Genomic DNA, 461,373 nt, shown 5'->3' on the forward strand with positions numbered 1-461,373 from the left:
GGAGCTGACTGATACTAATCGTTCGAGGACTTAACCAGTTTTAAAGCGAACTCGTTTTACAAAACTTCTTCTGAATTATCTAGTTTTGAGGGAATAAAAAAAAATAAATTTCCTCTTGAAAAATATGAAAAAGACATTATAATAAAATAGTGTCTCATAAATAGTCTGGCAGCAATGGCGAGAAGGTCACACCCGTTCCCATACCGAACACGGAAGTTAAGCTTCTCAGCGCTAATGGTAGTTGGGACTTTGTCCCTGTGAGAGTAGGACGTTGCCAGGCTGTTATAAAATTATTCCGCAGTAGCTCAGTGGTAGAGCTATCGGCTGTTAACCGATCGGTCGTAGGTTCGAGTCCTACCTGCGGAGCCATAATGGAGAGCTGTCCGAGTGGCCGAAGGAGCACGATTGGAAATCGTGTAGGCGGGTAACCCTGTCTCAAGGGTTCAAATCCCTTGCTCTCCGCCATTTAATTATTACAATATGGCCCCTTGGTCAAGCGGTTAAGACACCGCCCTTTCACGGCGGTAACACGGGTTCGAATCCCGTAGGGGTCACCATTATATGTGGAGGATTAGCTCAGCTGGGAGAGCATCTGCCTTACAAGCAGAGGGTCGGCGGTTCGATCCCGTCATCCTCCACCATATATTTTTAAAAAAATGTATCTTTTACCGTCGCGGGGTGGAGCAGTCCGGTAGCTCGTCGGGCTCATAACCCGAAGGTCGCAGGTTCAAATCCTGTCCCCGCAATCTGGTCTGGTAGTTCAGTTGGTTAGAATGCCTGCCTGTCACGCAGGAGGTCGCGGGTTCGAGTCCCGTCCAGACCGCCATTTGTTGGCTCAGTAGCTCAGTCGGTAGAGCAAAGGACTGAAAATCCTTGTGTCGGCGGTTCGATTCCGTCCTGAGCCACCATTTAATTGATTATATATTTGTGGAGGGGTAGCGAAGTGGCTAAACGCGGCGGACTGTAAATCCGCTCCCTCCGGGTTCGGCGGTTCGAATCCGTCCCCCTCCACCATTTATAGGGGTATAGTTTAAAGGTAGAACGAAGGTCTCCAAAACCTTTGGTGTGGGTTCAATTCCTACTACCCCTGCCAAATAATTTTATAGTGGCGATTGTGGCGAAGTGGTTAACGCATCGGATTGTGGTTCCGACATTCGTGGGTTCGATTCCCATCAGTCGCCCCATAATTTTATTAAAAATATTAACTATTTATAATATCATTGGGCTATAGCCAAGCGGTAAGGCATCGCACTTTGACTGCGACATGCGTTGGTTCAAATCCAGCTAGCCCAGCCAATTGCGGAAGTAGTTCAGTGGTAGAACACCACCTTGCCAAGGTGGGGGTCGCGGGTTCGAATCCCGTCTTCCGCTCCAATATAATGGCGGCATAGCCAAGTGGTAAGGCAGAGGTCTGCAAAACCTTTACCACCGGTTCGAATCCGGTTGCCGCCTCCATTATAATTTATGTTAAGTATTAATATAAACAGATTTTTTTTCGCCGGGGTGGCGGAACTGGCAGACGCACAGGACTTAAAATCCTGCGGTAGGTGACTACCGTACCGGTTCGATTCCGGTCCTCGGCATTACTTCAATAAGCATTTTAATACGCCGGTGTGGCGGAATTGGCAGACGCGCACGACTCAAAATCGTGTTCCTCTGGAGTGTCGGTTCGACCCCGACCACCGGTATCTAAACAATCGCTTGCCAAGGCGATTAAATCAACGTTTCTTACATAGTGTAAGAAACGTTTTTTATTTATTTTTTAAAATACTTCTTAAAAAACTGTTTTCGTAAAGATTGACAGTTTTTTGAAAATTAAGATATATTCAGGTTAAGAAAGTACATTCAGGAGAAGAAGCTTTCAACCGTTTGAAGGACAATGTCCTCGAAACCTTGTCAGGCTTTGTCCTTGAAAACCCGTTCACACATAATTAGGAATATATGTGTGTATTTCTTTATATGAACAGGAGTGATCGGTTTGGTCAAACAATCGTCGTTTTCTTTCCATACTAGTGATGGAGTTGAAATCGTTGCAAGTAAATGGGCTGCTGATATTGAGGGGAAGCCAAAAGCGATTGTCCAGATTGCCCATGGTATGGCGGAACATATTCAAAGATATAATACTTTTGCCCGGGAACTTGTTTCGCAAAATATCTTTGTCTACGGAAATGACCATCGCGGACATGGAAAGACAGGAATACAGAATAACAGTCCAGGGTATTTGGCGGATGTAAATGGATTTGAAAAAGTAGTTGATGATATTGATTCGCTTACAACCATAATTAAGGAAGAAAATCCGGAAGTACCAGTCTTTTTATTAGGACATAGTATGGGATCGTTTTTATCAAGAAGATTTATTCAATTGTACGGGAATAAGCTTACAGGGGTAATATTATCAGGTACCGGCGGAGACCCTGGAATGATGGGGAAAATCGGAAGAATGGTTGCTGCTAGAGAAATGAAGAAAAAGGGGGCCAAGACACCAAGTACCTTATTAAATAATCTAACTTTCGGCAGTTATAATAAAGGGTTTACTCCTAACAGAACAGAATTTGATTGGTTGAGCAGGGATGAATCTGAGGTAGATAAGTATATAGCTGACCCCTTTTGTGGAGAGGTATTCACATCAGGCTTTTTTCATGACCTTCTTGATGGGATTGAAATTATAAATAAACCAGTGAATATAAAGTCAGTTCCGTTAGACCTGCCAATCTACTTAATTTCCGGAAGTAAAGACCCGGTGGGGGGAAATACCAAAGGGGTACTGCAAACCTATCAAGCTTATAAAAAAGCAGGTATTAAGGATGTAAACTATAAATTTTATGAAAATGCACGACATGAAATACTTAACGAAATCAATAAAGATGAAGTAATTGAAGATATTATTATATGGATAAATAGCTATTTGAATTAAAAAAGTCCTTTGTTGGACTTTTTATTTTGATAATGTATTTTTAGTCTAGTACAAAAATCGACAAATTTCGTAAAAAACACTTGACGTTTATTGGCGAAGCGTGTATTATAATAAAGGTCAGCTGGTGACAAATTAACTTTTTGATAAATAATATGCGGGTGTAGTTTACTGGTAAAACCTCAGCCTTCCAAGCTGATGTAGTGGGTTCGATTCCCATCACCCGCTCCATACATAGTAACTAACGCAGTGTACCGTTTCATTGAGAACGATGCATTGCGTTTTTTTATTTTTATAAAAGAAGATGCCTCATTGGCACCCAAGGATTTGAAAGGAAGCTTCTCCGCCGTGTATTTGTGTAAACATGTTCATTAAGGATTCAGTAAGTTTTTCCGCAATCACCATATCAGTCGAAGGCCTTAAATAGATCATTTGCAGAGCGTTTTTCGTTTTTTTTGTCACGGGAGTTCTTTCTGAATCAACAAAAGGGCTGCCGAATGGACCCTTTTGGTCGGAAGCTATAATGAGACGCTCAAGGGAGTTTACCCGTCCATTTAGGCCGAGATATTCTTCTCCATCATGACCAATTCTTATCGAAACTGGTTCACTTAAAAGATCTTGGTCGTATATTCCAATTGGCACTTGATATTGTAAAGAGAAAAAATTATTGATGTCAATGGCACTTTGAACGGACGAAAGATAATTTTGTTTCTGAACTCTCCTCATTAAGGCCTCGGCAGAATGACGATAACGGTTTGGATCCTTACCGGTTATTTTAAAAACTTTCCGCCATTCTTGAATTCCTGGTAAATCTGTTATATTTTTATTTTCCAAATCAAAATATATGGATTCTTGGAAAAGCTGGAGTCTTCCTTTTACCATTTGAGGAGAATCCCCGACAGTGATATTTCTGTATTCAATGATCGCTATTTTTATATTAGGTAAGAGCTCCACTAATTCTGATGAAAGGTGAATTTCCAACGATTTTACCTCCAAATTTAATTAAAAATAGTTTATCATAATTAAATGTCTAACCAAAAATGATTAAACCTAACCTTTAATATATAAGTAAATGGAAAGGAGGTTTCTAAAAATGGATGTAAAAAAATTAAAAGAAGAACTAATTGATTTTAGTAAAGAAATCGGAATTGATAAAATCGGTTTTACCACTGCTGATACCTTCATTGAATTAAAGAACAGGCTAATCAAACAACAAGAATTGAATTATCAATCTGGTTTTGAAGAGGCGAATATTGATAAGCGGGTGACTCCATCATTATTGCTCGAGAAGCCGCAATCCATCATCTCTATCGCTCTTGCCTATCCTGCAAAGATGAGAGTTCGTGTGAAGAGTAAAACCGGTGAGAGGCGCGGGATATTTAGCCGGGCGTCATGGGGCATGGACTATCATCATATTCTTCGAGACCGTTTAAAAAAGCTGGAGGAGTTTATTTTAACAAAAGTTCCAAATGCTCGGTTAAAATCAATGGTCGATACCGGAGAGCTTTCCGATCGGGCGGTTGCAGAGAGAGCCGGTATTGGGTGGAGTGGCAAAAATTGTGCGATTATTACCCCTGAGTTCGGATCCTATGTTTATTTGGGTGAAATGATTACAAGTATTCCGTTTGAGCCGGATAGCCCAATCGAAGATCAATGTGGAACATGTACTAAGTGTATTGAAGCTTGTCCAACAGGAGCATTGGTCCAAGGAGGACAAATCAATGCACAGCGTTGCATCTCTTTTTTAACTCAGACAAAAAACCTCATTCCCGATGAATTTCGGGATAAGATTGGCAATCGTTTGTATGGATGCGATTCATGTCAAACGGCTTGTCCGGTTAATAAAGGGAAAGACTTTCATTTTCATGATGAAATGGAAGCGGACCCTGAAATTTCTAAGCCATTATTAACTCCAATGTTAAAAATGAGTAATCGCGAATTTAAAACTAAATTTGGACATGTCTCTGGTGCGTGGCGAGGGAAAAAGCCGATTCAACGAAATGCAATCATTGCCCTTGCTCATTTCAAAGACATATCAGCGATCCCTGAATTAACCGATATACTGCAAAATGAAGCTAGTTCGGTATTAAAAGGAACGGCTGCTTGGGCTCTTGGGAAAATTGGCGGCGAATCCGCTCTTGCCGCTCTTGAGAAAGCAAAAAAGAATGAAACTGACAATGAGGTTCAACAGGAAATAGAAAAAGGACTCAGTTTTTATAAATGATAACAGAGCGAACAACAAGTTCAGCTCTTTTTTTGATTGAATTTCATCTTTCTTTCATATGTATGGAATGAAAGGAGTGAGAGATTTATGCGTGAATTGCTTCAAGAATTATTTGAAAAAAGAGTTCATCAATTTGTATTGAATTCCAATATGCGGACCGGGACCTATTCAAAGGCGGAAAAGAAAATTGAAACGTTGGCGAAAAGGTCTGCCGAAATTGTAAAAGTGAAAGCAATGGGAAATATAATAGAGCAAGCCGAAGATGGTGAATTGCAAACGATTAGATACAATGCCCATTATCAATATTTAATTAAGCAAAAAGGAACTCTTTATTTAGAAGAAGAAGTGGAAGTAAGAATGGGGAGGTTTTTTAAGGATGTATTAATAATGGATGAGGAAATAAATCCTTACGGTGTCCCTGAACAGCAGAATGAGCTTTTAATTTCTGAAGACTCCGGGGAGAGACTAAGCTTTCAGTATGATCGTTTAAAAGCCGTGCAATATGCCGAGCGCTGGTGGAATAGTTATAATCCTGCCTATAAAAAGTTTGTAAATGATTGTACGAATTTTATCTCGCAATGTCTCCATGTTGCTGGAGCACCAATGAGAGGTTATCCTAACCGAGGTGCTGGCTGGTGGTTACAAAATAATAACTGGAGCTATAGCTGGACTATGGCCAATTCACTGCGTTTGTATTTAGCCAATTCTAAGAGTGGTCTTAGGGCAAGGGAAGTCAGCAGTCCGGATCAATTAATATTAGGTGATGTGATATGTTACGATTTTGAAGGGGATGGCAGGTTCAATCATAATACGCTTGTAACCGGAAAGGATGCCTATGGTATGCCCCTTGTCAATGCCCATACGTACAACAGCCGAATGAGGTATTGGGCGTATGAAGATTCTTCTGCCTACACGCCAAATATTAAATATAAGTTTTATTCGATTATCGAATAAGGAGTGTTCATCCTTGTATGCAAGATTCATCATGGTATAATTGCTTTTAGAGTTTTTTATATGAGGTGAACATTGTGTCAATACATGTAGTATGTAAGAGATCATAAAACGCTTCATATCAAGGATTTTGAGGTTCTGATGGGTGTGTTCGTTACAATACTTTTGATTCGCTTTTAACGTGCTTACAAGCATTTTGAGAGCGTTCAAGATAGGGGTTGTAATGGATGAAATTAAACGATTTATTGGATGAATATGTCCTGGAATGCCAGATCAAGAACCAGAGTAAATTGACCATTACGAATGTTAAAATCAGTTTATCGAACTTTGTCAAGTCACTTGACGATGTTGGAACCGTTGAAAATATCAAAGGGGTTCACATCAAACAATGGATCCTCAAGCGCCAGGGAGAAGGAATCCAAGCCAATACGATTAACACTGGTTTGAAACATATCAGAGCCATGTTCAATTATGCCTGTGAAGAAGAAATTATCGACAGAAACCCAATGGAACGGATCAAGCTATTGAAACAAACCAAAAGAGTGATCAAAACATATTCCAATGATGATGTAAAATTGATTTTAAACTCCTTTAACGGTAAGACTTTTTTCAACGTTCGAGATAAAACAATTATTGTAATGCTCCTGGAAACTGGAATAAGACGGAACGAACTAAGATCAATAAAATTAGATGATATTTATGAGGATTCCATTCGTATTCGAGGCAAAGGAGATAAACAAAGATTCATACCCATCTCACTGCCTTTGAGAAAGCAAATGATCCGCTATCAGAGAGCCAGAATGGCTTATATAGGCGATGCAGAGTGTGAATGTTACTTTATATCAATGACAAGAAAACAATTAGTCTTGGGTAGTATAAATCACATCATACGCAAGCTAGAGGATTTAAATCTGTCAGTGAAACCAACTATTCACAGTTTCAGAAGGTTTTACGCATCCAGGATGTTGGAGAATATTGATCTTTTATTCCTTGTCTCGGCTCCTGGGACATAGTACGATCTCTGTCACTGAGAGATATGTTGAGAATACAGAGGATAAAGTCATCCTGGAAAGAGGAATGAGATCTCCGTTGAGTAATATGTAATAATTAGGAAGATGATAATGACAACAGTATCAATTGAGATTCATTTTAAAACTAACGCTACTAGAATCACAAAGCGAGGAAACTTTCCATTGAAAGGTAAGAATCCCGAGGAGGTAGCCTACCAGTGGTGGAAACACATTTCCAACGAAATGTCTTTTTTTGCTGAGTTAGAAAAAGTCACTGTAAATAGTGATCAGGATATTACCGAGTTAGTTAAGGAAATAGAATCGCAAGTGCTGAGAAATATTGATGATAAATGGACGTTGCCTTTTTGTTAGTATAAAATCACTATGATAGTTCATAAATAATATCACAACCCACTATACTGTTCCCTCCTCAGAAAGCTGTTCTCTTATCGAGAATGGCTTTTTATTTGTTTAAAAATGGGCAAGATATGATTGATGATGAACAAACTAGTTTTCACTGTTGATAATATCTCTATAAAAAAGAGCCCGTAGGCTTAAGGAAACACTGTTTAAATTATTTGCTTAAAAGAATCTGCGTCTTCTTTCTATTTCAAAGCGTCTTCTTCTCTCAATTTCTATTTCAATTTCAATGGGGAAAAACCTTCTTCTTCTAAAGCCGTCACGAAAAAACAGGTCTCTTCGACCAAATCCGAAAAATGGCATTTAATTCAGCCTCCTATCATTACAGAATCTATATGACAAAGGGACAGATTTACTATCAACCCGCCCTTTGTTCCGGACAATTTAGTAGCCGCCCATACCCATAAAAGAAGCTCCTACGATGATAAGGAGAACGAACAATACAATAACAAAAGCCATTCCTCTTTCTTCTCTTTCTTCATGCATGATGTATAACACCTCCAGTACTTGCTTATTAAGGACTTTACTCACCCAAATCATACCGTTTGGTTAATTAAAAATGATGACGATGAGTAGTAGTAAGAACGATAATTAACAGAATGAACAATACAACTATTAGAACAAATGTTGAACCGCCGCCATAACCACCGCCGTAGCCATAACCGCCGCCGTATCCACATGATCCCCACATATTTATCACCACCTTTTGGATTAACTTAAGAAAGAATACTTTCCTCTATTTATATATATTTCTTAGGACGAGAATCGATTGGACAATCATCATAGTGTTAAGACAAAATTCGCGATTTTTTTAAACAATTTCTAAAAACGCAAAGAAACGTCTGCAATACATGCAAACGTCTCATAGCGGTGAGTGAAAATCTATAGATATGTGCTGGAGGTAATAATAACATATGCACTCAAAATAAAACTGAATGGACAAGTGCTGATTAAAAGTAAATTAGGCAGGAAATGTACAATATCAGCCATTCTTGACCCAATAATCTTACTATTCTTGTTAGGTTATTATAAATGGTCAAGATACGATTGAAGAATCTGAAATTAAAGAAGGTATGTCGGGTTTGGCTAAGTAGAAATCGGGACTTGGAGGTCTAGAATTGATATTATTATTAGTCTTCTATACAGTAGGGATTCTTTTTTATGGCAATGAGAGAAGTTTTCAAAGAAGATTCGCCTAAATAAAATTTCAAAAGATTGTCTATGCACTGATGAAAATAGCAGACATTTGCTTTGAATGAAAAGGGTGAAGAATAATTGAACATGTTTGAAATATTCGAAGAACAGGTTATTTTAGAAGTTGCCTCTCTGTACGATGGAATTGTGCAATAAATAAGATTTCCTTGTTCAACTAAACCCGTGTTTTTTCTGAATTGTTTACTAGATTGCACGGGGTTCTGCACTCCAAAGCCTGCACCCCTCGTTGCACCCAAAAAAAGAGTCTTTAAAAAAAGATTATCTTTAAAAATAATTAATAAAAAAAAGAGCGATCAGCTATTGACCACTCTTGTTAGAATGCTTATTTATCAAATCTCTTATTGCCTCATCCAATAACTTAGACTTTGGAATCCTCGTATCTATAGAAAGTTTTTCAAGTTGTTCATATAATTCAATATCTATGGCATTAGAAATAGTTCTTCTAGTTTTTAAACCTCTATTATTTTGACCGTCCATAATATCACCTCTAAAAATAATAATAAATTATCTCGTTATCGCTTGCAACTACATGTAGTTATATGCTATGGTACATGTAGTTAAAAGTTATTGCATGTAACTACATCGAAACGAGGTGAACACCATGACTACTCCAACAATCGTGACATCCACTGAAGAAATCTTCGAACAAGGTAACAAGCACATGATGGAAAAACTTCGTACTTTCGGTTCTCAAGGACAAGCAGTTATCAAATATATAATCTCCAAACTTCGCAAATACCACGGTTCATTCTTTGAATCAAATAGCACGATTGCAGAGAGTGTTGGTTGTAGTGTTCGCACAGTACAAAATACGATCAAGAAGGCGGAGCAGCTTAACATTTTTGCGGTATCGCCAAGAAAAGAATTAGATGAGTTAACAGGGAAGATCCGTCAAACTACTAATCTAATTCAATTATTGGTGTATGCACCTTTAAAGAAGATCAAAAAGGTGATTGTTGAGGCGGTTCGTGAGGTTAAAGAAAAGGCAGAAATCGTTGTCCAAGAGGTGAAAGAGGTTCTTGCACCTAAGAAGTCAAAACATCAAACCAAGCCATCTAGCAAGCCTCATAACAAGATCACTCGCACCGAACTATTGCCAGATTGGTTTGATAAAGATACCGAAACCAAGTCAGTTGTTACCGATGAAACATTGAAAGCCAAAGCGGATATTCTTGCAAGGTTGAAGAGTGCAGGATTTTAAAAGGAGTGCTAAATAATGGGCATTGCGGTGTTTGGATTAATCATAGTGGGAATGTTCATCCCTTTAAGGATTTTTGCTCAAGTTTGGTTAATGAAATAAATATATGTGAAAAACTTCACATGTTTATCATTAAATAATTGTTAAAATAATTGCATCATTGGAGGAAATATTATGGTAAAATTATACAAAAGAGTGTTCGAATGTGCATTACGAGGAATTTGAAAGAGACATTACTTAACCGGTGTTTGTTGCCGGTGTGGGAAAAAAGGGGGGGGATAGATGGATCAAGCATCAACATTTTTCACAGTATATTTAGTCTTGTGGTTTTCGATATCTATTGTAGTATTTCTCTATTGGAGAAAGGTGCGAGTCAATCTTTTTATAGAAATCATTTGCTCAATCGTTCTCCAATGGGCGATTGTGAATGTAGCTTTGAGAAGTTCGGCATTGGCTTTAGGGATTCAATTATAGGAGGAAATGATGAGAAAATCAACTATCATCTTATCGGTATTATTAACAGGTTCAGTTCTTTACGGCGGTATCGAAACAGCAACAGCGTATAAGAACTTAGACATAATAAACAACCAACACGTGCAATACGAAATTTTGAAAGCTGAAAACGAGGATTTAAATTCGGTTACAAAATCTCTTAGAGATAAGAATGATGAATTAGAAAAGAAGATAAGCGATGCTAACACTCAAACATTCTTAGCTAAAAAAGCACAAGAAAACGCAAATGCACAAAGACCTATCATTGTTAATAGCGACGAAGTGCAAGCGATGCAAGACCAAACGGACGCGATTAATCAACAAACGCAAGCTATCCAAGACAATACACAAGCTGTACAAGATGCAACTAAATAAAAAACCCCGGAGATCCTGGCGGGGATCCTTTTTTGTTTGTTAAAAACAGTGCATTTCCATCCAGACTTTCAATATTGGTTCACATCAAGAGATAAGCCTTTTGGGTGTTATTAGTCTATCTATCAAACTATCATTCAATCTGAGTAAATCTGAGAGGTTGTTTTTCGTCTCAGAGGCTCTCAGCGACAGGGATCAATATTGAAGATCATCACAAGCATCATCTACCGACAGTAGTACAAAATCAGCCATCAAAACAGGCTCAAACCCTAGGGAGAGTAAGAGGTTACCAAAACTACGGTTACCAAAAGGATTTTGGTTTGATCTGAACAAATTTAGATACTAATTTAATTACTTATATATATATATTTATATTAAAAAATATAGTAGTATTGGTTACTTTTACTCTCAATCCCTTGATATGACTGATCTCGTGATGGCTACCAACTTTCTACTTTTGACCACCTTTTGCCCTGTTTTACTACTATTGCTGATCGCTGAAAACAAAAAAAATGATCCCCATTATCGGAGATCCTCTTTTGTTCTATATCCTGTGTATTTCTCTCTCGCTTTTTTAAACTCTATCGACCGTTTAACATTTAAAGAGTGCGGTATCCATTGAAGGTTTAAAACGCAATTATTAGTTTTATCCTCATCAAAATGATCAACATCAATTTGTTTTCCTTTATATGCTTTTCCTTTGTACTTTTTCGGGATTGGAATAAATGCCTCTGCCACTAAACGATGAGCGCCAATAGTTTTATTAACACCGTTTTTTGTCAAACAAACAGAGACATGATCATTATAAAACTCATTTCCATTTAAACTCATGAGCCTTGTTTCACCATCTTTTAAAATCCTTCTAACTTCTCCAAAATTAGAAACCTCATATTTCCCCTCATACCCTACAACATCGCGCCATTCTTCTGGAGCGTTCCAAAACTCTGCCATTCCTTTGTTTACTTTTACTTTCGCCATCTTGATCAACCTCCGAGTATTTTATTGGGGTACTTTTTCAACCCCGCTCATCTCGGCTCTACTCGGCTCTTACGTAGTCATAGCAATTTGATCTCCTGGGTTGCACATTTACATTTTGTCAAGAAAAAATTGTGCAAAATGTGAGTTTCTGTTGCTAGGTATACGAAAGGGTATTTACTTATAAGGAAGTGAAATCAAATGAAAATAGAAAAAATGTTAACAAGATCTTTCAAAATCAAAGAATCCGATGCAGTCGCAGTCGCTGATTATTTCGATAAAAACTCCATGAATATGTCGGACTGGATCCGTAAGCAATTAAACAAACTGATCGAACAGGACAAGATCCAGGAGATCAAAGAATAGGATCGCTTTCTGCGTTCCTGGGATGCCACAGATCCTCCTCTCTCTCAAATTGTGCCTGTGGTATGCCAGGAGTTGCGGAAATAACTCCAACCTTTATTAATAGACCTTGCAACGGTCTTTTGTGATCAGCGACTCTCAGCCTTCTTCAACTGAGATTGATTGCATCAATGTTGTGATTTCCTTCCCAGGATCGCGAATCAATGGGAATCTTTTTTTGCTTTGCACTTTTTCGACTAAGTGCTTTCACTGTCAGCAACTTACTGACAGCCTTTCATTTTTGGGATCCTGGTAGACCATCTGCCAGGGTTCTTTTTTATATGCATCTTGCCTGGTTTGGTCAGCCTAGGAGAGTCCAAGGTGCATATAAAAAAGGATATTCCCATTTCCTTTAAACCTGGAGCCTATGATGGCTCTTTTTTTTATGGTCGGATTTCCAAATACATCAAAGGAGTTGATCTTTTTGGGTAACGAAAAGATGTTGACTGAACTTCGTTTCGATCTTGTTGACGAGATGGAAAAACTCGTGAGCGATGCCAAAAACGAAAAAAGATCCTTGAGCGGTGCCGAGGTTAAACACTTCGATCATCTCAAGGAACGGATTGCAGAAATTGATCTGCAATTACAAACAAAAGAAAAAGAAGATCGCGGTGCTGAGGGTATCGTGACAAAGGAGATCGAAAACATGGACAAACAAGCAGAACAAAGAGCGCTTGATGAAAAGGCCTTTTTAACATTGATTAAAGAAAATCGTGCCACTGGTGGTATGTTAACAGGCGGTAACGGAGTGATGATTCCAACTAGTATCGCAAACAGGATCGTTGAATCAGCTTACAACGTTTCACCATTATTGCAATTAGCAACTAAGTGGAATGTAAAGGAAAATTTAGTTTTGCCTATCTATGATTACATGCAGAATACTTTCTCATACTTCACAGAGGGTAACACTATTGCGGATGTGAATGGAAACTTCACAAATATTACACTAGCAAACTTCATTGTTGGGCATCTTACAAAGATCTCAAATTCATTGATCAACAGAGCGGACATCGATGTGGTTTCGATCATTATCAATAACATCGGTTTATCATTGGCTCGCTTTTTAGAAAATGAATTGATCAATGAAACAGGCGCAAAACTTCGCGGACTTAAAACTGGAGTCACTGCGATGACAACTGGTGCCACTACTATGGTGATCACTCCTGCGGAACTTGTGAAAGTTCAAATGGCAGTTCCACAGATCCTCCAGGGGAACGCAAAATGGTTAATGCATCCTGGAACTTACGCATACCTTCGCGGGTTAACTGCATCAACTGGACAGTTATTAATGAATGGCGATGATGCGGGACTTTCTGCGGATCCTGGCTTCATGTTACTAGGAAAAGAAGTTATTCTTTCCGATAACATGCCTCAAATGGGTGTAGGTGCTCGTGAAATCTACTACGGTGACTTTAGTGGTCTTGATATCAAGATGACAACAGACATCCAGGTAAAAGTCTTACTGGAGCGTTTTGCAGACATGTATCAAACTGGTATTTCTTGTTTCATCGAACTAGATTCCCAGGTTGGTAATATTTATAAATTAGCGGGTTACATCGGTAAATAATGATCAACCTCGGATCAAAACTAGAATGGCAAAATGGATCGATGGCTCCTGGTGGGTTGGTCATCGATCCGATGCCATCCTGTGGAATTAAACTTTCATGGGATCCAGTACTGGGCGCAGATCGTTATTATATTTACAGATCAACAGGCAGAGGACTAGAAAAGTATCTTACTAACGTTGGGGAACCATCGTTCCAGGATGTCAATGTAGATCCTGGAGTCTGGTACTACTATAAAGTGACTGCCTTTATTGATGGACAGGAGTCAAATCCATCCATCGAAGTATACGCATTGACAGAGGAGGTTAAACGATGACAGAACAAGAAATGGTCCAGATCAACAGGAGAATGGATGACAAACTCCAGGACATGTATGGGCGATTCAATGCATTAAATGAGCGCATGGGATCACACCAGGCGGGAATTGAATCGTTGAAAATGGATCAAGATCAATATAACAAAGTGCGAAATGATCATTTTGACTTAAAAGATGTTGTGGATCAGATCCAAAAAGACATGCAAGATGTTTCGGCAGAGATCCGAGAGATCAAGGCATATTGTGAGAGTTTAAATGCTCAACAGAAACAGATCCAAAAGAATATGGATGCAATGGCTCAACAGTATCAAGTTATTATGAATTGGTACTCACAAACATTGTTTGCAAAATCATAATACCAGGGATCCTTTGGATCTCTTTTTTATCATGTGCGAAAAGCACACCTTTGTAAATTGATTGAACATCAGATGATCGCGGGAGACTGTGATCCTGGGACTGTGGAGAAAACTGGTGCTTTGCATCAAGATGAAACCCACAGTCTTTTTTTTTGTCCAAAATCCGAACGATATAAAAAGCAGCAATCAATTATTTTAAACCAAAACACGAACGATAGGAGATGATCCAGGATGTACAACATGACAGATCGAGAGCGGATCATGATGGATAACATGATCAAGATCCAACAGGATCGCAGACAACAGGAGGAACGAACTGCCCAAACATTTAAAGAGCGCCAGGCATACCGATATCATGATATTGATTACATGCGTTGCTATGGACTGACAGACAATGATCATCGATCAGACTGCATCATTGATCAGTACGATGACACAACAGAGATCGAGTGTGATGTGGTATGATGCGGGTCTATATGGTGTATGCATTGCTATCTGTTGCTTTGTCTTTGTGTCTCTTGTCTTGGCTCGCTGATCTCGTTCGTTGGTTGATCGCATGATCCAGGCATGTCATATATTTAATGTACTGGGTAGGGTGGCAGTATAACAGGGTACTCAATTAAATTGGGTAGAGGAGGCGCGGAGTACCTGGCGATAATAGTATATGGTATGCATTAATGCTTCACCACGTTAAAGGAGTATCATCTATTTTATGGTATCCCCCCCATGTTTTCAGACAATTCTCGCATCTTCGCGAACACCCCACAATCTAGCTTTTTTGATAACAACTTAACCACTTTCAACGAAATCGGTAAAAATGAAATTTTCAGTTTTTGTAATCATTGTAAATAAGGAGTGTTTTAAATGGCAGTTTCACAAAATTTATGGTATCAATATGCTCGCATGGTAGAAAATGAAGGTTTCAAGATGGATCATCCATCCTGGCTAGATGATGATTTGATCCTGGAGTTTCATTCCTTAGTTGATAAATATAGTCGGTTCGAGTTGTTCAAAGAGACGGATGCGGAAAATCTCGCTCGGTATGTTGCAACAAAAAAGAATGTATCTATTTGTGAGGAAATCTTGATCAAGGATCCTAGTTATAATCATAAAATGGCTTTCAAAAGAGAATATAACAACTTTCAAAGACAGTTGAAATCCCTCACTAGATTGTTAAACCTGGACAAGAATAATCTCAAGGCAGTGGATCGCGCTCTTGCTGAACATGGAGCAGAGTTTGATCGTTTTGTTGCTGATCCAGTCGTAAAGATCCTGGCAAAAGGGAATGATCAGAAAGCGAGAGAGATGTTGGCGAGATGGAAAGCTAATAGCGATGGAAAAGTATTTGAATAAACGATCAAGCCAGGCGGGATTGATTCCTTCCTGGCTATTTTTTTTTGTTTATAGGAAATAATATTATCACATAAATTCACATCAAATTCCTTGTTTTCTGTCACAATACACACTAAAATCATAAGGAACGGATATGTCTGAACCAGGAGCCAAAATCCTTTGAACACATACGGAACAATGGTTTATCAGCTTGTTCCATTTTTTATATGAGGTGAACATTGTGTCAATACATGTAGTATTATATCAACCACAGATTCCTTCTAATACAGGTAATATTGCCAGAACTTGTGCGGCAACCGATACCGCATTACATTTAATTCGGCCCTTAGGCTTTTCGACTGATGACAAGATGTTGAAGCGGGCGGGGTTGGATTATTGGGAATTTGTTAATATTTTCTATTATGATTCCTTAGAAGAATTTTATGAAAAAAATGCGGGGGGCTCATTTTTTTATTTAACTAAATTTGGGGAGAAACCACATAGTTCATTTGATTACAGCAATCCAGACAACGATTATTATTTTATTTTTGGACGTGAAACGACAGGTCTTCCGAAAGACGTTATCGAAAAAAATAAGGACATTAGTTTACGGATTCCAATGAATGACAATGTTCGTTCTTTAAATCTATCCAATACGGCGGCCATTTTAATTTATGAAGCACTGCGGCAGCAAAATTACCCCAATTTAATTGAAAAGGGGCCTCATTTTTAGGCCTCTTTTTGCAAGAACAGGAAGGAAGAATATAATGAATGATGTTATAGAAACCATCCTCGATCACCGTTCCATCCGGCATTTTGAGGACAGGCTTTTAACAGATGAGCAAATTAAGACAATCGTTTCATGTGCACAAGCTGCGGCCACATCAAGTTTTATTCAAGCCTATTCGATTATTGGTGTAAAAGATAAAGCGAAAAAGAAAAAGTTGGCCGAGCTGGTTGGAAACCAGGATTATGTTGAAAAAAATGGCCATTTTTTTGTTTTTTGCGCTGATCTTTACCGTCACACAGTAATTGGGGAAAATGAACAAAGAGATGTGATTCCATCGATAGAAAGTACGGAGAAATTCATGGTTGCGCTAATTGATGCTTCTCTCGCGGCGCAAAATGCTGTTTTAGCAGCGGAATCTCTTGGATTAGGTATTTGTTACATTGGCGGGATTCGAAATAACCTTGAAGAGGTTAAAAAGTTGTTAAAAACACCTGAAAGGGTTATTCCATTGTTCGGATTGGCCGTAGGCTACCCCCGGCAACGGACGGGAAAGAAACCGAGGCTGCCATTTGAACATGTTTATCATGAAGAAGAATATGAGCAAAACAATGAAGTTTATGTTCAGCAGCTCCGTGAATACGATAAAGTGATATCAAGCTATTATGAGCAAAGAACAGGCGGGAAAAGAAAGGATCGCTGGTCTGAGCAAATGGCCAATATGCTTGAGAAACAAAGTCGTATGTACATGAAGGAATTTATCTCAAAAAATAAAATGAATCTAAAATAAAAAAGACTGCCAAAATTGGCAGCCTTTTTATATTCAAGCTTATTTATTTGTGCCTGGCTTATCGTTATACCCAGCAGTGAAGATTGCGATTAAAAATGCAATCATTACTAATATGACACCAGCTGTACCCATATTATGTAAGCCTCCTTCGATTACAATGATTCGTCTTTCTACACATATAATTTTATTATAGCCTAACTTATGAAAAGAGCAAGATTCCTTTTAGTGTTACAAAAAAGATAGACACTTATCCTCCTTGGTTACGCATGTTCAAGTCCCTTAGTGCATAGAGTATATTAATCGTCTCTGATTACGCTACAGGGGGAGGGCCTTATGGATATTTTAAAAAAAATCGAGAGGTTTCGTGAAGACGAGGAAAAGCTCCGTTGGGAAGGATCATTCGCTGATTATTTACTGTTGTTAAAAGAAAAGTCATGGGTAGCACAATCTGCACATTCTCGAGTTTTTAATATGATCAAGGATGCAGGAATTGAAGAGGAAAAAGGGACGAAGAAGTACAATTTCTTTTGTAATCAATTATTTGGCTTAGAGGAAGCTTTGGAGCGGCTTGTTGAAGAATACTTCCATCCCGCTGCTAAAAGGTTGGATGTAAGGAAACGTATTTTACTTTTAATGGGTCCTGTTAGTGGTGGTAAATCAACGCTTGTCACGATGCTAAAAAGAGGGTTAGAAAGTTATTCCCGTTCGGATAGAGGCTCTGTTTTTGCTATTAAGGGCTGCCCGATGCACGAGGACCCGCTGCATTTAATTCCACATCATTTGCGTGGGGATTTTTACGATGAGTATGGTATCCGAATTGAAGGTAACCTATCACCATTGAATATGATGCGGCTCGAACAAGAATATGGCGGCAGGATTGAAGATGTTTTGGTTGAAAGAATCTTTTTCTCAGAAGATAAACGAACCGGTATCGGAACCTTTAGCCCATCCGATCCAAAATCACAGGATATTGCAGATTTAACGGGGAGCATTGATTTCTCAACCATTGCGGAATTTGGATCCGAATCAGACCCGCGGGCCTACCGCTTTGACGGGGAGTTAAACAAAGCAAACCGTGGAATGATGGAATTCCAGGAAATGTTAAAATGTGATGAGAAATTCCTCTGGCACTTGCTTTCATTAACGCAGGAAGGAAATTTTAAAGCAGGCAGGTTTGCCTTGATCTCAGCTGATGAGCTGATCGTTGCGCACACGAATGAAACAGAATACCGTTCATTTATTTCGAACAAGAAGAACGAGGCGCTGCATTCGAGGATTATCGTTATGCCGATTCCTTATAATTTAAAGGTGTCACAAGAAGAAAGAATTTATGAAAAGATGATTAGAGAAAGTGATGTAGCCGATGTCCACATTGCACCGCATACCTTAAGAGTTGCGGCGATGTTTACCATCCTTACCCGTTTAAAGGAACCGAAAAAAGGCGATATCGACTTAGTAAAGAAAATGCGCCTTTATGACGGGGAAAATGTAGAAGGCTTTAATACAGCTGATGTAGAGGAGCTTAAAAAAGAGTATCAGGATGAAGGAATGAGCGGTATTGACCCGCGATATGTTATTAACCGAATTTCATCCACTATTATTAGAAAAGAAGTGCCATCTATTAATGCGCTAGATGTATTACGGTCATTAAAAGACGGGCTTGACCAGCATCCGTCCATTACTTCTGAGCTGCGTGAGCGCTATATGAATTATATTTCAATTGCCCGGAAAGAGTATGATAATATTGCTAAGAATGAAGTACAGAAAGCATTCGTTTACTCGTATGAAGAGTCGGCGAAAACGTTAATGGACAATTATCTTGATAATGTAGAAGCATATTGCAATAAAGCTAAGCTTCGTGATCCGTTAACAGGTGAAGAAATCAATCCGGATGAAAAACTAATGCGTTCAATTGAAGAGCAGATTGGTATCTCCGAAAATGCGAAAAAGGCTTTCCGGGAAGAAATATTAATCAGAATTTCCGCTTTTGCCAGAAAAGGAAAGCGGTTTGATTATAACTCCCATGACAGGCTTAGGGAAGCCATTCAAAAGAAACTGTTTGCCGATCTTAAAGATGTTGTTAAAATCACAACCTCTTCGAAAACACCGGATGAACTGCAGTTGAAAAAAATCAATGATGTAGTTGCCCGTTTAGTTGACGAACATGGTTATAACTCAACATCAGCTAATGAATTGCTTCGTTATGTAGGAAGTTTGTTAAACAGATAATAAGCGAGCGACTGGTAGAAGGAATCTGCCAGTCTGTTTTTTTCACTTTTAGCAAGCAAAAAGTTTGTCCATTTTTATAGGCGAAAGCACAATTGTCGAAATTATTTGTAAATTATTTTCCGTTTCTGCATAGGATAAAGTAATCAACACTTCATTTGCATTTTTACACTCGGGTTATTTTATGTCATGGGAAAAAAAGTGTGCATGTAAGATTGGGAAAAATTTAATAGGAGGGGTTTTAAGTGTCGGACAACAACCATCAATATGTGATTTCAAGAGAAGATTGGTCCCTCCACCGTAAAGGCCACGATGATCAGCAGAGGCATCAGGAAAAAGTCCAGGAGGCGATTCGAAACAATCTTCCGGACTTAATAACAGAAGAAAGTATTATTATGTCCAATGGTCGAGATGTGGTAAAAATTCCGATTCGTTCTTTGGACGAATATAAAATTCGTTATAATTATGACAAAAACAAACATGTGGGCCAAGGTGACGGTGAGAGCCAGGTAGGTGACGTAGTAGCACGTGACGGTGCAAACGCGCAAAAGGGTCCCGGTAAAGGCCAAGGGGCAGGGGATCAGGCCGGTGAAGATTATTTTGAAGCGGAAGTTTCGTTAATGGAATTAGAAGAAGCATTATTTAAGCAATTAGAGCTTCCTAATTTAAAAAGAAAAGAGCAGGAAGAAAATTTAGTGGAGAATATCGAATTCAATGATATTCGGAAAACCGGGCTAATGGGGAATATCGATAAGAAACGAACCATGATGTCTGCTTTTAAAAGGAATGCGATGAGCGGGAAGCCGGCATTCCATCCAATTTACAAGGACGATTTGAAGTTTAAGACTTGGAATGAAGTTATCAAACCGGATTCCAAAGCGGTTGTGATTGCGATGATGGACACGAGTGGAAGTATGGGGATATGGGAAAAATACATGGCCCGCAGCTTTTTCTTTTGGATGACACGCTTTTTACGAACGAAATATGAAACGGTGGAAATTGAGTTTATTGCCCACCATACCGAAGCAAAAATTGTTACAGAGGAAGACTTCTTCTCGAAAGGAGAAAGTGGCGGTACAATCTGTTCATCCGCCTATCGCAAAGCCCTGGAAATCATTGATGAGAAATATAATCCACGTAAGTTCAACATCTATCCATTCCACTTTTCAGACGGTGATAATCTCACATCAGACAATGCCCGCTGCGTAAAATTGGTTGAAGAATTAATGAAGGTGTCAAATATGTTTGGGTACGGAGAGGTCAATCAATATAATCGACACAGTACGCTAATGTCTGCATATAAAAATATAAAAAACGACAATTTTCGTTACTATATTTTAAAGCAAAAAGCAGATGTTTTCCATGCCATGAAGAGCTTCTTTAAAAATGAAGAAAGTAGGCAATATGTTTGAAACAAATCGACAGGTAAAAAGCCTTTCGACAAACTAGACTCGTCTATCTTTTGACGAGTTTTTTATTAAAAAGCTTTGTGACAAGGAATTAGGGTGTTAATTTTTCTATAAAAATGTATGAAGAAATATTTTAATTAAAACTGTGGATTGTGTGGATAAAAGGTGGAAAATTGTGAATAATTTAGTTTTTTAATTATTTCTTAGGTATGAACTTGGTTATTTAGATGAATTGGTTAAGGATTATTTGGATGTTTTAGAAGCAACTGTAGATCTTTATGAAGAGATACAAGAATTTATTGATTGTATAGAGAAGAAGAGTTTAATAAAATTTATCAGAATGATTGATTGAAATAAAGGTGCCCTCCAGTTAAAAATCTGGATGGCCTTTTAATTTGTTCTAATAAATTATTTACTTCTTTCCAAAATACAATGACTTCCTCTTTGCTAAAAACTTCTCCGGAATCATGAGAAAGCTCATTAGCAATATTAATTAAATGTTCGTATATATCGATAAAGTGGAGACCTAGAAGGGAACGATTGGTAATAGCCATAAAAGAAGGAATTGCAGCAATTGAAGGGTAGCTATATGCTTACTCTTTTTTGTTTGTAAAAAAAGTTTTTATTTCTATATGATACGAATTTTTTGTTGGATTTATTATTTGGTTCTTACTCGACATTACAAGGCTAACTAACAACTTTAAAAAGATAGAAAACACAATTATAAGCAATAAATATAAATCCGCACTAAATCATCCGGGGGTACTCTTATATCGCCATCAAGTTTAATTGGTTATTTCCTAAATGAAAAAATGGACAAAATTCCCATAAGTGACTGTAGAGAGGTAAAATTTTTGTTTTGAAGGTACTTCAAAATATTAGCTTGATGTGTATATGGAGCTATCCCTATCAGAGGGAACACATTAACATGTTCTTGTATGCTATTTCAGTTATTCGAAATCTAAAAATAATTTTGTTAACTGATATGTTGGGAATCACTTTATAGAAATAGCTTGAAGAGTTTATCACAGATGCAAAAATAGTTCCTAGTAATAAGAAGACTTTAAGCTTGGTGATAAAGGCTTTTTTAATATAAATGATAGCAAAATTGGGAATTTCCAAAGAGTGTGGTGCGCAAATCAAGCAGTTTTACAGAAGAAATCAGTTGGCATGGTTCTTGCAATATAAATGATAAGTAAATAGAGAAAGGAGGGAGGAGATGAATCACCAACTACTCTGTGAGAGTCTCAAAAAAGAATGACAACGTTTCAAGTGCTCCTCTCCATTGTTTCAGGAACTATTGTCGGATTCGTACTGGGGTTGCTCGGCGGAGGTGGGTCAATTCTTGCTGTTCCTCTTTTGCTTTACGTTGTTGGTATGAAAGATCCGCATGTGGTAATTGGCACGACAGCGTCAGCTGTTGCCATAAATGCCTATGCAAACCTAATTCCACACGCACGAGCCGGCCACGTGCAGTGGAAAGCGGCGATTGTTTTTGCAGTCCCTGGTGCCCTAAGTGCTTATACAGGATCAATTATTGGAAAGTTGGTACCTGGGAAACAGTTGTTGTTTCTTTTTGCCATTCTGATGATTGTTATGGGTGTAAAAATGGCTATGCCAAAGAAAAAGAAGAGTCAATCAGAGGATCTTAAAAATCAAGTAAAACTTCCACAGCTGATCATCATGGCTATCCTGGTGGGACTGTTATCCGGTTTTTTCGGGATTGGCGGAGGATTTTTGATTGTTCCCGGCTTGATTTTTGCGGCAAGAATGCCCATGATTGCAGCAATTGGATCCTCATTGGTATCAGTCGGCACATTTGGACTTACAACAGCGGTGAGCTACAGTATATCCGGTCTCGTAAACTGGTGGGTTATGTTAGCGTTTGTTGGAGGCGGAGTTGGCGGTGGAATGGTGGGGGCTTGGCTGGCGGCACGCTTAAGTAAACAACAGCGTACACTCCATTATATATTTTCCGGTGTCGTTATGTTGGTAGCCATTTACATGCTGATTATTAATGCTGAAGCCTTAGATTTGTGAGCAGCTTTACCAAAATTAAGATGAGGTGATTAGAATGACAAAGGTGAAGAATGAGATACATTACAAAATTTTGATTGTTGGCGGTGGGAGTGCTGGAATTACGGTTGCAGCCCGTCTCCTGCGTGAATCACACACCCTGAGAGAAAATATTGCCATTCTTGACCCCGCTACGAAACATTATTATCAGCCATTATGGACGCTTGTCGGAGCTGGCGAAGCTGATAAATCTGTGACGCAAAGGGAGGAAGCATCCGTTATTCCGAGTGGAGCCGTGTGGGTGCAGGATGCGGTTACCGCATTTCAGCCAGATGAAAATGCTGTTATAACAGCATCTGGAAAGAAACTGCACTATGAGTATCTTGTTGTTGCGGCCGGGATTCAAATTGATTGGCATAAAATCAAAGGATTAAAAGAAAGTATTGGAAAGAATGGGGTATGTAGTAATTACTCCTTTGATTATGTTGATAGCACATGGGAAGCGATCCGCAACTTCAAAGGGGGAACTTCCATCTTTACCAATCCGAACACTCCGGTGAAATGTGGTGGAGCCCCTCAAAAAATCATGTATTTGGCGGAAGATTATTTCAGAAAATCTGGAGTGCGCCCACACTCTTCGGTTATTTTTGTTTCAGGCAGCCCATCTATATTCAATGTAAAAAAATATGAACAGGCACTAAACAAAATAATTGAACGAAAAGAAATCGAGACACGGTTTATGCACCATCTAATTGAAATTGATGGTGAAAAAAAACAAGCGACATTCGAAAATCTGAACACAAAAGAGCGTGTAAAAATGCAATATGACATGATTCATGTAGTACCACCGATGAGCGCCCCTGATTTTATCAAGAACAGCCCACTTGCAGCAAGTAATGGTTGGCTGAATGTAGACAAATATAGTCTGCAGCATCAATGCTTTGACAATGTATTTGGCATTGGGGACTGCACCAACCTGCCTACGTCGAAAACGGGGGCTGCGATTCGTAAACAAGCACCCGTGCTTGTGCAAAATTTACTTCATCGGATGCGTGCCAAACCAATGGTTCATAAATATGACGGTTATACATCATGCCCGCTTGTTACCGGATATGGACGGCTAATACTGGCTGAATTCAATTATGATTTACAGCCGCAGGAAACTTTCCCTATCAATCAGTCACGGGAGAGGTACAGCATGTATGTATTAAAGAAAAACTTCCTTCCCGTTATGTATTGGAAGGGAATGCTCAAAGGTAGGATGTGATAATGTTTTTGATGGTCATAACAAAATAAAAGAAAGCGCTTAAAAGGAGGATGACTTATGTTAATCAAATACTTTTACGATGAGAAACTGGCTCAAGCTTCATACCTTGTGGGATGTCAGGATACTGGCGAAGCGATCATTGTTGATCCGTCCCGCAATATAGAACCTTACATATTAACGGCAAGAGCTCATGGCGTGCGGATTGTGGGTGCAACGGAAACACACATCCACGCGGACTTTTTGTCTGGTTCGCTGGAGCTAGCTTCAAGGATGGGGGCCACGTTGTATTTATCTGATGAAGGAGGGCCTAACTGGAAATATGAGTACGCAATTGGGTATGAACACTGCTTTCTGAGGAATGGAGATGTATTTGCCATTGGAAATATCCATTTTGAGGTGATGCATACACCAGGACACACACCTGAACATATATCTCTGCTTGTAACAGATGGCGGTGCATCTACCGAAGGCCCGATCGGCATATTTACCGGAGATTTTGTGTTTGTCGGTGATGTGGGGCGTCCCGATTTATTAGAAAAAGCCGTGGGGGTACGCGGTTCCTCAGAAAAAATGGCACGCATAATGTATCGGTCACTAAAGCAGTTTAAAAATCTTCCTGACTATCTCCAAGTATGGCCAGGGCATGGAGCGGGCAGTGCCTGTGGAAAAGCGCTAGGAGCAGTCCCGTCGTCAACCATCGGCTATGAAAAACGGACAAATTGGGCATTGCAATATGATAATGAGGATCGCTTTATAGAAGCGCTGTTGGCTGGACAGCCGGAGGCACCCCCTTATTTTTCAATGATGAAGCGGTTGAATAAAGAGGGGGCGCAGCAAATCCAAAGAATGGCAGTACCGCTTCGTATGGAGGTTTCGATAGATATTGTAGGGGAATGGGTGAAACAGGGAATTGTTATTGATACGCGTCCAGCCAGTGATTTTGCCGCTAAGCATATACGAGGCGTGATGAATATCCCTTATAATAAATCTTTTGTAACTTGGGCGGGATGGCTGGTGGATTATGACAAGCCTATATATCTTCTAGCAACCAATACTGATGTGGAAGATATCGTAAATGATCTCCAGTCCATTGGATTGGATCGCATCGTTGCAACAATGGAGCCATATGTTATTGAGCTGGCAAGCGAATCTGATTCGCGTGTGATGAAGTATGAAGAAGTGACAATGGATCAAGTAGATGGCTCTATTCAAACAGAAGACATATATGTACTTGATGTCCGAAGTATGGGCGAGTGGGAGGAAGGCCATATTCCGCAAGCGAAGCATGTGATGCTTGGTCATCTGCAGGAACAGTCACACACCATTCCGCATGATAAACCAATTTTAGTTTATTGCAAAACTGGCGGAAGATCTGCTATCGCTGCAAGCCTTCTGCAAGTTCATGGTTTTAAAGAAGTACAAAGTCTTGTAGGCGGTTACGAGGAATGGAGAAAACAGAAGAAGTTGCGAACCACTAGAGATTTTTAAATGAATTCTTTGAGTTTTATCATCTATGCGAAAATATTTACCATGTTTGCAAATTAGCCAATGCTTATCTTGAAAGGGGTTTCAAAATTTACATTCGCGGTATTCGGAATTCAATCAAGAAATTCTATAAAAATATGGCGGTTTTATAAGGCAAATAAGTTGGCATGAAAATTGCTTATATAAATTACGTAATGATGCATTATGCATAAGCAAACATGAGAAGGAGAGATACTTCATGAAATATAATTTTGACCAAGAAATCTGTCGACTGGGCACAGACTGTGAAAAATGGGATAATATTAAAAATCAATTTGGCGTAAAGGATGTTATTCCGATGTGGGTGGCCGATATGGATTTCCAGTCTCCGCAACCTGTGATCGAAGCGTTGAAACTGCGGGTGGAGCACGGTTTCTATGGCTACGCTGTTAGATCTGGCTCCTATATGGAATCCATTGTTGATTGGCTAAAAAGAAGACATCAATGGTCCGTTAAGAAAGAATGGATTACTCACAGCCCAGGCGTGATTCCGGCCTTATCGTTGGCGATTCAATCCTTTACGAAGCCAGGAGACAAAATTATTATCCAACCGCCTGTATACCATCATTTTGCCCGTGTGATCCAAGCGACCGGCCGTGAAATTGTAAGCAATCCGCTTGTGCTTGAAAATGGGCGTTATATCATGGATTTCGAAGACTTAGAGGCAAAGATAGATGCAACGGTAAAAATGTTGATTCTGTGCAGTCCTCATAACCCAATCGGAAGGGTTTGGAGCAAAGAAGAATTGACGAGATTGGGACAGCTTTGCATAAAGCACAACATTCTCATTGTAGCAGATGAAATTCATTTTGATTTTGTTTATAAGACACATACTCACATTCCTTTTGCCTCTATTTCAGAAGAGTTTGCGAATCATTCCCTAACTTGCATTGCGCCAAGCAAAACTTTTAACCTGATGGGTGTGCAGACATCGAGTATTATTATTCCAAATCAGCAGCTGCGCGATAGGTACGATCAAGAACTTCATACATTATCCATTGGTTCGCCAAACATATTTGGCGCTGTTGCGTTAGAGGCAGCTTACCGCTATGGAGAAGAATGGCTGGATCAGCTCCTTGAATATTTGCAGGAAAATTTGGAGTACACTCTGAGTTACTTCAGGAACAACATTCCAGAAATCAACGTCATCCAGCCGGAAGGCACATACCTTGTATGGCTGGATTGCCGGGAATTGTGTTTTTCAGTTAAAGAATTGGATGAATTTATGTTACAAAGAGCAAGAGTTGCGATGAATGAAGGACACATTTTCGGTAGGGAAGGTGAAGGATTTATGAGGCTAAATATTGCTTGCCCGCGTTCGATGTTAAAAGATGCGCTGGGTAGAATAGAAAATGCTATCGCTTCTTTGTGTAAAGCTCATTAAGTTGTTTTATGATAGTATTGTTTTATTATTCTATATAACGCTAGAGCAAGGGAGGATCATATGGCAGGCTTTATTGGCATACAGCAGTTTATTCAAGACTACACTGAGAACACGGCAGAAATCCTTGGTTTGGATATAACTGTACTGGATGATAAGGGCGTTCGCATTAGCGGGACTGGCTATTATAAAGAGCTCATTGGCAAAGCGGCTCCGGAAGGATCCTTTTTCAGAATGATATTGGAAACAGGAGAGCCTGGAGTAATAATCGATGTAAAAAAAGATGAGTCGCAATGTATGAAGTGTAAATTCGTGAATCAATGTAAAGAACTCGCTACCATTGGATTTCCTATTGTAAAGCAAGAAAAACTAGTTGGCGTCATTGGCATGATTGGTTTTTCTCATAAACAAAAGGAGAAAATGATTATAGAATCAGACAAGCTAATACGTTTTTTAAGCAATGTAAGTATATTGTTAGGAAATAAATTAGCAATGCTAGACCTTGGTAAAGAAAAGGGTTGCAAAATCCAAGAGGATATCCCAATCCCCCCGAAAACCATTTCTTTTGAAACCATTCTTGGTAAAGATTCCGGGCTTCAAGATGTGATTAAAAAAGCAAGACGGATTATAAACAGCCCATCCACTGTCCTGATTAGGGGAGATAGCGGTACGGGGAAGGAATTATTAGCCAAAGCAATTCATTATGAAAGCGAGCGCCGAATTCATCCATTTGTAGCAGTCAATTGCGCCGCCATACCTGAAAGCTTGTTGGAAAGTGAGTTGTTTGGTTATGAGGGAGGATCGTTTACCGGTTCAAGTCGGAATGGGAAAATGGGAAAATTCGAATTAGCGGACAATGGAACCATTTTTCTTGATGAAATTGGGGATATGCCTCTTTTCTTGCAACCAAAATTATTACGGGTTTTACAAGAAAAAGAGATTGAAAGAATCGGTGGAAAAAAAGCAATCGGGATTAATGTACGGGTGATTGCGGCCACTCACCGTAACTTGGAAGAAATGGTACAGAAGGGCACTTTCCGCGAGGATTTGTACTATCGTCTCAATGTCATCCCCCTCCATACTAAACCATTAAGGGAGCGGCGCGGTGATATCGTCTTATATCTCGAACATTTCATTCAAAAGCATTGCAGGATCATGCAAAGGTACCCACTGAGACTTGACCCTATGCTGGAGCAATGGCTTATACGCTATGATTGGCCGGGCAATATACGGCAGTTGGAAAACGCCGTAGAATATATGATCAATATGGCTGAATCAGATATTATCGGCTTCAATGATTTACCTGACTATGTACTTCAACAGGATTTTCTCTCTGTGGAGAGTGGAGGATTAAGTTTAGAACAAATGCTTTCAGAATATGAAAGAGACGTGATCCAGAGCTACTTCTTAGCTGAAAAATATCGAAATGATAAAGAACAAATCGCCCGGGAACTACAGATTAGCCTGTCTACTCTTTATCGCAAGTTAGAAAAATATCAATTATGTTAACTTCATTAAAAGTTTATTGAAATTCAAGCGGGAGAGTGCCTCAAATCATTTTCTCGCCCGGAATTTTTGAGAGGGGTGAGGACAAAAGAAGGAAGCAGAGCTGTCTTTTAAAATAACTGAAATTTCCAAAAAGACACAAAAAGAGATTAACAGTCAGATAAGACAAGACAAATTGGATTTGAACTATGAGAGTAAATAGGGGGACACGCTATGGGGAAATTAGAAGCGGAGTTAAGTAACGTCCTAGAAGAGCGAAATTCAGAAGGATCATTACACCGAAAGCTGAAATCTAGACATTTAACGATGATGGCTATTGGCGGCGCTATTGGAACGGGATTGTTTGTATCCAGCGGATCAACGATTAGCACTGCAGGGCCGGGAGGAGCGCTCGCTGCATTCATTTTAGTCGGAATCATGGTCTATTTTGTCATGAATAGTTTGGGAGAGCTATCGGCCTTTTTACCGGTTCCAGGGGCCTTTGACATCTATGCCTCAAGGTATGTTGATCCTGCGTTAGGCTTTGCGTTAGGTTGGAACTATTGGTATACCACCGCGATTACGGTTCCTACGGATTTGGTTGCCTCTACTCTTATAATGAAGTATTGGTTTCCAAACGTACCTTCTCTCTTGTGGAGCGCATTATTTCTGGGTTTGCTGCTAATCTTAAATATTTTATCCGTCAAGGCATATGGGGAAAGTGAATACTGGTTTGCGGGTATTAAGGTCATCTCGATTATCGTGTTTCTCGTTATTGGGGTTGCGATGATTTTTGGAATTATGGGAGGACACGCGATCGGGTTCAGTAACTTTACCCAAGGAGATGCTCCTTTCCATGGAGGGCTTTTATCTATCTTTAGTGTAGTGCTCGTCGCTGGTTTTGCATTTCAGGGAACCGAAGTGATAGCGACAGCTGCAGGTGAAACCGATAATCCATCGAAAAACGTACCAAAAGCGATTCGTTCAATCTTTTGGCGAATCCTCATCTTCTACGTGTTAACGATATTTGTTATCGGCTTGATTATTCCTTATACTGATCCGAACCTGCTTAAAACCGGCATTAAAAATGTTTCTATCAGTCCCTTCACACTTGTTCTTCAAAGAGCCGGTTTGGCATTTGCCGCTTCAGTCATGAATGCCGTGCTCCTTACGTCTGTTTTATCAGCAGCAAACTCAGCAATGTATGCGTCTTCACGTATGCTATGGGCATTAGCGAAAGAAGGAAAGGCACCACGCATTTTTGCACGACTTAACCAGAAGGGAATTCCCATGTTGGCTCTGTGTACGACGGCGACTTTAGGACTTGCCTCCTTTTTGGCTTCCCTTTTTGGAAATGGTTCGGTTTTTATTTGGCTGGTAAATGCTTCAGCTCTGACCGGATTTATCAAATGGTTCGGTATTGCCATTAGTCATTACCGTTTTCGTAAGGCATATGTGGCACAAGGAAGAGATTTAAATGAATTGCCGTATAAAGCAAAATGGTACCCGCTGGGTCCGGTTATCACGATGTTATTTTTTGTGGTTTTCATTCTTGGACAGAATCTTTTTTCAGGACAACAAATCAGCTGGGCAGAAATTCTGGCGACGTATATTGGTCTTCCTATTTTCTTGCTTCTCTGGCTTAGTTATAAATTCATTAAGAAAACAAAAGTGGTCCCTCTTATGGAGTGTGATTTTGAACGTAAAGAATAGTGAGGAAAGCTGTGTGTAATGTACAGCGCTTATTTTCAGAGGAACATTAAACACAATTCCGTTAAATAGGATTACATTAAAAAAAGAGGTGGGTTTTTATGATAAAAGAAACAATCATAACCAAAGAAGCTCCCAAGGCTATCGGTCCTTATGCACAAGGTATTAAAGCAGGAAATGTAGTGTATACTTCAGGGCAGCTGCCGATTCATCCTGAAACAGGAGAAATGCCTGATAATATTGAGGAGCAAACAAGAATGTCATTGAAGAATCTTAAGCAGGTTTTAGAAGCGGCGGGAGCAAACTTACAGCAGGTAATAAAAACAACGGTTTTTTTAAGCGATATGAATCATTTTGCCGCGATGAATCAAGTATATGGAGAATTTTTTTCCGAGAATTATCCGGCGAGAAGCGCGATTGAAGTTGCTCGTTTACCTAAAGATGCTTTGATTGAAATCGAAGCGGTTGCTATGATTTAATCATAATAATTGAAAGGAGAATGTCAGATTGATATTCTCTTTTCTTTAATTTACATATAGCTAGTCTTAAACAGAGGATACAGGAGGAGAATTAATATGAATTTAGCACAATTTCCCAGAAAGCGGTATACACCAACATATACATCCATTGAGAAATTACATCACTTTTCTGAAGTTCTTGGGGGACCTTCCATTTATATTAAACGAGATGATTTACTGGGGCTGACGGCTGGTGGAAATAAAACAAGAAAACTAGAGTTCCTTGTTGCGGATGCAGTGGAAAAAGGCGCGGATACGTTAATTACATGTGGAGGCATTCAATCAAATCATTGCCGTTTAACGCTGGCCGCTGCTGTTAAAGAGAAAATGAAGTGCATTCTTGTATTGGAAGAGGGGCTTTTAACCAAATCTGAGCCAGATTTTAATGGTAACTATTTTTTGTATCATTTACTGGGCGCTGAAAAAGTCAAGGTCGTGCCTAATGGGACAGACTTGATGAAAGAAATGCAGAAAGTAGCTAAAGAGGTAACGGAAGAGGGAAATAAACCTTATATAATTCCGGTTGGGGGATCGAATGGCATAGGTGCAACGGGATATGTTGCTTGTGCTCAGGAAATTTTGGCACAGTCCTTTGATTATGGAGTCAATATGAATGCTGTCGTTTGTGTAAGCGGTAGCGGGGGAATGCATGCAGGTTTGGTGACTGGCTTTTATGGAAATCAAAGTAATATACCAGTAATCGGAATAAACGTAAGCAGAGCAAAAGTGGAACAAGAAGAGAAAGTTTTTCAGCTTGTTAAAGAAACTTCAGCACACATTGGCATTCCAAATTCAATCCCTCGTGAGGCTGTTACGTGTTTTGATGAGTATGTCGGACCAGGCTATGCTTTACCTACGCCTGAAATGGTGGAAGCTGTCAAGCTAATGGCAAGAACAGAAGGGATTTTGCTGGATCCAGTATATACAGGTAAAGCAGCAGCGGGGCTCATTGATTTAATACAAAAAGGCATCTTTAAGTCGGACGATAACATCCTATTTGTGCACTCTGGCGGCGCCTCAGCGTTATATGCCAATACCTCGCTCTTTATTGAAGTTTAATTATAATATAGTGATAGTGTGACCCGTAAAAACAAAAAAGAATGATGGGCAAGATAATATCCTCTCTTTTGTAGGGAATAATGGTTTTGGTGCAAAAGCTTTTAGCAGGGACAGAAATATTTGATTTACTTTCCTCTATTTAAATAATGAAAGAAAGCAAACAGAAGCTCTGTTTGCTTTTTTTTTAACTCAGTTCTTGAGGAGAAATAGCTTGAAGAGTTTATCACAGATGCAAAACTAGTTCCTAGTCCTAGGAAGAGTTTAAGCTTGATGATAAAGGCTTTTTTAAAATGAATGATAGCAAAATTGGGAATTTCCATAGTGTGGGGTGCGCAAACAATAAGGTTTTATAGGAGAAATTAGTTGGCATGGTTTTTGCAATATAAATGATAAGTAATAGAGAAAGGAGGGAGGAGATAGACCACCGGCTACTTCCTTTGTTGGTGAGAGTCTCAGAAAAAAATGACAACGATATGTTTTTCTTAATCTTGAAAAGATTTTTCTCAATCGTGATAGGAAATGGGACTCATTAACCTGTATATCGTTGTAAAAATAGCGATTTTACAGAAAATTAAAAATTGGCACGAAAATTGCAAATAATATTCATGAATAGAGAGATTAGCACAACGAGGAGGTAAGTGATGTATAAAACCATTATTCTGGGGACTGGCCCTGCTGGGTTAACTGCAGCAATCTATCTGGCACGTGCTAACCTAAGTCCTCTAGTCATTGAAGGGCCTGAGCCAGGGGGGCAATTGACATTGACAACAGATGTTGAGAATTTTCCTGGTTTTCCTGAAGGGATTATGGGCCGAGAGTTGATGCAGAACATGCGAAGGCAAGCTGAGTATTTTGGAGCAAAGTTTGAAAGGGGGTGGGTTAAAAAAGTCGACTTTTCAAATAACCCTTTTACCTTAACGGTGGAAGGAATAGGGGTGCTCAAAACACAATCTTTAATCATTTCTACGGGGGCTTCTGCGAAACTTTTGGATATTCCAGGGGAAAGGGAAAATATTGGGCGTGGGGTAAGCACCTGTGCAACGTGTGATGGATTTTTCTTTAGAGGGAAGAAAATTATCGTTGTCGGTGGCGGAGATTCAGCTATGGAAGAAGCAAATTTTTTAACGAAGTTTGCTTCGGAGGTTCGTGTTGTTCACCGCAGAAAGGAGCTTCGCGCTTCCCAAATTATGCAAGACCGCGCCAAAAATAATCCAAAAATTACTTGGAGTTTAAATCACATTCCCGAAGAAGTTATTGCAGGAGAACGGCATGTTACTGGCTTGAAAGTTAAAAACAGCGAAACTGGAAAAAACGAAATTCTGGAATCTGATGGTATTTTCATAGCAATCGGCCATAAACCGAACACGTCTTTTTTAGGCAATCAAATTAAAACGGACGATATGGGATATATCAGCGTGAATCCTGGTACAACAGAAACAAATATTCCTGGTGTATTTGCCTGCGGGGATGTTCAAGATCATAAATACCGCCAAGCAATTACTGCAGCAGGAAGTGGTTGCATGGCTGCTCTGGATTGTGAAAGATATCTTGATGCAAGTGAGATTAAGTAGTAGAAATAATCAGAATAAACATGGAGAACAAAAAATAGGGAGGATTTTAATTATGAAAGAGATCAAAACAAAACAAGAGTTTAATGAGGCGATTTTATCAACAAAACCAGTTATGGCCAAATTTTATGCTGAATATTGCCCAGACTGTCAGCATACCGATTTATTCATGCCAATTTTGGAAGAAGCGTATAAAGAAAAAGTAGATATGATCACAGTAAATCGAGACGATTTTCCGGAACTATTAGAGAAGCTAGATGTGTACGGAATCCCAAGCTTTATTGCTTTTCAAGAAGGGAAGGAACTTAATCGCTTTGTAAGTAAACTCGGAAAAAGCCAGGAAGAAGTTGAACAGTTTCTCAATCAAATCGTAGAGGCAAGTGGAAAATTAGAATAGAACAATCTGTATCACCCAAATTAATCTGAAGCCAATAAATATTGAGTAGTCACTCAATATTTATTGGCAATATATTCAAAATCGACGATTTTATCAACTTATTTTTTGTATAGGCACTATACACCTTTAGATATAGAATCACCCCTATCCTTTGTACATTTAGTAGGGAAGAATTATATAACTTTTTTGCTTCAAGGAGGAACAGAAAATGGAACTTATGAAATATGTGAACGAATACAATTATCTAAAAGTCAGTATGGAGAAATCAGGATTAATGTATGGTCTGTGTGATACAAGAACCATTAAATATAGTCAAGATTTAGATTTATTACTTAACAAAGTAATGAAAATTAGATATCCAGGATTAATAGAGAGGAACAAATTAAATTAAGCCAAACAATTGATGTATAATTTGTACATTTTATGGGTGAAGACATGTGTCGGGAGGAACAGATGGTGAAAAAAAACAAAGCCATTCCTAAAAGTATTAGTCGTAAATTGATGAGAAATTGCCGTCCGTATTTTCCAGGCCAGCACGGAATTGGGCATCATGCTGGAGCTATGATTAAAACAGGAGATTTGTTAGTTGAATTAGGTGAAATCTAAATTGGAGATTTCAACCTATAAGGAAGGTGAATAAAGTGCTAAACCCATTGGCTTTAGAATTAAATCATGTCATTGAAGAACGCAATAAACCAGTATATGAGATGTTGTCATTACTGGGAAAATCATTGTATTTCCCAAAAGGGATTGTCAGCCAGGCAGGAGAGGCAAAGGGAAAAGCAGACCGATTCAATGCAACAATCGGGATGGCTTCAGAGGGTGGACAACCAATGTATTTAGATGTCATCCACAAGAACCTCTCCTCATTTGATCCGAAAGACCTGTATCCATATGCACCACCGGCAGGAAAAACAGAGTTGCGTGAGGTTTGGAGAAAGAAACTTCTGAAAGATAATCCTTCCCTTGAAGGAAAGGAATTTGGCACCCCGATCGTGACGAACGCGCTGACCCATGGCTTGAGTATCGTATCCGACCTGTTTGTGGAAAATGGTGATCCTATTTTACTACCGGATAAGTATTGGGATAATTATCATATAACATTCAACGTTCGCCACGGCAGCCAAACAGTGACCTATCCATTATTCACTAAAACAAACCAATTTAATGTAAAAGGCATGCTGGAGGCCCTTTTATCCTGTAAGAATGGAAAAGCGATCCTTGTGCTTAATTTCCCGCATAATCCAACAGGCTATACTCCTTTGGAAAAAGAAGTGGAGGGAATCCTTCATGCCATCAAGCAGGCAGCGGATATTGGGATTAACATTGTTGCTGTTATTGATGATGCTTATTTTGGATTATATTATGAAGATTCAATCAAAGAATCTATATTTGCTCGTTTAGTAGGGTTACACCCGCGTGTCCTCCCCATTAAAATTGATGGGGCAACCAAGGAAGAATATGCTTGGGGTTTTCGTGTTGGGTTTCTCACATTTGGAATCCAAGATACTTCGGTTTTGGAAGCGCTGGAGAAAAAGACGATGGGTTCTATACGAAGTACCATCTCATGCAGTCCTCACCTTTCCCAAACAATCATTTTGGATGCCTTGTTAAATCCCGAATTTGAAGTGCAGCGCGGGGAGAAAAATAAGGTAATGAAAGCCAGGGCGAAGCGAGTCAAAGAGATCTTAGCAGACGGGAAATATGCGGATGCATTCGAATCCTATCCATTCAACTCAGGGTATTTCGTGTGTCTTCGAATCAAGCATACCGATGCAGAAACGCTGCGGATCCACTTGCTCAAGCAGTATGGAGTGGGGACGATCTCCCTTGCCAAGACGGATCTTCGAATCGCATTCTCCTGTGTTGAATTATCTGATTTGGACCAGCTTTTTGAACTTATCTATCGGTCATGTAAAGAATTAGAATCCATAGTGTAATAGAGACCTTTACATAAGGTCCTTTTTCTTCCTTAGTATTAGCAGAATTGTTTCTCAAACCTGAGATAAAGATTTCTCATATTAAAGAATTAACAAATGTATCGATAGTGGTTATGGAAAAGGTTTATCCCAAGATTTCAATAATATCAGGTAAAATATCGGAAAATAGAAAGCATTCCTGTGTTTTTTTATCGGTGGCATGTTTTTGCTAAATAGTTATAGTGAAAGCAAAACATTAAAGAAATTATCCATCATAGGAGGACAATATATCATGACAAATCAAACGATGGAATATACACTGATCGACTTTATTCGAGATATGACATGGGTAATAGAGAGAACTGAGAGTGATGCTGTTCGGGTGGAAGAAGCAGAGCGTTTACTTGGTGAACTGCTTCGTACCACATCCTGGCTCTCTCCCGAAAAGCGGAAGCCCAACTCGGAAGGTTATGCCCGCCATTCCCTCTACTGCGATCCGCAGGATCGTTTTGAGATCATAGCACTTGTCTGGAAGCCGGGGCAGAAAACTTCACTCCATGATCACGATGGTACTTGGGGAGCTGAAGGGGTTGTGACTGGACAGATCAAGGTGACGAACTACCTTCGAGTGGATGAAATTTCAGAAAATTTAGTAAAACTCAAACAAACTAATACATTGATTATAAATCAGCAAATGACTAGCAAACTCCTGCCCCCAGCGGATTGTCACATCCTTGAAACGGAGGGCGATCAAACGGCGATAACCATCCATGTTTATGGAAAACAACTCCGCAAGTTTCGGGTATTTCAACCTTTACAACAAGAAGGCATTTTTTCAGCCCACGATTCCTATGTAGGGTATACTCCTGAGCCAATCTAAGTTTATAAAGTATTTGATAAATGGAAATTGACTTCTTAAATTAGCTTCTCTTGTAAGATAAATAATACCTTGAAAGAGTTTTTGTTACGAAACAGGAGAGGAACATTGCAAGTTTTACCCATATCCAATGAATCTTATAAATTTTTATATAATGCACAACTCTTTAATCCATATATAAAATAATAATCTATAAATTTGTTTAAATTTATACGAGAGGGGTAAAAAGCTTGAGTGTTGTAACGAAAAAAATTAACAAAGTTTTAGTCGCAAACCGAGGGGAAATTGCCATTCGTATTTTTCGTGCATGTACAGAACTAAATATTCGAACTGTGGCCATTTACTCAAATGAAGATGCATGGTCTTTTCATCGCTATAAAGCCGATGAAGCGTATTTAATCGGAAAAGGAAAAAAGCCAATTGAAGCTTATTTGGACATCGAAGGGATCATTGAACTAGCTAAAACACATGAAGTAGATGCCATTCACCCAGGATATGGATTTTTGTCAGAAAACATTGAATTCGCTAAACGTTGTGAAGAAGAGGGCATTTTGTTTATTGGACCCGAATCTAGACATCTTAATATGTTTGGCGATAAAGTAAAAGCCCGTCATCAAGCCATACTAGCGAATATACCAGTCATCCCGGGGAGTAATGGACCAATTTCTAGCATGGAGGAAGCCGATGCTTTTGGTAGAGATTATGGATATCCCCTCATGATTAAAGCCTCACTTGGCGGTGGAGGCCGAGGTATGCGTATTGTACGAAATGAGGGTGAATTAAAAGAGTCCTATGAACGTGCAAAGTCTGAAGCAAAGACTGCATTTGGTAATGATGAGGTTTATGTAGAAAAGTTTATTGAAAACCCAAAGCACATTGAAGTACAAATTTTAGGAGACAAAGACGGCAATATCATCCACTTATATGAGCGTGATTGTTCTATACAACGCCGTCATCAAAAAGTAGTGGAAATAGCACCAAGTGTCTCATTATCCGAAAGCTTACGTAAACAGATTTGTGAGGCTGCTGTTCATTTAATGAAAAATGTTCGCTATCAAAATGCTGGAACAGTAGAGTTCCTTGTATCAGGAGATAAGTTTTATTTTATTGAAGTAAATCCACGGGTACAGGTCGAACATACAATTACCGAAATGATTACTGGAATTGATATTGTTCAGTCACAAATTTTAATTGCGGATGGATACACATTACATAGTGATGCAGTAGGTATTCCCTCTCAAGACGATATACAAATCAACGGTTATGCGATTCAATCCCGTGTAACCACAGAAGATCCTTTGAATAATTTTATGCCAGATACTGGGAAAATAGTAACTTACCGCTCAGGTGGCGGATTTGGTGTTCGCCTTGATGCAGGAAATGGATTTCAAGGGGCTGTTATTACTCCTTATTATGATTCATTGCTCGTAAAGGTAACAACCGCAGCGAAAACGTTTGAAAAGGCGGCTTCAAAAATGTTACGCAATCTTCGTGAATTTCGTATCCGCGGAATCAAAACTAATATTCCCTTTCTTGAAAATGTGGTCAAGCATCAAAAGTTTCTAAAAGGAGATTATGATACTTCCTTTATTGATACAACACCAGAATTATTTCTATTTCCTAAGAGCAAGGATCGCGGAACAAAAATGCTGAGGTATATTGGGAATGTCACGGTGAATGGATTTCCTGGAATCGGTAAAACCAAGAAGCCCGAATTTTCTAAACCCTCCTTGCCTGAAATAAAAAACTCAGAACCTATTCCAACGGGAACAAAACAAATTTTAAATGATGAAGGTCCTGATGGTGTCGTCAAATGGATTAAGGAACAAAAAGAAATACTGTTAACCGATACGACATTCCGTGATGCTCATCAATCTCTACTAGCTACCCGAGTACGAACAAATGATTTATTACGTATTGCAGAGCCAACGGCACGTTTAGCACATAATCTTTTCTCAACAGAAATGTGGGGGGGCGCCACATTTGATGTATCGTATCGTTTCTTAAGCGAAAATCCTTGGGAGCGGTTGTTACAATTACGCAAAAAAATGCCTAATCTATTATTCCAAATGCTTCTTCGTTCCTCTAATGCGGTGGGTTATAAAAATTATTCTGACAATATCATAAGAACGTTTATAAAAGAATCAGCTGAAGCTGGGATTGATGTCTTCCGTATTTTTGATAGTTTAAATTGGGTGCAAGGTATGACTCTTGCTATTAATACGGTAAGAGATAGCGGCAAATTAGCTGAAGCAGCCATGTGTTATACAGGAGACATTTTAGATGCATCAAGAAGAAAATATAACTTAGACTACTATAAGCAACTTGCTAAAGAGTTGGAAGCATCTGGTGCTCATATTCTAGGTATAAAAGACATGGCTGGATTATTAAAGCCGCAAGCGGCATATGAGTTAATTTCCACACTTAAAGAAACAGTAGATATTCCTATTCACCTGCATAGTCACGATACAAGCGGTAACGGAATTTTAATGTACGCGAAGGCCATAGAAGCAGGTGTAGATATTGTCGATGTTGCCGTCAGTGCTATGGCAGGTTTGACTTCACAGCCAAGCGCCAACTCATTATTTTATGCATTAGAAGGCCATGAACGGAAACCAAATATCGATATTCGCAGCTTTGAAAAACTCTCTAACTATTGGGAAAACGTTCGTCTTTTCTATCAAGCTTTTGAAAGTGGAATGAAGTCGCCTCACACAGAAATCTATATTCATGAAATGCCTGGCGGTCAATATAGTAATCTTCAGCAACAAGCAAAAGCAGTTGGATTAGGAAATCGCTGGGATGAAGTTAAAGACATGTATACAAGAGTCAATCACTTATTTGGAGATATAGTCAAAGTAACCCCCTCTTCAAAAGTAGTCGGTGATATGGCACTTTATTTGGTGCAAAACAACTTAACGGAGGAAAATATTTACAAACGAGGCGAAACATTAGACTTCCCAGATTCCGTGGTTGAACTGTTTCAGGGGTACTTAGGTCAGCCTTATCAAGGCTTCCCGAAGGAACTTCAACGGATTGTTCTTAAAAGAAGAGAACCCATTACCGTTCGTCCTGGGGAATTATTGGAGGATTTCGATTTCCAAAAAACGAAAAATACATTATATCAAACAATTAACCGTTTTGTTACCAGTCATGATGTCATTTCTTATGCGTTATATCCAAAAGTCTTTCTGGACTATCAGAAGACATTCGAACAATACGGTGATATATCGGTGTTAGACACTCCTACTTTCTTATATGGAATGCGTCTTGGTGAAGAAATCCAAGTGGAAATTGAAAAAGGAAAAACACTGATGGTCAAGCTTGTCTCGATCGGTCAAGCGCAACTAGACGGTACACGCACATTGTACTTTGAATTAAACGGTCAATCTCGTGAAGTGATCATTAAAGATGAAAGCATCAAAACAACCGTTATATCAAGGCTGAAAGCAGATCCACTCAATTCATACCATCTAGGAGCCTCCATGCCTGGAACCGTCATTAAAGTATTAACTAAAAAAGGGGAAAGGGTATCAAAAGGGGATCATCTCATGATTACAGAAGGGATGAAGATGGAAACAACGATTCAAGCACCCTTCGACGGAATTGTAAAAGATATTTATGTGTTAAGTGGGGAGGCTATCCAGTCAGGTGATTTGCTTATCGAGCTTATAAATTAATTGAAACTTGCAATTTTATTATGTTGAACATAATTAGAAATTCTAAAGGAAATAGGAGGGGGAGATCTTTATCCAGGTCTAACCAAGCTCCACCGCAAATCCAGATGATGAGCGGCATCGAATGCGGTGCCTGTTCATGGTGTGGAACCATTGCGTCACCTTAATGAGTGGCGTTTTTTTTATTGGAAATATTCTCTAAATAAACGCATGAATTTATAAAGAAGCCCCTGCTCATTCGTTAAAAAAAAGAGGAGAGCGTTAATTAATAAGTCTATGGATTAGGGTTGACCGGGTAAAGGTCAATATAAGTATTGACACTTCCTACCATTTTCATTCTCTGTGGTGCAGCACTGATTTTGTGCTGCATGGATGGCTAACGGGTGCCTAAATCTATACGGTAAGGCTGTTAAGACAGTCTTTTTCTTATGGAACAAACGGGCAGTATTGCCCTAAAAGACTTCTTGAAATGACCTTAAAGTGTGCTTTAAAGAAAAAAACAAAAGTCGACAAATTATGATTACTATAAAGTATAATATGGAATAATTACTAATATAATTCAGTTCTTTCTTAAAGTATAAATGTTTGTATGAAACAGTCATAAACATAATGAACATATTTATCGTCCTTATTCAGATATAGAACAGAATAAGAAAGGTAACGAAGATGAGTATAATAAAGGATTTTTTGCTGCAATTAACGCTTATGGTAATACCCATATTTATTTACTTTACATTTATTAAGGAGAGGGTTAAGAGTTATAAAAATAGAAACGTAATAATGTCCATTTTGTGGGGAATATCAATTTTATTTTGCATGTCCTTTCCAGTGAGTTTTGGTCAAAATGGTCGTTTGGAATTAAGAATTATTCCTCTATTATTTGGGAGTTTATACGGCGGATTTTGGTCAGGCATCTTCCTATCAGCCCTTATCATACTTTATCGACTTTATTTTGGAATCAGTTTAGGATTTTATAATACTGTTCTTGTCTTATTATTTTCTCTGCCTGTTATATTGTTTTTTCAAAAATCGTTTGCAAGTTCGAAAAAAGATAAAAGGGTTAAAATTGCGGTTGGTCTTTCCTTTTACTACTGTATCATCGGACTTACTTTTTTTGGTATTCTTAGAGGTTTTTCCATAGATTATCTTAAAGTACAGATTATTCATCTTATCTTTGTAGTAGTAGTTACTTGGTTCTTCACTATGTTAAATGAAACGATCAGGGAGATTCACCAGTTACGATTAGAGATGCAAAAATCGGAGAAATTACGAGTTATAAGTGAGTTAACAAGTGTTTTCGCTCATGAAATTAGAAATCCGATGCAAGTTACTCGTGGCTTTCTGCAACTTCTAAACGATCCTGATTTGCCTAAAAACAAGAAGGAATATATCCAAATATCCATTGAAGAATTAGATCGTGCGAATGAAATTATTAATGATTTTTTATCTTTTGGAAAACCCTTAATAAATAACAACGAAAGAATCGACGTAGCTTATCAATTACAACGTGTAGTCAATATCATTCAAGGTTACAGCCTGAACCATAAGGTTGAGATTAAAACTGATATTCTTGATAACTGTTGGATTTATGGTAATCCTCAAAAATTGAACCAGTCTTTGATTAATATTTTGAAAAATGCCATAGAGTCTATGCCGAATGGTGGAATTGTTTGGATTACCTGTACGTCAACTGATGATAGATATATAAAGATTAACATTAAGGACCAAGGAATTGGTATGACAAAAAAGCAAATTGATAGGCTTGGATCTCCGTTTTATTCTTTAAAGGAACGAGGGACAGGTCTAGGAATGATGGTAAGTTTTCAAATTGTCCATTCTTTCAAAGGTAAAATACAAGTGCACAGTGAAATGGATATGGGGACAGAATTTATTATTCTTTTACCCCAGATAACCTAAAGATTAACGCAATTTTTCTGTTTTTTAACGGGTGCTTTAATAGAAGAAAAAGAACGTCTTTATAAAAGGCGTTCCTTTTCTATTTTTATATTTTGTGTACATATGTAACAATAATTTTGATTTTTTGGAAAATGCACCTAAAAACAAAACCATTTAGGGATACCAGGACGGGAGTTTATTTCTAAGGTAAAACGTTCAATAACATCGCTGTTTCATCACAAGAATGCAGTTTGGGGCAGTTTATGCAATCTTTCCACATTTTTTGAGGTAATTCATTTTTATCCACTCGATTAAATCCTATCTTCGAAAAAAATTCAATTTGATAAGTTAACGATATTAGCTTAGTAATTTCCAAGTTTTCCGTTTCTTTAATGATTTGTAGTACCAGTGCTTTTCCGATTCCTTTTCCGACATATGCAGGGCTGACGGCTAATGACCTTACCTCTGCTAAATTCTGGTCAAGGATCGTCAAGCTGGTAATCCCAACAACTTCGTTATTTAAAACGGCAACAAGGAAACTTTGGAGATTTTCATAGATGGAAGAATAAGTTCTCGCTAAAAGTTTTCCTTCTTTAGCATACTCTGATATTAATTTATAGATACTTTCTGTATCGCTCATAACCGCTTTTCGAATAAGCATAGAAAATCCCCCAGGATAATATATTACTTGTTATATAAAATTCAAACTATCTAACTATAGCTGATTTGTAATAAATATACATTAAAAAGAATTTTTATACAACTATATATTCCATTAATTTTCCCTTTTTAAGATAATTAACAAAAGATTTTTTATACTAAATAGTCATTAGCAGGAGGATGGTTGGGTACATAATAGAAAAGTTTGTGTAAGAAAGTTTCAAAGAGCAAGATTGTGAATTATTGTACTAAAACTACTATGAAAATAAGTTTCTTCAAGAATAGAAAAATGACAATACTTAAGATGACCCTGCTCAAAAAAAGAGGAGAGCTTAAATTAATAAGTCTATGGTTAAGGGGTGACTGGATTAAGGTCAGTATTAGTATTGACACTTCCTAATCATTTTCATTCAAAAAATGGGTTCAGTGAAATAGAAACTGTTTTGATCGTCTGATTAAGATGGATGCCTTGTTGTTATAAGTTTTGTTCGCTGCGTATTTTATTGAGTAAAGCCCGGCAGCCGGCTGAAACAAGACGATAGGTTTCATCAAAATCACCTGTGTAAAATGGATCGGGAACATCTTTCCTGTATTTGGTCAGGTCGAGCAGCCTAATGATCTTTGGATGATTAGGCTTGCCGATTATCCTGTAAATATTTTTTATGTTGCTTTCGTCCATACCGATAATATAGTCGAACTTCCAAAAGTCTTCTTTTTTTAGTTGGCGTCCAACAAGCCCATCAGAAGAGATACTGTATTTCTTTAGAATATCAAGTGTTCCTTCGTGCGGAGGGAAGCCGATTTGCCATGAACTGGTTGCAGCGGAATCAACTGTGATTTTGTTAGTCAAATATTCTTTTTTGAGTAAGTCACGAAACAAAGCTTCAGCCATCGGTGAACGGCAAATATTCCCCAGACATACAAATAAAACGTTGATCATGTACTTAACCCCTTTTAATTTTTCTTATTTTTTCTATTTTTTAGTCTTTTTTGAAATGAATTATGTATTTACAAAATAGTGGATTGGACAGTTGTGTTGTTTTGCACACCTTTAGCCATTGGAGTCTTTTAATACCAAGCTGCTCCAACGATGATAAGAAGTATAAACAATACAATGATTAGAGCAAAACCAGCTCAGTATGCACCCTCTGCCATGTACAGAGCCTCCTGTCCATTCGTAATTACAAAGTATGTACAAAACAGAAATATGGAACGGCGCTAGTTCTAATCTTAGAGACTGTACCTTAAAATAAGATTTAAAAATATTGTTAGTTATAAAGGATAAATGTAGCTGAAAAAGAATGACCATTCCTATCCCAATTCGTAGGAATGGTCCAAAACAAATTGCTTAAATTTTTGAGTTGCAGGCGATAAATACCTTCCCTCTACCCAAGCAATTCCAATAGTCCGTTGGCACTTCGGCCAACGGACACGTATTTGTGATATTTTACTTTGATCTGTCCCCTTCAGATTCGGTAGAATTGAAATTCCCAGTCCTGCAGCAACAAGCCCTGCAACGGTGTCTGCTTCTTCTCCTTCAAATGTAATCTTAGGTGTAATCCCCGCTTCTTTAAACAATTGCTCAATAGCCATACGAAGGGAAAAACCTTTTTTCAAATGAATAAAGGATTCATCTGCAATTTCTTCCAACGTAATATTTTGATTGTTAGAGAATTTGTGGTCTTTAGGGACTATAACAAAAAGTTCCTCACTCCAAAGTTGTCTCCATTGAATTGGAGGTTTAATTTCCATTGGAGCAATTAAACAAAGATCAAATTCTCCTAATTGTAAATGTTCAAGAAGAGTATGAGAGGGACCTTGGCCGAGCTGAAAATTGATTTTTGGATAGTTAGAACGAAAAGAAGCGATTAAGTCCGGAATAAGATTTGTACTAAGAGTGTGCAGAAAACCAAGCGAAACTTCTCCCTGCTCTGGATCAAGTAAATCTTGAATTTCTTGTTTACCTTCATAGAATTCTTTCATCATACTATCCACACGTTTTAAAAAGATATGACCATATTTATTTAATCTAATGGAACGTCCCTGACGTTCAAATAATGGAACACCTATTTCGTCCTCAAATCGAGCAATAGAACGGCTGAGTGCTGACTGGGAAATTGATAGGGCTTCAGCCGCATGCGTCACGTGTTGCATACGTGCAAGAGTTTGGAAATATTCAAACTGTTGCCATTCCATTTATTAACACCTCTTCCATACAATTAGTTTATTCATTACATAAATGCATTAAAAATATTATTATAATGAATTATACATTATATACTATCGGTGGTAATATAAAACTCAGAACACACCTAGGGTTTTCGTAAATTTAAATCTATAGCTATAGAGCAGTAAATATAAAAGTATTTTGTATTTAATGTTTAGAATTAGTCTATTTTTTAATACAAGCAATTATCTGTTAAAAGGGATGATTTATTATGCAACATGTGGGAGTTCACATAAATTTTAAGGTGATTGTATTATGAGTTATATTCAACAGGGGACACCAATTTTTCGCAAAACCAGCTTTGCTTTTTTTGCCGCTGGTTTCAATACATTTGCTATTCTTTACTGCGTACAGCCCTTAATGCCAGAATTCACGAGGGATTTTAGCATTTCTCCAACTATTGCAAGTTTTTCACTTTCAATAACAACAATGGTTCTAGCTATTAGCATGCTGGTTTTTGGATCTTTATCTGAATCATGGGGACGAAAGCCCATCATGGTAATCTCTATGTTAGTTGCTTCTGTGGTGTGTATTTTTACAGCATTCAGTCCTAATTTTCATTTCCTACTGGCGTTTCGAACTATTGAAGGAATTTCATTGGCTGGCCTGCCCTCGATTGCAATGGCCTATCTTGGAGAAGAAATAGAGTCTAAGAGTTTGGGAACGGCTATGGGTCTGTATATTTGTGGCAATGCAATTGGTGCTGTGTTTGGTAGAATTTTCTCAGGAATGCTGAGTGACTACTTTGGTTGGCACATAGCAATAGGGGGAATTGGTATAATAAGCTTAGTTGCCACCCTAATTTTTTGGATTAGCTTACCCCCTTCACAAAATTTCAAATCTCGTCAATTAGAAATTGGAAAGTTAGGAAAATCATTAATTGACCATCTGAAAGATCCAGGGTTAGTTTGCTTATATGGAATGGGATTTTTGCTGTTAGGCAGTAATGTAGCATTGTTCAATTATATTGCTTATGTATTACTTGAAAAGCCCTATTCATTAAGTCAAACACTTGTAAGTTGGATATTTTTAATTATGATTATTGGAATGTTTAGCTCTGTCTGGACAGGGAGATTGGTAGATAGCCAAGGTAAGCAAAAAATATTAATAATTAATTTATTAATTACATTAATTGGAGTCTGTTCAACTTTGGATTCTAATTTGTTTATTAAAATACTAGGACTTGGATTGTTTACTTTTGGATTCTTTGGTAGTCATTCGATTGCTAGTAGTTGGGTTGGACAACGTGCTTTACGTAACAAGGCACAAGCTTCTTCATTATATTTATTTCTTTATTACTCTGGTTCAAGTGTAGGTGGAACAGTCGGAGGGGTGTTTTGGTCCGTATTTGGATGGGGAGGAGTCATCGGTATGAATGTGGGCTTTTTAATACTTGCTTTTATACTTTCGGCATGCCTTTCAAAAATTGTACTTAAATCGAAGAAAGTTACTAAAGTAGCCTAAGTTGATTTATCATAGTTATTAGATTGTGAAGAAATATATATAAAGTAACGGGTACTTTAGTTTCACAACAAATGGACTGTTTCAGCAGTCCTTTTTCATTATTCTTATACTTATAGAAAAGAGTTTTTTCCATATATTTTATGGGAATAATAAATGAAAAACGTAATGAGTTGAGAGAATATACAGATTTTATTATAAGTTCTTTTTTGCTTAAAACCCCGATGATTGTAGTGATCGGAAGCATGGTTTTGGTCTGTGCCTTTGCTGTACGAGGCGGTGTGGAAGTGCTAGGAAGAGCCTCTCAACTGTTCATTCCAAATTTAATTTTCAGTTATTTGGGTAACAGGGACATTCATCAAAATATCAGTGTTCTATTATGCTCTTGTTCTAAGCACTGCCCAATGGTTGAATCTCTCTAATTACCGTTCAGTCGTCCTTCCACTTGGTTTTTTGTTGATGTTGTTCGGTGTGTGGGGGTATCGTGACATAGGAGAAACTTCCAAGTTTACAGCAACCATTCTTCCTTTTTATACCTCCTTTGTTTAACATTAATTCCGACATTGCTCCTACTCATCGCTATCATACGGAAAAAAATGAAAAAATAAACCATACAACATTGAAAATAAGGTTCTAGTGTGTCATTTAACTCATTTGAGCCAAGAAGTTTAACGTGTATCCCAATTTGGGACTCAGCAATAGCCTTGACAACCCCAAGTAGGAGTACAACAACCATATATATAACCCATATCTTCTTATACACCAGTGAATACACAACATTAAAAACGTCTTAGCGTATAATACTCGTTTTGTTAGTGACAAAGAAAGTAATCAAGAAGATTTGACAAACTTAGAATTGTCCTATGCACCTCCATATTCATCTGCTAAAGATCCTGTAAATATGGCTGGTTATGTAGCAACTAATATTCAAGAAGGTGAATTGGAACTAATTCAGTGGCATGAGGTTGACCAAATAATTGCAAACGTAGGACTATTAATCGACGTTCGTGAACCTATGGAACGTGAATTTGGAATTAGTAAAGGTTCAATAAATATTCCTTTAAATGATCTAAGGAACAGATTAGAGGAACTTCCAAACGATCAGACCATTTGGAAAGTGGACAAGTAATAGAGATTCATGTGACAGACAAAGAAGCCCTAAATGATCTTCCAGCCTGGTCAAAAAATGCTGGTCACTCCCATCTTAAAAACAGAGCAAGACGAAAATGTCATTAAATATTGGATTAAAAAGAAGTCTCGTAATCTAACTGAATTTTTTATGAAAAGATGGCTCTCAAAACAATGAATGGTGGAAAGGTTATACATCCTTAACTGGGACACTGAACAGTTGACATCATACCCTTGTGGGTATAATATATAACTTGTCAATGTTGTTCTATAACAAATTATTATTAAAGGAAAACTCATTAAAAAAAATAGAAACTAGTGCTTAAAGGAGTAAAAATATGGATTATAATGATCAAATCAAAAATAGAGTAAAACGTATTGAAGGACAGTTAAGAGGAATTTTAAGAATGATGGAAGAAAATAAGGACTGCAAAGAAGTCATTACCCAGTTATCTGCAGCAAGAACTGCCATTGATCGTACCATTGGAGTTGTTGTAAGTTCCAATTTAGTGGAGTGTGTACAAAAAGTGGCTGACCAAGGGGAAAAAAACATGGAAGAATTAGTAAAAGAAGCTGTTAATCTTCTAGTAAAAAGCCGATAAAAAAAGGGTTGACACCCTCTTTTATTTTATTAGTATTATACCTATAGGGGTAATGGTAATTAATAAATAGGAGCAATCAAACGATGAATATAGCGAAAGTATTAGATGTAAAAGGTTTAGCCTGTCCGATGCCCATTGTGAAAACCAAAAAGGCATTAAATGACCTTGAATCTGGTCAAGTTTTAGAAATTAATATGATCATGAAGTAACCATTTTTCATACGTTTTGGGGATTAAATGCACTTCGTAAAGAAGAAAATATTCCAGTGAAAAAAGGTTTTATGGAAAAATTGTTTGGAAAAAGGATGCCAAGAGGCGCTCAAGAGGCGCTCATAAAATGGGACTTTCAAAAATGAACTTTGCTGGTTCGGTCCTAAAATGATTAAGGAGGACTATACAATGAGAGAAATGACTGTAAAAGAAGTAGAGACATCTTTAAAGGAAGGAAAGAAATTAAATATCATTGATGTACGTGAAGTGGATGAAGTAACAGCTGGCAAAATTCCAGGTGCTGTAAATATCCCCTTACGGTTAGTTGAGTTTCGTATACATGAATTAGATAAATCAAAAGAGTATGTCATGGTTTGCCGTTCAGGAGGAAGAAGCGGTCGTGCCAAGCAATTCCTTGAAAGCTATGGATTTAAAGTGATAAACATGGCTGGTGGAATGCTTGCTTGGGAAGGCGAAGTTGAGTAATAATTTTGATTAAAAATATACCCGCATGGGTAAAAAAACGGAGGGACAACATGGAATCATTAAAAAAGGATTTTGTATTAGATGCTAAAGGTTTAGCGTGCCCAATGCCTATCGTTAAAACAAAGAAGGCTATAAATAATTTAGAAGCAGGTCAAGTATTAGAAGTTCAAGCAACTGATAAAGGGTCAAAAGCGGACATTAAAGCCTGGGCTGAAAGTACAGGACATCAATATTTAGGTACGATTGAAGAAGGAGAAGTGTTAAAGCATTACCTAAGAAAGTCAACAAGTGAAGAAGCCATTGAAAGAAAACATCCAAATGTGATCAATAACGAAGAACTCGAAAAGAAATTAGAATCAACTGATCATGTTATCCTTCTTGATGTCAGAGAAACAGCAGAATATGCATTTAATCATATTCCAAATGCGCTTTCTATTCCTTTAGGTGAATTGGAAGACCGTCTTAATGAATTAAACAAAGAGGATGAAATAATTGTGGTATGCCGTACAGGAAACTGTAGTGACCTTGCAGCACAAAAGTTAGCAGAAAAAGGCTTTGATAAGGTAATTAATGTTGTCCCTGGTATAAGTCAGTGGTCTGGTAAAACGACTGGTATAAATAATTAAAATGAGTTTCGATAGTTTACTTTCAAGTAATATTTTGTGAAGAACAAGAAAACAGGAAATACAGGTACTAAATACTGAGATTAATGAGTCATTTGAGGGCTAAATACAACAGACTAATAATAGTTAAAAACTAGGAGGAATTTACAATGAACAAACGAGTAGCAATTATTGCAAGTAATGGTGGATTATTTGATGCATATAAAGTGTTTAATATCGCAACTGCAGCTGTAGCAACCGATCAAGAAGTAACTATTTTCTTCACATTTGAGGGTTTAAATTTAATTCATAAAGAAGCATACAAACAACTTCCAATGCCTGAAGGAAAAGAACATTTTGCAGAAGGTTTTGCATTAGCAAATGTACCTACCATTCCGGAATTAGTCGCAATGGCTCAAGAAATGGGTGTTAAACTTATTGGTTGTCAAATGACGATGGATGTTATGGGATTAGAAAAAGAAGTTTTTGTTGATGGCATTGAAGTGGGTGGAGCTGTAACATTTTTAGAGTTTGCGAAAGATGCTGATGTAACTTTAACGTTTTAATTAGTCATATTTTTTAAAATAAAACAATACCTATGGGGGTAAATTGAAAATGACTGTAAATGTAATGACTTCAAAAGATGTAACAAAAAAAGTATTCAATAAAGTAGAGTTGTTTATTTTAGATGTTCGTAATGAAAGTGATTTTCAAGATTGGAAGATCGCAGGGGAAAACTTCCAATATCTAAATGTTCCATACTTTGAATTGCTGGATGGAGTAGAAGAAATTTTGGGAAAGATTCCAACAGATAAAGATCTTTTGGTTGTGTGTGCTAAGGAAGGTTCATCCGTCATGGTTGCAGAGATGCTTTCAGAAGAAGGTTTAACTGTTTCATACCTAAAAGGTGGAATGAAAGCATGGAGTGAACACTTAGAACCTGTTAAAGTTGGGGATTTAGAAGGTGGAGGAGAAATTTATCAGTTTGTACGTATTGGAAAAGGGTGCTTATCTTACATGGTTGTTTCCAATGGGGAGGCTGCTCTAATTGATGCAACGCGTATGACGGACATCTATCTTAAATTCGCTGAAAGCATTGGCGCAAAGATTACACATGTATTTGATACACACCTTCATGCTGATCACATTTCTGGCGGACGTATCATTGCTGAGAAAACAAACGCATTATACTGGTTACCTCCAAAGGATGCAACAGAAGTAACATTTGAGTACCAACCATTAGAAGGTTGTATGGATGTGGCAATAGGCAACACAACCATTACTATTCATACGTTATATTCCCCTGGTCACACCATTGGGTCAACTTCTTTTGTTGTCGATGAAAAATTCTTACTTTCAGGTGATATTTTATTTATTGATTCAATTGGTAGACCAGATCTAGCAGGTATGGCAGAAGATTGGGTAGGGGATCTAAGAGAAAGTCTTTATTCACGTTATAGAGAATTATCTGAGGAACTTATTGTTCTCCCAGCACATTTTATGATCAATGATGAGTTGAACGAAGATGGCAGTGTATCTGAAAAATTAGGCACACTGTTTTCAAAAAATCATGGTTTAAACATTGAAGACGAAAATGAATTTAGAAAATTGGTGACAGAAAATTTACCACCACAGCCAAATTCATTTCAGGAGATTCGTGAAACGAATATGGGAAAATTGAATCCTGATTTAGAAAAACAAAGAGAAATGGAAATTGGACCAAATCGTTGTGCGGTTCGATAAAGTGAAACTTTAACTAAAGGGTACTTTGTTGTTAAATTGAACGAATCGGACTTTAATGGGCAGTTTGCCCACATTTATACCGCAAAGTTATATTACCCATTGGCGAGATCAATTGAAATAGTAGGAGGCAATAAGTTCTGGATTAAGAAGGGGTAAGGAAAATAAAATGAATCAGATGTGGCACATAGGTGCCTTTCTGTTTTTAGTAGGAGGTCTCAAATGGACTGGTCTTTGATACTTGTCCTTTTTCTCATTGGTTTTATTGGTTCTTTCATTTCTGGTATGGTGGGTATAGGTGGAGCAATTGTTAACTTTCCCATGCTTTTATACATTCCTCCACTTTTGGGATTTACAGCATTCACTGCCCATCAAGTTTCAGGGATAAGTGCGGTTCAAGTATTTTTTGCAACGATCGGTGGAGTACTCATATACCGTAAAAGTGGATACTTGAATAAAACAGTTATTTTATACATGGGAATAAGCGTATTATTCGGAAGTTTTATTGGCAGTTACGGTTCTCATTTACTACCCGAGCACAGCATTAACTTAGTTTATGGTATCCTTGCGATCGCAGCAGTTATTCTAATGTTTATCCCTAAAAAGGGAATTGACGATTTTCGTATGGAGCAACTCCAAATTAATAAATGGCTGGCTGCAGTTCTTGCATTTATTGTTGGGATAAGTGCGGGGATAGTCGGGGCAGGTGGTGCCTTTTTATTGGTTCCAATTATGCTAACGATATTGAAAATTCCTACTCGTGTGACGATTGCCTCATCCATTGCTGTTACTCTCATTTCATCAATAGGAGTTACAGTTGGTAAAGTATTTACAGGACAGGTTAGTTACTTACCGGCCATTGTTGTCGTCATTGCAAGCCTTATTGCCTCACCTTTAGGAGCGAAAATGGGTAAAAAGATGAATACAAAAATCTTGCAGGGAATTCTTGCCATGCTAATAGGAGCTACTGCATTGAAGGTTTGGATTGACATCATTCATTCATATTTTTAAAAATTCACAAGGAATCTAGAAATCATCTTTTTAAGTATAGACAAAAGGGGAGTTGAAATAGTACATATATTGGTTAAATAAATAAATATTGTATATCTTTATCAATGTATTGACAGTGGTAATAAAAAAAACTAAACTTTAATATGTGGTGTTTAAATTTTGTTTTCAATGTTTAGACACTCCATGGCGAAATATATGACGGATTGGTAAAAAGTATATATAAATGCTTGATATACATCCATCACAAACTACTATGTTTTTTACATAGCAGATTTGTGATGGATTTTTTTATTTTTTGGAGGCTAATTAAATGGCAAAAGAAATGATTACTGTATCAATCAATGGAGAAAGACAAACAGTACCAAAAGGTGAAAGAATCCTAGATTATTTACTAGCTCAAGGTACAGAACACCCTCATATTTGCTATTCGGAAATTACAGGACCTATTCAAACCTGTGATACTTGCATGTGTGAAATAGATGGAAAATTAATGCGTGCATGTTCTACAACATTTGAAAACGGTATGGTGATCAAAACCAATTCTAAAATCGCAAAATCTGCCCAAATGGAAGCAATGGACCGGATTTTAGAAAATCATATGCTGTACTGTACCGTTTGTGATAATAATAACGGCAATTGCCGTGTGCACAATACTGCAGAACTAATGGGAGTGGACCACCAAACCCGTCCTTTTCGTTCAAAAGAGTACGAGGTGGATATGTCCCATCCGTTTTACCGATACGATCCGGATCAATGTATATTGTGCGGAAGATGTGTAGAAGTTTGCCAGGATGTGCAAGTCAATGAAACTTTATTAATAGATTGGGAGAGCGAAAGGCCACGTGTTCTATGGGACGGAGGTAAGTCTATAAACGAATCCTCTTGTGTATCCTGTGGGCAATGCTCCACTGTCTGCCCTTGTAACGCGTTAATGGAGAAGTCAATGTTAGGTGAGGCTGGATACATGTCAGGAATAAAAGAAGACTTGCTTTCCCCAATGATAGATCTAGTCAAAGCCGTAGAGCCAAACTACAGTGGGATTTTCGCTATCTCAGAAGTAGAAGCGGCAATGCGTGAAACACGGACAAAGAAAACGAAAACAGTCTGCACATTTTGTGGGGTTGGCTGTACGTTTGAGGTTTGGACGAAAGGGCGCAAAATTCTAAAAGTAGAACCGGTAGAACAATCACCTGTTAACAGCATTTCATCGTGTGTAAAAGGGAAGTTTGGATGGGATTTTGTAAATTCGGAGGAACGGCTAACAACACCGCTTATTCGTAAAGGAGATCAATTTGTCCAGGCTACTTGGGATGAAGCTCTGACACTTATTTCTGAGAAATTAGGAACTATTAGTAAAACTGAGGGCACCGACGCCATTGGATTCGTTTCTTCTTCAAAAATAACAAATGAAGAAAACTATTTGATGCAAAAACTAGCCCGACAAATTTTTAAAACAAATAATGTGGACAATTGCTCCCGTTATTGCCAATCACCTGCCACTGATGGTTTATTGTCAACAGTCGGTTTTGGCGGTGACTCTGGTACTATTCAGGATATAGCAAAAGCAGGACTAGTGATAATCATTGGAGCAAATCCAACAGAAGGGCATCCGGTTTTAGCCACTAGAGTGAAACGGGCACATAAATTACATGGACAAAAATTAATTGTTTCAGATTTACGTAAACATGAGATGGCAGAACGCTCCGATTTATTTATTCACCCAAATCAAGGGACAGATTTTGTTTGGTTGAGTGCAGTTGCTAAATATATCCTTGACCAAGGATGGCAAAACGAGGAGTTTATCAGGCAGCATGTCAATCAATATGAAGAATATGTGAAACACCTTGAAAAATTCACCTTGGAATTTGCAGAAGAATTAACCGGGATCAAAAAACAACAATTAATAGAAGTTGCAAAAATGATCCATGAGGCAGACGGTACATGTATTCTTTGGGGAATGGGTGTTACGCAAAATATAGCAGGGAGCCATACATCTGCGGCTATTTCAAACCTTCTTTTACTGACAGGAAACTACATGAGGGAAGGAGCAGGCGCATATCCATTACGCGGACATAATAATGTACAGGGTGCATGTGATATGGGAACACTGCCTGGATGGCTTCCTGGAAATCAGCATATCGCAAATGATGAAGCACGTGAACGGTTTGAAAAAGCCTATGGTGTGAAAATTTCAAATAAACCTGGTAAAGATAATACGCAAATGCTTGAGGCGGTTGAATCGGGCGATCTCAAAGCGATTTATCTAGTGGGTGAAGATATGGCGTGGATTGATTCCAACTCAAATCATGTTCATGAAACCTTATCAAAGCTTGATTTCTTTGTCGTTCAAGATGTTTTCTTTACAAAAACAGCTCAATTTGCCGATGTCGTTCTCCCTGCATCACCTTCATTAGAAAAAGAAGGAACTTTTACCAATACAGAACGTCGTGTGCAAAGACTTTATCAAGTATTTGAGCCACTTGAAGATTCAAAGCCTGATTGGTGGATTATTCAACAGGTTGCAAATTATATGGGAGCAAATTGGAATTATTCTCACCCAAGCGAGATTTTTGCAGAAATGGCAAGCCTTGCGCCCATTTTTATGGAGGCCAATTATGAGGTATTAGAAGGCTGGAATAGCTTTTTCTGGGGAAGCAACCAAGGAGCAAGTACTCCGCTGTTATTTACCGACGGTTTCAATTTTCCTGATAAAAAGGCTGTCTTCTCTTTAGTAGATTTTGTTCCTCCTGTTCAGTATGGGGAGGAATTTGATTTGGTGCTTAACAATGGACGATTACTTGAGCATTTCCATGAAGGTAACTTAACAAACAAATCCAGAGGGCTTCAATATAAGCTTCCAGAAGTATTTGTAGAGGTATCTCCAGAGCTTGCTAAAGAACGAGAAATAGCTGACGGATTTTTGGTGCGATTATTATCACCATATGGGGCGATTAAACTTAGGGCCCTTGTAACAGATAGGGTTCAAGGAAATGAACTGTATGTACCGATGCACTCTGTTAGTCATGAAAACGCCGTTAATTTATTAACGGGAAGCACAGGTGATGTACGGACAAACACTCCTGCCTATAAGCAAACGAAAGTACAAATGCAAGTAATCAAAAAGAGAGGAGCATCGCCACTCCCTAAAATAAATCCTCGGAATGCCAAGCGATCCCCGCAAATGGGAGTAGAAGTATTCCGTAAATGGGACCGCGATGATTACCGACCAATTGCAACGATTAATGAATATATAAAACCCGGTTCATAAAAAGGGAGATTAAAAAGATGGGAAAACCAATTACCACCATTGCAAAAGAAGAATTAACACAAGAACAAGTTAAAATGCAAAAGTTGGATCGTTTAGTTGATAATATTTCAATGCATTCAGATGGACTAAAACAGACAATGGAGCTTCTTCAAGAACTACATGAGAGTGGAATAATGGAAATCGTAGTTTCTCTTTTACGTGCGAAAGAAAAAGTGGCCAAAATTGCAATTGACCAAATGGTGCGTCCGCCAGTAACGAATATCATTAATAATGCTATGACGGCAGCAGGGGCTTTAAGTGATATGGAGCCTGATACAACCGAAAAACTCGTTAAAAGTCTCTCCAATGGAATAAAAAAAGCAGAAGTAGGCTTAAAAAGCGGGGAAAAGGTTGGAGTATTTGACTTACTAAAAGTTCTAAAGGACCCAGATATCAATCGATCTTTGGTATTCGGTCTGAATTTGCTAAAGGGAATGGGAGAAGGTTTAAAGGAATAATGTCATTTCCTTCAGTGTTAAATTAATTTTTTCAATGAAAAGGGGATAATTAATGGAGTATGGAATCATAATGCATCTTGTAACAAAATTTGCTCAAGCAATCAAAAATACAACTTTAATGGCTTTGTTACTTCTATTAGGCTTTTTAATGTTAAAACAAACCTATTCAATAGGCTTATATGCTATTTATGATTCTAGTAATGTCCATTTGATCTTAGAACAAATGCTAAATTTTTTTCTCTATTTCGCTTTTTTCTCTATGATTATAATTTATTATAAAAATGGAGGCCATTTCCCATTACGTTATTTAATCTATATTGGGATAACGGCAACCGTTCGATATATCATTGTAAATCGTTCAGACGCTATGCAAAACTTGTTATTATCCATAGTGATTCTTTTGCTTATTTTAGGTTATATCTTATTGGCATCTAACAAATGGCTTCCGAATTATCTTATGGATAAAAGGAGAAATCACAATGAGCAAAAAGGAACATCAATTTAATGAGATTGTCCGTAAGGTCCGCAAAGATTTATTTGGAAAAGGGCCTGATTTTATTAAAACAATTTTTGCCGATAATATGGCGATTACAACTTTAAAAGGAAATCTAACACCAGTTGAGAAATTTATTAAACAAAGCCCGGAAGGTTATGAACAAATACACCGAGCCAGAACCAAAATGATCCAGGAATATTATAAACAAAACAAACCAGAAGAATTAGAAGAAATAGTGGGTTCCAATTTATTGAATCTGTTTTCGGACATTAATATTGAAGAAGATATAGCAATATCGGTTTTCGTGTTTGAAAAACCGATAAGAGGTGATTACAATCCAACTGCAGAATGAAACGAAAATCCCAATAATAAGTTATCAATATGGTGAATTTAAGAAAATAGATGATACCATCGTTACTGAATATGCCTTGACCATTAAACTTAACGGAGTTGAATTTGCAACTCTTGTGTGTACACCTGAATATTTAGAAGATATGGTAATTGGATTCTTAGCTTCAGAGAATGTAATAAAAAATCTTAATGATATTGAAGATTTATGGATCGAAGAAAATAGAGGATTTGCACATGTGACCGTTAAAGAAAAGAAACTATTATATGAAAAGTTTCGTTCGAAAAGGTATGTTACTTCCTGCTGTGGCATGTCGAGACAAGGCTTTTATTTTGTTAATGACGCCTTTACTGCTAAAAAACTAGACAACGTGAAAATTACTTTAACCCCGAACGAATGTATTTCACTCATGGAGGCTTTACAGCAACAGGCTTCTACCTTTAAAAGAACCGGTGGCGTTCATAATGCTGGAATGTGTGATACGAATAATATGCTATTTTCACGAATGGATATTGGACGTCATAATGCACTTGATAAACTTTATGGATATTGTTTGAAACATTCTATACCCACTAATAATAAAATATTAGTTTTTAGTGGCCGTGTTTCTAGTGAGATTTTAATCAAGGCATCAAAAATTGGTTGTGCTGTCATTTTATCTAAATCTGCTCCTACAGAACTAGCTCTTGAAATTGCAGATCAGCTTGGAATAACAACGATTGGGTTTATTCGAAACAAAAGCTTTAATATCTATACACATGCTTGGCGGATACAACAAGATCAAGATCCAGTTTAATCATGTTGTTGAAATAATAATATTCTTAACAAAAAAGTCCCGCAGACTGATAAAATCTGCCGGACCTTTTTGTTAGAAAAAGCTTATAAGATTATTTTTTCAATTTTGCCCATGTTGCATCTAGGGCTTTTTCAGCATCGTTTTTCGATTTTTGACCGCCAACATATGCTTGAAGGGTTGCACCAAATTCCTGGCCTGCACCATCAGGATATTTCATGAACTGCCAAGTATAAGTTTTGCCTTCTTGAGAGTATTTTTGAAGCTCTGCACCTAGAGGTCCAATATCTTCTGCTTTTGCTTCGATTGTTTTAAAAGCAGGGATATATTTAAAATCTTTTACTAAAGCTGTTTTACCTTCTTCAGATGAAACCATCCAATTTAAGAAATCTTTTGCTGCTTTTTTGTCAGCTTCCGGTGCTTTGTTATAAACAACCCAGTTACTAGGTACGTCAACCATTAATTTATCTGCTTGAGCAGGGTCATCCGTAAGTGCTAATGGAATGAAACCAACATCCATGTTTGGAGTAAGCTTATCAAGCATTGGTTGGATCCAGTTACCTTGTTGGATCATAGCTGTTTCACCTTTAGCAAATTGTGTGACTTCCGTATTGTAGTCTGTTGTTAAAGGATTTTTGTTACCATATTTAATCGTTAAATCTAATAGCTTGAAGTAGTCATCAAAATATTTGTTACCTGCAATTTTAGAAGTGCCGGAATTTAAACCGCTGATGAAGTTTTGATCATCAGATTGTTCGTAGGCAAACGGAACATTTAAACCATGGTTTGCTAATACCCACCATTCTGCATATCCAACAGAGAATGGGGTGATACCTGCATCTTTAAGCTTTTTTGCTGCTGTCTCTAACTCAGAGAATGTTTTTGGAAGTTCAGTAATTCCTGCTTTTTTAAATAATGCTTTATTGTAAGCGAATCCATAACCTTCCATGTTAACAGGCTGTCCATAAATTTTTCCGTCTAATGTCATTGGCTTTAACGCATTTGGATAGGCATCTTTTACCCATGGCTGATCGGATAAATCTTCTAATTTATCTTTCCATGTAATCACATCTTGGTAACCTTGACTAGTAAAGATATCAGGTGCCTTGTTGGAAGCAAACTTTGCTTTTAATGCAGCAGCTCCATCAGCACCGCCGCCTACTGTTTCGATATTAAACGTAACATTTGGATGTTCTTTTGTATATTTATCGGTTAATGCTTTTAATTGATCGGCAATTTCAACCTTCCCTTGGAAGATATCCACCACTACCTTCCCGCTTTTACTGCCGCTGTTTTGATTTCCTGATGTACTGTTGCTAGAACAAGCCGTTGCCAAAAGAAGTGAAGCCGATAGTACACCCGCGACAAATGAATACTTTTTAAAACTCATTGATTTCCCCTCCAAATTTTTTTCTATTTTTTTATATAGATCTCAAATGTCTGATTTTCAGACAGCAGAGAGTGTTCCCTTGATAAAAATTACTTGATAGATCCACTTGTAATCCCTTTAATAATGTGTTTCTGCATCGCAAAGAAGAAAATTAATAAAGGAACAATTCCCATTACTAATGCTGCTAATGCTAGATCCCATTGCTTCGTAAATTGACCAAAGAAGAAAAAGGTTGCTAACGGAATCGTTCTTAATTCGGGATCTTGAAGGACGAGTGATGGTAATAAGAAATCATTCCAAATCCATAAGCTGTTTAAAATAACGATGGTGACCGTAATTGGTTTTAATAAAGGAAATACGATTCTCCAGAATACGCCAAATCTTGAACATCCGTCAATAATGGCAGCCTCTTCAAGCTCGACGGGAATCCCTTTAATAAAACCATGATATAAGAAAATGGTCATCCCGGATCCAAAACCTAAGTACATGATAACAAGGCCCCAAATGCTGTTTAAGAGTCCAAAGTTTCCGGCTGTTTTCATCAGCGGGATCATGATGGATTGAAAGGGAATAATCATCGCTGCAACGAATGTCATGAAAATCACATTACTGATTTTCTTTTTAGTTCTTACCAGCATATACGCTGCCATCGAACAAAAGACAACCAGAACGGCATTGCTTGCAATCGTAATCATCAATGAATTTGAAAATACTTTTAAATAATCCAGTTTTTCAAATGCATTCACATAGTTTTGAAATTCCAACACTTTCGGCAAAGAAGAGGTGTTGGTTAAAATATCAGCAAACGGCTTCAAGGAGTTTGAAAAAACATAATAGAAAGGGACTAAAAAGACAAGACCGAGCAGGATCGCAAGAATTTCACCAATAAATATTTTTCCTGTATACCTGTTTCCCACTATGACTCAACCTCCTTTTTCTTAGAAATCGTCACTTGAATAATGGTAATGGCTGCTACTACGATAAAGAAAATTAACGCTTTTGCCTCACCAACACCATAGCGATTATTTACGAAAGCTTCTGTATAAATGTTAAGCGCTAACATCTCAGTTGATTTAAATGGACCGCCGCCCGTCAGCGACAGGTTCGCGTCAAAGACCTTAAATGATGATGCAGTTGTTAAGAATAAACAGATGGTTACGGCTGGCGCTACCATCGGCATCGTAATGTGGCGAAGAATCTGCCACCTATTCGCTCCGTCAATTTTGGCTGCTTCGATTAATTCCTGTGGGACGTTCTGTAAGGCTGCGATATAGATGATCATAATGTAACCTGCGCCTTGCCATACACTGACAATCACAATTCCCCAAAAAGCTGTACTGGCATCCCCTAACCAAGCTAAATTGAAAAGCGGAATTCCTGTTAACTGGCCAATTGATGCAAACCCTTTTACAAATATGAACTGCCAGATAAACCCTAATAACAGACCGCCAATTAAATTTGGCATGAAGAAAACGGTTCGTAAAATGTTTCTTGTTTTAAACGTTTGGGTTACAAGCATTGCTAATCCAAACCCGATCGCATTAGTTAAGATTATCGCTACTACCGTATATTTGGTAGTCAGGATGAAGGAGCTTTGAAATTGCTTGTCTTGGGTAAATAAATATTTAAAATTATCCAAGCCAACCCATTTGATGGCTCCTGTTACCCCGTTCCAGTCTGTAAAAGCATAATAGATACCTGTAAAGAAGGGGATCAAGACAATAATAATAAATGCTAACAATACCGGACCGACAAATAGGGCAAATAACCCTATATCTTTCAGCTTCTTCTTATTTAAGGAAACTGATTTCGACACTTTACTGTTTTTCAAATTAGTTAAGACTACACCATCTACGTTATCTAATTTACTCTGGTTATTCACTGACTGCACCTCCCATAACTTTATTTTAGTGAATTGTGAAAATAATGAAATGGCTTACATTGACCAGTAGGGTGGAAAATATTGAACAGGAATAACGTATCCATTTTTACTTTCAAATAAAAATCAAATATAGGCTGATTTTAGTTTTATGCTACAATGAGAAAAATACTTTCGATTGGCATGGGATTTATTAAAACTCATTTGAAAGGGGGGCGGGTTAGTTTAGTGGTTTAATATGTTTTCCTTTAAGCTAGCCAAGTTGGAATGGGATGGGATATTCGTAAAAAATTAATAATCTTTTTAATGCTGGTAACCGTTCTCCCTTTTGGATCATCAATTGCCATTACTTATTATCAAACAACAAAGGCTCTCAATGAACGATTTGTTTCCACCAATCATGACCTGATTGTAAAAGGGAAGGAGGATATTACGAGTTATTTGCAGGATATTGCGGAAATGTCAACAGTTCTTTATCGGTATACTCCATTTATGAATGTATTTAGAGATGGTATATCAGACGATATACAAAATAACCAAGAGGAAGTCCATAGAGCACTAATCTATTTATTTAATACACGGCCGGAAATAGAGCAAATGCATCTTTACATTAATAATGGTAAGGATTCTTATACCATTTACCATTCATCCTTAAGCGGCCGTGGAAAATATGAAAATGTCTTTAGTCATCCCTACTATTCAAAATTAATTTGCTATAATGGATATTCATTGATTGAACCGCCACATTTAATTTATAGCTATAACCATTTATCTTTTATTCCGAATTCGGAGAAGGTTAATGTTTTAAGCTTTCATAATATTATTAGAGACGTGCCATCAGACAATTTTTTAGGCTTTTTATCCATTGATATCAATCTTTCAAAAATAAGCTCTATTGCCGATAGACTTTACACAAAAAATGCTGAAGATCTTTATATAATGGATGAAAATGGAAGGATTATTTATTCTTCAAATAAAAAGGTAATCGGAACCAAAAATAATGAGGAATGGTTTCAACAAGTAAAACAGATGTCTTCATCCAGCAAAAGTATCGAATGGAAGGATCAACATTTTTCAGGGGTTATCGTATCTGAAAGGTTTTCTGCACAGTTTAAGAACTGGTATATCGTAAAAAGAATTCCTTATAATGTTCTTTATCAAAGTGCAAGACAAACAGCCCTTATGAATATCTTTATTGGTTTAATAACACTCGTCATTGTGTTATTTGCCACCATGGTTGTTTCATTTAAGATAACAGCTCCGATTAAAGTGTTGAGTGCCAATATGAAAAAAGTAGAGGCAGGGGAATTTGAGGCGGATTTTGATTCGTTTGGGAACGATGAAATTGGAATGCTGGGACGGAACTTCAAATCAATGATTGCGAAAATCAATGAATTGATAGAGAGAGAGTATAAATTGGATATTCAAAATAAAGCTTCACAGCTTCGGGTGTTGCGGTCGCAAATTAATCCTCATTTTTTATATAACGCCCTCCAATCAATCGGAACCTTGGCACTTAAACATAACGCGGCCCCGGTTTACTCGTTAATAACCTCTCTTTCTAATATTATGAGATACAGCATGAATATGAAGGAAGATATTGTGCCGTTTTCATCAGAGATCAAGCATGTTAAATCCTACCTGCTTTTACAAAAACAACGATTTGAAGAACAGTTTGAATTCGAACTGGATATTCAAAAAAAAGTAGAAGGAATTCTTGTACCGAAAATGATCTTACAGCCGATAGTGGAAAATTGTTTTAAGCATGGATTTGATCAGCAGGAAGAGAAGGCAGCGATTTTAATAGAGGCATGGATGCAAGATGAGGAGCTTGTTTGCATAAGAGTAAAAGATAATGGGATAGGTGTAAATGAAGAGCAGCTAAGAACTATTCGCCGTGAACTCAATCAAGGCGGCTCAAAAGAAGAGAGGAAAAGAGAATCAATTGGTTTAAAAAATATTCATGATCGTTTGCAAATTTATTATGCAAATCAGGCAAAATTGTTTATTACCGGCAGTCTGGAGAGTGGATTTACTGTTACCATCCAAATCCCTACAGATATGCCGAAAGAGGTGGAGCAATCATGAAGGTCTTAATAGTCGATGATGAAAAACATGTCCGTGAAGGTATTAAGCTGCTTGGGGCTTGGGAACAGAATGGGATAAAAGAAATATACGAGGCTGGAAATGGTGAAGAGGCTATTTCCATCATTCATAAATATAGTCCTGCAATCATTTTCTCAGATATGAAGATGCCAAAAATGGATGGTACCCAGCTTTTAGAGTGGATAAAAGAACATCAGCCAACCAGCAAGACTGTTGTTGTGACCGGATATGATGATTACCACTATATGCGAAAGGCGATTCATTTCGGCAGTTCAGACTATTTATTAAAGCCTATCGATCCGGAAATCTTAAATCAAACATTGGAAAAAGCGGTAAAGGAATGGAAGGATGAAGAAGCGGAAAGAAAGAAAAAAGAAAGCAGCTATCAGTTGATTAATGAAATAAAGCCGGTTTATCGAGATAGAAAGCTTACTCAAATTTTGAACGGAGATATGAAGAAGGAAGGGTTATATGAAGAATTTGGGCTTCATCTGTCCCAAAATTATACGGCAGCTCTTGTCCGGATTAACGGAAAGACCATCAAGACCTTTCATGGGGATCGGGATTTAGCGTATTTTACGATTTTAAATGTCATTAATGAAATTTTATTGGAAAAAGAATGTGGAATCGGGTTTCGCTATTTATCCAATAAAGGTGAAATTGTCATTATCTTCTGGAACAAGTTTGAGCAAATGGTAGACCTTTTAACACGAATCTATCGGACAATCAAAACTGCAATGGATATTTCCTGCCCGATTGCGGTAGGAAGTATGGTTTATTACCATTCCAAATTGATGGATTCTTATCATCAGGCCAAACAGGTTTTATTAAATAGTAATATTTTGGACGAAACAGTTAATAGAGTCTATTGTTTTGAGCTTCAGCCTGCCATTGCTTTAAAGAATCTTATGTCCTACTCATCTAATATTGAACTGGCTATACAAGCCGGTGAAATCGGGGCATTTGAGGAATTAATCAATCAAATTGCAATTGACTTTATCGAAAACAATTCTTTATCATTAAAACAGCTGCTGCAATTGGAAAATGAATATCTAGTGATAAGTAATAGGTGGTTTAAGAATTATAACCTTTCTGTAAAAGTTGCAGAGGATATTGAAAGACGAGTCGATTTGTTTTTTGATCAAAACGGAACCTTTCAACTGGAGGAATATAAAAAGAGAAAATTGCGTGAGATTGCTATCTTCTTAGAAAAAATAAAGAGAAGGACGCTTAAGAAAAATAGTAATATCATCTGTGACATCGAAAAATACCTGCAGGCAAACTTCGACCGAGATGTAAAACTGCAAGAGATATCCGATCATTTTTATATAAGCAGGGAATACATCTCCAGGAAATTCAAGCAGGAATTTAACGTGAATATCTCAGATTATATCGTTAAAATCCGAATGGATAAGGCCAAATCTTTATTAAAAAACAGCCAGTTAAAGATTTACGAAATTGCAAACATGATTGGCTATCAGGATGACAAATATTTTCGGAAGGTGTTCAAAAAGGTTGAAGGTGTTACGCCTAATGAATATCGAGCTGAATTTATAAATTAATTAAAAGAGAATAGGTTAATTCATGAGCAGAGAAGGAACAAATCTCTGCTCATTTTAGCATGGAGGTTAACATAATATACTTTTTTGGAGTAGTTTGTTTTCCTTAAATTGAAATAATTGAAAGGTTCCTATATAGAAAATAGCACAATAGTATATGTTTTAATAATATCATCTATGTTTATTTAAAGATCAATGATATAAGATGTAATTAAATTAATAATGTTTCGCGAAAATAATCAATTGAAGAAATCTTGTTCTTCTTTATTTATATTAGAAAGCCAATAAAAAGGAGATATAAACATGACGAATAGAAACTATCAGTTAGTTATTGTTGGTTATGGCGGTATGGGAAGCTATCATGCGAAGCTGCTAAAAGAAAACCAAAGCATAAACGTCGTTGGAACCTATGATATTTTGGAGGAAAAAAGAGCTGCTTCCTTGGCTGATGGATACAAGGCATATGAAAGTTTATCTGCTGTCTTATCTGATGATGCGGTGGATTTTGTTCTCATTGCCACCCCTAATGATGTGCACAAAGAAATAGCAATTGCAGCCTTAAATGCAAAAAAGCATGTAATCTGCGAAAAGCCGGTGACCATTTACAGTGAAGAGTTAATCGAAATTATGCAGGCTGCAAAATTGAATGACAGGAAGTTTATTGTCCATCAAAATCGAAGATGGGATGAGGACTTTCTTACCATAAAAAAAGTATACGATGAACAGATTATTGGAAATGTCTTTCACATTGAATCACGCGTACAAGGAGCTAATGGGATTCCCGGAGACTGGCGACATCTGAAAGCTTATGGCGGAGGGATGCTGCTGGACTGGGGTGTCCATTTACTGGATCAACTGCTATTTATGGTCGACAGTAAGATTGAGAGTGTCTATGCCAATTTAAGTTATATTTTAGGGGACGAAGTAGACGATGGGTTTCAAGTATGTATCACGTTTGAAAACGGTTGCACTTCTTTAGTGGAAGTAGGAACAACAAATTTCATTCAACTGCCGCGATGGTACGTAAAAGGAACATCAGGAACGGCAGTCATCCAAGATTGGGATCTCAATGGTAAAATCGTTACTCAGAATCGGGGTGCGGATGTAGAAGCCCCGAAACCAATAAAAGCAGGGCAAGGGCTGACGAAAACGATGGCACCTCCGTCTGAATTAGCTGTCAGTACGTCGGCTTTACCAAAAATAGAAACGGTAATGGAAAGCTTTTATGACAACGTGATTTCAGTGGTTGAAGGAAAAGCAGAGCCTATCGTCAAAAATGAGGAAGTTTTGCGTGTCTTACAATTGATGGAAACGATTTTTAAATCAGCAGAAACCAATGAAGTCATTAAAGACTTTGATAATATTACCTCGAAAATTAATTTATAAAATAATTAAAAGGCTAGAAATACTGATTTGATGTGGGAAAATCAGTGCTTTCTAGCTTTTCTATTTTTATTTTACTTTTTGGGGGAATAATAAAATATTATTATTAATGGTTACAATAATGGATGAAAAAACTATAGGTTATTAAAGACCAGCGGAGAAGTAGTAAAAGGAGACACACTGTATTTTGCATAAATGGAATAATCAGGAGGCTTACAAATGAGAAGGATAAATCCAGGCTCAGTCAATTCTTACATTAAATATGGAAATTTAAAAATACCAAAGAGTATTCAATGTGAGTGCCCGGGATGCCGAAAAACAACTGAATTTATGCTGAATGCAAATTACCAAAACAGTAAGATCGGCTTGGTAACTGAGTGTAGTTGTCCCCTATGTAAAAAATCAGCAGTTTTTATCATTATGACCAAGGAAGGTCAAGATGAACAAGGGGAACATGCTGATACATATATTTATGATCTTCAAGCTTCAAAACATCCGATTAATCAAATAGAAAAATTACCTAATATTCCAAAGGATCTAATCAGGGCCTACCGTTCAGCGATAAATGTGCATCAATCTAAAGAAAATTCTGCTACAGCCGTTATGTCTAAAAGAGTAATTGAAAGTATACTAAAGCATTTTCTCGGTGAAAAAAGTATAGGTCAGCCTTTGTCTGAACAGCTTGAAATTCTTCCGAATCATGTAAATTTAGCAAAGCCTATTCAATCCCTTAGCCATTTATTGGCCACTGATGGTTCGTTACATCGAATGCTTGAGTTAGAAACTGAAATGGATTATGAGATGACCTCGTTATTAATGGACTTATTAGAAAGCCTAATTGAGTATCTTTTTGTCCTGCCGGGGAAAATCGAAGTCACTCATAATAAAATAGCGAAGAATTTCAATTAGAACGGGCCCGGTGTACGCTTCATGATGACCGTTTTGCCCTTACATATTCGAAAACGGGCACCATGAACGCTGTTGCATTTGTTTAAACGTATACTCTAGTATTCTAGACGCCTGTACACACCAGGAGCTTTGCCGTACTTCTTTTTAAATACTTTATGAAAATAGGGATAGGTTCCGAAGCCGCAGTCTTCAGCAATCTGTTCGAGTGTCAGTGTCGTGTATTGCATTCTCTCGATGGCTACGGACAAGCGGATTTCCTGTGCGTATTCCATCATTGTTTTCCCAACGCTGCTTTTGAATAGATGAACGGACCTGGAGACGCTAAGCCCGGCATGTTGAGCAACATCCTCCACTTTAAAGGCAATCGTGGCATGCTCTTCAATGTAACGCATCATCCGTGCCACCGGATACGGGTGACTGAAGGATCTGTCCGTTTCGTTAACAGCCCGTTCCAGAGATAAACAGAGTGCTCGCAGCAAATAGCCGGCGAGCTCTTCGTTTTTGATGGACGCCGGACGGCGTTTTTCGATCATGATTTGGCGCCATAAGGACAAAAGCTTTTCATCCAGATTGATTCGGGAAACATCCGGTTTTTCACAACGACTCCACCATTCGTCAATCCAAGCTCCATCGCAGCCCAAGTGATAGTCACCGCTGTTTTGACCTTCTTTGACTAGTAGTTCATAGTGATCTCCCGGCTTAATAAGCAAAAGGTCCCCTTTCCCGAGCTCCATTTTTCTTTTCTTTACCACTACTTCGCAAAGACCTTCTGTTTGCAGGCGGAAAAGATATATCGGGTACCCGGATTTATACTGTGAATGATATCCATTTATGTGATATGAATAGCCGCAAAAAAATATGTTTGTCGTCATAAGTTCCCTCTGTTCCTAACAAAATAGCAAAATAGTAGATGTTTCAATTATATCATCTATATTTATTTGTAGATATACAATATAAGATGTAATCAAATAAGTAATGTTTGAAGGAGTGATGGTTAAGGATGATAAACATTCCGGTAGCTGTACAAATGTTCACATTACGTGATGAATGTGAAAAAGATTTCGCGGGGACATTGAAAAAAGTGGCAGATCTTGGCTTTGATGGCGTTGAATTTGCCGGCTATTATGGATTAACGGCAATAGAAGTAAAAGCGTTATTGGATGAGCTTGGTCTTAAGGCTGCAGCCAGCCATGTGCCTCTCGAAGAATTGGAATCCAATTTAGCAGGGGTCATTGAAGATCAAAAAATCTTAGGAAGTAACTATGTGGTCTGCCCTTACTTAACGCCGGAGCGCCGTAGCGAAAATGATTACAAAGCTCTTATTGCATTTTTAGAACGGGCGGGTGAAGAGTGCCGTCGTGAAGGCATCACTCTTTGCTATCATAATCATGATTTTGAACTGAAACGTCTTTCGGATGGCAGAATGGCGCTTGAAGCTATTTTTAACGATACAAACACAGACAATCTGAAGACAGAGCTCGATGTGTATTGGCTGACAAAAGCAGGTGAAGAGCCTGTGGAGTGGGTGAAACGTTATCAAAATCGCACACCGCTCATTCATTTGAAAGATATGACAACAGATGAGGAGCAATTTTTTGCCGAGCTTGGAACAGGCGGCGTTGATCTAGAAGCCATACTTCATATAGGAGAAGAAGCCGATGTTCAGTGGTGGGTAGTCGAGCAGGATGTGAGCCGTCGAACACCATTTGAAAGCATTGAAATCAGTATGAATTATTTGAAAGAAAAGTACCGCAATCTGTGAAAAATAAATTGTGGATATGAAAAATTTAGGTGGTATTCTTATTTTTCTCACCATTTAGAGTGGTTATAATATAACGTCAAAGGATAAATAGGTTCAATATTTTCCACCCTATGCGTCAATGTAAGCAGTTTCAAAAATTTTTTCATTCTCTAAAATAATAGTTAAAGTGAACGATGAAAAAGGAGTGATCAATCATGGTAAAAGTAACAGTATGGAATGAAAACCGTCATGAACAAAAAAATCCGGTGGTAAGGGATATCTATCCGAATGGAATCCATGGAGCAATTGCGGAATTCCTTCAGACGGCAGGGGTCGAAGCAAGAACCGCTACCCTGGATGAGCCGGAGCATGGCTTAACGGATGATGTACTACATAATACCGATGTATTGGTTTGGTGGGGCCATCTCGCGCATGGCGAGGTAAATGATGAAGTCGTCCAAAAGGTACGGCAGCGTGTCCTGGACGGCATGGGATTGATTGTTCTTCACTCCGGCCATTTTTCGAAAATCTTTAAAACCTTAATGGGAACAAGCTGTGATCTAAAATGGCGTGAAGCGGATGAAAAAGAACGTCTTTGGGTTGTTAGTCCGAGCCATCCAATTACAGAAGGAATCTCTGAATATATTGAATTGGAACAAGAAGAAATGTACGGGGAGCATTTTGATATTCCGCAGCCTGACGAACTGATTTTTACCAGCTGGTTTGAAGGCGGGGAAGTATTCCGCAGCGGCTGTACATACAAACGCGGAAACGGTAAAGTGTTTTACTTCCGACCTGGTCATGAAACCTATCCGACCTATCATAACCCACAAATTCAGCGTGTCATTATCAATGCCGTGAAATGGGCAGAGCCTGTCAAACGTGAACGGCCTGTCTATGGAAATGCGAAGCCATTAGAAATAATTAAAGGAGGAAAATAATCATGGAAAAGTTAAGAGTTGGTGTTATCGGCTGCGGCAGTATTGCGCAGCATCGTCATTTACCGGAATATCAAGTCAATCCAAATGTGGAACTCGTAGCAGTTTGTGATATTAATGAGGAGCGTGCATTAGAAGTAGCTGAAAAATATGGGGTTCTCTCCTTCACAAGCTATAAAGCGTTATTGGAAAGCAGTGAGGTGGACGCTGTCAGCGTTTGTACACCGAACTATCTTCATGCGCCAATCTCGATTGCGGCTTTGGAAGCCGGGATTCATGTTCTTTGTGAAAAACCAATGGCAACCTCTAAACAAGAGGCAGAAGCAATGATTGCAGCTGCTAAGGCAAGCGGCAAAAAATTAATGATTGCTCATAATCAGCGGTTCGTACCGTCCCATCAAAAAGCTCGTCAGTTTATTCAAAGCGGAGAAATCGGCAAGATTTATAGCTTCCGTACAGCATTTGGCCATGGCGGCCCGGAAGGCTGGAGTGTAGAAGGAAAAGAAGGATGGTTTTTCCAAAAGGAAAAAGCGTTCGTTGGAGCGATGGGTGATTTGGGTGTCCATAAGACCGATTTACTGCGCTATGTGTTAGGAGAAGAAATTGTTGAAGTGGGTTCATTTGTAGAAACAAGTGCAAAGAATTTCGCTGATGTCGATGATAATGCTGTTTGTGTATTAAAAACAGAAAGCGGCATCATTGGTACACTTGCAGCCAGCTGGGCGTATGTCAGCAAGGAAGATAATTCTACGATAATATATGGAGAAAAAGCGATCCTTCGTTTAGAGGACGACCCAACTTCCTCACTTATTGTCCAATATACGAACGGGGAAGTGGTCAAGTATGAGCTTGGAAAAATCCAGTCCAATGCCGAAGGTGGTCAAAATAACTCCCATGTGATTGAGAAATTTGTCGACTCGATTTTAACAGGGCAAGAGCCTCCGGTACCTGGTGAGGAAGGCATGAAATCATTAGCGGTTATTTTGGCAGCACTTGAATCTAATGAAATGAAACAAATTGTACGATTGAAATAACGATGAAAAAATTTCTTATCGGATGATAGGGATTGGCGTTAGGGAATAGGGTCGCCATATCCCTCCGTATTTATGAATGCAATGATAGAGAGGGGATTTTATTATGAAACTAGGCGTTTTTACCGTATTATTTGCGGAAAAATCATTTGAGGAAATGCTGGATACTGTAAAAGAAGCAGGGCTTCATGCGGTTGAAATTGGAACTGGCTGCTACCCTGGTAACAGTCATTGTAATTTAGAAGAGTTATTGGAAAGTGAAGTAGCACGCAAGGAGTACATGCAAAAGCTAGAGGAACGTGATTTGATGATCAGTTCTTTCAGCTGTCATGGTAATCCTATATCCCCTGAAAAAGAATTTGCTAAAAACTCTCACGAAACACTTTTAAAAACTATTAAACTTGCTTCATTAATGGGTGTGCCGGTTGTGAATTGTTTTTCAGGTACAGCAGGGGATCATGAAGATGCTAAATATCCCAATTGGCCAGTCACACCGTGGCCTAATGAGTATGGCGATGTATTAAAATGGCAATGGGAAGAAAAACTGATTCCTTACTGGAAAGAAGTAGGTCAATATGCCAAGGAGCACAATGTTAAGATTGGACTTGAGCTTCACGGCGGCTTTTTAGTTCATACACCTTATACTCTCTTAAAGCTTCGTGAGGAAACCTGTGATGCCATCGGCGCGAATTTAGATCCAAGCCATTTATGGTGGCAGGGAATTGATCCGGTTGCGGCGATTAAAATTTTAGCAAAAGAAAATGCCATCCACCATTTCCACGCTAAAGATACATACATTGATCAGGAAAATGTGAATATGTATGGATTAACCGATATGCAGCCATATGGGGAAGTTCGTACCCGCGCATGGACATTCCGTTCAGTTGGCTGCGGACATAGTTTAAAGGAATGGTCTGACATGATGAGTGCGCTTCGAACATATGGTTACGATTATGTAGTCAGCATTGAACATGAGGATCCAATCATGTCGATTAATGAAGGATTTAAACGTGCCGTAAGCAATTTAAAAACGGTTCTCATTGATGAACCTGTTTCACAGATGTGGTGGGTGTAGCAACAATTTGAGAATTAGAGGTGCGCAATGAACAAAAAATGGTGGAAAGAAAGTGTCGCCTATCAGGTGTATCCTCGAAGTTTTATGGATAGCAACGGCGACGGCATTGGCGATTTAAAAGGACTTACTGTAAAATTAGATTACCTAAAAGAGTTGGGGATTGATGTCATTTGGCTTTCGCCGATGTATAAATCCCCAAATGATGATAATGGCTACGATATTTCCGATTACCAGGATATTATGGATGAATTTGGTACTATGGCTGATTTTGATGAGCTTCTTGAAGAAGTTCATAAGCGAGGCATGAAATTGATTTTAGATTTAGTCATTAATCACACGAGCGATGAGCATCCCTGGTTTATCGAGTCACGTACTTCGAAAGACAATCCAAAGCGCGATTGGTACATTTGGCGGGACGGAAAAAATGGAAAGGAACCCAACAACTGGGAATCTATTTTCAGCGGCCCGGCTTGGAAATATGACGAGGAAACTGACCAATATTTCATGCACATCTTTTCGGAACGCCAGCCCGATTTGAATTGGGAAAACCCTGAAGTTAGAAATGCCTTGGAAACAATGGTGAATTGGTGGCTGGAAAAAGGCATCGACGGTTTCCGTGTTGATGCTATATCCCATATCAAAAAGGAACCAGGATTCCCGGATATGCCGAACCTGGAGGGTTTGGATTATGTTTCCTGCTTTCCTTACATGATGAATGTGAAAGGAATTGATGAATTCCTCACTGAATTGTCTGAAAAAACTATTAAAAACTATGACGTTATGACCGTCGGCGAAGCAAATGGTGTCGGCCTTAATGAAGCGGACAAATGGGTCGGTGAAGAAAACGGCTATTTCAATATGATATTTCAGTTTGAATTTTTAGATCTTTGGGATAAGGATTCAGGAGATTCAATAGACGTACGTAAGTTAAAAAAGGTATTAACCAAATGGCAAACTGGTTTGGAAGGCAGAGGCTGGAATGCCTTATTCATCGAAAACCATGACCAGCCGCGAAGAGTTTCAAGCTGGGGAGATGACCTCAAGTATTGGAAAGAGAGTGCCAAAATGCTGGGATCTTTATATTTCCTCATGAAGGGCACGCCATTTATTTATCAAGGCCAGGAAATCGGGATGACTAATGTTCAATTTTCTTCTATAAACGAATATAATGATGTTGGCATGATTAACTACTACAAAATTGAAACAGCTAAGGGACGTTCCCATGAAGAGATTATGAAGGTGATTTGGGAAAAAGGCCGGGATAATTCTCGTACTCCCATGCAATGGGATTCAACGAACATGGGAGGATTTACAACTACCGATCAAACATGGCTTGGTGTAAATCCAAATTATAAAGAGATTAATGTAGAGAAACAATTAAACGATCCTGATTCTATTTTACATTTTTATAAAAAATTAATTCGCTTGAGAAAAGAGAATCCATTGTTCGTATACGGTACTTACGAATTGTTATTAGCAAATCACAGGAAACTATTTGTTTACACTCGCAAATTAGGCAGTAAAAAGGCGATTGTCATTAACAATTTCAGTGAAAAATCTACTAGGTTTAAAGTTCCATCAAGTGTATCCTATTCAACCTCTTCACTAGTCCTAAATAATTATGATAGCGCGGATCAGAAATTACGGAAAGAACTCACACTAAAGCCTTATGAAACAAGAGTATATATATTGAAATAAAATTTAGGGGCTTTTGCCCCTTTTTTGAGTGGGGTAATTTCTATGGGGATTCATTTTGATGCGAAGTTGAAGGTTTTCCATCTGCAGGGCAAAGATACGAGCTATTGTTTTCAAATACAAAGAGAAGGTTATATCACTCATCTTTATTGGGGAAGGAAAATAAAAAAATATCATCAAAGTAATCCGGTTTCGTTTGTTGACAGGGGATTCTCACCTAATCCCGATCCTTCAGATCGAACCTTTTCATTAGATACCTTGCCCGAGGAGTATCCCGGATATGGGAATACTGATTTTCGAACACCTGCCTATCAAATTCAATTGGAAAACGGTTCTACGATTTCAGATCTTCGGTATAAAAAACATTTCATATTTAAAGGTAAACCCAAATTAAATGGGCTTCCCGCTACTTATATTGAGAATGAATCTGAAGCAGTAACATTAGATGTTATTTTAGAAGACCATTTAATTGGTTTATCCGTTATCCTTACTTATACGGTTTTTGATAGTTTCAATGTCATAACTCGTTCCGTTCGATTCGAAAATCACGGGGTTCAACCGATTAAGATTCTACGGGCATTAAGTGCGAATGTAGATTTCCGCGACGATCAATTTGATTTCTTGACACTATATGGATCACATATTAATGAACGGAATATTGCTAGACGGCCAATTGTTCCGGGTAATCAAATGATTGAAAGTATGCGCGGGGCAAGCAGTCACCAGCAGAACCCATTTTTTGCTCTTTTACGAAAAGATGCCAATGAGGTTTACGGTGAGGTCTATGGATTTAACCTGGTTTATAGCGGGAATTTTTTAGCACAGGTAGAAGTAGACCAATTTCATACGGCACGTGCTTCGATTGGGATTAACCCATTTGACTTCAGTTGGTTACTGGAACAGGAAGAACTGTTCCAAACCCCTGAAGTGGTAATGGTGTATTCAAATAAGGGTCTTGGAGATATGTCCCGCACCTTTCATGAGATATATCGTACCCGTTTGTGCAAAGGAACGTACCGTGACCTCATTCGCCCAATTTTAATTAATAATTGGGAAGCCACTTACATGAAATTTACCGATGATAAAATTATCGAAATTGCCAAAGCAGGAAAAGAAGCGGGGATTGAATTATTTGTATTAGATGATGGCTGGTTTGGAAAACGGAACAATGATAAGAGCTCTTTGGGTGATTGGGTTGTTGATACGCATAAGCTACCGCATGGACTAGCTGACCTGGCAACTAAAATTCGCAACCTGGGAATGGAATTCGGCTTATGGTTTGAACCTGAAATGGTTTCAGTAGACAGTAACCTTTATCGCAGTCATCCTGATTGGTGTATCCATGTTCCCAACCGCAGCCGTTCCGAAGGCAGAAACCAATTGATTCTGGATTTATCGCGAAAAGAAGTATGCGATTATATTATTGAGGCAGTTTCGACAGTTCTAGCAAGCGCGCCAATCAGTTATGTTAAGTGGGATATGAATCGGCACATGACGGAAGTTGGATCGGCAGCATTACCTCCTGCACGGCAGCGTGAAACAGCCCATCGCTATATGCTGGGCCTTTATCGGGTACTTGGAGAAATCACTGACGGTTTTCCTGGAATTTTATTTGAAAGCTGTTCCGGAGGCGGTGGCCGTTTTGACCCGGGAATGCTTTATTACATGCCGCAAACATGGACCAGCGATAATACCGATGCGGTATCTCGTTTAAAAATACAATATGGAACAAGTCTCGTCTATCCTCCTATCACCATGGGCTCGCATGTTTCAGCCGTACCGAATCATCAGGTTCACCGTGTGACATCACTTGCAATGCGAGGAAATGTTGCCATGTCGGGTAACTTTGGTTACGAGCTTGATTTGACGAAGTTATCAATTGAGGAAAGAAAAGAAGTCAAAAAACAAGTTCGTTTTTATAAAGAAATTCGTCATATCATACAATTCGGAAATTTTTATCGCCTGCTCAGTCCATTCGCAGGAAATGAAACAGCTTGGTTATTTGTATCAGACGACCGGACAGAGGCTGTTGTTGGATATTATAAAGTATTAGCACAGCCCAATGAACCCTTTATTTCACTTAGGTTTAAGGGATTAAATTCAGAATATCTTTATCAACATATTGAAACAGGAAGGGTTTATGGCGGCGATGAATTAATGTATGCCGGCATTGCCATACCAAAGCTAAAAGGAGATTATACAAGCCTTTTGTGGCGGTTTAAAAAAGTAGAAGAAGAATAAAACATATCCTTCTAAGTCAGCCTGCTGGCTTTTTTTTATTAAAAAATGAGGCAATAGAGTAATTTGATTTTAGTAAACATTACTAAATACTTGAGTTTTACTCATATATATATTAATTTTTATCGTAGATATTGAAAAAATTAACACATTTTGTTATATTTTAATTAGAATATTTAGTAATGTTTACTAAAGGTGATAATACAAGGAAGAGGATTGAAATGGCAACGATTAAAGATATTGCTGAACAGGCTAACGTTTCTACAGCTACTGTATCAAGGATTTTAAATAATGATCCATCATTATCTGTTGGAGAAGAAACCCGAAAAAGGGTGCTTGAGGCGGCAAGTAAATTAAATTATAAAATAACACGAAAAAAATCTGAAAAACAATCAGAGTCCTATCAAATTGGAATCGTGTTAACAAAAGATGAAACCATCGATCCCTATTTTTTGTCGATCCGAAATGGAATTGAAAGTATTTGTGAACAATATTCCCTAAATATAGCTACTATTCTAACTGTAGGAAAGAATCAAATATCACCTGCTGTTGTAAATGGACTAGATGGGCTGATCGTTCTAGGTAATGTGGATGTAAGCGATCTAAAGGATATTTACTACGAAAATAGCAATATTGTCATTGTGGATTATATGCCTGATCGCCATAACTATGATGTTGTTGTTTCTGATTTTGAGTCAGCTACACGCGAAGTTCTAGAATATTTATTTACTAACGGTCATTCAGATATAGCCTATATTGGTGGTAGAAAAGTGATTAAACATATTAGTTCGAATCAGACCTTTGAGGAGGCAGATACTCGCGAAAGAGTCTACGAAGCGATTATGAGGGAAAAGGGACTATATAACCATGAGAAGGTTTTGTTAGGTGAATTTGGACCGAACAGCGGATATCAATTAATGAAAGCGTTAATAGAAAAGGGGCCTTTACCTACTGCGGTTGTGGTGGGGAGTGATCCAATGGCATTGGGTGCCTTTAGGGCATTGCATGAAGCCGATATCAAGGTACCGGGGGATATATCCGTAATCAGCTTTGATGACATTGAAGCGGCAGCCTACTTAAACCCTGCTTTATCTACAGTTAAAGTCCATACGGAAGAAATGGGGAAGACAGCAGTAAAACTATTGTCCGACCGGATTAAAGGGAGAACGATTCCATTAAAGATTGTCCTGCCTACAGAGCTGGTTTTACGGGAAAGTGTAAAAGAATAAGCAAGAAATACCCTACGATAGATTTCTTCAAAGAAAGGTTGGGGAATTATGATAAATCAATTAAAAAACGAGTTTATAAATCTATTTGGTAATGAAGGTGAAATTCGAGCTTTTTTTGCACCGGGGCGTGTAAACTTAATCGGAGAACACACAGATTATAACGGCGGCCATGTCTTTCCCTGTGCTTTAAGTGTGGGGACGTACGCGATTGCACGAAAAAGAAACGATAATTTAGTAAAAGCTTATTCTAAAAACTTTGAATCTCTTACTATCATTGAATTTCATCTAAATGAGCTAGTATATGAAGCAAATCATGATTGGGTGAACTATCCAAAAGGAGTAATCAAACTATTTAAGGAACATCAATTTGATATTAATGAAGGCTTTGATGTGTTGTTCTATGGGAATATTCCAAACGGTGCCGGGCTGTCATCCTCGGCGTCAATCGAACTTGCCACTTCTGTGCTTTTAAAGGGTTTATTTGATTTAAATGTTAATATGGTTGAGATGGTAAAGATGTGCCAGCAGGCAGAAAACCAATTTATCGGAGTAAACTGCGGGATTATGGACCAATTTGCTATCGGAATGGGTAAAAAAGAAAAGGCTATTCTCCTTGATTGTAACACACTCACTTATACATACAGCCCGGTTGAATTAGGGGATGCAGCCCTTATTATTGCCAATACGAATAAACGGAGAGGTCTTGCTGAATCAAAATATAACGAACGCCGGGGTGAATGTGAACGAGCATTAAAACAGTTACAGCAAGAATTGGAGATTACCTCATTAGGGGACCTGTTTCCAGATAAGTTCGAGCAGTATAAACATTTAATATCAGAACCGTTAGATGTAAAACGTGTCAAGCATGCTGTATATGAAAATGCTAGAACCATAGATGCAGTAAATAGATTGCAGAAAGGGGATATACTTGGTTTTGGTCAATTGATGAATGATTCACATGTTTCTTTAAGAGATGATTACGAAGTTACAGGCTTTGAGCTTGATACCCTAGTGGAAGCAGCTTGGGCAGAAGCGGGAGTCATTGGTTCGCGGATGACCGGGGCGGGCTTTGGAGGTTGTACGGTTAGTATTGTAAAAAAAGAGAGTATTGACACCTTCATTAGAAATGTTGGCCATAAATACACAGAAAAAACAGGGTTAAAGGCAGATTTTTATGTTGTGGAAATTGGTGATGGTGCGGGAGAATTGACAGGTTTGCTACAAAATAACCGTTAGGAAGGTTTGAATGAACATGCCAACGAATATCTATGAGCAAATTGAACGGCTTTTACAATTTGGGTTAAGGAAAAAGTTATTCTCAAAATATGATATTGATTTTGTTAGAAACGCACTCCTTGATGTTCTCGGTTTAGAAGAATGGGAGAGCTGTGTCGTACCGGATGAATATCTCGATTTCCCTATCAGCATCCTGGAAGAGATCCTGGATTGGGCCGCAGAAAATGGCAGGATAGAAGAGAATTCAACCACTTACCGTGATCTTTTCGATACCAAATTAATGGGCTGTTTACTTTCCCGCCCCTCTGAAGTAATTAGGAATTTCTATCAGGCATATGAATCGCTGGGTGCCGAAGCAGCTACAAAGAAATTTTATCAGCTCTCCCAGGAGATCCATTATATCAGAACGGACAGAATAGCTAAAAATGAGCATTGGTCTGTTCCTACAGAATATGGAGATATTGAAATTACAATTAACTTATCAAAACCTGAAAAAGATCCGAAAGAGATTGCAGCGGAAAGAATGCTTAAACAAAGCTCCTATCCTGAATGCCTGTTGTGTAAGGATAATGTCGGATATTCAGGAAGAATGAATCATCCGGCCAGGCAAAACTTGCGGGTCATTCCGTTGGAATTATCCAAGGAACAATGGTTTTTCCAGTTCTCTCCATACGTATACTATAACGAGCATGCGATTATTTTTAAAGATAAGCATGAACCAATGAAGATTAGTAAACAAACAATTAAGAGAATCCTGGAATTCACCGAGAAATTTCCACATTATTTTCTTGGTTCCAATGCTGACCTTCCGATTGTAGGTGGATCAATTTTAAGCCATGACCACTTTCAAGGAGGCAGTCACGACTTTCCAATGGCGAAAGCAGAAATGGAAATGACATTTCAGTTTTCGCAATATCCGAATGTAAAAGCGGGGATCATTAAGTGGCCGTTGTCGGTTATTCGCCTTCAGGGTCTTAACCGTTATGAACTTGCTGAACTTGGAGGTTACATTTTACAGCAGTGGAAAATGTACAGTGATGAACGTGTTGATATTCAAGCTTTTACTGGGGATATTCCCCATAATACAATAACACCCATTGCTAGAAGAAACGGCAGCCTTTATGAACTGGATCTTGTCCTCAGGAATAATCGAACAAATGAGGAATATCCATTAGGCATTTTTCATCCTCATCAGGAGGTACATCATATTAAAAAGGAGAATATAGGCTTAATTGAAGTAATGGGTCTTGCGGTTCTCCCCGGACGATTACAAGAGGAGTTGAAAACGCTTGCTGATAGTCTTGTGAAAAATGAAAGTTATGAGAAGATGAAGCAAAATCAAACGATTATTAAACATCTTACATGGGCAACATCCATTAAGGAAAAGTACCCTGAACTAAATAGCGAAAACGTGTCTGAAATCTTTAAACAAGAAGTTGGCTTAACTTTTACAACTGTCCTTGAGCATGCCGGTGTTTTTAAAAGGGATAGGACCGGCATCCGGGCGTTTAAGGAGTTTATGAACTTTGTTTCTCGTAAAATATAAGCATGGTTCAACATTTTCCGGGAAATTTAGTTTTAAAACGACATTTGTCTACCTATTTCGTTGCAGTTGGGTGTAGAATTAACAAAAAGAAAAAGGAGAGTGCCAATATGGCAATTTTAGTAACTGGAGGGGCTGGCTATATCGGGAGCCACACAGTCTTATATTTACAAAAGCTTGGCCAAGAAGTAATAGTGCTTGATAATTTACAAAAAGGACATCGGGATGCGGTCATAAATGCCAAGGTTTATAAGGGTGAACTAAAGGATGAAGCACTTCTTGATGAAATTTTTACATCAAACAATATCGAGTCGGTAATTCATTTCGCTGCCAATTCATTAGTTGGTGAAAGTGTGGAAAAACCTCTTGAATACTATGAAAATAATGTTATTGGCTCCTACCATCTTATAAAAAAAATGGTTAAGCATAATGTACAAAAAATCGTTTTCTCGTCTACAGCTGCAACCTACGGAAACCCTGTAAAGGTTCCGATACTGGAAGAAGACCCTACGATTCCAACGAATCCTTATGGTGATACGAAGCTGGCGATTGAAAAAATGTTAAAATGGGCAGACGGAGCATATGGCTTAAAATCTGTATGCCTTCGTTATTTCAATGCAGCCGGAGCTGACCCGGAAGGACGGATTGGAGAGGATCACACCCCTGAATCCCATTTGATTCCAATTGTCCTTCAAGTTGCTCTTGGTCAGCGTGAAAAGGTTTCTATTTTTGGAGATGATTATTCAACTGAGGATGGTACTTGCATTCGCGACTATATTCATGTCAACGATTTAGCAGGAGCTCATTATCTTGCTTTAGAAAAATTAAAAAATACTGACGAGAGCGGTGTATATAACCTTGGTAACGGAACAGGATTTTCTGTGAAACAAGTCATAGATACTTGCCGCCAGGTTACCGGGAAGGATATTGCAGTTGAAGTTGCACCAAGACGTGCCGGTGACCCTGCAATCCTAATCGCTTCTTCCAATAAGGCACGTGAGGAACTTGGCTGGGTTCCAACATATCCGGCTTTAAAAGAAATTGTATCTCATGCTTGGAATTGGCACCAAAATCATCCTAATGGATATGAAAAATAAAACAATAAATAGGAAAATCATAAAAGGCTTGCTAAAAACAAAACCGACAGAGTGCACTGTCGGTTTTTTGTCGCTTTAATTAAAATGTTGTAGTTCATAAATGCTTAATGGTCGGAAACTCAAAATAAAAGGTAGTGCCTATCCCCAGTTCACTTTCTGCCCAAATAGTCCCATCCAGTGCACGAACAATGCTATGGACCACCATCATTCCAAGTCCTGTCCCTTTTGAACCTTTTGTTGAATAAAAGGGTTCTCCTAGCCTATCGAGCTGCTCTTTGGTCATTCCCACACCAGTATCCTTCACCTTTATGGTTAAATAATCTTGACTGAATTCTGAAGATATGAAAAGCTGCCCACCATTAGGCATGGATTCAACTGCATTTTTGAGAACATTGATAAAGCATTGGCGGAACTTTTGACTTTCTCCCTTTATGAAACCTATAACAGCAAAATCAGTTAATATTTCAACTGAATTTTGATTAGCCATCGGCTGGATGATTTTGATAATTTGCCTAAGCTCGCTTTTTACGTTTAATTCTTCATTCGTGACAAAAGACGGTTTTGCGAAGGTCAAATAATCTTGAATAACCCTTTCGGCGGAATTAAGTTCTTCCTTAACGATGGAAAGGTATTCTCTTTGTTTTTGCCTTGTGAGGTGATTATCTTGAAGTAATTGAACAAATCCACTTGCCGCAGTTAGAGGGTTTCGAATCTCATGGGATATGGCGGCTCCCATTTGTTCAACAGCTTTTAATTTTTCCGCTTTGATTAATTGCTGTTTCATTTCTGTATTTTTTTTAACAAATTCAATTGAGTAGGAAATAATTGCGATTCCTAGAGGCGGAATTACCAAATAAGCAAACCATGCATCAAGCCAAGAAGGATGGGGATAAGAAAGTTCCATTCCTCCGACCGTTAACACACCTAATATTATGCCAAAACATACAGCAATTAAAATACGGCGATTTGGACTTTGCTTCCAAAACCAGTTGTGCTGTTTCCAGACTGTAATACCCAGAGGAATATAAAGCAATAAAGTCTCAATAAAACCGATATCCAATCCGTAAAAGCTCCTAAAGATAATGGCAATTATCACAAGTAATGGCCCAATTCCAAAATACAGACCGCCAATTACCAATGGAATGATCCTTAAGTCATAACGTGCAAAGGTAATGGGATTATAGGAGAATTGAATACAGTACCATAACATCAAAACAAACAATATAATCATGGTAGATTTAGAAATGGTAAATCGTCTACTCTTTTCAAGCCACACTAAATAAAAGAAGAGAAATATTATGAGAATGGAAAGATTCATGAAAAGATGTTTTGTAATTTCCATTATTTCACCGTCCAAAATGGCTGTTATAAAAATTTTACAGGTATTTTTCACCATATTCAACCAAATTTCAACAATATTTCGAAAAAAATGAATAAATCACATGAAACAGGATTTAACTGGGAAATAGAACTATTTTTGTACGACACCTAAATACTTATTTCGGCGAAAATAGAAAACAAAGGCTGACCCTTATGAGTCAACCTCTGTTATTTATTGAACGATTGAGATCGTATTTCTGCCTTTGGTTTTAGATAAGTATAATGCTGTATCCGCCATATGGATCAGTTCTTGGGGTTTTGTTTTGGAATTAGGAAAAAATGAAGCAATTCCTATGCTAAGGGTGACGATTTCCGCAATCTCAGAACTGCTGTGAGGAATATTAAGCGACTCAATTAACTGTTGAATTTTTTGGGCAACTTTGAAACCTTCCTCCTGAACGGCCAAAGGCAAAATGATAGCAAATTCCTCACCGCCATAACGGGAAAATGTATAGTTTTTATTACCGGTAACCTCGTTCTTAATGGTTTGGGCAATAGTTTGTAAACAAAGGTCTCCGGCTAGGTGACCATATGTATCGTTATACTTTTTAAAATAGTCGATATCAAACATGATTAATGTAAGTGGTAAATTAGAATGAGAAAGGTTTGAACACTCTTTTTCTAGGGTATGGTCAAAGTATCTTCTATTCGAAACTCCTGTTAAACCATCCATGTAAGAAAGCCGATTAAGAAGTTCATTGGCTTCTTTTAATTTATGCTCCGTTAATTTTCGGTCGGTAATATTTCTTGAAACAATAATAACACGCTTGCTGCCGCCTTCTTGAAAATGTACACTCTTTAATTTTGACTCTATCCATATGTATTCGCCCATTTTGGTACAGTACCTGTAAGTAGAATCCGCGAAACCGTTATTAAGAGCTTTTTCAAACATTTCGTTTGTGTGGGAAATATCATCGGGATGGATAAAACTTTCGATTTTTTTACCTAATAGTTCCGGATATTCATATTTAATGATTTCGTTTACTGCGGGTGAAATATAGATAAATTCTCGATTTTCATTGTGCATGGTAATCATGTCACTTGAGTATTCAGCTAGTAATCGAAAGCGTTCCTCGCTCTCCTTTAATTTTATGACACTAAACTTTAATTGTAGTTGCGCCTCATTAGATTTAGCAATATACTCAGCAATAAAATAAGCTAAAAAGCCTCCGGTCAGTGATATTAGGTAATGTCCTAATAATACTGATTTGAGGAGGGATTTATCATCAATATTAATGAAGAGTAGAATTGAAATAATGACTAATCCACTTAGATTCATTAAAAAGGCATTAAAGGTCATATGAAATTTTAATTTTGAGATACCTCCACAAACTATTCCGGTGAAAAGTACACCTAAAGCCGCTAATAAGGCATTGTAACTATATCCGAAAAGGTATATTCTCCCTGAGGAAATGATAACAGAAGCAATGAAGGCAGGAATGAAACCACCAAAGGCAGCCGGAATAACAATTGCTAAATGTCGTAAATCGGCAATAGTTGTAGGATTTATTTTAATACTAAACAGCATTAAAATGTTTCCAAGTACTCCAAAACAAAGCCCCCAGTAAAATTTAGTTAAAAAGGGTGAAGAAACCTGCAATGGCCTATTTTTAAAGACCTGTCCCATAATAAAGAAGGACGCGATTAAAAGTGCTGCATTCAAAACAAAATCTTTTATCATAATAAAATGCTCCTGATTTACTAGTGAAACAATATCAGCAGGTTGAAAAATCTAATCTTATGTATTGAATCATATCATTCTAATTATACAATAAATTAGATAATAAAAACAAAAAAAGAAAATAAAACCATATTAATTGAAATAATAAAAAAGCCAGGATTATTTAACTTGTTCCTAGCTTTTGACTTTTGATATAGAGGATGCTCCAATGTAATGGGGCATCCTCGTTTTGAAGTATGAGCTTTTCTACTTACTCACTATCCTGTGTGGTGTTGAAAAATTCAACTGGTTTTTGCTTATTATTATTTTTTTCTTTATTTTGATTTCCCATTTTCCCGTCTGATTCATAGCTAAGGTTATTCTTAGTGTTCTCATGTTCTCTCATTCTTTTACCCCCTTTAAGATTATCATTTTCATTGCATTTAATTTCATTCATCAGAATGGAAAAAAACAAATATCACAAAAAGTTGTTTCTATTATATAGATTTATTTATTATGTTAATATTATTAGGATTAATGTAATGATGAGGAGGGGCTGTATGCTGAAAAAATTCGCGATTTTAAATCAGTTAGAGGAGGGAAAAATTGTTGCGGTCGTACGCGGTGAAAGTGAGGAGGACGCTTATCAAATTTCCCTGGCATGCATAAGAGGCGGAATTAAAAATATTGAAGTAACCTTTACGACACCTAACGCTTTAGATGTTATTAAAAAATTAGCAGAAGCCAATAATCATTCTGCAGTCATTGGTGCAGGAACCGTTCTTGATCCTGGGACGGCTAGGCTTGCGATTTTAAATGGTGCCCGATATATTGTTAGTCCACACTTTTCAAAGGAAATCAGTGAAACCTGTAATCTATATTCAATTCCCTATCTACCGGGCTGTCTAACGGCAACTGAAATGGTAGAAGCATTAAAAACAGGGGTAGATGTTGTTAAAGTTTTCCCCGGGGGTGTTGTAGGTCCATCCTACATAGAAAATATTCAAGGCCCGCTTCCAAACATCAACATTATGCCGTCCGGAGGGGTAAATCTGGATAATGTATTGGAATGGTTAGATAAGGGAAGCTTTGCTGTAGGTGTTGGCAGTGTGCTAACAAAAGGAATAAAATCGGGGGATTACGAAGAAGTTGAAAGAAGAGCGCAGCAATTTACAGATAAAATCAATAATGCTTAACTTTCAATGGAGCCCCGATCTTTTTCTATTCGGCACCTCGTATACATCATTAAGAAAATCCCCTTTATGACGGTTTTTCACTTAGGGGATTTTGTTATATTAGAAAACGATTGCATGGAATTTTATGTTAAATTATACCTCATATGGAAGATTTAGGGTTGGGACATCAAGAAAATGTTTGATGGCCAGCGCGCATGCACCCAGGACGCATGATTTCTTACCAATTGAAGAAATCAACAATTCTCGGTAATGACTGATGGAAGAATTCAGGTTTGCTTTAATTTTGTTAAGAGAATCCGGATACATTCGAAGCAGCTCACCATCCAGCACGAGCACATCGGGGTTGTATATGTTAATCATATTATTCAACCCAATTGATAGGTAGTAAATAGATTGTTCCATCAATCCGTGTACTTCCTCATCACCTTCTTCAAGCCATTTTTGAATATGTTCGTACGTTACGTTTTCAATTTGCCTATTTTCGGACAAATATTCAAAAATGCTCGATTCGGAGGCGTATTTTTCCCAGCATCCTTTATTTCCGCATTTACATGACCTTCCTCCGGGTACAACAATCATATGTCCTGCTTCACCTGCATATCCATCATGCCCGCGAAAAAACTCACTGTTCATCATCAAGCCGATCCCGATACCTGAATAGAGAGTCGCGCATAATAGATTATCTGTTTCATGGTGAACAAATACCCTCTCGGCAAAAGAGCAAAGATTTGCATTGTTTTCAAGGTAAACTGAAATACCGATTTCCTTTTGCAGATCATCTTTTAGGTTGATATTATTCCACGCAAGACGTGGCACATAGTGAACGACTTCATCTTTTGTAACTAGACCATGGATAGCAATTACAACTCCAACGATTCCGTAACGACTATCGGTGTAATTTGTCTCGAATTTTTTGATTTGTTCTATTAATAGATGAAGAATCTCAGAATAGTCAGTTGTATTTAATTTGATAACAATTGACGAAACAGGACTGCCTAGAAGGTCCGAGAGTGTAAAAGAAATCTGACCATAATCAAGGTCAATGCCAAGCGCATAGCCTGCTTGACCGTTTAACGAGAGCATGATTGGCTTTCTGCCTACAGAATAATGCTCAAGTTGTGTCTCGACAATCAATCCTTCCTCCAATAGGTCAGCAGCTTGTGCCGAGATGGTAGCTCTCGTTAAGTCTGTGGCCTTGGATAAATCTGCCCGTGAAATCATTCCTTCCTTAACAATTTTTCTGATGATTAAAGAGCGATTGATTTTCTTTATATATGCAGCATCACCTGTAACCATTTATATCCTCCATTTCGGCAATCTAACTATAAGTATACTCCTATTATATCAGGTTCTTTCATTTTTCGATTTATTTCTATTAAATAGAAGGTGTTCATTGACGAAACACAATATAAATGATAAATTATGTTTGTGTTTAATTTGTTTAATAAACAAATTAAAATGGATGTATTTTTGATTATCCTTTTAATTCTTTTGTAAGGGTTTACAGAAAAAACGTGAAAACGGTATACCATTATTTATAGCTGGAGGGGAAAATGATGAGAAGGACCTTTTTAGACAAACACTTTTTGTTAAATTCTGAGACTGCGCTTAAATTATATGAAAATGCAGTAGAGGGACTACCGATTTTTGATTTTCACTGCCACTTAGCTCCACAGGAGGTTTGGGAAAACAAACCTTATGAAAATATTACACAAATATGGCTAGGCGGAGATCATTATAAATGGCGTACGATGCGTATGCACGGTATCGGTGAAAGATACATTACAGGTAACGCTAATGATTGGGAAAAATTTTCAGCATGGGCTGAAACAATCCCGCATTTAATTGGAAACCCGCTTTATCATTGGACACATATGGAATTGAAAATGTTTTTTGGAATTGAAAAACAGCTGAATCCGGAAACAGCCCGAGAAATTTATGATGCATGCAACGAAATGCTAAAGCAACCGGAATTCAGACCAAGGGCATTTATTGAAAGAGCAAATGTCAAGTTTATTGGAACAACAGATGATCCTGTTTCAACTTTAGAATACCATCAATTATTGAGGAATGATGTATCGTTTAAGGCAATCATTGCACCGACATTCCGTCCTGACGGAGCTCTTTTTATTGAACGTCCAACTTTTAACGGATGGCTTGAAAAATTAGCCGAAGTTTCCGGTATCAAGACAGATTCTCTTGATGGATTTTTAAACGCCTTAAAACAGAGGGTGGATTTCTTCCATGAAAATGGCGGCTGTGCATCCGATCATGATATTCAGAAAATGGAATTTATAAAAGCAACCAAAGAAGAAATCGTCTTGATTTTTGATAAACGAATAAGCGGCGAACAGCTTTCAAATGATGAAATAGTTGCTTACCGTTCTTTCGTATTAAAAGAACTAGGAAAAATGTATGCGGAAAAGCAATGGGTTATGCAGCTTCATATGGGAGCAATGCGCAACAACAATACAAAAATGAAAGAGCTTCTTGGTCCGGATACAGGGTTTGACTCTGTCGGAGAGGCAAATATGGCAGAAGGCTTGTCATGTTTCCTAGACGCTCTGAATCAAGAGGATGCTTTGCCAAGAACAGTATTATTTAACTTGAACCCTAAAGATAATGCGGTTCTTACCGGCATGATGGGTAACTTCTATGAAGAAGGTATTCCGGGGAAAATTCAATTTGGTTCCGGCTGGTGGTTTAACGACCATATAGATGGAATGGAAAAGCAAATGCGAGATCTGGCAAACGTTGGAATGCTAAGTCACTTTATTGGTATGTTGACAGATTCACGCAGTTTCCTATCCTATGCGCGCCATGATTATTTCCGCAGGATCCTTTGCAATCTTTTAGGTGACTGGGTGGAAAAAGGATTGGCTCCATTTAAGATGGAGTTCCTGGAACAAATGGTTAGGAATATAGGATATGGTAATGCAGAAAGATACTTTATGGAACGGTAAAGACTGAAAAATTTTAAGAGGAATCTTTTACCCTGCTATTCTTACTTCTGAGCGTGTTGTTTTGCGATTCGGTTCCGTAACAAGGTAAAAGTAAGTGTATTGGATGAAACAGGAGTGTCTGTTGGCACAGCTGAAGGAGCCTCCGGCTCAATCAATATTTCAAACGTGAAGCTATGGGAACCTTTAAATGCGTATTTGTACACACTGAATATTAATTAATCGAAAATGGAAAAACAGTCGACCAATATGAGCAGCCATTGTGAGAACAGTCGAAGTGAAGGACGGAAATTTCCTGATCAATAATAAACTATTTTATTTTAAAGGTTTCGGAAAACATGAAGATTCACCGATACATGGCAGAGGCTTTGATGAAGCAGCCAATGTAATGGATTTTAATCTGATGAAGTGGATCGGGGCAACTCATTCCGCACATCCCATTACCCTTATTCAGAAGAATTGATGCGTCTTGCTGACCGTGAAGGCTTTGTCATCATTGATGAAGTACCTGCAGTAGGCTTACATTTGAACTTTATGGTCATGTTATCAGGTGGTGTCGCACAAAGAAATACTTGGAAGGAACTTAAAACCTTTGAACATCATCAAGATGTCATCAAGGAACTCATCAAACGGGATAAAAACCACCCATCCGTTGTCATGTGGAATGTCGCTAATGAACCGGCTTCAGAAGAAGATGGTGCATTTGAATACTTTAAACCGCTTGTAGAGCTAGCGAAGGAACTTGATCCGCAAAAACGACCTGTAACGCTTGTGACACACTTAGGGTCAACTCCGGATAAAGATAAAGTTGCCGAATTAATTGATGTTCTTGCATTTAACCGTTATTATGGATGTTATATTGATGGTGGTGACCTTGACTCTGCAAAAGCAAAACTACGTGCGGAATTCAACGGCTGGCTCGAGCGCTGCCCTGACAAACTATTTATGATGACTGAATATGGAGCAGATACAGTCACAGGATTTCATGATGTTGAGCCTGTTATGTTTACGGAAGAATATCAAGTTGAATTTTATAAGGCAAACCATGAAGTGTTTGATGAATTAAACCACTTTGTCGGCGAGCAGGTATGGAATTTTGCGGATTTTGCGACAAGTCAGGGAATTATTCGTGTTCAAGGGAATAAAAAAGGGATATTTACCCGGGAACGCAAACCAAAATATGTAGCTCATGAATTGCGCAAGCACTGGACAGCAATCCCTGATTTTAACTTTAAGGGATAAGTACTATTATTGTAATGTCCAAAAGAATTAAAGGAGAAAGAAAGGAAGAGGGATAAGATATGTCTAATCAGCAAATTGGTGTGGTCGGTTTAGCTGTAATGGGAAAAAACCTTGCATTAAATATTGAAAGTCGCGGGTATTCCGTTTCTGTTTTTAACCGTTCATATGATAAAACAGAAGCTTTCTTAAAGAACGAAGCCGAAGGAAAAAACTTCTTTGGTGCACAAACGATTGAAGAATTTGTGAATTCTTTAGAAAAGCCAAGAAAAATATTATTAATGGTTAAAGCGGGAACAGCCACAGATGCTACGATTGATTCTTTGAAGCCATATCTTGAGGAAGGCGACATTCTTATCGATGGCGGAAATACCTTTTTCCAAGATACGATCAGACGGAATAAGGAACTGGAATCGGCAGGTTTCCACTTTATTGGTACTGGAGTTTCAGGTGGAGAAGAGGGCGCATTAAAAGGACCGGCCATTATGCCGGGTGGTAAAAAAGAAGCGTATGAACTTGTAAAACCAATCTTAGAAGGTATTTCCGCAAAGGTTAATGGCGATCCATGCTGCACGTATATCGGTCCTAACGGTGCCGGCCATTATGTAAAAATGGTTCATAATGGGATTGAATATGGTGATATGCAATTAATTTCAGAAGCTTATTTTATTTTGAAAAATGTACTTGGTTTAGAAGCGGAGGAGCTTCACCAGGTATTTGCTGAGTGGAATAAAGGTGAATTAGACAGCTACTTAATTGAAATTACTGCAGATATTTTTACAAAAGTAGATAATGAAACCGGTAAACCGATGGTTGATGTGATTCTTGATACTGCCGGACAAAAGGGTACAGGTAAATGGACAAGTCAAAATGCCTTAGATTTAGGGGTACCTCTGCCGATCATCACAGAGTCTGTATTTGCCCGCTTTATTTCTGCAATGAAAGAGGAGCGCGTTAAGGCAAGTAAGGTACTTAATGGACCTAAAGCGGCAGCCTTTGAAGGTAATAAAGAGGAGTTAATTGAAGCGGTACGTAAAGCTTTATATATGAGCAAAATTTGCTCCTATGCACAGGGCTTTGCACAAATGCGTGCAGCATCTGAAGAGTACGATTGGAATCTTCGATATGGTGACATAGCGATGATTTTCCGCGGCGGCTGTATTATTCGTGCCCAATTCTTACAAAAAATAAAAGACGCATACGATCGGGATCCTGAATTAGCGAACCTGCTATTAGATCCTTACTTTAAAGAAATAGTAGAAAGCTATCAAGCTGCCTTGCGTCAAGTCCTTGCCGTTGCGATTGAGCGTGGAATCCCTGTGCCGTCATTTGCGAGCGCCATTGCATACTATGACAGCTATCGGACTGAAACGCTACCGGCAAATTTATTGCAGGCCCAACGTGACTATTTTGGGGCCCATACCTATCAACGTGTAGATAAAGAAGGAGTATACCATACAAACTGGATGGAATAACTAAAAAGGTGCCAGTCTCTATCCAAATTATGGACGGTTTCTGGCACCTTTAATTTTCAAAAAAATTAAGCGCTTTCAGATTTTTTTTTTGACTGAATAAATTTTGACTGCCTTAAAGATTCAGGCGACTATTTAAGAAAAATAGGTTATGGCGATTGGTTTTAATGATGAAAAAACGGACTTTTTAAGGGCCTGACCTCCGACAATGTATCGTGTCGGGAGCAGGTCTTTTAGTTTATTTGCTAATTGTCATTTGGGGTATGGATGTTTAATAAATGGTTAAAAAAGCTTGATTCAGATTTGTTTAAACTGGTAATTTTTAATAAATCAGCCCGCGAATTCATCCCATATTCAATAATTTTGCTAACAATTAAACTTCTATTTATTTTTTTGATATATGCAGCATCTCCGGTCATCATATTTTTCCTCCTTTGGTTCGTACATTTTTACAAATTACTTCAAAATGGGAATACAGTACGGCATATATATTGACGTAAAGTAACCATAATGATATTATACAGATAATTAATTTGTTTGATAAACAAATTAAATAAAATAATAAATAAATTATTTATTTCAGAAATCATAAAATCCATTTAAGAAGAATTATTTTGAAAGGGATTGCAATAAGTTAACATACTGGTTTGGTTCTAATTATTACATGGATTATAAACCCCTGAGTAACACTTATGATATAGAAAGGAATGAAGCAGACCGTGGGTATTCTACAAGAATTATTGAAAGATATTCCCGTACCAAAAATGGCAAAAGTAAAAGTGAAGTTTGATAATAAAAAGATTATTGATCTTGGTCAAGAATTGAATGGAAAATTAAACATTGAAAATATCGTCGGGAAAATTCAACCCGGAATGGAAATAGCTGTAGCAATCGGAAGCCGAGGCCTTGATCGTATTGTTGAAATTACAGCCGTTACAGTTCAATTTCTAAAAGATTTAGGAGCGAAACCTTTTATTGTGCCGAGTATGGGAAGTCATGGCGGGGCAACGGCAGAAGGACAGCGTGCTGTTTTAGAGCACCTTGGGGTTAGCGAAAAAAGCGTTGGTGCCGAAATTCGTTCTTCAATGGAGGTAGTGAAAGTAGGTGAATTACCAAATGGTTTACCGGTATATGTAGATAAATTTGCTTCAGAAGCGGATGGAATCGTGGTTATTAACCGGGTGAAACCACATACTGCTTTCCGTGGACAGGTTGAGAGCGGAATTATGAAGATGATTAGTATTGGTTTAGGGAAGCAAAAAGGGGCTGAAGCCTGTCACCAAATGGGTTTTAAATATATGGCTGAAAATGTACCGGCCATGGCGAAAATCATTATGGAGAAAACGCCGGTTCTTTTCGGGATTGCAACGGTTGAAAATGCATTTGATAAAGTGGCAATTATAGAAGTGCTTACTCCAAAAGAGATTATTGAAAAAGAACCCGAATTACAGAAACAAGCAAAAGCGTTATTGCCAAAGCTTTATTTTGATCAATTGGACGTCCTTGTAATTGATGAAATCGGTAAAAACATTAGTGGTGATGGAATGGATCCGAATATCACGGGGCGTTATCCAACCCCGTATGCATCCGGTGGACCGGATGTTAACAAAATGGTGGTGCTTGATGTAACGCCTCAATCAGAAGGGAATGCCAATGGAGTCGGAACGGCAGATTTTACAACCCAACGACTTGTAGACAAGATGGATAAAGAAGGAACCTATGCCAATGGGTTAACCTCAACCGTTGTGGCTCCAACAAAAATTGCTACGACACTGCCTACCGATAAACAGGCGATTCAAGCGGCTATTAAAACCTGCAATATCTTGGACTTTAAAAATGTAAAAATGGTTCGCATAAAAAATACACTTGTACTTAGTGAAATAGAAGTTTCAGAATCATTACTTGAGTATGTCGAAAAGCATCCAAATATGGAACGAAGCTCAGATCTTTATGATTTTTCTTTCGATAAAAAAGAAAATTTATTTTAGACAATTAGGGAGAGTAGAAACATGACAAACTTATTTGATTTGACAGGAAAAACAGCGGTTGCAATCGGTGGAAATGGTGTATTAGGATCAAGCATGGCTAAAGGATTAGCAGCACAAGGAGCAAGAGTTGCCATTGTTGGACGAAATTTGGAAAAAGCAGAGGAAGTTGTCAAGGACATTAAAGAGTGTGGCGGTGAGGCAAAAGCTTTTCAAGCAGATGTAAGTTTACAAGACTCTTTATTACAAGTAGCGAATGAAATTGAACAATGGTCCGGCGGTTGGGATATTCTTTTGAATGCACCCGGTACAAACAGTGCGACACCATTTTTTGAACTCGGTATGGACGAGTGGGATAAAATTATGGATATCAACTTAAAAGGAATCGTGTTAACGTGTCAGATTTTCGCAAAAAGAATGATTGAACAGGAAAGAAAAGGCAGCATCATTAATATTTCGTCTGTTTCTTCAACTACGCCGCTTTCAAGAGTGTTTACGTATTCAGTTTCAAAAGCAGGACTTAATAGCGTGACTCAGTTTTTAGCACGTGAATTTGCTCCACATGGAATTCGTGTCAATGCGATTATTCCCGGCTTTTTCCCTGCTGAACAAAACCGGAAAATTTTGGACAAAGAACGAATTGAATCTATTATGATGCATACACCAATGAAACGCTTTGGTGAGGCAGAAGAATTGCAAGGAACTGCTGTTTGGCTGGCTTCAGAACAAGCTTCAAGCTTTGTTACCGGTGCTCTAATTCGAGTTGACGGCGGTTTTGGCAGCATGACCATTTAATAAATTCTTGCACATAAAGCTGCTGCCCATCAAATATGTTAAAAAAGTGGTTGTTGTTAAAAAGATTATCAAAGAAAGGGAGAACAGACAATGTTAGCTGAGAAATATAACAACTTAGCGTCTATTCTCCGAGAAATGGAATCAGTAGTTGTAGCATTCTCAGGTGGAGTAGATAGTACATTTTTATTAAAGGCTGCAGTGGAGTTGAAAAAGCAGAAGCCTTTTTAAAAACCCTTGATATTCGTCAGGTGCGTGTCCGGACACATCAGGATATTGCAAGAATCGAGGTTGAACCAAATGATATGAAAACCATTCTGGAAAACCATGAATCTATTGTAAATGAACTGCAAAATTACGGTTATAAATATATTACTTTAGATTTAATAGGGTACCTGAGCGGCAGTATGAACAAGGTTCTTGCTTAAAATATATACTGGATTGTCATGCTTTAATATTTAGATTAAATAAAGGGGAAAGGGCTTTGGAATGATCCAAGGCCCTTTCAATTAAGACAAGCAAAATAATATATAGATCTATACCATTCCAATAGTATTTATAAAAAGGAAGATGAAGGATGGCAAGAGAGTTTGTATTAGGGATTGATATTGGTACAACAAGTGTCAAAGCATGCGTTTTTAATTTGAAAGGAAATTCAATTTCCGAGTCTGAGGAATTGATTAGCTCCTATTACCCGCAGCCCGGCTGGGTGGAGCAAAATCCGGACGATATTGAGCGAGCTGCAGTTCAAGCAGTAAGAGTTACTGTTGAAAAAGCAGGGATTGAGAATAACGAAATAATAACACTTGGGTTTTCATCTGCCATGCATTCACTTATATGTATAAATGAAGACGGTATGCCATTGTCACCTGCAATTATTTGGGCTGATGGAAGAAGTAATCCTCAAGCTGAAAAAATAATGGAAACACATGGGCACAGAATTTATTCAAAAACAGGGACACCTATTCACCCTATGTCACCATTTTTAAAATTATTATGGATGAAGGAAACACAATATGAACCATATAAAAAAGCGAAATATTTTATGTCAATTAAGGAGTATTTACTAGAGAGATGGTTTGGACAAAGGGTTGTTGACTATTCCATGGCATCCGCAACAGGATTATTCAATCCCCATACACATCAATGGGACAACGAATTATTGGAACTTACGGGCATAGACAGTGATCAGCTTTCGAAACTTGTCCCGCCTACCGAAATATTAAGAGGAATCAAGAGAAATATTGCGGAAGAAATGGGAATTAATCCGGAAATACCGTTTGTGGTCGGAGCTGCAGACGGACAATTGGCTAATTTAGGGATTGGGGCTATTCTCCCAGGTGAAGTTGCCGTTTCAGTTGGGACTAGCGGTGCCATAAGGCAATTAACAAAAGGAACTAAAATAAGTGAAAATCATGAAACCTTTTGTTATTCCTTTACGGAGGAAACCACCATTATTGGCGGTCCAACGAATAATGGCGGTATCGTACTCCAATGGTTAAAAGAGTTGATGAACTACCAAGGAAGCTATAATGAATTTCTTTCTGAAGCGGAGCACGTTGCACCCGGGGCCGAAGGAATTATCTTTCTACCATATATAAATGGGGAAAGAGCTCCGTTGTGGAATCAACATGCAAAAGGGAATTTTTATGGAGTATCAATCACACATAAAAAGGAACATTTTATCCGCGCAGTGCTTGAAGGAATAACTTTTAATCTTTTTCAAATAGGGAAAGCTTTAGAGAGATTGGCAGGAGAACCGCAAAAGATTTTTGTTAACGGCGGTTTATCAAGGTCAACCATTTGGCTGCAGATGATGGCTGATATTTTTGAAACTGAAATTTTTGTTTCCGAGACACATAACAGTGCGGCATGGGGAGCAGCTTGGACAGCATTAGTGGCCATTGGCAAAGCTAATTCCTTTGAAGAAATTAAAAGGAATATCCCTATGGGGAATGCATTTATCCCCAATAATGAAAACAGTGCAGTCTATAAAAATATTTATGAGAAATATGAAATGTTGGCAAAGGATATAGCCAAGCACTTTTAATAATTTCTTACTGAACAAATTGGGTTTTTTGAATAAAGGGGGTTGGATAGTGGGGATTGGGTATGGTGCAGGGACAAAAAGTTTTAAAAGTCATCCAAATGTGGTCCGTGTTATTATTGGGGAGTAAGCTTTTTTCACTGGAATGAATCGGTCAACAACAATAATGTGAGAGGAGTTTTCCAGATGGTTTCTCAACTACCTCCGGATCATGAACATCTTGATAATCAAATGTTTAAAATGGAAGTGAATCTCGATGACATTCCGGGAGAATGGCTTGGATATGTAATGGATTTACTTTTCGATTCCGGTGCAAATGATGTATTCTATACCCCAATTTATATGAAGAAAAATAGACCTGGAGTATTACTTCAATTACTCTGTTCAAGTGAAAATATTAATAAAATGAAAGAAATTCTGTTTAAGGAAACTACCACACTCGGTTTACGTTATTACCCCCTAACAGTCCACCGATTAGAAAGAGTGTTTAGAAGCGTTGATACACAATGGGGTACCGTGATGGTTAAAGAGGGAATTCTCGATGGAAAAATCGTTCAAAGAGCACCGGAGTTTGAAGAATGTAAAAACATTGCCCAAACCCATAATGTTCCTTTGAAAAAGGTTTATGAACAGGTGTGGAAGTCAAAATGATAGAGAGGAATTCCACTATGACAAGCAGTTGCTTCGGTAAAATCCCTTCCAATTACGGGACAGGGGGATTTGCCCTTATTGAGATGGATGCTTTAAATAAAAAGAGTTGCTGTTTGGTTTAACCTTTGCAGCAACTCTTTTTTTGTTTGCGCTTATAAGTGGAAGTGAAAAGTTGAAATATCGATAAATATTTTTTAAAAAAATGTATTGCATTGTGAAAATTTTTTTCATATAATTTACTCAACAGATGAAAGTGCTTTCAAAAAGCGCTTGCAAAAAGTGAAGTTTAAAAATATTTTTGGGGGGTCTCATTCATGTTATTATTCATTGTTTTTGCTGCAATTGTGGCTTTGCTGTTACTTATTACTGTGGCGAAGTTAAATCCTTTTGTAGCCCTTATTATTACCGCGGTCGGAGTAGGTTTGGCAACAGGTATGCCATTGATTGCACCGGATCCAACACATCCCGGAATCATTGATTCAATCAAAGCCGGTATGGGTAATACCTTAGGGTTCCTAGCAATTGTTCTCGGTCTTGGAACCATGCTTGGTAAAATGATGGCTGAATCGGGTGGTGCTGAACGCATAGCCCAAACCCTGATTAAACGCTTCGGTGAAAAGAATGTTCACTGGGCAATGATGGTTGTAGCTTTTATCGTCGGTATTCCTGTATTTTTCCAAGTTGGTTTTGTTCTATTAGTGCCACTAGTGTTTACGATCGCTCGGCAAACAGGTGTTTCACTCGTTAAGATCGGTGTTCCGTTAGTAGCCGGTTTATCAGTTGTCCACGGGCTTGTTCCTCCACACCCGGCAGCAATGGCTGCAGTAGGTATTTTCAAAGCAAATGTCGGTAAAACAATTATCTACTCGCTTATCGTTGGTCTTCCAACTGCAATTATTGCCGGACCATTATACGGCGCTTGGATTGGAAAACGTATTCATAAAACAGTTCCAAAAGAACTCGCAGATCAAATGGCAGCACCAAAAGATTTGAAGGAACTTCCAGGCTTTTTTAACACAGTATTTACCATTCTTGTACCTGTTATCTTAATGCTTTCTTCATCTGTATCAGAGCTAGTAATGGAAAAAGGCAGTTTCGGATATAAAGCTTTTCATTTTGTAGGAGATCCGGTTGTTGCTTTATTAATTGCAACTGTTTATTCATTCTTTAGCCTTGGTTTCTTCCGCGGCATGAGTCGTGAAACCGTATTAAAGTTTACAAATGATTGCTTGGCTCCAACTGCTTCGATTCTTTTAGTGATTGGCGGCGGCGGAGCATTCAATAAAGTACTACTTGATTCAGGAATTGGTACTTACATTGCTGAATTAGCTAAAGCATCGCATATGTCTCCAATTCTTTTAGGCTGGGGAATCGCAGCAATGATTCGTATTGCAACCGGATCGGCAACAGTATCAATGATGACTGCTGCAGGTATCGTTGCACCGATTGCAGCAGCAATTCCAGGTACAAATGTTGAACTTCTTGTTTTAGCGACCGGTGCGGGTTCTCTTATTCTTTCTCACGTGAATGACTCCGGTTTCTGGATGATAAAAGAGTATTTTGGGATGACAGTAAAAGAAACATTAATGACCTGGACTGCACTGGAAACAATTTTATCTGTGGCAGCACTCTGCTTTATTCTTATCTTAAATGTTATAGTATAATAGAAAATATTAAAAAGGTGAGCCCAGTGGGTTCACCTTTTAATAGCAAATAGCTTTTGCATTGTTTTTCTTTACATTCTAGTATCTGAAATAGCACCTCGGATTTTATCAAGCGCAGTCTTTGCTTTTTCTTTGTTCAATATCATAAGGTTTACATAAAGCGCATCAATGAGACTTAATTGAGCAATCCTTGATGCCAACGCTTCTGATCGATATTCCGTTTCATCGGAGCTAGTGTACAGTGCTACATCCACATTTTGGCTAATGGGAGATTTTGGAAAGCTGGTTATACCAATCGTTTTGGCACCATTTTCATTTGCCGTATTTAAAATATCGATGGTATCTTTATTTGCTCCTGAGTGGGAAATGATCACTGCTACGTCATTTTTTGTTAACTGTGATGCAGACATCAATTGAAAATGTGAATCTAGAAATGCAAAAGCTTTTATTCCGGTTCGTATAAACTTGTGATAAGCATCCATGGCAATCACGGCTGAGCCTCCCGTACCATAAAACTCAACTCTTTCTGCATGATGAAGTAATTCTACCGCTTTTTGGATCGAATCACTTTCGATAATCTGCAGGGTATTTTCTAAGGTTCTGATATTTGATTTAAATACCTTTTCCGAAATGGTTTTTTCATTATCCTGTTCGGTTATTTCTTCGTGTATCTGTTTTATTGGAGTAATAATTTCCGAAGCAAGTGCAATTTTCATAGCTTGATATCCTTTAAATCCGATTCGCTTGCAAAAACGAAAGACAGTGGCATCAGCAACGTTCAAGTCTTCAGCCACTTCATTAATGGTACTATGAATAATTTTATCGGGGGTATCCAATATATAATTAGCAATTTTCTTTTCCTTTTCACTAAATCTCGCATAATAGGAACGAATTTTTCCTAAGCAACTATTTGTCATGGGGATTTCCTTTCAACAATTGGGTAGATACTATAAGTATAACATATTTGAAAAATTTTTTATTGTAAACGATTTCAAAAATGAAAAATTTATTTTTGTTTTTTATAAAAGAAGGGGGATTAGTTTTCATGAACTCAAATTATGTAATTGGTGTTGATATTGGAACAACAAGTACTAAATCCGTTTTATTTTCTACAGATGGCTCTGTTATTGCTTCCCATGGGATTGAGTATCCTTTATTTTCTCCAACTCCTGCAACAGCGGAACAGGATCCTGAAGAAATTTTTCTTGCTGTCATCAATACAATAAAGGCAGTTGTGCAAAAAAGTAATGTTAAACCAAGTAAAATCCTTTGTGTATCGTTTAGTTCAGCCATGCACAGCGTTATTGCTGTAGATGAATCAGGAAAGCCATTAACAAGGTGTATTACATGGGCCGATAATCGAAGCAGTAAATGGGCTGAAAAGATTTTAAATGAGCTGAATGGACACGAAATTTACCTTCGGACAGGTACCCCGATTCATCCAATGTCACCACTATCAAAGCTGTTGTGGCTTAAAGAAGAACAACCGGATATATTTAATCGAACATTTAAGTTTATCTCTATTAAAGAGTATGTTTTTTATAAATTATTTGAAAAATATGTGATCGATTATTCAGTAGCATCTGCAACCGGAATGTTCAATTTGACTTCACTTCAATGGGATGAAGAAGCACTTCAAGTAGCCGGGGTTACGATTGACAAACTATCGGAGCCTGTTGCAACAACCTTTAGTTTGAATGGTATGGGTGAAAGCTACGCAGCTGACATGATGCTTCCAAAGTCGATTCCGTTTGTTGTAGGAGCAAGTGATGGGGTATTATCGAATTTAGGAGTAAATGCTATCGAGCCCGGGGTTGTGGCAGTGACGATCGGCACGAGCGGTGCTATTCGAACGGTAACTGACAGGCCTGTTACCGACCCAAAGGGAAGAATATTTTGCTATTGCCTAACGGAAAACCATTGGGTGATTGGGGGGCCGGTAAATAACGGCGGTATGATTTTTAGATGGGTTCGTGATCAGCTAGGATCTGCAGAGGTGGAAACAGCGAAGCGTCTAGGAAAAGATTCTTATGAAGTGCTGACTGAAATTGCGGGTCTGGTAAAGCCAGGTTCCGACGGGCTCCTTTTTCATCCATATCTCGCAGGGGAACGGGCGCCAATCTGGGATGCAAATGCCCGTGGATCCTTTTTTGGGCTAGGATTGCATCATAAAAAAGAGCATTTAATCCGTGCAGTATTAGAAGGTGTAATTTTAAATTTATATACCGTACTTTTGGCATTAGAGGAATTGATTGGTGAGCCAAAGAGTATCCAGGCTACGGGCGGTTTTGCCCGATCTGAGCTTTGGCGGCAAATGATGGCGGATATCTTTAATCAAGAAGTTAATATTCCTGAAAGCTTTGAGAGCTCCTGTCTGGGTGCTGCCATTCTGGGTTTGTACAGCCTGGGTGAAATAAGCTCTTTAAATGTTGTGTCTGAAATGGTCGGAGCAACCAATCATCATGAGCCAAATCCGGAAAATGTCCAAATATATCAAGAATTAATTCCTATTTATATACGTCTTACCCGTTTGCTGAAAGAAGAATATGAAAGTATCTCAGCTTTTCAGAAAAAATGGATTGGATAATGAAGAAAAAGCGGCTATCACGTAAGTGATAGCCGATAGCCGCTTTTTAAGGCTTTTTTGTCTATAATCCTAATTTTTTAATGAAATCTACTGTTTCCTGATGCTCATTTTGAATTAATCGATATAAAGCTTTATCTGTTTTTACTAGAGGCTTTCCATGTTCATCGGCAACAGGTCTTGTTAGGGCCGTCCCCTTTATAACTTTCCACTTTCCTGCTTTTACTTCGAGCACTAGATCGATAACGCCAAGACGGTTTCCAAAAGAGCCTGCCATAACAACGGGCTTCGTATTAATTTGTCCGGTAGTTAAATTTGTATTAGGAAGACGGGAAAAAAGCGGTCCGGGGAAAATACCATGTGAATGTCCTGCTAAAACAGCATCAATTCCAGGAATCTGCGTTAGATAATAGACTGCGTTTTCCGTCTCGGGAAAATACGGTTCGCTGCTTATGCCGGTATGGGCAAGCGCGATAATGATATCTGCCCCCTTTGCCTTCATAATCGGGACATATTTTTTTGCTGTATCAACAATCGGTTCAGCTATCACTTTACCTTCCAGGTTTGCTTTATCCCATTTCATGATTTGCGGCGGCATAAATCCAATAACACCAACATTAAGTACCTGCTGTTTGCCTTGTTGGTCAACAACATTCCGTTTCAGAATCACATATGGTTTAAAATAGGGTTTATTTTTTTTAACTTGGTAAACATTCGCATTCACAACAGGCATTTTGGCGCCTTTCAAGGCAGCATTTAAAAAGCTTAAACCATAGTTAAGTTCGTGATTTCCAATTGCGATGGCATCATAACCTAAAAAGTTAAATGCCCGATAAACCGGATGGATTTTGCCTTTATGAATCCCTCTTATTCTCGCCAAAAACTCTCCAAGCGGATTTCCTTTTAAATGATCGCCATCATCAAACAATAATGAATTTTTAACTTCATTCCTTGCCTGATGTATAAGTGTGGCGGTTTTGACAAGACCGAACCTATTGTCTACTTTTGATTGGTAATAATCATAATTGACTAAGTGAGCATGTAAATCGGTTGTTTCAAGGATACGTAAATCGACCATTCCTTCCGTAGGTGCCGTGTTTTCAAGCGCATGTGATAAAGACGGGGAAGCTTGCCAAACTAGAGTGAGAGTTAGTAGCAATAGCAATGATTTTTTATTGTGCACTAAAAAGGCCTCCTCCAAAATCAAAATCCAGGTAAAAATAGTATCTGTTTTATTTTCAGAATTATTATCCTGACGGAATAAACGTACCCATTTTAATGTATAAGTCGGCTTTCACTTGCCTTCCTTTTTAAACCCCCACCCCATTTTTCGAGGGGTTCTTTTAGCACAAGGCCAAATAATAGGGTAATAAAGGTAATAAAAATGAAAATGGAAAGGTCCTTTTTGACTACATCCCATAGGATACCTCCGACTGCTTCTCTCATTAGGCTGATGGCATAGGTAAACGGTAAATAGGGATTTAGACGTTGGAAGAAAGGCGGCATAACTTGGATTGGAAAGGTTCCGCCCGAACCGGAAATTTGCAGAACAAGTAAGACAATAGCTAATCCCTTTCCGATGTTCCCAAAAATAGATACGAAGGTATAGGTGATTAACATAAATAAAAAACTAATCAGCAACCCGAAAAGGATAAACCACAGCTTTGCGACCACATAGGTATGTAAAAGATAGATATCACCGACTGTAACAATTATGGATTGACATAGACCAATTGTTAAAAAGGTTAAAAACCTACCTAAATAAAGATGATTTGGGTGGTAGTTTTTTGGCAAATTGCTCATTTCAACAGGAATTAATGATATTAATAGCATCGCCCCCACCCAAAGAGATAATGTAGTAAAAAATGGCGACATTGCCGATCCGTAATTGGGGATCGGATAGAGTCTTTTCTCTTTTAACAACACGGGTTCTGCAAAAAAATCACTTTCTTTTTTCACATCATTTCTGAGGAGATCGATAATTTCACGGATATCCTCTGTCTTTTCAAAGTCGCGAATTTGGTTGGCGAGAGAAGATATTTTTTGTTTAACTGTAGGAAAATCCCTCTTTATGAGTGATAAATCCCTTTTTCCAAATGAGATACCGGCAGAGGTATCATTAAGTATTTTATTTATTTGCGGAAGCGTTTTGTCAGCCTTTATAAAAAAAACTTTGGCCTTCATCGGTATTGTCTTCGCAATTTCATTAATTTGCTGCATTTTTGGTACAATTTGCGAATCGTACTGATTCATTACTTGTTGAAGAAGTGAAGACGCCTCCTTTGATAAAATATTCGTGATTACAATCAATTGCTGAGAAGGTTGCAGGCCTTGAGCCATTTGGGTTTGAATCTCTTTTAAATTGTTTAATTGCTTTTCGGATAAATCTTTTTGGCGGTTTAATAGTTCTATTGGATAATCAAACGTTTTTGGGTCTCCCATCCCGTTTAATTTTTCAAACAGCGTGATTAAAAGCATGTCCATTTTTGTAAGAGTATTAAGAGTGGATATCCCGTTGGCGACGGCCGTTTTTTTCTCTTCAGCACTTGCGTTTGTTGAAAGAACAACTGTAGAAATTTGTTCAATTGCTGCTGCATTTTGCTGCATATATAGTAAATTTTGCTTAACAGTTGGAACAAGATTTGAAAAGGCATCTTTATTGCTGTCAAGGAATGAAGTTAATTGTTCGGATAGTAGACGGCTATTATTAATGATTCCTTCAACAGCAAGAACATTTTTTTGTAATTCAGCAACGATTCTTTGAGCAGTGTCCGCATCTTCAGCAGCAGTATTGATAATTTTTTCAGCTTCTGAAAGATGGTCATTCAGCCAAAAAATCATCGTTTTTAGCTTTTCAATATCAGGCAAGTTTTTTTGTAATTCAATTCCAAGTTGATTAAAAATAGTAAAAATCACTCCGTTAGCCGCCCTTATGAAATTTTTGGTTATTTCATCTTTTATTCCGGATGCACCTTTGGCAGTGATTTTAGGGGCAATGGCATTTATCTTTTCATTAACCATATAACCAAGTTCGGGTTTTTGGGGATTATCACTAAGAATCGTTGCTATTTTGGCAGAGAAATCTTTCGGGATAGAAATACTGGCAAAATAGACACCGTGTTCTACTCCCTTTTTAGCCGTAGTAGTATCAACAAATTTCCACCCCAATGATGAATTTTGTTTAAGGGATTGAATAACCTCTTTACCAATATTGATTTGTTGCCCTTTTAACGTTGCCCCAAGATCATCATTTGAAACAGCAATGGGTATTCCTTTTGTATTTCCATATGGATCCCAGGAAGCTTTAATATTGAACCATGCATAAAGTGATGGAAGGATCATCAAGGCTAGAATAATAGCTGCAGCTGCCCAGTTGGTTACAATACTTAAAATATCATCACGATAAATTACAAAAACTTTCTTCATTAGGGTCAACCACCTATTGTTATTTCGTTGAATTCTTATTTTTCCACTTATGTTGGCTGTTACTCATAAAAAGCAACTTTAATAATGGACAGAAAATTGTCAAAAACATATGAAGAAATAGTGAAATAAAACGGTTTCAAAAAACAAATGGACTGGAATTTACTATAATAAGGGTGTTAATTTTACATGGAGGTTATATAGGATGAATATTACAACCATAATTGAATTAGAAAATAGGGAAGTTGAAAATATCGTTGGCGCTAAGTTGATTTTTGCGCAAGAGCAGATTGATGAAAATATCATCGAAACATGTGTGGAGTGCCTTCAGGTCGAGAATACAGAGGAAATGATTTCAACAGTAGATGCGATGCAAAGAGTATTTAACCAATTAAAACACGAGGGTGTAATACCTCCGAAAGTAGAGGATTTCTCATTTGAAATGCCATCCTGTGAAAGATTGAAAAGGAAGGTTGACTTTGAGAAAGATCTTCCTCAAAAAGTCATTCTCTCCTATATGTCATAAGATGATCTTTTAAATTTCAAGCCAGCCGTAGTTTCAGGCTGGCTTTTTTCGATGCTTAAACTGTTTTTTATTTTTGAGCCCAAAAAACCACCAGTTCCAGTCGCCGAGCAGTTTCATCAAGGCAGGAACAAGAATCATCCTTACGATCGTGGCATCAATAAAAATCGCGATAGCAATTCCAACTCCAAGCTGTTTGATCGGCATTACTCCTGTGAAAGCAAATGCACCAGTAACAACAATCATGATTGCTGCAGCAGAGGTAATGATTTTACTTGTATAGGTTAAGCCTGAAAGCGTAGCATGGCTGTTATCACCTGTTTTTAAATAAAATTCCTGTATCCTGGAGATTAGAAAAACCTCATAATCCATGGAAAGGCCAAATACCAGTGTAAAAACAAAGACAGGTAAAATTAAGGCAATATCAACAGGTTTCATTCCAAAATGACCTCGTTGGAAGATCCAAACGACAATTCCAAATGTACAGCCCAAACTTAATATATTCATTAAGATCGCTTTTATTGGAATTAACAAGGAACGAAATGCAGCCATAAGAATAACAAAGGTAGAAATAACAATTAAAAGTAATCCATATGGTGCTTTTTTAAAAATCTCATCAAATATTTCCTGTTCAAATTTAATGGTGCCGCCTAAATGTGCCGTAAGGCCTAAATTAGCCTTTGACCAATTTCGGATCCACTCTCTGGCTTTTCCTGAATGTTCACTTGTTTTTAAATAAACTTCGACTAACATTTTATTGTCCCCAATAAAGTAATCAACAATGGGGGAAACCTTTTTTAAATCCCCGAATTTCAATAAATTAAATAGTTGCGCTCCATCACTTACTCCTGTTGCTGAAAATGGAGAATTAACCGCTTCAACAAGAGGATCTTTATGCAGTTTCCCTACCACTTTATTTACTTTTTCAAGAGTGTTTTTCTCAAGAATATTTCCCTTTGATTCAAAAATGATCGTTACTTTTTTCTCTTCACGTTTTTCCGGTGGAATAAAAGTATCTTTAAAGGTTTCATAGGCCACTCTAGATGGATAATTTGCCGGCAGTGAATCGATTCCCGGAATTGAGAGAGTCATTTGCCTGACGGGAACTAAGCCGGCTAAAAGGATTACTAGTGCTGCTATTGTCATAAATACCGGGCGTCGCATGACAAATTTAGCAAAGCTGTACCATCCATTTGTTCGTTTATCTGTTAATCTTAGTACACTTAATTTGTTGACCTTGCTTCCGATTAAAGAGAGTAGAGCAGGAAGGAAGGTTAAGGCACAGAGGGCAGACATTAACACAACTGTCATACCGCCGAGCGCAACATTTTGAAAAATATCGATTTTTATAAACCAAAGTCCAGACAGTCCAATAAAAACACAGAGCGCGGAAAAGATAATCGATCGTCCTGCGGTTGCAACCGAGATGATAATTGCTTCTTGAATGGATTTTCTTAAAAGTTCTTCTTTATATCGGTTAATAAATAGCAAAGCAAAGTCAATGCTTAAAGCGAGTCCAATCATTGGAATAATATTCAGAATAAAGATAGTCAAATCCGTACGATAACTAAAAAAGTAGACTGTTCCCATCGTAATTAAGATCGACACAACCCCAATCACGATCGGAATGGCGGCTGCTACAATACCCCCAAAAGCAAACACCAACACGATTAAAGCAATAGGAAGGCCAATCATTTCTGCCTTAGCTAAATCCTCCTGACTTGCTGTGTTTAGGTCTTGGACAATAATGGGCTCTCCTGTCATGGTTACTTGCAAGCCTTTTTTATTTTTTAACTTTGTCTTTAATTGGTTTATTTCATTTCCTAGGCTCTCAGCTTTTTTGTTATATGAAAGAAGTCCGTAGGCAACATCATCTTTAACCATCCCTTCTCCAACAAAAGGATTGATTATTTTTTGTGCACCAGGCGATGTGCTGATTTTTTTAAATGTATCCTCAATATAATTCTTCCAGTCGTCGTCACTAACCGTTTTATCACGTTGAAACACAAGGATAATCGATGATTTAGCTTGACCGAAGTCCCTTTCGAGAATTTTTCTTGTTTCATTATAATCACCTTTATATTCAAATCCATTACCGCTTAAAACAGATGGCAATTTCAGTGCGAAGAATCCAAATACTACAATAATTAAAATCCAAAGCATCAAAACCCCTATTCGTTTTTGGTAGATGAATTCCCCAAATTTTTGCATCATAATGCCCCCTTTAACAACGTATTTTCCCCGAAAGGAGGCCAGGTTAGTAAAATTAAAATAAAGTAAGGAAGTAAAAATTGTTCATGACAATTTTGACAAATGTAAAAAATAATTGTGTCCCCTGCTTTTTTTGCTACAATAAAGAAAATATCAAAAACATTAGGTGATTACAGTGGATCGAGAAAAATTAGGTAAAGTGATAGAAGCCGCAAAGTTATATTATTTATTAGATTATAATCAAAACGAAATTGCCAAAATTTTAGGTGTTTCCCGTCCTACTGTGTCTCGGTTATTACAGCAGGCGAAAAGTGATGGAATCGTTCAGATTAATATTATGGATCCCACTGAGGATGTTGAAAATCTTGCGCTGCAGTTAGAAAATAAGTTCAATTTAAAAAAAGCACTTGTCACTTCGATTCCTCAATTTGAGAATCATATTATCAAAAATTATCTTGGTGAAAAAGCAGCAGCCTATCTTCATGAGATTGTTGACGATGGAGACATTATCGGAGTCACATGGGGAACCACTCTTTATCACATAGCAATCGAATTGAAGCAAAAGTTTGTAAAGAATGTGAAAGTGGTTCAGTTAAAGGGAGGGGTAAGCCACGCTGAGACCAATACGTACGCATCGGAAATATTATACCTTTTCGGGAAAGCGTTTAATACTACTCCTCACAACCTTCCTTTGCCGGCAATTGTTGACCATCTTGTGGTGAAGCAAGCGATGGAAGCCGATCGTCATATTCGAAAAATTCTTGAGCTGGGGAAGCTGGCAAATATCGCCCTGTTTACGATTGGCTCCGTTAAGACGGATTCATTATTATTTCAACTGGGCTATTTTACTGATAGTGATTTGGAATCCCTTAATGGAAAGGCGGTTGGTGATATTTGCTCCCGGTTTTTTGATAAAGAGGGTCAAATTTGCAACGAAAGTCTGAACGAAAGGACTCTTGGTGTAAATCTCGACGATTTAAAGAATAAGGAGCATTCCATATTAGTCGCAGGTGGGCCAAATAAAATAGAGGGAATATACGGTGCATTAAAGGGTCAATACGCAAACGTTCTTGTGACTGATCAATTTACAGCGCAATTCTTACTTGATAAAAAAGATTGAAATCAAAAAACAGCAAATAATGCTGTTTTTTGTCCTTTATGTGAAAAAAAATAAAAAAATTTTACATTTGTTCATTTAGGTAGTTACAAATGTTCAGTTATTTGATATAGTTACATTGTGGTTATGAACTAATGTATTAAAAAATAACTATTTCTTTATAATATAGGGAGGAATTTCGACTATGACTCAAAATATTGTCAGAATGATTGATCATACATTATTAAAAGCAGACGCTACAAAGCAAGAAATCGTTAAACTAGTAGAAGAAGCAAAGCAGTATTCCTTTGCATCTGTATGTGTAAACCCAACTTGGGTAAAAATAGCAGCTGAATTGCTTGCTGATACACCGGAAGTAAAAGTATGCACAGTAATTGGCTTCCCGTTGGGAGCATCGACATCTGAGACGAAAGCATTTGAAACGAAAAATGCAATTGAAAACGGTGCAACAGAAGTTGATATGGTAATCAACATTTCGGCCCTAAAAGATATGCAGGATGAATTGGTTGAAAGAGACATCCGTGCAGTTGTTGAAGCTGCCAAAGGAAAAGCCTTAACAAAGGTTATTATTGAAACCTGTCTTTTAACGAATGAAGAAAAAGTAAGAGCTTGTGAGCTTTCTGTAAAAGCAGGGGCCGATTTTGTTAAAACATCTACAGGCTTTTCAACTGGCGGTGCAACAGCAGAAGATATTGCGTTAATGCGTAAAACGGTTGGTCCTGAGATTGGCGTTAAAGCTTCCGGTGGTGTTCGCAGCCGTGAGGATGCAATCGCAATGGTCGAAGCAGGAGCAACACGGATTGGAGCAAGCTCAGGTGTATCAATCAGTAAAGGTGAGCTTTCTAATAATAACTATTAATATTTATAGTGAGGGTTACTAATATCATTCAGCATTAAAATTTCTTGGCGGAGAGTGAAAATTGTGGAAGAAAAAAAGCTTATGCAGGAAGCCTTTAAAGCAAGAAAGTTTGCCTATGTTCCCTACTCTAAATTCCAAGTAGGGGCAGCTCTATTATCAAAGGATGGTCAGGTATTTCATGGCTGTAATATTGAAAATGCATCATACAGTATGACGAATTGTGCCGAGCGAACTGCATTGTTTAAAGCCTATTCTGATGGTGTGACACAATTTGAATCACTTGTAGTCGTGGCGGATACGGATGGACCTGTTTCTCCTTGCGGAGCTTGCCGTCAAGTAATTTCTGAGCTTTGCGATGCTGAAATGGAAGTTATCCTTACGAACTTAAAAGGTGACGTCAAAAGAATCCAAGTAAAAGACCTTCTACCAGGTGCATTTTCTCCAAAAGATTTAAACAAGTAAAAGCCTGATAATATAATATAATTCATGAAGAGAAGCTTTTTCGCTTATGCGTAAGCTTCTTTTTTTAGATAAAAGGGTGCAACCGAATTAGTGATGGAATATATGTCCATAATATACATAGATGAAATGACAAAGGATGATACCTATGATTTATATCTATAATGATTATGGCGGCACCCATACCACTGCAATGGCCGCCGCTTACCATCTGAAACAATTACCTCAAACAGAACGAAAGCTGACGACGGAAGAAATTTTAAATATAAAGTTTTTTAATGAATTAACCCATGCTGATTTTGGAAAACTTATCTATCACGGGACCGATGAAGAGGGTAGCCCGGTATATACAATAGGAAGGAAAAGGAACAAGTTGCTTGTCCCTGCATTAAAAGAAATGAGTTTATTATTACAAGAAAGATTTCAAGCAGATGAAAAAATCATCTTTTCAAATACTTCACCAACTGTCCCGCTAGCGATGACATTTGGCGGGTTTTTCTCAAGAGGATTAAAAATTGACTCCTTGGGGGTACCTCTATTAGTTAAGGGTGCCAAACAATGCTGTGATAATGTTTTTCGTTTGGTAGAAAATACGAAAGAGATTGGGAGAACCAATTTCAATGAAAACGTGATTATTTTAGAAAATGAAATGTTTAAGTAACACTCGATTATATAAAAAAAACGATTTCCTTAACTTAGGTAATCGTTTTTTTGTCTTTAATTGATTACAATAATAAAAGACATTTAAAAGATAGGGTGCGATTAACATGAATAAAACAATAGGATTTATTGGAGCAGGTAAAATGGCACAAGCAATGATTGAAGGTATCGTAAATTCAAATATGATTGCGAATAGAAACATCATAGCAAGTGCTGCTACTGAAAAAACACTTGAAAAAATGACAAAAACATACGGCATTGTTACCACATTTAATAATGAAGAAGTTGCAAGAATTTCGGACATACTTATTTTAGCTGTGAAGCCAGACCTTCATGCACATGTAATTGAAGAAATTAAATCAGAAATTAAACAAAATGTCATAATTGTTACGATTGCCGCTGGAATTACTCTGGCTGATATAGAAAAAGCATTCGGTTTTCAAGTAAAAGCTGTCCGAACGATGCCAAATACCCCTTCCTTAGTAGGAGAGGGAATGAGTGCGATTTGTCCTAATAACTTTCTTAGCGAAGAAGAATTAACTGAGGTCGAACAGGTTTTCCATACTTTCGGAAAAACAGAACGCCTTGAAGAAAACCTAATGGATGCCGTACCGGCAATTAGCGGTTCATCTCCAGCCTATGTTTATATGTTTATTGAAGCATTGGCAGATGGCGGTGTTAGGGAAGGGATACCGCGGGATAAAGCTTACCGGCTTGCAGCTCAAGCAGTGCTGGGTGCAGCAAAGATGGTTCTTAAAACCGGTATCCATCCGGGGGCACTAAAAGATAATGTATGCACACCTGGTGGTGCAACGATTGAAGCCGTAACGGTCCTTGAAGAAAAACAATTTCGAGGTTCTGTCTTATCCGCAATGGAAAGCTGTACAGAAAAGGTAAAAAAGTTAAGTTAATAATATGGAAGAGATGCCTTTGAGTATTTCTGAAAAAAATGACATAGATGAATTGTCTTAAAAAGAACCAACAGATTTTCTGTTGGTTCTTTTAAATTGAAAAATCATTATTTCTAATGGGTTTCTTCTCTCCCGGTTACCGTAACAGTGGTCATTAAGCCCACACATAAGATTGTGACAAATGAATAAAAGAACTTTTCTAATCCAACTACTTCAATTCCGCTTGTAATCACAAGGCCATCAATCAAAAAAATAATGATTCCAATATTAATGGTAGTAAATTTGGTTAATAGCTGCGCAAGTAAGTCTGTCCCGCCTGTACTTGTTTCATAACGAAGCATAAGGCCAATTCCAATTCCTACAAGTAAGCCGCCTACTACAGTACTTGGTAATATCCCGAGATGAATTCTCCCGTTAATAAATGAAAATAGGTCAATGCAAAACGAAGACATAATCAGTCCATGGAGGCTATAGTAGAAATAACGTCTTTCAAAAAACCAAGCTAAAACATAAAGAGGTAGGCTTAAAATAATGATACTTAAACCTGTGGGCCAGCCGTAAAAATAATGAATAATTAATCCCAAGCCGATCACACCACCGTCAAGCAGGTGGTATGGGACTAAAAATCCATTAACACCAAGGCTTAACAATAGACTTCCAATTAGAATCGCTGTTATTTTTTGTTTCAAATTTAATCACCCCAAAACTTGTCCCTTTACATAAAAAATATGAAAGAAGATTTCGTTTAGAAGTACAAACATAAAAAAGAGGATGAAACAAAAGTTTCATCCCGGTATGCATTTTAAAAAACAAGATTTAGTATGAAATACAATATACCGGCTATGAGTGCTGAAATTGGAAGGGTAATGATCCAAGTTATGATCATTCGTTGTGCAGTGCCCCATTTAACACCTTTAAGACGGTGAGAAGTACCAACACCTAAAATACCGGAAGAAATTACATGTGTTGTACTTACAGGCAATTTCAAATAGGTAGCACCAAAAATGACTGCTGCACCGGTCAAATCAGCTGCAACCCCATTAATAGGCCGTATTTTCATGATTTTACCGCCGACTGTTTTTATGATTTTCCAACCGCCAACGGAGGTACCGATTCCCATTGCAATCGCACAGGATGCCTGTACCCAAAGTGGAATTTCTGCATTAGCAGGAAGAATCTTATTCGCAATAAGTGCCATCGTAATGATTCCCATTGACTTTTGAGCATCGTTTGTACCGTGGGTATAGGATTGTAATGCAGCTGTACCAATTTGAATATAACGAAAGGTTCGATTCGTTTTTGTTAAATTAAAATTCCGAAAAGCAATTTTAAAAATGCTGTAAACAATATAACCAACAATAAAAGCAATGATTGGAGAACCGATTAACCCTTCAAGAATTTTAATAAAACCGCTATAATTAAGGATTTTAAATCCTTCAGCTGCAATGGCTGCTCCGGCAATGGAACCGATAATGGCATGAGAGGAACTGCTTGGGATTCCAAAATACCATGTGATTAAATTCCAGGCGATAGCAGATATTATTGCAGCAAGGATAACAACAGAACCATTATGAAGTGTAAAAGGATCGACAATATCCTTTGTAATCGTTTTTGCAACCCCTGTAAATGTCATCGCACCAACAAAGTTCATAATTGCTGCCAATAGAATGGCTTGACGGGGCTTTAATGCTTTCGTAGAAACAGACGTAGCAATTGCATTTGCTGTATCATGAAAACCATTGATAAAATCAAATGCTAAGGCACCAATCACAATTAGTATCGTTAAAATAAAAATAAGGCTCATTTTTTTACTCCTTATGCATTTTTCATGATAATAGTTTCAAGAGTATTGGCAACTGTTTGACAGCTGTCAGCAATGTCCTCGAGTGTTTCGTAAATTTCCTTGTATTGAATGATACGAATTGGATCTTTTTCAACCGCAAATAAATTTTTTATTGATTGTCTTAAGATATTATCGCATTTTGATTCATAGTCTTTTATTTTTATGGCATGTTCTCTTATTTGAAGTAACTTTTTATTAGAAAGCAATTCAACTGCTTTATCAATTTCATGAACACTGCCTTGAATGGCTTCAACAAACTTCAGCATAAAATCATCCGCTTGTGTCATGGAGTACATTTCAAATAAAGCTGCACAGCTTTCAAGACCGTCAAGCACATCGTCCATACTCATAGCTAAATGAAGAATATCTTCACGTTCAATTGGAGTGATGAAAGCATCATTTAGTTCTTTGATTACTTCATGAACAAAGGAATCTCCTTTTGATTCATATTCCTTCATTTTTTCGGAGAATATTTTTAAGTCACTCACGTTTTTTAATTTGTATTCAGTAAAAAAATTCACACTCTCTTTTGAGTTAGCCGAAATTTTACTTAGTAATGCTGAAAACTTGTCATTTTTTTTCAATGCCATTTGTTTGACCCCCAATTTTTCGATAAAAAATTATACTTTAACCAATTTATTAGTTTATCTGAAAAATGTCGAAAAAAGAATAATCCTGTCCAAATTTACAAAAACTTAACATTAGAATTTTCTGAATATTAACCAAAACTTAAACAAATAATTATTTTTTACTTTAACCTAAATTTCTGTAGTTATGTATTTATGGTATGTGAAAGCTTATCGATGTTTACATGATTATTTAAATTAAAGTTGGGTACTTTAAAGGTACAGGTAGTATTGAAATAGCATGCTGATTAAAATAGGCATGTTATATTTTCAACTGCTTGGAGAAATAGCTGCAAAGCTTGTGATTAAGTGAATAATGAATACCAAAAAGGAGTGTTTTTAATGAGCTTTATTTGGTCATTAATCGTAGGAGGAATTATCGGCTGGTTAGCTGGTCTAATTTTGGGACGAGATATTCCAGGTGGTATCATTGGTAATATTATTGCTGGATTTGTGGGAGCATGGCTGGGTTCATTAATTTTAGGAAATTGGGGTCCCCATGTTGCAAACTTTGCGATCATTCCAGCGATTATAGGTGCCGTTGTTCTTGTCTTCCTTCTAAGTTTAATTATGAGAGGGTTTAGAAAAGCGAATAGGTAAAAAAGAAATCGCCTTCAGTTTTCGGAGGCGATTTCTTCTTTTTGTGAATTAAATAGAATAAATATCCATGTCATTAAAAATGGGCGGATGGTCTAAAAACGGAGCATGACAAACAATTTGTTCTTTTGTAATTGGGTGAGGAAATTCGAGCTTAACAGCATGGAGGGCTTGTCTGTTAACAATTGGTTTTCCTCCATATAAAGTATCCCCGACTAGAGGGTGACCCAAATGGCTAAGATGGACGCGGATTTGATGAGTTCTGCCGGTATCGAGCCAACATTTTACAAAGGATACATTTTTCTTCTTTTCTTCTTTGATAACATGAAAATGTGTTATGGCCGCTTGACCGGAGGGAGAAACTCGTCTTTTCGTAGCATGATGCCGATCCCGGCCTATAGATTCCCGAATAGTTCCTTTTTTTTGCTTAAATAGCCCATGAACCATTGCAACGTAGGTTCGTTTAATTTCACGATTTTCCAGCATTCTATCCAGAATCGCCCCTGCCAAGGAATGTTTGGCAAACAGAATCGCCCCTGTTGTATCCCTGTCTAAACGATGGATTTGGTGAATATTTCTAAATTCACCCTTCGAATGTAAATAGAAGACAGCAGCATTAATAAGTGTATCATTATCCATATTTGGGTCATTAGGATGAGTATTCATAAAGGGCGGTTTATTAAAGATTATGACATGGTCATCCTCATAAAGAATAGGAACATCGAGAAAACTCGGAATAACGGATACTTCTTCCTCTTCAAATAATTTAATTTGGATCCTCGTTTTAGAGGGAAGTGGCAGATTCCAATTGGCACGGCTTCCATTTATCATTACCTTATTTTCCATTCGGAAAAAGTGAGTTAATTTTTTGGGAGCAGCCCATTCTTTTTGAAAAATTTCTTCTATTGTAATTCCTTCCCATAGTTTAGGGATGACCAATTCAAGCCAATTACCCTTACGGATCATATTGAGCATATGTATCTCCTTCAATTTCTTCTTTAGATTAGTTTTTGCTTGACAACCGTGGTTATAATTACCACCGATTATTTGTTCCTAACTATGTTATTCTTATGATATATAATACGACAGATAAATGTATTGGCAAAGGTGGGTTACAAGTGAAAATTGTTTTTGCCTCGACACCAAGTCAAGAAGAAGAAATCAATGGGCTTGTGAGGTATATTTATTCAAATGTTTTTCCACTCTACTTTACGGATGATGAAATTAGTGAATTTGAGGAATTTAAAGTATTGCACACTTCGGTCAAGCATTTCGAAGATTTCAGTACTTTAAAAGATGCTTTTCAAGTGATGGCCAGTTTGCAAACTCTAATTTCTATTCTCGAATCCTCCACACTTCATGATCATTATTCTTCACTATATGATAAGAATGTGTCAAACCTGCAAGAATTCGGCTTATTTTTTCCGTTTGAATTTGATCAATTCGTTGAAGCAAAAAGTTTGAAAAACAGTATGTTTAGTGTATATATAAAAGCGGCCAATGAGCTTCTAATATAGTTTATTGTAAAAAGAGTAAAGCCTGCATTAGCCGGCTTTTTTACTTTTAGAATTGTCCAGCTACAGCGCCCAGCGGCTAATGTACTTCGCTCTTCTCCCTACGATAAGTCAACATCGGATCGCTCCGCTCTCCGTGTTTCCTTTATCTCAGTCCAAGCGCTCCAGTCCTGTCGTGCGCTAAACGGGGCGCTTGCGCTTTTCTTTATTTGTCCCTTGTACTCTTATAGAAGGATAATTAAAATAAAGAATGTGTATATATACTTGTTTCTAATTTTAAATGCAATTATCCGACATTATTCCCCGAAAATTGTCGGATAAATTTAGGTGATTTTTAAAGGAGTAACTAACATCAACTTCGAAACAATTAAAGAGAAAACATCTTAGGAGGGAATCTAATGGATTGGAAAAGTAAAGCAAAAAAATGGATGGAATTTGAGAGTTTAAATAATGAGTTGAAAAATCAATTAGATGAAATAAAAAAGGATGAGAAACAGCTTGAGGAAGCTTTTTATAAAAATTTAGAATTTGGAACAGGCGGTATGAGAGGAGAAATTGGCGTTGGTACAAACCGAATGAATCTTTATACCGTCCGAAAAGCATCTGCAGGTTTAGCAGCATACATAGAGGAACAAGGTGTCGAAGCAAAACATCGCGGAGTTGTGATTGCTTTTGATTCACGCCACAAATCTCCGGAATTCGCAATGGAAGCAGCAAAAACCTTGGCTACTAAAGGAATTCAAACATATGTATTTGATGAATTAAGACCCACACCCGAATTATCCTTTGCATTGCGCTACTTAAATGCCTATTCCGGAATTGTCGTTACGGCAAGCCATAATCCCCCGGAATATAATGGCTATAAGGTTTATGGCTCTGATGGCGGTCAGCTTCCGCCGGATAGCGCTGATATTGTTATTGCTAAGGTTAATGAAATTGAGAATGAATTATTAATTGAAGTTGATAGTGAAGAGAACCTAAAAGCTACCGGCTTAATTAAAACGATAGGCTCCGAAATTGACTCAGCTTATATAGAGAAGCTCAAGACTATTTCCGAGAATCCATCCCTTTTTGAAGAAACTGATATTAAAGTAGTGTTTACTCCGCTGCATGGGACAGCTAATAAACCTGTCCGTAATGCTCTTGCAGCGCTTGGATTTAAGAATATTACTGTAGTAAAGGAACAAGAGCTGCCTGACCCGGAATTTTCGACAGTTAAAAGTCCAAATCCTGAAGAACATGCTGCTTTTGAATTGGCAATCCGCGATGGGAAAAAAGTTGGTGCTGATCTGCTAATAGCTACCGACCCAGATGCTGATCGTCTAGGGATAGCAGTGCTTAATAATGAAGGAGAGTATGTTGTGCTTACAGGTAACCAAACGGGTGCGTTATTACTTGATTATCTGCTTGCACAGAAAAAAGAAAAAGGTACTCTTCCTCAAAATGGGGTTGTTTTAAAAACTATTGTTACTTCCGAAATTGGAAGAACAATTGCCGATACCTATAAATTAGAAACTGTTGATGTATTAACAGGGTTCAAATTTATAGCCGAAAAAATAAATGAATATGAAGCAACAGGTGAACATACTTATTTATTTGGATATGAAGAAAGCTATGGTTATTTAATCGGTGACTTTGCACGAGATAAAGATGCCGTCCAAGCGGTTCTGTTGGCAACAGAAGTCTGCGCTTTTTATAAAAAACAAGGCTTTTCTCTGTATGAAGGGATGATGCAAGTTTTTGAAAAGTATGGTTATTACCAAGAAGGTCTCCGCTCATTAACTCTAAAAGGTAAGGAAGGAGCAGAAATGATTCAACGCATTTTAGCCTCTTTCCGTTCGGAGCCATTAACAAAACTGGGTGCTTTAACGACAGCAACATCTGAAGATTACTTAACGGGTATCCGTGTTACAAAAAATGGCGAGGAAAAAATCGATTTACCAAAATCCAATGTGTTAAAATACACATTTGAAGATGGTTCATGGGTATGCTTAAGACCATCCGGAACGGAGCCTAAAGTGAAATTCTACTTTGGTGTAAATAGTGATAGCCTTGAAGCAAGCAGAAAAAAATTACAGACCATTGAAAAAGACTTTATGGATGTAGTTGAGCAAAAATTAAAGTTGGTAGAAAAAGCATAATTTATAAATTCCGTTAAAAAGCTTTTTAACAATCCCAATAGCTTAATCGAAAAACTCCCGAGGCTTACCCTTTCGGGGGTTTTTTCAGTCTAAAGTTGTAGAGAAAGCTGGACTATTCTCTAAGGCTTGAAAATTCAAAAAACGTTATAATAATTGGAAGGAGATAGAATTTTTCTGGGGGATTTGCCTATGGGTGAGAAACATTTTTCTGAGTTACAAATTTTAAAAGAAATTGCCGAACTTTTAAATCAGGGTATGGACCTAAAGGATGTACTTTCAGAGGTGCTTCAGGTTATCAATTGAAAGACATTGAGCCGGATGAACTAGTTAAAACAATTAAACAAATAATGAACGGCGAAAATCAGCTGCACCCTAAAGCAACCAGTCATTTATTAACGCATATAACGGCAAAAAACAATGAAAAAAAACCGTTAGAGGATTTAACAAGACGCGAAATGGAAGTGCTAAAAGAAATTGCCAGTGGAAAAAGCAATAAAGAAATTGCTTCCTCCTTGTATATTACCGAAAAAACGGTTAAAACCCATGTTTCAAGTATCTTAGCAAAACTTGAGTTGGCTGACCGAACGCAGGCAGCAATTTTTGCAGTCCGGAATGGAGTCCTATAAATCCGTCTGTTTAAAAGGTAAACACGGCTACCGAAAAAGGAAGCCGTGTTTTTTGGTGGAATTCTTTAGCCCGGTTGTAAAAATTTTTCTCAACATTTATGGTATTCACTTGTTATTTCAGGAAAGACTATACATCGGAATCTCATTTGTATCTGCTTCAAGTATTTCGTTCGCATGGTCGATGTAACGCAGTAAAGTATATAGTCTGTTTTCAATGACAGTGTAATCATGTTCAAAGTGATAGGCATGCAGGAATTGCTCTATCCTTTTAGATAAAAATTGGTCTTTCGTCCGTACCATTAATATCAACAAATTATCCCACTCGGATCGATGTGTATAATACAGCGCTCGATCGTAATCCAACTTATTCATTTGTTTATCTCCTCCTTATTAGGAGTTGAATTTATTTTATGATTTTCTGCGGAGAACTTTCACAGAAAATGTTGGACACCCCTATTTAACGCTGTTTCCAACTTTCACCAGTATAAAAAAATTCTGCGATGGAAAGCTAATGGCATGGGGGTAGACTTAAATAGGCAATACTTGGCCAAAAAGGTCTCTAAATTAACTGGTTATAAATTAGCTTACCCCCCTGAAGAAGCGACAGAAGGTGGATTTATTTACATTGGTTTATAACAGCCTACCGCCTCCTGGCAATGACGATAGAAATTAGCTATTTAGTGAGGGAAACCAATCCGCCTTTATCTGTTTTCAAATCAGAATGGAAACGCAATAAAGAAGTTGGCCTTATGTTAGCAGCCGAGGTTAAAAAAATCTCAGATTAACTATTGTTTTTCCATCTTGTTTCATCATTCCCGCCTTAACTTCATACATTGTGGTAAGACGAATAAGGGGGAATGGCTGATGAATGTGGAAGGTCGAAAAGATCTCGAATATGCAATTAGTGAGATCACCGAAATAGCAAGTGGCTTTGGCTTGGATTTTTATCCAATGCGCTATGAAATCTGTCCTGCTGAAATTATTTATACATTTGGAGCATATGGTATGCCGACCCGGTTTTCGCACTGGAGCTTTGGTAAACAATTTCATAAAATGAAACTCCATTATGATTTAGGGTTAAGCAAAATCTATGAGCTCGTCATCAACTCAAACCCATGTTATGCCTTCTTGTTGGACTCCAATACGCTTATTCAAAATAAACTAATCGTGGCTCACGTTCTTGCCCATTGCGATTTCTTTAAAAACAATGTCCGTTTTCAAAATACAAAGCGGGATATGGTTGAGAGTATGGCAGCAACAGCTGAGAGAATCCATCAATATGAAATCCAATACGGTAAAAAGGAAGTGGAAACCTTCCTTGATGCAGTATTAGCCATAGATGAACATATTGATCCCTCGCTGATGAGACCCAAACTCGCTTGGTCCATTGAAGATGAAGAGGAAGAGGAAGAACATCATGTGTCCACGCCATATGACGATTTGTGGAAGCTGGACGAAAAAGATAAAACAGAAATTAATCAGCCAAGAAAAAAGAAATTCCCGCCAAGGCCGGAAAAGGACTTATTATTATTTATTGAATCCTATAGCCGTGAGCTTTCTGATTGGCAAAGGGATATATTGACAATGATGCGGGAAGAAATGCTGTATTTCTGGCCTCAGCTTGAAACGAAAATTATGAACGAAGGCTGGGCATCGTATTGGCATCAACGGATCCTTAGGGAACTGGATTTAACGAGCGGTGAATCGATTGAATTTGCAAAATTAAACGCCGGAGTTGTTCAGCCTTCGAAAACTGGAATTAACCCCTATTACCTTGGCATTAAGATCTTTGAGGACATTGAGGAGCGTTACAATAATCCTACGGATGAAATGAAGCGTAGAGGTGTGCAGCCCGGTTCAGGTCGGGAGAAAATGTTTGAGGTTCGTGAGGTTGAGTCGGATATTTCGTTTCTTCGCAATTATTTAAATAAGGATCTCGTCATGAGGGAGGATATGTATCTTTTCCAAAAGCAAGGTAGAGATTACAAAATCGTCGATAAACAGTGGGAGCATATCCGCGATCAGCTTGTTAATATGCGTGTAAATGGCGGCTTCCCATACATTACGGTCATTGATGGTGACTTTTTAAAAAATGGCGAGCTTTATCTAAAACATTGGTATGAAGGTGTTGAGCTGGATGTTAAGTACCTGGAAAAAGTATTGCCGTATATCCAGCAGCTTTGGGGAAGACCGGTTCACATTGAAACAATGATTGAAGAACGAAAAATGCTTTTCTCATATGACGGAAAAGGGGTTCATCGGAAGTATTTATAATCAAAGAGGGTACCCTAACTATTTGGCATCATGTTTAAAATACGTTTTATTAAAAATAACAAATCAAAAAAAGCTGCAAAGATTTTCATTAATGAAATCATGCAGCTTTTTTTGATTTTATTGTTAAGTTGGAAATGAAAGACAGGAAACAATAACCAATATTTTGAGATAAGTTTTTCGTAAATATGACAGGAATGCTACTGAAAATGGCACTTATCCACGCGTCCCTTTTAGCAAAAGTTAATAAAGCTGGGAGGCATAAAACATGTACCATGAAACCTGAAAAAATGATCATTAATATATAAATATGAATAACTTGAATAAGCTTTTGATTCATCTAAACCACCATTGACCTTTTATTCAATAGAGTAACCTTAAAAAAACAGTATGAATTTATTTCCATTTGGTTGGACTCATTTTATAATGATTTAACTATGTATTTTTTTATGAGCAAACAAATAACCAAGATAAATGGAATGATAAGTTGAAGTGGGATGTGTAGATAAAGTGGAACAATTTTCAATCCGATAAATAAGTGTTGGATAATATTTTTGGATAATGTAAATGCGAATAAAAAGACAAGGATCGCCGCAGCCATAATTTGTCGATTCGGCTTTGTCTTTGGAAATAAGTGGGCCAGAATCATGATCCCACTGGACATAAAAATAGAAATTTTAATAAATCCGCCGATAAGGTTGAGGATTACCGCAAAAGTTTCTATGTGCGGCAGGAATTCAAAGACGCTGGTCAGTTCCAATGCCTTCACAAACGGATATACATACATGTTTACTGTTTCAGAATTTAACAAGCCCAGTATCATTTCTCCGGCTAGAAGCAGGAGCACTCCTGTTATACACAAAGAAATAAAACCGTATTTTCGCAAGGCTTTTTTATCGTTTGCATACGGAAATAGCATGGTAAATACGATGAGTTCGCCATACGGAAAGGTCAATCCGGTTGGGAAAACGGAAGAGAGTGCCTGTTTCCAGCTCGTCCGGAATATAGGGGTTAAATGGCTGAGTTCAAAATAAGGAGATAGATATCCAAAAATCATGAGAATCAAAATGAAAACGCCTGTAAAAGCACATAAAATCAGGGAACTTCTTGCCGTAGCTTCGATGCCAAGAAAACAACCATACGATACCACCAGAAGAAGCGTGAAAGATATAATCCCAAAAGGGATATTGTTAAAAAGCACTTGAGCGACGAAAAAAGAGAAATCTTTTAACACTCTTCCGGCAATGTATAAAAAGTATAGACAATAAATAAATCCAAGTAGTTTGGATATCCATCTTCCAAATCCCAGTTCAAAAATTTGGATCAAATTACCCCATTTTCCTATTGAGTGAAGCATGATATAGAAATAAAAAATCCCCATTCCAAGCCCTAACGACAACAAGATCGTGATCCAAACATCTTGTTTCGTTTCGAAATTCCATCCTACGACAATAGCGCTTCCAAGCAAAAAATTGATCATTAAGGAAAATATTTCAATTGGCGCTAATTTGACTATCATCCCATCGAGTCCTTTCCATGCACAGATTCAATTTTATTGCGATGAAATTTCACCTGGATCTAAAAGATCAAACTTCACTTTAGTCCGAATCGGTACAGATGAATAAACGGAATCCCAATTATTTTTAACCAGGTTCCACCGATCCAATTGTTTTCGATATAACGCTTCTCCAAATCCATTGATATCGGTTTTTTTATTTTGCGTTTTCGCTATCAGCTGATTAATCTGTTTTTGAAGATCATGTTCTGCATCATGTTCCAGTAGGGCAAGGGCCTTGACAGTAGAAGTGTCCATATTACACGACACATCCGACAATTTACCTCTTATTCGAACCTGAAGAAGAAAGGATGGAACTCCCTTTTTATCTACTAAATGAATATCTGGTTTGCTTTGAATGTCTTTCCATGTCAGATATCCCGACTGTTTACGGCACTTCGTTACCAATGTGGTATCGTGAATTTTGGTTCGGGTTAACGCATATAGGGTGCTTTCAGATGAAGAAAGCCAGTATGATAATCGTTGATGCTGAAAAACGGCTAATCCATCCATTTCTAATATCGTATCTGGCATCGCCTTTTCGATATTGCTTTTCGAAATTCCCTTTGAGTATTGACCTTTTATAGTGATATAAGGGATGGTTAGTTCCGTCCTATTCTGCTTTAACATTCCCGCGATTTTGTCGGCCGTCATATTCGAGAGTTCCCCCCAGGACTCCCGTTTTCGATTCAGCATTTCTTCAAATCTGCTTCCTGAAATTTTTTGAACTGGCGTAAAGATTTGAAGAAGTTTATCCGGTTTTACTCCCTTCGCTATGACAAACCTTATATTGGAAGGGAAATTGGATTCCCGCAAAAAGTAATGGGTAAGGGAAGAAATTCCTTCGGATTTTACTAATGATTCCCCTATTATAACCACTTCCGTATCATCCAAGAAAATTGTCCGTGGTATTCTATTATGAATACGTTCGATGGCTTCAGGGATCGTTCGACCTTGCACACTGTACGTATAAGCACCTTGTTCTGCTGCTCCTTCTTTGCTGTTGGAGGCTGGATTAATGATTTGTAAGGTTGTGACGTATCCTCTCTTACTTTTATCAATCCCGATAGCGGAAATAATGTAAATTTTATTCAACATGCTGTCTTGAGCAAATTTGCCGACTATATTAGCGATGAACAAACCTATTAACAGACAGAGGGTAATATTTGATTTTGTATGTTTACGCTTCATCCGTCTCTTCCACCGTTTCTTCCTTCATAAATTGAGACTCATCGTTTGTCATCTCTTCCTGTGACAATTGAATCGCACTGTCTTTTAAATCATGAGCAACGACTGGAGCGAAAGGAGATAAATAGGGCACGCCAAAGCTCCTTAATGAACAAAGATGAAGCAAAAATACAAGCGACAATAAGGCGATTCCGTAAAAGCCGAGAGCCGCGCCCCCGCTAATAAAACTAAGGGTGATCACTGCTGCCGATGCTCGCATTGAGGAAATGGGGACGACACTGACAAATATAAACGCAACACTTACGACAACTAGGCTGGCAGGTTCGACTAATTGTGATTCAATGGCAGACTGACCCAATATGATTCCCCCGAAAATCGACACCGTAATGGCAATATTTTGCTGCAACCGAGTGGAACTTTCGTTTATTGCGATAATCACAATAATTAATACGGAAACTTCAAACGAGGTTGGAAATGGCACCAATTCTCGTTGTGAGACAAACCCTACTAGAAGTTTAACCGGCAATAAGTTCGCATGGTAGGTCACAGACGCCACATACAGCCCCGGAATATACAAAGCTATTAAATAGAGAAAACAACGAAAAAGGCGAATATTTACAAGACCTGTTTTCCCTATATAATAATCCTCGGGTGTTTGGAAAAATTGAACGAGTACCGCAGGAGCGATAAGGACATAAGGAGAACCATCTACAAAAATCGCGATTTTTCCTTCCAGCATTTCACCCGCTATTACGTCGGGTCTATCGGTATTGAGCATGAGTGGAAAAAAAGACTTGGACTCCTTCGTCAGAACCATTTCAATGTAATTTGCCTCCAGCACGGCATCCAACTGCAGGTTTTCGAGGCGCTCATAGATTGTCTCCAATATTTGCTTATCCACGATGTTTTCAATGTACATGACCGATACGTCTGTATGGGTGTTTGTTCCATACTGTTTGGTGGTTACTCGTACATTCGGATTTTTAATAATCTTTCGGACAAGAGAGATGTTGGTGCTTCTATTTTCAGAAAAACCGACATCAGGTCCTTTCGAGACCCGCTGTCCTTTCGGGCTTTCGATGCTCCGCGCGTTCCATTTAGTTGTATTGGTTGAAAGAAACGTATTTAATCCATCCACCATGACAAGGGTTTTACCTGCCAGCAACTCACTTGAAGCAAGTGTCATATCTTCCACGCGTGTAATGTTCTTCGATTGAATGACAGCTGATTCCATAAAAGCAAGCAGTTCTTCATCCGTTTTAAAATGCGGTAGGTTGTATGTTAATAAGGGTTCTATTATGTATCGCTGAATAGCATTCGAATCAACGATCTCTTCGATGAATAGAACTGCCGCTTTCCTATTGATACTGGTCAAAGTAATTTCTCTTGCTTGAAAATCAGAACTCTCCCCCAAAATAGTATTTAAAGTTTGTATATTGTAATGCAGAACATTTGATACCTCGTTGTAAAATTTCATTTTAACCACCGGTTTTTAGTTGAAATAGATAATAATGCCCAAATAATTAGAATGACATATGCTCCAAAAGAGAACAAATCCATGAGTCCCGCTTTACTGTATTTAGAAGGTGAATAAAATGAAGAAAACTTCATTTATACAAACCACCAGTCTTTTTCAAGATAGTGTTAATTTGCACATCATGTGTTTTACTTATTCTAATCACTAAAAAATTCATTGATGCATGCTGTGTTTGTATTTTTCTTTTTTATAAAATAAAATCTAATGAGAATATTTTTTGATTTAATTGTGTAAACCCCTAAAGTTGAGGTGAAATAATGAATTTTGAACAAATGGAGTATATTGTCAAGGTTGCAAACGAGATGTCAATTTCAAAAGCAGTTGAAAAATTATTTATTTCACCTTCAGGTTTGAGTCAATCTATTGCACAACTGGAAAATGAGCTTGGTATAAAAATCTTTAACCGCTCAAAACAAGGAGTTACTCCTACTTTTGAAGGTAAAATCGTTATTTCCAAATCAATTACTTTACTAAACACCATTAATGAACTAAACAAAGAAATTTATGAGTATAAAAATAGTAATCAAACTCATTTAAAAATCTTAACTGCTCCTACCTTTTCTTGTATACTTGAAGAAACAATGGTTAAATTTAATTCCGTAAATCCAGATGTAACATTCGAATTGGAAGAGCAAAATCCTACAAATATTATTCGAAATTTTAACAAGGAAAATTATGACTTTGCTTTGATACATGCATTGTGGTGTAACGTACTTTTCTTTGAAAGCGCTTAATTTATTTTGTACCACACTCCCGGACATTGTGATTTCAGATATTGGACTTCCACAGATGGACGGACTCGAATTAGCAGAAAAGTTTAGAGAAATCAAACCAGAGGTTCGGATGATTTTTCTTACCTGTCATGAGGATTTTCGTTACGCTAAACGCGCTGTTGAACTAGGTGCAGACGAATATTTGATAAAGGATGAACTGACACCGGAGCAGCTTGAGAAAAGCCTTAGAAAGTCTCTGCAATCTTTAAAAAATTCACGAGATAATCTTGAACTTTATTCAATTCGTGAAACGATACAAAAAAATTTATGGTTCGTTTATAGAGGTATATCATTAAATCCAATTATCTCTAGTCCAAAATATGATAGTAGAGACTTTACAGATGTTTCTTACCTGGAATCAACAGCTGTTTATAATGAAGAAAACGAGCAGCTAACCATCTTTGCTGTGAAGAAAACTCTAGATTTAGAGGTTATATAGATTGATTTGTTTGAGTATATAAAAATTACCATAAAAAATGAAAAGGGAGAGGACATGGTAAAACAGTTATCTAAATTTAACTATTCACCTCCAAAAAACGGTTATCCAGAGTGGAATAACAATCCAGAAATTTTTCAACTGAATCGGCTGGATGCCCATGCCACCTTGATGCCCTACAGAACTGTTGAAGAGGCATTGCGGGGGGATCGAACTTCTTCTGATTTTTATCAATCATTGAATGGTGTTTGGAAGTTTTCTTTTGCAGAGAATCCAGTTAAGCGGATTAAAAATTTCTTTGTGGCTGAATCTGACAGTAGCAGTTGGGATGAAATAAAGGTCCCTGCTCACTGGCAACTGCAGGGATATGATTATCCTCAGTATACGAACATACGCTATCCTTGGGAAGGAAAGGAAGATATCAAGCCACCGTATGCTCCGACAAAATATAATCCAGTTGGCCAATACATACGTACCTTTACAGTACCAAAGGAATGGAAGGAGCAGCCGGTCTATATCAGTTTTCAGGGAGTGGAATCGGCTTTCTACGTGTGGGTAAACGGAGATTTTGTAGGATATAGTGAAGATACCTTTACACCTGCTGAATTTGATCTCACACCATATCTTGTTGATGGGGAGAATCGCCTTGCGGTTGAAGTATATAGATGGTGCGATGGGAGCTGGCTTGAGGACCAGGACTTTTGGAGATTAAGCGGAATTTTTCGCGATGTGTATCTATATTCCACACCATCCTTTCATATTAATGATTTCTATGTAGTTACGGAACTTGATGATGAATATAAACACGCTGAACTAAGGATTGAGGCAGATATTCTAAATTATTTTAATGAAATTTCGAGAAAAATCAAATTGAATGTAATGCTATTTGACCAAGTAGATAAAGAGATCGTCGAAAAGTCAGTTTACTTACAGGTGAATGAATCAAGAACAAAGATTACTTTATCAAGTTTTGTAGAAAATCCTCTAAAGTGGAGTGCAGAGAAACCTAATTTATATACGTTAGTCCTGAGTTTGGCTGATGATACAGGAAAGGTCTTTGAAACCGAAAGCTGTAAAATTGGATTCCGTAAATTTGAAATAAAAGACGGCCTGATGAAAATCAATGGGAAGCGGATTGTTTTTAAGGGGGTAAATCGTCACGAATTTGCTTCTGATAAAGGACGCGCCATTGATTTTAAGGATATGGTTCATGATATTAAAACCATGAAAAAACATAATATTAATGCCGTACGGACAGCTCATTATCCTAATCATCCGCTATGGTATGACCTATGTGATCGATATGGTCTGTACGTGATTGATGAAATGAATCTTGAAACCCATGGGACATGGAAATATGGTCAGCAGGAAGAAGGAGACGCCATTCCTGGCAGCAAGCCGGAGTGGAGAGATAATGTACTTGACCGTTGCAATTCCATGTTGCAGCGTGATAAAAACCATCCATCACTCGTGATTTGGTCACTAGGAAACGAGTCGTTCGGTGGTGACAACTTCATACTCATGCATGACTATTTAAAAGAGAAAGATCCTACAAGGATTGTCCATTATGAAGGTATTTACCATTTCCGAAAATCTGAAGCTGCGTCCGATATCGAGAGCACCATGTATGTACATCCAGATTTGGTAGAGCTGTATGCAAAACAAGCGGAGTTTTTTGGGAATGCAAAGCCATACATTCTATGTGAATATAGCCATGCAATGGGTAATTCTTGTGGAAACCTTTACAAATATACCAATCTTTTTAACAAATATTCGATTCTGCAAGGCGGTTTCATTTGGGACTGGAAGGATCAAGCGTTAAAAGCAAAGACAGCTGACGGTATTGAATATCTTGCCTATGGCGGAGATTTCGGCGACACCCCAAATGATGGGAATTTTTCCGGAAACGGTTTAATTTTTGGTGATGGTTCTGTGTCTCCTAAGATTTACGAAGTAAAAAAATGTTATCAAAATGTTCAGTTTGCTGAAATCAATCTTCATGAAGGTATAATTGAAGTTCAAAATAAAAATCTTTTTATTAATCTTAAAGATTACTTATTTGAATGGGAAGTAGCTAGAAATGGTGAAAGAATAGAAACAAGTGTGATAGAAATTGATTTAGATCCAGGTTCTGCCAAAAAAGTTAAACTAAACTATTCTCTACCATCGGAAATTAATCCTGCTGACGAATTTATTTTAACCGTGAGCTTGCAGTTAAAGGAACCGACTATATGGGCTGAAAAAGAACATGAAGTTGCTTTTGAGCAATTTATTCTCCCCGTTAACACGAATGTAGTAGTAGCTGAACTAGATTTATTACCTGAGCTTAATATTAATGACCAACCGGATAAGCTAACGATTTTGGGAGACCGTTTCTCAGTAGTGTTTAATAAACATAATGGGGATCTTGAATCTTATCTATATGATGATGTGGAATTAATAGCTACCTCGCCTGTTCCTAATTTTTGGCGGGCAATGACGGATAATGACCATGGTAACAAATTGCCAGAAAGAAGCAGTACATGGCGTGAAGCGGGGCAAAATCGTATCCTGCATTTATTTACTTTTGCTAAGTCAAAAAATAACGTAGAAATTACGGTTGCCTATAAGCTGCCGACAACTAAAGTTTCCTCCTGCATATTACAGTATTCTGTTTTTGGGAACGGCGAAATCAAGGTATTACAACAACTTACCCCAGGTATTGACCTTCCGGAAATTCCCGAAATAGGGCTCCTGTTCACAATGGATGTGTCTTTCCAGCATATCGAATGGTATGGACGTGGACCGCATGAAAGCTATTGGGACAAGAAAAAAGGAGCAAAACTCGGACTTTATAACGGGAAAGTGGTAGAACAATTTGTCCCGTATCTAAAACCACAGGAATGTGGAAATAAGACAGACGTCAGGTGGGTAAAGGTTACAAATGATAATGGAGCAGGTCTAAGAATTTCAGGTATTCCTACCGTTGAGTTTAATGCATTACCTTACACACCTCGAGACCTTGAAGCATATGATCATAGCTACAAACTTCCAAAAAGTGAAAAGGTAATTTTTCGTGTTAATTATAAACAGATGGGTGTCGGCGGCGATGATAGCTGGCAAGCGAAAACACATCCTGAATACACCTTGTTTTCTAACAGAAGCTATGAGTTTTCCTTTACATTCAAAGGTGTGGGGAAGAATCTATGAAATCTTTATATATTTATATAAGGAATAAAATAATTCCGTATAAAAACCTTAACTGATTAATAAGATTTTTTGTTGAAACAGGAAACCGCCTTAGTGAAACGAAGGCTGGGCATCGTATTGGCATCAACGGATCCAGCAAGGTAGAGATTATAAAATCGTCGATAAACAGTGGGAGCATATCCGCGATCAGCTTGTTAATATGCGCGTAAATGGCGGCTTCCCATACATTACGGTCATTGATGGTGACTTTTTAAAAAATGGCGAGCTTAATCTAAAACATTGGTATGAAGGTGTTGAGCTGGATGTTAAGTACCTGGAAAAAGTATTGCCGTATATCCAGCAGCTTTGGGGAAAATCGGTTCATATTAGATTCAAGAAAATGGTACTTATAACGATTAACCGAAACAAAAATCACACCATATACTCCCACCTTAAAATATAAACTTGCTATTATATTTCTCATCAGATATTCAATTAATTCTATTGGTTGAGTAAATTAGAGAAAAAACGGGCTTACAACTGTCACACCAAAAGGCCCCCCAAGAATTCTCTTGAGGGGCCTTAGTATGGACAGATATTTTAATTACATAGTAGCCAGGTCTTTTTCCAGTGCTTTTTCAGGGATAACGTAATCATATCCCAGATCCTTTGCCACTGCTTCAAAAGTGATTTCACCGTTTGCAACATTTAGACCAAGCTTTAAGGCATCATTTTCGGAGATGGCTTTAGTAACACCTTTATTAGCAATTTGCAAGGCATATGGAACCGTAACATTCGTTAAAGCCATAGTTGAAGTTCTTGGTACAGCACCAGGCATATTAGCAACAGAATAGTGAATAACTCCATACTTTTCAAATGTCGGGTTATCGTGTGTTGTGACATGATCGCATGTTTCCACAATTCCACCTTGGTCGATCGCAACGTCAACAATAACTGAACCAGGTTTCATCGATTTTACCATTTCTTCTGTAACAAGCTTAGGAGCCTTAGCACCCGGAATTAACACAGCGCCGATAAGAAGATCAGCCTCTGCAACAGCTTCAGCAATATTCATAGGATTAGACATTAATGTTTTGATTTGATTGCCGAAAATATCATCTAATTGGCGCAGTCGGTCTGCACTTAAGTCAATGATTGTCACATCTGCACCTAAGCCGATTGCCATTTTAGCTGCATTTGTTCCAACAATACCACCGCCGATAATCGTAACTTTCCCACGGTTAACACCTGGTACACCTGCAAGTAGGATACCTTGGCCGCCGTTATTTTTTTGCAGGAATTGCGCACCGATTTGGGCAGCCATACGTCCTGCAACTTCACTCATCGGTGTAAGTAATGGAAGAGTTCTGTTTACTGACACTGTTTCATAAGCAATGGCGATGACACCTTTATCTTTTAATGCTTGAGCTAATGTCGGCTCTGCAGCAAGGTGTAAATAAGTAAATAAAATTAAACCAGGGCGGAAGTATTGGTATTCGCTTGAAAGAGGCTCTTTTACTTTCATAATCATACCTGCTTGTGACCATACTTGTTCAGCGCTATCGATAATTTCAGCACCGGCTTTAGCATAATCTTCATTTGTGAAACCGCTTCCAATACCTGCGTCTTTTTCAACTAATACTGTATGGCCGGATTTTAAAAGTGAAATAACTCCTGCCGGTGTAAGTGCCACCCTATTTTCATTATTTTTAATTTCTTTTGGAATCCCGATAAACATATCCCTAATTCCTCCCCTTAAAACTAATAATTTTTACTATGGCTCAAGTATAGTATGAAAGCCCTTTAATTTCTTTGTTAAGAAAGGAGAAAGATAAGATTCCTTTTTGGAGATTTTCACAAATTGTTCAAACACCTAGATATTTCTCAAGCTTTAAATCTAAGTAAAGAATCATTTTTTGGTTGGGGTCTTTAAAATTGACTTCACCAATTTCAGCGATTCTCTTTAACCGATAATTTAAGGTGTTGGCATGGACATTTAATTCTCTTGCTGCATCATTAATGTTATTATCCTTATTTAGAAATACTTCAAGGGTCTCAACAAGGTTACTGTTGTGCTTACGGTCATATTCATGAAGCATTTTTAAAGAATAGTTTACATATTCCTCACTTTTTCTTTTTTCTAAAAGGATATCGAAAAGCTGATAAATTCCCAGTTTTTGATAATTGAAAATATTCTCTGTTTCTAATGGGAATTTTTCTTTAATGGTCAAAACTTTCAAGGTTTCCTGATAGGCCTTTCCAATTTTTTGATAATCGTCATAAATACTGCTATATACAGGGCTGATATTTTTTATGCTGTAACGATCATTCATTTTTGAAACGAAAGTATGGGAGAATTGCTCGAGTTCATTGAAAGGATTTTCAATATTGTTTGCTGAGACCAACAAAATAAGGTGATTACAGTCAATAGTATGAAGAATAATTTTCAGCCGTTGGCTCGTTTTTAAAATATAGGAAATGAATTGTTCCACCTTACCGGAGATATTCTCTTGAAACTGAAAAACAAGAATCGCAAAGGAAGCGGCAGGAGTTATTTGTAATGAATGGAAGTTTTCGATGATTTCTTTCTCCAATGTCAAATGACCGGTTAATAACTTCCAAAAAAACTCTTGAAAACGTTCTTCTTTTTTATTTTTCCTAGTTTGAAGTTGTAAAAGCTTGTTTTTAGCTGCATCTGCCGCTTTTTTTAATAGGGTAAAATCATTTTCAGTTAACGATTTATCTATTTCCAAAGCCCAAATAAAGCCGAGGACTTCATCTTGTTTCCATATAGAAATAGCGACTCTGTTGCTAAGCCCAATATCGTCCATGCTTTCTACCCGAATCGGCTGATTTGTCTTTAGCAATGCAGGTATTGTTCCTTCTTTCCATAATTGATTGATTACTTTTTCAGGAACGCGCCGACCTATTATAGTAGAAATTCTTGCTGGATCGGTTCTCTCGTCGTGTGTACTATATGCCAGTAGACGGTGGTTTGCATCCTCGATTGTAATCGGACATTGGAGAACCTGACTAATTATATCGGCAAACTCATCTAAACTATCAAAGGCACTTTTAAAAGGATCATTTATTATAGAACTCAAGATTTTCCCTCCGTATTCTAAAAGTAAGGAGTTTCAATTTTTTTTGTTAGTCATTAACACTCATAAAGTATTTGTTTAAATATACAAAATGATAGCATAAATTTCTAAGTTTTACACAAAAGAAATCGTTCACAAAAATGTTAAAATTATTTTAGATGTTTCAAAAAGCGTAAAAATTAAAACAATTCATTTTGAAAGCGTTGTCAATTTAAATTAGGGAGGGACGGTTTTAAAAAATATTGAATTAACAATAAATTATTATTACTATATTAATAAAGCTATTATCATCAAGAGGAGACAGCCGTAATTTAATAATACGAAATTGGGATGTAAGAGGAATTGGGAAGTTTAATTAATCAGGGGGAGATTAATCTATGAGTAAAAACACTCAGAGCAAAGAACTTCATCGCGGTTTAGAAGAAAGGCATATTACCTTGATGTCTCTAGGCGCGGCAATCGGGGTAGGACTATTTCTAGGGTCTGCATCTGCAATAAAACTAGCCGGTCCGGGAATCTTGCTTGGATATGGATTCGCCGGTTTAATCATGTTTTTTATTATGAGAGCACTTGGAGAAATGGCGATTCAAAAACCAGTAGCAGGTTCATTTAGCAAGTATGCCCGGGATTACTTAGGACCGCTTGCAGGTTACATTACAGGTTGGAATTATTGGTTCTTATGGGTTGTTACCTGTATGGCTGAAATTACAGCAGTTGGAATTTATATGGAATATTGGTTTCCGGGTGTTCCCCGCTGGATTTGGGCACTTGCAGCCTTGGTAATAATGGCGACAGTAAATTTCCTTGCAGTAAAAGCTTATGGAGAATTGGAATTCTGGTTTGCTCTTATTAAAATTGTAACGATACTTGCTATGATTGTTGTCGGTGCCGGTATGATATTCTTTGGGTTTGGAAACGGCGGAATTGCCACGGGTATACGCAACTTATGGGCCCATGGCGGGTTATTCCCACATGGAATAAAAGGCGTTTTAATGTCGTTACAGATGGTCATGTTTGCTTATCTTGGAATTGAAATGATTGGTGTAACAGCAGGCGAGGTTAAAAATCCTGAGAAAACTCTTTCTAAAGCAATCGACTCTGTATTCTGGCGAATTCTTATCTTTTACGTAGGAGCTCTATTCGTAATAATGTCAATTTTCCCTTGGGAAGAAATTGGTACAAAAGGGAGTCCGTTTGTTCTCACATTTAAACAAATTGGCATACCAGGAGCAGCAGGAATCATTAATTTTGTTGTGCTAACTGCCGCATTATCATCCTGTAATAGTGGAATTTTTAGTACGGCGAGAATGTTATTTAATCTAGCTCAGCATGGTGAGGCGCCTCAAAAGTTTGGGAAAGTAACAAAGACAGGTGTTCCGGGCCTTGCAGTCATTGCTTCTGCAGCTGCTTTATTGCTTGGAGTTCTTTTGAATTATATCGTCCCGGCACAGGTATTCACATGGGTAACGAGCATTGCAACCTTTGGAGCAATTTGGACATGGGCAGTAATCTTATTATCGCAAATTCGATACCGCAGAGGCTTAAAGCCTGATGAAACGAAAAAATTAAAATATAAATTACCATTATATCCGTTATCTTCATATCTATCGCTTGCCTTTTTAGTATTTGTAATTGGTATAATGGCTTATAATTCTGATACAAGAATTGCTGTAGTTATTGGGCCGCTTTGGATCGTTTTCTTGATTGCCTTTTACTATGCAAAAGGATTTCATAAAAGAAATACTCAAAATTCAGCTAAAAACCAAGCTAGCTAAAATAAAATGAGGCCCTCAAGGGTCTCATTTTTAATAATTAAGAGTGATTTTTTCTGTTTTTCACATACTAACTTCGTATGATTAAAAGGAGGTAATGTGATGAAGAAGCTAACATCACTTTTTTTATTAGTCGCTTTAGTATTTTCACTTTTCAATGTAAATGTAAAAGCACAAATTGCCCTTAGCCCGGCAGTTAATTTGAAGGACCAAAATACAATGTCAGTGCTATGGTTTCAAACATCCGGAGAAGCCAAGGCGTTATATTATCAAGGCTATAATATTGGTAAATTAAGATTGGACGAATTCCTACGAAAACAGCCGAAGAATAAAGCATTAAAGCCGGCAATTGTTCTTGATTTGGACGAAACGGTAATAGATAATAGCCCGAACCAAGCAAGGAATGTGATAAAAGGAAAGGAAGATCCTTTAAATTGGAACGCATGGATAAACCGTGCCGAAGCAAAGGCCCTTCCCGGGGCAATTGATTTCTTAAAATATGCAGATTCAAAAGGAGTTGCAATTTACTACATATCCAATCGAAATGAAACACAAAAGGAAGCAACAATTAAAAATTTACTAAATGTTGGTGTACCACAAGCGGATGCAGAACATGTTTTATTACTGCAGCCCGGTGAAAGAGGCAAAGAAACACGACGGCAACAAGTAGCCGAAACGCATGAAATTGTCTTATTATTTGGGGATAACCTGGGAGATTTCAGCGGGTTTGATAAATTGTCGGTTTCAGGAAGAATCCAAGCAGTGGACAGGCATAAGGATGAATTTGGCAGAAAACTCATCGTTTTCCCAAACCCAATGTATGGGGATTGGGAAGGGGCCATTTATCATTATGATTATAGGAAATCGGATGAAGAAAAAGCGAGGTTAAGAAAAGAAAGTTTGCAAACCTTCCAACCATAAAAAACGTTGCCGATAATTGAATCGGCAACGTTTTTTCTATTATCAACATAATAAAAGGAATAATTTCTTTTGCAATTCCATATTTTTCGTTGGACGAAGTAATAAGATGAGAGTATAGTAGTTTCCATGAGTTAAGGTTATAGGAGGACTATTATGTTTGGTATATCATTACCGCAATCCTTTTTACAGATGAATACCATTTTTATTTCGATATTAATTGAAGCATTACCATTTGTGACTTTAGGAGTTTTAATATCAGGGATTATTCAAATATTTGTTACAGAAGAAATGATTGCAAAAATTATGCCTAAAAACAAAATCCTGGCTGTTATATTTGCAAGTTTTATCGGTATATTGTTTCCATCATGCGAATGCGGTATTGTTCCAATTGTCAGCAGACTAATAGCTAAAGGGGTTCCAACTTCGGCGGGTATTGCCTTTATGCTTACAGCACCGATCATTAACCCAGTTGTCTTATTTGCTACTTATATTGCTTTTGGAAGTGACTGGAAAATGCCGATTTACCGTGCGGTTGGAGCATTAGTTGTATCGATTGCAGTGGGGACATTTATTGCTTACCGTTTTAAAGGCAACCCATTTAATGAACATTATCACCATCATCACCATGATCATAGTAAAACACCTATATTGAAGAAAATTTGGCAAACGCTTGAACATGCAGTTGAAGAATTTTTCTCAATGGGTAAATATTTAGTGATTGGCTCTCTTATCGCAGCCGCAGTTCAAACGTATGTTAAAACAGCCACGCTTGTGTCTATTGGTCATGGTAAAGCTGGGTCTTCTGTTGTCATGATGGCACTGTCTTTTATTCTCTCTTTATGTTCAGAAGCAGATGCCTTTATAGCATCTTCATTCCGAACTACGTTTTCAACAGGAGCGCTTTTAGCATTTTTAGTATTTGGCCCCATGGTCGACATCAAGAATTTGATGATGATGTTATCAACTTTTAAAAAGCGCTTAGTCGTAATGATTGTTTCCGGTGCTTTTGCTGTTGTCTTTGTGTATTCGTTGTTTTTTTAAGGAGTTGAGACCATGATTAGAAGTTTAATTTTAATTGGCTTCACTTATTTAATCTTTCATATGCATCTTACAGGTGATATTAGCAAGTATATAAATATGAAGTATTCATACTTGTCAGCATCGGCTGGGTATGCACTTTTAGTTTTAACCATTGTACAAATTTTGATGTTAAATAAGGATGATTCAAAAAAAGCTGTCTGTGACCATGATCATTGCGGACACAATCATTCAAAAGAGGACAAGTGGTATAAAAAGATTATTGTCTATCCGGTTTTCTTTTTTCCAATTATTTCAGGTTTGTTTTTTCCCATCGCTACCCTTGACTCCAACATTGTAAAAGCAAAAGGATTTCATTTTCCAATTTATGATACACAAGATCCATACTTTCAGCAGGAATTTTTACGGCCTGATACAAGTATTTATTATGGAAAAGATGATTATGACAAAATCATGGAAAGTGAAAAGAAAAAATATATCAATCATAAAGATCTGAAATTAACAGATCAAGATTTCTTAAACGCTATGGAAACGATTTATAATTTCCCGGGGGAATTCGAGGGAGACGAACTGGAATTTAAAGGCTTCGTGTTTCACGATCCTGATTCAAATAATAAAAATCAAGTTTTAATATTACGTTTTGGTGTTATCCATTGTATTGCTGACGCTGGAGTTTTTGGGATGCTTGTTGATCTCCCAGACAATGTAAATCTAAAAAATGATGAGTGGATCAACGTAAAAGGACAAATATCAACTACCTATTACCCTTCATTTAAAACTAATATACCCGTTTTAAAAGTGGATAAATGGTCCAAAACAAAAGCGCCAAAAGAACAATATGTATATCGACAATTCTAAAAAGATGCCAATTTAGGCGTCTTTTTTTAATCATAGTTAATTCACTTGCTGTTTTTCATGTTATTCCTTAAACTTACATGTGGAAAGGTTTTGATTCATTCGGACAATGGGTAAAATGGTTAAAGATAAAAACGGTGTCCGGGTGTTAAAGGAGAGAACTATGCGAAAATTATTACTAGGTATACTATTATTGTTTGGGATGCTGGCAGGATGTTCTAATCAAAGTGATACGACAACCACTAATGAGCCTCAAATGGTCGACGTATCAATCAAGTTTGTCCCGGAAAAAATAAACCCAAATCATGAAGCAAAAATTGAAGCAATTGTTACTCAGGGAAAGGATAAAGTATCTGATGCCAATGAAGTGAAATTTGAAATCTGGAAAACGGGACAAGACCAGCATGAAATGATTGAAGGGAAGAATGAAGGTAACGGGGTTTATTCGATTAAAAAAACATTCCCGGAAAATGGACAATATTTTGTAACAGCCCATGTAACTGCGAGAAATATGCATACAATGCCAAATAAGCAATTTACGGTAGGCGAGTAGGATCTGCAAATTTGTTTATTAATAATACCACATAAAGAAGCTGACCATTGGCCAGCCTCTTTTATTTTGGTAGAAGTAAAAAGTAAACGATGTGATAATGGCGATAATATTATGATTGATTGTTAACGTTTTTAAAAATGTTAATTGCAAATACAATGATGCCTAATACCATCAAAGTGCCGCCGGTAGCTACAGCAGGAGTGGCCGCAGTAACGCCTGAAACTAAAAAGGCAAGTCCAATCATCATAATAGGCAGGCTAATATTGTGGAGCCAGAAGTGTACCTTTGCCAAGGTTGTTTCGCTTGCTTTTGGAAACGCCACATAAATAAGACCGGCAAGTGCCATTGACATCCAGCCTAACAAACTAATATGGACATGAACAGGAGTGAAATCGAATTTTTCCGTCATCGACATATACATCCCAAGGCAAACTCCAATGACAAAATACACAACCGAAATTTTAATGAATTTTATTCCCATTCTCCAGCCTCCCATTTTCTTAAAAATAGTGACTACAGTACTAAATATGTCGATCATTTTTGAAAAAGAACTCCTTTTATCAGGGACAAGAATAGGTATTTTGGGTTATCGAATAAATAAAAAAACTACCTTGTCATTCAAGGTAGCTTTTATGCCGTTTGTTATTCTTAAAAAAACGATTTTATGCCAATTAAGAAAAGGCCAATAATAAAACCGCAAACTGCTCCGTTAACTCGAATCCATTGCAGATCTTTACCAACGTTTGTCTCTATCATGTTAATTAATGTTTTATCATCTAATTTTTCCAGATTTTCTCCAACAAGTTTCCCGATTTTTGAATGATTTTTTTCAACGAAATTAGAGATTTGTTGTTTAATCCATGTTTCAATTACAACCACTTTTTCTTCATCTGTTTTTAAGTTATCTAAACCTTTTTTTAAGAGTGGTAGAATAAAGTTAGTGTAAAAGATAGGATCTTCCACAAAAACATAAGCTTTTTGTTTTAAATGGTTGATAAAGTCGATTATTCTCTCTTCAAGTTTCGATTCAGAAACAAGCTGGCTTTTTAAATCATCCAGTTCTTTTAAAAGGTTTTCATCGCTTTTTATATTTTCCAGCTTATTATTTACATACTTGAGTAATGTGTGACGATTCCTGTTATCAGGGTCCTGAAAACTATTTACCCCTTTTTGAATCAAATTTTGAATAATATTGCCTAATTTTTCTTCGTTCACTAGATTGCTAAACGATTTTAATGCAAATTGCATGAAACCGTCTGCTTTAATATTTTCAATTGCATCCACTGCCATACTGCCGAGCCGATACTTTGTACTCTCTCTCTGTGACCATTCGTCAATTTCTTTAAGGATATAATCAAGTGCTTTTTCATCGTATTTTCTTTTCGAAATTTGGTCAATCATTAAAGCCAGGTACTTTTTAATATCCAATTCGCTAAGCTTCGTTTTCAATTCTTGTTGGACCATTGGTGCTATTTTTTCACTATCTATTGAATGAATTAGGTGTTGAATTATCTTGTTAAAATTAACTTGTAAGGAGTGTGAGTATAATTCTTTATCGATAATGCCAAATAGCTTTTCAGTAAAACGAGAACCGGCTATTTTTTTTCGAATACTTTCTTTTGTTAGCCAATCATTTTCGACCATTGAGATAATGGTTGCGGTTATTCTTTGGCGGTTTTTTGGTAATAGAGCGGTATGTGGAATCGGAATTCCTAATGGATGGCGGAATAATGCCGTAACGGCAAACCAATCTGCCAGTCCTCCAACTAATCCTGCTTCGAACCCCCCTTGTAGGATCGTCACCCAAAGTGAGTGTTGTAATGGAACGGTTGCGATAAATCCTATTCCCATCACAGCAAGAGAAATGGTCGCTAAATGCTGTGATTTTTTCTTACGATTTGACATGTTTTGAATCCCTCATCTTCTAGATTAAATATTGATCTCTATTGCTATTATCTCAATTTTAATGAAAAAAAAGCAATTATGTTGATAAAAGCTTTTAAAGTTATCTAGCATTTTTTAGAAATTTTAAGTAAATTGGTCTTAAGAAATAAAAAAGGGAGTAGGTGAAAAAATGAGAATTCTAGTTGTTGAGGATAATGAAGGTGTTTGCTATATGCTTGAAATGTTTTTTATGAAAGAAAAGTATAAAGGCGAATTTGTCCACAATGGTCTGGAGGGCTATGAGCGTTTTCGTGGAGGAGATTGGGACTTACTCATTATAGATTGGATGCTGCCTGGAATGGACGGTGTGAGCTTATGTAAGAAAATAAGAGAGATAAGCAATGTCCCGATTATTATACTAACTGCAAAGGATAGTGAATCTGATCAAGTATTGGGTCTGGAGATGGGGGCGGATGATTATGTTACAAAGCCGTTTAGTCCGCTTACTTTAATGGCAAGAATAAAAGCAGTATCGAGGAGGTTTTTACAGGATGTAAAAAAAAATGAACGACAATACTTGGACACCGCTCATTTTAAAATTAGTAAAGAAACAAGAGAAGTATTTTTAAATGGCGAAAAGATCGAAAGTCTAACACCAAAGGAATTCGATTTATTATTCTTTTTTATCCAAAACCAACGACAGGTTTTTTCCCGTGAACAATTATTGGAAAAGGTGTGGGGATACCAGTTTTATGGCGATGAACGGACAGTTGATGTACATGTAAAAAGGTTAAGAAAGAAGATCGGCACAATCGAGCAGCCTTTTATTCATACTGTTTGGGGAGTCGGATATAAATTTGATGAATCTGCTCAAAGGGTTGAGGTTTAAATTTGAAAATGAAAAAGGTATCCACTCTTTATGAATGGTTACCTTTTTTTAAGTGACTAATATAGTTAATTGATTGTTGAATGGTTCTCTTCTTTATAAGTTATTTCCAGCTCATCAAAAAGATCGTCTGCTGAGAGGTATGTTTCAGTTTCTTCGAAAAACCAAACATCGTTGCCTTCTACATAGAAAGTGATACCGTTTATTTCTATTGTATATCCTGCATTTGTTGGTGTTTCAGCTGAAAAAGCAAGGCTATACCCTTTATTTTTTCGTCCGAATCCGGCATATTGCGGAAACATCCGAATACTGAAGGCTTTGTCGAAATCAAATTCTTTTTTGAACCATGTGGAAGCTTTTTCATCGATAGAAATAATCATATTTACACCAACCTTTTTCTAATGGATTTAAGTTTCAAAAAAGAAATGGAGGTGTAAATGAAAGGGAAAAGGTTTCTCCATTTCCTTATATGACAAGCCTAAATCTTTTTGCGAAATTTGACTATGATAATTTTCACATCATTCCTTATAGAATGACGATGTAAAAAAATGTTCATATTTCATTTGAAAAACCTTCCATAAATCAATTGTTGCTGTTTTTGTAACATATGAGTAGTAAAAATGGTGATAAAATAAGGAAAACCGAAAAAGGAGTTTTTGACAATGGAGCAAAAGCTTGAAAAGTTAAATGAACATGTAAATGATATAAAAAGTTTAATTAATACCTTTAATAAAACATTAGAAACGATTGAACAACGACTATCGAGATTAGAAAAGGTAGATAGTATTGAGCACAGGGTTGCTGTTAACCAGATCGATCTTTCCGATATCAAGGATTCCCTACAGCGTATTGAGGATGTACAAACTACGTTATTAAAAGGCTTGGAGAGTAAACAAGAGAACAATGAGGAAATAATCCATATTAACCGCCGCCTTGATTCACACCTTGTCAAATTGGCCAAAGCGGAGGAGGAAATCATCATTTTAAAAACAAAATAGCCTTTCAAATAAAAAACAGATCAATTCTTTTTGAGGATTGATCTGTTTTTTTCTGTTGGAGAATCTATATGGTTATTATTTCGAGAATAGTGCCTTCAGACCTTGATAAAGCAGTGCTAAAGAGAATACTAATACTGCAAGTGCTCCGACGATATGAAAAAATGGGAACAAACCTGATAAGAAAGATATTGCAGGTAAATTTACTAAGGCAAAGCCTGCTAATATACTAGCTAAATATAAAAGTGCTACATGCTTCATGTTTCAACCCCTCCTTGCGAGTAGGATATGCAAAAGAGGGACTAGTTGATTGGTCAAATGTACATTTGCAAAAAAAAAGACCCTTGCGGTCTTTTTTTAAAATATATTTAAGATAATACCTCTGATTTTGGTAAAGCAATTTTTTGGATGGTTGTTTCCCCATCATTGGCTTTTTTTGTAACTTCGATATATTTTATATGATGCTCTTCCATATCAAGGATTTTAAATGTATATGAATCGTGAAGAACGACGTCGCCTTCTTTTGCTTCATAATTTTCAGTTAAGATCCAACCGCCAATCGTATCAACATCTTCATCATCAATTGTAACTCCTAATAAGTCATTGACCTCGGAAACTAATACCTTTGAGTCAATTATATAGTGGTTTTCCTTGATTTTACGGATCATTGGAATTTCATCCATATCAAATTCGTCGCGGATTTCGCCAACAATTTCTTCTAGAATATCTTCAACCGTAACAAGACCCGAAGTACCGCCGTATTCATCCATTAAGATTGCCATATGCATACGGTCTTTTTGCATTTTTACTAATAAATCATGGATAGGAATTGTTTCTATTACTCTTATAATTGGACGAGTATAGTTTTCTAATGTTTGAGACGATAGTTTTTCATTCCCAATTAAATCAGTCACCATTTCCTTTATATTAACGAGCCCGATAATATGGTCTTTGTCACCATCAATAATGGGATACCTTGTGAATTTTTCTTCACGCAATACCTGTAGAAAGGTTTCTAATGTATCATCTTTTGATAAGGATACAATTTCCGTTCTAGGGACCATGATCTCTTTTGCAATACGATTATCAAATTCAAAAATTTTGTTTACATACTTAAACTCAGATTGGTTAATTTCACCACTTTTATAGCTTTCAGACAGGATAATTCGAAGTTCTTCCTCCGTATGGGCAATCTCGTTTTCGGAAACAGGCTTAAGACCAAAAATGCTGGCCGTAATCCGTGCTGACCCATTCAGTATCCAGATAATAGGATACATCATCTTATAAAAAATGATAAGCGGACGCGACATTACGAGGGTAATCATTTCAGCTTTCTGGATGGCAAGTGTTTTAGGTGCAAGCTCTCCGACCACAACATGTAAAAAGGTTATGGCTGCAAACGCAGTCCCAATTGCTAAAATATGCGTGACGCTTTCAGGAACGTTTAATGCAAGCAATAGCGGACGAAGCAACCCTTCAATTGTCGATTCCCCAAGCCAACCTAAACCAAGAGCCGTAATCGTAATTCCTAACTGACAGGCAGATAGGTATTCATCCAGATTCGAAATCACTTTTTTGGCAGATATTGCACTTGAATTTCCCTCTTCTATTAATTGATCGATTCTTGAACTTCGAATCTTTACGATTGCAAATTCTGAAGCGACAAAGAAAGCTGTTAAAGCAATTAAAATGGCTATAATAACCAAGTTAAATATGTCCAAATAAGTTCCCTTATCTCGTTGTTACACGAGTAAGGAGTCACCTCCCAGTATAATACAAAAATTAACTCGTTAAATTCAAAAGGGATTTCATTAAAGCGTTCCCCTGTATATTGAAAGTAGTTGAAAACTCTTCCTTCTGCTGCTGATCTAACTTTTCCAATAAGAGTTGAAGTACACATAATTCATTTTGCAGCTGTTTCATTTGCTGCGTGACAGCTTTAACGTGTTTTTCCACTTCTGAATCTCGGAGTTTCTTAGTTTTTCTAATCTCTAGCTTTCTTCTAATCTCGTCTAATGGATAATGCAGACTCTTACATTCTTCGATAAACTTTAAATCGCTAATCGATTCATCTGAATAAATTCGGTAATTGGATTTAGAACGTTCTGCCCGGAGTAACCCAATAGACGTGTAATAGTCAATTGTTCGTTTCGAAACCATGGCTATTTCTGCTATTTCACCAATTCGATAGACAGCCCCATCGTATCACCTCGAGTAATTATAAAATTAACAATAATTATAATGAATTTAAACCGTACAGTCAAACGTTTCGGTTAGTAAACGAGTTTATATCAACATTTTATGGAAAAATGATACTTTATATGAATGACATAATCGAAATATTCTAAAAAATAAAATTAAAAATAACGCCGCCCTATTCGGGTGACGTTGATAATTTTTTTACTTCCATATAAAGAATATGATGGCCTTCATTTTCAGTGATTTGGAACTGAAATCCATCCTTTTCGATTGCATCTCCTTTATGGACATCAAATTTTTGTGTTAAAAACCATCCACCGATGGTGTCTACATCTTCCTCTTCAAGGGTGGTGCCTAAAAGATCATTTACTTCGCTAATGAGTACCTTTCCATCTAATATAAAATGACCTTCACCCTTTTTCTGTATGAGAGGGAGTTCATCCATATCAAATTCGTCGCGGATTTCACCGACAATTTCTTCGAGAATATCTTCAACCGTAACTATACCTGCTGTACCGCCATACTCATCGGATAATACGGCCATGTGGGATTGGCTCTTTTGCAGTTTAACCAATAATTCATGGATGGGAATAGTTTCAATCACATGGATGACAGGTTTTAAATAGGGCATAAGCGGTCCTTTTTCAACGCATCTATCTTGAATACAATCCGTTAGAATCTCTTTAATATTAACAATTCCATAAATATTGTCTTTGTCACCGTCTATAACGGGGTAACGGGTATATTTTTCTTCCTTTACGACTTCAATTATCTCGTCCATTGTTGCATCTTTGGAAAGAGTGACAAGCTCAGTCCTAGGTACCATGATTTCCTTGGCAATTCGATTATCAAATTCAAAAATTCTATTTACATAGCGATATTCTGATTGATTTATTTCTCCACTTTCATAGCTTTGGGAAAGAATCATCCGAAGTTCTTCTTCTGAAAGGACAATATCTTGTTCTGAAGCAGGTTTAATACCAAAAAGTCCTGTTACAAATCTTGCTGAGCGATTCAGAGCCCAAATAAAAGGATACATCACTCTATAAAACAAAATAAGAGCTGGGGCAAAAAGCAACATGATTTCCTCAGCCTTTTGAATTGCAAAGGTTTTTGGGGATAATTCCCCGATAACTACATTGAAAAAAGTAATAATTAAAAAGGCTGCAATAAAGGATACGATCTGTTTAAGCGACGATGGTAATAGGATCCCGTCAAAAATAGGCTCCAATAACTTTCTAATTGTAGGTTCTCCCAGCCAGCCTAATATTAAAGAAGTTATCGTGATCCCTACTTGTGTTGCCGATAAATACCCGTCTAAATTAGATAAAACCTTTTTTGCTGCTTCTGCTTTTTCATTTCCTTCTGATAGTAATTGATCAATCCGTGTTGTGCGTACCTTTATCATTGCAAATTCTGAAGAAACAAAAAATGCTGTAAAAGCAATTAGAATAGCAATTAAAGCTATATTCATTCCAATCATTTAACACCTCACAAGGGTAAGGTTGCCACCTCACTTAAAAAATCTCTGTGCTTTCATTATATCCGCTAGTTCCACTTTCTACTTTACCGTTTACCAATAATATTACCTAATATTATTTCAAAAAAAGTATTTGTGAGCAAATATAGAGAACAATTATTTAAAAAAGCTGCCTTTTTTAGGCAGCTAAGGGCTTCAAGTAATCCTTTGAAAGGTCAATTCAGTGGGGCTGGGGTTCCATTCCAGTCACGTACGAGCATACTGTAAACAATAAGATCATGAAAACGTCCATGTAATTGTTCACCGTCTCTAATTTTTCCTTCCCTAACAAAGCCCAGTCTTTCAGGAATAGCCCGGCTTTTTATATTTTTTTCACCGCAGCGGATTTCGACTCGATTTAAGCCTAATTGAAAAAATGCATAATTTAACAAGGCTTGAACGGACCGTGTCATAATTCCATGACCTTCGGCATTTTTAGCAAGATAGTAGCCTATGCTAGTCGTACTATTATGCCAATCCATTTGATGTAAGCCAATTGACCCAACGAGTTCCCCTTTATAAAGGATTCCAACGTTAAACCCATTATTTTCAGCAAATTGTGTTAACCATAAAGGAATAATAGACTCAAAATGAAAAGGGGAGGTCATATTTTCGATCCATGGCAGCCATTCAAGCAAATGTTCACGGTTTGTATCAATAAGCTGGAAAAGTTTAAGTGAATGTTGAAGCTGAAACAATTGTAACTCAATTTCCTTATCAACCTTTAATGTAAACATGAGACACTCCTGATAAAATTAAATTTTTAGTACATCATATGCGTCATTGTTTAGGAAGGTTTAAAGGGAGGAAATATAAAAATAGGGCTGACTCTTATGAGTCAGCCTCTTCTGTACATATCATTTAAATAGCGTCAATCACCATTGCTTCCGGGTACAGGAAGGGTGATTGAAAATGTGGTTTTTTCGGGTGTGGAGTGACAGGATAATTCACCTTTATGTTTCTCGATAATTTCTTTACACACAAACAAGCCGAGGCCTGTTCCAAGTTTTTTTGTGGTAAAGAAAGGCTCGAAAATAGTCTTTCGTAATTCCGCAGGTATCATCGGTCCATTGTTAGAAATGGTAATTTTAATTTGCCCGTCCTGCTCCAGCCAGCTAATTATTTCAACGGTTGGATTGGGATTTCTGTCATGGTTTAGAACGTCAATAGCATTAAAGATAATATTAATAAAGACCTGCCTTATTTCATCAGCATATCCATTTAATGTCATATCTTCAATTAATTCCTTTGTGATTTTAACTTTTCCGTCCAAAATGCTTGGATAAAGGAAATTTAATACCTCATCAATAAGCTTGTTTAGCTTAAAATAATCCTTCTCCTTCCCGATTAACTCTTTTTTAGATAAAAGCAAGAATTGAGAAATACGGAAATTAAGCTGATCCAGTTCACTTGATATGATATCTAAATATTTCATATTTGGATAATCAGCTTTTAGTAACTGGATAAATCCTTGAATAGAGGTGAGCGGGTTTCTAAACTCATGAATAAAACTGGAAGTCATTTGCCCAAGAAGAGTTAATCGGTCCTGATGGGTAGAGTCAATGACCATTGTCTTTTCTTCAATGATTTTATCTTTGGCTTCTGTAAAATGGGAAACAGCATAGAAAAGAAATTTATCAAAGCAAAAATTAATTTTGTTTATCGATTCTTGTAATTCCCGCCATTCAATTCCTGTTTTACTTAAATAACTGTATAAAACCGTCCTGCCAAGATTGACATTATAAACAAAATCCGCCATGTTAATATCGGCGATTACTCTTTCTTCTGATATTTCAACCGCCAGCCTTTGTATTTTTTCTACAAGCTCTTGTTCCGTAATCCTATGCATATTAAGGATGACATTAAAAAGAGCTTCGCCGTTATCGCGGATTTTCTCTTTATAAGGGTCTCCGTTTGCAATAATAATTAAATGTTCCCATTCCACAATTAAGCTTTCTTTATTCTTTTCAAAGAAAGCAATTAAATCTGTTTGCTTTTCCGTAAACATGCCGTTTTCCCCCTATGTTAATAGAAAACTCCTAACCAAAATAATTCGCTGATATATGGGAAAAATCCTCTATAAAATTGCTAAAAAATTACCTTTCCATTATTTGGCGAAAATACACATCAATTGACATTCGCTCATCTTCATTTTATCGGTTAAACCAAACCTAGTCCAAACGTTTTCTCTAATTAAATCAAATTATGAGAAAACCAAAGATTTTTCGAACTTTTGTCACAAATTTTATGTCCATAATACCTGTATTTAATGTTAAAATGATTTTATAAGAAAGATAATCATTCTCAATTAATAAAAATAAAGGGTGATATACATGTTTGGTTTGTTAAAAGCAGGGGATAAGGGAAAAATTATTGACATATCTCATGTTGGTCACCTTGTTCAAAGACGTTTGCTTGATTTAGGAATTACTGAAGGATCAGAAGTTTGTGTAAAATGTGTGATGCCGTTTGGCGGCCCCATCATGATTGAATCTTGCGGTCAGTGTGTCGGAATACGCCGTAAAGAAGCTGATCAAATTGAGGTGGAGAGACTATAATGGAAATCGCTCTTATTGGAAACCCTAATACTGGGAAAACTTCATTGTTTAATAATCTAACAGGCTCCTATGAGTATGTTGGTAACTGGAGCGGCGTAACCGTAGAAAAGAAGGTTGGGGTTTTTAGAAATAACATTGGCAGATTAATTGATTTGCCGGGTGTTTATACGCTAAACCCGTTATCAAAGGATGAAGGTGTCGTTACTTCCTTCTTTTTAAATGAACCGGTGGATCGATTACTAAATATATTAGACGCTTCACAGTTGGAACGTAATTTACATTTAACACTTCAATTGCTTGAATTTGAAAAACCTGCACTTATTGGTCTAAATATGATAGATGTGGCAAATAATCGCGGGATTCATATCGACGCTCACAAGCTTTGTGAAATACTAGGAGTGCCCGTCGTTCCTGTTGTTGCTAGAAGTGGTAAGGGATGTGATAAACTGGTAGAGGTTATCTCGACAGAATCCTTGCAAACAAAACAAAAAGAACTCATTTTTTATGGGGAAGAAATGGAAGAAGCAATTACAGCGATAACCAGGGAGATTAACGGAAAAACCGAACATTCTTCAAGATGGCTTGCCCTTCAATGGTTTGAAGGAAATGAGTATGTAAAACAATACCTAACAAAAATTGCAGACCCTAAAAAATTGGAAATCATTTATTCTGATTTGGCATCAAAGTTGACCAATCGGCATGGGGGAAAGTCACTTTCAAACTTCATTTATTTAAAAAGAAAAAAAGTTATTGAAAATATTCTTACAGAGGCCATTACAAAAAAGGATGCGATTGTTCCTTTATCAGAAAAAATAGATGGCATAGTAAGTAACCGTTATCTAGGGATGCCGATTTTTCTGCTGCTAATGTACTGTATGTTTATGTTGACATTTGATTGGCTCGGAACTCCTTTATCAGATGCATTAGATTCATTGATAACCGGACCGATAACGGGAATAATTGAAAAAATTCTAAGTTTAGTTCATGCTTCAGGTTTCATTCATGACTTAATTATTCAAGGATTAGTGGCCGGAGTTGGCGGAGTTCTTGTGTTTGTGCCGCAGATTTTTATTTTATTCTTCTTTATATCCTTATTAGAGGATTCCGGATACATGGCTCGCGTCGCGCTGGTAATGGATCGGATTATGGAATCGGTAGGATTAAACGGTAAAGCTTTTATTCCGATGATGATTGGGTTTGGCTGTAACGTGCCAGGAATAATGGCTGCAAGAACAATTGAAACACCGCGTGAACGGTTACTAACCATCCTATTAACACCGTTAATGTCATGTTCAGCCCGCTTACCTGTATACGCATTATTTGTAGGAGGTTTTTTTGCAGGTCATAAAGCATTTATTGTCCTTAGTCTTTATGTTCTCGGTATAGTTGTAGCATTAATACTGGCAAAGATTTTTTCTACCACATTATTAAAATCTGAAACATCATTATTTGTAATCGAGCTTCCGCCATATCGACTCCCTCAGTTTCAGTCGCTATGGAGAAGTACTTGGGATAAAGGGAAAGGATTTGTACGAAAAGCCGGCACATTTATTTTTGCAGGATCTGTCTTTATTTGGCTCTTATCTTATGCAGGTCCAAATGGGTTAAAGGTGGACATGGACCATAGTTATTTAGCGGCGATCGGAAATATTCTTGCTCCAATATTAAAACCAATTGGATTTGGTACATGGCAGGCTGCTGCTTCGTTAATTACAGGATTTTTAGCGAAGGAAGCCATTATCTCTACGATGAATATTATCTATTTTGCACCAAATGATGCTAGCTTACAAGGGTTATTATCAAATTATTATACTCCGCTTGCTGCGTACAGCTTCATGGTTTTCATTCTGTTGTATATTCCGTGTTTGGCAACGGTAGCAACGATCTTGAAAGAAACCGGTTCTAAGAAATGGACAGCTTTTTCGATTGGTTATGCACTGACCATTGCCTATATTCTGAGTTTCGTGATTTATCAGGGTGGTAAGCTGCTCGGACTCGTATAATTCTTAAAAGAGGTGGAATCCATGATTGCCAGCATTGTTATAGGCGTTGCTATTTTTGGTTACGCAGCTTGGGCCTTAGTAAAATTTATTAATAAATCGAAAAAAGGAAAATGTGCTGCATGTGAGCTGAAAAATTCCTGTTCCAGTGAGTGCAGTATCCCTCCACAGTTAAAATAAATTTAAGGAAACGCTGCTATCCTCTTGGGTAGCAGTGTTTATTTTTGATAAAGGTTTAATTACTTTAAAAAGTGGTGAAACTTGTGTAAAATTACACTATACGGGATTGAAGGAAGGGCTTATAGTGACCAGGGATGAAATTATCGTAAAAGTTTCTGAAAAGCTTCGTCTTATACGGACAGAAGCGGGTTATACTCAGGATAAAATGGCAGAAATCATTGGTGTATCAAAGAAAACTCTTGTGCAAATTGAAAAAGGGAGAGTTCTTGCCAACTGGTCTACTGCAGTATCGATATGTGCTCTTTTTAGGGAAACAGAAACCGTACAATTTTTATTTGGAAACGAACCGCTTGAAGTATTGGAAACCGTTGCCCGTGAAGGGATTGATTTCCCTAAAAGCAAAACGCTTGGCGGTCGTATTTGGTGGCGGGCTCTCTCAAAGAAAAATGGGTTTATTCTTCAGCAAAATATCCTAAGTAAACATTTTCGGATTTTAGATGAAAAGCATTACCGAATCTTTAGTAGTTTTGATGAAAAGCTTTCGAAGGTGCGTTTTAAAGAATTGACAAAAAATGATAAATAATGAAACGGGAAAAGGCGGCTTACCGTCTTTTTTTTAAAAGATAAGAAAGTATAAATTTTGACTTCGAGAATTGTCTAGCGCAAGCAGCCCAGCGACTAGTGTACTTCGCTCACCTCCTTACGATAAGTCAACACGAAAAAGCAAAAAACGCGATTCGTGTTTCCTTTATCTCATACGGTGTGCTCCAGTCCTGTCGTGCGCTAAACGGGCGTTTGCGCTTTTCCTATGTTGTCATAAAAACCGGCTATAATTCGAAAATTATTCCAGTGACCATTAAATGAAAATTTGTCTTCCGCATAAATATCCTTACTATGTTGACCAAGTATTAGATGAGGAAATTAACCGATATGGGTTATCCCAGGATGATTTATTAACCGGTGGATACCAAATTTATACAGAACTTGATCAGTCGAAGCAGACGGCGATGGAAAAAACGTATCAAAAGGTAAAGGAGATTAAGCGTAAGGCACGGTGCAAAACGTGTCTTTTTCTTGTAATTAATTTGTCTGAAAAAATGTAAATAACTTTATAATCATTGTATGCTGGAAATTATAAACTAAAATTATAACAATGAACGAAATTCATTTATAATCGTCTAACTTTTAAAGAGAAAAAGAGGGATGATGGGGAAAGAGAGGGCTTTTGCCGAATGGATGAGTTAATAGAAAATGCGAAGGATGGGGATCACCTTGCGTTTGCCATGTTGTTTAGAGAAAATTATCCATTCCTTGTAAAGTATTTAATGAAAATTACAATGAATCCCGATACAGCTGAAGAGTTGGCGCAGGAAACAATGGCGAAATGTGTTCAAAAGATTCATCTTTTTAATGGTCAAAGTAAGTTCTCTACTTGGTTGATTTCGATTGCAACCAATACATACATAGACCAACAGAGAAAGAAAAAAAGAGAAAAAAATTGGCAGGGACAAGAGGAAGTTTATCGAAAGTTAAAATGGCATTTTGAAAGTAGAAATGAAGAATGGAACGATGCGTTGGAGGCACTAGGACGATTGTCAGAGGATGTCCGTATACCAATCATACTAAAACACTATTATGGTTATTCTTACGATGAAATAGGCCGAATGATGAAATTATCTCCCGGAACTGTTAAATCAAGGGTGCACAACGGTATAATGTCTGTCAGAAGGGAGCTGAAACAGGGTGAAGAAACAGAAGGTCATCATACTCGACAACGAACAACTAAATAAAAGGGACTTGAATGCTATTCACAAACTACAAGAGGGATTAAACAAGGTTGATCAATTCCCTGTCTATACTCCTGAGTTACAAAGGTTTGAACAAATGGTTTTACGAGAACAGCAAAATACACGGAAAAAACTCATAAAGGATTTGGTTTTATTTTTACTGATAGCATTTTTCATATTAAGCGGGATTATCCTGTCGCTTTATCAAATGCCCGTCGTTTTTATCCTCCTGCAAATTTTTTCAATTGTATTTTTAGCAATGTATACAGGAGTACGTATTATTAAGAAGGTGAACAACTTATGAGCAAAGATATTACCTTAACCTTGATCATCGTTGTGGTTGCAATATTGTTACTTCAAAGTATTTTTCTATTTTTAGATGCGAGAAAACGAAATTACAACTATTGGCTCTGGGGAATTATTGGTCTTATTCAAGCACCAATGCCGGCTCTTTTTTACTTGATATTTGTTCGTAAAGTTTTTCAAAAAAAGCTTTAGAAAAGAGGGTGCATTTATCATGATGATCGTTACAACTGATTATTTACCAGGCAAGGATATTAAGAAACTATTAGGCTTGGTCAAAGGAAGCACGGTCCAATCAAAACATATTGGCAAGGATTTAATGGCGGGGTTAAAGACCATTGTAGGAGGAGAAATAAAAGAATATACCGATATGTTAAATGAGGCACGTCAAAAGGCGATTGACAGAATGAAGGATGAAGCAATTGAGCTGGGAGCTAATGCGATTATTGCAATGAGATTAGAAACATGCTCTGTTATGCAAGGAGCTTCAGAGATTATCGCCTATGGTACGGCAGTTTGGGTGGAATAATTCTGAAAGTAGTAAAGGGACGAACCAATGGTCTGTCCCTTTATTAATAGGATAACCCTACCCGCGATTCGATAAATTCATCGGAAAAAAGCTGTTGATAAGCGAAGTCTCCTGTATCAAATATGGAGATCGAGGATGGGTTTTCCGGGAGGAAATCCTTGCTGAATCGATAGTTTCCCATCCTTTCGCCCACAGGCAAGTAGGTTGGGCATACAATGGTCCAATCAAGACCGGAATTTTTTAATATCAAATAAGCTATTAAATGTTCTTTGGCATCACGGGTGGTTTTTCGTCTTGATTCAGATGATTGAAAACGATATAAATGCGGTTCCGATCGGGCTTGCAGAATTCCTGCTGTCCCAATAGTAATTATTCTTTTGATGCCTTGCATTTTCATATTTCTTATTATCAATGGCATTGATTCAGAGAGTGTTGTTGTTCCATCTGTATTTAATGCACTTATTACTGCATCCGTTCCAAACATGGTAGCTGCGATATTAGATTCATTTAAAATATTACCATCGAGAATCGATAGCTTAGATTCCGATGGGTTAAGCGAACTTGAATTCCTTACAAGTGCTTTGACTGAATGGTGTTCAGCTAAAAGATTTTCCAGGATAACGGAACCCACTCTACCTGTGGCACCAAAAAGGCAAATGTTCACAAAAAATTCACTTCCTTGTCACTAAAGTGTTATATCCATCTCAAGATTGAGAGCTCCTATTATGATAATTTAAAATTGTTTAAGCATCAAATAATAATTCGGGTGGGAGATAAGTGGCAGAGTATTCAGTCGTTCTTACAATCGGAAGTTTTTTAATCCTTTCTTATTTTATTGGATACATGATTGCTAAAGCATAAACTGCAGACAAATGTTTGCAGTTTTTTTTTTGCAATAGATGCTTAATTCTAACTACCGCCACATAATCATTTGTTAAAAATACGGTGATTGGGAATATATATTGGAGTAAAACAAAATGAAAAGGTGGGCTAGCTAGTGAATTATAGAATTGAAAGGGACACTCTAGGTGAAGTAAAGGTACCCGCAGAAAAATATTGGGGTGCACAGACACAAAGGAGCAGGGAAAATTTCAAAATCGGTATCGAGAAAATTCCTATTGAGGTTGTTTATGCGTTAGCCTATATCAAAAAGGCAGCTGCAATTGTTAATCATCAATTAGGAAAATTAACCAAAACGAAAATGGAAGCTATAAAAAAGGTGTGTGATGAAATTCTTCAAGGGCATTATGACGGGCATTTTCCATTAGCAGTCTGGCAAACAGGAAGTGGAACGCAATCCAACATGAACGTAAATGAGGTCATAGCCAATCGGGCCAACGAAGCGTTAAAAAAAGGGGAAAGCGCCGAAAGTGTTCATCCCAATGATGATGTGAATATGTCACAAAGCTCCAATGATACCTTTCCAACTGCAATGCATATTGCAGCATATATCAAAATAATTGAACATCTCATTCCTTCTGTCCAAGAGTTAAAAAGAACATTGTTGGAAAAGGAAAAGCTTTTTATGGGGATCGTAAAAATCGGCAGGACTCACCTACAGGATGCCACTCCCTTAACATTAGGACAGGAAATAAGCGGATGGAGAGCAATGCTTGAAAAAAGTGAGAAAATGGTTGAGGATGCAGCTGAAAATCTATTGGACTTGGCCATTGGAGGAACTGCAGTGGGAACAGGAATTAATGCTCATCCTCAATTCGGAGACAAAGCGGCAGATCAACTCGAAGAGCTAACGGGATATCCATTCCGTTCTTCTAAGAATAAATTTCATGCACTTACAAGTCATGATGATATTGTTTATGTTCATGGGGCATTAAAAGCATTAGCAGCAGATTTAATGAAAATTGCCAATGATGTACGCTGGCTTGCAAGTGGGCCGCGGAGTGGAATCGGTGAGATTAGTATACCTGCAAATGAACCGGGCAGCTCGATAATGCCTGGAAAGGTGAATCCAACGCAAAGTGAAGCATTAACAATGGTGGTATGCCAAGTTTTTGGAAATGACGCAACAATAGGCTTTGCAGCAAGCCAAGGGAATTTTGAGTTAAATGTTTTTAAACCAGTGATTATTTATAATCTGATCCAATCCATCACGCTCCTTTCTGATAGCATTCACTCATTTAATCATAATTGTGCGAGAGGTATAGAAGCAAACAAAGAAGTAATTAAGGATCATGTAGAAAGGTCATTGATGCTGGTTACTGCCTTGAATCCTCATATTGGTTATGAAAAAGCAGCTGAAATTGCAAAGCTTGCTTTTAAGGAAAATATTACATTAAAAGAGGCAGCTGAAAAAACAGGTTATGTAACTGCCAATCAGTTTGAGGAATGGATTCAACCAGAAAATATGGTTTAATAATTAAAAGCCCCTTCTCAAAAGGAAGGGGCTAAGCCATATTATTTATTTGTATAAATGGGGTGTCTCAAAAATTAACGGGAAAAACCGCCGCCACCAAGTTGTGATTCTGCCATTGCAACAAGGCGTTTTGTAATTTCTCCTCCGACAGAACCATTGGCACGTGAAGTAGTATCTGCACCGAGATTTACGCCGAATTCTGACGCAATTTCATACTTCATTTGATCCAATGCTTGTTGAACGCCAGGTACTACAAGTTGATTAGAGTTGTTGTTACTAGCCATAGTTGAATAACACTCCTCTTAATAAGTTTGGGGTCAGTATGGAATTGAACCATAATGGATTACCATTACCACCTTGGCCTAACCCATATTATCAATGCAACCTTTGATAAATTATTATAAATTGGAGAGAGGTTGTTGCTTTGTACTAACTATTATGTTTTAAAAAAATGGGCTTATTCCAAATACTGATTAGTAATTTATTCCATCACATATGACGTCTAAAGTAACGCAAACTAAAACCATACAATAATTAAAAGGGTGGATAGCGATGCCGATATGTCCGGTATGTAATGGACTCAGAGAAGTATATCTAATATGTACTAACTGTGGAGATCATATGATTGAAAGTGGCAGACTTATGGATTTCTATGATAATTACAGTCCTTATATGGAAATTGACTTAATGAAAATGGAGGATGGATATCTTGAAACAAAATCCGGGCATCAGTGTCCTCATATTTACCGATGTCCTATTTGTCATAAAGAAGAAGTTATTTTCATAAAAGAATGAGGCCGACACCTTCTGTATCAGCCTCATTTTTACTCTATTTATTTATAAATTTTTACTTTGAGAATTGTCTAGCTCCAACGCCCAGCGGCTAATGTACTTCACTCACCTCCTTACGATAAATCAACATCGAATCGCATAAAACGCGATTCGTGTTTCCTTTATCTCATACGGTGCGCTCCAGTCCATACGCCGCTAAACGGGGCGCTTGCGCTTTTCTTACTTTAAGGGCGAATTCGTGATTCTGTATCAACATCAAAGAAGTGTGCTTTATTTAAATCGAATGCCAGATCTACTGTGTCTCCAGGTTTCACATCTGCACGGGAATCAAGCCGGGCAACAAAATCTTGGTCACCAAGAGTTGAATATACCATTAGTTCTGCACCGGTTAATTCGGCAACATCAATTTTAGCAGCAATTTTTGTACCAACAGAAGACTCGATGAAAACTGGCTCATCATGAATATCTTCCGGGCGGACGCCAAGAATAATTGATTTGCCCACATAGCCTTGCTCACGAAGGAATTTCATTTTACCCTCTGGTATAGAAATGGAATTTTTACCGATAACAAATTTACCATCTTCAAGCTTTCCATTAAAGAAGTTCATGGCAGGAGAACCGATGAAGCCGCCAACGAAAACATTTTCCGGCTTTTCATACACTTCTTTAGGCGATCCAACTTGTTGAATGATCCCATCTTTCATAACAACTAATCGGGTTGCCATTGTCATTGCCTCGGTTTGGTCATGGGTAACATAGATGGTTGTTGTATCTAAACGACGGTGAAGCTTGGCAATTTCAGCACGCATCGCAACGCGGAGCTTCGCATCCAGGTTTGACAAAGGTTCATCCATTAAGAATACTTTTGCATCACGGACAATTGCTCGTCCTAGGGCCACACGCTGACGTTGACCGCCAGATAGTGCTTTTGGTTTACGGGCTAAATAGGCTTCAAGACCGAGAATTCTTGCCGCCTCCTGCACACGGCGGTCAATTTCGTCTTTTGGAAACTTGCGAAGCTTTAGACCAAATGCCATATTGTCATAAACCGTCATATGCGGATAAAGAGCATAGTTTTGGAAAACCATTGCAATATCACGGTCTTTAGGTGCTACATCGTTTACTCTTTTGCCATCGATTAAAAAGTCACCTTTTGAGATTTCTTCAAGTCCGGCAATCATTCGTAAAGTTGTTGATTTACCGCATCCGGAGGGTCCGACAAATACAATAAATTCCTTATCCTCAATATGTAGATTGAAGTCTTGAACTGCTGTTACTTTATTATCATAAATCTTATAAATATGATCTAATTTTAATTCAGCCATTTGTAAAACCTCCCTATTATTGTTAATTACAGTTTATATGGAAAGGTTTACAAACTATATAGGCATGTTGCACAAAGTTATTAAGATAACTTTTGGGCATATTGTTATTTTTTCTGTTCCTGTTCAAAAAGTAAACACGCTAAAAAAACGGTAAACGCCCCATAAAAATCTTTTAATTGGATACCCGTTTTCTCGACAAATTTATCGATACGATACTGAAGTGTATTTCGATGAATATATAATTTTTTCGCTGTCATACTTGCATTTAAATTGTTTTCAAGAAAAACCTTAATGGTTGAAAACATTTCCTGATCATCCAAAAATACTTCATTAAGTTCCTGCTTTACCTTGTGTTTTAATTCATCTTGTAGATGATAAGTCAAATAAGCCGGAAAAACTCGCTCAAAAGCAAAATTAAACGTATTGCCAAGATTTTTTTTTCCAAAGTTAAAGTATTCTTTCTCTTGATAAAAATAGGTAGGGAGGTCATGGGAAAGTAAGTGAATTTTGCCAATATAAAACGAAATTTTTATAAAAAAATCACTTTCTATAGTTTCTGACAACGTGATAAATTCTTTTTCTGATAGAGATATTAGCTTTTTCTCTTCAATAATTACTCCTCGATTCACATTTTCCCAGATGATGATTACTTCATCCGTAAAAAAGCCTTTTAATGCAGATTCGATTTCGTTTTGGTTTATTCCGTCGCCTTTAATATGGAACTGAATCATTCGGAAATATGCTTCAGTATTTGACGGGGGAATAGGGCCTTTTAAATATAAAAATTCATACCAGCTTTGTGATCCAGTTTTAAGGGATGATGTCTGCAAGTCAACTAATTCATAGAGTTTTTTAAGAAGATTAAGTTCCTTTTCGCTAATTTCCTTTTTGGGTATTCCAATCCATTCATTCTGTGACTCATCAAAAAAGATAAAAAATTGTTCATAGGAGTGATCGGGTTGTTTGGGAAGCAAAATTGAATTTTCATATAAGGACAATAATTTTCTAAGCATCGTTAAATTCCCCATTATCATAAAAAGTTGGAAGTTTGCTACTATTATAACAATTGCTGCTTCGTTTACACCTAATATCGTTTAAAAATAAAAAAGGCTGAACCGATGAAAATAAGATCAACGGTTCAGCCGGAAATGCAAAGTTACCTTAAGGACATTCGTAAGGGGGTTCTTCTTCAACAAGATCACGGGCTTCTTCAATATTGGTAGTATCATGACGGGCATGAACACTTCCACCTGACATCCCTTCATTAATCATTCGATCGATATCCATATAGGCCCTATCTCTACCCTCATAGACTGAACCCATATTTGTTAGATTTTCTTTTTTATCTTCCATGACTATCAATCCCTTTCCGATTTTCTATAATTAGTTTGTGGAAAGGTTTATATTTCATGCAAAAAGGAAAGATATTCATTCGGAAAATAATGTTATTCGTAGACATGGTAAAGCATAAGTTCATGAACCTGGCTTGTTAATGCATTAATATCTTCTTGCTCAGGAGTATTTGCAGTCCATTCAATTTTTCCGGTTGGGTGATAAATACCGGAAAATCTTTTCTTTTTATAGTAAAAAGAAAAATTCCAGCCGGGAATATTTTTATTGGAAAATAAAGGCTTGAACTGAAAGTGCATTAACATACTGAACATCCCCTTTTGAGTGTTGAGTGTATACCTTTAGAATACCTTGTTTGGGGAATGATTTAAATAAAATTTTCTGTTAATTATTGAAATTTGTTAGCTGTAGAAATAGGCGGCAAAGCCTGGAAATTTTTCTGTCTTCAATTTCCGTTTCATCAAAACTCATTGGTTTTGAATTTACCTCATAAATATAGTAGTGGCCAGAATGGCTAACGCCGGCATCAATTGAGAATTCGCCGAAATAGCCAAATTGATCGGATAATGCTTTTCCGGTATGTTGGACAACGGTTTGGATGAACTGATCATGTGCCTCAGTTTGGAGGAGCTGATAGGGAAGAAGACGGCCGCCTGCAGGTATATGTGTCGTTATTTCTTGTTCCAGTGATTGTCTAATTCCGATCCCGGTTACACTATAGCCATCATTTTCAGCATGGGCTAGAATTCGAAAATCAAATCGATTTCCATCATAATGGGCTGATTTGATTTCTTCCTGCGCTAAGTAGTTAATTTCTTGAAATACCTTTTCCCACTCCTCCCAAAAATGATAAAACGTTTGATAGATTTCGCTTGTGTGGATTCCTTCGAGCTTAACCCGCATATTCTTGCCCAGTTTCATTCGGAAAATTCCTTTTCCTTTTGCGGATTGGGCAGGCTTTAAGTAGATACTTTTATGTTTCCTTAAAAATTGAAAAAGTCCTTTTTTTTGATTTGCTAAGATTGTTTTTGGTAAATGAGTTTTTAGATATGAGTGGTTTTTCATTAAACAATAGAGGTCATATTTATCGATAAAACCCGGGTTGAAAAAAGGGATGTTTTTTTCCCTTAATGTAGAAAAAATTTGTTGGCAATTTACATCTTGTTCTGATTTTCGATATGGAATCCGATTATAAACAAGGTCAGGATAAGGAATTTTGATCTTTATCCACGTATTTTTTACCGGCACGAAAGTAAACCCGTTAATAACTTCAACACCGACACCTTCAGGAGTAAAGATAAAGCTTATTCCATTAAGTGAAATAAGCTTCTTTTGCAGCTCTATAAAAAGGGGAATATTTCCTGCAATTGAACCATTCGGTTTTCGGGATGTCAAAATCCCGATGAGGGGACCAATTTGGTTATTATTTAATCGCATTTCAAAGCTAGCATGCTCTTCTCCGGCCCCTTCCATCTCCAGAGCAATGGCCTTTTTTTCAGCTCCCATTGTGACGACTGTTTCTAAGCCGGTTTGATACCATTTTGCAGATTGGCTGTCATAGTATATTCTCATTTGAACAATTCCTCTGGATGTAAGAGGGATTGTTCAGTAAGAAAAACAGCAAAAGCAATCGATAATTTCCTGGTTAATAAGTCAAAGTCTTTTAGCTCAGGATGGCTGAATATCGATCTGCCCGGTTTGGAATTTGCTTCAAAAAGCCATACATCACCGTTTCGGTCGACCCCTAAATCAAAACCAATTTCACCGATTATGCCTTCCATATTTCGTTCCAAAGCTTTGCTTAAAAGTAGTGCTGCTGTTGTTAGTTTTTCTGTGTATAAAATACAAAGTTCATTAGGGAAGATCTCCTCGAGCGTTCTGATATCACCACCGCTTCTCATATGGGTGGTGACACTACCGGGACCTGCTATTTTTGCAGCAATAGCCGTTACGTGCCAATCGCCTAAATCATCTTTATTTGTATGAATTCGGAAATCAACGGGGCGCGACGCGTTTCGCAGCAAATGTATACCTTGTTGTATCAACATTTTTTCGAGATTTTGATGGGCAAAAACTGATTTAAATAATCCTTCAAGACTTGGAAATTTTCGCAGACGGTTAACGAACCCTTCATCCTGATAACGGCAGTAATATTCGTCTTGATGCTTATCATAAATTATTTGATGGACGCCTAAACCGAGGCTGCCGTTTTTCGGTTTCACATAAACATGCCCATAATTTGAAAGCATTGTTTCAATTAAAGAGAAGGAAGTAAACGGAAAGGTTTCGGGTAGATAGCCTGCAACAGTCGAATCCTGTTGAAGTCTTTCGTTAATATCGAGTTTATTAAAAAATCCCGGGTTGTACCATGGAATAAGATAATCATTTTGCAAGCGGTCTTTCACCCTTTTTAGTTTCGGGTTTCCTTCACTTTTACGATTTGGCAGTCGATCGTATATAACATTTGGAAATGGCACCTCAATCGTTTTCCAATTTTCATCATGAAAAAAATAACCATTAATCGTACCTTGTTCCCAATCTATATGCTGCTCTCCAAAAACAAAAGGCAAGGCACCTACTGTTTTTTTTACAGAAAGCAGCTTTGAAAAAAAGAGCGAGCGTTCGCCGATTGGACGCAGTGGAAATGGGGTGAATCCAGCTGTGAAAATGCCAATAAGCGGTCCGATATTCAGTATTTGATTTTCGATAAATAAATGCAACGGTATATCGAAGTTAGGAAATTGAAGGTCCTCTTGAATGCCTTTGCTAATGACAATCCGATCATTTTTAACCGGGTGGGGAAGGAAGTTAACTTCTATTGATTTTGAACCGAAAGCCAAACGCTTTAATGTTTTGTCTTTGATTATCGCAGGAGGACAAAAAACAACCTGCTGGTCATTTGGAGAAACCTCAATGAGATAGCGTTTTCTCATAATAACGCTTCCTTTCTTGAATACCGGACAGGGAAATGTATTTCCCATAAAGAAGAGGGGCTTGATAGAGCGTCTCCGTTATGTCCGGTTGAGTATGAAATAAGACCTTTCGACCGGGCTTGGAATTCACATCAAGAATCCAGATTGAGCCGTTTTTCGCGATTCCAATATCAACGCCAAGCTCAAATAAGGGCATAAACTCTTTCTCAAGTACATTCGGCAGATTGGTAATAATGTATTCTAATTCATTGCAAATATAATCATATTTTGTTGAGGAAAGTGTAGTTGCCCAGGATGCAAAATTGATTACTGAGCCACCGGCACTTAAATTCGAAAGAAGTCCTCCGGTATTTCCTTTCCGAATTCCTCTGCCTCGCTCGACCCAGGAACCTTGTTCGTTTTTTTGAAGGAGTAATCTAATATCAAAGGGCTGCAGCTCATCATTGGATAATTCAAGATACGGCTGAAGCATATACTTATGCTGATTAATTAGTGTTTGTAACCATTGAATGAGCTTTGCCTCATTCGGAAAAATGCGTGAAATAATATTCTTCTGTTTTTCTGTTTTAACATGATACGTTTTTTCGTTTTTCTTTACGTAATATATACCGTATCCTTGAGAGCCATTTATCGGTTTTAAAATAAGTTTATTTTTTGTTTTTAATTCCTTTAGCACAATACCGCAATTAGTTACTGGTTGGGAAGGAGGTAGGTATGGTGCTAAAATAGAACTCTTTAGAGCGTCATAAAGTTCAAGTTTATTAGGTAAACCATAGCCAAGAAAGGTTATATCATTTCGGCTTTTGAGCCAGGAGACAATGGGAATGCATTGTTTTGAATGTTCATCATCTCCATAAAAGCAACGGTCATAAATGATATCGGGAATTGTAAATTCACTTTCTATCCATTGCAGCCCGATCGGGTCAAATCTCTTACCTTGAACTTGGAGTGAATGTGGATCTATCTTGGAAGGAAGGAAGCGAAAACATTCCATCTCACAGGATTGAGCCCGCCTAGCGATTTCATCAATATAGGAATTTTCGCTATCCATACTTAAAGTCATAATTCCAAAGGTCATCATTTATAATTCCTCCTTTAAAATATCTGTATTAAACGCCAATGCTGTGCAATATTCAATAATGGACTTTGCAGAAGGTCTTATTTTCCCAAGTCCATCCTCGAAGTTTTTGGAGGGTTTCGAGTTTACTTCAATAAGCCAAAGCTTTCCATCTTTCCCGACACCAATGTCGATTCCAAGTTCCCCGGTGATACCGGGTGAATGCTTGCTAATGATGGAAGCAGTTTCGATTGACAGCTCCTTCATATTTGCAATCACTTCGAGCGCTTTCCTTTTATTCATACATGTGGATAATGCATTCAGAGGCTTCAGTATTCTCCCTCCCCTGGCAATATTGGACACGAATTCCTGCTCTGCTGAAATCCTTGCTACAATCGACGTAACTTCCCAGAAATTAAATTGATTTTTATGACATAGCACTCTAAAATCCATTGCACATGATTCGGCAGTAACGAGTGGTATTCCTTGTTGAATAATATAAATTCTATTATGAATAAATGGTTGTATTTGCTGATAAATTTCCTTTAAGGAATATTTTTTTCCAACCTGATCGGCCTTGGATTTAATTGAGGATTGAAAAGAATAGTGGAGATCGTCTTCTTTTTCTATTTTAAAAATATTTCTTCCTTGACTTCCATGGACCGGCTTAATAAAAACAGTCTTATATTTTTGAGCAAATTCATATAGGTTTTCTTCAGAAAAGATTCCCGTCTCGGGAACAAATGATTGGGGATAATCATCTTTGATTAAATGTTCATACACTTCCCATTTAGATAAAAAGCGATTATTAAAAATAGGAATGTTTGATTGATCCAGTTTTTTGCGGAAGTTTTTAAAATGATTATTCTGTTCAAGCCTGCGTGAATGGATACGGTTGTAAACTACATCAGGCAGGGGAAGCTTTGCGGAAATCCACTTCCCATTTTCAAAGTAATATCCCCGGCTCAAATATTCATGATAAGCAAAAACATAGAAGAAACCGCCGTTTTCTGATATTTGTTGGTGAAGCTCTCCGCAAAAGGTATGGACAGAACGGAAGTGCGGATCTTCATTTTCATTTATATGAAAGTCTGTTAATAATCCAATTACCGGACCGAGATAAAGTGTGTGATTTTCAGAATTAAATTTCGCTTGAAATTTATACTTTTGAATAGGGAGACATAACTCTTTTAATATATTCTCAGGGAAATGGATTTCGTAATTGACCGAATCTATTGTTTGGACCTGGAGATAAATGATTTTCTGGCCTAAAGAAATTTTTATTTCCTCGTCTATTTCTAACTGTAAAGCCTGAATTAATGGATTGGATATCTGGATCAGTGAGTCGTTTCTATTGTTTGATTTTCCAGGAACAATCGTTATGGTTGTTAAAGAAACGGACATAATCACTCCTCATTTGCTGTCAATAATTATTAATATATAGGCATAAGCTGATATAGTATCGTATGTAAGGGCGATATGGATGGTGATTTTTATGTTGATTGGAAAGGAGGAAGGAAAGTTTCACATACTATCATTCTGCCCAATGTACGGTTTCATTAAGGTTTAGTGACATTCTCGCAATTAGGCGCATAGTTTGTTATAGTTGTAAAGAATTGTTTATCTAAAAAAGGAGTGTACCTGATGGCAATTAATTTATATGATTCCGCCTATGCATTAGAAAAAGCGATCCGTCAAAGTGACGAGTATACACAATTAAAGCAAATGTATAATGAAGTAAACGCAGATCCTACAGCAAAAAAAATGTTTGATCAATTCCGCCAAATACAAATGAACTTGCAGCAAAAGCAAATGATGGGACAGGAAATTACCCAGGAAGAGGTTCAGAAGGCTCAAAGTACTGTGGCACTTGTTCAGCAGAATGAAAAGATTGCCCATCTTATGCAAGCGGAACAGCGAATGAGTATGATTATCGGAGAATTAAACCAGTTAATAATGAAACCTTTGGAAGAACTTTACGGAAAGATGTGACATAAAATTATTGCTTTCGGTCGAATGTACCGAAGGCTTTTTTATTTATTGAAATAAAATTTTGATCTTTGAGAATTGTCTAGCTTCAGTGCCTAGGGGCTCTAAGGTCTACAGCCAATCCGTCCTGAAGGTTAAAAAGCGACCTTCAATCCGGCTCGTCGTATGCCTGTCGCCCCTGAGCAAGGCGCTTCCGCTTTTCTTTGTACCTGTTCTACAAATGGGCGAAAAATCATAAAAGTGATATTAGGGTAATTTCACCAAGAACAGGGGGCAACATAATGATTTATCGCTTGCTTGCGTTAAATATTGATGGGACGCTGATTCAATCAAACGGAAAGATCCATAAGTCAACAAAGGAAGCTGTTGAATATGTTCAACAAAAAGGTATTTATGTAACACTTGTTACGTCAAGAAGTTTTCCCTCAGCCAGAAAGGTGGCTAGGGCTTTGAAAATAAAGGAACCCATCATTACCCATCAAGGGGCGTTTATTTCAAGTGCCCATGAGAAACCAATTTATGTTAAACGGATAAACGAGGATATTACCTATGATACGATCCGCTTTTTAGAAGCACTGCCATGTCAAATTCGCCTCGTTCATGAGAACTTTTCATTAGCAAATAAGTTTAAGCATGGGTCTAATTTGTTGGCCAAAACGGTCTTTACATCCGGAGATCCTGTTTTTTATTCTCAGCAATTTGTTCCAATACTTAGTGAATATTTACATGACCAACCGGCTACCCCTCCGAAAATTGAAGTTTATTTTGAAGAGAAAAAAGACCTTGAGGATGCGAAGAAAGCTCTGGGTAGAATGTATAGGGAGATTGAAGTAATTGAGTTGGATCGATTACGTTTGGATATCGTTCCGGGCGGTGTTTCAAAACTAAACGGACTAACCTACCTGGGGAATCAGCTTGGTATCCATAGAAAAGAAATGGTGGTAATTGGTGATGGCATTGACGATATTCCACTGATAGAAGCAGTAGGGCTGGGGGTTGCTATGTGGAATGCCAGTTATGAAGTTAAAAGAGCAGCCGATTGGATTACCCGATCTGAAAATGAGAATGGCGTTGCTTATATGGTAAAAGAACATTTCAGGAAACAGCAGCCAATTGAGTTTTTACGAAAGATGAATATTATAAAAAAATGAAACTCGAAGATATCATGGGTAAATGCTCATGATATCTTTATATTTAATGTGAATGATTTCCACTATATTGACCTTGAATTAACGTTTTTGTACACTTAAGGAAGTTTACTTTGAAAAGGTGATATTTTTGAGAATTTCTATTTTAGGGTTAGAGGATGAAAGATTTAAACGGCCTCTTCAGTTGATTGCCAATTTATTTTTTGAAGAATCGCAGATTTCGTGTGCCAAAATGGAGGAAAGCGAGGTACAGATCAATTTTACCTTGGAAGTGAAGGAGAATGTATCTGTTTCTGCGAAGTTGCAGGACAAAATTGGAAATGTCTTCAAATCAAATTACCAAAAAGAAATGGTACCCTTTGATTCCGAAAAGGAACGATTTAAGCAAATAAAAAATGCAGTAGCCCATGTTTATTTAACTGTTTTGCAGGAGTGGACAGGAATTACACAAAAATGGGGAATTTTAACCGGAATCAGGCCTACAAAACTGCTTCACCGTAAAGTACAGGAAGGTATTCCTTTAGCACTTGCCCATCAGCAATTAAAGGATGACTACTTAATTACAGACGAAAAAATAGAGTTGATGCAGCACATTGTTGAGCGTCAGCTTACGGCAGTTCCTGATTTATATTCACTTCAAAAGGAAGTAAGTATTTATATTGGAATACCTTTTTGCCCAACTAAGTGCGCCTACTGTACCTTCCCTGCTTATGCCATTAATGGCCGTCAAGGATCAGTGGATTCATTTTTAGGCGGCCTTCATTATGAAATGAGAAAAATCGGTGAGTGGTTGAAAGAAAAGGGAGTAAGGATCACTACTGTTTACTTTGGCGGCGGTACACCAACAAGTATTACAGCAGGTGAGATGGATATGCTCTATGAAGAGATGTATACATCATTTCCTGATGTTAAGCATATTCGTGAAATTACCGTTGAAGCGGGTCGCCCCGATACTATTACACCGGAGAAATTAGACGTGTTGAAAAAATGGAATATTGATCGGATTAGTATTAATCCGCAATCCTATACGCAAGAAACATTAAAAGCAATCGGCAGGCACCATACAGTTGATGAAACCATTGATAAATATCATTTAGCCCGTGAAATGGGGATGAATAATATCAATATGGATTTAATTATCGGCTTGCCGGGTGAAGGTATACCTGAATTTGCCCATTCACTGGCGGAAACGGAAAAGCTAATGCCGGAATCCCTTACTGTCCATACTTTATCGTTCAAACGGGCTTCTGAAATGACAAAGAATAAGGAAAAGTACAAAGTTGCTGAACGGGACGAAGTTGAAAAAATGATGGAGCTTGCACAAGAGTGGACAAACGAACATGGGTATGTCCCATATTACTTATACCGGCAAAAAAACATTCTTGGCAATCTTGAAAATGTCGGTTACGCAGTTCCAAATCAAGAAAGCATCTACAATATTATGATTATGGAAGAGCAACAAACGATTATCGGACTTGGCTGCGGTGCCGCAAGTAAGTTTATCGAACCTGATACAGGGAAAATCACTCATTTTGCTAATCCAAAGGACCCAAAAACGTATAATGATAGCTTTAAAGCATATACAGAAGACAAAATAAAAATTCTAGATGAATTATTCTCTAAAAAAGGTTCTCCTGCTTAAATCCGGTAGGAGAATTTTTGTTTTTTAAAACTAAATCATTGATGTAATTGATGGTTATATTAAAGCCGGTATATTACTATTTTGTTGTAGAGAAAATTCGTTATATTAAGAAAATTAGTTTTTATTCCTCACATTTCCATATATAATGGTATTGAGAAAAATTATGGGGGGCGTTTTCGGTGTCGATGAATTTTGTTTCTGATAAAGTGAATTTAAGAGTAAACGGACGAGTTGCAACGGTGGAACTGAATAGGCCGGAAGCTTTAAACTCATTGGACCAAGAATTAATTAAGGGTCTTGTCTGCAAACTTAAAGAAATTAGCGATTCTGATGAGATTGATATTGTCGTGTTAACAGGAAAAGGGAGAGCCTTCTCAGCAGGCGGAGATATTAAAACCATGCTTTCCAATACCAATGGAGACGATTTTTTTCCGATTATGGACTGTATTAGTGAGTTGATCGTAACTCTCTATAGTATTCCAAAGCTGACCATAAGTGCAGTTTCAGGTGCGGCAGCAGGTTTGGGATTTAGCCTGGCTTTAGCAACCGACTATATCATTGCCGACAAAACAAGCAAATTAGCAATGAATTTTATAGGAATAGGCTTAATACCTGATGGGGGAGCGCATTTCTTTTTAGAGAAAAGGTTAGGCGAGACAAAGGCAAAGCAAGTTATTTGGGATGGAAAAATGATGAATGCTAATGAGGCATTCCAATTAGGGTTGATTCAAGAAGTAGCAGACGGGATCCTTCAGGAAACGCTCGATGCAAGAATCGCCGATTGGTTAAGCCGTCCTGTCCAAGCAATGATTAAAACAAAAAAGATATTAGCAGAAAAGAATCGGCCGCAGCTGCTAAAAATATTAGAATTAGAAAAATACGGCCAAAGCAAAATGCGCGAAACTATTGACCATAAGGAAGGAATTAGAGCATTTCTTGAGAAAAGGTCACCCAACTTTATTGGTAAATAAAGGATATTTTCGTATAGATTGTGGTTTTTCGTAGGATATGTCTAACTCGTACTAATTAAGGTATCGTGGCATCTATTCGACATTATTTTAATCGTTTTTATACCCAGAAACTTTGCTTTGTACGTCTTTTTTATATTAAAAGCAACAAAGTTTACGAAAAGAGCCTAAATAGAAAACAAAGAAGCAGCGCTTCTTTGTTTTTTAAACTAGTCAAGAGTGAAATAGCAGCAGCTTGCCGCTTGGTGATGTAAAGCGATGCGTTTTCTCTATTAAGTTTTTTTCAGTTAATAGTTTCTCTGCTAATGCTTTAGCGGTATCATCATGTTCAGCTTGAATCGTTTCTTCCAGGATTTTTTCTCCATTAGGCTCAAAGGCTGTTAATTTATAGGTCTTCATCTTGCATTCCCCTTTATTAGAATATTGTTACTATTATTTTTGCATAATTGCTTCAATTGTGCAAAAAAAATTGAAACTAATATATATATAGAACGTACTAAATAAATAAAGGGAGGAATGGAAATGGTTCTAAAGTTAGAGCATGTCACCAAGCGATTTGGACAGTTTACGGCTGTTGAGGATTTATCCTTGGTAATTCCCGAAAAAGAAATGTTTGGATTTTTAGGGGCAAATGGAGCAGGAAAAACGACAACATTCAGGATGATATTAGGTCTGCTTGATCCGAGCGGGGGGGAAATAACCTGGGACGGGCGGCCGATTGATTATTCAACGAGCCATTTGGTCGGCTATCTTCCGGAGGAAAGAGGCTTGTACCCTAAATTAAAGGTAAACGATCAAATCGTCTATCTGGCAAGATTAAGAGGAATGCAAAAGACCGAGGCATTATCAGAATTAAAACTTTGGCTGGAGCGATTTAAAATTCCGGAGTATGAGAGCAAAAAGGTAGAAGAATTATCAAAAGGAAACCAGCAGAAAATCCAATTTATTGCTGCAGTCATACATAAACCAAAATTATTAATACTTGATGAACCATTTAGCGGACTTGACCCGGTTAATGTCGAACTATTAAAGGAAGCAGTCCTATCCTTGAAAGAAAATGGAGCAACCATTGTGTTTTCGAGTCACCGGATGGAGCATGTTGAGGAGATGTGTGAACATCTTTGTATATTGCACAAAGGCAGCCCGGTAGTACATGGGTCGTTAAAAGAAATAAAACGGGCATTTGGAAAAAAGAACCTTGTGATCCATGCTGATTTTCCCTTGGATTCATTAAAAAACTATCCCGGTGTAGTGAAGACTAAATCAACAATGGAGGGTATTCACCTGCAGATTGAAGGAGAGAAAGTGGCAGAACAAATTCTTAAAGAAATCGTGGGGAAAGGCTTTATCCGTAAATTCGCTCTTGAAGAACCTTCTTTAAATGATATTTTTATCGAGAAAGTAGGTAATTCATATGAATAGTTTCAGGATTATATTATTCCATACCTATTTAAACAAATTTAAAACAAAATCCTTTCTTATTACAACTCTACTAACTGTAGTAATCATGTTAGCCTTTACTAATATCAATAGGATCATTGATGCTATTGATAAAAACGGTGGAAAAGACAAAGTTGCCGTTCTTGATGAAACAGGACAGCTTTACGAGCCGCTAAAGAAACAACTTGGAACAGTGAATAAAGAAATGAAACTCACTCTATTTAACGGCAGTGAAAACGATGCCGAAAAAGCAGTTAAAAATGGAGACTTTAAAGGACTTATCCAATTAAGTTTCAATGCCGAGAAGCTCCCGGTGGCTAAATATAAAGCAATGAGTATTGCTGATTCCGGTGTGTATTCTGATCTGCAAACTTCACTCCAGCAAATTAAAACCATGCTTGCTGCATCTCAGATTAACCTAAAACCTGTACAGCTGAAGATGCTTTATGAACCCGTATCTTTTGAGAAGATGGCACTTGAGAAGAATGCAAAAACAGAAGAACAATTAAATCAAGCACGTGGACTGGTATATGTACTTCTATTTATCATTTATTTTGCTGTAATTATGTACGCAAATATGATAGCAATGGAAGTAGCAACAGAAAAGTCATCCAGGGTAATGGAAATATTAATTTCCAGTGTTTCACCTATAAAACAGATGTTTGCAAAAATATTAGGAATTGGACTTTTAAGTCTTACACAGCTTGCTGTATTGTTATCGGTAGGTTATTCATCGATTAAACATAATATGGAATCCTTAAAAGGTGGATTTTTTGATGCTTTCGGATTTAGCAGTATTCCGATGGGAACCATAGTGTATGCTGTTATATTCTTCATATTGGGGTATTTTCTATATGCCACACTTGCAGCATTCCTAGGATCATTAGTCAGCAGAATTGAAGATGTTCAACAGATGATTACACCGATGACGATGCTGGTGGTTGGTGGATTTATGATTGCCATGTTTGGTCTAAACAAGCCTGATTCACCATTTATTACAGTTACCTCCTACATTCCATTCTTTACACCGATGATTATGTTTTTACGGGTTGGTATGCTGTCCATTCCTGTTTGGGAATCTTTAATAGGAATCGGCATACTTGTTGGAACGATTATAATCCTGGCAATATTTGGCGCCCGTGTCTATAGAGGCGGCGTTTTAATGTATGGAAAATCAAATTCCTATAAAGATATTAAAAAAGCGTTGCAATTAACAAAGAATGAATAATGTGGAAAGAGAGACTGATGCTTAAGTGTCAGTCTCTTTTATTATTTTTTTTACTAGAACGTGCATTCGTATTTTAGGAATGATAAAATAAAGAAAAGACATTGAGAGGAATTACTGATGAAACAGATAACTTTTATTCATGCTGCGGATTTACATTTGGACAGCCCTATGGTCGGATTGAAGCACTTGCCTCCAAGCATTTATACAAAAGTAAGGGAAAGCACCTTTACGGCGTTAAAAACGCTCACGGAAACTGCGATTAAACACCGTGTCGATTTTGTTATTTTAGCAGGTGATTTATTTGATGGGGAAGACCGTAGTTTAAGGGCACAATCACGGTTTCGTACGGAAATGCTCAAGCTGTCGGAAAAGGAAATTCCCGTTTATGTCGTTCACGGAAATCATGATCACTTGAATGGAAAGTGGGTTAACCTGAATATGCCTTCGAATGTTCATATTTTTACCAGTGAAGTAGAAACAAAGCTGTTAAAAACAAAAAGTGGTGAAATGATCCATCTTTACGGCTTTAGTTATCCCGAGCGGCATGTTTTCGAGAAGAAAATTGATGAATATAAGAAAAAAAAGGGCGCTGATTTTCATATTGGTCTTCTTCATGGTAATGCGGGAGGGGGGCAAGAACACGATAACTATGCTCCATTTTCAGTGCAGGACCTGTATGAAAAACAATTCGATTATTGGGCCTTAGGCCATATCCATAAAAAGGCGATTCTTTCTGAAATCCCTCCGATTATTTATCCTGGAAACATTCAAGGGAGAAATAAGAAGGAACTTGGAGTAAAAGGCTGTTATCATGTGACGTTAACGGATTTAGAAGCAAAGATGGCCTTCGTCGAAACCTCTGAGGTTGTTTGGGAAGAAGCAACTGTCGATGCCTCAACTGCAAGCAGTTTTCATGATGTATTTCAATTATGCCAAAATAAAATAAATAGTTTTCGAAATGTCAATAAAGGAACGCTACTCACACTTTATTTGGAAAATATCCAATTGGACGATGATCGTGAAAAAAGAACTCTTGATGGGGAACTTTTAGAATTGCTTTTGGAAGGGGAAAAGGACGAAGAATCGTTTGTTTGGATGGTTGATTTGATTGTCTCTGAAAGCTCGCAGATGGACAAGGATCAATTGAAAACGGAAGCAAACTTTTATGCGGAGCTTTTTGAAACCGCAGAACAATATACCGAAATTGGCGAGACATTGGCCCCTTTATATGAGCATCATTTAGGAAGGAAATATTTATCCCAATTAACCGCCTTAGAACAAAAAGAACTCATGCAAAATGCGGAGAAGCTGTTAATAAAATTACTCTATCAATAACAGAAAGGAGGTTTTTTTTTGAAAATTATCGGCATGCACATATACGGATATGGTCAATTAGACAATGTCAAAATAAATAATATACGTGATTTTCAATTATTTTTCGGAGAGAATGAAGCTGGTAAGTCGACGATCATGGCGTTTATTCACGGCATCCTGTTTGGATTTCCAACTAAACAACAATCTGAATTACGCTACGAGCCGAAACATAATACCAAATACGGTGGAAAAATAATTGTTTTGCATGAGGAGCTCGGGTATGCAGTTATTGAACGTGTCAAAGGAAAATCAGCAGGGGATGTAACGGTTTCTTTAGAAGATGGAACAATGGGCGGCGAGGACCTGCTAAAACAAGTATTAGCGGACTTTGATAAAAGTTTATTTCAAGCTGTTTTTTCCTTTAATTTACAGGGGTTGCAAAACATTCATCAAATGAATGGAGAAGAGATTGGTAAATTCCTATTTTCAGCGGGGACATTAGGGACGGAACGATTATCAAAAACGGAAGCAGTGTTGCAGAAAGAATTAGAGGCACGATTTAAGCCCGGTGGAAAGAAGCCTTTGATAAATGAGAAATTACTGGCACTTCAAAGTTTAAATGGCGAATTAAAAAAAGCTTCGGCGAAAAATCAAGAATATGAAGCTCTAATAGAAAAAAAGGAAGGACTTCAACAAGAAATAGTGGAAATTCACGGATTACTGGCGGGGATTAATGATAAGATTGACAAATTGAAAGAGTGGAAGAAAATACAATCATTTGTCAAAGAAGAGAAATGGACAAAAGAAGAAATCGATGGTTTAGGGGAAATTCATTTCCCGACAAGGGGGATTGAGAGAGCAGAAAAACTTAATCAATTAATTCATCCTTATAATGCTCAAGTTTCCAGTATTGCTGACAGAATAAAGAGTTTGAAAAAGGAATTAGAGTCTATTAAGCCGGACCCTGCCTTCCTTAATCACGAGTCAGCGATAGTAACAATTCTTGACAAAATACCGGTTTATGAACAATTAAAGCAAGAGAAGCAGCATTGTGAAATGAAGCTAAAAGAGTTGGAAGATAAGCTTACAACGATTAAAGAAAGACTTCACTTACCTTTAGATGAAGAAGAAATCTTTTCAATTAATACAAATATCTTTATGAAGAACCAAGTGGAGATGGTTTCCAAAAAAGGTCAAAAGCTGATAGAAGTAAAGCAGGAGCTGGAAAATCGTTATCAAGAAGAGAAAAATGCACTGGAAGAGTTCGAAAAAGAGATCCGGGCAGCAGAAAGCCAAATTTTTTCTAAACAGGAAAGGGAAAGGCTTGAATCAGAAGTAAATGGTGGACATGATAAAAAGAGCTTAGAAATAGAATTGGATGCATTAAAAGATAAAATTGAGTTTTACCATCTTGCAACAAAACGGAATAAAGATACAATGGCAAGTCTTAATAATCAAAAAAAGATTCAGTTTTTTACCTTTTTCCTAGTTTTGATTGGACTCGCATTGTATAGTTTTTTGACAAAACAATGGGTTTTGTTATTTTTAAGTTTTCTTGGTTTTATTTTAATTGGCACTCTAATGACTAAAAGTACGGGGCAGCCAAAAGAAAATGAGGTCAATCAAACCCTAAATAGGTTAATAGAAAAAGAAAAACAAATTATTCAAAAGCTTAAATCAGCTGAATATAGAAATATTTCTTTTATTGAGGAACAATTAAAGCAAGATAATCACCGGAGAGAACAGCTGCAAATGTTAAAAATAAAGGTAGAGCAGCAGCATAATCAATATGATAAAGTGATATCAAAATTTGAAGAATGGGAAGCACAGGCTGCCGAGAATAAAGAGAAACTGCTAACAATAAGCCGTGAATTAAACATACCCGAATATATTGCTAAATCGTTTTTACTGGAAGCATTTCAGCTAATTGAACAAAGTAAAACTGTTAGTAGAGAAAAAAGGCAAGTGCTTGACAGGCTTAACCAAATAACTCTCGAACAATCAAAGATTGTAAATGGACTCGAGGTTTTTGCAAATCAATTTTTGCCAAGGGAAAGTTTGGACTTACAAAACACTGCCTATTTATTGAGGACTAAGCTTAAAGAAGAGCATGAAAAGCAAATTAAGTTTCAGGAAAAACGAACGAAACTTACTGACCTGGAAGCTGACCTGCAACAAATAATCAAGGAAAGACAGCATTTACAGGAGGAATTTACTAAGCTTTTAAATGAGGCTAATGTGGAGAATGAACAACAATACTATGAACTTGGTACTAAAGCTGAAAAGCAAGGGAAGTTGGTTGAAAGACTTGAAGATATAAAAAAACAGTTGCAGTATTCAACGTTACATGAAGCTGAAAGGGAAAATCTTCTACAAATTCATAATTGTGATGAAATCATAAATAAATGTAATGATGAAGCTCTAAATTTACAAACTCATTTAAAAAAGCTTCAAGAGGATCAGGCATCGATAAAATATGAAATACAGATTCTCGAAGAGGGCGGCGTCTACTCAAATTTACTCCATCAATTTAAGCAGAAAAAGTTTGAATTGGAAGATGCGGCTAAAGAATGGTCTGTCTATTGTTTAGCTCAAGATTTACTCTTGAAAACCGTAGAAAAATATAAAAAAGTTCATCTGCCCAGGATGCTGGCAAAAGCTGAGGAGTTTTTATTTTTCCTTACAGACGGGAGTTATCATAAGATTCATTTACGGGAGTCAGGGACAGGTTTTTTAATTGAAAGAATGGATCATACCTTATTCGAAGCAAATGAATTAAGTCAAGCTACAACAGAGCAGGTTTACGTTTCCATTCGGCTTGCATTGGCAACAACTCTTTATGAAAAGTATCGTTTTCCGATCATTATCGATGATAGCTTCGTAAATTTTGATTCGAGGCGGACACAAAAAGTCATGGAGCTGCTAAAACAGCTGGATCAAAATCAAATTCTATTTTTCACTTGTCATAGACATTTACTTCAGTATTTTCAAAAGGAGAACATTATTTCCCTTAATAAAGGTATTGTTCAAATTATTTCCTAGAGTGATAGGTCGATATGTTATACTTGAAGTAATGGGAAGGAGCGTTGAAAAGGTATGGGTAAAGGAATTCTTCATTTTGATGTTGGGGAACAGATTGAGTTGTTTCTGCTTATAAAAAGCGCTACTAAGGGAACTGCCAGTAATGGTAAGCCATTTTTGACGCTTATCCTGCAAGATCAAAGCGGTGAGATTGAAGCAAAGCTTTGGGATGCAAATGAAGACGATGAAAAGAGCTATGCAGCACAAAATATAGTAAAAATACTTGGGGATATACAAAATTATCGCGGAAAAAGTCAGCTTAAAATCCGTCAGATACGGCGTACCGGACCAAGTGATGGTGTGAAATTGGATGATTTCTTGGAGACAGCACCCTTAAGCCAGGATGAAATGGCAAGCAGGCTTACGCAGTTTATTTTTGAAATGAAAAATCCAAATATCCAAAGGATTACACGCCATCTAATCAAAAAGCATCAGAAAGCCTTTTTAGAGTTCCCGGCGGCAACGAAAAATCATCATGAGTTTGTATCCGGACTGGCCTACCATGTTGTTAGTATGCTTGATCTTGCGAAGGCAATCGCATCGCTATATCCGAGTCTTGATAAGGACTTGCTTTATGCAGGGGTTATCTTGCATGATATGGGGAAAGTATTGGAATTATCAGGGCCGATTTCGACGGTTTATACCATTGAAGGGAATTTGCTTGGACATATCACGATCATGGTAACTGAAATAGGTAAGGCAGCTGAGGAGCTGGGGATTTTCGGTGAAGAAGTTCTCATCCTGCAACACCTTGTGCTTAGCCATCACGGAAAAGCCGAATGGGGAAGCCCAAAACCGCCATTAATAAAAGAAGCGGAAATTCTTCATTATATAGATAATTTAGATGCAAAAATGAATATGCTTGACCGTGCTTTAGAAAGGGTTAAGCCCGGTGAATTTACTGAGAGAATTTTCGCATTGGATAACCGTTCGTTTTATAAACCAGTTTTTCATAATTAAAAGATAGCCTGCGGGTTATCTTTTTTCTTTTAAAATAGAATATTTTTTCGAAAACTGAATAAGTTGTTATAAAAAGTGGACAACCACTGGAGAGAGGAGCAATAAATATGGCTATTCCTATTTGGGTTTATGCAGTCGTGGTTGGGATTGTTGTTAGTGCACTTATGGCAATAAAAACAGGAAGAGAAGAAAGGCAATTAGAAATGGAGCATATAGAACAAGAGGGTGAAATTTATATTAAACGCCTTGAACGGGAAAAAGAAAGGCGGGATGAAGAGAAGGCTACAGGCGAATAAAGTAAAAAAGGAGGTACTCTATGAGAGTACCTCCTTATCGTTACCATTGATGCAAAAATACATTATTGTCCTGTTGCTGTCGAAGTAGTCTGCGGCTGAAGGGCATTCTGTAGAGCTTTGTCGTCAATTTTTACATTGGCTGCTTTCATTTCACGGTCCATTGCTTTATTGATAATATCAGTGGTTAATTTTGATGATTTCACTTGATATTCAATGTCACTTTTCATTTTATCATAAGGCTGTTTAGCTTTTTCTTTTGTTACTTGGATAATATGATAACCAAATTGTGACTTAATTGGTGCACTAATCTCATTAACTTTTAGAGCATATGCTCCCTTAACAAAATCTGCATCATATTGACCTTGATTTGTTGAATTAATCCAGCCAATGTTTCCTCCTTGTGCAGCTGATCCAGTATCTTTGGAATATTTTTTTGCTACATCTTCAAATTTTGCACCGCCGTCCAGTTGTTTCTTGACATCAAGTGCCGTTTTTTCATCTGCAAGTAGGATATGGCGTACATAAATTTCCGGCTTTAAGTTGGCGTAGTAATCCTTTAATTCTTTATCCGTTACTGTAACATCTTTCATGGCAGCTTTCTCTTGTAGCATACCAAGCTTCATTGTCTTTTTCAGGTCAGCTTCACTTTTATATCCATATTGTGCAAGTGCAGTTTGGAAATTTGTTCCAAGTTGTTCTTTTAATTGAGCAACTTTGTCATTTAATTCCTTATCGGTGACGGTATATTTTTTGGAAAGAACTTTTTCAAAAACAAGCTGTTGTAGGGCTTGGTTACCGTACTTGTCCTTCATTGCGTTGTAAAGATCATTCTGGGTAACATTCCCAGCATTACTTTCTGCTACTTTATCCGAACCGCTTTGACTACATGCACTTAAAGCAATAACACCGCCGGCTAATGTGAGGGCTAATATCCATTTTTTCATGCTGAACCTCTCCTAAACAGTAATTTCTCGGGGACTTCTTGTCCACAACCTTTACTATACCATAAATGGTAACCACTGCAAAAATTTTAACCAGGATATAACTTCAAAAATGTTGGACTTTTCTGTAAAAAAATAAGGTATGTGCCTAGACGAAAAGAATACAGCTTGAATAGTATATGGTAATTAATGATAAAGGAGGTATTACGATGGGACATGGAAATGGCTTTGCTCTAATTGTAGTACTTTTCATATTATTGATTATTGTTGGAGCAGCTTGGCTGTAAACTAACTTACCGAATATGAGGCAAGCTCAAGCTTTAACATATCCGAAGGGAGGGAAATGTATGTCAGGTGCAGTTGGATTCGGTGGTGGAGGATTCGCGTTAGTCGTTGTCCTTTTCATTCTGTTAATTATCATTGGAGCTTCTTGGATCTATTAATAAGCAATCAAAAAGCGATGAGATTTACCTCATCGCTTCTATCTTTTTCTGTTTGTTTGATATTTAGTGATTGTTATACCCATTTTCGTTGCAGATTCATTGCTTGAATTATGTATATAAAATTTCCACGTAGGACGAAATAAGTAAAATAGTGATTAGGACATTAATGGTACGGAAAACTTTATGTTGACGTTCTTCGGGTATCTCTTTTTGAATACAAAGGGAATTGGTCAATTTGTTTACATAAAACAAGATAAAAACAGCAAAGACAATAAAAATGGAGATCATCAACGATTCCCTCCCTTTTGTTCATAGTTATGATAACTACAATATCAAAAATTTTTATAAAAAGATAGTCAAAAAGAATGGAAGAATAGCAGAAAGTTAAAGCAAAGAATGAAAGGCTTTAAAATCTTAAAAAACATCTTGATAAATAAATAAAAAAAAGGTTTACCCCCGGCTCAAAAAGGTAAATAATGTACATATGTAAATGTAAGGTAGAAATGAGGTCCATTTTATGAATGCACATGAATTGTTACAACGAATTAGTCTTCTTGAATACCATCAAAAGCTGCTTTTCAAGATTTTAAACAATCAAAAGCTCGATTTTTATAAGCTTATTATTGAAAATAGAATTTCAGAAGAAGAAGTACAGAAGTTTTTTGATTTATGTGACGAATTGAGCATAAAAATGGAAGAACAAAAAGCGGAAGGCTATGTTTACTTTCATCCGCTTTTTAATGAGTTTTCCACTTCACTTCCATCAAATCTAAATGTTTTTGAGGTAATTCATGCATGTATGAAGCAGCAATTGTTTGAAACGCTTATGCTGGAATTTAGAAAATACCTTTGATGTTAGGCTAATTCTTGTTCGGTTTTTTTCGGCTTCCGAAGCTTTCCGTCCTCTTCAATAAATTCACTTTCTATATTATGGAATGAACGCTCGAATATCTCCATAAAATCATCACCATAAATGTTACGAACAATTGCCATCATTTCAATAATGTCCGGAAACTTTCCGTATAATTCCCGTAATGGCAAGGCGCCGGAAAATACAGCATTTCCGTTAGGCTCATAGGTTTCCATTAGCTGGAGTAATACATCTTCACCCTCTGCAGTCAGCTGAATATACGTATTGCGTTTGTCATTCTCTTTTTTGGAAAATTGAAGTAATCCTCTTTCTTCTAACTTTTTCGAAAAGTTAAACGCTGTTGAAACATGCATAACTCCAAATTTTGCCACATCTGAAATGGAAGCACCGTTTAAATGATAGGCAATCCAAAGTATATGGTGTTCATTAATATTTAAATCAAAAGGCTTTATCCACTGCTGCCAATCTTTTTCAATCGATTTCCACAATGCTTTACTTAGTTGAGCAATTCGTTGAGTAAAAACCATTGCTTCCTTCATCGAATACTGTTTCTCTGACATCCCCATTTTCACCTACTTTTCTATTTCTCTATATTAACATTATGCCAATAAAATAAAAATTAATAAAGATATAAATTTACAAAATTTTTAGAAATTATAATAATTTTTTATTGACTAGCATATAATTCCAATTTAATTTTACTTTTTTATCAAATAATTCCAACATTTTGAAAATTCAATTCATACGATCCTAAGTTTACAATCCCGATGGGGGATTGCTAAGGAATTATAAAGTTGGCAGATAAGTAGGTGCTAAAAGTAAATAATTGTGAATATACAAAGAAAAGAACCCACGGGGGTTCTTTTCTCTTAAGAGGATCCCGATCATTATTTTTGAATGACGGAAGCTGAAGACAATTTTGTTCTTTTCACAATAGATTGAGCAATTGGGTATACAACAATCATGGCAATCGTATTTACTGCAGTTGCAGGCAATACAACTGCTCCGAACAGACCCATAAAAGTACCGCCACCCGGTAATCCAACGATCATAGAGGCAGAGGTTAAAAAGGCCGTTCCGGAAATGATTGTGCCCACTGCAGTCAAAATTGCAACACTTATGATAGAATTCCGAAGCTTTCCTAAAGCTAAAAATAAAGCGAAGAATAATAATGCCGTGACAGGTTTATCAATGATATTCGGAATTTGACCTCCTGGAAAACCTGTCGTTAAAGCAGAAATGATTCCGGTAACAATAGCTACTAATAAAACATTCTTAACTTCAGGAAAAAGAATAATTCCTAAAAACATCATTGTTAACATCATATCAGGCTTCATTCCAAGGAAAACCGGTGGAACTACTGCATGCAAGACTGCCCCAATCCCCACTAATAGTGATAAGGTAACAAGGTTCTTTGTATTCATTTCTCATCTCTCCTCTGCTGGACTCAGCTATTTGTTTCTCCTGCAGTGCGCTCAATGCCTGCAGCGAAAAACTTGAAATTATTATACCATATTAAAATAAAAATAAGGGAGATTTAATTTTCTGCCAATTGTATCTTTCTCATTTTTTATAGATGTTTATTAATGTTTCTTGCCATTTCTTGTAACAATTGAGGTGTATAATCACTCGGGTTGTTTTTCCAAACAGCTCCGAAGCCATCACCTTTGCCATAACGTGGAATTAAATGCATATGGTAGTGGAAAACGGTTTGACCTGCATGTTCACCGTTATTATTAACAGTATTTAAACCAATTGGTTCATATTCTCTTTTTAAAGCATTCGCAATAGATGGAACGACTTCAAATAAATTTCTTGCAATTTCCGGTGTAAGCTCATACAAGTTTTCCTTATGTACCTTCGGGATTACTAACGTATGACCTTTTGTTACCTGGCTGATATCTAAAAAAGCCAGAACATGTTCGTTTTCAAATACTTTAGCAGCTGGAATTTCACCATTGACAATTTTACAAAAAATACAATCGCTCATCTAAATTCACTGCCCTTCCATAGAATTGTTTGTCCGTATTTTACCATATTTACCGATAATAAAGAAGAAAAAGGCAGGATCCGCATGGAATCCTGCCCTCTCGAAGGGGACTTGCTTCAATTAGACGTTCATTTTAGGAGTGTTCTTTGATAAACACCTCATTTTTCGTAGAGTGTTTTTATAAAGAGACATCATTGTTCAAGCTGACCATCCCCTTGTAAGTTTTTATATGTTTTCCCAACTTATAAAAACGGATGACGATCTGCGGTAAACACCTCATTTGCCGTTTATTTTTTACGCTAATAGGAAAGTAAACTTTCTTATTAAGCATAAGTTCAACTGCGCTTCTTTCTAAAGCCCAAAGGGGCTCGTCAATCAGCGAGTTTTTGTTATAAACAGTTGGTGTTACTTGAACTCAAAATGGTTACATGGCACGTTGTGCAAAACAACCATCCCCTTATCTGAAACGATTGAAAGCTTTACTTTTTTGAAAGGAAATTGTCTTTAACAGACACCTCATTTCAAGATTTAGATGAATTTCTTCATCGAAGTAAGTTGTTTCCCCTTCGAATATTATAATGTCCGGTTCCAAAAGAAATATACACGGAAATTTCAAAACTATTTTTATCGAGGACAATTTGTTAAAATGAGAAATAATCATGAAACGGAAGGGCGTTCGAACATGTCGTTATTAACAGTTGAAAATCTTGTTGGAGGATATACAAAGAACCCTGTATTAAAAGATGTATCTTTTGAAGTGAAAGAAAAAGAACTCGTTGGTTTGATTGGCTTAAATGGGGCAGGGAAGAGTACAACCATTAAACATATTATCGGATTGATGGAGCCGCATCGGGGAGCAATTAAAATAAATGGACAAACATTCACTGAAGATAAAGAAGCGTACCGCAGATTGTTCACGTTTGTTCCGGAAACGCCTGTTTTATATGAAGAATTAACATTGGATGAGCATTTAAAATTAACTGCTATGGCTTACGGTCTCGATGAATCAACCTATAAAAAAAGAATTTCTCCGTTGCTGACTGAATTTCGCATGGAAAAACGTCTTAACTGGTTTCCGTCTCATTTTTCAAAAGGGATGAAACAAAAGGTCATGATCATGTGTGCTTTTTTAGTTCAACCAAACCTTTACATCGTCGATGAACCGTTTGTCGGATTAGACCCTTTAGGCATTCAATCACTGCTTGATTTGATGAAAAAAATGAAAGAAAATGGAGCAGGTATTTTAATGTCCACACATATATTGTCTACGGCTGAGAAATATTGTGACCGGTTTATCATTCTGCATGAAGGTAAAATTAGGGCAAAAGGCACTCTAGCTGAACTTAGAGAGCAATTTTTGATGCCAGCAGCATCATTAGACGATTTGTATATTCAATTGACGAAGGAAGAAAATCATGTTTGAGGATAAAACACTTTGGAAAGAACGAGCGACTCGACGTGTAAAGGATTTAAGCAGTTATCTCCGTTATATTTTTAATAGTCACCTTGTCCTCGTCTTGGTATTTTTAATTGGTGCAGGTGCCTATTATTATCAGAATTGGATTAAGTCACTGTCAATTGGATTTCCCGCCGAAATCATAATGGCTATCGTATTTGGTGTTTTATTAACGTACAGTCCGGTTTACAACTTTTTACTCGAAGCAGATCAGATATTTTTGCTGCCCCTTGAAAACAAATTGAAAGGCTATTTTCTGCGTTCAGGAGTAGTGAGTCTTGTCTTTCAGGGATATGTTCTATTACTGCTATTAGCGGTTTTAATGCCGATGTATGCACATATAAGCTCTGATGGGTTTCATTCGTTTTTTACCTTTTTAGTTGTGATATTGGTTATGAAAGCCTGGAATTTGGCCATTAGTTGGAGAATTCATTATTACGTCCAAGCATCAGTTGTTTTATCTGACATGTTCGTCAGATATTTTATCAATTTAGCATTTACCTTTTTATTATTTAAACATGCCGGTATTGTTATCTTATTGCTCATCGTTTTGGTTATGGGATTTTACTATCAGGCATTTTATGTCCGGACAAAAAAAATGGGGCTTAAATGGGATCTATTAATTGACCATGAAGGGAAAAGGGTGTCTTCTTTTTATCGACTTGCGAATTTATTTACAGACGTTCCTAAATTAAAAGAGACTGTGAAAAGGAGAAAAGGGTTGGATCTTTTCATCAGGAGAATTGCTTTTTCGCAAGAAAAGACATATTTATTTTTATTTTCCAGAGCTTTCTTGCGTTCCTCTGATTATTTGGGACTTTTTATTCGTTTAACGATTATCGGTACGATTGCATTGTATTTTCTTTCATTTGGATTAGGACAAGTCATACTCGCTATTCTTTTTTTATATTTAACTGGTTTTCAGCTGTTACCGTTATGGAATCATCATCAAAACAAACTGTGGGTTGACTTATATCCGGTTGCTCTAAAATTTAAAACTGCTGCCTTCCATCATTTGTTAATGGTTATTTTAATAATCCAAACAATCATCTTTACATTATTTATATTCATTAAAGGGGAAATATCCTCTGCAGTCTTGGTATTATTTGCAGGAATAGGTTTTAGTTATCTATTTGTGTATTTTTATAGTAAAAATCGATTAAAAGCAAAAGAGGAAAGAGACTGACCCATTCAAGGAGTTAGTCTCTTTTTTTGAAACCAAAAAGTGGTTATACTCGTAAAAACACTATAAATGATTGAAGAGGGTTGGAGACGATGAATGATTATGAATTAAAGGTTTATGATGAAGTTTCCGAATGGAAGCGAAAAATAACAAAACGTTCAGGAATGATGACTCGATTATCAAAAAAAGCACAAGGGAAAATAAATAACATAATCCCTGAAAAGATTCACCGGGTTATGACCGAAAGCATCAAGGCAATGGTTAAAACGACTTTATTTGGCTCACAAATTACCACAAATAAAAATCAAGCCCACGGCTATACTCTTATAGAACGTGATGAATTGGCGAGAAAGAAAATAGGCATTTATCAGAAGGCGGCATTGGTGGAAGGAGCCGGAACCGGGGCAGGAGGTTTCCTACTGGGTCTTGCTGACTTTCCGTTGCTCCTCACCATTAAAATGAAATTTCTTTTTGAGATGGCTTCAATTTATGGTTTTAATACAAAGGAATATGAAGAAAGGCTTTTTATCCTTCATGTTTTTCAGCTTGCATTTTCCAGTGATGAAACAAGAAGGAAAACCTTAAGCGAAATGGAAAACTGGGCGGATAGGAAACAAATTCTTGTTGAAATGGATTGGCGCCAGTTTCAGCAAGAATACCGAGACTATATTGATTTTGCCAAAATGCTCCAGCTTGTGCCTGGGATTGGGGCGTTTGTCGGGGCATATGCCAATAACAATCTTCTTAAGCATTTAGGTGAAACAGCCATGAATGCTTACCGATTAAGATTATTAAAAAAAGCCCCTGAACTATAGGTTCAGGGTAGAGGATTACTCACTTATATGGATTTGTATTGCTGCAGTGCCAAGCGTTTTCGCGGCAATTAACATGGCTTTTTCATTAATATCAAATTTAGGGTGGTGGTGCGGGGCAGCTGTATCTACACCAAGCGGCTTTGCACCGGTATAAAAAAAGGTGCCCGGAACCTTTTGCAAGTAATAAGCAAAGTCTTCGCCGCCCATCTGCGGTTCGGTTTCCTCGATATATTGAACTTCCGGGACAGACTCAGCGCACAATTTGAGAAATTCTGTTTCTGTTTCATGGTTTACAACAGCAGGATATCCTCTTACAAAGTTAAATTCATAGGAGCTGCTGGCCATATGACATGTTCCTTGGATAACTCTTTCCATTTCCTCTTCAATGAAGTCCCGAAGATCTTCTTTAAAGGTTCTGACCGTCCCTACCAATTTAGCCTTATCAGCAATGACATTAAAGGCATTTTGGGCAGTAAAGGAACCGACAGTGACAACGGCTGAATCTACCGGGTTTACTTTCCTACTAACGATTTGTTGTAAATTTAAAACTAGCTGTGATGCCGTAATAATCGCGTCCTTCGTCTTATGTGGTTGTGCTCCATGTCCTCCTTGCCCTTGAATCTCGATTTCAAATCGGTCTGCTGCGGCCATAATAGGGCCTGTTCGATATTGGATTGTTCCTGTCGGCTCGCTTGCCCATAAATGAGTGCCGAAGATAACATCAACACCATCTAAGCATCCATCCTCAATCATGGATAAAGCTCCACCCGGGGCATATTCTTCAGCATGCTGATGAAAAAAAACATAATTCCCTTCCAGATCTTCCTTAAGCTCATTTAAAGCTTTTGCCAAAATTAGGAGGGTTGCAGTATGTCCATCATGCCCACATGCATGCATCACCCCGGGGACTAATGATTTATAGGGAACTTCCTTTTCATCCTGGATAGGCAAAGCATCAAAATCAGCTCTTAAAGCGACCGTTTTACCAGGTTTTTTGCCATATATCTTTGCCACGACACCATTTCCGCCTACATTCCCCTTTACTTCAATGTTAAGCTCTTCATAAAACGATTGGATCAATTTAGCGGTTTGATATTCTTTAAACGATAATTCTGGATGCTGGTGTAAGTAACGACGGATAGAAACCATTTCTTCATAATATCCATCTAATTTAGTAAATAGTTTGTTTAGCATGAGATCACCTGATTTCATAAGATTTTAAAAATAAAAAGTATTTTCTAATTATTTTAGCACTTTTAAATTAGTATGTAGCTTTTAATTTCAATATTCTTTTTAGTCTATTCGCTCATAGGTTAAAGAGGCTGACATTTTAGTTCAGCCTAATTCTTACTGTTATATTAGAAATATTGCTGAAACTGTTGAAAATACTGCTAATGGAGGCGCTTAGCGAACCGGTGGAGGGGAAATCAAATAAAAAAAGAAATAGAGACAGGGCTCCATTCCTGGGATTTCTAATCAATAATTGTATATTGGCTGACGTAGGATTCACTTGAAAAAATTTTCGGCTGATGATCAATACCTATTTCCTTTTTATTAATGGTTTTTGAAAAAGAATTAAGGTTTTTCGAGTTTTGATAGTCCATTACAGTTTCCCAAATCGTTAGTGTGACATATGTATTTGTTGATAAGGGGCGAAGGGATCTAATGGCAATAAATCCTGGTTCGTTTGAAAGTATTTTTGCTCGATTTTTAAATTCCTGCTCAAATAATGGTCTCCCTTCATCGGTGACGGGGAAGTTATTCATGACAACATAACCATTCCTCTTAAAGTCACCTGCTGAATCAAACACTTCATATTTCCGTGGTTCTTTAAAAACGGTTATTCCGTTTGTTTCGTGTAACAAAAGTGCACCGGAGACATTTGCCATTGTCACCATAGTTTCCGACGGGTACTTTTTTTCAATTCTTTTTAAATAGTCCAATGTTCCGGCTGTAATAAAGATGTTCATGTATAACCACTCCTAGAAAATCATTATAATAGTCATAAATCATCTACTAGTCTATGCATAAACTTATTTATGCATGCTTCTTCCTTGTTTTTGTTAATTTAAACAATTTTTAAAACATAAAAACGACTATTTTTTGACACTTATATTCATTATCTATACACAAATAGGATTAATAGATATAGTGAAGACAGTTCTATGATACTGCCACACCATTGCTGAGAAGTTTTATTTTCCTATTATATATATTAAAATGAAAAAACAGACATGTCCTTGAAAGGTGGATTTATTTAATGACAAGACCGATTAACGATACATTTTTAAAAGCAGCAAGAGGAGAGAGGACAGACTACGTTCCGGTATGGTATATGCGGCAAGCGGGTCGATCGCAGCCTGAATATAGAGAAATAAAAGAAAAGTATTCTTTGTTTGAAATTACCCATCAGCCTGAGCTTTGTGCATATGTAACGCGTCTTCCTGTTGAGAATTACAATGTGGACGCGGCAATTTTATATAAAGATATTATGACACCACTTCCGGCTATTGGTATGGATGTGGAAATAAAAGGCGGAATTGGTCCTGTTATCTCTAATCCTATTCGTTCTCTGGCAGATGTAGAAAAGCTTGGAGAAATTTCCCCGGTGGAAGATGTTCCATATGTTTTGGAAACAATCAAAATATTAACCCAAGAACAATTAAATGTACCATTAATCGGTTTTTCCGGTGCACCGTTTACACTTGCAAGTTATATGATCGAAGGCGGACCATCAAAAAACTACAATAAAACAAAAGCCTTCATGTATTCTGAGCCGAAAGCCTGGTTTGCGTTAATGGATAAACTTGCTGATATGATCATTGTTTATGTAAAATCGCAAATTCAAGCCGGGGCAAAAGCCATTCAGATATTCGATTCTTGGGTAGGGGCTTTAAATGTTGAGGATTACCGTTACTTTATTAAGCCTGTTATGACTAGAATTTTTGCTTCACTAAAAGAGGAGAATGTTCCATTAATTATGTTTGGAGTTGGAGCCAGCCATTTAGCTCTTGAATGGAATGACCTCCCACTTGATGTAGTGGGATTAGATTGGCGTTTGCCGATTAACCAAGCAAGAGAAATTGGCGTTCATAAAACAGTTCAAGGAAACCTTGATCCTGCTATTCTTTTATCACCTTGGGAGGTCATCGAGGAAAAAGCTAAGGCAATTTTAGACCAAGGAATGGCTCAGGACGGTTATATCTTTAATCTAGGTCATGGTGTATTCCCTTCGGTTAATCCGGAAACGTTAAAAAAATTAACTGCCTTTATTCATGAATATTCTGCTTCAAAGCTAAGCCGCTAATCACCCATTTTCCTGTTGAAAGGTGATAAAATTGGGAAAAAGTCCAATTTTTTGGAACAATAATCTAAACAGACTGAAAATGAGGTGCACATAATGACAAAAAAGAAAATGGGTTTACTGGTAATGGCATACGGAACCCCTTATAAAATTGAGGATCTTGATCGATATTATACACATATTCGCCATGGCCGAAAGCCAACAACGGAAATGATTGAAGACCTTCGGAATCGGTATGAAGCAATCGGCGGGATATCACCACTCGCAAAAATCACACTTGAGCAGGCAGAAAAGCTTGAAAAACACCTAAACCAGGTTCAGGATAAGATTGATTTTAGAATGTATCTTGGATTAAAACATATCGAACCATTTATTGAGGACGCAGTCAAAAAAATGCATGAGGACGGAATTCAAGAGGCGGTAAGCATTGTTCTTGCTCCTCATTTTTCCACCTTTAGTGTTAAGTCCTATAATGGACGAGCTATGGAAGAGGCTGAAAAATTAGGTGGACTAAAAATAAATTCCATTGAAAGCTGGTATCAAGAGCCGAAATTTATCGATTATTGGGCTACGAATGTTAAGAAAGTTTATGAACGAATGCCTCAAGAGGAAAGAGATTATTCAATGCTTATCGTTTCTGCCCATAGTTTACCGGAGAAAATTTTACGGTTTGGAGATCCCTATCCTTCCCAACTGAAGGAAACCGCTGATTTAATTGCCGAACAAGCGGGAATAAACCAATATGAAGTCGGCTGGCAAAGTGCAGGAAATACGCCTGAGCCATGGCTGGGCCCGGATGTGCAGGATTTAACAAGGAAATTATTTCAAGAGCAGCAATATAAAGCATTTGTATATGCACCTGTTGGATTTGTTTGTGATCATCTTGAGGTGCTATATGATAATGATGTCGAATGTAAAGCTGTAACAGATGATGTGGGTGCAAGTTATTATCGTCCAGAAATGCCCAATGCAAAAGAAGAATTTATCGATTGCTTGTCCACAGTAATCCTTAAGACGTTAATAGAATGAAATGTGTAAGGAATTAATCAGGAAGAAGGTGAAGCCGGTGGCGGAAGAGAAGCAGAAAATTGCCATAATTGGAGGAGGAATTGCCGGACTAACAGCAGCATTCTACCTTCAAAAAACAGTGCAGGAAAATAAACTTCCGATTGAGATTAAACTCATTGAAGCATCCCACCGTCTGGGAGGTAAAATGCAAACCGTTGTAAGGGACGGTTTTACGATTGAAAGAGGACCGGATTCGTTTTTAGCTCGAAAAACAAGTATTATTAGGCTTGCTAAGGAAGTCGGTATGGAGCAGGAGCTGGTCCATAACTCAACTGGGAAATCATATGTCCTTGTAAATGAGCAGCTATTCTCCATGCCTGGCGGCTCTATAATGGGAATCCCAACCGAAATTGGCCCTTTTATTACTACAGGTTTGTTTTCCCTTCCAGGTAAAATTCGAGCGGCTGCCGATTTTATTTTGCCTAGGTCAGAAAGTGGAAAAGATCAGTCGTTAGGAGAATTTTTTCGAAGAAGATTAGGTGACGAAGTGGTCGATAATTTAATTGAACCTTTATTATCGGGTATCTATGCAGGTGATATTGATCAATTAAGCTTAATGTCCACCTTTCCGCAATTTTATCAAGTGGAACAGAAATATCGAAGCCTTATCATAGGAATGAAAAAATCCACACCTTCTCAGCCGAAAAAGCCTGAAAATGGAGAAAAAGGTAAAGGTGCATTTTTAACGTTTAAAAGTGGTCTTCAGTCATTTGCCGAAGCAATTGAAGCACAATTGGAACCTAATTCTATTCTTCTGGGGCATCGGGTTGAAAAAATATCAAGAATAGATCATAAGTATGAAATTAATCTTAACAATGGTGAATCCCTAAAAGTTGATAGTATTGTTGCAGCAACGCCGCATAAGGTAACCCAATCAATGTTTTCGCAATACAGTTTTTTTGATCCTTTTAAATCGGTTCCTTCAACATCTGTAGCGACAGTAGCATTGGCATTCCCGGAACAGGCTATTAAAAAAGACATCGATGGAACGGGGTTTGTGGTGTCCAGAAACAGTGATTATTCAATTACAGCCTGCACCTGGACACATAAAAAATGGGCTCATTCTACTCCAAAAGGAAAAGTACTACTACGTTGTTATGTAGGGAGAGCAGGAGATGAGGCCATCGTCGATCTATCTGATGACCAAATTGTTAAAATCGTGCTCGATGACTTGAAAAAAACAATGGATATTTCAATGGAGCCAGATTTTGCGATCGTTTCCCGGTGGAAAAATGCAATGCCGCAATATACAGTTGGTCATAAACAACGTCTGGAAACGATTAAGCAACATGTAGCAGCTGAGTTACCGGGAGTATTTTTAGCGGGTGCATCCTATGAAGGAGTCGGCGTTCCGGATTGCATTGACCAAGGAGAAGCAGCCGTAAAGAGCATTTTAGAATATCTCAAATTAAACATATCAAGCAAAGAAGCCATTCCGCTTTAATGGCTTCTTTGTTGTGTTATAAAGTATGATTATCCGGATGGTTTACGCGGTGAATCAACATATTTTGTGTATATTAAGTGTATAGGTTTTTTCGACTTACTGGAGGTGCTGGTTTATGTTACTAACGGTTATTGGCTTTTGGGGTGGATATCCAAAGGTAAATGGGGCGAGTTCGGGATATTTACTTGAACAGGAAGGTTTTCAATTATTAATTGACTGTGGCAGCGGAGTGCTAGCAAAGCTTCAAAATATCCTTCAACCGGAAGAGCTTGATGCTGTGTTGATTTCCCATTATCATCCTGATCACATAGCAGATATTGGTGTCTTGCAGCATGCTAGATTAATTCAAGGATTTTTAGGAAAGGAACTGGCAACACTGCCTTTGTACGGCCATCATTTTGATCAAAAGGAATTTTCTAAGCTTACCTATAAAAAGATTACAAAGGGAATATCTTATGATCCTAATGAGATTCTTACCGTTGGGCCTTTCCAGGTTTCATTCCTCAAAACAGATCATCCTGTTCCGTGTTACGCGATGAGAATAGAGACGGGTGGTAAAGTAGTTGTTTATACTGCTGATAGCTCTTTTAAAGAAGAATTTATAGATTTTAGTAAAGAAGCAGATGTCTTATTGTGTGAATGTAATTTCTATGGTCATCAGAATGGAAAATCAGCAGGGCATATGACGAGTACAGAAGCCGGGATACTGGCGAAAGAGGCAATGGTTAAACAATTAATTCTTACACATCTGCCTCATTACGGAAATATAAGTGATTTAGTTAACGAAGCATCAGGGGAGTTTGCCGGTATAATTAAGCTTGCAGATGAATTTCTATCTATTTCACTATAAGAAGGGAAAACAAAAATGTTATTTATCGATAATAAAGGTATTACAGACCCGCGGATTAACCTTGCTATTGAAGAATATGCATTAAAAAATCTTGAAATAAATGAAACGTATTTATTATTTTACATAAATGAACCATCAATTATTATTGGGAAAAACCAAAATACAATTGAAGAAATAAATACAGATTATGTTGAAAGCAATGGTATTCAGGTTGTGCGCAGATTGTCAGGCGGAGGGGCAGTCTACCATGACCTTGGGAACCTAAATTTCAGTTTTATTACTAAAGATGATGGCGACAGCTTTCATAATTTCCGGAAATTTACCGAGCCGGTAGTCGCCGCTCTTCAAAAATTAGGGGTAAATGCCGAACTAAGCGGGAGAAATGATCTTTTAGCAGAAGGGAAAAAAATTTCCGGAAATGCTCAATTCTCAACAAAGGGCAGAATGTTTAGCCACGGAACGCTATTATACAATTCAGAAATGGAAAATGTCGTATCAGCTTTAAAAGTAAAAAAGGATAAAATTGAATCGAAGGGCATAAAATCGATTCGCAGCCGTGTGGCGAACATTTCCGATTTTCTAAAAAGTAAAATGGAAATAGAAGAGTTCCGTTTCCTTCTCTTAAAAAATATTTTTGATGGGCAAGAAGAAATTCCCGAGTATGTTTTGTCCGAGGAAGATTGGAAAAAGATTCTTCAGCTTTCAAAGGAGAGGTATCAAAACTGGGACTGGAACTATGGCAAATCTCCTAAATTTAATCTTCAGCATTCACACCGGTTCCCTGTCGGTTCGATTGATGTCCGTTTAGAAGTAAACAAAGGAAATATTGAAAATTGTAAAATATACGGTGACTTTTTTGGTGTTGGCGATGTAGGCGAAATTGAGGCCAGGCTAAAGGGCTGCCGCTATGAAAAAAATGAAATCGAAAAAGCTCTATATGATATTGATACAACCCATTATTTTGGAAATGTTTCGAAAGAAGAATTTATAAACTTACTTTATTAATCTATACTAGAGGGTGACTCAAAGGGTAATGGTCTGACCAAAGCTTTTTGGTTTACTCTCTTTTTTCTGAAATTTTAGATATTATGCTTGAATACTTAAATTGCTAGCAATATAATATATTTAGAAAATTATTACGATTTTGTGAATGAACATTCATTCATTAAAGGGAGGGAATCAGATGAATCTTTCATCACAGCTTCACGAAACAGCAAAAGCCCGGGCTAATAAACCTGCCTATTACTTTATGGGCGGATCAAGTTCGTATGCTGAATTGGATGGTGCAATAACCAAATTTGCATCAGGTCTTGAAAAATTAGGGGTTAGGCAAGGCGATCATATCGGGCTATTATTGGGGAATTCTCCTCATTTTATCATCAGCTTATATGGTGCATTGCGGGTAGGAGCAACTGTTATTCCAATTAATCCAATTTACACGGCAGATGAAATTGGCTACATATTGAATAATGGGGATGTTAAGGTCGTGGTAGCTCTCGATATTGCCGTTCCATTAGCAGAAAAAATGCATTCATTCCTGCCGCAAGTGGAGTATTTTGTGATTTGTGAAACCGGACAATTTGAGATGGATAGAATATCTGTGAACCCAAAAATGAAATCGTTTACAAATCTAGTTGCTTCAGGAGATTTGAGTTTCAATGGCCCGGAGCTTCAAAATGATGATGTGGCTCTTATTCTATATACCTCAGGAACCACCGGGAAGCCAAAAGGTGCAATGCTGACGCATAAGAATTTATATAGTAATGCTAAGGATGTTGGCGATTATTTAAAAATTAATGATCAAGACCGGGTAATCACCGCTCTGCCAATGTTTCATGTTTTTTGTTTGACGGTGGCCTTAAATGCACCATTGATGAACGGGGCAACAATGTTAATTGTTCCTAAATTTAGTCCGAAGGAAATTTTCGGTCTTGGAATAGAGTATAAGCCGACGGTTTTTGCCGGCGTACCAACGATGTATAATTTTCTTTTTCAATATCCTGAAGGAAAACCGGAGGATCTTCAAACCTTACGCTTGTGCATTTCAGGTGGGGCATCTATGCCTGTAGCACTCTTAAAGAATTTTGAAAAGAAATTTAATGTTGTAGTTTCAGAAGGGTACGGATTATCCGAAGCATCACCGGTTACATGTTTTAATCCGCTCGATCGTCCGCGCAAGCCGGGTTCGATAGGGACTTCGATCCTCCATGTCGAAAATAAAATTGTAAACGAGGTAGGAGTAGAGGTACCTGTTGGTGAAGTCGGTGAATTAATCGTTCGCGGTCCAAACGTGATGAAAGGTTACTATAAAATGCCTGAAGAATCCTCGGCAACAATCCGTGAAGAATGGCTTTACACAGGGGATTTAGCGAAAGTGGACGCTGATGGATATTTTTATATTGTCGATCGGAAGAAAGATTTAATTTTGGTTGGCGGCTATAATGTGTATCCGCGTGAAGTGGAAGAGGTTCTCTACAACCACCCTGACGTAATTGAAGTGGCCGTTCTGGGAGTACCCGATCCTAACCAAGGTGAAGCAGTAAAAAGTTATGTGGTAAGTAAAAACCCTGAGCTAACAGTGGAATACCTTTTTGAATACTGTAAAGAGCATCTGGCAAAATATAAAATCCCTTCATCGATTGAGTTTTTAAAAGAGCTTCCAAAAAATACTACAGGAAAAATATTAAGAAGAGCATTAAAAGAACTCGTTACAGAGCCTGTTAATAAGTAAGATTCTTTTGATAAAAGGCAGGCCGCAAAGTCTGCCTTTTTTGGAATTAGAAAAATTTTAAACAGGAGAATTTAAATGGGTCAGGTTTTATTGGAGATAAACAAATCTTGTTGTAGTCCCTGCCTCTATTTCAGTCCTTGCTCTTTACACTTATTTTTTATAAGTCGGTAAAAACCGGCTTTTTTCTTACAGATAGTTCTAAAAGCTTGGATATTAACTAAACTAAGTAAGGAGAGGGCTGTACATAAAGGAGGACAAATATCATGGTTAGAAAGATGGGGGTCTATGCGGTTTTGGCCTATGTAATATATGGGTTGTTTTTTTATTGGTATTTATTTTACTTTGCCAATACAAAACTGCCTTTTGAATTTCAAGGGACAAAGGCTGATCCTGCCACCTTTTTGAATGGAAGGGAACTCATGCTGAGTGTGGAATATTCGAAAATAAGGAATCTATTGTTTTTCTTATCAACTCCTTTTGAGTGGCTTTTCTATTTCGTCATTTTATTATTTGGCCTTTCAAAGGTGTTTAAACAATGGGCTGAAAACTCATCGAAATATAAACTGCTGCAAACCGGGATTTATATAATTTGGCTATCTTTTTTTGCCTTTTTGGCGACCTTTCCATTAAGTTATATAAGTTATTCCTTGTCAAAAACGTATCATATTTCTACACAGACCTTTCCTTCCTGGATGAAGGATGAGCTAATTGACTTTTGGATTAATTATGGAACAATGCTGATTATTGTCCCAGTCGTATACTGGCTGATGAAGAAAAGTACAAAACGCTGGTGGTTATACGCCTGGCTTCTTTCAATTCCATTTACCTTGTTTATGATGTTTTTACAACCGGTTGTTATTGACCCGTTATATAATGATTTTTATCCATTAAAGAATAAGGAGCTGGAAACAAAAATTTTAGCAATGGCTACTAAAGCACATATTCCGGCCCAGCATGTATTTGAAGTAAATATGGCTGAAAAAACTAATGCAATGAATGCATATGTAACAGGGATTGGTTCTAATGCAAGGATTGTTCTCTGGGATACTACATTAGACAGACTATCAGATAACCAAATTTTATTTATAATGTCCCATGAAATGGGCCATTATGTTGAAAAACATATTTATTTTGGGATAGCAATTTATTTGTTGCTTTCACTGTTTGGATTATATTTTGTCTATCGGATCATGAATTGGGCAATAAACCGTTTTGGGAAAGAGTTGAAAATATCAGATGCGCGAGACATCCAATCTCTTCCATTATTATTACTGATTATTTCCGTGTTAATGTTCGCATCGAGTCCGCTAACCAACCTAATTTCCCGTTATGAAGAAACAAGAGCGGATCGATATGCTATTAATATGACAAAAAACCCCGAGGCAGCCATTTCATCCTTTCAAGAACTAACCCGTTCAGGGTTAAGTCAAGTGAACCCGCCTTTGTTGGTTAAAATTTTCCGCTATGACCATCCATCAATGCTTGATCGAATTTCGATGCTGGAAGAGTATGAAATTCAACATCGAACGAAATAGGGGAATTGTAAAAAATGGGTTAAAGACGGAATTGCTGTCTTCAGCCTATTTTTATTTAGGTACCGTTAATAGGTTATATGAAAATAACAATTGTAACAAAAACAAAAAACCGTCTTTATGACGGTTTAATAAAAATTTGTTTAAGTACCAAAGCGTTTATTTACTTCCGTAAGCTTACTTGATAACAATAAAAATGCTTTTCTGTCCCGATGGTCAATGGCCAAATCAATTTTTTTTAATAACTTTTCTTTCTCAACTGTTAGTTGAATTTCGGATAGGAGCATGTCGATGTATAAATCCTGGATGAAGTTTTCTTTCCTCTGATTGCGTTTCATGGCACCAATTTTCATTAATTCCGTGTAGGATTTTTCATTCATGAAAATCACCTCTGATGCTTTTTCTTATTATATGGGTTTTTTCGGATAATATCAATTAATTTTTATAATTTTCTGAAAAAATATTATTTGACAGTAACTTGTGAATAAATTCGCAACAATCCCAAAAAAGTAAAGATAAGGAAATTTATAAATGATATGATTAACAAAAGTAAACGAATAGGAGTTGAAAAGGGTGAAGGCAAAGCAGATTGAAGAGTATGAGGTAAATTCATGTACAATGTTTTTAGAACCGGTAGAATATGGAAGTAAAATTTATACACGAATTATTGAGGTAGAGGATGAATTTTTAGCCCCATTTAAACCGCTCGATATCATTAAGAACAGCTGTAATTATTTTGGCTGCGATTACGAAAGTAGAAAAAGAGGAACAAAACTGTTAACTGGTATTAAACGTAAAATTCCGATTGTTATTGAACCAACAAATAGCCTATTCTTTTTTCCAACCACATCACCGAACCGCCAAGAATGTATTTGGATTGCACATGATTATGTTGAGAATTATCGTCGCTCTGACCGTCATCAAACATTGATCAAATTTCAAAATAATAAATCTTACTATTTTCCCGTTTCATACTGTACGATTGATGGGCAAATGGGGAAAACCTCTTCTTTTAAAACCAAGCTAATGCAAAGAATTGAAAAAAATGAGAGGAAGTTATTTTATTTGATGAACAGACAAAGGATAATGAATGCATCAGAAAATTCCCGTGTATACGACAGTAATTAATTCTTGAGTGAATAAAATAATATTGTGCATATTTTAACGGGACAGGTGTTTTTTTAGAAAATAAGACACCATTAATTCTTGAACCTTATTTCGAATCCGTGGATTAAAATAATTATGGTTTTCTTCATAACCTTTATAGATAAACATATACATCGTAAAGGCATCGTCCCGTTTAATTTCAGTAACTTGAAGCTTATTCTTTTTCATATACTGTTTTACCTCAGCCAATTCCTTTTGTATATCCTTCATCGTCTCCTCAATTAGTTCGGAATAAGGCTTTTTTAATTTAAAGAGACTGCTTTCGACTATGGATAAATCCCGGTTTAAGATGATTAATACCATTGGCAAATAGATTGCCTTTTCCATAATATTTCGCTCTTCCTCTGGAATTCTTGTCATATCTCACCGGTTCCTTTCTTATTTATGCGAACGTTTGTTCTTTTATCATACAAAAAATTAACCGAAAAGGCAATATCTCTTCTTATTTAAGCTAACATATAACAAGCGAATATCATAAAAAAACGCAATGCAGATAGCTTGCGTTTTTTTGTATCTATAAAATGAATGCGAAAGTTTTTGATAGAAGGATATTTCATAGGGGAAAATGAATTATAAAGAAACAATGCTCTAAAAAATTCACATATGGATGTAGATATAAAAAACTACCTGGTGGGTGATACAAGAATGAGATCTGAAAAACATCATGTAAATAACAAAAGAAGATGGGTATCAGTGTTACTTGTTTTCCTCGTACTTATTGGTGCAGCTGCTGGTTATACATATTATCAATATAATCAAGGGATTAACCAATCAATAAAGAAGATTAATAAAACAAAGCAGCAAACCAATAAGGTAGTGTACACTTTTGAAGGTAAAAAGGATCAATACGGAGACACAAATATTCTTTTGCTCGGAAGTGATGCCCGGGGGAATGAAAAATCACGGGCAGATACGATCATGATTGCTCACTATAATGAAACGAGAGGAACATATAAATTAACTTCTATAATGAGGGATATCTATATCAACATCCCGGGACATGGAAAGCATAAAGTCAATTCTGCTTTTGCATATGGTGGCCCGGAATTAATGAGACAAACCATTAAAGAAAACTTTGATATTGACCTTCAATATTATGCAATTGTGGATTTTCAGGGATTTGTTCAATTAATTGATGAAGCATTTCCAAAAGGTGTAGAAATTAATGTGGAGAAAAAAATGTCGGAGTATATAGGTGTGACATTGGAACCGGGTCTGCAAAGATTAGATGGAGAACATTTACTTGGTTATGTCCGTTTCCGCCATGATGCAATTGGCGATTTCGGCCGTGTAAAACGGCAGCAGGAAGCATTAAAAGCGGTTGGCAACCAGCTTAAAAGCATAGAAACAATCCCTAAACTTCCGAAATTAATTGGCGTTATTACTCCGTTTATTAATACAAACATGGATACTACCGATATGTTATTTATGGCTAAGGACTTCTTTTCAAAAAATAGAGGAAATGTAGAGACACTAAGGATTCCTATCGACAACAGTTTTACGGATCAGCGAATTAAAGGGGAAGGAGCGGTTCTGGATATCAATCTTGAGAAGAATAAGGAAGCTTTCCTTCAATTTATTAGTAAGTGATCGCATTTAGACTTAATGAATGGACCCGATATAGAAATAAGGATACTTTGTTTTTTGGCAAAAGAATTGAAGTAAGATTGAATAGAAGCATAGAAAATGACGATAATGAGGACATAGATAGAAGATAAATGCGGGAAAAATGGAGGAGATTCTATGAAGATTGAATGGAAAAGAGAAGGAATAGAATGGGCTAAGGCATTTGCTATTGGAATCATTATTTTTACGTTTATTCGTACATTTTTCTTTTCTAATTATGTGGTTGAAGGTGAATCGATGATGCCTACTCTTCAGGACGGAAACAAGCTGGTTGTCAATAAGCTGGGTTATCAGGTTGGAGAATTAAAACGATTTGATGTTATTGTCTTCCACGCGAATGAGAAAGAGGATTTCGTTAAACGCATTATTGGATTGCCCGGAGATAAAATCGAATATCGGAATGATCATTTGTATATAAATGGACATAAATATGAGGAGCCTTTTTTAGATGTATATAAGAAAAAAACACCTGGCGTCAAGTTAACCGGAGACTTTAATTTAAAGGAAATCACTGGTGAAAATACAGTGCCGGAAGGAAAACTATTTGTGCTTGGCGATAACCGCTTAGGGAGCTGGGATAGTCGGCACTTTGGCTTTATTTCTACCAACCAAGTTGTAGGAAAAGTCGATTTACGGTACTGGCCATTGAATGAAGTCAATGTTCATTTTTAAAAAAATATACCTGTAAAGAGCACATAGCCAGTGCTCTTTTTTTGCGCTAAATCTATAGGAATTACCATTTTTGGAGCTAATCTGTTTAGGGGAATCCAAACGTTTGTGCTCTTTTTATGGTAAAATGAGAGATAAAGAGTCTACAAATGGAGTAAAAGAAAAAAGGGGGGGCATGCATGTCATTAAGAATGGTTACCGGACGCTCAGGCAGTGGCAAAACGACGATGTGTATGAATGAAATACGAAATCGTCTCTTAGAAAACCCTGAGGGGAAGCCGATTATTTATATTGTTCCGGAACAGATGACGTTTTTATCTGAATATCGGTTATCAACTGATCTGAAGATTGGCGGTATGATACGGGCACAAGTTTATAGTTTTTCCCGGTTGGCATGGAGAATTCTCCAAGAAACAGGCGGGATAAGCCGCATACATTTAAGCAGTGTCGGGATCAGTATGTTAATCCGCAAAATCATTGATGAACAAAAAGAAAATTTACATTTATTTCAACGTTCTGCCAATAAGAATGGCTTTGTTCAGCAGTTAGAACAAATGATTACTGAATTCAAACGCTATTGCATCAAGCCGGAAGTGCTTAACATGGGACAATCCTCCTCTAAAGCATTAAAGGATAAGTTACATGATTTAGAAATAATATATAAACAATTTGAAGAGGAGGTCTTTGGAAAATATATTGATTCCGAGGACTATTTTCATCTTCTCTCAGAAAAAATATCGTCCTCAACATACTTAAGGGAAGCAGAAATCTATATAGATGGTTTCTATAGTTTTACGCCGCAGGAGTATCATGTTATAACGGAATTATTGAAGCATTGTAAAGCAGTAACCATTGCTATGACAACCGATCAAATGAATTTTGACACAGTTCCTGATGAGCTCGATTTGTTCCGCCTGTCAGGCGAGTCATGTTATACACTATTTGAGATAGCCAAAGCGGAAGGCATAGAAGTGGAGCAGACCATATTGTTAACAGAGCAACAAAAATGGACACACCCTTCATTATCTCACTTAGAGGAAAAATTTGATGCCCGCCCGGCTGAGCGCTTTTCCGGACAAACAGCGATTAATATTTGTCAGGCGGTTAATCGCAGAGCAGAAATAGAAGGAATCGCCCGGGAACTTCGTCATTTGGTTCGAACAAAGGGTTACCGCTACCGTGATATTGCCCTCTTAATCCGAAATGGTGCTGCCTATCATGATCTTGTTGAACCGGTTTTTAATGATTATCAGATTCCTTATTTTATCGATCAGAAAAGGACAATGCTTAATCACCCATTAATAGAATTGATTCGTTCAAGCCTTGAGGTGATTAATTCCTATTGGCGTTATGAACCTGTTTTCCGCGTTATTAAAACAGAGCTTTTATATCCGCTACAGGAAAATCCTGCAGGAATGCGAGAGAAGCTGGATAAGCTTGAAAATTATTGTTTACAGTACGGAATCCAAGGGAGCAAATGGACAGGCAAAAATCGGTGGAGCTATCGACGTATCAGAGGATTAGAATTGGAAGTAAGTACGCAAACCGATGCGGAAAAAGAGATGGAGCAGCAATTAAATGAACTTAGGCTTATGGTCACAGCACCGTTATTAAGATTATCAAGACGTTTAAAAAAAGCAGATAGCGGCAGGAAGTTTTGTGAAGCAATCTATTTATTATTAGAGGAATTGGATATTCCTTCGAAGCTGGAGAAATGGAAAACGGCAGCTGAAGAGAAAGGCAATCTTGTTAGGATGCGAGAGCATGAACAGGTGTGGAATGCGGTTATTGATCTTCTTGATCAATACGTTGAAGTTCTTGGGGACGAGCCGATCTCTTTAAAGGCCTTTGCTGCCATTATAGAAGCAGGATTTGATTCATTACATTTTTCGCTAATCCCGCCTGCACTCGATCAGGTGTTAATTGGTGATCTGGAAAAATCACGATTATTGGATATCAAGGTCTGCTTCGTGGTCGGGGTAAATGAAGGGGTAATGCCTGCAAAAATCTCTGATGAAGGAATTCTGGCAGATGAAGACAGGGAACAGCTTTTAGCAGCAGGAATCAAGGTAGCACCGAGCAGCAGGACACGCATGATGGACGAAAATTTCCTTGCCTATAAAGCCTTGACAACACCGTCAGATATCCTTTTTGTCAGCTATCCGCTCGCAAATGAAGAAGGAAAGGCACTAATACCATCTTCATATATTAAAAGATTAAAAGAGCTGTTTCCGGATGCTTATGAGCATTTATATGTTACAGACCCATCAGAGTTATCAGAAGAGGACCAGTTGAATTTCGTTTCTAATGGAAGGGTGACGATCTCGTACTTAACGGCCCAACTCCAATTGAACCAGCGGAATTATCCGATTTCTAACCTTTGGTGGGATGTTTATAACTATTATCTTGGGAGCCAGTGGAGGGAACAAGCCAAAAAAGTGCTCTCGAGTCTTTTTTATACGAACAAGGCCGTAAAGCTTTCCCGTGAAGTTTCGGATGAACTGTACGGTGAATTAATCCAAGCGAGTGTTTCCAGAATGGAGTTATATAATGGCTGTGCCTTTTCCCATTTTGCCGGGCATGGTTTGAAGCTGCGGGAACGGCAAATTTTCCGCTTGGAAGCCCCGGACATTGGAGAGCTGTTCCATGCAGCCTTGAAGCAAATATCAGATATGGTGAATGAACAAAATATCACGTGGGCAGGTTTAACAAAAAAACAATGTGAAGAGCTTTCGCGGGAAGCGGTCAAAACATTAGCTCCAAAGCTGCAAAATGAAATCCTGCTAAGTTCGGAACGGCATCATTATATTAAACGAAAACTGGAGCAAATCATAACCAGGGCATCTCTCGTACTAAGTGAGCATGCTAAAGTAAGCGGATTTTCACCGATTGGCTTAGAAATAGGATTCGGGTCAAAAGGAAAGCTGCAGCCGCTCAATTTTTCATTGAAAAACGGAAAGAAAATGGAATTAGCGGGGCGAATCGACCGGGTCGATCAGGCAAAGGGTGAAAATGACAATGTCTTTTTACGGGTCATTGATTACAAATCCAGTGAAAAGGATGTTAATTTAGGTGAGGTCTATTATGGTATTGCTCTGCAGATGTTAACTTATCTCGACATTGTCATGACAAATTCAAAAGAATTAGTTGAGCTAAATGCTTCCCCTGCAGGTGTGCTTTATTTTCATGTTCATAATCCAATGATAAGTTCAACAAAATTGCTAACGATGGATGAAATCGAAAAAGAAATAATGAAAAAATTCAAAATGAATGGGTTAATGCTAAGCGATCAAAATGTCATCCGGCTCATGGATCAATCGCTTGATTCAGGTGATTCACAAATAATTTCAGCAGGCATTAATAAAGACGGGAATTTATCAAAACGTTCAAAAGTTGCCAGTATCAATGAATTTGAAGACCTTAGACAGTATGTACGGAATTTGTATAAAAAAACGGGGAACGCCATTATAGACGGAGATGTAGACATTGCTCCCTATAAGTTGAAAAATAAAACACCTTGTACATACTGTGCATATAAATCAGTATGTCAATTTGATGAATCGATTGAAAGTAATCATTACCGAAATTTCCCATCGCAATCGAATGAGCAAATACTTGAATTAATCCGAAAGGAGCTCGCCGAAAATGAGTAATTTTGTGATTCCGCCAAAACCAAAAGATGTTACATGGACAGATGACCAATGGAAAGCAATTGTGGCGAAAAATAAAGATATCCTTGTTGCGGCGGCAGCAGGTTCCGGGAAAACAGCTGTCCTCGTTGAAAGAATCATTCAAAAAATCCTTTCGGCGGAAGATCCAATCGATGTTGACGAATTATTAGTAGTGACGTTCACGAATGCATCGGCAGCAGAAATGCGACATCGAATTGGTGAGGCTTTAGAAAAAGCGATTGATCAAGACCCCGGATCACGCCATTTAAGAAAACAACTAAGCCTGTTAAATAAAGCATCCATTTCAACACTTCACTCTTTTTGTATGGAGGTCATTCGCAAGTATTATTATTTAATCGATGTTGATCCCGGGTTTCGAATTGCCGATACAACAGAGGCACAATTAATCAGAGATGAAGTAATGGATGAGTTGTTCGAAGAGGAATACGGAAAAAAAGACAATGAAGCATTTTTTAAGCTAGTGGATTCCTTTACAAGCGACCGAAGCGATTCAGCCCTTCAGGATATTGTCCGTTCAATCTATGATTTTGCAAGCTCGAATCCATTACCCGAGCACTATTTGCAATCTATCGTATCAATGTATGAAGTTGGTCCAAATACTAAGCTTGAGGATCTTCCGTTTATTCAAGCTCTTTCATTTGATATTGAACTACAATTGGAAGCCGCTAAGGAAATGATTAAGCGAGGATTAGAAATTACAAAGCTGCCGGGCGGTCCTGCTCCAAGAGCGGAAAACTTTTTAGAGGATATAAATGTTATTGATTCTCTCATTTTTGCCCAAAAGGACTCATGGACAACACTTTATCAGGCGATGCAAACCTGGTCTTTCTCACGGGCAAAACAGGTAAAAGGGGATCAGTATGATAAAAATCTTACTGAAAAAGCCCAGAAACTGCGTGATAAAGCTAAGGATAAGATAAAAGGAATTAAAGATGAACTTTTTTTAAGAAAGCCCGAAAGCTTTATAGGTGATATGGAAGAAATGCGGCCGTTGATTGAAACCCTTGTTCAACTAGTCAAAGATTTTTCGGACAGGTTTGAAAAAGCGAAAAGGGAAAAAGGGCTCGTCGACTATGCTGATTTGGAGCATTACTGCCTTGGAATATTGACAACGGGGGTCAATTCATCCGGAGAATTTCTTCCATCGGAAGCAGCGTTATCATACCGAAGTCATTTTAAAGAGGTATTTGTGGATGAGTATCAGGATACGAATATGGTACAAGAAACCATCCTAAAGCTTGTCGCAAAAGAAGATGAAATAAACGGCAACCTGTTCATGGTTGGCGATGTGAAGCAGTCGATCTATCGTTTCCGTTTGGCTGAGCCCAATTTATTTTTAGGAAAGTATAATCGCTTCAAGTTGGATGGTGAACTGTCAGGGCTAAGAATCGACCTGGCTCGAAATTTCCGCAGTCGTAAAGAAGTACTTGATGCGACTAATTATTTGTTCAAACAAATCATGGGTGTTAAGGTCGGGGAAATAGCGTATGATGAAGCGGCAGAATTGCGAGCCGGTGCCGCATACCCTGAGGATGAGCCATATCCTGTTGAGCTATTGCTAATCGATCAAAATAACGATAATCCAAAAACAGCTCAGGAAACTGAATCAGAGACTGCAACAAATTCAGATGAGTTTGATCCGGTTGATTTAGAGAATGCCCAACTCGAAGCGAGGGTAATGGCGGCAAAAATAAAGGAATTGGTTGCAGAAAAAACGCATGTATACAATTCAAAAACGAAGTCGAACAGGCCGTTAATATACCGGGATGTGGTTATTTTACTTCGGTCGATGACTTGGGCACCGCAAATCATGGAGGAATTTAAACAACAGGGGATACCTATTTATGCCAATTTATCAACTGGCTATTTTGAAGCGACTGAGGTAGCGATTATGATGTCGCTATTGCGAGTAATCGATAACCCATTTCAGGATATTCCGTTAGCTTCTGTACTACGTTCACCGATCGTCGGACTTAATGAGGAAGAACTGTCAAAAATCCGCATCCATCAAAAGCGGGGATCCTTTTGGGATGCTGTTACTGCTTTTTGTCGCAGTAAGACGGCTGCAAGCACAGAAGCTTTTTATGAAAAAGTACGTCGTTTTTATGACTCCCTAAAAGATTGGAGAATAATGGCACGACAAGGTTCCTTATCTGAACTAATTTGGGAACTATACCGGGAAACAAAGTTTTATGATTTTGTTGGCGGTTTGCCGGGAGGAAAGCAACGTCAAGCCAATTTAAGAGCATTATACGATCGGGCACGGCAATATGAACAAACATCTTTTCGGGGCTTATTCCGGTTTTTACGCTTTATTGAGAGAATGACCGAAAGAGGCGATGATCTTGGAGCGGCCCGTGCACTCGGTGAACAAGAGGACGTTGTGCGGATTATGACAATCCACAGTAGTAAGGGGCTCGAATTTCCTGTCGTATTTATAGCCGGGTTAGCAAAATCCTTTAACATGACTGATATTCGCGGCTCATTTATGCTTGATAAAGAATTCGGATTTGCTGCAAAATATGTCAATGCCGAAAAAAGAATAGCCTATCCATCCTTACCGCAGCTTGCCTTTAAGCGGAAAAAGAAGATGGAAATGCTTTCAGAGGAAATGCGGGTACTTTATGTAGCCTTAACTCGGGCAAAAGAAAAACTATACCTAATTGGAACAATAAATAATGCCGATAAAACACTAGACCTGTGGAATGAAGTTACCTCCAATTCAGACTGGCTGTTAAAAGATTATGAACGGGCTTCTGCTGTTAGCTTTCTAGATTGGATCGGGCCTGCGATAATCCGTCATCAGGATTGCAGTGTATTGAGGAGAACTGAAATCACTGAGATTCCTGATGAAATATCAGTTCATCCTTCATCATGGAAAATTACCATAATGGATGCTGAATCTATAAAAAAACAAGCAAATGAACAACAAACGGAAGAGGACCACTTTATTGAAAAGGTAAAGAAGGCTGACAAAGTACCAATTGAATCCACATATAAGGATGAAATTAATGCACGCCTTTCATGGGAATATTCCTTTCCGGATGCCGCGTCCTATCGATCCAAACAATCTGTTTCAGAATTAAAACGCCAGCGTGAAATGTCCGATGAACAAAGTGGTACTGACCTCATTCGGAAGTTTAAGAAGTCGATTCTAAAACGCCCTAAGTTTATGCAGGAGAAGTCTTTAAGCCCTGCTGAACGGGGTACCGCTATGCATATGGTGATGCAGCATGTGGATTTGATAAATCCGGTAACTGTAGAAGCGATTGAGGCTCAGTTGCAAGGGATGGTTAACAATGAACTATTAACCCCTGAGCAAGCGGCAGTCATTGATCCAAAAATGATCGTTCAATTCTTTAGGACCGAGCTAGGGAAAAGATATACTAAAGCAAATATAATCAACAGAGAAATTCCATTTACCCTCTCCATGCCGGCAAATGAAGTCTATCCGTCATGGAAGGATGAAGATGAACCAATATTTATCCAAGGGGTTATCGACTGCGTTTTTGAAGATGAAAACGGGCTTGTCTTAATTGATTATAAGTCAGATGGAATAACAGACCGCTTTAAAGGCGGCTTTGAACAGGCAAAGTCAATCTTGGAAGACCGTTACAGGATGCAAATTGATTTATATACAAAAGCCATCGAAAAAATATGGAAAAGAAAAGTGGATGAAAGGTATTTATTTTTCTTTGATGGAGCCCATATATTAAAGCTTGAAAAATAGAAATGCTGAAGCGGTCTTGCCAGGCTTGGCACTGAAGCTAGGCAGAATAAAAAAAATGACATAGACCATTATTGATGGCTATGTCATTTTTTAATTATTTGCTACAATCGGCTGGTCAATCAGATTTGTATCTAGTACATTCGTCCCACTTATACCGTTATTTGCAACAATAATTCCTCCAGTATTAAATCCTCCTGACCCAGAAAAAGTTTTGGCGCTGGTCTTTGGAGAAATATAAACGGTATCGCCGAATTGCACAATTCCTCCGGCCACGGTAATGATTTGTACTGGGCCAATAATCGCTGGCATAACAAACATCCTTTTCCATAAACTAATTGCCTAGTTAGCTTTAAGGTAACATATGCTATTTTCCCTGTCCTTGTTCTTCCTCTTCATGAGGAAGAAGCTGCCGTATATGTTTAATCCTCGTCTCCATTGAAACGTGTTGACTGTTTCCGACATGTAAAATTGATGCCGAAGACATCCCGATAATCCCAATATTATTAACTTTAATAATTGGATTCAAATTTCGGGGAGTATATGCTAAAGATTCAGTGATTGGCTGAAAAGGAATAGGTTCAGTAAATACTGGATAGACTGAAAAATTACCCTCGTTTCCATATTCGATTTCAACCTCCCTTTGAACAGCAATGGCCCGAGATAATCCATTTATGATACAAGAATCCCCAAGTTGTACTGTGGATGCAAAAGATACGATTTTTACGCGTATATCGTCCACGCAAGAAGTACGCTGAAACATGATTAGGTCCCTTCCGATACTAAGGGAACAAATGGGCCAATGATTAACGATTCCGCTGGTGTATCAAAAGTGGACGCTAGCTGAATGGAGTGAGTATCACCCACCATAACTAACGAGGAGCTGGCTACCCCGATGATTTTAATATTGTCCACTATGAGTTCTCTGTTATAGACTTCAAAATTCACTCTTGTTTCATTCCCTTCACATTATCAGGCAAATTATTTAAAAATACAAATACTCCATTTTGTATTTCTTGCGTTAATTGTTCAATGATCGTTTCGTCATCGGTAACCGTATTTTTCCCTGAACGGTCTTGAATGGGGGTAGATTTTAAATGATATTCAATCCTGCTAGGAAGCTGTTTTATAATATCTTGTTTAATAAAAGATAAATAAGATTCATTTGGTTGAATATTTAGTTTAGTTTGGGTATCTTCAATTATTTGTGGTAATTCAGTTTCTAAATACCTGTACATCGTTTCTTCAATTTTCATTGATCGCTGCATTTGTGACTTCGGAGATAATGGGGTGTTTAATGATTGATTCTGTACCGCGAAGTCTTCAATTCCAGATAGGTCGGAAGGATTTAAACCAATGTTTAATGTCCCTTCAAGCGTTTCCACCTTCAATTGATCAAATTTATATTCAATCGTATCGACATGTATGGCTGGCTTTTCTTTCATTTGTTTTAGTTCGTCCCTTATTTTTTGTATGGTCGTTTCCAATGTAACGATTCTCTGCTCCTGTGCTTGAATATGCAATTGCAACCATTGAAGATATTGAGAATAATCCTGATACATTCAATCACCTCACCGTTTGGAATCTCTTTACAGTCCATATCTTTTAACTTTTTGTAGCCCCTAATTTTCCTCCACTGCGGACTGCAGCTTGTAATGGAACTGATGGTGCCAATAATGCAGAGGGCTGACCTACAACTGCTTTTTTTGCTGAGGGAGCAGGTTGTGTAAATCCGCCTGTATTATATAAATATGCAGCAGGTTTGATTATCCCGGCACTGCCAATTTGCAAAACAGAGGAATTGGTAATCCCGCCAATTTTAATAAAGTTAATTTGAATGGACTGCTGTATATAAAAATTCATTTACTAAACCACCCATTCATCAAGCATTAAGAATATTTGCAGAATCAATAATATCCGGATCCGATGTGTTGGTTGAACTTACATCATTTCGGACATTTAAACTTTCACCCGTGTTAAAGGAACCAGCCCCGGAAAAAGTCTTCGCAGTTGAGAATGGCATGATTTTGTATACGTCACCAATATGGAAAATAGAACTGCTCCCAAGAGTTATGACTTGTGCAACTCCAACAATTGCCGGCATAATCAACCACCCTTTTTTCATTTTATCTCTTACATAGTATGTATAGGCGAACCTAATGTGATTAAAATGCCCAAATAAAATATAAGAAGGAAGGTTTGCATTTGTTTTAAGGAGCAATAGAGTTTATTTGAAGAAAAATAAGAATAGTGGTTAAAAATACCTATTAAATTACACTTAAATGATAAAATAGCAGGATATTCGATACAACTGAATCGTTTTATGATAGGAATAAGAGATTAGTAAGTTTAACAGGTACTAAAATCTCGATAAAGGCAAAACTGATGAAAATCAGCGACGCAAAGCTACAGGGGCTAAGGTGTGGTTACACTATGCCAGCCAGTTACCGAAAGATTAGGGTGTGTCATCATTGAGGTATAATGTCTTTGTCAAAACCCCCCTTTCGGTAAAGGAGGGGTTATTTTTATTATGAACCAGGCTAATAAAAAATTTCCCCCTTTTTCAAAGTAGTGAAGTAAGAATAAACAGAAAGGGGGATTTGGGGATGAAATTAATATGCCAATCCCAAGAAAAAAGTATACTAATTAATAGGGATTGGAACAATGTCCTGTCAGAATTTGGCCCGATTTGCCCGCTTTTTTTTGACAAGGATGTTTCGGAAATAATGGTTAATGGTCCAACCCAAGTTTATTGTGAAAGAAAAGGAAAAATAATGTTATCACCCATACATTTTCGGGACAATGACCACGTTATGAGTGTAATCGGAAAAATTGTCTCACGACTCGGAAAAACGATTAACGATCAATATCCTATTTTAGTTACGCGACTTCCTGATGGGTCCCGTTTTAATGCACTTTTCCCACCATTAGCATTAAACAGTCCTACAATTACTATAAGAAAATTTTCAAAAGAGCCTTTTCATATAGAAAATTTAATCAGCTTAGGAACAGTCACCGAGGAAGCGGCTATTTTTCTTAATGCCTGTGTAAAGGCAAGGCTAAATATTATCGTTAGCGGCGGGTCAGGTGCGGGTAAAACAACCCTTCTCAATGTATTATCGAATTTTATACCTGAAGATGAAAAAATTGTAACGATTGAGGATACAGCTGAAATTCAATTGAGGCAGGAACATGTCGTCTCATTACTGTCTTGTCCGCAAAACATTGATGGAAAAGGAACTATTCCCATTAGGAATCTTATAAAGAACTCTTTAAGAATGAAACCTGATCGGATAATTATTGGTGAAGTACGGGGAGAAGAAGCATTAGATATGCTAAAGGCAATGAAGGCAGGACCTGATGGCTCCCTTGTAACTGGTAACTCAAACAGTCCTAATGATATGATTACCCGCCTTGAAACAATGGTGCTTTTAGCTGGAGGGGATTTTCCGGTAAAAGCTATTCGGGAACAAATTTTAGGAACGATTGATGTCATTATTCATCTGTCCCGATTGAAAGACGGATCACGAAAAATAGTCAGTATTACAGAAGTACAAAGAATAGATGGCGAAGTTATCGTCCTTAAAGATATCTTTACCTTTAAACAAGAAGGACTTAGCACAGAAGGGAAAATCATTGGACGTCTTACGCCAACCGGAGTTCGTCCGATATTTATTGAGCGGTTGAAGGTCACTGAAATTCATTTTCCATCATCCGAAATTTAATATGGAATGACAGGGTGAATATACAATAAATCCTTATTCCGTGTGATATAAATCACAAAACACCTTCCCTTTTAACTTTATAATTAATAACAATAAAGGAATATTAAAAGAAGGTGAAGAAAATGGAGTACAAATTCAGGTCTCTTTATACAGAAATAGGTGGACAGGAAACAATCGATAAGCTTGTAAATGCTTTTTATCCGCGAGTATATGCAGATAAGGAATTGCGTCCGTTGTTTGAGGGTGACATGGAAGAGATTAAAAGAAAGCAGCGCATGTTTTTACCGCAATTTTTAGGAGGGCCTGCTCTATATAGCCGGGAATTTGGACCGCCTGCAATGAGAGAGAGACATCTTCCCTTTGAAGTAACACCGAAAAGAGCACAGTGCTGGCTTCGTTGCATGAAAGAAGCGTTTCATGAAATTGGTTTGAATGAAAACCCTGCAGGTCAGGCTTTTTATGATCGTTTGACACAGGTAGCAGGGATTATGGTAAATAGTCCGGATCGTGAATAACTAATTTTTTAATGAATCCTCTTGCATCAAGGTGCAAGGGGATTTGCATTTTAATTTTGAAAAAGTTATTACTTATCCGAGTTTATACCAATTTTGGACACGTTATTATTTCATTTTTATAAGAAGCCTATGATATGATAGTTTTGGCATTTGAATTACAAGGAGGCAACTAAATGATTCACGCACATGTAACGGCATGGTTTCTGGCATTAATTTTATTTGTAATCGCGCTTTTCTTACATAAAAGCGGTAAAGCAAAAGGGTTTAAAATAATCCAGATGATTTTAAGAGTATTATACCTAATCATTATTGCGACAGGTATTGGGTTACTTATGCAAGTTTACCACATTGACTGGAAGTATATTTTAAAGGCCGTCGGCGGGCTTTGGGTAATCGGATTATTCGAAATGATTCTTTCGCGTGTTGCCAAAAATAGAAGAACCTCTGTTTTTTGGGTGCAATTTGTCGTCGCATTTTTACTTGTTTTGTATCTAGGATTTGCTGTATTGCCAATGTCAATTCTTCATCCATAGAATTTTCTTCATAAAAAAAGCTGACGGTCTCGTCAGCCCAGATTGTCGAGAAAGAGTATATTTCTCGGCAATTTTTTAATAATGGATTGGCCCTGCTAACTGACCTGTTGATTTCCGCTCCGGGCACTCGCTTTCCGCGGGGAGGTCCGGGAGCCTCCTCGACTCTTTGGAGCCTGCGTGGTCTCCCGTGACCTCTCTATCCCGCAGGAGTCGAGTGCCCTCCGCTCCAATCAACAGGGTGGCAAATCAACCTAGAGAATTGCAACACACTTTTTCTAACCTGGCTAAGTGTGTCGCAATCTTTTTTATATTTTGGCAGGCTGCTGTAAGGAGAGCCTGTTCACTTGCATTCTTTAATCCCCGTAACCGTCCCCGGCACGCCCGCGGAAAGCGAAGCGCCTAGAGCGCAAATCAACAGACATGTTGCATTAACAATATTATAACAAATTAACGCGGTGAATTGTTAAAGTGACATAAAAAAAATAAAGGCTGTCGAAGGTTTTTCGACAGCCTGAGCTGACGGTTTCGTCAGCCTTTTTTTATGAAATCATTTTTTCAATTACCAGCCTCTTTCCCGTGTTTAAAGTGAATTCAAAACGGTCATTTACCTTCTCGTAATAGCAAAAATGATGTTGGACATTACAAATTACTTCCTGATTGTCAAATACCATAAAATTTACCCCATCTTTTCGATGTTCATCTGATAAAAAAGATAAATGGTTATAACAATAGATGCAATCATAAATGGAAAAATTTAATGAATTCAACGTTGTGACAAATTGGAAAAATGCATCATCATTTACTCCATCTAATAATCTTTCAAGAGAATAAATTAAATGCTTTTTGACCCTGACCAAATCATGGTCGCGAAGCATGGTGGACTCTTTTCCGATGCGGATTTCACCGGTTTCCAAAAATACTCCTTTTTTCCAACGATTCATCCGGAATATCTCGATTTCTTGCTGAAAGAAATCATCTAACATAGTCGCTTCTTCCGTTTCCTCGTCAAAAAATATCCATTGATCATTAATTTGTTCAACAGTACCTTCGTTATAGGCCCTTTGTTGATTGTCGTAAAGTTTTCTTCGTTGCTGTCGATTCATCATAAAACCTCCGTGCCAGATGCTTTCATTCTTCTTTGTAGACATCTTCCTGTAAATTTATAACTTGTTTCTCTTTATTTAGGACAATTAACCATTTAAATTGGGCTGAATACTATAAAAGCATGAAATTAAAAAAGAGATATATTGTTAAAAGAGAGGAGCTTGTATGTGTGCGGAATTTCGGGATGGATAGATTTTAGTAAGGATGTAGAAAATGCAAGGGATACTCTCGCTAAAATGGCTAATACCCTGGCCAAAAGAGGTCCTGACGAAACGAACATCTGGACAGATAAACATGTTGGTTTTGGCCATAAAAGACTGATCGTTGTCGACCCTGAGGGGGGCAGGCAGCCCATGTCCAAACATAAGGAAGGCAATGTATATGCCATTTGTTATAATGGTGAATTATATAATACAGAAGATATCCGTAAAATCCTCCTTACTAAAGGATATTCCTTTAATGGCCATTCTGATACAGAAGTCCTGTTAACTGCCTATATAGAATGGGCGGAAGAATGTGTAAATCATTTGAATGGTATTTATGCATTTGCAATTTGGGATAGCGGTCGGGAGCAAATGTTCATTGGGCGTGATCGTTTAGGTGTTAAACCGTTATTTTTTACTGAACATCATAAAGGAATTATTTTCGCATCGGAAATTAAGGCAATTTTAGCCAATCCTGAAATGAAAACCGAGATTGATTCTGAGGGTCTTGCTGAAATATTTGGCTTAGGGCCATCAAGATCACCGGGTACAGGTATTTTTAAAGGTATAAAAGAACTAAGACCGGCCCATTGCCTTATCTTTTCGAAAAATGGTCTAAAAACTTGGCGTTATTGGAATGTAAAGAGCGATGAGCATAAGGACACTGTTGATGAAACGGCTGAAAAGGTACGTTTTTTAGTGACAGATGCTGTTACGAGACAGCTGGTTTCAGATGTTCCGCTTTGTACGTTCTTATCCGGCGGTCTTGATTCAAGCATTATAACGGCTATTGCGGCAAAAGGATTTTTGGATCAGGGAAAAGGGCAGCTTCATACTTATTCTATTGATTATGAGGGAAATGATCAGTATTTTAAGGCCAATGAATTTCAGCCAAATGCTGATGGTATCTATATTGATATGGTCACTAAAAAGTTTGATACGAAGCACCATAACAAGATCATAAGTCAGCAGCAATTAGCACATGATTTAATTGAGGCCGTCCAAGTTCGAGATTGCCCGGGAATGGCTGATATCGACTCATCATTACTGTGGTTTTGTAAGGAAATTAAAAAGGATTTTGTTGTCAGCCTTTCAGGAGAATGCGCGGACGAGATTTTCGGCGGATATCCATGGTTTCATCGTAAAGACGACTTGGAGCGGCTGGGATTCCCATGGATGCGTTCGGTTACTGAGCGGCAATTTTTATTGAAGCCTCACTGGCGCAATAAATTAAAGTTGAATGAGTATGTAGTTGAAAGGTATAGACAGGCGATTGCTGAAACTCCGAAGTTAGATGGAGAGAGTTTAGAAGAGTCTAAACGGAGAGAACTATTCTATATCAATATGATTTCCTTTATGACCACATTGCTCGATCGAAAGGATCGTATGAGCATGGGTGCCAGCCTTGAGGTCAGGGTACCATTTGCAGATCACAGACTTGTAGAATATGTATGGAATATCCCATGGGATGTAAAAATGTATCGCGGGAGAGAAAAAGGCCTCCTCCGAAAAGCTTTTGAGGGGATCCTGCCCGAGGATGTGCTGTACCGTAAGAAAAGTCCCTATCCAAAAACACATAATCCGGAATATACAATGGCAGTGCAAAAGCTATTGAAAGAAATTTTAACCGATAAGTCCTCTGCATTATATGAATTTTTTGATCAGGATTATTTACAGAATATCGTCGAATCCGGAGGGAATGCATTTAAAGAGCCTTGGTTTGGTCAGCTTATGACAGGACCTCAGCTATTAGCATACTTTGTGCAATTACACGTATGGTTTAAAGATTATAATATTAATATAGTAAATTAACAGAAAAAATACAGTTATTTCAATATTAAATTTGGATTACACAGATAATTAGATTAAAATGAGGTAGGGAAGGGGATTTATCCTCTTCCCTTTTAATGAGGAGGAAATGCAGTGAAAAAAATAATAATATCGCTTTTTTTAATGTCGTTTTTTCTTGTTTCGGCTTTACCTGCGTCAGCAGCGGTGAAAAAAGAAAACCGTTTATGGCAGGATGAATCCATTTATTCGATAATGATCGATCGATTTAATGATGGTGACGTCAAAAATGATGTGGATGTAAATACAAAAAACCCTGTAGCCTATAACGGTGGAGATTTTCAGGGGATAATCGATAAACTTGACTACATACATGATATGGGATTCACAGCAATTCGTCTTACCCCAATTTTTGATAATGCCGTCAATGGGTATCATGGCTATTGGGTGAATGATTTTTATAAAACCGAAGAGCATTTTGGGTCCATCAAGACCTTCCAAAAACTTGTCAATGAAGCACATAAGCGGAAAATGAAGGTATTAATTGATTTTGTCGCCAATAATGTTGCCGAATCTAATCCATGGGTTAATGATTCAAGTAAACAAAATTGGTTTCATCCAAAGAAGGATGTACAGGATGGGAACAATCAGCAAGATCTTGAAAATGGCTGGGTAAACGGTTTGCCGGACCTTAATCAGGACAACCCGGATGTAAAAAAATATTTAATTGATGCCGCAAAATGGTGGATCAAAAAAACTGATATAGACGGTTATAGTCTCCCAGAAGTAAATTACGTTCCTGTAAGCTTTTGGAGCGACTTTTCAAAAGAGGTAAAACAAGAGAAGAAAAACTTTTTCTTATTGGGGGTCATGGATAAGAATACACCGGCGGATTTGAAAAAATATGAGGATGCAGGCATTGACAGCATGTTTAATTATCCGCTTAGCAGTGATTTAAGAGGAGCTTTTGCCAATACAGATCAATCGTTCAGTACCCTTTATTCCGATTCTAAAAGGGATTTGAATCAGAGCAAAAATCCGTATTTATTGGCGAACTTTATGGATAACGAAAATACGGTAAGATTCACCAGGGACATTGTCGACAAAAAACAGTTTCCGGGTGCACGTTGGGAAATGGCCTTAACCTATCTATATACAACCCCAGGAATCCCCGTTGTCTATTACGGCAGTGAAATTGCCTTAAATGGCGGGGATATTCCGGATAACCGCAAACAAATGAATTTCCGGGCTGACAAAGATCTCATTGATTATATTACAAAGCTTGGTGAGTTAAGAAATCAGCTTCCTTCGTTAACGAGAGGGACGTTCGAAATGCTTTATGAAAGAAACGGAATGGCTGTTTATAAACGCTATTATAAAGGGGAAACAGCGATAATTGCGATTAATAATACCGAAAAATCCCAGAATGTTACGTTAACAGATAAACAGATCGAAGGCGGGAAAGAGCTTCGGGGTCTATTTGGCGGCGATCTGGTTCCTAGTAAGAATAATAAATATACGATTATTCTCGATCGCGATAAAGCAGAAATTTATGTACTAGCGAAGAAAGGCGGGTTAAACATACCGCTAATTGTATCGCTGGTAGTTGTGTACCTATTATTTGTTCTATTTCTCATAAAAGTAAAGAAAAGAAAAAAATAACTAAACGCACTGGGGGATATCCTCCAGTGCGTTCCGCAATATTGTGGTTATCCGTTGACGATTTTTCCTCCGTTTACGTGAATCATTTGACCGCTTATATAGGTAGAATCATCAGAGGCGAGGAAAACATAGCTTGGCGCTAATTCGTAAGGCTGCCCCGCTCTTCCCATTGCTGTATTCGAACCAAATGTGGCCACTTGATCTGCCGGAAAAGTTGATGGGATTAACGGAGTCCATATAGGTCCAGGAGCTACCCCGTTTACTCTAATACCTTGCGGTGCAAGTGATTTAGCTAATGAACGGGTAAATGACACAATGGCTCCTTTTGTTGAGGAATAATCCAATAACTGTTCATTTCCTTCATAAGCCGTTATTGATGCCGTGTTAATGATAGATGCTCCAGTTTTTAAAAAGGGAAGAGCCATTTTTGCCATATAAAAATAGGAGAAAATATTTGTTCGAAATGTTTTTTCAAGTTGATTCCTTGTTATATTCAAAAGGCTTTTTTGCGGATGCTGTTCCGCTGCATTGTTCACTAAAATATCTAATTTCCCAAATTCCTTGATCGTTTTATTGGTAATTTCTTTACAATAATCTTCACTGCCGATATCTCCAGAATAAAGTAAGCATCTTCGCCCTTCCGCTTCGATCAGCTGCTTTGTTTCGTCTGCATCCTGATGTTCTTCTAAATAAACAATTGCCACATCAGCGCCTTCTTTGGCAAAATAAATCGCTACTGATTTTCCGATGCCGCTGTCTCCCCCCGTAATAATCGCTGTTTTTCCCACTAATTTCCCGCCCGGTTTATAATTTGGAGCGACAGAAACAGGGCGGGGATTCATTTCACTCTCTATTCCGGGCTGGTGGTTTTGATGCTGCGGTGGAAAGGTTTGCTTCTGTTGATTTTGATTGCTGCTCATTATCGTTGACCTCCAAGTCTAAATTACACTTGTTAGTTTTAGATAAAAAAGTGAAATTATGATACCAGAAACTAGTAAAAAAGACGAAAGGAAAAATCTCCTTTAGCCTAGAGTCTTTTTAACGATAGTTCATGAATTGTACATCAATGGTAAGATCCGCTTCGCGGACTAAGGAAATTATTTTTTGCAAATCGTCACGGTTTTTGCCCGTAACCCGTACCTGATCGTCCTGGACCTGACTTTTAACCTTTACTCCGCTATTTTTAATAATCGTATTAATTTTTTTTGCATTTTCTTTATCAATACCTTGAACAAGCTTTGCTCTTTGACGGACTGTACCGCCGGAGGCTTTCTCGACCTTTCCGTAATCGAGATTTTTGATGGGAATTCCTCTTTTAATCATTTTTCCCAGCAAAACATCTTTAAGCTGATCCATTTTATATTCATCATCTGAAACAAGGACCAGTTCTTCTTTATCAAGCTTAACATCGCTTTTACTCCCTTTAAAATCGTAACGGGTGCCAATTTCTTTCATCGTTAGTGTAATGGCATTTGTGACTTCAGAAAAGTCAACTTTGGATACAATATCAAATGAGCTATCTTTTGACATATCAAAACCTCCGGAGATAATTATTAAATAGTATGTAGAATCTCTTGCCTGCTAAAGTTTCCCTTTATGGCTACATTATAGTAAAATAAATCAGTTCAAACAACTTATTGGAAAAAGCTCCATAAACAAAAAAAGGGGAGTTAACATGTCACTACAAGAACTTATTGGTCAATCAACTACATTAACTGTTGCACGTAAAGCTGATTATGGCTATTTTTTGACAGATGGAACGGAAGATGTATTATTACATAAAAGTGAAACAAACCAAGAATATGAAGACGGAGATTGCGTCGAAGTGTTTCTTTATTTGGATTCCCATGGTAGAACTTCTGCATCAACCACAATACCTGAGGTTGCCATCGGTCGCTATGCTTGGGTAAAAGTTACTGATACAAATCCGGAATTAGGAGTTTTTCTGGATATTGGAATTAATAAGGATATTTTATTAGGAGCTGACGATCTTCCTGTACATAAGTCAGTCTGGCCAAAGGTAGGGGATTTAGTCTATATTACACTTAGGGTAAACCGCAATTATCTTCTTTACGCAAGGCTCGCAAGTGACCAGATCATACAATCAATTTCAACAAAAGCCACTAGATCCGATTTCAACAAAAATGTTCAGGGGCACATATACAGAACAGCAAAGGTAGGAAGCTGGGTCTATACGATTGAGGGATTTAAAGGATTTATACATGAGTCACAAAGACCGCAGGAGCCCCGGTTAGGTGAAAAAGTGGAAGGGCGCATTATTGATGTGAAAGAAGATGGAACTATCAATGTTTCTTTACTCGCTAGAAAAGAGGAAGCACAAGACCTCGACGCAGAGCGAATTTTCGAATATTTAATGAGTAGAAATGGTGCAATGCCTTTTAATGATAAAAGTATGCCGGAAGATATCCAAGAACGATTCGGTTTAAGTAAAGGTGCATTTAAGCGAGCTCTTGGAAAACTGATGAAGGACGGCAAAGCTTATCAAGAAGGCAGCTGGACCTACGCCAAAAAGGAATAGAATAAATTGTACATACTCCTTTTCGAATTGCTTACACTAATGACAGAAACTGATTTTGAAGGGAGTAAGCTAAATGCCGCATACATCAGATAATGATAAAAAAGCAAAAGATAATAATGCACTTCATCATGAAAAAAATATGATGCGCGAAAAAAATCGCCAAGCAGGTAAAAATCAATATTCAAAGAAAACGGATCATAAGTAAAAGCTTTAGCCGATACGCCGAAGCTAGAGAATAAAAACAGAGCTTGGGGTACCCTCGCTCTGTTTTTTGTATAAAAATTTTATGATGGCAGTTGGTTTAAAAAAAAGATAGAAATAGTTCCTGCGCCTGTATGGGCGCCAATAGCAGAACCAATTGAGGAAATATATACCTCTTTCGGATGAAATTCTTCCACAATCATGGCTTTCACTTCCAGGGCCGTTTCTTCATTATCTGCATGACTTATACCGATTATTTGGTCGGATAAATGTGCTCCTCGTTCCTTCATAAGCTCGATTAATCGGCGTAGCACTTTCTTTTTCCCCCGGATCTTTTCAATCGGGACAAGTTTCCCATCTTCGACATTTAAGACTGGCTTAATATTTAATAAACCGCCAAGAAAAGCAGAAGCTTTAGAAACCCGGCCACCTTTTGCCAAATAATCTAAATCCTCAACTGTAAAAAGATGTTCCATATGTTGGACTCTAAAATGAACATCTTTTAGAATCTCCTCTTTGGAAACATTGTTTGCAGCAAGCTTAGCAGCTTCCTTAACAATTAACCCCTGTCCTAGAGAGGCACATTTTGTGTCTACAATCGTTAAATTAAAGCTTGGATATTTTTCCTTAACTTGGTCAAGAATCATAACAGCGGTCTGAAACGTTCCTGAAAGTTCTGAGGAAAATGCTATGTAGATTCCATCTTCATTATTTTCAGCCATTTTCGTGAAGGTTTCTTCAAACAAGAGGGGGGAAGCTTGGGATGTTTTTGGTACACTCCCGCTGCGAATCGCATCATACACAGTTTTCGAATCAATATTTTTAACATCTTCGTATTCCTGCCCATTAACGTGAACCTTTAAAGGGATGAGAGTGACATTGTTTTCAGTATAAAAACTTAGAGGTAAATCGCATGCGCTGTCAGCCAGTATCTTTATTTGCATGAAGCTCACCTGCTTTCAAGCTTTTTAGTTTAGTTTCAGTTTATCGGTTTCAACCTAAAAATACAATTATCTATTCGTTAGTGATATTAAAAAAAGCAATCAATTTGAATCATAAAGGGGATAGCGGAATGCTTTGGCTGCAAACAAAAAAGGTGTTAATTGTTATTATTGGTGCATTGTTAAACGCAATCTCGATGAATTTATTTCTAATACCTGCAAATGTCTATTCAAGTGGATTCACCGGTATCGCTCAATTATTATCAAAAGTATTGAGTGAATATACATCGATAAATATCTCGATGGGTTTTTTATTACTTTTATTGAATATTCCAGTCGCAATATTAGGCTGGAAAAAGGTTGGCAAATCATTCACGATTTTTAGTTTTCTTAGTGTATTACTTTCCTCATTATTTTTGACCCTGATTCCAATAAAAGAGGTTTCACATGATATTCTTCTAAATGCTGTATTCGGAGGAGTAATTCTGGCAGCAGGTGTCGGTATTACATTAAAATGGGGTGCTTCTACGGGTGGTCTTGATATAATTGCCATGGTTTTATCACGTATGAAGGATAAACCGGTCGGTACCTATTTGTTTTTACTAAATGGCATTATTATCGCGACGGCAGGATATCTTTTTGGCTGGGAAAAAGCTTTATACACCCTTGTTACGTTGTACACATCAACTAGAGTCATAGATGCCATTCATACTAGGCATGCCAAACTTACAGCACTAATCATTACAAAAAAAGCCGATGAACTTAAAAAAGCGATTCATGCAAAACTCGTCAGAGGAATTACGATGATTCCCGCAAAGGGAGCATTTTCAAACGAAACAAGAGCTATGATGATGATTGTAATTACCCGTTACGAGCTTTATGATTTGGAAAGAATCATTAAGGAAGTCGATCCTAATGCGTTTACAAATATCATTCAAACAACGGGAGTTTATGGGTTCTTTAGACGTGACTAGAACAAAGATACGGCGGCTATGTTCCTGGCTTACAAGGAGGTCTTTAAATGAGAATTGTATTGTGTGCTTTTATGCTTTTTAATCCTTTCCAAGCAACAGCTTTGTTATCCAATGGTGAAACTAAAAGCAAAAATGATGTTTCGTTTATCCAAGAAGACAGTAATATTTTCAAATCTGTACAGGTTGCAGGTAGTAATGGAAATTATTTAATTACAGGCAAAACAAAACCCTCAAAGGGGAAATTTTATTATTTAGTCGAAGATGGACATGTGGAATATATTAAAGAAACACTGATTCTAATAAAAGAAAAGAACCCGAATTGGCAACCATTCAAAATCCAAATCCGGATCCCCAAAGAAAAATTGCCTAATAATGGTTCATTATTAGTGTATCTTTATGAGCGAAACAATGAAGAGCAAATTATCAATTCATTTCCTATTATTTTGCAAAGATTTTATTAAGAAAAGCGGAAGCGCTCTTTTGCGCTTCCGCTTTTTTCAATCCATCCGATTTTGATTTACTTGATCAAGCTCATTTTGCATCTGTTGGAGCTGACTTTGCTCAGCAATAGTCGAATTAGCGTAAGCAGAGCTTAAAGCATTTTTCGCTTTTGCAATTGCACCATCACGGTCAGCAGGGTTGGCGGATTTCGCCATCTCCACAAATCTTCTCGCTTCCTGGAACAGTTGGTTACCCATATTAAATTCCTCCAAGTGAGGAGTCTTGCACATTGGCCATTTTCTGAGCTTCCGCTTCAGCGTAGGTCATGTGATAAGGGATACGTTCATCATGCTTGCTAACTGTATCCTTTCCTTGTTGGACAAAGCGTTTTGATTTGTTTCGTTTACCCATTCGAATCCCTCCAATATGCCCAAGCTTTCTTGAAACAGCAACGCTGCCTCAAAAAATAGTATGCTCTATCTTTGGCGGGTTCATTTAGGTAATCAATGGCTGTTTTGTGACTATTTTATATTTAAAAAATCAGCTAAGTAAATACCTATGCCATCTTCTTCATTTGTAAGAGTGACTTCATTTGCAATGTTTTTTACTTTTTCAATAGCATTTCCCATCGCAATACCATGTCCGGCAAATTCAAGCATTTCAAGGTCATTATCTTCATCACCAAAAGCAATAATCCTTTCTGCAGGAATTTGAAAAAATTCAGAAGCTTTTTTCAAACCAACAGCTTTATTTAAGCCGGCTCTGATAATTTCAATCACATGCCATGGGGCAGCCCAGCTCCGTTGATCAATGACTTCTGCATGCACATCGGATAAATGTTGACGAATCACATGTAGCTGGTCTTCTTCTGTATGGATTAACATACTCGTCGGAGAATCATTTAAATAATTACATAAATCACCTGTAGTTATTTTCGGATTTCCAAAACCAAAAATGTCCAACAATTTTTCATCATGATAATGAAAATAGACATCGTCAATTACCTCAGCGATAATATTGTGAAACTGATACGCTCTGCAAGTTTCAACAATATCCTTGGCGACTTTAATATCAAGCGGTTCATGATAATAGCCCCAGCTTGGGTTTCGGGGATGATGCATGAAAGCACCATTAAAATTAACAATCGGTGTGTCCAATTCCAGCTCATGGTAATACATTTCACTGGATCTGTATGGCCTGCCCGTAGCAATCATGACAATATGTCCTTCTTCTCTTGCCTTTTTTAAAATTTCCTTATTTTTTAATGAAATTGTTTTATCATCTTTTAATAATGTTCCATCTAAATCTAAAGCGATTAAATGTCTCTCTGTCATATGGACTCCTTCTTAATATGATTTATAAGCAAAAAGTGCTTGCTTTAGGAAAAAAGTATGTCTACATGATACACTACAATTATGAAATTTTTACATTGCATGGAATTAGTTCTATACTTACTATGTTAACAATTTTATATCTAATATGTAAAAAAATTCACACCAAAAGATTTTATTTGCATTTATACTTAATTGTGCATCAGGAGGATTTCAGAAGTGATCTTCATTGAAAAGGAATATATCAATAATATTCCCCTTTTACATGTCGTCAAAAAAGGAGAAAATCAATATAAGCTTCCGACTATTATTTTTATCCATGGCATAACAAGCGCTAAAGAACATAATCTCCATTATGCATATTTATTTGCAGAAAAGGGGTTTCGCGTTATTTTACCTGATGCGTTATTTCATGGTGAAAGAGAAGGGAGTTTTTCGCAGAAAGATATATACACCCATTTTTGGGAAATTGTCATAAAAACAATTCAAGAAATAAATACAATTAAAGAATATTATGTACAAAGCGGTTTGGCAGATCCACAAAGAATCGGGCTCGCAGGGACCTCGATGGGTGGTATCGTAACATTGGGTGCATTGACTCAATATCGATGGATTAAAGCTGCAGCCAGTTTAATGGGAATGCCGGCATACGAACAATTCTCGCTATGGCAAATAGATCAATTTCAAAAGCAGGGATATTCTATTCCCTTTTCTGAAGGACAAATAGCAGATCAATTAGCAATTTTACGTGACTACGATTTAAGCCTGCATCCCGAAAAACTTGAAAACCGGCCATTACTGTTCTGGCATGCAAAAAATGATCCAATTGTTCCCTACTCCTTAACGTTCAAATTTTTTGAATCGATTAAGGATGACTATAGTATAAATCCCGAAAAGCTTATGTTTTTATCAGAGGAGCATGCAGGTCACAAGGTGAGCAGAATAGGTCTTAAAGCTACTGTTGAATGGTTTGAAAAATCCCTTTTATAATTAATATTTAGGAGTGATTTAACGATGAATGAAGAATTGAAAGAAAATATCATGGGTGCTTTAGAACTTGTTGTCGATCCTGAACTGGGTGTCGATATAGTCAATTTAGGCTTAGTTTATAATGTGGAAATGGATGAAGAAGGCAAAGTTACGGTGACCATGACCTTAACTTCAATGGGCTGCCCCCTTGCAGGAACCATCGTAGACCAGGTAAAAAGAGCATTAGCAGATATTCCCGAAATCAAAGATGTAGATGTTAATATCGTTTTTAACCCGCCATGGAACAAAGAAATGATGTCACGGTATGCGAAAATTGCTCTTGGTATTCGCTAAGGATTTGATGATTTCCTAAAAACAGCAGAAAATACTGCTGTTTTTTTTTTCACAAATCGGACAAATATAACGCACAGTTAGTGAAGTAATTCACTTTTTTCAACAATAAACACCTTTATAATACAGAGTATTAAGGCTTATGTTTTTGAAATAGTCGTTTTTAGGAGGCGTCTCATATGGCTTTTAGCCGTGATTTTAATAAAGACCCGTTTATTGTTATTTGGGAGCTTACCCGTGCGTGTCAATTAAAGTGTCTTCATTGCCGTGCGGAAGCACAGTACCGAAGGGATCCTCGTGAATTGTCATTTGAAGAAGGAAAACAGTTAATCGATCAAATATATGAGATGAATAATCCAATGCTTGTATTTACCGGTGGAGACCCGTTAATGAGAGAAGACGTATTTAATATAGCAAAATATGCAGTTGAAAAAGGCATAAGGGTATCGATGACTCCGAGTGCTACACCAAATGTAACGAAGGAAGCAATTGAAAAGGCAAAAGAAGTGGGTCTATCCCGTTGGGCCTTTAGTATTGACGGTCCGACTGCAGAAGTCCATGATCATTTCAGGGGAACCGCCGGATCTTTTGATCTTACAATGGAAAGAATAAAATACTTGCATGAACTTGAAATTCCGATTCAAATAAATACAGTCATTTCAAGATACAATATTAACTATCTGGATGACATGGCAAAAATGGTTGAAGATTTGGATTGCGTTTTATGGAGTGTTTTTTTCCTTGTTCCAACAGGTAGAGGGCAAGAATCGGATATGATTTCACCTGTCGAACACGAAAAAGTATTCAGATGGCTTTATGACCTTAGCAAAAAAGTATCCTTTGATATTAAAACAACGGCTGCTCAGCATTACCGCAGGGTCGTTATACAGCAAAAAATGCGGGAAGCGAAAGAACAAACTTCTGAAATTGATTATTTAAATGCATTAACTGAGCAAGGTTTAACAGGCTCTATTGATGGTCTTGGACGGGCGCCAAAAGGAGTTAACGATGGTAATGGTTTTGTTTTCATATCACATATTGGGGATGTTTACCCAAGCGGTCTTCTTCCTGTAAAAGCCGGAAATGTCCGTGAGCAGCCATTAGCTGAAATTTATCGTAATTCACCTATATTTCAATCATTGAGAAATCCTGATCTCTATAAAGGAAAATGCGGGGTTTGTGAATTCCGTCATGTGTGTGGCGGTTCAAGGTCAAGAGCTTATGCAATGACAGGTGACTATCTTGAAAGTGAACCATTCTGTGTATATATTCCTAAGGCTTTAAGAGAAAAACAAGCGCACTAAGTATATTTGATTGGTCCGTGCCATTATCTTGACTTATGAAAAAGTGTTATTGGAAACGAAACAATTTTACGGCAAAATAAAGGGGATGGTTTCCCATCCCTTAATAACTTTACTCAATACTGCAATAAACAGCAGGGCAATTTTCACAGCCGATTTCATCCTTTAAATATTGCAAATTCATAATTGAAATTTTCCCTTTTTTAACGGAAATAATGTTATCTTTCTTTAAATCACTAAGAATTCGATTCGTGCTTTCTCGAGAGGTTCCGCAGAAATTAGCCAGCTCTTGATTGGTTAATGGCAGGTCGATTAGAATTTCATTTTCTTTATGAATACCATAACTATTTGACATCCGAATAAGTGTAGAGAAGAGGGCACCGCGTTTTCCGTTCAATACCAGGTCACGAAATTTCGTTTGAGTTTTTCGGAAATGATCACTCATCCATTTCATAAATTCAAAAGCAAGCTTACTGTTCTGAAAAATTTCACTTTCAATGAAGTCTTTTTTAATGGCGACGACTTCACCCTCTTCTAATATTTTGGCACTTAATAAATATTTAGGGTCGTTGGTAAATAAAGTTAATTCTCCGCAAATATCATTTTCTCCACAAATTCTTAAGGAAAGTTCACGTCCGTCACTAGTTATTTTGCTAATTTGAACTTTACCCGAAATAATAATATATAGCTCTTCAGCAAGCATTCCTTCTTGAAATAAGTAGGTTCCTCTTTCACTTCTAAATTTCCGGTCAGTAAATTTAAGTAATTCTTTTATTTCTAATGAATGGGTGGGTTTTACTGTAGTTATCATTCACGTTCACCTCTAATTTATAATGATAAATCAGTCTTTAAAGTTCACAGTTGGATTTGTTACTAACATTTTAACTCATGATGATGCAATAAAATGATGTAAACAATGACAATATAGTGAAAACTTAATTTGATTTTTAGAGGAAAATAACCTTTATCCATTAAGTAAGATAGATAACAAGGTTGATTTTATAGTGGAAAGAGAAAAAAATTTTCCAAAAACAATTATTTGTTCATACTAAATCATCTGTTAAGATAAATATTATGGTAACAACAGTGAATAAAATAACAGCCTTATTAACCAAAGCTTGATACACTGGGAAATAAATAGCTCTTTAAAAATAATGGAGTTGATTAAATGGAAAAAACCATTATTAAAGATAAATTAAATAGACCTTTACATGATTTGCGGATTTCAGTAATTGATCGCTGTAATTTTCGTTGTCAGTATTGTATGCCTGCAGATAAATTCGGGCCTGATTTTGTCTTCCTCCCAAAGACAGCCTTACTTAGTTATGAAGAAATTGAACGCTTAGCCAGAATTTTTGTGAATATAGGTGTGGAGAAAATCCGTCTAACCGGTGGAGAACCCCTTCTAAGGAAAGATTTGCCTGTGCTTGTAAAAAAACTTTCAACTATTGATGGACTTAAAGATATTGGATTAACCACGAACGGGGTCCTGCTTCCGAAGTTGGCAGTTAAATTAAAAGAAGCAGGTCTAAAGAGAGTAAACGTAAGCCTTGATAGCTTAAACGATGAGCTATTCGGAAATATAAACGGGCGCGGTATTGGTGTAAAACCTGTTCTGGAAGGTATTGAAGCGGCCAAACAGGCCGGACTTGGCGTTAAAATTAACATGGTCGTAAAGAAGGGCCTAAATGATACAGAAATAATTCCAATGGCAGAATACTGTAAAAATAATGGTCTGGAGCTTCGCTATATTGAGTTTATGGACGTGGGCGCAACAAATGGCTGGAAAATGGATGATGTCATTACGAAAAAGCAAATTTTTGAGATGTTAAAAGAACATTTTGAACTTGAGCCGGTAGATCCGCATTATTTCGGTGAAGTGGCAAAGCTTTATCGTTATAAAGAAACTGACGTCAATGTAGGGTTTATCACTTCTGTATCAGAATCGTTTTGTAGTAGCTGCACGCGGTCACGCTTATCAGCAAATGGACAGATTTTTACTTGTTTATTTAATGGGAATGGTCATGATATCCGAAATTTCATGAGAAACGGTGCGACGGATGAAGAATTAAGCAACCGAATAGCCGAAATATGGAATGGAAGAGACGACAGGTATTCAGATGAAAGGACAGCTGAAACATACAAAAATCGAAAAAAAATTGAAATGTCCTATATTGGCGGTTAAAAAGACTCTCTTCAATGAAAGAGAGCTTTTTTCTGCAAGAAAAAAGGCCTGCTTATTGAAAGCAGGCCTTTTGAAGTCCTATACGAGGTACCTAGGGAACAGAATGTTATTCTCAAGATGAACATGCATAAAGGTATGCCCCTCCAGCTCTTCTAAGCGCTTATATACTAGACTGTACGTACCGCATGCATCTAACGGTAGTGTAAAATCAGAGGTAACTGCACGGAGTTCTCTTAAAATTTCTCCTGCATGGTCATGTTCTTTTTCTAGTTCAACTATCATTGCAATTGCTTCCTGACGATTTTCAATCGTATTACCGGCAAGCTGTCTAATTAACGGGAATACTTCAGCTTCCTCTTTAGCCATGTGTTCAATCATTTCTTTTTTAAATTCATAAAAAAGTTCATAAACTTTTAAAAGCTCCGGATGATGGTCACCATGAACACGAGATACTTTTGTTACATAAGGGCTAAGCAACGCTAATTCTTCTTCAGTTGTATGGTGGTATTGGGTAATAACATGATCAATAATCGTGTTTGTATCAGAATTGGTCCATACTTCTAAATTAGTTTCAGCAGATTTGCTTTTTTCATAAACCATTTTTAGCTCTTTTATTAATGAGTCCATATTAAGACCATTTTGGGCAGCGGCTTGGGATAAAGGAATATTTCCACCACAGCAAAAATCGATGCGGTTCTTTTTGAAAACATCACTTGTTTTCGGTATTTTATTTACAATATCTTTAACTAATGTATCTGTTGAAAATGGAAATGTCATGTTGAAATCCTCCTTTAAATTTGAAAGGGTGCTTATTTCTGTCTTAAGCATAATAGAATTCGGAAAAAAACAAGGTGATGTGAATCACACATATCATATGATTTATTTATTTTAAAATTACCAGATATAAACCCTTCACATTGTGACATTTGATATGTTTTTAAGTTTTCTGTAGTCTTATAATAAAAAGTAGTAATGTTAATGGAATTTTTCGTTTTACCGAGTTTGTAGACAGGAGCCGATGAAATTGTTTGAAAGAAGACAACCGATTCCAATAGGGGAAGCAGTTAAAAAAATAATGGAACACCAATTGGTTGGTGTAATGGAACAGGTACCGATTGAAGAAAGCTACGGTCGCTTTTTATCGGGAGACTTAGTGGCAACGAGCGATGTGCCTCATTTTGATCGGGCACCATATGATGGCTTCGCAGTAAGAGCTGTTGATACAAAGGAATCCTCACAAAATAATCCAACTGAGTTTGAAGTGATTGATCATATTGGGGCGGGTATGGTATCTAATAAAGCAGTTGGCCCGAACCAAGCTGTTAGAATCATGACAGGTGCGATGATGCCTACCGGAACCGATGCAGTTGTCATGTTTGAAGTGGCTCAAACACATGAGAAGAATGGCATCCCGTTTATGACAATTAAACGTAGCTTTAAACCGGGAGAAAATGTATCTTTTCGTGGAGAGGATGCCAAAGAAGGCGAGATTTTAGTAAAGCAAGGAACGTTAATAAATCCCGGTATCCAGGCGATGCTAGCCACATTCGGATATAAAAATGTCCCGGTGGCAAAAAAACCGCTAATTGGGCTATTTGCTACAGGAACTGAACTTTTAGAAGTAAATGAAAACTTGGTTCCGGGGAAAATTCGTAACAGCAATTCCCATATGATTGCTGCGCAAATTCATAGAGTTGGCGGGGCAGTTCATTACTATGGCAAGCTGCCGGATGAATTTGATACCTGTTTTGAGGCTGTTAAAAATGCATTAAATGAAGTTGATCTGTTAATTACAACAGGCGGCGTTTCGGTTGGAGACTTTGATTATCTTCCGGCTATTTATGAAAAGCTGGGTGCAGAGGTTTTATTTAATAAAGTTGCCATGAGGCCAGGAAGTGTTTCAACAGTTGCTCAGTACAATGGGAAAATTTTATTTGGTCTATCAGGAAACCCTTCTGCCTGCTATGTTGGCTTTGAACTGTTTGCACGCCCGATTATTCGGAGAATGCTTTTTTGCGAAAAACCGCATTTGCGAAAAGAAAAAGCGCAACTTGAGGTGGATTTCCCAAAAGCGAATCCTTTTACACGATTTGTAAGGGCCACAGTTTCAATTGAGAGTGGCAAACTGAAAGCATCTCCGAGCGGTCTCGATAAATCGAATATTATTATGAGCCTTTCCGGGGCTAATTCTTTGATGATTCTTCCAGGCGGAACCAGGGGATTTGAAGCGGGTACCGAAGTGGATGTCCTTTTGCTTGATGATCAAGTTGGCTGTGAGTGGCATTGGTAAAACCAGTTATATTTCAGGTGGTAGGATTTCAAAATAGCGGGAAGACTACTGTAATTTCGAAGCTAATCCAAACATTAAAAGAACACGGATTAAAGTCAGTTATAATAAAACATCACGGACATGGGGGCAAGCCGGAAGTTAGTCAGAAAAAGGATTCAGCTATGCATCTTGTCGCAGGAGCATATGCATCTATAGTTGAAGGTGATGGCAGGCTGATTTTGCAAGCTGAAAACTCAGAATGGGACCTGGAAGAGCAAATAAAGTTAATGGAGTTTTTTCAACCTGATGTTATTTTGATTGAAGGTTTTAAGCTAAAAAATTATCCCAAGCTATTGTTGTTAAGAGAAAGTAATGACCTTTCGTTATTAACAAAGGTCAGCAATGTAAAGGTGATTATGTATTGGAAGGATGAATTAAAAAGAAACTTGGAAGAACAAACCAATACTCCATTCTTCCACATTCAGGATAAGTTGGGAATGCTTTTGACTGTCCAATCAATAAAAAAAAATGTTCAAAAAATTGATTCAAAAAGTTAATAATATTGTCAAATCTGTTACATATATCACTGCAAAAATATTCACGTTCGTTAGAATACTAAGAGGGGATTATGTTTGGTCAGAAAAGGGAAAAGAGAAGGCGCGGGCAAGTGACAACAGCCCCTTAGGCCTTCTTTTTTATTTTCTTAACATGTGATATGTTTCACTTTTTTTTCAATGTCGCTAACTTATATTAAAAGTAGGCAACATAAAGGAGTGAAAGTGATGAAGTTATTTCTACCGAAACAACACGGTGCATGGGCCATGACCATAATCCCATTTTGGCTAGGGGTGATTAATGGGGGCTTTTTATGGATTCATATCCCATTTTTTATTGGCTGGCTGTTATTGTATTTGGCAACTTATCCGATGCTCCTATTATTCAAAAGAAAAAAAATCCCTTTTTATGCAAAATGGACTTTAATCTATATTATACCTGCATTGTTGTTATTGCTTTTCCCGCTTTTTCAAAGGCCTTCATTGGTTAAATTTGGCCTTTTAATGATTCCTTGTTTTATCATCAATGCATTTTATACTTCAAAAAATCAGGACCGTGCACTCATGAATGATATAAGTGCAATTTTCGCCTTTTCAATCATTGGATTAGCTAGCAGTTATTTACATACGGGTATCATAACCTTTGAATCAATCCTCATTTTTTGTGCATCTGTTTTATTCTTTCTAGGATGTACGTTTTTTGTTAAGACCATGATAAGGGAAAAAAAGAACGTTCAATTTAAATGGATTTCATGGGTTTTTCATTTATTATTATTAATCGTTTGGGTTACCCTTGGCTATTGGATTGTATTTATGGCTTTTTTTCCTAGTTTAGTGAGAGCCGTTGTTTTTTACGGAAAGCCATTATCGCCTAAACAAATTGGCATTTATGAAATTATCAATTCTGCAATCTTTTTTGTCATTATGGCAGTACAAGTAATTATTCTAAAATAAAAAAATCGGTCTTGAAAAGGACCGATTTTTTTATTTAGTGGGTAAACGGGCGCTTGCGCTTTTCTAGTTAATCAATTTTACAAATTTCCTTTGGGCAATCCTCACAATCAATTTCTCTTTTTAAATATTCAAGATCATGAATGGTAATGGAGCCTTTATCAATAGAAATGATATTTGCTTTACGTAACTCGCTAAGTAAACGGTTGACTACTTCTCGAGATGTGCCGCAAAAGTTGGCTAATTCTTGATTCGTTAATGGTAATTCAATCAAAATTCCGTGATTGGTTTTAATTCCAAAACTGTTGGTGATTCTTATTAATGTTGAATAAAGGGCACCTTTTTTTCCGTGAAGTACTAAGTCGCGAAACTTTGTTTGTGTTTTACGATATTGCTGGCTCATCCATTTCATGAATTCCAATGATAAAGAAAGGTTTTGCGCTAACATTTCTTCCAGTTCATCCTTCAAGATAACGGCTACTTCCCCGCTTTCAACTACACGTGCAGTTAATAAATATCGCTCCGACGGAGAAAATATATTTAATTCACCAATAAAATCTCCTCCGGAACACATTCTTAGCGTCAGTTCCCTTCCATCAGGAATAATTTTACTAATTTGAAGGATTCCGCTTTTGACAATATATAATTCATCTGCAATCGAACCTTCTTGAAAAAGAAAAGTGCCTTTTTCAATTTTCTTAATATGATGTACCATATCGAATAGATGAGTCAACGCTACAGGGATTTCCTCCACTGACTGCATGCTAATAACCACCTTTAAAGGGGCGAAATCAATCGCTAATTTGAATTTAAAAAATAAATGACAGTCAACGAAATTTGCAAGATATTACTATAATTATATTGTTAACGAAGAATATTTATCAATAAATGTGGAATAAATTCATACAATCGTCAAAAAGTAAAAATTTAATATCTATTTCATGGGCTAATCAGAATTTATTCCATAAATTCTGAGCGCATAAGGGCAACTACGCTTCTGTCTTCGCCTAACGGCTCGCCAATCAGCAAGTTTTCTTTAGAAATAATGTCGAATAGGGCATTAATATGCAGGATATTCCTTTAATGACTCACCTCGAAAAGGAAATAATAAAAAGGTACATGAAAAGGAGGAATAGGAATGGGACAAAACCGTCAGTTTAATTCAGGACAAAAGGCGCCAAATAATGGTGTATATATTGAAATTGGTGAAACAGGTGATGGTGTGAAAAACCCTCAAAAAATAAAACTCAAAGCCGGAGACGCATTTCCTGAGACATCAAATCATAACCGTAAATGGACTTATCAGCGGAAACCTTAATAAAATGGAAGAGAAAAAGTCATCCGGGCGGGATGGCTTTTTATATTTGAACCATAAACGGGGAATCGTTTATAATAGTAATAATAGGTCAAAAAAGGTCAAAAAGGAGTGAGGAAAAGTGGACTTAAACCGAATGACGGAACGATTACAAAACGGGATGATGGAAGCACAATCAATGGCTATTAAAAATAATCATCAAGAGGTTGATGAAACCCATTTATTTTTAGCACTTTTGGACCAAGAGGATAGCCTAATTGCTGCTATTTTAGAAAAAGCCGGATTGCCTTCCTCAAAAATTGAAAAAACATATCTGGAGGGCATGACAAAAAAACCTCAAGTTACAGGAAGCGGTGCCCTGCATGGAAAATTATATATTACAGCGAAGCTGCAAAGGATATTAGTAAGTGCAGAGGAATTTGCATCAAAGTTTTCCGATGATTTCTTATCAGTTGAACATGTTCTTTTAGCTTCAGCCTATTCAAATGAATCTGAGATGAAAAAAATATTAAAAATATATGGAAAGACACCTGAGAACATTTTACATGCGATTAAGGAAATAAGGGGGAACCAGAGAGTGACTTCACAAAACCCTGAGGCTGTTTATGATGCACTTAATAAATACGGGAGGGACCTTGTAGCTGAAGTAAAAGCAGGAAAAATGGATCCGGTTATCGGCAGGGATTCTGAAATACGCCATGTGATTAGGATTTTATCCAGAAAAACAAAAAATAATCCTGTTCTAATCGGTGAACCGGGCGTAGGGAAAACAGCTATCGTAGAAGGGCTTGCCCAAAGAATTGTAAGAAAAGATGTACCGGAAGGACTGAAAGATAAAACCATTTTCTCATTAGACATGAGTGCGTTAATTGCCGGAGCAAAATTCAGAGGTGAATTTGAAGAAAGATTAAAAGCTGTCTTAAATGAAGTTAAAAAAAGCGAAGGTAAAATTTTGCTATTTATCGATGAGCTTCATACCATCGTAGGTGCAGGTAAAATGGAAGGAGCAATGGATGCAGGCAATATGTTAAAACCGATGCTTGCACGAGGGGAGCTACATTGTATCGGTGCGACTACGCTTGATGAACACCGGAAATATATTGAAAAAGACCCGGCACTCGAACGCAGGTTTCAACAAGTCCTCGTTCAGGAACCGAATGTTGAAGATACGATTTCCATATTACGAGGCTTAAAAGAACGGTTTGAAGTTCATCATGGTGTAAAAATTCATGATCATGCACTTGTAGCTGCTGCTACTCTATCAGATCGGTATATTACAGATCGATTCCTTCCCGATAAAGCGATTGATTTAGTTGATGAAGCATGTGCACTTGTTCGTACAGAAATTGATTCAATGCCGACTGAGTTGGATGAAGTAACACGGAGGGTTATGCAATTAGAAATCGAGGAGGCGGCATTAAGGAAAGAGCAGGATGAAGGAAGCAAACAAAGGCTTGAAACACTTTTAAAAGAACTTGCTGATTTAAAAGAAGTGGCAAATGCGATGAAAGCAAGATGGATGCATGAAAAGCAGAGCATTCAAAAATTGCAGGAAAAAAGAGAACAACTTGAAAAACTTCGAAGGGAATTGCAACAGGCTGAGGATCAGTACGATTTAAATCGTGCGGCTGAACTTCGCCACGGCCAAATTCCTTTAGCAGAAAAAGAACTAAGAGAGTTGGAAACAATCACTGTAAAGGGTGAGCGTTTGCTTCGTGAGGAAGTAACCGGAGAAGAAATATCTAATATCGTTTCACGATGGACAGGAATCCCGCTATCAAAATTAGTAGAAGGTGAAAGAGAAAAGCTTTTGAAATTGGAATCACTTTTGCATCAGAGGGTTATCGGTCAGAATGAAGCAGTGCAATTGGTATCGGATGCAGTGTTACGAGCACGCGCCGGTATTAAAGATCCGAACAGACCAATCGGTTCCTTTCTATTTCTGGGACCCACAGGTGTTGGGAAAACAGAACTGGCAAAAGCTCTGGCAGAGTCTTTATTTGATAGTGAAGAACAGATGATTCGGATTGATATGTCTGAGTATATGGAAAAATTTTCAGTTTCAAGGTTGATTGGGGCTCCCCCGGGTTATGTTGGATATGAAGAGGGCGGGCAACTAACCGAAGCTGTGAGGAGAAGGCCTTATTCTGTTATATTGATGGATGAAATTGAAAAAGCACATCCGGAAGTATTTAATATCTTATTACAAGCACTTGATGACGGAAGAATAACCGATTCTCAAGGAAGAATCGTGGACTTTAAAAATACTGTAATTATCATGACATCTAATATAGGGTCGCAATTTTTGCTGGAGACAAGCGAAAATGAAATTGAGATTAGTGAGAACACAAAGGAAATGGTTTTACATCAATTAAGAGGGCATTTCCGACCTGAATTTTTAAATAGGATTGATGAAACAATCATGTTTAAGCCTTTATCACTTGAAGAAATAAAGTCAATTGTTGTAAAGTTGTTAATTGACCTGGAGAATAGACTAAAGGAACAACATATTGAAATTTCTATAAGTGAAGAAGCAAAGGAATATATCGCTGTAAACGGCTTTGACCCAATTTATGGAGCAAGACCCTTGAAACGATATTTACAAAGAAATATTGAAACCAAACTCGCGCGGGAACTAATTGCCGGAAAAGTACATGATCATTCCAGAGTAGAAATAACAGTAGAATATAACGAATTAAGGTTAAAAATACAATAATCCCAGGAGCGGGGGAATGTTTATTCATTAGAAAAGGTCATCCCTGCTGCAGGATGACCTTTTCATAAACATTAATGATGTTCAACTGGTTCATTTGGAATCAAAGTTGAGACAATGAATACCAAAATGGTTACAACAACGGATAAAATGGCGCCGGTTTTAAAATCAAAAGCAGTACCAATCATAGAACTTACTACGTAAGTTAGCATTTCTACAAGAAGAAAAGACCAGAAAAAAGTCCAAAAGTATCGCACTATTTTTCACCTCTAACCTAATTTACATCTTTTTTCATAATACCATATGTTTTTAAAATAGAAAACGGCAAATTCGTCTTTTATTAATACGTGCGCGAAAATGCTCAAAAAACGCGTAATAATTGAAAAATAAAAATGGGCAATTTGCCTTTCATCTTTTGTGAAATGACATACATTATTTTGAGGAAATATGTAAAAGGAGATTTATCTATGGAAAACCGGAATTTTCAGATGGATACGGAGTGGAATATCATCCATTACCCTGAAAAGCCCACAGGATTTGGAATTTTAATTATCGGAGATGAAAGGCATTTTGTGGACGAGAATAAATGTTTTTGGTCGCAAAATGAAGGGAAGCTGGCCATAATCAATCAATTAAAAGAAACAGGGTACACCATATTTTCCTCAAATCTTTATGGGCGCCATTGGGGTAGTGAGAGTGCAGTCGAGCTGGCACAAAAACTATATCACCATGTGATACGAAGTGAAATTCTAAATAATAAAATTCATATTTTAGCTGAAGGAATGGGAGCGCTAATCGCCGTAAAATTAATGGAAAAAATGAAGGGAAATCTAAGGTCTGTTATTTTGTTAAATCCGATACTTTCCTTAAAGCATCATTTAGAACAGGAAAAAGAGCATAAGTTTTTTTATAAAAAAGTTATGAAGGAAATAGCGGTTTCCTATCACAAGGAGCAAGGAAAGCTTGAAAGCGATATATTTAGCATGGAGGATTCGGTCACACTTGACTTTGGAATTTCCGTCAAAATATGCCATGTTTTGTCCGGAGGAAAAGCATATAATCAATCGAAGCTGATACAAAAAATGGTAGGAAATATCGATAAAATCGAAACGAGTTATATCCTCCCTGAAAAAAAACAGCAATTGGGCAGAATGATTATTAAATTTTTCAAAAGCCATGAAGCTGTACTATAATCTGCTCCCTCCCCAGAAAGAAATAATTCCAATTGAAACCGCATAGGATTCATTAAGGAATGATTGGGGAGGAATTTAATATGGACAAGGCAATTATTTTTGGTGTGTTTGATTTTGTAGGTTTTCATGCATGTAAAACTTTTCTTGAAAAAGGAATAGAGGTAAAAGGCATTCATGTTGAGAATATCGAAAAAATAGCTTTTCCGGAAGAAAAAAGGCTCGAAATCGGACGGAATGCAAATTTTGAAGAACAATCTTTTTTGGAATGGGCTCAAGCTATTGAGCAAGAAAAACCAAATAATATGATTATTTTTTCTCTATACGATTTTTTTATGGATTATACCGAAGCAGTTTTGAAAAAAGCAGCAATTATTAGACCGATTCTTCAATATTTAGAACGGAATAAAAGTAGGAGCGAAGCAATTGTATTTATTCTTCCAATCCAAATGCTTACAAGGTCACTTAATTCTCAAGCACTAATTGATATCAAAGAATTTTTAGATCAAACAATAAATGTTGGCGGTAATATTCAGTTAATTTATGTCCCTGCAATTTATGGACCCTGGCAGCCAAAAACTTTCCTTTTTCAGCAAACCATTTTATCAAAAATTAGTAGGGGTGAAGAAATAAAAGGGATTAGAGAAGTGACTATTGATGCACTATTTATAGAGGATGCTATTGAAACGATGAATGAAATTATGGAATCAAAGAAACCGGGTAAATATTTGATTGAAAGTGGGAAAAAAAATCAATGGGACGCATGCGCAGCATTTTTAAATATTGATGAAAAACTTATATCCCTACACGAACATGGATCAATAACAGTTGATAATGAATTGCTAAAAGTTCCACTTAGAAAAGTAACTTCTGTATCAGATTCACTTTCAAAACAAATTGAACATACACAACGATTATACGATAATATTATAAACTAGCTTGGGCCCCGCAATAATTTTCATGCGGGTTTTTTATCGGTTTAGGCAATTTGTCTGGTGGTAATATTATGCAAATAATGGAAGTTAAGGGAAATTATCTTTCCATTTTCGCCGTCACAAGGTAGAATAAAGTGGCATAAACGGTTTTTAGATTGTTCATTTTATCGAATATAACGAAGGAATTTTGTTATGGGTACGGTCGCAGCAAGAAGGAGATGCATTTAATGCAAAACCGTAGTCTTCTTTCACTAATGGACTATACTGACCTAAAGAAATTAGGTTGTCCTTTAAAATCATAGAATAGATTAACCGATTTTAATTTTCCATTATTATATTGTTCTTTATTCGGAAAATGAACAAACAAATTGAAAAATATAAGGAAACCGGAAAGTTGCCGCAATAAGAATAAAAAGGAGATACATATGAACAATCAAGATAAATCATTTCAATTTATGGCGTTGGCTATGAAGTATTTACCGGAAGCAAAGGAGCAATTAGATAAAGCCGGAGTTGAATTATCTATGGACTTAATTCAGCCATTTATGGACCTTTTTACGAAGGTAATGCAAGAAGCCTATGAACTGGGTCTCGAAGATGCCCGTAAAGAATTAAATCAATAATAATAGGAAAAAGCTGCTCAGGGCAGCTTATTTTTTTTCAAAAGTTGTTCAACTAAAGGATAGGCCTTTTTAAATAATGGTTTTAAGTTACTTGCGGAATCAATTAGTGAATCGATATTTATCATTAGTTCCTCAAAATCAATTGAGGGTTGAGATGGATTGGCAGTTGGCTGTGTGGCCGTTTTTTCATTATCTCTCTTGGAACCAAACATTAAACGATTAAACCGATCTCTACCATCCTGTTCATTTAGCCTATGGTTCTCTTCCATTACCATTAATTCTCCTTTTTCTTTTTCCTTTATTTAGTTTATGATTTTTTAAATAAAATGAATGGACAATAGCGGATGATAATTGTGGATAAAATAGTTGCTTATATCCTGTTTTATTTGATAAAATTAGTACCAAGTCATAATAATTGATAATAACCTTTAGAACCATAGAGAATGTATTTCAAATGACAAAAGGAGATGGCTGTAATGAGAGCTGGGATTGTAGGGATAGGGAGATATTTACCGGAAAAGATCGTGACCAATGCTGACCTAGAGAAAATAATGGACACTTCAGATGAATGGATTCGGTCGAGAACAGGTATCGAAGAACGCAGAATTGCCGAGGATAATATTGATACGTCCGATATGGCTTTTGAAGCAGCAAAAAACGCCATAGAAAATGCCGGAATTACACCTATGGATATCGATTTAATTCTAGTCGCAACCGTTACGCCAGACAGTCCTTTTCCTTCTATTGCATGTAGGATTCAAGAACGGTTAGGTGCAAAAAAAGCGGCGGCAATGGATATTAGTGCAGCCTGTGCTGGTTTTATGTACGGTATAGTTACTGCGAAACAATTTATTGAAACTCAAGTTTATAAACATATCCTCGTAGTTGGCGTTGAAAAACTTTCAAAAATTACAGACTGGTCCGATCGAAATACTGCAGTTTTATTTGGTGATGGAGCCGGAGCAGTAATCATCGGCAATGTTTCAGATAACCGCGGAATACTTGCTTTTGAGCTCGGTGCAGATGGTACAGGAGCAAAACATCTTTACCAAGACGAATATATTATCATGAACGGACGAGAAGTATTTAAATTTGCTGTACGGCAAATGGGAGAAAGCTGCGTTAATGTACTCGAAAAGGCTGGTTTATCAAAAGAGGATGTTGATTTTCTAATCCCGCATCAAGCCAATATCCGCATTATGGAGGCTTCTAGACAAAGATTAGAGTTGCCTGTTGAAAAAATGTCGAAAACTGTCCATAAATACGGAAATACTTCTGCTGCATCCATCCCAATTTCGATTGTTGAAGAGCTAGAAGCGGGAAAAATCAAAGATGATGATGTCATTGTCATGGTTGGATTCGGCGGTGGATTGACCTGGGGTGCAATCGCCATTCGCTGGGGAAAATAAAGAGACTTTTTTATATAAATAATGACATAGGATTTTTAGATAGAAAAAGGAGTTGTAGGACATGGAAAAACGCAGGGTTGTGGTAACAGGTCTTGGAGCGGTGACTCCCCTTGGAAATGACGTTGAAACCACGTGGAAAAATATTATTGAAGGAAAATCAGGGATTGGACCATTAACAAGAGTAAATGCCGATGAATACCCCGCAAAAGTATCTGCAGAATTAAAAGACTTTAATACGGAAAGTTTTATGGATAGAAAAGAAGCAAGAAAAATGGATCGTTTCACGCAATATGCTGTTGCCTCAGCAATAATGGCAGTGAAAGATGCGAATCTCACTATTAACGAAGAAAATTCACATCGTGTCGGTGTATGGATTGGTTCGGGCATCGGCGGGATGGAAACCTTCGAAGAGCAATATGAAATTTTCCAAAAAAGAGGGTATCGCAGGGTAAGTCCTTTCTTTGTCCCAATGTTGATTCCGGATATGGCAACAGGCCAGGTTTCAATTACTCTTGGAGCGAGAGGTTTCAATTCTTGTACGGTAACCGCTTGTGCAACCGGAACAAACTCAATAGGGGATGCTTTTAAAGTTATTCAGCGAGGCGATGCTGATGCCATGATAACAGGCGGGGCAGAAGCACCGATTACAAAAATGTCTGTAGCCGGTTTTTGTGCCAATACTGCATTATCAACAAATCCGGATCCAAAAACAGCTAGCAGGCCATTCGATAAAAATCGCGATGGATTTGTTATTGGCGAAGGTGCAGGGATTGTTGTACTCGAGGAATTAGAACACGCCCTAGCGCGCGGTGCAAAAATCTACGGAGAAATTATCGGATATGGTGCAACAGGTGACGCCTACCATATCACAGCACCGGCACCGGGCGGTGAAGGCGGAGCCCGGGCAATGAAAATGGCCATAAATGATAGCGGATTAAAGCCTGAGGATATCGATTATATTAACGCGCACGGTACAAGTACAGAGTACAACGATAAGTTTGAGACACTTGCAGTAAAAGAAGTATTTGGAGAGCATGCTTATAAGCTGGCAATGAGCTCCACGAAATCAATGACCGGTCATCTTCTCGGTGCCGCGGGAGGTGTCGAAGCCATTTTTACATTACTGGCTATGAGAGACAGCATTCTTCCTCCTACGATCAATTACGAAACACCTGACCCTGATTGTGATCTGGATTATGTACCCAATGTATCCCGTCAAAAAGAAATCAAAGCTGCAATGAGCAATTCATTAGGTTTCGGCGGACATAATGCAACCATCGTATTCAAAAAATATGAGTAATAAGAAAAGCGGAGGCGACCGTTTAGCGGAGTACACTAGTCGCTGGGGGCTCTTCCGAAGCTTACTCTTGTGGAGCTAGACAGTTATCATAGTTCAAAAATTTATATTTTCTTTTCACATAAAAAATCGACCGGGCTTCCGCTTGGTCGATTTTTTAGTGGTTAAAAATATATCTCCCAATATCTTTAGAACCACTCCAAAAACAATACATAAAATATTCAACAGGAGAAATATGCAAAAATGGAGTGAGAATATGGGAGTCATTCAAACGGATCAATGGTTGAAAGTGGAGTTTGATCGTCCAACAGAAATTTGTGAAAAGCTCCTTCCATATTTTAAGGGGCAAAATGCAAACGAAATTTACAATCAATTAATGAAATTTGGCATGTATCGTCCATCAAGGTCTTCTAAAATGAATTTAGATAGAATGATAGAACAAAAAGTATGGAAAAATGCAGACCAACTATTCCAACATTATAAAAACAAATGGGCCGGTCCCGACATCCCTATCTTTCTATTTCCATTAGATCGAGGAAGAGGTTTATTTTTTAGACAGGAAAGTAATAAATCGGGTGTTTCATATCCGGATAAAATGTTTTTATTTCTTTCAGATGTTGATGATACTAAAGAATTGGAAGCATTACTTGTCCATGAGTATCATCATGTATGCAGGTTAAAGATGCTAAATAAAAAAATGGAAGAATACACATTATTGGATTCTATTATCATTGAAGGTTTGGCTGAGTATGCAGTATTAAAAAATTGCGGCAGCGAATATTTAGCAAAATGGTGCAGTATATATACAAAAAAGGATTTAATAAGCTTATGGGATAAATATTTAAAAAGTCATTTAAGTAAGAGAAAAAATGAAAGAGCTCATGACAATCTCTTATTCGGCGAGGGAAGAATTCCGAAGTTGCTAGGATATGCAGCAGGCTTTGCCATTGTAGAAAATTATTATAAGAACCATACTTATTCTACAAAACTTTCGTTTTCAATTCCTGCTTCTAAATTTTTGGAAGGAAGTAATGAGTTTGGTTAAATAGGCCTATTAAAATTAGGCTTTTTTTAATCTAAAATGTATGGAAATTACCATTTTGTGAAAAACTCTTGCAATTGTAACAATTCCGTAATAGAATTCTGTGTGAATATATTGAATTTACTGAATAATTAAAAAGTAAGAAGGTGTACGATGAGCACAAAAATTTCTCAACTCAAAGAGGCACCATTGCTCGAAATAACAAATTTAGAGACTGCTTTTAACATTGATGGAAAAGATTATAATGCAGTAGATAATGTTTCTTTCAAGGTAAAACCCGGACAAATTGTTGGTATAGTCGGTGAGTCCGGTTGTGGAAAATCAGTTCTAAGCCTTTCTATCATTCAATTGCTGCCAAAAGGAATTGGAAAATTAAAATCAGGCGAAATTATTTTTGATGGAGTTAATCTTGAGAAAATGTCCGAATTTCAAATCAATAAAATTCGCGGAAGAGATATTTCAATAATTTTCCAAGAACCAATGACCTCGCTAAACCCAGTTTTTTCAATCGGTTTTCAACTCCAAGAAGTATTTTTCAATCATTTGAAAATTTCCAAATCAGAAGCTCGCAAGAAAAGTATAGCGATATTAAAAAGTGTTGGCATCTCCCGACCTGAAAAAATCGTAGATGATTACCCACACCAATTGTCAGGGGGGATGAGACAACGGGTTATGATTGCGATGGCTATTGCCTGCCATCCCAGACTATTAATTGCTGATGAACCAACTACTGCCCTCGATGTAACCGTTCAAGCACAAATCCTCGATCTCTTAAAAGATATTCAAAAAAAAAATGATATGTCAGTCATTCTAATAACCCACGATTTAGGTGTAGTAGCTGAAATGTGTGATGAAGTAATCGTCATGTATGCCGGAAAAATTGTGGAACGAACAGATGTCGATACACTGTTTTATAATCCTAAACATCCTTATACGACCTTATTATTGGGGGCTATCCCTAAAATGAATGTAGAGGAAGCAAGGCTAAGCACCATCCAAGGTATTGTCCCCTCTCTTACCAACATGCCACCGGTTGGATGTCGTTTTGCTAATCGTTGTCCAAAGGTGATGCCAGAATGTTATACCAAAACCCCTATTCTTGCTGATGTTGAACAAGGTCATGAAGTAGCCTGTTTACTTTATAAAGCAAGTAAACCAAGAGAAGGGGTGAACTAATGGGTATTACAACAGATCACAGTCGAAAAAGTCATTTGTCCTCTCAATCTGAAAATCTTCTGGAAATACATAATTTGAAAACATATTACCCCGTTAAAGGGGGGTTTTTTAAACACACGGTTGGGGACGTAAAGGCAGTCGATAATATTTCTTTTGAGATTAAAAGAGGGGAAACTCTTGGACTTGTTGGTGAGTCAGGTTGCGGGAAATCGACTGCCGGAAGGACGATTCTCAGGTTATTAAAACCGACAGAAGGAAAGATTATCTTCGATGGAATAGATATTACTAATCTATCAGGAAAATCACTTAGAGGAATTCGTAAAGATTTACAGATGGTGTTTCAAGACCCTTACGCATCACTAAATCCGATGCAGATGGTAGGGGACATCATTGCTGAGCCCATTTATAACTTTACTAAGAAAAGCAGGGCGGAATTAAAAAAGGAAGTAATAGATTTATTAGAAAAGGTAGGTCTGCCAGAGGATTCATATTTTAAATACGCACATGAATTTTCCGGTGGACAGCGTCAAAGAATTGGAATTGCCCGTGCCTTGGCGCTAAGACCAAAATTTATTATAGCTGATGAGCCGGTTTCTGCCCTTGACGTTTCTGTTCAATCACAGGTTTTAAATCTATTAAAAGATTTACAGGAAGTATTTGAATTAACCTTCTTATTTATCGCTCACGACCTAAGTGTAGTCAAACATATGAGTGACCGCATTGGTGTTATGTATTTAGGTAACATGGCAGAGATTGCGGAGAAAGCCTGCCTTTATGCAGAACCTCTACATCCATATACACAAGCATTAATTTCAGCGATTCCCACACAGGACCCACGCCAAAAGAAGGAAAGGATCATTCTAAAGGGAGATGTGCCTAGCCCATTAAATCCACCAACCGGTTGCCCTTTTCACCCGCGTTGTCACATGGCGATAGAAGAATGTTCAAAACATAAACCCGTATTAAAAGAGGTCAAGTCTTCACATCGGGTTGCCTGCCACCTTTACTAAATAGAAAAAATAAAAGCTAATAGGGGGAAACGAATGAAAAAAAGAAGTATGCTCTTACTGACTGTTGTTACCTTAATACTTTCAATTTTTTTAGCAGCTTGCAGCAACAACAAAACAAGTTCCATGAAAACAGAAGGTACCAAGAACGGCCAACCATCCGATAAGCCAAAGGACGGAGGGACACTTGTATATTCGCTGGACTCTGCACCAGAAGGTAAATTTAATTTTAGTTTCTACGGAACTGATTCCGATGCCCAAGTTATTGATTTCTTTGATGAAAATTTAATCAAATTTGATAACAAATTAAAGCCACAGCCAAATATCGCTTCATGGGAAACAAAAGATAACAAAGTATATAATTTCACGATCAAAAAAGGTGTTAAATGGCAAAATGGTGAAGAGTTATCTGTGAAAGACTGGGAATTTGCTTTAAAAGTAATTGCTGACAAGGATTATGATGGGCCCCGTTATGCAAACGTTCAAAATATACAAGGTGTTCCAGACTATCATGAAAAGAAGACTAATAAAATCGAAGGTATTAAAGTAATAGATGATGATCATATCCAAATTACTTTTGATAAAGCCCGCGTTAATAACTTGGAAAACCTTTGGACGTACGCTATGTCACGTAAAGAATTTCAAGGTGTCGCGGTTAAAGATATGATGTCGTCAAAACAAGTACGGACGAACCCTATTGGATTAGGACCATATAAGGTAACCAAGATTGTTCCGGGTGAATCCGTTGAGATGACGCGTTTTGATGATTATTTTGGAGGTAAACCGCATATTGAAAAAATCATTTTGAAAGTAATCGACCCATCTTTAACTGTGGGCGAGCTTAAAAATGGCACACTTGATATGACATCCTTCCATCCAAGTATTATTGATCAAGTTTCAGCACTTCCTAATGTTAATGCGATTAAATATCCCGGTTTAAGCTACTATTATGTTGGTTTCAAATTAGGAAACTGGGATGGAAAGAAGAATGTCATGAACGAACCTAAATTCCAGGACGTTTTGCTTCGTGAAGCCATGTACTATGCGATTAATCGTGAGGAATGGGTAAAAGCATTCTTCTTTGGAGTTGGGAAACCAGTGAATCGCCCAGTGCCAACAAACCACTGGATTGCTGCTGATAACAAAGATCTTGAACAGTATAAATACGATCCTAAAAAAGCAAAAGAATTATTGGATAAGGCAGGATTTAAAGACGTTGACGGCGATGGTTTCCGTGAAGACCCTAACGGTAAGAAATTTGTTATCAACTTTAGCCACTATCAAACGCAAAATCCAACATTTGAGGCTCGTGCGAAAGCATTGACACAATATTGGGAAGCAGTGGGCTTGAAAACGAAGCTTGTGATGACGGATGCCAATCTTTACTACGATATGCTTGACAAGTCAGACAAGTCAATGGAAGTATTTTTTGGCGGATGGTCAACCGGCTCAGATCCGGATCCATCTCCACTTTGGAAATCTGATGCAGTATGGAATTATGCCCGCTGGGTAAATGCAGATAGTGATAAATTGTTGGTTCAAGCAACAGATATGAGTATAGTTGGCACCGACGCGAAAAAACGGAAAGATATATATGTAGAGTGGCAAAAGTTATTCATGAAAGAGCTGCCTGTTTTACCGATTGCCGAGCTTGAAGAAACAATGGCAGTTAACAAGCGTGTCCATGGAGTTAGCTTCGACGTTTCAGGTAAAAACCGACCAAATAATTGGTGGATTCAGTAAAATCAAAGCATGCAATCTACCATTAAACTATGTTAAATATACAAATGCTATCAACTGTATATTGATGGAATTCAATCGGGATGAGGTTTAAATAGAATTGTTTTTCTCTTAGCCTCTCCCTTTTGAACAAAAGAAATTAAGGTAACAATCATGTTTTAGCTTATAGACAAGGAGAATGGACATGTTAAAATATTCATTTCGCAGAATATTGGGAATGATTCCGATGTTGCTCCTTATCTCCATTGTAGTGTTTACCTTGGCAAAGCTTATGCCGGGGGATTCGCTTACCGGAGAAATTGATCCAAGGAATACAAACCCAAAGTATATAGCTGAGATGCGTGAAAAATTGGGTTATAATGATCCGATGCCCAAACAGTATTTTCGTTGGATTGGTCATTTCGTTGTAGGCGATTTTGGAAAATCTACTCGGTTTAAAATTAGTGTAGCGGAGGTCATTAGTGAGCGTCTGCCAAACACAATCTTACTTGGTCTATCATCAATCTTCCTTACATATATTCTATCATTCCTAATGGGATCGTACGCGGGACGAAAACCTTACACAATTGGGGATAACCTTATAGGAGCATTTAACTATCTGGGATATTCTCTCCCTGCCTTTATCGCCGGGGTATTCGCTATTTTCATATTTTCCTTTAAACTAAATTGGTTTCCATCAAATGGTTCCGTAGATATTGGTATTGAGGATGGAACAGTTGAGTGGTGGCTAAGCCGCTTACATCACGTTTTTTTACCTGCATTGGTACTTGGATTATTAAGTATTGCAAGTTATACGCAATTTTTGCGAAACGACATTATAGAAAATAGTCGCAAAGACTTTGTCCGTACTGCAAGAGCAAAAGGGACGCCTGAAAACAAAATTTATAATGTCCATATTTTAAGGAATTCAATGATTCCCCTAATTACATTTTTAGGGTTTGATATTGTAGCTATTATAAGTGGCGGAATTATCACGGAAACCATTTTTACCTATCCCGGTCTTGGACAACTATTCTTACAATCCGTTGGGACAAGGGATTATCCCGTATTAATGACATTGACTATGCTGTTCTCTTTCTTAACACTAATTGGTAACCTGATTGCCGATATTTTATATGGTGTTGTAGACCCGAGAATCAGGCTGGATTAGGGGGAGATTAGATGGAGATTGTACCATTAAGCGAAAGAAATGTAGAAATTATCCCCCCAAAAAAAAGTTTGTCACCATTAGCAACTGCCAGAAAGAAGTTTATTAAGAATAAATTAGCCATGACAAGTTTAATCTTTTTAAGTATTGTATCAATCATTTCCATCCTTGCTCCGTACATTACTACCGCCGATGTAACAAGGATTAACATTGGTCAGATGTCCTTAGAACCCTCACGTGATCATTGGCTGGGCACAGATAAAAGCGGCAGGGATGTATTTACCAGGTTACTTTACGGGGGACGCATCTCTTTGTTAGTTGGAATATCCTGTACGCTATTTTCTGTTTTTTTAGGTACATTAATTGGTTCCATTGCAGGTTATTTTGGGGGAATTATTGATCATTTATTAATGCGATTTACTGACTTCGTCCTAAACTTTCCCTTTCTTGTCTTTGTTATTGTTTTAAACGCGATTCTATTTGGCAAAGTATCAGGTTTGTGGGTATTAATCGGGGTGATAAGCTTACTTAGCTGGGGGGGAATTGCTCGCATCATTCGAAGTAAAATCCTTTCTGAAAAGGAAAATGAATATATAATCGCTGCGATTTCAATTGGCTGCACTCCTGCTAAGGTAATTATCAAACATCTTATACCAAATATCCTCTCGACCATTATTGTTCAGGCGACAATTACGTTTGCTACAATGATAGTAGCTGAATCGGGCTTAAGCTTTCTTGGTTTTGGTGTACCGCAGGACGTCCCGAGCTGGGGAAATATGCTCTCATCCGCAAGTGAACCGGATGTTCTTCAATTTAAATGGTGGATTTGGATACCGCCTGCTTTCACCATTACCATTACGATTTTATCCATTAATTTTATTGGTGAAGGCTTAAAAGATGCTTTCAATCCTAAATCAAGAAGATAAAAATCCATCATTTAATAAAATGGTGGATTTTTTTTCATTTTTTCAAATCAGAGCAATTATTCACCCAATTAAAGCATCTTCATTGTTGTTAACATTGGTTCATATATGCATAAGAAAATCATATAAATAAGATAACATTAGGACAAGAGCTAGGGTGTTGACAATGGGCGGGGTATTGGGTATGGCAGTTAGGATAATTTTCTTTTTAATCGGATATTGGCTTGCTGTATATGGTGGAGTAATCACCATTGCATACTTAAATTTATTGACAATCGGTTTTGGGTTTAAAGAATATTTAGAATTTATCACCGGGCGAGTGGAATGTTATTTACTTGCCATCGGTATTATTATCATAACGGTAAGTATTTACATTCCTGTTACCAGTAATAAACCGTAACTGGAGCAAAATATATATAAAGGAATAATTTAACTTAGGTCTGCCCATACTGATTGACAAACAGTTTCTTGAAGTGAGGGGTTGTACAATGTTGTATCTTCATGATGTTTGGGTAAATTGGTTTGAGGGTGAAGAAAACGGATATAATGTCTGCCACTTCCATGAATGGCGTAAGGATGATGGGGTCGAACTATTAGATCAAGTTCCACTTTTAAAAGTTGAACCGCTTCTATTTAACTATATCGAGAACGATCTCTCAGAATTACCACAGCAACTTCTAGATGATATTTTTCAAAAGGCTTATTTAAGAAAAAACCATGAGAGAGTCCAGCTTGACTATTGTTTTGTCGTTACCGATGGAGTGGGAATATTAGCGATTGATACGATAGGGTATAATATCCCCATTCGAAAAAGCAGACTAATACCAAGACAAGAACAACTTGTCTATGAAATGATTGAGTCGCATGATGCGCAAATTTACCATTTTTATGAGCAAAAGGATATGAAAGATTTCCATATTTTATCACCTGAACCAGAATTGATGAGAGGTTTAACGCGAAAAGAGCGACAATTAAAACAGCTTTTATTCATGGCTCTTGACCAACTTCATTCTTCTAAGAATGAAGCAGAAGTCCGCTATTGGTTTACAGAATGGTGTCCAGAAAAGTATTTGGCTATACAGGAATTAAATTTTGAAGCTGCTTGGGAGCAGTTATATGAAGAAACTAAATTTGGCTGGTCTAAAAGACACGAATTCTTTTGTGAAAATCTGATTAAAGGCCAGCCGTTTTTTGAAAAGCTTTGGGAAATGGAACATGGTCCAAAAGTAAATTAAAAGCCTGACCCAAAAGGTATCTACACTTACCTTTTGCGGGTCAGGCTTTAATTTTTATGAAAATGTTATTTCCGTTGTTTGCGTCCTAATCCTATAGCATTTTCCATTTTTCTTAGCGTTTTACTTGCAACAAGATTAGCTTTTGCAGCACCTTGATCTAAAATATCGTCAAGGGCGCTTGATTCCATTAGATTATAGTATTTTTCTTGAATCGGTTTAAATACATTTACGACAACTTCAGCTAAGTCACCTTTAAAATCTCCATACCCTTTACCTATATACATTTCCTCGAGTTCTGCAATCGATTTACCGCCCAAAATGGAGTAAATCGATAACAGATTGGAAACTCCGGGCTTATTTTCTTTATCGTATTTAACGATTCCTTCTGAATCTGTAACAGCACTTTTGATTTTCTTCTCAATTTGTTTTGGATCATCTAATGGGGTGATAAAAGCCTTTTTATTAGGATCTGATTTGCTCATTTTTTTCGTTGGTTCCTGTAAAGACATGACCCGTGCACCTACTTTAGGAATACGAATCTCAGGAATTGTAAGAACATCATTGTATTTTTTGTTAAATCTTTCAGCAAGGTCTCTTGTTAATTCCATATGCTGTTTTTGATCTTCACCAACAGGAACAAGATCTGTATTGTATAAAAGAATATCTGCAGCCATTAATGGTGGATACGTTAATAAACTGGCTGAAACCGCTTCTTTTCCATATGATTTATCTTTAAATTGAGTCATTCTTTCCAATTCCCCGATATAGGAAACGCATTGCATCAACCAACCTGCCTGAGCATGTGCCGGAACCTCGGATTGAATAAATAATGTTGCTTTATTTGGATCAATGCCAACAGCAATATACAGTGCTGCCAGACTGCGAATGTTTTTTCTTAATGTTTGCGGGTCCTGTGGAACCGTAATTGCATGCTGGTCAACAATGCAGAAGAAACAATTGTATTCGTCCTGTAGCTCCACAAATTGCTTCATTGCTCCGATATAGTTACCAAGCGTGATTGTACCACTTGGTTGGATACCTGAAAAAATTGTCTTCATTGTAAATTCCTCCTAAAAAATATAAATAAAAAAACCATTCATCCCATAAAAATAGGGGCGAATGGTTCGCGGTACCACCCTAAATTACTCTAAAAAGAGTCACTCAGTTCCATAGTCCTAACAGGAGTATGGGTCCTTTTAACGCAAGGAAAACGTCTATTCCTACTGCTTCCATTTAATAAAGGTTTGGAAAGAAGCTCAAAAGTCCATTCCGTATTAATTCGTGTTTGTTTTCACCTGCCACAAACTCTCTGAAAACGAAGGAAATACGTACTACTCTCTATCATCGCTCTACAGCTTTTATTCATTTATCAATATTATAAATAAATATATATTGGTAATCAAGTACGCAAAATATAATAACAGAAAAGAGCAATTAACATGAAAAGACCTGTAAAAGTGCCGTAAAAGAGCATTGGTTTGGGATTAATTTGAACAAGCTCAGATAGGGATGGAAGGTCATCAAATTTTCTTTTATTCTGTCCTCGTGAAAAGGCAAGTGTAAATGACTTGGACATAACATCAAAAAATCCGGTATGAATTGTATTAATTAATAAAGATGTGAAAAGCAATGCAGCCGAAATATAAAAAGATATATTGATATAGCTAATTAAAGTGACCCTATGATGAATGAAAAAAGAAATAGTTAAAATACAGAATTGAAAAGAGACTAAAATTAAAAGTTTTCTCTTAAGCCCAAATTTCAAATGAAAACCTCCAAAACGTTGATTTAATGGGTTAAAGCATAAAACTATTATAGCAAAAATTTAGTATTAGTCTAAATTATATTATAGGGTTTTGTAATGATATCGTAAAGATTGTTTCGGGTCTGTAAATAAATTTTGAAAAAATAATGTACAATATCACGAATATATGTATAATAGAGAATGTAGTAATTTTTCAGAATAATAGAAAAGGGAGGTCTACTAGTGAAGAAATCAAAACTTTCACTACTTTTAGTTTTATCGCTAGTTCTTAGCATGTTTTTAGCAGCATGTTCTAGTAATAAAACACAAGACTCTGGTACAAAATCATCAACAAAAACTGCTGAGAAAGCACCTGATCAAGTACTTAATGTTCTTGAGACAGCTGAAATTCCATCAATGGATAGTGCTTTGTCTCAAGACGTATTGAGCTTCACAATCTTAAACGCTGTAAACGAAGGATTATACCGTATTGACCAAAATCAAAAAATAATCAATGGTGTTGCTGCTGGCGCGCCAGTTGCAAACGCTGACAAAACAGTTTATACAATTAAATTGAAAAAAGATATTAAATGGTCTAACGGTGACCCAGTTACTGCACATGACTTTGTCTATGCTTGGCAGCGTGTGGTTGATCCTAATAATGCATCACCATATGCTTACTACGTGGATGGAACAATCAAAAATGCACATGAAATTATGAACAAAGCTAAACCTGTTACTGACCTAGGTGTTAAAGCAATTGATGATTACACACTTGAAGTTGACTTGGCAAGACCAATTCCATACTTTGAAACTTATATTGCATTCCCAGTATTATATCCACAAAATCAAAAATATGTAGAAGCTCAAGGTAAAAACTATGCCAAAGATGCTGCACATATCCTTTTTAACGGTCCATTTAAATTGACTAAATGGGATGGCCCGCAAGCAACTGAATGGACATTGGAAAAGAACGATGCATATTGGGGTGCTAAAGACGTTTCTTTAACAAAAGTGAACTTTAACGTTTCTAAAGACGGTCAAGCTTCTGCAAATGCGTTTGAAGCCGGAGAAGCAGATATTACACCAAAACTTGCTGACCCTGCGATTCTTTCCCAATATACAGGTTCAAAGAACCTATACACGTACCAGCAGCCAACTATTTTCTGGTTGAAATTTAATGAAAAGAACGCTGCATTGAAAAACGTAAATATCCGTAAAGCAATTGCGATGTCAATTGACAAAAAAGCTTTAACTAAAGACGTATTGGCAAATGGATCAATTCCTGCTGACTATATCGTTCCAAAAAGCTTTGTTAATCTTAACGGTAAAGATTTCCGAGCTGATGCTGGCACATATCTAACAACTGATAAAGCAAAAGCTTTAGAATACTGGAAAAAAGGTTTAGCTGAAATCGGCCAAACGAAATTAACTTTTTCTTATGTTGGTCAAGATACCGCATCTTCTAAGAAGACAGATGCTTACATTAAAGATCAATTAGAAAAGAATCTTCCAGGCATAACTGTAAATATTGAAAGTGTTCCTTTCAAAATTCGCTTGGACCGTGAAGATAAACAACAATATGATATTTTGATGAGCGGTTGGGGGCCAGACTACCAGGATCCAATGACATTCATGGATCTTTGGACAACTGACAGCCAGCAAAACCACATGAGCTACTCAAATTCTAAAGTGGATGACCTGATTAAACATGCTCAAACTACTTTAGCAACTGACCCGGCAAAACGCTGGAAAGCTCTTCAAGATGCAGAAAAAATCGTTCTTGATGAAGATGCTGCAATTGCTCCAATGTACCAACGTTCAGCTAACCTTTTAATTAATAGCAAAGTAAAAGGTTATGTAACACATGCAATTGGTCCTGACTATAGTTTACAATGGATTCAAATTGTAAATACAAAGAAATAACATATACCAACAAAATAGAAAGAGAGTATATTTCAAAGAATATACTCTCTTTCTACCTGTGTCTGAATTGTCGGAAAATGACGAATTATTCATCAATTAGGAGGTGGGAGAATGGCAAAGTACATTTTACAACGGATTATCTATATGATTATAACTATGTTCATCGTTGTATCAGTTTCATTTTTCCTCATGAAGCTTATTCCAGGTACTCCCTTTAATAATGCAGAAAAGCTCACACATGAGCAGCTTGCCATTATGCAAAATAAATACGGCCTAAATGACCCGGTACCAGTTCAATATGTACGCTATTTGGTGAATATGGTGAAAGGTGATTTAGGAGTCTCCTTTCAGTTTGATAATACCCCTGTTACTAGGCTTCTAGCGTTACGAATTGGCCCATCAGCCACTTTAGGTTTGGAAGCTATGATTGTCGGAACAATTATAGGTATCATATTAGGCGTTTTTGCAGCTCTAAAGCAAAATACATGGGTCGATTATGGATCAACTCTAATTGCGGTTATTGGAAAGTCAATCCCTAACTTCGTATTTGCAGGATTGCTTCAATATTATGTCGCGGTGAAATTAGGTTGGCTCCCTGTTATGTTCTGGCGTGGACCGGAATACACAGTCCTTCCTACAATTGCCCTTTCAATGTTTGTAATAGCCATTGCCGCTCGTTTTATGAGAACTGAAATGATCGATGTTTTAGGTTCTGACTATATAACTTTAGCAAAAGCTAAGGGTGCAAGTTATTTTCAAATTAGTGTAAAGCATGCATTAAGAAATGCTTTAATTCCCGTCATCACTGTTTTAGGACCATTAGCGGTAGCATTAATGACAGGATCTCTAGTAATTGAGAAAATCTTCGGAATTCCCGGGCTGGGAGAACAATTTGTTAAATCGATTGCGGTTAATGATTATCCGGTTATTATGGGTACTTCTATTCTTTTCGCCGCCGCTTTTGTTGTCATCATATTAGTGGTAGATATTCTTTACGGAATAATTGATCCACGTATTCGTATTTCGGGGGGGAAATCTAAGTGATCAACAAAGAACAAACCATCTCAAAAGATTTATTCGCACCCGCCCATGTTGATTTATCAAATAGTGAGAAAATTTCCAAGCCAAGTTTAAATTTTTGGCAGGATTCTTGGCTGAGAGTTCGTAAAAATAAAGGTGCAGTTGTAAGTTTAGTTCTTATGGTGATTTTAATTGTGATGGCATTTATCGGCCCTTTATTAACACCATACGCATACGACGCCCAAAATACGGCCCATGCAAATTTACCGCCTCGTATACAAGGAATAGACCATATTAGTTGGCTTCCGTTTAACGGTGAACTAACCAGGAAAGACGGTACCTCTTACAATCCATATGAAATGCGAAATATAAAGCAATATTACTGGTTTGGAACTGATAGTTTAGGACGGGATCAATTTGCCCGTGTTTGGAAGGGTACCCAAATTTCTTTATTAATCGCCTTTGTTGCAGCATTAATGGACATGCTTATTGGGGTGTCATATGGAGCTTTTTCCGGTTATATTGGTGGTCCTGTGGATAATGTGATGCAGCGTATTGTGGAAGTAATAATGGGGATTCCTAACTTAATTATTGTAGTACTTATGATTCTTGTTCTTAAACCAGGTATAACTCCAATTATAATTGCTATATCTATTACTGGTTGGACAGGCATGGCGCGTGTCGTACGTGCTCAAGTGCTAAAATTTAAAAATCAGGAGTATGTGCTTGCTGCGAAAACATTAGGTGCCTCAGATACTTCAATAATTTTTAAACATATGATACCAAACATGTTTGGGATTATTATCATTAATACAATGTTCTCAATTCCAAATGCGATCTTCTTTGAAGCATTTTTAAGTTTTATTGGACTAGGATTACAAGAGCCAAAGGCTTCTCTTGGTACATTAATCAATGATGGCTTTACATCTATGATTGCCTTTCCATATCAGATGATTATTCCTGCAATCATGATTTCTCTCATTATGATTGTATTTAACTTAATTGCAGATGGATTACGTGATGCGTTAGATCCAAAAATGCGCGATTAGAAGGCAGGTGAGTTTTAGTGGAAAAGATTTTAGAAGTAAAAGATTTAAATATATCCTTCCATACCTTTGCTGGTGAAGTTAAGGCCATTAGAGGTGTCAACTTTGATTTATATAAGGGCGAAACATTAGCGATTGTTGGGGAATCCGGATCTGGAAAATCTGTTACAACAAAATCAATTATGCGCTTACTTCCAGAAGGTAATTCAGAAATTAAAAAAGGTGAAATCCTATTTGACGGCAAAGACCTAACCAAGTTGAAAGATAAGCAAATGCAAAAAATTCGTGGGCATGACATTTCAATGATTTTCCAAGATCCGATGACTTCATTAAATCCAACAATGAAAATTGGTAATCAAATCATGGAACCACTTATAAAACATCAAAAAATGAGCAGACATGATGCCAGGGAAAGAGCAATTGACTTATTAAAACTTGTTGGGATTCCTAAACCGGAAATCCGCGTAGATCAATATCCACATCAATTTTCAGGCGGGATGAGACAAAGGGTAGTTATTGCAATAGCTTTAGCTTGTAACCCGAAAGTTTTAATTGCGGATGAGCCAACAACTGCACTTGATGTAACGATTCAAGCTCAAATTCTGGAACTAATGAAGGATTTGCAAAAGAAAATAGACACATCAATTATCTTCATTACCCATGATCTTGGTGTTGTAGCAAACGTTGCGGATCGTGTTGCCGTTATGTATGGCGGAAAGATTGTTGAAATTGGCACTGCAGATGAGATTTTTTATAATCCGAAACATCCATATACATGGGGATTAATTAGCTCAATGCCTGATTTAGAGACTGAAGATGAGGAATTATTTTCGATTCCGGGAACACCTCCGGACCTATTGGATCCGCCAAAAGGTGATGCATTTGCACCTCGTAACCCATATGTAATGAAGATTGATTTGGAGCAAGAGCCTCCATTCTTTAAAGTTTCTGACACACATTATGCAGCTACATGGCTCTTACATCCAGATGCACCAAAGGTAGAACCGCCGGAAGCTGTAAAAAGACGACAAGCTCAATTCCCTGATATGAAGGTGGGAAAATAAATGGCTCAGAACGAAAAATTACTTGAAATTAAAAACTTAAAACAATATTTCAATGTTGGTAAACCCAATGAAGTTAAAGCAGTTGACAATGTTTCCTTTGATATCTTTAAAGGTGAAGTTTTAGGTTTAGTTGGTGAATCAGGATGTGGTAAATCCACTACCGGACGTACCATTATTCGTTTATATAATGCGACTGGCGGAGAAGTTATTTACGATGGTGTAAATGTTCATGACAAAAAGTCTCATAAACAGTTAAAAGAATTTAATCGTAAAATGCAAATGATTTTCCAAGACCCATATGCATCTTTAAATCCCCGATTAAAAATCGCTGATGTTATAGCGGAAGGCATTGACATCCATGGCTTGGCAAATACTAAACAAGAACGAATGGAAAGAGTATATGAACTTTTAGAAACTGTTGGATTGAACAGAGAACACGCTAACCGTTATCCGCATGAATTTAGCGGTGGTCAGCGCCAGCGTATCGGTATTGCACGTGCTCTTGCAGTTGAGCCTGAATTTATTATTGCGGATGAGCCGATTTCAGCACTTGACGTATCGATTCAAGCGCAAGTTGTTAACTTAATGAAAAAACTTCAAAAAGAGAAAGGACTTACGTATCTTTTTATTGCCCATGATCTCTCAATGGTTAAATACATCAGTGACCGGATTGGTGTTATGTATTTTGGGAGAATGGTAGAGCTTGCACCTGCAGATGAGCTCTATAAAAATCCTCTGCATCCATATACGCAATCCTTATTATCAGCGATTCCACTTCCTGATCCGATCAGTGAAAGAACACGTAAACGTAAATCCTATGATCCGACTAGTCATAATTATGGTGACAATGAAAAAATCGAATTTAGAGAAGTTTCTCCGGGACATTTTGTTCTTTGTTCAGAAAAAGAATTTACTCAATATAAAGCACAATATAAACATTAAAAAAACGATCTCACTATGAGATCGTTTTTTTATGAGAATTTATTTCCTTTTTCCGCCGACACTTTTCCATCCCGACTGATATTTAGCGCTTTCGTCAACAAATTCAGTGCGGTTTTTGCCGCCGAAAACTTTTTCACCAAAACTATTTGTTAACACACCCATTAACGCTGTAATTCCAACGATTAATAGTGCCACAACAGTTAAATCCATTATGTAACCAACCATGATACACCCTCCATTTTCTTTTCAAAGGCTAGTTTTAAACGTCAATTAAAGAAATATCCCCTTATTTCATTTTAAAAGAACTTGCTCAGTATTAAAAGGGGAAAATCAACAAAAAAATCAAGAAACAAAAAGAATTGCTGTTTAGTGAAAAAAGATGTATGCGTTTTCATTTTGGTTTTTTAATTGAGAATGTTTTTTAAGAAATTATAAAGGTATTGATTGTATTATATCTATTATGAAGTCCATATGAAAAGTTTTTCTTAAAATATCCTCAAAAAATTATCGATTATAAACGAAACTTATAGAAGTAATGTTTGTAAAAAAGGAAATTGAAGATGTAATAATCAAAAAAAATGAAACTTTTATGGATATTATTCGTCTAATATAATGAAACGAATAAGATTATGGACTTCAAGGGCTTTAGAATATTTTTAAAAAAAGGATACCCTTTTTAGAAGCTGTGGTGTATAATTTATGATATAAATTACTTATTTATAATTATTTTAATTATATTTATACTTTAATTAACGTTAATTTCGATTGAATATAGATTGTTGCAGTTACTATAAGAGGAGTGTGAAGAAGAATGGTAACATTATACACTTCACCAAGTTGTACATCATGTAGAAAAGCAAAATCATGGTTAGAAGAGCATGAAATTCCATACAAAGAAAGAAATATTTTCTCTGAGCCGTTATCAATCGAAGAAATTAAAGAAATTCTTCGAATGACAGAAGATGGAACAGATGAAATCATTTCAACCCGATCAAAAACATTTCAAAAACTGGATGTTAACCTGGACACAATGCCACTTCAAGACTTATTTGAATTAATTAAAGAGAATCCGGGCTTGCTGCGTCGTCCTATTATTATTGATGAAAAGCGTTTGCAGGTTGGGTATAATGAGGATGAAATAAGACGATTTTTACCCCGCCGAGTACGAACATTTCAATTACGCGAAGCTCAGCGTATGGTTAACTAATAAAAAAGGCCTTCATTAAAGAGGGTCTTTTTTATATCGTTTTTCTTAATTGTTTGTGAAATCAATGACATTTTGCTACAATAAAATGAATATCTAATAAATAGGCAAAATGATGGTTTTTTAAATTTTAGTTATATTTATTTCCCTTATTACTACTTTTGTCATAAAATGAAAGTACACGGGTGTATTCTTTTTAGATACGCTCCGGGAAATAGGCCTTTCTACATTGGGTAATGCTTTTTGAGCATCATCTGCTTGGGGGTATTTAGTCCCTTCAATATGGAAAATGGAAGGGAGAGGTGATAATGGAGATTGAACGAATAAATGAAAATACTGTAAAATTTTATATTTCTTATGTTGATATAGAAGAAAGAGGCTTCGACCGGGAAGAAATCTGGTACAATCGTGAACGGAGTGAAGAGCTTTTTTGGGAAATGATGGATGAAGTCCATCAGGAAGAGGAATTTGTTGTTGAAGGTCCACTTTGGATTCAAGTCCAAGCGTTGGATAAAGGGTTAGAAATTCTAGTAACTAAGGCACAACTTTCAAAGGATGGACAAAAGTTTGAACTTCCTATACCCAGTGATAAATTAAAGGATTTACCTGTTGATGAGAAAATTGAAGAGTTTTTAGATCAACATTTTATTCCAACGAATCCTGAGGATGAAGAAATTTTATTAGAGGAAGAATCTTTGGAATTCTTGCTCGCCTTCAAAGACTTTGAGGATGTCATTATGCTGGCCAATCGACCGGGACTTGATGAATTAGTAACCATGTTATTTCACTTTGAAGGAAAATACTATCTATATACTGAATTTCCCGAAGAAACATTCAATGAGGATGAAATTGATGACGTATTAAGTGTTCTTCTTGAATATGGTTCTGAAACCCAGTTAACCATTCATCGAGTACAAGAATATGGAAAAGAAATAATTTCTGAAAATGTTTTTGCTGAAATAAGAAAACATTTTAGATAACACCGTGCCGATTTCTGTATTGAAATCGGTATTTTTTAGCATTTCTATTCTTTGCTGGCGGGCAGGTGAGGACATTGAAGAACACAGTAAGGGTTGTATTATTTCTGTTAATTTTGTCTATTCTATTGTTTTTCTTTAAAAATAATTTACAAGGCGGAATATTTGGTTTTTTAAGCCTTTTTATATCACTGTCTGTCATATTTATAGGTTTCGTTATCTTCCTTGAAAACCGCCATCCTACGCAAACGATTACCTGGCTTGTAGTTTTAGGCAGCTTTCCGCTTGTTGGATTTATTTTTTATATTTTATTTGGACGGAATTATCGGAAAGAAAAAATGTTTAGAAAAAAATACTTCCTGGATAAACAAGCATTTCTAACGATTGAGGGTGATAATGACCCTAGAAGTGAAGAAAAAATCAGCCTAATGGGTGAACATCAGGGAAAATTATTTATGTTGGCACAAAAGCTTGGGAACAGTCCTATTTCCTTTGATACATCTACAAAAATTTTGACTAATGGTGAAGAGACCTTTCTTTATATTTTAGATGAACTCCAAAGAGCCAAACACCATATACATCTTGAATATTATATTGTTCGTCACGACCAATTAGGTCAAAGGATTAAAAAAGTATTAATTGAAAAAGCTGCACAAGGTGTCAAAATTCGGTTTTTATACGATGCAGTTGGATCATGGCAGTTATCCAAGAAATATATTTCTGAATTGAAGAATGCGGGTATTGAAACAGTGCCCTTTGGGCCTGTCAAATTACCATTTTTAAACAATAAGTTTAATTTTCGTAATCATCGTAAGATCATCGTTATTGATGGGACAGTTGGTTTTGTCGGCGGTTTAAATATCGGGGATGAGTATTTGGGAAAGGACAAGAGTTTTGGTTTTTGGCGTGATACTCATTTAATGCTCAAAGGTGAAGCAGTCCGAACACTGCAGCTTATCTTTTTGCAGGACTGGTATTATATGACCAATCATAGTTTTTTAACCGCGGAATATCTATCACCACAATTAGATAATAAAAGTCATGGCGGTGTTCAATTAATAGCCGGAGGACCTGATAATGAGTGGAGTGTTATTAAAAATATTTTTTTCTCGATGATTGCCTCTGCTGAAAAATCAGTCTGGATTGCTTCACCCTACTTTATCCCGGATGAAGATATCTTCTCGGCAATAAAAGTCGCGGCCCTTAGCGGTCTTGATGTTCGGTTACTTGTCCCGAATCGTCCTGATAAACGGATTGTTTTTCATGCTTCCCGCTCTTATTTTCCTGAACTTTTGGAAGCAGGAGTTAAAGTGTACGAATATGAACGTGGATTTATGCATAGTAAAATTATCATTGTCGACCATGAACTTGCTTCTATTGGAACATCCAATATGGATATGAGAAGTTTTCATCTAAATTTTGAAGTAAATGCCTTTTTGTTTCGGACAAAAAGCACCCAAAAACTTGTGGAGGAATATGTAAATGATTTGGAATTTTCTAAGCGACTTGAATTAAATACGTTTCAAAAAAGACATATCGGTTATCGTTTATTGGAATCCACAGCAAGGCTGCTCTCACCGCTTCTATAAATATTAATTGATATTATTGAAGATAAACAATCGGGAATGGAAAACCGATTGTTTTTTATTTTATTAAAAGGAATTTGAGGAATTAAGACGAATTATTTTTGTATAAGGAGGTGCTTTTTTTGTTAACAGCAAATACAAAATCCGGCACAAGAGTTTGCCTAGGCTATGATTACAAAAAGGAAACTCTATTGAAATTACGAAGCAAAGAAGATTTTTTTTGCCCCGAATGTGGAGAGCGTGTTTCTCTTAAGTTAGGCGATCAACGTATTTATCACTTTGCGCATAAAAGAGGGAGTATGTGCGGGGATTTTTATGAAAGAGAATCTGTTTACCACATGGAAGGAAAACGGCAGCTTTTCCAATGGCTTATAAATCAAAAGATTAATGCTCATTTAGAGTACTATGATAGGGAGATTCACCAACGGCCTGATATTATGTTTTTTTATAATGGAAAGAAGTATGCTTTAGAATTTCAGTGTTCAACTATACCGGAAAAGGAATTTATTAAACGGACAAACACTTACTGCCAAAATGGATATATCCCGCTTTGGATTATAAGCGATAACCATTTTAAACAAAAAGAAAGAAATGTCCTATCACTTTCAAACTTTCAGTTTTTCTTCCTACGAAAAACTTTTGATGGCGTATTCTATATTCCCTCGTATTGCCCCGAAAAAAGAAGTTTTCATTTAGTAGGCTCCGTCATTTCTTTTTCCGTTAAAAAAGCCCTTGTGCAAAGCTCCCATTATCAAATAAACCATATTAAAATCTGGGATTTATTGAATCCTAAAATATTGAAACAAGTTCGGCTAGATCAATGGAGTGCTGAAATTGAGAAATTTAATTTTTATTGGTCCATGCATCCCAGCCCCAAGAAAAATTCCTTTCTTCATGAAGTTTACATTCAAAATCTCAACCTTTTTTTATTACCTCCGGAAATTGGCCTTCCTGTTCATCACTCTATTTTCATTGAAACTTCTCCAACTATTTGGCAAACTTATTTGTATATCGATGTTCTTTCTAAAAAAAATCCCAAAGAAAAAATAAGCATAGAAGAAGTAGAATTTCATTTTAAAAAAAGACTTAGTAGAAAAGAGGTTATCATTCGCAAGTTACCCCAATTAGATGGGATGAGACCTTTTGTCGCAGTTAATGAGTACCTATTATTGTTAGTGAAACTAGGGATATTAACGCGAAAAACTGGAACTCTTTTTGAACTACAAAGGCATTTGTCTAAATCAAAAACCAACAGGGAAAAGGAGGAAAAAAAACAAGAGTTTTATCAAAAATATCATCATATACTTTCAAAAATATAAATGAAAAAAGGCATAAGGGCATACTAAAGAAGGATAATTGTTTCTTTTTTGTATGTCAAAAGGAAATTGGTAAGAAAAGGAGAATATATGTAAGAGTGATTTCATTTTAAAAATGAAATAGATGAATGGAGGATGAAAAATGGCTAATGAAACGGCAGTTAAAAGCTTACCCTCAAGAAGTGATATCCCTGAAACGGACACTTGGAGATTAGAGGATATATTTACCAGCGACGAGGATTGGGAAAAAGAATTCCAAGATGTAAAAAATGAAATCCCAAAAGTTAAAGAATTTAAAGGAAAACTTGGTGAAAGTGCGGAAACGTTATATAAAGCTCTTCAATTCCAAGATAAACTGCTTGAGAGAATCGGCAAGCTTTATGCGTATTCACATATGAGGTATGACCAAGATACGACTAATTCATTTTACCAGGGTTTAGATGACCGGATGAAAAACCTCTATGCCCAAGCAGGTAGTCAGTTGGCATTTATTGTTCCGGAAATTCTTTCAATTGATGAAAGTAAACTAAATGGATTTTTGAAGGAAAAATCTGAATTGAAGCTTTATGAACAAGCGATTGCAGAAATCAATCTTCAAAGGCCGCATGTCCTCACAGCAGAACAAGAAGCATTACTCGCTGAAGCCGGAGAAGTGATGAACGCATCAAGCAATACCTTTGGTATGTTAAACAATGCGGATATACAGTTCCCATCCATTAAAGATGAAAATGGGGAAGAGGTTGAAATTACTCATGGCCGCTACATACGGTTCTTAGAAAGCTCTGACGGGCGGGTACGGCACGATGCTTTTAAAGCGGTCTATAAAACCTATGGGGATTTTAAAAATACTTTTTCAAGTACGTTGAGCGGTAATGTGAAAAAGGATAATTTTAATGCAAGAGTAAGAAAGTATGATTCTGCCAGACATTCTGCGCTTGCAGCCAATAACATCCCTGAGAGTGTGTATGATAATTTAGTAAATACCGTAAATGATCACCTCCACTTATTACATCGCTATATTAAGCTCCGGAAGAAAGTTTTAGGGCTAAAAGAGCTTCATATGTATGATTTGTATACACCGCTAGTCAAAGATGTAAAAATGGAAATAAAATATGAAGAAGCGAAGGATATTATTTTAAAAGGATTAGCTCCATTAGGTGAGGAGTATTTGAAGGTATTAAAAGAAGGCTTTGAAAATCGCTGGGTGGATGTACATGAAAATAAAGGAAAGCGCAGTGGTGCCTATTCCTCTGGGGCGTATGGAACAAATCCTTATATCTTAATGAACTGGCAGGATAATATCAATAACTTATTTACTTTGGCACATGAATTTGGTCACTCAGTCCATAGTTACTACACACGAAAATCACAGCCATATCCGTATGGAAATTATTCCATTTTCGTAGCAGAAGTAGCTTCAACTTGTAATGAAGCGCTATTAAATGATTATTTGCTTAAAACAATTGACGATGAACAAAAACGAATTTTCTTATTGAATCATTATCTTGAAGGATTCAGAGGCACTGTATTCCGGCAAACAATGTTTGCCGAGTTTGAACACTTAATCCATCAAAAGGCACAAAATAATGAAGCATTAACGGCAGAATTATTATCTAAAGAATACTATGCTTTGAACAAGAAGTATTTTGGGGAAGAGGACATTGTAATTGATGAGGAGATTGGTTTGGAATGGTCTAGAATTCCACACTTTTATTACAATTATTATGTTTACCAATATGCAACCGGCTTCAGTGCAGCAACCGCATTGAGCAAGCAAATTCTAGAAGAAGGGGAGCCAGCGATAAATCGCTATATTGATTTCCTAAGTGCAGGGAGCTCGGATTATCCAATTGAAGTTCTTAAGAAAGCTGGAGTGGACATGACAAGTTCTGATCCTATTAAAGATGCTTGTAAAGTATTTGAAGAGAAATTGAATGAAATGGAACAGTTACTTTCTTAAATACAAACAAAGGGATGGTTCTTTTTGGACCATCCCTTTTAAAATCCTTTAAATCTTTTTCGACCATTTAGGTAGAATATGAAAATAAATATAGAAATGAATAAGATTGGTGAACTGATTAAAACCGGGAATATTTTAAGCATAGCTAATAACTGGAGAAAAAAGGCGCAAAAAATAAAAACTATTAAAATAATGGAAGGGAGTTTTCTCATACCGCAATGTCACCTCAGATAATCTTTTTAATGAATCACACTATTAGTTTATTGTCCAAAGCTTGATAATATGATTTTTGACAATATTGTGAAATAAAACACAAACTTATTGTCTCTATAATCAACCGCATGCTATATTATAGACGTGAAGTTGATCACCACAAACATATCCCCTTTGTTTGACCGTGAAAAATTTCTCCCATCCCCTTTGTTCGTATTAATAGATAAAGACCTTGCAGTATTCATGCTGCAAGGTCTTTTCGCTATATTTTGATAAAAAAGAAAAAGAGGGTTTTTAAGTCATCCTTCTCCTATTGATTAATATATCTCCAAAATGTACCATATTTTGCGGGGATTTGTTCCACTATTTGTTTTAAAAGCAGTTTTTTCATTTCTCGTTCAACCTGGGATATCGACATATTGTATACAACAGCAATTTCTTTGGAAGCAACAAATTTAAAGAATTTAACAAACGCTTCTAATGGCGGCGGCGGTGATTGAACCGGTTGTTCGGAAAGCATTTCTTCAAGAATTTGAACATAAATCTCATATGGATATGTTCCGGTAATTTTAATACCTTCGTCCTCGGCATGTTCATTAAAGAATACAAGTGTTGGAATTTCCTGAACATCCATTTCAGCTGTTATTTTCAGGTCGCATTGGAAGGCTTTTGCTGCACTTTCTGAATGGATATCCGAGATAAATTCCTCAACATCTAAACCCAAGTTTCGGGCACAATCCTTTAACACCTCAAAATTCGAGATATTTTTTTTGTCTAAGAATAATACTTCCTGAAGCTTACGTAAAAAACGAATGCCGGCCCTGCGCCCCTGCAGTTCTGCTGCCTTAAGAGCGATTGAAACAACATATGGGGAAGCTACGGGATTTTCAAACCAAAGATTTCCGTCACAGGACATTCCGGACCTGCTTGCAGTCTTTTCCCATACCCCTGCTATATGTTCATAACTCTTTTTTTTACTTAAATTTAAATTGGCTAAACGCCCGCTTAACACGTGCTTAATGGAAAAATAGCGACCGTATTCGATTTGAAGCTTTTTAAGTATCGGTTCAAGCGCCCAGCATTCAGGGCATAAAGGATCAATAAACATATAAATTTCGATAGGCTTTTTTTCACTGCAATTCATAGGGTGATTGAAGCTTGAATTACCGCTGCTGGTCACGAATTTTCACCTGTTTGGTTTTCGTCTTCAGGCGTATTAATCATGTGCTCTGCAGTTAGAAAAAGCCTAGAGTAAAATTCATCCCTGAGTGGACCTTGTAATCCTATCTTGTCCATCGCCATACGCATACATGATAACCATGCTTTTGCTCTGGTTGGTGTTATTGGAAAAGGCAAATGGCGTGCCCGCATCATCGGGTGGCCGTGCTCTTCCGTATACAATGAAGGTCCGCCTAAATATTGTGTTAAGAATTGCTTTTGTTTACGGGCAATTTCTGTAAATTGATTAGGAAAGATTGGAGCAAGATCAGGATGTTGTGCAACCAAACCATAAAAAGTATCCACAAGACGGTGCAATGTTTCTTCGCCAAGGGCTTCGAATGGTGTAAGCCTCTTCTCAATCATGTTGACAACTCCTTTAACGTATTATGTATTTTTTATTTTATCAATGCCTTTTGCATATCTCAAATAAATAGCTTTGGAAAAGATTCATTCACTTCCAGTGATAGTATTAATGTATACAAAAAAACGCCTGCTACTAAAAACAGGCGACAATAGTCTGATGGAAATTACTCCATGGAATATTTATTAAATCAAAAAAGGGTTGAAGATTATTTTCCATTATTTTGTAAGATTTTTTGGTTATAAAAGCGGCGAATTTTATTCTCGGTGATACGCTTAGGAATTCCATGCAGTTCAAGAAATTCTTGAAATATCCTGAGTCCGTGAAGGTAGTTTTCAGCTTCGTATTCTAATTCAAAGTCCTCTTTATTTAAATAATAACTATGGTCAAGGACAAGTAAACCTTCTTTATAATCAAATTCGACCCTTTTAGTTAATAATGATCCAAAATATTCAATGGTTCTATAAGAAATCTCCATCTCTTCAACGAGGTTTTCGATTATACCGCCGGGGAGTTTGCCAAGTTGAATGGCGGACAAAGCCTCTTTCGCTGTTAAAACTTGGTTCGTTTCAAGAAGCCCGACACTTGCCGGCTGTTTTAATGTCATTTCAAAATGCTCCTGTTTTTGCCGGATTCGTAATGCAGTATTTTTTTGCTTTAATGCAAAATTAGGTGTATCAAAATAATGGTTTTCTTGGGTGAAAATCTGTTTTTCATTAATGTTAAATGTATCAAGAAGCAAATCATATTCTTTCTTGGATAGGATATTTTTAAATTCAATTTCAATATTTTGCGACATCCCGTATCAGTCCTTTCACCGTCGTAGCTATTCTAATTATCTCATTTTTATTCAAGTCTGCAATCCTTGGGAGAAATGAATAGATTATGCTAAAATAGGTATGTGAAAATGGAGGTAATTATATGAAAAAAAGAATAATAATTATGTCATCAAATGTAAACAGCAATAAGCTGGTGTTAAAAGCCGATGAATCAATAAATGGTTTACTGCCGGCTGAACAAATTCTTGTCGATTCTGACCAATTTTCATTTATTTATTTAATGGAGGATAAACAAGAGTATACATATATCGTTTTACCGGATACAATTTGGCCGCAATTGAATGACGCATTAGTTCAAAACATCCCGGTATGGATTTCTTTTAATGGAGAACAAATGGAATTAACTAATTTCCATAATGAATTAGAATATGTTATTAGCAATATTCAGGGGAATAGTAATTACGGTGAAGATATGGTCAAGAAAGTAGAAGAAATTTTTACGAGATAATTTGTTTTTTTGGTGAGGTGAAATTCATGAAGCAGTGGGATCTATTTTTAGCTCCATATAAACAGGCGGTTGAAGAATTGAAAATAAAACTAAAGGGAATGAGGGGCCAATTTGAATTAGATTCTACGCATTCACCAATCGAATTTGTTACAGGCAGAGTTAAACCAATAGCAAGTATCCTTGATAAAGCAAATCAAAAAGGAATACCACTCGACCGATTGGAAGAAGAAATGCAGGATATTGCAGGGATGCGAATGATGTGCCAATTTGTTGATGATATACATATTGTTGTAAATTTATTAAGAAATCGTCATGATCTTGAAATTGTAGAGGAAAGGGATTACATTTCTCATAAAAAAATGAGTGGTTACCGATCCTATCATGTCGTTATCCGCTATCCGGTACAAACTATTCACGGAGAAAAGAAGATTCTTGCTGAAATTCAAATTAGGACACTGGCAATGAATTTTTGGGCTACAATTGAACATACCCTTAACTATAAATACAAAGGAATTTTTCCAAGTGATATTCAAATGAGACTCCAAAGAGCAGCGGAAGCCGCGTTCCGGTTAGATGAAGAAATGTCATTAATCCGCGGTGAAATACAAGAGGCTCAAGCATTTTTTACAAGAAAGAAAGAATTAAAGCAAGAAGAGAAAAGCTAATGTCTGTTTGTTGAACGCATTTCAGAACAAGGAGCATATTAATTATGAAATTTGCAATTACATCAAAAGGAGATCAAAAATCAAATATCCTGATGCACAAAATGAGGACCTATTTATTAGATTTTGATCTCGTTTATGATGAGGACCAACCGGATATTGTCGTATCAATTGGTGGTGACGGCACATTACTGTATGCCTTTCATCGTTATAGCAGCCGCTTGGATAAAACTGCTTTTGTTGGAATTCATACGGGACATCTTGGCTTTTATGCTGACTGGATACCGGATGAAATTGAAAAACTTGTGATAGCAATCGCAAAAACTCCCTATCAAGTTGTGGAATACCCGTTGCTTGAAGTAATCATCCGTTACCAGCATGCCGGGAAGGAATCAAGATATCTTGCCTTAAACGAATCAACTGTAAAAAGTGTTGAAGGGACGTTAGTGATGGATGTAGAAATCCGCGGCCAGCATTTTGAAAGGTTTCGGGGAGATGGACTGTGCGTATCAACGCCTTCAGGAAGTACTGCTTATAACAAGGCGCTGGGTGGGGCGATTATCCATCCATCCATTTCTGCCATTCAGGTGGCAGAAATGGCGTCTTTAAATAACCGGGTCTTTAGAACTGTCGGTTCGCCGCTAATATTACCGTCTCACCATACATGCATGTTAAAACCTGTTAACCGTTCAGATTTTCAAGTAACAATTGATCATCTTACCCTTCTTCACAAAGATGTAAAATCGATCCAATTTAGGGTGCCCGAGGAAAAAATACGTTTTGCACGCTTCAGACCATTTCCCTTCTGGAAAAGAGTACATGATTCATTCATATCTGATTCGGATTAATTTCAGTTTTCGGGGGAGAAACGATGTCATCAAGGTTTCAAATTAAGTGGATTATTGATCAAAACAATGCCGGAAAGCTGATTAAGGATTTTCTTAAAGAAGAAGAGATCTCCCGGACTGCTTTAACGGATATTAAATTTAAAGGTGGAAGTATTCTTGTAAATGGTGAAGAAGTAAATGTCCGTTACAAATTAAAACAAGATGACCTTCTAATTGTCATCTTTCCGCCTGAATATCCAAGTGAAGGAGTAAAGGGAGAAAAAATTCCTCTTAAAATTCTTTTTGAAGACGACTATCTTCTTGTTCTAAATAAACCTGCAGGAATGAGTACGATACCTTCCCGGGAACATCCTTCCGGGAGCCTTGCAAACGCCCTGGTTGGTTATTATGATCAGATAGGGTTATCAGCGACATCCCATATTGTAACGCGTCTTGACCGGGATACATCGGGTATTGTCCTAGTGGCAAAGCATCGTCATGTCCATCACCTATTTAGTAAAGATCAACAAAGCGGAAAGGTCAAAAGGACCTATGAAGCATTTGCGAAAGGGACTGTAGAATCTGATTCCGGTAGGGTTGATCAGCCGATTGGCAGGAAAGAGGACAGCATTATTGAAAGAGAAGTTCGGGCTGACGGCCAATATGCATGTACACATTTCAAAGTAATTGAAAGGCATGCCGTATTTACACATATCGAGCTTCAATTAGAAACGGGCAGAACTCATCAAATAAGAGTTCATATGTCATTTCTTGGCCATCCATTACTTGGTGATGATTTGTATGGCGGAGAAAGGGTACTAATTGACAGGCAAGCACTTCATTGCAAACAAATAAATTTTATTCATCCATTTTTGGGTCGGGAAATGACTTTTACAGCACAGCTTCCCGTTGATATGAAAGTACTTTTAATGGCTGACCATTTGTAATATTGGTCAGCCTGTTTTTATCTGCACAAATTTTATCGAGCAAAATCCTTAAATTTCTCCGCCACATATGGCATAGTAGAGACAACTGAAACCAATTCCATTTCAGGGTATCTGAGCGCAGTGAGCAGACCGCCGAAAACTGCACCTGTGTCAATATTATACGTGTTGTTGATCATTCTCGGTTCATTAACAGGTGTATGACCGTATACGATACATGGTTTTCCGTGATATTCCTTGGCCCAATCTCTTCGGACCGGTGATCCATCCGGGTGTTTTTCTCCAGTAATATCGCCATAAAGTACAAATGTTTTTACTTTAGAATGGGTTTGGCCGATAAATTCTTCCTTTATCCCTGCATGTGCGATTATAAGATTTCGTTTGTCTAACTCTAAATAAAGAGGAGCATTTTCATAAAGTTCTATAAATTTTTTTCGAATGGATTGCTGATCCCCTTTGTATAATGATTCATATTCGGCAACTGTGGTTTCAAGTCCGTGTGAAATTTGAACCTTGTTCCCAAGGAAGAAGCGATAAAGTTTATTGCAATGGTTTCCAGGTGTATAGTAAGCCTTTTTTTGCTCGATAACAAGCCGCCAAACAATTTCAATTACCTTCAATGATTCCGGTCCTCGGTCAGTTAAATCGCCAACAAAACCAAGCACTCTATTTTCGGGATGCATTGGGATTCCGTTATCCCATTTATAGCCGAGCTTTTCTGTTAGCACTTTAAATTCCGGTAAACAACCGTGGATATCACCAATAATATCAATTTTCATTGGATAGCCCCCTTATAGTTTATTTTCTGTAATTTGATTCATTTTATAAAAACTAAATTGGAGTATTAAAAAATTTAATGAGGAGGAATAAAAAATGGCACAGCATGCATCAGTTATTTCATTGCTAATTGTTGTCACAATGGCTTTTCTAACGCCGATTATCCTTCATCGATTTAAACTTAATTTTATTCCGGTTGTCGTTGCTGAGATTATCATGGGCCTCGTCATTGGGAAAAGCGGTTTTAATTTGGTTCATCAGGATATGTGGCTTTCCACTCTTTCGACTCTAGGCTTTATATTTCTAATGTTCTTAAGCGGGCTGGAGATTGATTTTTCGGCATTTAGAGGAGGAAATAAGCGGGAGATTCTTCCGAGTGGGAAAAGAGAGCCCAATTCTTTTGCGGTCTCATCGTTAATTTTTACCGGGATTTTTATTTTTTCTCTTGTTTTATCGTATTTGTTTGTCGTAACAGGATTTATTCATAATGCCTTCTTAATGACTCTAATCATCTCGACTATATCATTGGGAGTTGTGGTGCCTACTTTAAAAGAAGCCCATATGATGAAAACCGTGATTGGGCAGATAATCTTATTAGTCGCTGTCATCGCCGACTTAGCAACGATGATCCTGCTGGCTGTCTTTGTGTCCTTAAATGAGGCAGGGCACGGAAACACGTGGCTTTTACTGATCCTGTTTGCTGCAGGTGTTATTCTCTATTTTATGGGGAGAAGATTTAAAAATCGCACGTTTATTGAGGCAATGTCCAGAGGTACCGTGCAAATTGGCACAAGGGCCGTATTTACTCTTATCATCGTTTTAGTCGGACTTTCCGAAACAGTAGGAGCTGAAAATATTTTAGGGGCTTTTCTAGCAGGGGTGCTTGTTTCCTTACTTTCTCCCAATCAGGACCTTGTTCATAAACTTGATTCCTTTGGATATGGATTTTTAATCCCGATCTTTTTTGTGATGGTTGGGGTAAATCTCGATGTTTGGTCGCTTTTTAGTGATAAAAGGCTATTAATGTTAATACCGCTCTTACTATTAGGATTGTTAGTGTCAAAGCTTGTACCCGTCTATCTTTTAAAAATATGGTATGATACGAAAACGGTTGTTTCTTCAGGCTTTTTACTTACATCTACATTATCACTTGTGATCGCTGCTGCAACGATTGGAGAACGAATGAAGGTTATAACTCCGCAGATGAGCGGAACACTAATATTAGTAGCGGTAATCACATCCATTTTTACGCCAATTGTCTTTAAAAAATTGTTCCCTAAAGAAGCGGTGACAACTAAAAAAGTGAGTGTTGCTTTCTTAGGCGCAAATCAAACAACTTTGCCTGTCTCGATAGAATTAAAATCCGGTTTATATGTTCCTGTCCTCTATCATACGAAAATGGAAAAGTCTGAAAAACAAATTGCAAATTCCCTTTTTGAAATAGTCGAGATTCCGGATTATTCGCTTGCGACAATTGAAAAAACAAAGGTTTATAAATCTGATGTAGTTGTGATTTCAACAGGTGATGAAGAGGTAAATGCTGCACTTTCCATTGCTGTCAAGGAAAAAGGTGTGCCAAGGGTCATTGCCAGGATCGAAAGTCCGGACTTAGAGCAAAGCTTACGGGAATATAACATCGAAGTATTTTCTGCGTTTATGTCAACAAAAGTTTTACTTCGTGCCTTAATCGAATCTCCGAGTGTAATTAATATTTTAACGAACCTAGAGACCTCACTCTATGAGATTAAGATGGCAAACGGGGTGTTTGATGGGATGTCGCTGAGGCGATTCCCTTTTACAGGAGATATTATCTTTGTAAGGATTTTTCGTGGCAAGGATTCAATCGTTCCCCATGGTGACACGGAGCTTCAATTGAATGACCGTTTAATTGTAACAGGATCAAAGGAATATGTAGATGAACTAAAAAGAGAGCTGGAATTTTGTTAAACCCGTAGGAAAAAATTTCAGGTGAGTGTTGTCGATACTTTTCATTCATTCCGAATTAGTGTAATATTAGTACCAAGTACTAATAACTTGTAATATAATAGGAGGACTATTTCAATTATGAATCTTTCTTTAACTGGAAAAACATATGTTGTAATGGGTGTAGCAAATAAACGCAGTATTGCTTGGGGAATTGCTCGATCTCTTCACAATGCAGGGGCGAGATTAATTTTTACATATGCAGGTGAACGGCTGGAAAGCAGCGTCCGTGAATTGGCTAATTCGCTGGAAGCAGAAGGAACGCTAGTTTTACCTTGTGACGTAACAAGCGATGAAGATATTGCGAAATGTTTTGATGAAATTAAGGAAGCGGCAGGAACGATTCATGGTGTAGCGCACTGTATTGCCTTTGCCAAAACAGAAGAATTAAAAGGCGATTATATGAATACAACACGAGATGGTTTCTTGCTTGCTCATAATATCAGTTCATATTCTTTAACTGCTGTGGCAAAAGAAGCAAAAAAGTTAATGACAGAGGGTGGAAGCCTTGTAACATTAACGTATTTGGGCGGAGAGCGTGTCATGCCGAATTATAATGTCATGGGTGTAGCCAAAGCTTCGTTAGATGCAAGTGTACGCTATTTAGCTGCAGATCTTGGTAAAGAGGGCATTCGTGTTAACTCTATTTCAGCAGGTCCGATTCGAACTTTGTCAGCCAAGGGCGTCGGCGATTTTAACACAATTCTAAGAGAGATTGAAGAAAATGCTCCATTACGTAGAACAACGACACCAGAAGAAGTAGGAGATACCGCATTATTTCTTTTCAGTGATCTTTCCCGCGGAATCACAGGCGAAAACATACACGTTGATTCCGGTTACCATATTCTTTAACTGCCATGCCCGCGATTCATGCGGGCTTTTTGTATGGAGAAAATTCTTAGTAAAATTAAAGTGAACGAGTATAGGCATTTCGCATACATATAAAGTGAAGGATTACGTAAATGGAGGTGCAATGCATGTCAAGTAAGAAAAGCCGCGGACCCTTACTTTATATTTATCAGCCTTTTACTCGGACTCCATCCCAAAACATGCAGGACATATATTCAACTAAACGGGAGAAAGAACAGCTAAAGGAAGAACAACAACCAGTTGAAAAAATTGAAAAGGAAGTCTCCCGGAAGGAGACAGAGTTAGTTCAAGAATCAATACCCATCGAAGTATCGAAATCAGAAAAAAAGCAGACATCATCTTCTCAAAATGGAGAAAGACATCAATTTACATTTAATCGGGTAAAAAGTTTTAAAGAGATGGACATTAACGAACGGTTGGAATATTTACTAAACTTTCCGAAAGTACTTCCACCGGTTCCATGCGTATTTTATGCTGCAGAAAAAAGTTATCAGGGGTATTTAGTTGAGTATCAGGATGATTTGGTAACGATTAAATTCCATGATCAAACTACTGAGACAATTCCTATTCATGATTTAAAGGATGTCATCATGATCGGGATAAAAAAATAAAAAAAAGCCAGCCGTTTTTACGACTGGCTACTTTAATTTAATTACAAAGCCCTAAATTAACATCTGCTATACATTGAACTGCACAGAAGCATTTTAAGTCCACTGTAATACAGTCATTGCTTGCGCGGAAACGTTCGACTTGGCAAACTTTTCCAAGGTCAATGCGTCCATTAGTAAGCAAGTTTACCGGAACAAAGTTTCCACCTTCTCTGCGACCGGGAACTAACACACGTAATGTGGCGCAGCAATTGTCAAATACATCTTCTACGCGGAAAAAGATTGATACACAAGCATTGTTTTCGCCGCTAAAGAATGCATGGAATGGATCACCTTCGTCATTACTTAAAACAAAAACCCGGGTATCAACTGGATCTCTTCTAGCCGGAGATACTAATGAACCAAGTGGTTCTGTAAAACAACTCGAGCACTCTGCACATTCATCCATTACAGCATTATCTTGTATATCTTTTATTGCACGAACTACTTCACACACACAGTTGCCGCTGCGTAAATCATTATGATTATTCCCACAACCCATTTAATTTTTCCTCCTTAATCCGTGATATATATCTTACATTACTAACATATTTCACAGTGCCCTTATGGGTTACGGACAATTGCCTTATTTCAAAAAATTAGGCGAATGAAATATTTCAAGTTAAGAAGAAAGGACAAATGCATCATGAAAATAAGCTTTTTAAATTTGGTTATTTTAGCATTGGCAAGCTTTCGTTTAACGAGATTGATTGTATTTGATAAAATTACTGAATTTCTTCGCAATCCATTTTTTGAGGAAATAGAAGAAAAAAATGAGGATGGGACCATCGGAATTTATTATCTGCCAAAGGGAAAAGGAATCAGGAAATTTGTCGGTCAACTGCTTAGTTGTTATTGGTGTACAGGTATTTGGACCTCAGCGGGGGTGGTATTGTTGTTTTATTTGTTCCCTAATTATTGTCTTCCCTTTATCCTTTTTTTGTCAGTTGCCGGCCTTGCAGCAATTTTTGAAACGATTGTACAGGTAATGGTTGAAAAATAATTTGAATTACGCTTATTTGTTGAGACAAGATTAACAGTATTTTCATATTCTAAAGAAGAGGCAATGAATTGACTTGGAGGGAGAGAGAAGCGTTGAATAAGAAAAGGAAGAGCACTCAAGCGACGCAATCTTTTAAAGAATCAAAGCCAATTAAGAAATCAGGCTGCGGCTGCGGTAAAAAAACTAATAAGTAACAAAAAGGAAACTGCTAGGCATACTGGCAGTTTTTTGTTGTGTTTTTTACGTTAAAAGTTTATTTCAATCTAGTCATAATTTTAGTGGATGTCGAAAAAACTACTTTGTAGAAGAGTTTTATAAAATGGAAAAAGGGAAGGGAAGAAAATGGTCTACTTAAACCGACTGATCCTATTTGTTTGTTTATTGTTATTAACAGCATGCGGTTCTAATCAAAAAGTAAAAGACAGCCAATTGGCGCTTATAAAAACAACGAATCCCAGCCCGGTTGTGACTGATAAGAATAAGAACCCTAACCATGTTGAAGAAATAAAGAAGGATGTAAGTTCTTTTCCGGAAATCTATGATGTGGCTGTTGTGAAAGGTAAAAACAATACATTGGTTGCTTACAAGGTCAAGCATATGCAGCGATTTAGAATGCTGGGAATCGAAAAGAAGGTAAACAAACTGCTTGAAGAAAGATATCCAAAAGAAAACTTTACCGTTTCAAGTGATTATAAAATTTTTCTTGAAGCAGTCAGATTAGATGAGCGAATAAAGGAAAGGAAGTACTCGACGAAACAGGCCGAAAAACAACTCCGAAAAATAATAAAAATGACGAAAGACATGACCTAGGAAAGGGAGATTTTAGATGGCGAACAAGCAGAAAAATATGACTCCGCAGCAGCAGAACTATCAAAAGCTTCAACAAAAGCATGAGATAAAAAGACCTGTGCTGAAGAATTGTATTAAGGCATTTTTGGTTGGCGGAATTATTTGTGTGATTGGCCAAGCAATCAGTTATTTTTATATTTACTTTTTTAATTTTACAGAACAAACTGCAGGTAATCCAACCGTAGCGACAATGGTCTTTTTATCAATGCTTTTAACGGGATTTGGGATTTACGATCGTCTTGGGCAATTCGCCGGAGCAGGGAGTGCTGTACCGGTAACAGGCTTTGGTAATGCCGTCATTTCTGCGGCCATTGAACACCGGACTGAAGGATTTGTTTTAGGCGTAGGCGGTAATATGTTTAAGCTTGCCGGATCAGTTATTCTGTTCGGAGTTTTTTCTGCCTTTGTAGTGGCGTTAATCAGGACGTTATTGGGAATGTGGGGGGTTTTGTAATTGTTAAAAGGGCATCAATCATGGGTATTTGCAAATCGGCCAATGATTTGGGCAACGGGTGTTTCCGGAGGACCTTTTGAAGCGAACGGGAATTTAGCCAATGACTTTGATTTATTACATGAAGATTTATGGATGGGACAAGAAACTTATGAAAAGGCACACAGGATCATGCTTGAAGAGGCGATCAAAACTGCTATAACAAAAGCAAAGATTCAAAAAGAACAAGTTCAGTTTATCTTTGCAGGAGATTTAATTAATCAGATCACTCCAACAAGCTTTGCAGCGAGGACTATGCAAATTCCCTATTTTGGGCTTTTTGGCGCATGCTCAACTTCAATGGAAGGTTTGGCCCTTGCTTCCTTTATCGTCAATTATCAAGGGGCTAAATACGTCTTAACAGGGGCATCAAGCCATAATGCCGCTGTTGAAAAACAATTCCGCTACCCGACTGAGTATGGTGGACAAAAGCCTCCGACAGCACAATGGACGGTCACAGGTGCCGGTGTGGCTCTTATTACACCGAATGATCCAACACAAGACCTGCCTGTTACCACCTCTGCAACAATTGGGAAAGTGGTGGATATGGGGCTGTCAGACCCGTTCAATATGGGAGGGGCAATGGCTCCAGCTGCAGCTGATACGATTATGGCTCATTTTCGTGATCTTCAGTTAGATCCTTCCTACTATGATTTAATTATCACTGGTGACCTTGGAAGAGTCGGACATGATACTGCATTTGAATTGATTAATAAAAGTGGTTTGAAATTGGAACGAAAACAGTTTCAGGATTGCGGGTTACTGATTTATAAAGACGACCAGCCTGTTCAATCCGGGGCGAGCGGAGCGGGATGTTCAGCGACAGTTTTATATGGGCATTTATTGAACCAAATGAAAAAAGGCAATTATAAACGGATTTTAGTTGTTGCAACGGGTGCTTTGCTATCACCGCTCAGCTTCCAACAAAATGAATCTATCCCTTGTATCGCACATGCCGTTTCGATTGAAATGAGTGGGGAAAAGGGGGGATTATAATGCTGGCGATGTATTTTTGGGCATTTGTAGTTGGTGGAATTATTTGTGTAATTGGACAGCTTTTGTTCGATGTCGCAAAACTCACCCCAGGTCATACATTGAGCTTACTTGTTGTTGCAGGGGCAGTATTAGATGGTTTTGGACTGTATGAGCCACTAGTCGATTTTGCTGGTGCAGGGGCAACGATTCCAATCACGAGCTTTGGAAATTCATTAGTTCACGGAGCCCTTCAGGAAGCAAAATTACATGGGCTTGTAGGGGTGTTAACGGGGATGTTTGAAGTTACCAGTTCCGGTATCTCCGCTGCTATTATTTTTGGTTTTATTGGTGCTCTTCTATTTAAACCTAAAGGTTAATAAAAGGTTTTAGCATCATTTTTGTTTGTCTTTTATTGCTTAGGATTGCTGCCTATACACATTGAAGGGTTATCTCATATGTTATGAATGAGACTACTTAAGTGAGGTGACTTATCTATGTGCTTTGGATATGGAGGCTACGGCGGCTACGGCTACGGATATGGCGGTGGTTCTACATTTATTTTAATCGTTGTATTGTTCATCCTATTAATCATTGTTGGTGCAAGCTTTATATAAGATTTTCTTTAGTTTGTCAAAATGGAGAGGGGGTGGCCGGAAAAAGTGGCCAGCCCTTTCTTTTCCTGACAATCACCTTTTTACTCTTCCTTCATACAATAAAGTAGTTTATGAAGGAGCGTGGTCTTTTAACATGGATAATGGGTTTTTTAAAAACATTGAAAAGAAAACGGGCGTAAACATGAAAGATATCTTTGATTTAGCTAATTCTCTGCAGAATGCAAATTTTAAAGATGAAACAACCGTCCGCAATGTTATCCGCCGAGTGTCCCAAATTGCCAATAAACCAGTTAATAAAGAAATGGAAGATCAAATTGTCAAGTCTATCATTAATGATGGCAAACAGCTTGATTTCAATACAATTTCAAAAATGATGAATAAGAAATAAATCAAAAAGACCTCTTTCCTATGTGGAAAAGGTCTTTTTGGTTTATTTTCTCTTTTTAAAAAGTGGAATTAAAAACCTCGAGCGATTCGCTTTTTTACCTCGTCTGTTGCTCGGGACAGAAATAAATAGGCTTTCCCGGGCTCTCGTCATCGCAACATAAAAAAGCCGTCTTTCTTCTTCTATAGCCGTAAAATCACCGTTTCGATAGCTATCTAAGGCGAAGTCGTGCGGCAGGCTGCCATCTACAGCACCGATGATATAAACGCCTTGGTATTCGAGTCCTTTTGCCCGGTGAATGGTACTAAGGGTAATTGCCTCGGTAAAATGCTTACTTAAATTTTTTATTTCCTTGTTCATTGCCGACATATGCTCGGCATGTACCAATAATGCATCAATGGAGTCAAAGCTTTTCGCTGCCACTTTTAGGTCCTTTAAATCGTCGGATCCTTTTTCAAGTTTATTTGATTCATTCCCTCTTTTTTTCAAAAAATCAAGAAATCCTATGTCTTTTTCAATTTTTTCAATCGCCGTAAGAGGAGATAACTGTTTCAAGGTTCGAATAGACGTGACCGCTTTTATTAATTTTTTTTCTTGAAAAGAGTGAGCTGTTTTTAAATGGGAAATTGCTTCGAGAAAACTGAAATCCTGAAGAATACTAATCGCTTTTATGTCCTTAAGCACCGCTTGCTTTAAAAATAAAAACGGCAAAATATCGGATAATGCCTGATTGTCATCTTCATTTAAGCTAATCTTTAGAAAAGCAAGGGCACATTTCACAATATAGCGATCGTAAAAGGAATCTGCATCCAAATCAACTTTAAAAGGAAGATTGGAGCTTGCTAATCGTTCAAACACAGCCCTTGAGCCTGCGTTCGTCCGGTATAAAATAGCAAAATCCGAAGGGCTGGCGCCATTTGCAATCCTTTCTTGTAAATCGGTAACAATCATTGTAGCCTCTTCCTCTTCATCATAAGGAAAAAATAAAGCAGGGGGCATTCTGGATGAAAATTGCGCCTTCATTTTTTTCGTTCTTCTTATTTTATTGGCGGCAATCATTTGATTTGATGTTGAAACAATTTCATGGGATGAACGATAGTTTTGGTCAAGTGTGACCACTCTGGCATAAGGGAAATCTTTTTCAAAATCAAGCAAATAACTTGGGTCACTTCCCCGGAAGGAATAAATCGACTGATCATCATCTCCAACGGCACAAACATTTTTGTGCTTTCTGGATAAAAGCTTAATCAGCTCGTATTGAACCTTATTAATATCTTGAAATTCATCAATTAAAAAATAGTGAAAGCGATCCTGATATTGCTCTAGAATGGATGGAAAAGAGCTAAAAAGCTTGTAACAGCCGATAAGCATATCATCAAAATCAAAATGTCCTTCACGATCTTTATATTCTTCATATTTTCTGTATAAAAAGACTGCTTTTTCTTCAAAATCAGTGGCAGGCTTGACTTCGTGCGGCATAAGAAGCGAGTTTTTCCAATAGCCGATTTGCTGGAGAGCTAAATCATACGCAAATTCTTTTTCAGATAAATTCAGCTCTTTTCCGGCTTCCTTCAGAATTTTGTCGCGCTGCCATTCTTTTTTAAGCAGCTTGTTAGAAGACCAATTTTGTGCATCATGGTACATGAGAATCCGGTAAAAAATACTATGGAAAGTACCGGTAACAAGTTGATTAATTTTTTCCTTCTTCATTTGCGGGTAAGAAAGTAAGCGGTTCTTCATTTCAGCTGCAGCTTTTGACGTAAAGGTAACGAGCATTATTGAATGCGGATCTATTTGTTCAACATCCAGCATATAAGCAGTTCGCGCAGTTAACACACGTGTTTTTCCACTTCCTGCACCGGCAAGGACTAATAGTGATCCCTTCGTTTCTGAAACAGCGTCAGCTTGGCTTTCATCAAGAAAAACATTATTTTTTTCTAATAGGTGTAAATAGGGAGAGTGTGTATCCATTTTTGCATTAATAATATTTGTAAAGGGTGTTGTAATCTCAATATTTTTCGCAGGTGTAAACAGATCATAATTTTTAGGAGCTTCCAATATCGTTCTTCCTTTTGGAATTTGAAATCCATTTAAATCCTGATAGTTTAGGATGGTTTCTGAGTTGTTTTGTGTGAGAATCGGTTCAGGACACTGATTCTCAGGTGAATGAGCATGAAAAAAGCGGGGGAAGCCCTGAATTCCAAGAAACAATCGGACCTTTTCGTTACAAACTGGGCAAAACAATTCACCATTTCTTCCTGCGATAAATATTTTTTGATATTGGTCCCGATCAAATTGATCAAGGACAATCGTTCGATTTTGATAGATAGCAGTTTTCATAGATTATTATCCTCGATTTCGAAAAATAAGACATGTTCTATCATATCAAAACCTACTATATTCTAAAAGGGTTTATAATAGAAGGGGAATTTATCCAAAAAAGAAGAAGAGCACCTGTTGTTTTGTTGACAAGTGCTCCAAACTGCTTACATTTTTTTAACCATCGTTTTATGCGGAATTCCTGCATCCAAAAATTCCTCTGAGACGACCTCATAACCAAGACCGGCATAAAAAGGAATGGCATGGGTTTGGGCATTAAGCTTTAATTTATGAATCCCGTTCTCACAAGCGTAATTTTCGACAGCTTTCATTATTTCTTTTCCGGCTCCCGTTTTTCTTGCTTCTTTTACTACACAAATTCGTTCTACTTTTCCATAGCCATCGACTACACGAAAACGACCGGCCCCAATGGGTAAACCTCCATGATATAGAATAAAATGAGCGGCTTCCTTTTCGTGGTGATCGATTTCTTCTTCAGCAGGCACGTTTTGTTCTTCAATGAAAACAGTTCTTCTAACTGAAAAAGCATCTTCCAGTTCTTGTTGATTTCCAACTATCTTTACTGTCACTTTTTTACGATTCCCTTCCTAGCCGAAATGTTTCATATACTGTCCAAGAGCCATTTTCCAGTTGATAGAGGAGGTGGAAGCGATCCACAGTTTCTTCATGATTAACTTTGGTCATTCGTAAGGAGCCGTATACATCTGAATGCTCATCATTTGACAGCTTTTGGCCGATTGTAATATGAGGTACAAACGAATATTCTAATTTTTGCACGTTTAATTCATGATTAATCTCGGTATGCAATTCTGTAAGCGCTTCAGTTGGGTCAACTTTAATATAGATGACATTATTTACTGGCTGAAAAGAGCTAATTTTAGAAGTTTTCAAAGAGAAAACATGATGATGGCCGGCAATCTTCCGTAATTTGTCAGCAAATTGAACGGCATCCTCTTCAGACGCTTCAAATGCATTTTTTAAGGTTAGGTGCGGTGGAATTAATGCATAATGCGGGTCATAGCGTTTGCGATAGGAATTCACTAAATCCTGAAGCTTTTTTGATGGGAAAATAACAACTCCAAATTTCATACGTAAACCTCCGTTTGTACAAATTTATTTAATAATCAGGTGATTCCGAAATGAAAATAAATCAATCAAACAGCCTTCTTGGTATTATAGCAAATTTTCAAAATATTATACAAGAAAAAGATTTCTTGCAATTTTTTTCTACTAAAAAAGCATTTTTAAAGCACGTCTTAAGTCAGGCTGCCAGTGAGTCCATGTATGATTTCCATTAAACTCCTCAAAAAAGTATGTTAATGATTTTTGTGATATTATTTTTGAAAGCTTGCGGTTTGGAGTCAAGAAGTCGCTTACTTTTCCATCTGTTGTTTGAACTTCTGTTTCTTGATTGCCTACCACATGATAAATTTCTAACAGCTGCGATTCCGAGAAATTTTCGACCAGTTCAAGCACGGTATTGTCCACAAAAGGAGATTGCAAAAGTACCTTTCCAAATGTGTGCGGGTATTGAAGGGCTGTCATCAAAGAAACGGTAGCACCAAGGGAGTCACCGATAAGTGCTCTTGTGGAACCCATTTGATAGGTAGGAAACTCTTTATCAAGATAAGGAGCTAATTCATGCGCAAGAAAGCGGATGTATTGTTGATTCTGATCCCCGTCAGGATGATATTTCCTACGGCGGTCCTTAACATCTTTATAGGGAATCCCAACAATAATCAGATTGGTAATTTCCTTTTCAAAAAGAAACTCATCAGCCAATCTGCCAATTCTTCCAAGTTGAAAATAATCCCTGCCATCCTGGGCAATTAACAGCGTGTATTTATATAAGGGTGAATAGTTGGCAGGTAAATAGACTAGGAGCTGCAATTCTTCTCCTAGCTCCAAGCTTTGAAAGGTAAGTTCTTTGATCGTTCCTTTTGGAAACTTCATGAGACAATTCCTCCATAATTTGAATGTACAAATGCATTTTAACACAACTGGAATGGAATTGCTTTCAATCAAAAGATGGGATGTGGTAGTTAAGAAGTCCGGGGTGTTACTTACGTAATCAATGTAGCCACTGACGTTTTGAACTGGTTCCGGGCAAAATGGATAAAATGTTTTCTCGGCGGAAGGTTCTCATCTGTTTACGAAGCAGGCAATAGGCACGAATGTATTCATTATTCACTTCCTTTACAATCAATTTCCGCTGTGATAACATCCGGTCCTCGGAAAGATAAATCATTTCCAATGGAATATTTTCTTCTATAGAACGTAAAAAAAGTCCATCCATGTGATCCCGCCTTTCATTCTTTTTATTATTATAACCAAACATTTGTTCTTTATTCAATTAATAATCAGAACAAATGTTTCTATTTTGTTTAGAGAGTTTTTTAATTAAAATGTTTAAGAGGAGGAATGAAAAAGCTATTGACATTTGAAGTTGTTTGACTATAATTAGAAATGTAACTTAAATAAAGATTTTAAATTCTAAGTTACAAAATTATAAAATATGACTTGTTAGCTCAGTGGGAGAGCACTTCCTTGACAGGGAAGGGGTCGTGGGTTCGAATCCCTCACAGGTCATCAAATATTCTATGTAGTGACCCTTGATATATAAGGGTTTCTAATGGTTATACCACTTTTAATGAAGTGGTATTTTTTATTAGACTGTGTTTTATATAACCAAAACATTGAGGTAGTAACAGTTAATCCCCACATAGTAAAAAGGAATAAAGAGAATCGTGATAATACCCAATCTAAGAGTGATAAAAAAGATGCACTCGTTATCGCGGATATGGTCAAAAACGGCTACTATTCCTTTATTCGCCTTTCATCAGAATCATTTGAGAAGCTTAGAGTTCTAATGTCTATTCGTGATGTGATTGTTAAATGTCTCGTAATGTCTATTAATCAAATTAAATAAGTTCTCTACAAAATCCCATTTGCAAAAAAACTACTTATGATTAAAGGAATAGTAGTAACTCATTCCTTTATTTAACTATGCCTTCACGAAGCCAAAATGATCTGAACTCATTCCATTTACCCGTAATTCCAATTACAAGGGTTACGAAATCCTGCGAATAAGTGAGCATTCGAGAGATATTCGTATTAAACTGAGGGAGTTCAATAAGAAATAACTAACAATAAAATTTTAAAAATGGTATCCTTAAGAAGCTATTAAGAAAATAGAATATCATTAATTTTTTAAGAGAAGAGTGAATGTAGTGAGAATAGGTTTTTTTGATTCTGGTATAGGTGGAATAACTGTACTTCATCAAGCTCTGAAGTATCTACCGAATGAAGATTACATATTTTATGCTGATACCTTACACGTTCCGTATGGTGAAAAACCTAAGGAAGAGGTAAGAGAGTATATTTTTAATGCAGTTGACTTTATAGCTAATCAAGGCGTGAAGGCATTAGTCATTGCTTGTAATACTGCAACCAGTATCGCAGTGGAAGACCTTCGCCAAATGTATAATTTCCCTATTTTAGGTATTGAACCTGCCGTAAAACCAGCTGTTCAAAACTGTGAGGGAAAACGCAAAAAAGTATTAGTTTTGGCGACTAATTTGACTCTCAGAGAGGAAAAGTTCCATAATCTTGTGAAAAGTATAGACCATCACGATATTGTTGAAAGTTTACCCCTTCCTGGTCTTGTAGAATTCGCTGAGAATTTTGAATTTAGAGAAGAGAAAGTTGTACCATATTTAAGAGAAAAATTATCTTCGTTTGATTTAAAACAGTACGGCACCATTGTTCTTGGATGCACTCATTTCCCATATTTTACAAAAAGTTTAAAGAAACTATTTCTTGAAGAAGTGGACATAATTTCTGGAAGTATTGGAACTGCAAAAAACTTAATGCGAATTCTCGAAGCAAAGAACCAAATTAACGATGGAACTGGAGACATTTTATATTTTAAATCTGGTTATAAAGTAGAAGATAAAGAATCATTGTCTAATTATAAAAAGTTACTGACAATGTTAGATAAAGTGTAAAAACAGAACTTTTCCTCTGCTTGTGTCACCCAAATTTGAAGGATAACCTACTTAAAAACAGGTGCTTAAATCGAAAATATTAGGCTGTTCCGACAGCCTTTTCTTATTCATAAAATAGATTGTGAAATATTGTACTTAAAGTAACGGGTGCAATATTTGTGCGAAATGTTTCTAGCTTAAATTGAGAATGGTCCACAATACTCAGGTAAAGGCTAGACAGTTCCTATCGGAACTGAAGGATTATATCGAAGAGTCAAATGACTGGGTAACGCCCTGAAGGGTTCTTAGTTGTTGTTTAGCTTATTTTAATATCAGTAAAAGTGATAGCTAATTGGATGATAACGGGTATCATGATGTTCCTAATTTTTTCTTCACCTTTTTCACAATCAGTATCAGAAAAAAGAGTAAAGGAATGTAACCATAATTTATGAAAAAGGCTATTTTCCCAGTAAAATCGTTCAGCGCGTTAATTTGCTGCCGTGTCTTTAAAAAATTAATGGTGATTAATACGACAATTGATATCATAAGAACCCCGTATTTTTGTTTTAGATTGGTCACCCTTTTTACAATACGGCTTGCACACCATAGGGTAATACAAACATTGGGGAGAACAATTAGAATCCAATTGGCGATACCAATGTATTCAAATCTCTCCACAAAAGGCATTTCTACTATTTTCCATATCGTCAAAGTTGGCCAGATGTTCTTAAGCAGCTGTCCCTCTGAAAAAAAAGCAAAGGTTCCAATAGTAAGAAGCGTATAGAGAATAGTGGTAAAAAGAACACAAAGATGGACCCATTGCTTTGATTTTTGCGGTTCTTTGATAAACGGATAAACAAACAATATTACTTCATAGCCAAGATAAGTGAATGACATTTGATAAGATGCCGTGACCAAATCCATAATCGAGTGGTCAAAGATCGGAAGTAAGTTTCTGATATCAGAATAAGGTATGATAAACGAAAAAGTGAATATTAAATAGGCTGGAAGAACAGTTCCAAAGTATGCCACACCAGTTACGATTCTAAACCCTCCGAAAATAATGTAGATGGCTAAACAACAAAAACCCAGGGAATACCAAAAGGTACTCAAATCCGGAAACATCCATACTTGAATGACATCAATATAAGTTCTAAGTGTTGTGAGAGTGATAAGGATAAAATAGATAACGAATGGCAAAGACATTAGTTTGCCTATTTTCTTTCCAAATACGAAACTATGAGCTGTCATTATATCCCCATTAGCCTTTTCAACAATTTTGTAAATCATCCATACAATGACATGGATACTTAAACCGGCAATAAGAACAGCTATCCATGCATCATATCCTGCAGTTTGGGCGATTATGCGCTGGAAGCCAAGGACCCCTACGCCAAACTGCATTTGGTGAACTATAAAAAAAACTAAAAAAGGCGATATTTTTGCTTTTTCAGGTATAAAATGCTCCATAGCGCTTCCTCCGGTTCCTATTCGTCACAATCTCTTTTTTTTGCTTTTCTTTCTTGGGGTAAAACGAGTAGGGGGTAGTGTCCATAAACCTTGTGGCCGTTTGGATTGTTTGCTGTGGGAGCCTGATATGAGAAGTAGGTCTTAATAAGTGTGTCTGTATTTATCCTTTCCTTATATGGAAGAATTATGAATTATGTTGTTGTATTAAAAAATGTAAACTTGAATGGAAAGCGTTACTGATGGGATTCCAGAAGATGTTTTTCAAAAGGCATTACCGATAAAAGCGGCGAACTTATTGTTTTACATATAATTCAAATTTGGGAATGCCTACGTTCCACCTTAGGTATGCCGATTTCAAAAAACATTCTTGGAAGCAAGATTTACGGTGAACTACTTGATGAAACATTGGAAGAAGTAAAACAAGAATTAATGGAATATATTGAGGAAGTATTACAAGATGTAAATTAACGTTATAACTTAACGAGCATGTAACTATAAATTATCGATTGTAATTAATAAGTAATCCATCGAAATAAATGATGTGTTTGTTAATAAATACACTTAAACTAACAGGTCTTTAGTTAAATAAGCAGTATAAAAGGATCTTCGACTGGAAGATCCTTTTATACTGCTTATAAGAACGATTACATAAAACAATTTTAAGAAACTTTCTTTAATTCCTCAGTTAATCGTAGGAATTCTGCTTTATTTTTGTCTCGTAAGGACAGGTCGATTTTCTTTTGAATTTTCTCTTTTCGGAAATCACGCAGGGCTTTGTCTAACACCATTTCAGCAAATAGAGAATCCATGACACTAACTTCAGGTTGTGGTGAATTAAGCAAATTCATTTCCATAAGAAATCAACTCCTTGACCTTTTTTCTATTATACCAATAATTTTCGGACTATTCAATCATTTGAAATTGGTAATTTGAGAGAGCAACAATATGAAACATATTTTATCTACTTATTTGGTTACGAATCAATTCATGAGTATAGAGGAACAAATTGCACTCCTTTTAAAGAGATTTTATTACGATTGATTTTTTTATCCTTTCGAAAAAGTACACTTTTCCAAGGGGGATTTTTCATTCAAAAAAGACTGTTTTTTACGAACGTTCACTATTTTTATTATATTGAAGAAGAGTATGTATTACCGATATTAGTTGACATATAGAAACTAATAAGCCAACAATAAAAAATGGGATCTGGCAGACTTTTTTAAGGTACCTGAAAGCATTACTACTGTTATTGTATAATCTCTTTGGAGGTTTTTTGCTTAGCTTTTTAGCGCTTTTTTAATAAAAAACATTATTAAATATCAAATTGAGAAAGATTAAGTAAAGTAGAAATTACGGGTTTATGGTATTAAACCAAATTGCCATTATCGTTATTTGTAAGGTGGAAAGATCAGTTGATTATCTGGTACCTTTTTTTCAACAGGAGGTCTTCTAAAAAATGCTTTACCTTTTAGCTGAGCAAGTTGAACGTGTTGGGTTTCTAATTGCTATGGCATTTTTATTTTCTAGGCAACAAAAGCTTCGCCATTTTATGCATTATCAAGGTGAAAATCAAAATATTTGGTACTTTATTTGTTTGTTTAGTTTTTTTGCCATATTAGGCACATATTCTGGGCTGCCGGTAACGGATATCGGTTTCCGAGAAACTCCGTGGATTCATAAAATTACAGGCTGGGAGGCAATAGCCACTGCAAGGACAATAGGTGTCGTGATCGCTGGATTGTTTGGCGGGGTAAGAGCTGGTCTCTGTGTCGGATTAATTGCTGGAATCCATCGTTATTTTTTAGGCGGATTTGTCGCTTTACCCTGTCTGATTGCTCCCATTCTCCAGGGAGTTTTTTCAGGACTGATGAAAAATTCGCTTAAAAAGCGTTACCGGCATATTTCTTCCATACAAATGTCTTTTTTGGTAGGGTTTCTAGCTGAGTCTTTACAAATGCTTTTGATATTACTCCTTGCCCATCCTTTTGATAAAGCACTTTCTTTGGTTCTATTAATTGGCATTCCCCAAATCTTAGCAAACAGCCTGGGGGTTGCTGTATTTTTTGTTATTCTGATTCAAGTAGCCTTAGAAGAAGAGAGAATTGGAGCACACTATGCGCAAAAAGCTCTACAAATTGCCGAAATGACCTTATCGTATTGGAGGAAACCGCTTAATGTAGCTGTGTGCGAGATTGGTCAAGCATTGATTCGCGAAACCGAGGCGGTCGGTGTAACCTTTCAGCAGAAACAGAACATTCTTTTTCAGCAAGGGGAAATTACTCCGTTTGGAATTGATTTGCCTATCGGATATCGGAAACACAATATCGGATTCTTCCGGATGTTTTATAAGAGGGTGCAAGATTATCAAACAGCTGAAGTTACTGCCATACTAAATGGGCTAGGCCAATTGTTTAGCCAACAGTATGCCTTGGCGGAAGCAGAGAGACAGGCACATTTGGTCACCAATGCTGAAATTAAAGCACTTCAGGCGCAAATGGATCCCCATTTTTTATTTAATGTGTTGAATACAATTAAATCGCTTATTCGCACTTCGCCTGATGAATCAAGAAAAATGATTACACAATTGGCAAAATATTTACGAAAAAATATGCAAAATGTGAATCAAGATCTCATTACAATAAAAGAGGAATTAGAACATGTTGAAATTTACCTGAACTTGGTAAAGGCGAGAATAGGAGAAAGATTACAGGTTAAGTGGGAGTTAGATGAAAATTGCCTGGACTACACGATTCCTTCATTAACGATCCAACCATTAGTAGAAAACTCTATCATTCATGGAATAAGAAACATGAGAAGTAATGGATGGGTAAAAATTAGCGTAACAAACATGATAAATGGGGTTCAAATTAGTGTTGCAGATAATGGAAAAGGAATGGAAACCGATTTTGTCAATGAAGATAGGGAAGAACATATGGGATTTGCTTTAACTAATATCCAGCAGCGTCTTTTATATCATTATGGGGAAAAATCGAATTTTACGATCGAGTCACAAATAGGGGAAGGAACGATTGTATCATTTGTGCGGCCGGTTGACGAAGGCCTCCGGTAGTTATTTTCTAGCAAAAGTAAAAATAGTAGTGGTTGAATTCCTTTTAGAGGTGATTAATGATGACGGTTCGCGTATTGATTGTTGATGATGAGCAGCCCGCTAGGGAAGAGCTGGCCTATATGCTTGGAGAGATACAAGGGGCAGCACTGATTGGCGAGGCATCCACTGGGATGGAGGCAGTAAAGAAAGCTAAGGAGCTTAAACCGGATCTTATGTTTCTTGATATTCATCTTCCGGATTTAACTGGATTGCAAGTAGCTGAGTTGTTGAATGAATTTGACTTTGCTATTCAAATTGTTTTTCTGACAGCCTATGACCATTTTGCCATTGAAGCATTTAAGCTTCGTGCGTTTCACTACCTATTAAAGCCCTATGATTTAGAGGATCTTATCGAGGTATTCGATACCTATTTAAATATGTTAAAGGAAAACCAGATGAAAACGGAACAGACAAAAAATAAATTAGCCATTGAAACAGAAAATGGGATTACTTATTTGTCACCAAAGGAAATTTATTTTATTGAAAAACAGGGGCGGGAAGTGATTATCCATACAAAAATAGAAAAAATAAAGGCCTTGTTTACTCTTAACGAGCTTTTTGAAAAGCTTGAACGGTTTTCATTTTTCCGAACTCACAAAAGCTATTTAGTCAATTTAGAACATATTAAAGAATTAAGAACATGGTTTAGTGGCTCTTATAATCTTATTATGAATGATCAATATCAATCAGAAGTGCCTGTAAGTCGAAATTATGTGAAAGATTTACGTGAAAAAGTGGAATTATGACATCTTACATACGATTTTCAACATGATAAACCAAAAAACATCGCCCCCTATGGTAGATTGATATAATCAAACTAAGAAATGAAAACGCATTCAAAGGAGGCGGCACGCTTGAAAGCATTAATATTTGTTTTAGTATTAATACCTTTTCTTGCACAATTGGTAGCGTTACCATTAGTTAATAAGATTCACCCTTTTATTATAGGCTTCCCATTATTTCATTTTTGGCTGCTCATCTGGATGATTCTTACTCCAGTTTTTACATGGGCTGTCTACAAAATTCAGAAGTCTAGGGGGGAAATTGGAGAATGAAAGGAAATTTAACCGCTCTCATTGTTACTTCTCTTATCGTGTTGGTTGTTATTTTCATTGGATTTATAGCTGGCCGAAGCAAAGAATCACGCAGCTCTGTTGAAGAATGGTCAGTAGGTGGACGCCGGTTAGGAAGTTTATTTGTTTGGTTTCTGATCGGGGCAGACGTTTATACGGCATATACATTTTTGGGTTTAACAAGTTCTGCATTTAAAGGCGGCAGTATTGCCTTCTTTGCAACACCATATGTTGTATTAGCATACCCGCTTGCATACTTCTTTCTGCCAAAAATTTGGAAGGTTGCTAGTGTTCATAAGTTCACAACACTTGCTGACTATATTAAAGATCGATTTGATAGCAAATTGTTTTCCGTATTAATTGCGATTAACGGCGTACTAATGCTCATTCCTTATATTGATTTACAATTAAGTGGTATCCAGGATACATTAAGAGTTGCTGGAACAGGTTATATCAATATCACATTTGTTGTTATTGTTTCATTCTTACTTGTTGCCTTCTATACTTTCTTTAGCGGAATTAAAGCACCAACTTATACAGCTATTCTAAAAGATATTTTAGTATGGGTTATCATGTTATACATGGTTATCTCGATTCCTATTATTCACTTTGGCAGCTGGGGCCATATGATGCAAACAACAGTTGATAAAGCACCAGGCATGCTTACATTGCCAACGGCAGGACCAAAAGGGATCTTCTGGTTCTCTACCGCGGCGCTTATCTCTGCGTTAGCATTGTTTATGTGGCCGCATACTGTTACCGGTACATTTAGTTCTAAAAGTGGAGAATCACTTAGAAAAAATGCTATTATCCTACCTTTCTATAACATTGTACTAATGCTAGTTACCTTCTTAGGTATTACGGCATTCTTAGTTGTTCCAAAAGGAACGGATCCACGTTTTGCTTTCTTGGAATTAATCCATATGTCCTATGGCGGTACTATGCAAGGTTTGGCTTATTCTACAATTGCTTTAGCATCATTAGTGCCATGTTCTATCATGGCGATCGGAGCATCAAGTCTTTTTGCCAATAATATCTATCGTGATGTTATTAATCCAAAAGCATCACCATCCAGAATGACAATGGTTACTCGTTACATGGTATTTGTAGTTATTGGACTTGCATTATTATTTGGTTTGTTATTCCCAAATGCACTAATTACCCTGCAATTAATGGGTGTATCAGGTATTGTTCAAGTGTTCCCGGCGGTAGTCTTTAGCCTATACTGGAGAAAACTTTCAAAACAAGCTGCTTTTTCCGGTTTTATAATAGGTATGGCCGTTGTAGCCACCCTATATATCACTCATCAATCATTTGGAGCATATGAAGGATTCTGGGGACTTGTTGTCAATATTCTTATCGTTCTTTTCCTAAACCCTTTCTTTGCAAAACAAGCACTGGGAAAAAACAACGCCGTAATAGAAACATTGTTTGGAAAAAAGGATTCAAAATCAGGTATTGAACGGAAAATTGGATAATAAAGGGCTTAAGGAATTGTGATGAATAACGTCTATTAACTTAGAAAAGAAAACAAAACAACGAAGATGTAAAATCGTAAAGATTTTACATCTTTTTTATTAAGTTATTCTTGAATAACACAACTCTAAGATACCTGTAATTCTACATTAGACCTTAGCGAAGAAAAAAAACCTTTTTTGTAAACCCTTAGAGGCCATTAACACCTTTAATTCCTAGTGTTAATGGCCTCTAATCCTTATTATCTAAGATTAAAGTGTGTTAATGTGATTGTCGATAGGGTTTGAACGATCTCCTTTTAACAGAATCATCAACTTTATCGAGATATTCAGGTTTAAACAGTTGATACTTTTTCAATTGGTAAAAGTCCATAAGTGCTTGTTTTAATGTAAGATCGTACTTTATGGAAAATGAAGGTACCATATTGCGACGAAGGACAGCATCATCCATAATCCGTCGACTCCCCCGCCTCCTAGAGGCGTGCGGTTGTTGGCGGCATTGACGATTGCTTCAATATCGGGCTGATCGTGTTGTCACCGAGGATAAACGTAATCACATTCCGACTCTCCTTCAAATGTTAGTCATTACCTTAGATCACCAAAGAAAACGATGCCAAAAATTTTACACTCAAATAACCAAAAAATCAAAGACAATCGTGGTAAACTAACAAAAATAGAAATAACTGGGGTGTATATATGAAAATTGGTTTAAGGACAGTCAAAACAGCATTGGGTGCGGGGGTTTCCATCTGGGTTGCCGAATTGCTTCATCTTCAGTTTTCCAGTTTCGCAGCCATTATCTGCATCCTTTGCATAGAAAAGACGAAAAAACAGTCCATCCGGTCTTCTCTGGAACGGTTTTCCGCCTGTACACTTTCATTAGTATTGAGCGGTCTGGTGTTTCGAACGCTGGGATTCAATCCCCTTGTATTTTCGTTATTCATTTTGCTGTTCATTCCCTTGCTGGTTCGGCTCCGTCTGCAAAAAGGGTTCGTGAACAGCGTGGTGATCGTCCTTCACATCTTCACGTTGGAGAAGTTCACTCTTCCCATCGCCTTAAATGAACTTCAAATCGTCATGATCGGCGTGGGAGTGGCGATTCTGTTGAACAGTTATATGCCAAACGTAGAAAAAAACCTTAAGGAAACCAAATCGACCATAGAAGAAAAGTTCAAAAAAATATTGTTTGAATATGGAGCCTACCTGGAAAAGGGCGATCAAGGATGGGACGGGAAAGAACTATTGGAATTGGAAGAAAACCTCAATGAGGGTAAAATACTAGCCATCCAATATGAGGAAAACCAATTGGGAGCCGATAAAAAGGGGTATTATCATTATTTTGATATGAGGGAAAAACAGTTTGTCATTTTAAACCGCATGCTGCCCATCGTATCCTCGCTGCATGAAGATGTCGTCCAACGGCATTTATTCGCCCAATTCATGTACGAAATCAGCGCCGATGTAAAGAGCGAAAACTCTGCTTTCAGTCATCTTCAAAGACTGGAAAGCCAGCACCAAAAAATGAAGGAGCTTGAATTGCCAAAATCCCGCACGGAATTCGAAACAAGGGCATCTGTCTTCCATTTAATGAACGAGATGGAGTATTATTTAAAAACAAAAATAAATTATTACGACGAAAAGCAGATTGATGTTTAACCTAAAAACACACCTTTCTTTTTTTATAATTTTTTAAAATTTCCCTTAGAATTTAAAAAAAGGTGGGAGTGAAGTGAGTAAAAGAATTGATGAGGTTGAAGAAAAAATTGTTTTATTGACAAAAGATTTTTTATACTAAATAGTCTATAGCAGGAGGAGTGGTTGGGTACATAATTGAAAAAGTTTGTGTAAGAAAGTACAAAGAGTAAGATGGTGAATTTTTGTATTTAAACTATCCTGAAAATATAAACCGCAGTAGCACATATTTGGCAAAATGTAGGCAGAGTAAAAAGCCATCCTTGACAGGCATGGTTATTCCACAAATGGGCCAGATTGTTGAGGAATGTTTTTAATGATATTGGAGATTATGCGATAAAAGGTGTTTTGTATTGCAGCAATAAGGTGTTTTTAACATGGACCATTTATAATCGAAAAAGCCGTAAAATGAACTTTTCGTTATTCAATTATTAAAGCAGTCACTTCTTTGTGAATTTTTGTTATTCAATAGGGAGAAAATACAATTTAACTGTAAGGTAGATAGATTTGTCTATAGGAGGTTGAGTAGTGTCACTTGTGATTTGCGTACTCACCACTTGGTTCGTGATTATTATACTATCACTTATTCCTAAAAAATTATCTGAACTTGATATGCTATTCCTTTATTTTGTCAATACCATTTTCGAACTCAGCATATTTACGGTGTTGCATGTAAATCTTAAATGGATTGTTGTGAATCATTCTGTAGAGAAATCAATAGCTGATTTGGTGTTGCGTTTAATTATGATTCCACTTGTGTTTATCGTGACATCCAACATTCTTTTATATTCTTGGAAATTCTTAAAATGGATCATCGTAATCGCAATGATTTTGAGTTTTATTTTGATGCAGGGGTTATTAGAAAGGTTGGGAGTTATAACGACCCATCATTGGAATGTTGTATATAATTTTTTAATGTTTAGCAGTTATGCTATTTTTTCGAGAATTATGGCGTGGGTGATTGTCAATGTGGATCGAAAAGAAGTGAAGAAAGTATGAACGTTTATGACAATCATTTCAATTCAAATGAATGGTTTATTGTGGTTGGATTATGCATTGGAACTATCACATTGTTTTTCCTGCCAAAACGGTTTCCTAGAAAAACGTCTATTGTATTTTTTACTTGTGGTGTTTTTAGCGGGTTCTTCTTCGATCATTCCCTAAGTGTTGAGCCTGTTAATTTTTATGATGTAAATGACAATTCTTCTTATCAATTTATTGATTTTCTCTCTTACGTTACTTATGGCCCTTTAAGTTACTTATTTTTTTACTTTTTTGATCGCCTCAGACCGGTATCTATTCCTATATACATTCTCATTTGGTCTTTAATAAGCCTTGGAATGGAATGGAGTGCTACTTATTTCGGTGTCTTTCATTACAGGCATGGATACAAGCTGTTTTATTCACTTCCTATATATTTGATAGTTCAAAGCTGTTGGATTGTATTATATCATCGGTACCATGGGTCTAATTCCAACCTAAATTCAAATCCTATTCTTTAATAATTGTTGGAAAATACTGTGTCTTGGAGAGGATATTTTTACATTGCTACACGCTTGAGCCGATTTATACAAACAGTCCATAAAAACATCAATGAAAAGACGAGCAATGTGATGTCGCCTAACGAACGGGAGCTTTTATTCAAGTAGGAAATAACATTTGCAAGGATCTTCCATAATAGGGCGTATTTCTGGAGCAAGAATGTGTTCTTTCTTTATGTTAAGGCCATTTTGTGGAATAACTCTTTATAAGCAAATTGGATATTTATGTTAAAGTTGTGGAGAATTGTACTTACGGTAACTGGAGTTTAGTTGAATAAAGGCGAATTTATATATTCATAATAATGAGTTCTTTTACACAAGCAAAACCCCTTCAGATACAGTTGAAGGGGTTTTTTAAATACTATTTTTTCTCGATGATGACGAATAAAACACCAGTAAGAATTAGGATGGAGCCTATCCAAAAGGTTACACCTATGTTCTCTCCTAGAATAAGCCATCCGAGTAATGTCCCAACCACGGGTTGAAAGAAGAAAAATAGCCCCCCACTTGAGGCGTTAAGCATTTGTAATCCACGATTCCAAAGTAGAAATCCCCCTGCTGTTGATACAATACCCAAGTACAAGACTCCTCCCCAAATGGTCGGATGAGTCAGTTGAGAGATATTAATTGCGTGTAACCTTGGCAAAACCAAAGGGGTCAACACGATTAGGGCTACCAAGATGGAATAGGTCGTTACCACAATTTGTGAATAATCACTCGGCACACGCTTTACAAGTACAGACATGAGTGCCCATGTTAAAGCAGCAATAAGCAGTGAAATACCACCAAGTTTACTGGACAAATTCACATGACCGACTCCAACAATGAGAAAAACCCCAATTGTCGCTAAACAAACGGAGAGTACCTTTTTTAACGTCAACCGTTCTTTAAGAAGTAAGCGAGCAAAAATAACCATAAATGCTGGTGTTGAAGAAGTTATAATGGCTCCCATTTGTGCTGAGGATAGCATTGTACCAGTTTCCTGAGTAACTATTGAAATGGCGTTACCAATGACCCCAATGGCTATGATTATTAAGAAATGACGTTTATCGATTCGCCATTTTTGACGTGTTATCAAGCCGATAATGAGAAGTGCGACAATAGCCACTAAATATCGTATCCACACAAGTTCCAGTGGAGGTATGACCGATACTACAATTTTAACAACAACGTACATACCACCCCAAATACTGGAAGCCAACGCTAAATATATAGAACCTAATATGGTGTTTTTCATTTTTTATACCCTCCGTCTTTTATTTAGGTCGAAAATGCCCCTAACGGAGAGATGTAGTCACCTTCACCCCATTAAGAGCAGAAGCGTGCTACTGGTACATCGTTTTCAAATAATGGAGTCCAATACATTTTGATTCACCTCTAGTCCGATCTAACTACAATTATCTTTGTTTTATTGTAGCAGAATATTAAGATTTTTAACATGTTTGATGTCTTAGCCTATAAAATCCCCGAAATGTCAGCGAGAGCCCATATACAAAAGCAGCTTGTTTTATCAGGCTTCTTAAGAAATTCATATACTGAGAGTTAGATTGTGAAAAAATGCACTTAAAGTAAAGGGTACTAAATAACTACCTTCTTAAACTTATGGTTAGAACTCATTTTAAAATTTTAAATATACCAGCGTGGTTTGTTATTAAATAAAAAATCGTAAGACAGCCATTAAAACGACACCACTAATAACAGTAATTGATAAACTTTTTGTTCGCATAGCAACCAAAAGAGTAGGTATTATCACGATAATAACTGACCAGTTTATTTTTAATGAATGATTAGTTTGAATAATGAAGCTCTCTACTACAAGAGCTGTAAGAATGCAAACAGGTACGTAAGACAGCCACTTTAATACTGGTTCTGGTAGAGTCATATTCCGAACCACTAGAAATGGAACAATTCGTGGAATAATGGTTACTAACGCACATCCAAGTATCACCATCACGGTTGTTAAATTAATACTCATTTTTCTGTCACCACCCCAATAGTAGCTACGATAATAGTAGCTATGATAACAGCTAGGTGAGATGGAATGAAAAAGGATAAAGTAATCATAGCTGTGATCATATAAATAATTAAACATAAGTAATGCTTTAATTTTGAGGATATAATGCTTTCTAATTGTAAAATGAGTAAAGCTAAAAACATTGCTATTAAAGCAAAGTCTAAGCCAAACATTTCTGGATTAGAGATCCAATTACCAAAGACGGCACCGATCACGCAAGATATAATCCAACAAATGTAGGCAGTTATATTTAAACCATTCATCCAACGATCATTAATTTGTTCACCTTTTATAATTTTATTAGAGGCAACACCAAATGACTCATCTGTAACAAGTAATCCAATACCTACATTCTTTACCAAAGAATATTTTGTAAAGTGAGGAGCAAGAGTTGCACTCAAAAGAAAATTTCGTAAATTTACGATAAAGGTTGTTACTATAATTGCTGAAATGGAACTATTAACCGCTAACAAAGCGCATATGATAAATTGAGCTGATCCGGCATAAACCAGCGTTGATAATAAAGTAATTTCTATTATGCTCAGATGAGAAGATACACCTACTATTCCAGCTGCCAAACCTATACTAATGTATCCTAACAAAGTCGGTATACAATCTTTCATTCCTTGTACGAACGTTGGGCTCATCTCTTTTACGCTACCTATCGCTTTTTCTGTAATCACTATATCCCCTCTTTTTTCAACATATTACACGCGTGTTTGTTATAGCATACAATAATTTGTTAAAACAGACAACAGTATGTTATCATATAAGCAATACTACTTGTATTTGAGGGAGAGTCATTATGGATACTATACAAACTATTATTTCGGAGAACCTTGTCAAAATCAGAAAAAGTAGGAATCTCACCCTTGATCAAGTTTCTGAATTAACAGGGGTTAGTAAAGCTATGCTGGCACAAATAGAAAAAGGGAAATCCAGCCCAACTGTTACTACTCTTTGGAAAATTGCCAATGGTCTTCAGGTATCTTTTTCTATATTTCTGAAAGAAGACAAGCCACAAGTAAAGAAAATAAGCATGGAACAATTAGAGACTCTTACAGATAATGAAGGAAAGTATATTGTCTATCCTTTTTTCCCTTATGACCCAGAAAAAAGGTTTGAAATTTACATAGTGAACCTTGAACCAGGATGTATACATGACTCAAAAACACACTTAGGAGAAGAGTATATATTAATAAAAGAGGGTGAACTAATAATTGAGCTTGAAGGGGCGAAACATGAACTGGTTTCAGGAGATGCAATGCAATTTACAGGAACGATAACACATAAATATATAAATTCTTCAAAAAAATTAACAAGTTTTTTCCTATTGATGTACTACCCAGATCCAGAATGATAAACACTTAAAAATGCTTATAAATAAACATTTTGTCGTTTATATTAATGGTAAATAAATGTGAGTACACTTAAAAAATATTATTAATGGGTTAATGGTTAAAGACAAACGATGAATATCTTATACATATCAAGGTAACATAATCCCGCTTTAGAGGAAGTTAATTTCCTCCAGAACATAGAAACGGCAAGGAGTTATAATCACTGCCGTTTTTTTATATTCACATTTTTATACATCTCCATCACAGTAATGTTTTACGGAACCGACTGTTTTTGCAGCCTGCATAAAACTTGGCATATCCTTAGCATATAATATCCTCGTTTTGCCGTCAGGACCCCATATTAAGATATTCTACAATCGGGCGCTTTAATACAGCAACGAAAAAGCCTAAATACTTTAAATACACCTGATTTTCATAGTAAAGATAACCGCATTTTCCTGACTCTACCCCAACAATATGTATTATTAAATAAAGGAATTTTGCTTTCAGTAAAGAAAGTATAAATAAAGAAAAAAGTGAGGGGATGAAAAAGATTTTAGAACGAAGCAACCATACCATTCAGATTAAACCTTGGGAAGATAAGGACCTTGATTTACTTTTTCGTATAAACGCTCCAGAGATGATGCAGCATCTTGGAGGTCCGGAAAGTAAAGAGCAAATTTTGAATAGACACAAACGGTATCTGGAGCTTAATAGTAGAGGATGTATGTTCAGCATTATATTGTTACCTGAGTTAGAACCAGTAGGCTCAGTTGGTTACTGGCAAACTACTTGGAACGATGAAAGTATATACGAAACTGGATGGAGCGTCCTACCCTCTTATCAGGGGAAAGGAATAGCTACAATTGCAGTGAAGTTAGCAATAGAAGAAGCATCTGCCGAGAACAAGTATAAATACATTCACGCTTTTCCTTCAATTGATAATCCTGCTTCAAACGCAATTTGTCGGAAGCTTAGCTTTCAATTTATCTCCGAATGTGGATTTGAATACCCTCCAGGGTGCTTTATTCGATGCAATAATTGGCGTTTAAATTTAATTCCAAGTAAATAGTTTATTTAAAGTTTAGCTTAATATAAAAGCTTATTAAATTATAGGGCGCTATTCTTAAATAAGAAGGTGCCCTTTTTAGATTGGGCCAGATAGTAGAGCAGCAACATTAAAGTAACTTCGATATTTGTGTTAATATATAGATGAGATTTTGAAGGTTTCTCTTAATCAAACTAGAAGTTTAGTTCAATAAAAAGTATCTTTGGTTGTAATGATATACTTTTAAAAAATGGGGAGATAACATGATATTAGAAGTTGCTATGCTTCAAGTAAAGCAAGGTATGGAAGAGGAATATGAGGAAGCATTTCGTCAGGCATCGAAAATCATTTCTTCAATGAATGGATACATATCTCACGAATTACAGCGTTGTATGGAAGTTAAGGGTAAATATTTACTTCTAGTGAAGTGGGAAACATTAGAAGATCATTCAGTTGGATTTAGGCAATCAAACGAGTATCAAGAATGGAAAAAACAATTACATCATTTCTATGATCCATTTCCAACAGTTGAACATTTTGAGAAAATCCGCCTTTAATAGTTGATATTGTACTAACGGATGGCTTTAGTAAAATAACTAAGGAGCCATTTTTTCAAGCTCTTTCGCATTTTTCAATATTCCATAATCGGGCGCAATTCTGCAGTAAGAATTGTTCTCTTTATTTATGTTAAGGGCCATTAAGTTGAATAAGATCACTTTTATTTTCTAATGAAGGTAAAATGCAAATCTCGTCTATATAAACGCCATTATCGGTAATAAAAAAAGGATCTTCGATTAGAAAATCCTTTTTCAATTTTATTTGAACTAGCATTCGTTAGCGGAACATGGATTACACCTAATTTGATCGAATTAAAGTTGTATCATTTCAATCAAACGTTCATGAACACTGTTATCAAATAAACCGCCATGGTAACAAATAATTTTTTCTATTTCAAATGTTGATAATAATTCGATTGATTTAATTGATTTTTCAATATCCAATGTATATTTTGGATTAGATGGATATAATTTTCCGTTATTTATAATTAATGCATCTCCAGCTATTAGGGTTTTACTTGCTTTATGATAAAAACTTAAATGTCCTGGGGTATGACCAGGAGTATCTATTACGATAAATCCCCCACAAAAGGGCAACTCTTCTCCTCCCCTAATAACATGGTCTACCTTCGCTTTTGGTGGATTTTCTAATCTAAATTTGAACGCATTACGGAATTCTTCTGGTATTTCAGGAGGTAAGGATTCCAAAGCTTTGGATATCGCTTCAGGAGTAATTTTCAGAATCCTTTTTTCACCTTGAATAAATGGTTTTTCAATTGCACTAGCATATACATCTATTTTATTTTGAGATTCTTCCAAAATTATTGGTAAACTCCCAATATGGTCTATATCTTGATGGGTAATGAATATTTTATTAAGTTTTTCAAAAGAAACACCTGCTTTTTCAATACTTTCACGGATATCATTTAATTGTCCAGGGAATCCTGTATCAACTAAAATCATATTCTCTTCATCCCATATTAAGGTAGGATGAATGACATTAGCCTCTCCCATAGAATTCATTGTAAGCTCTAACATTTTAATATTATCTTTCACTAACATAAACCCCCTCCAGAAAGTATTAATTTCTAATGCCAGTTCAATAATACTCACAAATGCTCAATTGGTCAATATTAAAATATTTTATTATATCATAAAAAATATTTTTTGTCAATAATTATGCTTGCTTTTTTAAATTTAATTTCATTCTATTTTTTAACAATACACTTTTAAACGGAGAACGAAAATTTCATAAGAAATAGTACTGATATAGGATTCCTTTATATTTAGATATTCAACAATCGGGCGCAATTCCGCAGAAGGAATTGTCCTCTTTCTTTATGTTAAGGGCCAGATTGTTGAGGAACGTTTTCAATGATATTGGAGATTTATGTAAAAAATATCATGGAGTTGTGAAGGTTTTCACTTAAACAAACGGACAGGTGAGTGGGATATGTTTGTAAACCAATTTACATTCATTGGGGGAATTTAAATGGCAAAAGGACCATATAAAATTATGAAAGGAGGAGAGTCATAAAATGCAGATAATGAACAATTTTTTTCGTGCACGTGCGAGTATGGTGTACATGATGACCAATAATGAAGTAATGAATCAAATTATTGCCTTTTACATAGACATGAATGGAATGCTCACTTTTGTGGGTTCCTACCCAACCTATGGAAGAGGTACCGGTACAAGGGAAGTTTCCACTGCAACAGCAAACGATGGCGTCGACCCCTTAGCGTCACAAGGCGCCCTAACTTTGTCCCGTGATGGACGTTTCCTACTTGCAGTTAACGCAGGCAGCCATAGTATCAGTAGTTTCATCATAACCGATAGCGGAGCACCTGTTCTCGTCGATGTAAAGCCATCAGGAGGTACCCAGCCCAATAGCGTAGATGTGTTTGGTAATCTTCTCTATGTCTCCAATGTAGGTGATGCCGCAAACAATTTTGCATCAAATATCACTGGTTTTCACATAGATGATAACGGAAGCCTTGCTCCTATTCCCGGATCCACCCATTCTCTCAGTACCTTCAATGCACAGCCAGCGCAGGTTCTCTTCACTCCGGACGGCAGTAAAATCGTTGTCTCCGAGCTTACATCAAACCATCTCAGTGTATTCCATGTAAATAAAAATGGTACGGTTACAGGACCAATCGTTAATAATTCTTACGGTCAAGGACCATTGGGTGCTTATTTTCTATCCTCTGGAATCCTCTTAGTTACTGAAGCAGTTTCAAATGCTCTGTCATCTTATTTATTGAGCAACGACGGTATCCTTCATGTGATCAGCGGCTCTGTACCAAACGGATATAAGACTGCTTGTTGGGTTGTAACAACAAGGGATGAACGTTTTGCCTACACTGCCAACACCTTAAGCGGCACCATCTCCACCTACCAAATCGATCCCAATGGAGCACTGTCGGTGGTAAGGCATATTACCAGTACACCGCCAGGTACAGCACCAGGTCTTCCGATGGATGTTGGAGTGAGTAAAGATGGACGGCATTTTTACACCCTTAACGGAAATCAGGGTACAGTGTCAGTATTTAATATCCAAAATGATGGTAGTCTAGTAAGATTGCAGGTTGCTTCCTGGACCAACTTTCCTTACTTTGGATCGCAAGGTTTAGCTGTTCTTTGATTCTATTGGGTTCACCATACTTGTGTGGAACAGAAAAATACAGGAGTTGCTATAAATAAGTCTTCCGATACTGGTGGCTTTTGTTATAAGACAACATAATTTCCAGCAAGATTGTGAAGAAATATACTTAAACAAACTGGGTGCTATAGTTTCATAACACATGGGCTGTTACGGCAGTCTTTTTTCATTAATCGTTATTGAACGTTAGTTAAAGAAGTAATGACAAAATAAGAGGTATATAACAAGGAGAAAGTGAGATATGGAGTATATTTACGTTGAATGGATACATAACTTTATTGATGACCCAGTTATCTTAATATCTGAAATTGATGAAAACCGATTTGAAAAAAGGAAAATTGAAATATACAAAAACGGTAAAATCGGCTTTGCCTACAACAATGTTAAAGTTATGGGAACTCGATTATCAACTGAACCGATGTCAAGTCTAAATGATATTTCGTCTGATTCTCAATTTTCACCTAAAGTTATAACTAAAGATGTATTTGAAAAGTATTGGAATGAAAATGTAGTACCTCTTATTTAAATAACTGAGTGCATTACTTCAACAATGTGGTAATGCTATTTTCTTATTCAAGTAACGGACAGGTTTGTTGAAGAAGGCTATCCCTTTGGTATCGGTCTCTTACTCTACTGAACTAAGCGTTCAGAGGGGGAGTGGAGTAAGTAAATAAATTTGCATAATTACATTCATTCTTGTATATAATTGGTTGGAATGTTTTTTGAAAATTCACTATATATTTCGGAAAATTCATTGGAAGGAGTGATCAATACGTGCCGTTTCAGTACAACATTATGGAAGGTCTGCCTGAAGGTAACGTGTTAAACTCTATTGCCGCTTTAGTCGCATTGGTATTCAATGATGGACCTATACTTCGGGTTGAAGAGGTTGAGCAGTATTATCGCAACAATAAGGTCTCAATCCCATGGGTAGAAGAAGCTAAGCAACACCATAGGAATATGGTGGTTATCTGTTTTGATGGAGATTGCCTTGTCGGTTTTAAGATGGGTTATCAAATAAAGTCGAAGGAATTCTATAGTTGGTTGGGGGGAGTTCGTCCGGATTACAGGAATAGAGGAATCGCATCGGAACTCATGATAATGCAACATAACTGGTGCAAAGACAATGGATATGAGTCTATACGAACTGAAACCATGAATCGCTTTCGAAACATGTTAATTTTAAACCTGCGACACGGGTATAATGTCACAGGAACCTATACAACCAGAGAGGGTGATACCAAAATCATTCTGGAGAAACCTCTCGTAGATTCGTGAGGCGTTTTGAAAAGTTCTAAGCTGAGTTGATAAAGAATCAAAGAAAGTTATAAAAAGGAGGGAACACTTTGCAAAAAAATAGTCCACCATCTGTTTCTTCATCTTCCGTAAGCCTTCGCAATATACTCATTCCACTTGGACGTGACATTCTTATTCCTTATCTTATCTATTATATTGCGTACAAATCTGGGATAAGTATTCAACTAGCCTTTATTCTCGGAGCAATTTGGTCAGCTCTTACGTTTTTGCTTAGTCTGATCCGGAAACGGCAGCTTGATGGCCTCGCACTCTTTATGCTGGTGATAATGATTGCAAGTTTAGTTACTTCTCTCATCGCTGGAAACCCGCGAATCATGGTCGCCAAAGAGTCTGTTATCAGTGGCGTGCTCGGAGTCCTGTCACTTGCTTCACTAGCCAGCAAACGCCCTGCTTTTTTCTACCTTATTAAGAAATTTTTTTCGATGAATCCGGAGGAATGGGAACAGCGATGGGACCAAAACGCGGAATTCCGACGTGTGCTCCGATTAATGAGCCTCGTTTGGGGAGCAGGTTTCACTGTAGAGGCTATCGTTCGGGTTATTATAGCGTTTATGTTACCAATTCAGACATCCATCATTCTGTCACCGATCTTGATGTACGTCGCTATCATCGTACTCGTATTATGGAGTCGTCTATACATTAAAAAACCCCGCTCAGTTGATTAAAGACAGAGGCTTTACTTTGGCAAAATGTAAATCCTCTGCCATCAAAAACAGGCTTCGCCCTAATCATGCGAAAAACCTCTCCTTATGTCCCCTTTTTTTGAGAATTTTCCTGATGTCCTAGTGATCAGGAAGGGCGTTAAGCAAGCAACAATTATCTCCCACTTCGTACATATTAAAATATTAATAGCTCTTAAGGAGGTATTGTAGTGAACCAACACAAATTCATAATAACTCAGTATAATCCCAAGTATGCTGAACAGACAGTGGATATGTGGCGAGATAGCAAGGAACAGGCTATTGGTCAGAAAGAAATTCATAGCTTTGAAAATCATGTTTATTTTTTAAATCATATATTATCTGAACTGTTTCAAATAAATTTAGCGTTAATTGATGAAAAAGTAGTTGGTATGATTGCCTATAATGAAAGGGAGATAAGCCAACTTTATATTCATATTAATTATCAAGGAATCGGTATAGGTCAAACATTACTTGACAAAGTAAAAGAACAATCAAGTGGGAGATTAACATTATACACATTTGAAGTAAATGAAATCGCACAACGATTTTATGAAAAGAACGGATTTAAAATCATTGGCAGAGGGCATGAAAATGAAGAAAATTTACCGGATATTCAATTTGAATGGATATCCAAATAAATAATGTAAACGAGGGCTATAGGCATAAAATGCTAAAGTAAAAGCAATTGTTTAACCGATATAAGTCGGTTCTTTTTTGTTGGTGTTAAAACACTATCCCAAGATTGTGAAGTAATGCACTTAAAGTAACGGGTGCAAGAGTTGACCAGTGGAGATCCTAATTTGGTGGAATATAAAAATAACGAAATGTATCCTACGTTTACATACTCACTATTAGATAATTTTATTTCTGGACAAGTATATATGGATGGTTCTGATAAATCAGCATTAATTAGAACTGATTCTGGTATATTCGTTGTTGCTGGTGAACAAATAAACAATAATTTTCATAATTTAATTTTAGAAATTTATGAGGATAGAAACAAAGAGAATCAGTGATTCACTTTGTTTTCTCCATCCAAAGAATGGGATAAAGTTATCAAAAATAGTTTAACAAGGATTTTGAGATTTTTTACAGAATGTTTCAGATAACCGTTTTAATCGTCGATAGTGGCGAGTTTTGTAAAGGAAGGAGTGCCAGAGAAAAGCGGGCTATTATTTATAGAGAAGTGGGTGTATTTAAGAATCAAGGGAAATTAAGTGGTCGCTTTGTTGATGTAATGATCATTGAAAAGATTTTTGAAGATTTTCCTCACCCTGATAGTTAATAAGGAATCTAACGGTTAAAATTTTGTTGAAGAAGAAGTGATTCTCGGTTTTTCTATTAAATAACATAATAATAAGCAGACCAATTCGTGGCGAAAAAAAATAAATGAATAAAGGGAGGTTATTTATGAAAATTTTGAGTACGGATGTATGCATTGTCGGAGGGGGTCCTGCCGGCATGATAATGGCACTACTTTTGGCAAAGCAAAAAGTAAACGTAATGGTTGTTGAACGTAATGTGAATTTTGATCGTGAATTTCGCGGAGAAGTCTTACAGCCACGCTTTGTACAAATGCTGGAACAATTAAACTTACGCTCTTATATTGAAAGTTATCCGCACCTCAAACTCAAGCACGGAGCAATTATGAAGGAATCTGCTCAAATCGGGGAATTCAATTTCTCTGCGATTGATTCAAAATTTCCATATGCCATGTGGATGCCACAACCCATATTACTTCAAGCACTCTATAAAAAATGCCAAGAATATCCAACGTTTAGTATACACTTTCACACCAAGGTTCAACACCTTTTAAAAGAGGGGGAACGAGTAAAAGGGGTCATTACGAAGAACGCCCTAGGCGAGGAGCTAGAAATTCAAGCCAAAATCACAATAGGTGCAGATGGACGGTTCTCCACCATTCGTCAATTGGGGGGATTTGAACTCGAATATGATTTTTATGAAAATGATTTGATATGGTTTACCATTCCACATCCGAAAGACATGGATAATACCCTGCGGTTTTACATGTCAAAACCGATATATTTGGTGCTTCCTAAATATCCTGATCTCATGCAAATCGGACTTGCTTTCCCAAAAGAGAAATGGAAAGAAATACGCGGCAATGGAATCGAAAAGTTTAGGGGAACACTTAAAGAACTTAACCCGCTCTTTCAATCATTTGCCGAGGGATTACAAGATTTTAAATCGTTTACGGTATTAAATTCAAGAGTTCAATATGTAAAAGAATGGGCAAAAGACGGTTGTTTATTGATTGGGGATGCTGCTCATTGTGCAAGCCCAGTTGGGGCTATGGGCGTCAGTTTGTCTGTGGCAACCGCAATCGTTGCGGCCGATGTGGTTTGGAAAGGGTTGAATAAACAAGATATCTCCCAGGAATGGTTAAGTCAAGTACAGACTATTCGCTCACCAGAAATTCGTTTATTTCATCGCTCCCAAATCCGGATCGAAAAACTCGCGATCCGGTATACACCTTGGTTGAAAACAATCGGCGGAACACTGATTCCATTATTTGTAAAAACTAAATTTGCACTTTCAATACAACGAAAGATCTTTTTGATGCCAAAATCCTTACCAATCGATTCTAGTTTTGTTTTTGAAAATTAGTTAAAAACCATTTCCATTATGAGATGGTTTTTTTAGCCTTTTTTATACGAAACAATTCGCAAAAGGAGATAAAACATACCTTATCGAAATAAGATTGTGAAGTATTGTCCTGTTTCTTCTATTAAGTTAGCAAGCAACTTAAAGAAATTCAAAAAGAGTATAAGATTATAGCAACAGTAGGAACGAAAAATCCTAAAATTAATGCCCCCCATGTATCTTTAGAAGTTTTCATTGAAGGAGATGGAGAACGAATCATTCAACAAGCGATTACAAATGGGAAAATACAATGTGGTGATGGACAAAATGGAACTAATATTGTTGTGCGGGAACTTTGTAAGGAAAACTTAAGAAAGTATCTTTTGTATCTAAATCCTTTTCATATAACCGAATTATTATTGGAGTGGGTACAAAATATGCAAGATGAATTAGGCATTGCATTAAGTAACACAGTGACCATTAGGATCATTGTGCATACGGCTTTTACTATTGAAAGAATGATTAGAAATACTCCAATCGCTTTTCCAGAGGATGAAGAGATCGACGATAAACTGGAAAAGATCTATGAAAAAATAGATAAAACGTTAAAACCTATTGAAAAAAAACTTGGATTTGAGTAACTAGAGATGAAAAGCTATTTATCGCAACTATTTTTGCTGAAGAGAGATAATTGTATTAATCATCAGAAAAATAAATATTCAAAATCTTTCAATAGTTCTATAACATATTAAATTTTAATGTGCCAAAGTAATTATTTTCCTCTTTTTCAGACTGATTCTTTTGTCTTATTTTCTTTTACGTTAATTTTAGAAAAAATAAATATACAACTGAAGATTAATGTTAGTAACGCTTATTAACACCTATTTAGTGTAAAGGTTTCCAAATAGAAATAAATATTAATTAGGAAAGGGTATACATATGTTTCTCGATGCCGGGTTAGATACTTTTAAATTTTGATAATAAACTAGAGACTTAAAAGTATATTTTCTCCTAATTACAAAAATGTAAATGAAAAAAAACAGAGAGCAACTATCATCCCGGTTGAATTTTCCTATTATCGTAAATGTGTTTATAATTAGTACATTTTACCTGTTTGACGAAAACAGATTATCAAAGTAACCTTTGAATGGAACCGGTTCCTGTAAAGCATTATTTTGTTTCATTAACGCTAAATTAACAGAGAAATAATTCAAAATTAATCCATGACAGATTTTGGAAAAAGAGAGGAAACAAATCTATGAATAACAAAAAAATAAATATCAAAAATGTTTTAAAACGAACAACGGCATTAACCTTAACAACCGCCTTCGTAATAGGTGGTGGATTTCAAACTTTTGCTGCAGAAAATAACAGTCAGGATTATAACAAAAGTTATGGGATTTCCCATATCACACGTTATGACATGCTAAAAATTCCAGGACAACAAAACAGTCCTCAATTTAAAGTGCCTCAATTCAATGCATCAGCAATCAAAAACATTGCTTCGGCAAAAGGGTATGATAAGTCAGGAAACTTAATAGATTTAGATGTATGGGATAGCTGGCCACTGCAAAACGCTGATGGTACTGCGGCAAATTATCATGGATACCATATCGTTTTCGCTTTAGCAGGTGACCCAAAAAACAGTAATGATACTTCAATTTATTTATTCTATCAAAAGGTCGGTGATACATCGATTGATAGCTGGAAAAATGCTGGAAGAGTATTTAAAGATAGTGATAAATTTGTTCCAAATGACCTGTATCTTAAATATCAAACACAGGAGTGGTCAGGTTCTGCTACTTTAACCAAAGATGGCCAAGTCCGTTTATTCTATACAGATTACTCAGGTTCTCCTGAAGATGGTGGAACCGGTGCCGGTAACCAAATTATATCAACTGCTCAAGTCAACTTATCCCAGCCGGATGCAGCTACACTTAAAGTTGATGGAGTATCTGATCACAAATCTATTTTTGATGGCGGAGACGGTACGGTTTATCAAAATATTCAGCAATTTATCGATGAAGGCAAGTGGAATTCAGGTGATAACCATACTTTAAGAGACCCTCACTATGTTGAAGATAATGGACATAAATATCTTGTCTTTGAAGCCAATACTGGAACTTCAGATGGTTATCAAGGCGATCAATCTTTCAATAATAAAGCATATTATGGCGGAAGTGACGTCTTCTTCCAAAATGAAAAAAATAATCTGTTACAAAGTCCTAAAAAACAAATTGCTTCTTTAGCGAATGGTGCATTGGGCATTGTTGAATTAAACGATGACTTTACAGTGAAAAGTGTTATGAAACCATTAATTGCATCAAACACAGTAACAGATGAAATCGAACGTGCCAATATATTTAAAATGAATAATAAATGGTATCTATTCACGGATTCAAGAGGATCCAAAATGACGATTGATGGTATTGGTGACAAAGATGTTTACATGTTAGGTTTCGTAGCCGATTCCTTAAATGGTCCATTCCAACCGTTAAATGGAACTGGACTTGTATTGAACATGAATCTTGATCCTGCTGATCTCACATTTACTTACTCTCACTTTGCTGTACCGCAAGCCGAAGGTAATAATGTGGTAATAACAAGTTACATGACCAATAGAGGTTTCTATACAGACCATCAATCTACTTTTGCACCAAGCTTTTTACTTAACATTCAAGGATCAAATACATCTGTTGTACCAAATAGCATCCTTGAGCAAGGACAATTAACAGTTGGCGATAACAACAAATAATTTTTCACGTTAAGATTGTCCCGGATACCGTAAAAGGCAAAATTCAGGGTGAAAGAAAATGTCGATAGAATATCGACATTTTCTTTATATATTTACCGCGCTAATTTATTGTTTTAAAGATAACCTGCTGTTCAATTGTATGTAAGCAAGTTATGAGTGAAGGAAAGAGCATTCACATTTCTTAAAGCAATTATAATTGCTTTTTTTATTTTGTCACGAATCAATATGCTTTTTTTAATAAAATGAATTCGTTATCCAATCAACAAGATAATCCAAAAATTAAAAAATGGGGAATAAAATTTGTATACAGTTTCGTTCATTTTATTTGTGTTATGTATACTATTTCCGTTGTTTCATACTTTCAATGCTTTAAAAGCTTCAAAGAAAACCCCTAGTTATTTGAAAGTAACACCTGACAAAGAAGTTGGAATGAGTATTTTGATTCCTTGTTACAATGAAGCCTCCATTTTGTCTACCACCATTCAAGGAATGAAGCAACTTCATTATCATAACTATGAACTGATTTTCATCAACGATGGTTCTACTGATGAGACCATGAAAGCATTAATCAGAGAGCTGCAATTAATTCCACAAGAATTAAAAAAGCCTGCTTACTCTTTAGACTTCATGCCCATTCGACAAATTTATCTTTCTAGTCAATATAAGAATGTGCTAGTGATTGATAAAGAAAATGGTGGAAAAGCCGATAGTTTAAATGCAGGAATAACATATGCCACAAAAGACATTGTAATTACATTAGACGCAGATAGCGTTTTAGATGCAAAAGCCTTATCTATTTTAAATCAAGTTTTTGATGATTCCTCTGTGATTGCTGCTGGGGGGAATGTTCATATTTTACAAGGACTTGAACAAACTCGAAATGGTTTTGTGCCATCACTTCGCAAGATGAAACAAATTGTGCGCTTTCAGATTTTAGAATACTTGCGAGGATTTTACATTTTAAAAGCGTCATTAGCCAAATCCAATGCCTTGTCTATTATTTCAGGAGCCTTCGGAGCCTTCAAACGAAAGGTATTATTAGAGGTTGGCGGATATCGACAAACAATTGGAGAAGATATTGATGTCACATTAAAGGTGCAGCAATATGCCATGAAACATAAAGGAACGCGCGTGTTATTTGTACCTGAAGCAATTTGTTATACCGAAGTTCCTGAATCATGGAAAGATTTATACAATCAACGAGTACGCTGGCAAAAAGCGTTCATGGATTGCTTTGTCTTGTATTTCATGACATTCATCAAAAGTATGTTTACCAATCGCATTTCCTTTTTCTTCTTAGTCGATTCTTTTTTAGTCGGTGTCGTCGCTTCGTATTTCACAGGATTTTTTCTGATTAGCTTGATGGCTTTTATCTCTGAAATCTCCTGGCAAATGATTCAGTTTTATGAAATCGGATCACTTGTAGTGAATATGTTATATACTTTCATTAGCTTAATTATTTCGAATCAGTATGGATTCGGATATTCAAAACGAAATTTATTCGCCATTATTGGTACGATTTTCTTAGATTTATTCATCTTCCGTTTTATCAATTTGTTTTATATCATGGTTGGAAGTGCAGCTTATTTCGTCAATAAAGAAGGATGGAACAAAGTTGCTCGGACTGGGCGTAACTATTCCGTTGAGGAAGTGTACAAGCAAAGTGTTTGAGTAGTAAAGAAGGGGAGCACACCGATATTCGGAAGCTATCTAAATATCTTCAACCGCATGCATTAAAAAATGGAAATGAGAAGGTTGTTTGTAAAACAGTATGGAGGAAAGGACAATGAACGCTAAGGAAAAGTTAGAAGAATTATCAGACTACATTGCTGCAATGAAAGCTTACTATATGAATGTTTTATTAGAAGAAAATACAGATCATAAGAGAGCGTATATTATAGGGAAGCTAGATGCATTAAGAGATATCAAAAAAAAACGGAATAAGTTGGATAAAGTATGACTCTCCTTACGATGAAAAGTTAAAACCTGAACAGAAGATTGAAGCTTCTGATCTAATTCTTAAAAAATTACAAGTTATTAAAGATAAGTTGGAGCTACAAGAAAAGTTTAATAAAGTTTTAGTGGTGGTACCCCATGCCCATCAAGCTAACATTAATGAATGCAAAGAATAGAGCCATTTCTGCAAAGCAATGTCTATGCTACTGAAAAAAGGCACGCCAAATAAGCTTAAAGAAGTAGTTTAATTTATCTATTTCTAAATCGCAGAAAAACCACTCCCACCAAAATTAAAAAGGGATGAATCTATTTGAAAAATAGAGTATTTAATAAAAAAGTCTATAAATGGATAGGTGTTTTTTTCATTATCTGCCTAGGAAGTATATTTTTTATACGATTATTGTTCCTTCCAACAGATAAAAAGATAAACCAAGCTACTAATAAATCCATTTTAACCTATCGACCCGTCTATCATTTTAGTGCACCTGACAAATGGATAAACGATCCTCAAAGACCTGTCTTTTTCGATGGTAAGTACCATTACTATTACTTATATAATAAGGATTATCCAAACGGTAATGGTACAGAATGGCGGCAAGCGACATCTCAGGATTTAGTGCACTGGAAAGATGAAGGGGTGGCAATTCCTAAATACACTACAAAAAATGGTGATCCATGGACTGGATCATTTGTCGTAGATGATCAAAATACTGCAGGATTTGGAAAGGGAGCCGTTGTAGCGATTGTAACACAACCATCTGCTGATGGTGGTAAACAAGAACAGTATTTATGGTACAGTACAGATCGTGGTAAAACATTCAAGTCATATAGTGATCATCCCATTCTTCCAAATCCAGAGGAAAAGGATTTTCGAGATCCAAAAATTATCTGGGATAGTCAAGCTAATAAGTGGGTGATGGTTTTGGCAGAGGGAACGAAGATTGGTTTTTATGAATCCCGTAATCTAAAGGAGTGGGATTATACAGGAGGGTTCTTCACACAAGATATAGGTATTATAGAATGTCCGGATCTTTTCAAGATACAGGCAAATAACGGATCATATAAATGGGTTCTCGGTGCTAGTGCGAATGGAAAATCTATAGGTAAACCCAATACTTATGCCTATTGGATTGGTAACTATAATGGGAAGGAATTCTTCGCAGATAACATTGAACCAAAATGGTTAGATTATGGCTTCGATTGGTATGCAGGCGTTACTTTTCAAGATGGTAAAAGTAATAAGAAACGTTATGCTTTAGCTTGGATGAATAATTGGGATTATCCGAACAGTACCCCCACATTAAGAGACGGTTTCAACGGGGTTGATTCTATTGTTCGTCAAATTCAACTAAAAAAGCAAGATAACAATAAATATATTCTTACCTCACAACCCATTGAAGCATTAAACCAATTAACTCTTTCAACCAATTATTTTAAAGAAATAAAGGTAAATGGGTCTAAAACCCTTAAGGCAAAGGGGGACGCTTTTCAATTAGATACTGAAGTATATTGGTCACATGTCAAGAATGTAGGATTAAGAATTCGTGAGTCAACGGACAAACAACGCCATATTGATGTCGGTCTTTTTGTACAGAATAACTTTTCTTATGTAAATAGAGGTTTTACAGACCAACCCGATAAGACTAATAAATATGTTGAAAGCAAGGCTCCATTTGATGCAAGCAAAAAGAAGGTTCATTTGAAAGTGATAGTTGATAAAACAAGTATCGAAGTATTTATTGATGATGGTTATGTAACCTATTCAAGTGAAATATTTCCTCATTCAAATGATAATGGAATAACGCTTTTTTCTGATGGCGGTCCATCTATCTTTAAAAATGTTACAATCAAACATTTTCGTTCCATTTATAGGTAAAAACAGACGGTAAGGGATATCTAAACCAGGTATATTAGCAAAAGCGGCAGATAACAATAGGATATTATCCCAATGAAATTATAACGATCCATAGCTGTATAAGTGATTCATTTCTTGTGTTTTTGTAATAGAAAAATGGTTCTTACGAGGATTTGGTGAGAGACGGTTCAAATAATAGATTGATATAATAAAAGGAAAAGTAAGCAAAAATGCCGTCTATTCCTTAGTCCTCTCCAGATCCAGAATTGGAACTTCTGCACATTTCTTCTACTAATGAATCTCTACTCTTAGCAGTAAAAAGTACTCGAACCTCAGCAACTTGCCCTTCCTGCTCAAAGAAAAGTTTACGCATCCATAGCCAGTATACTCGTAGAGTACATGATCTCTCTATTAGTGGTAAATCTGTTGAACTATTAATACTGACAAGAAGATGGTTTTGCGACCAACCAGATTGAAAGTAAAAATCTTTACTGAGCGGTATAAATGGCTCTCATCTAATGGACGGCGTACTACATGTACAGAAGAAGTTCTCCGTAAGATGGCCTTTTCAACAAGTTGCCTTTTGGCTAAAAAGTGGCCAAATCAGTACATATCCCAGTTAGCCACGACACAATATTAAATTTAGTCCAGAGTACTGCCATAGAATCGGAAGCAAGGGAACCCCTGCTGAATTACACCTTGAGTTCTTAAAGAAATAAATAAATGTCATAGGCCAAACTTTTTAACATACAGATACTACTATTTTTATGTTTCGTACAAAAGTTAGGGGTATCTCATCATTGAAGTCATAATTATTTCTTGCTGATTCTCAAGTGAAAAAACAAACCTGTATTAAAAGGATGCCTATTTTAAAACAGGTTTGTTTTTTTGGGGTAAATGTGTTTTAAAAAATAAAATAAACAGCTGTAAAATCAATGAAAGCGTTTAATACTCCTTTTTGGCACGGAACTTGCAATATTAAAAAGTGTAAGACATTAAAAGAGAGGAGAAAACACATATGATTTCAGTAATTATTAGTGGCCATGGTGATTTTGCCACAGCATTAAAAGGGGCTTCAGGAATGATATTCGGGGACCAAGATAACCTGATTGCAGTGCCGTTTTTAAAAGGAGAAGGGACTCAAACACTTCAAGAAAAATACAAACAGGTGCTAAAGAGCATTCCCGAAGAAGATGAGGTACTTTTTTTGGTTGATATTTTTGGGGGAACTCCTTATAACGCAGCTACTCCATATATCGTTCATGATCAAAGGATAGATATGGCTTCAGGAGTGAATCTGCCAATTCTATTGGAAGTATTAAGCATGAGAGAAAATGTACCACTGAAAGAAATGTTGAACAAATTAAAAAAGGTAAATGAAGAAGGCTTCCAAGTATGCAGTGAACATTTAGAAAAAATAAAAGAAAATAATCAAGTGCAGGAGGGAGATTTACTATGAAAATTGTTTTATCAAGAATTGATGATCGCTTCATACATGGGCAAGTATTAACAAGGTGGATCAAGGTTAACGAAGCAGATAGAATTATCATCGTTTCAGATGAAGTAGCAGCAGATGAAATGAGAAAAACACTGATTCTTTCTGTTGCTCCTTCAAATGTTAAAGCAAGCGCTGTCTCTATTTCCAAGATGGAAAAAGCGTTTTACAGTCCACGCTATCAAGATACAACAGCAATGCTGCTTTTTGAAAATCCATCAGATATCGTTTCACTTATTGAAGCAGGCGTACCCATTAAAACAGTAAATGTAGGTGGTATGCGTTATGCGAATGATCGGAAGCAAATCACAAAATCAGTAAGTGTAACTGAAAAAGATATTAGTGCTTTCGAAAAATTAAATGAATTAGGTGTGAAACTTGAGCTCAGGCAGCTACCTTCAGATTCAAGTGAAGATTTTATTCGGATTTTAAGAAATGGGGTCCCGTCCACATTTTAACGAAAATATACGCTAAGCAATTTGGACATCAGAAAACGTTGATTTTACTACTCTAAGGGCAGTTATTAATCTCAAAAACGTAGGTATTTGAGACTTGAAATTCTAAGCAACAAATAGCCAGAAAATAGCTTAAAATCTGTCTTAAAACTCATCTCGAAAACAAATTCTTAATCAAAATCAGTAACATTGAGTTTTGAGATTCCCTTAGAGTATAAAAACGTTAAAATGTGCGTGCTACCCCGAAATGAAAAAAAACAATAGAAGGGGATAATCTTATGTCTTCAATACAGATTATTTTATTATTAATTATCGCGGCCATTACGGGGATAGGAAGTGTATTGGACGAGGGACAGACTCACCGTCCGTTAATTGCCTGTACTTTGGTAGGTTTGGTGCTTGGAGATTTAAAAACAGGAATTATTTTAGGTGGTACCCTTGAAATGATGGCATTGGGGTGGATGAACGTAGGACTTGCAATGGCGCCGGATACAGCCATCGCTTCTGTTATTTCAACGATCTTGGTTATCACTGCTCATCAAGGAATTGGAGAAGGAATAGCTGTGGCTATTGCGTTAGCTGCAGCAGGTCAGGCATTAACTATTTTAGTTCGTACTCTAACTGTATTTTTAATTCACCGTGCTGACAAATATGCTCAGGAAGGCAATTTTAAAGGAATTGAAATTATGCATATTACCGCCATGGCTTTTCAGGCTCTGCGGGTTATGATACCAACATTAATTGTTGCATTAATTAGCGTTAGTGCAGTTCAAACATTCTTGGGCCATATTCCGGAAGTCATTACAAAAGGGTTGCAATTAGGTGGTGGAATTATCGTTGTTGTAGGTTATGCAATGGTTATTAATATGATGAACATTCCTCACTTGAAACCTTTCTTCTATATTGGATTTTTATTAGCGGCGTTTACAAACTTCAACTTAGTAGGCTTTGGTGCTCTTGGACTCTGCCTTGCTATATTGTATCAACAGGTCATGCAAAAGAATAATCTGCAGCCTGCAGCAGCTCAAGCAGCTGTAGGGCATACAACTGTCTACGATGATGATGATCTTGATGCCTAAAGTAAAAACTTAAGGAGGGAACTTATAAATGGAAACAGAAAAAAAATTAACGAAAAAAGATATTTTTAGTATGTTTATTCGCTCAAACTTTCTACTTGGCTCTTTTAATTTCGAACGTGTACAGGCGATGGGATATTGTTTTGTTATGATACCGGCAATTAAAAAATTGTATGGCCCTGGAGCGGAAAGAAACGAAGCATTGAAACGTCACTTGGAATGGTTCAATACACATCCGTGGCTTACAGCACCAATTTTTGGTGTAACTGCTGCAATGGAAGAACAAATGGCGAATAAAAAAGGAATTAATGCCAAAGCAATAAGTGGTATGAAAATCGGATTAATGGGCCCATTAGCGGGTGTAGGTGATCCTATATTCTGGGGTACTTTGCGTCCAGTTTTAGCAGCTTTGGGAGCATCACTGGCATTAGGAGGGAACCTTGCTGGACCGCTGTTATTCTTTTTATTGATCAATGCGATAAGATTAAGCACCAAATATTATGGATTAAAGTATGGCTATGTCAAAGGAATGGAAATTTTAAAAGATCTAGTTGGCAATCGTATTTTAAAGCTTACAGAAGGCGCTTCTATTCTTGGATTGTTTGTTATGGGGGCACTTGTGTCCAAGTGGACACATATTAATATCCCAATCGTTGTTTCGAGAATTAAAGATGATGCTGGAAAAGTGAATGTTCAAACTGTACAAAATGTATTGGATAACATTTTACCTGGTTTATTACCTTTAGGGTTGACATTATTGGTTGCATGGATGCTACGTAAAGGTGCAAATCCTCTTCTTATTATATTGGGAATTTTTGTAATAGGTATTCTAGGCTATTGGACTGGTATTTTAGGATAGTAAACAACTATTCTATTATGTATGCTCGCTGTAATTAGCTAATGGTGATCCTACAAAATTATCAGCGGTTCCTGCGTTTGCGAATGATTCGGGATATTATTTAGAGGAGTTTCGAAACCAATTCTATCACGGAAGCAACTGGATGAACGATCTAAATGGAATATACTGAATGTATTTAAAGCAAGTATCTTACAACGCATTTTTTAACAAACGATAGGAGGTATTATCGTGATATCATTTAAAACATTGATATCATTCAAAATATCGCCCCGCAAGCGTCGACTGCTTGGGGCGGCATTCGGGTTGATTGCTCTGGCCGGTCTGGCGGCTGGTTATTCGTCCTGGGCGTACGCTGGCGGAATACCCTCGGGAGACCAGAACACCTACCAGGAACCCTATCGACCCCAATTTCACTATTCGCCGGCCCAAAACTGGATGAATGACCCCAACGGACTGATCTATTACAATGGAGAGTATCACCTGTTCTACCAATACAACAAGTACGGGATGGCGGGAGGGAACGCTTCGTGGGGACATGCTATAAGCAAGGATCTCTTTCATTGGAGAGAGCTTCCAGTGGCTATTCCGGTAGATACCTATGAGGAAGTTTGGTCGGGCAGTGTCGTATTCGATAAGACCAATTCGAGCAGATTGGGAACACCCAATACTCCTCCGCTGGTCGCCGTTTACACCAGCACCCAAAAGGCGAGCGGAATTCAGCAGCAAGCCTTGGCCTACAGCACCGACGGCGGTACAACGTGGACGAAGTACGCTGGAAATCCGGTGCTTGACATCGGATCCCACAATTTTCGGGATCCCAAAGTCTTCTGGTACGCACCTACAAAAAATTGGCGTATGGTGGTAGCCCTGTCGGATCAGCATAAGGTGGCTATTTACTCCTCGCCGAACCTAAAAAGCTGGTCATTGCTCAGCGAGTTCGGTCCCACGGGAGTCACTAGCGCTGTCTGGGAGTGCCCTGACCTATTTCCCATGCCCTTGGATGGTAACAAAAACGACATTAAATGGGTGCTTACTGTTAATGTCGCCGGCAAAGCCCAGTATTTCATCGGGAACTTCAACGGAACCACATTTACCGATAGCGAACCGGTGTACACTCCGCCAACTGGTACCGTTCTCAACGATTTTGAAGGTTCGGACTACGGTTTGTGGTCAACAACAGGAACGGCTTTCGGCAATGGTCCGGTCAAGGATGAGCCCGGCCCGACAGGATACCTCGGACACGGATTCGTGGATAGCTTCCACGGTAGCGACAACGAGGTCGGCACCCTAACATCGCCCGTTTTCACGATCAACCAAAATTACCTTAATTTCCTTATTGCAGGCGGTAACCACCCCCATGTTGATGGTGGATCGACCGCCCCGCCTCCTGAACAAGTATTTGAAGACTTTGAAGGAACCAGCCTGCCCGTCTGGACAGGGACCGGTGATTTCGCCGGAATCGTACCGACCAGGGAAAATTTGAGTGGTCAGTTGGGAAGTCAGGTTTTGGACACCTGCCAAACTGCCAGCTGTGATAGTGCCGAAGGTACCGTGACGTCTCCGACGTTCACCATTAACTCCGATTACATCGATTTCCTTATTGGCGGGGGAAACCATCCTATCTCGTCTGGCCACCCGACGGTTCTCAATCTAGTTATCGATGGAAGTGTTGTTGCCAGTGCTACTGGTAACAACAGTGCGAATCTCGACTGGAAGTACTTCGACGTTACGAAGTACCGCGACAAGCAGGCCACATTGCAGATCGTTGATCAAAACGATGGAAGCAGCGGCTGGGGTCATCTCATGATAGATAACATCGTACTCTCCGATGTGAAGGCCGGGCCCTGGGATACGGAAACCGCCGTCAACCTTTTGGTGAACGGGCAGGTTGTCCGCACCGCAACCGGAAACGACAGCGCTTCGTTGGACTGGGCGTCCTGGGATTTGCGTGATTTGCAGGGGAAACAGGCTCAGATTCAGATCGTTGATCGAAACACGGGGGGCTGGGGGCACATACTTGCTGACCAGTTCACCCTGGCCGCTACTCCCGCCACCAACGCTCTCCAGCGTGCTCATTGGATTGACCACGGTCAAGACTTTTATGCAGCGGTCACCTATAACGACGCCCCCGAAGACCGTCGGATCATGATCGGATGGATGAACAATTGGAACTATGCTAATGATATCCCGACTTCGCCCTGGCGGGGCGCGCAGTCTCTTCCCCGAGAACTGAAGCTGCAGACCATTGACGGTACGCCCCAGATCATCCAGTCTCCCGTTCAACAGGCTGCGGATCTGGCACAAGAGCAATACCAGCTTAAACTCGTAACTCTTGCAGAAGGCGAAACTGCCCTCGACCCCAAAGCCTCGGGCAAAGCTTACCGCTTGGACGTCACGTTCAAGCCTAACACAGCCAAAAGTTTCGGGGTGAATGTTCGTACCGGAAACGTTGATCGAACTGTGATCGGCTACGACGTAGCTAGCGGGCAACTCTATCTGGACCGTACACAATCAGGAGACGTCAGCTTTAACGCATCCTTCCCCAGCGTCGAACGGGTAGCTGTACCTGTCCGCGATGGAAGAGTATCACTGCAGATCTATGTGGATTGGTCTTCAGTGGAAATTTTCGCCGATGGAGGCCGAGTAGCTATAACCGACCAGATTTTCCCAGGTACTACGAGTGACGGTATTCAGCTGTTCTCCACGGGGGGACAAGCAGTGGTTGACAACCTCGAGGTTTCGGCAATTCCCTCCGTCTGGGTTCCGTGAACACTGCTAACCAAGTCACATTGATAAGATTTCCTTCAATAGAGGTCACGCCTAGAGCTCGATCCCTTAGGAGCTCCCCGTTCTCCGCTTGTATTAGAGCGCAGGGGGCTGATGCTATGGCAATGGGAAATGCACCTCAACAAGTGAAAGATGCCTCAGATTTTGTAACAAAAAGTAATGATCAAGATGGAATGAAATTGGCGCTAGAAACATTTATTCTATCTTGATTTATTAATTTGAATATTAAATGTAGAACTCTAATCAATAAAGGGTGATCGTATGAGAAGAATTGATAGAATATACAACCAGTTACTGAGTAATTTTTATGAATTTACATTAGAGGAACTTTTGAGTAAACAAGGAAACTCCGCACAAGAAATTGCCGAGCAATTGGAAATGGAGAGATCAAATGTTAGCTTTGAATTGAACAATCTCGTTCGGATTCAAAAGGTAATTAAAATCAAGACCTTCCCTGTACGTTATGTGCCAGTGGAGGTTGTGGAGAGTATCTTTCATAAAAAATGGGATATTAAGGAGATGGAAGTAGAACATCTTAAACATCCATTTAATCATCAAATAAATCAAACAATACCTACCAATCCCTTTGAACTAATGATAGGTGCAAAGGGAAGCTTGAAAAAGGCAATTTCTCAGGCAAAAGCAGCTGTCTTATATCCACCAAATGGTTTGCATATGCTGCTGTTAGGGCCTACAGGATCAGGTAAATCTCTTTTTGCAAACCGTATATATCAGTTTGCATTATTTTCAGAAAGGCTGAAACCAGGCGCCCCCTTTATTACATTTAACTGTGCTGATTACTATAACAATCCCCAGCTATTGCTTTCTCAATTATTTGGTCATAAACAAGGGTCCTTTACTGGGGCAAGCGGAGATAAAGTTGGTTTAGTTGAACAATCCAACGAAGGTATTCTTTTTATGGATGAAATACATCGGCTCCCTCCTGAAGGACAAGAAATGCTTTTTTATTTTATTGATCACGGTACTTATAATCGCTTGGGAGAAACTGACCACAAACGAACGTCAAGGGTATTAATTATTTGTGCAACAACTGAAAACCCTGGTTCTTCCTTATTAAAAACATTTTTGCGAAGAATTCCGATGACTATTCATATTCCTTCACTAGAAGAACGATCTCTTAAAGAGAAGATACGATTAACAACTTTTTTATTAGGTAAAGAGGCGGAACGGATTAATAAAAATCTTAGTGTACATATTGATGTATTAAATGCACTAATACACACTTCAAAATTTGGAAATGTCGGCCAGTTGAGATCAAATGTGCAATTAGTCTGTGCTCACGGATTTTTAAATAATTTAGATAGTGAAAATGTGGTGGAACTGACAGTTAGGGATCTATCAGATGAATTAAAACATGATTGGATTTTAAACAGCAAAAATTTTGAAAGAAGTAAAGAGATTTCTGAATATGTAAATATCAAAACAATCATTTCCCCTATAGTAGAAGATGAAATGACAAAAATAGATGATGAATTTTCTTTTAATTTATATAAATTAATAGAAGAAAAAATCGAGGTGTTAAAAAATGAGGGTTTTTCGGAAACAGAGATAAACCAGTATATTTTAACAGATATTCACCTCAATATTAGAAGTTTTTTTAATCGGAAGACGTTTCCAAATTCTAATTTACTAAAATTTGTTGGAGATGATGTTATTCAAATTACAAAAGAATTAAAACTGGTTGCCGAAAAAGAATTAAGCTGCACATTTGATCGAAAGTTCATCCATTTTTTAAGCATGCATATTGATGCATTTTTGAAACGAGGGAAACAGATTGATGTATTAAATGCGCAGGAAACAAACGAAATCCGTGATACATATTTGAAAGAGTACCATGTTGCTTTGATATTTAAAGAGAAGATTCAAGAGTTTTTTAATGTAATGGTTCCAGAAATCGAAGTGATTTATTTAACGATGCTCATTCAATCAATCAAGTCATTAGAAGAGAATAAGAGGGTGGGGATTGTGGTAGCTGCCCACGGAAACAGTACGGCAAGTTCAATGGTTGAAGTGGCAACGGAACTTTTGGGGAGTACTCCAATTGTGGCTATTGATATGCCGCTTACTGTGTCCCCATCGGAAATTGTAGATAGTCTAATAGAAGGAATTAAGCAGGTTAATGAAGGAGAAGGTGTATTAATGCTGGTGGACATGGGGTCACTTGCTATGTTGGAAAACCAGTTAGAAGAAAAAACAGGTATAAAAATAAAAACCATCAGCAATGTCACCACTTCTATGGTCCTAGATACTGTTAGAAAGGTGAACTATTTAGATTTGAATTTATTTGCTATTTATGATTCAGTCAAAAAGGACTTTATGGAATTGTTCGATAAGCAAACAAACTCTTCAAGCATACAGAAGGCATTGGTTTCTATTTGTACGACAGGTAGTGGAACCGCCAAAAAGCTGGAGGAAATATTAAGAGCAATCGTAAGCAAAGTTTCTGAGGAGCCTATAAAAATACTTACTGTTTCTTCTATTAAGTTAGCAAGTAACATTAAAGAAATTCAAAAAGAATATGAGATTATAGCAACGGTAGGAACGAAAAATCCTAAGATTAATGCCCCACACGTATCTTTAGAAATTCTCATTGAAGGAGATGGAGAGAAAATCATTCAACAAGCGATTTCAAATGGAAAAATACAATATGGTGGTGGACAAATTAGAGCTAATATTGTTGTGCAAGAACTTTGTGAGGATAGCTTAAGAAAGCATCTTGTGTTTTTGAATCCTTATCAAATTACTGTATTATTACTAGAATGGGTACAAAATATGCAAGATGAATTAGGCATTACATTTAGTAACACATTTATCATTAGGATCATTATGCATACGGCTTTTACCTTTGAAAGAATGATTAAAAATAATCCAATCGCTTTTCCAGAGGATGAAGAGATCGACGATAAACTAGAAAAGATCTATGAAAAAACGGAGAAAACGTTAAAATCTATTGAAAAAAAACTTGGGTTTGAAGTAATTAGAGATGAAAAGCTATTTATCGCAACTATTTTTGCTGAAGAAGGGGTATTACCAGCGTAGGAGAGGAAAAACATGTGGTTTCGAAAACGGGAGGACTCCATTTAAAGCATTTTTGGAAATGCATGGCATTCGACAGAAAGAAATAAGTGGACTCTCGAAAGTTTGGTTACATAAGAGTCATCAGCAATAGTTTTTTTGTACTTGTGGTGTAGGAATATAGTCATGGTCATTACACTCTTTGGTGACGGTGTTTTCACTCACCCCTGCCGCTTCGGCGGTTTTATAGGGTAATAATAAAAAGTGAAAATTACACTTCAAAATTATTTATATGATTTGCACTAATAAAATCAACGATAACAAATCTAAAAGCCTTTCTTAATGAAAAAAATCATTTTATACTTAGGATAAAATAGATATAACCTGTGGAACATGAGTTAATACTTGGAGATAGTACAGGGAAAATAATTAAAACAAATTTTTAATGGTTTTATTTATAAAAAATGTAAAAAGTTAAATTCATACCAAAGAATTAAAATATAGATATGTGCTGCATGAAAATGGGGATGAAATAATGATAAAAACAATTTCCGACATAGCTCAACTAGCAGGTGTTGCAAAGAGTACAGTTTCACGGTATCTAAATGGCGGATCTGTTAGCGAGTCAACTAAAAAAAAGATTGAACGCGTTATAAAAGAGACCGGTTATATTCCAAATACTTTTGCCCAAAGTTTAAAAGCAAAGAAACCCAATATTATTGGGACAATTGTGCCTCGACTTGATTCGTATGCCACTTCGCAAACGTTAATTGGCATTGACGAGCAATTAAGGGAATTAAACTACCAAATGTTAATATCTAATACTAGCCAAGTTTTAAAACGGGAAATCGAAAATATTTACAGCATGGCCAGGCAAAAGGTGGCGGGGATTATCCTGCTGGCTACCCAAATAACGGCTACTCATTTGGAGGCATTTAATCAGCTGCAAATACCCGTATTGCTCGTCGGCCAACAGCATGAGAATATTTACAGCGTCATTCATAATGACTTTGAAGCAGCTTACGAATTAGGGCGATATGTCCTTGCCAATGGTCACCGAAAAATTGCCTTCTTGGGAGTAACTGAAAAGGATATTGCTGTTGGGGTGAATCGAAAAGAAGGATTTAAACGAGCGATTCAAGAGGTAGAAGGCTGTGAAGTGAAATATTATGAAACAAGTTTTAAAATAGCAGAAGCAATCACAAAGGTGCCGTCCATAATTGATGAATTTAGTCCCTCTATATTAGTATGTGCAACAGACAACATTGCGCTAGGCGCTATAAAAGCAGCTTATTTAAAAGGGATTAGGGTGCCGGCTGATATATCGATCACTGGCTTCGGCGGGTATGAGGTTACAGAAGTCATTCATCCTGGTTTAACCACAGCTAAGTTTTATTACAAAGAAGCAGGGCAAGTTGCAGCGCAAAATATGGTGAAGTTAGTAAATGGGGAAGAAACCGAACTATTAACCTTGTCAAAATATAAAATAATTGAAAGAGAAAGCGTTGGCAATCTTTTTGTTCATGAGTAATAATCCTATTGAAACCGGTTCCGAAAATAATCATTATTTATATAGAACCGGTTCCAATCGGATTTTTACCAAGTTTTTTATTTTTATTTTTATTTTTATTATTATTTTTATTATTATTTTTATTATTATTTTTATTATTATTTTTATTATTATTTTTATTATTATTTTTATTATTTATGGAACCGGTTCCTCTGTTTATTGTAAGTTTTTATTTTTTAAAACGAATTGGAACCGGTGCTAAAATAGAACTTACAATAAAGGAGAATGATTATGAATCACAAGGAAATTGCACATGCCATATTAAATGCAATCGGAGGAAAAGAAAATGTTTCAGCTGCAGCACATTGTGCAACAAGGCTGCGTTTAGTATTACAAAATGAAGAAAAAATTGATCAGGCTGCACTAAATAGCTTGGATGTAGTAAAAGGAACCTTTTCAACGGCTGGACAATTTCAGATTATTTTAGGAGCAGGAATTGTTAACGAGGTCTATAAGCCATTAGTAAATCTAGTAGGAATTACTGAAATGTCTACATGTCAGGTGAAAAGTGCAGGAGCGAAAAAACAGAATCCGCTCCTCCAGCTTGTCAAATTACTTTCCGATATTTTTGTACCAATCATTCCAGCCATTGTTGCAGGCGGTCTATTAATGGGGCTTAATAACTTATTAACCGCAAAAGATTTATTTATACATGGGAAATCATTGATTGATGCAAATCCAGGTATTGCTGATTTAGCTGCAATGATTAATACATTTGCAAACGCTGCCTTTGTCTTCTTGCCAGTGCTGATTGGCTTTTCTACCACAAAACGATTTGGCGGAAATGCTTTCTTAGGAGCCGCACTTGGGATGATCATGGTTCATCCGGATTTGTTAAATGCATATGGATATGGAGCAGCATTAGTAGCCCATAAGGTACCTGCATGGCATATTCTCGGTCTTACTATTGAAAAGGTTGGATACCAAGGAACCGTCTTACCTGTTCTTGCATCTTCTTTCATTTTAGCGAAAATTGAAACAAACTTACGAAGAGTCATTCCATCCTCATTGGATAATCTTTTAACACCATTATTATCTATCCTAATAACTGGAGTACTAACATTCACTCTTGTTGGTCCGTTAACGCGCTCTGCTGGTAATCTTTTCACAGATGGAATCGTTTGGTTATATAACACAACAGGCTTTGTTGGCGGAGGGATTTTTGGATTATTTTATGTGCCAATCGTTATTACTGGTATGCACCAAAGCTTTATTGCAGTTGAAACTCAGTTAGTAGCTAATGTAGCCAAAACGGGCGGATCATTCCTATTTCCAATTGCAAGTATGTCTAACGTAGCCCAGGGTGCAGCAACCCTTGCCGTTTTTCTTATTACCAAAGACAAAAAAATGAAAAGCATTGCATCTGCATCTGGGATTTCTGCACTTTTAGGTATTACAGAGCCTGCTATGTTTGGTGTCACCTTAAAACTTAAATACCCGTTTATCGGAGCCATTATTGGTTCGGCGGTTGCTTCTGCATTTGTAACTTTCTTTAAGGTAAGGGCAGTAGCACTTGGTGCAGCAGGACTTCCTGGAATTATTTCTATTAAACCAGCTTCTATTGTTTATTATGTAATTGGAATGGGAATTTCTATTGTCATTGCTTTCTTCCTAACGCTTGTGTTAGCTAAACGAGATGCTAAAAAAAATACTCATGGTCTTGAAAAGAAAGCGGCATAACCAATAGAAATGGAAGGGGAATCAAATGATTTTCCTTTATTGCTTAAAAGGAGTTTGACTAACATGATATGGACAAAAGAACAGCGTTACCGCCATATAGAAGAAGTAAGTCAGAAAGAACTTCTAAAATTGCGATTAAAAGTGAGCGATTGCAATTGGCGTCAAACATTTCACATACAACCTGAAACAGGTCTTTTGAATGATCCGAATGGTTTTTCTTATTATAACGGTGAGTATCACCTATTTTATCAGTGGTTTCCACTTGGTCCCGTGCACGGGTTAAAATATTGGTATCATACTAAATCAAAGGATCTAGTTCATTGGGAAAACGTTGGGATAGGGATTGAACCAACGGATGATTATGACAGCCATGGTGCCTATTCTGGAAGTGCAATTGAACATGATGGAAAATTGTATTTATTGTATACCGGAAACACGCGCGATAAAGATTGGGAAAGACATCCTTATCAACGTCTTGCCATTATGGATAAAGCAGGGGAAATAGTAAAACTGGAACAGCCAGTTATTCGTGATGTTCCAAATGGATATACAGATCATTTCCGTGATCCTAAGATTTGGAAAGAGGGTAATAAATTCTATGCAGTTATTGGGGCGCAACGGGAAAATAAAACAGGCTGTGTGGTATTATATAGTTCGACGGATTTGCTAAATTGGAAATTCGAAGGGGAGCTGAAAACCAATTTAATAAATTTTGGCTATATGTGGGAATGTCCAGATTATTTTGAACTACAGGACCAAGGTGTTTTGATCTTTTCACCACAGGGGCTTGAGCCGAAAGAAGATCACTTTAAAAATATTTATCAATCCGGTTATATTCTTGGAGATAAATTGGATTTAGAAAAACTAACACTCACCCACGCTCCTTTCCAAGAGCTTGATAGAGGATTTGATTTTTATGCACCCCAAACGATGATGGAAGCGGATGGTCGGCGAATTTTAGTAGGTTGGATGGGAATGCCGGAAATTGATTACCCTACCGATAAAAACGGGTGGGCTCATTGTTTGACATTGCCAAGAGAATTATCGATTCGGAAAAGCAAACTAATTCAACAACCAGTAAAAGAGCTTCAAGCACTTCGCAAACAGCAACATGAGATTAAAGAAGTTATTCATTAGGAAAAGAAAATGTATGATGCCTTTACAGGAACATCTTTCGAAATGATTTGTGAGTTTGAAAATTTCGATGCAAAAGAATTTGGAGTCCAGTTTAGGGCTGGTTATTACGAGAAAACCATTATTAAGTATGATGCTGTTCAGAAAAAGGTCATTTTAGACCGAACATTTTCGGGTGAATCCGTAGGGGACCAGTATGGAACCGTTAGAAAATGCTTTATCGATGCATCTAAAATTAAATTTCACCTGTTTGTGGACACATCCTCTGTCGAGATTTTTATAAATGATGGAGAAGAAGTATTTACAAACCGGATCTTCCCTAAGGAAGACAGTAAAGAAATTCGCTTTTTTACAACGGGCGGAAAAGCATTGCTACATGCTACCAAATGGGATTTATGATAAAGATTGATCCAGTAATGTCCAGTAGGTTCCATTCCATCTATAACTGAATCCAGGTTATTTAATCTTTGAAGATTTTTAATCCATATTAGAAAGTTAACAAATCCCTCTTCATTTTTTTTAAATGTAAGTGGATCTCCGACTACAATTCCACGAAAATTTACGGCTCGAGCTACGTGTACTTGTTGATCAATATCCACACCAACAACAAGGTGCTTAACGGAAATTCTTTCTATTAGTTGATTTTGTTTGTTTTGTATTTTAAACTTCATAGTAAGGTTCCTCCTAAGGACGTTTACTTGTACAAATACTTAAACTTCCGGCAATTAATTCTTGCACCTCTTTTGCACAGACAAAAGCATCATTTGATAAAATGTTGGAACATCTTTCACAAAATATCCCAACAGAAATTATTAAAACGATAAATGATGATTTTCAAAACCTGAAAACAAAAATTAAAGAAAAATATGATGTTGAGATCCGTTCTCCTTATGAAGTTTTTTGTAACCCTGCACTACTTACAATCATTTATACAACTAGGGAGTTTCAACCCTTTGGAGAAACATTTGATCAAACTTACAAATTTGTAGGTCCATCCATCTCTTTACGATCAACGCAAGAAAACTTCGACCTTACCGCAATCAAGGGAAAAAGCCTAATTTACATTTCACTGGGTACTGTCTTTAACCAAGCAATTGATTTCTATAAACTTTGTTTTAAGGCATTTGGGAACACTGTTCATACTGTTGTTATGTCTATTGGGGAAAAAGCCCAAATATCTGATTTGGGGGAGATTCCTAAAAACTTTATTGTCAAAAATTATGTTCCACAAACTGAAGTGCTGAAATACACTAAATTATTTATTTGTAAGAAGAACATGGATGTTGTATCATGAAAAATCTCTTGAGACTAAAGTAATTAAAGAGTTTGTAGAATTTGTGAAAAAATTGGATTTTAATTCTACTATTTAAGAAAGCGTGGGCAAATGCTCAGGCTTTTTTTACTTGGTGTCAATCAGGAAAATGTTGTCATTCCTTTTTTGAATGATTGTCGATAATTTATTTGTATTTCAACTGTATGGATATTGTTATTAAAATGAAATTGTTGAGGAAGGAGAGTAATTGGAAGGCAATTCAAAGAAACTTATTACATTTTTAATGGAGCACAAAGGGAAAGATTTCGATGCAATAATAAAGGATGAGATCGAAGGAATCGTTGGGTTTAGTTTTATGAGCTACATTAAAAGGGCAAAAATTCATATTCAAGCAGGGAGAATAACAGTTAGCGAACCTAATACAGGAAAATACTTATGCTTACCGATTAGCGGCATCAAACATACGCTCCTGCATATTTTTAGTTTCCTTGTCATACAAAATCTTTGTTTAATGATATTCAGCACAGGAATATCTAAAATGGCGAAATTTGAGAGCAGTCTATCATCTACCTTTAAAAACAGTGTTGTACAAAGTAATTCGGGTAATTTTGGATTACCTGTCAGTCAGGTTGTTTTTCAGCATAATCCTCTTGGTCTATCGATGGTATTGAAGTAACTGCTTTACATAATCACATGTTAACAGAGAATCCACGTCTGTTCTTTATGCATTTTGGGGCAAATGACGTTCTTTTCAAGTTGGCAAATGCCCTGAGAGAAGCACTGGGTAAAACAGATAAAAGTTAGACAATTTTTTCAGGAATTGAAGGATTATATCGAAGAGTCAAATGATGGAGTAACGTCTTGAAGGACTCTCTCTGCGTCGAATGGCACTTGATTTAGTAAGAATGATAGTGTTATAAGCTCGGCAAAAAGGCGTAAGAATTTACCGTATCAGTTTGGCTGACGAAAGCCTACCCGAGGGGGTGGTGTAAATCATGATGCTTGAGTTGAATGAATATGGTGAGAATGCAAAAGAACCTACAGTAAAAGGTTAAGCTGACGAACTTCTGAATGTACGGGTCTAGAATGGCAATACATAGAAATGTGTATATCACCTAATGTGAGGTTAGCAGTGGATGAGTAAGACTGATTAATATGAAAATCCATGATATGTTACAGGCATATGAACGGCTAACAGGCTTACAGGAAGCACCTAAGTTCATTCCATAATAGAATCTCAAACAAAATTGGATATTTAAATTAACATTAGTATAGAGAGTTTGTGAAGAATTGTACTTAACGGGGCAGGGAGTTCAAGAAGGTACTAATGGAGCAGTTTTCAATACTTCGGAGGCAAGTTAATTGAAGAACCCTTTCAAAAATCATCGTTTTGAGAGGGTTTTATTTTATTTAAAAGTTTGTAGATTTGGAGAGTAAATATGTTTCAAATGATTGCTCAAATTCTAAGTCACATAAACAACCGTTTTGAGCATATTTTCTTAGCGTTGGAAATCCGCATAATCCTGATGCTACCCTTCTATAAACTTCCCCATACTAAAAGAGTAATAAGTTATTTGGAGTAATATGATTTTTTCTACTGTCAATTAAAGCAATACAGTGAGCCAATCGCTCTACCCCTAGTTTAATTTGACTTTCGTTCACTTGAGAGATGCTTAATCGAAGGAGATTTTCCTTTTTATATTCTGGTAAAAACATTCTAGAGGCATCATCAACATATATATGCTGCTCGTTTAGCATATGAACTACCTGTTTTGCTGTCACATTCTCGGGCAAACTGATGGATAGATAGAATCCTGAAGACGGTTTAGAAAAATGAGTATTAGCCGGTAGTAATAATACACATGCTTCTTGAAGGATTTGCATTTTAGTACGGTATACCTCTTTTATTTTTTTGAGATGGCTATTAAACATACCACTTTTTAAATAGATTTCTAGCGCACCTTGAGAAAGTGCTGAACTATTAAAATCCGAACTAAATTTATATCTTAAAAAATTGTTAATCATTAATGTAGGAAGAACGACAGTAGCAATCCTTAACCCTGGGAGAAAAATTTTCGAAAAGCTTTTAATATAAATCACTCTCCCAGAAGGATTAAAAGAAAATAAAGGATCTGATTTTGCATTTGGATCAAGGTCTCCTAAAAAATCATCTTCCACTATATATACATCGTATTTTTCAGCTAACTCAACGATTTTTTTCTTTTCGCTATTTGTGTAACAATGTCCAAGTGGATTGTGAAACCTCGGAATAATATAGAAAAATTTTATATCATTATTTCGAAAAATGTATTCAAGACGATCAAGATCAATCCCTTCCATCGATAACTCAATTCCAAAAGTAGTAGTTTGGTGCAAATTGATGGACTCAATAAATCCGAAATAAGTAGGCTGTTCAATTAGAATATTGTTTTTTCCATTTGGAAATGGCATAGAAACTAATAAATTAAGGGCTTGCTGCGAGCCAGATACAACGACTACTCTTTCAGGTTGAGTGAACACCTGTAAATTCTGCAAATATTTCACTACCTGTACTCGTAATGAGTAAAGCCCTTGTTGATCAGAGTAGGTAAAAAGTTCTTCTTTATATTGTTCAATTGCTTGATTCATACAATGTTGAAATTCAACATAAGGCATAACGTTTTTATCTGGACCAGCAGACAAGAAATCAATCACGTCATTTTCATTCGCCGCATTTTGAAATTCATTCACAACAAAGTAGCCACTTTTAGGAACAGAATAAATTAAATGCTCCTTTTCTAGTTCTGCGTATGCTTTAATGATCGTATTTTTGCTACATGAAAAATACTCAGATAGGTGACGAACAGAAGGGAGTTTACTCCCTGCAATAAGCGCCCCATCTGCTAGCCGAAGCTTAATTTCTTCCATTATCTCGATATATTTTGAGCTCATACATTGATCCCTCTTTAACTGTACTGGTACAGATGGGTAAACAAACGGTTTATTTTCATTATATGTACCTGTTAGTATTTTAATTATATCAGAACTGTTTTTTAAGAAAAGTAGAAAATGGTACAGATGTGATACAAAATAAAAAGATAGGGGTAGGATAAGATGCAGAGAGAAACCAGAGAGAAATTTGGATTATTGTTGGGATTAGTAGGTGTTATTTGTTTTAGCTTAACGCTCCCTTCTACAAGGATTGCAGTAGAGTATTTTGGGACCATGGTCGTCGGTTTAGGAAGAACAGTTGTTGCCGCTATTTTAGTTGCTGTGGTATTAATTGTTCGAAAAGAAAAACTCCCTTCTCCTCGCCAATTCAAAAGTCTACTCGTAGTTGCTTTTGGTGCAGTTTTAGGATTTCCTATCCTCACTTCTAGGGCAATGGAATCCTTGCCTGTTTCTCATGGAGCTGTGGAATTAGCCCTGTTACCATTAGCCACAGTCGGATTTGCTATGTTTAGAGCTGGTGAAATCCCTTCTCTCAAATTCTGGATTTCAAGTATAATCGGCTCTTTAGCTGTAATTGTGTATGCACTTCATCTTGGGTTCGGTCAATTACAATTTGCCGATTTAGCTATACTAGCAGCAGTGATTATACTTGGACTTAGTTATGCAGAAGGTGGGAGATTAGCGAAAGAATTAGGTAGCTGGCAAGTGATTGCTTGGGCAATTATGATCGGTGCTCCATTTTTCATTATTCCAGTTGGGCTAAGCCTTACAACTGAAATGCTCCATGCCCCTTTACGAGCTTGGGTTAGTTTTATTTATCTCGCAGTGGTTAGTCAATTTCTAGCATATGTTGCTTGGTATAGCGGAATGGCTATGGGCGGAATAGCAAGAGTTAGTCAGATTCAATACTTACAACCATTTTTGATGATTCTATTTGCAACAGTATTTCTAGATGAATCCATCACATTTTTCACTCTTGTAATAGCAGTGATTGTTGTCTTTTCTGTTATATTAGGCAAAAATGCTCCCGTATCAAAAAAAGGATCTGTATCAGAGAAAAACTAACTGCATGTTCAATTGAGATAGCTAAATAATTAAATATGAAAAGGAATGAATCGTAGGGCATATAGCTTATGGAATGACCGAATTGTATTAGATGAAGAAGTTGTCATTGATAAAGAAGATCGTGGTTAAAAAACGGTTATCTTATAGAGTAATTATAAATTTAATTATAAGAAAAGATTCTGAGAGGAGAAAAAAACATGTATATTCCTGCACATTTTAAAATTAAAGACGAAACACTCGCCTTCGACATTATGAAGAAACATAGTTTTGCAACTTTTTTTTCTCAACATAATGGAATGCCTTTTGCGACTCATTTACCGTTAATTCTGAACAAGGATAATTCATACTTATATGGACATTTTGCTCGTCCTAATCCTCAGTGGGAAGATATCAAAAATCAAACCGTCTTAGCTATTTTTCATGGTCCGCATTGTTATATCTCCCCATCTTGGTATGAGACGGATATAGCAGTACCAACATGGAATTATGTGACCGTTCATGTTTACGGAGAAGTCGAATTATTAGAGGATGAACATGAGTTAATGAGCTCCTTACATGATATGGTATTGAAGTACGAAGCTCCTGACAGTTCATACAGGTTGCAAGATGTAGATGCTGAGTTTCTCGCTGGTATGAACAAAGGAGTTAAAGGATTCAAAATAAAAATCAACAAAATAGAAGGGAAAGCAAAGTTAAGTCAAAACCATCCATTGCAGAGACAAGAATTAATTGTTAATCAACTGGAACAGATTTCAAATACAGATGAGCAACAGATTTCATTATTAATGAAAGCAAACCTAAAAAAATAACGTTGAATGTTACTGCACTAACGGGAGTGTTGATCCAATAAGGATTACTGTTCTTTTTGTTAAACTTCTTTTAGATCAATTCAGTGACGGAATACATGAGGTAATAGAAGTTTATGACGGAGAAGTGTTTACATTAAAGGAACACTTCTAGAACGTTTTTACTCAAGTGCGATCCAAATAATGTAGGGAGTATAAGATGCCGAGGGAGCTCTTTTTGAAGTACGGTATTTCTTTAAAAAGAGCAGTATCTATGTTTCCATGTGTATTCTTATGTTTTTTGTAAACTCTATATGTTTTCTGTAAAACTCTTGATGAACAGGATAACTTCTGTTCCTTAATGCCCCATAAAATTGATCTACAGTTTCAGTAAATACTTTTTCTTTATTGGCAGGATACAGATATTCAACTTTTATTGAATCATTTGGCTTGTTAGTTTGTGCAAAGATATTGTTTGCTGTGAAAAATAAAAAGAAAACAGTAATAAGTAGTACTTTACCTTGTTGTTCCATCACCAATTTACCTCCTAGTTTTAACCCTTTCTTATACATTTAGGCTTTCCTATTAAAAGGCTTTACTAGGAGCAGTGAATATTTACCTTTATCAAAAGGGGTATTATAGAATGGTAGAGGGGAATGAGTAAAATAATGCTTTTGCTTAGCGGAAGGTTAATTGTTGTGCTTGGATTTATATGTTATTTGGGAAGACTTATATTATTATGGATTAAATATAAAAACCAGAAACAGGTTTTCTGGTTAAAGGAAGTTATTGTATTTCTTTTTGTAATATACATATGTATGGTTGTTTCTGTGACTTTATTTCCTATACCAATAGGGTTTCATTCAAATACTGAAAATATATACCGTTCAATAAATGTTATGCCCCTTGTATCTATTATTAAAAGTATCAGTCAAATTGGTATTGCTTATGGCGGTGATGCTCAATTTATGATTGGACTGATTGTAAGAAATGTAGGTGGCAATATTTTATTACTGATGCCTTTAAGCTTTTTAGCACCACTAATATGGAATAAATTTAAACGTTTTAAAAATATTATGTTGTTAGGTTTTGTGATATCAGTCAGCATTGAACTTTTACAATTAGTAGAGACGATGTTATCAGGGGGATGGGGACGAATCACTGACATTAATGATGTAATATGCAATGTGCTAGGTGTTACAGTTGGATATCTTATTTATAAGTTTACTTTTAAATTAATTGATCATTTTCAAATAAAAATATTACAAAAATTGAATTCTGGAAGATCGGAACTGTTTGATAAGAATAATGAAGTTGAAATATAGATTAAAACAAAAATGGTTGCTTTCTTCAAATTAGTCATAGCGTGATACTTGTGTCTGTTTCTTATTAAACTTAATGGGTGTTTAGTCAAATAACTGAGGTAGTTTTTTCAAATTTTCCATATTCAGCAATCGGGCGCAATTCCAGAATAAGAAATGCGCTCCTTCTTTATGTAAAGGGCCAGATTGTGGAATAAAAAAGAAGATTTTTGGAAGAGAAATTAGAGTAAAAAAGACCGATTTTTTCGGTCCTTTTTGTATGTCTTCTGCGTCACTTTTAATGTAAATACTTTGCATCCATTAACGCAATTATATAAAAATTTTTCCTTCCCCTACTTTCACACAAGCTCCTCCGATTTTGACTTTTTTATAAACATTTCCTTCTTTACTGATAGAAATATCAACAAAACTTGGACGACCCATTTCTAAACCTTGTTCGCTACGAATGGTATATGTTCCATTTTTATTGAATGGAATGATTGCATATTCGATGAGATAAGCCCCTAAAGGTCCACTAGCGTTACCAGTAGCGGGATCCTCAGTAATCCCCATGGCAGGGGCAAACATACGGCCATGTACCGTTGAACTAGGATTTACGGTTTCTTGCGTGAATACGAAAATATGTTGCGTATCCTTATTAACTGAAAAAGATTGCTGCCACACATCATTTCGGAAGTTGATACGTTTCATGGCATCTAGTGAACGTATAGGAATATATAAGAAAGGGACACCAGATGAAATCGTTTGAATAGGCAAGTTAGTATCTATTTCGTCACTAGACAATGATAAAAGATCAGCAATGACCTGGGTGTCATGATACACTTCTCCAAATATTGGGATCGGCTGACTCATTTCGGCCTTTGTGATTTTATCATGCTCTTTATAAACAGTTACGCGAATATCTCCTACTCCTTCTTCCAAAATCCACTCATTAACCCCTTGTACTGTCTCTACCCAATTTTCAAGTCCTAAGAGAAATGCGGTTCCTACTGTTGGATGACCTGCTACTGGCAACTCAATTTGCGGAGTGAAGATTCGTACTTTTTTTGTTTTGGTCTGATCGCTAGGTGGGAAAATAAACACTGTTTCTGATAGATTCAATTCCCGAGCTATTTTTTGCATTACATCTGTAGCAAGTGGTTTTGAGGATTGAAATACAGCCAGTTGATTACCTCCAAACCTTTGATCAGTAAAAACGTCGACTAGAACGAAAGATAATTCCTCCATTATCTTTTCTCCTTTCAATAAAAACTCTAATAAAAGAATAACCCTTATATACCGAATTTTACAACTATTATATAAGCAAGTGCTTATTGGGTTATATCTCAGGATAGAAACATGTATTAGACATCATCCACATGATTTAGAGGAATATTTAAAAGCTTGGATTTACTGGAAGGACATAATCAAAGAAACATAATTTTAGTTTTATGGTTATTCAGCAATAGGGCGCCATTCTTAAAGAAGGCTTTTTTTGTATTGGGCCAGATTGTGGAAAAACACTTGGTAGTTAGTTTGGATGTTTATGTTAAAAAATGGAGATTGTGGAGGAATGTACTTAAAGTAACTGGCAGGTTACTTTAGGAAGGAAAAAACAAATTTTTTGTTGAAGTAATACATTCAAATAGGTCAGGGGGGATTTGATAATACAAAAAATTGATGACCAAGTTTCTTTGAAGTTGTTCAATGTGGATGATGCAGAGGAATTTTTCAATTTAATTATAAGTTCAAAAGAATATCTTAAAAAATGGCTTGGCTAGCTTGATAACATAAAAGAGGTCAAAGATACTGTGGAAACGATTAAATCTAGACTACGAGAAATGGAGGAAACCGGAGGATATCCCAAATCAGTTCTTATCCTTTATGAAGGAGAGATCGCAGGTACTATAGGGTTTAACCAACTAAATAAGACAAGTAGAATAGGGGTTATTGGTTATTGGCTTGGTGAAAAATTTCAGGGAAAAGGTATAATGACAAGAGCACTCAAGTCTTTTATTGATTATGGATTTTAAGAGCTTGGGCTTAATCGAATTGAAGTCAGAGTGGCGGTTGAAAATAAAAAAAGTAGAGCACTACCTGAACGATTAGGATTTACAGAAGAAGGTAGATTAAGAGAAGCTGAAAGGTTATATGACCATTATGTTGATCATATTATTTATGGACTGTTGACTGAGGAATGGACTTAACAATTTAAATACCTTCTTCAACAGGCTAACAGTTTAAAAAGGATCAGCTGCACATGCAGAATGTGATCAAGTTTAATGGAGGGATCCAAGTGCATATCAGAAACTCGGCAAAAGGTATTATAATTAGTGGAGATAAGATTTTACTGACAAAAAATCAAGATAATGAGGGCTATTTTTATCTTTTTCCTGGCGGTGGACAAGAACACGGTGAAACAATTCATAATGCCTTAATAAGAGAGTGTATTGAAGAAGTTGGACAACAAGTAGAAATCGGAGAACTTCTCCATATTCGTGAGTATATTGGGAAAAATCACGAACATTCTTCATTCGATTTTAATGTTCACCAAGTTGAGTATTATTTTATTTGCAAAATAGTAAATGAAACAGATAGTAATAAAGAACCCACTAATCCTGATAGTCATCAAGTAGGGATTGAATGGATACATATTAATGATTTACTTCAATACAGGGTTTATCCTAAAGAGTTAATAAAGTATATTATAAAGCATTTTAATGATGTGAAATCTCCAGTTTATTTAGGGGATATTAATTGAAACCTTGTGCCACAAACGGGTGCAAGAATTTAAGATTGGGACTGCTGCTGCAATTCATTTTTAGTGCACTAACTAGAACTATTTATGTAGTTTATCCTTACAAAATAAAATTAAGGAAATAGAAGGTGAATATATGCTAAGATGTGCCTGGTGTATGAAAAAAATTAGTAATAACAAACCAGTATTTGGGCTAAGTGTTAAGTTTGCTGAATGTATTGATTACACTGAAGATGAAGGGAAAATTATTCAAATAGGTCTACACACTCGTAACACAAGTGTCCCGATGATTGTAACTGCAAGAGATTCAGAAGCCAAATTACAAGGAACTGATGGTATATTTGCGTTATGCAGTGAGAAGTGTGGAATAAAAATGAAGGATACCGTAACCAAGGAATTAGCAATTTTTAAGGAATTTAAAGATATTTCTCTTCAATAGTATTGAGAAGTTTAAACAAAATTATTTCTGCTTAACTTGGGCGTTTCTAATAATAAAGGGGACCCAATCTAGAGAATATTTTTATCTAAGGAGTGGTAGAAATGTCGCGTGTTTTATTTATTAATGCTGGATCAGAAGGACATATTAATCCAACCATTGGCGTTGTGAAAGAGCTTATTTATCGTGGAGAAGAGGTCGTCTACTTTACGATTGAAGCTTATCGAGATCGGATTGAGAGAACGGGAGCGGTCGTACGAACACTTGACGGTGACAAAATTTTAAAAGCCTTTATCTCAGGCGGACGAAATTATTTACTCGAAAGGATCAACGGTCTTTTACGAACGGCAGATATCGTCATCCCCAGCGTTCTGGAACAGATCAAAGGAGAGCATTTTGATTACATCATCCACGATTCCATGTTTGGCTGCGGACGTCTGCTTGCCCAGATCCTTAAGCTTCCAGCCATCAATTCTTGTACATCGTTTGCACAATCAAAAATATCATTCAAGAGAATCTTAGAACGTCTGTCTCAAAACGTACCGGCAGAAATACACGATGATTATCAAAACCTGATCTTAGAGATCAAGGAAAAATATAATGTGGAAATCCATTCTCCATATGAAGTTTTTTGCAATCCGGCACTCATGACGATCGTCTATACAACTAGAGAGTTTCAACCTTTTGGTGAAGCTTTTGACCAAACCTACAAATTTGTTGGTCCATCCATCTCTTCACGATGGCCGCAAGATTTTGACCTTGCTGCCATCGCAGGAAAGAGGCCTATTTACATTTCACTAGGTACTGTCTTTAACCAAGCAATTGATTTCTATAAGCTTTGTTTTAAGGCATTTGGCAACACTGATCATACCGTTGTCATGTCTATCGGGAAACAAAACCAACTAGGGGATTTGGGAGATATTCCAGATAACTTCATTGTTAAACAGTATGTCCCACAAACCGAAGTGCTCCAATACGCTAAATTATTTATCACCCATGGTGGAATGAACAGTACTAATGAGGGTCTCTATTACGGGGTTCCACTCATTGTCATCCCACAAAACGCAGATCAGCCGATTATTGCCGGGCGAGTAGCCTCTATTGGAGCCGGGATTCAATTCCAAATGCAGAGCCTGACCGCAGACCAGCTACGTGAAGCTGCTGATCAAGTATTGAACGATCCATCTTTCCATAAAGCTGTCGGCCATATTAGTGAATCCTTTCAAAAGTCAGGCGGGTATCGCCAAGCGGTTGATGAGATTTTCGAGTTTAAAAGTCAATATGATATCTAATATTAAAATTTTTCAGCTGCCATTATTGGTAGCTTTCTCTTTTCTCTTTCTCAAGTAACGGGCGCAAAAATTGAAAAGTTAAAATGGAGTCGTCATTTAAAAAATTAAAGATTGATTATGAAACTATCATGAAAATAAGTTTCCTAAAGATTTGAAAAATGACAATACTTAAGAAGACCCTGCTCAATCGTTAAAAAAAGAGAAGAGCGTAAATTAATAAGTCTATGAATGGGTTGACTGGATTAAGGTCAGTATCAGTATTGACACTTCCTAACCATTTTCATTCTCTGTGGTGCAGCACTTTTGTGCTGCATGGATGGCTAAAGGGGAGTTTAGTTGATTAAAGAAAATGTATGTGAAAGCAGTTAATGTATTTCGAATGTTCTACAAACAAGTTCCGTTTTTAGAGGATAAAGGAAATGTTTGTTGTATATATAATAAGTCAGCTAAAAAAGCCGGAAATATATAAAGGTGAATAAAATCTTGTATATTTTCGACTTATTAAAAATATTCGATTTGATGTTAAAGTACAAGTTTACCGTTCAGATCTATCTGAACTTGAACTTAGGCTCTGTCTGAATATAATAAGCATTTCTTACCTCTGCACTCCAATTTGCAAAGGCTTCTCTCCATTCAATAGTGCTAAAGAATTCATCAACAGTTTGATTTTCAGAATCCCAAATTATAAATGTGTTGAGAGGGGCAATTCCTCCTGCCCAAATTCCATTATTTTCGTCAGTATTATCTTCCCTTACTAATAATAAGGGTAGACCAAATTGAAAAGCCATTGAAGGTTCTACTTGTGAATAAACTGACCCTTCCCAGAACGGAGTAGTTGATGGGGGTTGGCCTACATTGGTGTTAACTATTTCAACGAAAAAACGACGAAAGTTCACTGCCAACATTCCATAGCTTGATGAAACTAATCGACGAATATCAGTTAAAATGATTTCGGGATAACTTTCGCTTAAAGGTAATGTACGTGGAAAAAGCAAAGCATTCTCGATCTCTAAAATTAGACGGTTTTGAAACTGTTGTTGTTTGTCATTTAAATGAGTTGTCGTACTTAAAAATATGGGAATACGATAGGCACGCTCAATACATTCTTGGTGTCCCGATGATTGATATACTTTTTCTTCCTTTAAAAGTTCATTTTTAGAATTTCTTGATGAATCTGTGCGTAAATTTCCTTTATATTTCTTCACTTTCTCATCTCCTTTTTTAATTAGTCTATGGGAAAGGATTAAGTGAGATTGGACATTACAATCTGATTTCTAAAATTAGGACTTTAAAAAACAAAAACTAATAATTTTGCATAAATTCAAATTTTAATTTCGTTTGATTATTTATGTAAATAACCGAGGGATTTATCGTATCATAGTTTCACTTTAGTTCTAAATCCTAAAATGAGGCTGTCCATATAGCTTATTCTTCATCTCGGGCAGCCTCATATTTGATTTATTTTTGTTGTAACACTCATTTCCTTGTTTCTTTTCGTATAACAGGTGCTACTTCTGTCGCCAATCGCTCAATGTTTTCGGCAACTTTTTTAAAGGGCATACCACCTATGTCCATTTGCGCAATAAACCGCTGGTGACCAAACAACTCGTATTGACGCATGATTTTTTCGATGATCTGCTGTGAGCTTCCAACAAAAAGGGCTGTTTCTTTTCCGGACATCAGTTCAAAATCAGCTCTTGAAAAAGTCGTATTTACCCCATGTCTACGATTAAGGTGGTGCCAATAATTTGAATGATACGGGTAAAATTCTTCTATTGCCTGCTGATTCGTTTTTGAAATATAAGCGTGTCCGGTAACTCCAACCTTCAAATTTTCCAGAGCATGACCGGTTTGAACAGCTGATTCCCGGTATCGGTTAACAAGCGGCTCATAAAGATTTGGATCACCGCCAAGTATTACTAATGTTAATCCAGTACCTAATCTACCCGCTCGTTCTGCACTTTCCAGAGTCCCTCCAACACCTACCCATACCGGGATTTCTTGTTGAACAGGACGCGGTGCAATTTCTGCATCCTTCAATGATGAACGATAACGACCATTCCAGGTAACCAATTCCTTCGCATTTAGCTTTAGAAAAAGCTCAATGTGTTCTTCAAACAATTCGTCATAATTCTCTAGATCATATCCGAAAAGTGGGAATGAGTCTAAAAAAGCCCCACGCCCCGCAATGATTTCAGCCCGTCCATTTGATATAAGATCAAGTGTTGCAAATTCCTCGAATAAACGAACAGGGTCTACGGTGTTTAATACGGTTGTAGCACTGGTCAGCTTAATTCGCTTTGTGACTTGTGAAATGGCTGACAAGACGACTGGCGGTGCGGACACTGCGTAATCTAAACGGTGATGTTCTCCCACGCCAAATACATCCAGCCCTGCTTCATCCGCCATTTTTGCAGCCTTGATTATTTCTTCTATTCGCTGCTTTGCACTAATGGTTTTCCCTGTATGTGGATTAGGGTATAAATCCGCTAATGAATAAATTCCAATTTCCATACCAATATGACTGGCAGCCTTCAAGTTCCTCTCCTCCATAATGGTGTAAAATACCTTTTACTTAATACTATTCAATCTTTTGAAAAAAGGAATTAATCATTGGGTAATGCTTCAAAAAATTAAAAAATACAAATTCCCCCTTTTATTGCACCTTCTGGACGTTTTTTGATTTGTAAATATATGCATTTAAATAATCGGAGTGCGTTACTGGAACAATGGTATTCCCTTTTTTTCTTCAAGTAACGAGGAGTTAAAAAGAAATAACATTACGTGTGGGCAGGCCATTCCTAAAACAAGTGAAGTCTGTCGGAAAAATATCATTAAAAAACAAGGCTAAAACGATTCAATTGAGTAGTAAATTTCGCTATAATTACAAATTAAAGGGGGTGCTTACAGATGGAGAATCACATAAGATTGTCTGGTACTTCTTCCACTCATGCAAAGCCTAGTATTGGAAAGGCGATACTTTGCATGGGGCGAAACATTTAATTTTATCGCTGAACAAGCTTTTCTAATATTTTGGCTTTGCACCTTATTTATTTCAAAATCAAAATAAGGGGCGGGCAAAATTGAAATATATTAATGCAAACAAAGTTTTACCGGAAAAGCTAATCGTGGAAATCCAAAAGTATATCCAAGGGGAAACCCTTTACATTCCTAAGCAGGAAACGGAGTATTGCAAATGGGGAACTTCAAGTGGCGGGAGACGGCTACTTGATCGCCGTAATGCCGCAATTAGAAATTCTTTTATTAGTGGCAGCAATATCCAGCAACTTGCTAAGGAATATTTCCTCTCAACCGAAACCATTAAAAAAATTGTCTATTCACATAAAAAGTAGGTGAACAGCACTGGTGAAAATCCTTCATCAGTGCTTTTTTATGTAAGGTAGTTTTCGCAAAGATTGTGGTTTTTCGTACGATATGTCTAACCCGTACGAATTAAGGTATCGTGGCATCTTTTCGTCATTTTTTAAACTTTATATCCGGAAACTTTGTTTTGTTCGTTTATTTTATATTAATAGCAACAAAGTTTACGAAAAGAGCCTTATGTAAAAAACGTTTCTAAGTCATCTTCTCCATTTTAGAAGCTTGCTGCATTTTTTAAAATAAGTGTAAAGAGACGTCAGCAAAATAATAGGAGAAACGTGATGACAGAAAAATTTATTAAAAATGAACAGTTGAATTTTATAAAAAAACAGATTGCTTTGATTAAGGACAGTACCAAAAAGAATGTACCCCCAACCGTTTTGGCTGCTGTGATCGACTTAGCCAATGCCAAAATCTTGGACCTCATTCCGAATGCATCATTGGATCAACAAAAAATGCTGGATCTTTCCAGACTGAAAATAGATGACGAGTATGATCAATATATCCAGCATCTTTCGGCCTTTTTGCAGCCCTTTCCAAAAATCACCGAGCAGCAACTGAAAAAAATGTTTCCGAAGAATAAAAAATTAAAGCTGCCTGATTTATCAAAAATAGACCATAGCCAGCTGACTTATTTAAGCTGGAACGATCTAAGATCGAATAAAAAATTTATTGTGTATGAGCTGGATGGAAAAATGGTTGGCATTGAATGTAAATTTACACCGACTAGTAAATATAATATTTGTTCCTTTTGTAATTGTTTTGGCGAGGTTGCCTATTTTTCCACTGTAACAAAAGAGAAAAAATCTAAAAACCCGGATTATTACAAGGCCATCGGCAATCTTATTTGCGCCGATAGCAGCGAATGCAATAACAAAATAACCAATGTCGAATATTTAGCAACTTTTCTAAAAGACTCACTAGGAATGTAAAAACTTCACATGGTGCCTAAAATACCACCCATCATGTCAATGAGTGTATAACAAATATGGTAAATGAATTGTTCAATATTAAAAAGGCTGTCATATCCCAAATATTGAAACAAAAAAATGATCAGAGAATAAAACAATCCTGCAATAATATACTATATGCCATTTGATTTTAAGATGTATAATTTGCTTGGGCAGTATCTCTGGAACTGCACCTTGATAGTAACTTACACAAATTAAAAGGTTTCTGCCTAGATCCGATTGCCGGACCGGGACAGAGGGATGGAACATGTAAAAGAGTATTTTAGATCCTCTGCCTTCAGAAGGATCTTTTTATTTGCTCTTCGAATTGTTTAACCTCTCACCTAATTAAAGGAGGGAATATGATGAAACAAACTACAGATTTCTTGAAAATGAAGCAAAGCAATGAAAAGATTGTCATGTTAACAGCCTATGACTATCCTTCTGCAAAACTTGCAGAACAGGGGGGCGTTGACGTCATTTTGGTTGGGGATTCGCTTGGAATGGTGGTTCTGGGTTACGATTCAACAATCCCAGTTACACTCGAAGACATGATTCATCACACGAAAGCTGTTAAACGAGGAGCAAAGGATACATTTATCATTACGGATATGCCGTTTTTAACCTATCATTTATCTTTTGGAGATACAATAATCAATGCTGGGAGATTAATTCAAGAAGCCGGTGCCCATGCTGTGAAGCTGGAAGGTGCCGATGAAGTCATCGAACATATCGCCGCCCTGACAAGGGCAGGAATTCCTGTCTGCTCCCACCTTGGGCTGACACCGCAATCCGTCGGAGTTTTAGGCGGATATAAGGTGCAGGGAAAAGATACGTCAGCCGCTAAAAAATTGCTGGAAGATGCTAAGCAATGTGAAGCGGCAGGGGCATTTGCGCTTCTTTTGGAATGTGTTCCAAGACAACTTGCAGAAGAAGTAACCAAAGCCCTATCGATTCCGGTGATTGGAATCGGTGCTGGATTAGATGTGGATGCCCAGGTTCTCGTCTATCATGATATTTTAGGCTATGGTGTTGAGCGGGTCCCTAAGTTTGTCAAACAATACCATTCCGTGAATCCGTTTATATTGGAATCAATTCAAGCTTATACTGCTGATGTGAAGAATAAACGTTTTCCTGAAGAGAAACATTCTTTTACGATGAAGGAAGAGGAACTGAAAGGACTTTATGGAGGCAAGCAATGAAGGTAATTACAACTTGCTAAAAGGCAGGATTCACATAAAAGTCATTCAGGAGAATTATGACGTTGTGCTCCTGTTGGCACACTCTATCCGGGAAGGGACAGCATCAGCTTCTCCTTCACTTCGTGCACTACGGACGTAAAAAGACCCTGGTTTCCTGCTTAGCGTAAGGAAATCAGGGTTTTGACGTATCAGCACCCAAAATTTGTAGAGTTAACTTTATAGAATAATCCTGCAATAATATACTATATGCCGTTTAATTTTAAGATGTATAATTCTATGAGATTACCTTGAAAGGAGTTTTCCTCATGAATATTACATCTTTTTTAATCTACTGTATTATTATTACTTTTACACCAGGACCTACTAATATCGCCATATTATCCACAGTGCATAATTTTGGGGCGAAAAAGGCAATGGAATATACGTATGGAGCAACGATTGCTTTTGGTTTATTACTTGTTATTTCTACGCTGTTGAATACTATCCTTATGACGATAATACCAAAAATTTTAATTGTTATGCAGATAATCGGAAGTTTTTATATGTTCTATCTCGCTTATCAAATTTACAAAATGGATACATCAAAACCAACTGTAAACCAATCTGGTACCTTTAAGTCAGGATTCCTTATGCAGTTTTTAAATCCAAAGGTGGTACTATTTACAATGACTGTAATTCCTAGCTTTATTATGCCCCACTATATCGCAATGCCTACGGTGACATTAAGTGTTATAGCTATTACTCTTATTGGATTTTTAGCATTTATTACATGGGTTCTTTTCGGTACAATCTTCAAGGAGTTTTTACAGAAGCATAAAAAGGCTGTTAATGTAATGATGGCATTATTTTTAGCTTATGCTGCAATAGAGATATGGATGTAGGTAAGCTAAATAAGAGGTGAATTTAATGGATAAATTTATCTATAAAAAATCGGCAGGTATTACTGCGCTGTCAGCAAGCATTTCTGATTTTGCGTATAAAAAGCACTCTCACAAGGAGTATGCCATAGGTGTAACATTGCGTGGTATTCAACATTATAACTTGGATGGAAGTTTACAATTATCATATCCAAAGGGTGTTATGCTTTTTAATCCAGAACAGGCACATGATGGAATGGCACATGATGAGGCAGGACTTGATTATGTTATGCTATATATTGAGCCACAATTGCTTTTAGAGGTTATTGAGAAAAAGGATATAGTACGTTTTTCAACCCCTATTGTGTATGATTATAGACTTGAACAGAGAATATTAAGTCTTTCTAATGCAATATTAAGCGAAAAAGATGAGGCTTTGTGCAGTGAATTACTCTTATCCCTCACAGATAGCCTTATTCAAACTAATCTTTCTACAGACTATAAAAAAGATAACGCTCTAATTAGAAAAGCAAAGGATATGCTTCATACTAACTTAGAAAATGTACTTAAACTTGACGAGATATGTAAAGAGCTTGATTTATCGAAATTTCAGTTTATCAGATTATTCAAAGCTCATACTGGAATTTCACCATACCAATACTTTCTTAACTGCAAGATAGAACGTGCAAAGCAGTTAATAGAAAAAAATGGAGATATTTATTCAGTAGTAGCTGAATGTGGTTTTGTTGATTTATCCCATTTAAATAAACACTTTAAAAGCGTTTATGGAACAACAGCATTTGAATATATGTCACATTTAAATTGAGGTGGAGTTTGTTCGATCATAATTGGTTAGCCATGAATTTAAGGAGGAATAGCTTTTGGAAAAATCCAGTATTATTTTCTTTGAAAGAAAATTTCCAAGTGCAAACATGATCCTTATTAAGGATCAGCTCCCGGTCCTTATTGATACTGGTTTTGGGAGTGATGCGAAAGATACAGAGCAATTAATTAAAGAAGAAGGCGTTTCACCAGAAGAATTACACCTTATTGTGAACACGCACTATCATAGTGACCATGTAGGAGGCAATTTTCATCTTCAAAAAAATTATGGTGTTACGATTGCTGCTCATAAATGGGAAGCCGATTTAATTAATTCTTGTGACCCTGAATCCTGTAGTGCAGAATGGTTAGATCAGCCTGTAGAACCTTATCGAGTCGATACAAAGCTCTCAGATAACGATGAGATTAATACAGGAAGTAGAACCTTGAAAGTCTTGTACACACCGGGACATACGTTAGGGCATATTTCTTTATATGAACCTGAAGAAGAGATATTAATTTGCGGGGATCTCTTTCACAAAAATGATATAGGTTGGTTAAATATCTTTCGGGAGGGTGTTACATCTATCCAACGATCTATAGAAAGTTTGGAACGGTTATCCACGCTCCGGATCGGGCAGGCATATTCAGGACATGGACCTCAAATGGAGAATCCTCCGGCTGCCATTGATGCAGCAAGGGAACGGTTTGAAAAGTGGCTCAGGATGCCGGAAAAAGTTTCATGGCATGCCTGCAAGAGGATTTTTTCATTCACATTAATCATTAAAAACGGATTGGCAAAAGAAGAAATCGATAACTACCTACTAAAGTGTGGTTGGTTCCAAGATTTTGCTCGCTACTCTTTCCAGCTTCAGCCAGAAGAATTTATTCAAATCCTGCTCGATGAAATGATTCGTTCCGGAGCAGCAAGCTGGCACAATAATCATTTAATCGCCACCACCCCATACCAAGCACCACAAAAGAAATGGATGAATAAGAACATAAAGCCGAAAGATTGGAAACCTCAGGATTTTCTCACATAGGGAAAAACGAACATTTTTGGCCATTCTAAACAGCGTTTTTATCTTCCGTTCCTCAGATGGATATCGTATATCCAAAAGCTTAACAGAAAACAAATTACCAAAACAATACTTCAACGACGTTGTTAGTTATTAAGATATTAAATTCGCGTTTTGTCCGCGGGTATTAACCATACAGTATAAAACCGTCAGGGGGAGATGTATATGTCATTAAAGGTAGGAGATATCATTACGTTTGAACGGACTTTTACAGTAAGAGATGTTGAATTATTTACAGAGATTTCAGGTGATGAAGGGATTCATCATATAACCCCAGATGAACAGGGAAGACTTGTAGTTCAAGGGTTATTAACGGCAACTCTACCAACAAAAGTAGGTGGAGATCATAACGTACTGGCTCGTACTATGAATTTCGAGTTTTTAAGGCCTGTGTTTACCGGGGATACAATAATTTGTGAAGTTAAAATTGAAAAATACGAAAGGCAAGAAAATAATAGAACAGCTATTATTGCATCCTTTTTATGTATAAATCATAATGAAAAAGAAGTATTAAAAGGGGATTTTTCAGGTGTGATACTTTAAATTCTTTATACTTTCTTTAACTAGGTGCCTTAGTAAAATAGCTGAGGTGCCATTTTTGTAGCTTTTTCACATTTTCCATATTCAACAATCTGCTTTTGTAGGTTACTCTATAGATGGTGTAGAAGTAGGAAAAGGCTTCGGTACTGGTGCATTAGTTTAAAAGTGTTAAGATTATTTTAATGTAAAAATCATATAGTAATTTGATAAATTACCCTAGAAGTGTCCGAATAATGAAGAAATTAGTAAATAGAGGAGAAAATAATGCATCACAATGATTTTAAAAATATAGAGACTAAACGATTACTTTTACGAAAATTTCAAATAGAAGATATTAATCCATTTTTAGCTTATCGATCTAATCCAGAAGTAGCCAAATATCAATCTTGGGGGGATTATCGAATTGAACAAGCTTTAGAGGCATAATTATTGTTAAATAACTCCAATTCATCTATAAATGTATTCCATTTGATTCTTCTAATTGCAAGACAAATAATAAAAATGACCCAAGATTTTTTTCTTGAGTCATTTTTTGCCCTTTATTTTGTTAGGTAAAGTAACAACAAATGTAGTTATATTATTTTCACTGGTAACATGAGTCCAATCCCTGTGAAATTCCACAAATCTCTTGACAACAGCTAACCCCAATCCAGTACCGAAATAATCTTTTGTACAGCCTTTTAGCCTTGGTTCACAAAAACAAATCCATAACCATCATTTGAGTCGTGAGATCCTAATTCTACAATTTCCAGAGCAATCTTTTTTTATATTTACGACTTTACCTACGTCCAATTCACCATTTTTATTTCGAAAGCGTATCATTATACCTTTTAAATGCTGAGCACGTTTATAATTTAATTCCACTTCAGAATCCCTCTTTCAATTTTGGACTTGCTTTATTAGTACCTTTTAAATCGTTATTTTTGAAAATGTCTTTAATTTGAAGATTGTTTTTTCTTATTCAAGCATATAAAAAATTTTAATAATAACGAAAAAAAAAGGCAAAATACTAAGGCTAATTAATCAAGAGGAGGAAGAAAAAATGACTACTTTACGCGATATTATGACAAAAGATGTTAAGGTGTGTTCACCACATGAACCTGTGACAGCAGCAGCTAAAATCATGCGTGATATTAACTGCGGGTCTGTTCCTGTGTGTGAAGGTAAAAAAGTTGTTGGTATGATTACGGATCGTGATATTGTAATAAATTGTGTAGCTGAAGAAAAGGATTGTAAGTCCGTTCATTGCCATGATAGTATGACAAGGGATGTCATCACATGCGCGCCTGATACAGATGTACATGAATGTGCTCGTATAATGTCCGAACATCAAATTCGACGTATTCCTGTTGTTGAAAATGGGGAAATGCTAGGAATTTGTGCTATTGGTGATCTTGCAACAGTAAACATTCATGTTAACGAAGCAGGAGAAGCATTAAGTCATATTTCTGAACAACTTCACTAATAAGCCTTGATATTATCCCTCTTGTGTAGACGTTGGTTAAAAGCCCATAATTGTTTATACTGGAGGGATAATTTTTTATGTCTGAATGAGAAATACGGTTATTGAAATGCTAAAATCCCTAACGATTCAACAAAGACCATAATTCTTGAAGAATAAAGTGTCTACTTTTGAACAAATGCATGAATTTAAGGTTTGATACTGAATTTGCACTAATAAGTAACAGAACTGGAATTACAGGTTTGTATTCTTTACCCATGCCGTGATATTACATTTTTCTCCCATATCATTGCCCAGTTTCATGACTAAATGATGTTGTGAGAAAAGTAAAATGAAAAGTTTCTTAAAAATATGATTGAATAGGGGAGACCTAAAAGATCGTTTGTGGCATCAGTAAATTATATATTACTTGACCTTGACAGGGAAGGGGTCGTGGGTTGGAATCCCTCGCAGGTCATCAAAACAGAACCTTGATAATGTTCAAGGTTTTTTCTTTTGATCTTTAATTAAATCTTTAACATTAAAAGTTAATCCCTGCTTCTATCCACTTTAATATGCTATCTTTTAACACTCTTTCACCATGTTTCCTTAATGGATTCTTCTTCGGGTGAAGAAATATAAAGACTTAAAAGACAATAACTGCAGTAATTAAACCTTCCCTTTCTGCTTCATTAACTTCCTGACTTAGAAGAAGTAATTGGAATAGTTTCTGTCCTGCTTTTGACAAGGTCAGCAGTGTAATACCGATTATTTAAAATTACTTTTATGCTTAAAGTGTTCCTTAACTTGAAGCAATTGTCTTGGGCTATCTGTCCAAGCACAGAAATCAAATAAAATAAATGAAATATCTGAAAATATTTACAACTATTTTGACATGTGATACGTTATAAATATAAAATGTAACAAAAATCACACTATAAACAAAATTTAGTTACAAATTGGTTCTGCGAAAATATTTTTGTAAGCGTTTATATGGGGTGAATCTAACAAAGGAGCTGGAGAAATGATAATTCATGAGGTTGAAACGTATTCACGAAAGGAAATGAAAGCGCTGCAATTAGCTCGCTTAAAGGAAACATTAAAACGAGTTTACACTAAAGTACCTTTTTATCAAGAAAAGTTCCATGAACTAGATATAAAAGTGGAGGATATTCAAACTTTAGAAGCCATCCGTAAATTGCCATTTACGAAGAAAACCGATCTGCGTGACAACTATCCGTTCAACCTATTTGCAGCTGATATGAAAGAGGTAATTCGTATCCATGCTTCTTCTGGTACAAGTGGAAAACCGACTGTCGTGGGCTATACGAAGAATGACATTGATAATTGGGCCGATATGGTTGCCCGTGCAATTGCTCTTGCAGGCGGAGAGCCCGGCGGCGTATTTCAAAATGCTTACGGTTATGGATTATTTACTGGTGGACTAGGTCTTCATTATGGAGGGGAAAGACTTGGCATGGCAACTGTTCCTATCTCCGGGGGAAATACTGACCGGCAAATTACCGTCATTGAAGACTTTAAGCCAACTGTAATCGCAGGAACACCTTCGTATATTTTAAAAGTAGCTGAAGAAATGGAAGCGATGGGGAAAAATCCGAGAAACAGCTCTGTAAAGTTCGGAATTTTCGGTGCAGAGCCTTGGTCTGAAGAAATGCGTAAGGTGCTGGAAGACAAGTTTGATATTAAAGCCTGTGATATCTATGGGTTGAGTGAAGTCATGGGTCCTGGGGTATCCATAGAGTGTCACGAAGCTCAAGATGGGTTGCATATTGCAGAGGATCATTTTATTGTGGAAGTTATTAATCCTGAAACGCTTGAACCTGTAGCCGATGGTGAAGAAGGTGAGTTAGTGTTTACCAGCTTAACGAAAGAAGCATTCCCGGTCATTCGTTATCGCACAGGTGATATTGCTTCTATCACCAGAGAGGAATGTAAATGCGGCAGGACGACGGCAAGAATGTCACGTGTAAAAGGACGTATCGATGACATGCTCATTATCCGCGGAGTAAACGTATTTCCTTCTGAGATTGAGCATTACTTAATTCAAATCGAAGAGCTTGCACCGCATTATCAAGTTCGTCTACGTCGTGAAGGATCAATGGATGTTGTGGAATTGCATGTTGAAATAAATGAAGAAGTACATCAGATGGTAAACGGTGACATGAGGCATGAGCACATACATTTCATCATGAAAAAAGTCCAACACTCTATGAAAAATAACTGTCTAGTAAGCATGAAGGTAAAAGTATTGGCTCCGAGAAGTATTCCTAGGTCCGAAGGGAAAGCGATCCGGATTGTAGATGAAAGAGGGACATTTGCAACAGTTTAATAAAATAAAATTTTTCAGAATATATTTGATTTTATATATAACAATATTTTATAATATCGTTATAAAAGTGTTATAAAAGGGGAGGGAATAGACAATGTCTAATCTCACGGAAACATTAACCGAGACAGAAAAGTTAGAACGGTTTATGCAACGTATTGAAGCAGGGGAAAAAATTGAAGCCGATGATTGGATGCCCGAAGAATATAGAACAGCACTTATTAAGCTAATTTCAATGCATGGTATCAGCGAAATAATGGGAGCGCTTCCAGAGAAAGAGTGGGTACCGAAAGCTCCATCCCTTCACCGTAAGCTTGGTATTATGGCAAAAGTGCAGGATGAAATGGGACACGGTCAAATATTGCTCCGTGTTGCAGAAGATTTGTTAAAGCCTTACGGGAAAAACAGAGGAGATTTGATGGAAGATTTATTCAAAGGTGATCTTAAGTTTCATAATGTGTTTCATATGGAAACAAAAACGTGGGGTGATGCAGGATTAATTGGCTGGCTTGTGGACGGTGCAGCTATTATTACACAAACCAACATGTTAAATGCTTCTTATGGACCATATGCAAGAGCGCTTCATCGCATTTGTGCCGAAGAAGTTTTCCATGCTCAGCACGGAGAAGCGATTATTATGGCCTTGGCTGAAGGAACAAAAGAGCAAAAAGCGATGATTCAAGATGCATTAAATCGTTGGTGGGATGCATTGCTAATGTTCTTTGGTCCTGCAAGCAGCGATACGATGGGAACATCTAAACAAGATGTTACCATTAAGTACAAAATTCGCCCGAAAACAAATGAAGAACTTCGTCAGGACTTCTTCAGCAAATATATTCCGCGTATCTTATCACTCGGGTTAACCATCCCGGATCCTACTCTTCGTTATGATGATGAGCTACAGAAATGGGTGTATAAGCAGCCTGATTGGAATGAGTTCAAAAAAATTATTAAAAACCAAGGTCCGCGCTCTCAAGCCCGCCTAAGCCTTCGCAGAACATCTTACGAAAACAATGCATGGGTAAGAGAAGCGTTAAGTGCAGCGATAAGATGAGGAGAAGGGGGACTAAAAAATGGAAAAGAATAATATGACATTTTATCAAGAGTATGAAGTGTTTAGCAAGCGTACACCTAGCTCTTCGTTTCAGCATCAGTTCAGTCTGCTTGCTCCGAATGCGGATATGGCTATGATTATGGCGCAAGAGAATTTCATGAGACGTGAACCAGTTGCTGACATTTGGGTTGTTAACCGCTCAGATATCCGGGGGATGGCGCCTGAAGAGAAGCAAACGTTAAACCGCCTAGATAATAAAGATTACCGAACAACAAAAGGATACGGCTATTTAAAGAAAAAATGGCGTCATTACGAACAGCAAATGCTGGATGAGAAAGAAATTTTGTCATGGGCAGGTGGAAAAACAAATGAATGAAACAGCAAAAACGTTAAGCCCAGATTATAAAGTAGCATTAGCAGAGCTGTTGCTTCAACTGGCAGACGATGACTTCCTGTTTGCATACCGTGGTTCCGAATGGCTTGGGCTGGCTCCGCATATTGAAGAAGATGTGGCTTCCTCTTCCATTAGCCAGGACAGCATGGGGCATGCCGCGATGTTCTATAACCTGTTAGAAGAATTAGGAATGGGTAAAGCAAATGATTTAGCGCATGCCCGCCCAGCTAATGATAGAAAGAATAGTATTTTATTAGAACGTGTAAATGGTCCGGGAAACTATATGGAAGATGCGCAGTTTGATTGGGCTTATGCTGTAGTACGAAATTATTTCTATGTCCAGGCAAAGAAAGTCAAAATGGATTCCTTAAAACAAAGTACGTACGGTCCGCTCGCAGAAGTTGCCGTTAAAGTAAATATGGAGTTGTATTATCATCTTCTTCATTGGAAAACTTGGTTTGTACAACTTTTAAGTACAACGGAGGAAGCAAAGAAACGGATGTTCCAAGCAATCGACAAAGTCATGGATGATTTTGGCGATGTATTCTCTCAAGGTGCACGTGGAAAGCAAATAATGGAGTTTGGCTTAATTGAAGAAGAAAGCGTTTTAAATAGAAAATGGTCTGCTGCTCTGGCTCCTGTAATGGAATCATTAGGCCTAGAGGTACCTAGAAAGGCAAGTTCTAAAATCCAAGACGGGCGAAATGGAGAGCATACGGAAGAATTACATAAGGCTCTTTCAACTCTGGGGGAAGTATATAACATTGATCCTGTTGCTCCTTGGTAATCAATTAGAAAAAGAGGTGTGAACAATGATAGCACCCTTGCATTTAACAACTGAAGAAGTGCTACTACTATTAGAGAATGTTAAAGATCCGGAGATTGATACGGTAAGTATTATCGATTTAGGGATGGTAGAAGCGGTTACAGTTAAGAATCGTCATGTATCTATTAAAATCTTACCCACATTTTTGGGGTGTCCAGCATTAGAAATTATCAAAAACAATATCATTCGTGCTGTAAAGGAACATCCCGATGTAGTGGAAGTTTCAGTTGAGTTTATTCAATCTCCTCCATGGACATCGGATCGCATAAAAGAAAAAGGACTACAAGGCTTAAAAGCATTTGGCATAGCTCCACCTCCAAAGCAGATGAAGGAAGATGGATCTTGGCATATTGACTGTCCGTACTGCGGTTCTGCGTATGTGACAATGGAGAATATTTTCGGCCCGACAGCATGCAGAAGTATCCTGTACTGTAAAAGCTGTAAAAACCCGTTTGAGGCGATGAAACCTATTTCAAATCTAATGTAAAGTGAGGAAAAAACATGATTAAAATGATCGCATTATATAAGCATCCTGAAAATAAAGAGGCGTTTGATGAGCATTACTTCAACGTGCATGGCCCAATTACAGAAAAAATTCCCGGCCTTCGAAAAATGGAAGTAACAAAAATTATTGGATCTCCAATGGGTGGAGAGGGAGAGTATTACTTACTGTGTGAAATGTATTATGACGACCAAGAGGCTCTTAAACAAGGCATGCGTTCTGCTGAGGGCAAAGCGTCGGGTAAAGATTTAATGGGCTTTGCCGGAGAGCTTGTAACATTAATGATTGGTGAAGAAGTAAAATGAGTAACTTTCAATTCATCGAAGCTTCTGTTGTAGGCGGAGTAGGCTTAATTGAATTAAACCGACCTAAGCAATACAATGCGTTAAATCGCACAATGGTAAGAGAAATTGTAGAAGCGATGGAATCATTTGATCAACTCGACGAAGTGATCACGATATTGATTACTGGAAGAGGCCGCGCATTTTCAGCTGGCGCTGATATCGATGAAATGGCCAATGATGATTCGATCCATTTGGAATTATTAAATCAGTTTACGGATTGGGATCGTTTCTCATTAATCAAAAAACCTATAATAGGTGCTGTAAAAGGGTTTGTATTTGGCGGAGGATTTGAGTTAGCACTTTGCTGCGATATTTTAATTGCAGCAAGCGATACTGAATTTTCATTTCCTGAAGTAAACATTGGGGTAATGCCGGGTGCGGGTGGAACACAGCGCCTTACGAAGCTCGTTGGTAGAACAAAAGCGCTGGAATGGCTCTGGACAGGAGAGCGAATTCCAGTTGAAAAAGCACAGGAGCATGGAATCGTCAATCGCATTGTCTCCCATGAATTGTTAACGGAAGAAGCGATGAAGTTTGCTCTAAAGCTGGCGAAACAACCTCCTTTATCACTAAGGCTCATAAAAGATTCTGTGAATAAAGCAGTGGATTATTCTTTATATGAAGGAATGCAATACGAGCGAAAGAATTTTTATTTGCTGTTTTCTTCACAAGATCAAAAAGAAGGAATGCAGGCTTTCATGGAAAAAAGAAAACCAGAGTTCAAAGGAAGATAAGGGGGCTTTAGAAAACATGTTTGAAACCATCCATTACAATGTTCAAGATGGCGTAGCGTGGCTGCGACTAAATAGGCCCGACAAATTAAACGCTTTTATCGCGCAGATGAATCGTGAAATTAAAGAAGCGGTAAAGGAGGCTTCTGTAGATGAAACTGTTCGCTGCATTGTGATAACTGGCGAGGGACGTGCTTTTTGTTCTGGTCAGGATTTATCAGATGTTAATGAGGGCATGGATCATGGACAGGTTCTTAGATCTCATTACGGTCCGATGATGAAACAAATTATGAAATGCGAAAAGCCGATTATAGCTGCAGTAAATGGTGTTGCGGCTGGGGCAGGATTTAGCCTGGCACTCGCTTGTGACTTTAGATTGGCCTCAGAAAAAGCCAGTTTTGTAAATGCTTTTATTCATGTAGGGTTAATTCCGGACTCAGGAAACCTTTACTTTCTTTCTAAAGTGGTTGGTCATGCAAAAGCGGCAGAGATTTCAATTTTAGGGGAAAAGGTTTTAGCCGAGCAAGCTCTCCAAATGGGACTAGTGACAAAAGTGATTTCATTGGAAACATGGGAAACAGAAATTGAAAAATTTGCTGTTCAGCTGGCAAACATGCCAACAAAAGCGATTGGTTTAATTAAACGCTATTTAACACTTGCCAACGACCTTCCTTTTGATTCATATCTGGAAAGAGAAGCGGAAGGTCAGCGTATTGCAGGACTAACATCAGACCACAGAGAAGGCGTAACTTCCTTTTTAGAGAAAAGAAAACCAATTTTTACAGGAAAATAAAGGAGTGGGATAAATGTCAACAGTTCAAGAAATCAAGGTAGAAAAGCTTTCAATGAAGCGTGAATTTTATCATCTAATCATTAATGGCGAAAAAGTAGAAAGCACTAGTGGTGCTACTTTCAAAACATATAATCCTGCTACTGGCGAAGTGATTGCTGAAGTGTCAAAAGCAACAAAAGAAGATGCGGAGAAAGCTATTCAAGCAGCCCGTAATGCGTTTGATCACGGTAAATGGAGAAAATACCCTATCAATAAACGTTCTCGTATATTAAATAAAATTGCTTCTATTATGCAAGCTAGATTTAATGAATTAGTAGAATTGGAGATTTTGGATACAGGAAAATCTCTTCATGCTGCACAAGGTCAAGTAATGCAGGCGATTGAAGACTTCGAATTTTATGCTGGTGCAATTGTAGGCCACCGCGGAAGTGTGAACCCGGTTCCAGGTCAATTCCAGAACTATACAGAAAAAGAGCCAGTAGGAGTTTGTGCGCAAATTATTCCTTGGAATTACCCATTAATGATGGCTGCATGGAAGATCGCTCCTGCTATCGCTGCAGGATGTTCAGTTATTGTAAAACCTGCTACATTAACTCCGCTAACAGCAATCATTCTTGGAGAAATCTGCCTTGAAGCAGGAGTACCTGAAGGTGTGGTAAACATTGTTCCAGGTTCAGGATCAGAAGTTGGAAACTACTTGGTTGAGCATGAGCAAGTAGATAAAGTAGCTTTCACTGGTTCTACTCCAATCGGGAAAAATATCATGGCAAGAGCGTCTCAAACATTAAAGCGTGTAACGTTAGAGCTTGGGGGTAAATCTCCTAACATCGTGTTTGAAGATGCTGACCTTGATGCGGCAGTAGATGGTTCTTTATTCGGTATTTTTTATAATACAGGACAGTCTTGTGAGGCGCGTTCCCGCTTATATGTACATGAAGATATTTATGAAGAGTTTGTAAACAAATTTGTTGAAAAAACAAAGAAATTAAAATTAGGAAATCCTTTTGATAAAGAAACACACGTTGGTGCTATTATTGATCAAAACCAAGTGGATGTGATTGACAACTACGTGAAATCTGCGATTGAGGATGGTGCTGACATCTTAGTTGGCGGTAAACCGGCAAAAATAGAAGGATTTGAACAAGGCTTCTGGTATGAACCAACTGTTATCGCAAATGTTAACCATGACATGAAAGTAGTTAATGAAGAAATCTTTGGTCCGGTTGTTGTCATTATGAAATTTAAAGATGAAAAAGAAGCTATTAAGCTTGCGAATGACACTGAATTTGGATTAGGTTCCGCTGTGTGGACGAAAGATGGAGCTCGTGCTACTCGTATTGCTAATCAAATTCAAGCAGGTATCGTGATGGTCAACTGCCCGTTCTCGGCGTTCCCTGGAACACCATTTGGCGGCTATAAACAATCTGGCTTTGGACGTGAACTTTGCATTGAAACACTTGATTTATATACTGAAACAAAAAGTATCATTTCTTACTATGGCAGCCGTCCATTAAATCCATTTGGCCTGTAATGTAATTCAATGATGAGTACGAATAAAGCTCCATTTGAGTTTTATTCGTACTCATTTTCATAAGCGAAAAAGGGGAGAAGTACCATGATAAATAATCTTGTGGTCGTAGGTTCAGGTGTAATGGGAAGAGGCATTGCATACGTTGGAGCTGTCGGCGGATACTCAGTTACATTAGTTGATGTGAATGAATCGGCTTTAGAAAATGCCCGCAAGGAAATTAACAGTATCTTTGAAAAAGGATTATCCCGCTGTAAAATTTCTGCCGAAACAGTAGAATCTTCGAAAAAAAACCTTACCTATTCTACTAATTTACAAGGATCAGCAAGTGGGGCAGACTTGGTGATTGAGGCTGTTCCTGAGAAAGCAGAGATAAAAAAGCAAGTTTTTGAAATTATTGAGGAATATGCTTCCGAGAATTGTTACTTTGCTACGAATACTTCAACCATGAGTCCGACGGAAATTGCGTCGTACACAAAACGTCCGGAAAAAACGATTGCGATGCACTTTTTTAACCCTGTACATAAAATGCCGCTTGTTGAAATCATTCGTGGTTTGGAAACAAGTGATGAAACGGCGCAAGTTATTAAAGAAGTCGCGGAACAAATGGGAAAAGAAACAGTTGTGATTAATGAATTTCCAGGGTTTGTAACAAGCCGTATTAGCGCATTAGTCGGTAACGAAGCTTTTTATATGCTGCAAGAAGGACTGGGTTCGCCAGAAGAGATAGATAAAGCGATTAAATTTGGTCTGAATTATCCAATGGGACCGTTTGAACTTGTTGATCTCGTCGGATTGGATGCACGTTTAAATAACTTAAAGTATTTACATGAGAAGCTAGGTGAAAAATATCGGCCTGCTCCATTATTAGAGCAATATGTAAAGGCAGGGCGTTTAGGACGTAAGTCAGGTAAAGGAGTATATGATTATACTAACAAAGAAAAAGAGGCGGTTAAAAAATGAGAGAAGTTGTCATTGTAGATGCTGTTCGAACACCGATAGGCCGATATATGGGAACTTTAAAAAATGTTCGCCCTGATGATTTAGGAGCAGTCGTCATTAAAGCGCTTGTAGATCGCAACCCGAATCTTCCTGTTGATCAAATTGAAGAAGTAATTTTAGGCAATGCGAACCAGGCTGGGGAAGATAATCGTAACGTGGCAAGAATGTCCACATTATTGGCAGGTCTCCCGATTAGTGTCGCAGGTACAACGATTAACCGTTTATGCGGGTCAGGACTGGATGCTGTGATGTACGCAGCCAGAGCAATTGCGATCGGCGAAGGTGATATTTATATCGCAGGTGGTACTGAAAGTATGACACGTGCGCCTTTTGTTATGGCCAAACCTGATAAGGAATTCCCTCGAGGCAGCATGGAACTGCAGGATACTACGATCGGCTGGCGCTTTACTAATAAGAAATTAGAGGAAATGTATGGAGTAGATACAATGCCTCAAACTGCTGAAAACGTGGCACAGCGTTTTAACGTTTCACGCAGCGATCAGGATCAGTTTGCCTTTGAGAGCCAGGAGAAGGCTAAAAAAGCGATGGAAGAAAATCGCTTTGCAGAAGAGATTGTGCCGGTTGTATTTAAAGACCGCAAGGGAAATGAAATTGTTGTAGATACTGATGAGCACCCGCGTCCAGATACAACGTTAGAAAAGCTAGGAAAGTTAAAACCTCTTTTTGAGGGTGGAACTGTTACAGCGGGTAATGCTTCAGGCGTCAACGATGGAGCTTCAGCATTATTAATTATGAGTTCCGAAAAAGCAAAGGAATTAGGATTGAAGCCTCTTGTGAAATATGTAGTGGGAGCAACGGCTGGATTAGAGCCGGCAATCATGGGACTTGGGCCGATTTTTGCCACAAGAAAAGCTTTACAGCGTGCGAATTTGACAGTGGAAGATATCGGGTTAGTCGAGTTAAATGAAGCATTTGCTTCCCAATCATTAGAATGTATTCGTCAATTAGAATTGCATCAAGAGAAAGTAAACGTAAATGGGGGAGCGATTGCGTTTGGGCATCCGCTCGGAGCGAGCGGAGCGCGAATTTTAACGACCTTGATTTACGAAATGAAAAAGCGTGATGTTCAATATGGTCTGGCTACTATGTGTATTGGTGTTGGTCAAGGTATAACAGCCATTGTAGAGAATGTAAAAGAATAAAATGAAGCCCCTTATTTGGCAAAATGCCGGGTAAGGGTTTCCTATTCATAAAAAGGAGTGTAGATAGTGTCCCGTATTTTATATAGAATAGAAAATAATATAGCGTATGTTACAATCAATCGGCCTGATGTGTTAAATTGCTTCGATTATGAAACATTAAAGCAGCTACAGGAAGTGGTAGATTCTATTGAACTAGACTCGGAAGTGAGAGTAGTTATTTTTACAGGCGCGGGTGAGAAAGCTTTTAGTGCAGGTGCTGATTTAAAAGAACGTAAAACCCTAACAGAAACTCAAGTAAGAAGAAACGTAAAGGCGATACGAGATGTATTTAACAGTATTGCCTCACTTCCGCAGCCAACGATTGCAGCGGTAAACGGTTATGCATTTGGTGGAGGTTTTGAGCTCATGCTGGCATGTGATTTTTCTGTTGCTGTAGAGGAAGCGATGTTGGGCCTTACAGAGACAAGCTGGGCCATAATTCCAGGGGCCGGTGGTACGCAACGCTTACCTCGACTAATTGGTGAAGCAAAAGCTAAGGAACTAATTTTTTCAGCAAGAAAGATCCCTACTACAGTAGCTTATGAATGGGGAATACTTACAAGAGTTGTAAAGAAAGAAAAGTTAATGAGTTCTTGTGAACAGTTTGCGACAGAAATGATGAACAATGGCCCTGTTGCTTTAAGGCAAGCGAAGTATGCTATTAATCAAGGAATAAACGTAGACTTGCAAACCGGACTAGCTATAGAGTCAAAAGCCTATGAGTTAACGATACCTACAGAAGACCGTTTAGAGGCTTTAAGAGCTTTTAGTGAGCGTAGGACTCCTAATTTTACGGGAAAATAGTGATGCAAAAATGAAGAAATATCAGATATGATAGGAATAAGTTCCTTTACGCCTCACAGTAACATAAACGGGCTGTGTAAAAAGAAAGAGTGAGTTATCGATGAGCACCAACACGCAATCAATGATCTTTACGATTTATGGCGATTATATTCGTCATTATGGGAATAAAATTTGGATTGGAAGTCTAATACGTCTGTTAAAAGAATTTGGGCATAACGAACAGGCTGTTCGTGTAGCTGTTTCGCGAATGCTGAAACAAGGGTGGATTCAGTCAGAGAAAAAAGGAAATAAAAGCTATTATTTCCTTACCGCCCGTGGTGTCAATCGTATGGAAGAGGCGGCCCGAAGAATTTTTAAATTGAATCCGCATGAATGGGATGGAAAGTGGAGAATTTTAATGTACACCATTCCTGAAGAAAAGAGACAAATTCGCGATGAATTTAGAAAAGAGCTTCATTGGAGCGGTTTTGGAAGTTTTTCCAGCGGCTGCTGGATATCTCCTAACAACTTAGAAAAGGAAGTTGAGCTCCTAATCGACAAGTACGATATTAGGGCGTATGTCGATTTCTTCCTATCAGAATATAAAGGCCCAAAAGAAAGTCAATCACTTGTAGAGAAAAGCTGGTCAATAGCAGATATTAAAGAAAAGTATGAGCAATTTATTGCGACTTACAGCCAGAAATATATCGTAAATCAAAGCATTATGCAAAGAGGAGAGATGACCGATGCAGAATGTTTTGTAGAGAGAACTAATATCGTCCATGAGTATCGGAAATTTCTATTTATCGATCCTGGATTGCCGAAAGAGCTACTGCCTTCACGGTGGAGCGGCAATCATGCGGCTTTGTTATTCAATCAATATTACAAAATGTTAGCTGAGCCTGCTAATCGTTTCTTTGAGGACGTCTTTCAGGAAGATAATGATCTACGGTTTAAAGATCTATCATATGATGCTACTGACCATCCTTTAATCAGTGAAAATACCTAGGAGCTATGCTCCTAGGTATCTTTTTATTTACTAATGATTTCCTTATATTCATATCCTTTCTGTACGTAAGTATCGATGGATAGTTGAATCAGTTCTATCTCTTTATCGGTGATTTCACGTGCTACTTTACCAGGGGATCCCATAACGAGAGAACGAGGCGGAATCTTCTTTCCGGATGGAATGAGAGTATTGGCGCCAATGATGCATTCTTCCCCGATTTCGGCCCCGTCTAAAATAGTGGATCCCATTCCAATAATTGAACGTTTTCCAATTTTACATCCATGCAGAATAACATTATGACCTACTGTCACTTCATCTTCAATGATCACCGGGCAGCCTTCGTATAAGTGGACAGTAGAGTTATCTTGAATGCTGCATCTTTCTCCAATTATGATAGCGCCTTCATCTGCGCGCAGAACAGCATTATACCAAATGGTCGAGTTCTTTCCTATTGTTACATCCCCAATTAAATAGGCACCAGGTGCGATAAAAACAGTTTCATGAATACGTGGCTGATTTCCTTTGTGAGAAATAAGCATTTTAAATTCCCCTTTTCATTTTCATAATTGTTTTTATTTTATTTCTATTATAACATTATTAATATGAGGAGGCGAAAAAATGAAACATGTATCTAAACAATTACATATTAAATATCCAATTATTCAGGGGGGCATGGGAAACATCAGCAATGCGGCTCTTACAGCTGCTGTATCAGAAGCGGGGGGCTTAGGAACGATTGGATGTGGTACCATGACACCGGATGAAGTAGAGAAAATTATTATAGAAACAAAAATGAGGACCAACAAGCCATTTGCTTTAAATATCCCTATTAATGTTACACCTTTTTTAACGGATATGTTGAATTTGGTTATAAAATATAAGATTCGGATTGTATCATTATCCGCGGGGAATCCTGCTCCCTATATTCCGATGCTTCATGAACATGGTATAACAGTGATTGCAGTAATAGCTTCTGTAAAACATGCCAAAAAAGCAGAAGAAGCAGGAGCTGACCTATTGGTGGCAGAAGGATATGAGGCAGCAGGGATTAATTCCAGCCTTGAACTTACCACTTTCACGCTCATTCCACAGATCGTTGAAAGAGTAAAAGTGCCGGTGCTTGCTGCCGGGGGAGTCGGGGATGGAAAAGGTCTGGCAGCCGCATTGATGCTGGGAGCCAGTGGTGTACAAATAGGTACACGCCTGATTGCTACAAAGGATGCCCCTTTTCATGACACATATAAACAAAATTTGATCCATGCAAGTGACACCGATACTGTTATTGTCGGGCGTTCTGTAGGGCGTGTACGAAGGATGTTAAAGACCCCTTACGCACAGAAACTGCTTAAAACAGAAGACAAAGGGATGACTTTAGAAGAATATAATGAGCTGACTTCCGAAAAGCAGCACGTAATGGGAGCTGTTTTAGGGGACTTAGAAAATGGATTTATTAATAGTGGACAGGTAGCAGGTTTGATTTCGTGTGTTCCCAGTGTGAAAGAATTGTTGGACAATATGATTGAGGAAGCCAAAATACAAATTATTAAATCGGCTAAAGATTTTGTAGCTTTCACATCTTAATAGAAGTAGGAGGGTTCAATATGAAAACAAATATGACTGAACAGGGTATCCATCAAAGATATTACAAGCAAATCTTTGATACATTCGAACAAGAGCCTTTTGCTCAATTTCTTGGTATGAAATTAATTGAGATGGGAGAAGGCACTGCAACTGCTGAATTAGATATAAAGGACCATATGTTAAACTCACATGGTACTGTCCACGGAGCAATCATCTTTTCTTTAGCTGATTATGTCTTTGCGGCAGCCAGTAATTCTTATGGAAAAACTTCTGTCGGATTATCAACAAATATTAACTTTATGGCTCCTGGCCAGAAAGGATCACGTCTAAAGGCCATAGCTATAGAAGAGAAACGAAATAATCGTACTGCATGGTATAAAATTCGAGTAGAGAGTGATGGAGAACTTTTAGCTTCAATGGAAGCATTAGTTTATCGTAAAAACCATTATTTTGTTCCTGTTGAATAAAAATAACAGAGCAGTAGATGTATTTATACCTTGGAGTTGATTCAAAAGAGAATTCCTTTGATTTTTATTCCATTAAATCACAGGACAAAGCAGCCAAAAGCTGATTTAAGAAGCTTTGGCTGCTATTCATGTTTCGAAACTTCCGGTGAAAAAAATCGATAAAATTAATTTTTTTGTGCTTAAATATATATATTTTAAACTCTTTTGGCGCGTCTTTACTTTTATTCTTTTTCAATGGAAGGGGGAGTGATGCATCGAAAAGAGACCGGTGATGATAAAACGATAGATGTATTAAGATTTCCATAAGGGGTTAACCGATCTATAAGTTTACTTAGATGATCCATACCGGTAACGGCTGCCTTAAGCAAATAGCTAACAGAACCCGTTAACCGATGACACTCTACGATATCAGGGTCTCCCATAATCCATTTCTCGAATTCTATATAAGAAAATAACTTGATTTCACTTACCTGAATATAAACAATTACATCCAGTCCAATTGCTTTGGGAGATACGCGTGCATTGAATCCTTCTATAATCTCCTTCTCTTGCAACCGTTTTAAACGCTCCGTAATACTGGGACGACTAAGGGATAATTTCTTCGATAATTCACTTATAGAAATACGCCCGTCCATTTGAAGAATTTCAAGAAGACGAATATCTAATTGATCCATAAAATGTTCTCCTTTTAAAATGAAGTTAAAATACAAAAAACTTATGCAAAATATAATGCTTAGTGCTTGAAATTTATGCAATTTGATATGTTAATCGATTTAATTATACCTTATTATTATTAATGCAGACAAAATTTTCACAATAATTAAACAAGAGAAACATCATATTGACAAACAAAGATTAAGATATGTAGCAAATTATGATTTTATATGAGTGGGAGAAGTCAAACAAGCTATTTTACCTAAAAGGGAAATCGAAAAGAATCTTGGTCAGTCGATCCGTTAACAGTAGAAAGGCTTTGTTTTTTCTCTTTTTTTGTAAGCGTTTTCTAATATATTCATAGTGATAATGGGGGAAAATTAGATGAATGTGATGAAACAATCTGCAAAAACAACGGAAACAGTTATTGAAAAAATGCATGAACATGAGCAAATCGTATTTTGTAATGACCCGTCAACAGGGCTAAAAGCAATTATCGCCATCCATAATACAACACTTGGTCCGGCATTGGGAGGCTGCCGCATGCGTCCGTATCATACCATGGATGAAGCATTGGAAGATGTACTTCGTTTATCAAAAGGGATGACATATAAATGTGCAGCTGCCGATGTAGACTTCGGAGGAGGAAAAGCGGTGATCATCGGTGATCCTGCAACGGATAAAACACCGGCTTTGTTTAGAGCCTTCGGTCAGTTCGTAGATTCTTTAAACGGCCGTTTTTATACCGGAACAGATATGGGGACTTCAATTGATGATTTCATCCATGCTTCAAAAGAAACGAACTGCATCGTAGGAATCCCTGAAGCGTACGGAGGTGGCGGTGATTCATCAGTTCCGACTGCGCTTGGAGTCATTTACGGCTTAAAAGCAACGAATAAAGTCGTTTTTGGTACAGAAGATCTTTCAGGTAAAACATACATCATCCAAGGTCTTGGGAAAGTAGGTTACAAAGTAGCCGAACAATTGCTTGAAGCAGGTGCCGATTTATATGTAAGTGATATTAATGAAGAGGCGATTAAGGCCATTCAAGTACGTGCGAAACAATTAGGAAGCATCGCTCGCCTAATAAGCCAAGATGAGGTGTATTCTGCAGAGGCGGATGTATTTGTTCCATGTGCTTTCGGTGGAATTATTAACGATGAAACGATTGATCAGTTAAAAGTAAAAGCCGTGGTTGGATCAGCTAACAACCAGCTTCTTTTGGAAAAGCACGGAGAATTGCTGAAAAAGAAAGGGATTTTATATGCTCCCGATTACATCGTAAATGCCGGCGGTTTAATTCAAGTAGCAGATGAACTATACAGCTACAATAATGAGCGTGTGTTAACAAAAACAAAATCCATTTACACATCGTTGTTGGAAGTATACAAACAAGCAGAGCTAGATAATATCACGACCATTCAAGCGGCTAACCGTCTTTGTGAAAAACGTATGGAGGACCGCAAAAAGCAAAATAGCTTTTTCACTCATACAAAGCGTCCTAAATGGGCTATTCGTAAATAATAATGAAATTTTTATTAATGAGGTGATGAGATGTCTTTAAAATTTCCAATATTTCAAATCGTCGATGAAAGCGGACAATTAATAAATGAACAGTACAAAGATGAAATAACAGAAGAACTTGTCAAAAAATTCTACTATAATATGACTCGCATTCGTACATTTGATCGAAAAGCCATTAGTTTGCAGCGTCAAGGAAGACTTGGGACATACGCACCGTTTGAGGGACAGGAGGCTTCTCAAGTCGGAAGCGCACTGGCGCTTGAAAAAGATGACTGGGTGTTCCCAACATATCGTGACCATGGTGCCACGTTAACATTTGGTGCCAACATGGCTCGTACATATTTATATTGGAAAGGCCGTGTTGAGGGATGTGTTCCAGAAAAAGGGAAAAAGATATTCCCTCCTGCCGTTCCAATCGCTACTCAAATCCCGCATGCAGCAGGAGCTGCGATGGCGGAAAAAAGAAAAGGAACGAAAAATGCAGCGATTGCTTATTTTGGCGATGGAGCAACTTCAGAGGGCGATTTCCATGAAGGGTTGAACTTTGCCAGTGTGTTTCAAGCACCGGCTATCTTCTTTAATCAAAATAACGGCTTTGCCATTTCGGTGCCGATTGAAAAGCAAATGAATTCCGAAACGATTGCACAAAAAGCACTCGCTTATGATATGCCGGGTGTCCGTGTAGATGGAAACGATATATTTGCTGTATATTTTCAAACAAAGGAAGGGCTTGACCGAGCCCGTAATGGGGAAGGCCCAACTTTGATTGAAGCAATTACATGGAGATATGGTGCCCATACAACTGCAGATGACCCGACTAAATACCGCAATCAGTCAGACAGCGACGTAATTCGAGAAAATCGAGATCCACTTCTTCGTGTGGAGCGCTATATGAAGTTAAACGGCTTCTGGGACGAAGAATGGGTGACGAAAATCAAAGAAGAAATCGCAATCGAAGTTGAACAGGCAGTAAAGGACATGGAAAGCTTTCCAAAACCGAATGTCAATGATTTATTCGATTATGTATTTGAAAAGCTGCCTTGGACCATTGCCAAACAAAAAGAACAGTATCTTCAATTAATCGGGAGGGAATCTTGATGATTATTAGTATGGAGAGACCGTTAGAAAATCACACCACAAAAACTAACCAGCTAACACTTGTCCAGGCTGTAACAGATGGATTGCGGACAATGTTAAAAGAGGATGACAGAGTCCTTTTGCTTGGAGAAGATATCGGTAAAAACGGGGGAGTATTCCGGGCTACAGAGGGTTTGCAAGAACAATTTGGGGAAGATCGCATTATAGATACACCGCTGAGCGAAGCGGGGATTATCGGAGCATCTATCGGATTGGCGGTCAATGGATTCAAACCTGTAGTGGAAATGCAGTTCCTTGGATTTATTTATCCGGCGTATGAACAGATCATGACACACGCATCACGCATCCGTATGCGTACGATGGGAAGCTATTCTGTTCCGATGGTTATCCGCGCTCCATACGGTGCAGGCATCCGTGCTCCAGAAGTTCACTCAGACAGTGTGGAAGCATTGTTCACACATATGCCCGGAATTAAAGTGGTATGCCCGTCTTCTGCCTACGATGCAAAAGGTCTGCTTATCGCAGCAATCGAAGACCCGGATCCAGTCTTATTTTTAGAGTCCATGAGAATCTACCGTGCAAACCGAGAAGAGGTTCCAGAAGGAAAATACGTGGTTGAAATCGGAAAAGGGAAAAGGCTTAAAGAGGGAGATGACATTACTGTTATCGCATGGGGAGCAATGGTACCGGTAGCAATGAAAGCAGTTGAACAGGCCGAAAAAAACGGCATTACATGTGATGTCATTGATTTACGCACCCTTTATCCAATTGATAAAGACATCATTGCAGAATCCGTTCAAAAGACCGGTCGTGCGGTTATTGTTCATGAAGCCCATGAAACAGGCGGAGTTGGCAATGATATTATTTCGATTATTAATGATACATCGTTTCTGTACATGAAATCTCCAATTGAACGGGTAACAGGTTTTGATGTACCAGTTCCATTATTTGCGCTGGAAGAACATTATTTGCCAACACCCCAGCGAGTATTAAAAGCAATCGAAAAAGTTGTGCATTTCTAGGAGGGGAAAACATTGGTTGAAGTAAAACTTCATGATATAGGTGAAGGAATGACAGAGGGAGAAATTATTCACTATTTCGTAAAGGTGGGGGATACGGTAAAGGTTGACCAGCCGCTGGTAGAAGTTCAAACAGATAAAATGGTGGCTGAGCTTCCTTCACCGGCCTCTGGAAAAGTTAAGAACATTGTTGTAGATAGTGGTACCACGGTTTCCGTCGGTACTACGATCCTTGTGCTGGAAACGGAAGCTGGAAAATCGGTAGTTCCAGAAATGGAAATGAAACTCGAAGAAGCCGTTCCTAAAAAGTCCGAGGCCTCAACAACACAACCGCAGCAACAAGCTCCAGCTGAGAATAAAGGTGAAAAAAGATTCATCATTGCGGCGCCTTACACGCGAAAAATCGCGCGCGAGTTTCGTGTAGATATTAACGAAGTAACAGGTACGGGCACATTTGGGCGAATCACAGTAGAAGATCTATACACCTTTGTTAAAAAACGAGATGAGATCCAGTCTTCGAAAGAAATGAAAGCGGTTTCTAATAAAGTGATCGAAGAAAAGACAGAACCAACACAAGAGATTCAAAAGCAGGACGTACAGAACATAAAAGAAACAAAAGAAGAAGATGTGCTGCCATTTAGAGGACGCCGCAAGCAAATTGCATTGAAAATGACCAAATCATTTTATACAATTCCTCATGTGACACATTTTGAAGAGACGGATTTAACCGAGCTACTTTCATATCGAAACGATTTAAAAGAAATGAATTTGAATGTTTCAGCTGTTGCATTCTTTATAAAAGCTATCGCGGTGGCATTAAAACAATTTCCTGTATTCAATGCGAAGCTTGATGAAGATAACGAAGTGATTCGGTTAGAAAAAGAATATAACATTGGAATTGCTACAGATACAAAAGACGGCTTAATTGTGCCTGTCATTCATCATGCTGATAAATTATCCGTTCGCCAAATTCATGACAAACTTAAAGAGTTAACGAAAAAAGCGCAAGAGGACAAACTGACTCCAACAGATTTGAGAGGCGGCACATTTACAATCAGCAATGTAGGTCCTTTAGGAAGTATCGGTGCAACGCCGATTATTAATCATCCGGAAACCGGGTTAATTGCCTTTCATAAGACGAAAAAAATGCCAGTAGTCATGGAAAATGATGAGATTGCGATTCGCTCTATAATGACAATGTCGATGGCGTTTGACCACCGCGTTGCGGACGGTGCTACGGCCGTTGCCTTTACGAACCGCTTTAAACAATTGGTTGAAAACCCAAAGATATGGCCAATTGAACTAGCGTAGTTATCTGGTGAATGCTCATTTTGATCTCATGCATCTATTAATAGAGTTTAGGGAGGAATAAGTAATGAAACCTGCACCACTGCAAAAGAAGTTGTTGCCGCGACATATAAGTCTGATGGCAATGGGGGGAGCAATAGGTACCGGGATTTTTAAAGGGAGTGCTGAAACCGTTTCATTAGCTGGACCAGGGGTTATCTTCACTTATGTGTTCGCAGGGCTATTGCTTCTTGTTGTTATGGGAGCTATTGCAGAAATGGCAATCGTCTATCCGAACACAAATATGAAAGGTTTTGTTCAGAAAGCATTCGGTAAGCGCGTCTCCTTCGTTATGGGCTGGTTGTATTGTTTCATGTGGTTGGCCGTATGTGTCATTGAGGTAGTTGTGGCGGGAAGCTTTTTGCAATATTGGCTTCCATCCATCCCGCTATGGGAATTAAGTTTAGGCTGTGCAGCTTTAGTCATTGGAATTAACATGATGAATGTTAAAAACTATGGGGAATTTGAATTTTGGTTTGCCGGCATTAAAATCGCAATGATTATGGTATTTATCGTCTTAGGAGCTAGTATATTATTTGGTTTCATCCCAAGCAAGGAATCCAACTATCTGCAAAATTTTACACATCATGGAGGGTTTTTCCCAAATGGGTGGATGTCGATATTTACAGCGCTTTTAATTGTTATGTTTTCTTATGGAGGTTCTGAATTAATAGGACTCACAGTACCAGAAGTAAAAGGTGCAGAACGTATTTTACCTAAGGTTATTAAAAGTTTTATTTGGAGAATTATTTTGTTTTACACGCTGCCAATACTTATAATCTGCGGTTTAATTCCTTGGAATGAACTTAGCCACCAGGCAAGTCCGTTTGTCCAGGTGTTATCAATGACCGGCCTGCAGGGATCAGCTCACATTATGAACTTTATTTTAATTACAGCTGTCCTATCGGCAGCTAACTCTGGTATATATGGTTGCACAAGGATGCTGCATTCTTTAGCGGTAGAAGGGGAAGCACCAAAGTCTTTTTCTTATGTATCAAAAAACGGTGTTCCATTGTATAGTTTAATGTTAACTGCAGTTGTATTAATCGGAGGCTCTATGATCGCCTTTGTTGCACAGGATAAGGTATTTATGTTATTAATGGCGGTTCCTGGCTTTGTTGTATCATTGGTATGGATCAGCATTTGTTTAGCACAGTTAAAACTTCGCAAATCCTATTCAAAAGATCCAAGCTTTAAATTGTGGGGATACCCGTATATAACAGCGTTTACAGTGGTTACGTTAAGCATTATTTCATTCATATTTGTGTTTAATGAACAGAATAGAGTGAGTATTATTACTTGTCTCGTTGTTTTAGCAGTGTTGGTCGTGATCTCCATCTTTAAATTTAAAAATGTGGATGGACAGGTTACAAAGATAACAGAAAAGAATATAGTATAGTCTTATCTAAACATAGATTTAGTAGATAGACTATTTAAAGTAGGAAATAATCTGAGGAAAGACGTTTGCTCCTTGTTTAAGGTTCAATAAATGGAAAAAAATGAATAATTGGTGAACGTTTAATTTTAATAGATTTGTGAACACGGACGAGTATTTAGACAAGATTCTCCCTTTTTTATAAGAGGGGGAATTTTTTTTAGAAACAACGATATAAAGGTAGTTACAGATCGACTCGCAACTGCTTTAGATAGTATAGGATTTAAAAAAGGTGATCGTTTATCAATTATGCTTCCAAATTCCCCGCACTACATTTTCACCTTATTTAGTACGTTTCGTTTAGGTGGAATTGCTGTTCAAGTTAATCCGATGTATGTAGAAAGAGAAATCGAACATGTTTTAAATGATTCTGACTCTGAATACATAGTTGTGCTGGATTCCCTTTATCCAAAAGTAAAGAAATTACAATCAAATACTTCAATAAAAAAAGTGCTTGTTGTTAGCTTTGGCGGAACAAGAATCGATCTTGACGAAGGAGATCGTTATTTCGATGAGTTTCTTCATGAAGAGGTAAATATCCCGGAAGTTGAGATTAACCGCCGAGACGATGTAGCACTTTTACAATATACAGGCGATGTTGCAAAAATGGACGAGGAAGGCTATTTTTATATCCTTGATCGGAAAAAGGATGTCATTATTGCAAGTGGATACAATGTCTACCCTCGTGAAATAGAGGAAGTACTCTATCAGCTGGAAGCAATAGAAGAGGCACTCATCATTGGTGTTTCTGATACTTACCGTGGGGAAACTGTAAAGGCTTATGTCAAACTGAAAGAAGGATATTCGATTACGGCTGAGGAAATAAAACAGTACGGTAAGGAAAATCTTGCACCATATAAGGCACCTAAAGATGTCGAAATTCTCTCCGAGCTGCCAAAATCATCTGTAGGAAAACTACTCAGAAGAGTTTTAAGAGAAGAAGAATCAGCGAAAGTAAAAGCTTAATAGGAAAAGAGGGATAATGATGAGTATTACTAAACTATTCAGTTTACATGGAAAAACAGCCATTGTAACGGGTGGCGGACGAGGCTTAGGGCAGCAAATCGCTGAAGTGTATGCTGATGCAGGGGCAAATGTTGTGGTGTGTTCCAGGAATTTTGAAGCAACCGGCAATTAAGTGAAGCTCTCAAAGAAAAAGGGGTTCGTACCCTTGCATTTAAATGTGATGTGTCCAATCAAGAGAATATTCAACATGTCGTAGATGAAACGATGAAAGAATTTGGCCGGATTGATATTCTGGTCAATAATAGCGGTACAAGCTGGGGCGCACCTGCATTAGAAATGCCTCTTGATAAATGGGACAAGGTGATGGATATCAACCTTAAAGCTGTCTTCTTATTTTCTCAAGCTGTAGGAAAAATAATGGTGGAACAGCGTTCTGGTAAGATTATAAATATTGCCTCCATTGCCGGTATGGGCGGTCAGGACCCATTGGTGATGGATGCGATCGGTTATTCTACAAGCAAAGGTGCAGTCATTACGTTTACAAAAGATTTAGCCGTCAAATTGGCGCCTTATAATGTTCACGTTAATGCGATTGCGCCTGGATTTTTCCCTACAAAAATGGCAAAAGCTATATTGGATTATTCAGGGGAAAAAATCCTTGAGAGAACACCTGCGGGACGCTTTGGCTCAGACGACGATATGAAAGGACCTGCATTATTTTTAGCTTCTGATGCTTCTGACTATGTATTCGGGCATGTTCTTGCTGTTGACGGCGGAACAAGTGCCTCAGTTCAATAAGTAGCATGTTGAAATCCTGAACAATTAGACCTTTGAAGGTTTCTATAAAAAATGCCAGATCCATTGATCCGGTATTTTTCATAATTATTATTTTTTTATAAATTCTATCACTTTATAATTGACTAAATCGATTGCTTCTGCACATATATATGACCTGCCCCCGGGACAGTAAGAAATTGAGCATTTGGAATAATACGAGCAAGGGTGACTCCATTTTCATAAGGGACCAGTCGATCTTCATTTCCATGGATAACTAAAGTTGGAGCTTTGATTTGGCAGATTTCATCGTAGGTGTCATGAGCCATGCATGCTTGAAGCTGAAGCATGTAGGCATAGGGAAGAATAGGTATTTCAATTCTTTTTTGAATATCCTCCGCTATTAAATCCTTGTAATGATCGATAAATGATTGACTGTAAAGAATCGGTGCGGTCGCCCAGGCAATTTCCTCCGGTGTTGAATTAGTGGATGCTCTTGAAAGCATGAGCATTGAAACATCAGCTCTGGGTTGTACATGGTTTACTCCGCCGGAGGTTGTACAGCCTAATATAAGAGATCGGATACGCTCGGGATACTTTAGTGCTAACCTTTGGGCAATCATCCCACCCATGGAAATGCCATATACATGGGCGGAATCAACACCCGCTGCATCTAATACAGCATTTGCATCATCAGACATAAGCTCAATGGAATAAGGGGACTGGGGTTTACTGCTTAAACCGGTACCGCGATTATCAAAAACTATCACTTTAAAATGCTCACTGAGAGCAGGTAGAGTTCGAAACCATGACTTTGAATTAAGTGACAAACCCATAATTAATAGTAAGGGTTCACCATCACCGTGGACTTCATAATAAAGTTCAATTCCATTCGCATGGGCTATTGGCATATAAAACAACTCCTTTTTCTTCTGGATAATGTAAATTAAATGTTATTTGGTACAGGCAAAGAACACGATGCTGAATATTTTGTGAATTTCAAATTGACTTAAACTCTGAATTTCATTATGATTATAGCAACATACCATCTGGTTAGTTAAGAGGAATTTAAATGACATCCAAAGACAATGATCCGGTTACTTTTTATAAACATCTAGAAAAGAAATGGAATAAAAGCATCCATTCCTATACGAATAGCCAATCTTTCTCCATTGCCTTTGGTGAAGAGTTGGAAAATCATTTGGATCGGGTAATAATTCACAGAAAGTTCATAAATAGTTGGTTAAAGCGGTTCGACTTGGCGAATAAAGATGAAATAGCTGCCCTTGCATTAAGAAAAATAGATTGTGAGGAAAAACTGGACCATCTTGAAGATACAATCTACATGATCACCCAAAAGCAAAAAAGTAATCACATTAATTTAAAAAAGGTAAGAGAATCATTAGAAGAAATAGTATGTGAATTCGAACACACAGAAAGAAACTTCCGGTGTTACAAGATGAAAATACTGGAAAAAGAACTAGAGGATTTAAAACAATTTTTTCATAAACAAACTAATTTTGATATGGAGGAAAGAAACAATGACTGAAAAAAATGAGAAAGAAGCAGTGTTAGAAAATCAAGAATCCGAGGGTGTCCAAGAAGAGCAGCTATCAAGTTTCGAACTTATCTGGAAGCTTGGATTTGACGAATTAAATGCATGGGGTGAACGTTTAAATTACCGCGATGAAATCTTTTTAAATTCAGCTAGGAATTATGTTGAAAGAGTTAGGCATAATCAAGAAAATATTAAGGCAATCACAGAGCAATTCAGCAAAGAACTACGAGAGTGGGAAAAAGGTGCTCGCGAGGAGTTACTGATGTCAACAACAACTCTTCAGCATTTCTTCCCGATTAAGTCATATGAAGAAATTAATCGTGTTGTAGATGATATCCAAAAAAGAACAACTTTGCTTTTATTGAACCCTTTTCAAACTTTAACCAGCGGTCAAGGACTGGACAAGTATTTGGAAACGGTTGAAAAATATATTTCATTTAGAAAAAATGGCAGAGAGAAATATATTGATAGTGTTAAGAATACAACCAATGTGTTATATGAAAATCAAAAAATATTTGTGAATCTTTTCTCTAAACAAGTGAAAAATACGATTTTTCCATTTCAAAAATATATGAATAATAAATCAACTGAGACGACAAATTCATAAAATAGGGGTGGAACATAATGACAGATAAAAAAACATACGATCCATATGATTCTATTAAAAAGTATAGTGAATTGTGGGAAAAACAGATAAATGATTTTATTTTCCTTTTGACGAATAATAGCAATTTTGTCAAAATGGCCAACTTAGGTACGGAAGGACATTCTCGTTATTTTGAAAAACTAAGAAAAAATCAAGAATCGGTTGCCGGGTTACTTAATTTTCCTACTAAAAATGACGTTGCAAATGTAGCGAACTTAACTATTCAAGCAGAAGAGAAAATGGGAGCCTTAGAAGAACAAATTTGGGATCTTAAAGATTCTATGAAATCTCAAAGCAAAGAAATTGAAACTGTTGTGGATGTGTCCAAGGAAATTATTAAACTCACAAAACAGCTAAAAACAGAGTTATTGAAAACAAAAAAAGAGCTGGCAGATACAAAGGACTTACATGCAGAGCTTCAAGAAATGAAATTTGAGCTAATCAAATTAAATGATTTAAAAGATGAGTTCGAAATACTAAAAAGTCTCATAAAAAACGAGAAAGAAACAGAACAGGCATTAGTTGGAACAACCCAGTCAAAATAATTTTTGAATCGGAGGTAAAAATTAGATTGGGGTTCTCCGGGCTATGAAGACAAAAAAGTTGGCCTCGATACGTACATCGAAAAATATTTAAAACAGGCTGTTAAGCGGGCGATTCGCCATTCAGGAGCAGAAGAAATTACCTTAATCGGCTATTGCTTAGGCGGCACTATTGCTTCTATCTACGCCTCGATCACGGAAGAACCGATTAAAAATTTAATTGTCGCGACGGTTCCAATTGATTTCAAACCGTTTATCGGGCCGGATAAATGGGCAGAAGGCTTAAAAAATGGTGATTTTAACATTGACCGTTTTATTGATGTCTATGGGGTTGTCCCGCCTCAAATAGTGGAAGGGTTGTTTAGAGCAATAGGTGCGCCAATTTATTTCACAAACTATACCATGTTATTACATCGGGCACATGATCATCGTTATTTGGATAAGTGGCGTCGCATGAATAAATGGACGCTCGATCAAGTTCCTTTTGCCGGCGAGGCGTGTCGGCAAATAGCCAACGAGCTTTTTAAAGAGAACAAGCTGGTTAAAGGGGAATTGATGATTGGAAATAAAAAGGCTGACCTTAAAAATATTAAGGCAAACCTATTCGTTGTTTCAGGCTCCAGAGACAATTTAGTTTTAGAAGAACAAAGCAAGCCGATAATGGATTTAGTGTCCAGTAAGGATAAAACCTATATCACAGTTGAAGCTGGTCATGTCGGACTTGCCCTAACCGGTGTGTTCGCAGGAATTGTGGATAAATGGGTTTCAAGCCGTTCAAATTTGCTTTAATATCTTCGTGTAATAAAGTTCTGTACAAGATAATATAAATAATATTAAGCAATTGGGAGAGGGAAGGAAATACTCCTTCCCCCGCTAACTTGCTGTTTTGTGTTTATTTAAAAAGTCGCGAAGTACTTTATTGAATGAATCCTTTGCCTCCAGCTTAGCAATATGACCTGTATTTTTGAAGATGACAAATTCTGAGTGCCTGATCTGTTTATGCATTAAATACTGGATCCAAACAGGTGTGATGGAATCGTATTGGCCGCCAATGATTAAGGTTGGAATATTAATTTTAGGGAGTAAGGTTAAATTATTGACCTTAAAACAAGCTTCGGCTGATTTAAGATAATAGTCATGATTTGGCTTGTAAAATTTATAGAATTCTTCAAAGTTTGCCTTAGTCCAAGAATATAGACAGGCACGAGCCGCTTTTTCTATTTGGACATTAGGGGGATTCACCTCCGCCCGGGCTTTACGATAGTTTAAATATAGTTTTCCAAGGGTTTTCGGGACAAAATGAAAAGTACTGACGAGTATAAGTGAGCGACAAATCCCGGGAGCTTGACGGTAAATTTCTTGAGCAACCATTCCACCCATTGATAAGCCGCAAATGTGAGCGCTTTCAATGTGGAGTCTCTTTAATAAATTAATAACATCACTTGCAAAGTTTGGAATCGATATCTCCTCATTTGTTTTATGCTCTCCATGTCCCCGTAAATCAGGAATAATTAAGTCATAATGGTCCGCAAATACAAACTGATTATGCCAGCCTTCCTTCACTTCTCCAAGTCCATGAATAAAAACTAAAGGTTCACCGTCACCAAAACGTAAATAAGGAATTTCGGAGCAACTAGTTACTAATTCTCCCAAATTCGATCCCTCCTATTGATAAGATAATAACCATTATTTCCATGATTTATAAAGTGTAAAACATTTATAAAATTCTGACTAATTCATTATATAAACCCGCATGATTAAATATTACTCTTAGATGTAAATTACATATATCGATATGGAGAGTTAGGTGGTAACTTGATAATTTTTTCCATTGACAAATAAAATTTCAAGGAGTAAAGTGAAGTTGAAGCAAAAGGAAAATGATGTAGTTCAAAAGGAAATTCTCGTTAGGCGAGGCTTCTATACAAACATAGGCCACTGCCCGGAAACGTCGAAAGACGCCAATGGGTAGAACAGGTATTGCCGGATTAAGGCTCTACTTAAGGTGGCTGAGAAATTCTCTACGTTGTATAGTGCTGAAGCTAAACTAGGGGGATTATAAACATTACATTTTATTTGTGATGAAATCAAACCCCCGGTTTATCTGGTGGTTTTTTTGTTTTTTTCATATTTATAATCACCATAAAGTTTTCATGGAATAATATATTAATAGAATAAGGAGTGTGAGATTTGCGTGGATGGTTCCAGTAGTAGGCTGAGAAGAACGATTAATTTATTTGGAGTCAATAATACCCTACATTCCTCATCTGGAAGCTTCTGCGTAAATCGATGCTTCCGTTAAGAGGTTCTTCAGTGTTAATGGCTCCCATTACAATTGGGAGGTGTAGTGATGATGAAATTTAATCCTACTAAAAAAATCGCCGGTAAACAAAAACAAACTGATGAAGTTGTAAATATTCATGGGTTTGATATAGAACTGAATAAAGAGGATACAAAGAGAATCGATCGGCTGGTTGATAATTATGAAAAAAGCATTTTGTCACATTTAGATGATGAATATTTTCGTAAAACCACATGGTCCGATCGGATAGCCGACCGCATTTCTACTTTTGGAGGCAGCTGGAAGTTTATCATTTATTTTGGTATTTTCCTTGCTATTTGGATGATTTGGAACTCACTTGTTTTTACAAAGCATTTTGACAAACCGCCGTTTATCTTGCTAAATCTTATTCTCTCTTTTATTGCAGCATTTCAAGCGCCCGTTATCATGATGAGTCAAAATCGGCAGGCAGCACGAGATAAGCATGAATCAATTATCGATTTTGCAATCAACTACAAGGCTGAACAGGAAATTGATGGTATGCAAAGTCATCTCCATAAAATTGAAAATGAATTACTGACAATTAAACAATTGTTACAAGCAAAACAAATGGAAGATGATTCACAAGACGTATCAGAAAATCACTATGGTACGAAAAATATTATTTGAATCAAAAAAAGGAGCGCCCTTTTTGAAGGTGCTCCTTTTTTGTCTTTCCATTCCAAACCTTAGATATTAATTATAAGAAAGGTCGGCTGCAGGTACATAGTAACCATCCTCAACATCTAATATAAATTGTAAAATGTCTTCGGCAGCATGGGAATTTATAAATTCTCTTTGGCTATTGATTATGTTATTTAGTTTTTCACAATCATTTTCAAGTAATTTAGTGATTGTATTTTTAATATCGCTGATATCCTTACATACGACTCCTAAATTAGATTTTTCTGCGAAGGCGGGATTCCCTTCTTCCTGTCCGGGCAATGCACCTGTTATGATAATCGGCACATTGGCAGCGATAGCTTCAAACATTACATTCGGACTGCCTCTGGTAAAGGCGATATCAGAACTCAGCATAAGATCCTGAATATTTTTGGTGAATCCATAAATTTCAACTTTATTGCCATATTGACTTTTTAACGAATGCTCAAGCTTTGCTTTTAGTTTTGCATTTCTTCCTGCTACAATTTTCACAGTACAATCAAAATTATTCAGGAGATTTTCTGCGATAGTTTCCATATTCCCTACACCTTCACCACCGCTCATAATCAAGCATTTTAAAGGTGTACCCTTTTTATAGGTAACTTTCTTTTTTGTGTTTTTTTGAAAGAATCTGGAGCGTACAGGGAATCCTAAAACCTTTATGTTTTCAGCAGGGATTCCATATTCAAGACATTTCTCTCTTGCTTCAACAGTTGGACTTATAATATAATCAGCTCTTTTATCCGCCCAAAGTGGATAAATATTGACAAGATCTGCTATAAGGATAATAAAAGGTATTTTTATTTGTTGCTTCTCTAAAATATTTAAAATGGAGCCATTAAAATTTGGATGAACGGATAAAATGATATCTGGCTTTATTTCGTCCAGCAACTTTAAAAAATTATTTTTTATTAGCGATTCGATCATTGTATTTACAACAGAGGGTTTGATAGCGGAAAGATTCCACACCATCTTCCAAAGATTTTCTGCACTTCTAGTGATCGGACCATATGATTTACCGATATTCAGAAGAATCTGACCGCCAAGTGAAAAACCATCTACGACGTGTATGTTAACATCAGAATCGTCTTTTATTTTTTCAAATAAAGATTCTGTTATGCTTTTATGACCATGCCCTGTATTATCTGAGGAAATGATAAGTATATTTTTACCCATTTTACCAAGCCTTTCTTAAATACCTATTATATAATTATAACAAAATAAATGCACTTTGAAGACAGGTATATTTATTGTTAATACATTTTTAAGATTTAGCAATAAATAATTTCGTTATCCATGAAAAAAATAACAACATAAACATTTTCTAATAAAGGAGTTTAAATCATTTTTGAAAAAAAATAATCTAAAAATCATTTATACCATATTTGTTTTTATTGCACTAGCTGCCTTTGATAATATAATAATTGGGCTATTTCCGCCACTATTTCAAAATATTTCAAAGGATTTACATGTAAATATAGCTAAAATGGGTACAGTTTCAGCGGCTAATATTTTAGTAACAGCCCTATCATCGGTTTTTTGGGGATATCTTTCAGGGAAATTTAAAAGAAAAAAACTTATCATCATTGGAACGATCATATGGGTTGTATCTGTATTTTTAACGGCTATGAGTAAAAATTATTTGCAGCTGTTAATTTTTCAAATCATTACGGGTGTTGGCTTAGGTTGTATTGCATCAATCGGGTTTAGTGTACTAACGGATACCATCCCCTATCGAATGCGCGGAATGATTTTAAGCCTATGGGGTATGACACAGGGCTTGGGAGGTATTGCAGGCTCTCTCATGGCTTCTTTAATAGCTACGAGAACGAGTTGGAGATTCCCTTTTGAAATCGTAGGAATTATTGGCTTCTTTTTAATCGTGCTTTATCTTTTTGTAGATGAGCCCAAAAGAGGGGAATCCGATCCTGAACTGAAAGGAATTATTGGTAATGGACAATCATACAACTATATGATTGAATCAAAGCATATCTTATCGCTTGTTTTAAAACGGAGTAATTTACTTTTATTTTTACAAGCCTTTTTTATGAATATAACGACAGGGAGCCTCATTTGGGTTCCAACCCTATATATTTACAAAATTGAACAGCAAGGCTACGGTTTGAACACGGCTATGATAGCATCGGGTTATCTTTATGCGATTTTTCAGGTTGGAGGGATGACCTCAGTTTATTTTGGACATCTCGGTGATCGCTTGCAAAAGAAAACCTATAAAGGAAGAGCATATTTAACGGCGCTGTTTGTTTTTCTTACGATGCCGCTATACATATTTATGTTTATCGTGCCTATGACAGATCTATCCCTGCCAAAGGATAATAATGCGTTATTCATTTTATGGACTTTATTAAAACAAATAATTGTGAACCCGTGGATTCTATTATTGTTTATCCTATCGTTTTTTGCATCGGCGGCTCAATCTGCGAACACCCCAAATTGGCTGGCACTGATAACGGATGTAAATCTGCCTGAGCATCGGGGAACAGCCTTTAGTGTCGCGAATCTGTCTAATAGTTTTGGCAAAACAATTGGAAATGTGGGCGTTGGATTTTTGCTTGGCATCATATCGAGTCATTCGAAGGAACCTTATAGCTATATAATCACCTTATCTATACTGCAAATCTTTCTTATTCCTTCAGCGTTCTGTTATTTGAAAATGGCCAAAAATAATGTTTCAGATATAATTAAGGTTAAGCAGACGCTCAAGAAAAGAGCTGAAAATAAGTAGTACTGACTTTTATTTAAAAAAGTAGCATTAATGCTGAAAAAGAGGTTTCGGTAATGATAAAAAAATATCTGACGTTCCAAAAAAATAATGGTATTGCTCCATATATTTGGACTGTCCTTTGTATTTTACCGTTTTATTTTATTTTCCAATCTTCCTCAATTATTAAAATAGTTGTTGGGATATTACTAACGGTTTTATTTTTTGTCTTTTATCGAATTGCCTTTATTTCCAAAGGTTGGCCTGTTTATTTGTGGACGATGATTCTGATCGGAATATCGATTACTTCGACGAGTCTTTTCAACTATGTTTATTTTGCCTTTTTCCTAGCTTACTTTATAGGGAATATAAAGGACCGAATTGCCTTTTATACATTATATTTTATTCATTTATTTAGCACGTCTGCGTCGATCAACTATAATATTGTCCGGCAGAATGACCAGTTCTTAGCACAATTACCCTTTATCATCATCATTTGGATTAGTGTTATTTTACTCCCTTTTAACATCTATAATCGTAAAGAGCGAGGACAGCTCGAGGAAAAGCTTGAGGATGCCAACAAGAGAATCTCTGAGCTTAGTAAGTTGGAGGAACGTCAACGGATTGCCCGGGACCTCCATGACACTTTGGGACAAAAACTCTCAATGATAGGTCTTAAAAGTGATTTAGCAAGGAAATTAATTTACAAAGACCCTGAGCAAGCCCGTTGTGAATTGAAAGATGTTCAGCAGACGGCGAGGACTGCCCTAAGTGAAGTCAGAAAATTGGTATCTTCGATGCGCGGGATTCGTTTGAATGAGGAGATTGGCCGGGTAAAGCAAATCATTAAGGCAGCACAGATAGAATTTGAATGTGATGAGGATTTTTCACTTACGAATGTTTCACTCCTAACCGAGAATATCCTTAGTATGTGTTTAAAAGAGGCTGTAACCAATGTCGTAAAACATAGTGGGGCCACTTACTGTTATCTTTCCATAGAACAATCATGGAAAGAAATTGTTATGATTATCAGAGATAATGGGGTCTTTAAGGGAACGAAAGAAACTGTGACTGAGGGACACGGTTTGATTGGAATGAAAGAACGGTTGGAATTTATAAATGGGAGTTTGGAGCTCGTATCAAAAGAAGGAACAACCTTAACGATCAGAGTGCCAAACGATGTAAAACCTACTTAAAAAGGGGGGAGCAAAATTGATTACAATTATCATTGCTGAGGACCAAAAAATGCTGTTGGGGGCATTTGGCTCCCTGCTTAATTTGGAAGAGGATATGGAAGTAGTGGGAAAGGCGGCGAATGGTGAAGAAGCTGTAGCTCTTGTAAAGAAATACCGCCCCGATGTTTGCATCATGGATATCGAGATGCCCGGAAAGAGTGGACTTGAAGCAGCAGAAGAACTTAAAGGTCTAGGCTGTAAGGTAATTATATTAACAACCTTTGCTCGCTCCGGGTATTTTCAACGTGCCTTAAAAGCCGGTGTTAGCGGTTATTTATTGAAGGACAGCCCAAGTGAAGAATTAGCCGGCTCTATCCGCAGTGTAATGGCTGGCAGACGAATTTATGCGCCTGAGCTGATGGATGATGTTTATGGTGAAGAAAATCCTCTTACAGATCGTGAAAAAGAAGTTTTAGGACTTGTTGCTGACGGAAAGAATACACAAGAAATTGCTGAACAGCTAAGCATTAAGACGGGAACGGTTAGAAACTATATTTCAACCATATTGGATAAACTTGATGTGAAAAACCGAATCGAAGCCATCACCCAATCAAAAGAAAAGGGCTGGTTTAAATAAAATAACGGTACATGTGCTCTTTAATGTCATAGCAACGCATTAATCATGCGTAACACTTAAAAGCGCCGGAGGCATTATCCTCCGGCGCTTTTAAGTGTTAAACTCTCATTATTCAAAATTTATATCGATTTGCAGGATTTCTGATCTGCTTCCTAAGCGGATTGGGGGTCCCCAGAAGCCAAAGCCGGATGAAACAAAGGCGTGAAGCTGTTCTTTTTTTAAATATCCCCAATCCAATTCAAACATTTTTTTTGTAATGAGATGGTTAGGTGCCAGTTGACCTCTATGGGTATGTCCGGAGAGTAGGACATCAACCCCGTTTTCTTGAGCCTGTTTCAACTCAGAAGGTTGGTGGTCCATTGCGATAATGGGGTAAGAGCTGTCCCGATCTGAAAGTAAGTCGGCAAATGTCTTTCTCCCTTTATCGGTTTTGTCTTTTCTTCCAAGTAATTGAAAGCTATCTTCAATCATCACCATTTCATCCATTAGAATTTTTATATTAATCTTTTTCATTTGCTCGATAAATTGAGGAATTTGTCCCCCGTAATATTCATGATTACCCAAGACTCCAAAAACACCAAGGGGAGCGCTAAGCTCGCTCATGATTGCCCCCATATTCTTTTGAATGAACGGTTCGGGGTCATCATCGATGATATCACCGGGCAAAAGAATCAAATCCGGTTTTATTCTTTCGATTTTCTCCACTAATCTTTTTAAGTGCGATACCCCCGATAGTCTTCCGAAATGCATATCTGAAGCAACTGCAATTCTGAGAGCGTTTCTATTTCCATGTTTTCTCGGAACATTGATTTTAAAATTTCTGATGACAGGGCTATAGGCATTGAATAATCCAAATCCGAAAATAGCAGCAAGTAAAACTAGCACAGACAATCCTACCATCAAATAAGAAGTCCGGGATAATGTCCCATGTGACATTTTTAAAATGAGAATACTAATATCAGCAAGCGGAAATAGAATCAAAGCATATTGGAAAAAACCAAACCAGATTGAACCAATGGTACTGAAAAATTCCAAAAGTCTTGATAAACGCCCTATTACAAATGAATAGGAAAGCAAAACATACATAAAGCTAAAGAAAAATATATGATTTATTCCAAAAGAAATTCTCAGCCACATCCACATATTCCAGCCGATATAAAAGAGCAAGCCGTTGAATAAAACCAACATCAATAAAAGCTGAATTAGTCTTTTAAATCTATTCATCTAGTTTTTTCTCCCTTTGGTAAAAATCTTACTTTAGATTTTATCACAATGGTTTCGATACGCCTAAAAGAGAGCACCTGTTTAAAAATTTATTTTTGGATTTTTTTTACAAGGAATTGTCTGCGAAAAAGTCGAAATATTTACTTTAGCAAATTTTTTGAACGGAATCGTTTCCTAATTCGTAAAAAATATAGATTAATGGTTTTAGGGGGAATATTGTGACGAATATTATTGAGGCAGTTCATGTAAATAAAAATTTTAACGGTCGTTCCATTTTATCCGATGTTTCTTTTTCGATTAAAGAAGGAAGTATAAATGGTTTGCTTGGCCCTAATGGAGCCGGGAAAACGACGATGATTCGATTATTAAATGGAGTCATCAATCCTAACAGCGGTACGATGAAAGTCATGGGTTATGACCCTAAATCAGAAGGTGATGAAATTAGAAAACGGGCAGGGATTGTGACCGAAAGTGCAGCCCTTTATCATGACATGAGCGCGTGGGACAATCTTGTCTTTTTTTCAAAAATATATAATGCCTATGATCCAAAAAGAATCTCATATTTGCTTGATCAGTTTGGTATGAACGATAAAAAAGATCAATTAATAGGAACGTTTTCAACTGGGATGAAGAAAAGAATTACGTTGGCAAAGGCATTGTTACATAAGCCAAGTCTATTGTTTTTGGATGAACCGACAAATGGATTGGATCCGGAGGGAATCAATGATGTGATTCATTACTTAAGTAGAGTAAATGCTGAAGAAAAGGTAACAATTGTCATTTGTTCTCATGTGTTGCATCAGCTGGAAACGATTTGTGATTCATTCCTCTTTTTGAAAAATGGCAGAATCATCGAAGAAGGAACAAGAAGCGAACTGGAGGATAAATACTTAAAAGAAATTAAATTATTAGTGGAAACAGGGCTAAAACCGGAGAATCGCCAAACATATATGGGTCATGTTTATGAAAGAAAAGAGGCAGATCAACTTGAATTTACTTTAGGGTCAAAAGAGGATATTACCCCCTTATTAAGTGGAATTCTTAACGAATCGTGGGTCCATTCCTGTGAAATTACGAATAGAAGTCTTGAGGCACTTTACTTCAAGATTCGAGGTGAGGATCATGAATAAAAGAATCATTACCGCCATTGCTCAAAAAGATCTAAAAGCGACATTTTCATCAAAAAAAATTTGGGTTCCGATGATTATTCTTCCTTTGGTGATCTGTATTCTTTTTCCAGCTATATTTGCCTATATCGGCCTACATACTGAATTGATTGGGCATTCCTCGAAAGATTTAGAAAAACCTATAAATGCATTTATAAAAAGCTTTCCAAACGATGATATGAGAAATACGCTTGCCTCATTGCCGACACTGGGATATAAATCAGTTTATTTTTTCTTAAACTTTATGATGATCCCGTTTTTTTTAATGGTTGCCATCGTAAATTCACTTGTTACGTCCGCTAACAGTTTTGCCGGAGAAAAAGAAAGAAACACGTTAGAAACATTGTTATTTGCTCCGATCTCAGTATTTGATTTGTTTTTGGGTAAAGTTATTGCTTCATTCATCCCATCCTTCCTGATAACCCTTGGTGCATTTTTAATGAATAGTGTTATTGTTAATTTGATTGCTTTTCCTTATTTTAAGGAATTATTATTTTTAAATTCGACGTGGCTATTACTAATATTTTGGGTGATCCCTGCGCTTGTTATATTTAATATTATCCTTAATGTATTAGTGTCAGCTAAAGTAAAATCATTTCAAGAGGCGCAGCAGTTTGGCGGTATTATGGTTTTACCTGTCGTTGGCATCATCATAAGTCAGGCAAGTGGACTGTTTTTCTTGAGTTCGCTGACATTATTCTTGATTGGCGTAGGATTACTGGCTGCCAATGCTTTTTTAGTAAAAGTAATAACAAAATTCAATCAGAGAAACACCTTGTTTGAAAGCCAAATTCATTAATCAAAAAAAGCTGTTTTTTAATAGTGAACTCAAAGCTTGTAAGCGGGAAAACTTGTATTAATCCGAAAGTTCCTTTACTATGACTGTTATTAAGATGAGTAAAAGAGGTAGGGAAAATGAAATCACTTGTTTTTGAAAAGTTTGGCGGACCGGAAGTACTACATTATAAAGAAATACCTGATCCAACGATTAAAGAAAATGAAATATTGGTAAGAATGAAAGCCATTGGCTTGAATTTCGCGGATGTATATAGAAGGAAAGGGAATTATCATCTGGCCGGTGAACCGCCATATATTTTGGGCTATGAAGGAGCAGGAATTGTAGAACAGGTAGGAGAAGACGTGACAAACGTGAAAGTGGGAGACCATATTGGTTTTGCAGATGTTCCTTTTGCCAATGCAGAGTTAGTTGCAGTTCCTATGAATAAGGCAATCCCAATACCTTCAGAAATATCCTTTGAAACGGCCTCTTCTATATTGCTGCAAGGACTGACTGCACATTATTTAACGAAAGATAGTTATCGGATTAAGGAAGGTGACTTTGTTTTAGTCCACGCTGCAGCCGGAGGGGTTGGGCAACTACTTGTCCAAATAACGAAGCTGCTTGGCGGGAAGGTTATCGGTTTAACTTCTTCAAAAGAAAAGGCTGAGGTTAGTAAAACAGTTGGAGCAGATTTTGTGTTTTTATATGATGAACCTTGGCAGGAAAAGGTAAAGGAAGTAACCAATAATGTTGGTGCGGATGTCGTTTATGAATCAGTAGGTTCAACTTTGGAAGAAAGCTTTAAGGCAACTAGAATTGGAGGAACGGTGGTATTTTATGGGATGGCCGGCGGTGATCCTGCTCCTGTCGATCCACGAATGTTGATGGATACTTCCCGAACACTTACCGGCGGCGACCTTTGGAATGTTCTTACTTCCTTTGAAGAAAGAGCGATTCGCTCAAAACAATTGTTTGAGTGGATTATCGCAGGAAAGCTAAAAGTGCAAGCTCCTGTTTCATTTCGATTAAAAGATGGTACGGAAGCACACATATTACTTGAAAGCCGAAAAAGTACAGGGAAAATTTTATTAATTCCATAATGTACTAACAGGAGGTGCTGTGCACCACGTAAGGACAAGTGTCTTTTTGTGGTGTACAGCACCTTAACTAACTTCTAAAAAGCTTTTTATATGTTTGTACACTTCCCTTGGACGTTCTTCAGGAAGTGCGTGACCCGATTCTTTTAAAACGATTAGCTCAGAATTAACCAGGTCCCTGTTAAGTCTCTCTCCAATGTGAACAGGCAATGACTTATCATGCTCTCCCCAAATTAATAAACAGGGTGTTTTTATATTGTTAAGTACCTTAGACGGAAGGTCTCCTTCACGATGACGGATCATTCTTGTGAGGGCAACGAAAATCTCATCCTGTAAAAAAGGCTGCAAATATCCATTTATCATTTCATCATTTATTAATGAATGATTATAAAGGGTATCCTGAAGGTTCTTTTTCACTCCGGTACGTGCCAGCCAAAATTTCACAAACAGATGAAAAAACGGCAGGTAGCTTGTAATGATAAGCGGCATCCTTGATTTTTTCAGATAGGAGGAACTGCAAAGTAAGATGGCATTGTCGGCAAGTTCGGGCATAAGGTGAAGAATATTAAGTACAACCTGTCCACCCATGGAATGTCCTAGGAAAGTGAGTTTTTTTAAGCCGAAAAACTCAATTAACTTGATGACGGTTTGGGCCAAATTTTTATAGGAGTACTCGTAGCGATGGGATTTGTCGCTTTTTCCAAATGGCGGGAGGTCTACAGACAACACTTGATAATCTTGGTTTAAAAGCGGTATTAAATGGCGAAACGTGAAGCTTGAAGAAAGAAATCCATGTAATAAGATTACGGTTTTTGCTGACGTTTTGTTAGGATAAAATTCATAATAAACATTAATGTCATTTATCGGCTGATGTCCGGTTAAAACGGCCTGCTTCACTAATTCCTTCCTCCTTATTTCCTCTGCAATTTTTTAAATTAATGTTCCCCGGATTTGGTTACTTCACAACAAATTGATAAAAATTTTTTACAAAAAAACCTTTGTTCTCAACTTGTCCTTCACAGGCGGACAAATGTATTTTAGGGGTGTCAGGCACCAGTTTCTTTTTTGAAATTTTCGAAATAAAATATTTGAATTTTTAGAAAACTATTAGTATAATAATAAAAAACTAAAGGAGTTGATTTCCAGATGGAAAAGAAATTATTAAATTCACCACAGCACATGGATGAGGGTCAGGATTCTTTAATTGCAGAAATGGTGTTAAATAAAGCTCTGCTCGATTTCCGCAGAGATAAAATCCGTCAGGAAATCGACATGACATTACTGGAAGGAAACAAGGAGAAGTTTCTTCAGTTGACAGAAGAGTTAAAGAAAATTTCTTAATACAAATACAAACTTAGAAAATTGGCCCGATTCATTTTGAATTCGGGCTTATTCTTTTTTATGATAAGGGAAAAGGAGTTTTAGCGATTGAAAGAGACAATCATTGAGGAAATAAAAAAAATTGAGAAGCAATACCAAGTTAAAGTGTGTTATGCAGTGGAATCAGGAAGCAGGGCATGGGGATTTCCTTCAAAGGAAAGTGATTACGATGTACGTTTTATTTATGTGCATCAAAGGGATTGGTATTTGTCTATTGAACAAAAAAAAGATGTTATTGAACTCCCTATCAACAATCTCCTTGATATAAATGGATGGGAATTGCGGAAAGCACTTCGCCTCTTTAATAAATCCAATCCTCCGCTGATGGAATGGCTACATTCGGGAATAGTCTATTACCAAGCTTTTTCTTTAGTGGAGAAAATGAAATCAATTCAAGACCAAATATTTTTACCAGGGTCAGCACTTTATCACTACTTAAATATGACCAAGAGAAATTATCGTGATTATCTCCAAGGAGATCACGTTAAAATTAAGAAGTATTTTTATGTCCTTCGTCCCATATTGGCCTGCAACTGGATTGAACGCTACAATACGATTCCACCTGTAAAATTTCAAGAATTGGTCGAAGAGATTCTTGAAAATGGAGTTCTTAAACAAGAAATTCTCACCTTATTAAAAAGGAAAATCAATGGTGAAGAGCTCTACTTAGGACCAAAGCTCACAATTATTAACGATTATGTGGAGGAAGAAATCAGCCGAATGGAGGAATATGCAAAAACAATCATGATTTCAAAAACAGATATTACCCCGCAATTAGATATTCTTTTCAGAACGACACTTGACGAGGCTTGGGATTGAACAAAAAAAGGAAAAAAGGCCGTTCCATTTGGACGACCTTTTCTTTATAAGATTTATTAACTTGTTAAAAAGACCACACTATTTTTCCTCCTTAAATCTCCCAGATGCGAATTTAATATATTGCACCTATTGAAAGTTAATATCTAAAAAAATGATTGACATAAACCTTAAAAAATATTACGATACAATTCGTAACAATTCCGATTTGAAATAACATCAAACTCTGAATCTAAGAATATAACTTTGAATATTAAATCGTAATAATTCCAATTTAAAGTTTTAAATGGAGGCGAATGGAATAGTGAAAAGACTTTTAGCATTAATGCTTTTTTTTCTATTAATAGCAAGCGGCTGCTCTAATGCCAGTCAGGTGAACGGTAAAACAGAAAGCTCGGGATCGAAAAAATTGCAAATTGTTACTACTTTTTATCCGATGTATTTTTTTACAAAACAAGTTGCAGGGAACTCGGCAAATGTTGATCTATTGATCCCGAATGGTGTTGAACCGCATGATTGGGAACCAACGGCAAAGGATATGGCCAGTATTCAAGATGCTGATGTATTCATTTATAACAGCCAATACTTTGAGACTTGGGCTCAAAAGGTGTTAAAAAGTATTGATCAATCCCATTTAAAGGTCCTTGAAGCCTCTCAAGGTATCAACCTTATGGATGGTACATCTGAAGAAGAGAATGGTTCTCAGGCTTCGAAAGATCCGCATGTATGGCTATCACCGGTGTTAGCAGCAAAAGAGATTGACAACATTGCAAAGGCTTTAGAGCAAAAGGACCCAAAAAATAAACAACAATATGAACAAAATGCCAACAAAACAAAAGCAAAGCTTGCTGATTTAGATCGTTTATATAAGGAAAACATTGATAAGGCTAAGCGAAAGGAATTTGTTACTCAACATGCCGCTTTCGGCTATATGGCGAAGCAATATGGTTTAACACAGATTCCAATCGCCGGACTTTCTCCTGATGTGGAACCGACATTGGGGAAATTAGCTGAATTAGCCGACTTAACAAAGAAAAAGAATATAAAAATTATTTATTTTGAAGGATTAACTTCTTCAAAAGTGGCGCAAACATTAGCCAATGAAATTGGTGCTCAAACAGAAGTCTTAAATCCGCTTGAAGGTTTAACGAAAGAAGAGCAAAAGCAAGGATTAGACTATTTTGGAGTAATGAAAAAGAATTTAGAGTCACTAAAAAAGTCTATTAATGAATAAAATCTAATTTTTATTTTAGAAGAAATAAAAGTTGAAAGAATGATAAATTTACAAAAATGAGAGATAAAATAGAATAAAGTTACTTCTATCTAGTAATAGTTTTGCATAACTATTTACTAGAAGGAGGTAACGTTAAATGAAAAAAAATAACCAATATAGTTTAATCGTACAGGTCAATGGAGCAGTGCTTTCCGTTATCTTTGTTTTTTTATTAATTGCGGGAATGACCACTTTTCTTTCGGTAAAAATGTCCTCTGAATCAGTGGGTCAGATTCTTGAAACATCTGATTTAAATAAATTATTTTTGTATTTCTTTGGAACAGAAAATAAATATTTTATCCAAAATAACAAAGATATTAAGGATATTCCATTAACAAAAGTCGGTTTTCAAATTGCGACCAATATAAAAATAAATGATGTTAAATCGTTTTTTGAAAGAGAGTTACCGGGATTTTCAGAATTCAATACAAATATTCAAGTTGCGGGTCAAGGCACCGACATTACGAATGTGCCAATTGAATCCGCTCCGCCAATGGAAACCCTATTAAAAGAAAGAGAAGTAGCCCAAAACGCAGGAAAGAATAACAATTCAAACCAAACAGGCTCAACTATACCGCCCGGCCAAACGACAGACGGAAAGAAAGTTGTTTATATTTATCATACACATAGCTGGGAGTCCTATTTACCATTATTGCAGCAAGTTTCATCTTCATCACCCGATGATGCTGTTAGTTCCAATAACGGTGCAAACGTAGTTGAAGTTGGTGATATGTTAGCCAAAGACTTAGCTGCAAAAGGAATTGGCTCGGAGCATAGTACGATAGATGCCACCGAAAAGCTTCATGAAAAAGGTTGGAATTATAATAATGCATATCAATATTCAAGGGGCCTTGTGCAGGAAGCCATTGCCAGTGATCAGGATTTAAAATTCACGATAGATATTCATAGGGATTCCCAAAGAAAGAACATAACGACAACAACGATTAATAATAAAAGTTATGCCAGGTTGGATTTTATTGTCGGAGAAGCCAATCCGAATTTTAAACAGAATTTACAGCTTGCCAAAGACCTCCATGCCGCAGTAGAAAAAAAATATCCCGGATTAAGTAGAGGGATATTCTCAAAAAGTAAAAGTTTAGGGAATGGAGTGTATAATCAAGACCTTTCACCAAGAGCGATCTTAATTGAAGTAGGTGGGGTTGACAATAATTTAGATGAACTGCAAAATGCGATGGATGCATTTGCGGATGTCTTTAGTGAATACTATTGGGAAAAGAAAAATGCTAAAGCGTTTTAATATACTAAATGAAAATTATTATTGGAGGGCGCTATTTAAGGGTAGCGTCTTTTTTTATATCTTTCACGATAAAAATAAAAAATGATGCTAAAAAAGAAAGTAGATGTGTTTCTATTTGTGAAAAAATGTTACTTTTCAACATTTTTTCACAAAATGTTCATATTATTGTATTGTTAACGGTTATTTTATTAATTAAGCTAAATGTAGTAGAAAGTAATTTGAAATGATAAAGGAGGACTACATGTTACCGATTGAACGCCGACAGCAAATTGTGACCTGGTTGAACAAAGAAGGTTCAATTTCAATAACAGAAATCAGCAAGCGTTTAAATGTATCAGAAATGACCGTATACCGTGATATAAAACCCTTGTTGGAGGAAAGCAAAATCATTAAAACATCAGGCGGCATTTCCTTAGCGCCAGCACCGGTTATCGGCGTTTCTGCACATGCATGTACATATTGTTTAAAGGAGTCAAATAACCGCCATCCGGTTCAAATCATAACTAATGATTTAAGGGTAGAGCAATTATGCTGCCCGCATTGTGGAATACTACGATATAAGGATATTGAAAAGGATGTTTCACAAATTATTTGCCGTGATTTTCTTCACAACTCCACGATCAGCGCGAAAATGGCTTATTTCTTAATGGATGCCGATTTTCAATTGAATTGCTGTCAACCACAGGTTTTAACATTTGAATCCATAAAGCATGCGGAACAATTTCAAAAGGGGTTTGGCGGAACTGTATTGCGGTTTGATGAAGCAGTTGAAGAAATCCGGAAAAGAATGAAGGGCGAATCGGGTTGCCATTGTAAAAACTGAAATTTATCAAAAGAGGGAGTGATGGATTGAATATAAAAAAGAAAAGCAGCATCTTTGTGTTAATTTTATACCTTTTTCTTTTTTTATTTCCATCTGTTTCGTCTGCTCATGCGTATATCTTAAAGTCTGCACCATTTGAAAATGAGATATTAAAATCGTCTCCGCTGAAGGTAACAATTCAGTTTGACGAATCTATTCAGCCTGTTTTTAACTCACTTCAAGTATACGACTCAAAGGGAAATCAAATAGATCAAAAAAACGGTCATATTAATTCCAAAAATTCATCTATTCTAGAAGCAGATTTAAAGAAAAATTTGCCGAAAGGTACGTATCGGATTCAATGGAAAGTGGTTTCGAATGATGGGCACCCCGTTCAGGGAGTTATTCCCTTTCAAATTGGAGGGGGGAGCAAGGTTCATAGCTCAACCACGTTACCTGCCGGAACGCAAGGCTATACTCCCCATGGAGATCTTATTTTCATTCGGTGGTTCCAATATTTAAGTAATGCATGTTTTGTTGGGATGCTTTTTTTGTACCTATTGGTATTGCCAAAGGAATTGCGGAAAAATCCTTTATTTAAAACTATCTTCATTAGGATTATATGGCTCTCATACTTCTTTTTACTAGTTAGTATCATTTTAAGTTTACCATTACAGGCCGTGATAGAATCCGGCACAGCATGGAGTAAAGTGCTTCACACGCAAACATTAAGTGATATCATTTCAAATACTTTGTTTGGACATACATGGATTATCCAAATGGTCATCCTGTTTACACTTGCCGTATCAAATAATCTTTTAAGTCTCAATCGAATCACTAAACTAATTGGACAATGGCTTTGTTTTTCTTTAGGAATAGGATTGTTGCTTACAAAAGCTTTAACCGGCCACGCTTCTTCAACAACTAATAAAATTCTATCGATCTCAATGGATTTCTTTCATTTATTTGCTGCGTCCATTTGGATTGGAAGTTTGATTGGCATTGTTGCATTACTGCCATTGCGAAAAAATATCGAGACGAACCAATTATACTTTAAACTAATTCAGAGGTTTTCCAAATGGGGAATCATACTTGTTCTGCTTTTATCCTTTACGGGTGTTTTCTCCAGTTTTACATTCATTCCTAACCTTCCTTCGCTGATACATACGAATTATGGAAGAGTACTGTTGAGTAAGGTGGTATTGCTTTTCTTGATGCTAATACTTGCCGCGGTCAATTTTGTTAAAGGAAAAAGAGGGAAAGAAAAAGAGCTAAAAACTTCTCTTATTGGGGAGTTAGCAATAGGGGTCGTCGTTTTGATGCTTTCTGTAATTCTAACGAATTTGCCGACAGCGATTTCCTCTCCCGGGCCGTTTTACGAAACAAAAACAGTAAATGGAAATATCGTTTCTTTAAAAGTAACACCAAACATTATCGGCGAAAATGTCTTTACGGTGGCTTTAAAAAATAGTAAAGGTCAACCATTGAAAAGCGTTGAGCAGGTAACCCTTACTTTTACCTCACTTGAAATGGGTATGGGGGATGCTTCAGTAAGATTGCCAAAATCCTCAAAGGGCCTTTACGAAGTAAAGGGCATGCATTTCAATATGGCAGGCCGCTGGAACGTTCATATTCATATCCTGACGACTACCCTTGATAATATCGATACAGATTTCCGCTGTATTGTAGGAAGTCAATAATACACTTAATCGAGGAGAATTCAAATGAAAAATATGATAAAAAAGCTCACAAAAATTTTTATTCCAACCGTTATTAGCCTATTTTTCTTTTCAAGTATTGCCAGCGCACATGTTACGGTAGCGCCTAAAACATCATCAACAGGGGCATGGGAAACGTACACCTTAAAAGTACCGGTAGAAAAGGATGTTCCAACGACAAAAGTTACAGTGAAGGTACCATCAGGACTGGAAATTGAATCTTATCAGCCGGTTCCAGGCTGGAATTACACCACTGAAAAAGATTCAAGCGGGAAAGTAATTACGTTTACATTTGAAGCAACTGGAGCCGGGATTCTTCCTGGGCAATTCCAACAATTCGTATTTGTCGCTAAAAACCCTAATCAGGCAACAAAAGCTGCTTGGGATGCTTATCAATATTACAAAGATGGAAGTGTCGTTGAATGGACAGGGGATGAAACAGCTAAAACACCTCATTCCATTACGGATATCGTGAAAGCTGCATCAACCGATCAACATAATATGCAGAATATGACTAAGACAACAGAAAAGGCTAGTAAGAAAGATGTAACCCAATCGACTAGCTCACTTCCTACTATTTTATCTGTAGTTGCCGTTTTATTATCATTAATAGCCCTACTTATGTCATTCCGAAAAAAATAATATATCTATTTGAAATAGCAGAGGGTAGAATTTCTATCTTCTGTTTTTTTTATAAGGATTTCTTAAGGTTAGTCATAAAGTTTTTGTCATTTTTCATATGAATCATGAGATATAAAATAAGGGAGGGAAGGGGGAGGGAACACAAATGAAAAATAAATTATCCTACTTATTAGGCTCAATGATAAGCAATTTCGGAGATGGAATTCAACAAATTGCAATTATATGGTATATATACCATTTAACCGGCCAAGCTTTATCGATTGGATTCATGATTGCCATCTATTATTTGCCAAGTATACTCATAACTCCATTTGTTGCTGTGTATGTCGACCATCATAAATCGAAAAATATTGTCGTCACAACTGATATCCTTCGGTTTTTAATTGTTTTAGGTATGTCAACGCTAATCTTTTTTAAGACTGAATCAATCTTACTTGTTTATTTTCTACAATTTTTATTAGCCATCTGTTATACCGTTTACAAACCGGCTGAACAGTCATTTATTAAAGAATCCTTCTCCGATAAGGATATCCCCTTTGTGATTTCCAAATCATCTTCCCTTAATGAAGTTGCTGTTATTGCAGGTTCAGCGGTTTCCGGGGTCTTTTTAATCAAGCTATCATTATTTTCCGGATTTTTTATAAATTCATTAACCTTTTTAATCGCGGGATTATTTTTTTTTCAGGTGATACGTCTAAATGAGAAAAAGGTAAATCACACAAAAATAAACTATATTTCTGAATTGGTTTCTGGTTGTCATTTTATTAACAAAACGGCTGGAATGAAATATCTCCTCTTCCTATCGATATTAAATAGTATTAGTATTCAAATGACGACGACGATTTTGCTGCCGCTTGCTGAAATTTTTAAAGGGAGAAGCGGTCTTTATTCCTTATTCGATATTTCCTTTGCTGTTGGCGGGATCATTTCGGGAATGATTGTAACTTTCTTTCTAAGGCACTTTAAACAAAAAAGCATCATTTTTACCATGACGGGCATGGCAATCTCCTCATTATTGTTATATTTTAATCGAATGGATTTAATAGCTGCCACTTTCATTTTTTTACTGGGACTGTTTACAATGTCACATTTAATTATTACCCAAACATTAATTCAATTGAATTCAACGAAAGAATATATCGCTAGAGTGGTTGGCCTAAGGACGATACTCGCTTCAATGGTTAAAATTACTTCTGCTCTCACAACCGGAATACTCATCTCTAAAGTAGGCGTGTTCAATAACTTTCTATTCTTTACAGCAATCTTATTCGTCAGCTTCTTCACTCTGAAAGGTTTAAAAAATGTCCATTTGTCACAAGAATTAACGTAATAAAATCAAATGCATTTAAAAAATTCAGGAAAAATTGGTTATTCCCCGGTTTTTATTTTTTACAAACAGTGGATTTCCAAAATTAAAATCAAATTTTATTAAACTAAAAAATTTTGTTAAAATAATTTTGAATTATTATTTTATATAAAAAAGAATGAATTTTCTAAGAGATAATTAAAAATGAAAAATTGAGGAGCGTGTCTATGAATCTCTTTGCATCGAATAAAGTCCAAAAATTGACTGCCAGTATCTTTCAAGAGGTGGCTGACCGGAAACAAGAAGCAATAAAAAAAGGCATGGATGTCATCGATTTAAGTGTGGGGAGCCCTGATTTACCACCACCGCCTTTTGTTGTTGATACCCTTGTTAAATACGCAACCGACTCAACAAAATATGGTTATACATTAAAGGGAATTTCTGAATTCCATGATGCCGTATGTTATTTTTTAGAGCGTTATTCGGTGGATCTTGAATCTGAAAAAGAAGTCCTTCAGCTTATGGGGTCCCAGGATGGTCTTGCACATTTAGCAACGGCCCTAATCAATCCCGGTGAATATGTTTTGGTTCCGGACCCGGGTTATCCGATTTATGAAGCAAGCGTTACGATTGCCGGCGGTGTAATTTACCCGATGCCATTATTAGCGGAAAATAAATTTTTACCTATTCTTGAAGATATCCCCTTAGAAGTATTAGAGAAAACAAAAATGATGATTCTTAGTTATCCCGGAAACCCGGTAACTGCTCTAGCTGACAAAACCTTTTTTGAAAAAGTTGTTAAATTTGCTAAGCAGCACAACATTTTAGTTGTCCATGATTTTGCCTATTCTGAATTGATTTTCGATCATCATCCGCAAATTAGTTTTATGTCCATCCCGGGTGCGAGGGAGATTGGCATTGAATTCAATTCACTTTCAAAAACATTCAATATGGCCGGATGCCGTATAGGCTATGTTGTCGGTAATGAACAGGCAATCAAAATTCTGGGTACATTAAAATCACATATCGACTATGGCATTTTTTATCCGATACAACAATCAGCTGTAATGGCACTTACTTCTGATTATTGCAATCTTCAAGAACAAAAGAAGATTTATGAAAAACGCCGGGACGCTTTAATTACAGGACTTGAAAAAAGTGGATGGCATGTGACAAAGTCACCGGCTACAATGTTTGTTTGGGCAAAAATCCCTGTTGGTTGGAAATCCCGGCAGTTTGCCTTTGAATTAATTGACCAAGCGGGGGTTGCAGTAGTACCGGGTGATGCATTTGGAAAACTAGGGGAAGGTTATGTACGGATTGCCTTGGTTCAACCGCCCGAAAGACTGCTGGATGCTGCAGACCGGATACATGAATTTCTTAAGACATATGCATAACCCAAAAATAACAATGGCCTTCAATTTGAAGGTTTTTTCCACTATTGATAGCTTGTATTTTTTAAAGAAAAAATTAAGAAAAAGTTAAGCATCGAATGGTATAGTTAGTCCAAATTATAGCTAACTATTAGAAAGCGTAAACTTAGGAGGAGTACGGAATGCTTACAAAGGTGCGAAACGGTAGAGGAGTGAATTTGATTCTTGTTGTGTCAATGATTGGCATGGGGTCGTTCTCGTACATACCAACTGCATACGCAGCAATGGATCAAAACGCTGTTAACACTACTTCAGTAGAACAGCAGAATACAAACACTTTGTCTAAGTTAGAAATTAAAGATGTCAAACTGGATCAGACCTTTTCACCCGATGTCAAAACCTATACGGCTACTGTTGAAAATAACGTTGAAGAAATTTCTTTGCATGTAGAAAGTGATAATCCACAGGCGAAGATTACCATTAATGGGCAGCCTGTCATAAGTGGGACGGATGGAACTTATTCTGTCCATACAGGTGAGAATACTTTTTTAATAACGGTTGATGATAACAGCCAGACACCGAATACGTATACCCTTACGATGACGAAAAAGCAAAATAATAATAATCTTCTTCAAGATATTAAACTATCAAAAGGAGAATTATCTCCGAAATTTGATTCCCAGATTACGGAATACACTGTCCAGGAAACCAATGATGTCGAGTCTATTACCTTTACACCGGAAACAGTTGAGAAGACATCTACAATAATGGTAAATGATAGTTTAGTAAATTCAGATGGCAAGTTGGTTCAGCTTCCTGTTGGAAAATCCGATATTACGATCGTAGTTACAGCAGAAAATGGTGATAAAAAAACCTATATTCTCCATGTAACGAGAGAGGATAAAAAAGTTATTCCAACACCGGTTCTAACGAAGCCAATATCTAAGACTTCCAGTTCTGCTAATAAAAATCATACCGCAACCAATACCAAGAGCCAGACTAGCTTCAAAAATAGAAATAACACTTTAAAGAAATCTACAACACAGCAAAATGGTTCTTTCGTGCAAAAAGGTTCTTTCGTGCAAAAAACAAGTACGGCAATCCTATCTTCCTTAACTGTGTCAAGCGGCACATGGAACGAAACGTTTTCATCTAGTACCTATACTTACCATGTTGCTGTTTCAAGTGATATAACAACAGTTACAATCAATCCAGGTGCAAAGTATAGCGATGCAGCGGTTTCAATAAATGGTGGAAGTGGAGAAACTGTTCAGTTAGATGGCAGTAAAACAATTGTTCCTGTTATCGTAACAAGGGGTACGGATCGAAAAACCTACGTCTTGGTTTTTGATAGGGCTGTTCCACAAGCTGCCGCAACAACTGCAACAACTGTCACTGCCAATACGACTGTAACTAGTTCAACAAGTACATCGGATACTAATTCAGGCAGTGATAAGGCATCTGTTCAAACAACTATGTGGAATAATGGACGGAAAAATAATAATACTTCAACTTCTTTATGGAGCCGAATAGTGGATAGTATTTCTTCTTTTTTCAGTAAGCTCTTTTAATATTCAAACCTGCCTGTTGGCAGGTTTTTTTCGTATTTTCGATTTTTTTTTCTTTCTTTGAAAAAAAGTAAGATATTTTTTTTAACATGTTTCATGAATTTATGTTATATTTATAATTAAAATTTATTGAATTTTTTGATTTAAGGAAGGTGAGAGTATGTCTACAGAATTGAAGTTGAATGAAAGCAGTCTTCCATTGCGCCGAGATGTTAAATTACTTGGCCAAATGCTTGGTGAGATTCTAGTCAATCATGGTGGATCTGAACTTTTTGACAAAGTGGAAAAAATACGAATGATGTGTAAATCGCTTCGAAACCAATTTGACAAAGAAATCTATTTAGAATTAAAAGATGAAATTGCTAAGCTTAGTTCTCCAATGCGTAAGCAAATCATTCGGGCGTTTTCGATGTACTTCCATTTAATTAATGCAGCTGAACTAAACCATCGCATTCGCAGGAGAAGACAATATCAACTTCAGGATGAAAAAATTGTCCAACCCGCTTCGATTGAAAGTGCAATTCTTTCACTTAAAGAGAACAATGTAAAGGAAGAACTAATTCAAGATGCACTTAATAGCTTGTCACTTGAACTGGTAATTACTGCCCATCCAACTGAGGCAACAAAGCGTTCAATTCTAGAAATTCAACAGCGAATTGCTGATATTTTAAAAAATCTCGACCACCCATTACTAACAAATAGAGAACGAAAAAATCTGGAAGGTCGCTTGTTCAATGAAGTAACAATTCTATGGCAGACAGATGAATTGCGTCATCATAAGCCGACAGTATTAGATGAGGTACGAAACGGGCTCTATTATTTTGATCAGACACTTTTTGATGTTCTACCCGAAATCCATCGTGAATTAGAAGCTTGTTTAGAGAAAAATTACTCTCATACGAGCTGGGAAGTTCCCAATTTCCTTCGTTTTGGTTCATGGATTGGCGGAGACCGCGATGGGAATCCAAATGTTACACACGAGGTAACATGGGAGACACTGAACAGGCAGAGAAGGCTTGTCTTAAAAAAATATAAAAATGTTTTAGTAGATTTGATGAAACGATATAGTCAGTCCACGACAAGGATTGGAGTAAGTGATGAGCTTCTTCAATTCCTGGAGGAGAAGGAAGGCCAATTTTTAACTGATGAGAAAAAATGGGCTGTTAAAACGGAAGTCTATCGCCGTGTATTTGCCCTTATTATCGAACGGGTGAAACAAGTAGGGAAGTCAGACATCGGTTATAAAACTGCAGATGAATTATTAGAGGATTTGTATGTCATTAAGAGAAGTTTAAAACAACATCATCCTGCCGCACATGAATTAGAAACGATCCAAAATCTGATTCGCCAAGTACAATTATTTGGATTCCATTTAGCAACACTTGATATTCGTAACCATAGCGGTGAACACGAGGCGGCGATTACAGAGATATTAAGAAAAGTCAATATGGCCGAAAATTATGCTGAACTTTCTGAAGAAGAAAAAATCAAGATATTACAAAATATCCTTTTAGACCCACGTCCGCTACTTTTACTAAATGAAGATTATTCTTCTGAAACACAAGAAATGATTAAAGTGTTTCAAATGATTAAAGATGCCCATGACGAATTTGGAAAACGGTCTATCACGGTTTATCTTGTTAGTATGACGAAATCGCCAAGCGATTTATTGGAAGTACTGGTTTTAGCGAAAGAAGCTGGACTTTATCGACTTCATGCAGATGGAACGGTAGAAAGCCATTTAAATGTTGCCCCGTTGCTAGAAACAATTGGTGATTTAACGGCTGGACCAAAAATCATGGAAACTCTGTTTGAGATGCCTCTATATCGCAATCATTTACAGAGGATGGGGGATCTGCAGGAAATTATGTTAGGTTACTCCGATGGAAGCAAAGACGGTGGCACCTTAACAGCTAACTGGAAATTATATAAAGCGCAAATTGAAATCCACGAAATGGCAAAAAGATATCAAATTGGCCTTAAATTCTTCCATGGTAGAGGAGGCTCTTTAGGTCGCGGCGGCGGTCCATTAAATAAGAGTATTCTATCACAACCTGCTGAAACAATTGGTGATGGAGTGAAAATTACTGAGCAAGGAGAAGTATTGTCTTCCCGCTACCTGCTTGAAGATATTGCCTATCGAAGCTTAGAGCAGGCAACATCCACCTTGCTCAAAACTGCCACACATGTTTCGAAAGTGGCAGACCAAGGACAATTCCGAGCTGAAGCATGGGAATGTGCAATTGAAGAAATTTCAAAAGAGTCTTATATCAAATACCAATCACTTGTTTTTGGTGACCCTGATTTCCTAACTTATTTTAACGAGGCTACACCACTAAGAGAGATTGGAGACTTAAATATTGGCTCTAGACCAATGAGCCGCAAAAATAAGGGTAGATTTGAAGATTTAAGAGCAATCCCATGGGTATTCGCATGGACGCAAAGCCGTCAATTGCTGCCGGCCTGGTATGCGGCAGGAACAGGTTTAGAAAGCTTTGCTTCAAAAAATGTGAAAAACTTATATCTTTTACAGCAAATGTATGAAAAATGGCCTTTCTTTCAATCGACCATTGATAATTTGCAAATGGCATTAATGAAAGCTGATATTACAACAGCTAAAGAATATTTAACACTTGTAGAAGACCAAAACATTGCTGAGCGGATTTTTACAAATATCTTAGATGAATATGAAAGAACAAAAGCTATTCTTCTCAAAATTACAAGTGACCAAGAATTACTGGATCATACACCAAACATTCAGGAATCTGTTCACAGAAGAAATCCATATGTGGACCCATTAAACTTTTTACAAGTAGAATTAATTAAAGAATTACGAAGCCTGGACGATCCTAATGAAGAACTATTAACGCAAGTATTATTAACAATTAGTGGTATCTCTGCCGGCTTACGTAATACAGGTTGATCTACGAATTAAAAACCACAAACTTCAATTTGGAGTTTGTGGTTTTTTTATATTTTAAACTTTTTGTAAATTAAAGCGAAATCAATGAATATTCATTTATTTTTTAAGAAAATTCGATAATTTATTTACACCTTTTTTATTTTGGTCTATTCCTAGAGTAAGGAATTTCAAATCATTAAAATACTGCTTTTTAATGTATTTATATGAAACACATTTGACAAAATATAACCCATAGGTGTAAAATACATATAGGTGAGGTGATAAAGATTTGGTAAACCAAGACAATCAAACAGTCAATCCTTCAAAAAACTTTGTTCTGCCATTTATTTTATTGCTTCTTAGTAGAATGTCTCTTCATGGGTATGAACTAAGTCAAAAGCTTCAAGCATTCGGTTTTAAAACGATTGACCAGGGGAACCTTTACAGGCAACTAAGACAGTTAGAAAAGGATGAGCTAGTCTCATCAGAATGGGATACAAATGGAAGCGGTCCTGCAAAAAGAAGGTATTCAATTACAAAAGGCGGTATTACATACTTAAAAAGCTATGCCAATCAACTAGAATCATACCAATCTTTACTGGATCAATTTTTCAATATGTATTCTAGTTTCCTTGAGCTCTACATTCCTTCATTACAAAAGAAGGATCCAATAGAGAAAATAAATAAGTTAAACAGGAGGAAGAACAATGGCACAGAAGAAGAATGAGGCTGTTTCAGCTGCAAATGATAATATAATTACAACAGCAGAGGAAACCAATGCCGGAGGTTTATTTGTTAACACATTTTGGGATTTCTTTGAACAATCAAGTGCAAGGACGAGACAAGTTCGGGAAAGCCAAGAGGATGCTTATATTAAAGCATTAAGAGAGGTTATAAAATTTAATAAGCAATACAGAAAGTCAATTGCCAATCTCTATGAGCAGTCTAAGAAAACAAACAATGATATTGTTACAGGACTAATGAACCAATTTACTTCCAGCAAAGAAGTAATGAATGAAGTAGTTAGCTTGGATTCGGCTCAAACATTTGAAAGCGAAGAACTTAAAAACCAGCTTAAAGAGGTTACCAATCAGTTGGAAAATCTTGCACTTACTCCAATAAAATCTGTGGTTCATTTGATTGACCAATTTGAGGATAATATTGAAAAAAATGCTGAATCCGGCATTGAATATTCTCGTGAACGCCGAGATGCATGGCAGCAGGTTGAAGATGAATATGTTAAGCTAGCCCGCAATACACACTATGATATGGTTGAGCGCGGTAAAAACAGCCTTAAAGAGCTTGTGAAGGCTAGATAACTACTTAAAAATTGAATTGGTGATTACATTTTAAAAATCAAGGCATGAGAAAATTCTCATGCCTTTTATATTGTTGCAATTTTAAAAAAATTCCCTATAATAAATGTATGCAATTCTTTTCAATGTCCTTATATAAAGGGGTTGACCTTGATTGGCAGTTTATAGTCATTCACTTATTTTACCGGAAAAAGAGATTGATTTTTTATTAGATTTATTGCCAATTTCAAAAAAACACACCCCTGATATATACATATTTGATCGTTGGCAGTCGATTGTCTCGCTTGCAGGAAAAAATAGCGATATATCCAGTCGATATAATTTATTTAAAAATATTATAAGGTCATCGATTTTTTCAAGCTATAATTACAAACAAAGCATGATATTTATTTATCTTTTTAACCTGCCTTATCAAGAACCTTTCTTAAAAAAACTTCATGGCGTTTTTTGTTTATTCCACGAGATCAGACACCATCATCAATTCATCACAGAAGAATCTCACTTTTTAACATCTCTATCGGACCAATCATTAACCGATTCCTCCTATTCACTTACATGGGTTGAAAAGGATGCCAATAAATATGCCGTAAAATGGATGAGAAGAAATCGGAGAGAAATAAATGAAAAATTTCAGCTTCCCACACCACAATGGGATGTGGGGGTAAATGAAAAAAACAAACTTAGAATTTTGACGAATTGAAATTCTAAAGTCATTTCCTAAAACTAGCAGCCTTAAATCCTTTTATATAAAGGGGTTTAAGGCTTTTTTTTAGGCAGTTTATTTTAGGACGGACTTGTTTTTTTGTTACAAATTTTAAGAATTATTTAAGGATACTCAGTTAAAGTGATGGCAGATTAAACAATTAAAACATTCGTCAGTATTTCGAAGAAAGGAGAAATAGAAATGGTTCAAAATATAAAATACTCGATCATTATTCCTGTATACAACGAAGAGCAGGTTATCCATCAAACATATCAGCGGTTAAAAACAGTTATGAATTCCACAGGGGCATCCTATGAGCTACTTTTTGTAAATGATGGAAGCATGGATCAAACAGAAGAAAGTCTTATTGATATTAGAGGAATGGATGAAACTGTAAAATTGCTTAATTTTTCGAGGAACTTTGGACACCAAATTGCAATTTCTGCCGGGATGGATTATGCACGAGGTGAGGCAGTTGTAATCATTGATGCGGATTTGCAAGACCCTCCTGAACTTATTTTAGACATGATCGAAAAGTGGATGGAAGGCTTTGATGTTGTCTATGCAAAAAGGATCAATCGAAAAGGTGAAACCTTTTTTAAAAAGAAAACAGCTTCAATGTTTTACCGTACACTTCGGGGAATGACAGATATAGATATTCCGATGGACACTGGTGATTTTCGCTTGATGGATCGGAAGGTCGTCGATCAGATGAAGAATATTCGTGAAAAAAATCGTTTTGTAAGAGGGTTAGCAAGTTGGGTAGGTTTCCGCCAGACCGCTATCGAGTATGAACGCGAAGAGAGATTTGCAGGTGAAACAAAGTATCCATTAAAAAAGATGCTAAAGTTGTCTTTGGACGGAATCACCTCGTTTTCATATAAGCCTTTAAAGCTTGCCGGTTACACAGGCTTCTTACTATCTGTTGTGGGATTTATATACATGTTTACCGTTTTATATTTAAAAATTTTTACTAAGCAAACGGTTTCGGGGTGGTCATCACTAATCATTATTCAATTAGTTTTTAGCGGCTTCATGTTAATGATTCTCGGAGTTATTGGAGAATACATCGGACGGATTTACGATGAAACAAAAGACCGCCCCCTTTATATCGTTCGCGATTCATATGGTTTGCAACACTCAAAAAGAAAAGCTACGAAAAGTATCGGGCATTATGAATAAACAATGCCATTCTTGAATCTTGTTTTTCAAAAGCGAATCAATTAAGGAGGAAGACATAAATGAAAATAAGAAAAGCAGTTATTCCGGTGGCCGGTTTAGGGACAAGGTTTTTACCTGCAACGAAAGCCCAGCCGAAAGAAATGCTGCCCATTGTTGATAAACCGGCTGTTCAATATATTGTTGAGGAAGCGGTAAAGTCCGGAATAGATAATATAATTTTTGTAACAGGAAGAAATAAAAAAGCGATTGAGGACCATTTTGATAAATCAGTTGAACTCGAACAGCTGCTTTTGGAAAAAGAAAAATTTAGATTACTGGATGAAGTACAAAGTATATCGAATATGGCCACCATCCATTACATTCGTCAAAAAGAACCATTAGGATTGGGGCATGCCGTTTTATGCGCGAAGGAATTTATCGGTAATGAACCATTTGCAGTCCTTCTGGGAGATGACATTATGCCGTCAGACCCTCCGGCACTAAAACAATTGATAGAGAAATTCGAGCAATACGAAAAACAAATTATTGGTGTCAAGCATGTACCTATGGAAGAAGTAAGTAAATACGGAATCATTCATTCTTACGGGTATAAGGAAGGCGTTAGAGAAGTAAATGACTTGGTAGAAAAACCCTCTATTGAATTAGCTCCTTCTCAATTTGCAGTAATGGGCAGATATATTTTAAAGCCTTCTATTTTTCCTATATTAGAAAAGTTAGAAAAAGGAGCGGGAAATGAAATCCAATTAACTGACGCTCTAAGAGAAATATGCTTTACAGAACGGCTTCTTGCACTTGAACTGGAAGGAAAGCGTTATGATATTGGCGACAAATTTGGCTATATTCAGGCGATAATGGAAATTGGTTTAACCCGTCAAGAACTTCGGCCTCAACTGTTGAATTATTTACAAGGCTTACTGGAGTCAGAGCATGTTTATTAAAGTGAAAGGATTAACTATATGAAAAAAGCTTTAAAGAAGGTTGATTTCCGGCTGGCAGGGATTCTCTTTTTATCCCTTATATTAAATTTTTATAATTTAAAAAATGCAGGCTCTAACACCTACTATACCGCTGCAGTAAAGAGTATGATGCAGAATTTCCATGCCTTTTTCTATGCATCCTTTGACCCGCAAGGATTCATTACTGTTGATAAACCGCCGGTAGCATTATGGATTCAAACACTAAGTGCTTCTATTTTTGGGTTAAGTGACTTTAGTGTATTGCTTCCGGAAGCAATAGCAGGTGTCATTTCTGTTTATCTTATGTATGTTTTAGTGAAACCGAAGTTTGGGAGAGCAGCTGCATTACTATCAAGTCTTGTATTATCATGTTCACCAATTTTTGTTGCCGTGGTTAGAACAAATAACGTGGATAGCATCCTGATTTTAACATTATTAATAGCAACTTGGGCGCTAATGAAATCCGTTGAAAAGCAAAAAGCGGGTTGGTTAATTCTAAGTGTAACATTGATTGGCATTGGTTTTAATATAAAAATGCTTCAGGCATATATGGTTGTGCCGGCAATGTATTTATTTTACTGGATCGCGGTAAAAGCAAAATGGACAAAGAAGTTGAAAAATTTATTATTCGCAACTATTGTTTTGGCAGTTGTATCATTGTCATGGGCTGTTGCGGTTGATCTTGTTCCGGAGAATGAACGGCCTTATATCGGAAGCAGTCAAACGAATTCGGTTCTTGAACTGGCACTTGGCTACAATGGAATTTCACGTTTAACGGGAATGAACAATGGTGCTGGAAGCAACCGCACAAATTCGACAAAACCGTCAAATAAAAGTGTTACAAGTATTTCCCAACAAAGTGGGAATCAGCAAGGAAAGAACCTACAAGCCAATAAAAACAATGTCAGTAACAAACAGGTTAACTCTGGACAAGATAGTTTGCCATCCGGGTCACAAGGAACGGCCACTAATCAGGTTCAAGGAAACCAAGGACAGTTTGGAAACGGGGGACCGCCTCCTAACTTTCAAGGTAATGGAAACGGTAATATGAGAGGACAGGGCGGGTCTGGAGGGATGTTCGGTACAGGAAATCCCGGTGTATTACGACTTTTTTCAACTGAGCTATCAGGGCAAATTAGTTGGTTATTGCCATTTGTTCTTTTTGCCGTTATTGGATTATTTACTGAATTACGCGAAAATAAGAAATTTGATTTACAAAGCAAAGTTGCAGCCTTCTGGCTGGCTTGGTTAGTACCAATGATGATTTTCTTCAGTATAGCGGGCTTCTTTCACCAGTATTATTTAAGTATGATGGGACCAGCGATTGCAGCATTAGTAGGAATTGGTTGGACAGTTAATTGGAAAGCATTCAAGATTAAAGAAGGCTGGAAATCCTGGTTATTACCAATTTCGGTTCTTACGACTTTTCTTTTTGAAGCTTTAATCTTATATCAAAATTCGATATCACAACCTCTGATTTTGGCGACGGTGATAGCTGGAATATTCTTCTTTGCTGTCCTAATTCAAATTAGGAAGAAAGAAAGTTTTTCACCTAATTTACCGATGGTTGGAATTCTGGCCATGCTGGTTCTGCCGTTATACTGGACTGGAATTACCATAAATACTTCAGGAAATTCTATGACTCCAATAGCTGGTCCACATCATTCATGGTTTGGAGGAATGAATGCCGGAGGACCAATGGCTGGGAATATGGGAGGATCGTCAAATAATTCTACCTCTAATCAAGATGCTAATAGTGTTCCAGTTAGTGGAACAGTAAATAATAGTCGGAAGGGGGGAGGTCCTGGATCCGTACTAAACTCATCGTTACTTTCGTATCTTAAAAAACATTATAATGGTGAGAAATATTTCTTAGCTACAGACAGCACCCAATCAGCGGCACCGTATATCTTAAATACAAACTACGCTGTAATGGCAATGGGGGGCTTTTCAGGAAGTGACCCTGCACTTACCCCTGTGAAGTTAGCGAAAATGGCGAAATCCGGTGAAATTAAATACTTCTTACTATCAGGTAGAGGAGGAATGGGCCGAGACCAAAGCCAAGCTGTTACACAATGGATCAAGGATAACTGTATTGAGGTCCTAAGCAGCGAATGGCAATCCAATTCTTCATCTCAAAGCCAAGCGTCATTTGGCGGGATTGGCGGCGAAACGTTATACGTCTATAAAGGATAGATGTTCATAGATAGATTTAAAAGAGGCTGGCCCTGTGTCAGCCTTTTTTTGTGTTTTCTATTAGGCCTGAAATTACCGATTTAAAGCAATATTTTATAATTTTCCTATTTAAAAATGAACAATTTGTTAAAAACCTATTAAATATGACCTTTGAAACACAAATGTAATATTCCTATAACTTATTTGACAAATTTAGATGATATACTTCTAATTACAACAAAATAGGATGAAAATGGGTAATATTTATGATATTCGACTGAGATTTTTGTAGATTAATAGATTCTAAATGGACTACTATACATAGAAATTTGTCAAATTACGTTGAAATTCATTTGTTAGTTAAAAAAATACATTGAATTGATTTGATAATTGGAAAGCAGGGAAATCGAAATGAAAAAAAAGATAACTGCACTTAGTACGATAATTATGCTTGGACTTGGAAGCGCTTTTTCTATTCCATCAGCGATGGCTGCTACTAATGACCCGCAAAACATAAAAGGTCAGCGGTCAGGGGTTCAAGCCGGAATCACGAAAGCAAATGCAGAAATTTCTCAAGTTCAGGATGAACTTGCTCAATTAAATGCTCAAATTAATCGGGTAGATCAGGCCATTAAAGATAATAATAACATGATCACGCAAACTGAAGAGAATATGAAAACTTCTCAGTCTGAGGTACTTCAGCTTCAACAAGAAGTTACGGTTATAAAGGAAAGAATTGCGAAACGAAATGAAGTATTGAAAAAACGGGCCCTTTCCTATCAGGAAAGCGGTGGAGATGTTAGCTATTTGGACGTTTTCCTGGGTGCTTCAAGCTTCAGTGATTTGGTTGAACGGATTGGGGCTGTTGCAACAATCGTCCAAGCAGACTCTGATTTGGTAAAACAGCATGAAGCGGATAAGCAGGAAGTCGAAAAAAAGCAAGCTTCAGTTGAAAAAAAACTGGCGGACCTCAAGAGCATGAAGACAGACCTTGAGGGAATGCAGGCCCAAATTATGGATCAAAAAGCGCAAAATGATACCTTAAAGGAAGAATTAAAAAAGAAAGAACAAGATAAATTATCACAAAAGGCCGATTTGCAAAATCAAGATTCAAGTTTAGCAGCGCAAGAAACTCAGCTTCAACAAACGGCTTCAAGCCAAACTACTGCTAATTCTAACTCTTCGATGAATATCTCAATTTCAACCGGTTCAATGCCGGCAGCTAGCGGATCGATAAGTGATGTAATCAATGCAGGGTATCGTTATATCGGAAATTCTGTTTATGTATTTGGCGGCGGTAGAACAGCCTATGATATTGCCAATGGTAGATTTGACTGTTCCGGATTTGTGCACTGGGCATTTTCTCAAGCTGGAATCAGTGTAGGAACAAGTACAGATTCCTTGAAAAATGCAGGAACAAGAGTGTCTGCAAGCCAAATGCGTCCCGGAGACCTAGTTTTCTTTAATACTTATAAAACAGATGGGCATGTGGGAATTTATCTTGGTGGAGGTAAATTCATTGGCTCACAAAGCTCAACAGGTGTTGCGGTTGCAGATATGTCTTCCAGTTACTGGAAAGAGAAGTTTAACGGTCGTGTTGTTCGTATAATAAATAATTAATAGAAATAAGAAGCGAGGCCATTTATAAACGGCCTCGCTTCTTTTTTACACAATGGTCCCTAAAGAAGGGGTTTAAAATGCTATCGGAAAAAATCAATTGAATTAATTTTATAAGTAGTTCACGATTTATGTAAATCGCTTTTTTTCATTAAATCCTATTTACCAAAAATAAAAACGATGGAAAAATATATATATTTGCCAAAGGAGTAAAAAATTGAGTAAACTAGGATAGTTATTGTCTCATTCGAATTATTAAAAAAATAATTGTTAGGAGAAATTGCTAAAATGGATTTTCTTATGCTTATTAAAGCCATTATTTTAGGGTTAGTGGAGGGATTAACAGAATTTGCACCTGTATCATCGACAGGACACATGATCATTGTTGATGATATGTGGATCAAAACTGAACACTTTTTATCCACCCATGCAGCTCACACGTTTAAAGTAGTCATTCAGCTTGGTTCCGTTCTCGCTGCTGTTGTGTATTTTAGAGAACGTTTTTTCGATCTTTTAGGTTTGAAACGCCTAAATAGAGAGTCTGTAGAAGGGCAAAGTCAGGGGCACCTTAAATTAACCCAGGTAATTGTCGGATTAATCCCTGCCGGCGTTTTAGGAGTTCTGTTTAATGACTATATTGATGCTCACTTATTTTCAACTAAAACTGTATTAATTGGTTTAGTCCTTGGAGCCGTCTTAATGATTATCGCTGACCTAATCGGTCCGAAGAATCCGAAAGTACAGTCGGTTGATCAAATTACCTATAAACAGGCTTTGATTGTCGGACTTTTTCAATGTCTATCACTTTGGCCAGGATTTTCCCGTTCTGGGTCAACGATTTCTGCAGGTGTTCTTTCCGGAATGAACCATCGTGCTGCAGCTGATTTTACTTTTATTATGGCTGTTCCAATTATGGCGGGAGCAAGTCTTTTATCCCTGTTGCATAATTGGCATTATATGACTGCTGATTTGCTTCCGTTTTTTATTGCCGGCTTTATTAGTGCTTTTGTGTTTGCGCTTTTATCAATCCGCTTTTTCTTAAAGCTTATTAATAAAATTAAACTTTTACCCTTCGCGGTTTATCGAATCGTGTTAGCGATTGTAATTTCCTTTGTATTATTCTTTTAGAAAAAGAGGCTGTCCCTTAAAGTCAGTTCTCATATGATCAGAAAAATCCAACAGCCAAACGGTTGTTGGATTTTTCTTTTATTGATATTTACGGAGGGTTTTTGCGACATAAAGTAATAATAGTAGTGGGGATGTAGGTAGAAATTGCGATAAATACAGTCTTTATTCGTATTTTTCTAAAAGTAATCAGGAAAATCACTAACGATCCCATCAAGATGAAGTTGTTGAAGTGCTTTCATTTCTTGCTTATTCTTCACTGTCCAAATGATTGTTTTGAAGCCATTGCGATGGAGTCTTCTAATTAATCGAGGGTTTACCATTGTAATTTTGGGATTTACATAGGAGGCATAATGAGAAAAAGAATTCAATTCTTTATTCGATATTCCCCTGCCTGTATTTTTGATAAGGACGCCAATTGGTATGGAAGGCATAAGGTTATGAAAGCGTTTCAAAGATTTTCTGTCAAAGGATTGAACAATTATTTTATGTTCTTCTGTGAGTCTTTGGGTTCTTTTTTTTAGTTCCTTAGCCACTTTTTCCTCGATTCCCGGGTAAAGAGATGGTTTCTTTAATTCGATGACTATACCTGTTTTTCCAGCGAAATTTTCTAGAAATTCTTTGAAAGAAGGGATTCTTTCTCCTGAGAACGTTGGGTTAAACCAGCTTCCTGCATCAAGTGCTTGAATTTCTTGTAAAGTAAAATCCTTTACTTTGCCCTTACCATCGGTTGTTCGATTAACAGTGGAATCATGGATAACAACCAGTTCACCATCCCTTGTCATCTGCACATCAATTTCCAGGTAATCTACGCCCATTTCCAGCGCTTTATTAAAGGATGCAAATGTATTTTCAGGGCAATATCCGGCAGCACCTCTGTGACCAATTTTCAATGGAGTTTGCCGGTTTTTGAATTTTCTTCCATCTCTTTTCAAGATCCTGTGGGAATTCTTAAAAATTAAGAATAATAAACGGACAGCATACCTCAATTTATTTGCTCCTGTCATATCTATTTGTGAACATGGTAAAAAAAACAAAACCTTTTGTCAATCTCCATCTCCTTCTAATCAATTTCTATCGTAGAAATATTAAATTTGTAACCATAGTTATATTTGTCCAAGCAAAACGGAAATAGGCTTATTCTTTTTTTTCAAAAGAAGGTAATTTGGATAGGTGTCTATCGCACATTTTTGGCCGGGTGAATAGGATATATAGAATTTACAAAAGGAGGTAATGAAAATGTCTGGGGTTGCAGGTGGCGGATTTGCCCTACTGGTCGTATTATTTATTTTGTTAATCATTATCGGTGCTTCTTGGGGTTGCGGATTCTATTAATATAAACTGGAGGTTTTGAAGATGTTTGGATATGGCTATGGTGGATGCGGTTATGGTTATGGTGGCTGCGGTTATGGATTTGGCGGCGGTTTTGCGTTAATCGTTGTATTATTCATTCTATTGATTATCGTAGGTGCAGCCTGCTTTAGATGGTAAAATGATAAAATTATAAATTGTCTAACCCTCTTGATTATTCAAGAGGGTTTTCTAGCTTGAGGATATTAGTTTTTTCCATTTTTTGTATTCATCTAATTCCTTTGATACCTTCTTAATGGTATACCCGATCACTGCTGCATCGTCAACGATTCCGATACCAACAATAAAATCCGGTATTACATCAATTGGGGAAACAAAATATAGGACGGCACCAATGACAGTAAGTAAAGTGCTGTTTGAAACGTTTTTATATTCGCCCTTCGAATAGGACTTAATCAACTCAAGGAATAATTGAAGTTTATCCCATGCTTCTCCCAAAGTCCCTTTCCTTTTATTTGCTTTTTTTATTGCTTTACTTAACAGACCTTCAGTTTTTTCCGGGTTGTTAAGATAATCCTTCGCTTTATCTTCGTATTTTGCCCTTGTTTTTGCATTAGGCTCTTTTATTTCGAACATCCGTTTCACTCCCTTATGAGGAATACGTTTTTAGTTTGTCACGAAAATGGGAAATCCATTTAGGTAAAGTTAGTTTGATGGATAGAATGCATAAAAAAATCAGGCATCAAATGAGGCCTGATCCATTTTTTATGCAAAAACTAAATTTTCTGTAATTGATTCATTAGTTCCCCGCACAATATTTTCCACTTCATAACCTTCAAGGGTTTCTTTCCTTAATAATGCATCAACTAATTGCTGATACTGATGTTGATGGTTATTAATAAGACCTTCTGCCATTTCTAAACCTTTTTCAAAAAGCTCTTGCATTTTTGCTTCTTTATCCTGTTTATTAAAGGTCAGTGTAAAGCCGTTTTGAAGCATTCCTGTATCGACCATTTGTTCAATAATATGTTTTGCTTGCTGAACGTCGCCACTCACGCCAATACTATGCTCGCCAAGAAATAATCTCTCGGCTACACCGCCTGCTAACACCATGGCAATTCGGTCTAAAAGGTCGCTTGTAGTAGACAAATGAAGTTCTTTTGGAATGGGTGCCACATAACCGAGTGCCTCACCCCGTGGGATGATAGTTGCTTTTCTGACAGAACCGGGCTTTGTTAACGATGCGACAATCGCATGACCCGCCTCATGGATGGCAACTCTTCGTTTTGTTTCTTGGTCCTGCAACGAACGAGATGTACTTCCCAAGATGGTTCGATCAAGCGCATAATCAAGGTCTTGTTTCTGTATAACGTTCTGCCCATTACGTACTGCCCGTCGGCTTGCTGTTTCAAAGAGTGATTGAAGTTCGGCACCGGAAAAACCTGATGTGCTTTCAGCTAAATCATCCAGAGAAGAAAGAACATTTTCTGCAAGTGACTTTCCTTTTGTATGGATGTCAATGATTTCTTTCCTTCCCTTTGTATCCGGAAGCGGTACATGAAAAGAGAAGTCGATTCTTCCTGGACGGAGGAAGGCTTCATCCAACATATCTTTTCTGTTGGTTGCTGCAATAAATAAAATGCCATCATTCGAATGGCCGCCATCAAGCTGAACAAGGAGTTCTGTTAAGGTCTTTTCTGCTTCCTCACCGCCATGGGCTTTCCTTCTTCCTGCAAGTGCGTCAACTTCATCGATAAAAATAACAGCCGGACCCTGCTTTCGTGCTGTTTGGAATAATGATCGGACACGACTTGCACCGACACCGACAAAAAGTTCATTAAAGGCAGATCCGCTTGTGGAAAAGAAAGCTGCATTCAGTTCACGGGCGATTGCCTGAGCAAGTAAAGTCTTACCGGTACCGGGCGGTCCGTATAACAAAATTCCTTTTGGCGGTTTAATGCCCATTTTGCTTGCTCGTTCTGGTTCTTTTAACGTTGAGAGTGTTTGCAGAATTTCTTCTTTCATTTCTTCTCCAAGTCCGCCTACATCTTCTAAACTAATGGTCGGAAGTGGACGTGATTTAGCCACACTATTTTTCATTGAATTGGAGATACCAAAACCGCCTTTTGCTTTTTGAATGGCAAAAGCAGCCACAACAAGCGCTAGGATGACACCGCCCATAATCCAATTTCCATAGGCACTGCTAGTTGAATAAGAATAATTTATATTATATTTTTCCACCAGTTTGTCCACCATTTGGCTATTGGGTGGAACGTGTGAAACATATTTAGCATTCCCGGCTTTTATATGGATGCTTCCATCAGACTGTTCAGTAAGAGAAACTGTTTTTCCCTGTTGATTTTGAATTGTTTTTTCCACTGAAGAGAATGGGATAACAACTTCATCATTCGAGGTTTGGATCACCCAAACAATTCCGGCAATGATTAATATAAACGCTGCGATGAGCGGAATAAACTTTGAAACTATTTTTTTGCTTTGATTCAATTAAGTCATCTCCTTAAAATGAGTCATATATCTATTATAAAAGGATTTTAATAAAATGCAGGTGGGAATCGGTGGAAAGTGACAATTTCATATTCTGGTGAATAAGCGCAATTGAGGTTGATGTTGTCAAAATAATTATTGGCCAAAATATGAATGATTGCAAAGTTACCGATAGAGAGATAAGATTGAAGTTATGGATAAAATTATTTGTTGTCAAAAGAGAGGAAGACAAGATGGGTAACAATTTTAAAGAAGAAGTATTATCGCGCCGGACATTTGCCATTATTTCTCACCCGGATGCTGGTAAAACGACACTGACTGAAAAATTATTATTGTTCGGCGGTGCTATTCGTGATGCAGGAACCGTAAAAGCGAAAAAAACCGGAAAATTCGCGACAAGTGACTGGATGGAAATTGAAAAGCAACGGGGAATTTCCGTTACTTCCAGTGTTATGCAATTTGACTATGATGGATTTCGCGTCAATATATTGGATACCCCTGGACACCAGGATTTTAGTGAAGATACGTATCGGACTTTGATGGCGGTTGATAGTGCAGTAATGATCATCGATTCAGCAAAAGGGATCGAGGAACAAACACTTAAGCTATTCAAGGTTTGCCGCATGCGTGGTATTCCGATTTTTACTTTTATGAATAAGCTTGACCGCCAAGGGAAGTCACCGCTTGAGCTCCTTGCTGAATTGGAAGAGGTTCTTGGGATTGAATCGTATCCAATGAACTGGCCGATTGGGATGGGGAAAGAGTTTTTAGGAATTTACGACAGGTATCATAATCGAGTAGAACAATTCCGTGTAAATGAAGAGGAACGATTTATTCCATTAAATGAAGATGGTGAAATTGAAGGAGATCATCCATTAAAATTGTCTGGACTTTATGATCAAACTCTTGATGAAATAATGCTTCTAAATGAAGCGGGAAATGATTTCTCAGCAGAAAAAGTGGCTGATGGTAACTTGACGCCCGTTTTTTTTGGTAGTGCTCTAACAAACTTTGGGGTACAAACGTTTCTTGAATCATATCTCCAATTTGCTCCACCGCCGAAAGCACGTAATTCATCGATTGGTGAAATTAATCCTCTGGGAGAGCAATTTTCAGGTTTTGTTTTTAAGATTCAAGCAAACATGAATCCTGCCCATCGTGACCGGATTGCCTTTGTCAGGATTTGTTCTGGGAAATTTGAGCGGGGTATGACGGTGAATATTCCTCGTTTAGGTAAACAATTAAAGCTTTCACAATCAACTTCATTTATGGCGGAAGAACGGAATACTGTCGATGAGGCCGTAAGTGGAGATATTATCGGTCTTTATGATACGGGTACCTATCAAATAGGTGATACTCTGACGACCGGAAAAGATGATTTTCAATATGAGAGACTGCCGCAATTTACACCGGAACTGTATGTAAGGGTATCAGCTAAAAATGTTATGAAGCAAAAGTCCTTTTATAAGGGAATACAGCAGCTTGTTCAAGAAGGTGCGATTCAGCTTTATAAAACCATTAAAACGGATGATTATCTGTTGGGTGCGGTAGGACAGCTGCAATTTGAAGTATTCGAGCATCGAATGAAAAATGAGTATAATGCCGAGGTTTTAATGGAACGCATGGGTTCAAAAATTGCCAGATGGGTTGAAGGCGATACAGTCGATGAGAATCTTTCCAGCTCCAGAAGTCTGCTTGTGAAAGATCGTTATGATCACTATGTCTTTTTATTTGAAAACGACTTTGCACTTAGATGGTTCCAAGAAAAAAATCCAACTGTTAAACTGTACAATCCAATGGATCAGCATGAATAAAAGCGGCGGGAAAAGTCCCGCTGTTTTTTTATATTTATTAATTTAGACTGCTAAAGAAAAGTTAAATAAATTCCTATTTTTGTGGTCAGTTCCGTTAATTTGTCAATTAACTGGATAAGCTAAATTCAGAATGTCTTTTGCTCTCAAAAATTGCCTTATGAAGCGAGATTGTACAATGAAAAAAATGAGTAAATTAGAAGCAATTTTATGGAATATTGCTTTTCCGGGATTCAGTCAATTATTAACAGGTCAGTATATCAAAGGTGTTTTGTTTGTTGCACTGGAATTTATAATGAATGTTAACAGTCGCTTTAACCAAGCAATTATGTATAGCTTCCTTGGCGAAATCGATCACGCAGAGGCGATAACGAATTATCAATGGCTTATGTTTTATCCGTGTGTGTATATGTTTGCAATGTGGGATGCATACCGATCAGCTATGCCATCTGATGAAAAGTTCTCTTTCTTGCCGTTTGTTTTTTGCGCCTATTTTGTCACCGTTGGATTAATGGTTTCACCAAAGGTTACCATTTTAAAGTATCACCTAGGGCCTGTTTTTTTACCGATGTTATTTTTACTACCCGGATTAATCATTGGCTTTTTAATCAAATTTCTTTTATCCATAAAATTTCATGAAAATTAAAATTCCTTAATAAAAGCTTCAAATCAGACAATTCTGGTTTGAAGCTTTTTTGTTAAAAATAATTTTTTTTTAAACCCCCACAACCTATTTAAGACTGTCGTAAATCTTTAGAGAAAAAGCGAACGCAAAAAACTTAGAGGTGAAAACATTGAAGAAACTAAAAAATCACAAGGACTTAAACAAAATCGCAAAAGGAGCTTTAGCAATTGTTTTAGCGGGTTCATTTACATTTTTCGCTACAAATGCTTTCGCTGATGGAAATGACCAATCTGCTAATCAAACAACAAATCAACAAACTGCCACTACTACTCAGGCTGCTGTTTCGGTTAATTCAATAGACAAACAAGAAACACCAACATTATTACCGGGTGATTTCTTTTATTTTACAAAAATTGCATTTGAAAAAATTCAGCTTGCACTAACATTTAATCATGTGAAAGAAGCAAAGCTGTTAGCAAGCAATGCATCAGAACGTCTTGCAGAAGCTCATGCTTTGTTCACATCAGGTGACGAACAAAAGGCGGTAGATACTCTTAAATCTGCGTTGGAAGATATGGATGGTGCCGATAAAGTTGTAGAAGAGAATCAAGCTAAGGACCAAGATCAAGTAAAAGAAAACGGCGAAACTACCAATGTTCACGTGAAAAATGATGCACAAAAATCAACTGAGGATCAAGAATCAAATAAGCAAACTACCGACACGAAAGTAACAAATGCCCAATCTACTAATGAAGATCAAGCAACAAATGAGCCAACTGAAATAAAAGATATAAAAGATATTCTCTCACAAAATATTGCAGCCCTTTCTGCGGCAATGGAAAAGGTCAAAAACCCTGTGGCCAAAGCTGCCTTAGAAAAAAATATTGAAAAAAGCTACGCAAAATTAGCGAAGAAAATGGAAAAATGGAACAAACATATAGTGAAGGAACAAAAAAAGGGAGAACAAAGTAAAGTAACTCAAGTACAAGGTAATACTGATGAAAATTCACCTGGTACAGATGAAAAAACAACAGGTGAAACGAATACCTCCGCTACAAATACGAGTGGAACTTTAAATACTAACGTTAGTGTAACAAATCAAAATATAAATACTGCACTTCCGTCAACTCCTGTTAAGCAAGAGGAACAAGCGAATCATGAAAGCCAGACAATACAAAAATCTGTACACCAAGAAGAGCATCAAATTCATCAGGTAGCAAAACAAAAAAGTGAAGAAGTAAGATCATTGGTGAAAGAAAAAAAGGATGACGTAGAAAGAGACAGAGAATCACATAAAGATAATAATCGGAAAGAAGATTAAATAGTTGGTAGAACAATAAACAGGAAAAGATAGCCTTAATTGGGGCTATCTTTTCAAAACGCTTTTACCCCCATAAAGTCCAAGATATAACTCGTATGTTATAATTGGCTGAATAGAGAGGTGAGGCTCATTGCTAAGTTTATTGTTCATGACTAAGAGCAAAAAAAGAACTCTGGAAGAATCGGTAATCTTAATTCAACAAGGGAACAGTTCGATTCTTAATGAAATAATACAAGCATACAAACCATTTATTGCTAAAACAGTTTCTTCTGTTTGTAAACGATATATATATGAAACTGATGATGAATTTAGCATTGGCCTTATTGCTTTTAATGAAGCAATTGAAAAGTATTCATCAGAACGCGGAAGTTCATTATTAAGTTTTTCTGAGGTTTTAATCAAAAGAAGGGTCATTGATTATATTCGTAAGCAAACTAAAAACCAACATATTAGTATTGACATAACAACTGCAGATCAAGAGGATGAGTCAGCAGGAACCATTATTGTAAATGAACTCTCGCTTGAGGATTATAAGAAAAAGGCTGATGAACAACTAAGAAAAGAAGAAATCGTCCATTTTCAACAGTTACTAAATTCATTTGACTTAAGCTTTGGAGATATTGTTAAAAATTCTCCTAAGCATGCAGATGCGAGAAAAAATGCCATTCTTGTAGCTAAAATCTTAGTTGAAAATAGCGAGTTAAAAGATTTCTTGTATGAAAAAAAGAGACTTCCAATCAAACAATTAGAAAAAATGGTTGACCTAAGTAGAAAGACAATTGAACGAAACAGGAAATACATTATTGCAATTGTACTTATTTTATCCAGTGATTATGTTTATATGAAGGATTATTTAAAGGGGGTGCTTGATACATGAAAAAGGGAATTGTAATGGATATTGATGACGCATTTCTGACGCTTTTAACCCCTGAAGGTGAGTTTTTGCGTGCAAGGAAACAAAATCAGCCCTATGCAATTGGAGAAGAAATTCACTTTTTTCCCGTAGACAATCATAAATCGATTCATTCACTTATCCCTTCAATAAATATATTTAAGGTTAAACCAGTTTGGGCTGTCAGTGTAATGGCTGTTATTATTGTTCTCCTTGGATCTTTTATTCCAATGTATCAAAATAATAAGGCGTATGCTTATATGTCCATTGATGGGAATCCCAGTATCGAGCTTGGCGTAAATAACAAAATGCAGGTCGTTGAATTAACAAGTTTTAATAAAGAAGGACAGAATGTTATTTCACACATTTCTGATTGGAAAAAAAAGGGTGTATCTCAATTAGCTAAAACCATACTACTTGAAATGAAAAATGCGGGTTATTTAAAAAATAATGGACAATTAATTATTTCAATGGTTCGAACTCATCAGCCGGAAGCGCAAGCTGAAGAAAAGCTTAAAGAGAATATGGATGAGATCCAACAAACAGTAAACAAGGAACAGTTAGAGCTAAATGTCTTTAATGGTACAGAAAAAGAAAGAGAAATAGCCCATAAGCAAGGAATAACAACCGGTAAGTATCAAGAAAATAAAATACAATCATCGATAAATCAAAAAAACATAGAAAACCCAATTCAAAATCAAATAGATAAAAATCAAGATAAAGGGAACAATAGTAGTCCTTCTCGACCGACTCAATCTATACTTCCGCCCGGTCAATTAAAAAAACAGGATGAAAACAGTCCTGCACAAAACAAAAGTGAATCAAATGATAATGATGTTCGTCGGGGAATAAATCAAGCACCCAGGGAATCATGGAAAAAACAACAGGATGAACAGGCTAAAGAAAATAATGGGCAATTGAAAAAAGATGAATACCAAAAAGACAAAACAAACCATAATCAATGGTTCAATCAGAATAATTGGTCCAATCAGAATCATAATTCAAACCAGGATCAAAATTCAAACCAGGATCAAAATTCAAACCAGGATCATAATTCAAACCATGATTGGAACAATAATAATGGTCACAAAGATGATTAAGTCCGGCATAATTGCCGGACTTTTTTGCCAAAAATATTCAATTATTCTTGATTAGATTTTCCTGATAACTGGGACTGTGCAAGGCTTACCAGCCTTTTAGTCATTTCACCGCCAACAGAACCATTTGCCCTTGAGACCGTATCTGAACCTAAATGAACCCCAAACTCCTGGGCAATTTCATATTTCACCTGATCCAGATATTGTTCAATACCGGGAACTAATAATTTATTGCTGCTATTTGCCATTTCATTCAACTCCTTAATATCAATGCAGAGAAAGAATAAATCTCTGTATACGTATTATTCATATTGCATTCCATTTTCATAAGTGGTAATGTTTTTCGGATATGGATATCTTTCATTTTGATTGGAAAAAGTAAAAAAGAGCCGATTGGCTCTTTTTATTCCGGTACAACAGCTTCTATTAAAAGGTCAACAATATGAACACCCCTCATTATCGCGGACAGACCTTCCTTTTCAATTCCAGCTTTCATTTGTAACAAACATCCCGGATTAGCTGTAACAATTGTTGCTGCATGAGTGTTTTTAGCTTGAACCATCTTATAGTCGAGCATTTTCATCGACATTTCTGATTCAATAATATTATAAATTCCTGCCGATCCGCAGCAACGGTCTGCTTCCTTCATTTCAGTATATTCTACTCCTTTTATAGACTGAAGCAGGGCTCTCGGAGCAGATGCAGTTTTCATAACATTACGAAGATGGCAGGAATCCTGATAGGTTATGATTTGACTCGGCAGCTCCAATCGTACCTTTTTGTGAAAATCAACAGCGACTAAAATTTCGGAGACATCTTGTATTTTAGAAGCAAATTCCTTTGCCCGATCATTCCACTCCGGATCGTCCCTTAACAGATGATCATAATCAATTAAAAAGGCACCGCATCCGCCGGCATTTGTAATAATAAAATCCACATGTAAATCTTCAAAGGCCTTGATATTCCTTTTTGCCAAATCCTTTGATCCTTCCTTTTCGCCACTATGACCATGAAGTGCTCCGCAGCATGTTTGATTTTGCGGGATTACAATTTCACAGCCTGCCAGCTGAAGCAGTTTCATTGTTGCATTATTTGTTTGTAAAAACATCGTATCCATTAGACAGCCGCTAAAAAAGGCAACTAGATGGCGCGGTGTTCCAATTGCCGGTAAATATTCAGGGCGGTTTTTCATTTCTTTCATTGTCGGAACTTTTGGCAGCACTTTTTCCATTGTTGCTAAATGCTCTGGTAAAAGACCGAAAAAGCCAATTTTTCTTGCAATGGATTGAATGCCGGAACGTTGATAGAATCCAATTAATCCTGTAAGATTCCGCACCCGGTTAGGGTGAGGAAAAAGTCCTTGGAAAACTGTTTTCCTAATTAGTTTTGTTGGTAAAGAAAATTTCTTGTTTTGATTGATAATGTCTCTGGCTTCCTCTAGTAAATGTCCATATTTTACACCGGATGGGCAAACAGGCTCACAAGCCCGGCAGCCCAGGCAGAGCTCCAGTGACCGTTCAAAATCTTTATCAGGTTCAATTAATCCATCGACAACAGCCTTCATTAAGGCTATTCTCCCTCTGGGAGAATGGGATTCTTTGTAGCCTGATTCAATATAAGTAGGGCAGGACGGCAAACAAAATCCACAGCGCATACAATTTAATAATTCATCTTCATTCATTCTCGCTTTAAATTGTTCTTGGATGATTTCTTGCTCTTTTATGGAGGTCATTTTGATACCACCACACGTTTCTTGCTGTCCTTTGCAAAAACTTTTCCTGGGTTCATAATATTATTTGGGTCTAATGCTTGTTTGATTGCCGTCATGACAGCAATTCCTTCTTTTCCTAGCTTTAATTCAAGGTAAGGTGCCTTCATCACCCCGACACCATGTTCGCCCGTAATGGTACCTTCAAACTCAACAGCCTTTTCAAATATTTCTGCAAATGCCATCTCCACACGTTCCATTTCTTCATGATTCCTCGAATCGGTTGGACAAGTTGGGTGTAGATTTCCGTCACCGGCATGACCAAATGTACAAATATCGAGCTTATACTTTTCGGCAATCTCATTAATGGCATTGACCATTTTTGCAATTTTCGACCTGGGAACGGTAGCATCCTCAAGGATGGTTGTCGGCTTAAGCCTAGCAAGGGCGGAAAGGGCAGAACGTCTTGCAGTTGTTAGCTTTTCTGCTTCTTTTTCAGATTGAGCCACTTGGACTGAAACAGCACCTTCCTGCTTGCAAACTTCCATTATTTTTTCTAAATCGCGATTGACTGCTTCAAATGACCCATCCTGTTCAATCAGCAGTACAGCTTTTGCATCTGTAGGTAATCCAATTTGTGCGTAGTCTTCAACAACCTTTAACGTCGGTTGGTCAAGAAATTCAAGTGTAATTGGGATAATTTTATTTGCTATAATTTTTGAAACTGATTTAGCTGCTGCTTCAAGGTCTTGATACAAGGCAAGCATTGTTTTTTTTGTTTCAGGCTTAGGAATTAGCTTTAGAGTTGCTTCAGTTATGATTCCAAGTGTTCCTTCTGAACCAACCATAAGACGTGTTAAGTCATAACCTGCAACATCTTTAGCGAGTTTTCCGCCGGTTTTAAGGATATCACCGTTTGGCAGAACCACTTCAAGTGCTATAACATAATCCCGAGTAACCCCATATTTAAGTCCGCGCAAACCTCCTGAATTTTCATTAATGTTTCCGCCAATGGTCGAGATTTTCATTGAACTTGGGTCAGGTGGATAAAAGAGCCCTTTTTCTTCAACTGCATTTGCGATTTTCAGGGTGACAACTCCGGGTTGAACAGTAATCGTTAAATTTTCCTCATCAATTTCAAGAATTTTGTCCATATGCTTGAAGAGCAGGACAATTCCTCCCTCAGTTGGACAGGTTCCTCCGCAAAGATTGGTACCTGAACCACGTGGGACAACCGGAACCTTAAACTCATTACAAACTTTTACTACTTCCGAAACTTCCTTCGTATTTCTTGGACTGACAATTGCATCCGGCATAGACTGAAGGTTTGGAGTGGAATCATAGGAATATGAAAGCCTTTCTATTTTGGTGTCCTCAAAATTATCCTTTGTAACAATCGAAATTATTTTTTCCTTTACTATATTGGAAAGCATTCCGTTTCCCCCATTCGCATGTATCCGTTTACCATTCTATTTTTAATGTGAATATCTACTTTAAGTATAAAAAAACAGGCTTACGCCTGCTATGGATAAACATATGAAAAATTGGGGGATTACACGGAAATTTTTGTTTGTTCATCTAAAAAGATGATAGACAAATACAAGGTTAATAAATCTCGTATGTTGTTTGGATTCAAATTTGTTAATTCTTCAGCTTTTTTCAAGCGGTAATGTAAAGTGTTGATATGAATATGTAATTTTTCGGAAGTATTTTTTAATGAATGATTTTGTTTAAATAGTTCTTTTATCGTTTCTAGAAGTTGACGTTCAGATAAAATCGGTCCTATGGTGCGGTTAATAAATTCCGCCTTCGTTTTTGGGCTAAGTTCACCAATAACCATTTCAAGGGTTAAATCCTCATCAAAGATTATATTCATTTCCTGCTTTGCAATTTTTAACGCTCTTTCTGCTTGGAGATAAGAGGTTCGAACTTCTCCGGAAACTGCCGCTTGGCCTACTCCTGCACATGTTTGGATGCCAAAATTTTTGTTAATATACTGAATAAAATGATTTAGTCGTTTTTCAATTGTAAGCCGGGAAGTATCGCTTGAGCAATCTAAGAGAAGAACAATTCTTTCATTTCCTGTCCGGACAGCTACTTCTTTACTATTTTGATGGGTCCAATTTAAAATGGAAGACCAAATTTCTCTTGAAAGGGGAGAGTTTAACCCTAAAAGCTCAATAATTGCGACAGTCCGGGCAACCTCTATGTTAATGGATAAAAGCCTGGCTCTATTAAGAAAAGAACTATCCCGCTCTTTAGATTGAACCCAGTCCATTACAAATGATTCAAGTGCCCGGGAATGCCAATCAAACTGTTCAGAATAATAATTTTCACTAATAAGCAGTTCAGTCATTTTACGGATAATTTCACCAAAAAGAGTAACCTTGCTTGGATTTCCCGTTATTCCGATTACTCCGATGACATCATGTTGAAAAAATATCGGAAAATTAATACCCGCTTTTACGCCAACTAATTTTTTCTGATCATCAATGGTGATAATCAGCTTTTTTTTATTTTTTGAGGCAATCAATGCTCCCTCATGGAATGTCCCCACTCTTTCTTTGTCTGTACTTGCAATAATAAAGCCGTCTGTATTAACAACGATGATATCTTCACCGATTAATTTTCTTACTTCCTGTACAATCTTTTCAGCAAGCTCAGGGAGTAACATCGTGCCCACCTCCGAAAATTCTCTGCTCTTATTATATAAGAACTGCTTTTATCGGGCTATGATGGTTTTTGTCCAAAAAAAGCCGGGTAAATAAACCCGGCTTAATCACTACCTTGACTGACATCTTTTGTTGGGTGCATAAATGGAGAGGCTTGGGGTTTTCTTTTACTTTCAAGCAGCTCACGATTTTCAGTAGAATTCCAGCCAATATCATTTGTCGGATGAACCCACTCATCACCGGACATAATCGCTGGGTCTGTTTCCTCCGACCATTTTTCTAACGGAGAATTTGGAGAGGCATAAAAGCTGTCACCAATCGTCACCCCATGTTTATTGACAAATGGAGGCTCAATTTTCATGCCGGTTCCTTTAAAACTGGGAGCAGTTATTTGATGTGGTAAAGTTTCGTTTATACTTAATGATTTTTGCTTTTGTTTACTTGTATCCATATTTTCCTCACTCCTGTTTTTCTTTATTTTTTACCTGTAGCGCAAATTTATTTAAGAAAAATAAGGAAACGAATGATTGATGTGATTTTGTTGAAAAATAGATGTGTAAGTTTAATTTTAGGGAGGAATAGATGATGGCTAAACGTAAAGCAGAATTTGATGCAGTTAAAAAGTATTCTAAAACCCCGGATAAAAATGTACAGGAAAGTGAATTTTCTGCGGAATTTACCGATAATAATAATGCCATTAGGGGTCAAAATCGAAATTCAAAGTTAGGGAAAAAAGGTAGAGGTTAAGTGCAACACCGCCGTAAATCGCCCACTGCTATTACTAATGAGGAATTTAGCATTGAATTTGGAGATGTAAATGGTATAAAACTTTACGAGCTGCCATTAATATCTCAAAAGGAAAAGAAAAAAAATCGGAGTCCAAAAAAATAAAAGAAAGCCGGCGATATTGCCGGCTTTTTACATGTTGTTAAATGAAAAAATAAGTGTTTTTTCATTAATTGGATCAAAATAGGCTAATAAACAGGATGATTGGTTTTCAATCTTTCCTGATGATAAATATTTGGTAAGGTCAAATGTAAGCTCTTCAAGGATTGTATGTTTAAACAAATCTTTTTCATCAAGTTCCAGTTCCATAAATGATTTTCCTAACAGGGAGGGATTTTCAATAATTTGCTTGTATAATTGTACCCGTTTTTCTTTATTAAAGGTTGCTTCCCACCAAGGCTTCCTCGGCTTGTATTTATGGTTTTTTAAATAATCATATTTCATCAATCCCATAATGAAATCCAGGTCATTAACCGATTGCTCTTTAAGAAAGGAAGAAAGCCTGCGGAATAAATCTTCAAGCTGATGACCAATTCTTGACCAACCTTGTTTGTCCCAATAGGAGCCGAATCGTTGAAAGAAATCGAATGGTGAAGCAAATACATTGGATACTAAATACTCGACCGTTTGATCCATGCGGTGGTCATTCCAGTATTTTTCTAAAACATCTTCAACCTGTTTGATTCTGACAATATCATTAAAGGAGAGAACATTGTTCCCTAAAATTTCATACGGCGAATGATCCATATAAATATATTGATGGTCAGCCGCACGTAGACGAACGCCGGTTCCGCGCAGCATTTTTAAAAAACCTAATTGTAATTCTTCAGGGCGGAGTTCGAACACATCGTTGAAAGTTTTTCTAAAAGATGCGTAATCTTCTTCCGGCAGTCCTGCAATTAAATCGAGATGCTGGTCAATCTTTCTGCCCTCTTTTACCAGTGTGACAGTTCTTGTCAGTTTTTTGAAATTTTGTTTTCGCATGACAAGTTCGTTCGTGTAATCGTTGGTGGATTGTACTCCGATTTCAAAACGAAAAAGTCCTTTTGGTGCTTCTTGATTTAAGAACTCTATTACCTCAGGCCGCATAATATCTGCAGTGATTTCAAATTGAAAGACGGTACCAGGTAAATGTTCATCAATAAGGAAGCGGAACATTTCCATTGCATAACTTCGGCTGATATTAAATGTCCGGTCCACAAACTTGATGGTTTTTGCACCGGAGGTCATTAAATAACGAATATCATCTTTAATTTTCTCTCTGTCAAAATAACGTACACCAACTTCAATTGACGACAAGCAAAATTGGCAGCTAAAAGGGCATCCACGGCTTGTTTCAATATAAGTTATGCGTTTACCCAAATGTGGAAGATCCTCATGGAAGTGGTAGGGGGAAGGTAGATCCTTTAAATCAAGCTTATTCATTTGAGGTGTAATCATCACTTGCCCATTATTCCGAAAAGCTACTCCGGGTACAATCCTATAGTTATTGGTTGATTCAATTTCGGTAAGCAATTGCTTAAATGTTTGTTCACCTTCACCGATAACAATAAAATCGACATCCGAAACTTTTTCCATCCACTCTAACGTATCATAGGTAACCTCAGGTCCCCCTAATACAATTATGATAGCCGGGTCAATTTTTTTAATCATATTAACAACCTTGATTGTTTCCTCGATGTTCCAAATGTAACAGCTGAAGCCAATAACGTCCGGCTTTTGTTGATAGAGATCGGTGACAATATTCATTACCGGGTCTTTTATTGTATATTCTTTAATTTGTATAGTATATTCCGGGGAAGCATATGCCTTTAAATAGCGAATAGCCAGGTTTGTATGAATGTACTTGGCATTCAGGGTCGAACAAATGACGTTCATTAAAAAATCTCCTTAGTATAAAATGAAAACAATATTTTATTATAACCTATTCTAGACAAATAGAATAGGTATCAAACAATGGAAAAGGCCTGGCGGCAGGACTTCCATTTTTATTGAGATCATTATGTTTTTCATGATTAATATAGAAGAAAGATGTTTTTTTCGAATAAAGTGAAGTTTGATGCACATTTTCTAGAAAACGGTATAATAAAGGTGCGTAAAATTGATGAAATGTTTGTTAGGGGCTGGATGGATGAAATATAAAAAAATTAAACCGAAGAAAATCTATGAAGAGGTAGCTGAAGCTATCTATGAAATGATTCGATCCGGTCAGTTAAAGCCTGGCGATAAACTTGATTCTGTACAACAACTAGCTGAAAACTTCCAAGTTGGGCGTTCGGCAATCCGTGAAGCTTTAACTTCATTACGGGCAATGGGACTTGTAGATATGAAGCAAGGTGAAGGTACATATATAAAAGAATTTGTATCAGAGCAAATTACCTTTCCATTATCAACGGCGATCTTAATGAATAAAGAGGATATTGCCCAACTTTTAGAGGTTCGTAAAATTATTGAAAGTGGTACTGCAGCAGCAGCAGCAAAAAAGAGAACGAATCAGCATCTTGCAATGATGGAGAGTGCTCTTGAAGAGATGAAGAAAGCACACGGCGATGAGGAGTTAGGGGAAAAAGCAGATTTACAATTCCATTTTGCCCTTGCTGAGGCGGCACAAAACCAGCTTTTGATGAGTCTAATGAATCATGTTTCAGGTTTAATGTCCGAAACCATGAGAGAAACGAGGAAGGTTTGGCTTTTTTCAAAACAGACAACAGTAGAACGGTTATATGATGAACATAAGGCTATTTATCAAGCAATAATGGAGCAGGACGAAGAAAAAGCCAGGTACTTTATGCTTGTTCACCTTGAAAATGTAGAGGCAGTCCTAAAAAAATATTTTCAACATACGAATTTGTCTAAATAAATTTTTCCGGCGAAAAAAAGTAGAAAAACTGCAATCGTAAAAATCACTGGAACTGCAGTTTTTCTATTTACCTAAGATAATTAGGGATAATTCATTTGAAAGCTCTTTCTATTTTTGAGGGTTTTATTGTACTATAAAGATAGTAATCTTTTTTGGTAGGTCATCAGATGACCAGGTCACCGGCTGATGGGCGGATTTAAAATAAATGAGAGATTTATTAGAGAGGGAGAGAATCATGAAGGTTACTCTTTTTGCAACTTGTATAGTGGATATGTTTCAAAGCAATGTAGGAAAAGCAACTGTTGAATTACTAGAAAGACTTGGCTGCGAAATCGATTTTCCGGAATCCCAGGTTTGTTGCGGACAACCTGCCTATAACAGTGGCTATGTGAAAGAATCAAAAGAAGCGATGAAACGAATGATTGAGACTTTTAGTGATGCGGAATTTGTTGTGTCTCCATCCGGTTCTTGTGCATATATGTTTCACGAATATCCTCATATTTTTAAAGGAGACCCTGTTTGGGAATCAAAAGCAAAAAAACTGGCAGAAAAAACATTTGAGCTTACACAATTCATTGTGGATGTCCTAAAAGTGGAGGATGTCGGTGCCCGATTCGAAGGAACTGTTTCTTACCATACCTCCTGCCATATGACGCGATTGCTCGGGGTTAAAGAAGCTCCGCTGACTTTGTTGAAAAATGTACAAGGGCTAAAGTTCACGGAATTACCGGGGAAGGAACAATGCTGTGGATTCGGGGGAACCTTTTCTGTAAAAATGGCACAAATCTCAGAGCAAATGGTTGATGAAAAAGTGCGTCACGTTGAAGAAACAGGTGCGGATTATCTAATTGGTGCTGATGCAGCCTGTTTAATGAATATCGGCGGGCGAATCGAAAGAAAAGGGAAGCCGATCAAAGTGATGCATATTGCAGAGGTTTTAAATAGTCGTTAATAAAAATTATACTTTACATTCTTAGTTGATTACTAATAGTAGTGAAAAGAACAGTTCTTGGATTATTTTTTTAAGGGTGGAGGAATAGGCGTATGTCAATGAAGATTGGCACGGATCAATTTAAAGTACGTGTTGATAAAGGAATTCATGATGGATTTATGCGCGGTGCCGTTGCCGGAGCACAGGACGGAATGAGTATGAAAAGGCGAATCGTAACTGAAGAATTAGGAAATTGGGAAGAATGGCGTAATCATGGGGAAGAAATAAGGCAACATGTTCTGCAACATTTAGATTATTATTTGGAGCAATTAAGTGAGAATGTTGCTAAACGGGGTGGAAATGTTTTTTTTGCTCAGACCAAAGAAGAAGCAAACGACTATATTAGGGAAGTTGTTCAAAAGAAAAACGCAAAGAAAATTGTGAAATCAAAATCGATGGTAACCGAGGAAATCAGCTTAAATGCTATGTTAGAGGAAGAAGGGTGCGAAGTCATCGAAACGGATCTTGGTGAATACATTCTTCAAATTGATGACCATGATCCGCCATCGCATATCGTTGTGCCGGCCCTTCATAAAAATAAAGAGCAAATTCGCGAGGTTTTTGCAGAAAAAATTGGGTATACCAAAACCTCAAAACCTGAGGAACTGGCCTGGCATGCACGCGAAACGCTTCGCAAGGAATACCTCACTGCGGATATTGGGATTACAGGCTGTAACTTTGCTGTAGCTGAAACAGGTTCTTTCAGTTTAGTTACAAACGAGGGAAACGCCGATTTAGTAACAGCACTGCCAAAAACGCAAATTACAGTCATGGGAATGGAAAGAATTGTCCCTACCTTTGAAGAAATGGAAGTCCTTGTCAGTCTTTTAACAAGAAGTGCAGTCGGACAAAAATTAACCAGCTATATTACCGTATTGACAGGACCGCGAGAGGAATTGGATGTTGATGGTCCTGAAGAATTTCACCTTGTGATTGTCGATAACGGCAGATCGAATATTCTTGGCGGAGAATTCCAATCTGTTTTGCAATGTATCCGATGTGCCGCTTGTATTAATGCATGTCCGGTATATCGTCATGTTGGCGGACATTCTTACGGCTCCATCTACTCAGGTCCGATTGGAGCCGTATTATCACCATTACTGGGGGGGTATGACGAATATAAGGAACTCCCCTATGCATCTACACTTTGTGGTGCGTGCACAGAGGTTTGTCCGGTAAAAATACCGTTACATAACCTGCTTCATAAACACCGTGAAATCATAGTTGAAAAAGAAGGAAAAGCACCAATCTCTGAAAAACTGGCAATGAAGGCTTTTGGTTTGGGTGCAGCATCACCTGCTTTGTATAAAATAGGTTCTAAAATTGCACCAACAGCATTGAGCCCATTCACTGTAGGAGATAAGATTTCCAAAGGACCGGGACCATTAAAAGCTTGGACGGATATCCGGGAGTTTCCGGCCCCGAATAAAGAAAGATTTAGAGATTGGTTTAAAAATCGCGAAAAGGGAGGCAACTAATTATGAAAGGTACGATCCAAAATCGGGATAAATTTTTAAATCAAATTGCCGGCCGTCTTGACCGTTCGCGTATTTCTTCTCCCATTGAAAAGCCAAGCTGGAAATTCCAACCCCAAAATGAAGTGTTAAAAGATGCTTCACAGGACGAATTGTTGGAAGTATTGAAAGAACAATGTAAAAAGATCCATACAAATCTCTATACTACTGACAGCCAAGAATTACCTGCAATCCTAGGCAATATTGTTGCAAACTATGGCGGCGGCCCGGTTGTTACGTGGAAGGATGAGCGTTTTACCCGTTGGGGACTTGATTTACTGATGAAAAAAGAGTGGTTTAATCAAAATATTGAAGTTTTTGAGTGGGATTACACAGTTGGAGAACAAAACATTCGAAAAGCCGAAAAGGCAAATGTAGGAATAACCATAAGTGAAATAACCCTTGCAGAATCAGGTACTGTGGTCCTATTTAGCGATGAAAATAAAGGAAGAACGGTAAGCTTTTTACCTGCAACCTCGATCATGCTTATCCCGAAAAGCACACTTGTACCTCGGATGACTCAAGCAGCAAAAAAAATACGCGAAATCTATCAAAAAACGGGGCATGTAGCTTCCTGCATTAATTTTATAACCGGGCCTAGTAATTCTGCAGATATTGAACTTAATCTTGTCGTTGGAGTACACGGTCCTGTTAAGGCTTCCTATATCGTTATTAATGATTTATAAATAGATTTTAAAACAAAGGTCTGCCTCTTTTTTTGAGGGAGGCCTTTATTTTTTTAGGGAAGAAATCAACTGTTATATTACAGTGAAATGACTGTTGTACAATTGGAGGTGAGTTAAAAAGTCATATAGAATAAAGGTTTTTTTGGAAAAAAATAATGTGTTATAAAATTTTTTCGTGAATATTTGACTTTTGTCACAGCATTATAAAAATAGTTGCCCTACAATAACTATGGGGAAGTTAATCTTTATTTTTTTTGTAGAAGGCTCTAAGCCTTTCTTATATTGGGAGGGAGAACATGTCAATCTTACCGAAGAAAAATGAACTGGGATTTTTTGAAATCCGTTTAGAATCAATCGGCGGGCTGGGAGCTAACCTAGCCGGAAAAATGCTGGCGGAAGCCGGCGTTTTAAGTCTTGGATTAAAAGGATCTAATTTTTCATCCTATGGCTCTGAAAAAAAAGGATCACCTGTTAAAAGCTTTATCCGTTTTTGTGAGCCGGATGTAGAAATTAGGGATCATAGCCCAATAGAACAACCGCATATTGTAGGCGTATTCCATGAAGCATTATACAGAACAGTGGATGTTGTAAGCGGATTGAATGCAGATGGGATCGTCTTGGTAAATACTTTGAGGAATTTTGATGATGTGAAAACGGATTTACAGTTAGAATATGGTACGCTTGCGATTGTTGATGCTTTATCGATTGCAGTTGAGGAAAAAACAAAAGTTAATACAGCCATGCTCGGCGCATTATATCGAATTTGTGGTTTCCTCGATCCTGAGTCTATGAGAGATGTTATCCGCAAAACATTTACAAAGAAATATCCACATTTAGTTGAACCAAATATTCGTACATTTGATCGCGGATATAATGAAGTTCAATTTAAAACCTATGAGGTACCTGCGGGTGCTGAAGGCAAAAGTTTCACACGGCCGCTTCCGCAGCTAGGATTTTTGACTCAGGAAATCGGCGGAGTCATGCTTACCCAAGCAAATAGTATTTTAAAAGATTTAAGCGGTTCCAGACAAGGATTCCTACCTGAATTCCAACAAGATAAATGTATTAACTGTGCAGCGTGCGACAACGTTTGTCCGGATTTTTGTTTTGTTTGGGAAGAGGGAGAAGATAAACGCGGTAGAAAACAAATGTTTCTTAAAGGAATTGATTACCAATATTGCAAAGGCTGCTTAAAATGTGTGGAAGCATGTCCGACCGATGCACTTGGTGATCTTCGCGAAATGATTGGTTATGCTGATGAAAACTGCGTGAAGCAAAACTTTCCTTATATAGCAGGAGGTAGTCTTTAATGGCAATTTTAGAAGAAAAATTAACAGCCCAAGGCAAAGCAGAACAGATTTCTACCTTTGAGTCAGGAAATGAAATGGCTGCCATGGCTGCAGCACAAATTAATTATCATATCATGGGATACTTTCCAATTACTCCCTCAACAGAAGTAGCGCAATTTTTAGATCAAATGAAAACACGCGGCGAACATGATATTAAGCTGATTCCTGCAGATGGCGAGCACGGTTCAGCCGGTATTTGCTATGGTGCAGCTGCTACCGGCGCACGTGTGTTCAATGCAACAAGTGCAAATGGTTTATTATATATGATTGAACAGCTTCCTGTTCAATCAGGAACACGTTTCCCTATGGTTATGAATCTCGTTACCCGTGCGGTCAGCGGTCCTCTTGATATCAGGGGAGATCATTCTGATCTTTATTATGCCTTGAATACCGGCTGGGTTATTTTGACAGCAAAAACTCCTCAAGCTGTTTATGATATGAATATCATGGCACTTAAAATTGCTGAACACTCAAAAGTTCGCTTACCGGTTATAGTTGCCTATGATGGCTTCTTTACTTCTCATCAGAAGCGTCGAGTAGAATTCTTCAAGGACCGTAACATTGTTCAACAATTTGTTGGCGAGTGTCCAACTGATTACAATTTTGCACGAGATCCGAAAAAACCGGTAACCATCGGTGCTCATATGAGTGGAGATGATTTCATTAACAATCACTTCCAGCAATCGGAAGCGATATATAATGCCGGTGAGGTATTTAGAGAAGTAGCTGCAGAATATGCGAAGATTTCCGGAAGAGAATATCCTGTTCTCGATTTATATAAAATGGAAGATGCTGAAGTTGCTTTATTCCTATTAAACTCTGCAGCAGAATCAGCTAAAGATGTTGCCGATCAGCTCCGTGAAAAAGGGATTAAAGCCGGTGTCATCAGCCCAAATATCATCCGTCCATTCCCGGCGGATAAAATTCGCGAGGCACTTAAAAATGTAAAAGCATTATTAGTGGGCGAACGTGCGGATTCCTATGGTGCAAATGGTCCGAATTTAACACATGAAGTGAAATCAGCCCTTCAAGATGACCGCGAAAACCAAACAATCGTTTTAAGCCGTGTATTTGGTCTTGGCGGAAAAGATTTCTATGCAAGTGATGCACAAAGCTTCTTTGATATGGCGATTGATGCGATGGAAAAAGGCTATGCTGAAAAGCCATTTGACTACTACGGTCATATTCCCGGTAATCCGGAAAAAATCCTTAAGCCTGTCATTTTACCACAGTATGGAGATGTATTTAAGTCAGGTTTAATTGATGTAAAAATGGATGAAGAAACCAATAAGTTAAAGGTGAAAATTCCACCGCTTCGTGCCCTTACTTCAAAACCGAAACGTATTGCATCAGGGCACGGTGCATGCCCGGGATGTGGAATTTTTGCAGGGCTTGAATTATTCTTTAAAGGAATTGAAGGAGATATTGTTACACTTTTCCAAACAGGCTGTGCATATGTAACAACCACTTCCTATCCAAACACTTCTCATAAGCAAACGATGATGCATAATCTGTTCCAGAATGGAGCGGCAACATTATCAGGAACGGTCGAAGCGTTCTTGGAATTAAAACGTCGCGGTGAAATTGAAGTTTCTGATGATGCAACGTTCGTTATGATTACCGGTGATGGCGGTATGGATATTGGTATGGGTTCAGCAATTGGAACTGCGCTTCGCGGACATAAGTTGATTATGCTTGAATATGATAATGAAGGCTACATGAATACCGGATCGCAGATGTCTTATTCAACACCTATAGGTCATATGACGAGTACATCGGGTGTAGGTAAAAAACAACGCGGAAAAGCGTTCCATCATAAGGATACTGCACAAATCATGGCTGCAACAAATATTCCTTATGTTTTTACAGGTTCGGAAAGCTTCCCGCAAGATTTGATTAAAAAGGGTGCAAAAGCACAGTGGTATGCGCAAAATGTAGGTACCGTATATGGAAAGATCTTGATAACCTGTCCATTAAATTGGAAATCTGATGACCGCTACGGCACAACGATCGTGGAAGCTGCAGTAAATTCTTGTTTCTTCCCGCTTTATGAAGTGGAACAAGGGATTACAACAATTACTTACAATCCGGAAGAGAAAAACAAGCGTATTTCTTTATCCGAGTGGTTAAAGTATATGGGGAAAACCAAACATCTTCTAAAAGATGAAAACAAACCGTTATTAGAAGAGTTTGAAGCAGAAGTTGAGAAAAGGTGGCAGCGATTAATAGCTAAGCATGAAAATCCAATGCTTTAATAAAAAACGCAAGGCGGTATTTGCCCGCTTTGCGTTTTTGTCTATTAAATCTTTAAAGCGCATCCTTAACCAAAGAGAGAAATGAAGCTATTCTGTTAAATTCTTTTCGCTGTTTAATTAATATTTTTCCTAACGCCAGTGTTTTACGTTTTGCCTTTAACCGAGCATCTTCTTCCTTAATACTATCCAAATCGGCGACATGAGCAAGCCCTACAGTCCTCCTAATTAGTTCACAGCCTGCAAAGCCGAGTGCATCCTCGAAATATTTTATTAAAACAAACTCAAGAAACTCCTTAGATTTAGCTTGTTCATCTTTGTTTTCTGTTTCCCATAGCTGAGTAAACTTTCCTTCAAAAACATTCCATACCGTTTCAATATGATCTAGAAAAACGTCACGTTTCGGGATACTTACAATCACTTGAAAAAGTAAATTTGCGATGACTTGTCCGATATCAAACCCTGCCGGACCATAGAAAGCAAATTCGGGATCAATTACTTTTGTTTCCGATTCATCAGCAAAAACGCTTCCTGTATGAAGATCGCCGTGCAGGAGCACTTCGGCTTCGGTCAAAAAGCTTTTTTTCAAGACAGAAACATGAAATTTTAGTTCATCATCATTCCAAATAGCTTCGACATCTTTCTGCAAACTTTGTTCAAAATCATTCGTTTCAGCATTGTAGTAAGGATCTGTGAAAATAAGGTCTTCGGTAATTTTGCAAAGCTCCGGATTAATAAACCTTTGAACCTGTTCTTTCTTTATAGCCGGGCCCAAAGCATAATCTGATGTGTAGAATAATGTTTTAGCCAGATATTCACCAAGATGTTTTGAAATTAACGGATAGTTATTTCCTTTGATGAATCCTGTTCTCGCTATTGTAAGATGGGAGAGATCCTCCATAACGGTAACCGCCAAACAGTCGTCAGTGTAATAAACACTTGGAACGTATTCAGAAGCAATATGTCCAAATACCGTTAGAGCATCTGCTTCAATTTTCGCTCTTTTAACTGTTAACGGCCAACTTTCCCCGACGACTTTTGCGTAAGGAAGCGCTTGCTTGATTATGATGCTTTTTCTTTTAGCTTGATCGAAAATTAGAAAAACTAAATTAAGATTGCCATCTCCTATTTCTTTGCAGGTTAAATTGACATGTTCATCAAATAGGTTTAATTCAAGTGCCAGAAGAACTGCGGTAGTTTCAGTTAAGGGCTGATAAGATTCTTGTTTTAGTAGACTCATTCTAATTTCCTCCTAATTTTTGGAGGCTTTGTGGTGTATGAAACACAACAAAGCCTCTTTCTCATCTGAAAGAGGCTCCGAAGACAATAATACTTCGCACCTCTTATCTCTCAGAAAGGTTAACTTTCTGTTGGAATTAGCACCGTGCCTTAAATAGGAAGTCCCAGGCGCATAAGTATTCTGCGCCCCATTTCGCAATGGTATTATGGTCGGTTGCTGGGCTTCAAAGGGCCAAATCCCTCAGCCAGCTCATGATAAGAGAAAAAATATATTTCAATGTATTTAATCTGCTAAAAATAATATCAGCAGCAGATTATTTTTGTCAATATTTTTTGAAAATTATTTATAATGCTCCGGTTTTCGATCTTCAAAAATGGGAATCAGTTTACGAATTTCCTTCACATGATCTAAATCTATCTCTGCTGTTAGAAATTCCTCGTTTTCCCCGGCTTCAGCCACCACCTCACCCCATGGATCGATAATCATGGAGTGTCCGGCAAATTGGTTATTAGGATCATGACCTGAGCGGTTGCAAGCAATAACAAAACATTGATTTTCAATCGCCCTGGCAATCAGTAATGCACGCCAATGGGAAAGACGGGGGGCAGGCCACTGGGCAACAACAAACAAAGCTTCCGCCCCCTGTATGGTATGGGATCGGATCCATTCAGGGAACCTTATATCATAACAAATGACTCCGGCAAACCGTCGTTTTTCCAGTTCAAAAAGCCCTTTTTCAACCCCGGGTTCCAAATAACGATGCTCATCCATAAGTTTAAACAGATGAAGTTTACTATATTGGTGAACGAGCTTGCCATCTTTGTTTATAATCAGCAGGGTGTTTTTTACACCCGTTTCTCCTCGATTTGCAACGGATCCCCCGACAAAATGAACCCGGTATTTTTGTGCTGCTTGTTTAAGGAACTCTATCGTTTGAGCTGCGTTTTTGTCCGCAATGGTGTCTAGTCGTGTTAAGTCATACCCCGTAGTCCACAACTCCGGCAGGACAATAATGTCAGGTTTACCGTTGCTTGCTTTTTGAATTAGCTTTTCGCTTGATTGATAGTTTGCAGAAGGATCGCCAAAGGCAATATCCAGCTGCAGGCAAGAAATTTTTAATTTCAAGAATTTTCACCCCATTTGGATTTTCGGAATTTTAACTTTACATACTGATATAAAAGTTATATCATTTGTGATTAGAATTTCAACTCAAAAATGTAAGAATTGTGTAGGTGAGAACGATGATGCAATTTCCGCCATCTAAAATTTTAGACAGCCTTCCGAAGCAGTTTTTTGCTTCGCTTGTTAAAAAAGTAGGGCAATTTATTGAGCAAGGATATGATGTAATTAATTTGGGGCAAGGTAATCCCGATCAGCCTACGCCAAGTCATATTGTTGCAAAGCTGCAAGAAGCTGCAATAAATCCGGTAAACCATAAATATTCACCCTTTCAAGGGCATCGTTATTTAAAACAAGCTGTTGCGGACTTTTATTATCGGGAGTATGGGGTATCAATAAATCCCGATAAAGAAGTTGCGATTTTGTTTGGCGGAAAAGCCGGGCTAGTGGAAATTCCTCAATGCCTATTAAACCCGGGAGACACGATCCTTGTTCCGGACCCGGGATATCCCGATTATTGGTCCGGTGTAGCACTAGCGAAAGCTGAAATGGTAACAATGCCGCTAAAAGAGGAAAATAATTTCTTGCCGGATTACAGCCAACTTACTGCAAAAGAATTAGCAAATGCAAAATTAATGTTCCTCAATTATCCTAATAATCCAACCGGAGCTACGGCTACAAGGGAGTTTTTTGAGGGCACTGTTACGCTTGCAAGGGAAAACGATATATGTGTTGTTCATGATTTTGCCTATGGAGCCATTGGTTTTGACGGTGAAAAACCGTTAAGTTTTTTGCAGATTGATGGGGCAAAAGCGGTAGGAATTGAAATCTACACCCTATCAAAAACCTACAATATGGCAGGATGGCGTGTTGGTTTTGCAATTGGCAATGAAAGTGTAATTTCTGCCATTGAGCTTTTACAGGACCATCTATATGTAAGTTTATTTGGCGCGGTACAGGAAGCAGCTGCGGCGGCATTATTAGGACCGCAGGAATGTGTAAGAGAATTAAACCTGCTATACGAAAGAAGAAGAAATATCCTTATCGATGGTTTGCGAAAGGTCGGTTGGAACGTTAATGCTCCAAAGGGTTCTTTTTTTGCCTGGCTGAAAGTTCCGGGTGGTTTTACTTCAGAGCAGTTTGCAGATATTCTCCTTGAACAAGCCCATATAATGGTTGCACCGGGTATTGGCTTTGGGGAAATCGGGGAAGGATTTGTTCGGGTTGGATTATTAACCTCGGAGGAACGGTTAACTGAAGTTGTCGAAAGAATAAGTTCTTTGGAAATTTTCAAAAAATAGTTGACAGAGTTTTCATTTCTTGGGATAATCCAAACTAAAGTTATCAACAAGTAAATGTAAATATATTTGATGTTTTCTTATCAAGAGCAGGCGGAGGGACTAGCCCGATGAAGCCCGGCAACCGACTTAGACCCAGGTTTAAGCACGGTGCTAATTCTTACAGCGATAGGCTGAAAGATGAGAAGATGTTAGTTTGTCATGCTAACCTCTTCTCTGTAGAAGAGGTTTTTTATGTTTATCAGAAAGGATGTTGAAAAAAATGTCTGAATTAATTGCTACATATCTACTACATGATGAAAAAAATCCAGACAAAAAAGCGGAGGAAATTGCCTTAGGATTGACTGTGGGGTCTTGGACTAATTTACCCGAACTTGAACAAAACCAATTGCAAAAGCATAAAGGAAGAGTCGTTTCGATTAAAGGAGCACATTCCGAAAAAGAGGAGCAAGCGCTTATTTCTATCGCTTATCCTACGTTAAATTTTTCCACCGATTTACCGGCAATTCTAACAACCGTCTTTGGGAAACTTTCATTGGATGGAAAGATAAGATTACTTGACTTGCAGTTTGATCATGGATTAAAGAAACAATTCCCGGGACCAAGATACGGCATTGAGGGTCTTCGAAGAAAACTTGGAGTTTATGACAGACCGCTCTTAATGAGTATTTTTAAAGGGGTACTCGGTAAGGACCTGGATTTCCTAGCGAAGCAACTCAAACAACAAGCACTCGGCGGTGTTGATTTCGTTAAGGATGATGAAATACTTTTTGAAAATGAACTAACACCGTTTGAAAAAAGAATTGCTGAGGGGAAAAAGGTTCTTCAAGAAGTATACAATCAAACGGGACAGCGAACGTTGTACGCGGTGAATCTCACCGGAAGAACCTCCAAACTAAAAGACCAAGCCAGAAAAGCTGCAGAACTTGGTGCAGACCTCCTATTGTTCAATGTCTTTTCTTATGGTTTAGATGTATTGCAGGAATTAAGGGAGGACGATGAAATTGCTTTACCATTAATGGCACATCCTGCGGTAAGCGGCGCATTAACTTCTTCGTCCCATTATGGAATTTCTCATTCATTATTGCTCGGAAAGCTTCTGCGCTATGCCGGTGCTGATTTGGCTCTTTTCCCGTCTCCATATGGAACGGTAGCTTTAGAAAAAGACAAGGCACTGTCAATTGCAAATGAGCTAACAAGAAAAGATTCCATTAAACAAGCGTTTCCAGTTCCTTCAGCAGGCATCCATCCCGGGTTGATTCCATTGTTAATTCGTGATTTTGGTATTGATTCAGTAATTAATGCAGGCGGAGGTGTTCATGGACATCCTGATGGTGCACGTGGCGGAGGCCTTGCATTCAGGCAAGCGATTGAAGCCAATCTAAAAGGTAAATCATTAGCGGATGCTGCAAAAAGCGACATAGAACTTAAAAAAGCACTTCAATTATGGGGGAGTGCTGAGGTATACACAAAATGATAAAACCGGTGATTTATTGTGACTTTGATGGAACGATAACCGAAAGTGATAATATCATTGCCATCATGAAACAGTTTGCTCCAGAAGGATGGGAATTCCTAAAGGATCAAATTCTCACGCAGCAGGTTTCCATCAGCGAAGGAGTAGGAAAGTTATTTTCATTACTGCCAAGCAATTTAAAAGCTGAAATAACCGATTTTGCGATTAAAAACGCAAAGATTCGCACAGGGTTTACAGAATTTGTTGAATTTACCCGATCCGAAGGAATACCCTTCTATATTGTCAGCGGCGGAATTGACTTTTTTGTTTACCCGATACTGGAAGACTACGGTCCATTTGATGGTATCTTTTGCAACTGCTCAGATTTTTCCGGGGAGACAATCAAGATTCTCTGGCCAAATGAATGTGATTCATTGTGCAATAATGATTGCGGCTGCTGTAAACCGAGTATCATTCGAAAATTAAACCTTTTTGAAAATAGCTTCAATATTGTCATTGGTGACTCAGTTACCGACCTTGAAGCTGCTAAGCAGGCGGATTTTGTCCTTGCTCGTGACCTGCTACTTGAAAAATGCACTGAATGGGGAATCTCTCATCAAGGTTTCAGCACTTTTTATGAATGTATTGAAATAATTAAAACTCGAATTGAGGTGAATAAGCTAAAATGCTGAAGAGAAAATGGAATGAATTAGCAGATGTAAAAGAGGAGCTTGCTCAGAGGGATTGGTTTATGGGGACAAGCGGAAATCTTGCGATTAAGGTAAGTGACCATCCGTTGCAATTTTTAGTAACTGCTAGTGGGAAGGATAAACGAAAACGAACAAACGATGACTTTTTACTCGTTGATGAATTCGGTAGACCTGTGGAGGAGAATCATCTCAGGCCTTCTGCTGAAACCTTGCTTCATGTTGAAATCTACCGTAAGACAAATGCAGGCTGCAGTCTTCATGTCCATACGATTGATAACAATGTCATTTCTGAAGTATATGGCGACAATGGTGAGGTTACCTTTAAAGGACAAGAGCTGATTAAGGCATTTGATATGTGGGAAGAAGATGCGGTCTTAAAGATTCCAATCATTCGTAACCACGCCCATATCCCGACACTGGCACATTGTTTTGGAGAGCATGTTACAAGAGATTCGGGAGCAGTTTTGATTAGAAACCATGGAATCACTGTGTGGGGAAGAACTTCATTTGAGGCTAAAAAAATCCTTGAGGCATCTGAGTTTTTATTCCGTTATCAATTACGCCTTTTGGAACATAAACCATATCAATTGTTTAAAGTAGTTTAATATAAAATAAAGAGGAAGGTTTTAAATGGCTTATATTACATTTCAAAACAGAGAAGAACAAATTCTTGGTGAAGAGGAAGTAGCAGGCTTCTTAAATACCCAAGAGGTAATTTATGAAAACTGGGATCTATCCAAACTTCCAGATTCATTGGTAGAAAAATATTTATTATCAGATGAAGAAAAAGCAGAAATTTTAAATGTTTTTGCCAATGAAATCGCTGATATTTCTGTAAGAAGAGGCTACCAAGCACAAGATGTGATTTCATTATCTGACAATACACCTAACCTTGATGTTCTTTTAACAAGCTTTAAACAAGAACATCACCATACAGATGATGAAGTACGGTTTATCGTAAGCGGACATGGTGTGTTTGTCATTCAAGGAAAAGATGGCGAATTTTTTGAAGTTCACCTTAATCCGGGTGATTTAATCTCTGTCCCTGAACATACAAGGCATTACTTTACACTGGAGGATGACCGGAAGGTGGTAGCTGTGCGCATTTTTGTTACTAGCGAAGGCTGGGTGCCAATTTACGAAAAACAGGAAGTAAACTTATAAGAAGTAAAACCCGGCTGCGGAATATCCGAGTCGGTTTTTTTTATTTCGGTAGCATATTTTGAAAAAATTAATAACTTTTTAAGATAAGATTTTATGAAACTCTCGGTATTCTATATCCATTTTCTAGCTTTTTTCCTTAAAATAGGTATTTATAGGAATGTGTTGCAAATTGAAGAATTTTGTCGCAAAAGATAGAATCGCACTGCGAAAAATGTCGAAAAACAAAAGAAATAGATTGTTTTGTCTACTTTTGCGAAAGTGTTTACTTTTATATAAATTCTTGTCATAATTCTTCAAGTAATCCATTTTTTAGCGATCTACAGTGAAAGAGTAGGAGGATTAAATTGTCTAAGGATAGAAATAACCGTTCCGAGATGTTAGGTGAAATAAAGGTCAAAAGAGAATTAATGATAAATAGTGCAAATAAAAACGGCTTTACGAGTGAGGAAACCATTAAATATAGCCAAGAACTTGATGAATTAATAAATCAATACCAACGAACCATTGCTCATTCTTCCAAGACTAATGAAGAAGTAAGATTTGCTTTTAAACAAATGATAATGATCTGGCCTAATACAAGCGTTGAATATTAAATTTTGTAATTGCTTATTCCTCTTGCATCTAAAAAGGGTTGCTATGTTGAAGGTCTTTATAATGCATATGTGCTACTAGAAAAAGTGCAAGACGTGAAGGCCTTCCAGAGCATTTTTTTATCAATTGTTCATTCCGCAAAAAACTCCTGTAAATCTCATACATCTTAAAGGAAAGTCCCACTTATTTTAGTTTAACTCCACTTATTTCCTATCTTGAAATTATCTGCATATTTAAACAGTAACTGTGATTTTTATCATTGTATATATCCTAATATTTCTTATAGTTATATTAGTACTATAAAATTGAAAAATTACATCACGAAAATTCTGCAAATATTTTATTGCTTCTTAGATCTGCTTCTATTTCAATGATTGTTTGTCCACACCCCAAAGAAAATAGTAATTCAAAAAACAAAAAAAAGAAAACTAACTTTGTTTTTTACTATGGTTGTGTTGCGATTCATATATCGATAAAAAGCATTTTATAAACCATAGAAGGCAAACGCTTTCAACATTCTTAGATTATATCGAGGAGGGAAAGTCCTACATGCACATTGTCGTATGTGTCAAACAAGTACCCGATACAAAAATTATTAAAATTAATCCTAAAACAAACACATTAGACCGCCGCAGTGCACCAGCCATTTTAAATCCTTACGATGCCCATGCTGTTCAAACAGCCGTAAGTATTAAAGAGAAAACTGGCGGTACGATTTCCGTTTTGTCAATGGGACCGCCTCAGGCAACTGCAGTCATTAAAAAAAGTATTGAAATTGGTGCAGATAGAGGATATTTGATTTCCGACCGTGCTTTTGCCGGTGCAGATACACTTGCTACCAGCTATGCTTTATCAAAAGCGTTGGAAAGAATCGGTAAAGATCTTCCGGTTGATATGGTGATTTGCGGCAAACATGCCATTGATGGGGATACCGGCCAGGTTGGACCCGGTATCGCAAGAAGGATGGATATTCCCCCTATAACCAATGTAATTGAAGTATCAGAAGTGAATATGAAAGAAAAAACGGTTTTAATCAAGCGGAAATTAACTAACGGATATGAATTAATTCAAACAGAAATGCCATGCTTATTGACAGTTGAAAAGGAAATAAATCAGATTGAATATTCACCGATGCCAAATATGATCAAAGCAGCCAGGTATGAACCGATTATTTGGGCAGTGAGTGATCTCGAAAATGTTGAACGTTCCCAGCTTGGACTTAAAGGTTCTCCAACAATTGTAGGAAAAATGTTTACTCCTCCAAGACCCGAAGGCGGTAAAAAACTCGAGGGTTCTGCTGATGAGCAAATAAAACAGCTCATGGAGGTTTTAATGGAGAAAAAAGACCTGTTAAGCATCCAGTCATCGAAATAAAATAACTAATCTTTTGTCGCAGGGAGGCGTTTACATGAAACTGGACGAATACCGTGGAGTCTGGATATTCATCGAACAAAATGACAGTAAAATCGAAGGAGTTTCACTCGAATTACTGGGAGCAGGACGGAAACTTGCTGATAAATTACAAGTCCCGTTATCAGGATTTTTGCTTGGCTCAGGAATTAAAGGATTAGCGGGCCAAGTCATTTCATATGGTGCTGATTTAGTCTTTATGATCGACCATCCCGTTTTGAAACAATATCGGACAGAATCATATATGAAGGGTGTAATGCTGCTTGCAGAAAAATACAAGCCTGAGATTATCCTTTACGGTGCAACACCAAACGGAAAAGATTTAGCGAGTGCCGTTGCAACCGATTTAAATACAGGCTTAACAGCAGATACAACCATGCTTGATGTAGATCTGGAAAATAGATTACTGGAGGCAAGCCGGCCTGCCTTCGGTGGAAACATTATGGCGACGATTCTTTGTAAAAAGCACCGGCCGCAGATGGCCACAGTAAGGCCAAAAGTAATGAAGGCATTAGCTCCAGACTCTGGCAGAGTTGGTAAAATTATTGAGGAAAATATATCACTTAAAGAAGAGGATATGCGGACAAAAGTACTACAAATTGTGAATGATGTAACAAAAAAGGCTAATTTGGCTGATGCCCATGTGATTGTCTGTGGCGGGAAAGGAATGGGGGATATTCAAAACTTCCAAATCCTATATGACCTTGCTGAGACCATCGGTGCAAGTGTTGGCGGTACACGTGATGTGGTTGAAGCCGGCTGGCTCCCGCACGAACTTCAAATTGGTCAAACCGGTGAAACAGTCACACCGAAAATATATATTGCAATAGCATTATCAGGTGCAATACAGCACGTCGTTGGCATGAAAAATTCCGATTTAATCATCGCTATTAATAAGGATCCGAATGCACCGATTTTTGATGTAGCCACATATGGGATTGTAGGTGATGCTATGGAGATCGTACCTAAACTAATTGAGCAATTTAAGCAGATCCGGAATGAAAAAGGCGGTGAAATAAGTTATGCCTGAAAAATTTGATGTAATTGTTGTGGGAGCAGGCCCGGCTGGTACGGCATGTGCATTCACTTGTGCAAAGAACGGCTTAAATGTCTTACTTATTGAAAGAGGGGAATACCCGGGAAGTAAAAACGTAATGGGTGGAGTACTGTACCGTAAGCAAATGGAAGAGTTGATTCCAGAATTTTGGAAGGAAGCACCGCTGGAAAGACCTGTTATTGAGCAGCGTTTCTGGATGATGGACAAAGAATCAGTCGTGCAAATGGGCTACAAAGGCCTGGAGTGGGGAGTCGAACCCTATAACAACTTTACCGTATTGAGGGCTCAATTTGACCAATGGTTCGCCCAAAAGGCTGTTCAAGCTGGAGCACTTCTTATTAATGAAACCGTGGTTACTGAATGTATTGTTGAGAATGGCAAGGTAGTAGGTGTCCGTACTGATCGTCCTGATGGAGAAGTGTATGCAGATGTCGTTGTTCTTGCTGACGGAGTTAATTCCCTGCTCTCTAAGCAGCTTGGATTCCATAAAGAACATCGTCCTGACGAAGTAGCTTTAACAGTAATGGAAGTTATTAATTTACCAAAAGAAAAAATTAATGATCGTTTTAATTTAGAGGATAACCAGGGTTGTACGATTGAAATTTTTGGTGATTCAACGAAAGGTAATCTCGGAACAGCGTTTCTATATACCAATAAGGATAGCTTAAATATTGGGGTAGGGACGACACTTTCGAGCATGATAAAGGCGAAATTGAAACCATATGACCTATTGGACTATCTGAAGAATCATCCAATGGTGAAACCGATGCTCTCAGGCGGAGAATCAGCTGAGTATCTTGCACACCTTATTCCCGAGGGTGGATTCCGTTCAGTTCCAAAGGTAGCTGGTAATGGAGTTATCGTAGTCGGCGATGCCGCACAGCTTGTAAATGCTATCCATCGTGAAGGTTCGAACATGGCAATGGCATCAGGTAAAATGGCCGCTGAGGCTGTGGTAAAAGCAAAGAGCCGAAATGACTTCAGTGAATCAAGCTTAAATAGTTACCGAGAGGCTCTTTATAATAGTTTTATAATAAAAGATTTAGAGAAATACAAGGATGCTGCTCATACGTTTGAAAAATACCCACAATACTTTAATGAGTATGTACCAATGATGAACAAAGCGATGAGCAAGTTCTTTACTGTAGACGGAACGCCTAAACGTGACAAACAAAAAGAAATAATGAAGAGTGTAACAGCTGAAAGAGGAACGATTCGAGTATTGCAAGATATTTATCGTGCTTGGAAGGCGGTGAAATAATGTCAACTAAGAATATCGAAGAAAAACAGTATCTCATTCGTTTTAAAGCGGACACGAAGTCCCATTTAACTGTTATGGATCATGATATTTGTATGACGAAATGCCCTGATAAGATTTGTACTGTGTTCTGCCCTGCAGAAGTTTACAAATGGGAAGGCCTCAGAATGCAGGTTGGCTATGAGGGCTGTCATGAATGCGGAAGCTGCCGTATCGGCTGCCCGCATCAAAATATTCACTGGGAATATCCAAAAGGCGGTCATGGAATCGTGTTCCGCTTAGCATAAGAAGGTAAACCGAAGTTCTAAATATTACAAAAAGGTGCTGTTTGCAACATGCAAATAGCACCTTTTTGGATAGGAAAACAAAAAAAATTACCACTATATGTATGTTCTTTCACAAGTGAGAATAAAAAAGAAGGTGAAGCTGGGGTATTGATTGAAGTGGATTAACTAATTTTCTCTTGTAGGGTTGAAGCGAAGAGTTGATCATTCTTGCTATATGTTTCAAACAAGCGGGCCAGTTCGATGGCACTGTCAAAGCATTCCAAATTTGAAGAAGAATAGAATGGTTTTCTCCATTCGAAAGTACCTTCAGTATTTGATGGATAAATGCTTACTTTCCAGTGAAAATATTCCTTTGCTTGAGGAAGTTGTTCACTCTCCAGTGCAATAAGCCAGTGGGTTAACGGTGTCATTTTTTGATTTCTGGTTTCCATAAGGGCATTCCTGTCATTTAGTCCTATCGGAATTAATGCTTTTTGATAAAAATCACGTAGATTAGGGGTTTGCATGTTATAACCCTCCTTTATTAATTTCTATCTCTATTATATGAAAGTTTTTAAGTTTTTTTGAGTATAAATGTTAAAATTTTTCGAAAAATAAAAGCGTTGTCGTTAAATTGTCAAAGATAATTACAGATTACTTCGTTTTCGTATTAAGTGACCTGAGTCACAACATGATATCAGGAGACCTTTTATAATAGAACCATTAAGAATCTTAAGAGGTGAATGATTGTGAGTGGCTGTATGAACGCTTTTGGAGGCATGCCTCCTGAAAATCTTAGTGAAGGACTAAAACAATTAAAAGGGGAGCATCCGCCATTATTAGAACAATTAGAAGGACTGTATGATTTAACCCAACAAATTGAACAAGACTTGAACATTGTAGTTAATTTTACAGCATTAATTATAAAAGTGAAGGATTTTAAAGCAGCTCTTGACCCCCACTCAGAAAGGGAAGAGGGTGTACTTTTTCCAATGATGGGTGTTTATATTGGAACAACCTCAGGACCGATTGCTGTCATGGAATATGAACATGATCAAGCAAAAGCTAAAATCGGAGCCTTTCTTGAAAAGGTTGAAACAAGTAACCTAATGACGGAAGAGCGGAAGCAGTTAGCAGAATTGATCAAAAATGCTTATTTTATCCTAACAGAACATTTCTCCAAAGAAGAAAATGTTTTGTTCCCAATGGCAGAAAGAATGCTAACCGATGCAGAAAAAGATGAATTATACCGGAGAATTCAGGAAATTAAATAAAGGATGGGCTTAGCCCATCCTTTTTCTAGTTCCCTTGATACCACTCACGGACTTTGTTATCATTTGGCAGCAGAAAAGCAGTTAATCCTAATAAAGGCAGTATACCAATGCAGGAAACCATGGATTGGATACTGATTAAGTCTGCAATATATCCCAGCCCAACGGAACCTATGGCTCCCATTCCAAAAGCGAGACCAACGGTAAGGCCTGACATCAAGCCTATTTTTCCCGGGACAAGCTCCTGGGCATAAACAACAGTGACGGAAAAACTGGTCATTAGGATAAATCCCGTTAGAAGCAGAAAGATAAAAGCAATATATGACGGAACAAAAGGAATTAAGATAGAAAAGGGGACTGTTGCTAACATTGAAAAAGATATAATTCTTTTTTTGCCAAATCTGTCTGACAGCGGTCCTCCAAAAAAGGTGCCGAATGCTCCTGCTACTAAAAATGCAAATAAATATAGCTGTGATGCTTTAATTGTCATTGAATATACTTTTATCGCATAAAAAGCATAAAAATTGGTCATACCGGAGATATACCAAGATCTCGCAAAAATTAACAATAGGATTAAAGCTAAGGCTTTTTTAACATCTTTTGATAGTCCGATCATGTTTTCCGAATCGGCCTTTTTTCTTTTAGTCGTGTTTGAAGTAACTGCTAATCGCTGATTATACCAAATGGCGATATACACTAATAAAACAACTGCAAGGGCGGCAGCAATCGTAAACCAGGATGCTCCGATTTGACCTAAAGGAACCAATATTAATGCTGTTATAAGCGGAGCTAATGCTTGACCCGTATTGCCGCCAACCTGATAAATCGATTGTGCAAGACCTCTCCTGTTCCCTGCAGCCATATGGGCCACTCTTGAGCCTTCAGGATGGAAAACCGAGGAGCCAAGTCCAATGAATATGACAGACACGACAATCATTCCGAAGTTCGAAGCAAAACCTAATCCAAGAATACCGAATAGTGTAAGCGTAAGGCCGATTGGCAAAGCGTAAGGCATTGGTTTTTTATCTGTAAAAGTTCCGACAACGGGCTGCATGACAGATGAAACCATATTTAAGGAAAAGGCAATAATACCAAGCTGTGTGAATGTTAAGCCCATTGATTTTTCTAAAATGGGAAACATGGCGGGCACAACTGATTGAATGGCATCATTTAATAAATGGCAAAGTCCGATGATGAAAAGAATTTTATATATAGTAGATTCTGATGTATTTGTCACCTTTGCCGGTAAAGCAGCTTGTTGAGTCATAGCAATCTCCTTTTTTAATAGGCTGTGTTAAAGGCGAATGTTGATTTTTTACAACTGTTGATTGGAGCGGAGGGCGCTCGACTCCTGCGGGATAGAGAGGTCACGGGAGACCCCGCTTATCTCTAAGCGCCGAGGAGGCTCTCGGACCTCCCCGCGCAAAGCGAGCGCCAGGAGCGGAAATCAACAACCAAGTTTAACAGAGCCTTTTAATAAAATAATTATCCTTATCATACAAAATATTTGTTTAGAAGAAAATGGATTATTTCTAAAATCGAAATATTTAATTTAAGTAGATATAATAATGTAAAAAATACCGACCATCTGTGCTGCTTTCTTATCAAGGAAACTGTTTTTTTTTGGAAAATTGACACTCTATGAAAAATTTTTTATAATTAATTTGAAATCGAGATAATTTAAAGGGTGAATTTTATGGAAAATGATTCAATTTCCCAATCGTTAAAACTCTATATTGTCCTCTCAAGAGCATATAAAGCGATCAATGAACACGTTAATAAATTTATTCAAGCAAATGGGTTAAATCCAACGGAATTTGCGGTATTAGAGCTTTTATACCATAAAGGTGACCAGCCAATGCAGCAAATTGGCGGGAAAATTTTGCTTGCCAGTGGAAGTATCACATACGTGGTCGACAAGCTTGAACAAAAAGGGATGCTAAAAAGGATAGCCTGTCCAAATGACCGCAGGGTTACCTATGCTCAGATAACAGACGAAGGAAAAAAGTTTATCGGGGGGATTTTTCCTGAACACGCAGAGCAAATACACAATTTGATGTCTACTCTCACCGAAATTGAAAAAAGTGAAGCAATAGATTTGCTTAAAAAGTTGGGTTTGCCTGCGGGAAAATTTTAATACGGCGATTTCGCCGTATTTTTTTTAGTTAAAGGAATATTAATAAATAGTGTCGAAATGATAGTTGCAATAATAGAAAAAGGAGTTGGCTAAATGAAATTTGAAGAATTTACCTATAAACGTCCAAATTTAGAGGTAATAACAGCAAACTTTAATGCTGCAATAGAGAAGTTCAATAACTCTATTACTGTTGAAGAACAGAGTAAGGCCATGGATGAGGTCAATGAGCTAAGAAATGATCTTGGGACAATGTTCAACCTTGTGCATATCCGTCATTCCATTGATACCAACGATGAGTTTTATAAGGCAGAACAAGATATCATGGATGAAATCCAACCTGAAGTAGAAGGGTTAGTAACTAAATATTATCAGGCATTAGTTCATTCAAAATTTCGAACTGAATTAGAAGAAAAATGGGGTCGCCAGCTTTTCGCCCTTGCCGAAGGACAACTTAAGACATTTAAACCTGAAATTGTCCCAATGTTGCAGAAGGAAAACCGCTTATCCACAGAATACACGAAACTCCTTGCCTCCGCAAAAATTAATTTTGAAGGCGAAGAAAGAACGCTTGCCCAATTAGAACCGTTTACCGAATCCACAGACCGAGAGATGCGAAAAAGGGCAAATGAAGCGAAATTTGGATTTTTAGCAGAGCATGAAGACGAGCTGGATCGAATTTATGATGATCTTGTTAAAGTCAGAACAGAAATTGCACAAACGCTTGGATATAAAAATTTTGTTGAGCTTGGTTATTACCGAATGATGAGGACAGATTATAATTCTGACATGGTAACGAATTTCCGTGGGCAAGTAAAAGATTTTATTGTACCAATAGCAACAAAGTTAAAAGCACGGCAAAGAGAAAGACTTGGTTTAGACCAATTAAAATATTATGATGAAGGCTTCAATTTTCAAACAGGGAATGCTCTGCCAAAAGGAACTCCGGAATGGATAATTGAAAATGGACAGAAAATGTATCAAGAGCTTTCAAAGGAAACAGGGACCTTCTTTCAGTTTATGCAGGATAATAATCTGATGGATCTCGTTGCTAAAAAGGGAAAGGCCGGCGGCGGGTATTGTACATACATTGAAAACTTCAAGTCTCCGTTTATTTTTTCTAATTTTAACGGAACATCAGGGGATATTGATGTTTTAACCCATGAAGCAGGTCATGCTTTTCAGGTTTATTCAAGCCGTCACTTTGAGATTCCTGAGTATTTTTGGCCAACCTACGAAGCTTGTGAAATTCATTCGATGAGTATGGAGTTTTTCACATGGCCTTGGATGGAGCTGTTCTTTAAAGAAGATACGGATAAGTACAAGTTTTCTCACTTAAGCGATGCTTTATTGTTCCTGCCTTACGGAGTATCAGTTGACGAATTCCAGCACTGGGTATACGAAAATCCGGAAGCAACGCCAAAAGAGCGGAAACTACAATGGCGCCAGATTGAGAAAAAGTATATGCCGCATAAAGATTATGATGGCAATGAGTATTTAGAAAACGGCGGTTTCTGGCAGCGGCAGGGTCATATTTATAATTCACCATTTTATTATATTGATTATACCCTTGCGCAAATTTGTGCCTTCCAATTTTGGAAACGCTCTAGAGAAAATCAGCAAGAGGCATGGTCAGATTATGTGAAACTATGTAAACTAGGTGGAAGCAAGTCGTTTACTAAGCTGGTTGAAGCAGCTAACTTAATTTCACCTTTTGAAGCGGGCTGTGTAGAATCAGTGGTTGGTGTGATAGAGAATTGGTTAAATTCTGTGGATGATAAAAAACTATAATTTAAAAGCGAAGCCAGTTAGGCTTCGCTTTGATTTTGAGTACCGTGGGAAAATCACATTAATGTACGGCAACGGTTTCTTCCTCTAAAATTATTTCACCATCTTTCATAATGGCTTTTAATTTTTTTATATTCTGTTGATCCAGGATAAAATCGGCAATCCGATCTTCGAGATGCTCCTGGATAACCCGACGGAGCGGACGAGCACCGAAGGCTGGATGATAGCCAAATTCAGCTAACTTTTCTTTTGTATCCGGTGAAATAATTAATTCAATGTTTTGCTCGAGTAATGCATCTTGTAACTCGCTAATTAACAAATCAACGATATGCATAATGTGTTCTTTTTTGAGTGTATTAAATTCGATGATACTATCAAAACGATTCAAGAATTCCGGTTTAAAGAAACCTTTAAGAGAATCAAGAATAGATGCTTCTTCGATAGCTTCATTTGTCCCAAAGCCTACATGAATGGTTTTGTGTCCAACACCCGTATTACTTGTCATAATAATAACTGTATCCTTAAAGCTAACTGTTCTACCTTGGCTATCTGTAAGACGGCCATCTTCGAGAATTTGCAGGAACATATGCTGCACATCCGGATGTGCTTTTTCAATTTCATCCAATAAAATAATACTGTAGGGGTTCCTACGTACTTTTTCAGTAAGCTGTCCTGCTTCATCATGTCCTACATAGCCGGGTGGTGAACCGATTAGTTTGGAGACACTGTGTTTTTCCATATACTCACTCATATCTACGCGTACCAATGAATCTTTAGAACCGAATAATTCTTCGGCAAGGGTTTTTGTCAGCTCCGTTTTCCCAACTCCGGTTGGTCCTACGAATAAGAAAGACCCAATCGGACGGTGTTTTGATTTTAAGCCAGCCCGGCTTCTCCTAATAGCCTTAGCTACTTTTTTGACCGCGTTTTCCTGACCTATCACCTTCTTATTAAGATTCTCTTCAAGAAATTTCATTCTAAGCTGTTCATCTTCTTGAAGTTTACCAACTGGAATACCTGTTTTTTGTTCAATGATTTCTTGGATATGGAATACTTCAACAATAGGTTTTTCTGAATTTGAATCTGTAATTAAGGACTTTTCTAGATTTGCTTCCTCATCGCGGAGAGATGCAGCCAGCTCATAATTTTCATTTTTAAGAGCAGCTTCTTTTTCCATGATAATCTCTTTTAACCTATTCTCAATTTGTTCAGTACTTTTGCCATCCGAAGTTAAATTTAATTTTGACCCTGCCTCATCTAATAAATCAATTGCCTTATCTGGTAAAAAACGGTCTGGAATATAACGATGAGATAATTGTACACATGCTTGAATCGTATCTTCAGAGTACCTTACTTCATGGTATTCCTCATATTTTTTCTGAATCCCCTTCAAAATTTCGATAGCTGCTTCCAGTGTTGGTTCAAGAACATGAACGGGCTGAAAGCGGCGTTCTAATGCTGAATCTTTTTCAATTCGCCGGTACTCCTTCAAAGTCGTTGCCCCAACGAGCTGTAGTTCTCCTCGTGCTAACGCAGGCTTCAAAATATTTCCTGCATCCATCGATCCCTCTGCTGAACCGGCCCCGACTAGAAGATGAATCTCGTCGATAAATAGAATGATATTCTTGCGTTCCTGCAGTTCAGAAATAAGTTGTTTCATTCTTTCCTCAAATTGACCTCGAATTCCTGTATTCTCAACAAGTGATGCCACATCAAGCAGGTAAACCTCTTTATTTCGTAATTTTACAGGAACTTGACCTTCCGCTATCATTATTGCCAGACCTTCCGCGATCGCTGTTTTACCAACACCCGGTTCCCCAATTAAAACAGGATTGTTTTTGTTTCTTCGATTTAAAATTTCGATAATACGCTTAATTTCTTCATCACGACCGATAACTGGATCAATTAATCCTGCTTTCGCCATTTGCGTCAAATTTCGGCCCACTTGATCTAATAAGCCGGCACCATGTGAGGATTTACTATTTATTCGAGAAGCTGGCTGGCCATTAATATGTTGATTTCCTGGCGTATTTTTAGTGAAAAATAACTCTTCAAAAGGAAAACTTGGAAAACTATTTGGTCCCAAACTTGCACCAAGTGAATTCTTTTCTTTAGCATAGCATTCTTGACATAGTTTCAATTCTTTGTGCTGTCCATTTATCATTACCCTTAATTGAATATTTGCCTGTTTATCTTTGCATAATTGACAAAGCATAAATAAAACCTCCTAATTTAATCATGATTTGAAGGTTTATTGACTTTGACTATATTTGACCTTCATGAGAACAGTATACTCTGACCATTTTTGACTTTCAAGATTTTTGTGTTAGTAATTTATACCACTCTTTGAAAAAAAAGCTCGTCTTTGTTTGTCCCTTCAATCATATAGTGATGAGGAGGGGGAGATGAAGTGAAGAAGAATTGGACAGCAGCTTTCCAAATTGCGGCCGTCTACGTTGGAACAGTTGTCGGTGCCGGTTTTGCTACCGGAAGAGAAATCGTAGAATTTTTTTCTCGGTTTGGGTTTTTTGGCTTTATCAGTATTTTATTGAGCGGCTACCTCCTTGTTTTTATGGGTTCAAAATTAATGAGAATGGCTGCTCACATTAAAGCAGAATCATATCAGGAATTAAATGTATATTTGTTTGGAAAATGGGCGGGTAAGGGAATAAACATTATTATGTTAGTTATGCTGCTTGGGGTAAGTGCAGTTATGCTTGCCGGGGCCGGCGCAGTATTTGAAGAACAGCTTGGGCTGCCAAAAGATATTGGTGTTTTTCTGACTATTTTCCTTTCAGTCCTTGTAATGCTCATTGGTATAAAAGGACTTTTTGCAGTAAATACATTTGTTGTTCCGTTAATGATTACATTTAGCTTGATGTTAATGTTTTTTTCAGTTAGAATGCCCCATTTTGTGAATCAGCTATTGTTTGTTCCCCATGCCGATGACGGATGGAAAAGTGTGTTGGCTCCATTTTCATATACTGCCTTTAATCTTGCTTTAGCTCAAGCAGTTTTGGTGCCAATTGCAAACGAAATTAAAGATGACTGGACAATTAAGTGGGGAGGAATAATAGGCGGTGCTGCATTGACGGTTATTCTAATAGCAAGTCATTTCACCTTAATCATGCTTCCTAATTTGGAACAATATGAAATTCCAATGGCAATTATCATGAAGAAATTCGTTCCGTTTTTTTATTGGATCTTTGTCCTCGTAATTTATGGTGAAATTTTTACCTCCGTTATAGGCAACGTCTTTGGTCTGGATCGTCAGTTGAAACAATATCTATTAGTACCAACAATCGTATCGATTTCTGCCATATTTGGTGTTGCCTACATCATAAGTCTTGTTGACTATGGGAAGCTCCTTTCTTATCTTTATCCACTGTTTGGTTATATTAGCCTCATTTTTTTTGTTTTACTTTGGATGAAGCCACTAGCACATATTGAAAAGAAATAGCTTGATTTTTCAAAATAGAAAAAGCGGCTGAATAAATCAGACGCTTTCACTATTTCAACGGTAAAATGATAAAAATCATGATGTCAAAAACTAAATGGGATACAATGACCATTGGCATGCTTTTTTTCCAAAAATAAATGCAGCCCCAGATAATTCCGGAAATAAAGGAAGCTAAAACGAAGATAAACGAACCGGAATAGATATAAACGGATGCGTATAAAACGGAAGCAATCAAAATACTTTTCAGTGGGCCATAGTATGTTAATAGCCTTTTTTGAATAAATCCCCTCCAAAATAGTTCTTCGCCGGGTGCAGCAACCAGCACAAGCGCAAGATACTGCCAGAAAACCGATGGTGCAAACCAGCGGTAAAGTCTGCTAATACTATTGATAAATGGAAGATGAAGAATCCCAATGGCATGATAACCAAGCCACAAAATTATATATAGAAACAATCCGGACATTGCTCCAAAGGATAAATAAGTAAAAAATGACGCTTCGTCATCAACCTCTTCTTGGAACATTGCATATGTGATTAGCAAAAGCAATGAGGCAGAAAAAATATACCAAAATATTGTTTTATCCTGAAAGGAAAAAAACAAAAGAAAATGAGCAATGACCAATCCAAATAAAAGACGAAAATCAATGGGACGTTTCTTCATTATGACAAGCCCCTTTCCTGGCAATAAAATTTATTTTAGCAAAAAAAATCGGTGAAAGGAAATGATTTCATCCAAGATTTAATTAGAATTCAATGATAAAAAGAGGAATTTTGCAAAAAATAAATGATGAAGGGAGTGAAGCTTATGAGTAAATCAAAAAGTGAACAAGAACGGGAATGGACTGTTCGAAAACAGGATCAAAATCCTCACGGAAAAGTGAAATCCTTAAAGCAACTCTCTAAAGAAACCGGGAAAGAAGAATAATGCTTCTTAAAAACAAAAAAGAAAAGGCAGTCCCGGACTGTCTTTTCAATCATTTTATCAATTTAATAAGCGCTTTCTTTTACGATCTTATAGTTTTTATGATTAACTACTGTACGCTGATCCAATTCTAAGTCTCGGTAATTATCCATATAAGTTAGGTCGACTATTACAGAATTTTCATTTACTTTCTCTACAATCCCTTGCAAACCACCACGGAATTCGATGATATTCCCCACTTCTGCTATCTTCATTAGTCTCTCTCCTTTACCTGACAAACTATAAATAAAATCCAATTAAATAACAGTTTGCACTACTTTTCCCAATTCGTAAAGGCTTTTATTTGACAATTTCGTTAATTATTTCGAAAATAGTAATAAAATTGATATATATATAGAAACCGCTTTCATTCAAAATGTTTTTGCAGTATAAAATTTCCTCGGGAATATCATCATAACTTGACTTAAGGAAAAATAGTTTAGGTAAAATAAAATACGTAAAGGTGGTGCTATTGTTGAAGGTAGAATTGATAAATGATATTTTGAATCGACTTATGACAGGGGATTTAACAGAGTATTATGTAAAAAATGAGGATTTTATGGAATTTCGCCAGGTTCTTGCTAAGAGAAATGATTTTAAACATTTTCGTGGCATAGGCCAAAGGGGCGGAGATGTATTATATCAATACTTAGAAAATCCCCGAAGTTAATTGAGGAAAGTTGTATGAAAGGAAGTCAAAAAATATGGAACAGAAAATATTACCGGCATCGTCAACTCTAAAGGAATTTGAACGTTTTTTGCAGAGTTCTTTTGAAATCGGAGTTTTTTTAGACATGCATATTGCGCAATTAAAAAATATTAATTTGATGGCGAAGCAGAGCGGAAAGAAAATGATTTATCACGTCGATTTAATTCATGGAATCAAAAATGATGAATATGCAACAGAATATATTTGCCAAGAATTTAAACCCTATGGTTTGATCTCGACAAAAGCAAGTGTCATCCAAAAGGCAAAACAAAAAGGGGTAATCGCGGTGCAAAGGATATTCCTAATTGATAGTCATGCACTCGAAAAAAGCTACAAACTAATTGAAAAAACACAGCCGGATTATCTTGAGGTGCTTCCGGGGGCTATGCCGAGGATGATAACTGAAGTAAAAGAGAGGGTGAAAACCCCTATTTTTGCCGGAGGCTTAATTCGTACTCCTGAAGAGGTACAGAATGCTTTAAATGCAGGTGCCTCAGCCATTACCACCTCAAAAAGGGAATTGTGGGACCTGTTTGGTAATTAATGTTAATAAAATATTACTATTTTTGTAGAAAAAATATTGACACCGCTTTCATAACTATTTATACTCAATTTAACAAGTTAATACTTTGTGACGGAGATAAGGAGATTCACGCAGAAACCCAATTTTGGGTTCATTCTGTTGTGAATCTCTTTTTTTTCGTATTCAACATGAGAAAACTAAAATAAAATCAACTTAAAAAAAGGAGAGGGTAAAAAATGACACCATTTGTTGGGGAAATGATTGGAACAATGATTCTGATCGTGTTCGGTGCAGGGATTGGAGCAGGTTCTTCTTTAAAGAAGTCTTATTCTAATAATGCAGGTTGGATAGTGATTACAATTGCTTGGGGACTTGCTGTAACCATGGGGGTTTTTGCAGTTGGGGCAGTAAGCGGGGCACATTTAAATCCTGCGGTAACAATAGCCTTAGCGTTAAATGGAGATTTTCCATGGTCTAATGTACCGAGCTACATACTGGCGCAAATGATTGGAGCAATATTGGGTTCAGTATTAATCTTTTTACACTATTTGCCCCATTGGAAAGTAACAGATGATCCGGCTACAAAACTTGGTGTTTTTGCAACAAGCCCTGCTATTAAACATACTTTTTCTAATCTATTAAGTGAAATATTTGGTACTTTTATTCTTGTCCTTGGTCTATTATTTATTGGGGCAAACAAATTTACTCAAGGGTTAAACCCGCTTGCTGTTGGTTTACTCATTGTAGTCATCGGGATGTCTTTGGGTGGAACTACAGGTTATGCGATAAATCCTGCCAGAGACCTGGGACCGCGTATCGCCCATTTCTTATTACCAATACCGGGAAAGGGAGGCTCCGATTGGGGTTATTCATGGATTCCGGTGGTTGGACCACTTTTAGGCGGAGCTCTTGGAGCAGTATTTTATAAATCAGTTTTTTTAGGAAAAGTATCAGGTTCGCTTTGGGGCGTTTTAGGATTTAATATTATTGCCCTATTACTTGCGTTTGCATTTGGGAAGAAACAGGCTGCAGACCTGGACCGATCAAAGATTGCCGCTTAAATTCTTGTTTATCTTAATAAATAGGGGGATTCTCATGGAAAAGTATATATTATCTTTAGATCAAGGAACTACGAGTTCTCGAGCCATTCTTTTTAATAAAAACGGTGAAATCGTTCATGTTGCACAAAAAGAGTTTACACAACATTTTCCGAAGCCGGGTTGGGTGGAACACAATGCCAATGAAATTTGGGGATCGGTCCTCTCTGTCATTGCCGGAGTCCTATCCGAATCAGGCATTAAACCTGAACAAATTGCCGGGATCGGAATTACAAATCAACGTGAAACAGCAGTTGTTTGGGATAAAGAAACGGGTGTACCCGTATACAATGCAATTGTCTGGCAATCGAGACAAACAAGTTCTATTTGTGATGAGCTAAAGGAAAAGGGCCTTAATGATTTATTCCGGGAAAAAACAGGCTTGCTCATTGATGCCTATTTCTCCGGTACAAAAGTAAAATGGATCTTGGATCATGTGGCTGGAGCACGGGAAAAGGCTGAGCAAGGAAAATTATTGTTTGGAACGATCGATACATGGCTGATTTGGAAGCTATCAGGCGGTCGTGCACATGTTACTGATTACTCCAATGCTTCTCGGACGTTGATGTTTAATATTTATGAGCTTAAATGGGACGATGAATTATTGGAAATCTTAGGAGTTCCGAAATCAATGCTTCCCGAGGTGCTTCCTTCATCTGAAATTTATGCGAACACGGTGGATTATCATTTCTTTGGTAAGGAAATTCCAATATCGGGGATAGCAGGGGATCAGCAAGCAGCGTTATTCGGACAGGCATGTTTCGAAGAAGGAATGGCTAAAAACACCTACGGAACGGGCTGTTTTATGTTAATGAATACAGGAGAAAAAGCAGTACGTTCAGAACATGGCCTTTTGACAACAATAGCTTGGGGCTTAAATGGCAAGGTTGAATATGCACTGGAGGGAAGTATATTCGTAGCAGGTTCAGCGATTCAATGGCTCCGTGACGGTCTTAGAGTGATTAAGGATGCTAAAGATAGCGAAGAATACGCAGCAAAAGTAGAATCTACAAACGGGGTTTATGTGGTTCCTGCGTTTGTTGGATTAGGAACTCCATACTGGGATAGTGATGTCCGTGGTGCTGTGTTTGGGTTAACTCGAGGAACTTCGAAGGAACATTTTATTCGTGCGACACTTGAATCGCTTTCCTATCAAACAAAGGATGTTTTATCCGCAATGGAAGCTGATTCCGGTATCGTTCTTAAAACGCTCCGTGTAGACGGAGGAGCAGTGAAAAATAATTTCTTAATGGATTTTCAAAGTGACATTTTAAATGTTCCGGTGGAAAGGCCGGTTGTGAGTGAAACCACAGCATTAGGTGCTGCTTATTTAGCGGGGTTAGCAGTTGGATTTTGGGAAAGTCAGGAGGAAATTTCCCGTCAATGGGCCATTGACAGGAAATTTAGCCCGAAAATGAATGATGAAAATCGCAATAATCTTTATAATGGCTGGAAAAAAGCTGTGAACGCAGCGATGGCTTTCAAATAAACGGGATAGTGGATAGTCAACTCAAATTATTTATGGTAAAATAAAATCAAGTTAATACATTGGCAGGAGAAATCGGAGAGACCACAAAAACATTATCGTAATTCGATAATGTCTTTTGTGGTCTCTTTTTTATTTCTCTTCAAAATTCTCAGCATATAAAAATATATAGATTCATTTATGGAGGAAAACATGATGAAATTTTCTAATTTAAATCGGAAAGAAAGTATCAGTAAGTTAAAAAGCGATTTATATGATGTTTTGGTCATAGGCGGTGGAATCACCGGTGCCGGTATCGCCCTCGATGCTCAAGATAGGGGGATGAGAACGGCACTGGTAGAAATGCAGGATTTTGCTGCAGGTACATCAAGCAGGTCAACAAAATTGGTTCATGGTGGACTTAGATACTTAAAGCAATTTGAAGTAAAGATGGTTGCTGAAGTAGGAAAGGAAAGAGCAATTGTTTATGAAAATGGCCCACACGTGACAAATCCCGAATGGATGTTACTTCCTATTCATAAGGGGGGCACATTTGGTAAATTTAGCACTTCAATTGGCCTAAGAGTTTATGACTTTTTAGCAGGAGTGAAGAAATCAGAGCGCAGGACGATGTTATCTTCGGCAAAAACTTTAGCGAAAGAGCCGCTATTAAAAAAAGCCGGTTTAAAGGGTGGGGGCTATTATGTTGAGTACCGGACTGATGATGCCAGGCTGACGATTGAAGTCATGAAGGCAGCAATTGAAAAAGGTGCAATCGCCGCAAATTACACAAAGGTAACGACGCTTATTTACGAAAATGGAAAAGTTGTCGGTGCGAAGGTACAAGATCAGATAACAAAAGAAAAATATGAGATACGTGCGAAAAAAATCGTTAATGCAACCGGGCCATGGGTTGACCAAATACGGGAAATGGATCAATCAAGAAAGGGAAAAGTACTGCAACTAACAAAAGGAGTCCATCTAGTCATTGACCAATCCCGTTTTCCCTTAAAACAGTCCATTTATTTTGATACACCGGATGGACGGATGGTATTCGCGATTCCACGTGAAGGAAAGGCATATGTTGGTACAACGGATACCTTTTATGATCAAGATACTGCACATCCTTATATGACTTCAAACGATCGCAGTTATATTATTAATGCGATAAATTACATGTTCCCGCAAGTAAAAATTAGTGAAAAGGATATCGAATCAAGCTGGGCCGGAGTTCGTCCGCTCATATATGAGGAGGGAAAAAATGCCTCAGAAATTTCTCGAAAGGATGAAATTTGGGAATCAAAATCAGGTCTGCTAACAATTGCAGGGGGAAAGCTTACAGGTTATCGGAAAATGGCTGAAACGATAGTAGACCTTTTGGCAGCGAAATTAAAGACGGAAGAGGCAATAAGCTTCACTGAGTGTAAGACTAAAGCAATGCCAATTTCAGGAGGTAATGTAGGAGGATCATTAAACTTTGAAGCTTTTGTTGCAAAACAGATACAAAATGGGGTAGCGGCGGGATTAACTAATATGGAGTCTGAGCATCTTGCCAGAATGTATGGTTCTAACGTTGATACCGTTTTTGAACTCTTTAAAAAGAATGAAACCGATGCAGTGAATTACAATTTACCATCTTTATTATTTGCAAAGCTTGTTTATAGCATTGAATTCGAAATGGTAACAAATCCAATTGATTTCTTTAATCGAAGAACAGGAGCAATCTTGTTTAATATTCAATTAGTACAAAAATGGAAGAGTCAAGTGATTGCCTATATGGCTGATAAGCTGAATTGGACTGAACAAGA

Annotated in this window: 446 protein-coding genes, 17 tRNA genes, 1 rRNA gene, 17 pseudogenes, 4 riboswitches and 1 other annotated feature (1 of these 486 only partly in view); of the genes and pseudogenes, 351 read left to right on the top strand and 130 right to left on the bottom strand. The window is 37.2% G+C overall.

Going from position 1 to position 461,373, the window contains the following annotated elements; genetic code table 11:
• Nucleotides 1–164 precede the first annotated feature (164 nt).
• The 18 genes from rrf to J2S10_RS05405 all read left to right on the top strand — a co-directional run bounded on the left by rrf (nt 165) and on the right by J2S10_RS05405 (nt 3,142).
• Nucleotides 165–280: ribosomal RNA gene (rrf, locus tag J2S10_RS05320) — 5S ribosomal RNA — on the top strand.
• Between the two features lie 14 nt (nt 281–294).
• A tRNA-Asn gene (locus tag J2S10_RS05325) sits at nt 295–369 on the top strand.
• A 4-nt stretch (nt 370–373) separates the two neighbouring features.
• Nucleotides 374–465 (top strand) — tRNA-Ser (locus J2S10_RS05330).
• Nucleotides 466–482: 17 nt separating this feature from the next.
• Nucleotides 483–557 (top strand) — tRNA-Glu (locus J2S10_RS05335).
• Between the two features lie 8 nt (nt 558–565).
• Nucleotides 566–641, top strand: a tRNA-Val gene (locus tag J2S10_RS05340).
• 31 nt (nt 642–672) lie between these two features.
• A tRNA-Met gene (locus J2S10_RS05345) sits at nt 673–746 on the top strand.
• Nucleotides 747–749: 3 nt separating this feature from the next.
• A tRNA-Asp gene (locus tag J2S10_RS05350) sits at nt 750–826 on the top strand.
• A 6-nt stretch (nt 827–832) separates the two neighbouring features.
• Nucleotides 833–908: transfer RNA gene (locus tag J2S10_RS05355), tRNA-Phe, on the top strand.
• A 21-nt stretch (nt 909–929) separates the two neighbouring features.
• Nucleotides 930–1,014 (top strand) — tRNA-Tyr (locus J2S10_RS05360).
• Nucleotides 1,015–1,019: 5 nt separating this feature from the next.
• Nucleotides 1,020–1,093 (top strand) — tRNA-Trp (locus J2S10_RS05365).
• A gap of 15 nt (nt 1,094–1,108) precedes the next feature.
• Nucleotides 1,109–1,184 (top strand) — tRNA-His (locus J2S10_RS05370).
• 37 nt (nt 1,185–1,221) lie between these two features.
• Nucleotides 1,222–1,296: transfer RNA gene (locus tag J2S10_RS05375), tRNA-Gln, on the top strand.
• Between the two features lie 3 nt (nt 1,297–1,299).
• Nucleotides 1,300–1,374: transfer RNA gene (locus J2S10_RS05380), tRNA-Gly, on the top strand.
• Nucleotides 1,375–1,381: 7 nt separating this feature from the next.
• Nucleotides 1,382–1,455: transfer RNA gene (locus J2S10_RS05385), tRNA-Cys, on the top strand.
• Nucleotides 1,456–1,497: 42 nt separating this feature from the next.
• Nucleotides 1,498–1,583 (top strand) — tRNA-Leu (locus tag J2S10_RS05390).
• 24 nt (nt 1,584–1,607) lie between these two features.
• Nucleotides 1,608–1,688, top strand: a tRNA-Leu gene (locus J2S10_RS05395).
• Nucleotides 1,689–1,978: 290 nt separating this feature from the next.
• Nucleotides 1,979–2,914 (top strand): alpha/beta hydrolase, encoded by a 936-nt coding sequence (locus J2S10_RS05400; protein ID WP_307405185.1) that lies wholly within the window; start codon nt 1,979–1,981, stop codon nt 2,912–2,914.
• Between the two features lie 154 nt (nt 2,915–3,068).
• A tRNA-Gly gene (locus J2S10_RS05405) sits at nt 3,069–3,142 on the top strand.
• Between the two features lie 78 nt (nt 3,143–3,220).
• On the opposite strand, the gene J2S10_RS05410 is transcribed toward J2S10_RS05405, so the two are convergent.
• Entirely contained in the window at nt 3,221–3,892 is a 672-nt protein-coding gene (locus tag J2S10_RS05410) for a B3/B4 domain-containing protein (RefSeq protein ID WP_307405187.1), read from the bottom strand.
• Between the two features lie 112 nt (nt 3,893–4,004).
• Here J2S10_RS05410 and queG point away from each other — a divergent pair, with 112 nt between their 5' ends.
• The 4 genes from queG to J2S10_RS05430 all read left to right on the top strand — a co-directional run bounded on the left by queG (nt 4,005) and on the right by J2S10_RS05430 (nt 7,468).
• Nucleotides 4,005–5,135, top strand: a complete 1,131-nt coding sequence (gene queG, locus J2S10_RS05415) for a tRNA epoxyqueuosine(34) reductase QueG (protein WP_307405189.1) — start codon at nt 4,005–4,007, stop codon at nt 5,133–5,135.
• 87 nt (nt 5,136–5,222) lie between these two features.
• Complete coding sequence (locus J2S10_RS05420) at nt 5,223–6,089, top strand: amidase domain-containing protein (protein WP_307405191.1); 867 nt, start codon at nt 5,223–5,225, stop codon at nt 6,087–6,089.
• Nucleotides 6,090–6,313: 224 nt separating this feature from the next.
• Entirely contained in the window at nt 6,314–7,099 is a 786-nt protein-coding gene (locus J2S10_RS05425; protein WP_307405193.1) for a tyrosine-type recombinase/integrase, read from the top strand.
• A gap of 108 nt (nt 7,100–7,207) precedes the next feature.
• Nucleotides 7,208–7,468 (top strand): hypothetical protein, encoded by a 261-nt coding sequence (locus tag J2S10_RS05430; RefSeq protein WP_307405195.1) that lies wholly within the window; start codon nt 7,208–7,210, stop codon nt 7,466–7,468.
• Nucleotides 7,469–7,678: 210 nt separating this feature from the next.
• On the opposite strand, the gene J2S10_RS05435 is transcribed toward J2S10_RS05430, so the two are convergent.
• The 4 genes from J2S10_RS05435 to J2S10_RS05450 form a co-directional block, all read right to left on the bottom strand.
• Nucleotides 7,679–7,819, bottom strand: coding sequence for a hypothetical protein (locus tag J2S10_RS05435; RefSeq protein WP_307405197.1), 141 nt, complete (start codon nt 7,817–7,819; stop codon nt 7,679–7,681).
• Nucleotides 7,820–7,900: 81 nt separating this feature from the next.
• Nucleotides 7,901–8,002, bottom strand: a complete 102-nt coding sequence (locus J2S10_RS05440) for a YjcZ family sporulation protein (RefSeq protein ID WP_307405199.1) — start codon at nt 8,000–8,002, stop codon at nt 7,901–7,903.
• Nucleotides 8,003–8,069: 67 nt separating this feature from the next.
• A complete protein-coding gene (yjcZ, locus tag J2S10_RS05445; protein WP_307405201.1) occupies nt 8,070–8,207 on the bottom strand; it encodes a sporulation protein YjcZ in 138 nt (45 codons plus the stop codon).
• 821 nt (nt 8,208–9,028) lie between these two features.
• Complete coding sequence (locus J2S10_RS05450) at nt 9,029–9,208, bottom strand: ribbon-helix-helix domain-containing protein (protein WP_307405203.1); 180 nt, start codon at nt 9,206–9,208, stop codon at nt 9,029–9,031.
• Between the two features lie 124 nt (nt 9,209–9,332).
• Here J2S10_RS05450 and J2S10_RS05455 point away from each other — a divergent pair, with 124 nt between their 5' ends.
• The 3 genes from J2S10_RS05455 (at nt 9,333) to J2S10_RS05465 (ending at nt 10,796) form a co-directional block, all read left to right on the top strand.
• The gene (locus tag J2S10_RS05455; protein WP_307405205.1) at nt 9,333–9,932 is read left to right on the top strand and encodes a helix-turn-helix domain-containing protein; all 600 of its coding nucleotides are present in this window, start codon (nt 9,333–9,335) and stop codon (nt 9,930–9,932) included.
• A 279-nt stretch (nt 9,933–10,211) separates the two neighbouring features.
• Nucleotides 10,212–10,403, top strand: a complete 192-nt coding sequence (locus J2S10_RS05460; protein ID WP_307405207.1) for a hypothetical protein — start codon at nt 10,212–10,214, stop codon at nt 10,401–10,403.
• Nucleotides 10,404–10,412: 9 nt separating this feature from the next.
• On the top strand, nt 10,413–10,796 hold the full coding sequence (locus tag J2S10_RS05465) for a hypothetical protein (RefSeq protein ID WP_307405209.1): 384 nt from the start codon (nt 10,413–10,415) through the stop codon (nt 10,794–10,796).
• A gap of 519 nt (nt 10,797–11,315) precedes the next feature.
• Here the strand turns inward: J2S10_RS05465 and J2S10_RS05470 are convergent.
• On the bottom strand, nt 11,316–11,771 hold the full coding sequence (locus J2S10_RS05470) for an NUMOD4 domain-containing protein (RefSeq protein ID WP_307405211.1): 456 nt from the start codon (nt 11,769–11,771) through the stop codon (nt 11,316–11,318).
• 198 nt (nt 11,772–11,969) lie between these two features.
• On the opposite strand from J2S10_RS05470, the gene J2S10_RS05475 reads away from it, so the two are divergent.
• From J2S10_RS05475 to J2S10_RS05600, 26 genes are all read left to right on the top strand, one after another.
• The gene (locus tag J2S10_RS05475) at nt 11,970–12,134 is read left to right on the top strand and encodes a hypothetical protein (RefSeq protein WP_307405213.1); all 165 of its coding nucleotides are present in this window, start codon (nt 11,970–11,972) and stop codon (nt 12,132–12,134) included.
• 460 nt (nt 12,135–12,594) lie between these two features.
• The gene (locus tag J2S10_RS05480) at nt 12,595–13,737 is read left to right on the top strand and encodes a phage major capsid protein (RefSeq protein ID WP_307405215.1); all 1,143 of its coding nucleotides are present in this window, start codon (nt 12,595–12,597) and stop codon (nt 13,735–13,737) included.
• Complete coding sequence (locus J2S10_RS05485; protein ID WP_307405217.1) at nt 13,737–14,051, top strand: fibronectin type III domain-containing protein; 315 nt, start codon at nt 13,737–13,739, stop codon at nt 14,049–14,051. Before J2S10_RS05480 ends, J2S10_RS05485 begins: the two co-directional genes overlap by 1 nt.
• Nucleotides 14,048–14,407, top strand: a complete 360-nt coding sequence (locus tag J2S10_RS05490; protein WP_307405220.1) for a hypothetical protein — start codon at nt 14,048–14,050, stop codon at nt 14,405–14,407. Before J2S10_RS05485 ends, J2S10_RS05490 begins: the two co-directional genes overlap by 4 nt.
• Nucleotides 14,408–14,638: 231 nt before the next feature.
• On the top strand, nt 14,639–14,872 hold the full coding sequence (locus tag J2S10_RS05495) for a hypothetical protein (RefSeq protein WP_307405222.1): 234 nt from the start codon (nt 14,639–14,641) through the stop codon (nt 14,870–14,872).
• 399 nt (nt 14,873–15,271) lie between these two features.
• Nucleotides 15,272–15,760, top strand: a complete 489-nt coding sequence (locus J2S10_RS05500) for a hypothetical protein (protein WP_307405224.1) — start codon at nt 15,272–15,274, stop codon at nt 15,758–15,760.
• A 220-nt stretch (nt 15,761–15,980) separates the two neighbouring features.
• Complete coding sequence (trmL, locus tag J2S10_RS05505) at nt 15,981–16,472, top strand: tRNA (uridine(34)/cytosine(34)/5-carboxymethylaminomethyluridine(34)-2'-O)-methyltransferase TrmL (protein ID WP_307405226.1); 492 nt, start codon at nt 15,981–15,983, stop codon at nt 16,470–16,472.
• 34 nt (nt 16,473–16,506) lie between these two features.
• On the top strand, nt 16,507–17,256 hold the full coding sequence (nfsA, locus tag J2S10_RS05510) for an oxygen-insensitive NADPH nitroreductase (protein WP_307405228.1): 750 nt from the start codon (nt 16,507–16,509) through the stop codon (nt 17,254–17,256).
• Between the two features lie 333 nt (nt 17,257–17,589).
• Nucleotides 17,590–19,485, top strand: a complete 1,896-nt coding sequence (locus tag J2S10_RS05515) for a PrkA family serine protein kinase (protein ID WP_307405230.1) — start codon at nt 17,590–17,592, stop codon at nt 19,483–19,485.
• Nucleotides 19,486–19,727: 242 nt separating this feature from the next.
• Entirely contained in the window at nt 19,728–20,894 is a 1,167-nt protein-coding gene (gene yhbH, locus J2S10_RS05520; RefSeq protein WP_307405232.1) for a sporulation protein YhbH, read from the top strand.
• A gap of 1,254 nt (nt 20,895–22,148) precedes the next feature.
• Nucleotides 22,149–22,931 carry a sulfite exporter TauE/SafE family protein gene (locus tag J2S10_RS05525; protein ID WP_307405234.1) on the top strand — a complete coding sequence of 261 codons (783 nt, stop codon included), beginning with the start codon at nt 22,149–22,151 and terminating at the stop codon, nt 22,929–22,931.
• Nucleotides 22,932–22,965: 34 nt separating this feature from the next.
• A complete protein-coding gene (locus tag J2S10_RS05530) occupies nt 22,966–24,174 on the top strand; it encodes an FAD/NAD(P)-binding oxidoreductase (protein ID WP_307405236.1) in 1,209 nt (402 codons plus the stop codon).
• 57 nt (nt 24,175–24,231) lie between these two features.
• On the top strand, nt 24,232–25,662 hold the full coding sequence (locus J2S10_RS05535; protein ID WP_307405238.1) for an MBL fold metallo-hydrolase: 1,431 nt from the start codon (nt 24,232–24,234) through the stop codon (nt 25,660–25,662).
• A 235-nt stretch (nt 25,663–25,897) separates the two neighbouring features.
• Nucleotides 25,898–27,082 (top strand): MalY/PatB family protein, encoded by a 1,185-nt coding sequence (locus J2S10_RS05540; RefSeq protein WP_307405240.1) that lies wholly within the window; start codon nt 25,898–25,900, stop codon nt 27,080–27,082.
• A gap of 60 nt (nt 27,083–27,142) precedes the next feature.
• Nucleotides 27,143–28,588, top strand: coding sequence for a sigma-54 interaction domain-containing protein (locus J2S10_RS05545; RefSeq protein ID WP_307405242.1), 1,446 nt, complete (start codon nt 27,143–27,145; stop codon nt 28,586–28,588).
• Between the two features lie 210 nt (nt 28,589–28,798).
• The gene (locus tag J2S10_RS05550) at nt 28,799–30,277 is read left to right on the top strand and encodes an amino acid permease (RefSeq protein WP_307405244.1); all 1,479 of its coding nucleotides are present in this window, start codon (nt 28,799–28,801) and stop codon (nt 30,275–30,277) included.
• A 98-nt stretch (nt 30,278–30,375) separates the two neighbouring features.
• Entirely contained in the window at nt 30,376–30,753 is a 378-nt protein-coding gene (locus J2S10_RS05555) for a RidA family protein (protein ID WP_307405245.1), read from the top strand.
• A gap of 96 nt (nt 30,754–30,849) precedes the next feature.
• Nucleotides 30,850–31,851: a D-cysteate sulfo-lyase gene (gene cuyA / locus J2S10_RS05560; RefSeq protein WP_307405248.1), complete on the top strand. Its 1,002-nt coding sequence runs from the start codon at nt 30,850–30,852 to the stop codon at nt 31,849–31,851.
• A 641-nt stretch (nt 31,852–32,492) separates the two neighbouring features.
• A complete protein-coding gene (gene trxB, locus J2S10_RS05565) occupies nt 32,493–33,422 on the top strand; it encodes a thioredoxin-disulfide reductase (RefSeq protein WP_307405250.1) in 930 nt (309 codons plus the stop codon).
• 52 nt (nt 33,423–33,474) lie between these two features.
• Nucleotides 33,475–33,816: a thioredoxin family protein gene (locus J2S10_RS05570; RefSeq protein WP_307405252.1), complete on the top strand. Its 342-nt coding sequence runs from the start codon at nt 33,475–33,477 to the stop codon at nt 33,814–33,816.
• A 208-nt stretch (nt 33,817–34,024) separates the two neighbouring features.
• A complete protein-coding gene (locus tag J2S10_RS05575; RefSeq protein ID WP_307405254.1) occupies nt 34,025–34,207 on the top strand; it encodes an aspartyl-phosphate phosphatase Spo0E family protein in 183 nt (60 codons plus the stop codon).
• A 65-nt stretch (nt 34,208–34,272) separates the two neighbouring features.
• Entirely contained in the window at nt 34,273–34,422 is a 150-nt protein-coding gene (locus tag J2S10_RS05580; protein ID WP_307405256.1) for a hypothetical protein, read from the top strand.
• 35 nt (nt 34,423–34,457) lie between these two features.
• Nucleotides 34,458–35,756, top strand: coding sequence for an aminotransferase class I/II-fold pyridoxal phosphate-dependent enzyme (locus J2S10_RS05585; protein ID WP_307405258.1), 1,299 nt, complete (start codon nt 34,458–34,460; stop codon nt 35,754–35,756).
• A gap of 271 nt (nt 35,757–36,027) precedes the next feature.
• A complete protein-coding gene (locus J2S10_RS05590; RefSeq protein ID WP_307405260.1) occupies nt 36,028–36,615 on the top strand; it encodes a cysteine dioxygenase family protein in 588 nt (195 codons plus the stop codon).
• 227 nt (nt 36,616–36,842) lie between these two features.
• Nucleotides 36,843–40,292: a pyruvate carboxylase gene (pyc, locus tag J2S10_RS05595; protein ID WP_307405262.1), complete on the top strand. Its 3,450-nt coding sequence runs from the start codon at nt 36,843–36,845 to the stop codon at nt 40,290–40,292.
• A gap of 663 nt (nt 40,293–40,955) precedes the next feature.
• Nucleotides 40,956–42,206, top strand: a complete 1,251-nt coding sequence (locus J2S10_RS05600) for an ATP-binding protein (protein ID WP_307405264.1) — start codon at nt 40,956–40,958, stop codon at nt 42,204–42,206.
• 181 nt (nt 42,207–42,387) lie between these two features.
• On the opposite strand, the gene J2S10_RS05605 is transcribed toward J2S10_RS05600, so the two are convergent.
• From J2S10_RS05605 to J2S10_RS05620, 4 genes and pseudogenes are all read right to left on the bottom strand, one after another.
• Entirely contained in the window at nt 42,388–42,846 is a 459-nt protein-coding gene (locus J2S10_RS05605; RefSeq protein ID WP_307405266.1) for an N-acetyltransferase, read from the bottom strand.
• Nucleotides 42,847–43,320: 474 nt separating this feature from the next.
• Complete coding sequence (locus J2S10_RS05610) at nt 43,321–43,785, bottom strand: low molecular weight protein-tyrosine-phosphatase (protein WP_307405268.1); 465 nt, start codon at nt 43,783–43,785, stop codon at nt 43,321–43,323.
• A 128-nt stretch (nt 43,786–43,913) separates the two neighbouring features.
• Nucleotides 43,914–43,976: pseudogene (locus J2S10_RS05615) on the bottom strand (YjcZ family sporulation protein); the annotation flags it as partial.
• 180 nt (nt 43,977–44,156) lie between these two features.
• Nucleotides 44,157–45,041 carry a LysR family transcriptional regulator gene (locus J2S10_RS05620; protein ID WP_307405270.1) on the bottom strand — a complete coding sequence of 295 codons (885 nt, stop codon included), beginning with the start codon at nt 45,039–45,041 and terminating at the stop codon, nt 44,157–44,159.
• A 286-nt stretch (nt 45,042–45,327) separates the two neighbouring features.
• Here J2S10_RS05620 and J2S10_RS05625 point away from each other — a divergent pair, with 286 nt between their 5' ends.
• The 16 genes and pseudogenes from J2S10_RS05625 to fdhD all read left to right on the top strand — a co-directional run bounded on the left by J2S10_RS05625 (nt 45,328) and on the right by fdhD (nt 57,717).
• Nucleotides 45,328–46,536, top strand: a complete 1,209-nt coding sequence (locus tag J2S10_RS05625) for an MFS transporter (RefSeq protein ID WP_307405272.1) — start codon at nt 45,328–45,330, stop codon at nt 46,534–46,536.
• 131 nt (nt 46,537–46,667) lie between these two features.
• Nucleotides 46,668–46,955 carry a GerAB/ArcD/ProY family transporter gene (locus J2S10_RS05630; protein ID WP_307406736.1) on the top strand — a complete coding sequence of 96 codons (288 nt, stop codon included), beginning with the start codon at nt 46,668–46,670 and terminating at the stop codon, nt 46,953–46,955.
• Between the two features lie 413 nt (nt 46,956–47,368).
• A pseudogene (locus J2S10_RS05635) lies at nt 47,369–47,839 on the top strand (sulfurtransferase TusA family protein); the annotation flags it as partial.
• A gap of 160 nt (nt 47,840–47,999) precedes the next feature.
• Complete coding sequence (locus tag J2S10_RS05640) at nt 48,000–48,263, top strand: metal-sensitive transcriptional regulator (RefSeq protein WP_307405273.1); 264 nt, start codon at nt 48,000–48,002, stop codon at nt 48,261–48,263.
• A gap of 83 nt (nt 48,264–48,346) precedes the next feature.
• A pseudogene (locus J2S10_RS05645) lies at nt 48,347–48,457 on the top strand (sulfurtransferase TusA family protein); the annotation flags it as partial.
• A pseudogene (locus J2S10_RS05650) lies at nt 48,457–48,652 on the top strand (DsrE/DsrF/DrsH-like family protein); the annotation flags it as partial. The pseudogenes J2S10_RS05645 and J2S10_RS05650, both read left to right, overlap by 1 nt.
• 9 nt (nt 48,653–48,661) lie before the next feature.
• Nucleotides 48,662–48,958 carry a rhodanese-like domain-containing protein gene (locus J2S10_RS05655; RefSeq protein ID WP_307405275.1) on the top strand — a complete coding sequence of 99 codons (297 nt, stop codon included), beginning with the start codon at nt 48,662–48,664 and terminating at the stop codon, nt 48,956–48,958.
• Nucleotides 48,959–49,008: 50 nt separating this feature from the next.
• A complete protein-coding gene (locus J2S10_RS05660; RefSeq protein ID WP_307405277.1) occupies nt 49,009–49,584 on the top strand; it encodes a sulfurtransferase TusA family protein in 576 nt (191 codons plus the stop codon).
• Between the two features lie 146 nt (nt 49,585–49,730).
• The gene (locus J2S10_RS05665) at nt 49,731–50,126 is read left to right on the top strand and encodes a DsrE/DsrF/DrsH-like family protein (RefSeq protein WP_307405279.1); all 396 of its coding nucleotides are present in this window, start codon (nt 49,731–49,733) and stop codon (nt 50,124–50,126) included.
• A 49-nt stretch (nt 50,127–50,175) separates the two neighbouring features.
• Nucleotides 50,176–51,303, top strand: coding sequence for an MBL fold metallo-hydrolase (locus J2S10_RS05670; protein WP_307405281.1), 1,128 nt, complete (start codon nt 50,176–50,178; stop codon nt 51,301–51,303).
• Nucleotides 51,304–51,522: 219 nt separating this feature from the next.
• Nucleotides 51,523–52,311, top strand: coding sequence for a sulfite exporter TauE/SafE family protein (locus J2S10_RS05675; protein WP_307405283.1), 789 nt, complete (start codon nt 51,523–51,525; stop codon nt 52,309–52,311).
• 310 nt (nt 52,312–52,621) lie between these two features.
• Nucleotides 52,622–55,579 carry a formate dehydrogenase subunit alpha gene (gene fdhF / locus J2S10_RS05680; protein ID WP_307405286.1) on the top strand — a complete coding sequence of 986 codons (2,958 nt, stop codon included), beginning with the start codon at nt 52,622–52,624 and terminating at the stop codon, nt 55,577–55,579.
• A gap of 17 nt (nt 55,580–55,596) precedes the next feature.
• On the top strand, nt 55,597–56,076 hold the full coding sequence (locus tag J2S10_RS05685; protein WP_307405288.1) for a helical membrane plugin domain-containing protein: 480 nt from the start codon (nt 55,597–55,599) through the stop codon (nt 56,074–56,076).
• Between the two features lie 52 nt (nt 56,077–56,128).
• A complete protein-coding gene (locus tag J2S10_RS05690; RefSeq protein WP_307405290.1) occupies nt 56,129–56,581 on the top strand; it encodes a phosphate-starvation-inducible protein PsiE in 453 nt (150 codons plus the stop codon).
• Nucleotides 56,556–56,924, top strand: a complete 369-nt coding sequence (locus J2S10_RS05695; protein ID WP_307405292.1) for a Na-translocating system protein MpsC family protein — start codon at nt 56,556–56,558, stop codon at nt 56,922–56,924. Before J2S10_RS05690 ends, J2S10_RS05695 begins: the two co-directional genes overlap by 26 nt.
• Nucleotides 56,908–57,717 carry a formate dehydrogenase accessory sulfurtransferase FdhD gene (gene fdhD, locus J2S10_RS05700; protein ID WP_370876182.1) on the top strand — a complete coding sequence of 270 codons (810 nt, stop codon included), beginning with the start codon at nt 56,908–56,910 and terminating at the stop codon, nt 57,715–57,717. Before J2S10_RS05695 ends, fdhD begins: the two co-directional genes overlap by 17 nt.
• A gap of 91 nt (nt 57,718–57,808) precedes the next feature.
• Here the strand turns inward: fdhD and J2S10_RS05705 are convergent, their stop codons facing one another.
• The 3 genes from J2S10_RS05705 to J2S10_RS05715 all read right to left on the bottom strand — a co-directional run bounded on the left by J2S10_RS05705 (nt 57,809) and on the right by J2S10_RS05715 (nt 60,920).
• Nucleotides 57,809–59,104 carry an ABC transporter substrate-binding protein gene (locus J2S10_RS05705; RefSeq protein WP_307405296.1) on the bottom strand — a complete coding sequence of 432 codons (1,296 nt, stop codon included), beginning with the start codon at nt 59,102–59,104 and terminating at the stop codon, nt 57,809–57,811.
• Between the two features lie 89 nt (nt 59,105–59,193).
• Complete coding sequence (locus J2S10_RS05710; protein WP_307405298.1) at nt 59,194–60,021, bottom strand: carbohydrate ABC transporter permease; 828 nt, start codon at nt 60,019–60,021, stop codon at nt 59,194–59,196.
• Complete coding sequence (locus J2S10_RS05715) at nt 60,021–60,920, bottom strand: carbohydrate ABC transporter permease (protein WP_307406738.1); 900 nt, start codon at nt 60,918–60,920, stop codon at nt 60,021–60,023. Before J2S10_RS05715 ends, J2S10_RS05710 begins: the two co-directional genes overlap by 1 nt.
• A 330-nt stretch (nt 60,921–61,250) precedes the next feature.
• Between J2S10_RS05715 and J2S10_RS05720 the strand changes: the two genes are divergently transcribed.
• The 4 genes from J2S10_RS05720 (at nt 61,251) to J2S10_RS05735 (ending at nt 66,940) form a co-directional block, all read left to right on the top strand.
• Nucleotides 61,251–63,071: a sensor histidine kinase gene (locus J2S10_RS05720; protein ID WP_307405300.1), complete on the top strand. Its 1,821-nt coding sequence runs from the start codon at nt 61,251–61,253 to the stop codon at nt 63,069–63,071.
• A complete protein-coding gene (locus J2S10_RS05725; protein WP_307405302.1) occupies nt 63,068–64,651 on the top strand; it encodes a response regulator transcription factor in 1,584 nt (527 codons plus the stop codon). Before J2S10_RS05720 ends, J2S10_RS05725 begins: the two co-directional genes overlap by 4 nt.
• 300 nt (nt 64,652–64,951) lie before the next feature.
• Complete coding sequence (locus J2S10_RS05730) at nt 64,952–66,034, top strand: Gfo/Idh/MocA family protein (protein ID WP_307405304.1); 1,083 nt, start codon at nt 64,952–64,954, stop codon at nt 66,032–66,034.
• A 216-nt stretch (nt 66,035–66,250) separates the two neighbouring features.
• Nucleotides 66,251–66,940, top strand: coding sequence for a hypothetical protein (locus tag J2S10_RS05735; RefSeq protein WP_307405306.1), 690 nt, complete (start codon nt 66,251–66,253; stop codon nt 66,938–66,940).
• 95 nt (nt 66,941–67,035) lie between these two features.
• Here the strand turns inward: J2S10_RS05735 and J2S10_RS05740 are convergent, their stop codons facing one another.
• Nucleotides 67,036–67,812 carry an AraC family transcriptional regulator gene (locus J2S10_RS05740; protein WP_307405308.1) on the bottom strand — a complete coding sequence of 259 codons (777 nt, stop codon included), beginning with the start codon at nt 67,810–67,812 and terminating at the stop codon, nt 67,036–67,038.
• A gap of 128 nt (nt 67,813–67,940) precedes the next feature.
• Here J2S10_RS05740 and J2S10_RS05745 point away from each other — a divergent pair, with 128 nt between their 5' ends.
• The 10 genes from J2S10_RS05745 (at nt 67,941) to galE (ending at nt 80,763) form a co-directional block, all read left to right on the top strand.
• Nucleotides 67,941–68,702 (top strand): sugar phosphate isomerase/epimerase family protein, encoded by a 762-nt coding sequence (locus tag J2S10_RS05745; RefSeq protein ID WP_307405309.1) that lies wholly within the window; start codon nt 67,941–67,943, stop codon nt 68,700–68,702.
• A gap of 194 nt (nt 68,703–68,896) precedes the next feature.
• Entirely contained in the window at nt 68,897–69,622 is a 726-nt protein-coding gene (locus J2S10_RS05750) for a ThuA domain-containing protein (protein WP_307405312.1), read from the top strand.
• A 2-nt stretch (nt 69,623–69,624) separates the two neighbouring features.
• On the top strand, nt 69,625–70,653 hold the full coding sequence (locus tag J2S10_RS05755) for a Gfo/Idh/MocA family protein (protein ID WP_307405314.1): 1,029 nt from the start codon (nt 69,625–69,627) through the stop codon (nt 70,651–70,653).
• Nucleotides 70,654–70,756: 103 nt separating this feature from the next.
• Complete coding sequence (locus J2S10_RS05760) at nt 70,757–71,725, top strand: sugar phosphate isomerase/epimerase family protein (protein WP_307405317.1); 969 nt, start codon at nt 70,757–70,759, stop codon at nt 71,723–71,725.
• Between the two features lie 27 nt (nt 71,726–71,752).
• On the top strand, nt 71,753–73,423 hold the full coding sequence (locus J2S10_RS05765; protein ID WP_307405319.1) for a glycoside hydrolase family 13 protein: 1,671 nt from the start codon (nt 71,753–71,755) through the stop codon (nt 73,421–73,423).
• Between the two features lie 42 nt (nt 73,424–73,465).
• Complete coding sequence (locus tag J2S10_RS05770; RefSeq protein ID WP_307405321.1) at nt 73,466–75,661, top strand: alpha-galactosidase; 2,196 nt, start codon at nt 73,466–73,468, stop codon at nt 75,659–75,661.
• A gap of 218 nt (nt 75,662–75,879) precedes the next feature.
• Nucleotides 75,880–76,887 (top strand): LacI family DNA-binding transcriptional regulator, encoded by a 1,008-nt coding sequence (locus J2S10_RS05775; protein WP_307405323.1) that lies wholly within the window; start codon nt 75,880–75,882, stop codon nt 76,885–76,887.
• Between the two features lie 48 nt (nt 76,888–76,935).
• Complete coding sequence (locus J2S10_RS05780) at nt 76,936–78,123, top strand: galactokinase (protein ID WP_307405325.1); 1,188 nt, start codon at nt 76,936–76,938, stop codon at nt 78,121–78,123.
• Nucleotides 78,124–78,139: 16 nt separating this feature from the next.
• Nucleotides 78,140–79,669: a UDP-glucose--hexose-1-phosphate uridylyltransferase gene (gene galT, locus J2S10_RS05785; RefSeq protein ID WP_307406740.1), complete on the top strand. Its 1,530-nt coding sequence runs from the start codon at nt 78,140–78,142 to the stop codon at nt 79,667–79,669.
• A gap of 107 nt (nt 79,670–79,776) precedes the next feature.
• Nucleotides 79,777–80,763 (top strand): UDP-glucose 4-epimerase GalE, encoded by a 987-nt coding sequence (gene galE / locus J2S10_RS05790; RefSeq protein WP_307405327.1) that lies wholly within the window; start codon nt 79,777–79,779, stop codon nt 80,761–80,763.
• Nucleotides 80,764–80,857: 94 nt separating this feature from the next.
• Here the strand turns inward: galE and J2S10_RS05795 are convergent, their stop codons facing one another.
• The 3 genes from J2S10_RS05795 to J2S10_RS05805 form a co-directional block, all read right to left on the bottom strand.
• Nucleotides 80,858–82,105 carry a sensor histidine kinase gene (locus J2S10_RS05795; RefSeq protein ID WP_307405329.1) on the bottom strand — a complete coding sequence of 416 codons (1,248 nt, stop codon included), beginning with the start codon at nt 82,103–82,105 and terminating at the stop codon, nt 80,858–80,860.
• Nucleotides 82,106–82,315: 210 nt separating this feature from the next.
• The gene (locus J2S10_RS05800; RefSeq protein ID WP_307405331.1) at nt 82,316–83,824 is read right to left on the bottom strand and encodes a diguanylate cyclase domain-containing protein; all 1,509 of its coding nucleotides are present in this window, start codon (nt 83,822–83,824) and stop codon (nt 82,316–82,318) included.
• A gap of 250 nt (nt 83,825–84,074) precedes the next feature.
• On the bottom strand, nt 84,075–84,209 hold the full coding sequence (locus tag J2S10_RS05805; RefSeq protein WP_307405333.1) for a hypothetical protein: 135 nt from the start codon (nt 84,207–84,209) through the stop codon (nt 84,075–84,077).
• Nucleotides 84,210–84,363: 154 nt separating this feature from the next.
• Between J2S10_RS05805 and J2S10_RS05810 the strand changes: the two genes are divergently transcribed.
• Nucleotides 84,364–84,999 (top strand): bifunctional 2-keto-4-hydroxyglutarate aldolase/2-keto-3-deoxy-6-phosphogluconate aldolase, encoded by a 636-nt coding sequence (locus J2S10_RS05810; RefSeq protein ID WP_307405334.1) that lies wholly within the window; start codon nt 84,364–84,366, stop codon nt 84,997–84,999.
• A gap of 132 nt (nt 85,000–85,131) precedes the next feature.
• On the opposite strand, the gene J2S10_RS05815 is transcribed toward J2S10_RS05810, so the two are convergent.
• The gene (locus J2S10_RS05815; RefSeq protein ID WP_307405336.1) at nt 85,132–86,295 is read right to left on the bottom strand and encodes an ROK family transcriptional regulator; all 1,164 of its coding nucleotides are present in this window, start codon (nt 86,293–86,295) and stop codon (nt 85,132–85,134) included.
• Between the two features lie 260 nt (nt 86,296–86,555).
• Here J2S10_RS05815 and uxaC point away from each other — a divergent pair, with 260 nt between their 5' ends.
• The 3 genes and pseudogenes from uxaC (at nt 86,556) to gndA (ending at nt 90,673) form a co-directional block, all read left to right on the top strand.
• Complete coding sequence (uxaC, locus tag J2S10_RS05820) at nt 86,556–87,962, top strand: glucuronate isomerase (RefSeq protein WP_307406742.1); 1,407 nt, start codon at nt 86,556–86,558, stop codon at nt 87,960–87,962.
• A gap of 84 nt (nt 87,963–88,046) precedes the next feature.
• A pseudogene (uidA, locus tag J2S10_RS05825) lies at nt 88,047–89,201 on the top strand (beta-glucuronidase); the annotation flags it as partial.
• A gap of 59 nt (nt 89,202–89,260) precedes the next feature.
• Nucleotides 89,261–90,673: an NADP-dependent phosphogluconate dehydrogenase gene (gndA, locus tag J2S10_RS05830; protein ID WP_307405338.1), complete on the top strand. Its 1,413-nt coding sequence runs from the start codon at nt 89,261–89,263 to the stop codon at nt 90,671–90,673.
• A 287-nt stretch (nt 90,674–90,960) separates the two neighbouring features.
• On the opposite strand, the pseudogene J2S10_RS05835 reads toward gndA, so the two are convergent.
• A pseudogene (locus J2S10_RS05835) lies at nt 90,961–91,092 on the bottom strand (ROK family protein); the annotation flags it as partial.
• Nucleotides 91,093–91,389: 297 nt separating this feature from the next.
• On the opposite strand from J2S10_RS05835, the gene J2S10_RS05840 reads away from it, so the two are divergent.
• The 7 genes from J2S10_RS05840 to J2S10_RS05870 all read left to right on the top strand — a co-directional run bounded on the left by J2S10_RS05840 (nt 91,390) and on the right by J2S10_RS05870 (nt 97,809).
• Nucleotides 91,390–92,658: a nickel pincer cofactor-dependent isomerase, group 22 gene (locus J2S10_RS05840; protein ID WP_307406744.1), complete on the top strand. Its 1,269-nt coding sequence runs from the start codon at nt 91,390–91,392 to the stop codon at nt 92,656–92,658.
• A gap of 21 nt (nt 92,659–92,679) precedes the next feature.
• Nucleotides 92,680–93,450, top strand: a complete 771-nt coding sequence (locus J2S10_RS05845) for an SDR family oxidoreductase (protein ID WP_307405339.1) — start codon at nt 92,680–92,682, stop codon at nt 93,448–93,450.
• 90 nt (nt 93,451–93,540) lie between these two features.
• Nucleotides 93,541–93,678: a hypothetical protein gene (locus J2S10_RS05850; RefSeq protein WP_307405341.1), complete on the top strand. Its 138-nt coding sequence runs from the start codon at nt 93,541–93,543 to the stop codon at nt 93,676–93,678.
• Nucleotides 93,679–93,698: 20 nt separating this feature from the next.
• The gene (locus tag J2S10_RS05855) at nt 93,699–93,875 is read left to right on the top strand and encodes an adenine nucleotide alpha-hydrolase family protein (protein WP_307405343.1); all 177 of its coding nucleotides are present in this window, start codon (nt 93,699–93,701) and stop codon (nt 93,873–93,875) included.
• Between the two features lie 149 nt (nt 93,876–94,024).
• On the top strand, nt 94,025–95,497 hold the full coding sequence (locus J2S10_RS05860; protein WP_307405345.1) for a gluconokinase: 1,473 nt from the start codon (nt 94,025–94,027) through the stop codon (nt 95,495–95,497).
• A 183-nt stretch (nt 95,498–95,680) separates the two neighbouring features.
• On the top strand, nt 95,681–96,145 hold the full coding sequence (gene larC2 / locus J2S10_RS05865) for a nickel pincer cofactor biosynthesis protein LarC2 (protein ID WP_307405347.1): 465 nt from the start codon (nt 95,681–95,683) through the stop codon (nt 96,143–96,145).
• Between the two features lie 314 nt (nt 96,146–96,459).
• Entirely contained in the window at nt 96,460–97,809 is a 1,350-nt protein-coding gene (locus tag J2S10_RS05870) for a GntP family permease (protein WP_307405349.1), read from the top strand.
• Nucleotides 97,810–97,880: 71 nt separating this feature from the next.
• Here the strand turns inward: J2S10_RS05870 and J2S10_RS05875 are convergent, their stop codons facing one another.
• The gene (locus tag J2S10_RS05875; RefSeq protein ID WP_307405351.1) at nt 97,881–98,726 is read right to left on the bottom strand and encodes a MurR/RpiR family transcriptional regulator; all 846 of its coding nucleotides are present in this window, start codon (nt 98,724–98,726) and stop codon (nt 97,881–97,883) included.
• A gap of 128 nt (nt 98,727–98,854) precedes the next feature.
• On the opposite strand from J2S10_RS05875, the gene gntK reads away from it, so the two are divergent.
• Nucleotides 98,855–100,396 carry a gluconokinase gene (gene gntK / locus J2S10_RS05880; protein WP_307405353.1) on the top strand — a complete coding sequence of 514 codons (1,542 nt, stop codon included), beginning with the start codon at nt 98,855–98,857 and terminating at the stop codon, nt 100,394–100,396.
• A gap of 61 nt (nt 100,397–100,457) precedes the next feature.
• Here gntK and J2S10_RS05885 read toward each other — a convergent pair whose 3' ends face one another.
• The gene (locus tag J2S10_RS05885; RefSeq protein ID WP_307405355.1) at nt 100,458–101,576 is read right to left on the bottom strand and encodes a metallophosphoesterase; all 1,119 of its coding nucleotides are present in this window, start codon (nt 101,574–101,576) and stop codon (nt 100,458–100,460) included.
• Between the two features lie 92 nt (nt 101,577–101,668).
• Nucleotides 101,669–103,819: a YhgE/Pip domain-containing protein gene (locus J2S10_RS05890; protein ID WP_307405360.1), complete on the bottom strand. Its 2,151-nt coding sequence runs from the start codon at nt 103,817–103,819 to the stop codon at nt 101,669–101,671.
• 202 nt (nt 103,820–104,021) lie between these two features.
• On the opposite strand from J2S10_RS05890, the gene J2S10_RS05895 reads away from it, so the two are divergent.
• On the top strand, nt 104,022–104,342 hold the full coding sequence (locus J2S10_RS05895; RefSeq protein WP_307405362.1) for a hypothetical protein: 321 nt from the start codon (nt 104,022–104,024) through the stop codon (nt 104,340–104,342).
• 33 nt (nt 104,343–104,375) lie between these two features.
• Here the strand turns inward: J2S10_RS05895 and J2S10_RS05900 are convergent, their stop codons facing one another.
• Nucleotides 104,376–106,550, bottom strand: coding sequence for an MMPL family transporter (locus tag J2S10_RS05900; protein WP_307405364.1), 2,175 nt, complete (start codon nt 106,548–106,550; stop codon nt 104,376–104,378).
• A gap of 175 nt (nt 106,551–106,725) precedes the next feature.
• On the opposite strand from J2S10_RS05900, the gene J2S10_RS05905 reads away from it, so the two are divergent.
• The 5 genes from J2S10_RS05905 (at nt 106,726) to proC (ending at nt 110,556) form a co-directional block, all read left to right on the top strand.
• Nucleotides 106,726–107,670, top strand: a complete 945-nt coding sequence (locus tag J2S10_RS05905; protein ID WP_307405368.1) for a sugar-binding transcriptional regulator — start codon at nt 106,726–106,728, stop codon at nt 107,668–107,670.
• Between the two features lie 181 nt (nt 107,671–107,851).
• Entirely contained in the window at nt 107,852–108,526 is a 675-nt protein-coding gene (gene deoC / locus J2S10_RS05910; RefSeq protein ID WP_307405370.1) for a deoxyribose-phosphate aldolase, read from the top strand.
• Between the two features lie 63 nt (nt 108,527–108,589).
• Nucleotides 108,590–108,988, top strand: coding sequence for a cytidine deaminase (locus tag J2S10_RS05915; RefSeq protein WP_307405377.1), 399 nt, complete (start codon nt 108,590–108,592; stop codon nt 108,986–108,988).
• A gap of 145 nt (nt 108,989–109,133) precedes the next feature.
• Entirely contained in the window at nt 109,134–109,646 is a 513-nt protein-coding gene (locus J2S10_RS05920) for a DUF3189 family protein (protein ID WP_307405381.1), read from the top strand.
• 106 nt (nt 109,647–109,752) lie between these two features.
• Entirely contained in the window at nt 109,753–110,556 is an 804-nt protein-coding gene (gene proC, locus J2S10_RS05925; RefSeq protein ID WP_307405383.1) for a pyrroline-5-carboxylate reductase, read from the top strand.
• Between the two features lie 113 nt (nt 110,557–110,669).
• Here the strand turns inward: proC and J2S10_RS05930 are convergent, their stop codons facing one another.
• The 3 genes from J2S10_RS05930 to J2S10_RS05940 all read right to left on the bottom strand — a co-directional run bounded on the left by J2S10_RS05930 (nt 110,670) and on the right by J2S10_RS05940 (nt 112,989).
• Nucleotides 110,670–111,245 (bottom strand): YitT family protein, encoded by a 576-nt coding sequence (locus tag J2S10_RS05930; protein ID WP_307405385.1) that lies wholly within the window; start codon nt 111,243–111,245, stop codon nt 110,670–110,672.
• Between the two features lie 113 nt (nt 111,246–111,358).
• Nucleotides 111,359–112,360 carry an inorganic phosphate transporter gene (locus J2S10_RS05935; RefSeq protein WP_307405386.1) on the bottom strand — a complete coding sequence of 334 codons (1,002 nt, stop codon included), beginning with the start codon at nt 112,358–112,360 and terminating at the stop codon, nt 111,359–111,361.
• An 11-nt stretch (nt 112,361–112,371) separates the two neighbouring features.
• Nucleotides 112,372–112,989, bottom strand: a complete 618-nt coding sequence (locus tag J2S10_RS05940) for a DUF47 domain-containing protein (protein ID WP_307405388.1) — start codon at nt 112,987–112,989, stop codon at nt 112,372–112,374.
• A 378-nt stretch (nt 112,990–113,367) separates the two neighbouring features.
• On the opposite strand from J2S10_RS05940, the gene J2S10_RS05945 reads away from it, so the two are divergent.
• The gene (locus tag J2S10_RS05945) at nt 113,368–113,625 is read left to right on the top strand and encodes a GlsB/YeaQ/YmgE family stress response membrane protein (protein ID WP_307405390.1); all 258 of its coding nucleotides are present in this window, start codon (nt 113,368–113,370) and stop codon (nt 113,623–113,625) included.
• Nucleotides 113,626–113,673: 48 nt separating this feature from the next.
• Here the strand turns inward: J2S10_RS05945 and J2S10_RS05950 are convergent, their stop codons facing one another.
• Entirely contained in the window at nt 113,674–114,597 is a 924-nt protein-coding gene (locus tag J2S10_RS05950; RefSeq protein WP_307405392.1) for an RluA family pseudouridine synthase, read from the bottom strand.
• 143 nt (nt 114,598–114,740) lie between these two features.
• On the opposite strand from J2S10_RS05950, the gene J2S10_RS05955 reads away from it, so the two are divergent.
• From J2S10_RS05955 to J2S10_RS05965, 3 genes and pseudogenes are all read left to right on the top strand, one after another.
• Nucleotides 114,741–115,139 carry a YhcU family protein gene (locus J2S10_RS05955; RefSeq protein ID WP_307405394.1) on the top strand — a complete coding sequence of 133 codons (399 nt, stop codon included), beginning with the start codon at nt 114,741–114,743 and terminating at the stop codon, nt 115,137–115,139.
• A 395-nt stretch (nt 115,140–115,534) separates the two neighbouring features.
• A complete protein-coding gene (locus J2S10_RS05960) occupies nt 115,535–117,277 on the top strand; it encodes a phospho-sugar mutase (protein ID WP_307405396.1) in 1,743 nt (580 codons plus the stop codon).
• Nucleotides 117,278–117,558: 281 nt separating this feature from the next.
• Nucleotides 117,559–117,903: pseudogene (locus J2S10_RS05965) on the top strand (response regulator transcription factor); the annotation flags it as partial.
• Nucleotides 117,904–118,020: 117 nt separating this feature from the next.
• On the opposite strand, the gene J2S10_RS05970 reads toward J2S10_RS05965, so the two are convergent.
• Entirely contained in the window at nt 118,021–118,275 is a 255-nt protein-coding gene (locus J2S10_RS05970) for a YhdB family protein (RefSeq protein ID WP_307405399.1), read from the bottom strand.
• Between the two features lie 492 nt (nt 118,276–118,767).
• On the opposite strand from J2S10_RS05970, the gene J2S10_RS05975 reads away from it, so the two are divergent.
• Nucleotides 118,768–120,177 (top strand): SpoVR family protein, encoded by a 1,410-nt coding sequence (locus J2S10_RS05975; protein WP_307405401.1) that lies wholly within the window; start codon nt 118,768–118,770, stop codon nt 120,175–120,177.
• Between the two features lie 418 nt (nt 120,178–120,595).
• Here the strand turns inward: J2S10_RS05975 and J2S10_RS05980 are convergent, their stop codons facing one another.
• From J2S10_RS05980 to J2S10_RS05990, 3 genes are read right to left on the bottom strand one after another with little or no spacing between them, the layout of a single operon-like run.
• Nucleotides 120,596–121,693: a GerAB/ArcD/ProY family transporter gene (locus tag J2S10_RS05980; protein WP_307405403.1), complete on the bottom strand. Its 1,098-nt coding sequence runs from the start codon at nt 121,691–121,693 to the stop codon at nt 120,596–120,598.
• Between the two features lie 33 nt (nt 121,694–121,726).
• Nucleotides 121,727–122,920 carry a Ger(x)C family spore germination protein gene (locus J2S10_RS05985; RefSeq protein WP_307405404.1) on the bottom strand — a complete coding sequence of 398 codons (1,194 nt, stop codon included), beginning with the start codon at nt 122,918–122,920 and terminating at the stop codon, nt 121,727–121,729.
• Nucleotides 122,910–124,394 (bottom strand): spore germination protein, encoded by a 1,485-nt coding sequence (locus J2S10_RS05990; protein WP_307405406.1) that lies wholly within the window; start codon nt 124,392–124,394, stop codon nt 122,910–122,912. The genes J2S10_RS05985 and J2S10_RS05990 overlap by 11 nt, the downstream gene beginning before the upstream one ends.
• A gap of 317 nt (nt 124,395–124,711) precedes the next feature.
• On the opposite strand from J2S10_RS05990, the gene J2S10_RS05995 reads away from it, so the two are divergent.
• From J2S10_RS05995 to J2S10_RS06010, 4 genes and pseudogenes are all read left to right on the top strand, one after another.
• A complete protein-coding gene (locus J2S10_RS05995; protein ID WP_307405408.1) occupies nt 124,712–125,188 on the top strand; it encodes a LysR family transcriptional regulator in 477 nt (158 codons plus the stop codon).
• Nucleotides 125,148–125,354: pseudogene (locus tag J2S10_RS06000) on the top strand (response regulator); the annotation flags it as partial. The gene J2S10_RS05995 and the pseudogene J2S10_RS06000, both read left to right, overlap by 41 nt.
• Before the next feature lie 366 nt (nt 125,355–125,720).
• The gene (gene lacZ / locus J2S10_RS06005) at nt 125,721–128,852 is read left to right on the top strand and encodes a beta-galactosidase, LacZ type (RefSeq protein WP_307405410.1); all 3,132 of its coding nucleotides are present in this window, start codon (nt 125,721–125,723) and stop codon (nt 128,850–128,852) included.
• A 133-nt stretch (nt 128,853–128,985) separates the two neighbouring features.
• Nucleotides 128,986–129,294 (top strand): annotated as a pseudogene (locus J2S10_RS06010) (SpoVR family protein); the annotation flags it as partial.
• Nucleotides 129,295–129,435: 141 nt separating this feature from the next.
• Here J2S10_RS06010 and ald read toward each other — a convergent pair.
• On the bottom strand, nt 129,436–130,569 hold the full coding sequence (gene ald / locus J2S10_RS06015) for an alanine dehydrogenase (RefSeq protein WP_307405412.1): 1,134 nt from the start codon (nt 130,567–130,569) through the stop codon (nt 129,436–129,438).
• A gap of 127 nt (nt 130,570–130,696) precedes the next feature.
• Complete coding sequence (locus tag J2S10_RS06020) at nt 130,697–131,926, bottom strand: PucR family transcriptional regulator (protein WP_307406747.1); 1,230 nt, start codon at nt 131,924–131,926, stop codon at nt 130,697–130,699.
• A gap of 383 nt (nt 131,927–132,309) precedes the next feature.
• Between J2S10_RS06020 and J2S10_RS06025 the strand changes: the two genes are divergently transcribed.
• The 5 genes from J2S10_RS06025 (at nt 132,310) to J2S10_RS06045 (ending at nt 137,071) form a co-directional block, all read left to right on the top strand.
• Nucleotides 132,310–133,707, top strand: a complete 1,398-nt coding sequence (locus J2S10_RS06025; protein ID WP_307405415.1) for an amino acid permease — start codon at nt 132,310–132,312, stop codon at nt 133,705–133,707.
• A gap of 99 nt (nt 133,708–133,806) precedes the next feature.
• The gene (locus J2S10_RS06030) at nt 133,807–134,625 is read left to right on the top strand and encodes a 5'-nucleotidase, lipoprotein e(P4) family (protein ID WP_307405417.1); all 819 of its coding nucleotides are present in this window, start codon (nt 133,807–133,809) and stop codon (nt 134,623–134,625) included.
• A 153-nt stretch (nt 134,626–134,778) separates the two neighbouring features.
• Nucleotides 134,779–135,666, top strand: coding sequence for a permease (locus tag J2S10_RS06035; protein WP_307405419.1), 888 nt, complete (start codon nt 134,779–134,781; stop codon nt 135,664–135,666).
• A gap of 12 nt (nt 135,667–135,678) precedes the next feature.
• Complete coding sequence (locus J2S10_RS06040) at nt 135,679–136,521, top strand: TIGR03943 family putative permease subunit (RefSeq protein ID WP_307405421.1); 843 nt, start codon at nt 135,679–135,681, stop codon at nt 136,519–136,521.
• 160 nt (nt 136,522–136,681) lie between these two features.
• The gene (locus J2S10_RS06045) at nt 136,682–137,071 is read left to right on the top strand and encodes a FixH family protein (RefSeq protein ID WP_307405423.1); all 390 of its coding nucleotides are present in this window, start codon (nt 136,682–136,684) and stop codon (nt 137,069–137,071) included.
• Nucleotides 137,072–137,180: 109 nt separating this feature from the next.
• Here the strand turns inward: J2S10_RS06045 and J2S10_RS06050 are convergent, their stop codons facing one another.
• Both J2S10_RS06050 and J2S10_RS06055 read right to left on the bottom strand, forming a co-directional pair.
• Entirely contained in the window at nt 137,181–137,552 is a 372-nt protein-coding gene (locus J2S10_RS06050; protein ID WP_307405425.1) for a cytochrome-c oxidase, read from the bottom strand.
• A 167-nt stretch (nt 137,553–137,719) separates the two neighbouring features.
• Nucleotides 137,720–138,976 carry a DUF445 domain-containing protein gene (locus J2S10_RS06055; RefSeq protein ID WP_307405427.1) on the bottom strand — a complete coding sequence of 419 codons (1,257 nt, stop codon included), beginning with the start codon at nt 138,974–138,976 and terminating at the stop codon, nt 137,720–137,722.
• A gap of 169 nt (nt 138,977–139,145) precedes the next feature.
• Here J2S10_RS06055 and J2S10_RS06060 point away from each other — a divergent pair, with 169 nt between their 5' ends.
• Nucleotides 139,146–139,844: a response regulator transcription factor gene (locus J2S10_RS06060; protein ID WP_307405429.1), complete on the top strand. Its 699-nt coding sequence runs from the start codon at nt 139,146–139,148 to the stop codon at nt 139,842–139,844.
• Between the two features lie 65 nt (nt 139,845–139,909).
• On the opposite strand, the gene J2S10_RS06065 is transcribed toward J2S10_RS06060, so the two are convergent.
• Entirely contained in the window at nt 139,910–140,221 is a 312-nt protein-coding gene (locus tag J2S10_RS06065; RefSeq protein ID WP_307405431.1) for a HesB/YadR/YfhF family protein, read from the bottom strand.
• 282 nt (nt 140,222–140,503) lie between these two features.
• Between J2S10_RS06065 and J2S10_RS06070 the strand changes: the two genes are divergently transcribed.
• Nucleotides 140,504–140,839, top strand: a complete 336-nt coding sequence (locus tag J2S10_RS06070; RefSeq protein ID WP_307405433.1) for a hypothetical protein — start codon at nt 140,504–140,506, stop codon at nt 140,837–140,839.
• A 75-nt stretch (nt 140,840–140,914) separates the two neighbouring features.
• On the opposite strand, the gene J2S10_RS06075 is transcribed toward J2S10_RS06070, so the two are convergent.
• The 6 genes from J2S10_RS06075 to J2S10_RS06100 all read right to left on the bottom strand — a co-directional run bounded on the left by J2S10_RS06075 (nt 140,915) and on the right by J2S10_RS06100 (nt 146,562).
• A complete protein-coding gene (locus J2S10_RS06075) occupies nt 140,915–141,097 on the bottom strand; it encodes a hypothetical protein (RefSeq protein WP_307405435.1) in 183 nt (60 codons plus the stop codon).
• Nucleotides 141,098–141,204: 107 nt separating this feature from the next.
• Nucleotides 141,205–142,557 carry a hemolysin family protein gene (locus J2S10_RS06080; protein WP_307405436.1) on the bottom strand — a complete coding sequence of 451 codons (1,353 nt, stop codon included), beginning with the start codon at nt 142,555–142,557 and terminating at the stop codon, nt 141,205–141,207.
• Between the two features lie 61 nt (nt 142,558–142,618).
• Entirely contained in the window at nt 142,619–143,020 is a 402-nt protein-coding gene (locus J2S10_RS06085; protein WP_307406749.1) for a MerR family transcriptional regulator, read from the bottom strand.
• Between the two features lie 190 nt (nt 143,021–143,210).
• Nucleotides 143,211–144,518, bottom strand: coding sequence for a hemolysin family protein (locus tag J2S10_RS06090; protein ID WP_307405438.1), 1,308 nt, complete (start codon nt 144,516–144,518; stop codon nt 143,211–143,213).
• A gap of 212 nt (nt 144,519–144,730) precedes the next feature.
• Nucleotides 144,731–145,291, bottom strand: a complete 561-nt coding sequence (locus tag J2S10_RS06095; RefSeq protein ID WP_307405440.1) for a GNAT family N-acetyltransferase — start codon at nt 145,289–145,291, stop codon at nt 144,731–144,733.
• 134 nt (nt 145,292–145,425) lie between these two features.
• Complete coding sequence (locus J2S10_RS06100; protein ID WP_307405442.1) at nt 145,426–146,562, bottom strand: histidine kinase N-terminal domain-containing protein; 1,137 nt, start codon at nt 146,560–146,562, stop codon at nt 145,426–145,428.
• Nucleotides 146,563–146,887: 325 nt separating this feature from the next.
• On the opposite strand from J2S10_RS06100, the gene J2S10_RS06105 reads away from it, so the two are divergent.
• The 9 genes from J2S10_RS06105 (at nt 146,888) to J2S10_RS06145 (ending at nt 151,911) form a co-directional block, all read left to right on the top strand.
• Nucleotides 146,888–147,112, top strand: coding sequence for a FeoA family protein (locus J2S10_RS06105; protein WP_307405445.1), 225 nt, complete (start codon nt 146,888–146,890; stop codon nt 147,110–147,112).
• Complete coding sequence (feoB, locus tag J2S10_RS06110; RefSeq protein ID WP_307405447.1) at nt 147,112–149,115, top strand: ferrous iron transport protein B; 2,004 nt, start codon at nt 147,112–147,114, stop codon at nt 149,113–149,115. The genes J2S10_RS06105 and feoB overlap by 1 nt, the downstream gene beginning before the upstream one ends.
• Before the next feature lie 21 nt (nt 149,116–149,136).
• On the top strand, nt 149,137–149,292 hold the full coding sequence (locus tag J2S10_RS06115; RefSeq protein ID WP_307405450.1) for a FeoB-associated Cys-rich membrane protein: 156 nt from the start codon (nt 149,137–149,139) through the stop codon (nt 149,290–149,292).
• Between the two features lie 124 nt (nt 149,293–149,416).
• The gene (locus tag J2S10_RS06120) at nt 149,417–149,875 is read left to right on the top strand and encodes a helix-turn-helix transcriptional regulator (RefSeq protein ID WP_307405452.1); all 459 of its coding nucleotides are present in this window, start codon (nt 149,417–149,419) and stop codon (nt 149,873–149,875) included.
• Nucleotides 149,876–150,152: 277 nt separating this feature from the next.
• Nucleotides 150,153–150,395: a hypothetical protein gene (locus J2S10_RS06125; RefSeq protein WP_307406803.1), complete on the top strand. Its 243-nt coding sequence runs from the start codon at nt 150,153–150,155 to the stop codon at nt 150,393–150,395.
• Between the two features lie 129 nt (nt 150,396–150,524).
• Complete coding sequence (gene sigY, locus J2S10_RS06130; RefSeq protein WP_307405454.1) at nt 150,525–151,082, top strand: RNA polymerase sigma factor SigY; 558 nt, start codon at nt 150,525–150,527, stop codon at nt 151,080–151,082.
• Nucleotides 151,036–151,383: a YxlC family protein gene (locus tag J2S10_RS06135; RefSeq protein WP_307405456.1), complete on the top strand. Its 348-nt coding sequence runs from the start codon at nt 151,036–151,038 to the stop codon at nt 151,381–151,383. Before sigY ends, J2S10_RS06135 begins: the two co-directional genes overlap by 47 nt.
• Nucleotides 151,380–151,577 carry a sigma-Y antisigma factor component gene (locus J2S10_RS06140; RefSeq protein WP_307405458.1) on the top strand — a complete coding sequence of 66 codons (198 nt, stop codon included), beginning with the start codon at nt 151,380–151,382 and terminating at the stop codon, nt 151,575–151,577. Before J2S10_RS06135 ends, J2S10_RS06140 begins: the two co-directional genes overlap by 4 nt.
• A gap of 19 nt (nt 151,578–151,596) precedes the next feature.
• Nucleotides 151,597–151,911 carry a YbjQ family protein gene (locus J2S10_RS06145; RefSeq protein ID WP_307405460.1) on the top strand — a complete coding sequence of 105 codons (315 nt, stop codon included), beginning with the start codon at nt 151,597–151,599 and terminating at the stop codon, nt 151,909–151,911.
• Nucleotides 151,912–151,954: 43 nt separating this feature from the next.
• Here J2S10_RS06145 and J2S10_RS06150 read toward each other — a convergent pair whose 3' ends face one another.
• Nucleotides 151,955–152,575: an NAD(P)-dependent oxidoreductase gene (locus J2S10_RS06150; RefSeq protein ID WP_307405462.1), complete on the bottom strand. Its 621-nt coding sequence runs from the start codon at nt 152,573–152,575 to the stop codon at nt 151,955–151,957.
• 333 nt (nt 152,576–152,908) lie between these two features.
• On the opposite strand from J2S10_RS06150, the gene fumC reads away from it, so the two are divergent.
• Nucleotides 152,909–154,285, top strand: coding sequence for a class II fumarate hydratase (fumC, locus tag J2S10_RS06155; RefSeq protein ID WP_307405464.1), 1,377 nt, complete (start codon nt 152,909–152,911; stop codon nt 154,283–154,285).
• A 74-nt stretch (nt 154,286–154,359) separates the two neighbouring features.
• Here the strand turns inward: fumC and J2S10_RS06160 are convergent, their stop codons facing one another.
• Nucleotides 154,360–154,569, bottom strand: a complete 210-nt coding sequence (locus tag J2S10_RS06160; protein WP_307405466.1) for an alpha/beta-type small acid-soluble spore protein — start codon at nt 154,567–154,569, stop codon at nt 154,360–154,362.
• A 358-nt stretch (nt 154,570–154,927) separates the two neighbouring features.
• Between J2S10_RS06160 and J2S10_RS06165 the strand changes: the two genes are divergently transcribed.
• On the top strand, nt 154,928–155,080 hold the full coding sequence (locus tag J2S10_RS06165; RefSeq protein ID WP_307405468.1) for a hypothetical protein: 153 nt from the start codon (nt 154,928–154,930) through the stop codon (nt 155,078–155,080).
• A gap of 221 nt (nt 155,081–155,301) precedes the next feature.
• Here the strand turns inward: J2S10_RS06165 and J2S10_RS06170 are convergent, their stop codons facing one another.
• The 8 genes from J2S10_RS06170 to J2S10_RS06205 all read right to left on the bottom strand — a co-directional run bounded on the left by J2S10_RS06170 (nt 155,302) and on the right by J2S10_RS06205 (nt 163,146).
• On the bottom strand, nt 155,302–156,402 hold the full coding sequence (locus tag J2S10_RS06170) for an ABC transporter ATP-binding protein (RefSeq protein WP_307405470.1): 1,101 nt from the start codon (nt 156,400–156,402) through the stop codon (nt 155,302–155,304).
• Nucleotides 156,403–156,506: 104 nt separating this feature from the next.
• A complete protein-coding gene (locus J2S10_RS06175; protein ID WP_307405473.1) occupies nt 156,507–157,415 on the bottom strand; it encodes a PucR family transcriptional regulator in 909 nt (302 codons plus the stop codon).
• Between the two features lie 148 nt (nt 157,416–157,563).
• Nucleotides 157,564–157,755: a hypothetical protein gene (locus J2S10_RS06180; protein WP_307406752.1), complete on the bottom strand. Its 192-nt coding sequence runs from the start codon at nt 157,753–157,755 to the stop codon at nt 157,564–157,566.
• A 92-nt stretch (nt 157,756–157,847) separates the two neighbouring features.
• Nucleotides 157,848–158,057, bottom strand: coding sequence for a YheE family protein (locus tag J2S10_RS06185; RefSeq protein ID WP_307405475.1), 210 nt, complete (start codon nt 158,055–158,057; stop codon nt 157,848–157,850).
• Nucleotides 158,058–158,136: 79 nt separating this feature from the next.
• Complete coding sequence (locus J2S10_RS06190; RefSeq protein ID WP_307405477.1) at nt 158,137–159,324, bottom strand: YheC/YheD family endospore coat-associated protein; 1,188 nt, start codon at nt 159,322–159,324, stop codon at nt 158,137–158,139.
• The gene (locus J2S10_RS06195) at nt 159,321–160,685 is read right to left on the bottom strand and encodes a YheC/YheD family endospore coat-associated protein (RefSeq protein ID WP_307405479.1); all 1,365 of its coding nucleotides are present in this window, start codon (nt 160,683–160,685) and stop codon (nt 159,321–159,323) included. The genes J2S10_RS06190 and J2S10_RS06195 overlap by 4 nt, the downstream gene beginning before the upstream one ends.
• Nucleotides 160,663–161,766, bottom strand: coding sequence for a YheC/YheD family endospore coat-associated protein (locus tag J2S10_RS06200; protein ID WP_307405480.1), 1,104 nt, complete (start codon nt 161,764–161,766; stop codon nt 160,663–160,665). Before J2S10_RS06200 ends, J2S10_RS06195 begins: the two co-directional genes overlap by 23 nt.
• Nucleotides 161,767–163,146 (bottom strand): YheC/YheD family endospore coat-associated protein, encoded by a 1,380-nt coding sequence (locus J2S10_RS06205; RefSeq protein WP_307405482.1) that lies wholly within the window; start codon nt 163,144–163,146, stop codon nt 161,767–161,769.
• Nucleotides 163,147–163,386: 240 nt separating this feature from the next.
• Here J2S10_RS06205 and J2S10_RS06210 point away from each other — a divergent pair, with 240 nt between their 5' ends.
• The 4 genes from J2S10_RS06210 (at nt 163,387) to J2S10_RS06225 (ending at nt 167,492) form a co-directional block, all read left to right on the top strand.
• The gene (locus tag J2S10_RS06210) at nt 163,387–163,734 is read left to right on the top strand and encodes a YlbF/YmcA family competence regulator (RefSeq protein WP_307405484.1); all 348 of its coding nucleotides are present in this window, start codon (nt 163,387–163,389) and stop codon (nt 163,732–163,734) included.
• 278 nt (nt 163,735–164,012) lie between these two features.
• On the top strand, nt 164,013–164,882 hold the full coding sequence (locus J2S10_RS06215) for a Cof-type HAD-IIB family hydrolase (RefSeq protein WP_307405486.1): 870 nt from the start codon (nt 164,013–164,015) through the stop codon (nt 164,880–164,882).
• 127 nt (nt 164,883–165,009) lie between these two features.
• Complete coding sequence (locus J2S10_RS06220; protein WP_307405488.1) at nt 165,010–166,521, top strand: coproporphyrinogen III oxidase; 1,512 nt, start codon at nt 165,010–165,012, stop codon at nt 166,519–166,521.
• Nucleotides 166,522–166,700: 179 nt separating this feature from the next.
• Nucleotides 166,701–167,492, top strand: coding sequence for an enoyl-CoA hydratase (locus J2S10_RS06225; protein ID WP_307405490.1), 792 nt, complete (start codon nt 166,701–166,703; stop codon nt 167,490–167,492).
• A gap of 210 nt (nt 167,493–167,702) precedes the next feature.
• Here J2S10_RS06225 and J2S10_RS06230 read toward each other — a convergent pair whose 3' ends face one another.
• Nucleotides 167,703–167,888, bottom strand: a complete 186-nt coding sequence (locus J2S10_RS06230; RefSeq protein WP_307405491.1) for a YhzD family protein — start codon at nt 167,886–167,888, stop codon at nt 167,703–167,705.
• 123 nt (nt 167,889–168,011) lie between these two features.
• Here J2S10_RS06230 and J2S10_RS06235 point away from each other — a divergent pair, with 123 nt between their 5' ends.
• The 6 genes from J2S10_RS06235 to J2S10_RS06260 all read left to right on the top strand — a co-directional run bounded on the left by J2S10_RS06235 (nt 168,012) and on the right by J2S10_RS06260 (nt 175,808).
• Nucleotides 168,012–168,911, top strand: a complete 900-nt coding sequence (locus tag J2S10_RS06235; RefSeq protein ID WP_307405494.1) for an ABC transporter ATP-binding protein — start codon at nt 168,012–168,014, stop codon at nt 168,909–168,911.
• Entirely contained in the window at nt 168,904–170,157 is a 1,254-nt protein-coding gene (locus tag J2S10_RS06240; protein WP_307405496.1) for an ABC transporter permease, read from the top strand. Before J2S10_RS06235 ends, J2S10_RS06240 begins: the two co-directional genes overlap by 8 nt.
• Before the next feature lie 117 nt (nt 170,158–170,274).
• Complete coding sequence (locus tag J2S10_RS06245; protein ID WP_307405498.1) at nt 170,275–171,492, top strand: metallophosphoesterase family protein; 1,218 nt, start codon at nt 170,275–170,277, stop codon at nt 171,490–171,492.
• Nucleotides 171,493–171,510: 18 nt separating this feature from the next.
• On the top strand, nt 171,511–174,513 hold the full coding sequence (locus tag J2S10_RS06250) for an AAA family ATPase (RefSeq protein WP_307405501.1): 3,003 nt from the start codon (nt 171,511–171,513) through the stop codon (nt 174,511–174,513).
• Nucleotides 174,514–174,567: 54 nt separating this feature from the next.
• Entirely contained in the window at nt 174,568–175,512 is a 945-nt protein-coding gene (gene yhaM, locus J2S10_RS06255) for a 3'-5' exoribonuclease YhaM (RefSeq protein ID WP_307405503.1), read from the top strand.
• 107 nt (nt 175,513–175,619) lie between these two features.
• Nucleotides 175,620–175,808 carry a sporulation YhaL family protein gene (locus tag J2S10_RS06260; RefSeq protein ID WP_307405505.1) on the top strand — a complete coding sequence of 63 codons (189 nt, stop codon included), beginning with the start codon at nt 175,620–175,622 and terminating at the stop codon, nt 175,806–175,808.
• A 62-nt stretch (nt 175,809–175,870) separates the two neighbouring features.
• On the opposite strand, the gene J2S10_RS06265 is transcribed toward J2S10_RS06260, so the two are convergent.
• A complete protein-coding gene (locus J2S10_RS06265) occupies nt 175,871–176,752 on the bottom strand; it encodes a peptidylprolyl isomerase (protein ID WP_307405506.1) in 882 nt (293 codons plus the stop codon).
• A 206-nt stretch (nt 176,753–176,958) separates the two neighbouring features.
• Here J2S10_RS06265 and J2S10_RS06270 point away from each other — a divergent pair, with 206 nt between their 5' ends.
• A complete protein-coding gene (locus J2S10_RS06270; RefSeq protein WP_307406754.1) occupies nt 176,959–177,036 on the top strand; it encodes a YjcZ family sporulation protein in 78 nt (25 codons plus the stop codon).
• 60 nt (nt 177,037–177,096) lie between these two features.
• Nucleotides 177,097–177,192: a YjcZ family sporulation protein gene (locus J2S10_RS06275; RefSeq protein ID WP_307405508.1), complete on the top strand. Its 96-nt coding sequence runs from the start codon at nt 177,097–177,099 to the stop codon at nt 177,190–177,192.
• A 108-nt stretch (nt 177,193–177,300) separates the two neighbouring features.
• On the opposite strand, the gene J2S10_RS06280 is transcribed toward J2S10_RS06275, so the two are convergent.
• The gene (locus J2S10_RS06280; protein WP_307405515.1) at nt 177,301–177,480 is read right to left on the bottom strand and encodes a hypothetical protein; all 180 of its coding nucleotides are present in this window, start codon (nt 177,478–177,480) and stop codon (nt 177,301–177,303) included.
• 229 nt (nt 177,481–177,709) lie between these two features.
• Here J2S10_RS06280 and J2S10_RS06285 point away from each other — a divergent pair, with 229 nt between their 5' ends.
• Nucleotides 177,710–178,045: a DUF1878 family protein gene (locus J2S10_RS06285; protein WP_307405517.1), complete on the top strand. Its 336-nt coding sequence runs from the start codon at nt 177,710–177,712 to the stop codon at nt 178,043–178,045.
• Nucleotides 178,046–178,047: 2 nt separating this feature from the next.
• Here J2S10_RS06285 and J2S10_RS06290 read toward each other — a convergent pair whose 3' ends face one another.
• From J2S10_RS06290 to J2S10_RS06300, 3 genes are all read right to left on the bottom strand, one after another.
• A complete protein-coding gene (locus tag J2S10_RS06290; protein WP_370876169.1) occupies nt 178,048–178,623 on the bottom strand; it encodes an HTH-type transcriptional regulator Hpr in 576 nt (191 codons plus the stop codon).
• Between the two features lie 327 nt (nt 178,624–178,950).
• Nucleotides 178,951–179,487: a tryptophan transporter gene (locus J2S10_RS06295; protein WP_307405521.1), complete on the bottom strand. Its 537-nt coding sequence runs from the start codon at nt 179,485–179,487 to the stop codon at nt 178,951–178,953.
• A gap of 146 nt (nt 179,488–179,633) precedes the next feature.
• Nucleotides 179,634–180,053, bottom strand: coding sequence for an HIT family protein (locus tag J2S10_RS06300; protein WP_307405523.1), 420 nt, complete (start codon nt 180,051–180,053; stop codon nt 179,634–179,636).
• Nucleotides 180,054–180,735: 682 nt separating this feature from the next.
• Between J2S10_RS06300 and J2S10_RS06305 the strand changes: the two genes are divergently transcribed.
• The 3 genes from J2S10_RS06305 (at nt 180,736) to J2S10_RS06315 (ending at nt 183,507) form a co-directional block, all read left to right on the top strand.
• Nucleotides 180,736–181,476: an ABC transporter ATP-binding protein gene (locus J2S10_RS06305; protein ID WP_307405526.1), complete on the top strand. Its 741-nt coding sequence runs from the start codon at nt 180,736–180,738 to the stop codon at nt 181,474–181,476.
• Entirely contained in the window at nt 181,469–182,695 is a 1,227-nt protein-coding gene (locus J2S10_RS06310) for an ABC transporter permease (protein WP_307405528.1), read from the top strand. Before J2S10_RS06305 ends, J2S10_RS06310 begins: the two co-directional genes overlap by 8 nt.
• Before the next feature lie 89 nt (nt 182,696–182,784).
• Nucleotides 182,785–183,507, top strand: coding sequence for an EcsC family protein (locus tag J2S10_RS06315; RefSeq protein WP_307405530.1), 723 nt, complete (start codon nt 182,785–182,787; stop codon nt 183,505–183,507).
• Nucleotides 183,508–183,522: 15 nt separating this feature from the next.
• On the opposite strand, the gene J2S10_RS06320 is transcribed toward J2S10_RS06315, so the two are convergent.
• Together J2S10_RS06320 and J2S10_RS06325 are read right to left on the bottom strand one after the other, a co-directional pair.
• Entirely contained in the window at nt 183,523–184,701 is a 1,179-nt protein-coding gene (locus J2S10_RS06320) for a M20 family metallopeptidase (RefSeq protein ID WP_307405532.1), read from the bottom strand.
• A 278-nt stretch (nt 184,702–184,979) separates the two neighbouring features.
• Complete coding sequence (locus tag J2S10_RS06325; RefSeq protein WP_307405534.1) at nt 184,980–185,477, bottom strand: antibiotic biosynthesis monooxygenase family protein; 498 nt, start codon at nt 185,475–185,477, stop codon at nt 184,980–184,982.
• 290 nt (nt 185,478–185,767) lie between these two features.
• On the opposite strand from J2S10_RS06325, the gene hemE reads away from it, so the two are divergent.
• From hemE to J2S10_RS06360, 7 genes are all read left to right on the top strand, one after another.
• Nucleotides 185,768–186,814: a uroporphyrinogen decarboxylase gene (gene hemE, locus J2S10_RS06330; RefSeq protein WP_307405542.1), complete on the top strand. Its 1,047-nt coding sequence runs from the start codon at nt 185,768–185,770 to the stop codon at nt 186,812–186,814.
• Nucleotides 186,815–186,907: 93 nt separating this feature from the next.
• Entirely contained in the window at nt 186,908–187,840 is a 933-nt protein-coding gene (hemH, locus tag J2S10_RS06335; RefSeq protein WP_307405544.1) for a ferrochelatase, read from the top strand.
• 37 nt (nt 187,841–187,877) lie between these two features.
• The gene (gene hemY, locus J2S10_RS06340; protein ID WP_307405547.1) at nt 187,878–189,323 is read left to right on the top strand and encodes a protoporphyrinogen oxidase; all 1,446 of its coding nucleotides are present in this window, start codon (nt 187,878–187,880) and stop codon (nt 189,321–189,323) included.
• 115 nt (nt 189,324–189,438) lie between these two features.
• Nucleotides 189,439–190,173 (top strand): MBL fold metallo-hydrolase, encoded by a 735-nt coding sequence (locus J2S10_RS06345; protein WP_307405549.1) that lies wholly within the window; start codon nt 189,439–189,441, stop codon nt 190,171–190,173.
• A 15-nt stretch (nt 190,174–190,188) separates the two neighbouring features.
• Nucleotides 190,189–191,178 carry a lipoate--protein ligase gene (locus J2S10_RS06350; protein WP_307405551.1) on the top strand — a complete coding sequence of 330 codons (990 nt, stop codon included), beginning with the start codon at nt 190,189–190,191 and terminating at the stop codon, nt 191,176–191,178.
• A gap of 178 nt (nt 191,179–191,356) precedes the next feature.
• Nucleotides 191,357–192,904 (top strand): fatty acid--CoA ligase family protein, encoded by a 1,548-nt coding sequence (locus tag J2S10_RS06355; protein ID WP_307405553.1) that lies wholly within the window; start codon nt 191,357–191,359, stop codon nt 192,902–192,904.
• A 263-nt stretch (nt 192,905–193,167) separates the two neighbouring features.
• On the top strand, nt 193,168–194,439 hold the full coding sequence (locus J2S10_RS06360; RefSeq protein WP_307405555.1) for a M48 family metallopeptidase: 1,272 nt from the start codon (nt 193,168–193,170) through the stop codon (nt 194,437–194,439).
• Between the two features lie 140 nt (nt 194,440–194,579).
• Here J2S10_RS06360 and J2S10_RS06365 read toward each other — a convergent pair whose 3' ends face one another.
• Nucleotides 194,580–194,816 carry an IDEAL domain-containing protein gene (locus J2S10_RS06365; RefSeq protein ID WP_307405557.1) on the bottom strand — a complete coding sequence of 79 codons (237 nt, stop codon included), beginning with the start codon at nt 194,814–194,816 and terminating at the stop codon, nt 194,580–194,582.
• A 193-nt stretch (nt 194,817–195,009) separates the two neighbouring features.
• Here J2S10_RS06365 and J2S10_RS06370 point away from each other — a divergent pair, with 193 nt between their 5' ends.
• Nucleotides 195,010–195,564 (top strand): competence protein ComK, encoded by a 555-nt coding sequence (locus J2S10_RS06370; RefSeq protein WP_307405559.1) that lies wholly within the window; start codon nt 195,010–195,012, stop codon nt 195,562–195,564.
• 33 nt (nt 195,565–195,597) lie between these two features.
• Here J2S10_RS06370 and J2S10_RS06375 read toward each other — a convergent pair whose 3' ends face one another.
• The gene (locus J2S10_RS06375) at nt 195,598–195,963 is read right to left on the bottom strand and encodes a hypothetical protein (protein WP_307405561.1); all 366 of its coding nucleotides are present in this window, start codon (nt 195,961–195,963) and stop codon (nt 195,598–195,600) included.
• Between the two features lie 285 nt (nt 195,964–196,248).
• Between J2S10_RS06375 and J2S10_RS06380 the strand changes: the two genes are divergently transcribed.
• From J2S10_RS06380 to addA, 4 genes are all read left to right on the top strand, one after another.
• Entirely contained in the window at nt 196,249–197,193 is a 945-nt protein-coding gene (locus J2S10_RS06380; RefSeq protein ID WP_307405564.1) for an LCP family protein, read from the top strand.
• A 153-nt stretch (nt 197,194–197,346) separates the two neighbouring features.
• Nucleotides 197,347–197,901 carry a signal peptidase I gene (gene lepB, locus J2S10_RS06385; RefSeq protein ID WP_307405570.1) on the top strand — a complete coding sequence of 185 codons (555 nt, stop codon included), beginning with the start codon at nt 197,347–197,349 and terminating at the stop codon, nt 197,899–197,901.
• Nucleotides 197,902–198,077: 176 nt separating this feature from the next.
• A complete protein-coding gene (gene addB / locus J2S10_RS06390) occupies nt 198,078–201,551 on the top strand; it encodes a helicase-exonuclease AddAB subunit AddB (protein WP_307405572.1) in 3,474 nt (1,157 codons plus the stop codon).
• Nucleotides 201,544–205,320, top strand: coding sequence for a helicase-exonuclease AddAB subunit AddA (gene addA, locus J2S10_RS06395; protein WP_307405575.1), 3,777 nt, complete (start codon nt 201,544–201,546; stop codon nt 205,318–205,320). The genes addB and addA overlap by 8 nt, the downstream gene beginning before the upstream one ends.
• 90 nt (nt 205,321–205,410) lie before the next feature.
• On the opposite strand, the gene J2S10_RS06400 is transcribed toward addA, so the two are convergent.
• The 6 genes from J2S10_RS06400 to J2S10_RS06425 are packed head-to-tail and all read right to left on the bottom strand — an operon-like array spanning nt 205,411 to nt 207,421.
• Nucleotides 205,411–205,629 carry a spore germination protein gene (locus J2S10_RS06400; protein WP_307405577.1) on the bottom strand — a complete coding sequence of 73 codons (219 nt, stop codon included), beginning with the start codon at nt 205,627–205,629 and terminating at the stop codon, nt 205,411–205,413.
• Nucleotides 205,630–205,684: 55 nt separating this feature from the next.
• Nucleotides 205,685–206,080, bottom strand: coding sequence for a spore germination protein GerPE (locus tag J2S10_RS06405; RefSeq protein WP_307405578.1), 396 nt, complete (start codon nt 206,078–206,080; stop codon nt 205,685–205,687).
• A 2-nt stretch (nt 206,081–206,082) separates the two neighbouring features.
• Complete coding sequence (locus J2S10_RS06410) at nt 206,083–206,265, bottom strand: spore gernimation protein GerPD (protein WP_307405585.1); 183 nt, start codon at nt 206,263–206,265, stop codon at nt 206,083–206,085.
• Nucleotides 206,262–206,879, bottom strand: coding sequence for a spore germination protein GerPC (gerPC, locus tag J2S10_RS06415; RefSeq protein ID WP_307405587.1), 618 nt, complete (start codon nt 206,877–206,879; stop codon nt 206,262–206,264). Before gerPC ends, J2S10_RS06410 begins: the two co-directional genes overlap by 4 nt.
• A 43-nt stretch (nt 206,880–206,922) precedes the next feature.
• Nucleotides 206,923–207,180, bottom strand: a complete 258-nt coding sequence (locus J2S10_RS06420; RefSeq protein WP_307405589.1) for a spore germination protein GerPB — start codon at nt 207,178–207,180, stop codon at nt 206,923–206,925.
• Between the two features lie 19 nt (nt 207,181–207,199).
• Nucleotides 207,200–207,421, bottom strand: coding sequence for a spore germination protein (locus tag J2S10_RS06425; protein WP_307405591.1), 222 nt, complete (start codon nt 207,419–207,421; stop codon nt 207,200–207,202).
• 261 nt (nt 207,422–207,682) lie between these two features.
• Nucleotides 207,683–207,769, top strand: a riboswitch (cyclic di-GMP riboswitch).
• 154 nt (nt 207,770–207,923) lie between these two features.
• On the opposite strand from J2S10_RS06425, the gene J2S10_RS06430 reads away from it, so the two are divergent.
• The 3 genes from J2S10_RS06430 to J2S10_RS06440 all read left to right on the top strand — a co-directional run bounded on the left by J2S10_RS06430 (nt 207,924) and on the right by J2S10_RS06440 (nt 210,090).
• On the top strand, nt 207,924–209,042 hold the full coding sequence (locus tag J2S10_RS06430; protein ID WP_307405593.1) for a CpaF family protein: 1,119 nt from the start codon (nt 207,924–207,926) through the stop codon (nt 209,040–209,042).
• Between the two features lie 122 nt (nt 209,043–209,164).
• Complete coding sequence (locus J2S10_RS06435; protein ID WP_307405595.1) at nt 209,165–209,557, top strand: globin domain-containing protein; 393 nt, start codon at nt 209,165–209,167, stop codon at nt 209,555–209,557.
• A gap of 173 nt (nt 209,558–209,730) precedes the next feature.
• Nucleotides 209,731–210,090, top strand: a complete 360-nt coding sequence (locus J2S10_RS06440) for a YisL family protein (RefSeq protein WP_307405597.1) — start codon at nt 209,731–209,733, stop codon at nt 210,088–210,090.
• 539 nt (nt 210,091–210,629) lie between these two features.
• Here the strand turns inward: J2S10_RS06440 and J2S10_RS06445 are convergent.
• Nucleotides 210,630–211,193, bottom strand: coding sequence for a DUF2777 domain-containing protein (locus tag J2S10_RS06445; RefSeq protein WP_307405599.1), 564 nt, complete (start codon nt 211,191–211,193; stop codon nt 210,630–210,632).
• Nucleotides 211,194–211,361: 168 nt separating this feature from the next.
• Here J2S10_RS06445 and asnB point away from each other — a divergent pair, with 168 nt between their 5' ends.
• Entirely contained in the window at nt 211,362–213,209 is a 1,848-nt protein-coding gene (gene asnB / locus J2S10_RS06450) for an asparagine synthase (glutamine-hydrolyzing) (protein WP_307405601.1), read from the top strand.
• Nucleotides 213,210–213,320: 111 nt separating this feature from the next.
• Nucleotides 213,321–214,847 carry an alpha-amylase family glycosyl hydrolase gene (locus J2S10_RS06455; protein WP_307405603.1) on the top strand — a complete coding sequence of 509 codons (1,527 nt, stop codon included), beginning with the start codon at nt 213,321–213,323 and terminating at the stop codon, nt 214,845–214,847.
• A 47-nt stretch (nt 214,848–214,894) separates the two neighbouring features.
• Here the strand turns inward: J2S10_RS06455 and J2S10_RS06460 are convergent, their stop codons facing one another.
• Entirely contained in the window at nt 214,895–215,767 is an 873-nt protein-coding gene (locus J2S10_RS06460) for an SDR family oxidoreductase (protein WP_307405605.1), read from the bottom strand.
• Nucleotides 215,768–215,885: 118 nt separating this feature from the next.
• A complete protein-coding gene (locus J2S10_RS06465) occupies nt 215,886–216,377 on the bottom strand; it encodes a YajQ family cyclic di-GMP-binding protein (RefSeq protein WP_307405612.1) in 492 nt (163 codons plus the stop codon).
• Nucleotides 216,378–216,522: 145 nt separating this feature from the next.
• On the opposite strand from J2S10_RS06465, the gene J2S10_RS06470 reads away from it, so the two are divergent.
• Complete coding sequence (locus tag J2S10_RS06470; protein ID WP_307405613.1) at nt 216,523–217,386, top strand: CvfB family protein; 864 nt, start codon at nt 216,523–216,525, stop codon at nt 217,384–217,386.
• Between the two features lie 73 nt (nt 217,387–217,459).
• Complete coding sequence (locus J2S10_RS06475) at nt 217,460–217,591, top strand: DUF3941 domain-containing protein (RefSeq protein WP_007087076.1); 132 nt, start codon at nt 217,460–217,462, stop codon at nt 217,589–217,591.
• A gap of 79 nt (nt 217,592–217,670) precedes the next feature.
• Here the strand turns inward: J2S10_RS06475 and J2S10_RS06480 are convergent, their stop codons facing one another.
• Nucleotides 217,671–218,531, bottom strand: coding sequence for a DegV family protein (locus tag J2S10_RS06480; RefSeq protein WP_307405616.1), 861 nt, complete (start codon nt 218,529–218,531; stop codon nt 217,671–217,673).
• Nucleotides 218,532–218,659: 128 nt separating this feature from the next.
• Between J2S10_RS06480 and J2S10_RS06485 the strand changes: the two genes are divergently transcribed.
• Together J2S10_RS06485 and J2S10_RS06490 are read left to right on the top strand one after the other, a co-directional pair.
• Entirely contained in the window at nt 218,660–219,502 is an 843-nt protein-coding gene (locus tag J2S10_RS06485) for a YitT family protein (RefSeq protein ID WP_307405618.1), read from the top strand.
• A gap of 47 nt (nt 219,503–219,549) precedes the next feature.
• Complete coding sequence (locus J2S10_RS06490; RefSeq protein WP_307405620.1) at nt 219,550–219,963, top strand: C2 domain-containing protein; 414 nt, start codon at nt 219,550–219,552, stop codon at nt 219,961–219,963.
• A 36-nt stretch (nt 219,964–219,999) separates the two neighbouring features.
• On the opposite strand, the gene J2S10_RS06495 is transcribed toward J2S10_RS06490, so the two are convergent.
• The 3 genes from J2S10_RS06495 to J2S10_RS06505 form a co-directional block, all read right to left on the bottom strand.
• Nucleotides 220,000–220,200 carry a DUF3813 domain-containing protein gene (locus J2S10_RS06495; RefSeq protein ID WP_307405622.1) on the bottom strand — a complete coding sequence of 67 codons (201 nt, stop codon included), beginning with the start codon at nt 220,198–220,200 and terminating at the stop codon, nt 220,000–220,002.
• A 1-nt stretch (nt 220,201) separates the two neighbouring features.
• Nucleotides 220,202–220,354, bottom strand: coding sequence for a hypothetical protein (locus J2S10_RS06500; RefSeq protein ID WP_307405624.1), 153 nt, complete (start codon nt 220,352–220,354; stop codon nt 220,202–220,204).
• Nucleotides 220,355–220,464: 110 nt separating this feature from the next.
• A complete protein-coding gene (locus J2S10_RS06505) occupies nt 220,465–221,277 on the bottom strand; it encodes a Cof-type HAD-IIB family hydrolase (protein WP_307405626.1) in 813 nt (270 codons plus the stop codon).
• Between the two features lie 216 nt (nt 221,278–221,493).
• Between J2S10_RS06505 and J2S10_RS06510 the strand changes: the two genes are divergently transcribed.
• From J2S10_RS06510 to J2S10_RS06520, 3 genes are all read left to right on the top strand, one after another.
• Nucleotides 221,494–222,264, top strand: a complete 771-nt coding sequence (locus J2S10_RS06510; protein WP_307405629.1) for a prolyl oligopeptidase family serine peptidase — start codon at nt 221,494–221,496, stop codon at nt 222,262–222,264.
• 24 nt (nt 222,265–222,288) lie between these two features.
• Entirely contained in the window at nt 222,289–222,597 is a 309-nt protein-coding gene (locus J2S10_RS06515) for a metal-sulfur cluster assembly factor (RefSeq protein ID WP_307405632.1), read from the top strand.
• 176 nt (nt 222,598–222,773) lie between these two features.
• A complete protein-coding gene (locus J2S10_RS06520) occupies nt 222,774–223,898 on the top strand; it encodes a TIGR04053 family radical SAM/SPASM domain-containing protein (RefSeq protein WP_307405633.1) in 1,125 nt (374 codons plus the stop codon).
• 109 nt (nt 223,899–224,007) lie between these two features.
• Here the strand turns inward: J2S10_RS06520 and J2S10_RS06525 are convergent, their stop codons facing one another.
• Nucleotides 224,008–224,706, bottom strand: coding sequence for a Crp/Fnr family transcriptional regulator (locus J2S10_RS06525; protein ID WP_307405634.1), 699 nt, complete (start codon nt 224,704–224,706; stop codon nt 224,008–224,010).
• 357 nt (nt 224,707–225,063) lie between these two features.
• Between J2S10_RS06525 and moaA the strand changes: the two genes are divergently transcribed.
• The gene (gene moaA / locus J2S10_RS06530; RefSeq protein ID WP_307405635.1) at nt 225,064–226,080 is read left to right on the top strand and encodes a GTP 3',8-cyclase MoaA; all 1,017 of its coding nucleotides are present in this window, start codon (nt 225,064–225,066) and stop codon (nt 226,078–226,080) included.
• A gap of 78 nt (nt 226,081–226,158) precedes the next feature.
• Here the strand turns inward: moaA and ric are convergent, their stop codons facing one another.
• Nucleotides 226,159–226,857 carry an iron-sulfur cluster repair di-iron protein gene (gene ric / locus J2S10_RS06535; RefSeq protein ID WP_307405636.1) on the bottom strand — a complete coding sequence of 233 codons (699 nt, stop codon included), beginning with the start codon at nt 226,855–226,857 and terminating at the stop codon, nt 226,159–226,161.
• A 247-nt stretch (nt 226,858–227,104) separates the two neighbouring features.
• On the opposite strand from ric, the gene J2S10_RS06540 reads away from it, so the two are divergent.
• The 3 genes from J2S10_RS06540 (at nt 227,105) to J2S10_RS06550 (ending at nt 229,857) form a co-directional block, all read left to right on the top strand.
• Nucleotides 227,105–228,370 carry a molybdopterin molybdotransferase MoeA gene (locus tag J2S10_RS06540; RefSeq protein WP_307405637.1) on the top strand — a complete coding sequence of 422 codons (1,266 nt, stop codon included), beginning with the start codon at nt 227,105–227,107 and terminating at the stop codon, nt 228,368–228,370.
• Entirely contained in the window at nt 228,358–228,906 is a 549-nt protein-coding gene (mobB, locus tag J2S10_RS06545; RefSeq protein ID WP_307405638.1) for a molybdopterin-guanine dinucleotide biosynthesis protein B, read from the top strand. The genes J2S10_RS06540 and mobB overlap by 13 nt, the downstream gene beginning before the upstream one ends.
• A gap of 225 nt (nt 228,907–229,131) precedes the next feature.
• On the top strand, nt 229,132–229,857 hold the full coding sequence (locus J2S10_RS06550) for a YwiC-like family protein (RefSeq protein WP_307405639.1): 726 nt from the start codon (nt 229,132–229,134) through the stop codon (nt 229,855–229,857).
• A 67-nt stretch (nt 229,858–229,924) separates the two neighbouring features.
• Here J2S10_RS06550 and J2S10_RS06555 read toward each other — a convergent pair whose 3' ends face one another.
• Nucleotides 229,925–230,569, bottom strand: coding sequence for a Crp/Fnr family transcriptional regulator (locus J2S10_RS06555; protein WP_307406756.1), 645 nt, complete (start codon nt 230,567–230,569; stop codon nt 229,925–229,927).
• Between the two features lie 423 nt (nt 230,570–230,992).
• Between J2S10_RS06555 and J2S10_RS06560 the strand changes: the two genes are divergently transcribed.
• Nucleotides 230,993–231,172, top strand: a complete 180-nt coding sequence (locus tag J2S10_RS06560; RefSeq protein ID WP_307405640.1) for a YjzC family protein — start codon at nt 230,993–230,995, stop codon at nt 231,170–231,172.
• 118 nt (nt 231,173–231,290) lie between these two features.
• Nucleotides 231,291–233,885 carry an ATP-dependent chaperone ClpB gene (gene clpB, locus J2S10_RS06565; RefSeq protein ID WP_307405641.1) on the top strand — a complete coding sequence of 865 codons (2,595 nt, stop codon included), beginning with the start codon at nt 231,291–231,293 and terminating at the stop codon, nt 233,883–233,885.
• A 71-nt stretch (nt 233,886–233,956) separates the two neighbouring features.
• Here the strand turns inward: clpB and J2S10_RS06570 are convergent, their stop codons facing one another.
• On the bottom strand, nt 233,957–234,139 hold the full coding sequence (locus J2S10_RS06570) for a YjzD family protein (protein WP_307405642.1): 183 nt from the start codon (nt 234,137–234,139) through the stop codon (nt 233,957–233,959).
• Nucleotides 234,140–234,349: 210 nt separating this feature from the next.
• Between J2S10_RS06570 and J2S10_RS06575 the strand changes: the two genes are divergently transcribed.
• The 3 genes from J2S10_RS06575 (at nt 234,350) to J2S10_RS06585 (ending at nt 236,630) form a co-directional block, all read left to right on the top strand.
• Nucleotides 234,350–235,075, top strand: coding sequence for a hydrolase (locus tag J2S10_RS06575; RefSeq protein WP_307405644.1), 726 nt, complete (start codon nt 234,350–234,352; stop codon nt 235,073–235,075).
• A gap of 80 nt (nt 235,076–235,155) precedes the next feature.
• The gene (locus J2S10_RS06580) at nt 235,156–236,010 is read left to right on the top strand and encodes a hypothetical protein (RefSeq protein ID WP_307405647.1); all 855 of its coding nucleotides are present in this window, start codon (nt 235,156–235,158) and stop codon (nt 236,008–236,010) included.
• Nucleotides 236,011–236,432: 422 nt separating this feature from the next.
• A complete protein-coding gene (locus tag J2S10_RS06585) occupies nt 236,433–236,630 on the top strand; it encodes a ComZ family protein (RefSeq protein ID WP_307405649.1) in 198 nt (65 codons plus the stop codon).
• Between the two features lie 17 nt (nt 236,631–236,647).
• Here the strand turns inward: J2S10_RS06585 and J2S10_RS06590 are convergent, their stop codons facing one another.
• The gene (locus tag J2S10_RS06590; protein ID WP_307405651.1) at nt 236,648–236,899 is read right to left on the bottom strand and encodes a hypothetical protein; all 252 of its coding nucleotides are present in this window, start codon (nt 236,897–236,899) and stop codon (nt 236,648–236,650) included.
• Nucleotides 236,900–237,106: 207 nt separating this feature from the next.
• Here J2S10_RS06590 and J2S10_RS06595 point away from each other — a divergent pair, with 207 nt between their 5' ends.
• From J2S10_RS06595 to J2S10_RS06640, 10 genes are all read left to right on the top strand, one after another.
• Nucleotides 237,107–238,039 carry a beta-ketoacyl-ACP synthase III gene (locus J2S10_RS06595; protein WP_307405653.1) on the top strand — a complete coding sequence of 311 codons (933 nt, stop codon included), beginning with the start codon at nt 237,107–237,109 and terminating at the stop codon, nt 238,037–238,039.
• Between the two features lie 61 nt (nt 238,040–238,100).
• Nucleotides 238,101–239,339 (top strand): beta-ketoacyl-ACP synthase II, encoded by a 1,239-nt coding sequence (fabF, locus tag J2S10_RS06600; RefSeq protein WP_307405654.1) that lies wholly within the window; start codon nt 238,101–238,103, stop codon nt 239,337–239,339.
• Nucleotides 239,340–239,571: 232 nt separating this feature from the next.
• The gene (locus J2S10_RS06605) at nt 239,572–240,381 is read left to right on the top strand and encodes a DUF2268 domain-containing putative Zn-dependent protease (RefSeq protein WP_307405656.1); all 810 of its coding nucleotides are present in this window, start codon (nt 239,572–239,574) and stop codon (nt 240,379–240,381) included.
• Between the two features lie 150 nt (nt 240,382–240,531).
• A complete protein-coding gene (locus J2S10_RS06610) occupies nt 240,532–241,554 on the top strand; it encodes an ABC transporter ATP-binding protein (protein WP_307405658.1) in 1,023 nt (340 codons plus the stop codon).
• A complete protein-coding gene (locus tag J2S10_RS06615; RefSeq protein WP_307405663.1) occupies nt 241,554–242,564 on the top strand; it encodes an ABC transporter ATP-binding protein in 1,011 nt (336 codons plus the stop codon). The genes J2S10_RS06610 and J2S10_RS06615 overlap by 1 nt, the downstream gene beginning before the upstream one ends.
• A gap of 33 nt (nt 242,565–242,597) precedes the next feature.
• A complete protein-coding gene (gene opp4A / locus J2S10_RS06620; protein ID WP_307405665.1) occupies nt 242,598–244,304 on the top strand; it encodes an oligopeptide ABC transporter substrate-binding protein in 1,707 nt (568 codons plus the stop codon).
• 181 nt (nt 244,305–244,485) lie between these two features.
• The gene (gene opp4B, locus J2S10_RS06625; RefSeq protein WP_307405666.1) at nt 244,486–245,451 is read left to right on the top strand and encodes an oligopeptide ABC transporter permease; all 966 of its coding nucleotides are present in this window, start codon (nt 244,486–244,488) and stop codon (nt 245,449–245,451) included.
• 11 nt (nt 245,452–245,462) lie between these two features.
• Complete coding sequence (gene opp4C / locus J2S10_RS06630; RefSeq protein WP_307405668.1) at nt 245,463–246,374, top strand: oligopeptide ABC transporter permease; 912 nt, start codon at nt 245,463–245,465, stop codon at nt 246,372–246,374.
• 181 nt (nt 246,375–246,555) lie between these two features.
• Nucleotides 246,556–246,771, top strand: coding sequence for a hypothetical protein (locus tag J2S10_RS06635; RefSeq protein ID WP_307405672.1), 216 nt, complete (start codon nt 246,556–246,558; stop codon nt 246,769–246,771).
• Nucleotides 246,772–246,859: 88 nt separating this feature from the next.
• Nucleotides 246,860–247,606: a YjbA family protein gene (locus tag J2S10_RS06640; RefSeq protein WP_307405675.1), complete on the top strand. Its 747-nt coding sequence runs from the start codon at nt 246,860–246,862 to the stop codon at nt 247,604–247,606.
• A gap of 65 nt (nt 247,607–247,671) precedes the next feature.
• On the opposite strand, the gene trpS is transcribed toward J2S10_RS06640, so the two are convergent.
• Together trpS and J2S10_RS27400 are read right to left on the bottom strand one after the other, a co-directional pair.
• Nucleotides 247,672–248,664: a tryptophan--tRNA ligase gene (gene trpS, locus J2S10_RS06645; protein WP_307405677.1), complete on the bottom strand. Its 993-nt coding sequence runs from the start codon at nt 248,662–248,664 to the stop codon at nt 247,672–247,674.
• Nucleotides 248,665–248,714: 50 nt separating this feature from the next.
• Nucleotides 248,715–248,960: a binding site (T-box leader), on the bottom strand.
• 45 nt (nt 248,961–249,005) lie between these two features.
• Nucleotides 249,006–249,371 (bottom strand): DUF3899 domain-containing protein, encoded by a 366-nt coding sequence (locus tag J2S10_RS27400; RefSeq protein WP_370876170.1) that lies wholly within the window; start codon nt 249,369–249,371, stop codon nt 249,006–249,008.
• A 222-nt stretch (nt 249,372–249,593) separates the two neighbouring features.
• On the opposite strand from J2S10_RS27400, the gene J2S10_RS06650 reads away from it, so the two are divergent.
• The 5 genes from J2S10_RS06650 to J2S10_RS06670 all read left to right on the top strand — a co-directional run bounded on the left by J2S10_RS06650 (nt 249,594) and on the right by J2S10_RS06670 (nt 255,348).
• Entirely contained in the window at nt 249,594–251,276 is a 1,683-nt protein-coding gene (locus J2S10_RS06650) for a peptide ABC transporter substrate-binding protein (protein WP_307405679.1), read from the top strand.
• A gap of 111 nt (nt 251,277–251,387) precedes the next feature.
• Nucleotides 251,388–252,320 carry an oligopeptide ABC transporter permease gene (opp3b, locus tag J2S10_RS06655; RefSeq protein WP_307405681.1) on the top strand — a complete coding sequence of 311 codons (933 nt, stop codon included), beginning with the start codon at nt 251,388–251,390 and terminating at the stop codon, nt 252,318–252,320.
• Complete coding sequence (gene opp3C, locus J2S10_RS06660) at nt 252,317–253,345, top strand: oligopeptide ABC transporter permease (RefSeq protein WP_307405683.1); 1,029 nt, start codon at nt 252,317–252,319, stop codon at nt 253,343–253,345. Before opp3b ends, opp3C begins: the two co-directional genes overlap by 4 nt.
• A 17-nt stretch (nt 253,346–253,362) precedes the next feature.
• A complete protein-coding gene (locus tag J2S10_RS06665; protein WP_307405685.1) occupies nt 253,363–254,406 on the top strand; it encodes an ABC transporter ATP-binding protein in 1,044 nt (347 codons plus the stop codon).
• On the top strand, nt 254,407–255,348 hold the full coding sequence (locus tag J2S10_RS06670; RefSeq protein ID WP_307405687.1) for an ABC transporter ATP-binding protein: 942 nt from the start codon (nt 254,407–254,409) through the stop codon (nt 255,346–255,348). It begins immediately after the preceding gene.
• Between the two features lie 39 nt (nt 255,349–255,387).
• Here the strand turns inward: J2S10_RS06670 and J2S10_RS06675 are convergent, their stop codons facing one another.
• On the bottom strand, nt 255,388–255,573 hold the full coding sequence (locus tag J2S10_RS06675; RefSeq protein WP_307405689.1) for a hypothetical protein: 186 nt from the start codon (nt 255,571–255,573) through the stop codon (nt 255,388–255,390).
• Between the two features lie 586 nt (nt 255,574–256,159).
• Here J2S10_RS06675 and spxA point away from each other — a divergent pair.
• From spxA to pepF, 5 genes are all read left to right on the top strand, one after another.
• Nucleotides 256,160–256,555 carry a transcriptional regulator SpxA gene (gene spxA, locus J2S10_RS06680; RefSeq protein ID WP_307405691.1) on the top strand — a complete coding sequence of 132 codons (396 nt, stop codon included), beginning with the start codon at nt 256,160–256,162 and terminating at the stop codon, nt 256,553–256,555.
• A gap of 305 nt (nt 256,556–256,860) precedes the next feature.
• Nucleotides 256,861–257,532 carry an adaptor protein MecA gene (mecA, locus tag J2S10_RS06685; RefSeq protein ID WP_307405693.1) on the top strand — a complete coding sequence of 224 codons (672 nt, stop codon included), beginning with the start codon at nt 256,861–256,863 and terminating at the stop codon, nt 257,530–257,532.
• Between the two features lie 74 nt (nt 257,533–257,606).
• A complete protein-coding gene (gene cls, locus J2S10_RS06690) occupies nt 257,607–259,118 on the top strand; it encodes a cardiolipin synthase (protein WP_307405695.1) in 1,512 nt (503 codons plus the stop codon).
• Nucleotides 259,119–259,237: 119 nt separating this feature from the next.
• The gene (locus J2S10_RS06695) at nt 259,238–260,434 is read left to right on the top strand and encodes a competence protein CoiA (RefSeq protein WP_307405697.1); all 1,197 of its coding nucleotides are present in this window, start codon (nt 259,238–259,240) and stop codon (nt 260,432–260,434) included.
• A 139-nt stretch (nt 260,435–260,573) separates the two neighbouring features.
• Nucleotides 260,574–262,391 carry an oligoendopeptidase F gene (gene pepF / locus J2S10_RS06700; RefSeq protein ID WP_307405698.1) on the top strand — a complete coding sequence of 606 codons (1,818 nt, stop codon included), beginning with the start codon at nt 260,574–260,576 and terminating at the stop codon, nt 262,389–262,391.
• 523 nt (nt 262,392–262,914) lie between these two features.
• On the opposite strand, the gene J2S10_RS06705 is transcribed toward pepF, so the two are convergent.
• From J2S10_RS06705 to J2S10_RS06715, 3 genes are all read right to left on the bottom strand, one after another.
• Nucleotides 262,915–263,748, bottom strand: coding sequence for a ClpXP adapter SpxH family protein (locus J2S10_RS06705; RefSeq protein WP_307406758.1), 834 nt, complete (start codon nt 263,746–263,748; stop codon nt 262,915–262,917).
• A 32-nt stretch (nt 263,749–263,780) separates the two neighbouring features.
• A complete protein-coding gene (locus tag J2S10_RS06710) occupies nt 263,781–264,188 on the bottom strand; it encodes a globin domain-containing protein (protein ID WP_307405700.1) in 408 nt (135 codons plus the stop codon).
• Nucleotides 264,189–264,394: 206 nt separating this feature from the next.
• A complete protein-coding gene (locus J2S10_RS06715) occupies nt 264,395–264,985 on the bottom strand; it encodes a CYTH domain-containing protein (protein WP_307405702.1) in 591 nt (196 codons plus the stop codon).
• Nucleotides 264,986–265,107: 122 nt separating this feature from the next.
• Between J2S10_RS06715 and J2S10_RS06720 the strand changes: the two genes are divergently transcribed.
• From J2S10_RS06720 to J2S10_RS06735, 4 genes are read left to right on the top strand one after another with little or no spacing between them, the layout of a single operon-like run.
• Nucleotides 265,108–265,473, top strand: coding sequence for a UPF0738 family protein (locus J2S10_RS06720; protein ID WP_307405704.1), 366 nt, complete (start codon nt 265,108–265,110; stop codon nt 265,471–265,473).
• A 26-nt stretch (nt 265,474–265,499) separates the two neighbouring features.
• A complete protein-coding gene (locus J2S10_RS06725; RefSeq protein WP_307405707.1) occupies nt 265,500–266,138 on the top strand; it encodes a GTP pyrophosphokinase in 639 nt (212 codons plus the stop codon).
• A 44-nt stretch (nt 266,139–266,182) separates the two neighbouring features.
• Complete coding sequence (locus J2S10_RS06730; RefSeq protein WP_307405709.1) at nt 266,183–266,983, top strand: NAD kinase; 801 nt, start codon at nt 266,183–266,185, stop codon at nt 266,981–266,983.
• A gap of 23 nt (nt 266,984–267,006) precedes the next feature.
• The gene (locus J2S10_RS06735; protein WP_307405711.1) at nt 267,007–267,909 is read left to right on the top strand and encodes an RluA family pseudouridine synthase; all 903 of its coding nucleotides are present in this window, start codon (nt 267,007–267,009) and stop codon (nt 267,907–267,909) included.
• Between the two features lie 32 nt (nt 267,910–267,941).
• On the opposite strand, the gene prpE is transcribed toward J2S10_RS06735, so the two are convergent.
• Nucleotides 267,942–268,685: a bis(5'-nucleosyl)-tetraphosphatase PrpE gene (gene prpE, locus J2S10_RS06740; protein WP_307405713.1), complete on the bottom strand. Its 744-nt coding sequence runs from the start codon at nt 268,683–268,685 to the stop codon at nt 267,942–267,944.
• 94 nt (nt 268,686–268,779) lie between these two features.
• Between prpE and J2S10_RS06745 the strand changes: the two genes are divergently transcribed.
• The 3 genes from J2S10_RS06745 (at nt 268,780) to J2S10_RS06755 (ending at nt 272,147) form a co-directional block, all read left to right on the top strand.
• Nucleotides 268,780–270,630: a monovalent cation:proton antiporter family protein gene (locus J2S10_RS06745; protein ID WP_307405716.1), complete on the top strand. Its 1,851-nt coding sequence runs from the start codon at nt 268,780–268,782 to the stop codon at nt 270,628–270,630.
• A 117-nt stretch (nt 270,631–270,747) separates the two neighbouring features.
• Entirely contained in the window at nt 270,748–271,518 is a 771-nt protein-coding gene (gene fabI, locus J2S10_RS06750) for an enoyl-ACP reductase FabI (RefSeq protein WP_307405718.1), read from the top strand.
• A gap of 125 nt (nt 271,519–271,643) precedes the next feature.
• Nucleotides 271,644–272,147 (top strand): CotO family spore coat protein, encoded by a 504-nt coding sequence (locus J2S10_RS06755; RefSeq protein WP_307405720.1) that lies wholly within the window; start codon nt 271,644–271,646, stop codon nt 272,145–272,147.
• Between the two features lie 37 nt (nt 272,148–272,184).
• Here the strand turns inward: J2S10_RS06755 and J2S10_RS06760 are convergent, their stop codons facing one another.
• Nucleotides 272,185–272,685, bottom strand: coding sequence for a CotY/CotZ family spore coat protein (locus J2S10_RS06760; protein ID WP_307405722.1), 501 nt, complete (start codon nt 272,683–272,685; stop codon nt 272,185–272,187).
• 144 nt (nt 272,686–272,829) lie between these two features.
• On the opposite strand from J2S10_RS06760, the gene J2S10_RS06765 reads away from it, so the two are divergent.
• From J2S10_RS06765 to J2S10_RS06795, 7 genes are all read left to right on the top strand, one after another.
• Nucleotides 272,830–273,186, top strand: coding sequence for a DUF1360 domain-containing protein (locus J2S10_RS06765; RefSeq protein ID WP_307405724.1), 357 nt, complete (start codon nt 272,830–272,832; stop codon nt 273,184–273,186).
• A gap of 342 nt (nt 273,187–273,528) precedes the next feature.
• The gene (locus J2S10_RS06770; protein WP_307405726.1) at nt 273,529–273,996 is read left to right on the top strand and encodes a YhcN/YlaJ family sporulation lipoprotein; all 468 of its coding nucleotides are present in this window, start codon (nt 273,529–273,531) and stop codon (nt 273,994–273,996) included.
• Between the two features lie 16 nt (nt 273,997–274,012).
• Nucleotides 274,013–274,489 carry a stage V sporulation protein AC gene (gene spoVAC / locus J2S10_RS06775; protein WP_307405728.1) on the top strand — a complete coding sequence of 159 codons (477 nt, stop codon included), beginning with the start codon at nt 274,013–274,015 and terminating at the stop codon, nt 274,487–274,489.
• Nucleotides 274,490–275,521, top strand: a complete 1,032-nt coding sequence (spoVAD, locus tag J2S10_RS06780) for a stage V sporulation protein AD (protein WP_307405730.1) — start codon at nt 274,490–274,492, stop codon at nt 275,519–275,521.
• The gene (spoVAE, locus tag J2S10_RS06785; RefSeq protein ID WP_307405732.1) at nt 275,521–275,877 is read left to right on the top strand and encodes a stage V sporulation protein AE; all 357 of its coding nucleotides are present in this window, start codon (nt 275,521–275,523) and stop codon (nt 275,875–275,877) included. Before spoVAD ends, spoVAE begins: the two co-directional genes overlap by 1 nt.
• 117 nt (nt 275,878–275,994) lie before the next feature.
• Nucleotides 275,995–276,114: a YjcZ family sporulation protein gene (locus J2S10_RS06790; RefSeq protein WP_307405735.1), complete on the top strand. Its 120-nt coding sequence runs from the start codon at nt 275,995–275,997 to the stop codon at nt 276,112–276,114.
• 133 nt (nt 276,115–276,247) lie between these two features.
• Nucleotides 276,248–276,502 (top strand): stage VI sporulation protein F, encoded by a 255-nt coding sequence (locus tag J2S10_RS06795; protein ID WP_307405737.1) that lies wholly within the window; start codon nt 276,248–276,250, stop codon nt 276,500–276,502.
• Nucleotides 276,503–276,544: 42 nt separating this feature from the next.
• Here the strand turns inward: J2S10_RS06795 and J2S10_RS06800 are convergent, their stop codons facing one another.
• The 5 genes from J2S10_RS06800 to J2S10_RS06820 all read right to left on the bottom strand — a co-directional run bounded on the left by J2S10_RS06800 (nt 276,545) and on the right by J2S10_RS06820 (nt 281,135).
• Nucleotides 276,545–278,839 carry a UvrD-helicase domain-containing protein gene (locus tag J2S10_RS06800; RefSeq protein ID WP_307405738.1) on the bottom strand — a complete coding sequence of 765 codons (2,295 nt, stop codon included), beginning with the start codon at nt 278,837–278,839 and terminating at the stop codon, nt 276,545–276,547.
• Between the two features lie 146 nt (nt 278,840–278,985).
• Nucleotides 278,986–279,408, bottom strand: coding sequence for a GNAT family N-acetyltransferase (locus J2S10_RS06805; protein WP_307405740.1), 423 nt, complete (start codon nt 279,406–279,408; stop codon nt 278,986–278,988).
• Nucleotides 279,409–279,412: 4 nt separating this feature from the next.
• Nucleotides 279,413–279,928: a YjcG family protein gene (locus J2S10_RS06810; protein ID WP_307405743.1), complete on the bottom strand. Its 516-nt coding sequence runs from the start codon at nt 279,926–279,928 to the stop codon at nt 279,413–279,415.
• A 141-nt stretch (nt 279,929–280,069) separates the two neighbouring features.
• The gene (locus J2S10_RS06815) at nt 280,070–280,792 is read right to left on the bottom strand and encodes an alpha/beta hydrolase (protein ID WP_307405745.1); all 723 of its coding nucleotides are present in this window, start codon (nt 280,790–280,792) and stop codon (nt 280,070–280,072) included.
• 118 nt (nt 280,793–280,910) lie between these two features.
• Complete coding sequence (locus J2S10_RS06820) at nt 280,911–281,135, bottom strand: hypothetical protein (RefSeq protein ID WP_307405747.1); 225 nt, start codon at nt 281,133–281,135, stop codon at nt 280,911–280,913.
• A gap of 221 nt (nt 281,136–281,356) precedes the next feature.
• Between J2S10_RS06820 and J2S10_RS06825 the strand changes: the two genes are divergently transcribed.
• The 3 genes and pseudogenes from J2S10_RS06825 to murI all read left to right on the top strand — a co-directional run bounded on the left by J2S10_RS06825 (nt 281,357) and on the right by murI (nt 282,846).
• Nucleotides 281,357–281,428: transfer RNA gene (locus tag J2S10_RS06825), tRNA-Val, on the top strand.
• A 91-nt stretch (nt 281,429–281,519) separates the two neighbouring features.
• Nucleotides 281,520–281,762, top strand: a pseudogene (locus J2S10_RS06830) (IS110 family transposase); the annotation flags it as partial.
• Between the two features lie 307 nt (nt 281,763–282,069).
• Complete coding sequence (gene murI / locus J2S10_RS06835; RefSeq protein ID WP_307405749.1) at nt 282,070–282,846, top strand: glutamate racemase; 777 nt, start codon at nt 282,070–282,072, stop codon at nt 282,844–282,846.
• A gap of 348 nt (nt 282,847–283,194) precedes the next feature.
• On the opposite strand, the gene J2S10_RS06840 is transcribed toward murI, so the two are convergent.
• Nucleotides 283,195–284,295: a GerAB/ArcD/ProY family transporter gene (locus tag J2S10_RS06840; protein WP_307405751.1), complete on the bottom strand. Its 1,101-nt coding sequence runs from the start codon at nt 284,293–284,295 to the stop codon at nt 283,195–283,197.
• Between the two features lie 345 nt (nt 284,296–284,640).
• Between J2S10_RS06840 and J2S10_RS06845 the strand changes: the two genes are divergently transcribed.
• The gene (locus J2S10_RS06845) at nt 284,641–284,763 is read left to right on the top strand and encodes a hypothetical protein (RefSeq protein ID WP_307405753.1); all 123 of its coding nucleotides are present in this window, start codon (nt 284,641–284,643) and stop codon (nt 284,761–284,763) included.
• A gap of 191 nt (nt 284,764–284,954) precedes the next feature.
• Here J2S10_RS06845 and J2S10_RS06850 read toward each other — a convergent pair whose 3' ends face one another.
• Nucleotides 284,955–285,149, bottom strand: a complete 195-nt coding sequence (locus J2S10_RS06850; protein ID WP_307405755.1) for an IDEAL domain-containing protein — start codon at nt 285,147–285,149, stop codon at nt 284,955–284,957.
• Nucleotides 285,150–285,751: 602 nt separating this feature from the next.
• On the opposite strand from J2S10_RS06850, the gene J2S10_RS06855 reads away from it, so the two are divergent.
• The 4 genes from J2S10_RS06855 to J2S10_RS06870 all read left to right on the top strand — a co-directional run bounded on the left by J2S10_RS06855 (nt 285,752) and on the right by J2S10_RS06870 (nt 289,955).
• Nucleotides 285,752–287,365, top strand: coding sequence for a LytS/YhcK type 5TM receptor domain-containing protein (locus tag J2S10_RS06855; protein WP_307405757.1), 1,614 nt, complete (start codon nt 285,752–285,754; stop codon nt 287,363–287,365).
• A 59-nt stretch (nt 287,366–287,424) separates the two neighbouring features.
• A complete protein-coding gene (locus J2S10_RS06860; protein WP_307405759.1) occupies nt 287,425–288,150 on the top strand; it encodes a LytR/AlgR family response regulator transcription factor in 726 nt (241 codons plus the stop codon).
• A 108-nt stretch (nt 288,151–288,258) separates the two neighbouring features.
• Nucleotides 288,259–288,459, top strand: coding sequence for a DUF3311 domain-containing protein (locus tag J2S10_RS06865; protein ID WP_307405761.1), 201 nt, complete (start codon nt 288,259–288,261; stop codon nt 288,457–288,459).
• Complete coding sequence (locus J2S10_RS06870; protein WP_307405764.1) at nt 288,456–289,955, top strand: sodium:solute symporter family protein; 1,500 nt, start codon at nt 288,456–288,458, stop codon at nt 289,953–289,955. Before J2S10_RS06865 ends, J2S10_RS06870 begins: the two co-directional genes overlap by 4 nt.
• A gap of 259 nt (nt 289,956–290,214) precedes the next feature.
• On the opposite strand, the pseudogene J2S10_RS06875 reads toward J2S10_RS06870, so the two are convergent.
• A pseudogene (locus J2S10_RS06875) lies at nt 290,215–290,406 on the bottom strand (hypothetical protein); the annotation flags it as partial.
• 242 nt (nt 290,407–290,648) lie between these two features.
• Between J2S10_RS06875 and J2S10_RS06880 the strand changes: the two are divergent.
• Entirely contained in the window at nt 290,649–291,608 is a 960-nt protein-coding gene (locus J2S10_RS06880) for an aromatic acid exporter family protein (RefSeq protein WP_307405766.1), read from the top strand.
• Between the two features lie 564 nt (nt 291,609–292,172).
• Nucleotides 292,173–292,643 (top strand): hypothetical protein, encoded by a 471-nt coding sequence (locus J2S10_RS06885; RefSeq protein ID WP_307405768.1) that lies wholly within the window; start codon nt 292,173–292,175, stop codon nt 292,641–292,643.
• 903 nt (nt 292,644–293,546) lie between these two features.
• On the opposite strand, the gene J2S10_RS06890 is transcribed toward J2S10_RS06885, so the two are convergent.
• From J2S10_RS06890 to J2S10_RS06900, 3 genes are all read right to left on the bottom strand, one after another.
• Nucleotides 293,547–294,422, bottom strand: a complete 876-nt coding sequence (locus tag J2S10_RS06890) for a DMT family transporter (protein WP_307405776.1) — start codon at nt 294,420–294,422, stop codon at nt 293,547–293,549.
• Nucleotides 294,423–294,836: 414 nt separating this feature from the next.
• On the bottom strand, nt 294,837–295,160 hold the full coding sequence (locus J2S10_RS06895; RefSeq protein WP_307405782.1) for an AzlD domain-containing protein: 324 nt from the start codon (nt 295,158–295,160) through the stop codon (nt 294,837–294,839).
• Entirely contained in the window at nt 295,157–295,846 is a 690-nt protein-coding gene (locus tag J2S10_RS06900) for an AzlC family ABC transporter permease (protein WP_307406760.1), read from the bottom strand. The genes J2S10_RS06895 and J2S10_RS06900 overlap by 4 nt, the downstream gene beginning before the upstream one ends.
• Before the next feature lie 158 nt (nt 295,847–296,004).
• On the opposite strand from J2S10_RS06900, the gene J2S10_RS06905 reads away from it, so the two are divergent.
• From J2S10_RS06905 to J2S10_RS06915, 3 genes are all read left to right on the top strand, one after another.
• The gene (locus J2S10_RS06905) at nt 296,005–296,559 is read left to right on the top strand and encodes a helix-turn-helix domain-containing protein (RefSeq protein ID WP_307405788.1); all 555 of its coding nucleotides are present in this window, start codon (nt 296,005–296,007) and stop codon (nt 296,557–296,559) included.
• 524 nt (nt 296,560–297,083) lie between these two features.
• On the top strand, nt 297,084–297,611 hold the full coding sequence (locus J2S10_RS06910) for a GNAT family N-acetyltransferase (RefSeq protein WP_307405795.1): 528 nt from the start codon (nt 297,084–297,086) through the stop codon (nt 297,609–297,611).
• Between the two features lie 239 nt (nt 297,612–297,850).
• Nucleotides 297,851–298,144 (top strand): antibiotic biosynthesis monooxygenase family protein, encoded by a 294-nt coding sequence (locus J2S10_RS06915; RefSeq protein WP_307405797.1) that lies wholly within the window; start codon nt 297,851–297,853, stop codon nt 298,142–298,144.
• A 312-nt stretch (nt 298,145–298,456) separates the two neighbouring features.
• On the opposite strand, the gene J2S10_RS06920 is transcribed toward J2S10_RS06915, so the two are convergent.
• Nucleotides 298,457–299,206, bottom strand: coding sequence for an MBL fold metallo-hydrolase (locus tag J2S10_RS06920; RefSeq protein WP_307405803.1), 750 nt, complete (start codon nt 299,204–299,206; stop codon nt 298,457–298,459).
• A gap of 476 nt (nt 299,207–299,682) precedes the next feature.
• Here J2S10_RS06920 and J2S10_RS06925 point away from each other — a divergent pair, with 476 nt between their 5' ends.
• From J2S10_RS06925 to J2S10_RS07040, 24 genes and pseudogenes are all read left to right on the top strand, one after another.
• Complete coding sequence (locus J2S10_RS06925) at nt 299,683–300,792, top strand: lactonase family protein (protein WP_307405812.1); 1,110 nt, start codon at nt 299,683–299,685, stop codon at nt 300,790–300,792.
• Between the two features lie 259 nt (nt 300,793–301,051).
• Nucleotides 301,052–301,336: a DUF6881 domain-containing protein gene (locus J2S10_RS06930; RefSeq protein ID WP_307405816.1), complete on the top strand. Its 285-nt coding sequence runs from the start codon at nt 301,052–301,054 to the stop codon at nt 301,334–301,336.
• A gap of 248 nt (nt 301,337–301,584) precedes the next feature.
• Entirely contained in the window at nt 301,585–302,088 is a 504-nt protein-coding gene (locus tag J2S10_RS06935; RefSeq protein WP_307405820.1) for a GNAT family N-acetyltransferase, read from the top strand.
• 68 nt (nt 302,089–302,156) lie between these two features.
• Nucleotides 302,157–302,792, top strand: coding sequence for a VC0807 family protein (locus J2S10_RS06940; protein ID WP_307405826.1), 636 nt, complete (start codon nt 302,157–302,159; stop codon nt 302,790–302,792).
• Nucleotides 302,793–302,998: 206 nt separating this feature from the next.
• Nucleotides 302,999–303,448, top strand: a complete 450-nt coding sequence (locus J2S10_RS06945; RefSeq protein WP_307405832.1) for a GNAT family N-acetyltransferase — start codon at nt 302,999–303,001, stop codon at nt 303,446–303,448.
• A gap of 141 nt (nt 303,449–303,589) precedes the next feature.
• The gene (locus tag J2S10_RS06950) at nt 303,590–303,826 is read left to right on the top strand and encodes a hypothetical protein (RefSeq protein ID WP_307405834.1); all 237 of its coding nucleotides are present in this window, start codon (nt 303,590–303,592) and stop codon (nt 303,824–303,826) included.
• Between the two features lie 80 nt (nt 303,827–303,906).
• Entirely contained in the window at nt 303,907–304,095 is a 189-nt protein-coding gene (locus J2S10_RS06955) for a hypothetical protein (protein ID WP_307405836.1), read from the top strand.
• A 125-nt stretch (nt 304,096–304,220) separates the two neighbouring features.
• A complete protein-coding gene (locus J2S10_RS06960) occupies nt 304,221–305,438 on the top strand; it encodes an FAD-dependent monooxygenase (RefSeq protein WP_307405838.1) in 1,218 nt (405 codons plus the stop codon).
• 111 nt (nt 305,439–305,549) lie between these two features.
• Nucleotides 305,550–306,105: pseudogene (locus J2S10_RS06965) on the top strand (PRD domain-containing protein); the annotation flags it as partial.
• Nucleotides 306,106–306,687: 582 nt separating this feature from the next.
• Entirely contained in the window at nt 306,688–308,169 is a 1,482-nt protein-coding gene (locus tag J2S10_RS06970; RefSeq protein WP_307406762.1) for a glycoside hydrolase family 68 protein, read from the top strand.
• A 300-nt stretch (nt 308,170–308,469) separates the two neighbouring features.
• Nucleotides 308,470–309,840, top strand: a complete 1,371-nt coding sequence (locus J2S10_RS06975; RefSeq protein ID WP_307405840.1) for a glycosyltransferase family 2 protein — start codon at nt 308,470–308,472, stop codon at nt 309,838–309,840.
• A 115-nt stretch (nt 309,841–309,955) separates the two neighbouring features.
• The gene (locus tag J2S10_RS06980; protein ID WP_307405841.1) at nt 309,956–310,129 is read left to right on the top strand and encodes a hypothetical protein; all 174 of its coding nucleotides are present in this window, start codon (nt 309,956–309,958) and stop codon (nt 310,127–310,129) included.
• Nucleotides 310,130–310,435: 306 nt separating this feature from the next.
• Nucleotides 310,436–312,001 (top strand): glycoside hydrolase family 32 protein, encoded by a 1,566-nt coding sequence (locus J2S10_RS06985; RefSeq protein WP_370876171.1) that lies wholly within the window; start codon nt 310,436–310,438, stop codon nt 311,999–312,001.
• A gap of 245 nt (nt 312,002–312,246) precedes the next feature.
• Nucleotides 312,247–312,456: a transposase family protein gene (locus J2S10_RS06990; protein ID WP_307405844.1), complete on the top strand. Its 210-nt coding sequence runs from the start codon at nt 312,247–312,249 to the stop codon at nt 312,454–312,456.
• Between the two features lie 542 nt (nt 312,457–312,998).
• On the top strand, nt 312,999–313,439 hold the full coding sequence (locus tag J2S10_RS06995) for a mannose/fructose/sorbose PTS transporter subunit IIA (RefSeq protein ID WP_307405846.1): 441 nt from the start codon (nt 312,999–313,001) through the stop codon (nt 313,437–313,439).
• Nucleotides 313,436–313,933 carry a mannose/fructose/sorbose PTS transporter subunit IIB gene (locus tag J2S10_RS07000; RefSeq protein WP_307405847.1) on the top strand — a complete coding sequence of 166 codons (498 nt, stop codon included), beginning with the start codon at nt 313,436–313,438 and terminating at the stop codon, nt 313,931–313,933. The genes J2S10_RS06995 and J2S10_RS07000 overlap by 4 nt, the downstream gene beginning before the upstream one ends.
• Nucleotides 313,934–314,208: 275 nt before the next feature.
• Nucleotides 314,209–315,009, top strand: a complete 801-nt coding sequence (locus J2S10_RS07005) for a PTS mannose/fructose/sorbose transporter subunit IIC (protein ID WP_307405849.1) — start codon at nt 314,209–314,211, stop codon at nt 315,007–315,009.
• 28 nt (nt 315,010–315,037) lie between these two features.
• Nucleotides 315,038–315,865 (top strand): mannose/fructose/sorbose PTS transporter subunit IID, encoded by an 828-nt coding sequence (locus J2S10_RS07010; protein WP_307405851.1) that lies wholly within the window; start codon nt 315,038–315,040, stop codon nt 315,863–315,865.
• Between the two features lie 228 nt (nt 315,866–316,093).
• On the top strand, nt 316,094–318,634 hold the full coding sequence (locus tag J2S10_RS07015; RefSeq protein ID WP_307405853.1) for a glycoside hydrolase family 32 protein: 2,541 nt from the start codon (nt 316,094–316,096) through the stop codon (nt 318,632–318,634).
• Nucleotides 318,635–318,750: 116 nt separating this feature from the next.
• Nucleotides 318,751–318,861, top strand: coding sequence for an HAD family hydrolase (locus J2S10_RS07020; RefSeq protein WP_307405855.1), 111 nt, complete (start codon nt 318,751–318,753; stop codon nt 318,859–318,861).
• Nucleotides 318,862–318,913: 52 nt separating this feature from the next.
• Entirely contained in the window at nt 318,914–321,712 is a 2,799-nt protein-coding gene (locus tag J2S10_RS07025) for a sigma 54-interacting transcriptional regulator (RefSeq protein WP_307405857.1), read from the top strand.
• Between the two features lie 511 nt (nt 321,713–322,223).
• The gene (locus J2S10_RS07030; RefSeq protein WP_307405859.1) at nt 322,224–323,219 is read left to right on the top strand and encodes a LacI family DNA-binding transcriptional regulator; all 996 of its coding nucleotides are present in this window, start codon (nt 322,224–322,226) and stop codon (nt 323,217–323,219) included.
• A gap of 270 nt (nt 323,220–323,489) precedes the next feature.
• Nucleotides 323,490–324,938 (top strand): sucrose-specific PTS transporter subunit IIBC, encoded by a 1,449-nt coding sequence (locus tag J2S10_RS07035; RefSeq protein ID WP_307405861.1) that lies wholly within the window; start codon nt 323,490–323,492, stop codon nt 324,936–324,938.
• Between the two features lie 63 nt (nt 324,939–325,001).
• Nucleotides 325,002–326,471: pseudogene (locus tag J2S10_RS07040) on the top strand (glycoside hydrolase family 32 protein).
• Nucleotides 326,472–326,473: 2 nt separating this feature from the next.
• On the opposite strand, the pseudogene J2S10_RS07045 reads toward J2S10_RS07040, so the two are convergent.
• Nucleotides 326,474–326,743: pseudogene (locus J2S10_RS07045) on the bottom strand (IS110 family transposase); the annotation flags it as partial.
• Nucleotides 326,744–326,760: 17 nt separating this feature from the next.
• Between J2S10_RS07045 and J2S10_RS07050 the strand changes: the two are divergent.
• The 3 genes and pseudogenes from J2S10_RS07050 to J2S10_RS07060 all read left to right on the top strand — a co-directional run.
• Nucleotides 326,761–327,354 (top strand): annotated as a pseudogene (locus tag J2S10_RS07050) (glycosyltransferase); the annotation flags it as partial.
• A gap of 238 nt (nt 327,355–327,592) precedes the next feature.
• Nucleotides 327,593–328,021, top strand: a complete 429-nt coding sequence (locus J2S10_RS07055; protein ID WP_307405863.1) for a hypothetical protein — start codon at nt 327,593–327,595, stop codon at nt 328,019–328,021.
• A gap of 17 nt (nt 328,022–328,038) precedes the next feature.
• On the top strand, nt 328,039–328,149 hold the full coding sequence (locus J2S10_RS07060; RefSeq protein ID WP_307405865.1) for a DUF1259 domain-containing protein: 111 nt from the start codon (nt 328,039–328,041) through the stop codon (nt 328,147–328,149).
• Between the two features lie 750 nt (nt 328,150–328,899).
• On the opposite strand, the gene J2S10_RS07065 is transcribed toward J2S10_RS07060, so the two are convergent.
• Nucleotides 328,900–330,276, bottom strand: a complete 1,377-nt coding sequence (locus J2S10_RS07065) for an aminotransferase-like domain-containing protein (RefSeq protein WP_307405868.1) — start codon at nt 330,274–330,276, stop codon at nt 328,900–328,902.
• 162 nt (nt 330,277–330,438) lie between these two features.
• Here J2S10_RS07065 and J2S10_RS07070 point away from each other — a divergent pair, with 162 nt between their 5' ends.
• Entirely contained in the window at nt 330,439–331,341 is a 903-nt protein-coding gene (locus tag J2S10_RS07070; RefSeq protein WP_307405871.1) for a DMT family transporter, read from the top strand.
• 197 nt (nt 331,342–331,538) lie between these two features.
• A complete protein-coding gene (locus tag J2S10_RS07075; protein ID WP_307405873.1) occupies nt 331,539–332,150 on the top strand; it encodes an FMN-binding negative transcriptional regulator in 612 nt (203 codons plus the stop codon).
• A gap of 248 nt (nt 332,151–332,398) precedes the next feature.
• On the opposite strand, the gene J2S10_RS07080 is transcribed toward J2S10_RS07075, so the two are convergent.
• Nucleotides 332,399–332,662, bottom strand: a complete 264-nt coding sequence (locus J2S10_RS07080; protein ID WP_307405875.1) for a hypothetical protein — start codon at nt 332,660–332,662, stop codon at nt 332,399–332,401.
• Between the two features lie 132 nt (nt 332,663–332,794).
• Between J2S10_RS07080 and J2S10_RS07085 the strand changes: the two genes are divergently transcribed.
• The gene (locus tag J2S10_RS07085; RefSeq protein ID WP_307406767.1) at nt 332,795–333,451 is read left to right on the top strand and encodes a VanZ family protein; all 657 of its coding nucleotides are present in this window, start codon (nt 332,795–332,797) and stop codon (nt 333,449–333,451) included.
• A 306-nt stretch (nt 333,452–333,757) separates the two neighbouring features.
• On the opposite strand, the gene J2S10_RS07090 is transcribed toward J2S10_RS07085, so the two are convergent.
• A complete protein-coding gene (locus tag J2S10_RS07090) occupies nt 333,758–334,675 on the bottom strand; it encodes a PhzF family phenazine biosynthesis protein (RefSeq protein ID WP_307405877.1) in 918 nt (305 codons plus the stop codon).
• A gap of 563 nt (nt 334,676–335,238) precedes the next feature.
• On the opposite strand from J2S10_RS07090, the gene J2S10_RS07100 reads away from it, so the two are divergent.
• The 4 genes from J2S10_RS07100 to J2S10_RS07115 all read left to right on the top strand — a co-directional run bounded on the left by J2S10_RS07100 (nt 335,239) and on the right by J2S10_RS07115 (nt 337,913).
• Nucleotides 335,239–335,460 carry a GNAT family N-acetyltransferase gene (locus tag J2S10_RS07100; RefSeq protein ID WP_307405879.1) on the top strand — a complete coding sequence of 74 codons (222 nt, stop codon included), beginning with the start codon at nt 335,239–335,241 and terminating at the stop codon, nt 335,458–335,460.
• A gap of 227 nt (nt 335,461–335,687) precedes the next feature.
• Nucleotides 335,688–336,188 (top strand): NUDIX domain-containing protein, encoded by a 501-nt coding sequence (locus J2S10_RS07105; protein WP_307405882.1) that lies wholly within the window; start codon nt 335,688–335,690, stop codon nt 336,186–336,188.
• 154 nt (nt 336,189–336,342) lie between these two features.
• Nucleotides 336,343–336,624, top strand: a complete 282-nt coding sequence (locus tag J2S10_RS07110; RefSeq protein ID WP_307405884.1) for a hypothetical protein — start codon at nt 336,343–336,345, stop codon at nt 336,622–336,624.
• A gap of 101 nt (nt 336,625–336,725) precedes the next feature.
• A complete protein-coding gene (locus tag J2S10_RS07115) occupies nt 336,726–337,913 on the top strand; it encodes a macrolide family glycosyltransferase (protein WP_307405886.1) in 1,188 nt (395 codons plus the stop codon).
• Between the two features lie 548 nt (nt 337,914–338,461).
• Here the strand turns inward: J2S10_RS07115 and J2S10_RS07120 are convergent.
• Both J2S10_RS07120 and J2S10_RS07125 read right to left on the bottom strand, forming a co-directional pair.
• The gene (locus J2S10_RS07120; RefSeq protein WP_307405889.1) at nt 338,462–339,118 is read right to left on the bottom strand and encodes a hypothetical protein; all 657 of its coding nucleotides are present in this window, start codon (nt 339,116–339,118) and stop codon (nt 338,462–338,464) included.
• A 271-nt stretch (nt 339,119–339,389) separates the two neighbouring features.
• The gene (locus J2S10_RS07125; protein WP_307406769.1) at nt 339,390–340,427 is read right to left on the bottom strand and encodes an LLM class flavin-dependent oxidoreductase; all 1,038 of its coding nucleotides are present in this window, start codon (nt 340,425–340,427) and stop codon (nt 339,390–339,392) included.
• Between the two features lie 569 nt (nt 340,428–340,996).
• On the opposite strand from J2S10_RS07125, the gene J2S10_RS07130 reads away from it, so the two are divergent.
• Together J2S10_RS07130 and J2S10_RS07135 are read left to right on the top strand one after the other, a co-directional pair.
• Nucleotides 340,997–341,266 (top strand): CD3324 family protein, encoded by a 270-nt coding sequence (locus J2S10_RS07130; protein ID WP_307405892.1) that lies wholly within the window; start codon nt 340,997–340,999, stop codon nt 341,264–341,266.
• Nucleotides 341,267–341,575: 309 nt separating this feature from the next.
• Nucleotides 341,576–342,226 carry a FusB/FusC family EF-G-binding protein gene (locus J2S10_RS07135; RefSeq protein ID WP_307405894.1) on the top strand — a complete coding sequence of 217 codons (651 nt, stop codon included), beginning with the start codon at nt 341,576–341,578 and terminating at the stop codon, nt 342,224–342,226.
• Between the two features lie 5 nt (nt 342,227–342,231).
• On the opposite strand, the gene J2S10_RS07140 is transcribed toward J2S10_RS07135, so the two are convergent.
• The gene (locus tag J2S10_RS07140) at nt 342,232–342,363 is read right to left on the bottom strand and encodes a hypothetical protein (RefSeq protein WP_307405896.1); all 132 of its coding nucleotides are present in this window, start codon (nt 342,361–342,363) and stop codon (nt 342,232–342,234) included.
• A gap of 246 nt (nt 342,364–342,609) precedes the next feature.
• Here J2S10_RS07140 and panB point away from each other — a divergent pair, with 246 nt between their 5' ends.
• The 20 genes from panB (at nt 342,610) to paaX (ending at nt 360,700) form a co-directional block, all read left to right on the top strand.
• Nucleotides 342,610–343,446: a 3-methyl-2-oxobutanoate hydroxymethyltransferase gene (gene panB / locus J2S10_RS07145; RefSeq protein ID WP_307405898.1), complete on the top strand. Its 837-nt coding sequence runs from the start codon at nt 342,610–342,612 to the stop codon at nt 343,444–343,446.
• Between the two features lie 305 nt (nt 343,447–343,751).
• Nucleotides 343,752–344,327, top strand: coding sequence for a LysE family translocator (locus J2S10_RS07150; RefSeq protein WP_307405900.1), 576 nt, complete (start codon nt 343,752–343,754; stop codon nt 344,325–344,327).
• Between the two features lie 25 nt (nt 344,328–344,352).
• Complete coding sequence (locus J2S10_RS07155; RefSeq protein ID WP_307405903.1) at nt 344,353–345,129, top strand: AraC family transcriptional regulator; 777 nt, start codon at nt 344,353–344,355, stop codon at nt 345,127–345,129.
• Between the two features lie 55 nt (nt 345,130–345,184).
• A complete protein-coding gene (locus J2S10_RS07160) occupies nt 345,185–346,168 on the top strand; it encodes an MBL fold metallo-hydrolase (RefSeq protein ID WP_307405905.1) in 984 nt (327 codons plus the stop codon).
• A 201-nt stretch (nt 346,169–346,369) separates the two neighbouring features.
• Nucleotides 346,370–346,747, top strand: coding sequence for a hotdog domain-containing protein (locus tag J2S10_RS07165; RefSeq protein WP_307405908.1), 378 nt, complete (start codon nt 346,370–346,372; stop codon nt 346,745–346,747).
• Between the two features lie 261 nt (nt 346,748–347,008).
• On the top strand, nt 347,009–347,170 hold the full coding sequence (locus J2S10_RS07170) for a GNAT family N-acetyltransferase (protein WP_307405910.1): 162 nt from the start codon (nt 347,009–347,011) through the stop codon (nt 347,168–347,170).
• 616 nt (nt 347,171–347,786) lie between these two features.
• Nucleotides 347,787–348,209 carry a CBS domain-containing protein gene (locus J2S10_RS07175; RefSeq protein ID WP_307405913.1) on the top strand — a complete coding sequence of 141 codons (423 nt, stop codon included), beginning with the start codon at nt 347,787–347,789 and terminating at the stop codon, nt 348,207–348,209.
• Nucleotides 348,210–349,209: 1,000 nt separating this feature from the next.
• Nucleotides 349,210–350,535 (top strand): phenylacetate--CoA ligase family protein, encoded by a 1,326-nt coding sequence (locus tag J2S10_RS07180; protein ID WP_307405915.1) that lies wholly within the window; start codon nt 349,210–349,212, stop codon nt 350,533–350,535.
• 94 nt (nt 350,536–350,629) lie between these two features.
• Nucleotides 350,630–351,586 (top strand): 1,2-phenylacetyl-CoA epoxidase subunit PaaA, encoded by a 957-nt coding sequence (gene paaA, locus J2S10_RS07185; protein ID WP_307405917.1) that lies wholly within the window; start codon nt 350,630–350,632, stop codon nt 351,584–351,586.
• A 19-nt stretch (nt 351,587–351,605) separates the two neighbouring features.
• Nucleotides 351,606–351,962, top strand: a complete 357-nt coding sequence (gene paaB, locus J2S10_RS07190) for a 1,2-phenylacetyl-CoA epoxidase subunit PaaB (protein ID WP_307405919.1) — start codon at nt 351,606–351,608, stop codon at nt 351,960–351,962.
• Complete coding sequence (paaC, locus tag J2S10_RS07195) at nt 351,955–352,767, top strand: 1,2-phenylacetyl-CoA epoxidase subunit PaaC (RefSeq protein WP_307405921.1); 813 nt, start codon at nt 351,955–351,957, stop codon at nt 352,765–352,767. The genes paaB and paaC overlap by 8 nt, the downstream gene beginning before the upstream one ends.
• Nucleotides 352,768–352,792: 25 nt before the next feature.
• Nucleotides 352,793–353,293, top strand: coding sequence for a 1,2-phenylacetyl-CoA epoxidase subunit PaaD (gene paaD, locus J2S10_RS07200; protein WP_307405923.1), 501 nt, complete (start codon nt 352,793–352,795; stop codon nt 353,291–353,293).
• Nucleotides 353,294–353,307: 14 nt separating this feature from the next.
• Nucleotides 353,308–353,613, top strand: coding sequence for an EthD family reductase (locus tag J2S10_RS07205; protein ID WP_307405925.1), 306 nt, complete (start codon nt 353,308–353,310; stop codon nt 353,611–353,613).
• Nucleotides 353,610–354,386, top strand: coding sequence for an enoyl-CoA hydratase/isomerase family protein (locus tag J2S10_RS07210; RefSeq protein WP_307405927.1), 777 nt, complete (start codon nt 353,610–353,612; stop codon nt 354,384–354,386). The genes J2S10_RS07205 and J2S10_RS07210 overlap by 4 nt, the downstream gene beginning before the upstream one ends.
• A gap of 16 nt (nt 354,387–354,402) precedes the next feature.
• A complete protein-coding gene (locus J2S10_RS07215; protein ID WP_307405929.1) occupies nt 354,403–355,176 on the top strand; it encodes an enoyl-CoA hydratase-related protein in 774 nt (257 codons plus the stop codon).
• Nucleotides 355,177–355,189: 13 nt separating this feature from the next.
• Nucleotides 355,190–356,707: an aldehyde dehydrogenase family protein gene (locus tag J2S10_RS07220; protein WP_307405932.1), complete on the top strand. Its 1,518-nt coding sequence runs from the start codon at nt 355,190–355,192 to the stop codon at nt 356,705–356,707.
• 84 nt (nt 356,708–356,791) lie between these two features.
• The gene (locus J2S10_RS07225) at nt 356,792–357,667 is read left to right on the top strand and encodes a 3-hydroxyacyl-CoA dehydrogenase (protein ID WP_307405934.1); all 876 of its coding nucleotides are present in this window, start codon (nt 356,792–356,794) and stop codon (nt 357,665–357,667) included.
• Nucleotides 357,664–358,869: an acetyl-CoA C-acyltransferase gene (locus J2S10_RS07230; protein ID WP_307405936.1), complete on the top strand. Its 1,206-nt coding sequence runs from the start codon at nt 357,664–357,666 to the stop codon at nt 358,867–358,869. Before J2S10_RS07225 ends, J2S10_RS07230 begins: the two co-directional genes overlap by 4 nt.
• A gap of 66 nt (nt 358,870–358,935) precedes the next feature.
• The gene (locus tag J2S10_RS07235; protein WP_307405938.1) at nt 358,936–359,712 is read left to right on the top strand and encodes an enoyl-CoA hydratase-related protein; all 777 of its coding nucleotides are present in this window, start codon (nt 358,936–358,938) and stop codon (nt 359,710–359,712) included.
• Between the two features lie 100 nt (nt 359,713–359,812).
• Nucleotides 359,813–360,700, top strand: coding sequence for a phenylacetic acid degradation operon negative regulatory protein PaaX (paaX, locus tag J2S10_RS07240; RefSeq protein ID WP_307405940.1), 888 nt, complete (start codon nt 359,813–359,815; stop codon nt 360,698–360,700).
• A gap of 23 nt (nt 360,701–360,723) precedes the next feature.
• Here the strand turns inward: paaX and J2S10_RS07245 are convergent, their stop codons facing one another.
• A complete protein-coding gene (locus J2S10_RS07245) occupies nt 360,724–361,239 on the bottom strand; it encodes a gamma carbonic anhydrase family protein (protein ID WP_307405942.1) in 516 nt (171 codons plus the stop codon).
• Between the two features lie 79 nt (nt 361,240–361,318).
• Here J2S10_RS07245 and J2S10_RS07250 point away from each other — a divergent pair, with 79 nt between their 5' ends.
• Nucleotides 361,319–362,281: an NAD(P)H-dependent flavin oxidoreductase gene (locus J2S10_RS07250; protein WP_307405944.1), complete on the top strand. Its 963-nt coding sequence runs from the start codon at nt 361,319–361,321 to the stop codon at nt 362,279–362,281.
• Nucleotides 362,282–362,301: 20 nt separating this feature from the next.
• Entirely contained in the window at nt 362,302–362,748 is a 447-nt protein-coding gene (locus J2S10_RS07255) for a PaaI family thioesterase (protein ID WP_307405946.1), read from the top strand.
• 221 nt (nt 362,749–362,969) lie between these two features.
• Here J2S10_RS07255 and J2S10_RS07260 read toward each other — a convergent pair whose 3' ends face one another.
• Nucleotides 362,970–363,422: an Lrp/AsnC family transcriptional regulator gene (locus tag J2S10_RS07260; RefSeq protein WP_307405948.1), complete on the bottom strand. Its 453-nt coding sequence runs from the start codon at nt 363,420–363,422 to the stop codon at nt 362,970–362,972.
• Nucleotides 363,423–363,786: 364 nt separating this feature from the next.
• Between J2S10_RS07260 and J2S10_RS07265 the strand changes: the two genes are divergently transcribed.
• From J2S10_RS07265 to J2S10_RS07295, 7 genes and pseudogenes are all read left to right on the top strand, one after another.
• Complete coding sequence (locus J2S10_RS07265; protein ID WP_307405950.1) at nt 363,787–364,926, top strand: Leu/Phe/Val dehydrogenase; 1,140 nt, start codon at nt 363,787–363,789, stop codon at nt 364,924–364,926.
• 30 nt (nt 364,927–364,956) lie between these two features.
• Nucleotides 364,957–366,024, top strand: coding sequence for a pyruvate dehydrogenase (acetyl-transferring) E1 component subunit alpha (gene pdhA / locus J2S10_RS07270; RefSeq protein WP_307405952.1), 1,068 nt, complete (start codon nt 364,957–364,959; stop codon nt 366,022–366,024).
• A complete protein-coding gene (locus tag J2S10_RS07275) occupies nt 366,024–367,046 on the top strand; it encodes an alpha-ketoacid dehydrogenase subunit beta (RefSeq protein ID WP_307405954.1) in 1,023 nt (340 codons plus the stop codon). The genes pdhA and J2S10_RS07275 overlap by 1 nt, the downstream gene beginning before the upstream one ends.
• A gap of 12 nt (nt 367,047–367,058) precedes the next feature.
• Complete coding sequence (locus J2S10_RS07280) at nt 367,059–368,354, top strand: dihydrolipoamide acetyltransferase family protein (RefSeq protein ID WP_307405956.1); 1,296 nt, start codon at nt 367,059–367,061, stop codon at nt 368,352–368,354.
• A 64-nt stretch (nt 368,355–368,418) separates the two neighbouring features.
• A complete protein-coding gene (locus tag J2S10_RS07285; RefSeq protein ID WP_307405958.1) occupies nt 368,419–369,789 on the top strand; it encodes an amino acid permease in 1,371 nt (456 codons plus the stop codon).
• Nucleotides 369,790–369,999: 210 nt separating this feature from the next.
• Nucleotides 370,000–370,791 carry an AMP-binding protein gene (locus J2S10_RS07290; RefSeq protein WP_307406771.1) on the top strand — a complete coding sequence of 264 codons (792 nt, stop codon included), beginning with the start codon at nt 370,000–370,002 and terminating at the stop codon, nt 370,789–370,791.
• A 19-nt stretch (nt 370,792–370,810) separates the two neighbouring features.
• Nucleotides 370,811–371,589 (top strand): annotated as a pseudogene (locus J2S10_RS07295) (SDR family oxidoreductase).
• A 122-nt stretch (nt 371,590–371,711) separates the two neighbouring features.
• On the opposite strand, the gene J2S10_RS07300 reads toward J2S10_RS07295, so the two are convergent.
• Entirely contained in the window at nt 371,712–372,476 is a 765-nt protein-coding gene (locus J2S10_RS07300; protein WP_307405959.1) for an alpha/beta fold hydrolase, read from the bottom strand.
• A gap of 161 nt (nt 372,477–372,637) precedes the next feature.
• Between J2S10_RS07300 and J2S10_RS07305 the strand changes: the two genes are divergently transcribed.
• The 4 genes and pseudogenes from J2S10_RS07305 to J2S10_RS07320 all read left to right on the top strand — a co-directional run.
• Nucleotides 372,638–373,114: a hypothetical protein gene (locus J2S10_RS07305; protein ID WP_307405961.1), complete on the top strand. Its 477-nt coding sequence runs from the start codon at nt 372,638–372,640 to the stop codon at nt 373,112–373,114.
• A complete protein-coding gene (locus tag J2S10_RS07310; RefSeq protein WP_307405963.1) occupies nt 373,107–373,730 on the top strand; it encodes a hypothetical protein in 624 nt (207 codons plus the stop codon). Before J2S10_RS07305 ends, J2S10_RS07310 begins: the two co-directional genes overlap by 8 nt.
• Before the next feature lie 17 nt (nt 373,731–373,747).
• The gene (locus tag J2S10_RS07315; RefSeq protein ID WP_307405965.1) at nt 373,748–374,314 is read left to right on the top strand and encodes a polyhydroxyalkanoate biosynthesis repressor PhaR; all 567 of its coding nucleotides are present in this window, start codon (nt 373,748–373,750) and stop codon (nt 374,312–374,314) included.
• A gap of 36 nt (nt 374,315–374,350) precedes the next feature.
• Nucleotides 374,351–375,100, top strand: a pseudogene (locus J2S10_RS07320) (alpha/beta fold hydrolase); the annotation flags it as partial.
• Nucleotides 375,101–375,184: 84 nt separating this feature from the next.
• Here J2S10_RS07320 and J2S10_RS07325 read toward each other — a convergent pair.
• Nucleotides 375,185–375,964: an alpha/beta fold hydrolase gene (locus J2S10_RS07325; RefSeq protein WP_307405967.1), complete on the bottom strand. Its 780-nt coding sequence runs from the start codon at nt 375,962–375,964 to the stop codon at nt 375,185–375,187.
• 243 nt (nt 375,965–376,207) lie between these two features.
• A riboswitch (M-box (ykoK) riboswitch) is annotated at nt 376,208–376,373 on the top strand.
• A gap of 288 nt (nt 376,374–376,661) precedes the next feature.
• Between J2S10_RS07325 and J2S10_RS07330 the strand changes: the two genes are divergently transcribed.
• On the top strand, nt 376,662–377,261 hold the full coding sequence (locus J2S10_RS07330) for a DUF1003 domain-containing protein (RefSeq protein ID WP_307405969.1): 600 nt from the start codon (nt 376,662–376,664) through the stop codon (nt 377,259–377,261).
• 66 nt (nt 377,262–377,327) lie between these two features.
• Here J2S10_RS07330 and J2S10_RS07335 read toward each other — a convergent pair whose 3' ends face one another.
• Complete coding sequence (locus tag J2S10_RS07335; protein WP_307405971.1) at nt 377,328–378,470, bottom strand: MGDG synthase family glycosyltransferase; 1,143 nt, start codon at nt 378,468–378,470, stop codon at nt 377,328–377,330.
• Nucleotides 378,471–378,642: 172 nt separating this feature from the next.
• Between J2S10_RS07335 and J2S10_RS07340 the strand changes: the two genes are divergently transcribed.
• Genes J2S10_RS07340 through J2S10_RS07350 form a run of 3 tightly spaced genes read left to right on the top strand, consistent with a single transcriptional unit; the run spans nt 378,643 to nt 381,828 of the window.
• Nucleotides 378,643–380,040 (top strand): MFS transporter, encoded by a 1,398-nt coding sequence (locus J2S10_RS07340; protein WP_307405973.1) that lies wholly within the window; start codon nt 378,643–378,645, stop codon nt 380,038–380,040.
• Nucleotides 380,041–380,093: 53 nt separating this feature from the next.
• A complete protein-coding gene (locus tag J2S10_RS07345) occupies nt 380,094–381,212 on the top strand; it encodes a sensor histidine kinase (RefSeq protein WP_307405974.1) in 1,119 nt (372 codons plus the stop codon).
• A 16-nt stretch (nt 381,213–381,228) separates the two neighbouring features.
• Nucleotides 381,229–381,828 carry a response regulator transcription factor gene (locus J2S10_RS07350; RefSeq protein ID WP_307405976.1) on the top strand — a complete coding sequence of 200 codons (600 nt, stop codon included), beginning with the start codon at nt 381,229–381,231 and terminating at the stop codon, nt 381,826–381,828.
• 108 nt (nt 381,829–381,936) lie between these two features.
• On the opposite strand, the gene J2S10_RS07355 is transcribed toward J2S10_RS07350, so the two are convergent.
• On the bottom strand, nt 381,937–383,052 hold the full coding sequence (locus tag J2S10_RS07355; protein WP_307405979.1) for a metallophosphoesterase: 1,116 nt from the start codon (nt 383,050–383,052) through the stop codon (nt 381,937–381,939).
• Nucleotides 383,053–383,270: 218 nt separating this feature from the next.
• On the opposite strand from J2S10_RS07355, the gene J2S10_RS07360 reads away from it, so the two are divergent.
• The 3 genes from J2S10_RS07360 (at nt 383,271) to J2S10_RS07370 (ending at nt 386,099) form a co-directional block, all read left to right on the top strand.
• Nucleotides 383,271–384,182 (top strand): ABC transporter ATP-binding protein, encoded by a 912-nt coding sequence (locus tag J2S10_RS07360; protein WP_307405981.1) that lies wholly within the window; start codon nt 383,271–383,273, stop codon nt 384,180–384,182.
• Nucleotides 384,175–385,017, top strand: a complete 843-nt coding sequence (locus J2S10_RS07365) for an ABC transporter permease subunit (protein WP_307405982.1) — start codon at nt 384,175–384,177, stop codon at nt 385,015–385,017. Before J2S10_RS07360 ends, J2S10_RS07365 begins: the two co-directional genes overlap by 8 nt.
• 116 nt (nt 385,018–385,133) lie before the next feature.
• Nucleotides 385,134–386,099 carry a quinone oxidoreductase family protein gene (locus J2S10_RS07370; RefSeq protein ID WP_307405984.1) on the top strand — a complete coding sequence of 322 codons (966 nt, stop codon included), beginning with the start codon at nt 385,134–385,136 and terminating at the stop codon, nt 386,097–386,099.
• Nucleotides 386,100–386,162: 63 nt separating this feature from the next.
• Here the strand turns inward: J2S10_RS07370 and J2S10_RS07375 are convergent, their stop codons facing one another.
• Nucleotides 386,163–386,993, bottom strand: coding sequence for an alpha/beta fold hydrolase (locus tag J2S10_RS07375; RefSeq protein ID WP_307405986.1), 831 nt, complete (start codon nt 386,991–386,993; stop codon nt 386,163–386,165).
• A 249-nt stretch (nt 386,994–387,242) separates the two neighbouring features.
• Here J2S10_RS07375 and J2S10_RS07380 point away from each other — a divergent pair, with 249 nt between their 5' ends.
• From J2S10_RS07380 to J2S10_RS07470, 19 genes are all read left to right on the top strand, one after another.
• On the top strand, nt 387,243–387,437 hold the full coding sequence (locus J2S10_RS07380; RefSeq protein WP_307405988.1) for an IDEAL domain-containing protein: 195 nt from the start codon (nt 387,243–387,245) through the stop codon (nt 387,435–387,437).
• Between the two features lie 87 nt (nt 387,438–387,524).
• The gene (locus tag J2S10_RS07385; RefSeq protein WP_307405989.1) at nt 387,525–388,295 is read left to right on the top strand and encodes a nucleotidyltransferase domain-containing protein; all 771 of its coding nucleotides are present in this window, start codon (nt 387,525–387,527) and stop codon (nt 388,293–388,295) included.
• Nucleotides 388,296–388,578: 283 nt separating this feature from the next.
• Nucleotides 388,579–389,526, top strand: coding sequence for a metal ABC transporter substrate-binding protein (locus J2S10_RS07390; RefSeq protein WP_370876173.1), 948 nt, complete (start codon nt 388,579–388,581; stop codon nt 389,524–389,526).
• Between the two features lie 136 nt (nt 389,527–389,662).
• Nucleotides 389,663–390,823 (top strand): stage II sporulation protein P, encoded by a 1,161-nt coding sequence (gene spoIIP, locus J2S10_RS07395; RefSeq protein ID WP_307405992.1) that lies wholly within the window; start codon nt 389,663–389,665, stop codon nt 390,821–390,823.
• A 241-nt stretch (nt 390,824–391,064) separates the two neighbouring features.
• A complete protein-coding gene (locus tag J2S10_RS07400) occupies nt 391,065–391,646 on the top strand; it encodes a DeoR family transcriptional regulator (RefSeq protein ID WP_307405994.1) in 582 nt (193 codons plus the stop codon).
• Nucleotides 391,647–391,672: 26 nt separating this feature from the next.
• Nucleotides 391,673–393,325 (top strand): copper resistance protein CopC, encoded by a 1,653-nt coding sequence (locus J2S10_RS07405; RefSeq protein ID WP_307405997.1) that lies wholly within the window; start codon nt 391,673–391,675, stop codon nt 393,323–393,325.
• Between the two features lie 24 nt (nt 393,326–393,349).
• The gene (locus J2S10_RS07410; protein WP_307405999.1) at nt 393,350–393,985 is read left to right on the top strand and encodes a YcnI family copper-binding membrane protein; all 636 of its coding nucleotides are present in this window, start codon (nt 393,350–393,352) and stop codon (nt 393,983–393,985) included.
• A gap of 145 nt (nt 393,986–394,130) precedes the next feature.
• A complete protein-coding gene (locus J2S10_RS07415; protein ID WP_307406001.1) occupies nt 394,131–395,315 on the top strand; it encodes an MFS transporter in 1,185 nt (394 codons plus the stop codon).
• A 203-nt stretch (nt 395,316–395,518) separates the two neighbouring features.
• A complete protein-coding gene (locus J2S10_RS07420; protein ID WP_307406004.1) occupies nt 395,519–396,688 on the top strand; it encodes an LL-diaminopimelate aminotransferase in 1,170 nt (389 codons plus the stop codon).
• 158 nt (nt 396,689–396,846) lie between these two features.
• Nucleotides 396,847–398,235, top strand: coding sequence for a cadherin-like beta sandwich domain-containing protein (locus J2S10_RS07425; RefSeq protein ID WP_307406005.1), 1,389 nt, complete (start codon nt 396,847–396,849; stop codon nt 398,233–398,235).
• Nucleotides 398,236–398,392: 157 nt separating this feature from the next.
• Nucleotides 398,393–401,155, top strand: coding sequence for a phosphoenolpyruvate carboxylase (ppc, locus tag J2S10_RS07430; protein WP_307406007.1), 2,763 nt, complete (start codon nt 398,393–398,395; stop codon nt 401,153–401,155).
• 268 nt (nt 401,156–401,423) lie between these two features.
• On the top strand, nt 401,424–401,861 hold the full coding sequence (phaQ, locus tag J2S10_RS07435) for a poly-beta-hydroxybutyrate-responsive repressor (protein WP_307406008.1): 438 nt from the start codon (nt 401,424–401,426) through the stop codon (nt 401,859–401,861).
• Entirely contained in the window at nt 401,842–402,453 is a 612-nt protein-coding gene (locus J2S10_RS07440) for a hypothetical protein (protein WP_307406010.1), read from the top strand. The genes phaQ and J2S10_RS07440 overlap by 20 nt, the downstream gene beginning before the upstream one ends.
• A gap of 151 nt (nt 402,454–402,604) precedes the next feature.
• On the top strand, nt 402,605–403,150 hold the full coding sequence (locus tag J2S10_RS07445) for a hypothetical protein (protein WP_307406012.1): 546 nt from the start codon (nt 402,605–402,607) through the stop codon (nt 403,148–403,150).
• A 204-nt stretch (nt 403,151–403,354) separates the two neighbouring features.
• Nucleotides 403,355–404,335 carry a glycosyltransferase family 2 protein gene (locus tag J2S10_RS07450; RefSeq protein ID WP_307406014.1) on the top strand — a complete coding sequence of 327 codons (981 nt, stop codon included), beginning with the start codon at nt 403,355–403,357 and terminating at the stop codon, nt 404,333–404,335.
• 59 nt (nt 404,336–404,394) lie between these two features.
• The gene (galU, locus tag J2S10_RS07455; RefSeq protein ID WP_307406016.1) at nt 404,395–405,273 is read left to right on the top strand and encodes a UTP--glucose-1-phosphate uridylyltransferase GalU; all 879 of its coding nucleotides are present in this window, start codon (nt 404,395–404,397) and stop codon (nt 405,271–405,273) included.
• 18 nt (nt 405,274–405,291) lie between these two features.
• Nucleotides 405,292–407,487, top strand: coding sequence for a glycosyltransferase family 39 protein (locus tag J2S10_RS07460; RefSeq protein ID WP_307406018.1), 2,196 nt, complete (start codon nt 405,292–405,294; stop codon nt 407,485–407,487).
• Between the two features lie 390 nt (nt 407,488–407,877).
• The gene (locus J2S10_RS07465) at nt 407,878–409,086 is read left to right on the top strand and encodes a C40 family peptidase (protein ID WP_307406020.1); all 1,209 of its coding nucleotides are present in this window, start codon (nt 407,878–407,880) and stop codon (nt 409,084–409,086) included.
• A gap of 285 nt (nt 409,087–409,371) precedes the next feature.
• Nucleotides 409,372–410,211: an undecaprenyl-diphosphate phosphatase gene (locus tag J2S10_RS07470; protein ID WP_307406022.1), complete on the top strand. Its 840-nt coding sequence runs from the start codon at nt 409,372–409,374 to the stop codon at nt 410,209–410,211.
• Between the two features lie 176 nt (nt 410,212–410,387).
• On the opposite strand, the gene J2S10_RS07475 is transcribed toward J2S10_RS07470, so the two are convergent.
• Nucleotides 410,388–411,197 (bottom strand): glycerophosphodiester phosphodiesterase, encoded by an 810-nt coding sequence (locus J2S10_RS07475; protein ID WP_307406024.1) that lies wholly within the window; start codon nt 411,195–411,197, stop codon nt 410,388–410,390.
• A 250-nt stretch (nt 411,198–411,447) separates the two neighbouring features.
• Between J2S10_RS07475 and J2S10_RS07480 the strand changes: the two genes are divergently transcribed.
• Both J2S10_RS07480 and J2S10_RS07485 read left to right on the top strand, forming a co-directional pair.
• The gene (locus J2S10_RS07480) at nt 411,448–411,543 is read left to right on the top strand and encodes a YjcZ family sporulation protein (protein WP_307406026.1); all 96 of its coding nucleotides are present in this window, start codon (nt 411,448–411,450) and stop codon (nt 411,541–411,543) included.
• Between the two features lie 21 nt (nt 411,544–411,564).
• Nucleotides 411,565–411,699, top strand: coding sequence for a YjcZ family sporulation protein (locus J2S10_RS07485; RefSeq protein ID WP_307406028.1), 135 nt, complete (start codon nt 411,565–411,567; stop codon nt 411,697–411,699).
• Between the two features lie 51 nt (nt 411,700–411,750).
• Here the strand turns inward: J2S10_RS07485 and J2S10_RS07490 are convergent, their stop codons facing one another.
• Both J2S10_RS07490 and J2S10_RS07495 read right to left on the bottom strand, forming a co-directional pair.
• Nucleotides 411,751–412,155, bottom strand: coding sequence for a YkvA family protein (locus J2S10_RS07490; protein ID WP_307406030.1), 405 nt, complete (start codon nt 412,153–412,155; stop codon nt 411,751–411,753).
• Nucleotides 412,156–412,284: 129 nt separating this feature from the next.
• Nucleotides 412,285–414,024 carry an AAA family ATPase gene (locus J2S10_RS07495; RefSeq protein ID WP_307406031.1) on the bottom strand — a complete coding sequence of 580 codons (1,740 nt, stop codon included), beginning with the start codon at nt 414,022–414,024 and terminating at the stop codon, nt 412,285–412,287.
• Between the two features lie 233 nt (nt 414,025–414,257).
• Between J2S10_RS07495 and J2S10_RS07500 the strand changes: the two genes are divergently transcribed.
• The 5 genes from J2S10_RS07500 (at nt 414,258) to J2S10_RS07520 (ending at nt 419,773) form a co-directional block, all read left to right on the top strand.
• Nucleotides 414,258–415,838: a peptide chain release factor 3 gene (locus tag J2S10_RS07500; RefSeq protein ID WP_307406033.1), complete on the top strand. Its 1,581-nt coding sequence runs from the start codon at nt 414,258–414,260 to the stop codon at nt 415,836–415,838.
• A 175-nt stretch (nt 415,839–416,013) separates the two neighbouring features.
• Nucleotides 416,014–416,481, top strand: coding sequence for a hypothetical protein (locus J2S10_RS07505; protein ID WP_307406035.1), 468 nt, complete (start codon nt 416,014–416,016; stop codon nt 416,479–416,481).
• A 148-nt stretch (nt 416,482–416,629) separates the two neighbouring features.
• Nucleotides 416,630–417,781, top strand: coding sequence for a DUF5667 domain-containing protein (locus tag J2S10_RS07510; RefSeq protein ID WP_307406036.1), 1,152 nt, complete (start codon nt 416,630–416,632; stop codon nt 417,779–417,781).
• A gap of 130 nt (nt 417,782–417,911) precedes the next feature.
• On the top strand, nt 417,912–418,658 hold the full coding sequence (gene sigI, locus J2S10_RS07515; RefSeq protein ID WP_307406038.1) for an RNA polymerase sigma factor SigI: 747 nt from the start codon (nt 417,912–417,914) through the stop codon (nt 418,656–418,658).
• Nucleotides 418,655–419,773, top strand: a complete 1,119-nt coding sequence (locus tag J2S10_RS07520) for an anti-sigma factor domain-containing protein (RefSeq protein WP_307406040.1) — start codon at nt 418,655–418,657, stop codon at nt 419,771–419,773. The genes sigI and J2S10_RS07520 overlap by 4 nt, the downstream gene beginning before the upstream one ends.
• 41 nt (nt 419,774–419,814) lie before the next feature.
• Here J2S10_RS07520 and J2S10_RS07525 read toward each other — a convergent pair whose 3' ends face one another.
• From J2S10_RS07525 to J2S10_RS07545, 5 genes are all read right to left on the bottom strand, one after another.
• Complete coding sequence (locus tag J2S10_RS07525; protein WP_307406043.1) at nt 419,815–420,018, bottom strand: alpha/beta-type small acid-soluble spore protein; 204 nt, start codon at nt 420,016–420,018, stop codon at nt 419,815–419,817.
• A 155-nt stretch (nt 420,019–420,173) separates the two neighbouring features.
• Nucleotides 420,174–421,502 (bottom strand): (Fe-S)-binding protein, encoded by a 1,329-nt coding sequence (locus tag J2S10_RS07530; protein WP_307406047.1) that lies wholly within the window; start codon nt 421,500–421,502, stop codon nt 420,174–420,176.
• Entirely contained in the window at nt 421,499–422,911 is a 1,413-nt protein-coding gene (glcD, locus tag J2S10_RS07535; RefSeq protein ID WP_307406049.1) for a glycolate oxidase subunit GlcD, read from the bottom strand. Before glcD ends, J2S10_RS07530 begins: the two co-directional genes overlap by 4 nt.
• A gap of 119 nt (nt 422,912–423,030) precedes the next feature.
• Nucleotides 423,031–424,152, bottom strand: coding sequence for a CdaR family transcriptional regulator (locus J2S10_RS07540; RefSeq protein ID WP_307406051.1), 1,122 nt, complete (start codon nt 424,150–424,152; stop codon nt 423,031–423,033).
• Nucleotides 424,153–424,253: 101 nt separating this feature from the next.
• Nucleotides 424,254–424,601, bottom strand: coding sequence for a DUF3905 domain-containing protein (locus tag J2S10_RS07545; RefSeq protein WP_307406054.1), 348 nt, complete (start codon nt 424,599–424,601; stop codon nt 424,254–424,256).
• Between the two features lie 134 nt (nt 424,602–424,735).
• Here J2S10_RS07545 and J2S10_RS07550 point away from each other — a divergent pair, with 134 nt between their 5' ends.
• On the top strand, nt 424,736–424,897 hold the full coding sequence (locus J2S10_RS07550) for a hypothetical protein (protein WP_307406056.1): 162 nt from the start codon (nt 424,736–424,738) through the stop codon (nt 424,895–424,897).
• 171 nt (nt 424,898–425,068) lie between these two features.
• Here J2S10_RS07550 and J2S10_RS07555 read toward each other — a convergent pair whose 3' ends face one another.
• Nucleotides 425,069–426,814, bottom strand: coding sequence for a B12-binding domain-containing radical SAM protein (locus J2S10_RS07555; protein WP_307406058.1), 1,746 nt, complete (start codon nt 426,812–426,814; stop codon nt 425,069–425,071).
• Nucleotides 426,815–427,067: 253 nt separating this feature from the next.
• On the opposite strand from J2S10_RS07555, the gene J2S10_RS07560 reads away from it, so the two are divergent.
• The 6 genes from J2S10_RS07560 to J2S10_RS07585 all read left to right on the top strand — a co-directional run bounded on the left by J2S10_RS07560 (nt 427,068) and on the right by J2S10_RS07585 (nt 434,591).
• On the top strand, nt 427,068–427,796 hold the full coding sequence (locus J2S10_RS07560; protein WP_307406061.1) for a FadR/GntR family transcriptional regulator: 729 nt from the start codon (nt 427,068–427,070) through the stop codon (nt 427,794–427,796).
• Between the two features lie 235 nt (nt 427,797–428,031).
• On the top strand, nt 428,032–428,748 hold the full coding sequence (locus J2S10_RS07565; RefSeq protein ID WP_307406062.1) for a (Fe-S)-binding protein: 717 nt from the start codon (nt 428,032–428,034) through the stop codon (nt 428,746–428,748).
• A 92-nt stretch (nt 428,749–428,840) separates the two neighbouring features.
• Nucleotides 428,841–430,265: a LutB/LldF family L-lactate oxidation iron-sulfur protein gene (locus tag J2S10_RS07570; protein ID WP_307406064.1), complete on the top strand. Its 1,425-nt coding sequence runs from the start codon at nt 428,841–428,843 to the stop codon at nt 430,263–430,265.
• 2 nt (nt 430,266–430,267) lie between these two features.
• A complete protein-coding gene (locus J2S10_RS07575) occupies nt 430,268–430,987 on the top strand; it encodes a LutC/YkgG family protein (protein ID WP_307406066.1) in 720 nt (239 codons plus the stop codon).
• A gap of 296 nt (nt 430,988–431,283) precedes the next feature.
• On the top strand, nt 431,284–432,297 hold the full coding sequence (locus J2S10_RS07580; RefSeq protein ID WP_307406068.1) for a 2-oxoacid:acceptor oxidoreductase family protein: 1,014 nt from the start codon (nt 431,284–431,286) through the stop codon (nt 432,295–432,297).
• Nucleotides 432,297–434,591 (top strand): transketolase C-terminal domain-containing protein, encoded by a 2,295-nt coding sequence (locus J2S10_RS07585; RefSeq protein WP_307406070.1) that lies wholly within the window; start codon nt 432,297–432,299, stop codon nt 434,589–434,591. Before J2S10_RS07580 ends, J2S10_RS07585 begins: the two co-directional genes overlap by 1 nt.
• Nucleotides 434,592–434,643: 52 nt before the next feature.
• Here the strand turns inward: J2S10_RS07585 and mtnK are convergent, their stop codons facing one another.
• Together mtnK and J2S10_RS07595 are read right to left on the bottom strand one after the other, a co-directional pair.
• On the bottom strand, nt 434,644–435,828 hold the full coding sequence (gene mtnK, locus J2S10_RS07590) for an S-methyl-5-thioribose kinase (RefSeq protein WP_307406072.1): 1,185 nt from the start codon (nt 435,826–435,828) through the stop codon (nt 434,644–434,646).
• Nucleotides 435,829–435,928: 100 nt separating this feature from the next.
• Nucleotides 435,929–436,089: riboswitch (SAM riboswitch) on the bottom strand.
• A 78-nt stretch (nt 436,090–436,167) separates the two neighbouring features.
• The gene (locus J2S10_RS07595; RefSeq protein ID WP_307406073.1) at nt 436,168–436,953 is read right to left on the bottom strand and encodes a carbon-nitrogen family hydrolase; all 786 of its coding nucleotides are present in this window, start codon (nt 436,951–436,953) and stop codon (nt 436,168–436,170) included.
• 116 nt (nt 436,954–437,069) lie between these two features.
• On the opposite strand from J2S10_RS07595, the gene J2S10_RS07600 reads away from it, so the two are divergent.
• The 10 genes from J2S10_RS07600 (at nt 437,070) to J2S10_RS07645 (ending at nt 446,178) form a co-directional block, all read left to right on the top strand.
• Nucleotides 437,070–438,248, top strand: coding sequence for a pyridoxal phosphate-dependent aminotransferase (locus J2S10_RS07600; protein WP_307406076.1), 1,179 nt, complete (start codon nt 437,070–437,072; stop codon nt 438,246–438,248).
• A gap of 74 nt (nt 438,249–438,322) precedes the next feature.
• A riboswitch (SAM riboswitch) is annotated at nt 438,323–438,432 on the top strand.
• A gap of 75 nt (nt 438,433–438,507) precedes the next feature.
• Nucleotides 438,508–439,722 carry a 2,3-diketo-5-methylthiopentyl-1-phosphate enolase gene (mtnW, locus tag J2S10_RS07605; protein WP_307406078.1) on the top strand — a complete coding sequence of 405 codons (1,215 nt, stop codon included), beginning with the start codon at nt 438,508–438,510 and terminating at the stop codon, nt 439,720–439,722.
• Nucleotides 439,719–440,393, top strand: a complete 675-nt coding sequence (locus J2S10_RS07610; protein WP_307406080.1) for a 2-hydroxy-3-keto-5-methylthiopentenyl-1-phosphate phosphatase — start codon at nt 439,719–439,721, stop codon at nt 440,391–440,393. The genes mtnW and J2S10_RS07610 overlap by 4 nt, the downstream gene beginning before the upstream one ends.
• Nucleotides 440,387–441,016 (top strand): methylthioribulose 1-phosphate dehydratase, encoded by a 630-nt coding sequence (locus J2S10_RS07615; protein WP_307406082.1) that lies wholly within the window; start codon nt 440,387–440,389, stop codon nt 441,014–441,016. The genes J2S10_RS07610 and J2S10_RS07615 overlap by 7 nt, the downstream gene beginning before the upstream one ends.
• A gap of 25 nt (nt 441,017–441,041) precedes the next feature.
• Nucleotides 441,042–441,575 carry a cupin domain-containing protein gene (locus tag J2S10_RS07620; RefSeq protein ID WP_307406084.1) on the top strand — a complete coding sequence of 178 codons (534 nt, stop codon included), beginning with the start codon at nt 441,042–441,044 and terminating at the stop codon, nt 441,573–441,575.
• Nucleotides 441,576–441,919: 344 nt separating this feature from the next.
• Complete coding sequence (locus tag J2S10_RS07625) at nt 441,920–442,168, top strand: aspartyl-phosphate phosphatase Spo0E family protein (RefSeq protein ID WP_307406086.1); 249 nt, start codon at nt 441,920–441,922, stop codon at nt 442,166–442,168.
• A 547-nt stretch (nt 442,169–442,715) separates the two neighbouring features.
• The gene (locus tag J2S10_RS07630; protein WP_307406088.1) at nt 442,716–443,540 is read left to right on the top strand and encodes an electron transfer flavoprotein subunit beta/FixA family protein; all 825 of its coding nucleotides are present in this window, start codon (nt 442,716–442,718) and stop codon (nt 443,538–443,540) included.
• 34 nt (nt 443,541–443,574) lie between these two features.
• Nucleotides 443,575–444,606: an electron transfer flavoprotein subunit alpha/FixB family protein gene (locus J2S10_RS07635; RefSeq protein WP_307406090.1), complete on the top strand. Its 1,032-nt coding sequence runs from the start codon at nt 443,575–443,577 to the stop codon at nt 444,604–444,606.
• Entirely contained in the window at nt 444,599–445,894 is a 1,296-nt protein-coding gene (locus J2S10_RS07640; protein WP_307406091.1) for an FAD-dependent oxidoreductase, read from the top strand. Before J2S10_RS07635 ends, J2S10_RS07640 begins: the two co-directional genes overlap by 8 nt.
• Nucleotides 445,894–446,178, top strand: a complete 285-nt coding sequence (locus J2S10_RS07645) for a ferredoxin family protein (RefSeq protein ID WP_307406092.1) — start codon at nt 445,894–445,896, stop codon at nt 446,176–446,178. Before J2S10_RS07640 ends, J2S10_RS07645 begins: the two co-directional genes overlap by 1 nt.
• 161 nt (nt 446,179–446,339) lie before the next feature.
• Here the strand turns inward: J2S10_RS07645 and J2S10_RS07650 are convergent, their stop codons facing one another.
• The gene (locus tag J2S10_RS07650; RefSeq protein ID WP_307406093.1) at nt 446,340–446,684 is read right to left on the bottom strand and encodes a hypothetical protein; all 345 of its coding nucleotides are present in this window, start codon (nt 446,682–446,684) and stop codon (nt 446,340–446,342) included.
• A gap of 234 nt (nt 446,685–446,918) precedes the next feature.
• Here J2S10_RS07650 and J2S10_RS07655 point away from each other — a divergent pair, with 234 nt between their 5' ends.
• On the top strand, nt 446,919–447,431 hold the full coding sequence (locus J2S10_RS07655; protein ID WP_307406094.1) for a hemerythrin domain-containing protein: 513 nt from the start codon (nt 446,919–446,921) through the stop codon (nt 447,429–447,431).
• Between the two features lie 25 nt (nt 447,432–447,456).
• Here J2S10_RS07655 and J2S10_RS07660 read toward each other — a convergent pair whose 3' ends face one another.
• A complete protein-coding gene (locus tag J2S10_RS07660) occupies nt 447,457–448,695 on the bottom strand; it encodes an MFS transporter (protein ID WP_307406095.1) in 1,239 nt (412 codons plus the stop codon).
• Between the two features lie 429 nt (nt 448,696–449,124).
• On the opposite strand from J2S10_RS07660, the gene J2S10_RS07665 reads away from it, so the two are divergent.
• Both J2S10_RS07665 and J2S10_RS07670 read left to right on the top strand, forming a co-directional pair.
• Nucleotides 449,125–449,565, top strand: coding sequence for a MarR family winged helix-turn-helix transcriptional regulator (locus J2S10_RS07665; RefSeq protein WP_307406096.1), 441 nt, complete (start codon nt 449,125–449,127; stop codon nt 449,563–449,565).
• Nucleotides 449,566–449,658: 93 nt separating this feature from the next.
• Entirely contained in the window at nt 449,659–451,353 is a 1,695-nt protein-coding gene (locus tag J2S10_RS07670) for a M3 family oligoendopeptidase (RefSeq protein WP_307406097.1), read from the top strand.
• 58 nt (nt 451,354–451,411) lie between these two features.
• On the opposite strand, the gene J2S10_RS07675 is transcribed toward J2S10_RS07670, so the two are convergent.
• Nucleotides 451,412–453,565 (bottom strand): ATP-dependent Clp protease ATP-binding subunit, encoded by a 2,154-nt coding sequence (locus J2S10_RS07675; protein WP_307406099.1) that lies wholly within the window; start codon nt 453,563–453,565, stop codon nt 451,412–451,414.
• 195 nt (nt 453,566–453,760) lie between these two features.
• On the opposite strand from J2S10_RS07675, the gene J2S10_RS07680 reads away from it, so the two are divergent.
• Nucleotides 453,761–454,810: a YkvI family membrane protein gene (locus tag J2S10_RS07680; protein WP_307406100.1), complete on the top strand. Its 1,050-nt coding sequence runs from the start codon at nt 453,761–453,763 to the stop codon at nt 454,808–454,810.
• Between the two features lie 49 nt (nt 454,811–454,859).
• On the opposite strand, the gene J2S10_RS07685 is transcribed toward J2S10_RS07680, so the two are convergent.
• Nucleotides 454,860–455,471: a CPBP family intramembrane glutamic endopeptidase gene (locus J2S10_RS07685; RefSeq protein WP_307406102.1), complete on the bottom strand. Its 612-nt coding sequence runs from the start codon at nt 455,469–455,471 to the stop codon at nt 454,860–454,862.
• 144 nt (nt 455,472–455,615) lie between these two features.
• Between J2S10_RS07685 and J2S10_RS07690 the strand changes: the two genes are divergently transcribed.
• On the top strand, nt 455,616–455,735 hold the full coding sequence (locus J2S10_RS07690) for a DUF6254 family protein (protein WP_307406105.1): 120 nt from the start codon (nt 455,616–455,618) through the stop codon (nt 455,733–455,735).
• Between the two features lie 62 nt (nt 455,736–455,797).
• On the opposite strand, the gene J2S10_RS07695 is transcribed toward J2S10_RS07690, so the two are convergent.
• Nucleotides 455,798–455,986, bottom strand: coding sequence for a YkvS family protein (locus tag J2S10_RS07695; RefSeq protein WP_307406107.1), 189 nt, complete (start codon nt 455,984–455,986; stop codon nt 455,798–455,800).
• A 260-nt stretch (nt 455,987–456,246) separates the two neighbouring features.
• On the opposite strand from J2S10_RS07695, the gene J2S10_RS07700 reads away from it, so the two are divergent.
• From J2S10_RS07700 to J2S10_RS07720, 5 genes are all read left to right on the top strand, one after another.
• Nucleotides 456,247–456,441, top strand: a complete 195-nt coding sequence (locus J2S10_RS07700) for a hypothetical protein (RefSeq protein WP_307406110.1) — start codon at nt 456,247–456,249, stop codon at nt 456,439–456,441.
• Between the two features lie 34 nt (nt 456,442–456,475).
• On the top strand, nt 456,476–457,024 hold the full coding sequence (locus tag J2S10_RS07705; protein ID WP_307406112.1) for a glycerol-3-phosphate responsive antiterminator: 549 nt from the start codon (nt 456,476–456,478) through the stop codon (nt 457,022–457,024).
• Nucleotides 457,025–457,239: 215 nt separating this feature from the next.
• Nucleotides 457,240–458,064 (top strand): MIP/aquaporin family protein, encoded by an 825-nt coding sequence (locus J2S10_RS07710; RefSeq protein WP_307406113.1) that lies wholly within the window; start codon nt 457,240–457,242, stop codon nt 458,062–458,064.
• 34 nt (nt 458,065–458,098) lie between these two features.
• On the top strand, nt 458,099–459,589 hold the full coding sequence (gene glpK, locus J2S10_RS07715; RefSeq protein WP_307406115.1) for a glycerol kinase GlpK: 1,491 nt from the start codon (nt 458,099–458,101) through the stop codon (nt 459,587–459,589).
• 192 nt (nt 459,590–459,781) lie between these two features.
• Nucleotides 459,782–461,373 carry the 5' portion of a glycerol-3-phosphate dehydrogenase/oxidase gene (locus J2S10_RS07720; RefSeq protein WP_307406117.1) on the top strand. Its footprint extends 100 nt past the window's final position, so 1,592 of the gene's 1,692 nt are visible here — the first part of the coding sequence; it begins with the start codon at nt 459,782–459,784; the stop codon falls past the right edge of the window.

The organism is Neobacillus ginsengisoli (assembly GCF_030813055.1).

Excerpts from the sequence above, each read along its gene's own strand:
- queG (WP_307405189.1), top strand. The coding sequence starts at position 4,005 with ATGGATGTAAAAAAATTAAAAGAAGAACTAATTGATTTTAGTAAAGAA.
- J2S10_RS05420 (WP_307405191.1), top strand. The coding sequence starts at position 5,223 with ATGCGTGAATTGCTTCAAGAATTATTTGAAAAAAGAGTTCATCAATTT.
- J2S10_RS05425 (WP_307405193.1), top strand. The coding sequence starts at position 6,314 with ATGAAATTAAACGATTTATTGGATGAATATGTCCTGGAATGCCAGATC.
- J2S10_RS05430 (WP_307405195.1), top strand. The coding sequence starts at position 7,208 with ATGACAACAGTATCAATTGAGATTCATTTTAAAACTAACGCTACTAGA.
- J2S10_RS05435 (WP_307405197.1), bottom strand. The coding sequence starts at position 7,819 with ATGCCATTTTTCGGATTTGGTCGAAGAGACCTGTTTTTTCGTGACGGC.
- J2S10_RS05440 (WP_307405199.1), bottom strand. The coding sequence starts at position 8,002 with ATGCATGAAGAAAGAGAAGAAAGAGGAATGGCTTTTGTTATTGTATTG.
- yjcZ (WP_307405201.1), bottom strand. The coding sequence starts at position 8,207 with ATGTGGGGATCATGTGGATACGGCGGCGGTTATGGCTACGGCGGTGGT.
- J2S10_RS05450 (WP_307405203.1), bottom strand. The coding sequence starts at position 9,208 with ATGGACGGTCAAAATAATAGAGGTTTAAAAACTAGAAGAACTATTTCT.
- J2S10_RS05455 (WP_307405205.1), top strand. The coding sequence starts at position 9,333 with ATGACTACTCCAACAATCGTGACATCCACTGAAGAAATCTTCGAACAA.
- J2S10_RS05460 (WP_307405207.1), top strand. The coding sequence starts at position 10,212 with ATGGATCAAGCATCAACATTTTTCACAGTATATTTAGTCTTGTGGTTT.
- J2S10_RS05465 (WP_307405209.1), top strand. The coding sequence starts at position 10,413 with ATGAGAAAATCAACTATCATCTTATCGGTATTATTAACAGGTTCAGTT.
- J2S10_RS05470 (WP_307405211.1), bottom strand. The coding sequence starts at position 11,771 with ATGGCGAAAGTAAAAGTAAACAAAGGAATGGCAGAGTTTTGGAACGCT.
- J2S10_RS05475 (WP_307405213.1), top strand. The coding sequence starts at position 11,970 with ATGAAAATAGAAAAAATGTTAACAAGATCTTTCAAAATCAAAGAATCC.
- J2S10_RS05485 (WP_307405217.1), top strand. The coding sequence starts at position 13,737 with ATGATCAACCTCGGATCAAAACTAGAATGGCAAAATGGATCGATGGCT.
- J2S10_RS05490 (WP_307405220.1), top strand. The coding sequence starts at position 14,048 with ATGACAGAACAAGAAATGGTCCAGATCAACAGGAGAATGGATGACAAA.
- J2S10_RS05495 (WP_307405222.1), top strand. The coding sequence starts at position 14,639 with ATGTACAACATGACAGATCGAGAGCGGATCATGATGGATAACATGATC.
- J2S10_RS05500 (WP_307405224.1), top strand. The coding sequence starts at position 15,272 with ATGGCAGTTTCACAAAATTTATGGTATCAATATGCTCGCATGGTAGAA.
- nfsA (WP_307405228.1), top strand. The coding sequence starts at position 16,507 with ATGAATGATGTTATAGAAACCATCCTCGATCACCGTTCCATCCGGCAT.
- J2S10_RS05515 (WP_307405230.1), top strand. The coding sequence starts at position 17,590 with ATGGATATTTTAAAAAAAATCGAGAGGTTTCGTGAAGACGAGGAAAAG.
- J2S10_RS05525 (WP_307405234.1), top strand. The coding sequence starts at position 22,149 with ATGACAACGTTTCAAGTGCTCCTCTCCATTGTTTCAGGAACTATTGTC.
- J2S10_RS05530 (WP_307405236.1), top strand. The coding sequence starts at position 22,966 with ATGACAAAGGTGAAGAATGAGATACATTACAAAATTTTGATTGTTGGC.
- J2S10_RS05535 (WP_307405238.1), top strand. The coding sequence starts at position 24,232 with ATGTTAATCAAATACTTTTACGATGAGAAACTGGCTCAAGCTTCATAC.
- J2S10_RS05540 (WP_307405240.1), top strand. The coding sequence starts at position 25,898 with ATGAAATATAATTTTGACCAAGAAATCTGTCGACTGGGCACAGACTGT.
- J2S10_RS05545 (WP_307405242.1), top strand. The coding sequence starts at position 27,143 with ATGGCAGGCTTTATTGGCATACAGCAGTTTATTCAAGACTACACTGAG.
- J2S10_RS05550 (WP_307405244.1), top strand. The coding sequence starts at position 28,799 with ATGGGGAAATTAGAAGCGGAGTTAAGTAACGTCCTAGAAGAGCGAAAT.
- J2S10_RS05555 (WP_307405245.1), top strand. The coding sequence starts at position 30,376 with ATGATAAAAGAAACAATCATAACCAAAGAAGCTCCCAAGGCTATCGGT.
- cuyA (WP_307405248.1), top strand. The coding sequence starts at position 30,850 with ATGAATTTAGCACAATTTCCCAGAAAGCGGTATACACCAACATATACA.
- trxB (WP_307405250.1), top strand. The coding sequence starts at position 32,493 with ATGTATAAAACCATTATTCTGGGGACTGGCCCTGCTGGGTTAACTGCA.
- J2S10_RS05570 (WP_307405252.1), top strand. The coding sequence starts at position 33,475 with ATGAAAGAGATCAAAACAAAACAAGAGTTTAATGAGGCGATTTTATCA.
- J2S10_RS05575 (WP_307405254.1), top strand. The coding sequence starts at position 34,025 with ATGGAACTTATGAAATATGTGAACGAATACAATTATCTAAAAGTCAGT.
- J2S10_RS05590 (WP_307405260.1), top strand. The coding sequence starts at position 36,028 with ATGACAAATCAAACGATGGAATATACACTGATCGACTTTATTCGAGAT.
- J2S10_RS05600 (WP_307405264.1), top strand. The coding sequence starts at position 40,956 with ATGAGTATAATAAAGGATTTTTTGCTGCAATTAACGCTTATGGTAATA.
- J2S10_RS05605 (WP_307405266.1), bottom strand. The coding sequence starts at position 42,846 with ATGCTTATTCGAAAAGCGGTTATGAGCGATACAGAAAGTATCTATAAA.
- J2S10_RS05610 (WP_307405268.1), bottom strand. The coding sequence starts at position 43,785 with ATGATCAACGTTTTATTTGTATGTCTGGGGAATATTTGCCGTTCACCG.
- J2S10_RS05620 (WP_307405270.1), bottom strand. The coding sequence starts at position 45,041 with ATGGAATGGCAACAGTTTGAATATTTCCAAACTCTTGCACGTATGCAA.
- J2S10_RS05625 (WP_307405272.1), top strand. The coding sequence starts at position 45,328 with ATGAGTTATATTCAACAGGGGACACCAATTTTTCGCAAAACCAGCTTT.
- J2S10_RS05640 (WP_307405273.1), top strand. The coding sequence starts at position 48,000 with ATGGATTATAATGATCAAATCAAAAATAGAGTAAAACGTATTGAAGGA.
- J2S10_RS05655 (WP_307405275.1), top strand. The coding sequence starts at position 48,662 with ATGAGAGAAATGACTGTAAAAGAAGTAGAGACATCTTTAAAGGAAGGA.
- J2S10_RS05660 (WP_307405277.1), top strand. The coding sequence starts at position 49,009 with ATGGAATCATTAAAAAAGGATTTTGTATTAGATGCTAAAGGTTTAGCG.
- J2S10_RS05665 (WP_307405279.1), top strand. The coding sequence starts at position 49,731 with ATGAACAAACGAGTAGCAATTATTGCAAGTAATGGTGGATTATTTGAT.
- J2S10_RS05670 (WP_307405281.1), top strand. The coding sequence starts at position 50,176 with ATGACTGTAAATGTAATGACTTCAAAAGATGTAACAAAAAAAGTATTC.
- J2S10_RS05675 (WP_307405283.1), top strand. The coding sequence starts at position 51,523 with ATGGACTGGTCTTTGATACTTGTCCTTTTTCTCATTGGTTTTATTGGT.
- fdhF (WP_307405286.1), top strand. The coding sequence starts at position 52,622 with ATGGCAAAAGAAATGATTACTGTATCAATCAATGGAGAAAGACAAACA.
- J2S10_RS05685 (WP_307405288.1), top strand. The coding sequence starts at position 55,597 with ATGGGAAAACCAATTACCACCATTGCAAAAGAAGAATTAACACAAGAA.
- J2S10_RS05690 (WP_307405290.1), top strand. The coding sequence starts at position 56,129 with ATGGAGTATGGAATCATAATGCATCTTGTAACAAAATTTGCTCAAGCA.
- J2S10_RS05695 (WP_307405292.1), top strand. The coding sequence starts at position 56,556 with ATGAGCAAAAAGGAACATCAATTTAATGAGATTGTCCGTAAGGTCCGC.
- J2S10_RS05705 (WP_307405296.1), bottom strand. The coding sequence starts at position 59,104 with ATGAGTTTTAAAAAGTATTCATTTGTCGCGGGTGTACTATCGGCTTCA.
- J2S10_RS05720 (WP_307405300.1), top strand. The coding sequence starts at position 61,251 with ATGGGATGGGATATTCGTAAAAAATTAATAATCTTTTTAATGCTGGTA.
- J2S10_RS05725 (WP_307405302.1), top strand. The coding sequence starts at position 63,068 with ATGAAGGTCTTAATAGTCGATGATGAAAAACATGTCCGTGAAGGTATT.
- J2S10_RS05730 (WP_307405304.1), top strand. The coding sequence starts at position 64,952 with ATGACGAATAGAAACTATCAGTTAGTTATTGTTGGTTATGGCGGTATG.
- J2S10_RS05735 (WP_307405306.1), top strand. The coding sequence starts at position 66,251 with ATGAGAAGGATAAATCCAGGCTCAGTCAATTCTTACATTAAATATGGA.
- J2S10_RS05740 (WP_307405308.1), bottom strand. The coding sequence starts at position 67,812 with ATGACGACAAACATATTTTTTTGCGGCTATTCATATCACATAAATGGA.
- J2S10_RS05745 (WP_307405309.1), top strand. The coding sequence starts at position 67,941 with ATGATAAACATTCCGGTAGCTGTACAAATGTTCACATTACGTGATGAA.
- J2S10_RS05750 (WP_307405312.1), top strand. The coding sequence starts at position 68,897 with ATGGTAAAAGTAACAGTATGGAATGAAAACCGTCATGAACAAAAAAAT.
- J2S10_RS05755 (WP_307405314.1), top strand. The coding sequence starts at position 69,625 with ATGGAAAAGTTAAGAGTTGGTGTTATCGGCTGCGGCAGTATTGCGCAG.
- J2S10_RS05760 (WP_307405317.1), top strand. The coding sequence starts at position 70,757 with ATGAAACTAGGCGTTTTTACCGTATTATTTGCGGAAAAATCATTTGAG.
- J2S10_RS05765 (WP_307405319.1), top strand. The coding sequence starts at position 71,753 with ATGAACAAAAAATGGTGGAAAGAAAGTGTCGCCTATCAGGTGTATCCT.
- J2S10_RS05770 (WP_307405321.1), top strand. The coding sequence starts at position 73,466 with ATGGGGATTCATTTTGATGCGAAGTTGAAGGTTTTCCATCTGCAGGGC.
- J2S10_RS05775 (WP_307405323.1), top strand. The coding sequence starts at position 75,880 with ATGGCAACGATTAAAGATATTGCTGAACAGGCTAACGTTTCTACAGCT.
- J2S10_RS05780 (WP_307405325.1), top strand. The coding sequence starts at position 76,936 with ATGATAAATCAATTAAAAAACGAGTTTATAAATCTATTTGGTAATGAA.
- galT (WP_307406740.1), top strand. The coding sequence starts at position 78,140 with ATGCCAACGAATATCTATGAGCAAATTGAACGGCTTTTACAATTTGGG.
- galE (WP_307405327.1), top strand. The coding sequence starts at position 79,777 with ATGGCAATTTTAGTAACTGGAGGGGCTGGCTATATCGGGAGCCACACA.
- J2S10_RS05795 (WP_307405329.1), bottom strand. The coding sequence starts at position 82,105 with ATGGAAATTACAAAACATCTTTTCATGAATCTTTCCATTCTCATAATA.
- J2S10_RS05800 (WP_307405331.1), bottom strand. The coding sequence starts at position 83,824 with ATGATAAAAGATTTTGTTTTGAATGCAGCACTTTTAATCGCGTCCTTC.
- J2S10_RS05805 (WP_307405333.1), bottom strand. The coding sequence starts at position 84,209 with ATGAGAGAACATGAGAACACTAAGAATAACCTTAGCTATGAATCAGAC.
- J2S10_RS05810 (WP_307405334.1), top strand. The coding sequence starts at position 84,364 with ATGCTGAAAAAATTCGCGATTTTAAATCAGTTAGAGGAGGGAAAAATT.
- J2S10_RS05815 (WP_307405336.1), bottom strand. The coding sequence starts at position 86,295 with ATGGTTACAGGTGATGCTGCATATATAAAGAAAATCAATCGCTCTTTA.
- uxaC (WP_307406742.1), top strand. The coding sequence starts at position 86,556 with ATGAGAAGGACCTTTTTAGACAAACACTTTTTGTTAAATTCTGAGACT.
- gndA (WP_307405338.1), top strand. The coding sequence starts at position 89,261 with ATGTCTAATCAGCAAATTGGTGTGGTCGGTTTAGCTGTAATGGGAAAA.
- J2S10_RS05845 (WP_307405339.1), top strand. The coding sequence starts at position 92,680 with ATGACAAACTTATTTGATTTGACAGGAAAAACAGCGGTTGCAATCGGT.
- J2S10_RS05850 (WP_307405341.1), top strand. The coding sequence starts at position 93,541 with ATGTTAGCTGAGAAATATAACAACTTAGCGTCTATTCTCCGAGAAATG.
- J2S10_RS05860 (WP_307405345.1), top strand. The coding sequence starts at position 94,025 with ATGGCAAGAGAGTTTGTATTAGGGATTGATATTGGTACAACAAGTGTC.
- larC2 (WP_307405347.1), top strand. The coding sequence starts at position 95,681 with ATGGTTTCTCAACTACCTCCGGATCATGAACATCTTGATAATCAAATG.
- J2S10_RS05870 (WP_307405349.1), top strand. The coding sequence starts at position 96,460 with ATGTTATTATTCATTGTTTTTGCTGCAATTGTGGCTTTGCTGTTACTT.
- J2S10_RS05875 (WP_307405351.1), bottom strand. The coding sequence starts at position 98,726 with ATGACAAATAGTTGCTTAGGAAAAATTCGTTCCTATTATGCGAGATTT.
- gntK (WP_307405353.1), top strand. The coding sequence starts at position 98,855 with ATGAACTCAAATTATGTAATTGGTGTTGATATTGGAACAACAAGTACT.
- J2S10_RS05890 (WP_307405360.1), bottom strand. The coding sequence starts at position 103,819 with ATGAAGAAAGTTTTTGTAATTTATCGTGATGATATTTTAAGTATTGTA.
- J2S10_RS05895 (WP_307405362.1), top strand. The coding sequence starts at position 104,022 with ATGAATATTACAACCATAATTGAATTAGAAAATAGGGAAGTTGAAAAT.
- J2S10_RS05900 (WP_307405364.1), bottom strand. The coding sequence starts at position 106,550 with ATGCAAAAATTTGGGGAATTCATCTACCAAAAACGAATAGGGGTTTTG.
- deoC (WP_307405370.1), top strand. The coding sequence starts at position 107,852 with ATGACTCAAAATATTGTCAGAATGATTGATCATACATTATTAAAAGCA.
- J2S10_RS05920 (WP_307405381.1), top strand. The coding sequence starts at position 109,134 with ATGATTTATATCTATAATGATTATGGCGGCACCCATACCACTGCAATG.
- proC (WP_307405383.1), top strand. The coding sequence starts at position 109,753 with ATGAATAAAACAATAGGATTTATTGGAGCAGGTAAAATGGCACAAGCA.
- J2S10_RS05935 (WP_307405386.1), bottom strand. The coding sequence starts at position 112,360 with ATGAGCCTTATTTTTATTTTAACGATACTAATTGTGATTGGTGCCTTA.
- J2S10_RS05940 (WP_307405388.1), bottom strand. The coding sequence starts at position 112,989 with ATGGCATTGAAAAAAAATGACAAGTTTTCAGCATTACTAAGTAAAATT.
- J2S10_RS05945 (WP_307405390.1), top strand. The coding sequence starts at position 113,368 with ATGAGCTTTATTTGGTCATTAATCGTAGGAGGAATTATCGGCTGGTTA.
- J2S10_RS05950 (WP_307405392.1), bottom strand. The coding sequence starts at position 114,597 with ATGCTCAATATGATCCGTAAGGGTAATTGGCTTGAATTGGTCATCCCT.
- J2S10_RS05960 (WP_307405396.1), top strand. The coding sequence starts at position 115,535 with ATGGATTGGAAAAGTAAAGCAAAAAAATGGATGGAATTTGAGAGTTTA.
- J2S10_RS05970 (WP_307405399.1), bottom strand. The coding sequence starts at position 118,275 with ATGAATAAGTTGGATTACGATCGAGCGCTGTATTATACACATCGATCC.
- J2S10_RS05975 (WP_307405401.1), top strand. The coding sequence starts at position 118,768 with ATGAATGTGGAAGGTCGAAAAGATCTCGAATATGCAATTAGTGAGATC.
- J2S10_RS05980 (WP_307405403.1), bottom strand. The coding sequence starts at position 121,693 with ATGATAGTCAAATTAGCGCCAATTGAAATATTTTCCTTAATGATCAAT.
- J2S10_RS05985 (WP_307405404.1), bottom strand. The coding sequence starts at position 122,920 with ATGAAGCGTAAACATACAAAATCAAATATTACCCTCTGTCTGTTAATA.
- J2S10_RS05990 (WP_307405406.1), bottom strand. The coding sequence starts at position 124,394 with ATGAAATTTTACAACGAGGTATCAAATGTTCTGCATTACAATATACAA.
- J2S10_RS05995 (WP_307405408.1), top strand. The coding sequence starts at position 124,712 with ATGAATTTTGAACAAATGGAGTATATTGTCAAGGTTGCAAACGAGATG.
- lacZ (WP_307405410.1), top strand. The coding sequence starts at position 125,721 with ATGGTAAAACAGTTATCTAAATTTAACTATTCACCTCCAAAAAACGGT.
- ald (WP_307405412.1), bottom strand. The coding sequence starts at position 130,569 with ATGTTTATCGGGATTCCAAAAGAAATTAAAAATAATGAAAATAGGGTG.
- J2S10_RS06025 (WP_307405415.1), top strand. The coding sequence starts at position 132,310 with ATGAGTAAAAACACTCAGAGCAAAGAACTTCATCGCGGTTTAGAAGAA.
- J2S10_RS06030 (WP_307405417.1), top strand. The coding sequence starts at position 133,807 with ATGAAGAAGCTAACATCACTTTTTTTATTAGTCGCTTTAGTATTTTCA.
- J2S10_RS06035 (WP_307405419.1), top strand. The coding sequence starts at position 134,779 with ATGTTTGGTATATCATTACCGCAATCCTTTTTACAGATGAATACCATT.
- J2S10_RS06040 (WP_307405421.1), top strand. The coding sequence starts at position 135,679 with ATGATTAGAAGTTTAATTTTAATTGGCTTCACTTATTTAATCTTTCAT.
- J2S10_RS06045 (WP_307405423.1), top strand. The coding sequence starts at position 136,682 with ATGCGAAAATTATTACTAGGTATACTATTATTGTTTGGGATGCTGGCA.
- J2S10_RS06050 (WP_307405425.1), bottom strand. The coding sequence starts at position 137,552 with ATGGGAATAAAATTCATTAAAATTTCGGTTGTGTATTTTGTCATTGGA.
- J2S10_RS06055 (WP_307405427.1), bottom strand. The coding sequence starts at position 138,976 with ATGTCAAATCGTAAGAAAAAATCACAGCATTTAGCGACCATTTCTCTT.
- J2S10_RS06060 (WP_307405429.1), top strand. The coding sequence starts at position 139,146 with ATGAGAATTCTAGTTGTTGAGGATAATGAAGGTGTTTGCTATATGCTT.
- J2S10_RS06065 (WP_307405431.1), bottom strand. The coding sequence starts at position 140,221 with ATGATTATTTCTATCGATGAAAAAGCTTCCACATGGTTCAAAAAAGAA.
- J2S10_RS06070 (WP_307405433.1), top strand. The coding sequence starts at position 140,504 with ATGGAGCAAAAGCTTGAAAAGTTAAATGAACATGTAAATGATATAAAA.
- J2S10_RS06075 (WP_307405435.1), bottom strand. The coding sequence starts at position 141,097 with ATGAAGCATGTAGCACTTTTATATTTAGCTAGTATATTAGCAGGCTTT.
- J2S10_RS06090 (WP_307405438.1), bottom strand. The coding sequence starts at position 144,518 with ATGATTGGAATGAATATAGCTTTAATTGCTATTCTAATTGCTTTTACA.
- J2S10_RS06095 (WP_307405440.1), bottom strand. The coding sequence starts at position 145,291 with ATGTTTACATTAAAGGTTGATAAGGAAATTGAGTTACAATTGTTTCAG.
- J2S10_RS06100 (WP_307405442.1), bottom strand. The coding sequence starts at position 146,562 with ATGTTTACGGAAAAGCAAACAGATTTAATTGCTTTCTTTGAAAAGAAT.
- J2S10_RS06105 (WP_307405445.1), top strand. The coding sequence starts at position 146,888 with ATGTTTGGTTTGTTAAAAGCAGGGGATAAGGGAAAAATTATTGACATA.
- feoB (WP_307405447.1), top strand. The coding sequence starts at position 147,112 with ATGGAAATCGCTCTTATTGGAAACCCTAATACTGGGAAAACTTCATTG.
- J2S10_RS06115 (WP_307405450.1), top strand. The coding sequence starts at position 149,137 with ATGATTGCCAGCATTGTTATAGGCGTTGCTATTTTTGGTTACGCAGCT.
- J2S10_RS06125 (WP_307406803.1), top strand. The coding sequence starts at position 150,153 with ATGAAAATTTGTCTTCCGCATAAATATCCTTACTATGTTGACCAAGTA.
- sigY (WP_307405454.1), top strand. The coding sequence starts at position 150,525 with ATGGATGAGTTAATAGAAAATGCGAAGGATGGGGATCACCTTGCGTTT.
- J2S10_RS06140 (WP_307405458.1), top strand. The coding sequence starts at position 151,380 with ATGAGCAAAGATATTACCTTAACCTTGATCATCGTTGTGGTTGCAATA.
- J2S10_RS06145 (WP_307405460.1), top strand. The coding sequence starts at position 151,597 with ATGATGATCGTTACAACTGATTATTTACCAGGCAAGGATATTAAGAAA.
- J2S10_RS06160 (WP_307405466.1), bottom strand. The coding sequence starts at position 154,569 with ATGGCTAGTAACAACAACTCTAATCAACTTGTAGTACCTGGCGTTCAA.
- J2S10_RS06165 (WP_307405468.1), top strand. The coding sequence starts at position 154,928 with ATGGATTTCTATGATAATTACAGTCCTTATATGGAAATTGACTTAATG.
- J2S10_RS06170 (WP_307405470.1), bottom strand. The coding sequence starts at position 156,402 with ATGGCTGAATTAAAATTAGATCATATTTATAAGATTTATGATAATAAA.
- J2S10_RS06175 (WP_307405473.1), bottom strand. The coding sequence starts at position 157,415 with ATGCTTAGAAAATTATTGTCCTTATATGAAAATTCAATTTTGCTTCCC.
- J2S10_RS06180 (WP_307406752.1), bottom strand. The coding sequence starts at position 157,755 with ATGGAAGATAAAAAAGAAAATCTAACAAATATGGGTTCAGTCTATGAG.
- J2S10_RS06185 (WP_307405475.1), bottom strand. The coding sequence starts at position 158,057 with ATGTTAATGCACTTTCAGTTCAAGCCTTTATTTTCCAATAAAAATATT.
- J2S10_RS06190 (WP_307405477.1), bottom strand. The coding sequence starts at position 159,324 with ATGAGAATATACTATGACAGCCAATCTGCAAAATGGTATCAAACCGGC.
- J2S10_RS06195 (WP_307405479.1), bottom strand. The coding sequence starts at position 160,685 with ATGAGAAAACGCTATCTCATTGAGGTTTCTCCAAATGACCAGCAGGTT.
- J2S10_RS06200 (WP_307405480.1), bottom strand. The coding sequence starts at position 161,766 with ATGATGACCTTTGGAATTATGACTTTAAGTATGGATAGCGAAAATTCC.
- J2S10_RS06205 (WP_307405482.1), bottom strand. The coding sequence starts at position 163,146 with ATGTCCGTTTCTTTAACAACCATAACGATTGTTCCTGGAAAATCAAAC.
- J2S10_RS06210 (WP_307405484.1), top strand. The coding sequence starts at position 163,387 with ATGGCAATTAATTTATATGATTCCGCCTATGCATTAGAAAAAGCGATC.
- J2S10_RS06215 (WP_307405486.1), top strand. The coding sequence starts at position 164,013 with ATGATTTATCGCTTGCTTGCGTTAAATATTGATGGGACGCTGATTCAA.
- J2S10_RS06230 (WP_307405491.1), bottom strand. The coding sequence starts at position 167,888 with ATGAAGACCTATAAATTAACAGCCTTTGAGCCTAATGGAGAAAAAATC.
- J2S10_RS06235 (WP_307405494.1), top strand. The coding sequence starts at position 168,012 with ATGGTTCTAAAGTTAGAGCATGTCACCAAGCGATTTGGACAGTTTACG.
- J2S10_RS06240 (WP_307405496.1), top strand. The coding sequence starts at position 168,904 with ATGAATAGTTTCAGGATTATATTATTCCATACCTATTTAAACAAATTT.
- J2S10_RS06245 (WP_307405498.1), top strand. The coding sequence starts at position 170,275 with ATGAAACAGATAACTTTTATTCATGCTGCGGATTTACATTTGGACAGC.
- yhaM (WP_307405503.1), top strand. The coding sequence starts at position 174,568 with ATGGGTAAAGGAATTCTTCATTTTGATGTTGGGGAACAGATTGAGTTG.
- J2S10_RS06260 (WP_307405505.1), top strand. The coding sequence starts at position 175,620 with ATGGCTATTCCTATTTGGGTTTATGCAGTCGTGGTTGGGATTGTTGTT.
- J2S10_RS06265 (WP_307405506.1), bottom strand. The coding sequence starts at position 176,752 with ATGAAAAAATGGATATTAGCCCTCACATTAGCCGGCGGTGTTATTGCT.
- J2S10_RS06270 (WP_307406754.1), top strand. The coding sequence starts at position 176,959 with ATGGGACATGGAAATGGCTTTGCTCTAATTGTAGTACTTTTCATATTA.
- J2S10_RS06275 (WP_307405508.1), top strand. The coding sequence starts at position 177,097 with ATGTCAGGTGCAGTTGGATTCGGTGGTGGAGGATTCGCGTTAGTCGTT.
- J2S10_RS06280 (WP_307405515.1), bottom strand. The coding sequence starts at position 177,480 with ATGATCTCCATTTTTATTGTCTTTGCTGTTTTTATCTTGTTTTATGTA.
- J2S10_RS06285 (WP_307405517.1), top strand. The coding sequence starts at position 177,710 with ATGAATGCACATGAATTGTTACAACGAATTAGTCTTCTTGAATACCAT.
- J2S10_RS06290 (WP_370876169.1), bottom strand. The coding sequence starts at position 178,623 with ATGTCAGAGAAACAGTATTCGATGAAGGAAGCAATGGTTTTTACTCAA.
- J2S10_RS06295 (WP_307405521.1), bottom strand. The coding sequence starts at position 179,487 with ATGAATACAAAGAACCTTGTTACCTTATCACTATTAGTGGGGATTGGG.
- J2S10_RS06300 (WP_307405523.1), bottom strand. The coding sequence starts at position 180,053 with ATGAGCGATTGTATTTTTTGTAAAATTGTCAATGGTGAAATTCCAGCT.
- J2S10_RS06305 (WP_307405526.1), top strand. The coding sequence starts at position 180,736 with ATGTCGTTATTAACAGTTGAAAATCTTGTTGGAGGATATACAAAGAAC.
- J2S10_RS06310 (WP_307405528.1), top strand. The coding sequence starts at position 181,469 with ATGTTTGAGGATAAAACACTTTGGAAAGAACGAGCGACTCGACGTGTA.
- J2S10_RS06315 (WP_307405530.1), top strand. The coding sequence starts at position 182,785 with ATGAATGATTATGAATTAAAGGTTTATGATGAAGTTTCCGAATGGAAG.
- J2S10_RS06320 (WP_307405532.1), bottom strand. The coding sequence starts at position 184,701 with ATGCTAAACAAACTATTTACTAAATTAGATGGATATTATGAAGAAATG.
- J2S10_RS06325 (WP_307405534.1), bottom strand. The coding sequence starts at position 185,477 with ATGAACATCTTTATTACAGCCGGAACATTGGACTATTTAAAAAGAATT.
- hemE (WP_307405542.1), top strand. The coding sequence starts at position 185,768 with ATGACAAGACCGATTAACGATACATTTTTAAAAGCAGCAAGAGGAGAG.
- hemH (WP_307405544.1), top strand. The coding sequence starts at position 186,908 with ATGACAAAAAAGAAAATGGGTTTACTGGTAATGGCATACGGAACCCCT.
- J2S10_RS06345 (WP_307405549.1), top strand. The coding sequence starts at position 189,439 with ATGTTACTAACGGTTATTGGCTTTTGGGGTGGATATCCAAAGGTAAAT.
- J2S10_RS06350 (WP_307405551.1), top strand. The coding sequence starts at position 190,189 with ATGTTATTTATCGATAATAAAGGTATTACAGACCCGCGGATTAACCTT.
- J2S10_RS06355 (WP_307405553.1), top strand. The coding sequence starts at position 191,357 with ATGAATCTTTCATCACAGCTTCACGAAACAGCAAAAGCCCGGGCTAAT.
- J2S10_RS06360 (WP_307405555.1), top strand. The coding sequence starts at position 193,168 with ATGGTTAGAAAGATGGGGGTCTATGCGGTTTTGGCCTATGTAATATAT.
- J2S10_RS06365 (WP_307405557.1), bottom strand. The coding sequence starts at position 194,816 with ATGAATGAAAAATCCTACACGGAATTAATGAAAATTGGTGCCATGAAA.
- J2S10_RS06375 (WP_307405561.1), bottom strand. The coding sequence starts at position 195,963 with ATGACAAGAATTCCAGAGGAAGAGCGAAATATTATGGAAAAGGCAATC.
- J2S10_RS06380 (WP_307405564.1), top strand. The coding sequence starts at position 196,249 with ATGAGATCTGAAAAACATCATGTAAATAACAAAAGAAGATGGGTATCA.
- lepB (WP_307405570.1), top strand. The coding sequence starts at position 197,347 with ATGAAGATTGAATGGAAAAGAGAAGGAATAGAATGGGCTAAGGCATTT.
- addB (WP_307405572.1), top strand. The coding sequence starts at position 198,078 with ATGTCATTAAGAATGGTTACCGGACGCTCAGGCAGTGGCAAAACGACG.
- addA (WP_307405575.1), top strand. The coding sequence starts at position 201,544 with ATGAGTAATTTTGTGATTCCGCCAAAACCAAAAGATGTTACATGGACA.
- J2S10_RS06400 (WP_307405577.1), bottom strand. The coding sequence starts at position 205,629 with ATGCCAGCGATTATTGGCCCAGTACAAATCATTACCGTGGCCGGAGGA.
- J2S10_RS06405 (WP_307405578.1), bottom strand. The coding sequence starts at position 206,080 with ATGTTTCAGCGTACTTCTTGCGTGGACGATATACGCGTAAAAATCGTA.
- gerPC (WP_307405587.1), bottom strand. The coding sequence starts at position 206,879 with ATGTATCAGGATTATTCTCAATATCTTCAATGGTTGCAATTGCATATT.
- J2S10_RS06420 (WP_307405589.1), bottom strand. The coding sequence starts at position 207,180 with ATGAATTTTTATATACAGCAGTCCATTCAAATTAACTTTATTAAAATT.
- J2S10_RS06425 (WP_307405591.1), bottom strand. The coding sequence starts at position 207,421 with ATGCCGGCAATTGTTGGAGTTGCACAAGTCATAACTCTTGGGAGCAGT.
- J2S10_RS06430 (WP_307405593.1), top strand. The coding sequence starts at position 207,924 with ATGAAATTAATATGCCAATCCCAAGAAAAAAGTATACTAATTAATAGG.
- J2S10_RS06435 (WP_307405595.1), top strand. The coding sequence starts at position 209,165 with ATGGAGTACAAATTCAGGTCTCTTTATACAGAAATAGGTGGACAGGAA.
- J2S10_RS06440 (WP_307405597.1), top strand. The coding sequence starts at position 209,731 with ATGATTCACGCACATGTAACGGCATGGTTTCTGGCATTAATTTTATTT.
- J2S10_RS06445 (WP_307405599.1), bottom strand. The coding sequence starts at position 211,193 with ATGAATCGACAGCAACGAAGAAAACTTTACGACAATCAACAAAGGGCC.
- J2S10_RS06460 (WP_307405605.1), bottom strand. The coding sequence starts at position 215,767 with ATGAGCAGCAATCAAAATCAACAGAAGCAAACCTTTCCACCGCAGCAT.
- J2S10_RS06465 (WP_307405612.1), bottom strand. The coding sequence starts at position 216,377 with ATGTCAAAAGATAGCTCATTTGATATTGTATCCAAAGTTGACTTTTCT.
- J2S10_RS06470 (WP_307405613.1), top strand. The coding sequence starts at position 216,523 with ATGTCACTACAAGAACTTATTGGTCAATCAACTACATTAACTGTTGCA.
- J2S10_RS06475 (WP_007087076.1), top strand. The coding sequence starts at position 217,460 with ATGCCGCATACATCAGATAATGATAAAAAAGCAAAAGATAATAATGCA.
- J2S10_RS06480 (WP_307405616.1), bottom strand. The coding sequence starts at position 218,531 with ATGCAAATAAAGATACTGGCTGACAGCGCATGCGATTTACCTCTAAGT.
- J2S10_RS06485 (WP_307405618.1), top strand. The coding sequence starts at position 218,660 with ATGCTTTGGCTGCAAACAAAAAAGGTGTTAATTGTTATTATTGGTGCA.
- J2S10_RS06490 (WP_307405620.1), top strand. The coding sequence starts at position 219,550 with ATGAGAATTGTATTGTGTGCTTTTATGCTTTTTAATCCTTTCCAAGCA.
- J2S10_RS06495 (WP_307405622.1), bottom strand. The coding sequence starts at position 220,200 with ATGGGTAACCAACTGTTCCAGGAAGCGAGAAGATTTGTGGAGATGGCG.
- J2S10_RS06500 (WP_307405624.1), bottom strand. The coding sequence starts at position 220,354 with ATGGGTAAACGAAACAAATCAAAACGCTTTGTCCAACAAGGAAAGGAT.
- J2S10_RS06505 (WP_307405626.1), bottom strand. The coding sequence starts at position 221,277 with ATGACAGAGAGACATTTAATCGCTTTAGATTTAGATGGAACATTATTA.
- J2S10_RS06515 (WP_307405632.1), top strand. The coding sequence starts at position 222,289 with ATGAATGAAGAATTGAAAGAAAATATCATGGGTGCTTTAGAACTTGTT.
- J2S10_RS06520 (WP_307405633.1), top strand. The coding sequence starts at position 222,774 with ATGGCTTTTAGCCGTGATTTTAATAAAGACCCGTTTATTGTTATTTGG.
- J2S10_RS06525 (WP_307405634.1), bottom strand. The coding sequence starts at position 224,706 with ATGATAACTACAGTAAAACCCACCCATTCATTAGAAATAAAAGAATTA.
- moaA (WP_307405635.1), top strand. The coding sequence starts at position 225,064 with ATGGAAAAAACCATTATTAAAGATAAATTAAATAGACCTTTACATGAT.
- ric (WP_307405636.1), bottom strand. The coding sequence starts at position 226,857 with ATGACATTTCCATTTTCAACAGATACATTAGTTAAAGATATTGTAAAT.
- J2S10_RS06550 (WP_307405639.1), top strand. The coding sequence starts at position 229,132 with ATGAAGTTATTTCTACCGAAACAACACGGTGCATGGGCCATGACCATA.
- J2S10_RS06555 (WP_307406756.1), bottom strand. The coding sequence starts at position 230,569 with ATGGTACATCATATTAAGAAAATTGAAAAAGGCACTTTTCTTTTTCAA.
- J2S10_RS06560 (WP_307405640.1), top strand. The coding sequence starts at position 230,993 with ATGGGACAAAACCGTCAGTTTAATTCAGGACAAAAGGCGCCAAATAAT.
- J2S10_RS06575 (WP_307405644.1), top strand. The coding sequence starts at position 234,350 with ATGGAAAACCGGAATTTTCAGATGGATACGGAGTGGAATATCATCCAT.
- J2S10_RS06580 (WP_307405647.1), top strand. The coding sequence starts at position 235,156 with ATGGACAAGGCAATTATTTTTGGTGTGTTTGATTTTGTAGGTTTTCAT.
- J2S10_RS06585 (WP_307405649.1), top strand. The coding sequence starts at position 236,433 with ATGAACAATCAAGATAAATCATTTCAATTTATGGCGTTGGCTATGAAG.
- J2S10_RS06590 (WP_307405651.1), bottom strand. The coding sequence starts at position 236,899 with ATGGAAGAGAACCATAGGCTAAATGAACAGGATGGTAGAGATCGGTTT.
- J2S10_RS06595 (WP_307405653.1), top strand. The coding sequence starts at position 237,107 with ATGAGAGCTGGGATTGTAGGGATAGGGAGATATTTACCGGAAAAGATC.
- fabF (WP_307405654.1), top strand. The coding sequence starts at position 238,101 with ATGGAAAAACGCAGGGTTGTGGTAACAGGTCTTGGAGCGGTGACTCCC.
- J2S10_RS06605 (WP_307405656.1), top strand. The coding sequence starts at position 239,572 with ATGCAAAAATGGAGTGAGAATATGGGAGTCATTCAAACGGATCAATGG.
- J2S10_RS06610 (WP_307405658.1), top strand. The coding sequence starts at position 240,532 with ATGAGCACAAAAATTTCTCAACTCAAAGAGGCACCATTGCTCGAAATA.
- J2S10_RS06615 (WP_307405663.1), top strand. The coding sequence starts at position 241,554 with ATGGGTATTACAACAGATCACAGTCGAAAAAGTCATTTGTCCTCTCAA.
- opp4A (WP_307405665.1), top strand. The coding sequence starts at position 242,598 with ATGAAAAAAAGAAGTATGCTCTTACTGACTGTTGTTACCTTAATACTT.
- opp4B (WP_307405666.1), top strand. The coding sequence starts at position 244,486 with ATGTTAAAATATTCATTTCGCAGAATATTGGGAATGATTCCGATGTTG.
- opp4C (WP_307405668.1), top strand. The coding sequence starts at position 245,463 with ATGGAGATTGTACCATTAAGCGAAAGAAATGTAGAAATTATCCCCCCA.
- J2S10_RS06635 (WP_307405672.1), top strand. The coding sequence starts at position 246,556 with ATGGCAGTTAGGATAATTTTCTTTTTAATCGGATATTGGCTTGCTGTA.
- J2S10_RS06640 (WP_307405675.1), top strand. The coding sequence starts at position 246,860 with ATGTTGTATCTTCATGATGTTTGGGTAAATTGGTTTGAGGGTGAAGAA.
- trpS (WP_307405677.1), bottom strand. The coding sequence starts at position 248,664 with ATGAAGACAATTTTTTCAGGTATCCAACCAAGTGGTACAATCACGCTT.
- opp3b (WP_307405681.1), top strand. The coding sequence starts at position 251,388 with ATGGCAAAGTACATTTTACAACGGATTATCTATATGATTATAACTATG.
- J2S10_RS06670 (WP_307405687.1), top strand. The coding sequence starts at position 254,407 with ATGGCTCAGAACGAAAAATTACTTGAAATTAAAAACTTAAAACAATAT.
- J2S10_RS06675 (WP_307405689.1), bottom strand. The coding sequence starts at position 255,573 with ATGGTTGGTTACATAATGGATTTAACTGTTGTGGCACTATTAATCGTT.
- spxA (WP_307405691.1), top strand. The coding sequence starts at position 256,160 with ATGGTAACATTATACACTTCACCAAGTTGTACATCATGTAGAAAAGCA.
- mecA (WP_307405693.1), top strand. The coding sequence starts at position 256,861 with ATGGAGATTGAACGAATAAATGAAAATACTGTAAAATTTTATATTTCT.
- pepF (WP_307405698.1), top strand. The coding sequence starts at position 260,574 with ATGGCTAATGAAACGGCAGTTAAAAGCTTACCCTCAAGAAGTGATATC.
- J2S10_RS06705 (WP_307406758.1), bottom strand. The coding sequence starts at position 263,748 with ATGAATTGCAGTGAAAAAAAGCCTATCGAAATTTATATGTTTATTGAT.
- J2S10_RS06710 (WP_307405700.1), bottom strand. The coding sequence starts at position 264,188 with ATGATTGAGAAGAGGCTTACACCATTCGAAGCCCTTGGCGAAGAAACA.
- J2S10_RS06715 (WP_307405702.1), bottom strand. The coding sequence starts at position 264,985 with ATGTCGCAAAATATTGAAATTGAATTTAAAAATATCCTATCCAAGAAA.
- J2S10_RS06720 (WP_307405704.1), top strand. The coding sequence starts at position 265,108 with ATGAAAAAAAGAATAATAATTATGTCATCAAATGTAAACAGCAATAAG.
- J2S10_RS06725 (WP_307405707.1), top strand. The coding sequence starts at position 265,500 with ATGAAGCAGTGGGATCTATTTTTAGCTCCATATAAACAGGCGGTTGAA.
- J2S10_RS06730 (WP_307405709.1), top strand. The coding sequence starts at position 266,183 with ATGAAATTTGCAATTACATCAAAAGGAGATCAAAAATCAAATATCCTG.
- J2S10_RS06735 (WP_307405711.1), top strand. The coding sequence starts at position 267,007 with ATGTCATCAAGGTTTCAAATTAAGTGGATTATTGATCAAAACAATGCC.
- prpE (WP_307405713.1), bottom strand. The coding sequence starts at position 268,685 with ATGAAAATTGATATTATTGGTGATATCCACGGTTGTTTACCGGAATTT.
- J2S10_RS06745 (WP_307405716.1), top strand. The coding sequence starts at position 268,780 with ATGGCACAGCATGCATCAGTTATTTCATTGCTAATTGTTGTCACAATG.
- fabI (WP_307405718.1), top strand. The coding sequence starts at position 270,748 with ATGAATCTTTCTTTAACTGGAAAAACATATGTTGTAATGGGTGTAGCA.
- J2S10_RS06755 (WP_307405720.1), top strand. The coding sequence starts at position 271,644 with ATGTCAAGTAAGAAAAGCCGCGGACCCTTACTTTATATTTATCAGCCT.
- J2S10_RS06760 (WP_307405722.1), bottom strand. The coding sequence starts at position 272,685 with ATGGGTTGTGGGAATAATCATAATGATTTACGCAGCGGCAACTGTGTG.
- J2S10_RS06765 (WP_307405724.1), top strand. The coding sequence starts at position 272,830 with ATGAAAATAAGCTTTTTAAATTTGGTTATTTTAGCATTGGCAAGCTTT.
- J2S10_RS06770 (WP_307405726.1), top strand. The coding sequence starts at position 273,529 with ATGGTCTACTTAAACCGACTGATCCTATTTGTTTGTTTATTGTTATTA.
- spoVAC (WP_307405728.1), top strand. The coding sequence starts at position 274,013 with ATGGCGAACAAGCAGAAAAATATGACTCCGCAGCAGCAGAACTATCAA.
- spoVAE (WP_307405732.1), top strand. The coding sequence starts at position 275,521 with ATGCTGGCGATGTATTTTTGGGCATTTGTAGTTGGTGGAATTATTTGT.
- J2S10_RS06790 (WP_307405735.1), top strand. The coding sequence starts at position 275,995 with ATGTGCTTTGGATATGGAGGCTACGGCGGCTACGGCTACGGATATGGC.
- J2S10_RS06795 (WP_307405737.1), top strand. The coding sequence starts at position 276,248 with ATGGATAATGGGTTTTTTAAAAACATTGAAAAGAAAACGGGCGTAAAC.
- J2S10_RS06800 (WP_307405738.1), bottom strand. The coding sequence starts at position 278,839 with ATGAAAACTGCTATCTATCAAAATCGAACGATTGTCCTTGATCAATTT.
- J2S10_RS06810 (WP_307405743.1), bottom strand. The coding sequence starts at position 279,928 with ATGAAATTTGGAGTTGTTATTTTCCCATCAAAAAAGCTTCAGGATTTA.
- J2S10_RS06815 (WP_307405745.1), bottom strand. The coding sequence starts at position 280,792 with ATGAAGTTTCCAAAAGGAACGATCAAAGAACTTACCTTTCAAAGCTTG.
- J2S10_RS06820 (WP_307405747.1), bottom strand. The coding sequence starts at position 281,135 with ATGGATGGACTTTTTTTACGTTCTATAGAAGAAAATATTCCATTGGAA.
- J2S10_RS06840 (WP_307405751.1), bottom strand. The coding sequence starts at position 284,295 with ATGGAGCATTTTATACCTGAAAAAGCAAAAATATCGCCTTTTTTAGTT.
- J2S10_RS06845 (WP_307405753.1), top strand. The coding sequence starts at position 284,641 with ATGCCGATTTCAAAAAACATTCTTGGAAGCAAGATTTACGGTGAACTA.
- J2S10_RS06850 (WP_307405755.1), bottom strand. The coding sequence starts at position 285,149 with ATGGAAATGAATTTGCTTAATTCACCACAACCTGAAGTTAGTGTCATG.
- J2S10_RS06855 (WP_307405757.1), top strand. The coding sequence starts at position 285,752 with ATGCTTTACCTTTTAGCTGAGCAAGTTGAACGTGTTGGGTTTCTAATT.
- J2S10_RS06860 (WP_307405759.1), top strand. The coding sequence starts at position 287,425 with ATGACGGTTCGCGTATTGATTGTTGATGATGAGCAGCCCGCTAGGGAA.
- J2S10_RS06870 (WP_307405764.1), top strand. The coding sequence starts at position 288,456 with ATGAAAGGAAATTTAACCGCTCTCATTGTTACTTCTCTTATCGTGTTG.
- J2S10_RS06880 (WP_307405766.1), top strand. The coding sequence starts at position 290,649 with ATGAAAATTGGTTTAAGGACAGTCAAAACAGCATTGGGTGCGGGGGTT.
- J2S10_RS06890 (WP_307405776.1), bottom strand. The coding sequence starts at position 294,422 with ATGAAAAACACCATATTAGGTTCTATATATTTAGCGTTGGCTTCCAGT.
- J2S10_RS06895 (WP_307405782.1), bottom strand. The coding sequence starts at position 295,160 with ATGAGTATTAATTTAACAACCGTGATGGTGATACTTGGATGTGCGTTA.
- J2S10_RS06900 (WP_307406760.1), bottom strand. The coding sequence starts at position 295,846 with ATGAGCCCAACGTTCGTACAAGGAATGAAAGATTGTATACCGACTTTG.
- J2S10_RS06905 (WP_307405788.1), top strand. The coding sequence starts at position 296,005 with ATGGATACTATACAAACTATTATTTCGGAGAACCTTGTCAAAATCAGA.
- J2S10_RS06910 (WP_307405795.1), top strand. The coding sequence starts at position 297,084 with ATGAAAAAGATTTTAGAACGAAGCAACCATACCATTCAGATTAAACCT.
- J2S10_RS06915 (WP_307405797.1), top strand. The coding sequence starts at position 297,851 with ATGATATTAGAAGTTGCTATGCTTCAAGTAAAGCAAGGTATGGAAGAG.
- J2S10_RS06920 (WP_307405803.1), bottom strand. The coding sequence starts at position 299,206 with ATGTTAGTGAAAGATAATATTAAAATGTTAGAGCTTACAATGAATTCT.
- J2S10_RS06925 (WP_307405812.1), top strand. The coding sequence starts at position 299,683 with ATGCAGATAATGAACAATTTTTTTCGTGCACGTGCGAGTATGGTGTAC.
- J2S10_RS06930 (WP_307405816.1), top strand. The coding sequence starts at position 301,052 with ATGGAGTATATTTACGTTGAATGGATACATAACTTTATTGATGACCCA.
- J2S10_RS06955 (WP_307405836.1), top strand. The coding sequence starts at position 303,907 with ATGTTTCAGATAACCGTTTTAATCGTCGATAGTGGCGAGTTTTGTAAA.
- J2S10_RS06960 (WP_307405838.1), top strand. The coding sequence starts at position 304,221 with ATGAAAATTTTGAGTACGGATGTATGCATTGTCGGAGGGGGTCCTGCC.
- J2S10_RS06980 (WP_307405841.1), top strand. The coding sequence starts at position 309,956 with ATGAACGCTAAGGAAAAGTTAGAAGAATTATCAGACTACATTGCTGCA.
- J2S10_RS06995 (WP_307405846.1), top strand. The coding sequence starts at position 312,999 with ATGATTTCAGTAATTATTAGTGGCCATGGTGATTTTGCCACAGCATTA.
- J2S10_RS07000 (WP_307405847.1), top strand. The coding sequence starts at position 313,436 with ATGAAAATTGTTTTATCAAGAATTGATGATCGCTTCATACATGGGCAA.
- J2S10_RS07005 (WP_307405849.1), top strand. The coding sequence starts at position 314,209 with ATGTCTTCAATACAGATTATTTTATTATTAATTATCGCGGCCATTACG.
- J2S10_RS07010 (WP_307405851.1), top strand. The coding sequence starts at position 315,038 with ATGGAAACAGAAAAAAAATTAACGAAAAAAGATATTTTTAGTATGTTT.
- J2S10_RS07020 (WP_307405855.1), top strand. The coding sequence starts at position 318,751 with ATGGCAATGGGAAATGCACCTCAACAAGTGAAAGATGCCTCAGATTTT.
- J2S10_RS07025 (WP_307405857.1), top strand. The coding sequence starts at position 318,914 with ATGAGAAGAATTGATAGAATATACAACCAGTTACTGAGTAATTTTTAT.
- J2S10_RS07030 (WP_307405859.1), top strand. The coding sequence starts at position 322,224 with ATGATAAAAACAATTTCCGACATAGCTCAACTAGCAGGTGTTGCAAAG.
- J2S10_RS07035 (WP_307405861.1), top strand. The coding sequence starts at position 323,490 with ATGAATCACAAGGAAATTGCACATGCCATATTAAATGCAATCGGAGGA.
- J2S10_RS07060 (WP_307405865.1), top strand. The coding sequence starts at position 328,039 with ATGTTAACAGAGAATCCACGTCTGTTCTTTATGCATTTTGGGGCAAAT.
- J2S10_RS07065 (WP_307405868.1), bottom strand. The coding sequence starts at position 330,276 with ATGAGCTCAAAATATATCGAGATAATGGAAGAAATTAAGCTTCGGCTA.
- J2S10_RS07070 (WP_307405871.1), top strand. The coding sequence starts at position 330,439 with ATGCAGAGAGAAACCAGAGAGAAATTTGGATTATTGTTGGGATTAGTA.
- J2S10_RS07075 (WP_307405873.1), top strand. The coding sequence starts at position 331,539 with ATGTATATTCCTGCACATTTTAAAATTAAAGACGAAACACTCGCCTTC.
- J2S10_RS07085 (WP_307406767.1), top strand. The coding sequence starts at position 332,795 with ATGCTTTTGCTTAGCGGAAGGTTAATTGTTGTGCTTGGATTTATATGT.
- J2S10_RS07090 (WP_307405877.1), bottom strand. The coding sequence starts at position 334,675 with ATGGAGGAATTATCTTTCGTTCTAGTCGACGTTTTTACTGATCAAAGG.
- J2S10_RS07105 (WP_307405882.1), top strand. The coding sequence starts at position 335,688 with ATGCAGAATGTGATCAAGTTTAATGGAGGGATCCAAGTGCATATCAGA.
- J2S10_RS07110 (WP_307405884.1), top strand. The coding sequence starts at position 336,343 with ATGAAAAAAATTAGTAATAACAAACCAGTATTTGGGCTAAGTGTTAAG.
- J2S10_RS07115 (WP_307405886.1), top strand. The coding sequence starts at position 336,726 with ATGTCGCGTGTTTTATTTATTAATGCTGGATCAGAAGGACATATTAAT.
- J2S10_RS07125 (WP_307406769.1), bottom strand. The coding sequence starts at position 340,427 with ATGGAAATTGGAATTTATTCATTAGCGGATTTATACCCTAATCCACAT.
- J2S10_RS07135 (WP_307405894.1), top strand. The coding sequence starts at position 341,576 with ATGACAGAAAAATTTATTAAAAATGAACAGTTGAATTTTATAAAAAAA.
- panB (WP_307405898.1), top strand. The coding sequence starts at position 342,610 with ATGAAACAAACTACAGATTTCTTGAAAATGAAGCAAAGCAATGAAAAG.
- J2S10_RS07150 (WP_307405900.1), top strand. The coding sequence starts at position 343,752 with ATGAATATTACATCTTTTTTAATCTACTGTATTATTATTACTTTTACA.
- J2S10_RS07155 (WP_307405903.1), top strand. The coding sequence starts at position 344,353 with ATGGATAAATTTATCTATAAAAAATCGGCAGGTATTACTGCGCTGTCA.
- J2S10_RS07165 (WP_307405908.1), top strand. The coding sequence starts at position 346,370 with ATGTCATTAAAGGTAGGAGATATCATTACGTTTGAACGGACTTTTACA.
- J2S10_RS07170 (WP_307405910.1), top strand. The coding sequence starts at position 347,009 with ATGCATCACAATGATTTTAAAAATATAGAGACTAAACGATTACTTTTA.
- J2S10_RS07175 (WP_307405913.1), top strand. The coding sequence starts at position 347,787 with ATGACTACTTTACGCGATATTATGACAAAAGATGTTAAGGTGTGTTCA.
- J2S10_RS07180 (WP_307405915.1), top strand. The coding sequence starts at position 349,210 with ATGATAATTCATGAGGTTGAAACGTATTCACGAAAGGAAATGAAAGCG.
- paaA (WP_307405917.1), top strand. The coding sequence starts at position 350,630 with ATGTCTAATCTCACGGAAACATTAACCGAGACAGAAAAGTTAGAACGG.
- paaB (WP_307405919.1), top strand. The coding sequence starts at position 351,606 with ATGGAAAAGAATAATATGACATTTTATCAAGAGTATGAAGTGTTTAGC.
- paaC (WP_307405921.1), top strand. The coding sequence starts at position 351,955 with ATGAATGAAACAGCAAAAACGTTAAGCCCAGATTATAAAGTAGCATTA.
- paaD (WP_307405923.1), top strand. The coding sequence starts at position 352,793 with ATGATAGCACCCTTGCATTTAACAACTGAAGAAGTGCTACTACTATTA.
- J2S10_RS07205 (WP_307405925.1), top strand. The coding sequence starts at position 353,308 with ATGATTAAAATGATCGCATTATATAAGCATCCTGAAAATAAAGAGGCG.
- J2S10_RS07210 (WP_307405927.1), top strand. The coding sequence starts at position 353,610 with ATGAGTAACTTTCAATTCATCGAAGCTTCTGTTGTAGGCGGAGTAGGC.
- J2S10_RS07215 (WP_307405929.1), top strand. The coding sequence starts at position 354,403 with ATGTTTGAAACCATCCATTACAATGTTCAAGATGGCGTAGCGTGGCTG.
- J2S10_RS07220 (WP_307405932.1), top strand. The coding sequence starts at position 355,190 with ATGTCAACAGTTCAAGAAATCAAGGTAGAAAAGCTTTCAATGAAGCGT.
- J2S10_RS07225 (WP_307405934.1), top strand. The coding sequence starts at position 356,792 with ATGATAAATAATCTTGTGGTCGTAGGTTCAGGTGTAATGGGAAGAGGC.
- J2S10_RS07230 (WP_307405936.1), top strand. The coding sequence starts at position 357,664 with ATGAGAGAAGTTGTCATTGTAGATGCTGTTCGAACACCGATAGGCCGA.
- paaX (WP_307405940.1), top strand. The coding sequence starts at position 359,813 with ATGAGCACCAACACGCAATCAATGATCTTTACGATTTATGGCGATTAT.
- J2S10_RS07245 (WP_307405942.1), bottom strand. The coding sequence starts at position 361,239 with ATGCTTATTTCTCACAAAGGAAATCAGCCACGTATTCATGAAACTGTT.
- J2S10_RS07250 (WP_307405944.1), top strand. The coding sequence starts at position 361,319 with ATGAAACATGTATCTAAACAATTACATATTAAATATCCAATTATTCAG.
- J2S10_RS07255 (WP_307405946.1), top strand. The coding sequence starts at position 362,302 with ATGAAAACAAATATGACTGAACAGGGTATCCATCAAAGATATTACAAG.
- J2S10_RS07260 (WP_307405948.1), bottom strand. The coding sequence starts at position 363,422 with ATGGATCAATTAGATATTCGTCTTCTTGAAATTCTTCAAATGGACGGG.
- J2S10_RS07265 (WP_307405950.1), top strand. The coding sequence starts at position 363,787 with ATGAATGTGATGAAACAATCTGCAAAAACAACGGAAACAGTTATTGAA.
- pdhA (WP_307405952.1), top strand. The coding sequence starts at position 364,957 with ATGTCTTTAAAATTTCCAATATTTCAAATCGTCGATGAAAGCGGACAA.
- J2S10_RS07275 (WP_307405954.1), top strand. The coding sequence starts at position 366,024 with ATGATTATTAGTATGGAGAGACCGTTAGAAAATCACACCACAAAAACT.
- J2S10_RS07285 (WP_307405958.1), top strand. The coding sequence starts at position 368,419 with ATGAAACCTGCACCACTGCAAAAGAAGTTGTTGCCGCGACATATAAGT.
- J2S10_RS07300 (WP_307405959.1), bottom strand. The coding sequence starts at position 372,476 with ATGCCAATAGCCCATGCGAATGGAATTGAACTTTATTATGAAGTCCAC.
- J2S10_RS07305 (WP_307405961.1), top strand. The coding sequence starts at position 372,638 with ATGACATCCAAAGACAATGATCCGGTTACTTTTTATAAACATCTAGAA.
- J2S10_RS07310 (WP_307405963.1), top strand. The coding sequence starts at position 373,107 with ATGACTGAAAAAAATGAGAAAGAAGCAGTGTTAGAAAATCAAGAATCC.
- J2S10_RS07315 (WP_307405965.1), top strand. The coding sequence starts at position 373,748 with ATGACAGATAAAAAAACATACGATCCATATGATTCTATTAAAAAGTAT.
- J2S10_RS07330 (WP_307405969.1), top strand. The coding sequence starts at position 376,662 with ATGATGAAATTTAATCCTACTAAAAAAATCGCCGGTAAACAAAAACAA.
- J2S10_RS07335 (WP_307405971.1), bottom strand. The coding sequence starts at position 378,470 with ATGGGTAAAAATATACTTATCATTTCCTCAGATAATACAGGGCATGGT.
- J2S10_RS07345 (WP_307405974.1), top strand. The coding sequence starts at position 380,094 with ATGATAAAAAAATATCTGACGTTCCAAAAAAATAATGGTATTGCTCCA.
- J2S10_RS07355 (WP_307405979.1), bottom strand. The coding sequence starts at position 383,052 with ATGAATAGATTTAAAAGACTAATTCAGCTTTTATTGATGTTGGTTTTA.
- J2S10_RS07365 (WP_307405982.1), top strand. The coding sequence starts at position 384,175 with ATGAATAAAAGAATCATTACCGCCATTGCTCAAAAAGATCTAAAAGCG.
- J2S10_RS07370 (WP_307405984.1), top strand. The coding sequence starts at position 385,134 with ATGAAATCACTTGTTTTTGAAAAGTTTGGCGGACCGGAAGTACTACAT.
- J2S10_RS07380 (WP_307405988.1), top strand. The coding sequence starts at position 387,243 with ATGGAAAAGAAATTATTAAATTCACCACAGCACATGGATGAGGGTCAG.
- J2S10_RS07390 (WP_370876173.1), top strand. The coding sequence starts at position 388,579 with ATGGAGGCGAATGGAATAGTGAAAAGACTTTTAGCATTAATGCTTTTT.
- spoIIP (WP_307405992.1), top strand. The coding sequence starts at position 389,663 with ATGAAAAAAAATAACCAATATAGTTTAATCGTACAGGTCAATGGAGCA.
- J2S10_RS07400 (WP_307405994.1), top strand. The coding sequence starts at position 391,065 with ATGTTACCGATTGAACGCCGACAGCAAATTGTGACCTGGTTGAACAAA.
- J2S10_RS07410 (WP_307405999.1), top strand. The coding sequence starts at position 393,350 with ATGAAAAATATGATAAAAAAGCTCACAAAAATTTTTATTCCAACCGTT.
- J2S10_RS07415 (WP_307406001.1), top strand. The coding sequence starts at position 394,131 with ATGAAAAATAAATTATCCTACTTATTAGGCTCAATGATAAGCAATTTC.
- J2S10_RS07420 (WP_307406004.1), top strand. The coding sequence starts at position 395,519 with ATGAATCTCTTTGCATCGAATAAAGTCCAAAAATTGACTGCCAGTATC.
- J2S10_RS07425 (WP_307406005.1), top strand. The coding sequence starts at position 396,847 with ATGCTTACAAAGGTGCGAAACGGTAGAGGAGTGAATTTGATTCTTGTT.
- ppc (WP_307406007.1), top strand. The coding sequence starts at position 398,393 with ATGTCTACAGAATTGAAGTTGAATGAAAGCAGTCTTCCATTGCGCCGA.
- J2S10_RS07440 (WP_307406010.1), top strand. The coding sequence starts at position 401,842 with ATGGCACAGAAGAAGAATGAGGCTGTTTCAGCTGCAAATGATAATATA.
- J2S10_RS07450 (WP_307406014.1), top strand. The coding sequence starts at position 403,355 with ATGGTTCAAAATATAAAATACTCGATCATTATTCCTGTATACAACGAA.
- galU (WP_307406016.1), top strand. The coding sequence starts at position 404,395 with ATGAAAATAAGAAAAGCAGTTATTCCGGTGGCCGGTTTAGGGACAAGG.
- J2S10_RS07460 (WP_307406018.1), top strand. The coding sequence starts at position 405,292 with ATGAAAAAAGCTTTAAAGAAGGTTGATTTCCGGCTGGCAGGGATTCTC.
- J2S10_RS07465 (WP_307406020.1), top strand. The coding sequence starts at position 407,878 with ATGAAAAAAAAGATAACTGCACTTAGTACGATAATTATGCTTGGACTT.
- J2S10_RS07470 (WP_307406022.1), top strand. The coding sequence starts at position 409,372 with ATGGATTTTCTTATGCTTATTAAAGCCATTATTTTAGGGTTAGTGGAG.
- J2S10_RS07480 (WP_307406026.1), top strand. The coding sequence starts at position 411,448 with ATGTCTGGGGTTGCAGGTGGCGGATTTGCCCTACTGGTCGTATTATTT.
- J2S10_RS07485 (WP_307406028.1), top strand. The coding sequence starts at position 411,565 with ATGTTTGGATATGGCTATGGTGGATGCGGTTATGGTTATGGTGGCTGC.
- J2S10_RS07490 (WP_307406030.1), bottom strand. The coding sequence starts at position 412,155 with ATGTTCGAAATAAAAGAGCCTAATGCAAAAACAAGGGCAAAATACGAA.
- J2S10_RS07500 (WP_307406033.1), top strand. The coding sequence starts at position 414,258 with ATGGGTAACAATTTTAAAGAAGAAGTATTATCGCGCCGGACATTTGCC.
- J2S10_RS07505 (WP_307406035.1), top strand. The coding sequence starts at position 416,014 with ATGAAAAAAATGAGTAAATTAGAAGCAATTTTATGGAATATTGCTTTT.
- J2S10_RS07520 (WP_307406040.1), top strand. The coding sequence starts at position 418,655 with ATGAAAAAGGGAATTGTAATGGATATTGATGACGCATTTCTGACGCTT.
- J2S10_RS07525 (WP_307406043.1), bottom strand. The coding sequence starts at position 420,018 with ATGGCAAATAGCAGCAATAAATTATTAGTTCCCGGTATTGAACAATAT.
- J2S10_RS07530 (WP_307406047.1), bottom strand. The coding sequence starts at position 421,502 with ATGACCTCCATAAAAGAGCAAGAAATCATCCAAGAACAATTTAAAGCG.
- glcD (WP_307406049.1), bottom strand. The coding sequence starts at position 422,911 with ATGCTTTCCAATATAGTAAAGGAAAAAATAATTTCGATTGTTACAAAG.
- J2S10_RS07540 (WP_307406051.1), bottom strand. The coding sequence starts at position 424,152 with ATGTTACTCCCTGAGCTTGCTGAAAAGATTGTACAGGAAGTAAGAAAA.
- J2S10_RS07545 (WP_307406054.1), bottom strand. The coding sequence starts at position 424,601 with ATGGATACAAGTAAACAAAAGCAAAAATCATTAAGTATAAACGAAACT.
- J2S10_RS07550 (WP_307406056.1), top strand. The coding sequence starts at position 424,736 with ATGGCTAAACGTAAAGCAGAATTTGATGCAGTTAAAAAGTATTCTAAA.
- J2S10_RS07555 (WP_307406058.1), bottom strand. The coding sequence starts at position 426,814 with ATGAACGTCATTTGTTCGACCCTGAATGCCAAGTACATTCATACAAAC.
- J2S10_RS07560 (WP_307406061.1), top strand. The coding sequence starts at position 427,068 with ATGAAATATAAAAAAATTAAACCGAAGAAAATCTATGAAGAGGTAGCT.
- J2S10_RS07565 (WP_307406062.1), top strand. The coding sequence starts at position 428,032 with ATGAAGGTTACTCTTTTTGCAACTTGTATAGTGGATATGTTTCAAAGC.
- J2S10_RS07570 (WP_307406064.1), top strand. The coding sequence starts at position 428,841 with ATGTCAATGAAGATTGGCACGGATCAATTTAAAGTACGTGTTGATAAA.
- J2S10_RS07575 (WP_307406066.1), top strand. The coding sequence starts at position 430,268 with ATGAAAGGTACGATCCAAAATCGGGATAAATTTTTAAATCAAATTGCC.
- J2S10_RS07580 (WP_307406068.1), top strand. The coding sequence starts at position 431,284 with ATGTCAATCTTACCGAAGAAAAATGAACTGGGATTTTTTGAAATCCGT.
- J2S10_RS07585 (WP_307406070.1), top strand. The coding sequence starts at position 432,297 with ATGGCAATTTTAGAAGAAAAATTAACAGCCCAAGGCAAAGCAGAACAG.
- mtnK (WP_307406072.1), bottom strand. The coding sequence starts at position 435,828 with ATGAGTCTACTAAAACAAGAATCTTATCAGCCCTTAACTGAAACTACC.
- J2S10_RS07600 (WP_307406076.1), top strand. The coding sequence starts at position 437,070 with ATGATGCAATTTCCGCCATCTAAAATTTTAGACAGCCTTCCGAAGCAG.
- mtnW (WP_307406078.1), top strand. The coding sequence starts at position 438,508 with ATGTCTGAATTAATTGCTACATATCTACTACATGATGAAAAAAATCCA.
- J2S10_RS07610 (WP_307406080.1), top strand. The coding sequence starts at position 439,719 with ATGATAAAACCGGTGATTTATTGTGACTTTGATGGAACGATAACCGAA.
- J2S10_RS07615 (WP_307406082.1), top strand. The coding sequence starts at position 440,387 with ATGCTGAAGAGAAAATGGAATGAATTAGCAGATGTAAAAGAGGAGCTT.
- J2S10_RS07620 (WP_307406084.1), top strand. The coding sequence starts at position 441,042 with ATGGCTTATATTACATTTCAAAACAGAGAAGAACAAATTCTTGGTGAA.
- J2S10_RS07630 (WP_307406088.1), top strand. The coding sequence starts at position 442,716 with ATGCACATTGTCGTATGTGTCAAACAAGTACCCGATACAAAAATTATT.
- J2S10_RS07635 (WP_307406090.1), top strand. The coding sequence starts at position 443,575 with ATGAAACTGGACGAATACCGTGGAGTCTGGATATTCATCGAACAAAAT.
- J2S10_RS07640 (WP_307406091.1), top strand. The coding sequence starts at position 444,599 with ATGCCTGAAAAATTTGATGTAATTGTTGTGGGAGCAGGCCCGGCTGGT.
- J2S10_RS07645 (WP_307406092.1), top strand. The coding sequence starts at position 445,894 with ATGTCAACTAAGAATATCGAAGAAAAACAGTATCTCATTCGTTTTAAA.
- J2S10_RS07650 (WP_307406093.1), bottom strand. The coding sequence starts at position 446,684 with ATGCAAACCCCTAATCTACGTGATTTTTATCAAAAAGCATTAATTCCG.
- J2S10_RS07655 (WP_307406094.1), top strand. The coding sequence starts at position 446,919 with ATGAACGCTTTTGGAGGCATGCCTCCTGAAAATCTTAGTGAAGGACTA.
- J2S10_RS07660 (WP_307406095.1), bottom strand. The coding sequence starts at position 448,695 with ATGACTCAACAAGCTGCTTTACCGGCAAAGGTGACAAATACATCAGAA.
- J2S10_RS07665 (WP_307406096.1), top strand. The coding sequence starts at position 449,125 with ATGGAAAATGATTCAATTTCCCAATCGTTAAAACTCTATATTGTCCTC.
- J2S10_RS07670 (WP_307406097.1), top strand. The coding sequence starts at position 449,659 with ATGAAATTTGAAGAATTTACCTATAAACGTCCAAATTTAGAGGTAATA.
- J2S10_RS07675 (WP_307406099.1), bottom strand. The coding sequence starts at position 453,565 with ATGCTTTGTCAATTATGCAAAGATAAACAGGCAAATATTCAATTAAGG.
- J2S10_RS07685 (WP_307406102.1), bottom strand. The coding sequence starts at position 455,471 with ATGAAGAAACGTCCCATTGATTTTCGTCTTTTATTTGGATTGGTCATT.
- J2S10_RS07690 (WP_307406105.1), top strand. The coding sequence starts at position 455,616 with ATGAGTAAATCAAAAAGTGAACAAGAACGGGAATGGACTGTTCGAAAA.
- J2S10_RS07695 (WP_307406107.1), bottom strand. The coding sequence starts at position 455,986 with ATGAAGATAGCAGAAGTGGGGAATATCATCGAATTCCGTGGTGGTTTG.
- J2S10_RS07705 (WP_307406112.1), top strand. The coding sequence starts at position 456,476 with ATGGAACAGAAAATATTACCGGCATCGTCAACTCTAAAGGAATTTGAA.
- J2S10_RS07710 (WP_307406113.1), top strand. The coding sequence starts at position 457,240 with ATGACACCATTTGTTGGGGAAATGATTGGAACAATGATTCTGATCGTG.
- glpK (WP_307406115.1), top strand. The coding sequence starts at position 458,099 with ATGGAAAAGTATATATTATCTTTAGATCAAGGAACTACGAGTTCTCGA.